At 72.0% G+C, this 458017-nt stretch carries 404 protein-coding genes, 6 tRNA genes, 3 rRNA genes, 8 pseudogenes and 1 riboswitch (2 of these 422 cut by a window edge); of the genes and pseudogenes, 142 read left to right on the plus strand and 279 right to left on the minus strand.

Annotated features, from left to right (window positions below):
* The 3 genes in view from GA0070604_RS24415 to amcA are tightly spaced (at most 16 nt apart) and all read right to left on the minus strand, a layout consistent with a single transcriptional unit that may run on beyond the window.
* On the minus strand, window positions 1-807 hold the 5' portion of the coding sequence (locus GA0070604_RS24415; protein WP_091123197.1) for a thymidylate synthase. 147 nt of this gene lie to the left of the window's left edge; only the first 807 of its 954 coding nucleotides appear in the window; the start codon lies at window positions 805-807; its stop codon lies off the left edge, out of view.
* 16 nt (window positions 808-823) lie between these two features.
* Window positions 824-1795, minus strand: coding sequence for an NAD-dependent epimerase/dehydratase family protein (locus tag GA0070604_RS24420; RefSeq protein ID WP_244162068.1), 972 nt, complete (start codon window positions 1793-1795; stop codon window positions 824-826).
* Complete coding sequence (gene amcA, locus GA0070604_RS24425; protein WP_091123201.1) at window positions 1792-1974, minus strand: multiple cyclophane-containing RiPP AmcA; 183 nt, start codon at window positions 1972-1974, stop codon at window positions 1792-1794. The genes GA0070604_RS24420 and amcA overlap by 4 nt, the downstream gene beginning before the upstream one ends.
* Before the next feature lie 394 nt (window positions 1975-2368).
* Between amcA and GA0070604_RS24430 the strand changes: the two genes are divergently transcribed.
* Window positions 2369-3748 (plus strand): helix-turn-helix domain-containing protein, encoded by a 1380-nt coding sequence (locus GA0070604_RS24430; protein ID WP_208602160.1) that lies wholly within the window; start codon window positions 2369-2371, stop codon window positions 3746-3748.
* On the opposite strand, the gene GA0070604_RS24435 is transcribed toward GA0070604_RS24430, so the two are convergent.
* From GA0070604_RS24435 to GA0070604_RS24450, 4 genes and pseudogenes are all read right to left on the minus strand, one after another.
* Entirely contained in the window at window positions 3745-4401 is a 657-nt protein-coding gene (locus GA0070604_RS24435; protein WP_091123208.1) for an HAD family hydrolase, read from the minus strand. The two genes, GA0070604_RS24430 and GA0070604_RS24435, sit on opposite strands and share 4 nt — an antisense overlap.
* A 283-nt stretch (window positions 4402-4684) precedes the next feature.
* A pseudogene (locus tag GA0070604_RS24440) lies at window positions 4685-5569 on the minus strand (IS630 family transposase); the annotation flags it as partial.
* Window positions 5570-5592: 23 nt separating this feature from the next.
* Window positions 5593-6831 (minus strand): IS110 family RNA-guided transposase, encoded by a 1239-nt coding sequence (locus tag GA0070604_RS24445; protein ID WP_091117740.1) that lies wholly within the window; start codon window positions 6829-6831, stop codon window positions 5593-5595.
* A 238-nt stretch (window positions 6832-7069) separates the two neighbouring features.
* Complete coding sequence (locus tag GA0070604_RS24450) at window positions 7070-7402, minus strand: helix-turn-helix domain-containing protein (RefSeq protein ID WP_244162070.1); 333 nt, start codon at window positions 7400-7402, stop codon at window positions 7070-7072.
* 834 nt (window positions 7403-8236) lie between these two features.
* Between GA0070604_RS24450 and GA0070604_RS24455 the strand changes: the two genes are divergently transcribed.
* From GA0070604_RS24455 to GA0070604_RS24475, 4 genes are all read left to right on the plus strand, one after another.
* A complete protein-coding gene (locus GA0070604_RS24455; RefSeq protein ID WP_091127385.1) occupies window positions 8237-9034 on the plus strand; it encodes a DUF2637 domain-containing protein in 798 nt (265 codons plus the stop codon).
* Window positions 9035-9492: 458 nt separating this feature from the next.
* Window positions 9493-10431 carry a replication-relaxation family protein gene (locus GA0070604_RS24460; protein WP_091123210.1) on the plus strand — a complete coding sequence of 313 codons (939 nt, stop codon included), beginning with the start codon at window positions 9493-9495 and terminating at the stop codon, window positions 10429-10431.
* A gap of 746 nt (window positions 10432-11177) precedes the next feature.
* Window positions 11178-11315 carry a hypothetical protein gene (locus tag GA0070604_RS33765; protein ID WP_244162071.1) on the plus strand — a complete coding sequence of 46 codons (138 nt, stop codon included), beginning with the start codon at window positions 11178-11180 and terminating at the stop codon, window positions 11313-11315.
* A 64-nt stretch (window positions 11316-11379) separates the two neighbouring features.
* The gene (locus tag GA0070604_RS24475) at window positions 11380-13032 is read left to right on the plus strand and encodes a recombinase family protein (protein WP_091127387.1); all 1653 of its coding nucleotides are present in this window, start codon (window positions 11380-11382) and stop codon (window positions 13030-13032) included.
* Here GA0070604_RS24475 and GA0070604_RS24480 read toward each other — a convergent pair.
* From GA0070604_RS24480 to GA0070604_RS24490, 3 genes are all read right to left on the minus strand, one after another.
* A tRNA-Ile gene (locus tag GA0070604_RS24480) sits at window positions 12992-13065 on the minus strand. The genes GA0070604_RS24475 and GA0070604_RS24480 overlap by 41 nt on opposite strands.
* A gap of 164 nt (window positions 13066-13229) precedes the next feature.
* Window positions 13230-15371, minus strand: a complete 2142-nt coding sequence (locus GA0070604_RS24485) for an MMPL family transporter (RefSeq protein WP_091127388.1) — start codon at window positions 15369-15371, stop codon at window positions 13230-13232.
* A 178-nt stretch (window positions 15372-15549) separates the two neighbouring features.
* Window positions 15550-15622: transfer RNA gene (locus GA0070604_RS24490), tRNA-Asn, on the minus strand.
* A 298-nt stretch (window positions 15623-15920) separates the two neighbouring features.
* Between GA0070604_RS24490 and GA0070604_RS24495 the strand changes: the two genes are divergently transcribed.
* Together GA0070604_RS24495 and GA0070604_RS24500 are read left to right on the plus strand one after the other, a co-directional pair.
* Window positions 15921-16307 carry a hypothetical protein gene (locus tag GA0070604_RS24495; protein ID WP_091123213.1) on the plus strand — a complete coding sequence of 129 codons (387 nt, stop codon included), beginning with the start codon at window positions 15921-15923 and terminating at the stop codon, window positions 16305-16307.
* 328 nt (window positions 16308-16635) lie between these two features.
* Window positions 16636-18159 (plus strand): M28 family metallopeptidase, encoded by a 1524-nt coding sequence (locus GA0070604_RS24500; protein WP_141721385.1) that lies wholly within the window; start codon window positions 16636-16638, stop codon window positions 18157-18159.
* Between the two features lie 86 nt (window positions 18160-18245).
* On the opposite strand, the gene GA0070604_RS24505 is transcribed toward GA0070604_RS24500, so the two are convergent.
* Window positions 18246-19256 (minus strand): sugar phosphate isomerase/epimerase family protein, encoded by a 1011-nt coding sequence (locus GA0070604_RS24505; protein WP_091123219.1) that lies wholly within the window; start codon window positions 19254-19256, stop codon window positions 18246-18248.
* A gap of 627 nt (window positions 19257-19883) precedes the next feature.
* Here GA0070604_RS24505 and GA0070604_RS24510 point away from each other — a divergent pair.
* A complete protein-coding gene (locus GA0070604_RS24510) occupies window positions 19884-20261 on the plus strand; it encodes a hypothetical protein (protein ID WP_141721386.1) in 378 nt (125 codons plus the stop codon).
* Window positions 20262-20542: 281 nt separating this feature from the next.
* On the opposite strand, the gene GA0070604_RS24515 is transcribed toward GA0070604_RS24510, so the two are convergent.
* From GA0070604_RS24515 to GA0070604_RS24550, 8 genes are all read right to left on the minus strand, one after another.
* Window positions 20543-21607 (minus strand): polyprenyl synthetase family protein, encoded by a 1065-nt coding sequence (locus tag GA0070604_RS24515; protein WP_091123226.1) that lies wholly within the window; start codon window positions 21605-21607, stop codon window positions 20543-20545.
* Window positions 21604-21783: a hypothetical protein gene (locus GA0070604_RS24520; RefSeq protein WP_091123229.1), complete on the minus strand. Its 180-nt coding sequence runs from the start codon at window positions 21781-21783 to the stop codon at window positions 21604-21606. Before GA0070604_RS24520 ends, GA0070604_RS24515 begins: the two co-directional genes overlap by 4 nt.
* Window positions 21784-22116: 333 nt before the next feature.
* Window positions 22117-23322, minus strand: coding sequence for a Gfo/Idh/MocA family protein (locus tag GA0070604_RS24525; protein WP_091123233.1), 1206 nt, complete (start codon window positions 23320-23322; stop codon window positions 22117-22119).
* A 20-nt stretch (window positions 23323-23342) separates the two neighbouring features.
* Window positions 23343-24395 carry a substrate-binding domain-containing protein gene (locus tag GA0070604_RS24530; RefSeq protein ID WP_091123237.1) on the minus strand — a complete coding sequence of 351 codons (1053 nt, stop codon included), beginning with the start codon at window positions 24393-24395 and terminating at the stop codon, window positions 23343-23345.
* Window positions 24396-24487: 92 nt separating this feature from the next.
* On the minus strand, window positions 24488-25570 hold the full coding sequence (locus GA0070604_RS24535; protein ID WP_091123240.1) for an ABC transporter permease: 1083 nt from the start codon (window positions 25568-25570) through the stop codon (window positions 24488-24490).
* The gene (locus tag GA0070604_RS24540) at window positions 25567-27129 is read right to left on the minus strand and encodes a sugar ABC transporter ATP-binding protein (RefSeq protein WP_091123244.1); all 1563 of its coding nucleotides are present in this window, start codon (window positions 27127-27129) and stop codon (window positions 25567-25569) included. The genes GA0070604_RS24535 and GA0070604_RS24540 overlap by 4 nt, the downstream gene beginning before the upstream one ends.
* Before the next feature lie 40 nt (window positions 27130-27169).
* Window positions 27170-28348 (minus strand): ROK family transcriptional regulator, encoded by a 1179-nt coding sequence (locus tag GA0070604_RS24545; RefSeq protein ID WP_091123247.1) that lies wholly within the window; start codon window positions 28346-28348, stop codon window positions 27170-27172.
* A gap of 252 nt (window positions 28349-28600) precedes the next feature.
* The gene (locus GA0070604_RS24550) at window positions 28601-29656 is read right to left on the minus strand and encodes a YihY/virulence factor BrkB family protein (protein ID WP_377594224.1); all 1056 of its coding nucleotides are present in this window, start codon (window positions 29654-29656) and stop codon (window positions 28601-28603) included.
* Window positions 29657-29863: 207 nt separating this feature from the next.
* Here GA0070604_RS24550 and GA0070604_RS24555 point away from each other — a divergent pair, with 207 nt between their 5' ends.
* Window positions 29864-30070, plus strand: coding sequence for a hypothetical protein (locus tag GA0070604_RS24555; RefSeq protein ID WP_091123250.1), 207 nt, complete (start codon window positions 29864-29866; stop codon window positions 30068-30070).
* Window positions 30071-30704: 634 nt separating this feature from the next.
* Here the strand turns inward: GA0070604_RS24555 and GA0070604_RS24560 are convergent.
* From GA0070604_RS24560 to GA0070604_RS24580, 5 genes are all read right to left on the minus strand, one after another.
* On the minus strand, window positions 30705-36896 hold the full coding sequence (locus GA0070604_RS24560) for a DNRLRE domain-containing protein (RefSeq protein ID WP_141721387.1): 6192 nt from the start codon (window positions 36894-36896) through the stop codon (window positions 30705-30707).
* A 306-nt stretch (window positions 36897-37202) separates the two neighbouring features.
* Window positions 37203-37895, minus strand: coding sequence for a hypothetical protein (locus GA0070604_RS24565; protein WP_091123259.1), 693 nt, complete (start codon window positions 37893-37895; stop codon window positions 37203-37205).
* A gap of 66 nt (window positions 37896-37961) precedes the next feature.
* The gene (locus GA0070604_RS24570; protein WP_091123262.1) at window positions 37962-38171 is read right to left on the minus strand and encodes a hypothetical protein; all 210 of its coding nucleotides are present in this window, start codon (window positions 38169-38171) and stop codon (window positions 37962-37964) included.
* A gap of 95 nt (window positions 38172-38266) precedes the next feature.
* Window positions 38267-38485: a DUF397 domain-containing protein gene (locus tag GA0070604_RS24575; RefSeq protein ID WP_091123265.1), complete on the minus strand. Its 219-nt coding sequence runs from the start codon at window positions 38483-38485 to the stop codon at window positions 38267-38269.
* Entirely contained in the window at window positions 38476-39279 is an 804-nt protein-coding gene (locus tag GA0070604_RS24580; RefSeq protein ID WP_244162072.1) for a helix-turn-helix domain-containing protein, read from the minus strand. The genes GA0070604_RS24575 and GA0070604_RS24580 overlap by 10 nt, the downstream gene beginning before the upstream one ends.
* A gap of 214 nt (window positions 39280-39493) precedes the next feature.
* On the opposite strand from GA0070604_RS24580, the gene GA0070604_RS32120 reads away from it, so the two are divergent.
* Window positions 39494-39712, plus strand: coding sequence for a hypothetical protein (locus GA0070604_RS32120; RefSeq protein WP_141721388.1), 219 nt, complete (start codon window positions 39494-39496; stop codon window positions 39710-39712).
* Window positions 39712-39957, plus strand: a complete 246-nt coding sequence (locus GA0070604_RS24585) for a flavin reductase (RefSeq protein ID WP_091123273.1) — start codon at window positions 39712-39714, stop codon at window positions 39955-39957. The genes GA0070604_RS32120 and GA0070604_RS24585 overlap by 1 nt, the downstream gene beginning before the upstream one ends.
* 28 nt (window positions 39958-39985) lie before the next feature.
* On the opposite strand, the gene GA0070604_RS24590 is transcribed toward GA0070604_RS24585, so the two are convergent.
* Window positions 39986-40882 (minus strand): DUF6528 family protein, encoded by an 897-nt coding sequence (locus GA0070604_RS24590; RefSeq protein WP_091123277.1) that lies wholly within the window; start codon window positions 40880-40882, stop codon window positions 39986-39988.
* A 129-nt stretch (window positions 40883-41011) separates the two neighbouring features.
* Window positions 41012-41944 carry an ABC transporter ATP-binding protein gene (locus GA0070604_RS24595; protein ID WP_091123280.1) on the minus strand — a complete coding sequence of 311 codons (933 nt, stop codon included), beginning with the start codon at window positions 41942-41944 and terminating at the stop codon, window positions 41012-41014.
* 497 nt (window positions 41945-42441) lie between these two features.
* Here GA0070604_RS24595 and GA0070604_RS24600 point away from each other — a divergent pair, with 497 nt between their 5' ends.
* From GA0070604_RS24600 to GA0070604_RS24610, 3 genes are read left to right on the plus strand one after another with little or no spacing between them, the layout of a single operon-like run.
* Window positions 42442-44895: a sensor histidine kinase gene (locus tag GA0070604_RS24600; protein ID WP_091123284.1), complete on the plus strand. Its 2454-nt coding sequence runs from the start codon at window positions 42442-42444 to the stop codon at window positions 44893-44895.
* Window positions 44892-45284 carry a roadblock/LC7 domain-containing protein gene (locus GA0070604_RS24605; protein WP_091123288.1) on the plus strand — a complete coding sequence of 131 codons (393 nt, stop codon included), beginning with the start codon at window positions 44892-44894 and terminating at the stop codon, window positions 45282-45284. The genes GA0070604_RS24600 and GA0070604_RS24605 overlap by 4 nt, the downstream gene beginning before the upstream one ends.
* A complete protein-coding gene (locus GA0070604_RS24610; RefSeq protein ID WP_091123292.1) occupies window positions 45281-46249 on the plus strand; it encodes a TAXI family TRAP transporter solute-binding subunit in 969 nt (322 codons plus the stop codon). Before GA0070604_RS24605 ends, GA0070604_RS24610 begins: the two co-directional genes overlap by 4 nt.
* 3 nt (window positions 46250-46252) lie before the next feature.
* On the opposite strand, the gene GA0070604_RS24615 is transcribed toward GA0070604_RS24610, so the two are convergent.
* The 5 genes from GA0070604_RS24615 to GA0070604_RS24635 all read right to left on the minus strand — a co-directional run bounded on the left by GA0070604_RS24615 (window position 46253) and on the right by GA0070604_RS24635 (window position 50874).
* A complete protein-coding gene (locus tag GA0070604_RS24615) occupies window positions 46253-46789 on the minus strand; it encodes a hypothetical protein (RefSeq protein ID WP_091123296.1) in 537 nt (178 codons plus the stop codon).
* Window positions 46789-48681, minus strand: coding sequence for a DNA primase (gene dnaG / locus GA0070604_RS24620; protein ID WP_091123299.1), 1893 nt, complete (start codon window positions 48679-48681; stop codon window positions 46789-46791). Before dnaG ends, GA0070604_RS24615 begins: the two co-directional genes overlap by 1 nt.
* Window positions 48682-48795: 114 nt before the next feature.
* Window positions 48796-49044, minus strand: a complete 249-nt coding sequence (locus GA0070604_RS24625) for a helix-turn-helix transcriptional regulator (RefSeq protein WP_091123303.1) — start codon at window positions 49042-49044, stop codon at window positions 48796-48798.
* Between the two features lie 10 nt (window positions 49045-49054).
* Entirely contained in the window at window positions 49055-49906 is an 852-nt protein-coding gene (locus tag GA0070604_RS24630) for an ABC transporter permease (RefSeq protein ID WP_091123307.1), read from the minus strand.
* Window positions 49903-50874, minus strand: coding sequence for an ABC transporter ATP-binding protein (locus GA0070604_RS24635; protein WP_091123310.1), 972 nt, complete (start codon window positions 50872-50874; stop codon window positions 49903-49905). Before GA0070604_RS24635 ends, GA0070604_RS24630 begins: the two co-directional genes overlap by 4 nt.
* 125 nt (window positions 50875-50999) lie before the next feature.
* On the opposite strand from GA0070604_RS24635, the gene GA0070604_RS24640 reads away from it, so the two are divergent.
* Complete coding sequence (locus GA0070604_RS24640; RefSeq protein ID WP_091123313.1) at window positions 51000-51659, plus strand: hypothetical protein; 660 nt, start codon at window positions 51000-51002, stop codon at window positions 51657-51659.
* 109 nt (window positions 51660-51768) lie between these two features.
* On the opposite strand, the gene GA0070604_RS24645 is transcribed toward GA0070604_RS24640, so the two are convergent.
* The 4 genes from GA0070604_RS24645 to ppdK all read right to left on the minus strand — a co-directional run bounded on the left by GA0070604_RS24645 (window position 51769) and on the right by ppdK (window position 57255).
* Window positions 51769-52605, minus strand: coding sequence for a siderophore-interacting protein (locus GA0070604_RS24645; RefSeq protein ID WP_091123316.1), 837 nt, complete (start codon window positions 52603-52605; stop codon window positions 51769-51771).
* A gap of 105 nt (window positions 52606-52710) precedes the next feature.
* Window positions 52711-53955 carry a deoxyguanosinetriphosphate triphosphohydrolase gene (locus GA0070604_RS24650; protein WP_091123320.1) on the minus strand — a complete coding sequence of 415 codons (1245 nt, stop codon included), beginning with the start codon at window positions 53953-53955 and terminating at the stop codon, window positions 52711-52713.
* 52 nt (window positions 53956-54007) lie between these two features.
* Window positions 54008-54361 carry a VOC family protein gene (locus GA0070604_RS24655; protein ID WP_091123324.1) on the minus strand — a complete coding sequence of 118 codons (354 nt, stop codon included), beginning with the start codon at window positions 54359-54361 and terminating at the stop codon, window positions 54008-54010.
* A gap of 185 nt (window positions 54362-54546) precedes the next feature.
* Entirely contained in the window at window positions 54547-57255 is a 2709-nt protein-coding gene (gene ppdK / locus GA0070604_RS24660; RefSeq protein ID WP_091123327.1) for a pyruvate, phosphate dikinase, read from the minus strand.
* Between the two features lie 399 nt (window positions 57256-57654).
* Here ppdK and GA0070604_RS24665 point away from each other — a divergent pair, with 399 nt between their 5' ends.
* Both GA0070604_RS24665 and GA0070604_RS24670 read left to right on the plus strand, forming a co-directional pair.
* Complete coding sequence (locus GA0070604_RS24665) at window positions 57655-59391, plus strand: family 20 glycosylhydrolase (protein WP_244162239.1); 1737 nt, start codon at window positions 57655-57657, stop codon at window positions 59389-59391.
* A gap of 502 nt (window positions 59392-59893) precedes the next feature.
* Window positions 59894-60529, plus strand: a complete 636-nt coding sequence (locus GA0070604_RS24670) for a C39 family peptidase (protein ID WP_091123334.1) — start codon at window positions 59894-59896, stop codon at window positions 60527-60529.
* Between the two features lie 63 nt (window positions 60530-60592).
* Here GA0070604_RS24670 and dusB read toward each other — a convergent pair whose 3' ends face one another.
* Window positions 60593-61756 carry a tRNA dihydrouridine synthase DusB gene (dusB, locus tag GA0070604_RS24675; protein WP_091123338.1) on the minus strand — a complete coding sequence of 388 codons (1164 nt, stop codon included), beginning with the start codon at window positions 61754-61756 and terminating at the stop codon, window positions 60593-60595.
* Window positions 61757-61934: 178 nt separating this feature from the next.
* On the opposite strand from dusB, the gene GA0070604_RS24680 reads away from it, so the two are divergent.
* Window positions 61935-62897, plus strand: coding sequence for a hypothetical protein (locus GA0070604_RS24680; protein WP_091123342.1), 963 nt, complete (start codon window positions 61935-61937; stop codon window positions 62895-62897).
* 52 nt (window positions 62898-62949) lie between these two features.
* Here GA0070604_RS24680 and GA0070604_RS24685 read toward each other — a convergent pair whose 3' ends face one another.
* The 3 genes from GA0070604_RS24685 to GA0070604_RS24695 all read right to left on the minus strand — a co-directional run bounded on the left by GA0070604_RS24685 (window position 62950) and on the right by GA0070604_RS24695 (window position 65399).
* Window positions 62950-64329, minus strand: a complete 1380-nt coding sequence (locus GA0070604_RS24685; RefSeq protein WP_091123346.1) for a glycine--tRNA ligase — start codon at window positions 64327-64329, stop codon at window positions 62950-62952.
* A gap of 112 nt (window positions 64330-64441) precedes the next feature.
* Window positions 64442-64915: an Rv0361 family membrane protein gene (locus GA0070604_RS24690; protein ID WP_091127390.1), complete on the minus strand. Its 474-nt coding sequence runs from the start codon at window positions 64913-64915 to the stop codon at window positions 64442-64444.
* 142 nt (window positions 64916-65057) lie between these two features.
* Window positions 65058-65399 carry an antibiotic biosynthesis monooxygenase family protein gene (locus GA0070604_RS24695; RefSeq protein ID WP_091123351.1) on the minus strand — a complete coding sequence of 114 codons (342 nt, stop codon included), beginning with the start codon at window positions 65397-65399 and terminating at the stop codon, window positions 65058-65060.
* A 27-nt stretch (window positions 65400-65426) separates the two neighbouring features.
* Between GA0070604_RS24695 and GA0070604_RS24700 the strand changes: the two genes are divergently transcribed.
* The 7 genes from GA0070604_RS24700 to GA0070604_RS32740 all read left to right on the plus strand — a co-directional run bounded on the left by GA0070604_RS24700 (window position 65427) and on the right by GA0070604_RS32740 (window position 69515).
* Window positions 65427-65684: a DUF6703 family protein gene (locus GA0070604_RS24700; RefSeq protein ID WP_091123355.1), complete on the plus strand. Its 258-nt coding sequence runs from the start codon at window positions 65427-65429 to the stop codon at window positions 65682-65684.
* A gap of 73 nt (window positions 65685-65757) precedes the next feature.
* Window positions 65758-66699 (plus strand): metal ABC transporter substrate-binding protein, encoded by a 942-nt coding sequence (locus GA0070604_RS24705; protein ID WP_091123359.1) that lies wholly within the window; start codon window positions 65758-65760, stop codon window positions 66697-66699.
* Entirely contained in the window at window positions 66696-67457 is a 762-nt protein-coding gene (locus tag GA0070604_RS24710) for a metal ABC transporter ATP-binding protein (protein WP_091123363.1), read from the plus strand. The genes GA0070604_RS24705 and GA0070604_RS24710 overlap by 4 nt, the downstream gene beginning before the upstream one ends.
* Before the next feature lies 1 nt (window position 67458).
* On the plus strand, window positions 67459-68331 hold the full coding sequence (locus GA0070604_RS24715; RefSeq protein ID WP_091123367.1) for a metal ABC transporter permease: 873 nt from the start codon (window positions 67459-67461) through the stop codon (window positions 68329-68331).
* A 43-nt stretch (window positions 68332-68374) separates the two neighbouring features.
* Complete coding sequence (locus GA0070604_RS24720) at window positions 68375-68677, plus strand: ArsR/SmtB family transcription factor (RefSeq protein ID WP_091123371.1); 303 nt, start codon at window positions 68375-68377, stop codon at window positions 68675-68677.
* A 52-nt stretch (window positions 68678-68729) separates the two neighbouring features.
* Window positions 68730-69335: a hypothetical protein gene (locus GA0070604_RS24725; RefSeq protein WP_091127391.1), complete on the plus strand. Its 606-nt coding sequence runs from the start codon at window positions 68730-68732 to the stop codon at window positions 69333-69335.
* Window positions 69336-69344: 9 nt separating this feature from the next.
* The gene (locus GA0070604_RS32740; RefSeq protein WP_167363567.1) at window positions 69345-69515 is read left to right on the plus strand and encodes a hypothetical protein; all 171 of its coding nucleotides are present in this window, start codon (window positions 69345-69347) and stop codon (window positions 69513-69515) included.
* A 15-nt stretch (window positions 69516-69530) separates the two neighbouring features.
* Here GA0070604_RS32740 and GA0070604_RS24730 read toward each other — a convergent pair whose 3' ends face one another.
* From GA0070604_RS24730 to GA0070604_RS24750, 5 genes are all read right to left on the minus strand, one after another.
* Window positions 69531-71513 (minus strand): acyl-CoA dehydrogenase family protein, encoded by a 1983-nt coding sequence (locus GA0070604_RS24730; protein WP_091123374.1) that lies wholly within the window; start codon window positions 71511-71513, stop codon window positions 69531-69533.
* Between the two features lie 120 nt (window positions 71514-71633).
* Window positions 71634-72137: a DUF6328 family protein gene (locus GA0070604_RS24735; RefSeq protein ID WP_091123377.1), complete on the minus strand. Its 504-nt coding sequence runs from the start codon at window positions 72135-72137 to the stop codon at window positions 71634-71636.
* A 299-nt stretch (window positions 72138-72436) separates the two neighbouring features.
* Window positions 72437-73180, minus strand: coding sequence for a sugar isomerase domain-containing protein (locus GA0070604_RS24740; RefSeq protein WP_091123380.1), 744 nt, complete (start codon window positions 73178-73180; stop codon window positions 72437-72439).
* Window positions 73177-73989 carry an AAC(3) family N-acetyltransferase gene (locus tag GA0070604_RS24745; protein WP_091123383.1) on the minus strand — a complete coding sequence of 271 codons (813 nt, stop codon included), beginning with the start codon at window positions 73987-73989 and terminating at the stop codon, window positions 73177-73179. Before GA0070604_RS24745 ends, GA0070604_RS24740 begins: the two co-directional genes overlap by 4 nt.
* Complete coding sequence (locus GA0070604_RS24750) at window positions 73986-74810, minus strand: alpha/beta fold hydrolase (protein WP_091123387.1); 825 nt, start codon at window positions 74808-74810, stop codon at window positions 73986-73988. Before GA0070604_RS24750 ends, GA0070604_RS24745 begins: the two co-directional genes overlap by 4 nt.
* A 90-nt stretch (window positions 74811-74900) precedes the next feature.
* Window positions 74901-75007, plus strand: a riboswitch (TPP riboswitch).
* Between the two features lie 73 nt (window positions 75008-75080).
* Here GA0070604_RS24750 and GA0070604_RS24755 point away from each other — a divergent pair.
* The 3 genes from GA0070604_RS24755 (at window position 75081) to GA0070604_RS24765 (ending at window position 78005) form a co-directional block, all read left to right on the plus strand.
* Entirely contained in the window at window positions 75081-75665 is a 585-nt protein-coding gene (locus tag GA0070604_RS24755) for an ECF transporter S component (RefSeq protein WP_091123389.1), read from the plus strand.
* Window positions 75666-75774: 109 nt separating this feature from the next.
* Entirely contained in the window at window positions 75775-77208 is a 1434-nt protein-coding gene (locus tag GA0070604_RS24760) for an ABC transporter ATP-binding protein (protein ID WP_091123391.1), read from the plus strand.
* Window positions 77205-78005, plus strand: coding sequence for an energy-coupling factor transporter transmembrane component T family protein (locus GA0070604_RS24765; RefSeq protein WP_091123394.1), 801 nt, complete (start codon window positions 77205-77207; stop codon window positions 78003-78005). Before GA0070604_RS24760 ends, GA0070604_RS24765 begins: the two co-directional genes overlap by 4 nt.
* Window positions 78006-78120: 115 nt before the next feature.
* Here the strand turns inward: GA0070604_RS24765 and GA0070604_RS24770 are convergent, their stop codons facing one another.
* Window positions 78121-78360, minus strand: coding sequence for a hypothetical protein (locus tag GA0070604_RS24770; protein WP_091123398.1), 240 nt, complete (start codon window positions 78358-78360; stop codon window positions 78121-78123).
* 265 nt (window positions 78361-78625) lie between these two features.
* Here GA0070604_RS24770 and GA0070604_RS24775 point away from each other — a divergent pair, with 265 nt between their 5' ends.
* Both GA0070604_RS24775 and gndA read left to right on the plus strand, forming a co-directional pair.
* Window positions 78626-78958, plus strand: a complete 333-nt coding sequence (locus GA0070604_RS24775) for an MTH1187 family thiamine-binding protein (RefSeq protein ID WP_091123402.1) — start codon at window positions 78626-78628, stop codon at window positions 78956-78958.
* 93 nt (window positions 78959-79051) lie between these two features.
* Window positions 79052-80497: an NADP-dependent phosphogluconate dehydrogenase gene (gene gndA, locus GA0070604_RS24780; RefSeq protein ID WP_091123406.1), complete on the plus strand. Its 1446-nt coding sequence runs from the start codon at window positions 79052-79054 to the stop codon at window positions 80495-80497.
* A 99-nt stretch (window positions 80498-80596) separates the two neighbouring features.
* On the opposite strand, the gene GA0070604_RS24785 is transcribed toward gndA, so the two are convergent.
* The 3 genes from GA0070604_RS24785 to recO all read right to left on the minus strand — a co-directional run bounded on the left by GA0070604_RS24785 (window position 80597) and on the right by recO (window position 82674).
* On the minus strand, window positions 80597-80872 hold the full coding sequence (locus GA0070604_RS24785) for a thioredoxin reductase (protein ID WP_244162073.1): 276 nt from the start codon (window positions 80870-80872) through the stop codon (window positions 80597-80599).
* A gap of 116 nt (window positions 80873-80988) precedes the next feature.
* Complete coding sequence (locus tag GA0070604_RS24790) at window positions 80989-81789, minus strand: isoprenyl transferase (RefSeq protein ID WP_091127392.1); 801 nt, start codon at window positions 81787-81789, stop codon at window positions 80989-80991.
* Window positions 81790-81801: 12 nt separating this feature from the next.
* Window positions 81802-82674, minus strand: coding sequence for a DNA repair protein RecO (gene recO / locus GA0070604_RS24795; protein ID WP_091123410.1), 873 nt, complete (start codon window positions 82672-82674; stop codon window positions 81802-81804).
* Window positions 82675-82776: 102 nt separating this feature from the next.
* Here recO and GA0070604_RS24800 point away from each other — a divergent pair, with 102 nt between their 5' ends.
* On the plus strand, window positions 82777-83559 hold the full coding sequence (locus tag GA0070604_RS24800; RefSeq protein ID WP_091127393.1) for a DUF4097 family beta strand repeat-containing protein: 783 nt from the start codon (window positions 82777-82779) through the stop codon (window positions 83557-83559).
* A 36-nt stretch (window positions 83560-83595) separates the two neighbouring features.
* Here the strand turns inward: GA0070604_RS24800 and GA0070604_RS24805 are convergent, their stop codons facing one another.
* From GA0070604_RS24805 to GA0070604_RS24840, 8 genes are all read right to left on the minus strand, one after another.
* Complete coding sequence (locus GA0070604_RS24805; RefSeq protein WP_091123414.1) at window positions 83596-84774, minus strand: acyltransferase family protein; 1179 nt, start codon at window positions 84772-84774, stop codon at window positions 83596-83598.
* A gap of 179 nt (window positions 84775-84953) precedes the next feature.
* On the minus strand, window positions 84954-85850 hold the full coding sequence (era, locus tag GA0070604_RS24810; RefSeq protein ID WP_091123418.1) for a GTPase Era: 897 nt from the start codon (window positions 85848-85850) through the stop codon (window positions 84954-84956).
* Window positions 85851-85917: 67 nt separating this feature from the next.
* A complete protein-coding gene (locus GA0070604_RS24815) occupies window positions 85918-86304 on the minus strand; it encodes a cytidine deaminase (protein ID WP_091123421.1) in 387 nt (128 codons plus the stop codon).
* Window positions 86297-87709, minus strand: coding sequence for a hemolysin family protein (locus tag GA0070604_RS24820; RefSeq protein ID WP_208602344.1), 1413 nt, complete (start codon window positions 87707-87709; stop codon window positions 86297-86299). The genes GA0070604_RS24815 and GA0070604_RS24820 overlap by 8 nt, the downstream gene beginning before the upstream one ends.
* Window positions 87685-88158: an rRNA maturation RNase YbeY gene (gene ybeY / locus GA0070604_RS24825; protein ID WP_091123427.1), complete on the minus strand. Its 474-nt coding sequence runs from the start codon at window positions 88156-88158 to the stop codon at window positions 87685-87687. The genes GA0070604_RS24820 and ybeY overlap by 25 nt, the downstream gene beginning before the upstream one ends.
* Window positions 88159-88177: 19 nt before the next feature.
* Entirely contained in the window at window positions 88178-89236 is a 1059-nt protein-coding gene (locus tag GA0070604_RS24830; RefSeq protein ID WP_091123430.1) for a PhoH family protein, read from the minus strand.
* Window positions 89237-89368: 132 nt separating this feature from the next.
* Entirely contained in the window at window positions 89369-90745 is a 1377-nt protein-coding gene (locus tag GA0070604_RS24835; protein ID WP_091123432.1) for a serine hydrolase domain-containing protein, read from the minus strand.
* Between the two features lie 21 nt (window positions 90746-90766).
* Window positions 90767-91117, minus strand: a complete 351-nt coding sequence (locus GA0070604_RS24840) for a histidine triad nucleotide-binding protein (protein WP_091123435.1) — start codon at window positions 91115-91117, stop codon at window positions 90767-90769.
* 92 nt (window positions 91118-91209) lie between these two features.
* On the opposite strand from GA0070604_RS24840, the gene GA0070604_RS24845 reads away from it, so the two are divergent.
* Window positions 91210-91971 carry an SDR family NAD(P)-dependent oxidoreductase gene (locus GA0070604_RS24845; RefSeq protein ID WP_091123439.1) on the plus strand — a complete coding sequence of 254 codons (762 nt, stop codon included), beginning with the start codon at window positions 91210-91212 and terminating at the stop codon, window positions 91969-91971.
* A gap of 64 nt (window positions 91972-92035) precedes the next feature.
* On the opposite strand, the gene GA0070604_RS24850 is transcribed toward GA0070604_RS24845, so the two are convergent.
* The 3 genes from GA0070604_RS24850 to hrcA form a co-directional block, all read right to left on the minus strand.
* The gene (locus tag GA0070604_RS24850; RefSeq protein ID WP_091123443.1) at window positions 92036-92770 is read right to left on the minus strand and encodes a 16S rRNA (uracil(1498)-N(3))-methyltransferase; all 735 of its coding nucleotides are present in this window, start codon (window positions 92768-92770) and stop codon (window positions 92036-92038) included.
* A gap of 1 nt (window position 92771) precedes the next feature.
* Window positions 92772-93914 (minus strand): molecular chaperone DnaJ, encoded by a 1143-nt coding sequence (dnaJ, locus tag GA0070604_RS24855; protein ID WP_208602345.1) that lies wholly within the window; start codon window positions 93912-93914, stop codon window positions 92772-92774.
* Window positions 93915-93988: 74 nt separating this feature from the next.
* A complete protein-coding gene (hrcA, locus tag GA0070604_RS24860; protein WP_091123448.1) occupies window positions 93989-95011 on the minus strand; it encodes a heat-inducible transcriptional repressor HrcA in 1023 nt (340 codons plus the stop codon).
* Window positions 95012-95267: 256 nt separating this feature from the next.
* Here hrcA and GA0070604_RS24865 point away from each other — a divergent pair, with 256 nt between their 5' ends.
* Complete coding sequence (locus GA0070604_RS24865; protein ID WP_091123452.1) at window positions 95268-95843, plus strand: DUF4870 domain-containing protein; 576 nt, start codon at window positions 95268-95270, stop codon at window positions 95841-95843.
* A gap of 37 nt (window positions 95844-95880) precedes the next feature.
* Here GA0070604_RS24865 and hemW read toward each other — a convergent pair whose 3' ends face one another.
* The gene (gene hemW / locus GA0070604_RS24870) at window positions 95881-97104 is read right to left on the minus strand and encodes a radical SAM family heme chaperone HemW (protein WP_208602161.1); all 1224 of its coding nucleotides are present in this window, start codon (window positions 97102-97104) and stop codon (window positions 95881-95883) included.
* A gap of 19 nt (window positions 97105-97123) precedes the next feature.
* On the opposite strand from hemW, the gene GA0070604_RS24875 reads away from it, so the two are divergent.
* Together GA0070604_RS24875 and GA0070604_RS24880 are read left to right on the plus strand one after the other, a co-directional pair.
* The gene (locus tag GA0070604_RS24875) at window positions 97124-97933 is read left to right on the plus strand and encodes an enoyl-CoA hydratase-related protein (RefSeq protein ID WP_091127394.1); all 810 of its coding nucleotides are present in this window, start codon (window positions 97124-97126) and stop codon (window positions 97931-97933) included.
* A gap of 155 nt (window positions 97934-98088) precedes the next feature.
* Window positions 98089-98955: a hypothetical protein gene (locus GA0070604_RS24880; RefSeq protein WP_208602346.1), complete on the plus strand. Its 867-nt coding sequence runs from the start codon at window positions 98089-98091 to the stop codon at window positions 98953-98955.
* A gap of 43 nt (window positions 98956-98998) precedes the next feature.
* Here GA0070604_RS24880 and GA0070604_RS24885 read toward each other — a convergent pair whose 3' ends face one another.
* From GA0070604_RS24885 to GA0070604_RS24915, 7 genes are all read right to left on the minus strand, one after another.
* Window positions 98999-99643 (minus strand): MOSC domain-containing protein, encoded by a 645-nt coding sequence (locus GA0070604_RS24885; RefSeq protein WP_091123458.1) that lies wholly within the window; start codon window positions 99641-99643, stop codon window positions 98999-99001.
* 22 nt (window positions 99644-99665) lie between these two features.
* Entirely contained in the window at window positions 99666-100496 is an 831-nt protein-coding gene (locus GA0070604_RS24890) for a carbohydrate ABC transporter permease (protein WP_091123461.1), read from the minus strand.
* Window positions 100497-100518: 22 nt separating this feature from the next.
* Window positions 100519-101502: a carbohydrate ABC transporter permease gene (locus tag GA0070604_RS24895; RefSeq protein WP_091123465.1), complete on the minus strand. Its 984-nt coding sequence runs from the start codon at window positions 101500-101502 to the stop codon at window positions 100519-100521.
* The gene (locus GA0070604_RS24900) at window positions 101499-102791 is read right to left on the minus strand and encodes a sugar ABC transporter substrate-binding protein (protein ID WP_091123469.1); all 1293 of its coding nucleotides are present in this window, start codon (window positions 102789-102791) and stop codon (window positions 101499-101501) included. Before GA0070604_RS24900 ends, GA0070604_RS24895 begins: the two co-directional genes overlap by 4 nt.
* A 242-nt stretch (window positions 102792-103033) precedes the next feature.
* Window positions 103034-103315: a GlsB/YeaQ/YmgE family stress response membrane protein gene (locus tag GA0070604_RS24905; protein WP_091123473.1), complete on the minus strand. Its 282-nt coding sequence runs from the start codon at window positions 103313-103315 to the stop codon at window positions 103034-103036.
* 238 nt (window positions 103316-103553) lie between these two features.
* A complete protein-coding gene (gene lepA / locus GA0070604_RS24910) occupies window positions 103554-105431 on the minus strand; it encodes a translation elongation factor 4 (protein ID WP_091123477.1) in 1878 nt (625 codons plus the stop codon).
* Window positions 105432-105524: 93 nt separating this feature from the next.
* A complete protein-coding gene (locus tag GA0070604_RS24915) occupies window positions 105525-106061 on the minus strand; it encodes a DUF4240 domain-containing protein (RefSeq protein WP_091127396.1) in 537 nt (178 codons plus the stop codon).
* Between the two features lie 117 nt (window positions 106062-106178).
* Here GA0070604_RS24915 and GA0070604_RS24920 point away from each other — a divergent pair, with 117 nt between their 5' ends.
* Together GA0070604_RS24920 and rpsT are read left to right on the plus strand one after the other, a co-directional pair.
* The gene (locus tag GA0070604_RS24920; RefSeq protein ID WP_244162074.1) at window positions 106179-107156 is read left to right on the plus strand and encodes a phosphotransferase; all 978 of its coding nucleotides are present in this window, start codon (window positions 106179-106181) and stop codon (window positions 107154-107156) included.
* 113 nt (window positions 107157-107269) lie between these two features.
* Window positions 107270-107536 carry a 30S ribosomal protein S20 gene (gene rpsT / locus GA0070604_RS24925; protein WP_091123481.1) on the plus strand — a complete coding sequence of 89 codons (267 nt, stop codon included), beginning with the start codon at window positions 107270-107272 and terminating at the stop codon, window positions 107534-107536.
* 342 nt (window positions 107537-107878) lie between these two features.
* Here rpsT and GA0070604_RS24930 read toward each other — a convergent pair whose 3' ends face one another.
* The 5 genes from GA0070604_RS24930 to GA0070604_RS24950 all read right to left on the minus strand — a co-directional run bounded on the left by GA0070604_RS24930 (window position 107879) and on the right by GA0070604_RS24950 (window position 114275).
* Entirely contained in the window at window positions 107879-108409 is a 531-nt protein-coding gene (locus GA0070604_RS24930; protein WP_244162075.1) for a hypothetical protein, read from the minus strand.
* On the minus strand, window positions 108406-109386 hold the full coding sequence (holA, locus tag GA0070604_RS24935; RefSeq protein ID WP_091123485.1) for a DNA polymerase III subunit delta: 981 nt from the start codon (window positions 109384-109386) through the stop codon (window positions 108406-108408). The genes GA0070604_RS24930 and holA overlap by 4 nt, the downstream gene beginning before the upstream one ends.
* Before the next feature lie 198 nt (window positions 109387-109584).
* On the minus strand, window positions 109585-111993 hold the full coding sequence (locus tag GA0070604_RS24940; RefSeq protein WP_244162076.1) for a ComEC/Rec2 family competence protein: 2409 nt from the start codon (window positions 111991-111993) through the stop codon (window positions 109585-109587).
* Window positions 111990-112928 carry a ComEA family DNA-binding protein gene (locus tag GA0070604_RS24945; RefSeq protein WP_244162077.1) on the minus strand — a complete coding sequence of 313 codons (939 nt, stop codon included), beginning with the start codon at window positions 112926-112928 and terminating at the stop codon, window positions 111990-111992. Before GA0070604_RS24945 ends, GA0070604_RS24940 begins: the two co-directional genes overlap by 4 nt.
* Before the next feature lie 147 nt (window positions 112929-113075).
* Window positions 113076-114275 carry a citrate synthase gene (locus GA0070604_RS24950; RefSeq protein WP_091123488.1) on the minus strand — a complete coding sequence of 400 codons (1200 nt, stop codon included), beginning with the start codon at window positions 114273-114275 and terminating at the stop codon, window positions 113076-113078.
* Window positions 114276-114343: 68 nt separating this feature from the next.
* On the opposite strand from GA0070604_RS24950, the gene GA0070604_RS24955 reads away from it, so the two are divergent.
* Window positions 114344-115477 carry a citrate/2-methylcitrate synthase gene (locus GA0070604_RS24955; protein ID WP_091127400.1) on the plus strand — a complete coding sequence of 378 codons (1134 nt, stop codon included), beginning with the start codon at window positions 114344-114346 and terminating at the stop codon, window positions 115475-115477.
* Window positions 115478-115582: 105 nt separating this feature from the next.
* Here the strand turns inward: GA0070604_RS24955 and GA0070604_RS24960 are convergent, their stop codons facing one another.
* The 5 genes from GA0070604_RS24960 to pepN (GA0070604_RS24980) all read right to left on the minus strand — a co-directional run bounded on the left by GA0070604_RS24960 (window position 115583) and on the right by pepN (GA0070604_RS24980) (window position 120953).
* Entirely contained in the window at window positions 115583-116434 is an 852-nt protein-coding gene (locus GA0070604_RS24960; RefSeq protein ID WP_091123491.1) for a DegV family protein, read from the minus strand.
* A gap of 48 nt (window positions 116435-116482) precedes the next feature.
* Window positions 116483-117112, minus strand: coding sequence for a histidine phosphatase family protein (locus GA0070604_RS24965; protein ID WP_091123495.1), 630 nt, complete (start codon window positions 117110-117112; stop codon window positions 116483-116485).
* Window positions 117109-117513: a ribosome silencing factor gene (rsfS, locus tag GA0070604_RS24970; protein ID WP_091123498.1), complete on the minus strand. Its 405-nt coding sequence runs from the start codon at window positions 117511-117513 to the stop codon at window positions 117109-117111. Before rsfS ends, GA0070604_RS24965 begins: the two co-directional genes overlap by 4 nt.
* A gap of 110 nt (window positions 117514-117623) precedes the next feature.
* Entirely contained in the window at window positions 117624-118220 is a 597-nt protein-coding gene (gene nadD, locus GA0070604_RS24975; RefSeq protein WP_091123501.1) for a nicotinate-nucleotide adenylyltransferase, read from the minus strand.
* A 216-nt stretch (window positions 118221-118436) separates the two neighbouring features.
* The gene (gene pepN / locus GA0070604_RS24980; RefSeq protein WP_091123504.1) at window positions 118437-120953 is read right to left on the minus strand and encodes an aminopeptidase N; all 2517 of its coding nucleotides are present in this window, start codon (window positions 120951-120953) and stop codon (window positions 118437-118439) included.
* Window positions 120954-121020: 67 nt separating this feature from the next.
* Between pepN (GA0070604_RS24980) and GA0070604_RS24985 the strand changes: the two genes are divergently transcribed.
* Complete coding sequence (locus GA0070604_RS24985) at window positions 121021-121239, plus strand: DUF397 domain-containing protein (RefSeq protein ID WP_091123508.1); 219 nt, start codon at window positions 121021-121023, stop codon at window positions 121237-121239.
* A gap of 14 nt (window positions 121240-121253) precedes the next feature.
* Here GA0070604_RS24985 and GA0070604_RS24990 read toward each other — a convergent pair whose 3' ends face one another.
* The gene (locus GA0070604_RS24990; RefSeq protein WP_091123512.1) at window positions 121254-121646 is read right to left on the minus strand and encodes a hypothetical protein; all 393 of its coding nucleotides are present in this window, start codon (window positions 121644-121646) and stop codon (window positions 121254-121256) included.
* A 263-nt stretch (window positions 121647-121909) separates the two neighbouring features.
* On the opposite strand from GA0070604_RS24990, the gene GA0070604_RS24995 reads away from it, so the two are divergent.
* A complete protein-coding gene (locus GA0070604_RS24995; RefSeq protein WP_091123516.1) occupies window positions 121910-123154 on the plus strand; it encodes a cytochrome P450 in 1245 nt (414 codons plus the stop codon).
* Between the two features lie 196 nt (window positions 123155-123350).
* Window positions 123351-123827 (plus strand): DUF4383 domain-containing protein, encoded by a 477-nt coding sequence (locus GA0070604_RS25000; RefSeq protein WP_091123520.1) that lies wholly within the window; start codon window positions 123351-123353, stop codon window positions 123825-123827.
* Between the two features lie 55 nt (window positions 123828-123882).
* Here the strand turns inward: GA0070604_RS25000 and GA0070604_RS25005 are convergent, their stop codons facing one another.
* From GA0070604_RS25005 to GA0070604_RS25050, 10 genes are all read right to left on the minus strand, one after another.
* Window positions 123883-124332, minus strand: coding sequence for a GNAT family N-acetyltransferase (locus GA0070604_RS25005; protein WP_091123523.1), 450 nt, complete (start codon window positions 124330-124332; stop codon window positions 123883-123885).
* A 70-nt stretch (window positions 124333-124402) separates the two neighbouring features.
* Window positions 124403-125863, minus strand: a complete 1461-nt coding sequence (obgE, locus tag GA0070604_RS25010) for a GTPase ObgE (protein WP_091123525.1) — start codon at window positions 125861-125863, stop codon at window positions 124403-124405.
* Between the two features lie 90 nt (window positions 125864-125953).
* Window positions 125954-126208 (minus strand): 50S ribosomal protein L27, encoded by a 255-nt coding sequence (rpmA, locus tag GA0070604_RS25015; protein ID WP_091123531.1) that lies wholly within the window; start codon window positions 126206-126208, stop codon window positions 125954-125956.
* A gap of 11 nt (window positions 126209-126219) precedes the next feature.
* Entirely contained in the window at window positions 126220-126534 is a 315-nt protein-coding gene (rplU, locus tag GA0070604_RS25020; protein ID WP_089005670.1) for a 50S ribosomal protein L21, read from the minus strand.
* Between the two features lie 535 nt (window positions 126535-127069).
* Complete coding sequence (locus tag GA0070604_RS25025; protein WP_091123535.1) at window positions 127070-130117, minus strand: Rne/Rng family ribonuclease; 3048 nt, start codon at window positions 130115-130117, stop codon at window positions 127070-127072.
* 132 nt (window positions 130118-130249) lie between these two features.
* Window positions 130250-131062 carry a TIGR03936 family radical SAM-associated protein gene (locus GA0070604_RS25030; protein WP_091127401.1) on the minus strand — a complete coding sequence of 271 codons (813 nt, stop codon included), beginning with the start codon at window positions 131060-131062 and terminating at the stop codon, window positions 130250-130252.
* Window positions 131063-131211: 149 nt separating this feature from the next.
* Window positions 131212-132651: a type VII secretion-associated serine protease mycosin gene (gene mycP, locus GA0070604_RS25035; protein WP_091123537.1), complete on the minus strand. Its 1440-nt coding sequence runs from the start codon at window positions 132649-132651 to the stop codon at window positions 131212-131214.
* A gap of 10 nt (window positions 132652-132661) precedes the next feature.
* The gene (locus tag GA0070604_RS32745) at window positions 132662-134152 is read right to left on the minus strand and encodes a hypothetical protein (protein ID WP_091123540.1); all 1491 of its coding nucleotides are present in this window, start codon (window positions 134150-134152) and stop codon (window positions 132662-132664) included.
* A gap of 11 nt (window positions 134153-134163) precedes the next feature.
* Complete coding sequence (locus GA0070604_RS25045; RefSeq protein WP_091123543.1) at window positions 134164-134604, minus strand: hypothetical protein; 441 nt, start codon at window positions 134602-134604, stop codon at window positions 134164-134166.
* A gap of 170 nt (window positions 134605-134774) precedes the next feature.
* Window positions 134775-136760: a TIGR03960 family B12-binding radical SAM protein gene (locus GA0070604_RS25050; protein ID WP_091123546.1), complete on the minus strand. Its 1986-nt coding sequence runs from the start codon at window positions 136758-136760 to the stop codon at window positions 134775-134777.
* Window positions 136761-136961: 201 nt separating this feature from the next.
* On the opposite strand from GA0070604_RS25050, the gene GA0070604_RS33770 reads away from it, so the two are divergent.
* Window positions 136962-138803, plus strand: a complete 1842-nt coding sequence (locus GA0070604_RS33770) for a hypothetical protein (protein ID WP_091123550.1) — start codon at window positions 136962-136964, stop codon at window positions 138801-138803.
* Window positions 138804-138972: 169 nt separating this feature from the next.
* On the opposite strand, the gene GA0070604_RS25060 is transcribed toward GA0070604_RS33770, so the two are convergent.
* Window positions 138973-139662 (minus strand): lysophospholipid acyltransferase family protein, encoded by a 690-nt coding sequence (locus GA0070604_RS25060; RefSeq protein ID WP_091123553.1) that lies wholly within the window; start codon window positions 139660-139662, stop codon window positions 138973-138975.
* Window positions 139663-139821: 159 nt separating this feature from the next.
* Complete coding sequence (gene ileS, locus GA0070604_RS25065) at window positions 139822-142968, minus strand: isoleucine--tRNA ligase (RefSeq protein WP_091123556.1); 3147 nt, start codon at window positions 142966-142968, stop codon at window positions 139822-139824.
* A gap of 371 nt (window positions 142969-143339) precedes the next feature.
* Here ileS and GA0070604_RS25070 point away from each other — a divergent pair, with 371 nt between their 5' ends.
* The 7 genes from GA0070604_RS25070 to sigJ all read left to right on the plus strand — a co-directional run bounded on the left by GA0070604_RS25070 (window position 143340) and on the right by sigJ (window position 149407).
* The gene (locus GA0070604_RS25070; RefSeq protein WP_091123560.1) at window positions 143340-144254 is read left to right on the plus strand and encodes an NAD-dependent epimerase/dehydratase family protein; all 915 of its coding nucleotides are present in this window, start codon (window positions 143340-143342) and stop codon (window positions 144252-144254) included.
* 9 nt (window positions 144255-144263) lie between these two features.
* Window positions 144264-145280 carry an ArsR/SmtB family transcription factor gene (locus GA0070604_RS25075; protein WP_091123564.1) on the plus strand — a complete coding sequence of 339 codons (1017 nt, stop codon included), beginning with the start codon at window positions 144264-144266 and terminating at the stop codon, window positions 145278-145280.
* 59 nt (window positions 145281-145339) lie between these two features.
* Entirely contained in the window at window positions 145340-146350 is a 1011-nt protein-coding gene (locus tag GA0070604_RS25080; protein ID WP_091123568.1) for an ABC transporter ATP-binding protein, read from the plus strand.
* Between the two features lie 261 nt (window positions 146351-146611).
* Window positions 146612-147118 carry an ABC transporter permease gene (locus GA0070604_RS25085; RefSeq protein WP_244162078.1) on the plus strand — a complete coding sequence of 169 codons (507 nt, stop codon included), beginning with the start codon at window positions 146612-146614 and terminating at the stop codon, window positions 147116-147118.
* A gap of 10 nt (window positions 147119-147128) precedes the next feature.
* A complete protein-coding gene (locus GA0070604_RS25090; protein ID WP_091123571.1) occupies window positions 147129-147917 on the plus strand; it encodes an ABC transporter permease in 789 nt (262 codons plus the stop codon).
* 165 nt (window positions 147918-148082) lie between these two features.
* Complete coding sequence (locus GA0070604_RS25095) at window positions 148083-148523, plus strand: carboxymuconolactone decarboxylase family protein (RefSeq protein ID WP_091123576.1); 441 nt, start codon at window positions 148083-148085, stop codon at window positions 148521-148523.
* Window positions 148472-149407 carry an RNA polymerase sigma factor SigJ gene (gene sigJ, locus GA0070604_RS25100; protein ID WP_091123579.1) on the plus strand — a complete coding sequence of 312 codons (936 nt, stop codon included), beginning with the start codon at window positions 148472-148474 and terminating at the stop codon, window positions 149405-149407. Before GA0070604_RS25095 ends, sigJ begins: the two co-directional genes overlap by 52 nt.
* A 54-nt stretch (window positions 149408-149461) precedes the next feature.
* Here the strand turns inward: sigJ and ndk are convergent, their stop codons facing one another.
* Window positions 149462-149887 (minus strand): nucleoside-diphosphate kinase, encoded by a 426-nt coding sequence (ndk, locus tag GA0070604_RS25105; RefSeq protein ID WP_091123583.1) that lies wholly within the window; start codon window positions 149885-149887, stop codon window positions 149462-149464.
* A 142-nt stretch (window positions 149888-150029) separates the two neighbouring features.
* Between ndk and GA0070604_RS25110 the strand changes: the two genes are divergently transcribed.
* Window positions 150030-151262 (plus strand): VOC family protein, encoded by a 1233-nt coding sequence (locus GA0070604_RS25110; RefSeq protein ID WP_091123587.1) that lies wholly within the window; start codon window positions 150030-150032, stop codon window positions 151260-151262.
* 66 nt (window positions 151263-151328) lie between these two features.
* Here GA0070604_RS25110 and GA0070604_RS25115 read toward each other — a convergent pair whose 3' ends face one another.
* From GA0070604_RS25115 to GA0070604_RS25125, 3 genes are read right to left on the minus strand one after another with little or no spacing between them, the layout of a single operon-like run.
* On the minus strand, window positions 151329-151793 hold the full coding sequence (locus GA0070604_RS25115; protein ID WP_091123592.1) for a DUF4233 domain-containing protein: 465 nt from the start codon (window positions 151791-151793) through the stop codon (window positions 151329-151331).
* Window positions 151790-153124, minus strand: a complete 1335-nt coding sequence (locus GA0070604_RS25120; protein ID WP_091123595.1) for a bifunctional folylpolyglutamate synthase/dihydrofolate synthase — start codon at window positions 153122-153124, stop codon at window positions 151790-151792. The genes GA0070604_RS25115 and GA0070604_RS25120 overlap by 4 nt, the downstream gene beginning before the upstream one ends.
* Window positions 153121-155739 (minus strand): valine--tRNA ligase, encoded by a 2619-nt coding sequence (locus GA0070604_RS25125; protein WP_091123599.1) that lies wholly within the window; start codon window positions 155737-155739, stop codon window positions 153121-153123. The genes GA0070604_RS25120 and GA0070604_RS25125 overlap by 4 nt, the downstream gene beginning before the upstream one ends.
* Before the next feature lie 70 nt (window positions 155740-155809).
* Here GA0070604_RS25125 and GA0070604_RS25130 point away from each other — a divergent pair, with 70 nt between their 5' ends.
* Window positions 155810-156490, plus strand: a complete 681-nt coding sequence (locus GA0070604_RS25130) for a hypothetical protein (protein WP_091123603.1) — start codon at window positions 155810-155812, stop codon at window positions 156488-156490.
* 98 nt (window positions 156491-156588) lie between these two features.
* Here GA0070604_RS25130 and rrf read toward each other — a convergent pair.
* The 3 genes from rrf to GA0070604_RS25145 all read right to left on the minus strand — a co-directional run bounded on the left by rrf (window position 156589) and on the right by GA0070604_RS25145 (window position 161796).
* Window positions 156589-156705, minus strand: a 5S ribosomal RNA gene (rrf, locus tag GA0070604_RS25135).
* Between the two features lie 94 nt (window positions 156706-156799).
* Window positions 156800-159908: ribosomal RNA gene (locus GA0070604_RS25140) — 23S ribosomal RNA — on the minus strand.
* 373 nt (window positions 159909-160281) lie between these two features.
* Window positions 160282-161796: ribosomal RNA gene (locus GA0070604_RS25145) — 16S ribosomal RNA — on the minus strand.
* Together the 16S, 23S and 5S rRNA genes form the textbook arrangement of a ribosomal RNA operon.
* A 650-nt stretch (window positions 161797-162446) precedes the next feature.
* Here GA0070604_RS25145 and GA0070604_RS25150 point away from each other — a divergent pair.
* On the plus strand, window positions 162447-162674 hold the full coding sequence (locus GA0070604_RS25150; RefSeq protein ID WP_091123606.1) for a hypothetical protein: 228 nt from the start codon (window positions 162447-162449) through the stop codon (window positions 162672-162674).
* A gap of 3 nt (window positions 162675-162677) precedes the next feature.
* Here the strand turns inward: GA0070604_RS25150 and GA0070604_RS25155 are convergent, their stop codons facing one another.
* The 6 genes from GA0070604_RS25155 to GA0070604_RS25180 all read right to left on the minus strand — a co-directional run bounded on the left by GA0070604_RS25155 (window position 162678) and on the right by GA0070604_RS25180 (window position 168156).
* Window positions 162678-163475, minus strand: a complete 798-nt coding sequence (locus tag GA0070604_RS25155) for a carbon-nitrogen hydrolase family protein (RefSeq protein ID WP_091123610.1) — start codon at window positions 163473-163475, stop codon at window positions 162678-162680.
* A gap of 115 nt (window positions 163476-163590) precedes the next feature.
* Window positions 163591-164886, minus strand: a complete 1296-nt coding sequence (gene clpX / locus GA0070604_RS25160) for an ATP-dependent Clp protease ATP-binding subunit ClpX (RefSeq protein ID WP_091123613.1) — start codon at window positions 164884-164886, stop codon at window positions 163591-163593.
* Window positions 164887-165099: 213 nt separating this feature from the next.
* Window positions 165100-165762, minus strand: coding sequence for an ATP-dependent Clp protease proteolytic subunit (locus GA0070604_RS25165; protein WP_091123616.1), 663 nt, complete (start codon window positions 165760-165762; stop codon window positions 165100-165102).
* A 14-nt stretch (window positions 165763-165776) separates the two neighbouring features.
* Window positions 165777-166418 (minus strand): ATP-dependent Clp protease proteolytic subunit, encoded by a 642-nt coding sequence (locus tag GA0070604_RS25170; protein ID WP_091123621.1) that lies wholly within the window; start codon window positions 166416-166418, stop codon window positions 165777-165779.
* 173 nt (window positions 166419-166591) lie between these two features.
* Window positions 166592-167938, minus strand: a complete 1347-nt coding sequence (gene tig / locus GA0070604_RS25175) for a trigger factor (RefSeq protein ID WP_091123625.1) — start codon at window positions 167936-167938, stop codon at window positions 166592-166594.
* Window positions 167939-168082: 144 nt separating this feature from the next.
* Window positions 168083-168156, minus strand: a tRNA-Pro gene (locus GA0070604_RS25180).
* Between the two features lie 479 nt (window positions 168157-168635).
* On the opposite strand from GA0070604_RS25180, the gene GA0070604_RS25185 reads away from it, so the two are divergent.
* A tRNA-Gly gene (locus GA0070604_RS25185) sits at window positions 168636-168709 on the plus strand.
* Between the two features lie 53 nt (window positions 168710-168762).
* Here GA0070604_RS25185 and GA0070604_RS25190 read toward each other — a convergent pair.
* The 6 genes from GA0070604_RS25190 to GA0070604_RS25220 form a co-directional block, all read right to left on the minus strand.
* On the minus strand, window positions 168763-170031 hold the full coding sequence (locus tag GA0070604_RS25190) for a tyrosine-type recombinase/integrase (protein WP_244162079.1): 1269 nt from the start codon (window positions 170029-170031) through the stop codon (window positions 168763-168765).
* Window positions 170031-170249 (minus strand): helix-turn-helix domain-containing protein, encoded by a 219-nt coding sequence (locus GA0070604_RS25195; protein WP_091123629.1) that lies wholly within the window; start codon window positions 170247-170249, stop codon window positions 170031-170033. The genes GA0070604_RS25190 and GA0070604_RS25195 overlap by 1 nt, the downstream gene beginning before the upstream one ends.
* A 22-nt stretch (window positions 170250-170271) precedes the next feature.
* Window positions 170272-171984 (minus strand): replication initiator, encoded by a 1713-nt coding sequence (locus tag GA0070604_RS25200; protein WP_244162080.1) that lies wholly within the window; start codon window positions 171982-171984, stop codon window positions 170272-170274.
* A 71-nt stretch (window positions 171985-172055) separates the two neighbouring features.
* Window positions 172056-172709: a DUF2637 domain-containing protein gene (locus GA0070604_RS25205; protein ID WP_091123637.1), complete on the minus strand. Its 654-nt coding sequence runs from the start codon at window positions 172707-172709 to the stop codon at window positions 172056-172058.
* Window positions 172706-174142, minus strand: a complete 1437-nt coding sequence (locus tag GA0070604_RS25210; protein WP_091123641.1) for an FtsK/SpoIIIE domain-containing protein — start codon at window positions 174140-174142, stop codon at window positions 172706-172708. Before GA0070604_RS25210 ends, GA0070604_RS25205 begins: the two co-directional genes overlap by 4 nt.
* Window positions 174143-174524: 382 nt before the next feature.
* The gene (locus GA0070604_RS25220) at window positions 174525-174953 is read right to left on the minus strand and encodes a hypothetical protein (protein ID WP_244162081.1); all 429 of its coding nucleotides are present in this window, start codon (window positions 174951-174953) and stop codon (window positions 174525-174527) included.
* 134 nt (window positions 174954-175087) lie between these two features.
* Here GA0070604_RS25220 and GA0070604_RS25225 point away from each other — a divergent pair, with 134 nt between their 5' ends.
* Complete coding sequence (locus GA0070604_RS25225) at window positions 175088-175573, plus strand: hypothetical protein (protein ID WP_091123647.1); 486 nt, start codon at window positions 175088-175090, stop codon at window positions 175571-175573.
* Here the strand turns inward: GA0070604_RS25225 and GA0070604_RS25230 are convergent, their stop codons facing one another.
* The 3 genes from GA0070604_RS25230 to GA0070604_RS25245 form a co-directional block, all read right to left on the minus strand.
* The gene (locus GA0070604_RS25230) at window positions 175574-176299 is read right to left on the minus strand and encodes a GntR family transcriptional regulator (RefSeq protein WP_091123649.1); all 726 of its coding nucleotides are present in this window, start codon (window positions 176297-176299) and stop codon (window positions 175574-175576) included.
* A 348-nt stretch (window positions 176300-176647) separates the two neighbouring features.
* On the minus strand, window positions 176648-176890 hold the full coding sequence (locus GA0070604_RS25240) for a hypothetical protein (protein ID WP_091123657.1): 243 nt from the start codon (window positions 176888-176890) through the stop codon (window positions 176648-176650).
* On the minus strand, window positions 176883-177149 hold the full coding sequence (locus GA0070604_RS25245; protein WP_244162082.1) for a hypothetical protein: 267 nt from the start codon (window positions 177147-177149) through the stop codon (window positions 176883-176885). The genes GA0070604_RS25240 and GA0070604_RS25245 overlap by 8 nt, the downstream gene beginning before the upstream one ends.
* A gap of 368 nt (window positions 177150-177517) precedes the next feature.
* On the opposite strand from GA0070604_RS25245, the gene GA0070604_RS25250 reads away from it, so the two are divergent.
* Window positions 177518-178741 carry a helix-turn-helix domain-containing protein gene (locus tag GA0070604_RS25250; protein WP_091123661.1) on the plus strand — a complete coding sequence of 408 codons (1224 nt, stop codon included), beginning with the start codon at window positions 177518-177520 and terminating at the stop codon, window positions 178739-178741.
* Window positions 178742-178765: 24 nt separating this feature from the next.
* Window positions 178766-179233 (plus strand): NUDIX domain-containing protein, encoded by a 468-nt coding sequence (locus tag GA0070604_RS25255; RefSeq protein ID WP_244162083.1) that lies wholly within the window; start codon window positions 178766-178768, stop codon window positions 179231-179233.
* Between the two features lie 534 nt (window positions 179234-179767).
* Here the strand turns inward: GA0070604_RS25255 and GA0070604_RS32130 are convergent.
* From GA0070604_RS32130 to GA0070604_RS32750, 3 genes are all read right to left on the minus strand, one after another.
* Complete coding sequence (locus GA0070604_RS32130) at window positions 179768-180058, minus strand: hypothetical protein (RefSeq protein WP_141721390.1); 291 nt, start codon at window positions 180056-180058, stop codon at window positions 179768-179770.
* A 597-nt stretch (window positions 180059-180655) separates the two neighbouring features.
* Complete coding sequence (locus GA0070604_RS25260; protein WP_167363568.1) at window positions 180656-181069, minus strand: contact-dependent growth inhibition system immunity protein; 414 nt, start codon at window positions 181067-181069, stop codon at window positions 180656-180658.
* A gap of 208 nt (window positions 181070-181277) precedes the next feature.
* Entirely contained in the window at window positions 181278-181430 is a 153-nt protein-coding gene (locus tag GA0070604_RS32750) for a hypothetical protein (RefSeq protein ID WP_167363569.1), read from the minus strand.
* 297 nt (window positions 181431-181727) lie between these two features.
* On the opposite strand from GA0070604_RS32750, the gene GA0070604_RS25265 reads away from it, so the two are divergent.
* The gene (locus tag GA0070604_RS25265; protein ID WP_091123668.1) at window positions 181728-181961 is read left to right on the plus strand and encodes a hypothetical protein; all 234 of its coding nucleotides are present in this window, start codon (window positions 181728-181730) and stop codon (window positions 181959-181961) included.
* A 412-nt stretch (window positions 181962-182373) separates the two neighbouring features.
* On the opposite strand, the pseudogene GA0070604_RS25270 reads toward GA0070604_RS25265, so the two are convergent.
* Window positions 182374-182805 (minus strand): annotated as a pseudogene (locus GA0070604_RS25270) (FtsK/SpoIIIE domain-containing protein); the annotation flags it as partial.
* A gap of 635 nt (window positions 182806-183440) precedes the next feature.
* On the opposite strand from GA0070604_RS25270, the gene GA0070604_RS25280 reads away from it, so the two are divergent.
* Entirely contained in the window at window positions 183441-183977 is a 537-nt protein-coding gene (locus tag GA0070604_RS25280; RefSeq protein ID WP_091123672.1) for a GNAT family N-acetyltransferase, read from the plus strand.
* A 300-nt stretch (window positions 183978-184277) separates the two neighbouring features.
* Here GA0070604_RS25280 and GA0070604_RS25285 read toward each other — a convergent pair whose 3' ends face one another.
* The 6 genes and pseudogenes from GA0070604_RS25285 to GA0070604_RS34410 form a co-directional block, all read right to left on the minus strand.
* Complete coding sequence (locus GA0070604_RS25285; protein WP_091123675.1) at window positions 184278-184787, minus strand: hypothetical protein; 510 nt, start codon at window positions 184785-184787, stop codon at window positions 184278-184280.
* 252 nt (window positions 184788-185039) lie between these two features.
* The gene (locus tag GA0070604_RS34025) at window positions 185040-185168 is read right to left on the minus strand and encodes a hypothetical protein (protein WP_279615704.1); all 129 of its coding nucleotides are present in this window, start codon (window positions 185166-185168) and stop codon (window positions 185040-185042) included.
* An 823-nt stretch (window positions 185169-185991) separates the two neighbouring features.
* Window positions 185992-187305 carry a low temperature requirement protein A gene (locus tag GA0070604_RS25295; RefSeq protein WP_279615705.1) on the minus strand — a complete coding sequence of 438 codons (1314 nt, stop codon included), beginning with the start codon at window positions 187303-187305 and terminating at the stop codon, window positions 185992-185994.
* Between the two features lie 80 nt (window positions 187306-187385).
* Window positions 187386-189215, minus strand: a complete 1830-nt coding sequence (locus GA0070604_RS25300) for a glycoside hydrolase family 15 protein (protein ID WP_091123685.1) — start codon at window positions 189213-189215, stop codon at window positions 187386-187388.
* A gap of 75 nt (window positions 189216-189290) precedes the next feature.
* Complete coding sequence (locus GA0070604_RS33215; RefSeq protein WP_208602162.1) at window positions 189291-189848, minus strand: SDR family oxidoreductase; 558 nt, start codon at window positions 189846-189848, stop codon at window positions 189291-189293.
* A gap of 31 nt (window positions 189849-189879) precedes the next feature.
* Window positions 189880-190179, minus strand: a pseudogene (locus tag GA0070604_RS34410) (SDR family NAD(P)-dependent oxidoreductase); the annotation flags it as partial.
* A gap of 159 nt (window positions 190180-190338) precedes the next feature.
* On the opposite strand from GA0070604_RS34410, the gene GA0070604_RS25310 reads away from it, so the two are divergent.
* Window positions 190339-193593 carry an Hsp70 family protein gene (locus tag GA0070604_RS25310; RefSeq protein WP_091123689.1) on the plus strand — a complete coding sequence of 1085 codons (3255 nt, stop codon included), beginning with the start codon at window positions 190339-190341 and terminating at the stop codon, window positions 193591-193593.
* 152 nt (window positions 193594-193745) lie between these two features.
* Here GA0070604_RS25310 and GA0070604_RS25315 read toward each other — a convergent pair whose 3' ends face one another.
* A complete protein-coding gene (locus tag GA0070604_RS25315) occupies window positions 193746-194282 on the minus strand; it encodes a hypothetical protein (protein WP_091123693.1) in 537 nt (178 codons plus the stop codon).
* Between the two features lie 116 nt (window positions 194283-194398).
* On the opposite strand from GA0070604_RS25315, the gene GA0070604_RS25320 reads away from it, so the two are divergent.
* Both GA0070604_RS25320 and GA0070604_RS34415 read left to right on the plus strand, forming a co-directional pair.
* Window positions 194399-195619 carry a GNAT family N-acetyltransferase gene (locus GA0070604_RS25320; protein WP_091123696.1) on the plus strand — a complete coding sequence of 407 codons (1221 nt, stop codon included), beginning with the start codon at window positions 194399-194401 and terminating at the stop codon, window positions 195617-195619.
* Window positions 195620-195827: 208 nt separating this feature from the next.
* Window positions 195828-196310 (plus strand): hypothetical protein, encoded by a 483-nt coding sequence (locus GA0070604_RS34415; RefSeq protein WP_091127404.1) that lies wholly within the window; start codon window positions 195828-195830, stop codon window positions 196308-196310.
* Window positions 196311-196336: 26 nt separating this feature from the next.
* Here GA0070604_RS34415 and GA0070604_RS25330 read toward each other — a convergent pair whose 3' ends face one another.
* From GA0070604_RS25330 to GA0070604_RS25345, 4 genes are all read right to left on the minus strand, one after another.
* Window positions 196337-196807, minus strand: a complete 471-nt coding sequence (locus GA0070604_RS25330; protein WP_091123700.1) for a ribose-5-phosphate isomerase — start codon at window positions 196805-196807, stop codon at window positions 196337-196339.
* Between the two features lie 72 nt (window positions 196808-196879).
* Window positions 196880-198079 carry a DUF1015 family protein gene (locus tag GA0070604_RS25335; RefSeq protein ID WP_091123703.1) on the minus strand — a complete coding sequence of 400 codons (1200 nt, stop codon included), beginning with the start codon at window positions 198077-198079 and terminating at the stop codon, window positions 196880-196882.
* Between the two features lie 126 nt (window positions 198080-198205).
* Complete coding sequence (locus GA0070604_RS25340; RefSeq protein ID WP_091123707.1) at window positions 198206-198580, minus strand: hypothetical protein; 375 nt, start codon at window positions 198578-198580, stop codon at window positions 198206-198208.
* Between the two features lie 170 nt (window positions 198581-198750).
* Complete coding sequence (locus tag GA0070604_RS25345; RefSeq protein WP_377593532.1) at window positions 198751-199350, minus strand: mycothiol-dependent nitroreductase Rv2466c family protein; 600 nt, start codon at window positions 199348-199350, stop codon at window positions 198751-198753.
* Window positions 199351-199600: 250 nt separating this feature from the next.
* On the opposite strand from GA0070604_RS25345, the gene pepN (GA0070604_RS25350) reads away from it, so the two are divergent.
* Window positions 199601-202147: an aminopeptidase N gene (gene pepN / locus GA0070604_RS25350; protein WP_091123714.1), complete on the plus strand. Its 2547-nt coding sequence runs from the start codon at window positions 199601-199603 to the stop codon at window positions 202145-202147.
* 252 nt (window positions 202148-202399) lie between these two features.
* Here the strand turns inward: pepN (GA0070604_RS25350) and GA0070604_RS25355 are convergent, their stop codons facing one another.
* The 14 genes and pseudogenes from GA0070604_RS25355 to GA0070604_RS25420 form a co-directional block, all read right to left on the minus strand.
* Complete coding sequence (locus GA0070604_RS25355; RefSeq protein ID WP_091123718.1) at window positions 202400-202813, minus strand: DUF5130 family protein; 414 nt, start codon at window positions 202811-202813, stop codon at window positions 202400-202402.
* Window positions 202800-203102, minus strand: a complete 303-nt coding sequence (ctaJ, locus tag GA0070604_RS25360) for an aa3-type cytochrome oxidase subunit CtaJ (protein ID WP_452312072.1) — start codon at window positions 203100-203102, stop codon at window positions 202800-202802. The genes GA0070604_RS25355 and ctaJ overlap by 14 nt, the downstream gene beginning before the upstream one ends.
* 55 nt (window positions 203103-203157) lie before the next feature.
* A complete protein-coding gene (locus GA0070604_RS25365; protein WP_091123726.1) occupies window positions 203158-204621 on the minus strand; it encodes an amidase in 1464 nt (487 codons plus the stop codon).
* A 50-nt stretch (window positions 204622-204671) separates the two neighbouring features.
* Window positions 204672-205676 carry an amidohydrolase family protein gene (locus GA0070604_RS25370; protein WP_091123729.1) on the minus strand — a complete coding sequence of 335 codons (1005 nt, stop codon included), beginning with the start codon at window positions 205674-205676 and terminating at the stop codon, window positions 204672-204674.
* Window positions 205676-206200, minus strand: coding sequence for a 3-hydroxyanthranilate 3,4-dioxygenase (locus GA0070604_RS25375; protein ID WP_091123733.1), 525 nt, complete (start codon window positions 206198-206200; stop codon window positions 205676-205678). Before GA0070604_RS25375 ends, GA0070604_RS25370 begins: the two co-directional genes overlap by 1 nt.
* A complete protein-coding gene (locus GA0070604_RS25380) occupies window positions 206197-206622 on the minus strand; it encodes a RidA family protein (protein WP_091123737.1) in 426 nt (141 codons plus the stop codon). Before GA0070604_RS25380 ends, GA0070604_RS25375 begins: the two co-directional genes overlap by 4 nt.
* Entirely contained in the window at window positions 206619-207392 is a 774-nt protein-coding gene (locus GA0070604_RS25385) for a 2-keto-4-pentenoate hydratase (protein ID WP_091123741.1), read from the minus strand. The genes GA0070604_RS25380 and GA0070604_RS25385 overlap by 4 nt, the downstream gene beginning before the upstream one ends.
* A 125-nt stretch (window positions 207393-207517) precedes the next feature.
* A pseudogene (dmpG, locus tag GA0070604_RS25390) lies at window positions 207518-208570 on the minus strand (4-hydroxy-2-oxovalerate aldolase); the annotation flags it as partial.
* Window positions 208567-209499 (minus strand): acetaldehyde dehydrogenase (acetylating), encoded by a 933-nt coding sequence (locus GA0070604_RS25395; RefSeq protein WP_091123744.1) that lies wholly within the window; start codon window positions 209497-209499, stop codon window positions 208567-208569. The gene GA0070604_RS25395 and the pseudogene dmpG, both read right to left, overlap by 4 nt.
* Complete coding sequence (locus tag GA0070604_RS25400; protein ID WP_091123746.1) at window positions 209496-210293, minus strand: 2-keto-4-pentenoate hydratase; 798 nt, start codon at window positions 210291-210293, stop codon at window positions 209496-209498. The genes GA0070604_RS25395 and GA0070604_RS25400 overlap by 4 nt, the downstream gene beginning before the upstream one ends.
* An 86-nt stretch (window positions 210294-210379) precedes the next feature.
* Window positions 210380-211861 carry a 2-hydroxymuconic semialdehyde dehydrogenase gene (locus GA0070604_RS25405; RefSeq protein WP_091127405.1) on the minus strand — a complete coding sequence of 494 codons (1482 nt, stop codon included), beginning with the start codon at window positions 211859-211861 and terminating at the stop codon, window positions 210380-210382.
* Window positions 211862-211881: 20 nt separating this feature from the next.
* A complete protein-coding gene (locus GA0070604_RS25410; RefSeq protein WP_091123749.1) occupies window positions 211882-213213 on the minus strand; it encodes an FAD-dependent oxidoreductase in 1332 nt (443 codons plus the stop codon).
* Entirely contained in the window at window positions 213210-214544 is a 1335-nt protein-coding gene (gene kynU, locus GA0070604_RS25415) for a kynureninase (protein WP_091127406.1), read from the minus strand. Before kynU ends, GA0070604_RS25410 begins: the two co-directional genes overlap by 4 nt.
* Before the next feature lie 14 nt (window positions 214545-214558).
* On the minus strand, window positions 214559-215443 hold the full coding sequence (locus tag GA0070604_RS25420) for a tryptophan 2,3-dioxygenase (protein ID WP_091123753.1): 885 nt from the start codon (window positions 215441-215443) through the stop codon (window positions 214559-214561).
* 140 nt (window positions 215444-215583) lie between these two features.
* Here GA0070604_RS25420 and GA0070604_RS25425 point away from each other — a divergent pair, with 140 nt between their 5' ends.
* From GA0070604_RS25425 to GA0070604_RS25435, 3 genes are all read left to right on the plus strand, one after another.
* Complete coding sequence (locus GA0070604_RS25425; RefSeq protein WP_091123756.1) at window positions 215584-216054, plus strand: Lrp/AsnC family transcriptional regulator; 471 nt, start codon at window positions 215584-215586, stop codon at window positions 216052-216054.
* A gap of 161 nt (window positions 216055-216215) precedes the next feature.
* Window positions 216216-216725 carry a hypothetical protein gene (locus GA0070604_RS25430; RefSeq protein WP_091123760.1) on the plus strand — a complete coding sequence of 170 codons (510 nt, stop codon included), beginning with the start codon at window positions 216216-216218 and terminating at the stop codon, window positions 216723-216725.
* A gap of 364 nt (window positions 216726-217089) precedes the next feature.
* Window positions 217090-217845 (plus strand): class F sortase, encoded by a 756-nt coding sequence (locus tag GA0070604_RS25435; RefSeq protein ID WP_244162243.1) that lies wholly within the window; start codon window positions 217090-217092, stop codon window positions 217843-217845.
* Window positions 217846-217853: 8 nt separating this feature from the next.
* Here the strand turns inward: GA0070604_RS25435 and GA0070604_RS25440 are convergent, their stop codons facing one another.
* A complete protein-coding gene (locus GA0070604_RS25440) occupies window positions 217854-218393 on the minus strand; it encodes an HNH endonuclease (protein WP_091127407.1) in 540 nt (179 codons plus the stop codon).
* Window positions 218394-218700: 307 nt separating this feature from the next.
* Between GA0070604_RS25440 and GA0070604_RS25445 the strand changes: the two genes are divergently transcribed.
* The 3 genes from GA0070604_RS25445 to GA0070604_RS25455 all read left to right on the plus strand — a co-directional run bounded on the left by GA0070604_RS25445 (window position 218701) and on the right by GA0070604_RS25455 (window position 221808).
* Window positions 218701-219732 (plus strand): mechanosensitive ion channel family protein, encoded by a 1032-nt coding sequence (locus GA0070604_RS25445; protein WP_244162244.1) that lies wholly within the window; start codon window positions 218701-218703, stop codon window positions 219730-219732.
* 264 nt (window positions 219733-219996) lie between these two features.
* Window positions 219997-221334, plus strand: a complete 1338-nt coding sequence (locus GA0070604_RS25450) for an MFS transporter (protein ID WP_377593484.1) — start codon at window positions 219997-219999, stop codon at window positions 221332-221334.
* An 84-nt stretch (window positions 221335-221418) separates the two neighbouring features.
* Window positions 221419-221808: a globin gene (locus GA0070604_RS25455; RefSeq protein ID WP_091123769.1), complete on the plus strand. Its 390-nt coding sequence runs from the start codon at window positions 221419-221421 to the stop codon at window positions 221806-221808.
* A gap of 51 nt (window positions 221809-221859) precedes the next feature.
* Here the strand turns inward: GA0070604_RS25455 and GA0070604_RS25460 are convergent, their stop codons facing one another.
* From GA0070604_RS25460 to ettA, 4 genes are all read right to left on the minus strand, one after another.
* Window positions 221860-222450 (minus strand): type III secretion system chaperone family protein, encoded by a 591-nt coding sequence (locus tag GA0070604_RS25460; RefSeq protein ID WP_091123773.1) that lies wholly within the window; start codon window positions 222448-222450, stop codon window positions 221860-221862.
* Window positions 222451-222581: 131 nt separating this feature from the next.
* On the minus strand, window positions 222582-223241 hold the full coding sequence (locus GA0070604_RS25465) for a DUF8185 domain-containing protein (protein WP_091123777.1): 660 nt from the start codon (window positions 223239-223241) through the stop codon (window positions 222582-222584).
* On the minus strand, window positions 223238-223681 hold the full coding sequence (locus tag GA0070604_RS25470; RefSeq protein WP_091123780.1) for an acyl-CoA thioesterase: 444 nt from the start codon (window positions 223679-223681) through the stop codon (window positions 223238-223240). The genes GA0070604_RS25465 and GA0070604_RS25470 overlap by 4 nt, the downstream gene beginning before the upstream one ends.
* A 13-nt stretch (window positions 223682-223694) precedes the next feature.
* Window positions 223695-225371 (minus strand): energy-dependent translational throttle protein EttA, encoded by a 1677-nt coding sequence (ettA, locus tag GA0070604_RS25475; RefSeq protein WP_091123784.1) that lies wholly within the window; start codon window positions 225369-225371, stop codon window positions 223695-223697.
* A gap of 317 nt (window positions 225372-225688) precedes the next feature.
* Between ettA and GA0070604_RS25480 the strand changes: the two genes are divergently transcribed.
* Together GA0070604_RS25480 and otsB are read left to right on the plus strand one after the other, a co-directional pair.
* Complete coding sequence (locus GA0070604_RS25480; RefSeq protein ID WP_091123787.1) at window positions 225689-227089, plus strand: alpha,alpha-trehalose-phosphate synthase (UDP-forming); 1401 nt, start codon at window positions 225689-225691, stop codon at window positions 227087-227089.
* Entirely contained in the window at window positions 227086-229686 is a 2601-nt protein-coding gene (otsB, locus tag GA0070604_RS25485; RefSeq protein WP_091123791.1) for a trehalose-phosphatase, read from the plus strand. Before GA0070604_RS25480 ends, otsB begins: the two co-directional genes overlap by 4 nt.
* 134 nt (window positions 229687-229820) lie before the next feature.
* Here otsB and cobA read toward each other — a convergent pair whose 3' ends face one another.
* From cobA to cobC, 3 genes are read right to left on the minus strand one after another with little or no spacing between them, the layout of a single operon-like run.
* The gene (gene cobA / locus GA0070604_RS25490; RefSeq protein ID WP_091123794.1) at window positions 229821-231065 is read right to left on the minus strand and encodes a uroporphyrinogen-III C-methyltransferase; all 1245 of its coding nucleotides are present in this window, start codon (window positions 231063-231065) and stop codon (window positions 229821-229823) included.
* Complete coding sequence (gene cobT / locus GA0070604_RS25495) at window positions 231062-232165, minus strand: nicotinate-nucleotide--dimethylbenzimidazole phosphoribosyltransferase (RefSeq protein WP_091123798.1); 1104 nt, start codon at window positions 232163-232165, stop codon at window positions 231062-231064. The genes cobA and cobT overlap by 4 nt, the downstream gene beginning before the upstream one ends.
* Complete coding sequence (cobC, locus tag GA0070604_RS25500) at window positions 232165-233262, minus strand: Rv2231c family histidinol phosphate aminotransferase CobC (RefSeq protein WP_091123800.1); 1098 nt, start codon at window positions 233260-233262, stop codon at window positions 232165-232167. The genes cobT and cobC overlap by 1 nt, the downstream gene beginning before the upstream one ends.
* Before the next feature lie 131 nt (window positions 233263-233393).
* On the opposite strand from cobC, the gene GA0070604_RS25505 reads away from it, so the two are divergent.
* Window positions 233394-235529 carry a transglycosylase domain-containing protein gene (locus tag GA0070604_RS25505; protein ID WP_091123803.1) on the plus strand — a complete coding sequence of 712 codons (2136 nt, stop codon included), beginning with the start codon at window positions 233394-233396 and terminating at the stop codon, window positions 235527-235529.
* 140 nt (window positions 235530-235669) lie between these two features.
* Here GA0070604_RS25505 and GA0070604_RS25510 read toward each other — a convergent pair whose 3' ends face one another.
* Window positions 235670-236239, minus strand: coding sequence for a GNAT family N-acetyltransferase (locus GA0070604_RS25510; RefSeq protein WP_091123806.1), 570 nt, complete (start codon window positions 236237-236239; stop codon window positions 235670-235672).
* A complete protein-coding gene (locus tag GA0070604_RS25515) occupies window positions 236236-237603 on the minus strand; it encodes a cobyrinic acid a,c-diamide synthase CobB (protein ID WP_091123810.1) in 1368 nt (455 codons plus the stop codon). The genes GA0070604_RS25510 and GA0070604_RS25515 overlap by 4 nt, the downstream gene beginning before the upstream one ends.
* Before the next feature lie 163 nt (window positions 237604-237766).
* Between GA0070604_RS25515 and GA0070604_RS25520 the strand changes: the two genes are divergently transcribed.
* On the plus strand, window positions 237767-238591 hold the full coding sequence (locus GA0070604_RS25520) for an SURF1 family cytochrome oxidase biogenesis protein (RefSeq protein WP_091123814.1): 825 nt from the start codon (window positions 237767-237769) through the stop codon (window positions 238589-238591).
* Between the two features lie 116 nt (window positions 238592-238707).
* Window positions 238708-239517, plus strand: a complete 810-nt coding sequence (locus GA0070604_RS32760) for a hypothetical protein (RefSeq protein WP_091123817.1) — start codon at window positions 238708-238710, stop codon at window positions 239515-239517.
* 52 nt (window positions 239518-239569) lie between these two features.
* On the opposite strand, the gene GA0070604_RS25530 is transcribed toward GA0070604_RS32760, so the two are convergent.
* The 4 genes from GA0070604_RS25530 to GA0070604_RS25545 all read right to left on the minus strand — a co-directional run bounded on the left by GA0070604_RS25530 (window position 239570) and on the right by GA0070604_RS25545 (window position 243865).
* Window positions 239570-241162: an ATP-dependent DNA ligase gene (locus GA0070604_RS25530; RefSeq protein ID WP_208602163.1), complete on the minus strand. Its 1593-nt coding sequence runs from the start codon at window positions 241160-241162 to the stop codon at window positions 239570-239572.
* 276 nt (window positions 241163-241438) lie between these two features.
* A complete protein-coding gene (locus GA0070604_RS25535; protein ID WP_091123825.1) occupies window positions 241439-241645 on the minus strand; it encodes a hypothetical protein in 207 nt (68 codons plus the stop codon).
* Between the two features lie 79 nt (window positions 241646-241724).
* Window positions 241725-243092, minus strand: coding sequence for a dipeptidase (locus GA0070604_RS25540; protein ID WP_091123831.1), 1368 nt, complete (start codon window positions 243090-243092; stop codon window positions 241725-241727).
* Window positions 243093-243241: 149 nt separating this feature from the next.
* Complete coding sequence (locus GA0070604_RS25545) at window positions 243242-243865, minus strand: uridine kinase family protein (protein ID WP_091123834.1); 624 nt, start codon at window positions 243863-243865, stop codon at window positions 243242-243244.
* A 343-nt stretch (window positions 243866-244208) separates the two neighbouring features.
* On the opposite strand from GA0070604_RS25545, the gene GA0070604_RS25555 reads away from it, so the two are divergent.
* On the plus strand, window positions 244209-244610 hold the full coding sequence (locus tag GA0070604_RS25555; RefSeq protein ID WP_091123840.1) for a rhodanese-like domain-containing protein: 402 nt from the start codon (window positions 244209-244211) through the stop codon (window positions 244608-244610).
* 210 nt (window positions 244611-244820) lie between these two features.
* Here GA0070604_RS25555 and GA0070604_RS25560 read toward each other — a convergent pair whose 3' ends face one another.
* The 3 genes and pseudogenes from GA0070604_RS25560 to GA0070604_RS25570 form a co-directional block, all read right to left on the minus strand.
* Entirely contained in the window at window positions 244821-246362 is a 1542-nt protein-coding gene (locus GA0070604_RS25560) for a cobyric acid synthase (RefSeq protein ID WP_091123843.1), read from the minus strand.
* Window positions 246359-247342 (minus strand): cobalamin biosynthesis protein, encoded by a 984-nt coding sequence (locus GA0070604_RS25565; RefSeq protein ID WP_091127408.1) that lies wholly within the window; start codon window positions 247340-247342, stop codon window positions 246359-246361. Before GA0070604_RS25565 ends, GA0070604_RS25560 begins: the two co-directional genes overlap by 4 nt.
* A 105-nt stretch (window positions 247343-247447) precedes the next feature.
* Window positions 247448-248226, minus strand: a pseudogene (locus GA0070604_RS25570) (single-stranded DNA-binding protein).
* Between the two features lie 310 nt (window positions 248227-248536).
* On the opposite strand from GA0070604_RS25570, the gene GA0070604_RS25575 reads away from it, so the two are divergent.
* Window positions 248537-248956 carry an HPF/RaiA family ribosome-associated protein gene (locus GA0070604_RS25575; protein WP_244162245.1) on the plus strand — a complete coding sequence of 140 codons (420 nt, stop codon included), beginning with the start codon at window positions 248537-248539 and terminating at the stop codon, window positions 248954-248956.
* 88 nt (window positions 248957-249044) lie between these two features.
* Window positions 249045-250088 carry an alpha/beta fold hydrolase gene (locus tag GA0070604_RS25580; protein WP_208602164.1) on the plus strand — a complete coding sequence of 348 codons (1044 nt, stop codon included), beginning with the start codon at window positions 249045-249047 and terminating at the stop codon, window positions 250086-250088.
* 10 nt (window positions 250089-250098) lie between these two features.
* Here GA0070604_RS25580 and GA0070604_RS25585 read toward each other — a convergent pair whose 3' ends face one another.
* Window positions 250099-250842, minus strand: a complete 744-nt coding sequence (locus GA0070604_RS25585; protein WP_091123847.1) for a hypothetical protein — start codon at window positions 250840-250842, stop codon at window positions 250099-250101.
* 164 nt (window positions 250843-251006) lie between these two features.
* Between GA0070604_RS25585 and GA0070604_RS25590 the strand changes: the two genes are divergently transcribed.
* Window positions 251007-251082 (plus strand) — tRNA-Arg (locus tag GA0070604_RS25590).
* 68 nt (window positions 251083-251150) lie between these two features.
* Here the strand turns inward: GA0070604_RS25590 and GA0070604_RS25595 are convergent.
* Window positions 251151-251351: pseudogene (locus GA0070604_RS25595) on the minus strand (tyrosine-type recombinase/integrase); the annotation flags it as partial.
* 127 nt (window positions 251352-251478) lie between these two features.
* On the opposite strand from GA0070604_RS25595, the gene GA0070604_RS25600 reads away from it, so the two are divergent.
* On the plus strand, window positions 251479-251919 hold the full coding sequence (locus GA0070604_RS25600) for a DUF6228 family protein (RefSeq protein ID WP_141721393.1): 441 nt from the start codon (window positions 251479-251481) through the stop codon (window positions 251917-251919).
* A gap of 1333 nt (window positions 251920-253252) precedes the next feature.
* Here the strand turns inward: GA0070604_RS25600 and GA0070604_RS32150 are convergent.
* On the minus strand, window positions 253253-253549 hold the full coding sequence (locus GA0070604_RS32150) for a hypothetical protein (protein WP_141721394.1): 297 nt from the start codon (window positions 253547-253549) through the stop codon (window positions 253253-253255).
* 328 nt (window positions 253550-253877) lie between these two features.
* Between GA0070604_RS32150 and GA0070604_RS25610 the strand changes: the two genes are divergently transcribed.
* Window positions 253878-254387: a pyridoxamine 5'-phosphate oxidase family protein gene (locus GA0070604_RS25610; protein WP_091123859.1), complete on the plus strand. Its 510-nt coding sequence runs from the start codon at window positions 253878-253880 to the stop codon at window positions 254385-254387.
* A 16-nt stretch (window positions 254388-254403) separates the two neighbouring features.
* Here the strand turns inward: GA0070604_RS25610 and GA0070604_RS32155 are convergent.
* Window positions 254404-255157 (minus strand): annotated as a pseudogene (locus GA0070604_RS32155) (IS5 family transposase); the annotation flags it as partial.
* 41 nt (window positions 255158-255198) lie between these two features.
* Here GA0070604_RS32155 and GA0070604_RS25630 point away from each other — a divergent pair.
* Both GA0070604_RS25630 and GA0070604_RS25635 read left to right on the plus strand, forming a co-directional pair.
* Window positions 255199-255567, plus strand: a complete 369-nt coding sequence (locus GA0070604_RS25630) for a hypothetical protein (RefSeq protein WP_091123861.1) — start codon at window positions 255199-255201, stop codon at window positions 255565-255567.
* A gap of 102 nt (window positions 255568-255669) precedes the next feature.
* Window positions 255670-256599, plus strand: a complete 930-nt coding sequence (locus GA0070604_RS25635) for a phosphotransferase enzyme family protein (RefSeq protein WP_141721395.1) — start codon at window positions 255670-255672, stop codon at window positions 256597-256599.
* 213 nt (window positions 256600-256812) lie between these two features.
* Here GA0070604_RS25635 and GA0070604_RS25640 read toward each other — a convergent pair whose 3' ends face one another.
* Both GA0070604_RS25640 and GA0070604_RS25645 read right to left on the minus strand, forming a co-directional pair.
* Complete coding sequence (locus GA0070604_RS25640; protein ID WP_091123866.1) at window positions 256813-257190, minus strand: nuclear transport factor 2 family protein; 378 nt, start codon at window positions 257188-257190, stop codon at window positions 256813-256815.
* Window positions 257191-257228: 38 nt separating this feature from the next.
* Complete coding sequence (locus GA0070604_RS25645) at window positions 257229-258428, minus strand: FAD-dependent oxidoreductase (RefSeq protein WP_091123868.1); 1200 nt, start codon at window positions 258426-258428, stop codon at window positions 257229-257231.
* A 97-nt stretch (window positions 258429-258525) separates the two neighbouring features.
* On the opposite strand from GA0070604_RS25645, the gene GA0070604_RS25650 reads away from it, so the two are divergent.
* Entirely contained in the window at window positions 258526-259140 is a 615-nt protein-coding gene (locus GA0070604_RS25650) for a TetR/AcrR family transcriptional regulator (protein ID WP_091123870.1), read from the plus strand.
* 9 nt (window positions 259141-259149) lie between these two features.
* Here the strand turns inward: GA0070604_RS25650 and GA0070604_RS32765 are convergent, their stop codons facing one another.
* Both GA0070604_RS32765 and GA0070604_RS25655 read right to left on the minus strand, forming a co-directional pair.
* A complete protein-coding gene (locus tag GA0070604_RS32765) occupies window positions 259150-259323 on the minus strand; it encodes a hypothetical protein (protein ID WP_167363572.1) in 174 nt (57 codons plus the stop codon).
* A 36-nt stretch (window positions 259324-259359) separates the two neighbouring features.
* Window positions 259360-259803, minus strand: coding sequence for an Rv0361 family membrane protein (locus tag GA0070604_RS25655; protein WP_091123872.1), 444 nt, complete (start codon window positions 259801-259803; stop codon window positions 259360-259362).
* Between the two features lie 252 nt (window positions 259804-260055).
* Here GA0070604_RS25655 and GA0070604_RS25660 point away from each other — a divergent pair, with 252 nt between their 5' ends.
* The 4 genes from GA0070604_RS25660 (at window position 260056) to GA0070604_RS25675 (ending at window position 263933) form a co-directional block, all read left to right on the plus strand.
* Complete coding sequence (locus GA0070604_RS25660; protein WP_091123874.1) at window positions 260056-261234, plus strand: ATP-binding protein; 1179 nt, start codon at window positions 260056-260058, stop codon at window positions 261232-261234.
* Window positions 261224-262453, plus strand: a complete 1230-nt coding sequence (locus tag GA0070604_RS25665) for a hypothetical protein (protein WP_244162085.1) — start codon at window positions 261224-261226, stop codon at window positions 262451-262453. Before GA0070604_RS25660 ends, GA0070604_RS25665 begins: the two co-directional genes overlap by 11 nt.
* Window positions 262423-263139 (plus strand): response regulator transcription factor, encoded by a 717-nt coding sequence (locus tag GA0070604_RS25670; protein ID WP_091123875.1) that lies wholly within the window; start codon window positions 262423-262425, stop codon window positions 263137-263139. Before GA0070604_RS25665 ends, GA0070604_RS25670 begins: the two co-directional genes overlap by 31 nt.
* 74 nt (window positions 263140-263213) lie before the next feature.
* Entirely contained in the window at window positions 263214-263933 is a 720-nt protein-coding gene (locus tag GA0070604_RS25675) for a hypothetical protein (protein WP_091127411.1), read from the plus strand.
* 74 nt (window positions 263934-264007) lie between these two features.
* Here GA0070604_RS25675 and GA0070604_RS25680 read toward each other — a convergent pair whose 3' ends face one another.
* The 3 genes from GA0070604_RS25680 to GA0070604_RS25690 form a co-directional block, all read right to left on the minus strand.
* Complete coding sequence (locus tag GA0070604_RS25680; RefSeq protein ID WP_091123877.1) at window positions 264008-264949, minus strand: GlxA family transcriptional regulator; 942 nt, start codon at window positions 264947-264949, stop codon at window positions 264008-264010.
* Window positions 264950-264953: 4 nt separating this feature from the next.
* On the minus strand, window positions 264954-265553 hold the full coding sequence (locus tag GA0070604_RS25685; RefSeq protein ID WP_091123879.1) for an isochorismatase family protein: 600 nt from the start codon (window positions 265551-265553) through the stop codon (window positions 264954-264956).
* Between the two features lie 84 nt (window positions 265554-265637).
* Window positions 265638-266387 carry a lysophospholipid acyltransferase family protein gene (locus tag GA0070604_RS25690; protein ID WP_091123880.1) on the minus strand — a complete coding sequence of 250 codons (750 nt, stop codon included), beginning with the start codon at window positions 266385-266387 and terminating at the stop codon, window positions 265638-265640.
* A 119-nt stretch (window positions 266388-266506) separates the two neighbouring features.
* Here GA0070604_RS25690 and GA0070604_RS25695 point away from each other — a divergent pair, with 119 nt between their 5' ends.
* Entirely contained in the window at window positions 266507-267154 is a 648-nt protein-coding gene (locus GA0070604_RS25695; protein ID WP_091123882.1) for an alpha/beta hydrolase, read from the plus strand.
* Window positions 267155-267173: 19 nt separating this feature from the next.
* On the plus strand, window positions 267174-267566 hold the full coding sequence (locus GA0070604_RS25700; RefSeq protein WP_091123884.1) for a VOC family protein: 393 nt from the start codon (window positions 267174-267176) through the stop codon (window positions 267564-267566).
* Window positions 267567-267622: 56 nt separating this feature from the next.
* Here the strand turns inward: GA0070604_RS25700 and GA0070604_RS25705 are convergent, their stop codons facing one another.
* The 7 genes from GA0070604_RS25705 to GA0070604_RS25735 all read right to left on the minus strand — a co-directional run bounded on the left by GA0070604_RS25705 (window position 267623) and on the right by GA0070604_RS25735 (window position 275084).
* Window positions 267623-269683 (minus strand): amylo-alpha-1,6-glucosidase, encoded by a 2061-nt coding sequence (locus GA0070604_RS25705; protein WP_091123887.1) that lies wholly within the window; start codon window positions 269681-269683, stop codon window positions 267623-267625.
* Window positions 269683-270054, minus strand: a complete 372-nt coding sequence (locus GA0070604_RS25710; protein ID WP_091127412.1) for an SCP2 sterol-binding domain-containing protein — start codon at window positions 270052-270054, stop codon at window positions 269683-269685. The genes GA0070604_RS25705 and GA0070604_RS25710 overlap by 1 nt, the downstream gene beginning before the upstream one ends.
* 180 nt (window positions 270055-270234) lie before the next feature.
* Window positions 270235-270651, minus strand: a complete 417-nt coding sequence (locus GA0070604_RS25715; RefSeq protein WP_091123891.1) for a CBS domain-containing protein — start codon at window positions 270649-270651, stop codon at window positions 270235-270237.
* A gap of 102 nt (window positions 270652-270753) precedes the next feature.
* Entirely contained in the window at window positions 270754-271194 is a 441-nt protein-coding gene (locus GA0070604_RS25720; RefSeq protein WP_091127413.1) for a PPOX class F420-dependent oxidoreductase, read from the minus strand.
* 92 nt (window positions 271195-271286) lie between these two features.
* On the minus strand, window positions 271287-272312 hold the full coding sequence (locus GA0070604_RS25725) for an aspartate-semialdehyde dehydrogenase (protein WP_091123893.1): 1026 nt from the start codon (window positions 272310-272312) through the stop codon (window positions 271287-271289).
* A 136-nt stretch (window positions 272313-272448) separates the two neighbouring features.
* Entirely contained in the window at window positions 272449-273795 is a 1347-nt protein-coding gene (locus tag GA0070604_RS25730; protein WP_091123897.1) for a M16 family metallopeptidase, read from the minus strand.
* The gene (locus tag GA0070604_RS25735; protein WP_091123902.1) at window positions 273792-275084 is read right to left on the minus strand and encodes a M16 family metallopeptidase; all 1293 of its coding nucleotides are present in this window, start codon (window positions 275082-275084) and stop codon (window positions 273792-273794) included. The genes GA0070604_RS25730 and GA0070604_RS25735 overlap by 4 nt, the downstream gene beginning before the upstream one ends.
* 80 nt (window positions 275085-275164) lie before the next feature.
* On the opposite strand from GA0070604_RS25735, the gene GA0070604_RS25740 reads away from it, so the two are divergent.
* On the plus strand, window positions 275165-275887 hold the full coding sequence (locus tag GA0070604_RS25740; protein ID WP_091123905.1) for a phosphodiesterase: 723 nt from the start codon (window positions 275165-275167) through the stop codon (window positions 275885-275887).
* Here GA0070604_RS25740 and GA0070604_RS25745 read toward each other — a convergent pair.
* Window positions 275854-276066: a hypothetical protein gene (locus tag GA0070604_RS25745; protein ID WP_091123909.1), complete on the minus strand. Its 213-nt coding sequence runs from the start codon at window positions 276064-276066 to the stop codon at window positions 275854-275856. The two genes, GA0070604_RS25740 and GA0070604_RS25745, sit on opposite strands and share 34 nt — an antisense overlap.
* 261 nt (window positions 276067-276327) lie before the next feature.
* Here GA0070604_RS25745 and GA0070604_RS25750 point away from each other — a divergent pair, with 261 nt between their 5' ends.
* The 3 genes from GA0070604_RS25750 to GA0070604_RS25760 all read left to right on the plus strand — a co-directional run bounded on the left by GA0070604_RS25750 (window position 276328) and on the right by GA0070604_RS25760 (window position 278081).
* Window positions 276328-277413 (plus strand): 3-deoxy-7-phosphoheptulonate synthase, encoded by a 1086-nt coding sequence (locus GA0070604_RS25750; protein ID WP_091123912.1) that lies wholly within the window; start codon window positions 276328-276330, stop codon window positions 277411-277413.
* Between the two features lie 133 nt (window positions 277414-277546).
* Window positions 277547-277780: a hypothetical protein gene (locus tag GA0070604_RS25755; RefSeq protein ID WP_377593537.1), complete on the plus strand. Its 234-nt coding sequence runs from the start codon at window positions 277547-277549 to the stop codon at window positions 277778-277780.
* Window positions 277781-277871: 91 nt separating this feature from the next.
* Window positions 277872-278081, plus strand: a complete 210-nt coding sequence (locus GA0070604_RS25760) for a hypothetical protein (protein WP_091123919.1) — start codon at window positions 277872-277874, stop codon at window positions 278079-278081.
* Between the two features lie 74 nt (window positions 278082-278155).
* Here GA0070604_RS25760 and GA0070604_RS25765 read toward each other — a convergent pair whose 3' ends face one another.
* From GA0070604_RS25765 to GA0070604_RS25775, 3 genes are read right to left on the minus strand one after another with little or no spacing between them, the layout of a single operon-like run.
* The gene (locus GA0070604_RS25765; RefSeq protein ID WP_091123921.1) at window positions 278156-278695 is read right to left on the minus strand and encodes a DUF1360 domain-containing protein; all 540 of its coding nucleotides are present in this window, start codon (window positions 278693-278695) and stop codon (window positions 278156-278158) included.
* Between the two features lie 32 nt (window positions 278696-278727).
* Entirely contained in the window at window positions 278728-279054 is a 327-nt protein-coding gene (locus tag GA0070604_RS25770; protein ID WP_208602348.1) for a hypothetical protein, read from the minus strand.
* Window positions 279055-279056: 2 nt separating this feature from the next.
* The gene (locus GA0070604_RS25775) at window positions 279057-279374 is read right to left on the minus strand and encodes a DUF6158 family protein (RefSeq protein WP_091123928.1); all 318 of its coding nucleotides are present in this window, start codon (window positions 279372-279374) and stop codon (window positions 279057-279059) included.
* 121 nt (window positions 279375-279495) lie between these two features.
* On the opposite strand from GA0070604_RS25775, the gene GA0070604_RS25780 reads away from it, so the two are divergent.
* Both GA0070604_RS25780 and GA0070604_RS25785 read left to right on the plus strand, forming a co-directional pair.
* Window positions 279496-279915 (plus strand): hypothetical protein, encoded by a 420-nt coding sequence (locus GA0070604_RS25780; RefSeq protein WP_208602165.1) that lies wholly within the window; start codon window positions 279496-279498, stop codon window positions 279913-279915.
* Window positions 279916-279940: 25 nt separating this feature from the next.
* Window positions 279941-280270: a DUF3817 domain-containing protein gene (locus GA0070604_RS25785; protein WP_091127414.1), complete on the plus strand. Its 330-nt coding sequence runs from the start codon at window positions 279941-279943 to the stop codon at window positions 280268-280270.
* A 92-nt stretch (window positions 280271-280362) separates the two neighbouring features.
* On the opposite strand, the gene GA0070604_RS25790 is transcribed toward GA0070604_RS25785, so the two are convergent.
* Window positions 280363-280884 (minus strand): DUF6232 family protein, encoded by a 522-nt coding sequence (locus GA0070604_RS25790; RefSeq protein ID WP_091127415.1) that lies wholly within the window; start codon window positions 280882-280884, stop codon window positions 280363-280365.
* Between the two features lie 504 nt (window positions 280885-281388).
* On the opposite strand from GA0070604_RS25790, the gene GA0070604_RS25795 reads away from it, so the two are divergent.
* On the plus strand, window positions 281389-282357 hold the full coding sequence (locus tag GA0070604_RS25795) for a C40 family peptidase (RefSeq protein WP_091123935.1): 969 nt from the start codon (window positions 281389-281391) through the stop codon (window positions 282355-282357).
* 72 nt (window positions 282358-282429) lie between these two features.
* On the opposite strand, the gene GA0070604_RS25800 is transcribed toward GA0070604_RS25795, so the two are convergent.
* The 3 genes from GA0070604_RS25800 to GA0070604_RS25810 all read right to left on the minus strand — a co-directional run bounded on the left by GA0070604_RS25800 (window position 282430) and on the right by GA0070604_RS25810 (window position 285771).
* On the minus strand, window positions 282430-283419 hold the full coding sequence (locus GA0070604_RS25800) for a sigma-70 family RNA polymerase sigma factor (protein ID WP_208602166.1): 990 nt from the start codon (window positions 283417-283419) through the stop codon (window positions 282430-282432).
* 493 nt (window positions 283420-283912) lie between these two features.
* Window positions 283913-284860, minus strand: a complete 948-nt coding sequence (murQ, locus tag GA0070604_RS25805) for an N-acetylmuramic acid 6-phosphate etherase (protein ID WP_091123942.1) — start codon at window positions 284858-284860, stop codon at window positions 283913-283915.
* A complete protein-coding gene (locus GA0070604_RS25810) occupies window positions 284857-285771 on the minus strand; it encodes a MurR/RpiR family transcriptional regulator (protein ID WP_091123946.1) in 915 nt (304 codons plus the stop codon). The genes murQ and GA0070604_RS25810 overlap by 4 nt, the downstream gene beginning before the upstream one ends.
* A gap of 296 nt (window positions 285772-286067) precedes the next feature.
* Here GA0070604_RS25810 and GA0070604_RS25815 point away from each other — a divergent pair, with 296 nt between their 5' ends.
* Window positions 286068-286817, plus strand: a complete 750-nt coding sequence (locus GA0070604_RS25815) for an SDR family NAD(P)-dependent oxidoreductase (RefSeq protein WP_091123949.1) — start codon at window positions 286068-286070, stop codon at window positions 286815-286817.
* On the opposite strand, the gene GA0070604_RS25820 is transcribed toward GA0070604_RS25815, so the two are convergent.
* On the minus strand, window positions 286802-287533 hold the full coding sequence (locus tag GA0070604_RS25820; protein ID WP_091123953.1) for a dTMP kinase: 732 nt from the start codon (window positions 287531-287533) through the stop codon (window positions 286802-286804). The genes GA0070604_RS25815 and GA0070604_RS25820 overlap by 16 nt on opposite strands.
* On the opposite strand from GA0070604_RS25820, the gene GA0070604_RS25825 reads away from it, so the two are divergent.
* The 4 genes from GA0070604_RS25825 to GA0070604_RS32770 are packed head-to-tail and all read left to right on the plus strand — an operon-like array spanning window position 287469 to window position 289456.
* Window positions 287469-288269 (plus strand): nucleotidyltransferase family protein, encoded by an 801-nt coding sequence (locus GA0070604_RS25825; protein ID WP_279615706.1) that lies wholly within the window; start codon window positions 287469-287471, stop codon window positions 288267-288269. The two genes, GA0070604_RS25820 and GA0070604_RS25825, sit on opposite strands and share 65 nt — an antisense overlap.
* Window positions 288266-288535, plus strand: coding sequence for a hypothetical protein (locus GA0070604_RS25830; RefSeq protein ID WP_091123961.1), 270 nt, complete (start codon window positions 288266-288268; stop codon window positions 288533-288535). Before GA0070604_RS25825 ends, GA0070604_RS25830 begins: the two co-directional genes overlap by 4 nt.
* A gap of 10 nt (window positions 288536-288545) precedes the next feature.
* Window positions 288546-289322 carry a metallophosphoesterase family protein gene (locus GA0070604_RS25835; RefSeq protein ID WP_091123964.1) on the plus strand — a complete coding sequence of 259 codons (777 nt, stop codon included), beginning with the start codon at window positions 288546-288548 and terminating at the stop codon, window positions 289320-289322.
* On the plus strand, window positions 289313-289456 hold the full coding sequence (locus GA0070604_RS32770) for a GPGG-motif small membrane protein (protein ID WP_167363573.1): 144 nt from the start codon (window positions 289313-289315) through the stop codon (window positions 289454-289456). The genes GA0070604_RS25835 and GA0070604_RS32770 overlap by 10 nt, the downstream gene beginning before the upstream one ends.
* 127 nt (window positions 289457-289583) lie before the next feature.
* On the opposite strand, the gene GA0070604_RS25840 is transcribed toward GA0070604_RS32770, so the two are convergent.
* Window positions 289584-290363, minus strand: coding sequence for a M23 family metallopeptidase (locus GA0070604_RS25840; protein ID WP_091123966.1), 780 nt, complete (start codon window positions 290361-290363; stop codon window positions 289584-289586).
* 253 nt (window positions 290364-290616) lie between these two features.
* Here GA0070604_RS25840 and GA0070604_RS25845 point away from each other — a divergent pair, with 253 nt between their 5' ends.
* The 5 genes from GA0070604_RS25845 (at window position 290617) to GA0070604_RS25865 (ending at window position 296904) form a co-directional block, all read left to right on the plus strand.
* Window positions 290617-291963 carry an ABC transporter substrate-binding protein gene (locus GA0070604_RS25845; protein ID WP_091123968.1) on the plus strand — a complete coding sequence of 449 codons (1347 nt, stop codon included), beginning with the start codon at window positions 290617-290619 and terminating at the stop codon, window positions 291961-291963.
* A 69-nt stretch (window positions 291964-292032) separates the two neighbouring features.
* On the plus strand, window positions 292033-293082 hold the full coding sequence (locus GA0070604_RS25850) for a carbohydrate ABC transporter permease (protein ID WP_091123971.1): 1050 nt from the start codon (window positions 292033-292035) through the stop codon (window positions 293080-293082).
* A 1-nt stretch (window position 293083) separates the two neighbouring features.
* On the plus strand, window positions 293084-294049 hold the full coding sequence (locus GA0070604_RS25855; protein ID WP_091123975.1) for a carbohydrate ABC transporter permease: 966 nt from the start codon (window positions 293084-293086) through the stop codon (window positions 294047-294049).
* 63 nt (window positions 294050-294112) lie between these two features.
* Window positions 294113-295186, plus strand: a complete 1074-nt coding sequence (locus GA0070604_RS25860; RefSeq protein WP_091123978.1) for a LacI family DNA-binding transcriptional regulator — start codon at window positions 294113-294115, stop codon at window positions 295184-295186.
* 77 nt (window positions 295187-295263) lie between these two features.
* Window positions 295264-296904 (plus strand): glycoside hydrolase family 13 protein, encoded by a 1641-nt coding sequence (locus tag GA0070604_RS25865; RefSeq protein ID WP_091123982.1) that lies wholly within the window; start codon window positions 295264-295266, stop codon window positions 296902-296904.
* Between the two features lie 127 nt (window positions 296905-297031).
* Here GA0070604_RS25865 and GA0070604_RS25870 read toward each other — a convergent pair whose 3' ends face one another.
* From GA0070604_RS25870 to xylA, 7 genes are all read right to left on the minus strand, one after another.
* Window positions 297032-298432, minus strand: a complete 1401-nt coding sequence (locus GA0070604_RS25870; RefSeq protein ID WP_091123986.1) for an MFS transporter — start codon at window positions 298430-298432, stop codon at window positions 297032-297034.
* Between the two features lie 11 nt (window positions 298433-298443).
* Window positions 298444-301638 (minus strand): AfsR/SARP family transcriptional regulator, encoded by a 3195-nt coding sequence (locus GA0070604_RS25875; RefSeq protein WP_141721396.1) that lies wholly within the window; start codon window positions 301636-301638, stop codon window positions 298444-298446.
* 126 nt (window positions 301639-301764) lie between these two features.
* The gene (locus GA0070604_RS25880) at window positions 301765-308130 is read right to left on the minus strand and encodes an RHS repeat-associated core domain-containing protein (protein WP_141721397.1); all 6366 of its coding nucleotides are present in this window, start codon (window positions 308128-308130) and stop codon (window positions 301765-301767) included.
* A gap of 35 nt (window positions 308131-308165) precedes the next feature.
* Window positions 308166-311525: a LamG-like jellyroll fold domain-containing protein gene (locus GA0070604_RS25885; RefSeq protein ID WP_141721398.1), complete on the minus strand. Its 3360-nt coding sequence runs from the start codon at window positions 311523-311525 to the stop codon at window positions 308166-308168.
* 143 nt (window positions 311526-311668) lie between these two features.
* A complete protein-coding gene (locus GA0070604_RS25890) occupies window positions 311669-312757 on the minus strand; it encodes a DUF5925 domain-containing protein (protein WP_091124000.1) in 1089 nt (362 codons plus the stop codon).
* Between the two features lie 40 nt (window positions 312758-312797).
* Window positions 312798-314249: a xylulokinase gene (xylB, locus tag GA0070604_RS25895; RefSeq protein WP_091124005.1), complete on the minus strand. Its 1452-nt coding sequence runs from the start codon at window positions 314247-314249 to the stop codon at window positions 312798-312800.
* An 11-nt stretch (window positions 314250-314260) separates the two neighbouring features.
* On the minus strand, window positions 314261-315448 hold the full coding sequence (xylA, locus tag GA0070604_RS25900) for a xylose isomerase (RefSeq protein ID WP_091124008.1): 1188 nt from the start codon (window positions 315446-315448) through the stop codon (window positions 314261-314263).
* A 49-nt stretch (window positions 315449-315497) separates the two neighbouring features.
* Here xylA and GA0070604_RS25905 point away from each other — a divergent pair, with 49 nt between their 5' ends.
* The gene (locus tag GA0070604_RS25905; RefSeq protein ID WP_091124010.1) at window positions 315498-316757 is read left to right on the plus strand and encodes an ROK family protein; all 1260 of its coding nucleotides are present in this window, start codon (window positions 315498-315500) and stop codon (window positions 316755-316757) included.
* A 249-nt stretch (window positions 316758-317006) separates the two neighbouring features.
* Here GA0070604_RS25905 and GA0070604_RS25910 read toward each other — a convergent pair whose 3' ends face one another.
* On the minus strand, window positions 317007-323243 hold the full coding sequence (locus GA0070604_RS25910) for an RHS repeat-associated core domain-containing protein (protein ID WP_141721399.1): 6237 nt from the start codon (window positions 323241-323243) through the stop codon (window positions 317007-317009).
* 50 nt (window positions 323244-323293) lie between these two features.
* A complete protein-coding gene (locus tag GA0070604_RS25915; RefSeq protein ID WP_141721400.1) occupies window positions 323294-326686 on the minus strand; it encodes a LamG-like jellyroll fold domain-containing protein in 3393 nt (1130 codons plus the stop codon).
* Window positions 326687-326824: 138 nt separating this feature from the next.
* Here GA0070604_RS25915 and GA0070604_RS25920 point away from each other — a divergent pair, with 138 nt between their 5' ends.
* Window positions 326825-328618, plus strand: a complete 1794-nt coding sequence (locus tag GA0070604_RS25920) for an ATP-binding protein (RefSeq protein WP_208602167.1) — start codon at window positions 326825-326827, stop codon at window positions 328616-328618.
* Complete coding sequence (locus GA0070604_RS25925; RefSeq protein WP_208602168.1) at window positions 328609-329253, plus strand: response regulator; 645 nt, start codon at window positions 328609-328611, stop codon at window positions 329251-329253. The genes GA0070604_RS25920 and GA0070604_RS25925 overlap by 10 nt, the downstream gene beginning before the upstream one ends.
* A gap of 117 nt (window positions 329254-329370) precedes the next feature.
* Here GA0070604_RS25925 and GA0070604_RS25930 read toward each other — a convergent pair whose 3' ends face one another.
* From GA0070604_RS25930 to GA0070604_RS25965, 8 genes are all read right to left on the minus strand, one after another.
* Window positions 329371-329898 carry a MarR family winged helix-turn-helix transcriptional regulator gene (locus GA0070604_RS25930; protein ID WP_244162087.1) on the minus strand — a complete coding sequence of 176 codons (528 nt, stop codon included), beginning with the start codon at window positions 329896-329898 and terminating at the stop codon, window positions 329371-329373.
* A gap of 103 nt (window positions 329899-330001) precedes the next feature.
* Window positions 330002-331486, minus strand: a complete 1485-nt coding sequence (locus GA0070604_RS25935) for a sugar transferase (protein ID WP_091124026.1) — start codon at window positions 331484-331486, stop codon at window positions 330002-330004.
* Window positions 331487-331700: 214 nt separating this feature from the next.
* Window positions 331701-333449 carry a VWA domain-containing protein gene (locus GA0070604_RS25940; RefSeq protein ID WP_091127417.1) on the minus strand — a complete coding sequence of 583 codons (1749 nt, stop codon included), beginning with the start codon at window positions 333447-333449 and terminating at the stop codon, window positions 331701-331703.
* A gap of 152 nt (window positions 333450-333601) precedes the next feature.
* The gene (locus tag GA0070604_RS25945) at window positions 333602-334636 is read right to left on the minus strand and encodes a lactonase family protein (protein WP_208602169.1); all 1035 of its coding nucleotides are present in this window, start codon (window positions 334634-334636) and stop codon (window positions 333602-333604) included.
* Window positions 334637-334767: 131 nt separating this feature from the next.
* A complete protein-coding gene (locus GA0070604_RS25950) occupies window positions 334768-335370 on the minus strand; it encodes a GTP-binding protein (protein ID WP_091124033.1) in 603 nt (200 codons plus the stop codon).
* Entirely contained in the window at window positions 335351-335740 is a 390-nt protein-coding gene (locus GA0070604_RS25955) for a DUF742 domain-containing protein (protein WP_091127418.1), read from the minus strand. The genes GA0070604_RS25950 and GA0070604_RS25955 overlap by 20 nt, the downstream gene beginning before the upstream one ends.
* On the minus strand, window positions 335730-336143 hold the full coding sequence (locus GA0070604_RS25960) for a roadblock/LC7 domain-containing protein (protein WP_208602170.1): 414 nt from the start codon (window positions 336141-336143) through the stop codon (window positions 335730-335732). The genes GA0070604_RS25955 and GA0070604_RS25960 overlap by 11 nt, the downstream gene beginning before the upstream one ends.
* Before the next feature lie 8 nt (window positions 336144-336151).
* Window positions 336152-338497 carry a sensor histidine kinase gene (locus tag GA0070604_RS25965; RefSeq protein WP_091124041.1) on the minus strand — a complete coding sequence of 782 codons (2346 nt, stop codon included), beginning with the start codon at window positions 338495-338497 and terminating at the stop codon, window positions 336152-336154.
* A gap of 380 nt (window positions 338498-338877) precedes the next feature.
* On the opposite strand from GA0070604_RS25965, the gene GA0070604_RS25970 reads away from it, so the two are divergent.
* Both GA0070604_RS25970 and GA0070604_RS25975 read left to right on the plus strand, forming a co-directional pair.
* Window positions 338878-339306, plus strand: coding sequence for a hypothetical protein (locus GA0070604_RS25970; protein WP_091124044.1), 429 nt, complete (start codon window positions 338878-338880; stop codon window positions 339304-339306).
* A gap of 101 nt (window positions 339307-339407) precedes the next feature.
* Window positions 339408-339815, plus strand: coding sequence for a hypothetical protein (locus tag GA0070604_RS25975; protein WP_091124046.1), 408 nt, complete (start codon window positions 339408-339410; stop codon window positions 339813-339815).
* A gap of 104 nt (window positions 339816-339919) precedes the next feature.
* On the opposite strand, the gene GA0070604_RS25980 is transcribed toward GA0070604_RS25975, so the two are convergent.
* Entirely contained in the window at window positions 339920-341716 is a 1797-nt protein-coding gene (locus GA0070604_RS25980) for a glycoside hydrolase family 6 protein (protein ID WP_091124050.1), read from the minus strand.
* Window positions 341717-342328: 612 nt separating this feature from the next.
* Here GA0070604_RS25980 and GA0070604_RS25985 point away from each other — a divergent pair.
* Together GA0070604_RS25985 and GA0070604_RS25990 are read left to right on the plus strand one after the other, a co-directional pair.
* Window positions 342329-343315, plus strand: coding sequence for a hypothetical protein (locus tag GA0070604_RS25985; RefSeq protein ID WP_141721401.1), 987 nt, complete (start codon window positions 342329-342331; stop codon window positions 343313-343315).
* Window positions 343302-344060, plus strand: coding sequence for a class F sortase (locus GA0070604_RS25990; RefSeq protein ID WP_091124059.1), 759 nt, complete (start codon window positions 343302-343304; stop codon window positions 344058-344060). Before GA0070604_RS25985 ends, GA0070604_RS25990 begins: the two co-directional genes overlap by 14 nt.
* A gap of 70 nt (window positions 344061-344130) precedes the next feature.
* Here the strand turns inward: GA0070604_RS25990 and GA0070604_RS25995 are convergent, their stop codons facing one another.
* Complete coding sequence (locus tag GA0070604_RS25995) at window positions 344131-349188, minus strand: NAD-glutamate dehydrogenase (protein WP_091124063.1); 5058 nt, start codon at window positions 349186-349188, stop codon at window positions 344131-344133.
* A 298-nt stretch (window positions 349189-349486) separates the two neighbouring features.
* Between GA0070604_RS25995 and GA0070604_RS26000 the strand changes: the two genes are divergently transcribed.
* Window positions 349487-351454, plus strand: a complete 1968-nt coding sequence (locus GA0070604_RS26000; protein ID WP_091124066.1) for a penicillin-binding transpeptidase domain-containing protein — start codon at window positions 349487-349489, stop codon at window positions 351452-351454.
* 107 nt (window positions 351455-351561) lie between these two features.
* Here the strand turns inward: GA0070604_RS26000 and GA0070604_RS26005 are convergent, their stop codons facing one another.
* The 6 genes from GA0070604_RS26005 to GA0070604_RS26030 form a co-directional block, all read right to left on the minus strand.
* Window positions 351562-352680: an arginase family protein gene (locus GA0070604_RS26005; RefSeq protein WP_091124070.1), complete on the minus strand. Its 1119-nt coding sequence runs from the start codon at window positions 352678-352680 to the stop codon at window positions 351562-351564.
* 66 nt (window positions 352681-352746) lie between these two features.
* Window positions 352747-353652, minus strand: coding sequence for a tetratricopeptide repeat protein (locus GA0070604_RS26010; RefSeq protein ID WP_091124073.1), 906 nt, complete (start codon window positions 353650-353652; stop codon window positions 352747-352749).
* 137 nt (window positions 353653-353789) lie between these two features.
* The gene (icmA, locus tag GA0070604_RS26015; RefSeq protein ID WP_091124077.1) at window positions 353790-355478 is read right to left on the minus strand and encodes a coenzyme B12-dependent isobutyryl-CoA mutase large subunit; all 1689 of its coding nucleotides are present in this window, start codon (window positions 355476-355478) and stop codon (window positions 353790-353792) included.
* A gap of 96 nt (window positions 355479-355574) precedes the next feature.
* Window positions 355575-355994, minus strand: coding sequence for an Asp23/Gls24 family envelope stress response protein (locus GA0070604_RS26020; protein WP_091124081.1), 420 nt, complete (start codon window positions 355992-355994; stop codon window positions 355575-355577).
* Between the two features lie 82 nt (window positions 355995-356076).
* Complete coding sequence (gene meaB, locus GA0070604_RS26025) at window positions 356077-357081, minus strand: methylmalonyl Co-A mutase-associated GTPase MeaB (RefSeq protein WP_091124084.1); 1005 nt, start codon at window positions 357079-357081, stop codon at window positions 356077-356079.
* On the minus strand, window positions 357078-358277 hold the full coding sequence (locus GA0070604_RS26030; protein ID WP_091124088.1) for an acetyl-CoA C-acetyltransferase: 1200 nt from the start codon (window positions 358275-358277) through the stop codon (window positions 357078-357080). The genes meaB and GA0070604_RS26030 overlap by 4 nt, the downstream gene beginning before the upstream one ends.
* A 60-nt stretch (window positions 358278-358337) precedes the next feature.
* On the opposite strand from GA0070604_RS26030, the gene mce reads away from it, so the two are divergent.
* The 5 genes from mce (at window position 358338) to GA0070604_RS26055 (ending at window position 365599) form a co-directional block, all read left to right on the plus strand.
* Entirely contained in the window at window positions 358338-358805 is a 468-nt protein-coding gene (gene mce, locus GA0070604_RS26035; protein ID WP_091124092.1) for a methylmalonyl-CoA epimerase, read from the plus strand.
* Between the two features lie 277 nt (window positions 358806-359082).
* A complete protein-coding gene (gene ccrA, locus GA0070604_RS26040) occupies window positions 359083-360438 on the plus strand; it encodes a crotonyl-CoA carboxylase/reductase (protein ID WP_091127419.1) in 1356 nt (451 codons plus the stop codon).
* A gap of 308 nt (window positions 360439-360746) precedes the next feature.
* Window positions 360747-361997 (plus strand): DivIVA domain-containing protein, encoded by a 1251-nt coding sequence (locus tag GA0070604_RS26045; RefSeq protein ID WP_091124094.1) that lies wholly within the window; start codon window positions 360747-360749, stop codon window positions 361995-361997.
* Between the two features lie 158 nt (window positions 361998-362155).
* Window positions 362156-364267, plus strand: coding sequence for a coiled-coil domain-containing protein (locus GA0070604_RS26050; RefSeq protein ID WP_091124097.1), 2112 nt, complete (start codon window positions 362156-362158; stop codon window positions 364265-364267).
* 147 nt (window positions 364268-364414) lie between these two features.
* The gene (locus GA0070604_RS26055) at window positions 364415-365599 is read left to right on the plus strand and encodes an AI-2E family transporter (protein WP_091124101.1); all 1185 of its coding nucleotides are present in this window, start codon (window positions 364415-364417) and stop codon (window positions 365597-365599) included.
* 4 nt (window positions 365600-365603) lie between these two features.
* Here GA0070604_RS26055 and GA0070604_RS26060 read toward each other — a convergent pair whose 3' ends face one another.
* The 6 genes from GA0070604_RS26060 to GA0070604_RS26085 all read right to left on the minus strand — a co-directional run bounded on the left by GA0070604_RS26060 (window position 365604) and on the right by GA0070604_RS26085 (window position 371507).
* Window positions 365604-366413, minus strand: a complete 810-nt coding sequence (locus GA0070604_RS26060; protein WP_091124104.1) for an alpha/beta hydrolase — start codon at window positions 366411-366413, stop codon at window positions 365604-365606.
* A gap of 66 nt (window positions 366414-366479) precedes the next feature.
* Window positions 366480-366806, minus strand: a complete 327-nt coding sequence (locus GA0070604_RS26065) for a hypothetical protein (protein ID WP_377593523.1) — start codon at window positions 366804-366806, stop codon at window positions 366480-366482.
* 69 nt (window positions 366807-366875) lie between these two features.
* On the minus strand, window positions 366876-367928 hold the full coding sequence (locus GA0070604_RS26070; protein WP_091124107.1) for a hypothetical protein: 1053 nt from the start codon (window positions 367926-367928) through the stop codon (window positions 366876-366878).
* The gene (locus GA0070604_RS26075; protein WP_091124110.1) at window positions 367925-368419 is read right to left on the minus strand and encodes a SigE family RNA polymerase sigma factor; all 495 of its coding nucleotides are present in this window, start codon (window positions 368417-368419) and stop codon (window positions 367925-367927) included. The genes GA0070604_RS26070 and GA0070604_RS26075 overlap by 4 nt, the downstream gene beginning before the upstream one ends.
* A 40-nt stretch (window positions 368420-368459) precedes the next feature.
* The gene (locus GA0070604_RS26080; RefSeq protein ID WP_091124113.1) at window positions 368460-370250 is read right to left on the minus strand and encodes a 3-hydroxyacyl-CoA dehydrogenase family protein; all 1791 of its coding nucleotides are present in this window, start codon (window positions 370248-370250) and stop codon (window positions 368460-368462) included.
* A 192-nt stretch (window positions 370251-370442) separates the two neighbouring features.
* Window positions 370443-371507 carry an alpha/beta hydrolase gene (locus GA0070604_RS26085; RefSeq protein WP_091124116.1) on the minus strand — a complete coding sequence of 355 codons (1065 nt, stop codon included), beginning with the start codon at window positions 371505-371507 and terminating at the stop codon, window positions 370443-370445.
* Between the two features lie 187 nt (window positions 371508-371694).
* Here GA0070604_RS26085 and GA0070604_RS26090 point away from each other — a divergent pair, with 187 nt between their 5' ends.
* Window positions 371695-373194, plus strand: coding sequence for an aldehyde dehydrogenase family protein (locus GA0070604_RS26090; RefSeq protein ID WP_091124119.1), 1500 nt, complete (start codon window positions 371695-371697; stop codon window positions 373192-373194).
* Between the two features lie 41 nt (window positions 373195-373235).
* Here GA0070604_RS26090 and nucS read toward each other — a convergent pair whose 3' ends face one another.
* Window positions 373236-373895: an endonuclease NucS gene (nucS, locus tag GA0070604_RS26095; protein ID WP_091127421.1), complete on the minus strand. Its 660-nt coding sequence runs from the start codon at window positions 373893-373895 to the stop codon at window positions 373236-373238.
* A gap of 71 nt (window positions 373896-373966) precedes the next feature.
* Between nucS and GA0070604_RS26100 the strand changes: the two genes are divergently transcribed.
* Window positions 373967-374584, plus strand: a complete 618-nt coding sequence (locus GA0070604_RS26100) for a DUF4126 domain-containing protein (protein ID WP_091124121.1) — start codon at window positions 373967-373969, stop codon at window positions 374582-374584.
* A gap of 154 nt (window positions 374585-374738) precedes the next feature.
* On the opposite strand, the gene GA0070604_RS26105 is transcribed toward GA0070604_RS26100, so the two are convergent.
* Window positions 374739-375320, minus strand: a complete 582-nt coding sequence (locus GA0070604_RS26105) for a hypothetical protein (RefSeq protein WP_091124124.1) — start codon at window positions 375318-375320, stop codon at window positions 374739-374741.
* 765 nt (window positions 375321-376085) lie between these two features.
* Here GA0070604_RS26105 and GA0070604_RS26110 point away from each other — a divergent pair.
* A complete protein-coding gene (locus GA0070604_RS26110; RefSeq protein ID WP_091124127.1) occupies window positions 376086-376382 on the plus strand; it encodes a DUF1540 domain-containing protein in 297 nt (98 codons plus the stop codon).
* A gap of 64 nt (window positions 376383-376446) precedes the next feature.
* Here the strand turns inward: GA0070604_RS26110 and GA0070604_RS26115 are convergent, their stop codons facing one another.
* Window positions 376447-378453, minus strand: a complete 2007-nt coding sequence (locus GA0070604_RS26115) for a protein meaA (RefSeq protein ID WP_091124130.1) — start codon at window positions 378451-378453, stop codon at window positions 376447-376449.
* A 152-nt stretch (window positions 378454-378605) separates the two neighbouring features.
* On the opposite strand from GA0070604_RS26115, the gene GA0070604_RS26120 reads away from it, so the two are divergent.
* Complete coding sequence (locus tag GA0070604_RS26120; protein ID WP_091124133.1) at window positions 378606-379454, plus strand: ABC transporter ATP-binding protein; 849 nt, start codon at window positions 378606-378608, stop codon at window positions 379452-379454.
* Window positions 379451-380296, plus strand: coding sequence for an ABC transporter permease (locus tag GA0070604_RS26125; RefSeq protein WP_091124136.1), 846 nt, complete (start codon window positions 379451-379453; stop codon window positions 380294-380296). The genes GA0070604_RS26120 and GA0070604_RS26125 overlap by 4 nt, the downstream gene beginning before the upstream one ends.
* A 61-nt stretch (window positions 380297-380357) precedes the next feature.
* On the opposite strand, the gene GA0070604_RS26130 is transcribed toward GA0070604_RS26125, so the two are convergent.
* Window positions 380358-381206: a 3-hydroxyacyl-CoA dehydrogenase family protein gene (locus tag GA0070604_RS26130; RefSeq protein ID WP_091124140.1), complete on the minus strand. Its 849-nt coding sequence runs from the start codon at window positions 381204-381206 to the stop codon at window positions 380358-380360.
* 99 nt (window positions 381207-381305) lie between these two features.
* Window positions 381306-382745 carry a UDP-N-acetylglucosamine 1-carboxyvinyltransferase gene (gene murA / locus GA0070604_RS26135; protein WP_091124143.1) on the minus strand — a complete coding sequence of 480 codons (1440 nt, stop codon included), beginning with the start codon at window positions 382743-382745 and terminating at the stop codon, window positions 381306-381308.
* On the opposite strand from murA, the gene GA0070604_RS26140 reads away from it, so the two are divergent.
* Window positions 382744-383316: a cob(I)yrinic acid a,c-diamide adenosyltransferase gene (locus GA0070604_RS26140; protein ID WP_091124147.1), complete on the plus strand. Its 573-nt coding sequence runs from the start codon at window positions 382744-382746 to the stop codon at window positions 383314-383316. The genes murA and GA0070604_RS26140 overlap by 2 nt on opposite strands.
* Window positions 383292-383711 carry a VOC family protein gene (locus GA0070604_RS26145; RefSeq protein WP_091124152.1) on the plus strand — a complete coding sequence of 140 codons (420 nt, stop codon included), beginning with the start codon at window positions 383292-383294 and terminating at the stop codon, window positions 383709-383711. Before GA0070604_RS26140 ends, GA0070604_RS26145 begins: the two co-directional genes overlap by 25 nt.
* A gap of 30 nt (window positions 383712-383741) precedes the next feature.
* Here the strand turns inward: GA0070604_RS26145 and GA0070604_RS26150 are convergent, their stop codons facing one another.
* The 3 genes from GA0070604_RS26150 to GA0070604_RS26160 form a co-directional block, all read right to left on the minus strand.
* Window positions 383742-384461, minus strand: a complete 720-nt coding sequence (locus tag GA0070604_RS26150; protein WP_091124156.1) for a DedA family protein — start codon at window positions 384459-384461, stop codon at window positions 383742-383744.
* A gap of 81 nt (window positions 384462-384542) precedes the next feature.
* Window positions 384543-385241 carry a response regulator gene (locus GA0070604_RS26155; protein ID WP_091124160.1) on the minus strand — a complete coding sequence of 233 codons (699 nt, stop codon included), beginning with the start codon at window positions 385239-385241 and terminating at the stop codon, window positions 384543-384545.
* Window positions 385238-386407, minus strand: coding sequence for a sensor histidine kinase (locus GA0070604_RS26160; RefSeq protein WP_141721402.1), 1170 nt, complete (start codon window positions 386405-386407; stop codon window positions 385238-385240). Before GA0070604_RS26160 ends, GA0070604_RS26155 begins: the two co-directional genes overlap by 4 nt.
* Before the next feature lie 131 nt (window positions 386408-386538).
* Between GA0070604_RS26160 and GA0070604_RS26165 the strand changes: the two genes are divergently transcribed.
* Window positions 386539-387138, plus strand: coding sequence for a class I SAM-dependent methyltransferase (locus GA0070604_RS26165; protein ID WP_091124166.1), 600 nt, complete (start codon window positions 386539-386541; stop codon window positions 387136-387138).
* Window positions 387139-387244: 106 nt separating this feature from the next.
* On the opposite strand, the gene GA0070604_RS26170 is transcribed toward GA0070604_RS26165, so the two are convergent.
* From GA0070604_RS26170 to prmC, 18 genes are all read right to left on the minus strand, one after another.
* The gene (locus tag GA0070604_RS26170) at window positions 387245-387826 is read right to left on the minus strand and encodes a hypothetical protein (protein WP_091124124.1); all 582 of its coding nucleotides are present in this window, start codon (window positions 387824-387826) and stop codon (window positions 387245-387247) included.
* 953 nt (window positions 387827-388779) lie between these two features.
* Window positions 388780-389235: a DUF2550 domain-containing protein gene (locus GA0070604_RS26175; protein WP_091124170.1), complete on the minus strand. Its 456-nt coding sequence runs from the start codon at window positions 389233-389235 to the stop codon at window positions 388780-388782.
* A gap of 12 nt (window positions 389236-389247) precedes the next feature.
* Window positions 389248-389526, minus strand: coding sequence for a F0F1 ATP synthase subunit epsilon (locus tag GA0070604_RS26180; RefSeq protein ID WP_091124174.1), 279 nt, complete (start codon window positions 389524-389526; stop codon window positions 389248-389250).
* Between the two features lie 129 nt (window positions 389527-389655).
* Window positions 389656-390801: an LCP family protein gene (locus GA0070604_RS26185; protein ID WP_091124176.1), complete on the minus strand. Its 1146-nt coding sequence runs from the start codon at window positions 390799-390801 to the stop codon at window positions 389656-389658.
* Between the two features lie 214 nt (window positions 390802-391015).
* Window positions 391016-392452 carry a F0F1 ATP synthase subunit beta gene (gene atpD / locus GA0070604_RS26190; protein WP_091124179.1) on the minus strand — a complete coding sequence of 479 codons (1437 nt, stop codon included), beginning with the start codon at window positions 392450-392452 and terminating at the stop codon, window positions 391016-391018.
* The gene (locus GA0070604_RS26195; protein WP_091124183.1) at window positions 392452-393390 is read right to left on the minus strand and encodes a F0F1 ATP synthase subunit gamma; all 939 of its coding nucleotides are present in this window, start codon (window positions 393388-393390) and stop codon (window positions 392452-392454) included. The genes atpD and GA0070604_RS26195 overlap by 1 nt, the downstream gene beginning before the upstream one ends.
* A 2-nt stretch (window positions 393391-393392) precedes the next feature.
* On the minus strand, window positions 393393-395045 hold the full coding sequence (gene atpA, locus GA0070604_RS26200; protein WP_091124187.1) for a F0F1 ATP synthase subunit alpha: 1653 nt from the start codon (window positions 395043-395045) through the stop codon (window positions 393393-393395).
* Between the two features lie 86 nt (window positions 395046-395131).
* On the minus strand, window positions 395132-395953 hold the full coding sequence (locus tag GA0070604_RS26205) for a F0F1 ATP synthase subunit delta (protein ID WP_091124191.1): 822 nt from the start codon (window positions 395951-395953) through the stop codon (window positions 395132-395134).
* Window positions 395953-396483, minus strand: coding sequence for a F0F1 ATP synthase subunit B (locus tag GA0070604_RS26210; RefSeq protein ID WP_091124196.1), 531 nt, complete (start codon window positions 396481-396483; stop codon window positions 395953-395955). The genes GA0070604_RS26205 and GA0070604_RS26210 overlap by 1 nt, the downstream gene beginning before the upstream one ends.
* Before the next feature lie 28 nt (window positions 396484-396511).
* Window positions 396512-396748 carry an ATP synthase F0 subunit C gene (locus GA0070604_RS26215; protein ID WP_091124200.1) on the minus strand — a complete coding sequence of 79 codons (237 nt, stop codon included), beginning with the start codon at window positions 396746-396748 and terminating at the stop codon, window positions 396512-396514.
* Between the two features lie 67 nt (window positions 396749-396815).
* Window positions 396816-397613, minus strand: coding sequence for a F0F1 ATP synthase subunit A (gene atpB, locus GA0070604_RS26220; RefSeq protein WP_091124203.1), 798 nt, complete (start codon window positions 397611-397613; stop codon window positions 396816-396818).
* 11 nt (window positions 397614-397624) lie between these two features.
* Window positions 397625-397861 carry an AtpZ/AtpI family protein gene (locus GA0070604_RS26225; protein WP_091127422.1) on the minus strand — a complete coding sequence of 79 codons (237 nt, stop codon included), beginning with the start codon at window positions 397859-397861 and terminating at the stop codon, window positions 397625-397627.
* 195 nt (window positions 397862-398056) lie between these two features.
* Complete coding sequence (locus GA0070604_RS26230) at window positions 398057-398488, minus strand: hypothetical protein (protein ID WP_091124206.1); 432 nt, start codon at window positions 398486-398488, stop codon at window positions 398057-398059.
* Complete coding sequence (locus tag GA0070604_RS26235) at window positions 398481-399770, minus strand: serine hydroxymethyltransferase (protein WP_279615707.1); 1290 nt, start codon at window positions 399768-399770, stop codon at window positions 398481-398483. The genes GA0070604_RS26230 and GA0070604_RS26235 overlap by 8 nt, the downstream gene beginning before the upstream one ends.
* Window positions 399771-399828: 58 nt before the next feature.
* Complete coding sequence (locus GA0070604_RS26240; protein ID WP_091124210.1) at window positions 399829-401940, minus strand: transglycosylase domain-containing protein; 2112 nt, start codon at window positions 401938-401940, stop codon at window positions 399829-399831.
* A 149-nt stretch (window positions 401941-402089) separates the two neighbouring features.
* A complete protein-coding gene (locus GA0070604_RS26245) occupies window positions 402090-402701 on the minus strand; it encodes an arsenate reductase/protein-tyrosine-phosphatase family protein (protein WP_091124214.1) in 612 nt (203 codons plus the stop codon).
* On the minus strand, window positions 402702-403343 hold the full coding sequence (locus GA0070604_RS26250; protein ID WP_091127424.1) for an L-threonylcarbamoyladenylate synthase: 642 nt from the start codon (window positions 403341-403343) through the stop codon (window positions 402702-402704).
* On the minus strand, window positions 403343-404290 hold the full coding sequence (gene prmC / locus GA0070604_RS26255) for a peptide chain release factor N(5)-glutamine methyltransferase (RefSeq protein WP_244162088.1): 948 nt from the start codon (window positions 404288-404290) through the stop codon (window positions 403343-403345). Before prmC ends, GA0070604_RS26250 begins: the two co-directional genes overlap by 1 nt.
* Before the next feature lie 73 nt (window positions 404291-404363).
* On the opposite strand from prmC, the gene GA0070604_RS26260 reads away from it, so the two are divergent.
* Window positions 404364-405917 carry a GGDEF domain-containing protein gene (locus GA0070604_RS26260; RefSeq protein WP_091124222.1) on the plus strand — a complete coding sequence of 518 codons (1554 nt, stop codon included), beginning with the start codon at window positions 404364-404366 and terminating at the stop codon, window positions 405915-405917.
* A 37-nt stretch (window positions 405918-405954) separates the two neighbouring features.
* Here the strand turns inward: GA0070604_RS26260 and prfA are convergent, their stop codons facing one another.
* Window positions 405955-407043, minus strand: coding sequence for a peptide chain release factor 1 (gene prfA / locus GA0070604_RS26265; RefSeq protein WP_091124226.1), 1089 nt, complete (start codon window positions 407041-407043; stop codon window positions 405955-405957).
* A 116-nt stretch (window positions 407044-407159) separates the two neighbouring features.
* The gene (gene rpmE / locus GA0070604_RS26270) at window positions 407160-407384 is read right to left on the minus strand and encodes a 50S ribosomal protein L31 (RefSeq protein WP_073834647.1); all 225 of its coding nucleotides are present in this window, start codon (window positions 407382-407384) and stop codon (window positions 407160-407162) included.
* Between the two features lie 263 nt (window positions 407385-407647).
* Here rpmE and GA0070604_RS26275 point away from each other — a divergent pair, with 263 nt between their 5' ends.
* Window positions 407648-408544, plus strand: coding sequence for a phosphatase domain-containing protein (locus GA0070604_RS26275; RefSeq protein ID WP_091124228.1), 897 nt, complete (start codon window positions 407648-407650; stop codon window positions 408542-408544).
* A 90-nt stretch (window positions 408545-408634) separates the two neighbouring features.
* Here GA0070604_RS26275 and GA0070604_RS26280 read toward each other — a convergent pair whose 3' ends face one another.
* The 3 genes from GA0070604_RS26280 to thrB all read right to left on the minus strand — a co-directional run bounded on the left by GA0070604_RS26280 (window position 408635) and on the right by thrB (window position 415495).
* Window positions 408635-412078 carry a phosphodiester glycosidase family protein gene (locus GA0070604_RS26280; RefSeq protein ID WP_091124233.1) on the minus strand — a complete coding sequence of 1148 codons (3444 nt, stop codon included), beginning with the start codon at window positions 412076-412078 and terminating at the stop codon, window positions 408635-408637.
* A gap of 140 nt (window positions 412079-412218) precedes the next feature.
* Window positions 412219-414261, minus strand: coding sequence for a transcription termination factor Rho (rho, locus tag GA0070604_RS26285; RefSeq protein ID WP_091124238.1), 2043 nt, complete (start codon window positions 414259-414261; stop codon window positions 412219-412221).
* Between the two features lie 295 nt (window positions 414262-414556).
* Complete coding sequence (thrB, locus tag GA0070604_RS26290; protein ID WP_091124242.1) at window positions 414557-415495, minus strand: homoserine kinase; 939 nt, start codon at window positions 415493-415495, stop codon at window positions 414557-414559.
* Between the two features lie 110 nt (window positions 415496-415605).
* Between thrB and GA0070604_RS26295 the strand changes: the two genes are divergently transcribed.
* A complete protein-coding gene (locus GA0070604_RS26295) occupies window positions 415606-416049 on the plus strand; it encodes a hypothetical protein (protein WP_091124246.1) in 444 nt (147 codons plus the stop codon).
* Between the two features lie 29 nt (window positions 416050-416078).
* Here GA0070604_RS26295 and GA0070604_RS26300 read toward each other — a convergent pair whose 3' ends face one another.
* The 7 genes from GA0070604_RS26300 to argS all read right to left on the minus strand — a co-directional run bounded on the left by GA0070604_RS26300 (window position 416079) and on the right by argS (window position 427512).
* Window positions 416079-417329, minus strand: coding sequence for an MFS transporter (locus tag GA0070604_RS26300; RefSeq protein ID WP_091124249.1), 1251 nt, complete (start codon window positions 417327-417329; stop codon window positions 416079-416081).
* 23 nt (window positions 417330-417352) lie between these two features.
* A complete protein-coding gene (locus GA0070604_RS26305) occupies window positions 417353-418162 on the minus strand; it encodes a polysaccharide deacetylase family protein (RefSeq protein WP_091124252.1) in 810 nt (269 codons plus the stop codon).
* A 376-nt stretch (window positions 418163-418538) separates the two neighbouring features.
* Window positions 418539-421805, minus strand: a complete 3267-nt coding sequence (locus GA0070604_RS26310) for an efflux RND transporter permease subunit (protein WP_091124256.1) — start codon at window positions 421803-421805, stop codon at window positions 418539-418541.
* 170 nt (window positions 421806-421975) lie between these two features.
* Entirely contained in the window at window positions 421976-423025 is a 1050-nt protein-coding gene (gene thrC, locus GA0070604_RS26315) for a threonine synthase (protein WP_091124259.1), read from the minus strand.
* Window positions 423026-423140: 115 nt separating this feature from the next.
* Window positions 423141-424454 (minus strand): homoserine dehydrogenase, encoded by a 1314-nt coding sequence (locus GA0070604_RS26320; protein ID WP_208602349.1) that lies wholly within the window; start codon window positions 424452-424454, stop codon window positions 423141-423143.
* Between the two features lie 8 nt (window positions 424455-424462).
* On the minus strand, window positions 424463-425848 hold the full coding sequence (gene lysA, locus GA0070604_RS26325; RefSeq protein WP_091124268.1) for a diaminopimelate decarboxylase: 1386 nt from the start codon (window positions 425846-425848) through the stop codon (window positions 424463-424465).
* Window positions 425848-427512, minus strand: a complete 1665-nt coding sequence (gene argS / locus GA0070604_RS26330; RefSeq protein ID WP_091124272.1) for an arginine--tRNA ligase — start codon at window positions 427510-427512, stop codon at window positions 425848-425850. Before argS ends, lysA begins: the two co-directional genes overlap by 1 nt.
* A gap of 97 nt (window positions 427513-427609) precedes the next feature.
* On the opposite strand from argS, the gene GA0070604_RS26340 reads away from it, so the two are divergent.
* The 4 genes from GA0070604_RS26340 to GA0070604_RS26355 all read left to right on the plus strand — a co-directional run bounded on the left by GA0070604_RS26340 (window position 427610) and on the right by GA0070604_RS26355 (window position 430149).
* A complete protein-coding gene (locus GA0070604_RS26340; protein WP_091124276.1) occupies window positions 427610-428434 on the plus strand; it encodes a DUF3105 domain-containing protein in 825 nt (274 codons plus the stop codon).
* A 10-nt stretch (window positions 428435-428444) separates the two neighbouring features.
* Entirely contained in the window at window positions 428445-429113 is a 669-nt protein-coding gene (locus GA0070604_RS26345; RefSeq protein WP_091124280.1) for a DUF305 domain-containing protein, read from the plus strand.
* Window positions 429114-429303: 190 nt separating this feature from the next.
* Window positions 429304-429999, plus strand: coding sequence for a winged helix-turn-helix domain-containing protein (locus GA0070604_RS26350; protein WP_091124283.1), 696 nt, complete (start codon window positions 429304-429306; stop codon window positions 429997-429999).
* Window positions 430000-430074: 75 nt separating this feature from the next.
* Window positions 430075-430149 (plus strand) — tRNA-Arg (locus GA0070604_RS26355).
* Between the two features lie 136 nt (window positions 430150-430285).
* Here GA0070604_RS26355 and GA0070604_RS26360 read toward each other — a convergent pair.
* From GA0070604_RS26360 to GA0070604_RS26425, 15 genes are all read right to left on the minus strand, one after another.
* Window positions 430286-431653: a tyrosine-type recombinase/integrase gene (locus GA0070604_RS26360; protein WP_091124287.1), complete on the minus strand. Its 1368-nt coding sequence runs from the start codon at window positions 431651-431653 to the stop codon at window positions 430286-430288.
* The gene (locus GA0070604_RS26365) at window positions 431650-431868 is read right to left on the minus strand and encodes a helix-turn-helix transcriptional regulator (RefSeq protein ID WP_091124291.1); all 219 of its coding nucleotides are present in this window, start codon (window positions 431866-431868) and stop codon (window positions 431650-431652) included. Before GA0070604_RS26365 ends, GA0070604_RS26360 begins: the two co-directional genes overlap by 4 nt.
* Window positions 431865-432032, minus strand: coding sequence for a hypothetical protein (locus tag GA0070604_RS32775; protein WP_167363634.1), 168 nt, complete (start codon window positions 432030-432032; stop codon window positions 431865-431867). The genes GA0070604_RS26365 and GA0070604_RS32775 overlap by 4 nt, the downstream gene beginning before the upstream one ends.
* Window positions 432033-432289: 257 nt before the next feature.
* Window positions 432290-433543 (minus strand): DUF3631 domain-containing protein, encoded by a 1254-nt coding sequence (locus tag GA0070604_RS26370; protein ID WP_208602172.1) that lies wholly within the window; start codon window positions 433541-433543, stop codon window positions 432290-432292.
* A complete protein-coding gene (locus tag GA0070604_RS26375) occupies window positions 433540-434424 on the minus strand; it encodes a bifunctional DNA primase/polymerase (RefSeq protein ID WP_091124295.1) in 885 nt (294 codons plus the stop codon). Before GA0070604_RS26375 ends, GA0070604_RS26370 begins: the two co-directional genes overlap by 4 nt.
* A gap of 88 nt (window positions 434425-434512) precedes the next feature.
* Window positions 434513-434734, minus strand: a complete 222-nt coding sequence (locus GA0070604_RS26380) for a hypothetical protein (RefSeq protein WP_091124299.1) — start codon at window positions 434732-434734, stop codon at window positions 434513-434515.
* A 172-nt stretch (window positions 434735-434906) separates the two neighbouring features.
* Complete coding sequence (locus GA0070604_RS26385; RefSeq protein ID WP_091124302.1) at window positions 434907-435134, minus strand: hypothetical protein; 228 nt, start codon at window positions 435132-435134, stop codon at window positions 434907-434909.
* Window positions 435092-436852 (minus strand): FtsK/SpoIIIE domain-containing protein, encoded by a 1761-nt coding sequence (locus GA0070604_RS26390; protein ID WP_091124304.1) that lies wholly within the window; start codon window positions 436850-436852, stop codon window positions 435092-435094. Before GA0070604_RS26390 ends, GA0070604_RS26385 begins: the two co-directional genes overlap by 43 nt.
* Before the next feature lie 22 nt (window positions 436853-436874).
* A complete protein-coding gene (locus GA0070604_RS26395; protein ID WP_091124306.1) occupies window positions 436875-437255 on the minus strand; it encodes a hypothetical protein in 381 nt (126 codons plus the stop codon).
* 20 nt (window positions 437256-437275) lie between these two features.
* Complete coding sequence (locus tag GA0070604_RS26400; protein ID WP_091124309.1) at window positions 437276-437743, minus strand: Pycsar system effector family protein; 468 nt, start codon at window positions 437741-437743, stop codon at window positions 437276-437278.
* A gap of 139 nt (window positions 437744-437882) precedes the next feature.
* A complete protein-coding gene (locus GA0070604_RS26405; protein WP_244162089.1) occupies window positions 437883-439241 on the minus strand; it encodes a hypothetical protein in 1359 nt (452 codons plus the stop codon).
* The gene (locus GA0070604_RS26410) at window positions 439238-439939 is read right to left on the minus strand and encodes an NUDIX domain-containing protein (protein WP_091124312.1); all 702 of its coding nucleotides are present in this window, start codon (window positions 439937-439939) and stop codon (window positions 439238-439240) included. Before GA0070604_RS26410 ends, GA0070604_RS26405 begins: the two co-directional genes overlap by 4 nt.
* Window positions 439939-440253, minus strand: a complete 315-nt coding sequence (locus tag GA0070604_RS26415; RefSeq protein ID WP_091127426.1) for a hypothetical protein — start codon at window positions 440251-440253, stop codon at window positions 439939-439941. Before GA0070604_RS26415 ends, GA0070604_RS26410 begins: the two co-directional genes overlap by 1 nt.
* A gap of 142 nt (window positions 440254-440395) precedes the next feature.
* Window positions 440396-440764, minus strand: coding sequence for an RRQRL motif-containing zinc-binding protein (locus GA0070604_RS26420; RefSeq protein ID WP_091124316.1), 369 nt, complete (start codon window positions 440762-440764; stop codon window positions 440396-440398).
* A complete protein-coding gene (locus GA0070604_RS26425; protein WP_091124320.1) occupies window positions 440764-441012 on the minus strand; it encodes a DUF6284 family protein in 249 nt (82 codons plus the stop codon). Before GA0070604_RS26425 ends, GA0070604_RS26420 begins: the two co-directional genes overlap by 1 nt.
* 650 nt (window positions 441013-441662) lie before the next feature.
* Between GA0070604_RS26425 and GA0070604_RS26430 the strand changes: the two genes are divergently transcribed.
* Window positions 441663-442454 carry a GntR family transcriptional regulator gene (locus tag GA0070604_RS26430; protein ID WP_091124323.1) on the plus strand — a complete coding sequence of 264 codons (792 nt, stop codon included), beginning with the start codon at window positions 441663-441665 and terminating at the stop codon, window positions 442452-442454.
* Window positions 442454-443197, plus strand: a complete 744-nt coding sequence (locus GA0070604_RS26435) for a glycosyltransferase (protein ID WP_091124326.1) — start codon at window positions 442454-442456, stop codon at window positions 443195-443197. Before GA0070604_RS26430 ends, GA0070604_RS26435 begins: the two co-directional genes overlap by 1 nt.
* On the opposite strand, the gene GA0070604_RS32160 is transcribed toward GA0070604_RS26435, so the two are convergent.
* From GA0070604_RS32160 to GA0070604_RS26445, 3 genes are all read right to left on the minus strand, one after another.
* Window positions 443198-443722, minus strand: coding sequence for a hypothetical protein (locus GA0070604_RS32160; RefSeq protein WP_141721403.1), 525 nt, complete (start codon window positions 443720-443722; stop codon window positions 443198-443200). It lies immediately after the preceding gene.
* 251 nt (window positions 443723-443973) lie between these two features.
* Window positions 443974-444933 carry a DNA polymerase domain-containing protein gene (locus GA0070604_RS26440; RefSeq protein WP_091124329.1) on the minus strand — a complete coding sequence of 320 codons (960 nt, stop codon included), beginning with the start codon at window positions 444931-444933 and terminating at the stop codon, window positions 443974-443976.
* A gap of 49 nt (window positions 444934-444982) precedes the next feature.
* Window positions 444983-445762, minus strand: coding sequence for an isocitrate lyase/PEP mutase family protein (locus GA0070604_RS26445; RefSeq protein ID WP_091124333.1), 780 nt, complete (start codon window positions 445760-445762; stop codon window positions 444983-444985).
* A gap of 52 nt (window positions 445763-445814) precedes the next feature.
* Between GA0070604_RS26445 and pdxR the strand changes: the two genes are divergently transcribed.
* The gene (gene pdxR, locus GA0070604_RS26450; RefSeq protein WP_091124337.1) at window positions 445815-447224 is read left to right on the plus strand and encodes a MocR-like pyridoxine biosynthesis transcription factor PdxR; all 1410 of its coding nucleotides are present in this window, start codon (window positions 445815-445817) and stop codon (window positions 447222-447224) included.
* 179 nt (window positions 447225-447403) lie between these two features.
* Here the strand turns inward: pdxR and GA0070604_RS26455 are convergent, their stop codons facing one another.
* Entirely contained in the window at window positions 447404-448894 is a 1491-nt protein-coding gene (locus GA0070604_RS26455) for an MFS transporter (RefSeq protein ID WP_091124340.1), read from the minus strand.
* Between the two features lie 79 nt (window positions 448895-448973).
* Between GA0070604_RS26455 and GA0070604_RS26460 the strand changes: the two genes are divergently transcribed.
* The 3 genes from GA0070604_RS26460 (at window position 448974) to GA0070604_RS26470 (ending at window position 452214) form a co-directional block, all read left to right on the plus strand.
* Window positions 448974-449369: a winged helix-turn-helix transcriptional regulator gene (locus GA0070604_RS26460; protein WP_091124342.1), complete on the plus strand. Its 396-nt coding sequence runs from the start codon at window positions 448974-448976 to the stop codon at window positions 449367-449369.
* Window positions 449370-449446: 77 nt separating this feature from the next.
* Window positions 449447-449992 (plus strand): TetR/AcrR family transcriptional regulator, encoded by a 546-nt coding sequence (locus GA0070604_RS26465; protein WP_091127427.1) that lies wholly within the window; start codon window positions 449447-449449, stop codon window positions 449990-449992.
* A gap of 35 nt (window positions 449993-450027) precedes the next feature.
* On the plus strand, window positions 450028-452214 hold the full coding sequence (locus GA0070604_RS26470; RefSeq protein ID WP_091124344.1) for an MMPL family transporter: 2187 nt from the start codon (window positions 450028-450030) through the stop codon (window positions 452212-452214).
* A gap of 39 nt (window positions 452215-452253) precedes the next feature.
* Here the strand turns inward: GA0070604_RS26470 and GA0070604_RS26475 are convergent, their stop codons facing one another.
* On the minus strand, window positions 452254-453510 hold the full coding sequence (locus tag GA0070604_RS26475) for an erythromycin esterase family protein (protein ID WP_091124346.1): 1257 nt from the start codon (window positions 453508-453510) through the stop codon (window positions 452254-452256).
* 127 nt (window positions 453511-453637) lie between these two features.
* On the opposite strand from GA0070604_RS26475, the gene GA0070604_RS26480 reads away from it, so the two are divergent.
* Entirely contained in the window at window positions 453638-453829 is a 192-nt protein-coding gene (locus GA0070604_RS26480; RefSeq protein WP_091124349.1) for a DUF2795 domain-containing protein, read from the plus strand.
* On the opposite strand, the gene erm is transcribed toward GA0070604_RS26480, so the two are convergent.
* A complete protein-coding gene (erm, locus tag GA0070604_RS26485; RefSeq protein WP_091124351.1) occupies window positions 453783-454634 on the minus strand; it encodes an ErmE/ErmH/ErmO/ErmR family 23S rRNA (adenine(2058)-N(6))-methyltransferase in 852 nt (283 codons plus the stop codon). The genes GA0070604_RS26480 and erm overlap by 47 nt on opposite strands.
* 337 nt (window positions 454635-454971) lie before the next feature.
* The gene (locus GA0070604_RS26490; RefSeq protein ID WP_208602351.1) at window positions 454972-455871 is read right to left on the minus strand and encodes a Gfo/Idh/MocA family protein; all 900 of its coding nucleotides are present in this window, start codon (window positions 455869-455871) and stop codon (window positions 454972-454974) included.
* 217 nt (window positions 455872-456088) lie between these two features.
* Here GA0070604_RS26490 and GA0070604_RS26495 point away from each other — a divergent pair, with 217 nt between their 5' ends.
* Both GA0070604_RS26495 and GA0070604_RS26500 read left to right on the plus strand, forming a co-directional pair.
* Window positions 456089-456484, plus strand: coding sequence for a hypothetical protein (locus GA0070604_RS26495; protein WP_091124354.1), 396 nt, complete (start codon window positions 456089-456091; stop codon window positions 456482-456484).
* Between the two features lie 7 nt (window positions 456485-456491).
* Window positions 456492-456970: pseudogene (locus tag GA0070604_RS26500) on the plus strand (hypothetical protein).
* On the opposite strand, the gene fabG reads toward GA0070604_RS26500, so the two are convergent.
* Window positions 456943-457701, minus strand: a complete 759-nt coding sequence (gene fabG, locus GA0070604_RS26505) for a 3-oxoacyl-ACP reductase FabG (protein WP_091124360.1) — start codon at window positions 457699-457701, stop codon at window positions 456943-456945. The pseudogene GA0070604_RS26500 and the gene fabG overlap by 28 nt on opposite strands.
* Before the next feature lie 55 nt (window positions 457702-457756).
* Window positions 457757-458017: the 3' portion of an alpha-amylase family protein gene (locus tag GA0070604_RS26510; protein ID WP_091124364.1), read on the minus strand. Its footprint extends 1392 nt past the window's final position; the window shows 261 of its 1653 coding nt (coding positions 1393-1653); its start codon lies beyond the right edge, outside the window — the gene reads right to left on this strand; its stop codon occupies window positions 457757-457759.

Raw genomic sequence — 458017 nt, forward strand, 5'->3', positions numbered from 1 at the left:
CACGCGCCCGAACGCGTTCCACGGGGTGCCACCCGGCAGGCCACTGTCGCCGGAGATGACCTGTGTGAGGACGGCATCCAGGTTAGGCCAGGCCACGGAAATCGGCGGCATCTCCGCGACCTCGGGCTGGTGCTGGAGGCATTCGGCGGCGGCGGTGGCATTTTCGGCGTACAGGTGCAGCGAGTCGACGTGGTGGTGGTACTCGCCGACCTCGACCCCGAGCCACCCGGCCATCAACTCGTGCAAAAGGGTGGTGGCGAAGATGTCGTACGGGAAGCCGAGCCACAGGTCCTGGCTGCGCATGCTGGTGTGCATCACGAGACGGCCCTGCCGGATGAAAAACCGGTACCCGAGCGTGCACGGCACATCCCGATAGCCCCGGTGGTCACGAGACGGGTCGTAGATCTGGACGACGGCCTGCCGCGAATCCCGGTCGGACGACAGCTTCCGCACGACCGCATCGAGCTGGTCGACGCCGCCGCCCCAGCGGCGGATCCGCGGCCCGTACGCCCCCTGCAGCACCCCGTCGTCGGCGTATCGGCGCAGGTTATCGTTGAAGTCGAAGATCCACGGGTCGTCGGAGCCGGAGAGGATCCACAGCGCCTCCGCGACGGCGAACGCCGGGTTGATCACGCGGGCGGGCGGGACGGCGACCAGCCGCCGTCGGGGGTTCGTCAGGCACAGGTGCGCGCCCACGACCTCGGTGGTCACCATATCCCGGGGGCACACCGCTCGGCCGTTGAGCAGCACCGCCTGGCAGGCGGCGATGAACAACTCGCTCGCGGAGTCCGCGGTTAGAACGATCATGTGAGTTCCTTCGAGGTCAGGAGGTGAAGGCGGCGAGCCGATCGCGGGAAAGGTTGACCAGCCAGGCGGACTGGCGGGCCATGCCCTCGTGCAAACCGACGGTGGGCCAGTAGCCCAGCAGCCGGCCCGCGCGGGTCAGGTCGGCCGACGTTGAGGAGACGTCCCCGGGCTGGGCGTCCGCCACCTGGACCGGGATGTGCCGGCCCGTGACCTTGGACGCCTCCTCGATCGCGCCGCGCATGGAGACGCTCGCCCCGCCGCCGACGTTGACCACGGCGTAGCGGGCATCCACGTGTGCGGCAGCGAGCGTTGCGGCGACGACATCGCCGACGTAGGTGAACTCCCGCCGCTGGCTGCCGTCGCCGAAGATCGTGACCGGGAAGCCGGTGTACGCGGCGAACAACAGCCGGCCGATGGCCATGTCCGGCCGCTGCCGCGGCCCGTACACGGTGAAGTAGCGCAGCGCCACGACGGTGAGCTGGCTGTCCGGGCGGCGGGAGTGGGCCAGGCACAGGTGCTCGGCGGCGAGCTTGCTGACCCCGTACGGCGAGACCGGGCAGGTCGGGTCAGCTTCACGGCTGGGCCGGTTCGCCGGGCCGTAGACGCTGGACGACGAGGCGTAGACCAGCCGCCGCACGCCCGACCGAGCGCAGGCGTCGAGCAGCCGGTGGGTGCCGAGCACGTTGGCCTGGGCGTAGTCGACGAACTCGGCCCCCCACGACGGCCGGACTCCTGGCCGGGCGGCCAGGTGAAAAACGGTGTCGCAGCCGTCCACGGCATCGTCGAGCTGGTCGGTCGACAGGTCCCGGCACAGCGGGGTGAACAGCGGATTTCCGACCGCTGCCGCCAGGTTCTCGTCCGCGATGGGGTGCTCACCGAGCCGGCGGCGGTCCAGGCCGACCACCTCCACACCACGGGCGAGAAGCGCCTCGACCAGATGCGAGCCGATGAACCCGCCAGCACCGGTCACCAGCACCCGGGCCATCATCGCTGCCCGCTAACGCCGGTCCGCTGCGCGAACATCCGCTGCCACACATGCGTGAGCAGCGGCGGGTCGGCCGGCAAGACCGTCGCCCGGCCGGTGGCCGCTCGCGCCGAGGCGGGAGTCGAGGGGTGTGGGGTGCCCGTGGTGTTGGCGAAGGCGTGCCGCGAGGCGTACAGGGTCATGACGCCACCGCTCGACGAACCTGGCCCCTCGGCTGCCGGTCCTGGCGGACCCGCCGGAATCCCGGCGAGTCCGCCAGCGCGAGGCGGCGGCTGGGAGCACCCCGCCGGTCACCCGCCCGCGCAGCCCCGATGGCGGTACGCGGACGAGGAGTCAACCCCACGAACACGCATCCGGCCGCCGCAATCGGACGAGTCAACTCCCTGGCCGCCTTGCCGGACTCGATCAATCTGTCCACCATGAATCCCCTGGCGTCGATGACAATGGGTCGGTGAGCTGGCCCGCCGCTCAGCTGCGGTCTTCGATGCTCGTCAACAGCGAACCGTCCACAGGGACCGGGCGGTACCGTCCACTACCCGTCCGCTGGCGACCAGGTGATGACGGGCCGTAGCGGAAATGACTAGCGTGACCCTCGTCGACAGACACCGCGGGAGGTGCTCAGATGACCGGACGACGCCATCCCCCAACCGGCGGCTAGCGTGGGAGAGACTCCAGCGCGGCTGGTCGTACGAGGAGGTCGCCGAGCGCATCCGCGCGGGGATGAGCCACGCCGGAGAGACCGACACCGGGCTCAACGCCAACACGGTGCGGCGATGGGAGACCGGCGAACGATGGCCCGACCCGCGCTACCGCAAGCACCTGGTGGCCATCTTCGACAAGACAGCCAGCCAGCTCGGCCTCCTCACCCCCGACGAGCTGGCCATGTGCCCGCAGGCGGAGACACTGCACGAGTTCAGGAGGTTGTGGGACATGCTCACCGGAAACGAGAACGAAGGCGGCTGGGACCGGGCATCCGTCCTGCGCGCACTGTTCGGCGCAAGCATGCTGCCCCTGGTCGCACCGCTGCTGTCACTGGACCCGCAGCCGGCGCACGCCGACACCAAGACCATCGACCCGGACGCCTACACCGAGATCGTCCGCTGCCAGCGAGCGTTGTATTGGACCAGCCCGGCCCGGCCGCTCTACGAGGCCGCATACGCCCACACCCAGCTCGGCACCGGGCTCGTCCGCGCCGCGAGCGGCACCAGCCGCACCACCCTCGCCGCCGCCCTCGCCGAATCCGCGCTCCTCACCGCCCGGCTGGCCTTCTTCGACCTCAACCAACCCGCCATCGCCCAGCGCTGCTACGACGTCGCCCTCGCCGCCACCCGGGATGCCGGAGACCACGCCCTGGCCGCCGCCGTCCTCGGCCACATGGCCTTCATCCCCGCCTTCAGCCACGACCCCTCCGCCGCCCGCCCGATGGTCGACGCGGCGCTCCAGCACACCTGGCACGGCGTCAGCCCTGCCGTCCGCTCCTGGCTGCACTGCGTCGCCTCGGAAGTCGAAGCCCGCGCCGGCGCCGGAGCTACCAGCCGCCACCAAATCGACCTCGCCGCAACCGCGATCGAGGCCAACCCCACCCCGCCGGAATGGCTCGACTTCTACGACGCCGGCCGGCTGCACTCCTTCGCCGGCTACGCGGCCCTCGCGTCCGACGACCACACCGAGGCCACCAGACAGCTCACCGCGGCCCTGGCCAGCCTGAACGCCAACGCGGCCAAGCAGCGCAGCGTCATCCTCGCCGACCTCGCCTCCGCACACCGCGGCGACGGAGACCACGCCGCCGACTACCTCAACCAGGCGATGGACGCCCTGCACAACGACTGGTACGGCACCGGCCTGGAACGCGTCAGGACCGTCCGGCCCGTGCTCGGCGACAGCCGGCAGGGCCGGCAGCTCGACGAACGGATCGCCGCCCTCGCCGCCAGCCGAGCCGCCCTACCCGGCAGCTAAACCGCCGACTCGTTGTGCTTGCGCACCAAATCAGGCAGCTCAGCCAGCGAGTCGAGCCGGAACAGACAGCGCTCGCTGACGGCCTTATCGTCGAGGATGTGCCCCCACGGGCCGCGCCGCACCAGAGCGGTCGCGATCCCGGCCTCCTGCGCGGGCCGGATGTCGTTGTCCAGCCGGTCCCCGACATACAACACCTGATCGGCTGGGCAGCCCGCCTCCGCGACGACGCGATCGAAGAACGACGCCGACGGCTTCTCCACGCCCCAGCCGTCCGACGTGCCGATCACGTCCACCGGCAGGTCCAAGGCGCGCAGGATCGTCTCGGCCCGTGCGGTCTGGTTACCGGCCAGACCGACCTGCACGCCCAACTCGCGCAGCGCGGCCAGGCACGGCCGAGCATCCGGGTACAAGTTCTCCTCGGAGAAATGCTCCGGCTGACCAGCCGCTGCACGGCGCTCCCGCTCCTCGGCCAGGTCGAAACCGGGCCGGAAGACCTGGAACGTCTCCCGGTAGTCCAGGCCGCGAGCGATCACCGCCCCGAAGACCGCCGAGAAGGTATGCCGGGGCACGCCCAGCCAGTCCGCCCAGGTCCCGTACTCCCGGGACTCGTCGACGATCGTCTCGCCCACGTCGAAGAACACGCTCGCGATCACCCTGCGATTGTGCCCTTCTTGCCCAAAGTGATCAACACTGGTGACGGGCTGTCCACTGCGAATCCTGGCGGTGCCAGTTGAGGCGCTTGCGGTTACATGGGCGCCGGACCCGGAGTCACAGTTCGATTGCCGGCGTCCCTTTCTCACGACGGAGCCTGACAACCACGCTCTACGCCTGTCGCCGGAGGCTCCGGACGGACGGACCAGGCGGCACTGGGAGGCACTCCGGGCCACAAGGGCAGCACGTCTAGTGCCGTGACCACGAACGTTTGGGGTGTTGGGGTCAGGCTGCGTGGGTGGCGGGTTGGCCCCAGCGTCGTTGTCGTTCGCTGCGGATGCGGGCGCGTTCGCGGCGTTGGGCGGCCAGGACGTCGGGGTGGCGGGCGTTGGCGTTGCGCCAGCGCAGGTAGCCCTGCAGTTTCCGGGTCAGCGCGGGGTGGTTCGGGTGGTTCGAGCCGGCGATGACGAAGGTGCGAAGTGGCCCGAACTGGGCTTCGATCGGGTTGGCCCAGGAGGCGTAGGTCGGAGTGAAACAGAGCTCAACCTTGTTCCTGGCCGCCCACGTGTGGATCTTGAGGCCTTTGTGCGCGGACAGGTTGTCGAGGATGACGTAGATCGGCGCCCCGTCGGGCCGCGCGGCGCGGATCGACTTGAGCGCCGCGAGGGTGTTCGCGGCGCTCTTGCGGCGCCGGACGACGCCCCAGAGTTGGTCATCGCCGACGGAGTAGCAGCCGTGGAACTGCCGGACCCCGTGCAGCTTGTGGTAGTTCGCGGGCAGCCGGTGCGGGTGCCCGGCCGGCGCCCAACCGGATCCGGCCTGCGGACGGATCACCAGAGGGTCGAACTCGTCGAACGCGAACACCCGTTGTGGGAAATGGCTGCTCACGTACTCGATCCGGGCGAGCTTGGCCTCCCGCTGCGGGTCGGTGGACTCCTTCCACGTCTTGGTCCGCTGGAAAGTGATCCGGTGCCGGTGCAGGATCTGCCTCAGCCGCTCGCGCCCCACCACGATCCGGCGGGCGGCATGAACGCGCAGGTGGTCGGCGAGCTTGCGGATGCTCCACCGGGTGAACGGCCGCCCCAGCTTCTCGGGGCGGGTGTTGGCCGTCTCGACGATGAACTGTTCCTCGTCAGGACTGATCAGGCGGGGACGGCCACCCGCCCACCGAGACACCCCATGCCGATTCGGTGTCAAGCAGTAGCGGCTGATTGATGCGGCCAGGCGATGTTCTCGTCGTAAGCGGTGCCGGTTTTTAAGCAACCGTGAAGGATGCCGACCAGGCGGTTGGCGACTTGCCGCAGGGCTCGGCCGTGGTCGACGTCGCGGGCGCGTTGCTTGTCGTAGTAGGCGCGGGCGCCGGGCGAGCCGTTGACGGCGGAGAATGCCTGGGCGTGCAGCGCGTCGACCAAGCGGTCGTTGTGCACGTAGCGGGCCATGACCACTTTGCTTCTGCCCGATGCCCTGGTGACCGGGCTGGTCGCGGCATAGTTCTTGCGCGCCTTTGCACTGTTGTAGCGGTCAGGGTCGTCGCCGAACTCCGCCAGCAGCCGAGCTCCGGTGACGACGCCGATGCCCGGCTGCGACCGATAGATGGCGGCCTGGGGATGATCGATGAAGTGCGCCTCAACCTGTCGTTCCAACTGCTTGATCTGAATGTTGAAGACTGCGATCACGGCGCTCAGCGCGGCAACCGTAGCGGCGTAGGCCTCAGTAACCGCTGCCGAACGGCCCAGGTGTTCACTGCGCAGAGCGGCGCTGATGTCCGCTGCTTTGGCGTGAACCTTGTGTCGATGAACCCGCCGCAGCGCCGCGATGATCACCTCGACATCCAGTGCCGCAGCCTCCGCGGGAGACGGCGCTGCCTGCAACAACTCCAGAGCGTCAGCGCCGGCCAGCCCCAACTTCTCGTAGGCGACCAACGCGGCCGGAAAGTACTCCCGCAGCGCCGACCGCAGCCGCAGAACCGCACGGGTCCGCTCCCAGACCATCGTCTGATGTGCCCGGGCGACCACCTTGATCGCTTGAGCCGATGACGTGTCACCAGCGACCGGACGCAGTTGCGCCCGGTCGATGCGGACCATGTCCGCCAACGCGTGCGCGTCACCCTTGTCGCTTTTGGCTCCTGAGGCGCCGTAACGCTCCTTGAACCGGCTCGCTTGCCTCGGGTTGATCGCGAAAACCTGATAGCCGGCAGCGATCAGCGCCTCGACCCACGGGCCCCGGTCGGTTTCGATACCCACCACCACGCTGACATCGTCTCGGCTGTCCCCGGCATCCTCCCCAGCCACACGTTCGGCGACCAGTGCATGAAGGGCTGCGATACCCGTGATGCCTTCCGGCAACCGCCGCCTTGCCAGCACTCGTCCGGTCTGGTCCTGCAGCTCCACGTCATGGTGGTCCTCGGCCCAGTCATCACCGACGAACAGCAACGTTGCCCCTCCTCAACCTCGATGGCATCGATCAGCAGCCAGGAGGAGGACAGCACGTGCCCTAATGGATCAGTGCTCATCCCGAGCAGGGTCGAACGCTCGGACGGCACGACACCCCATCAACGGTCAAGCCTCCCCAGAACACCGACAGGGGCACGGTCTCAGTGCAGGACTCAACGTCCAGGGTCCAAGAGTGCTCACCTGCCAGCGGCTACCGTCCGAGTCTCCTGCAGCAACGTCAAGAAGCAATGCCGCCGGGTTCCCGGTAAGGCCCATTAGGGTCCAGGCTGGCCATCCCCATCTCGTTGAACCGGTGGATGACCTGCCGGATCGTGTCCTCGTCGGCTTGGACCAAGCGGGCGATCGCCGGCACCGTGTTCCCACCGGCAGACGCGAGCACGACCATCGCCCGCCGTAGTCGGATCGGCGAACCGGTTCCCCGGCGAGTGATTCTGAGCAGCTGCTGACCTTCGTGATCACTCAGCCGCCGCACACGTACAAGATCTGCCACCGCCACAGCCTGACCGCCGTGGCGCCGTCCGGCCGACAGGTCGGACGGCGTGTCATCCAACACCGTGAACGTTCGTGGTCACGGCACTAGCACTAGAAGGAACCGACGACAAGCTCCGTGGCCAATTCGTTACGCGATAATGGATTGACTGAATCAGTGTTGCCGGGGCGTACTGGTTGTACGTTCCCGCACCGCCGCCTGACACAGTCGGCCATGTATGCGGGCAGGCACTCCCAGTCTTGGGGTGCCTGCTCTTGTTCGTGCCGGCAATGTCGGAGGCGTCGAGAGATGGGAGGCCCCACATGAAGGATCGCCTGTCGGCGAGTTGAGCCGGCCGCACCACACCACGGTGTCTGTCGCCTTGCGCCGTGGTGAGTCCTGATCTTCGTGGCTCGGCTCGGCCGCCTGCCCTGTGTCCGTTGCTGACCGCAGCCTGCTGTGCAGGCTGCGGCGACGCCTGCTGCCCTGTTGCCTGCCCCTGCACGGGGCCTGGCTTGTTCGTTGACTCGTCCACAGTGATCCGACGGCCCCTTCGCCCAATGGAGGGCCCGCGCCCAACCAGGTGTCGCCCGGCAGGCGCGCCTGCTCGCGAGCATGACCGCAGCGGGCGGGCGCTCCCCGGGTGGCTCGCATTCGCCTCATCTGGAACCCCTACGACCATCGATGGAGCAACGATGACTTCACTCAACATCAACCTGGCAGGGCGGCCGACTATGGCCGTCTCATCTGCCACCCCGGTCCGCATCGGCCTGGCCACGCTGGTCGAGGCCCCGTTCGGACTACGCACAGACAGGTGGTGGGCCGTTGGCGCAACCTGAGCATCGACCGCGCGGCCCGGGCGACCAGGTGCGGTCGGGGCGAGGTCGGCTGGAAAACGCGATCCAGGTGCTGATCATGCTGTTGATCGGCGGCGCGGCGGGGGCGGCGTCCTTCCGCCACGTCCATGACGTCGCCGCCGCGCACGGGCAGCCGGGCTGGCTGGCGTGGGCAGATGCGGTCGTCTTGGAGCTGACGTCGATCGCGGCGGGCCTGGAGCTGCGTCGTAACCGGCGCCTGGGCAAGAGTGTTGCGTTCCCGGCGACCGTGTTGACGGTGGCAGTGTTCCTGTCCCTGTCCGCTCAGGTGGTGGAGGCGGAGGCGTCGGTGATCGGTTGGATCGCCGCCGCGCTGCCGGCGCTCGGCTTCCTGGCGATGGTGAAGATCGCCCTCGGCCGCGCCGACCCCGTTCCCCCCGACCGGACCACCCGGCCCGTCCGGACCGTGTGCGGACCAGCGCCCGCTACCGACGCCATGGTCCCGGACGCCCGTGAACCCGTCGCCGGACCGCCTGCACCGGTCCACGCCGGCACGCCCGCGGTCCGGGACTCCACCACCGCGGTCCAAGCTTCGGCCGACCAGCGCCCGGCGGTCCCGGACCACGGCCCGGCGGTCCCGGACCGGCCAAACGGCCAAGCGTCGGTTGGGGACGGCGGGCCGGAGATCGCGGCGCTGGCCCCGGCCGCCCGGACCGCTGTCCAAGCTTTGGCCGCCCAGGGGACACCGCTCTCCCGCAAAGCCCTCGCCCGGCAGCTTCGCGCTGACGGGCACCAACTGTCCAACGCCACCGCCTCGGCGCTCGTCCGCCTCCTGCGCGCCGAGGCCACCCCACCCCAGCAGCCCTCGCCACTTCTGTCAGGACCGGATGCCGCGTGACAGAACCATCAGCACCGACTTCTGTCAGACAAAGCGGTTTCTGTACTACGAGCGGGCACTTCTATCAGGAAGCCCGCCGCCTGACAGAACCTGACCAGACCTGACAAAGCGTGCACCCGTCGCCCGCCACGCCGGAGCGGCGGTGGGCGCGCCACCAGCCCGCTCGCATTCTTCCCAAGGAGCAGCAGACGTGTTTACCCAGCTTGACGCCATTCACCGGTGCCGGCGACACCGTCACCGGTCCACGCCACGCCTTCTCTCACACCATCACAACAGGCGGCTCGGTGCGGCCGACCGCGTCGGGGTCGGTGTGGATCCCCGTTCGACCATCCGCCTTGACACCGACCCCCAAACCGACCCCCCGATCCCGCTCACAGCCCAGGTCAGACCCACTCTCACCGCTGCGATCCGACTCCAGACAGACCCTCATATCGGGGGTCTCCCCCCTGGGGGCGCGTATGCGTAACCGCCTACCGGCTCCAGATCCGCTGCTGCGGCTGCAGGCCAGCATCACCGCCCGCGACGATCGCCTGCTCGGCTGGCTCTACGACCACGGGGTCCTCACCACCGACCAGATCGCCGCCGCCCTGTTCCCGTCCCTGGACTTCGCCCAACGTCGGCTGCGCCGCCTCACCGTCCTGCGCGCGACGGACCGCTTCCGACCCAACCGAGCCGATGGCGGCTCGTACCCGTACCACTACGTCCTGGACCAGCTCGGCTACGACCACGTCCACGCCCAACGCGGACTCGGACGACCACGCCGGGACCAGGCCCGCCGCCGCAAACAATCCCTCACCGCCCGGCCGGACCTGCCGCACCTGCTCGGCGGCAACCAGGTCTTCATCGACCTCGCTGCCCACGCCCGCACCCACCCCGACACGGTCCTGGACCGCTGGCAACCCGCCTCCGCGTTCCACGAGCCTGGGGTGTTCTATCGGGAAGGCGGCAACCCCCAGATGATGGTCCACGGACCGAAAGGACTTCCCCGCCCCGACGGCGCCGGTGTCTGGACCGAGCACGGACGGTCCGTGCCCTTCTTCCTTGAGTACGACACCGGCCGAGAACGCCTCGACATCCTCACCGAAAAGGTCGCCAAGTACGAGCGGCTGTACGCGATGAGCACCTGGGCATGGCCGGTGCTGTTCCACCTACCGTCGGCTCGCCGGGAAGCGAACCTGCACCACCGCCTCGCCGGCATCGACCTGACGGCGATCATCGCCACCACCACCGCCGAACTCCGCACCGCACTCGACGCCAGCCCCGCCGAACAGGTGTGGCAACTGTGCGGCCCGAGCGTAGGCCGTCACCTGCTCATCAACCTGCCCTACACCGACACTCACCACGACACCGTGTTCCCCATGCCCACACCCTCAGAGCCGAACGGACGGGCAGCCTGACGGCCCGCGAAGGCGGCGCGTGATGCGGCGTGTATGGCTGACACGCCGCCGAACGACCACGCAGGGCCATCGGTGGATACCTCCTGAATCCATCGCCGCCGTCAGGCGGCCACCAGCGGCTCCGTCATCCGACTCGACACGGACGCCGTGAACCAGCCGAAGGATCCTGCTCGCTGTCGGGCAGGCACGGAAGCCCGACCCCGGATCGCCGCAGGCGTCGGCCGAGTAGGCGCCGGTCGGCCGGCGCGAGCGAGGCTCATGGCACGACGGGCGTTGCGGGCGGCAGCGCACATGCCCCGCTGCCCGACGCATTGCAGGTTCCTGCAGTTGCCCTGCGAGTCCGGCTGGTGCGCGGCAACGACGTCGAGGGCCAGCCGCCACAGCAGCGGATCAGTCACGTCTTCAGGGATGACAGCCACGAGGCTGAGTCGTTCGCGGGACACGGCAGACCTTTCCGTTGGCAGGGGACACATAGTCGGCCGCCCGCCTACCTGGCCGACGGCACGGACACCATCGACACTCACCCCGGCCAAAAGGTCAAGCCATCCCACACACACCTGTTGAAATCGCTAACGGCAGAAAGGACACCGCATGAGAAAAGGACTGCGACCCGAACTGACTCACATGCATTTCGGAGGATTGTGGCGAACACGCCCCACGAAAATGCCGTCCGGAGGTATCCTGACGAACCGAATCCCGGTACCACCACAACAAATGGTGGTGCAACACCCGACCGTACCGGCAGAATGGAAGAAACGATCCCGATGGTTATCGCGCGGATCGACACCGTACCCATGACCGCCGACGAACTCGACAACGCCGCCGAAGCCCTCGCCGTTCTACTCAACCACTTCCTCGACGACCACCCGCACCTCACCCCGTAGCTGCTGGCGGCCTGACCGAGGCCGCCAGCGCCCCACCCCTCCGACCTCGAAGGACAGCGCACCAATGCCCGGTACGCCACCTCTCGCACCACAGAAGCGACGCGGCCGACGCGCCCACACCCCCACCACCACCGAGCGGCCAAGCGGGCCTTGCCGGGTTTGCATCTACATCCGCCGCTCCACCGACGACGAACACCAACCCTTCTCCCTACACGCTCAACGCGCCGCCCTGGAGAAATACGTCGCCTCGCAACCCGGCTGGACCATCGTCGCCGAATACGAAGACGACGCCTCCGGCGCCACCACCGAACGACCCGGACTGCAAAAAGCACTCCACGCCGCGAAAGCCGGCCTCTACGACGTGCTACTCGTCTACCGACTCGACAGATTCAGCCGCAGTGTCGCCGACCTACTCGACCTCATCACCATCCTCGAAGCATCGAATGTTCGCTTCTCCTCCGCGACCGAACCCGTCGACACCGGCGGCCCCTTCGGCCGCATGATGCTCCAACTCCTCGCCGTGTTCGCCGAATTCGAACGCAACATCATCATCGACCGAGTGAAAAGTGGCATGACCGCGAAAGCCAGCAAAGGCAAATGGACCGGCGGCACCCGCCCGTACGGCTACCGCGTCGACCCCGACACCCACCGCCTCGTCCCCCACCCCGACGAGGCACCCATCCTCCGCGAGATCTTCCGCCTCTACACCCGCGACCGATACGGCACCCGCGCCATCGCCACCGAACTCAACGCCCGCAGCATCCCCAACCGCACCGGCAAAACCTGGTCCGGACACACCATCAACCGCATCCTCGACAACCCCGCCTACGTCGGAGACATCGCCTACCGCGACGTCTACGTCCCCAACGCCCACGAACCCCTGATCGACCGGGCCACGCTCCAACGCGCCCAAGACATCGCCAACGCCCGAGGAGACGCCCAAACCCAGCGCGCCATGTCCGACTCGGACTACTACCTCACCGGCCTACTCACCTGCCCCCACTGCGGACAGCGCTACATCGGCACCTCCGCCAAAGGCCGCACCCGCCGCTACCGCTACTACACCTGCTTCACCCGCACCCGCTACGGCAAACACGCCACCTGCCCGGCACCCAGACTCCCCGCCGACGACCTCGACCAGATGGTCCTGCAAGCCCTCTACGACTTCTACACCACCGCCGAACCCGTCCTGACCGCCATGATCGAACGCGCCCAAGCCCAACGAGACACCACCAGCGACGACCGACGCGCCGAACTCACCGCCACCGCTTACCAGATCACCAGCACCGAGACAGCCATCAGCCGCTACCACACCGCCTTCGAGAACGGCACCATGGACGACGCCACCGCCGGGCCACGCATCCGCGAACTCCGCCAACGACTGGCCCAACTCCACACCCGGCACGCCGAACTCGAAACCGACCTCGCCGCCCAACCGGCACCCCCACCACCCGGCACCATCACCCGGATCCGGGACCACCTCAGCATGATCATGACCAGCGGCACCACCGCCGAACGCAAGGCCGCCATCGAGACCCTCATCGCCGAGGTCCGACTCACCGACCAGGGAGTCGTCCCCGTGTTCAAGATCCCCACCGACACGACGATGCCCCCGCCCGACCCGGACGGGGGCACTCACGATGATCAACCACCGGTTCGCACAATGGTGCGGTCGGTGGGGCGGACGGGACTCGAACCCGTGACCGATCGATTATGAGTCGACTGCTCTAACCCGCTGAGCTACCGCCCCGCTACCGCGCCGGATCCTAACCCGGCAAGTCGATCAGCGGCCACCACCAAACCGGCGTCGCCACCACCACATCAACACGATGGGCTACGCGACGATAGCAGTGAGCAGCCGGCGCCGTTGTCCCGGCGGGCGGCGACGGGGCCACCGCCGATGGCGGCGTGCTGTCACCGGACACCGTGCACCCCGCCGGCACCCGACCGGTCGCCGTCGCGGACGACGCGGGACAGTCGGCTCGGCCACCACAGGGCCGGCCCGAGGTCGTACGCGAACGCGGGCACCAGCAGCGACCGGACGACGATGGTGTCGAGCAGCACCCCGACGGCGACCGCCACGCCCAGTTCGACCAACACCACCAGCGGCAGCACGGCGAGCGCGGAGAAGGTGGCGGCGAGCACGATGCCGGCAGAGGTGATCACGCCACCGGTGACGGCGAGCCCGGCGAGCACGCCGGCCCGGGTGCCCCGCCGGACGGATTCCTCGCGTACCCGGCTCATCAGGAAGATGTTGTAGTCGATGCCGAGGGCGACCAGGAAGACGAAGGCGAAGAGCGGGAACGCCTGGTCGACGCCGGGGAAGTCGAGCAGATACCGGAAGATCAACGCACAGATGCCGAGGGTGGCCAGGAACGACAGCAGCACGGTGGCGATCAGCAGGATCGGGGCGACCAGGGCACGTAGCAGCAGCGCCAGGATGACCGCGATGACCAGCAGCACCACCGGGATGATGACGTTGCGGTCCCGGGCGGCGGCGTCGGCGGTGTCCACGTTGACGGCGGTGAAGCCGCCCACCACGGCACCGGCGTCGGGCACCTTGTGGACCGCCTCGCGCAGGTTGCGGATGGTCTGTTCGGCGCCGTGGCTGTCGGGCGGGTCGGCGAGGGTGGCCTCCAGTTGCACCCGCCCGTCGACCACCTTGGGCGGGGCGTTGGGCTCGGGCGGCCCGCCCGGCCCGGCCCCGGTCACCGGGCGTACGGATGCCACCCCGGGTACGTTCTGGGCCACCTGGGCGACCTGCCGGGCGGTGGCCTGGCTGGTGAAGATCGTGGCGGGGCTGCCGGTGCCGGCCGGGAAGTGCCGGTTGATCACCTCCTGCCCGGCGACCGAGTCGGTGCGCTTGGTGAACAGCTGCGACTGGCCGAGGGTGGTGATGCCGAGTTGGGTGAGCCCCAGGGTGAGCACGGCCAGCACCACGGCGGTGACCACCCAGACGGCGCGGGCCCGCCGGGCCACGAAGTTGGCGATCCGGCCCCAGACGCCGTGCTCGGCCTGCGGATCGGCGCGATCGAACCGGGGCCGCCGCGGCCAGAACGCCCATCGTCCGCCGAGCAGCAGCAGCGCGGGCAGGAAGGTGAGCATCACCAGCAGGGTGGCGGCGATGCCGACACCGACGACCGGGCCGAGCGCCCGGTTGGAGTTGAGGCTGGACAGGAGCAGGCAGAGCAGGCTGAGGATGACGGTGCCACCGGAGGCGATGATCGCCGGGGCAGCGCCCCGCCAGGCGGCCTTCAGCGCGTCCCAGGGGCGCTCGTGCCGGTGTAGTTCCTCCCGGTGGCGGGCGATCAGCAGCAGCGCGTAGTCGGTGCCGGCGCCGAAGACGAGTACGGTGAGGATGCCCTGCGCCTGCCCGTTCAGCTTGATGACGCCGTTGCCGGCCAGGTGATAGACGAAGATCGCGGCCAGCGAGTACGACATGCCGGCGGCGAGCAGCGGAAAGATCCAGAGCACCGGGCTGCGGTAGACGACCAGCAGGATGACCAGCACCACGACCAGGGTGACCAGCAGCAGCGGCCCGTCGATGGCGGCGAAGACCTCGATCAGGTCGCCGAGCAGCCCCGCCGGTCCGGCCACGTCCACGGTGAGCCCGTCCCGGTCCGCGCCGACGATGTCGCGCAGTTGGGCGACGACCTGGCGGATCCGTTCGCCCTCGCCGTTGTCGATCGGGACGATCACCTGCACGGCCTGGCGATCCTGGCTGACGATCGGTGGCGGCAGCGGAGTGACCACGCCGGGCACCTGGGCGAACCGCGCCGCGTCGGCCTGGACGCGCTGCTGGTCGGCCGGGGCGATGCCGGAGGTGCGCTGGTAGACGACGAGGGCCGGCGTGGTCTGCCGGGTGACGAAGCCGGCGGCGAGGTCCTGCGCCCGGGTGGCCTCGGCGTGCGCCGGGAGGAAGGCGGCGTTGTCGTTGGTGGCGACGTCGCCGAGCCGGCCCGCGTACGGCCCGGCGATGGCGCCGACGAGCAGCCAGCCCAGTACGACCGCCACCGCGACCAGCGTCGCCGTCCGGCGGCTCGGTCCCCTGGCCATCTCCACCCATCCTTGGACCGACGCACCCTCTCGACTCAGCGGGAGTTCGAGTCGACACCGCCCATCCTGCCGGGCAAAACGTCATCAGGTGGGTGAAACCGAGCACCACGCCGGGCACCATGGCCGAAAACGAGAAACGCCCGCCGGCTGGGCCGACGGGCGCGCTACTGGAGCTGAGCTCCCCCGTTTGGACTCGAACCAAAAACCTGCCGGTTAACAGCCGGCTGCTCTGCCAATTGAGCTACGGGGGACCGCAGGTCACCCGGCTGCGGATCTCTCCGCGCCGTGCGACGGCACAAGAATACAGGACATCGGGGGTGGTGCGCCAGGGGGTTACCCCACCGGTCGCGGCCCGCCGGCACGTCGGACCGGGCACCGGGCGCTGCCCGCCGTAATCCCGACAAATCGCCATCCCGACCCAACGAGGCATGGGCGGAGAGCAAGATGGGTAGTTAGCCGCCGACAGAGGACGCAGGCGCGAGATGGTCGCTCCGGCCGGGCAGTTCCCGGGCCGGAAACGACGGCGCGTCAGGTACGGAAGGAGCCGCCATGCGCGGAAAGATCATGTTTCTTGGCGGGCTGGCTGCGGGATTCGTCCTGGGCGCCCGTGCCGGCCGGGAGAAGTACGAGGAGCTGATGGTCCGGGGCCGCAAGATGCTCGACCATCCGACCGTCCAGGAGGCGGCGGGTGTCGCGCAGGCCCAGGCGAACCGGCTCTACGCCGAGGGCAAGGACAAGCTGGGGCAGACCAAGCTCGGCGAGAAGCTCACCAGCGGCAACGGCCGGCACGGGTTGACCGAGGCCGACAAGCCGTTCGCCGGCACGCCGGCCACCGCCGGCACCAAGTCCGGTTCGGGCTCGACCGGCGCGACGGCCTCGTCGGCCGGCGGGTCGAGCAGCAAGCCGTCCGGCACGAGCGGCAGCGGCAACGCCTGACGCCACCCATCCAGCAGCGGGCCGGTCCCCCCACGGGCGACCGGCCCGCTGATGCCTGTCCGAACGGCACCGGCGCACCGGATGCGTCGAGGCGGCCGATCGTCCAGGTCGGACAGGACGATCAGGCCGCCCACCAGGGACCAGGTCTTCGGGCCCGCTGGGCACCGCCGGCTCGACTGCCACCCGGGCCGTCGATGGCCCCGGTGGCGAACGCATTGACGTTCAGGGGGTGCGGAAGATCACTTCCATGGCTATGCTCACCGGACTTCCCAGGGCTCGCCGGGGTCAATCCATCTGGTGAGCCCGGCTGGCCAAATAGGAGGACATCGTGGTCTCCCGCAATGCCTGGCAGCGTGGCGTGGTGGCAACCGCGACCGCGGTGCTGGTCGGCGTCGCCGCCGCGGCGCCCGCAGCGCACGCCGAACCCAACAACAACAACTCACGGAAGTTGCGGGCGGCGGTCACCGCCGACGGCATCATCAAGCACCTCAAGGCCCTCCAGCGGATCGCCGACGAGAACGGTGGTACGCGGGTGGCCGGCTCGCCCGGCTACGACCGCTCGGTCGACTATGCCGAAGGGGTGCTCCGCGCGGCCGGATTCCACGTGAGCCGGCAGCCGTTCCAGTACCAGACGTTCATCTCGCACGGTCCCGGCCTGTTGCAGCGGGTGTCCCCGGCACCGGCCGCCGACCTGCCGAACGTGCTGATGAGCTACTCGGGCAGCGGCGACGTGACCGCGCCGGCCTCCGTGCCGACCGGCAGCGCGATGGGCTGCTCGGCGGCGGACTTCGGGCCCACCAACGTCGGCACCATCGTCGTCATCAGCCGGGGTGACTGCGCCTTCGGGGACAAGGCGACCAACGCCTACCACGCGGGGGCGGCGGCCGCGATCATCTACAACAACACCACCGGCGACCTGAACGGGACGCTGGGCGACACGTTCGCGCTGGACTTCGTGGCCACGGGCGTCACCCAGGCGCTCGGCGCGCAGCTCGTGTCGCAGGTCGCCAGCGGCCTGACGCTGCGGGTCAAGGCCGACACCTTCCGGGGTACGGCCACCGCCGAGAACCTCATCGCCGAATCGGACTCGGGTGACCCGAACAACGTGGTGATGGCCGGTGCCCACCTGGACTCGGTCTCCGACGGCGCGGGCATCAACGACAACGGCTCGGGCAGCGGCGCCCTGCTGGAGATCGCCACGCAGATGCGCAAGGTCAAGCCGAAGAACAAGGTCCGCTTCGCCCTCTGGGCGGCCGAGGAGTCCGGCCTGATCGGGTCGGAGTACTACGTCGCGAACCTGTCGGCGGCGGAGCGTAAGAAGATCGCGCTCTACCTGAACTTCGACATGGTCGCCTCGCCCAACTACGTGCGGTTCGTCTACGACGGCGACAACTCGGCGTTCCCGGTCGGCACCGGGTCCGCTCCCGGGCCGGTCGGCTCGGGCGCCATCGAGCAGCTCTTCCACGACTACTTCGCCTCGCAGGGGCTGGCCTCGCGGGAGACGCCGTTCTCCGGGCGTAGCGACTACGGGCCGTTCATCGCCGAGGGCGTGGACATCCCCTCCGGTGGCCTGTTCACCGGCGCCGAGGGGATCAAGACCGCGGACGAGGCGGCGGTCTTCGGTGGCACCGCGGGCGCGCCCTACGACCCGTGCTATCACCGGGCGTGCGACAACATCAACAACATCAACAAGCAGGCGCTGGAGGAGATGTCGGACGCGATCGCGCACGCCGTGATCACGTACGCCTTCGACACCAGCAGCCTGCGCGCGCCGGTCCGGGGCAACGGTCCGGGTGCCGGCGACAGCGGTGGCGGCGGCCTGCACGACCACGACCACGAGGTCGCGCGGTAACCGTCCGGCCAACCGGACCGGCACCACACCTGAACAGGCGGGAGGCGACCTCGGGTCGCCTCCCGCCTGTCGTGGCGCCCGACAGGTCAGTCCCGGTTGCTGCTGAACGCGGCGTCGAAGGCGGCGGCCGGAGCGTCGAAGGCGAGCCGACGCACGAACCGCACCGCCTCGGGCGCGCCGACCAGGCGGTCCATGCCGGCGTCCTCCCACTCGATGGAGATCGGGCCGTCGTAGCCGATCGCGTTCAACGCGCGGAAGCAGTCCTCCCACGGCACGTCGCCGTGCCCCGTGGAGACGAAGTCCCAGCCGCGACGCAGGTCCGCCCAGGGCAGGTGGGAGGAGAGCCGTCCGCGCCGGCCGTCGCCGGTACGCACCTTCGCGTCCTTGCAGTCGACGTGGTAGATCCGGTCGGCGAAGTCGAAGATGAAGTTGACCGGGTCCAGGTCCTGCCAGACGAAGTGCGACGGGTCCCAGTTCAGCCCGAACGCGGGCCGGTGGCCGATCGCCTCCAGCGCCCGCTTCGTGGTCCAGTAGTCGTACGCGATCTCGCTGGGATGCACCTCGTGGGCGAAGCGCACGCCCACCTCGTCGAACACGTCGAGGATCGGATTCCACCGGTCGGCGAAGTCCTGGTAACCGCGTTCGATCATGGCCGGCGGGACGGGCGGGAACATCGCCAGGGTGTGCCAGATCGACGAGCCGGTGAAGCCGACCACCGTCCGCACCCCGAGCTTCGCCGCCGCCCGCGCGGTGTCCTTCATCTCCTCGGCGGCCCGCCGGCGTACGCCCTCCGGCTCGCCGTCGCCCCAGATCCGGGCCGGCAGAATGTCCTGGTGCCGCTCGTCGATCGGGTGGTCGCAGACCGCCTGTCCGACGAGGTGGTTGGAGATGGCAAAGACCTGGAGGTTGTGTTTGGCGAGGGTGGCCCGCTTCCGGTCCACGTACGACTCGTCCGCGAGCGCCTTGTCGACCTCGAAGTGGTCACCCCAGCAGGCGATCTCGAGGCCGTCGTACCCCCACTCGGCGGCGAGCCGGCAGACCTCGTCGAACGGAAGATCGGCCCACTGGCCGGTGAAGAGCGTGATGGGTCGCGCCATTGTCCTTCTCCCCTGTCGTGATGGGGGATTCCGTAGCGGACCGGGGCGAGGGCGACCGGGTGCGGGCGACCTCGCCGGGCACCGGTGGGCGCGGTCGCGCCTACGCCCGACGGGTTGCGCCTCCCGTCGGATCACCGGCCACCTCGCGGTCGCCGCTCCCAACTCTAGGCGGGATGCGTCCGCTGAAAAAGGGCTAACAAGCCACCTGTGCCCGGCTGTCGAACCGGGGGTTCCGCAACATCGGCGGGTGACCGACCGGCCGGACCGACGTCGACGGATCTCCGCTCGGCCAGCGTCCGGCGAGCGGCCCGGGCGGGCAGGCGTGACCGCCCGGGCCGGCGAAATGTCAGCTGGTGCGGCGCCCACCGACTTTTGCCGGTTTTGATGGCCGCCGCGGGAATTGACGCTCAGCGGCCAGCATTGGCTCCAGAAAACCAAGCCCTTGATCATCGTAAATCTTTTGAGTAGGCTGCCCGCATTCGTACATCGAAAATCATGGAGGAGCCAGGTATGCGCACCAGAGGCGGGGGATGGTCATCGGTCGTGCGATTGCTCGCGGCGATTGTCCTGGCACTTGGAGTGGGAGTCGTAGCCCTGGGGCAGGCGGCCCAAGCAGCGCCCCGGACGGTGTCGGATCACGAATCATCGGAGTTCGGGGTGGCGGCCTGCTACGAGGGATACATCCCGAACAGCAGCCTGTACAGCGGCAACGTCAGCGTGCACGTGCATGGCTCGGCGTGCACGACCCGATGGGCCCGGATCGTCTGGGACGACAACAACAGCTGCTGCACCCCCCTGTGGGGGAAGATTGAGCGGCAGGTCAACGGCACGTACGGGTGGCAGACGACCCATTCCAAGACCATCAAGCTCGGCTTCGGCGCCTTCGGCACCCACTACACGGACACCGTGCCCTGGGTCCAGTACAGCGATCAGCGCTTCCGCGCCTGCTACTCCTATGGCAGCACCCTGCCCAGCACCTGGACCTGTGGTCCCGCAGTTGGCTGATGCCGCTCATTCCGCACGCTGATTATCCGCCGGGATAATGCTGAGGAAAATCGAGTGCAATTCTGCCGGCGTCGCATGCCGCACCCTTTTGAAGGATGCGGCACGCGACGCCGCTGTCACACAGCCGTTTAATTTCGCGAATGCGGCATGAGTGGTGGCGCGATATCCCGGGGCTTGACGTTCGGGGGTTTCGTGATGATATTCGGCCCTACCGCGCCGTCGGGTGTCCGGACGGGACCCGTTTACCACGCAGGCGTTAACCGGGTGCCCTTCCTTGCACCTCAGCGCTGGCGGTGTGCCGCGCGGGTGGCGAGGTCGGTCAGCGCCGACCGGGCGGGCTCGGTCAGCGGGATGCGGTCCAGCGCGGCGCGGGCCCGGTCGACGCCGGCCTGGATCATCCGCTCGACCTGCTCCCGCGCTCCGGTCGCCTCGATGATCTCCCGCACCTCGGCCCCGCCGCCGTGGTCCAACTCGGGGTCGCCGACCAGCGCCCGCAGCCGCGCCCGCCCGGCCGGGCCGGCCGCCTGCCGGGCCAGCGCCATCAGCACCGTCGGCTTGCCCTCGCGCAGGTCGTCCAGGTTGGATTTGCCGGTCACCGCCGGGTCGCCGAAGACGCCGAGCAGGTCGTCGCGCAGTTGGAAGGCGTCTCCGAGCGGGTCGCCGAAGTCGGCCAACGCCGCCACCGTGTCGGTTTCACCCCCGGCCAGGACGGCGCCGATCTGCACCGGGCGGGTCACCGTGTAACGGGCGGTCTTCATCCGGGCCACCGTGAGCGCGCTCGCCACCGAGCCGTCGCCGGCGGCGGCGACCACGTCCAGGTACTCCCCCGCGATCACCTCGGCCCGCATCCGGGCGAAGACCGCGAAACCGCGCCGGACCCGGGCGGGGTCCAGCCCGCAACCGTGGAACATCTCCGCCGCCCAGGCGGCGCAGAGGTCGCCGCAGAGCAGGGCGGCATCCCGGCCGTACGACTCCGGGTCGCCACGCCAGCCGGAGCGGGCGTGCAGGTCGGCGAAGATCCGGTGCACCGAGGGCTGGCCGCGCCGGCGGTCACTGCCGTCGATGATGTCGTCGTGGATCAGGGTGAAGGCGTGGAACAGCTCCAGTGCCGCCGCGGCGGCCACGATCGGGCCGCCGTCGGGGCCGCCGAAACCTCGCCAGCCCCAGTAGCAGAAGAGCGGCCGCAGCCGCTTGCCACCGCTGAGGACGAACCGGTGCAGCACCGCATGAAGCGTCCGCGTGCCGTCGTCCGGCCGACCCGGCCGCTCGTGCAGAAACGCGGCGAGCGCGGCGTCGAAGCGGTCCCGCAGCAGGACCCGGTCGGTCGGTGCGACGGTTAGGGTCATGGCGCCTCCGGGGCCAGTCCGGCGAAGCCGGCGGCCGGTCCGGTGGACAGCGCGGCGAGGATGGCCCGCAGCACCAGCGCGGTGGACCGCAGCCGGCCCAGCGCCCCGACCGGCTCTTGCCGGGCGCAGGCGAGACGGGCCAGGTCGAGGCAGGTCCCGAGCCGACCGATATCCACGCTTGAGAATATCCTACCGGCTGCCCCCCCCGTGGACCCACCAGACCGCCCGGTTCCGGCTCGGAGCCGACCCGGACGGTCCGGCCGGTCGCCCGCGCCACCTCGGCCAGCCCGTCGAGGCGGCGATTGTGGTCGGGTCGGTCCGCCGGTGCGGCCGGGGAATCCCGGTCCGGCCGCACCGGGCGGCCGTGCTGGTCGTGCCGTACCGGACGTTCCGGTGGCACGCTCCCCAGGGTCGACCTCGTCCCCACCGCGGGGCGCAACCGCGGTGGGCCCTCGCCGGCCGGCATCGGGAAGCCTCTCGGGCGACGCCCGGCGGGCGCCGCGTCAGGATCAGGCGGCCAGTTCGGCCAGTGCCGGCCCCACCTCCGTCCAGCTGGCCAGCTCGGCCGAGCGGGTCACCGCGTCGAGCACGAGCTGGACCTGCAACGCGTCGGTGAACGACGGCGCCGGGTCGGTGCCGGTGGCGACCGCCTCGACGAAGTCGCGCATCTGGTGGGTGAAGGAGTGCTCGTAGCCGATGATGTGGCCGGGCGGCCACCAGGCCGACATGTACGGGTGCTCCCCCTCGGTCACCAGGATCCGGGTGAAACCCTGTTCGGCGGCGGGCCGGGCGGCGTCGTAGAACTCCAGCTCGTTGAGGCGTTCCAGGTCGAAGACTAGGGTGCCGAGCGAGCCGTTGATCTCCACCCGGAGGGCGTTCTTGCGGCCGGTGGCGAACCGGCTCGCCTCGTACGTGGCCAGCGCCCCGCCGTCGAGCCGGGCGACGAAGACCGCCGCGTCGTCGACGGTGACCGGGCCCGTCGCCCGGCCGTTGCCGTCGGCCTGCGCGGCCAGGCCGCTCGACTCGGCCGGCAGCGGCCGTTCCTTGACGAAGGTCTCGGTCAGCGCGCTGACCCCGGTGATCCGCTGCCCGGTGACGTACTGGGTGAGATCGATGATGTGCGCGCCGATGTCGCCGAGCGCGCCGGAGCCCGCCCTGTCCTTCTGCAACCGCCAGACCAGCGGGAACTGCGGGTCGATGATCCAGTCCTGGAGATAGGCCGCGCGCACGTGGCGGATCTCGCCGAGCCGCCCGTCGGCGACGAACTGCCGCATCATCGCCACCGCGGGCACGCGACGGTAGTTGAACCCGCACATGGCGCGTACGCCGTCGACGCGGGCCGCAGCGGCGGCGGTCGCCATCAGCCGGGCCTCCTCGACGGTGTTGGCCAGCGGCTTCTCGCACAACACGTGCTTGCCGGCGGCCAGCGCGGCGACCGCGATCTCGCAGTGGCTGTCTCCCGGCGTGCAGATGTCGACCACGTCGATCTCGTCGGACTCGACGAGTCGTCGCCAGTCCGTGGCGTATCCGTCCCAGCCGAGCCGGTCGGCGGCGGCGGCCACCCTCGGCTCGTCCCGGCCGCAGATGAGCGCCATCCGCACCCGCGCCGGCAGGTCGTACACCCGATTCACGGTGCGCCACGCCTGGGAGTGCGCGGCGCCCATGAACGCGTAGCCGACCATGCCGACCCGCAGGACGTTGTCGTGAGTGGACAAGGTGGGTCTCCCCCGTTGAATCAGAACCCGAGCTTCAGGTAGTCGCCCGCGTTCTCCTTGGTGATCGTCTCGGAGGCGAGCACGATCTCCTTCGGAACCTGGAGCTCCACCAGGTCGGACATGCCCCGGTTCTGGCCGATCAGGCGGGCCAGCGAGATGGCCGAGGAAGCCATCGACGGGCTGTAGGTGACGGTGGCCTTCAGGACGGTGTTGTCGGCCCGGATGTCCTCCATGGCCTTCTTCGAGCCGGCGCCACCGACCATGAAGAACTCCTTGCGGTTGGCCTGGTTGACGGCGGCGAGAACGCCGATGCCCTGGTCGTCGTCGTGGTTCCAGATCGCGTCGATCCTCGGCAGCGCCTGGAACAGGCCGGTGGCCTCCTGCTGACCGGAGTCGGCGGTGAACCTGGCCGCCCGGCGGTTGGCGACCTTCAGGCCGTACGAGCTGAGGGTGTCGGCGAAGCCCTTCGACCGCTCCTGGGTCAGCTCCAGCTCGTCCATCCCGGCGATCTCCCCGATGACCGGGTTGCTGACCCCCTTGGCCTTGAGCTGCTCGGCGATGAAGGTGGCGGCGGCCACGCCCATTCCGTAGTTGTCGCCCTTGATCTGGAGCCGGTAGGCCCGCGCGTCGGGGAACGCCCGGTCCAGGTTGACCACCGGGATGCCGGCCTTCATCGCCTCCAGGCCGAACGCGTTGAGTTCCTTGCCGTCGTGCGGCAGCAGCACGATCACGTCGGGCTTCTGGGAGAGCAGGGTGGACAGGGCCGCCCGCTGGGCCGCCGCGTCCGCGCCGGCCTCCACGGACTTCAGCTCCACGTCGGAGTACGCCCCGGCCTGCGCCTTGGCGTTGTTGGTGATCGCGGCGATCCAGCCGTGGTCGGCGCCCGGCGCGGAGAAGCCGATGGTCACCTTCTTGCCGGGCTCGCTGTTGCCGCCGGTCTCGGCGGCCTTGGTCTGGGCGGCGGTGGGCGCGGTCTCGTTGCTGGTGCAGCCGGCGAGCACGACGCCGGCGGAGAGCGCGGCTCCGCCGAAGAGCAGCCGGCGGCGCGACAGGTCGCGTCTCTGCGTTGTCATGACGGCCTCCTGGATGTGGTGGTGGGGCGGAAAAGGGTGTGCTGAGCCCGGCCACCGTCGCTGTCGAGGTGGCCGCCGGTGTCGCGGTGGGATCAGGTGGTGGTGGCCCGGTTACGCCGGAGGAACTGGGTGACGCTGCCGAACTGGACCTGCTGGACCAGGACGGCGGCGACGATGATGCCGCCCTTGACCATGTTCTGCGCCTCCGTGGAGAGGCCGTTGATGGCGAAGAGGTTGGTGATGGTGGAGAAGATGATCACGCCGAGCAGGGAGCCCACGATGGTGCCCCGCCCGCCGCTGAGCAGCGTGCCGCCGATGATCGCGGCGGCGATGGCGTCCAGCTCGTAGAGGTTGGCCATCGCCGCCTGGGCGGAGGTGGCCTGCGAGGTGAGCATGATCGCGGCGATGCCGCAGCAGAGGCCGGAGAGCGCGTAGAGCAGCACGGTGTGCCGGCGTACGTCGATGCCGGCGAGCCGGGCCGCCTCCGGGTTGCCGCCGACGGCCACCGTACGACGACCGAAGGTGGTGCGGTTGAGCAGCACCCAGCCGGCCGCCACCACCCCGGCGAGGATGTAGACCAGCAGCGGGATGCCGAGCAGGTTCGTGCTGGCGATGCCGTTGATGAAGGCGTCGTTGGAGACCTGGGTCTGCTTGTCGGAGATCTCGGCGGCCAGCCCTCGGGCGGCGACCATCATCGCGAGGGTGGCGATGAACGGCACCAGCCGCCCGTACGAGATGAGCAGCCCGTTGACCAGGCCGACACCCAGCCCGACGGTGAGGGCGCTGAAGATCATCCCGCCGGCGCCGTAGCTCTGGGTGGCGACCGTGGTGCACCAGACCCCGGCGAGCGCGACGATCGCGCCGACCGACAGGTCGATGCCGCCGCCGATGATCACGAAGGTCATCCCGACGGTGACCACCCCGACCACCGAGGCCAGCTTGAGGATGGTGAGGGTGTTGCCCCACACCCAACTCGCGTCGCCGTAGAGGTCGGGCCGGGTGAGGATGCCGATGACCACCAGCACCAACAGGGTGGCGAGCAGGCCGAGGTTGCGCCGGGCGCCCTCGCCCCCGTCACCGTGCCACCAGGACAGCCGCGGCGCGTCGGGCTTCGTGAACTCGGCCGGCAGCCCGGCCGCCCGTTCGTGAGTGGCGGTAGGTGTCGTCTCGCTCATGCCGGCGTGCCTTCCATGAGGGACCCCGCCATGACGAGGTCGAGCACGGTGTTCTCGTCGATGTCGCCGGCCGGCGCCTCGCGGACCACCCGGCCCTCCCGCATCACCAGCACCCGGTCGGCCAGGCCGAGCACCTCGGGCACCTCGCTGGAGACCAGCAGCACCCCGACGCCGCGTGCGGCCAGGGCCCGGATGACCTGGTAAAGCTCGGCCCGCGCGCCCACGTCCACGCCCCGGGTCGGCTCGTCGAGCAGCAACAGCCGGGTGTCCCCGAGCAGCCACCGGCCGACCACCACCTTCTGCTGGTTGCCGCCGGAGAGGGTGCGCACCGGTCGGCGTACGTCGCGGGGCCGCAGCTCCAGGGACGCGGCGATCCGGTCCGCCTCGGCCCGCTCCCGCCCGACGTCGGTGAAGCCGAGGCGGGCGTACCGGCCGAAGGTCGCCAGCGTGACGTTGCGGTAGATCGGCTCGCCGAGCAGCAGCGCCTGGCTCTTGCGCTCCTCCGGGGCCATGCCCAGGCCGGCCCGTACCGCCGCGCCGACACTGCCCGGGCGCAGCGCGCGACCACCCATCCGCACCGATCCGGCGTGCGCGCGCCGGGCACCGTAGATGGTCTCCAGCAGCTCGGATCGGCCGGAGCCGACCAGCCCGGCGATGCCGACGATCTCCCCGGCCCGCACGGTCAGCGACACGTCCGCGAACTCGCCGGCCCGGGTCAGCCCGTCAACGCGCAGCAGCTCCGCGCCGGCGGGCTCGTCGGCCGGGCGCTGCGGAAAGACGTACTCGATGGTCCGCCCGGTCATCCGGGCGACCAGGTCGCGGGTCGGGGTGTCGCGGGCCGGCAGGTCCGCCGCGGTGGTCCGGCCGTCCTTGAGTACGGTGACCCGGTCGCCGATCTCGCGGATCTCCTCCAGGCGGTGCGAGATGTAGATGACCGCGATGCCCTGCGCGGTGAGTTCCCGGATGATCCGGAACAGGTTGCCCACCTCGTCGTGGGCGAGCACGGCGCTCGGCTCGTCCATGACGATCAGCCGGGCCTCGTGGGAGAGCGCCCGGGCCATGCTGACGATCTGCTTGCCGGCGGCGGGCAGGTGTCGGACCAGCCGGCCGGGCGGGATCTCGGGGTGGCCGAGCCGGCCCAGGATCTGCCGGGTACGCCGGGCCATGTGGCCGCGGCGGACGAAGCCGAACCGGCGCGGCTCGTGGCCGAGGAACGCGTTCTCCGCCACCGACAGGTCCTCGACCAGGTCGAGTTCCTGGTAGATGGTGGCGATCCCGGCCCGCATCGCGGCCTGCGGGTTGGCGAAGCCGGCCGGCTCGCCACACCACTCGACCTCGCCGGAGTCCGGCCGGTGCACCCCGGCCAGCACCTTGATCAGCGTCGACTTGCCGGCGCCGTTCTGTCCGAGCAGGCAGTGCACCTCGCCCGCGCGGACCGCCAACTGCACGCCGTCGAGCGCGCGTACCCCGGGGAAGGTCTTGACCACGTCGGTGAGGCGCAGGACCACCTCGCCCGCGACGGCGTCGGCGGGGGCCTCCACCAGCGGTCCGGCCGTCATGACGCACCCTCGCTTCGCGACCCCGGATCGCTGCGCGTGCTCATGACGCCTCCCCGAAGGCGAGGTCGCTGGCGAGCACCGCGGCCCCGGCAACCCCGGCGCGGGGGCCGAGTTCGGAGAGGACGACCGGCAGGTTGCCGGTGGCCAGCGGCAGTGAGCGACGGTAGACCACGCTGCGGATCTCGGCGAGCAGGATGTGGCCGAGCTGGGCGAGCCCACCGCCGATGACGATCATCGACGGGTTGGTGAAGCTGACCAGGCCGGCCAACACGCTGCCGAGCCGCCGGCCTCCGTCGCGGATGAGCTGGATGCAGGTGAGGTCCCCCTCGACCGCCCCCTGCGCCACATCCAGCGCGGTCACCACCCCTCGGGCCGTCAGCCGTTCGGCGAGCGCCGGGGAGACCCCGGCGCGGGCCGCCGTGGTGGCGTCCCGGGCCAGCGCCGCGCCGCTGAACACCGCCTCCAGGCAGCCCGGGTTGCCGCACGAGCACATCGGCCCGTTCGGGTCGACCTGGATGTGGCCGATGTCGCCGGCGCACCCGTCGGTGCCCCGGTAGACCTCGCCGTTGAGGTAGATGCCGCAGCCGATGCCGGTGCCGATCTTGATGAGCAGGAAGTTGTCCACCGAGTGCGCGACGCCGCCGTGCCGCTCGCCGATCGCCATGATGTTGACGTCGTTGTCGACCACGGCCGGGCAGCCGTGCTCCCGGGTCAGCAGCTCACGGACCGGAAACCGGTCCCAGCCCGGCATGATCGGCGGTGACACGGGCACCCCGTCGCGGAAACTCACCGGCCCGGGCACGCCGACGCCGACCGCGTCCAGCCGCTCGTACGCCCCGTCGGCCCTGGCCTTGTGCAGCAGCTCGTTGACCCGCTGGAGGGTCACCTTCGGCCCGGAGCGGATGTCGGCGGACTCGGCGTACGCGGCAACCGGTTCGAGCCGGCCGTTGACCACCTCGACGTCGATCGAGCTGGCGCCCAGGTCGACCGCGGCGAAGCGCAGGCGCGGACTCAGCTCGACCAGCGTGGAGCGGCGACCGCCCCGGGAGGCGGCCAGCCCCGCCTCGGCCACGTAGCCGAGGCCGACCAGCCGCTGCAACTCGGCGAGGAGGCGCGGACGGGGCATCCGCAACCGGTCGCCGAGTTCGGCCCGGGACACCGCCCCCTCGTCCCGGAGCAGTCGTAGGAGCTGTACGTGCAGGGGGTCCACCGTCCGCACCGGGACGCACCTCCGCATCGGAGTCGTTCACATCGACGCGACGGCGATGTGTCGTGCCCGACACAGTAGGAGTCTTCCGGGTCACATGTCCATAGCTTCAAGCGATCCGATCCGAACTTTTGTCTATCCGAACAAAAGCCGGCGGCGGTCTGCCGAAAGTGATCTTGCCGCCCCGATTGATCCACTCCAGATGCGGCAAGTGGGTGTATCCGGCCCCCGGAAGGCCACAACGTGCCGCATCCCGCGCCGCCCCTACCGGCCAGGACCTCGGTCGCCGCGCTTCTTGCGGAGCTTGCGGTCGTCGCGCAGCTCCACGAACGGCTCCTTCTCCGGCGGGTGCCCCGCGGCGATGGCCCGGCCGCGCTCCAGCTCGGCGTCGAACTCGGCGCCGAACAGGACGGCGATGTTGGTCAGCCAGAGCCAGACCAGGAAAATGATCACGCCGGCCAGCGCCCCGTACGTCTTGTTGTACGAGCCGAAGTTGGTCACGTAGAGGCCGAAGAGCGCGGAGACGACCAGCCAGCTCACCACCGCCAACAGGCCACCCGGGCTGACCCAGCGGAAGCCACCGTGCCGGGCGTTCGGCGAGGCCCAGTAGAGGATCGCCAGAATCAGCATGACCAGCACCAGCAGCACGGGCCACTTGACGATGTCCCACACCGTCACGCCGGTCGAGCCGAGCCCGAGCGCGCGGCCCACGTGCTCGGCCAGGCTGCCGGTGAAGACCACGATCACGGCGCCGGCCAGCAGCATCGCGCAGATCACGGCGGTGACGCCGAGGCGGATCGGCAGCGTCTTCCAGATCGGCCGCCCCTCCGGCACGTCGTAGATGCGGTTGGCGGCGCGCATGAACGCGGAGATGTATCTGGAGGCGGCCCAGAAGGCGCCGACCAGGCTGAAAATCGCGGCGAGGCTGGCCAGCCCGCTCGACCGGTGCGCCTGGTCGATCGCGGTGTCGATGATGTGCCGGGTGTTCTGCTCCGGCACCACCTGGTCGACGGTGTTCCTGACCCCCTGGACGGCCCCGGCGCCGAGCAGGCCGAGCAGCGAGACGACCAACAGGACGCCGGGAAAAATCGACAGTACGGCGTAGTAGGTCAACGCGGCGGCCTCGTCGGTCAGGTCGTCCCGCTGGAACTCCCGCACCGTACGCTTCAACGTCGCCACCCAGCCGGGTCGCGGCAGCTCCCCCGGGCTCGTCGGCCCCGCGCCCGGCGCGGCTGGTCCCGAGCGTTTCGACTCGCCGGAGGCGGCGCCAGAGTCATCGCGGTCTGACCCGCTCCGGGCGGACGACTCGTCGGTGGCCATCGGCGCTCCCTCGCGATCGGCAGAGTCCCCCCGACATGCCCACTGATGGAGAGGGTTAACCATCGACCAGCGCACAGAGGTTCAGCGACGCGTGCGGGTAAGTGCGACAAACCGGACTTACGTGCGAATCGCACGACTCGTGCATTGGCTGCAGCCGGCCGCCGAACTACCCATCTCCGACGCCCGCGACAGCCTCGCGGACGTCGTTTGCCGCGCCCACTATGCCGGGCGGATCACTACGTCACCCGGCGAGGGCAGCGCCTCGCCGTCATCGTGCCGGCCGAGGTCGCTGAGGCGATTGAGCGAGCAGAGGACGCCGCCGACGTCGTCGCCGCCCGCGACGCCCTGGCTCGCATCGATGCCGGCGACAGCCCGATTCCGCTGGCCGAGTTGCGCGACGAACTGGGACTATGAGCTTCCCAACGCCACCGATCTACACTGTAGAGATCGACCGCGCGTCCGCGAAGCTGTTGCGCATCGCCCCACGCAGGCCCGGTTGGTCGCCGCGATCGCAGGGGCCGCGGGTCCTGCTCACCCAGCAAATGCCTTCCGTGACAGGAACATGGGACTCTCGACAAGCCCTATTTTCCCTGATCAGAAGGCACTTCTTTCCGCCGAATGCCCCTCACCCGAAAAATACGGAAGGCCAGGGATAAAGCGATTCCGCTGGCGGGCATGAACACAAAAAGCAGGCGAGGTGGCACTCCCCCGAGGTAGACCCAGACGCCAATGACGAGCCAAGCCAACACGGTTGCCATGAACAAGGCCCACCAGAGGGCATCTCGTGGCCGCATGGCACGAGTATACGACATTCACCCGGATGACCGAGGACCCGACCGTGCGCGAGCCCTTCCACAAGCACCTAGAAGTCAGCACTCGAGATTTCCCACGCCCACCCATTCTCTCCTCGGCAGGCCGGAAGGGATCGGGCACGGATTGTTGGACCCGAGCCCGATCACTTCCGCTACCGATCTAACGCAGCGAGTCGGGTAACGAGACTGGCGAGTAGGAGCAGACTCTTACGACACCTGGCCAATTAGTCACAATCTCATCGATAGGCACATTTTCCTTCCATCATGAGAATGTGCAACGCGATAGGAACCCCGGCGACCGAAAGCCCCACCACGAACCCGAAAGCGCCGATCCAGAAACGCGTCTTTGACCCCCGCGAGCAATACCAATTCTCATACCGCTTATTACCAGCATTGACTCGTCGATTAGAGTGGGGACTGCCAGGCATACAACGCATTTGCCGGCACTCACCGTGCTTCCATTCCCAACGCAGACCAAGATTGACCTTAGCGGCGAATCTCTTAACCCGCTTGTGCTTACGGCAAATCCAGCGCCAGTCGCTGCACCATTTTTTGCCATCGACATCGAACTTGTTGGCTGGGTCGGCACAGGTGTAGTCGTAGGCGTTGCAGCTGCCGCCATCGACGGGGTCGACTTGGAGGAATCGGCCGGTGGTGGTGTTGTAGAGGCGTACGCCCATCAGGATGATCCCGGACGGCGTGTCAGCCGCACGCTGCTTGGCACCGAGCCAGCCGTACCGCTGCTTGCCGACATCGTCGGCGTTGCGGAGCGTGCCGTACTCGGTGGCTTCGCTGGTGCGGGACAGGCCCTCGTCGTCGGCGTGGATCGCCGCGATCAGGTCACCGTGCAGGTTCGTGACCTGCCAGTCGACCTGCCCACTGTCGCTGTCGAAGATGCCGGCCATGCCCGACAGCCCCGACAACGGGCGGGTGTACTGATCCGCCGTCTCCTGCGTCCACGACGGGCTGTCGTCGTCACCGTCGTAGTGGTTGACCGACTCGACCACGTTGCCGCTGGCGTTGTCGGTCCAGGAGCGGATCCGCTCACCGGTGACGTCGAGGGTGTAGTCGGTGGTTCGTCCGCCCTGGGTGATCGTGTCCACCAGGTCGGTCGAGTGGTAGGTCATCGTGGCGTTGCCGCCGGATGGGTTGGCCGTGTCGACCGCCGGGACCGCCGTCGTCCGGCCCAGCGCGTCGTACACGTACCCGGCCGTGTTCACCCGGTCGGCGGTGTCGTAGGTCCAGGTCCGCGACGACGCCGCCGTCGAGGTCTGGCAGGAGCCGTCCTCCGTCGGGGCATATTCGGCCACGTTGGTCCGGTTCGACGAGGTGCTGAACCCGTACGACCGGGTGGTGCACTGACTGCCGATGACGTCCCGGATCGAGGTGAGCCGGCCGGACTGGTCGTAGGTGTAGCTCTGCTCCGACAGCGTCGATGCCCGTTGCCGCCACTGGCCGTGCGCCGACTCGGTCACCGATTCCCTGTAGAGGGTGCAGTCGTCGGCCGCGCAGCCCGGCTTGGCGTAGGTCAAGCCAACCTGGGTGCCGGTCTCGTCGGTCTCCGTGGTGACCTGCACCCCGTTGGGCCACGTCTCCGACGTCAGGTTCCCGTCGGTGTCGTAGCTGCCGGAGAAGGTCCCCGCCTGCTCGTCAGTGACCGCAGTCAGCAGACCACGCCGCTCGCTACCGCCGTCGTAGGTGTACGTCCGGGTGGCCTTGCCGTCGTTGCTGGTCGCCACCCGACCCAGCAGGTCGTACGTGGTGGTGGAGGTGACACCATCGGCGTCGGTGTAGGACGTCTGCCGGCCAAGGGTGTCGTACGCCTTGACCACCTGACTGGTGACCAGCCCGGCGGTGACGGACTGGGTCCGCAGCAGCCGCCCGGTGGCTTGGTCGTACACGTTGCGGGTGATCGGCACGGCGGTGCCGAGCCCGGATGCGACCGCTACCGACGTCTCGTACGCCCGGCTGGCGCTGTCATACGTGGTGGTGGTGGTCCGCAGCGTCCCGGCGCTGGTCTTTTCGGTCACCACCCGCGGCTGGTTGAACATGTCGTAGGTGGTCACCGTGGCCGGCAGCTCCGGCCCGGAGGCGGCTTGCCCGCCGGGCTGGATCCGGCAGGGCAGGTTCGCCCATTCCGGCTTCAGGTCGCACTCCGCATAGCCGGAGCCGGAGGTGGCGCGGTAGTAGATCGTCTTGCGGGTGGCCGGGGTGGTGGTGCTGGTGCCGCCGGCCGGCGTGGTCGTGGACGTGGACAGGCCGGTGATCGGGTCGTACGTCGTCCGGGTGGTGTGGGCGAGGCCGGCCGGGTCGACGATTACGGCGGTCGGCTGGCGTAGGTCCCGGTCGTAGTCGGTTTTGGTGGTGCGGATGTCGGTGTCGGTCTCGACGCCGTTGACGTTGATTTGCACGCCGACGCGCTGGGTGGTGATCAGGTTGTAGGGTCCGCCGGTGCTGAGCGGGCCTTCGTCGTAGGTGTTGATGGTGGTGTTGCGTCCGCGTACCACGACCCCGTCGGGGAGCATGACGTCGCGCTCCGGTTCGAGGGTGCGGGTCAGCTGCTGCCCATCATTGGAGTAGATGTTGAGCGTCGAGTAGCTGCGGGCGAGCATGCTCTCCCGTACCGCGTCATCGGTGGGACTGTCGTCGAGCGCGCGGGCGCGGTTGCCGGCGGTGAGCGTGCGGACGGTGTTGCCCCACTGGTCGTACCAGGTGGTGCTGATGTTCCCGCCGGGGGCGGCGGTGTTCACCTGTCGGGCGTTGGCGTCCATGTACGTGACTGTGGCGCGCTCGTAGGAGGAGGGCAGGGTTCCGGTGGCCGGGTTGCCGTCGGGTACCTGGTTGGCGGGGAAGACCGCGGTGGCGTCGGTCGGTGCCTCGGGTTGCGCCCACCGGTTGGTCTGCGATGGGGACAGGTCGTACGGTGCCCCGGTGCCGGAGGTCGGCACCTTGTAGACCACGGTGTTGACGGCGGTGCCGGCGGTCAGCGCCGACCGGGTCACCTTGTGCAGCCGGCCCTTGCCCGGGTCACCGGGGATGGTGGTGTAGCTGAGCTGCCAGGGCTCTTCCGCGACGGGCTTGACGGTGGTGAGGATGCCGTCGTTGTCGTAGTCGTAGGTTTCCCTCAGTTGCCGGGTGGTGCCGGCGTCGTTCCAGTCCAGCCGCGGGTCCCAGACCGCACGCAGCCTTCCGCCGTTGTCGTAGGCGTAGCGGGCCATCGGTACGGTCCGCATCGCCGGGGTGGGTAGGTCCGGGTCCCAGGCGGTGAACGCGATCTCCTTCACCCGGCCGATGTAGTCACCCCAAGCTGGCTCGGCGGTGCCGGTCGCGGTCGTCGCGGTGGCGTAGTTGAAAGTCAGGGCACGGCAGCCCTTGGCGAGGGAGGCGCAGCTGACGCCGTCCGCGACTGGGGCGAGCATCCGGATCGGGCGAACAATCTCCTTACCGGCGATCGTGGCCTTCTCCCAGTCCAGGGTCGTGGTCTGGCTGTTACCCGGCGTGGTCATCGAGGTCGGAAAGTACTTGCCGGCGGCGGTACCCGCGAGGTGTTTGAAGACGACGGTGTTGCCGTCCTCGTCGGTCAGGGTGTATGAGTCGCTGCCGCTGGTGTAGGTCAGCTTCAGGAACTCCATCCCAATCTCGGGGTCGAAGGCGGTGGCGGTCCGTTTGGTGAAGCCGATCGTGTCGCCCTCCGGCATACCGACCTGCACCAGTGACCCGTAAACGGTCAGCGACGTGTACGGCGATTCGGCCTCCTCGACCACGGCGCCGGAGACCCATCCGGGGCCGAACATGTTCGCCGCGTCCGCCTCGCCGGCCCGCCGGGTGTTGTAGGAGCGGGTCACGGTCAGGTCGCTGCCGTAGGAACTGACCGACACGTCGGTGTCCGACAGGCTGTAGTTACCGGTGATCAGGTTGACCGATCCCGGCCCGATCTCCTGCGATGCCGCCGACGCCTGATCCCGATCGAAGGTGATCTTCACCGGGCTGGACGTGCCACCCGTCCCGCCGGCGAACACGCCCCGCAGCTGCAGCGGGCCGCTCCGCGGGATCGATTCCGCGTCGCTGGCCGCCAGGGTGGCTTCCACGTCCCAGTTCAGTTTCGGGAAGACGCCGCCGCCGCTGGTGGGCAGGGGCCAGGTGACCGTGCCGCCGCCGGCTGCGACAGTGACGTGCCCGGTGGGGATGTTCACCCACGCGTCGGCGTCACCACGCCGCCACTGGTACGTCACCCCGGTCGCCGCCGCCTGGCCGACACCGGTGATCGCGGTCTTCGCCGCGGTGATGTCACCCGCCTTCGGCGCCGTCACGGCACCGGAGCCCACGTTGAACGTATACGTCCGGGTCGCCGAGGTGTTACCGGCACGATCCCGCGACCGCACATACAGCGTTTGCGGACCATCCACCGTCGGGGTGATCGACACAGTGGCGTTCGCGCCCAGGCTCGGCGCGTTCACCGTCTGGTTCGGCGGGTTGACATTCAACCCGTACTCGTACGCCGCCACATCCGCGACACCAGACGCGCCGAAGGTGAAGCTGCCGGCGGTGCCCGCCGCGCCCGCCCACAGGCCGGTCGGGTAGGCCGTCGAGGACACCGTCGGCATCGCCGACGGCGCGGTCGTGTCGATGATGACCGCACAGTACCCCGTCCACGCGCCGTTGGCCGAGCCGTCGTTGCCGCGCACCCGCCACGAATAGGTGCCACCCTCACCGAACACGCCCGCCGGGACCACCGTGGCCAGCCACGAGCCCGAGGCGCCCGGCCCGACGATCGCACCACCAAGCCGGGTGCCACCACCGGTCAGCCACTCGAACTCGGCCTTGACCTGCGACCCCTCAGGATCGGTGATCTGCGCCCGCAACTGCGGCGTCTTCGTGTTGATGTACGGCGTATTCGGATTGGTCGCGCACGGCGTCGACGGAACCGTCGCCCGCGACGTCACCGACGGCGGCGACTGGTACGTCAACTTCACATACGGATCGTTCGTGTTCTCCACCGAGTGGAACTTCTTCCACCCGAGGTTGTCCGTCTCCGACGTGGCCCGAATGCCGATGTTCACCGTGCAGCACGTCGCACCAGTGGCATGATCCGCGAAAGCCCCGGTCACCGACGAGTTCACCCAACCCGCCGCGCACGACGAGCTGTAACCCTTCGTCGCCGTCGTGTAACCCAACGGCCCCCGGCGCCACTCCGGCTGGTTCGTCCACCGCGTAGCCGTGCTGGCATACAACGTCTCCCAGGTCTCCCACTGCGCCGGCGTACACGACCAGGAGTAGTGCTCCCACAGATACAACGTTGCCGCCTGCACATGCTTGCCCTGCAAAAAGTCCAGATTGTTGAACCGCAGGAAAGACCGCGCAACCGTGGCACCCTTGTCGAACGTCCCCAGCTTCAACTCCGTAGCCGCAGACTGGTCCGAGGCGTAGTCCGACTGCACGAACGCGTCATAGCTCGGCGTGAGGGTCGTCGCCGGGTCGATGGTCACCGGGAACACCGTCGCCGGATCCGTCAGCCACCGCTCATCCGGGGTCAGCGTCATCGCCAGCCGGCCCGCCTTCGCCCCTTCGACCTTCTTCGCGACAGTCGTCCGCCGCACCCGCTCGCCCGACTGCGGGTCAACCTGCGCGTCCCACATCTCCGGCTGCGGCGACACCCCGACCGTCTCCCCAGCCCGGTTTCGGATCTCGAAACCACCACGCTGGTCATCAACCAGGGTGACCCCGTCCCTGCCCCGCAGCGGCAGAGACAGATCACGGACCTGAGCGACCGCGGACCGGTCCTTCACCACCACGAACTGCTCAAAGCCCGTCCGGGTGGACTCCACCACCAAGTCGACACCCGGGCGCACCTCCGGATAGGTGGCCTTCGTGCCCTCCACCACCGGCGCCGGCAACCGACCCGACCAGCCCAGAGACACCCTCCCGCCGTCGGCCGTCAGCGACACCAGATCATGTTCACCCTCACCCGCCGAACCAGACAGGCGCAGGTCTGCCGGATGAGCCTTCGCCGCCACCGACCCGTCCGCCTGCGGCACGAGCGAGAAGTCCACCGACTTCCAGCCACCAGACTGCTCATCCCGCAACCGCACCGGACCAAGGTGGACCTCCGCATCCACCCGACCATCCGGAAGCGCCCAGAACTCCGACGTATCCGACGTCATCCCGGCGATCCGCACCTTTTTCCCCGTCAGCCGCGCTGTCACCAGCGCTGACGTCTCATCCGGACGCTCCAGCACCTGCGGCTCGGCCGACGCGCGCTCGACCGGCGACTGCTGAGGAGCCGCAGCCGCCGGCGGCGCGGCCACCCAGTCCGCCATCGTCGCTGCCAGCACCACCGACATGCCGACAGCCAACACCCGCCCACCGCGACTACGCGACAGGTGGTGCATCCGGGACACCGCGCCCCACACGGATCTCCCTCGTTTCACTGACCCTCCTAGATCAACACAGGGAGTGAACACGAAACTACAATTGCGGCCCCCGCCTCATCGTCCGCACGCACAGGAACTATCACCGATACGTCGATGGACAGAGATCGACTCGCCTGCTAGGGCTGGGACGAGCTGCAGGTTGCGCCGCCGCGCCTGGCGCGCACAGCCTCACCAAACGTCGCCCGGTGTGGCCGACCTCATAGCGACCGACCCAGAGCGGGCTGCCCCGCTCGGCCCTGCTCGGTCAGTGGTACACCATGGACGCCACCAGCCCGGCGTTCCAGTGGGACTGCCGGCGTAGGGTCAGTTCGGGGCCGGCGGATCCGACGGCGCCGCGGGTGGTTGGCCGAAGTGCGCGCCGATCGCCCTCGCCGCCTGCGCTCCGGCGAGCCAGCGGTCGACGAGCAGGTGCTCCCCGAACCAGCTCACGATGCCGGTCCGCAGTTCCTCGCGGACCTCGTCGGCATCCGGATAGGCTCGGTCGCCGAACCGCCATTGCCCCGGCTCCGCAGCATCGACCAGCGCCACGCTCAGCTCCACCGTCGGCGCGCGCCTACCGTCGCTGCCTGCGGGGCCGCCGACCGCGACGTACAGGTAGCCGACCGCGCCCCGGTCGCCGCGCACCTCGGCGACCCGGCCGTCGAACCGCCAGATCGAGTCCCACCCCGACGACGGCGTATCCCCCAATTCCCGCCACCGGCGATAGGCGGCCATCCTCGCCGCGTCCGCGCGCCGTTTGCGCCGGAAGGCCACCAGCGACCCGGCCCACATCAGCAGCCCGAGCACCCCGCCACCCCACATCAGGTCACGGTCCTTGGGGGAGCCGATGGACATCACCGCGATCAGGATCGGGTAGCAACACAGGACGAGGAGCATCACCCAGGGCGTGTAGAAGCCGATGAGTCCGTGCCGGCCGGCGAAGTCCAGGAACTGGGGCGGGATCTCCTCCTCGCCCTCCGCCCCGCCTTCCGGCCCCGAGCCTTGGTCCCGCATCATCACGGGTTCTCCGACCTCACCGGCGAGCGTGCGAGGCTCTGCCCCTCCGGGTGGGCGGCATCCACCTCAGCCGGCGAGGCCGTGATCACGACGTGCCGCGAACCAGATCGACGCGGTTCCGAGCCAGTTGAAGACGATCTCCAGGCGCGCTCGGCCGAGCCAGTAACGCACGAGCGCGAAGCGCCGGCCGGGCGACTCCTTCAGCCGCACCAGAGTCGCCTCCTCCAGGCGATACCGCTCGGAGAGCAGGGTGGACGGATCTGACAGGAAGGGCATACAGGACCTCCCCGGTCACGGCGTGTCGCACGCTCGGCAGACCGCGTGTCGCGGCCACCCGGCCAACCAGCCCACACGGATACGCCTCTGAGGCATCATTCGAACGAAGGACGTTGCCTTCCCGCCGGCCGCGCAGCGACCCCGGCGACGAACGCCCGCCAGGCATCCGGACCGAACGCCAACACCGGCCCGCCCGGATCCTTCGAATCACGCACGGCAACGACGCCGGGAAGGTTGTCCGCCACCTCGACGCACGCCCCACCGCTGCCGTTGCTCCGAGTGCTCTTGCGCCACCGGGCACCACTCAGGTCCATGTCTCCGCCACTTCCGCTATCAAGTCGAGGGACTGCTGTTGCGATAGTGCCTCGCCACGGATCGACTCCCAAACCTCGACCATCTGCTGCACATACTCCGTGCGGTCAATCACCTGCCCGTGGCGCTGCCCCTCCAGGTAGACGACATCCTCCCCGGCTGAGGAGGTGGCGATCACGAAGGGGCCGTCGAGCCCAGGGTAGGCACCCGCCGAGAGCGGCACGACTTGGATACGGACCCGTGGCAGCGTCGATCCGAGTTTCACCAGGTGCTGCAACTGCTCGCACATCACCTCGGGCTCGCCGATTCGGCGGCGCAGCACATATTCGTCGAGGACCACGCTGAGCAGCGGCGGCCGATCTCGGGTGAGCACTGATTGACGGTCGATCCGAGCCGACACCTGCTGCTCGATCTCGTCTGGTGCGAACAGCCCGGCACCGACCAAGATGGCGCGGGCGTACCTCTCGGTCTGCAACAGGCCCGGCACATACACCGGCTCGAACCAGCGCAGGGCGGTGGCTTCCGCCTCGATTCCGGCCCAGTCGCGGAACCAGGGAACCACGGTCTCGCGGCTGATCCGGCGCTGGATGCGTTCGAACCGGCCGTCCGCGTCGAACACCGTGTCGCACCGGCGCGCGAAGTCTAGGCTCGGGCGGCGCTCGCAGGTCTCCACCTTGGCGACCAGGGCGGCCGAATAGCTCAACGCCTCGGCCAGCGCCGTCTGGGACATGCCGGTGGTGGCCCAAACGAGCCGCAGCTCCTCCGCGAAGTGGTCCAGCATGGACGAGCTTTCCACGGACAGCCTCCGTACATCCTCGTACCGCCTGGGGTCGCCCGCCGGACGCGCTGGTCGTCGGCGCGCGGGACCTCCCACCGTAGTCGCGCCATTACCAGACTGTCACGCAGCGGAACCGCTCACGGGATCGGACGGCGGGCGGAACCAGGCCGGAGGCGCCTGCGGACAACGGCGTCCGCAGGTGCCTCCCTCCAGCATCGACGGAGGCTCGACCATGCGACTCAGGTTCTGGCGCTGCGCGCGCCCGACACCGCCCAGCACGCTTCCCCGGCGTACCCCCAACGAGCGCCCGGCGTGGGCGACCGCGCCGACGGAGGTCTTCCCGATCAATGGCCCGGGACGCCCGGGGCGGTTGACCCGCGCACAGGAGTGGCGGGCGAACGGCGGACGCCGGCTGCCCGCGCCGCGTGCGGGCGAGGAGGACCGGGGCTGATGCCCCGCTACCGGCCGCACGTCGCGGCGCGTCCGTCCTGGCGCTGCCGGGTGTGCGGTGCCGCGTGGCCGTGCTCCCCGGCCCGGCTGGCGCTGCTCGGCGAGTATCGCGAGAACCGGGCCGCCCTGCTGATCTACCTCGCCACCGTCATGCAGGAGGCCACGGCCGACCTGGCCGGTCTCACCGGCCAGGTCGCACCCGAGGGTATGACCGAACGGTTCCTGGGCTGGGCGAGGGCCCGTTGACCAGCAGGGACCATCGGTTCAGGTTGGGTTACCGGTAGCTCCACACCACCGGTCGCGCCTTGTAGATGGCCGCACCGGGGCGGTAGCGGTTGCCGACGTACGAGCCGTTCAGCTTGTAGAGCCACACGTTGCCGGTGCCCCAGGTGCCGTCCGAGTTCGCCTTCGTCACCCTGGTAGTGACGACCAGGCCACCGGCGTGGTTACCGACGCTCTTGATACGCGAGTTGTCGATGTAGCCGCTGGCCCGGCTCAGCGTCCCGCGGTTGATGTTGTAGGTGTAGACGTGACTGGTCGTGCTGAGCCAGAGCTGCGCCGATGCGCCGTAGACCGGTGAAAGGTCGTGACCACCGGAGGGTGTGGTCCGGCAGGCCTTGCCGGTCAGGGTGGGACTGGTGGCCGATCCGCCGACCTTGTAGCTGCACAGCTTGGTGCCACCGAGCGCCCACAGTCGCTTCGTGCCCGGCTCCCAGAGCACGGCGTGCGCGCTCGGGAACGAGTAACTGCGGCCGCTGCTCTTTCCCTTGCCGTACGCCGTGAGTTTGCCGGAGGAGGAGGCGACCACGACCGCGCCGTTGGGCAGCAGCTCGATCGCGTGCGGGTTGCCGCCGGGGCTCGCCGTCCACCTCGTCTTCTTGGTCGAATAGTCGATGATCGCCGCCCGACCACCGGATGCGGTGACCAGGACGACCTTGCGACCGCCGTAGGTCCGGAACTTCACATCCGACACGTTCTTCCAGGCGGCCGTCCGTGGTGCGTTCCAGGACCAGAGCGGGCTGCCCTTCCAGCTGCTGGAGCCGAGGCTGAAGATTTTCACACCGCTCCGCTGGTCCACGACGGCCGCCTGCCCGGCCGCCGCCTGAGCCGGTGCTGACATGGCGACCGCGCCGCCGACCCCGACCGCGCACGACAGCGCCGCGAGGCCCACCTTACGTAGCCGATTGCGCCAATTCCCCGTAGTCCTCATGGCCCGGAACCGTAGCTCCAGTGGCTCCTGCCCGGAACGCCTCTGTCCACTTTACGACCTGTATGTCTGTCCTAAGCGGACGGCCTGACCTCAGTCCACGAGGGTCCGGCCGGTGAGGTGGAGGAAGACGTCCTCCAGGCCGCTGCGCCGGACCAGGACACTGGCCGGGACAAGGCCGCGCGCGGTCACCTCGGCCACCGCCGCGTCGCCGTCGGCCACGTAGAGCAGGATCCGGTCGGGCAGCACCTCCAGCCGCTCCCCCAGCCCGCCGAGCTTGCCGGCGAACGCCTCCTGCGACTCGGCGGCGAAGCGCAGCTCCACCACCTCGCGGGTGGAGTGCTGCTCGATCAGGGCCCGGGGCGAGCCCTCGGCCACGATCCGGCCGCCGTCCATCACCACCAGCCGGTCACAGAGCTGCTCGGCCTCGTCCATGTAGTGCGTGGTGAGCACCAGGGTCACGCCCTGCTGCTTGAGCCGGAACAGCCGCTCCCACACCAGGTGGCGGGCCTGCGGGTCGAGCCCGGTGGTGGGCTCGTCGAGCAGGACGATCACCGGGTTGTTGACCAGCGCACGGGCGATGGTCAGCCGGCGCTTCATGCCGCCGGAAAGGGGCTCCACCTTGCTCTCGGCCCGGTCGGCGAGCTGGACGAAGTCGAGCAGCTCGGCGGCCCGTTCGCGGGCCACCCGGCGCGGGATGCCGAAGTAGCGGGCGTAGCTGGTGAGGTTCTCCCGGACGGTGAGCTCCGGGTCGAGGGTGTCGAGCTGCGGGCAGACACCCAGCCGGGCCCGGATCGCCGGCCCGTCGCGGACCGGGTCAAGGTCGAGGATGCGCAGCTCACCGCCGGAGGGCGGGGAGACGCAGCCGATCATCCGCATGGTGGAGGACTTGCCGGCGCCGTTCGGCCCGAGGAAGCCGAATGCCTCGCCGGGGCGCACCTCGACGTCGATGCCGTCGACGGCGGCGAAGTCGCCGAACCGCTTCACCAGCCCCCGCGCCTGGATGAGTGGTCGCGCAGTGGTCACCGGCCGACCCTAGCCGCCCGGTCCGACAACCTCGACCGGTTAACGCCCCGCACCCACCCGGACAGCCGATGTGGCTTCGACTACGCCGAGTCACGGCCGAAAGAGCGACAGCGACCTCTGCCGCCACGACTTTTGCCCACCATTCTGGACAGATCATCCGTGGCCGTCCTGGAATGCTGGAACCACAGCTCAGCCGTGGGATCCGACATTTGCGAAGGAGATTCCTAATAGGCACCGCACTTGAATGGTCGCCACCTCACCTCCGTCACTCAATGCAATCACTGTCGGCAATGTTCCCCCGGATACGCGTTTCGCGTATCGTGCCTGCTCGTGTCGCCCGTTCGCCCCCTCGACGGCTCTCCCCCGAGCCACACCGACCCGGTGTCGCAACACCGGGACGCGGACGAGGCGCCCAAGGAACTCGGCGCGAGCTGATCCGACGAGGCCGGCCGGACCAACCGTTCGGGCCCGGCACCCCGACCCGACCGGGAGACCCCGTGCCGCTCCCCGAACCCGCCCGCGTACGCCGGCACCACCGGTCCGCGGACCGTACCGGCCGGCTCCGGTCGGTGCGTACCCAGTTGCTGGCGCCGATCCTGGTGGCGACGGTCGGTCTGGTGGTGCTCGGCGCCATCCAGACCGACGCCGCGCTCGCCGCCTCGGCCGACGCCGACCGGGGCCGCGTGCTCGCCGGCACCGCCACCGCGACCGTACGGCTGGTGCACGAGCTGGAACGCGAACTCGGCGAGACGGCGGCGCTGCGGCAGCGGGGGGGCACGGCCGGCCGGCCGCTGGTCGACGCCCAACGGCGGCGGGTGGACGCCGCGGTCGAGCGCTACCGCTCGGCCAGCGACGAGGCCCGCCGGGCGGCACCGGACCTGGCCCCGGTGCTCGACGACGCGGACGGCCACCTCGGCCAACTCGACCCGACCCGCCGGCTGGCGCTGGGCGGCGACAGCGGTGACCCGGCCTACGGGACGCTGGTCGAGTCGCTGCTCGCGGTCGCCGACGCGCTGCCGGCCCAGCTCCACGACAGCGGCCTGGCCAACGGGGCACGGCAGGTGGCCGCCGTGGCCGCCCAGGAGCACCTGGCGTCGCTGGAACGCGACCTGCTGCGCGGGATCTTCGTCCGGGCCGCCCTGGCCCCCGGTGAGCTGGCCCGGCTCGGCCAGCTACGCGGCGCGGGGGAACAGCGCCAGGCCGAGTTCCTCCGGATCGCCACCGGCCCGGCGAACACCGCCTGGTACCGCCTGATCGACGGCACCGACGTCGCGACCTCCCGACGGATGCGCAACGACGTGCTGGACACCGACGGTGGGCCGGAGGCGCTGAAGACCGACGGCGACGCCTGGTACGTGGCGCAGAGCGGCACCATCCGCCGCTACAACCTGCTCGGCCGGGAACTCTCCGAGGACCTCGACCGGGACGCCGCCGCGCTGGCCCGCACCGCCGGGCAGCGGGCCCTGCTGACCGGCGGGGCGACCAGCACCCTCACGCTCGCCTCGCTGGTCACCGCCGTGCTGCTGGCGGTACGGACCAGCCGGCGGCTACGCCGGCTGCGGGTCGCCGCGCTCACCATGGCCCACCGGGAGCTGCCGGACCGGATCACCGCGATCGCCGCCGGCCGGCCCTGCCCGGGCGACGGCACGTCCTCTCGGCTGACCGAGGGCGTCCGTCGCGGCCGCGACGAGGTGGCCCAGGTGGCCGAGGCGTTCGACACGGTGAACCGGGCCGCGCTGCGGCTCGCCGGCGAGCAGGCCGAGCTGCGGCTGGACGTGACCCGGATGGCCGAGTCGCTGGCCCGGCGGATCCGTACGCTGATCACCCGCCAGCTACGCCTGCTCGACGAGTTCGAACACGAGGAGACCGACCCGCAGGCGCTGGCCCGGTTCTTCGCGCTGGACCACCTCGCCGCCCGCCTGCGCCGCAACGGGGAGAACCTGCTGGTCCTCGCCGGCGGCGAGCCGGGCCGGGGGCACGAGGGCGTCCTGCTCCTCGACGACGTGGTCCGGTCGGCGGCCGCCGAGATCGAGGACTATTCCCGGGTGGAGGTCGACGTGCCGACCGCGGCGGTGCACGGCGCGGCGACCGGCAACCTGGTGCACCTCCTGGCCGAGCTGCTGGAGAACGCCGCCGTGAACTCACCGCCGCACACATCGGTGCTGGTGGACGGGCGGCGTACCGTCGACGGAGTCACCCTGCGGGTGCACGACCAGGGCATCGGGATCAGCGAGAGCCGGCTGGCCGGCATCAACGAGCGGCTCGCCGCGCCGGCCACGCTCTTCAACGCCGCGGCCGGCAGCATGGGCCTGCACGTGGTGGCCCACCTGGCCGCCCGGCACGGGATCCGGGTACGGCTGCACCGCGCCCCCACCGGCACCATCGCCCAGGTGGAGGTGCCCGAGACCGCGCTGACCCGGGTCGAGGCGGTCACCCGGCGCCCCGCCGCCGAGCGACGTGCCCCGGCCGACCGCGACACGCCCTGGTTCCGGTCGCGAACCGCGCCGGACCAGCCGTTCGCCGGCATGTCACTGGACCAGCCCTTCGCCGGAAGATCCCCGGACCGGGTGGCCGCCGGTGCGGTCGCTGGGGACATGGTCCCGGCCGCTCTGCTCCACGCTCCGGGCGGGCCCGTGGCCGGGGCGCCCGCGGCGGCCGGCGTGGTCCGGGGCGTGGCCGCCGTACGGCCGCCCGGGATCGCCCTGCCGGCGCCCGGCGCCACGCGGGTCCGCCCGTCCGGGGCCCTGCCGACCACCGACACCGGGCTGCCCCGTCGGATCCGGGGCGGCCACCTTCCCGTCACCCCACCCACCACCGCCCCGCCGCCCCGACCCGCTCAGGACCTGCTCGACCCCGAGGTGGTCCGGGCCCGCCTGTCCGCGCTCGCCGAGGGCGTGGCCAGCGCGATGCGCCGCAACCCGCACTCCACACCCACCGGGAGGACCCCATGACCTCATCCGTGACCGACGGACTCGACTGGCTGCTGGCGAACTTCGCCGAGCGGGTGCCGGACGTGTCGCACGCCCTCGCGGTGTCCGAGGACGGGCTGCGGCTGGCCGCCTCCCCCGACCTCTCGACGGACCAGGTGGACCAGCTCTCCGCCGTGATCAGCGGGCTGGCGAGCCTGACCGTGGGCGCCGCCCGGCTGATGTCCGCCGGCCGGGTACGCCAGCAGATCGTCGACATGGACGGCGGGGTGATGCTCATCATGGCCGTCGGCGAGCGGGCCATGGTCGGCGTACTCGCCGCGCCCGGCTGCGACCTGGGCCAGATCGGCTTCGAGACGGCGACGCTGGTCCAGCGGGTGGCCGAGGCCCTGGAACCGGCGGTCCGGGCGTGACCGGGCGCCCGCTACGACTGGTGGCCACGCTGCTGCTGGCCGTCCTGGTGGCGGGCTGCGGCGAGGCGGACCCCGGCCCGCCGCCGTGGCACGGCGGGCGCATCTTCCTGGCCACCGGTAACACCACCGGCGTCTACTACCAGCTCGGCGGCGGTTACGCCGACCTGATCAGCCGGCACCTGCCCGGCTACGAGGCACGGGCCGAGCCGACCGGCGCCTCGGTGGAGAACGTCAACCGGCTGGGCAGCGGCGACATGGAGATCGCGTTCAGCCTGGCCGACACCGCGGCGGACGCGGTCACCGGACGCGGCGCGTTCGACGGGCGGCCCCAGCCGGTCCGCGCACTGGCCCGGATCTACCGCAACTACACGCACCTGATCGTCCGATCTGACCGGAGGATCGACACCTTCGCCGAACTGCGCGGCAAGCGGATCTCGACCGGGTCGCCGAAGTCCGGCACGGACATCATCGCGGGGCGGATTCTCGCCGCCGCCGGGATCGACCCGGACCGGGACATCCAGCGGGTCAACCTGTCGCTGCCGGAGACGGTGCAACAGATGCGGGCCGGCAGCCTGGACGCGATGTTCTTCTCCGGCGGCCTGCCCACCCCGGGCATCAACGACCTGCTCACCAGCGCGCCGGGGGCGTTCCGGCTGCTTCCCCTCGCCGACCTGATCGAACCGCTCACCGCCCGGTACGGCTCGGTCTACACCACCGCCACACTGTCGAAGGATGTCTACGGCATGCCGGCGGCCACCCCGACCATCACGGTGGCGAACGTGATCCTGGTCCCGGCGGACATGCCCGACCAGCTCGCGTACGACCTGACCCGGGTGCTGTTCGCGCACCAGGGCGAGCTGATCCCGGTGCACCCCGAGGCGGTCAACTTCACCCGGGAGAGCGCGGCGGGCACGGAACCGGTCCCGTTGCACCCGGGTGCGGCGCGGTATTACCGGAACGGCTGACGTTCAGAGATTCGCCGGGGCGGTGGCGGCCCGGGCCGCGGCGACCAGCCGGTCGGTCTCGACGGCCACCGCCTCGTCGTCGACGGGCGTGCCCGGGTCGTAGCGGACCGTCCAGGTCAGACCGTCCATCCCGGGCACCCGGCGGGCGGCGATCCGGCCGGCCCCGCCGGGCACCGGGTGGTGCGCGGTGTGCGCGACCGAGCGGGTGACCCGGGTCCGCACCTGGTGCGGCAGGTCACCCGGGTCGAGCAGCAGGTAGGTCTCGGCCGGGCAGTCGGCGACGACCAGGTAGCCGTCCCGCTCGGCGACCGGTTCGGCCGGGGTGACGGTGAGTTCCCGGCCGGACCAGACCGCCTTGAGGATGTCGTGCCAGCCGATCCGGTGCCCCCGGCCGGGCAGCCAGAGCCCGAGATTGCTGGCGACCAGCACGCCGTCGCCCTCGCCGTTGCCGACGGCGGCCCAGGCGAGCACCCGTTCGTCGGTGGCCAGCGGCGGCCGGGCACCGGACGGCAGCTTCGGTTTGCGGTTGAAGAGTCCCATCACAGTCCCCCGGCGGCCTGCTCGCGCAGTGCCCGCGCGTGCTGCTCCAGCGAGAGCAGTTCCCCGAAGAGGGCGAAGTACTCGTCCTTGTTGCTCACCGGGTTGATCCGCTGGATCTTCGACTTGAGGTCCTTGATCCGGCCGGTGACCGAGCCCCACTGGAGCTGGGCCAGGGTGACCGAGACGTAGCGGGGGTCGGGCTCGCCGTCGATGCGCAGCGGCTCGACGGCCAACTCCCCGACGAGCGCCTGGCCGGCCAGGTCGTCGCAGGCGTCCCGGACCTGCTCGATCCAGACCGCGCCGCCGGCGGCCGCCGCCACCCCGCCGGCCGCGGCGATCGCCGCCCGGACCGCCGCGTGCACCGGGTGCCGGTAGGCGCCGGCCTCCACCGCGTCGAACATCGGGCCGGCCAGCACCGGCTCCTGGAGGGCGAGCTTGAGCGCCTCCCGTTCGACCAGCGACTGCGGGCTGTCCACGGTCGGCGCGACCGGTCCGCCCCGTGCCGGGGCGGGCGCACCGCCGGCCGGCTGCCCGGACGCGGCGGCCAGCACCGCACGCTGCACCGGCTCGATCTCCATGCCGAGGTCGCCGGCGAGCTTGCGGACGTACTCGGGGCGCTTTTCCCGGTCTTTGATCTTGGCGACCAGCGGCGCGGCCCGGCGCATCGCCTCCACCCGGCCGTCGACGGTGTCCAGGTCGTACCGGTTGATCGCGTGGCGGAGCGCGAAGTCGACCAGCGGCTCGCGGCGGGCGACCAGGTCGCGGACGGCGAGGTCGCCCTTGGCCAGGCGCAGCTCGCACGGGTCCATGTTGTCCGGACCGACCGCGATGAAGGTACGACCGACGAAGCGCTGGTCGTCCTCGAAGGCCCGCAGCGCGGCCTTCTGCCCGGCGGCGTCCCCGTCGAAGGTGAAGATGATCTCGCCGGCCCGTTCGTCGCTGTCGAAGAGCACCCGCCGCAGGACCGAGATGTGGTCGCCGCCGAACGCCGTGCCGCAGGTGGCCACGGCGGTCGGCACGCCGGCCAGGTGGCAGGCCATCACGTCGGTGTAGCCCTCGACCACGACCACCTTGCCCTGCTTGGCGATCTCCCGCTTGGCCTGGTCGATGCCGTAGAGGACGTGGGACTTCTTGTAGATCGGCGTCTCGGGGGTGTTCAGGTATTTCGGGCCGTCGTCGTCGTCGAAAAGCCTGCGCGCGCCGAAGCCGATGACGTCGCCGGTGAGGTCGCGGATCGGCCAGAGCAGCCGCCGGCGGAACCGGTCGATCAGGGTGCCCGAGCGGGACGGCCGGGACAGCCCGGCGGTGACCAGCTCGTCGTGGGTGAAGCCCTGCTGGCGCAGGTGCTTGGTGAGCAGGTCCCAGGCGTCCGGGGCGAAGCCGCAACCGTACCGCTCGGCGGCGGCCCGGTCGAAGCCGCGTTGTGCCAGGAACTCCCGGGCCGGACGGGCGCCGGCCGTGCCGAGCTGGGCCCGGTAGAACTCCACGGCGGCGGCGTGCGCGGCGACCAACCGCTGCCGCTGCCCCTGCTGGGGGCGCTGCCGCGGGGCCGACCGGTCGTCCTCGACGTAGCGGAGCTGGAGGCCGGCGCGGGCGGCCAGCCGCTCGACGGACTCGACGAAGCTCAGGTGCTCGGCGTCCATCAGGAACTTGATCGCGTCGCCGCCGGCCCCGCAGCCGAAGCAGTACCAGACATTACGGGCGGGCGAGACGTTGAACGACGGGCTCTTCTCGTCGTGGAACGGGCACAGGCCCTTGAGGTTGCCGCCGCCGGCCGCCTTCAGGGTGACCGTGTCGGAGATGACCTCGGCGATCGAGGTGCGCTCGCGGACCAGCGCGATGTCCTCGTCCCGGATCCGCCCCGCCATCTCCGCCACCTCCTCGGCGTACATCCTGCCCTGCCGGTCCGACGATCGGGCGGCCGGGGGACGGCCGATGTGGCGAACCCCGCGTGGGCTGGGCGCCGATCCGGTTCCCGTGCTCCCCCGGCCGCTCGTGCCGCCCGGTCAGGCCGACCGGCTCACCCCCGCGCCGCCCCCGATCCGGGGGAACGGCTCGATGGAGAAGACCACCTCGACCGGCACCTCGAAGTACGCCGCGATCCGCAGCGCCAGGTGCAGGCTGGGCCGGAACTCGCCCCGCTCCAGGTAGCCGACCGTCTGGTAGTGCACGCCCAGCGCGTCGGCGAGCTGCCGGCGGGAGATGCCCCGCTCCGCCCGCAGCACCGCGATCCGGTTGTGCACTGTCTCACTCATCGACGCCCTCTCATGCAACGCGCTGCATGGCCTTCTCCCGGCGGGCCGCGACCCGGGAACCGGACTCGCGGCGGGCCATCCGGCGCAGCACGACCGGGGCCAGGGTCAGCCCGAGCACGGCCCAGAGGCCCAGTACGCCGAACGTCTCCAGGTGCCGCCAGGAGCCGCCCAGCTCGACCGCGGCCAGGCCGTCGGGCAGCAGAGCCGAACGCGTCCCCAACCCTAGCCAGTAGATCGGGAAGACCTGCGCGATGGCCTGGAGCCACCCGGGGTAGCCGTTGATCGGGTAGAAGATCCCGGAGAGCGCGATGAGACCGAAGACCGGCATCACCACCAGGCCCATGTTGCGGGGGTTCTCGATCAGCGAGCCGATCACCGCGCCCAGCGGCAGCGTCGCCACCAGCCCGAGCGGCACCACCCAGGCCAGGGTGAACCACGCTCCGGCCTCGGTGACCCGGATCCCGTCCAGGAAGAACAGCCCGGGGGTGAGCTGGAGGACCAGCCCGATCAGCGACACCGTCGAGAGCAGGACGATCTTGCCGACCAGGTAGCCGAACATCCCGTTCGGCGTCGCCTTGGCCCGCAGCAGGGTGCCGTCCTCCCGGTCGACGATGAGCTGCTGGGACAGGCCGAGCAGGCCGCCGAAGGCGATCCCCATGCCGAGCGCGCTGGGCAGCGTACGCGCGCCGAGGGAGAAGGAGGTGCCGGGCACGGTGGCGCCGCGCATGAAGAACATGGTGACCAGCAGCGCCACCGTCGGGAAGAAGTAGTTCCACAGGTCCTGCGCGTTGGTGAAGCTGTTACGCAGCTCGATCCCACCGCGCCGCACGCCGGCCCGGACCGCCGCCATCGTCGGGTTCATCGGTCCCTCTCCTGCCACACCCGGACGGCGGCGCCGGCCCGGACTCCGGTTTCCTCTTCGTAGACCAGCGTCATGTACGCGTCCTCCAGGCTGGCCCGGCGGACCTCCAGTTCCTGCACCTCGTCGCCGTGCTGACCGAGCAGGTCGCGGACGAAGGCGGTGGCGTCGGTGGCGGAGTGCACGAACCGCTCCCCGGCCCGGGTCCACCGGATCTCGGCGTCCCCGGCGACCCGCCGGGCCAGCTCGTCGGGCGATCCGTCGGCGATGATCCGGCCCCCGGCCAGGATGAGGATCCGGTCGGCGAGCTTCTCCGCCTCGTCCAGATCGTGCGTGGTGAGCAGGATGGTGGTCTCGTCCAGGTCGGCGAGCCGGTGCACCAGATCGTGGAACTCGCGCCGGGCGGCCGGGTCGAACCCGACCGTCGGCTCGTCCAGGAAGAGCAGTTCGGGGCGGCCCACGATGCCGACCGCCACGTCGAGGCGGCGGCGCTGGCCACCGGAGAGCCGCTGCACCCGCTTGTCGGCGTGCGCGGTGAGGCCCACGGTCTCCAGCAGCTCGTCGACCGGCCAGGGCCGGCGGATCCGGTCGGTGGAGTAGGGGGCGTAGAAGTCGCCGAGGTGGGCCAGCACGTCCCGGACCCGCCACTTGCCGTGGTCGCGCCAGGACTGGAGCACCACCCCGAGGCGGGCACGCCAGCGCTCGTCGCCCCGGCCGGGGTCGACGCCGAGAACCCGGACGTCGCCCGCCGAGCGCATCCGGAAGCCCTCCAGGACCTCGATGGTGGTGGTCTTGCCGGCACCGTTTGGCCCGAGCAGGGCGAGCACCTCGCCGCGCCGGGCGGTGAAGTCGACCCCGTGCAGCACGTCGAGGCTGCCGTACCGCATGCGCAGGTCGCGGACGTCGAGGACCAGGTCCTCGTCGGGCGGGTGTGGAGTCTCGGCGACTCCCGGAATTTCCACCGCAGTCATACGGCGGAATGTAGCACCCCTACTACATACCGAGGTACACCCACTCTCGATGGGAAGCACGACGGGGCCCCACCCCTTGCCGATCTTGGCTACCGTGAGACCCGCCACCGGGGAGGGGACGGCAGATGGCCGACGACACCGAGCTGACCATCGCGCTCGCCGAGTACGAGCACCTGCGCGAGCTGAGCCGTACGGTGCACGACCAGTCCACCGCCCGGTTGACCTTCTTCCTGGCGGTGGCGTCCGGCGCGGCCGCGGTGTCGGCCGGGCTCATCACCACCGGCCGGCCCGACGGACGGTTCGCCCCGGCCGCGGCGGCCGGGCTCGGGCTGCTGGTCCTGCTGCTCGGGGTCTTCGTGTTCGCCCGTCAGATCGAGCTGAACGACCGGGGCCGCCGGTACGCCGTCGCCGCCACCGTGCTCCGCACCTACCTGGCCCGCCGCGCCCCCACCCTGAGCCCGTACCTCGTCATGCCGACGCTGGACGACCCGGGACCGTTCGCGCCCGAGCCGTTCCAGCGGCACTGGTTCCGCGACCTGGTCAGCCAGGCCGGCATGATCGCGCTGGTCAACAGCGCCCTCCTCGGGCTGGCCGCCACGCTGGGTGTGCTGCTCGTCGGCCCGGCCTGGCTGGCGGCGCTGGTCGCGGCGGCAATCGCCACCACGTCGGTCGCCGTCCACCTGAGCGCGATCCGCCGCCGCGTAGCCCGCTCCGCCGCCCGGGTCGGCACCGTCCTCACCGCCCGCCCCCTCACCCCCGCCTCCCCACCGGCAGAGGTCGGTTGATCATGAGGTTGTTGCCGGTCGCCCCGGGTGCCGCTCGGTGCCGGGGCGGCCACGACGCATCGGGCGGAGGCCACACCTTCATGGTCAACGCCGAGGGTGGGCCGGTGGGTCAGGTGGGGAGGGCGGCGGATTCCTCGGACTCGACCTGGGCGTTCCAGGCCGGCTTGGTGGAGCGCCAGCCCTCGTCGTCCATGCCGCGCCGCCAGTAACCGGAGATGGACAGCGCCGCCCGCGGCACCCCACGCTCGACCCGCAGCAGCCGGCGCAGCTCCTTGACGAAGGTGGCCTCGCCGTGGACGAAGGCGTGCACCCGCCCGGACGGGAAGTCCAGCGCCCGGACCGCCTCGACCAGCGCCTCGCCCACCGGGCGGCCGGCCCGGTGCAGCCAGCGCAGCTCGACCGCGCCCGGGCTGGTCAGCGGCAGCTCGTCGGCCGGGCCGTCGACCTCGACGAGGACCACCGCCCGCGCGCCGGCCGGCAGCCGCTCCACGGCGGCGGAGATCGCCGGCAGGGCGCTCTCGTCGCCGGCGAGCAGGTGCCAGTCCGCCGTCGGGTCCGGCGCGTACGCCCCGCCGGGGCCGGTGAACAGCACCCGGTCGCCGGGGCGCAGCCCGGCCGCCCACGGCCCGGCCAGCCCCTCGTCGCCGTGGTGCACCACGTCGATGGTCAGCTCGCCCGCCGTCGCATCCCAGGCCCGCACCGTGTACGCCCGCAGCCGCGGCCACTGCTCGACCGGGAACTCGCGCTTGATGGTGGCCAGGTCGGTGGGGTGGGGGTAGACCACTCCGGCCGGCGGGAAGAGGAGCTTCACGTAGTGGTCGGTGTACGCGCCCACCGGCAGGCCGGTCAGCTCCGCACCGCCGAGCACCAGCCGGATCAGGTGCGGGGTGGGCCGCTCGGTCCGCACGACCCTGGCGGCGGTGACCTTCTTCGGGCGCTCCGTCATGCTGCTTAGGCTAGCCTAAGTCGCCCCGCGCCCCCCACCGCGCCCATCATCACGCGTTGCCCGGCGGGGCGGACGGGCACGGGGGTGGGCGGGCGCGTGGGCCGGTCAGGGGGTGCGGGCCAGGCGGACGTGCCAGGCCAGGGCGGCCGGGTCGGTGAGCGAGGCCACCTGGTCGATCACCACCCGAAGTCGCGCGGCGTCGTCCGGCGCGTCCCGCCACAGCGGCGCGAAGACCGGGTCGAGCGCGTCCGGTGCCCGGTCCGCCAGCACGGCGACCAGTTCGGCGAGGATCTCCCGCTGCTGCGCGTACCGGGTGTCGGCACCGGGACGGCGCATGACATACCGCAGCGCGATGCCCTTGAGCAGCGCGCACTGCGCCCGGATCCGGCGGGGCACCACCAGGTCGGCGGCGTAGCGGCGGTGCGGCCCGGGGCCGTGGCGCTGCTCGGTGGCGGCCACCACGGTGGCGACGAAGCGACCGGTGAGCACGCTGGTGGTCGCCTTCAGCGCCGCGAGGGCCCGGTGGCTGCCGTCGTACGCGGCGAGTGGGGCGAGCACCGGATCGGCGAGCAGTTCGACCAGCACCTCGTGCAGGTCCTCGGGAGCCTCCCCGGAATACGCCGCCGCCACGTCGGCGCAGAGCGCCCGCCGTTCCTCGACGTCGTCCAGCAGCGGGCGCAGGCTGACGTACCCGCCGTGGATGCCGTCCTCCACGTCGTGCACCGAGTACGCCACGTCGTCGGCCCAGTCCATCACCTGCGCCTCCAGGCAACGCCGGCCGCCGGGCGGGGAGCCGGCGCGCAGCCAGTCGAAGACCGGCCGGTCGTCGGCGTACACGCCGAACTTGCGCCGGCCGGGGCGGCGCTCCCACGGGTATTTGCTGACCGCGTCGAGCGAGGCCCGGGTGAGGTTGAGCCCGACCGAGCGGCCGTCCGGGGCGAGCACCTTGGCCTCCAGCCGGGTGAGCACCCGCAGCGTCTGGGCGTTGCCCTCGAAGCCGCCGCAGTCGGCGGCGAGGTCGTCCAGGGCGTCCTCGCCGTTGTGCCCGAACGGCGGGTGGCCGAGGTCGTGCGCCAGCCCGGCGGTGTCCACCACGTCCGGATCGCAGCCGAGCCGGGCCCCCATCTCCCGGGCGACCTGCGCCACCTCCAGCGAGTGGGTCAGCCGGGTACGCAGAAAGTCGTCGGTGCCGGCGGTGTGCACCTGGGTCTTCGCGGCGAGTCGACGGAACGCCGCCGAGTGCAGCACCCGGGCCCGGTCCCGCTCGTACGGCGACCGCCCGTACCCGGTGTCCTTGGGCGTCTCGACGACGAAGCGCGCCGCGTCGTCGGCGCCGGGGCCGGCGGTCAACCGTCAGTCCCACGGTCACGCCGGCCCTGTACGCGGGGCTCGCAACCCCGGTTCACTCCGTGCGCCCTCGCAGCACGCAGAACTCGTTGCCCTCCGGGTCGGCCAGCACGGTCCACCCGACCTCGCCCTGGCCGACGTCCACGTGCCGAGCGCCCATGTCGACCAGCCGCTCGACCTCGGCCTCCTGGTCATCCGGGCGCAGGTCGAGGTGCAGCCGGTTCTTGGTCTCCTTCGTCCGGTCGACGGGGACGAAGACGATGCCGGGCAGCCGATCCGGCGCCGGGCGGATCTCCACCTCGTCCGGCTTCTCGCTGACCACCTGGTAGCCGAGCGCCTCGGCCCACCAGTGGGCGAGCCGCGACGGGTCCAGGGCGTCCACGGTCAGGCTCTCCCAGACGCTGGTCATGCGGCCACCCTTCCCCTGCTGATCGACCCGAGCGAGCCCAGGTTACGCCCGACCACCCCGGTCGGCGCGCCCACCGACCCGCCCCGCCCGCGACCCTGGCCGGACCGGTGGGTCGATCACGCGTTGGCGGCGATGACGGGGACCGAGATCGCCGCCAAACGTCATGATCATCCAGAGGGCGGGGGTCAGCGGGAGTCGGAGCCGGTGGTCACCACCGCGGCACGGCCGGCCTCCAGGCGGGCCACCGGGACGCGGAACGGGGAGCAGGAGACGTAGTCGAGTCCGACCTCGTGGAAGAAGTGCACCGAGTCGGGGTCGCCGCCGTGCTCGCCGCAGACGCCGAGCTTCAGCCCCGGCCGGGCGGCCCGGCCCTCCTCGGCGGCGATCCGGACCAGCCGGCCGACGCCGTCCCGGTCGATCGACTCGAACGGCGAGATGCCGAAGATGCCCAGTTCCAGGTACCGCCAGAAGAACGCCCCCTCGACGTCGTCGCGGGAGAAACCCCAGGCCATCTGGGTCAGGTCGTTGGTGCCGAAGGAGAAGAACTGGGCCGCCTCGGCGATCTGCCCGGCGGTCAGCGCCGCCCGGGGCACCTCGATCATCGTCCCGATCAGCACCTCGACGCCGCTGTTCCCGACCACCTCAGCGATGATCTTCTCGGCCTCGGCGCGTACCGTCTCCAGCTCCTGGACCGCGCCGACCAGCGGGACCATGATCTCCGGGCAGGCCGACCCACCGGTCCGGACGATCTCGACGGCGGCCTCGGCGATCGCGCGCACCTGCATGGCGAACAGGCCGGGGACGACCAGGCCGAGCCGGACGCCGCGCAGGCCGAGCATCGGGTTCTCCTCGTGCATCCGCCGGACGGCGGCGAGCAGCGCCTCCTCCTTGGCCACATCCTCGCCGCGCTCCTGCGCGACGGCCACGTTGACCGCGAGCTGCTCCAGCGGGGGCAGGAACTCGTGCAGTGGCGGGTCGATCAGCCGTACGGTGACCGGCAGGCCGTCCATCGCGCGGAAGATCTCGATGAAGTCGGCCCGCTGCAACGGCAGCAGCGCGGCGAGCGAGTCCTCCCGCTCGCGGTCGGTGCCGGCGAGGATGAGCCGCTCGACCAGCTCCCGCCGGTCGCCGAGGAACATGTGCTCGGTGCGGCACAGGCCGATGCCCTCGGCCCCGAAGCGCCGCGCCCGCGCCGCGTCCGCGCCGGTGTCGGCGTTCGTCCGCACCCGCAGCCGCCGCGTGGCGTCGGCGTGCGTCATGATCCGGTGTACGGCCCGGACCAGCGGGTCATCGGTCCGCTCCGGGTCGAGGTTGCCCTCGAAGTACTGCACCACCTCGGACGGCATGACCGGCACCTCGCCGAGGTAGACCTTGCCGGTGGTGCCGTCGATGGAGACGACGTCGCCCTCGTTGACGGTCTGCCCGGCGACGGTGAACCTCTTCGCCGGGATGTTGACGTCGAGTTCGTCGGCGCCGGAGACGCAGGTCTTGCCCATTCCCCGGGCCACCACCGCGGCGTGGCTGGTCTTGCCGCCGCGCGAGGTGAGGATGCCCCGGGCGGCGATCATGCCGTTCAGGTCGTCCGGGTTGGTCTCCCGGCGGACCAGGATCACCGGCTCCCCCTCCCCGGCCAGCTCGACCGCACGGGCCGAGGTGAAGACCACCTTGCCGACGGCCGCGCCCGGGGAGGCGCCGATGCCCTTGGCCACCGGCTCGAACTCGTGGTCCAGCTTGAACCGGGGGAACATCAGCTGGGCGAGCTGGGCGCCGTTGACCCGGTGCAGCGCCTCGTCCAGGTCGATCAGCCCCTCGTCCACGAGCTGCCCGGCGATGACGAACGCCGCGGCGGCGGTCCGCTTGCCGACCCGGGTCTGGAGCATCCAGAGCTTGCCGCGTTCGATGGTGAACTCGATGTCGCAGAGGTCCTTGTAGTGCTCCTCCAGCCGGGCCATGTAGCCGAGCAGCTCGTCGTAGGACGTCTTGTCGATCCGCTCCAGCTCCTGCAACGGCACGGTGTTGCGGATGCCGGCGACCACGTCCTCGCCCTGGGCGTTGGCCAGGTAGTCGCCATAGATGCCCTGCGCGCCGCTGGCCGGGTCGCGGGTGAAGGCAACGCCGGTGCCGGAGTCCGGGCCGAGGTTGCCGAAGACCATGGCCACCACGTTGACCGCCGTGCCCAGGTCGGCCGGGATACGCTCCTGCCGGCGGTAGACCACCGCGCGCTCGGCGTTCCACGACTCGAAGACCGCGCGGATGGCCAGGTCGAGCTGCTCGCGCGGCTCCTGCGGGAACTCCCGGCCGGTGTGCTCGGCGAAGATCTTCTTGTACGTGTCGACCAGCCCACGCAGGTCGTCCGCGTCCAGGTCCAGGTCGTTGTGCGTACCCCGGGCCCGCTTGGCCTCGTCGATGGCGTGCTCGAACTCCTCGCCCGGCACCTCGCACACCGTCTTGCCGAACATCTGGATCAGCCGCCGGTACGAGTCCCAGGCGAACCGTTCGTTGCCGCCGGCCTGCGCGGCGAGCCCGACGACGCTGCGGTCGTTGAGCCCGACGTTGAGGACGGTCTCCATCATGCCGGGCATCGAGAACTTGGCCCCGGAACGGACCGACACCAGCAACGGGTCCTCGGGGTCACCCAGCTTGCGGCCCATGCCGCGCTCCAGGGACTCCAGGTGCGCCTCGATCTGGTCGGCGAGCCCGTCCGGCTCCCGGCCGGTCGCCAGGTACGCCTTGCACGCCTCGGTGGTGATGGTGAAGCCGGGCGGGACCGGCAGGCCGAGGTTGGTCATCTCGGCGAGGTTGGCCCCCTTGCCGCCGAGCAGATCCTTGAGATCCTTGTTGCCCTCGGCGAAGTCGTAGACGTACTTGTTGTCCACCGTCTGTTGCGCTGCCACCAGAGCCTCCCACGCGCCTGCTGTGACACTTAACGAAGGTTCAGTTCGGACATACCCCGGGACCGGCCACCGGCAATCCGGCGTCGTCTGTATTCGGTGGGCGAAGGTTAAGCGAACATCGAGCGGCCTGGGACTGTTCGGTGACAATTGGCACAGCCGTCACCACTATCCGCGTTCGTACCAGTTATTGGGAACGCTTCCACGCGCACGATCACGCAATTCCGATTCCCCTCGTACTCTTGACGGCACTGGTCCTGCTGAACTTGACTTTTGCCATATCCCGCGCAAATACACCCCGGAGCCGTCGCCGTGCCGACCACCCCCGCCGCTTCGCCCGAGACCGGTCCCGAACCGCACGACCGGGTCGACCTCGCCACCCGGCAGCCGACCGCCGCCGAGCTGGCCCGAGCCGCCACCCGGGCGGCCGGTGAACTGCTCGCCCCGTCCGCGCCGGTCGGGCTGGCCGACGTGGTGCCCGTCCCCGAGCGGGTCGTGCCGGACCCGGCGGCCGACTTCACGCTGCCCGAGGACGCGGTGATCCGGGTGGACACCGACCCGGCCGCCCGGGACGTCGCGGAACAGCTCGCCGAGCTGCTTCGCCCGGCGACCGGCTACCCGCTCCCGGTCACCGACACGGCCGCCATCCGGCACGACGGCCGGCACGTGCTCACCCTCTCCGGCGTGGCGGCCCCGGCTGACGCGACGGACGCGGACAGCGCCGCCAGCGGGGCGGGCGCGGTCGACGCGGATTCTGCGGCCGGGACGGACGCCGAGCGGGTGGACGCCGCCGCGATCGATGGGGAAGCGCTGGGCGACGAGGGCTACCGGCTCGACGTGACCGGCACCGAGGTGCGGATCACCGCCGCCACCCCGGCCGGCCTGCTCCACGGGGTGCAGACGCTGCGGCAACTCCTGCCGGTGGCCGTGGAGAGCGCCACACCGGTCGCCGAACACTGGATGGTGCCCGGCGGCACGATCGTCGACCGCCCGCGGTTCGCGTACCGGGGGGCGATGCTCGACGTGGCCCGACACTTCTTCCCGGTCGAGGACGTGCTGCGGGTGGTCGACCACCTGGCCCGGTACAAGCTCAACCACCTGCACCTGCACCTCACCGACGACCAGGGCTGGCGGATCGCGGTCGACGCCTGGCCGAAGCTCGCCGAGGTCGGCGGGGCCACCGAGGTGGGCGGCGGGCCCGGCGGCTGGTACACCAGGGACGACTACCGCCGCATCGTCCGGTACGCCGCCCGCCGGCACGTCACCGTCGTGCCGGAGATCGACCTGCCGGGCCACACCAACGCGGCGCTCGTCGCGTACCCCGAGCTGGCGCCGAGCAAGATCGCGCCGCCGCCGTACACGGGCACCGAGGTCGGGTTCAGCTACGTCGACCCCGCCGACGAGCGGACGTACGACTTCGTCGCCGACGTGCTCGGCGAGGTGGCCGCGCTGACCCCGGGGCCCTGGCTGCACCTGGGCGGGGACGAGGCGTTCAAGGTGCCCGCCGACACCTACCGCGCCTTCGTCGAACGGGCCCAGGAGCTGGTGGCGGCGACCGGGAAGATCGTGGTCGGCTGGCACCAGCTCGCCCCGGCCGCGCACGCCGACGGGCGGGTCCTCCAGTGGTGGGGCACCAACGGCGACGACCCGGAGACCGCCGACGCGGTCCGCCGGGGTGCGCGCGTGATCCTCTCCCCCGCCAAACACGCCTACCTGGACATGAAGTACGCCCCGGACACCCCGATCGGGCACGACTGGGCCGGCCTCATCGACGTACGGACGGCGTACGACTGGGATCCGGCCGCCCACCTGGCCGACGTGCCGGCGGAGGCGGTGCTCGGCGTGGAGGCGCCGCTCTGGACCGAATCGGTCACCTCGCTGGCCGAAATCGAGTTCATGCTGCTGCCCCGGCTGCCGGCCATCGCCGAGCTGGGCTGGTCACCCCGCGCGACACACGACTGGGACGGGTTCCGCGGGCGGCTGGCCGGGCACGGCCCGCGCTGGGCCACCGCCGGCATCACCTTCCATCCGTCGCCGGAGGTCCCCTGGCCGGCGGACGAGCGTACGCTGCCCGCCGCCGCGGAGCGCATCCCGACGCAGCGGACCGATCCGGACGGCGCGGGCACACCCGCCCACTGAACGCCGCCGCCGGACCCGGCCGCCCGCTGCCGTCCGCCGATGCGTGGACCTGACCCTGCGCCCACTCCGCCCCGCCCGCTTGATCGGCTCCATGTGCGGCATGTGGTGGTCTCCGGCCTCCGGAAGACCACCACATGCCGCATCCTGCGTCGCCTCCCAACGGACTGCGGCACCCCGCCCGCGCCGAATGTCCGGTCTGCGTGGGATGGGTGGGTTCGCGGGGTGGGGTGTCCCGTGGTCGGGGCCACCCGTGGGCCGGAATCATCCGGGGGGTCGGGGCGTTGTACATGACTGACCGCGCCGCACCCCCCGCGCCGGTCACCCCGCCCGACGAAATGGGCCACCGGCCCGGCGGAATGACCCGCCACCGCCGGTCGTTACACCACCCGGGCCACCCGAGCAGGCCACGCCGCCGGACCCCCGAAGACTTTCCCCCTCCTGCGTGACACCCGCACCCCCCTGTCGCGGGCCTGTCGCGAACCCCCAACGAAAGGCTTTTGTCATGCGTACCGACATCCTGCGCAAGACCACCCTGACCGTCGCCGGTATCGCCGCCACCGCCGGTGGGATCGCCGGCCCCGCCATCGCCGCCCACGCCGCCGACAAGCCCGCCCCCAAGCCGGCCGCCGAGCGGGAACTCCACGTCCGCTACCAGGCCCAGCCCAACTTCTACTACTGCGGCCCCGCCGCCGCCCGTAACGCCCTCTCCGTCCAGGACAAGAACATCGACGTCGACACCATGGCCAAGGAGATGGGCACCACCGAGAACGGCACCAACAGCATCAACGACATCACCCCGGTCCTGAACAAGGAGACCGGCAAGACCGACGCCTACCACTCGGTCGAGATCCGTGACAGCAAGGCCGACGACAAGCAGACCGACAAGCTGCGCACCGACATCGTCCGCACCGTCGACGACGGCCGCGCCGTGGTCGCCAACATCGCCGGCACCACCACCGACACCGACGGCAACACCCACTCCTTCGAAGGCGGCCACTACATCAGCGTCGTCGGCTACCACGACAACGGCAAAACCGTCACCATCGCCGACTCCGCCAACCCGAACACCGCCTCCTACCGGATGAGCGTCGACAACCTCGCCGACTGGATCGCCACCCGCGGCTACAGCACCTCCTGACCCACCACACGAACCACGAAGGGCCGGCCCCACCACGGGGCCGGCCCTTCGGCGTATCCGGGATCAGCCGCCGGAGTCGTCCAGCTCGGCGCCGTCCGGTGGGGTGTCGTCGTCCCGGCTGGCCAGCCATCCGTCGGGCAGGAAGACCTTGCCCGGGGAGTTGGTCCGGCCGCGCGGCTGGCCCAGCGTCTCCACCGGGAACGGCACGGCCGGATCGAGCTTGCCGAGCAGGTCGTCGAGCTGGGCCAGGCTGTCGATCATCGCCAGGGAGCGGCGCAGCTCGCTGCCGATCGGGAAGCCCTTGAGATACCAGGCGACGTGCTTGCGGAAGTCGGTGCAGCCGTCGCGCTCGCCCCGGGCCGGGCTGCGGGCACCCGCCACGAACTGGTCCACCAGCAGCTCGGCGTGCCGCCGCATGGTCACCGCCACCTCGCCGAGGGTCGGCAGCCGCCGCTCCGGCCGGCCGTTGAAGGCGGCCTCCAGGTCGGCGAAGAGCCATGGCCGGCCCAGGCAGCCCCGCCCGATCACCACGCCGTCGACCCCGGTGTGGGCCACCATCCGCAGCGCGTCGTCGGCCTCCCAGATGTCGCCGTTGCCGAGCACCGGCACGTCGAGCGCCTGTTTGAGGGTGGCGATGGCGTCCCAGTCGGCGGTGCCCGAGTAGCGCTGCGCGGCCGTACGCCCGTGCAGGGCGACCGCCGCGACGCCGGCGTCCTGGGCGGCGAGCCCGGCCTCGACGTACGTCAGGTGGTCGTCGTCGATGCCCTTGCGCATCTTGACGGTGACCGGCACACCGGCGGGTGACGCGGCATCCACCGCGGCCCGGACCAGCCGGGCGAAGAGCCGGCGCCGCCACGGCAGGGCGGACCCGCCGCCACGCCGGGTGACCTTGGGGACCGGGCAGCCGAAGTTGAGGTCGATGTGGTCGGCGAGATCCCGCTCCACCACGATCCGCACGGCGGCGGCGGTGATCTCCGGGTCGGTGCCGTAGAGCTGGAGGCTGCGCGGCTGCTCCTCCGCGCCGAAGGCGATCATGCGCAGCGTCTTCGGGTTCCGCTCGACCAGCGCCCGGGTGGTGATCATCTCGCAGACGTAGATGCCGCCGCCCTGTTCGCGGCAGAGCCGGCGGAAGCCGACGTTGGTGATCCCGGCCATCGGCGCGAGCACCACCGGCGGCCACACCTGGTGCCGTCCGAGGGCCAACGGGCGCAGCGCGGGCACAGTCACCGCCCAAGTGTAAGGAGGGGCCCCCTGTTAACGCCTGCTGCATAGCAGGGGCCCCCTGTTAACAGGGCGCATATCACATGTGCCCCGTTCGGCGGGGGTTTTGCACAGGTGGGGCGGCGATCCACAGGCGGGTACCCGGCGGCGGGCGTCGCCGGTCCCCGGGAGCCAGGCTGCGATCATGGTCGAGCACCCACCCGCGCTGGATGTGGCGGCGCAGCGCCAGCAGCAGATCGTGACCCGGGCCCAGTTGCTCGCCGCCGGTTTCGACGACATGTTCCTCTACCGGCAAACCCGGCGCGCCCTCTGGCAACGAGTACTACCAGCCACGTATGCGCTGTTCAGCGGCAAGCTGACCAGCGAGCAACGACGGATCTCCGCCGCCCTCTACGCCGGACCGGATGCCCAGCTGACCGGGCTGGCCGCGCTGTCCTGGTACGGCTTCCGGTACAGCCCGCGGACCGACGACGTACACCTGGTCGTGCCGCACCACGCCCGACGCAAGTCCTCGGGCTACGCGGTGATCTCACGGGCACTGGCGCTGGACGCGAAGGCGCGGCAGACCGAGTGCTACCCGGTCTGCTCGCCGGCCCGGTCGGTCGTGGACGCCGCCCGGGGTCTACGAGAACTGCGCCCCGTACGCGCCATCGTCGCCGAAGCCGTCCAGCGCGGCTTCGCCGATCTCGACGCCCTGGACACGGAGATCGTCCGGGCCCGGCGCAGCCGCACCGCGCTGATCAGAAAGGCGTTCTCCGAGGTGGTCGCGGGCACCCGTTCCGCGCCCGAAGCGGAGCTACGAGAATGTCTGGCCGGCAGCCGGAGGTTGCCGGCGATCCTGTGGAACCCACGGCTGGTCGACGCCGAGGGGCGGAGGCTTCCGACGCCGGACGGCTACCTCGCCGAGGCGGCGGTGGCGCTGGAGGTGGACTCGCAGGAGTTCCACTTCAGCCCGCAGGACTGGGCGCGCACGCTGGAGCGGCACAACGAGCTGACCCGGCACGGGGTGCTGATCCTGCACTTCACCCCGGCCCAGATCCGCCGGGATCCGGCCGGGGTGCGGCGGATCGTGGAGGACGCCTACGCGACCCGATGCGGCACGTCCGCCTCCGTCACGGTTCACGCCAACCCAGGTCCGGGGTGTTGAGAAGGGGCCCCTTCTCTACCGGAAACGTTAAGAAGGGGCCCCTCCTTACAGCTCAGCAGCCGGGGAGACGCTCGATCAGGTAGCGCTCGACCTGGTCCAGGGAGATGCGCTCCTGGGCCATGGTGTCCCGGTTCCGCACGGTCACCGCGTTGTCGTCGAGGGTGTCGAAGTCGACGGTCACGCAGAACGGCGTGCCGATCTCGTCCTGCCGGCGGTAGCGGCGCCCGATCGCCTGCGAGTCGTCGAACTCGACCACCCAGCGCTTGCGCAGGTCGGCGGCGAGCTGCTTGGCCTTCGGCGAGAGCGCCTCGTTGCGGGACAGCGGCAGCACCGCCACCTTGACCGGGGCCAGCCGCGGGTCGAAGCGCATGACGGTCCGCTTGTCCACGCCGCCCTTGGTGTTCGGCGCCTCGTCCTCGTCGTACGCCTCCAGCAGGAAGGCGAGCACCGCGCGGGTCAGGCCGGCGGCCGGCTCGATGACGTACGGGACCCAGCGCTCGCCCTTGGTCTGGTCGAAGTACGACAGGTCGACGCCGGAGTGCTTGCTGTGCGTGGACAGGTCGAAGTCGGTGCGGTTGGCGATACCCTCCAGCTCGGCGAACTCGCTGCCGCCGAACTGGAACCGGTACTCGATGTCGACCGTGCGCTTCGAGTAGTGGGAGAGCTTCTCCTTCGGGTGCTCGTAGAAGCGCAGGTTGTTCTCCGACAGGCCGAGGTCGAGGTACCAGTTCCAGCGCTCCCGCAGCCAGTACTCGTGCCACTCCTCGTCGGTGCCCGGCTCGACGAAGAACTCCATCTCCATCTGCTCGAACTCGCGGGTCCGGAAGATGAAATTGCCCGGGGTGATCTCGTTGCGGAACGACTTGCCGGTCTGCGCGATGCCGAACGGCGGCTTCTTCCGGGCGACCGTTTCCACGTTCTTGTAGTTGACGAAGATGCCCTGGGCGGTCTCCGGGCGCAGGTAGTGCATGCCCTCGTCGCTCTCGACCGGGCCCAGGTAGGTCTTCATCAGGCCGTTGAACATCTTCGGCTCGGTGAAGGTGCCCTTGTTGCCGCAGTTCGGGCAGTTGATCTCGCCCAGGGAGGTCGGCGGGCGGCCGTGCCGAGCCTCGAACGCCTCCTCCAGGTGGTCGGCCCGGAACCGCTTGTGGCAGGACTGGCACTCGGTCAGCGGGTCGACGAACTCGGCGAGGTGGCCGCTGGCCGCCCAGACCTGGCGGGCCAGGATGACCGCGGAGTCGAGGCCGACGACGTCGTCGCGCTGCTGGACCATGGTCCGCCACCACTGCCGGCGGACGTTCTCCTTGAGCTCCACGCCGAGCGGACCGTAGTCCCACGCCGACCGGGTGCCTCCGTAGATCTCGCTGGAGGGGAAGACGAAGCCCCGGCGCTTGGCGAGGCTGACGACGGCGTCGATACGGTCGACTGGCATGTTTCCTCCTACGCCGGCTGGCGGTCGGCGGGGGCGATCTGAGTGGTACCGGACGGTCGGGACAACGGTACGACCACCGCGGCCCCGAGCCCAGCACAATACCGGGGCCCGGTCAGCGCACCCCGCAGACCTCCACGGCGCCCGTCTGCTGGTCCGGCGCCAGGGTCACCGTCTGGGCCTCCCGTCTGCCGCCGGCCAGCGTCACGTCCACCGGCACGGTCAGCGTCTGCGTGTCGACGTCGCCCACCCGGTAGCCGGTGATCTGCGGCTCGGTGGCCACCCGCTGCTCGAACTCCGGCCGGGACTCGCGCCGGCGGGCGTCGGCGCAGAGCTGGTCGTACGCCTTGGACCAGTTCCTGGCGACGAGGGCCCGGTAGTAGTTGTTGGTGACCGTCCGGCCCTGCTCCTGGATGGCCTGGACGTTGCTCACCGCCAGCCCGACGATGGCCGCGCCGCCCCCGCCGCAGCAGAGCAGCACCGCGAGCGCGCCGACGCCGAGCCCGAGCCAGAGCCGCGCCCGGCCGCCCTCGGTGGGCGGCGCCGCGAACGGCGGGGCGACTCCGGGGCCGGGCGGCGGCTCGGGGATGCCGGGCCCGGTCGGCGGTCCCGCTGTCGGCGGCACCCCGGTCGGTGGTCCCGCTACCGGCGGCCCGCCGGGCGGCATGTGAGGCGGAGGCGGGGCGGCCGGTCCGGGAGCGGTCATACGGCAGAGGGTAGTGCCCCCGGCGTCAGCGGTAAGGACCTGCGGCCCGATCACTGGCCACGACCACCACCTCGCCCTGCGGCGCGGCGCTGGCCAGCGTCTCGTACGCCGACGGTTCGTCGATCGACTGGGCCAGCAGTGGCACCGCGGTGACCTTGACGTCGAAGCCGCCCAGCGCCCGCCGGTACGCGCCGACCGACTCCCACTCGGTGACCAGGCACCAGTGTGTCGGGTCGTCCAGTGCCCGCAGCAGTTCCCCCCGAAGGTAGCCGGGGCGGGCCGCGAGCGCGGTGAGGGCGGCGTGCGCCCGCTCGGTGAAGTCCGACGCGCCGTCGGGGTCCACTACGAACCGGTTGGTGACCAGCACCGGGCTCCTCCTCGTAGAGTTTGTGGGATGCAGCGTACGCAGAGTCCCGTGCTGGCCCGACTGGCCCGGCTCAACCCGACGGCCGTGTTTCTGGCCACGCTGGCCCTGGTGCTGGTGGCGCTCTTCGCGCCGGGCCCGGTGGGCGGCATGCTGTTGCTCCTGCTGGCCGTGTTGCTGGTGTGGCTGATGACCGCCACCTGGGCGGTGCAGCGGCCGGCGACCCGGCTGCTGCGGCTGCTCATGCTGACCCTGTTGATCGCGGTGGCGCTGGCCAAGCTGCTCTGATCCGGCGCGGCCCGCGCTGACATGCAAAATGCGTTTTTGACAATCAATTTCGTTACCGCGGACAGTTGGTGGCATGAACGTCCGCTCCGTCGCACGCGCCCTGGCCGCACCCACCGCCGCCCTGCTCGCCCTCGGCGGCGTCGCCGCCTGCTCGGACAACGGTGGCAGCCGCACCGACCCGGACCGGGTCGACGTGGTGGTCGCCTTCTACCCACTCCAGTTCCTCGCCGAGCAGGTCGGCGGGGACGCGGTCCGGGTCACCAACCTGGCCCGGCCGGGCGCCGAGCCGCACGACCTGGAGCTGCAACCGCGCCAGGTCGGCCAGATCGTCGACGCCGAGTTGATCGTCTACCTCGCCGGCTTCCAGCCGGCCGTGGACGAGGCGGTGGCGCAGAACGGCGCCGACCGGGCGTTCGACGTCGCCGCCGTACAGCCGCTGCTGGACGCGGGGGCCGGCGGGCACCAGCACGACGGCGAGGCCGGGCACGACGACGAGACGGGCGGCAAGGACCCGCACGTCTGGCTCGACCCGACCCGGCTGGCCACCATCGGCGACCGGCTCGCCGAGCGGCTCGGCAGAGCCGACCCGGACCGGGCCGCCGAGTTCACCGCCCGCGCGGCGGCGCTCCGCGCCGACCTGACGAAGCTGGACACCGACTACGCCCAGGGCCTGCGCACCTGCCAGCAACGGGAGATCGTGACCAGCCACACCGCGTTCGGCTACCTGGCCGAGCGTTACCAGCTCGAACAGGTCGGCGTCAGCGGCCTCAGCCCCGACGCGGAACCCTCCCCGCGGCGTCTCGTCGAGGTGGCGGAGGAGGCCCGCAGCCACCAGGCCACCACCATCTTCTTCGAGACGCTGGTCAGCCCCAAGGTCGCCGAGACGGTGGCCCGCGAGGTCGGGGCGAAGACCGCCGTGCTCGACCCGATCGAGGGCGCGCCGGCCGACGGCGACTACCTGTCGGCGATGCGTACCAACCTCCAGACCCTGCGAACCGCCCTGGGATGCTCATGACCACGCCTGTGATCCAGGTAGCGCACGCCGCCGTCGGCTACGACGGGCCACCCGTGCTCCGCGACGTCTCCCTGGACGTCACGGCCGGCGAGGTGGTCGCCGTACTCGGCGCCAACGGCTCCGGCAAGTCGACCCTGATCCGGGCCGTGCTCGGCCTGGTGCCGATCGGCGCCGGGTCGGTCACCCTCTTCGGCACCCCGCTGCGCCGCTTCCGGCAGTGGCACCGCATCGGGTACGTCCCGCAGCGGCTGGGCGCCGGCGGCGGCGTACCGGCCACGGTGCGGGAGGTGGTGGCGTCCGGGCGGCTGGCCCGCCGGGGCGTACTGCGCCCGCCGGGACGGGCCGACCGGGAGGCGGTCGCCGCCGCGCTGGGGGCGGTCGGGCTCGCCGACCGGGCCGGTGACCCGGTCGCCACCCTCTCCGGCGGCCAGCAGCAGCGCGCCCTGATCGCCCGTGCCCTGGCCGGCCAGCCGGAGTTGCTGGTGCTCGACGAGCCGACCGCCGGGGTGGACGCGGGCAGCCAGGAGGCGTTCGCGGGGGCACTGCGCGGCTTCGTCAACGACGGCGGGACCGTACTGCTGGTCGCCCACGAACTCGGGCCGCTGCGCCCGCTGATCAGCCGGGCGGTCGTCGTCCACCAGGGCGGCATCGTGCACGACGGCGCGGTGCCGGAGCCCGCCGGCCACCACGCGGACCCTGACCACGAGCACGTGCACCCGCACTGCGACGAGGAGCCCGCCGGGCTGTGGAGCATCTGACATGGACCTCTTCCAGTACGACTTCATGCTGCGCGCCCTGGTCGGCGCGCTGGTCATCGGCCTGGCCGCCCCGGCGCTCGGCATCTACCTGGTACAGCGCCGGCTGGCGCTGATCGGCGACGGGATCGGCCACGTGGCGCTCACCGGCGTCGGCGCCGGGCTGTTGCTCAACCGGTCCCCGGTGCTGGTGGCGGTGATCGCCGCGACGCTGGGCGCGATCGCGATCGAGCTGGTCCGCTCGCGTGGGCGTACCTCCGGGGACCTGGCCCTGGCCCTACTCTTCTACGGCGGCATCGCCGGCGGTGTGCTGCTGGTCGGGCTCTCCGACGCCAGCAGCGCCTCGCTCAACTCGTACCTGTTCGGGTCGCTGATCACCACCTCCCCGGCGGACCTGGTCACCATCCTGGTGCTCGGCGTGGTGGTCCTGGTGGCCATGCTGGCGCTGCGCCCGGCGCTCTTCGCGGTCTGCCACGACGAGGAGTACGCGCGGGTGTCCGGGCTGCCGGTCCGGGCGCTCAACCTGCTCATCGCGGTGGGCACCGCGTGGACGGTCACGATCGCCATGCGCGCGGTCGGCGTACTCCTGATCAGCGCCCTGATGGTGGTGCCGGTGGCCGCCGCCCAGCAGGTCACCCGGGGCTTCCGGAGCACCATGACGGCGGCGATGGCGTTGGGGCTCTTCGCCGCCGGCGCGGGCATCTGGGTGGCCGCCACCGCCGACACCACCCCGGGCGCCTCGGTGGTGCTGGTGGCCATCGGCTCGTTCCTGGTGATCGCGCTCGTCACCGCGGCCCGGCGGGCGCTACGCCGCCGGGCCCGCCCGGTCGCGCCGCCGATCGCCGAGCCGCACGAGCCCGAGGTGGTGCTGCGGTGAGCCCGTACCGGCCAACGCTGCTGGGATTGGTTACCGTTACAGGGTGACCGCCACCCACGGATACGACGCCTTCGAGGGCGCCGGTGACCTGCTACGCGCGCTGTCGGCACCCATCCGGTTGGCGATCGTCAGCGAGCTGGCCGAGGGCGAACGCTGCGTACACGAGCTGGTGGAGAAGCTCGGCGCCCCGCAGCCGCTGGTCTCCCAGCACCTGCGGGTGCTGCGCGGCGCGGGCGTGGTACGCGGCTCCCGGCGCGGCCGGGAGATCGCGTACGCCCTGGTGGACGAGCACGTCGCGCACATCGTGGCGGACGCGGTGAGCCACGCCGGGGAAGGCTCGGCATGAGCGGGTTTTCCGACCCGTGCCGGCACGCCCGGACCGTGGCACGCTGTCCGGCGTGAAGATCTACGCCGATCGTCTTCCGACCCTTCTCCGTCAGCTCCTCACCGATCTGCTCGTGGTCGCCTGGGTGTACGTGGCGATCCGCTTCGCGCTCTGGCTGCACGACGTGATCGAGAAACTCGCCGTACCCGGACAGAAGCTGGAGGGGGCCGGCGGTGGCCTCGCCGACAACCTGGCCGACGCCGGCGGCAAGGTCGGCCGGGTGCCGCTGGTCGGCGACGAGCTGACCGCGCCGTTCGCCCGGGCCGCGGAGGCCGCCCGCGCGGTCGCCCAGGCCGGCCGCGACCAGCAGGAACTCGTCGGACAGTTGGCTCTCGGGCTGAGCATCGCGGTGCTGGTCCTCCCGCTCGGCCTGGTCCTGTTCGGCTGGCTGCCGCTGCGGCTGCGCTGGATGCGCCGGGCCGGCGCGGCGCAGGCCCTGGCCACCGCCCCCGCCGGACGGGACCTGCTGGCCCTGCGCGCGCTCGCCGGCCAGCCGCTCGGGCGGCTGACCCGGATCGCGCCCGACGTGGCCGAGGCGTGGCGGCGTGGCGACGACGCGACCGTCGACGCGCTCGCCGCGCTGGAGCTGCGCAGACTCGGCCTGAAGGTCGGCCGGTAAGGTGTGGCGGTGCTGTACTTCCTGATCGTCGTCGCCGTGCTGCTGCTGGCGTACGCGGGCGTCCTGGTGAGCTACGTCCGCAGGGGCCGCAAGATCCCGCCGGCCGCGTACCTGGTGCTGGCCGCGTTGAACGGCCTCATCCTGGCCGGGGTGATCGCCTGGGCGGTCGCCCGCTCCTGACGGGCCTCGGCCGCGTCACCCGGCCGGTGGGATGCGGCGGCGGACGTCCTCGGCGACGGACGGGCCGGGCCGCCAGCGGGCCACCCAGGGCAGTTCGGCCGGCGGGGTGACGACGCCCTCCTCCAGCGCGGCGTACCGGCCGGCGAGGATCCGTTTCGCGGCCGCCACGTCGACCGAGTCGGTGTTGGACCAGAGGGCGGTGAACAGCTCGTCAACCCGCAGCCGGGCCTGCCGACAGAACAGGTCGGCCAGCTCGACGTGCTCCGGGTGCTCCGCCCGCTCGGCGGTGGCCCGTACGCAGACCGCGGCCATCGCGAACAGCTCCGCGCCGATGTCCACCACCCGGCCGAGGAACGCCTGCTTGCGTTCCATCTTCCCCTGCCAGCGGGACATCGCGTAGAAGGTGGCGCGGGCCAGCTTGCGGGAGGCGCGCTCGACCTGGCGCAGGTGGCCGGCGAGCGGGCCGAACTCGGCGTACGCCCGGGGTGCCTGCCCCCGGCCGACGGCGAGGGTGGGCAGCCACCTCGCGTAGAAGGCGCCGGCCCGGGCGCCCGCCCTCGCCTTACGGCCCAGCCCCGCGTCCGGGTCGATGATGTCGCCGGCCACCGAGAGGTGCGCGTCGACCGCCTCCCGGGCGATCAGCAGGTGCATGATCTCGGTGGAGCCCTCGAAGATCCGGTTGATCCGCAGGTCACGTAGCAGTTGTTCGACCGCGGCCGGCCGCTCGCCCCGGGCGGCCAGGGAGTCCGCCGTCTCGTAGCCGCGGCCACCCCGGATCTGGATCAGCTCGTCGACGATCTTCCAGGCCATCTCGCTGGCGTAGAGCTTCACCAGCGCCGCCTCGATCCGGATGTCGTTACGGTCGTCGTCGGCGAGCAGGCAGCACAGGTCGAGCATGCTCTCCATGCCGTACGTGGTGGCGGCGATGAAGGCCAGCTTCTTGGCCACCGCCTCGTGCTCGCCGACCGGCCGGCCCCACTGGACCCGGTCGGCGGCCCACTCCCGGGCCACGTTCAGCGACCACTTGCCGGCGCCGACACACATGGCCGGCAGCGAGAGCCGTCCGGTGTTCAGCGTGGTCAGGGCGATCTTCAGGCCCTTGCCCTCGCCGCCGATCACGTTCTCCTTCGGTACGAACACGTCGTGGAACCGGGTGAGGCTGTTCTCCAGGCCGCGCAGGCCGACGAAGGCGTTGCGCCGCTCGACGGTGATGCCCTCGCTGTCGCCCTCCACCACGAACGCGGTGATGCCGCCGCGCCGCCCCCCGGTCGCCGGCACCCGGGCCATCACCACGAGCAGGGTGGCGACCGTGCCGTTGGTGGCCCAGAGCTTCACCCCGTTGAGCCGGTAGCCGGTGCCGTCGGCCGTGGGTTCGGCGGTGGTGGCCAGCCGGGCCGGGTCGGAGCCGACGTCCGGTTCGGTGAGCAGGAACGCGGAGACCTCTCCGGCGGCCAGCCGGGGCAGGAACCGCTGCTTCTGCTCGGCGGTGCCGAACATCTTCAGCGGCTGCGGCACGCCGATCGACTGGTGCGCGGAGAGCAGCGCGCTGATCGCCGGGTTGACCGAGCCGGCCCGCATCAGCGCCCGGCAGTAGTGCAGGTTGCTCAGCCCGAGGCCGCCGTAGCTCCGGTCGATCTTCATACCGAAGGCGCCCAGCCGGGCCAGCCCGTGGAACACCTCGTCCGGAATGTGCGCGTCCCGCTCGATCGCCGCACCGTCCACCTCGGCGTCCAGGTACGCCCCGAGCGCGCCGAGGAACCCCTCGGCCCGGGCGGCCTCCTCCGGGTCGGAGCGGGGCCACGGGTTGATCAGGTCGAGCCGGAACCGGCCGAGGAAGAGTTCCTTGCCGAAACTGGGCCGGTCCCAGGCCGTCTCGCGGGCCGCCTCGGCGACCTGGCGGGCTTCCTTCTCGGAGACCTGGCCGGCGTCGGTGGGCAGCGGCCCGGTGGGAACGGACGCGCTCGCGGGATCGGGCCGGTTGTTCTGTGTCGTGGTCACGGCTGCCTCCTGGGGACCTCGGTCCGGCTGCGTCAACGTGCTCGACAAATCGACGCTACCCCCGGGTGTTACCCAGGGGTAGCGTCCGCTGCACGTCCGATTTGGCGCGGACGGCGCCGTTCAGCCGCCGGGCAGCACCTGCGGATCGTCGTCCTCGTCGGCGATGTCGCCCTCACCCCAGTTGCGCCGGGCGAACGGCAGGATCACCCAGAAGGTCAGGAACCACATCCCGGTGAGCGCGCTCAGCACCAGGGCGATCGGCTGGCCCAGCACGAAGTCGGTGATCAGCAGGACCGCGCTGACCATCGAGATCAGCATGAGGGCCAGCCCACCGGTGGCCATCAGGTGGGCGAACCGGACCAGTTCCGGTTTGCGGCCCTGCCGGAACAGCGCCCGGTGAAAGGCGACCGGCGAAATGATCATCGCGGTGGCCCCGGCGGCGGTCAGCAACGCGACGAGGTACGCGTCCCGCTGGAAGTCGGTGGTCCGGGCGAACGCGTTGCTGAACGGCAGGGTGAGCAGGAAGGCGAAGAGGATCTGCACCCCGGTCTGCGCCACCCGCAGCTCCTGGAGCAGCTCGGCGAAGTTGCGCTGCCAACGCTGCCGCTCGGTCTCCTTGGACACGCGCCACTCCTCGGTGCTGCCGGCCGGGGTCCCCGCCGGACCGCACAGCCCTTGCCCCGTCCGGCGGCGGGCGAAACCGCCTCGGGTGCACACCGGGGTTCGGGACGCTTTGGAGCTGAGTTCGAGAACGAGTCAGGCCCGGTACGGGTGCCCCTGCGCCACCGGGCCGGCCCGACCGGGGGCGGCCCGGGTCGGCCCGAGAGGCGGCCGGTCGGGCCGGTGAATCGTCTGTGACATCAGCTCCACAGCGAATGGGTGGCTAACGCGCGCCGCCCACAGCCGCCGCACGGCATGGTCCCTCAGGCGCCCCGGCGGATCCGGCCGGCGTACCGGGCCTCCAGCTCGGCGTTGTGCTCGTCGCCGCCGGTGATGTTCGCCGACAGGTAGACCGGGGGCCGCTCCCCCGCCGCCAGCAGCCGGGCCACCACCTCCGCCACGATCTGCTGGGCCAGCAGCGCCGCCGTGATCGAGGAGACCGCGCCGACCGCGCCGCCACCGGGCAGCGGCAGGGTGGCGTCGCCGTACGGGGCACCGTTGTCGAGCACCACGTCGGCGAAGTCGGCCAGCTTGCGCCCGGACGGGTGACGCGAGGTCATCCGGGCCGAGTGGGCGGCCGAGGTGATCGCGATCAGGGCGTGCCCGCGCTCCTTGACGATCGACGCGAACTCCACCATCGCCCCGTTCACGCCGGAGTTGGAGGCGAGCACGAACACGTCCTGCGGACGGATCGGAGCCAGTTCGTAGAGGCGGTGCGCCACGGCCGGCTCGCGTTCCAGCTTCGGGCCGAGCACGTCGGCCGGCTCACCGCCGTACAGCACCAGGTCACGCAGCGCTATCCGGTTGGTGGGCACCAGCCCGCCGGCCCGGCCGGCGATCTCCATCGCCAGGGCCTCCGAGTGGCCGGTGCCGAACGCGTGCACCACACCGTCGGCGCGCAGCGACTCGGCGATCAGGTCGGCCGCCCGGCCCACGTTGTCCCGCTGGCCGGCAGCCACCCGGCCGATCGTCTCGGTCACCACCGCCAGGTACGCCTCGGCGCTCATGCTTCCTCCGTCCGTCGGTTGCGGGCCAGCCAGTCCACCGCGAAGTCGACCGCCGCCCGCTGTCGCATCAACCGGCCCGTCCCGGCGCCGACCGGCCCGAGCCGGACCGCCCCGGTGGCCTCCAGGTCGGCGCCGAGCCGGGCGAAATCGTCCTCGTCCAGGCACACGTCGTCCCACCACACCCACTCCCGCCCACCGTCGGCGCTGCGCACCGCCGCGCCGCAGCGCTGCCGGGGCGGCGCGGGCTGGCGGTACTCGGCCAGGTGCAGCGAGGTGTTGCTGCCGTGGTCGACGCCGAACAGCAGCACGTCGGCGTCCAGTTCGTACAGCCGGGCCAGCGGGGAACTCTCGCCGAGCATGTCGGTCAGCGCGTGGCCGGCGACGATCCGGTCGGCGGCGGGCCCGAGCGCGGCGAACGAGACGTGCGGGTGGTCGCTGCGCCGCGCGCCCGGCCAGGTGCGGACCAGCTCGGCCAGCGCGCCCATGAACCGGCTCGGCGTGACCGCCGGGTCGAAGGCCGGCAGCTCGGCCCGGATCACCGGCCACCACTCCGCCGGCACCGGCGGGTTGGTCCAGCCCGCCGGGTCGCTGTTCTCCGGGGTGTGGGTCGGCACCACGACCGTGCCGTCCGGCCCGAGCACGTCACGCAGGGCGAGCAGCACCGCCTCCGGGCCGCCGCAGAGGAAACCCAGCCCGCGCAGGGCCGCATGCACCAGCACCGTCCCGCCGGGGCGTACGCCGAGGGCGTGGAGCTGGGCGGCGAGCGACGCGCGGGTGTGCGGCCGGCCCGGCGCGGCGACGGCGGTCACGAGCCCACCCGGGCGAGGATCGCCGCGGCGAGCGGGCCGGGCGCCTCGTCGGGAATCCAGTGGCTGACGCCGGCCAGCTCGACGAAGCGGTAGTCGCCGGTGACATGCGCCGCGCACAACTCGGCGGCTGCCCGGCCGATCGCGACATCCCTGTCGCTCCAGACGAAGGTGGTCGGCACGCCCACCGGCCCGACGGCCCGCATGTCGGCCCCCGACATGGCCCGGTACCAGTTCAGGGCGGCGGTCAACGCGCCCGGCTCGCGCATCGGGTCGGCGTAGCGGCCCACCCGGGCGGCGTCGCCCACCCCGCCGAGCATTCTGCGCAGCGCGGCGGCCCGCATCGCGAGCAGCACCCGCTCCGCCGTGCCCGGCCTGCGGAACAACGACATGTAGGCGGACCGGGCGCGCTGCCGCGGCACGGTGGCGAGCGCATGGGCCATCGCCGCCGGGTGCGGCACCGACACCGCGGTCAGGGTGCGGACCCGGCTCGGGTGCGCCGCCGCCAGGGCCCACGCCACCGCCGCACCCCAGTCGTGCCCCACCACGTGCGCGGACGCCACCCCGAGCCCGTCGAGCACGCCGGCCGCGTCGGCCACCAACTCCGGGATCCGGTACGCCTCGGCCGCCGCCGGCCGCGCGCCCGGCGAGTAGCCGCGCTGGTCGGGCGCGTACGTGCGCAGCCCGGCGGCGTGCAGCGCGGGCACCACCTCGTCCCATTCGCCGCCGTGCTGGGGGAAGCCGTGCAGCAGCAGGACGGGGGAACCGTCCTCCGGGCCGCCCGTACGTATCTCGAACGTCAGCCCTCGCGCGTCGACCCGCATGACTCGGCAGCCTACCCAGCCCTGTCGATCGGCTGATGCCCTGCTGGGCCGGTGGCCGGGGACGGTGCTAGCGTCTGGACGAGACAACTTCACATCCGACAGGGGAGCGCACAGCGCTGAGAGTGCGGGCCGGTGCCCGCAGACCCTCGAACCTGATCTGGGTAATGCCAGCGCAGGGAGTTCGGTCGACCTCCAGCCGCGCCGCCGTCCGGTGACACCGGGCGCGGCGTGCGTCTTCTCCTGGTTCGTATCACTGGACTGGGAGCAACCATGACTCAACCAAGCACCAACCGGTGGCGCACCGTCGACATCGTCGTCGCCTCGGTGCTCGCCGTCGCGTTCGGCGTCATCTTCTGGGCCTGGGGCCTGATCTGGAACGGGCCGGCGGATGCCATCCCGCTGCCCGGCAGGGCGGCGCTGTACGGCATGTGGCTGGTGCCGGCCGTGCTCGGCGCGCTGATCGTGCGCAAGCCCGGCGCCGCGTTCTTCACGCTGACCATCGCCGCGCTGGTGTCGGTCGCGCTCGGCAGCAGTTGGGGCTGGACCCTGGTGGTGCAGGGTCCGCTGGAGGCGGCGGCCGGCGAGCTGGCGTTCGCGCTGTTCGCATACCGCGCCTACCGGCTGCCGGTCGCCCTGCTGGCCGCCACACTGGCCGGTCTCGCCGCCTCGATCTACGACGTCCTGGTCTGGTACCCGGGCACCGCGTGGGGCAGCTTCCGGCTGCCGTACATCCTCATCACGGCCGCCAGCTCGCTGGTCGTGGCCGGCCTCGGCAGCGTCGCGCTGACCCGGGCCCTCGCGGGCACCGGCGTCCTCGACCGCTTCCCCGCCGCCCGCGACCGCGCCGCCATCTGACCCCCACCGTCGACCGCGTTGATCAAGGAGTTTGCGTCGGCCGAAGCGGTTTTCCGGACGCAAACTCCTTGATCAACGATGCTGGGCCGGATCGGAAGGGGGTGTCGAGATGAGCGCGGTGGAGGTACGGGGGTTCGGGTGGCGGCATGCGGGGCGTCGGCAGTGGGCCGTGCGGGGGGTGGATCTGCGGGTCGAACGCGGGGAGCGGGTGTTGCTGCTGGGGCCGTCGGGGGCGGGGAAGAGCACGCTGCTCGCGGCGCTCGCCGGGCTGCTGCCCGAGGACTCCGGTGAGCAGGAGGGCACCATCGAGATCGACGGGCTCGACCCGCGCAAGGCCCGGGAACGGGTCGGCGTCGTCTTCCAGGACCCGGAGACCCAACTGGTGATGGCCCGCTGCGGCGACGACGTCGCGTTCGGGCTGGAGAACCGCGGCGTACCCGGCGAGCAGATCTGGCCCCGGGTGGACGAGGCGCTGCGCCGGGTCGGCTTCCCGTACCACCGGGACCGGCCCACCGCGGCGCTGTCCGGCGGCGAGCAGCAGCGGCTCGCCCTGGCCGGGGCGCTCGCCCTGCGGCCCGGGCTGCTGCTGCTCGACGAGCCGACCGCCAACCTCGATCCGGCCGGCGCCGCGCTGATCCGGCAGGCCGTCCGGGACGCCCTCGACGCCGACACCGCGCTGATCCTGGTCGAGCACCGGGTGGCCGAGGCGCTGCCGCTGGTGGACCGGGTGGTCGTCCTCGAAGCCGGCGGCGGGGTGCGGGCCGACGGGCCGCCCGCCGCGGTCTTCGACGCGCACGGCGACGCGCTCGCCGCCGCCGGGGTCTGGCTGCCCGGCCGAACCGTGCCGCCCCGGCACGCGACCACGCCGGCCGGAGAAGCACTGATCACCGCCGACCGGCTCGGCCTGCCGCCCCGGCTGGCCCCCACCGACCTTCGGGTACGCGCCGGCGAGGCGCTCGCCGTCCTCGGCCCGAACGGCGCCGGCAAGTCCACCCTGGCCCTGCTCCTGGGCGGCCTGCTCCGCCCCGGCACCGGTACGGTCACCGCCGCCGCCGAGCTGGCCGGCCGGGATGCCGGCACTCCCCCGCACCGCTGGCGGGCACCAGCGCTCGCCCGACGGATCGGCTCGGTCTTCCAGGATCCGGAGCACCAGTTCGTCACCAGCACGGTTTTCGACGAGCTGGCCCTCGGCCCACGTCGGACCGGCCAGACCGAGGCGGCGGTACGGTCCACCGTGGACGGGTTGCTGGAGCGGCTCCGGCTGGCCCGGCTGGCCGGGGCGAACCCGTACACCCTCTCCGGCGGGGAGGCGCGGCGGCTGAGCGTGGCGACCGCCCTGGCCACCGCGCCCCGCCTGTTGATCTGCGACGAACCCACCTTCGGCCAGGACCGGCGGACCTGGTTGGAGCTGGTCGACCTGCTCGCCGAGCTGCGCGACGCCGGCCACGGCGTCGTGGCGGTCACCCACGACCCGGACTTCGTCGCCGCGCTGGCCGACCGCACGGTGACGCTGACCGGGACCGGCACCGGGGAGCGACCGTGATCGGGGTGGAGCCGGTGGCCGCGCCCGGGGCGCCGCTGGCCCGGCGCAATCCCGTGGCGAAGGTGGCCGCCGCGTTGGTCTTCTCGTTCATCCTGATCGCCACCCTGGACCCGGTGGCCCCGGCCATCGCCATCGCGATCGAGCTGGCGGTGCTGCCGCTGTTCGGCATCCGCTACCGGACACTGGCCCGGCGGGCGTGGCCGTTGCTGGCCAGCGCCGGCGGGATCCTGGTCACCCTGGTGCTGTTCGCCGCCGACCGCTCCGGGCGGGTGCTGGTCGAGGCGGGTCCGCTCCTGGTCACCGAGGGAGTGCTGGTCACCGCACTGGGGCTGGTGCTGCGCATGCTCGCGGTGGCGCTGCCCGGGATCGTCGTCTTCGCCACCACCGATCCCACCGACCTGGCCGACGCGCTGATCCAGAACGCGAAGGCGCCGGCCCGGTTCGCCATCGGCGCGCTGGCCGCGTTCCGGCTGGTGCCGCTGCTGGAACAGGAGTGGCGGATGATCAGCATGGCGCGCCGGGCCCGGGGCGTGGACGCCGGCCGGAACCCGCTCGCCAAGCTGCGGCTCTTCGTGTCGACGGCGTTCGCCCTGCTGGTCGGGGCGATCCGGCGGGGCACCCGGCTGGCGGTGGCGATGGACGCCCGCGGCTTCGACGCCGGGCTTCCGCGTACGGTCGCCCGGCGGCAGCGCTTCACCCGGGCGGATGGCCTGCTGGTGGCCGGCGCGGCGGTGCTGGCGGGCGCGGCGCTGACGGTCAGCGTGGTGCTCGGCACCTTCCGCCCGCTGATCGGCTGATCCGGTGGCTCAGTCGACTCGGGTTGCGGCAGGTCGGAGGAGTTCCCCCCGGTTCGCCGCAACCCGAGTCGACCAACGGCCGCCGCCGCGCGGCCGGGCCGCGTCGAGCGACCGGTCAGCTACGCCGGAAGGCGTAGAACCGGGTCTGACCGGCGCGCTGGCTACGCCCGGCGAGGCGGGCGTCGCGACCGGTCGACGGCGGACCGGCCTTCGGCGGCGTCGCCCCGGGCACCTCCGGCAGGGACACCGGCTTGGCGACCGGCGCCACGGCGAGGGCGTCGAGATCCGTCGGGGTCACGTCCACCAGGGACGGCGACGGCTTACGGGACTTCTTCGGACTGCGCTTGGCGGGCATACGCGGACCTCCTGACTGTCGAGCGCGCCGGTCACGGCGCGACGAGCGGGCGGGCTCCGGCGGGTCCGACCACGACAGACGCCGCGACCGAAGGCGGCGAGGAGGTATGCGGACGCCCGGAGCAGGACGGGTCACGCCACGTGCGGTGGCGGACCGGAGCTCGGCGGAAGGGCGTCAGATACGCATGCCAGCAGGCTAACCCGCGATCCGCCGCACCGCACCCGATTTAACGCCCGCGCGAGCATTTACTGGCACCATCGGCGACATGCTGATCGCGTTCTCGATCACCCCGCTCGGCGTGGGTGAGTCCGTGGGCGACCTGGTCGCCGACGCCGTCCGGGTGGTCCGCGAGTCCGGCCTGCCCAACCGGACCGACCCGATGTTCACCACCGTCGAGGGCGAGTGGGACGAGGTGATGGCGGTGGTGAAACGGGCCGTCGACAGCGTCGCGGCGCAGGCGCCCCGGGTCAGCCTGGTGCTCAAGGCCGACCTGCGTCCCGGCGTCACCGACGCGATGACCACGAAGGTCGCCCACGTCGAGGCCCGCCTGTCCAAGGGTGCGGGGCCGACCGCCACCATGCCACCCAACCAGGAGTGACGCGGCACTGACCGGCCGTCGCATCCCGGCCCGCGCCCGGACCGGCCGCGATACGGTCGCAGCACGGGCAGCCGACGGAGGGTGGCGGTACGCATGGCGGCAGCGCGGGCGACGGCACAGATCGGCGTGACCGGCCTGGCGGTGATGGGCCGCAACCTGGCCCGGAACCTGGCCCGTCACGGCTTCACCGTCGCCGTGCACAACCGCTCGCCCGGGCGCACCCGCGGCCTGCTCGCCGAGCACGGCGACGAGGGCACCTTCGTGCCGTCGGAGTCGATGGCCGATTTCGTCGCCACGCTGGAGCGCCCCCGCGCGGTGATCGTCATGGTCAAGGCGGGCGCCCCCACCGACGCGGTGATCGACGAGCTGGTGCCGCTGCTGGAGGCGGGAGACATCGTCGTCGACTGCGGCAACGCGCACTTCACCGACACCATCCGCCGAGAGGAGGCGCTGCGCGGACACGGGCTGCACTTCGTCGGCACCGGCGTCTCCGGCGGCGAGGAGGGCGCGCTGCACGGCCCGAGCATCATGCCGGGCGGCTCGGACGAGTCCTACCGCAAACTCGGCCCGATCTTCGAGAAGATCGCCGCGCAGGTGGACGGCGTCCCGTGCTGCCGGCACATCGGCCCGGACGGCGCCGGCCACTTCGTGAAGATGGTCCACAACGGCATCGAGTACGCCGACATGCAGCTCATCGCCGAGGCGTACGACCTGCTGCGGGCCGGTCTGTCGGCGGGCCCGGCCGAGCTCGCGAAGATCTTCCGGCGGTGGAACGACGGCGAGCTGGAGTCCTTCCTCATCGAGATCACCGCCGACGTGCTCGCGCACACCGACGCGGCGACCGGCCGGCCGTTCGTCGACGTAGTGCTCGACCAGGCCGAGCAGAAGGGCACCGGCCGATGGACGGTGCAGAGCGCGCTGGACCTGGGCGTGCCGATCACGGGGATCGCCGAGGCGACCTTCGCCCGGTCGCTGTCCGGCCACGCCGACCAGCGCGCCGCCGCGCGCCGCGCGTTCCCCGACGCGGGCGGGAACTGGCAGGTGGACGACCGGGAGACCTTCGTCGAGGACGTCCGGCGCGCACTGCTGGCCAGCAAGATCGTCGCGTACGCGCAGGGCTTCGATCACATCCGGGCCGGCAGCCGGGAGTACGACTGGGGCGTCGACCTGGGCGGCACCGCCACCATCTGGCGGGGCGGCTGCATCATCCGGGCCCGCTTCCTGGACCGGATCCGCCAGGCGTACGACACCGAGCCGGAGCTGCCGACGCTGCTGGTCGCCCCGTGGTTCGCCGAGCAGGTCAGCGCCGGGGTGCCGGCCTGGCGGCGGGTGGTGGCCGACGCGGCCCGGGCGGGCGTGCCCACGCCGGCGTTCTCGTCGTCGCTGGCCTACTTCGACGCGCTGCGCGCTCAGCGGCTGCCGGCCGCGCTGATCCAGGGCCTACGGGACAACTTCGGGGCACACACCTACCGCCGGGTGGACCGGGACGGCTCGTTCCACACCCGCTGGGCGGCAGACCGCGCCGAGGAGGCGGCCTGACCCGCCCGGTGGCGGCGGGTCACGCCGCGGGGCGCCCGGCACCGCCCGACCTGAGCTATCGCGGCGTGCAGGGAGTCCGCCGACGGCGCAGAAGGGCGCTCACCAGGCCCGCCCCGACTCCTCCACCGAGGATTCCGGCTCGCCGCGGGGCGCCGAGCCGGAGTTGTCGGGCGGGGTCGGCGCCCAGCCGGCGGCCGGTTCCCCGGTCGACAGTTCGGCGATCTCGCCGGAGCGGACGGCCGGCGTGTGCCCCAGCTCGGCGCAGTACCGCTCGGCGACACCGGCGCAGACCTCCACGACCCGTTCCCGGTGCGCGGCGTCAACCAGGTCCGCGCCGGCCAGCGCGGCCGTCATCTCGTACCGGAGATCCCGCATGCCCACCCCCGTGGCCGGGCGCGACGCCGGCGGCCCGCCCTCGCGCCGATGGTATGCGCTGAGACCGCGCCGCCCGCCGCGAACGCGTCGACACCGCCCCGCCGGGGACCAGCCGGTCAGCGGGGCGGGGCCACCGGGTTCGGCAACGCGCCGCCGAAGCGGCGGTCCCGCTGGGCGTACAGCTCGCAGGCGTACCAGAGGTGACGGCGGTCGAAGTCCGGCCAGAGCGTGTCGAGGAAGACCAGTTCGGCGTACGCGCTCTGCCAGAGCAGGAAGTTGGAGGTGCGCTGCTCGCCGGAGGGGCGCAGGAAGAGATCGACCTCGGGGACCTCCGGGTGGTAGAGGTACCTGCCGATGGTCTTCTCGGTGACCTTGTCCGGGTCGAGCTTGCCGGCCGCCACGTCCCGGGCGATCGCGGCGGCCGCGTCGGCGATCTCCGCCTGGCCGCCGTAGTTGACGCAGAACTGCAGGGTCAGCGTCGAGTTGCCCCGGGACATCTCCTCGGCGGTCTGCAACTCGGAGATCACGCTCTTCCACAGCCGCCCGGCCCGACCCGACCAGACCACCCGGACGCCCAGGTCGACGAGTTGGTCCCGGCGGCGACGGATCACGTCCCGGTTGAAACCCATCAGGAACCGGACCTCCTCCGGCGAGCGCCGCCAGTTCTCCGTGGAGAAGGCGTACGCCGACAGGTAGGGGATGCCCAGCTCGATCGCGCCCTCGACGGTGTCGAAGAGGCTGTGCTCGCCCTGCTCGTGGCCCTTGGTCCGGGGCAGCCCGCGCTCCTTGGCCCAGCGGCCGTTGCCGTCCATGACCACGGCGATGTGCTTCGGCAGCGCCCCGTCCGGCAGGGCCGGCGGCCGGGCCCCGGACGGGTGCGGAGTCGGTGGCACCGGCTCCCGCCGGACGGCCCTCATCGATCGGATCACTTACGCATTCTCCCTGTTCACGCCAGTGGCGGCGGGTCCGGCGCCGGGGCGCGGCGGGACCACACCCGGCCCCGCGCCGCCGGGCGGCGGGACCGTGCCGGCCCCCGGGGCACCCCGGTCGACCAGCGGCAGCGAGCGTAGCGCGCGCTCCAGGTGCCACTGGAGGTGCGCCGCGACCAGCCCGCTGCACTCCCGGCGCACTCCGGTCTCGGTGGCGTCGGCGTACACCCAGTCGCCGGTGGTCAGCGCGGACATCAGGTCGACGGTGGCCGGGGCGGGATGGGCGGCGCCCGGTGGCCGGCAGTCCGGGCAGACCGTCCCGCCGGCCGGTACGGAGAACGCCCGGTGCCCACCCGGCGTGCCGCAGACCGCGCAGGCGGTCAATGCGGGCGCCCATCCGGCCAGCGCCATCCCGCGCAGCAGGTAGGCGTCGAGCACCAGCGTGGTGGCGTGCTCGCCGCGCGCCAGCGACTTCAACGCGCCGAGGGTGAGCTGGAACAACCGCAGCGACGGCTCCCGCTCGACCGGGGTGAGCCGTTCCGCCGTCTCGGCGATGGCGCTGGCCGCCGTGTAGCGGGGGTAGTCGCCGAGGAACCGCTTGCCGTAGAGGTCGATCCCCTCGACCTGACTGACGGTGTGCAGCGAGCTGCCAAGGTTGCCCTTGGGGTCGCCGGCGAGCTGGACGTCGACGTGCCCGAACGGCTCCAGCCGGGCGCCGAACCGGCTGGAGGTGCGCCGCACGCCCCGGGCCACCGCGCGCAGCCGGCCGTGCCGGCGGGTGAGCAGGGTGATGATCCGGTCGGATTCGCCCAACTTCTGCACACGCAGCACCACCGCGTCGTCGCGGTAGAGCTGTCGGCGGTATCCGGCCACCCGGTCATTCTCCCTCGGGGTGCGATCTCAGGGTCGGTTCGGGGTCGATCGGCGGTCGAACCCGGATGTGCCGCCCCGAGGGTCGGCCGTAGCGTGCTGGCCATGGCTCAGCAGCGAACCATCGTGACCGTCGCGGCCGCGGCCGCAGCCGCCCTGACCCTCCTGAGCGGGTGTGAGACCCTGGCGTTCCGCCAGCTGGACTACGACAACACCGAGGCGGTACGAATCACCCGGATCACCGTGCAGCCGGGCGCGGGCGACGTAACGGTGCGCGGCTCCGGTTCCGCCGCCGAGGTACGCATCAAGCGGGTGGTCCGCTACCACGGCGACCAGCCCCAAACCCGGTACGAGATCAACGGCGACGAGTTGGTGCTGGACACCCGCTGCGGCCACCGGTGCAGCATCTCCTGGGACGTGACCGTCCCCGAGGGCGTGGCGGTACGCGGCGAGAACGGCTCCGGGGACATCGTGCTGAGCCGGGTCGGCACGGTGGACGTCAAGCTGGGCTCCGGCGATATCAAGGTGACCACGGCGCGCGGCGACATCCGGGCCGAGACCAGCTCCGGGGACATCGCAGTGGTCGACGCGACCGGCGCGGTCCGGCTGCATGCCTCCTCCGGCCGGGTCGAGGCGCGGCAGTTGGCCGCCGGGGTGGACGCGGAGGCCGCCTCGGGAGACGTGACCGTCGAGCTGGCAGAGCCGGCCTCGGCCCGGGTGCACGCCGGCAGCGGCGACGTGGAGCTGACCGTGCCGGAAGGGCGGTACCGGGTGCGCTCCAGCACCGGCTCCGGCAAGGCCGCCGTGGAGGTGGCCAACGACCCGGGGGCCGCCCTACTGCTCGACGTCCGCACCGGCAGCGGCGACGTCACGATCACCCGACGCTGAGGCCGGGGGGAACGCTGCCGGCGCCGGGTCGGCGGATCAGCGGGTTTCGACCTCGGTGTCCGCCCACTCGGCCGCGCCCCGTGGCGTGGGCACCCGGCCCGGCCCGGACCCGGCGGGGCGGCCCGCCCGCGCACCGGCCGCCACCAGCTCGGCCTCCACGCCGACCGGCGCGGGGCTGACCGGTGCGGTCGCCGCCCGCTGGGCCGGGGCCCGCCGCGAGCGGCCGGGGATCGCCTCCGGCGTACGCCGGGCCGCCACGTCCTCGACCCAGCCGAACAGCAGGGTGACCACACCGACCAGCGCGAACACCAGCGCCACCCGGATCACCAGGTTGAACGAGTCGCGCGGGGCCCAGCCGACCAGACCGAACAGCGGGGTGAGCGCCACCACGAACGACATGTGCCACAGGTAGACGGTCAGCGCACGCCGGTTCAGCACGGTGACCGCCCGGCCCAGCGCCGGGATGCGGTCCACCCAGGGCGCCTCGGCCGGGGCCCGGCCGATCGCCACCAGGATGAACGCGGCCGACCAGACGGCGTTGCCGAGGTGGTTGTCGTTCAGGTCGTAGCCGCGTGGGCCGGGGTGGGTGAAGATCCAGGTCAACCCGGCAGCGCCGAGGGCGAGCACGGCGGGCACCAGCACCCGGTTGCTGAGCCGGCGGAGCATGCCGTCGTGGTGGGCGAACCCGAGCAGCCAGGCGCCGAAGTACAGGCCGAACTCGCGTAGCACGACCGGCGCGTCCGGGTAGATGCCGAACTCGATCACCAAAAGCAGCACGTACGGGGCGAGGACGGTGGGCAGCGGGGCCCGGCGGAACAGCCAGAGGACCAGCGGCGAGGCGAGCACGAACCACAGGTAGTCCCGCAGGTACCAGATCGGGCTCAGCGCCAGCGCACCCCAGTGGTTGGCCGGCGGGTCGCTGACCGGGAAGAGCCAGAGCAGCGCCTTCGGGGTGAACGGCAGCCCGGTGAGCAGCATGGCCGGCACGAAGATCGCCGCGAGCACCCACAGCGACGGCAGCAGGCGGCGCAACCGGCGCGCCACGGCCGGCACGCCGGTCCGGTCCAGCGACGCGGCCATCAGCGAGCCGGCGAGCGCGAACATCACCGACATCGCCGGAAAGATCAGGGTCAGGGCCGCCGACCCGACGACGTGGTAGACGACGACTCGAACGATGGCCAGGAATCGGAGCAGATCCAGGTATCGGTTTCGCATCAGCCTGCAGCAATGTCCGGGGGCAAGGGAGCAACGCTTTCCCTACCCTCCGACCCGGTGGGGCGAAACCGCGAGCAGATCAGGCCAGAAGTGAAAGATCCCATAATTCCGACCGATCCGGATCATTCCGAATCCGGGCCGCCGGTCCGTATTCCGGCACCGGCGACCCAGGCCCGCGGTCAGAAGCCCAGCTTGCGCAGCTGCTTCGGGTCGCGCTGCCAGTCCTTGGCGACCCGGACGTGCAGGTCGAGATAGATCCGGGTGCCGAGCAGCTCCTCGATCTGCCGGCGGGCGGTGGTGCCGACCTCCTTGAGCCGGCCGCCCCGGTGACCGATCATGATCGCCTTCTGGCTCGGTCGCTCGACGTACACGTCGGCGTAGATCTTGGTGAGCCGGCCCTCCGGGATCATCTCCTCCACCACCACGGCGATGGAGTGCGGCAGCTCGTCCCGGACGCCTTCCAGGGCCGCCTCGCGGATCAGCTCGGCGACCAGCACCTGCTCCGGGTCGTCGGTGAGCATGTCGTCCGGGTAGAGCTGCGGCGACTCCGGCAGGTAGCCGGTCATCACGTCGACCAGGGTGTCCACCTGGTGCCCGGAGACCGCGCTCACCGGCACCACATCGGCGAAGTCGGCCAGCTCACTCACCGCGAGAAGCTGCTCGGCCAGCCGCTTCTTGTCCACCAGGTCGGTCTTGGTCACCACGGCCAGCACGGTCGCCTTCAGGCTTGCCAGCTCACCGGTGATGAACCGGTCACCCCGACCGATCGGCTCGTTCGCCGGGATGCAGAGGCCGATCACGTCGACCTCGCTCCACGTCTCCCGGACCAGGTCGTTCAGCCGCTCGCCGAGCAGCGTACGGGGACGGTGCAGCCCCGGCGTGTCGACCAGGACGAGCTGCGATTCCGGCCGGTGCAGCACGGCGCGGATGACGTGCCGGGTGGTCTGTGGCTTGTTCGAGGTGATCGCGATCTTGGTGCCGACGATCGCGTTGGTCAGCGTCGACTTGCCGGCGTTGGGCCGCCCGACGAAGCAGGCGAACCCGGCCCGGTAGGGAGGCTGTTCCAGATCGCTCACGCCGCCGCCCCGCCACGCTCGACGGCGGCGCGCGGCGCCACGCTGCTGAGCCAGATGGTCCGCTCGCTCACTCGACCACCGTGCCGAGGACGGTGCCGTCCGGCGCGGCCACGTGGATCGGCGCGTCGGCGGAGAGGTCCCGCACAGCGGCGTGACCGGCGCCGTCCAGCGTTGAGGCCTCGGTCACCACCACGGCGGCCTCCAGCCGGCTGGCGCCGGCGGCCACCGCCGAGGCGACCGCGAGCTGGAGCGCGGTCAGGGTCAGCGACGGCAGCGCGACGCTGGCCGCCGCGTACGTCCGGCCGTCCTGGTCGCGGACCGCCGCGCCCTCCACGGCACCGACCCGGCCGCGCGCGCCCCGGGCCAGGACGACCAGTTTGCCGTCCTCGGCGCTCAACACGGCGGGGTCGGACGGGGCGGGCCGGGCAGCCGGCACGGCGGGTGACTCAGGCATCGGCGGGTTGCCTCTCCTCGGAACGATTCTGGTTACCGCGGGGCTCGGCGTGCTCGCCTCGCCCCGCGCTGTCGGATGCATCGCTCGGCGCGGCCCGGCTCACCAGCACGGTGTCGATCCGGTTACGCCGACCGGTGGTGCCCTCGGCGATCAGCCGGAGCCCGGCCACCTCGGCCTCGGCGCCGGGGATCGGCACCCGCCCGAGCGACTGGGCGAGCAGACCAGCGACCGTCTCCACCTCGTCGGTGGGCAGCTCGGTGTCGAACAGCTCACCCAGGTCCTCCACCGGCAGCCGGGCGGTCACCCGCACGGCCCCGTCCGCCAGGCGCTCGACCGGCGGGCGTTCGACATCGTACTCGTCGGTGATCTCACCGACGATCTCCTCCAGGATGTCCTCGATGGTGACCAGGCCACCGGTGCCGCCGTACTCGTCGACGACGATGACCATGTGGTTGCGGGCCGCCTGCATCTCGGAGAGCAGGTCGTCGACCGGCTTGGACTCCGGCACGAAGGTCGCCGGGCGCATCAGCTCCGAAACCGGGAGCTGGGTGGTGCGCGGATCGCCCCCCTGGGTACGCCGGATCAGGTCCTTGAGGTAGAGCACGCCGAGCACGTCGTCCACGCTCTCGCCGATCACCGGGATCCGGGAGAAGCCGGAGCGCAGGAAGAGCGCCAGCGCCTGGGCGAGCGTCTTGCGCTCCTCGATCCACACCATCTCGGTACGCGGCACCATCACCTCGCGGGCGATGGTCTCGCCGAGGGCGAAGACCGAATGGATCATCTGGCGTTCGCCGTGCTCCACGACACCGCGCTGCTCGGCCAGGTCGACCAGCTCGCGCAGCTCCACCTGGGTGGCGAAGGGCCCCTCCCGGAAGCCCCGCCCCGGGGTGACCGCGTTGCCGATCAGGATCAGCAGCGAGGCGAGCGGGTTGAGCGCCCGGCCCAACCAGCGCACCAGCGGCGCGACCGCACGGCCCACCGCGTACGCGTGCTGCCGGCCCAGCGTGCGGGGCGCGACGCCGACCACCACGAAACTGACCACGGTCATCGCCCCGGCGGTGACCAGGGCGGCCCGCCAGCCGGCGCCGAAGGTGTCCACCGCCACCAACGCGACCAGCGTGGTGGCGGTCAGCTCGGCCAGCAGCCGGAGCAGGAGCAGCAGGTTGAGATGGCGGACCACGTCACCGGCGACCGCCTGGAGGGTACGCGCGCCGCGCGCCCCGTCCCGGGCCAGCTCGGCGGCCCGGGCCGGCGAGACGGCGGCCAGCGCCGCCTCGGTCATCGCGATGAGGCCGGCGAGCACCACCAGCCCCGCCGCGACGACGATGAGCTGGAGATCGGGCAGATTGGCAGGGTCGCTGCCGGCTGCCAGGGTGGTCATCATGCCGACCGGGTCGACCGCCAGCTGGCCAGCAGTCGAGCCTGCAGACCGAACATCTCCCGTTCCTCCTCCGGCTCCGCGTGGTCGTAGCCGAGCAGGTGCAGCACCCCGTGCACGGTGAGCAGGTGCAGCTCGTCGGCGGCCGAGTGGCCGGCGGTGGCTGCCTGCTTGGACGCCACCTCGGGGCAGAGCACGATGTCACCGAGCAGCGCCGGCTCGCCGCCGGCCGGGGCGTTCTCCCCCGGACCGTGGTCGACGCTGCCCTCGTCCATGGGGAAGGCGAGCACGTCGGTCGGGCCGTCGCCGCCCATCCAGCGGTGATTCAGCTCGGACATGTAGTCGATGTCGACCAGCAGCACGGAGAGCTCGGCGAGGGGGTTGACCCCCATCTCGTCGAGGGCGTGCCGGGCGACGGCGAGCACGGCGTCGGTGTCGACCTCGACACCCGACTCATTGGCGATCTCGATGGACAACTTGTCTTTCCTCTGGTGATTAGCGGCGCCGGCCGGCCCGGCCGCCCTGGGCGGTCCGCTCGGACACGGCGCGCACGCTCTGTGCCTGCTGGTTCTCCCGCTCGGCGTCCCAGCGGGCGTACGCGTCGACGATCTCGCCGACCAGCTTGTGCCGGACCACGTCGGAGCTGGAGAGCTGGGCGAAGTGCACGTCCTCGACATCGCTCAGGATCTCCCGGACCACCCGCAGGCCGCTGGTCGTCCCGCCCGGCAGGTCCACCTGGGTGACGTCACCGGTGACCACGATCTTGGAACCGAAGCCGAGCCGGGTGAGGAACATCTTCATCTGCTCGGGCGTGGTGTTCTGCGCCTCGTCCAGGATGATGAAAGCATCATTAAGCGTCCTGCCCCGCATGTACGCCAGCGGCGCCACCTCGATCGTGCCGGCCGCCATCAGCTTCGGGATGGACTCCGGGTCGAGCATGTCGTGCAACGCGTCGTACAGCGGGCGCAGGTACGGGTCGATCTTCTCGTTCAGGGTGCCGGGCAGGAAGCCCAGCCGCTCCCCCGCCTCGACCGCCGGCCGGGTCAGGATGATCCGGTTGACCTGCTTGGCCTGGAGCGCCTGGACGGCCTTCGCCATCGCCAGGTAGGTCTTGCCGGTGCCGGCGGGGCCGATGCCGAAGACGATGGTGTGCGCGTCGATCGCGTCGACGTAGCGCTTCTGGCCGAGCGTCTTGGGACGGATGGTGCGTCCGCGCCGGGAGAGGATGTTGAGCGTCAGGACCTCGGCGGGCCGCTCGGTGCTGCCCTGCTCGAGCATGCCGACGGTACGCCGCACGGCGTCAGTGGTCAGGGTCTCGCCTTTCTCGATGAGTTCGAGCAACTCGCTGAAGAGACGCTCGGCGAGGGCGTTGTCCGCGGGCGCGCCCGTGATGGTGATCTCGTTGCCGCGCACGTGGACGTCACTGTTGACCGAGCGTTCGACGAGTCGCAGGATCTCGTCGCCCGCGCCGAGCAGGTTCACCATGATCTTCTGGTCGGGGACCGTGATCCTGGTCTGCACCCGGGGCGGGCCGGGAGGTGGGGTGCCGGTCATAGGTCGGGCCGTCGGGCCCTGCGCCACCTGCTTCCGATCTCGGTCGCCGAGCCCTGCCGGCACGGCGTACGGTTCCACCCATCGTATCGGGTCAACACCGGCCGCACCCCGCCCATTTCCGCCGGTAGGAGATCAACTGCCGGTGCGGAAGTCGTACCCCTCGAAGGTCTCCTGTTGGCGGGTGAAGCGGTAGGTCGCCCAGTGCATCCGGATCACCGCGCCGCGCTCGTCGCGGGTCAACCGCAGCAGCTCACCCACCTCGCGCCCGGCGACGGTACGGAACACGTCCGGCCGGTCCGGCAGCGGCGCGAACACCGCCGGCGGCTTGCCGGCCGGGTCGTCCGCGCCCCGGGCCCGCAGCGTCCCGTCGTGCCAGGAGAAGACGTACTCGAAGCCCTCGCCCCACCAGCGGCCCAGCATCCCGCGCAGGTGCTCGGGGGCCGGCGGGCCGGGGCGCCACGGCTCGATGTCGGCCGGGTCGTGCTCGGCCGCCGCGGCGAGCAGCTGGTGCGGCAGGTCGAACACCTCCACGCCGGTGCCGGAGGAGCCGAGCACCGCGCACCCCATCGCGCCCGCGGTGCCGTCCCCGCCGCGCCGGCCGTAGACGGCGGCCAGGAAACCGGGCATCGCCCCGTCGTGCCCCACGTGCACCACCCGCCCCGACTGTGGCACCACGATCAGGCCCAACCCGAAGCCGGCCGACCACAGCGCCTCGTCGGTGGTGGTCAGCGGCCAGCGCATCTCGTCGAGGGTGGCCGGGGCGAGCACCGCGCCGGCCGGGTCCAGCGCGGCCGGATCGGCCAGGAAGGCCGCCCAGCGCGCCATGTCCGGCGCGGTGCTCCAGAGCTGCGCGGCCGGGGCTACCCCGCCGAAGTCGGTCGGCGGCTCCGGGCGCGCCTCGTCGGAGTACGCGTCGACCAGGAACCCGGTCGCCGCCCGGTCGCCGGGGGTGGGGCCGGTGGCGGTCAGCCCGAGCGGGGCGAGCACCCGCTCGGCCAGCACCTCCGCCCAGGTGCCGCCGCGCAGCCGGGCGACCAGCTCGCCGAGCAGCGCCATCCCGAGGTTGGAGTAGTGGTAGCGCCGGCCGGTCGGCAGCACCCGCTCCACCCGGGCCAGGTCGGCGATCAGCTCGGCCGCGTCGGGGGCCCGCAGCGTGTCCCAGACGTCGCCGTGCGGCTCGCGCTGGAGGCCCGCGGTGTGCGACAGCAGCCGGCGTACGGTCAGCTCGCCGTGCGCCGGCAGGTCGAGGTGCCGCCCGATCGGGTCGTCCAGGTCGAGCAGGCCGTCGTCCCGGCACTGCAGCACCAGCACCGAGGTGAAGGGCTTGGTGACCGAGCCGATCCGGAACACCGTGTCCGGGCCGAGCGGGGTGTCGTTGCCGGTCCCGCCGACCGCACAGGTCCAGAGCGGCCGGTCGGCCCGGTGCAGGGCGACCGAGACCGCCGGGATCCGGCCCTGGGCCTGCGTCTGCCGCACCATCCGGCCCAGCCGGTCATGCACCGTGATCATGGGTGCAGTCTAGGGAAGGGCTCAGCGGCAGAGCATCGGGCCGAGCGGCGCGCCGCCGAAGACGTGCGCGTGCACGTGGAATACCTCCTGGCCGGCGTACGCCCCGGTGTTGAACATCAGCCGGAAACCGTCGGCGAGCAGCCCCTCATCCTCGGCCACCGTGGCGGCGGTGGCCAGCACCTCACCGGCCAGCCCCGGGTCGCCCTGGGCGAGGGTGGCCACGTCCGCGTAGTGCTCCTTCGGGATCACCAGCACGTGGGTGGGTGCCTTGGGGTCGATGTCGCGGAAGGCGAGGGTGGTGGCGGTCTCCCGCACGATGGTGGCCGGAATCTCCCCGGCGACGATCCGGCAGAACAGGCAGTCGGTTCCCATTCCGGCAGTGTAAGGAAGGGTCCCCTGTTATCGCTTTCCGCATAGGAAGGGCCCTTGTTAACCGGCGTGCCCGGTGCGGCACGATGGCGCACATGACGGGACGGGCGGTACTGGTGACGGGGGCCTCGCGTGGCATCGGGCGCGCGGTGGCCCAGGCGTTCGCGGCGGGCGGGGACCGGGTGGCGATCCACCACCGGGACTCGGCGGAGCCGGCCGAGAAGCTGCGCGCGGAGCTGCCCGGCGACGGACACGTGGTGGTCCGCGCCGACCTCACCGACCCGGACGCGGTACGGGCGATGGTGGACGCGGCGGCGGAGCGCCTCGGTGGGCTCGACGTCCTGGTCAACAACGCCGGCGTGTACGGCCCGGCCGACCCGCCGCACCCGGTCTTCGAGAGCTCCTACGAGCAGTGGCGGCAGCAGTGGCGGCAGGTGCTGGACACCAACCTGTTCGGCGCCGCGAACGCTGCCTGGTGCGCCGCGCAGCACATGCGCGAGCGGGGCGGGCGGATCATCAACGTCTCCTCCCGGGGCGCGTTCCGGGGTGAACCGGACAACCCCGCGTACGGGGCGAGCAAGGCGGGGATGAACGCGATGGCCCAGTCCCTCGCGGTGGCCCTCGCGCCCTACGGCATCGCGGTGGCGAGCGTCGCCCCCGGCTTCGTCGAGACCGACATGACCACCGAGCACCTCCATGGCCCCCGGGGCGACGCGATCCGCGCCCAGTCCCCGTTCCGCCGGGTGGCGCGCCCCGAGGAGATCGCCGCTGCGGTGCGCTGGCTGGCCAGCCCCGAGGCCGAATGGGCCGCCGGCACCATCATCGACCTCAACGGCGCGTCCTACCTGCGGAGCTGATCCCGCCTCTCCGCCTCGGCATCGGTCGGTACCGCGCCGCCCAGCTCCGCGCGCCCGTGCCGGATCACCAGCGGTTCAGGCGGGCGGAGAGGACGCTGAGGGCGGCGACGCCGGCTGTGGAGGTGCGCAGCACGGACGGGCCCAGCCGGACGGTACGGGCACCGGCCTCGCGGAAGGCCGACAGCTCGGCGGGAGCGATACCGCCCTCGGGCCCCACCACCAGCACGATCTCGCCGATTTCCGGCAGATCGGCGGTGGTGAGGCGTTCCTCGGCCTCCTCGTGCAGCACGAACGCGGCGGCCGCCCCGGCGATCCGTCGGGCCACCGTCGCGGTGGACTCGTCGGGCGTGCCGGCCACCACCGGCAGCCAGGCGCGGCGGGCCTGCTTGGCCGCTTCCCGGGCGGTGGCCGCCCACTTCTCCCGGGCCCGTACGCCCCGGTCGCCGCGCCACTGGGTCACCGAGCGGGACGCCGCCCAGGGAACGATCTCGTCCACCCCGACCTCGGTCATCGCCTGCACGGCCAACTCGCCCCGGTCGCCCTTGGCGATGCCCTGCACCACGACGAGCCGGGGAAGGGACGCGTCGACGTACCCCCGGGAGGTGACCGCCAGGTCGAGGGTGCCCCGGCCGACGGCGGTGACCACCGCGCCGGCCGTGCCGCCCCGGCCGTCGGCGAGCAGCAGCTCCTCGCCGACCCGCAGCCGCTGCACGGTGGCGGCGTGATGCCCCTCCGGGCCGTCGAGGGTCAGCGTGTCGCCGGTGGGCAGCGCCTCGACCAGGAACAGCGGCGCCGACACGCTAGGCGTGCCCGTTGAAGGCGTCACGCATCCGGGAGAAGAAGCCGCCCTGCTTGGTCAGCTCGGCGACCTCCTCGCCCCGGGTCTTGGCGAACTCGCGCAGCATCCGCTCCTGGTCGGCGTCGAGCTTCGTCGGGGTACGCACGTCCAGGTGGACGTAGAGGTCGCCCCGACCGGTGCCGCGCAGGTGCGGTACGCCCCGGGCGCGCAGCCGCAGCGTGCTGCCCGGCTGGGTGCCCGGCTTGACGTCGACCGTCTCCTCGCTGTCCAGCGTCTTGATGGTGAGCCGGGTGCCGAGCGCGGCGGCGGTCATCGGCACGGTGACCCGGCAGTGCAGGTCGTCGCCCTTGCGCGAATAGACGTCGTGCGGCCGCTCGTGGATCTCCACGTAGAGGTCGCCGGCCGTGCCGCCGCCGGGGCCGACCTCGCCCTGCTGGGCCAGCCGGATCCGCATGCCGTCCTCGACGCCCGCCGGAATCTTGACGGTGAGCGAGCGGCGGGTCCGCACCCGGCCGTCACCGGCACAGGTCGGGCAGGGGTGCGGGATGGTGGTGCCGTAGCCCTGGCAGACCGTGCACGGCCGGGCGGAGACCACCTGGCCGAGGAAGGTCCGCTGCACCGACTGCACCTCGCCCCGGCCCCCGCACGCCTCGCAGGTGGCGAGGTGGGTGCCCGCCGCGGTGCCCGCGCCCGAGCAGGTGGTGCAGAGCACGGCGGTGTCGACCGTGATCGGGGCCTCGACGCCGAACGCCGTCTCGTTGAGGTCCAGTTCCAGCCGCAGGATCGCGTCCGCGCCCGGCCGGGTACGCGGACGCGGGCCACGCGCACCGCCGGCGGCGCCGCCGAAGAACGCGTCCATGATGTCCTGGAACCCGACGAACGGGCCGGCGCCACCCGGACCGCCCGGCCCGGCGCCCCCGCCGCCCGGTGCCAACGGGTCGCCGCCCAGGTCGACGATCTGCCGTTTCCGGTCGTCCGAGAGGACCTCGTACGCGGCGTTGATGTCCTTGAACTTCTCCTGTGCCTCCGGATCCGGATTGACGTCCGGGTGGAACTGCCGCGCCAGCTTGCGGTAGGCGCGCTTGATCTCGTCGTCGGAGGCTTCCCGGCTGACGCCGAGAATGCCGTAGTAGTCCCTGGCCACTGCGTTCGGTGTCCTCATGTTCGTCTCGCGTTGCGCCGGTCGCCGGCCTCAGGCCGGCCGTCGCCCCTGACTGGTCAGTTCTGGGCCAGCAGCTCGCCCACGTAGCGTGCCACGGCCCGCACCGTGGCGATGGTGCCGGGGTAGTCCATCCGGGTCGGCCCGAGCACCCCCAGGCCGCCGACGATGGTGCTACCCGGGCCGTACCCGGTGCTGACGACCGAGGCGGCCCGCAGATTGTCGATCTCGTTCTCGTCGCCGATCAGCACCCGGGTGGTGCTCGGCTCGGTCTCGCCGATGAGCTTGAGCAGCACGACCTGCTCCTCGAGCGCCTCGAGGACGGGCCGCAGGGTGCCCTGGAAGTCGAGCAGGCCGCCCCGGGTGAGGTTGGCCGTGCCGGCCAGCGCGATGCGTTCCTCGTGTCGCTCGACCAGCGTCTCCAGCAGCACGCTGGAGAGCGTGGCCATGGCCGGCCGCAGCTGCGGCGAGGACTCGTCCACCAGCGCCTGGACCAGCGGCGGCGTGTCCGACAGCCGGGTGCCGACCAACTTTTCGTTGACCAGCCGGCGCAGGTCGGTGACCTCCTCGACCGAGGTCGGCCCGGGCAGCTCGACCAGCCGCTGCTCGACCCGTCCGGTGTCGGCGATCATGACCAGCATCAGCCGGGTGGTGGAGATCGGCACCAGTTCCAGGTGGCGCACCTTGGAGCGGGCCAGGCTCGGGTACTGCACCACGGCCACCTGCCGGGTGAGCTGGGCCAGCAGTCGCACCGTGCGGTGCACCACGTCGTCCAGGTCGACCGCGCCGGCCAGGAAGCGCTCGATGGCCCGGCGCTCGGCCGGGCTGAGCGGCTTGACCCGGGAGAGTCGGTCGACGAAGAGCCGGTAGCCACGGTCGGTGGGCACCCGGCCGGCGCTGGTGTGCGGCTGCCGGATGTAGCCCTCGTCCTCCAGTACGGCCATGTCGTTGCGGACGGTGGCCGGGGAGACGCCGAGTTGGTGGCGCTCGACCAGGGACTTGCTGCCGACCGGCTCCTGCGTGGCGACGTAGTCCTCGACGATCGCGCGGAGCACGGCGAGCTTGCGGTCGTCGAGACCCATCTCCCCACCTCCTGACGCACCTCGGCCCGCCCGGCGTGCGGCAGCACCTGTTCGGGCAGGCGACCCGCGGCACCGGTCGAGCGTCTGGCACTCGACTGTAGCGAGTGCCAGTCTACGTCGGCGCGCCCACCGACGCGATGATCAGTGACGGACCCCGGGTGCGGCCCGCCGCACACTTCGCCAGAGCCGAACAGTCGGACATCCGGGTCGGTGTCGGTCTGGTGCATCCTTGCGAACGGGACCTAACGTGACGTCCATGACTGAACCACCTCGCCCTCCCGGAGCGGGGGACCCCGGCGCCCAGCCGCCGGGCGAGACCCCGCCGTCGGCACCATACGGCTCGCCCTCGGCGAACGAGCCCACCGCACCAATGTCCGGCGCACCCGGCGGCGCCGGCTATCCCCCTCCCGGTGGCTATCCGCCGCCGGGCGGCTACCCACCCCCGGGCGGCTACCCCCCACCTGGCGGCTATCCCCCGCCCGGTGGCTACGCCAGCAGCGATGACAAGACCTGGGCGCTCGTGGCGCACTTCGGCGGCGCGGCCGGCGCGCTGATCAGCTTCGGCCCGCTGGGTTTCGTCGGTCCGCTCGTCGCCTACCTGGCCCGCGGCCAGCAGTCCCCGGCCGTCCGGGCGCACGCCCTGGCCGCGCTGAACTTCCAGATCCTCTGGTCGATCATCGCGTTCGTGCTGCTCTTCGTGAGCTGGTGCCTGCTCTTCCTGCCCAGCATCGCGGTGGTGGTGATCCAGATCCTGTTCGGGATCATCGCCGGCATGCGGGCCAACGAGGGGCAGCTCTACCGCTATCCGATGTCCGCCAGCTTCATCAAGTGATCAGGACCCGGCCGGCCGGCGGCCGGCCGGGTCCCGGTCAGGGCAGCAGGTCGCGGACCACCGCGTCGGCCAGCAGCCGGCCGCGCAGGGTGAGCACCGCCCGGCCTTCGGCGTACCCGTCGGCGGTCAGCAGACCGTCGGCCAGCGCCCGCCGCGCGCCGGCCCGGCCCACCTCGTCGAGCGCGTCCAACGGCAGGCCGGCGGCGAGCCGCAGCCGCAGCATCACGTCCTCCATGTGTGCCTCGTCGGGGGTGAGCACCTCCCGGGCCAGGCCCGGTGACCGCCCCGCGGCCAGGCGTCCGGCGTACGCGGTCGGGTGCTTGACGTTCCACCAGCGCACCCCGCCGACGTGGCTGTGCGCCCCCGGACCGAGGCCCCACCAGTCGCCGCCGGTCCAGTAGAGCAGGTTGTGCCGGCACCGGGCCGCCTCGGAACGGGCCCAGTTGGAGACCTCGTACCAGGAGAAGCCGGCCGCGTCGAGGGCGGCCTCCGCGGCCAGGTAGCGGTCCGCCGCCACGTCGTCACTCGGGTACGCCAGCTCGCCGCGGCGCATCCGCGCGGCCAGCCGGGTGCCCTCCTCCACGATCAGGGCGTACGCGCTGACGTGGTCCACGCCCGCCGCCACCACCTGCGCCAGCGAGGCGGCGAAGTCCTCCGCGCGCTCCCCCGGCGTGCCGTAGATCAGGTCCAGATTCACGTGGTCGAACCCGGCGTTTCGCGCCTCCGATGCGGCGGCGGTGGCCCGGCCGGCGCTGTGCTTCCGGTCCAGGACGGCCAGCACCCCGGGCGCGGCGGACTGCATGCCCAGCGAGATCCGGGTGTAGCCGGCCGCCCGCAGCGTCTTCAGCGACTCCGGGGTGACCGATTCCGGGTTGGCCTCGGTGGTCACCTCGGCGTCGGCGGCCAGCCCCCAGGTCCGGTCGATGCCGTCCAGGATGCGGGCCAGGTCGTCGGCCGGGAGCAGGGTGGGCGTGCCGCCGCCCACGAAGACGGTGTCCACCCGGGGTGGTGGGGTGTCGCCCAGCACCCGGGCGGCGAGCGCCAGCTCGGCCAGCACCGTCTCGGCGTACGTCTCGCGACTGGCGCCGCCGCCCAGCTCCGCCGCCGTGTAGGTGTTGAAGTCGCAGTATCCGCAGCGGCTGGCGCAGAACGGGACGTGCACGTAGACGCCGAAGCCGCGCGCGCCGACGGCACGCAGGGCGGCGGGGGGCAGCGATCCGTCGACCGGGACGGATTCGCCTTCTGGAAGAGCGCCGGGCATGGCCACTAGTGTGCCCGGCATGACCTCTCCGGATGCTCTCGTGCGGGTCGCCACGGCCCGTGGGGTGACCACCCTCACCCTGGACAGCCCGCACAACCGCAACGCGCTCTCCACCCCGCTGATGACCGAGCTGCTGGCCGGGCTGGCCGCGGCGGTCGCCGACGACGCGGTCCGGGCGGTCGTGCTGGACCACACCGGCCCGGTCTTCTGCTCCGGGGCGGACCTGAAGGAGACCGCGGCCGCGTACGCCAGCGGGACGGTGCCGGCCGGGATGCTCGGCGACGTGCTGGTGGCGGTCCGGGAGTGCCCCAAGCCGGTGCTGGCGAAGGTGGCCGGGCCGGCCCGGGCCGGCGGGCTGGGTCTGATCGCCGCGGCCGACCTGGCGGTCTGCGCCCAGGAGGCGACCTTCGCTTTCACCGAGGTCCGGATCGGGGTGATCCCGGCGGTGATCTCGGCGACCGTGCTGCCCCGGCTGCACCCCCGGGCCGCCGCCGAGCTGTACCTGACCGGCGACACCTTCGACGGCCGGCGGGCCGCCGAGATCGGTCTGGTCACCGCCGCCGTGCCGCTGGCCGGCCTGGACGAGGCGGTGGCGGGCTACTGCGCCTCGCTGGTGAAGGGTGCGCCGAAGGCGCTCGCCGGTACCAAGGAGCTGCTGCGCCGGCCGGCCGCCACCGACCTGCGGGCGGAGATCGCCGAGTTGGCCGAGCTGTCCACCGGGTACTTCCTCTCCGCGGAGGGCCGGGAGGGGGTGGCCGCGTTCCGGGAGAAGCGACCAGCTCGATGGGTGGCCGCTCTGGACGGTGGCCCGGCAGAGAGCGCGAGCTAGGACCGGAGGCAGCAGAGGGCGGGCGCGGCCAGGACAGCCGGCAGCGGACGGGCGGGCGCGGTCGGTGGCGGGCCGGTGACGGAACGGGAGGCAACCGGTCGGTCGAGCCGTCCGTCGCTTCCGGGACGTACGCTGGTCGGGCTGTGGGACAGGAGGTGCCGGTGCGAACTCGGGTTGCGATCGTGGCGGCCGGTGTGGTGGTGGCCGTCGTCGCCCTGCTCGGCGTCTGGTTCGTCACGAAGCAGTTCGGGCGGCACCTCGGGCTCCCGCTGGCCAGCCGCACCTGCACCGTCGAGGCCGACGGGCGGGTCGTGCTCAGTGCCGAACAGATGGCCAACGCGGCCACCATCGCGGCGATCGGAGTGCAGCGGAAGATGCCCGAGCGGGCCGTGGTGGTAGCGCTGGCGACCGCGTACCAGGAGTCACACCTGCGCAACATCGCGCACGGCGACCGGGACTCGCTGGGCCTGTTCCAGCAGCGCCCGAGCCAGGGCTGGGGCACCCCCGAGCAGGTCCAGGACCCGCGCTACGCGGCGAACAAGTTCTACGCCGCGCTGAAGAAGGTCAAGGGCTGGGAGAAGATGCGGGTCACCGAGGCGGCCCAGCGGGTGCAACGGTCCGCCTTCCCCGAGGCGTACCAGAAGTGGGCCGCCGACTCGGAGGTCCTCACCCGCGCGCTGCTCGGCCACGCGACCGGCGCGGTGGCCTGCACGGTCGGGTCGAAGCCGACGATGCGCGGCCCGGCCGCGGCGGCGGCCCTGGTGGAGAGCCTGGCGCTGGACTGGGGCCTGCCCGACCTCACCGCACCCACCGACCTCACCGGCTTCACCGTCCCGGCGGCGGACAGCCGCAACGGCTGGCGGTACGCGCACTGGCTGGTCTCGCACGCCGACGACCACGGCGTGAAGCTGGTGCGCTTCGGTGACCTGGAGTGGACGGCCGAGCACGGCACCTGGGCCAAGGTGAAGGGCGGCCGGGCCGCCCCGACGCAGGTGCTCGCGGAGGTCTTCGCCGCGACCTGACCCGGTCCGGGCCGGCGCGCCGAGGGTGGGGCCCGGTGCCCCGTCAGCGGCCGGCGGTGTCGAGGCGGCGGCGGACCTTCGCCCGCAACGGCTCGGGCAGCTCCGGCACGTCGAGCAGCCGGGGCAGCAGCGCGGGCTCCAAGGTGGTCGCCCGGAACACCTCGCCGACGGTCACCCCGTGCGCCGGGCGGTCCACCACCTCGACCGGGTCGCCGGCACCGACCTCGCCCTCTCGCAGCACCCGCAGGTACGCGCCGGGCGCGGCCCGGACGGTGAACCGCTTGACCAGATCGGGCACGCCCCAGAAACCGGCGAAGGTGGTGCACGGGGTACGCGGCTTGGTCACCTCCAGCAGGGCGGAGCCCACCGCCCACCGCTCGCCGACCACCGCCCCGGTGACGTCCACCGCGTACGTGGTCAGGTTCTCGCCGAAGGCGCCCGGCCGGACGGCCCGGTCCAGCTCGGTGGCCCACCAGCCGGCGTCCTCCTCGGCGTACGCGTACACCGCCTGGTCGGGGCCGCCGTGGTGGGCCCGCTCGCCGATGAAGTCGCCGAGCACCCCGGCGAACCGGATCGCCACCCGGCCCGCGGTCGGCCGCTTGTCGATTCCGCTGCGACCGCTCGGGTCGCCCGCCCACTCCGCCTCGGTCACCCCGCCGAGGTTCACCGCCACCAGCCTGCCAGTCATGGCGGTGAGCCTACGGCCCTCCTTAACCCTTCACCGCCCCGGCGACAAGGCCGGAGACCATCCGGCGCTGCACCAGGAGGAAGAAGACGATCACCGGCAGGGTGAACAGCGTCGAGGCGGCCATGACCGAGCCCCAGGCGGTGTCGTCCCGCCCGAAGAAGAAGGTCATCGCCACCGGCAGGGTGTACTTGTGCTGGTCGTTGATGAAGGTCAACGCGAAGATCAGCTCGTTCCAGGCGGTGATGAAGGAGAAGATGCTGGTCGCGACGAGGCCCGGGGCGACCAGCGGGAAGAGGATCCGGCGGAAGGTCTGGGCCCGGCTGGCGCCGTCGATCGCCGCCGCCTCCTCCAGCTCCTTCGGCACCGCGGCCACGAAGCCACGCAGCATCCAGACCGCGAACGGCAGCGAGAAGCCCAGGTAGGTCAGGATCAGGCTGGGCAGGGTGTTGTAGAGCCCGAGCCGCTGGATCATCAGGAAGAGCGGGATGACCAGCGCCTCCAGCGGGATCATCTGCACCACCAGCAGCAGGATCAGGAACGTGGTGCGCAGCCGGAACCGGAACCGGGCCACCGCGGTCGCCGCGAGCAGCGCGACCAGCCCGCTGAGCAGCACCGTCGCCACCGCGACCAGCACGCTGTTGAGGAAGAAGTCGCCGAACGTCACCCCCGGGATCAGGTTCCCGGTGAGGATCTCCCGGTAGTGCTCCAGGGTGGGCTCGGCCGGCACCGGACGTGGCGTGGCCGAGAAGATCTCCCGGTTGGGTTTGAGTGAGGTGGCGACCATCCAGTAGACCGGAAAGGCCGCGAAGAGCGCGACCAGCAGGCCGGCCCCGTTGAGGGCGATCTTCTTCACGACGCGTCCTCCTGCCTCTTCATCACGACGCGTCCTCCTGCCGGAGCACCATGCGGACGTACAGGGCGGTCACCGCGAGCAGGATCAGGGTGAGGATGACCGCGATCGCCGACCCGAGGCCGTACTTCGGCGGCGGTGAGAACGCCTCCGCGTACGAGTAGATCGAGAGCATGAAGGTCGTCCGGTCCTGGGTGCCACCGGCCAGCACGAACTGCTGGGTGAAGACCTTGAAGTCCCAGATCGTGGAGAGCACGACGAGGATGCCGAAGACCGGGCGCAGGGTCGGGAAGGTGACCGACCAGAAGACCCGCCACGGCCCGGCCCCGTCCACCCGGGCCGCCTCCTGCAGCTCGCTCGGCACGCTCTTCAGCCCGGCCAGCACGCTCACCGCGATGAACGGGAACGAGTGCCAGACCACCACCAGGGTCAGGATCGCGAAGAAGAGCAGGGGGTCGTTGAACCAGCCGTACCCGGTCCAGTCGCTACGCCCGAAGAGCGCGGTGGAGAGCCCGTCCGGAAGCTTGTTGAACAGCCAGGTGACCAGGCCGCTGGTGTCGTCGAAGATCCACTTCCAGACGATGGTGCCGGTCAGCGCCGGGGTGGCCCAGGCCAGCATCACGCAGCTCGCGACGAAGGTGGCCATCCGCTTGCCGAGCCGGTTGAGCAGCAGCCCGACCAGGGTGCCGAGGATCATCGTGAGCGCGACGTTCGCCATGGCGAAGAGCACGGTGTTGCGCAGCACCGTACGGAAGAACGGGTCGCCGAGGATCTGGGTGTAGTTCGCCAGGCCCACCCACGGCCACTCGCGGTCTCCCCGGAGCTGCCGGACGCTGTCCAGCTTGTAGAAGGACATCATCACGACCTGGCCGAGCGGCCACAGCAGCAGCACCGCGATGATCGCGAGACAGGGCAGGAGCAGCACGTACGGGAGGTGGTCCACGCGGCGCCGCCGCGCGGGGGTCTCCCGCGCGGCGGTCGTGCCGGTGCCCTCGGTCAGCGTGGTCACTTGGCGTTGAGGATGCTTTCCATCTCGGTGGCCGCGTCGGCGGTGGCCTTCTCCACGGTCTTCTGGCCCTTGATGACCGAGCTGTTCATGGCCTGGGTCACCGTCTTGGTCCGGCTGACCTCCACCCACTTCGGGGTGAGCGGCGTCACCTTGGTGTTCTGCATGGCGGTGGCGAACGCCGCCATCACCTTGTCGTTGGCGTAGGTGCCGCCGCCGACCAGGTCCTGGTAAACGGGGAAGAAGCCGAGGCTGCTGGCGAACTCCTGGTCCTTCTGCTTGCTCAGCAGCACGGTCAGGTAGTCCCAGGCCAGCTCCTGCCGCTTGCTGTCCTTCCACAGGGCGATGTCGGAACCACCGGCGAAGGCCGGGGCCGGCTTGCCGTCCGGGCCCGGGATGGGGAAGGTGCCCCACACCTTCTCGATGTCCGGGTTGTCCTTCTTCATCGCGCCGCCCTGCCAGCTACCGGCGAACGCCATGGCGGCCTTGCCGGTGGCGAACTGGGTGCGGGCGTCGACCTCGTTCCAGCCGGCCGCGGCCGGCGGGGCGACCTTGTGGACGGTCACCAGGTCGGTCCAGAACTTGACCGCCTTCTGCGCCTCCGGCGTGTTGTAGCCGGACTTCCAGGTGTCACCCTGCTTGGTGGCGATCTCGCCGCCGGCGGCCCAGAGGAAGGAGTAGAACGGCAGCTCGGAGTTGCCGGGCAGGGCGATGCCGTAGGTGTTCGGCTTCTTGGCCTGGACGGCCTTGGCGGCGGCGACCAGCTCGTCCCAGGTCGTCGGCGGCTGCACGCCGGCCTCGGCGAACCAGTCGGTGCGGTAGTAGACCGCGCGCACGCCGGCGTACCAGGGGACGCCGTACTGCTTGCCGTCGAGCTGGGCGTTCTTCACCAGGTCGGGGAGGATGTCCTTACCCTCGGCCCAGCTGTTGAACTTGTCGGTGACGTCGGCGAGGGCCTCCTGCGCCGCCCAGCCCTGGGTCTCGGTGTTGCCCAGCTCGGTGACGTCCGGTCCTTCACCGCCGGCGAGCGCGGCCTGGAACTTCTTCGGCGCCTCAAGCCAGGGAATGTACTGCACCACCACGTCGGTCTCGGGGTGCTTCTTCTTGAACTCGGCCTCGACGCTGTCGAGGAACTTGGTCTGGGCCTCGCCGCCCTCGCCCATCATCCAGACCGTCAGCTTGCTGTTGTCCGCGGCCTTGTCGTCATCCCCGGAGCCACCGCAGCCGGCCAGCACCATCGCGGCCGAGGCCACGACGGCGGTGACCGGAGCCAGCCGCTTCCACCTGTTCACGCCATATCTCCCTCGCGATGGTTTGGCACTAACCTTCTCCGCCGCACCATAGTAGGAAAATTTCCTTTACAACAGGGGGGTGGCCGCGGCGACCGGGCGTGGCGACGGTATCGCAGCCTGCCGTCGATACGGCAGGGGTGCCGGCCAGGCAGATTCGCCGGACCCGACGAGCCGCCAGACACCAGAAGGGGCGCCCGACCTGGCGGTCGGGCGCCCCTTTTCCGGCGCTTCGGTGACGTGCCTCAGTAGCGCGAGACGCCGCGTCGACGACCCACACCGGACACCAGGGCCACGGCGACGGCGGCCAGCACGACCTGCACCAGCAGTTCCATCCAGTCGACGCCAGCGGTCTCGGTCGCGATGCCCAGGGCCCGGGCGAGCACGGTGCCCAGCAGTGCGGCGCCCACCCCGATCAGCATGTGCAGCCAGATCGGCATGTTCTGGCGGCCCGGAACGACCAGGCGACCCAGAGCGCCGACGATCAGACCAACGATCAACGCGGTGATGATGCCCGTGACGGTCATGGTCGTCTCCTCCCAAGAAGTTTTCACACGTTCCGTGTGGTTCCTGTCGTGACCGGTAAGTTCCCGACCCGCAGAGAAACCAAACCGACTCGCGCCATGACCGATACCGCCGGTCGATGCACGGACCCGGCGTGGAGCCTCATCCGGGTACGCGGAAACGGCCGGCGCCCCGCCCGCGAAACCCGGAAACGGGTCACCGGTGGCGGGGCGCCGGCCGTGTGTCGGCGTACCGGAGGGGTTACTTCTTGCCGGCGGGCTTGCCGTCCCCGGAATCGGAGGAGAGTGCGGCGATGAAGGCCTCCTGGGGGACCTCCACCCGGCCCACCATCTTCATCCGCTTCTTGCCTTCCTTCTGCTTCTCCAGCAGCTTGCGCTTACGGCTGATGTCACCGCCGTAGCACTTGGCGAGCACGTCCTTGCGGATCGCGCGGATCGTCTCCCGGGCGATCACCCGGCTGCCGATGGCGGCCTGGATCGGCACCTCGAACTGCTGGCGCGGGATCAGGGTGCGCAGCTTCGCCGCGATCGTCGTGCCGTAGTTGTACGCCTTGTCCTTGTGCACGATGGCGCTGAACGCGTCCACCGGCTCACCGTGCAGCAGGATGTCCACCTTGACGAGGTCGGACGACTGCTCGCCGGAGGGCTCGTAGTCCAGCGAGGCGTAGCCCTTGGTGCGACTCTTGAGCTGGTCGAAGAAGTCGAAGATGATCTCCGCGAGGGGGAGGGTGTAGCGCAGCTCCACCCGGTCGGCGGAGAGGTAGTCCATGCCGAGCAGGCTGCCCCGACGGCCCTGGCACAGCTCCATCACCGCGCCGACGTAGTCGTTCGGGGTGAGCACGGTGGCCCGCACGGTCGGCTCGTACACCTCGGCGATCTTGCCGGTCGGGTACTCGCTCGGGTTGGTCACCACGATCTCCTGGCCGTCCTCCTGGACGGCCCGGTAGACCACGTTGGGGGCGGTCGAGATCAGGTCGAGGTTGAACTCCCGCTCCAGCCGCTCCCGGATGATCTCCAGGTGCAGCAGGCCGAGGAAGCCGCAGCGGAAGCCGAAGCCGAGCGCCCCCGAGGTCTCCGGCTCGTACGTCAGCGCGGCGTCGTTGAGCTTGAGCTTGTCGAGCGCCTCGCGGAGGTTCGGGTAGTCGGACCCGTCGATCGGGTAGAGGCCGGAGTAGACCATCGGCTTCGGGTCCTTGTAGCCGCCGAGCGCCTCCCTGGCCGGCCGGGAGTTGATGGTGACCGTGTCACCGACCCGGGACTGGCGTACGTCCTTCACGCCGGTGATCAGATAACCCACCTCGCCGACGCCGAGCGCGTCGGCCTTCACCATCTCGGGCGAGATGACGCCGATCTCCAGCAGCTCGTGCACGGCGCCGGTGGACATCATCTTGATCCGGTCCCGGGCCTCGATCTTGCCGTCGACCACCCGGACGTAGGTGACCACGCCGCGGTAGACGTCGTACACGGAGTCGAAGATCATCGCGCGGGCCGGGGCGTCGGCCTCGCCAACCGGCGGCACGAACTGCCGGACGATCTCGTCCAGCAGGTGTGGCACACCCTCGCCGGTCTTGCCGGAGACCTTGATGCAGTCCGCCGGGTCGCCGCCGATCAGGTGGGCCAGCTCCTCGGCGTACTTCTCGGGCTGGGCGGCCGGCAGGTCGATCTTGTTGAGCACCGGGATGATGTGCAGGTCGTTCTCGAGCGCCAGGTAGAGGTTGGCCAGGGTCTGCGCCTCGATGCCCTGCGCGGCGTCGACCAGCAGGATCGCGCCCTCACAGGCGGCGAGTGACCGGGACACCTCGTACGTGAAGTCGACGTGGCCCGGGGTGTCGATCATGTTGAGCACGGCGGCCTCGCCGGCCCGGTCGCCCTCCCGGATGGTCCACGGCATGCGCACGGCCTGGCTCTTGATGGTGATGCCACGCTCGCGCTCGATGTCCATCCGGTCGAGGTACTGGGCGCGCATCTGCCGGGGGTCGACCACGCCGGTGAGCTGCAACATCCGGTCGGCCAGGGTCGACTTCCCGTGGTCGATGTGGGCGATGATGCAGAAGTTCCTGATGCGCGCCGGGTCGGTGGCACCAGGAGCGTTCGCGCCGGGATCGAGCGTCGGTGGCACAGCGGTCCGTTCTGGTCGGCTGACGTGAGCGGGCCGGCGCGCCGCCGGCCCCCTCTATGCTCCCACGCCGCCCGGGAAGCCGGTCCTCCCCCGTCACTCCTGCGGTGGCTCGGCGAAGAGTGCGGCCAGCCGGGGCAGCCGCCGCCGCGCCTCCTCCTCGTCGTCGAAGTCCCAGAAGTCGTTCAGGTCGGGCACCGGGACCGGGTCCCGCTCCGCCGGCAGGTCGGTCGCGGTGGCCTTCCGGTACGCCTCCCAGGGAACCGCCAGCATGTCCTCGCACTCGAACTCCTCGCCGCTGAGCGCGGCGGCCCTGACCTGCGGCAGCTCGGCGAGGGAGTCCGGGTCGGCGACCGCCTTCGCGAAGACCGCCCGGCCCTGGGCCATCAGCCAGCCCCGGAAATACTCGAAGCCGTCGTCGGAGGCGCCCCCGTTGATCAGATACGCCGCGCCCCAGAGGTCCACCCGGTAGGAGGCGGCGAGCACCCGCCGCTGGTGGTGGGCGTACCCGACGATCTCCGCCGGGTCCCGCTCGGCGAGCAGGGCGGCCACGCGGGCGGCGACCGCCTCGGGCTCGCCCCCGCCGCCGGCGCGGGCGCGGTCGATCAGCTGCCAGAAGTCGTCGGTCCTCATGGCCTGGCAGTCTCCCAGACCGGCTCCCAGTGCTCGCCCGGCCGCGGCGTCCATCGTCACACCCGGATACTGCCGGCGCGGTACGACAGTCCCGCCGGTGTCGGGCAGCATGATGCCGTGCCCGAGACCTCCCTGCCGCCGGTGCCGTACGCGGCGACGGCCGTCCGCCCCGGCTGGGCCGAACTGCCGGCCGGGCTGCGAGACGCGCTCGCGGCCCGGATCGGCGGCCACCCGGTGGCGGTCCGGAGCGCCGGCGCCGGCTTCACCCGGGGCTTCGCCGCGCTGCTGACCGGCCCCACCGGTGACCGGGTCTTCGTGAAGGCGGCGGCGCTGGCGGAGCAGCGGCACCTGGTCGACTGGTACGCCCACGAGGCGGCGATCCTGGCCCGGCTCCCCGCCGGCCTGCCGGTCCCCCGGCCGCGCTGGGCGCTGACCCAGGCCGGCTGGTACGCGCTCACCCTGGACGCGATCGACGGGCGGACGCCCCGGCTGCCCTGGGAGCCGGCCGAGCTGGACGCCGCGCTCGCCGCGTACGCCGAGGTGGCCGCCGCGCTCGCCGACCCACCGGCGGAGCTGGTGGCGCTCGGGCTGCCCCGCCTCGCCGATCTGGCCCGCGACGACATCCTCTGGTGGGGCGAGGTGGCCGCCGGCCGCGAGCCGATGCCGGCTCTTCCCGCCTGGGCCCCGCTGGCCGAGCTGGTCGCGCTGGAGTCCCGGCTGCCCGGGTACGCCTCGCACGGCGGGCTGGCCCACTGCGACCTGCGGGTGGACAACATCCTGCTCGACGCGGCGGGGCGGGCGTGGATCTGCGACTGGACCTGGCTCTGCCACGGGCCGGCCTGGTTCGATCTGGCCAGCCTGCTGATCACCGCGTACGCCGGCGGCCTGGACGCGGACACCGCCTTCGCCACCCACCCGGCGTCGGCCGGCGCACCGGCCGACGCGCTGGACGTCACCCTCGCGGCACTGTCCGGGTACTTCCTGACCAGCGCCGCCGCCGGGCCGTCGACCGCCTCCCCGCACCTGCGGGCGCACCAGCGGTGGAGCGGCGAACAGACGCTCGGCTGGCTAGCCGTCCGCCAGGGCTGGGGCTGAGCCGTTTTGGCTCGTCCCGGTCGACCTGGTAACCTGGCTTTTCGCGCGGCGATGACGCATGCTCGTCGTGCGCGAAAGCAGACCAACCCGAGCTATCAAGACGAGGCTGTCGCGTGGCGAACATCAAGTCCCAGATCAAGCGCAACCGGCAGAACGAGAAGCGCCGGCTGCGTAACAAGTCGGTCAAGTCGTCGCTGAAGACCGCCATCCGGAAGTTCCACGAGGCTGCCGAGGCTGGCGACACCGAGCTGGCCACCACCCTCATGCGGGACGCCTCCCGCAAGCTGGACAAGGCTGCCAGCAAGGGCGTCATCCACGCCAACCAGGCCGCCAACCGGAAGTCGGCGATCGCCCAGCGCGTCGCCTCGTTCTCGGCCTGACGAGCGCCGTAGACCCGACCGGAAGCCCCGGGGTACCGCCCCGGGGCTTCCGGCTGTCGGCGTTTTGGGTCACCGCCCTGACGCAGTGATCAACGCCGCCCTGTGCCCTGCTCCGGGCCGCCCTGCGCCCCGATCCACTCCGCCCAGCGCCCGATCCGCTCCGCTCCGCCCAGCGCACTGATCCACTCCGTGTGCGGCAAGGGGTGGTCTCGCGGGCAGTTGTGACCACGACATGCCGCACACGGAGTGGATCAAGATGCGCCGGCTGCGAGGCGCGGCGCCTACCGCGGCGTGTGCCCGGCCCGGCCGGACAGCCGGTGAAGACACGCGGCCAGCGAGCCGTCAGCGGGACGAGTCTCCGCGCCCGTCCGGCCATCGCTCGTCCTCGGGCGAGAGGACCGGATCGCCGGGGCGGGTCGCCCACTGCGCCGGATCACCGGAACGAGTCGCCCACCCCGCCGGGTCGCCGGAGCGGGTCACCCAGCAGGCCGGATCGACGGCGAGGGCCACACCGGGCAGCGCCCGCGCCGTCGCCGGTACGCGGGCCCGCCCGACCACCGGCTCGACCTGCCGGCGGAAACGGTCCCGTTCCTGCTCCGGCACCTGCGCCGCGCTACGGATCACCATCTCGGCGACCAGGTCGTTGAGCTTCACCATCGCCGCCACCACGGCCGGCAGCACCAGCACCGCCCACCAGCTGACCAGCTCGGCGAGGGCGAGCAGCACGGCGAGCGCCACCGCCCCCTCGAAGAAGAGGAAACAGAGCACCCCGCCCGGATTGACGAAGCGCAGCCCGAGCACCCGGGCGTAGAGCGGGCGGTGCCACTCCTCGTCCGTCGGCACGGTCGCCCAGGACCGGGCTGGTCGGGTCACCGGGCTCCGCCCTGCCGGGCCGCGGCGACGGAGAACACCGCCCGCTCCAGCGCGTATCCCCGGTCGTCGGCGCCACCCTTGACGGCCGCGTTGCACTCGGCGGCCGCCCGCATCGCCTCGACCAGACCCTCGGGGGTCCAACCCCGACCCTGCCGCTGAGCCCGCTCGATCTTCCACGCCGGCATGCCCAGGCTGCTGGCCAGCTGGTACGGGCTGCCCCGCCCGGCGGAGGCCACCCGGGCCACCGTACGCACTCCGTCGGCGAGCGCGTCGGCGATCGGCACCGGGTCGACACCGACGTGCAGCGCCCAGCGCAGCGCCTCCAGGGCGGCGGGGATGTCGCCGACCATCGTCGCGTCGGCGACGGTGAAGCCGCTCACCTCCACCCGCCCCCGGTAGTAGCGGGCCACCGTGTCCGCCCCGATCCGCCCGTCGGTGTCGGCGACGAGCTGGGAACAGGCGGCGGCCAGCTCCCGCAGGTCGGTGCCGACGGCGGCGATCAGCGCCTCGGCTGCGTCCTCGGTGCACTTCCCCCCGCTGCGGCGGATCTCGTCCCGCACGAAGGCGACCCGATCCCGGTGCCCCTTGAGCTTCGCGGCCGGCACCACCGTCGCGCCCGCCGCGCGCAGCCCGTCGGCGAACGCCTTCCCCTTCGCACCGCCGAGGTGCAGCACCACCAGCTGCACGTCGGGGTCCGGGTTCTTCGCGTACGCCAGCAGCGCGGCGACCAGGTCCTTGCGGGCGTCCTGGCCGGACCGGAGCACGAGCACCCGGCGCCCACCGAACAGCGACGGGCTGAGCATCTCGGCGATCTCCCCCACCACCAGGGAACCGGCCTGGTAGTCGCGGACGTCCACGTCCGGGTCGACGCTGCGCGCCCTGGCGACGGCTTCGGTGACCGCGCGCGTGGCGAGCAGTTCCTCGTCGCCGAGAACGAGCAGAATAGGGGGCAGGCTGGCGGGGGTCACGTCGCCCATACTCGCACGGCCCTCGCTCGGATCGTGCCTGCTCATCGGTGACTGTGACGGCGCAGCCCGCACTCAGTGCAAATCCAGACATTTTAGTCGATCCACCCGCTATGCCAACAAGTCGCCAGGCCTCCGCCGTCCCGGGGCGCGCCGCTCGCCGCAGCCGGCCACTCCGGCCGCCCTCACCGCCGCCGCCCCGGGTCACGCTCACCGTTGTCGCCCCGGCCGGACACCGCCGGTCACCACCGCCAGGCCGGCACCGTCGCGTACCGCCGCGAGGTCGCCGTCCGTGTCGGTCCGCAGCACCCGCGCGCCGGCCCGGGCCAGCCGATCGACGAGACCCGGGTTGGGGTGCCCGTAGTCGTTGCCGGCACCCACCGACACCAGAGCGACGGCGGGCCGGACCGCGGCCAGGAACTCCGGGTCCTGGTACGCCGACCCGTGATGGGCGACCTTCAGCACGTCGGCCCGGACCGCGCCGGGCGGCACGGCGGCCATGAGTGCCCGCTGCTCCTCCGTCTCGGCGTCGCCGGGCAGCAGGATCCGCACCCCGGCCACAGTGGCCGCCAGCACCAGCGAATTGTTGTTCGGATCCGACCGGCTCCCGTGCAGCGGGTATGGCGGCCCGAGCACCGTCAGCTCCACGCCCCCGGCCCGCCAGCCCCAGCCCACCGGCACGGGGCGCAACCCGGCGGCACCGCCATGCGCGGCGGCGCGTACCTGGGACACGCCGAAGGGCGGCTCGGCCAACTGCGGGGTCACCACGTCCGCCACCCGCCGGCCCCGGAACACCCCGGCGATCCCGCCCACGTGGTCGGCGTGGAAGTGGCTGACCACCAGCAACGACACCTCGCGTACGCCGAGCCGGCGCAGGCACCCGTCGACCCCGGCCGGATCCGGCCCGGCGTCCACCACCACCGCCCGCCCGGCGGCGACCGGCAGCACGACCGCGTCGCCCTGCCCCACCGCGCAGGCCACGATCACCCAGCCCGGCGGCGGCCAACCGGAGGCCAGCAGCCGGACGGGGAGCGTACCGAGCATCACCGCCACCGCGCAGACCGCGACGAGCCGTCGGAGCAGTTGGCGCCGGGCAGCGAGCAGCAGCGCTCCGCTGACGGCGGCCAGCAGCAGCGCCCCGGTCACCCCGCCCGGCCACGGCAGCGTCCCGGCGGGCAGCCGTGCCCCCTGCCGCGCGACGACTACCAGCCACCAGGCCGGCCAGCTCGCCAGCCAGGCGACGAACTCCGCACCCGCCGGCCAGACCGGCGAGGCGACGGCGGCGATCACGCCCAGCACGGTGGCGGGCGCGACCGCCGGCACCACCAGCAGGTTCGCCGGCACCGCCACCAGGCTCACCGTCCCCGAGAGACCGGCGATCACCGGACCGCAGGCGAGCTGGGCGGCGGCCGGGACCGCCAGCGCCTCGGCCAACCCCGGCGGTACGCCCCGCCGGCGCAGCGAGTCCCGCCAGCCGGGCGCGAGCAGCAGCAGCCCGGCCGTGGCGCACACGGAGAGCGTGAACCCCGGATCCCCGGCCAGGTCGGGGTCGACCAGCACCAACACGGTCACCGCGGCGGCGAGTGCCGGCAGCGCGGCCCGGGGGCGTCCCGCGGCGAGCGCGGCCAGTCCGATCGCCCCCATCGCGGCGGCACGGACCACGCTCGGCGACGGCCGGACCAGGATGACGAACCCGACCAGGGCGACCACGCAGAGCGCGGCCGCCGTCCAGGGACCGGCCCGGGCCCAGCGGGCGAGCAGCAGCACCGCGCCGACGACGATGGCCACGTTGGATCCGGACACCGCGTTCAGATGGGTCATGCCGGTGGTGCGGAAGTCCTCCTCCACGGCCGGCGGCAGCCGGCTGGTGTCCCCCACCACCAGGCCGGGCAGCAGGCCACCCTGGTCGTCGGGGAGCGGCTCGCAGGCACGTTGCAACCCGGCACGCAGGGCGCCGGCGGCACGCTGCGGCCACGGCGGCGCGCCGTGCCGGGTGGGCGGCCCGGCCGCCGAGAGCACCGCCGCCGTCAGGTCCCCACCACGCGGGGGCGACAGCCGCCCCCGGGCGGTCGCCCGCTGCCCCGGCAGCAGCGTCCGCCAGGCCGGATCGGTCGCCAGTACCAGACCGCGCACCGACCCGTTCACCTGCTGGCCGGTGGAGTCGGTGAGGCGTACCAGGTCGGCGCGCAGAAGCACGGTGCTCGGCCGGCCTGCGGCACCTCGGATCGGGCGCGGGTCGTCCCGGACCACCAGCTCGGCGGTGACCTGTGCCCGCTCGTCGACGAGCGCCCGCACCGGAGCCGCGTCGCGCACGGCCACCCGGGCGGCGGTGGCGGTCGCCCCGCAGACCACCCCGAGCAGCACGGCGAGGGCGATCCAGCCGTACCGGCGGGCGGGCGGGGCCGGCCGGCCCAGCAGGCCGCACAGGTGCAGGCCGAGCACGGTGGCCAGGCCGGCGGCGACAGCCGCGACCATGGCCGTCGCCGTCGCGCTCCGGTGCAGACCGGCCAGGGCGGCGAGCCAGGCCGCCACGGCCAGCCCGGCCAGACGTAGGTCGGGAACGTCACGCGGTTCGGCGTCGTCGCGCCGGCCGTGCTGCTGCGTCTTCGGGGCGTTCACACGGTCACCAGGTCCTTGAGCTGCTCGTACCGGGCGTCGCCGATGCCTTCGACCTGACGGAGGTCGGAGACCGACCGGAACCCGCCGTGGCGCTCGCGATGGTCGAGGATCCGCTGGGCGAGCACCGGGCCGACGCCGGGCAGCGCGTCGAGCTGGGCCAGGGTGGCCGTGTTCAGGTTGACCGGTCCGGCCGGGGCGCCGGCGCCCGCCGGCTGGCCGGGCGCGGGCTGCCCTGGTTGGCCGGGTTGCCCGGCCTGACCGGGCGGGGCGGCCACGCCGACCAGGATCAGCTCGCCGTCGGTGACCTTCCGGGCCGGGTTGAGCAGGGCCACATCCACGCCGGGCAGTGCGCCGCCGGCCGCCTCGACGGCGTCGGCGACCCGGGCGCCGGCCGCGAGCCGGACCAGACCGGGACGGCGTACCTTGCCGGCGACCGCGACCACCACCTCGCTGCCCGCCGAGGACGACGCGGCCGGGGAGGGCTGCGCCTCGTCCGGTGCGGCGACCGGCGCGACCGGCCGGACGGGCTCGGCCCGGGGCCGGGACCGCCAGGCCCAGATCCCGGCGGCCAGCACCACGACGGCGGCGACGACGGCGAGGGCCCGGATCCCGCGCCGGCCGGGGTCGAAGGCGCCCGGCCCGGGCAGCCGGGGCGGTCGGCCCGCCGGCGGCGACCCCGGATCGGGCTCGTCAATGGGGGTGACCTCGGCGAGCCCGGCCGCAAGCGGCATCGGTGCGGCCGACTCCACCAGCGCGGAGCGCGACACGGGCGGCACGACCGCGTCGGGCTTCCCCGGCACGGAACGCGGTCCCGCGGCGCGCCGGAGCGTGGCCGGGACGGGACCGACGGCCGGCCAGGCCGACTCGTGGCGCGATCCCGGATCGAACAGCAGGGACAGCCGCCGTCGCACCACGCTCTCCTCGTCGTCTGACACGGCGCGAGGCTAGGCACGAGCAGTGGTGGCGGTCAGGCCTGGACGGTCGCCCTGTGGACGAAACACCTCCCTGTGGACAGACGCCTGATCATGCCCACGGTGTGCTAACAGACGCGGCGAAGGACCGGTCCGCCCCGAGAAGGGGTTTCACGCTGACACCGGGGGTGGCCCGGTGTAGCCGCTGTTCCACCGGAACCGGTTGGCCGGCTGGGCGTACTCCTCGATGACGTGTGCGATCCAGCCTGCCGTCCGGGCGATCGCGAAGATCACCTCTCCGGCAGCCGGGCCCATGCCGGTCGCGTGCGCCAACGCGGCAACGGCGAAGTCGACATTGGGCAGGGCTGCCCGTCGTGCCGCGGTGGCGACCAGATCGTCGACGGCTCGCCGCAGCTCACCCTCGATCGGCAGCTCCGCGACGAGATCGAGGAGGGCCGCTCCACGCGGATCACCGGCCGGGTACAGCGAATGCCCGAACCCGGGCAGACCGCCGTTCCGGAAGCATTCGGCGATCGCGGCCGGTGCCCCGTCCCGCAGCGCCGCCTCGATCATCCGGTAGACACTGGTGCCCACGGCACCGTGCATCGGCCCGTCCAGCGCACCGAGGCCCGCCAGCACCGACGCGTAGGGATTCGCCCGGGTCGACGCCGCCACCCGCACCGCGATGGTCGAAGCGGCCAGGTCATGATCGGCAAGGAGGACGAGCGCGGCGTTCAGCGCCCGAAGGCCCGCCACGGACGCCGGCAGGTCGGTCAACCGTAGCCACAGGCGGGCCGCCAAGCTGTCGTCCGGAGCTGCCTCGCCGGCGGTCGGCAGGGCGTCGACCATGGTGGACAGCAGCGCGGGCGCGAGAGCCGTCACGGTGGCGGGCGCCAGGTCGAAGCGCAGCGGGTCCATCGCGGCCGCGACGGCGACGATCACCGGCAGCCGGTCGAAGAGCCGGGCCTGCGCCGGCAGGTGATCGCTCGCCCGTCTCGCCCGCTCGACGGTCTCCGCGGCCGCCACGAAAGGCTCCGGGCGCCGCTCGCCAGCCCAGAGCCACCGCGCGATCTCCTCGAACGGCGTCCCCGGCGCGAGCTTCGCGACGTCCAGTCCCCGGTAGTGGAGCCGCCCGTACGCGATCAGCGTGGTGGCGGTGCGCATCGCCGGCGCGGCATCGCGCTCCGGCCGGGTCGCCTGGGTACGGGATGCCAGCCGCTCGACGTCGGCCAGCCGGAAGCGACTGATCCGCTCGCCGGAAACCTTGACTCTGTCAAGCAACCCTCGGCTGACGTAGGCATAGACCGTCTCCGGCTTGATACGCAGGCGATGCGCCACCTCGTTGGTCGTCAGCAATTGGTCCTCGGACATGTGGTCATGCTCTCACGTTGACTGGATCAATGTTGACCAGCTCCGCCCTGCGACGTGACGCTGCCGGCATGGCTGACACCATCACCGCTCCTCGGGGACTCGCCGGCGTCGTCGTCACCGACACCACGATCGGCCGCGTACGCGGCCGTGAGGGCTTCTACCACTACCGGCAGTACTCCGCGATCGAACTGGCCGAGCGCCGCACCCTGGAGGACGTCTGGGCGCTGCTGATCGACGGCGCCCTGCCGGACGAGCCCAAGGCGCTCCAGCAGGAGATCGCCCCGCTGCGCCACATCCCACCCGCCGTGGCCGCCGCGCTGCCCGACATCGCCGCGGCCTCCCGATCGCAGGACCCGATGGGCGCGCTACGCGCCGCGCTGGCCGTCGCCGGCCTCGCCGCCGGGGCCCGCCCGCTGTACGACACGTCGCCGGCCGAGCGGCGGGCACAGGCAATGGCGCTCTGCGCCCTCACGCCCAGCCTGCTGGCCGCGTTGTACCGCCTGCGCGCCGGCCTGGATCTGATCGAACCGCGCGACGACCTGTCACACGCGGCGAACTACCTCTACATGATCACTGGCGAGGAGCCGTCCGAACCCCACGCCCGGGCGATCGAGCGCTACCTCATCGCGACCGTGGATCATGGCTTCAACGCGTCGACCTTCACCGCCCGCGTCATCGCCTCCACCGGCGCCGACATCTACGCCTGCGTCGGCGGGGCCCTCGGCGCGCTCTCCGGCCCCCTGCACGGCGGAGCGCCCAGCCGGGCCCTGGACACCCTCGACGCCATCGGCTCGATCGACCGGGCCGACGCCTGGCTGCGCTCGCGCGTCCTGAACGGCGAGCGGATCATGGGGTTCGGGCACCCGATCTACCGCGCCGAGGACCCGCGGTCACGCATGCTCAAGGGGATCGCCCGGGACCTCGGCGGGGAGTTGGTGGACCTCGCCGTGGCCGTCGAGGAACGGATCCTGTCGTTGCTCGCGGAGCTGAAGCCCGGCCGGGAACTGCACACCAACGTGGAGTACTACGCCGGCGTCGTGATGCACCTGTGCGGGTTGCCCCGGGAGATGTTCACCCCGACCTTCGCCACCAGCCGGGTCATCGGATGGTGCGCGAACGTGCTGGAACAGGCCGAGGACCCGAAGATCATCCGGCCCGACTCGCGATACGTCGGCCCCGACGCGCCCCAACCACTGCCCTGAGAACGGGCACCCTCGGATCCTGGGCAGTCACCGTCCGAACCGAACGGTGACTGCCCAGGATCTCGCGATACCCGGCTGATCGGGGGCCGAGGGCCACGACGTCGGTCACGCCGGGCGGCGGTGGATCACCACGCAGGCCAGCCCCGGCCCGGCGTGCGCCGCCACCACCGCCCCGGCCTCGGTGACGTACGTGTCGCGCAGGCGGTCACCGAGCCGCTCGGTCAGCGCCGTCACCAACTGCTCGGCGCGCTGTGCTGCGGCGAGGTGGTGCACCGCCAGGTCCACCTCGGCGTCGCCGGCCGTCTCGACCGCCAGGTCGACCAGGCGCGCCAGGCCCCGACCGGCGGTACGCACCTTGTCCCGGACCACGATCGCACCGTCCGGCATGTGCAGGATCGGCTTCACCGACAGTGCGGTACCGAGCAGCGCCTCGGCGGCGTTGATCCGGCCACCCCGACGAAGGAACTCCAGGGTGTCGACGTAGAAGAAGATGGTGGTCCGGGCGGCGGCGTCGACCGCCGCCTGGCGTACCCCGGAAAGGTCCGCCCCGTCGGCGGCGGCCGAGGCGGCGGCGAGGACCGGGAAGCCCAGGCCCATCCCGGTGGAGCGGCTGTCGACCACGCCGACCCGGTCGCCGACCTCGGCGGCGGCCAGCCGGGCCGCCTCCACGGTGCCGGAGAGTTCGGCCGACAGGTGTACCGAGACCACCGCGTCGGCGCCCCCGGCGAGCAGCGCGCGATAGACCTGCGCGAACTGCTCGGGGGCGGGCCGGGAGGTGCTCGCCGCGACCCGCCGGCCGGCGAAGGCCCGGATGGCATCCTCGGGGAAGACCTCGACCCCTTCCAGCCCCTCCACGCCGTTGAGCACCACGGTGAGCGGGACGACCGTGAGCTGGTGCGCGCGCACCAGCTCGGGCGGAAGATAGGCGGTGGAGTCGGTGACGACCGCGACGGGCATGCCCGGCACGCTAGCCGATCCCCGAGCGGCACGCCCGGGCCGGAGGGCTCAGACCGCGTCGGCCTGCGCCGGCAGTGTGATCAGCCCGACGTTGTGCGCCCGCAGGTGCCAACCGCGAACGCCGTCGTGGCGCAGCTCGGCCCAGTGGCAGTTGGCCAGCGAACCGACGCTCCGCAGCACCGCATGGTCCCAGCCGAGCAGGTGGCCGACGCCCTGCCGGGCGCCACCGCCGTGGGTGGTCACCACGACGGTGCCGCCGACTGCCAGGTCGGCCGCCTCCTGGAACGCGACGCCGAGGCGCTTGCCCAGGTCGTCGAGGGTCTCGATGCCGGCGCCCGGGTCCGGGTCGCCGGCGCGCCAGCGCGCGTACGCGTCGGGGAAGCGCTCGGCGACCTCGGTGAGGGCGAGGCCCTGCCACTGGCCGAAGTGGCGCTCGCGCAGCCGGGCGTCGGTGCGTACCGGCAGCCCGGTCAGCGCGGCGAGGGCGGCGGCGGTGTCGGCGGCGCGGCGCAGGTCGCTGGCGACGATGGCGTCCGGGCGCAGCGCGGCCAGCGCGGGCGCGGCGGCGCGGGCCTGCTCACGACCGAGGTCGTTCAGCGGTACGTCGGTCTGCCCCTGGACGCGGTTGGTGGCGTTCCAGTCGGTGTTGCCGTGCCGCCAGATGATCAGGCGGGTCATTCCGCGCTGGCGGTGCCGGCTGCCGAATCGGCCAGGTCCCGGTCCACGAACGGGATCTGCGGACAGTCCTTCCAGAGCCGGTCCAGGGCGTAGAACTCGCGTTCCTCGGTGTGCTGCACGTGCACCACGATGTCGACGTAGTCGAGCAGCACCCACCGGCCGCCCCGCTCGCCCTCGCGGCGGACCGGCTTGGCCTTCTCCGGCAGCTCCAGCAGGCGCTCCTCGATGGCGTCGACGATGGCGAGGACCTGGCGCTCGTTCGGAGCGGCGGCCAGCAGGAACGCGTCGGTGATGGCGAGCTGGTCGCCCACGTCGATGATGACGATGTCCTGCGCCCTCTTGTCGGCCGCGGCCTGGGCGGCGGCCATCGCCAGCTCGTGTGCGCGTTCGGAAACTGTCACCGTTCTCCTTCGATCAACCGTGCGACCCTCCAAGCCTCTCACACCTGGCGGCCCGACGACTTGCCAGTTCTGGTCGATTATGCGGACAGAGCCTCATGTTTCGGGCATAATCACCGCTGGTAGAGGCGCCGTTTGGCGATGTACTGCACCACACCGTCCGGCACCAGGTACCAGACCGGCTCCCCCCGGGAGACCCGCGCCCGGCAGTCGGTCGAGGAGATGGCCATGGCCGGGACCTGCACCAGGCTGACCGTGTCCGCGGGCAGGTGCTTGTCGGACAGCTCGAAGCCGGGGCGGGTCACGCCGATGAAGTGGGCCAGCTCGAACATCCGGTCCACTTCCTTCCAGGACAGGATGCGTTCCAGCGCGTCCGCCCCGGTGATGAAGAAGAGCTGCACCTTCGGGCCGTACTCGGCGTGCAGGTCGCGCAGGGTGTCGACGGTGTAGGTCGGGCCGCCCCGGTCGATGTCGACCCGGCTGACCTGGAAGCGCGGGTTGGAGGCGGTGGCGATCACCGTCATGAGGTAGCGGTCCTCGGCCGAGCTGACCGGCTCGTCCGCCTTCTGCCAGGGCTGGCCGGTCGGCACGAAAATCACCTCGTCCAGACCGAACCGGTCCGCCACCTCGCTGGCCGCCACCAGGTGCCCGTGGTGGATCGGGTCGAAGGTGCCGCCCATGATCCCGATCCGCCGGATGTCTTCCTCCACCAAGCGATCGTAGGCCGGGCGGAGAATCGGACCGGCGGGGCCGTCGGGCCGTCCCGGCCGGCGGTCGATCCCAGGCGGTCGGCGGCCGGCATGAGTGCGGCCGGCTGGTCGGCGCCGGGGGCTCCGGACCCGTCTGGACGGCCGTGGCCGGTGCCGGGCGGCCGGCGCCGGACGGGCGTCGGCCTCCGCCCGCCCGGCACCGTGGCCCCGCCCCCGTCAGCCGCCGACGGCGGCCACCGCCGTCCGGGCCACCAGCGCCCGCCGCAGGTCGTCGTCGCGGTCGGTCACCTCCCGTATGAGGCCGGGCGCCAGGTCGTCGCGGGCCAGCAGCGCCGCAGCCAGCTCCCGGGTGCGCTGCGACACGGCGTATCGAGGGAAGGCCAGCGAGGCGACGCGGTTGGCCGTCCAGGGGGTACGCATCCCCGCCGCCGCCGGCATGTCGGCGAAGTACCGCTCGACGTAGTCGGCGGTCAGCTCGGCCTGCTCCGGCTGCCAGAAGCCCTCGGCGGCCGCCTCGATCAGGCGGTTGGAGAGCGTGGTGTTACTGGTGATGATCTCCCACGCGGCCCGTTTGGCGTCGGCGTCGGGCAGCGCGGCCCGGCAGCGCGCGGCCCGCTCGGCGCCGGTGGCGCTGCGGTCGGCGGCCGCCTCGGCCGCGATCTCCGGCTCGCCGACCGCCCCGAGCACCACCAGCCGGCGCAGCAGCGCCCACCGCAGGTCGGCGTCCACCGCGATCCCCGCCGGAACGTCCTTGCCGGCCAGCCAGCCGGCGAGCAGCCCGGCGTCGGTGGTGGCGCCGATCAGGCCCCGGGCCGCGGCGAGTTGCAGCGAGCCGCCGGCCGGGGCGCCGGCCAGCAGTGTGGCGCAGGCCCCGGCGATCCGGCGCAGGGCCGCGTCCCGGGCCGGCAGGTCCAGGTAGCGGTCGACCAGACCTCGGCTGAGGGTGAGCACGTCCTCGGCGATGATCACCTCGGTCTCCGCCGGTAGCGCCGCCGCGATGAGCGCGACCAGCGCGTCCACCGGTCGCTCGCCGTCGGTGGCGGCGTCCAGGGCCTCGCCCCAGAGCAGTGCCCGGGCCAGCGGGTCGTCCAGCCCGGGAAGCAGCATCGGCACCGCGTCCGCCGAGGCCGGGTCGAGCCGGATCTTGGCGAACGTGAGGTCGCCGGCGTTGGGCAGCAGCAGACCGGTGGCGGGCTGCCCGATCAGCTCGGTCAGCTCGGTGCGGCCCTGGTCGGTGCCCGGGTCCAGGTCGACCTCGAAGCGGTGCGCCGGGGCGTCGGCGGCGTACCGGGCCACCCCGATGCGGTGCGGGCGCAGCACCGGGTACGCCTCCGGCGCGGTCTGCACCACCGCCGCCTCGGTCCACCGGCCGCCGGCGTCCACGGCGGTCACCATCCGCAGCGTGTTGACCTGACTGCGGCGCAGCCAGCGCTCGGCCCAGTCGGTCAGGTCCCGCCCGCTCGCGGCGGTGAGGCTGTCGAGCAGGTCGGCGAGGGTGGCGTTGCCGAACCGGTGCCTGGCGAAGTGCGCGTTCAGGCCGGCGAGGAAGGCCTCGTCACCGACCCAGGCGACGAGCTGGCGCAGCACACTGGCGCCCTTGGCGTACGAGATGCCGTCGAAGTTGAGCAGGGCCTGGGCGGCGTCGGCCACCTCCTCGGGGGCGACCGGGTGGGTGGAGGGGCGCTGGTCGGCCGCGTACCCCCAGGCCTTGCGGCGCATCGCGAAGGTGGTCCACGCCTGGTCGAAACGGGTGGCCTCGGCGGTGACCCGGGTGCCCAGGTACTCGGCGAAGGACTCGTTGAGCCACAGGTCGTCCCACCAGCGCATGGTCACCAGGTCGCCGAACCACATGTGCGCCATCTCGTGCGCGATGGTGGTGGCCCGCAGTTCCCGCTGGGTGTCGGTGACGGCCGAGCGGAAGACGTAGTCGTCGCGCAGGGTGACCAGACCCGGGTTCTCCATCGCGCCGGCGTTGAACTCGGGCACGAACGCCTGGTCGTACTTGCCGAACGGATAACGCTCGGCGAAGAGCCGGTGGAAGCGGTCGAAGCACTGCTTGGTGACGGTGAAGATCTCCGTGGCGTCGGCGTCCAGGTGCTCGGCCAGCGAGCGCCGGCAGTAGATGCCGAGCGGGATGCCGTCGTGCTCGTCGTGCCGTACGTGCCAGGGCCCGGCGATCAGCGTGAAGAAGTACGTGGCCAGGGGCGGGGTGGGGGCGAACTCCCAGCGCCCCGGCGCCGGGCGGTCGGCGAGCTGCCCGTTGGCCGCGACGGTCCACTCCGGCGGCGCGGTGACCGAGAGGGTCACCGGGGCCTTCAGGTCGGGCTGGTCGAACGCGGCGAAGATCCGCTGCACCTCGTCGAGAAAGGACGTCGCGTAGAGGTACGTCTCGCCGTCGGCCGGGTCGACGAAGCGGTGCAGGCCCTCGCCGGTGTTGGAATACGCCATCTCGGCGCTGACCGTGAGGGTGTTCATGGCGGCCAGCCCGGTCAGCGGCAGCCGGTTGTCGTCGAGGACCGCCGGGTCGAGCTCCCGGTCGTTGAGGCGTACCCCGAGCAGTCGCACGGGTTTGACCTCGGCGAAGGTCTCGGCACCGGGCGTTCCCCGGAACCGGATCGTGACGGTGGAGCGGAACCGCTCGCCGTCACCCGTCAGGTCGAGGTCCACCTCGTAGGACTCGACGGTAATCAACGCGCCACGCGCGGTCGCCTCTACACGGGTCAGGCTCGGCATCCGCTTATCCTGCCCGATGGGGATCCGGACCGGGTCCCCGGTGACGCGTGGCGATGGAGGAACAACGATGGCTCAGCACCCCAAGGGCGACTTCGACCTCACCCGGGCGGTCTGGCAGCGGGCTGAGGGCGACACGACCGAGGGCGCGGTCGAGGTGGCCTTCGTCGACGACCTGATCGGGATGCGCAACTCGGCCGAGCCGGACGGGCCGGTGCTGGTCTTCACCCAGGCCGAGTGGGACGCGTTCGTCGCGGGCGCCCAGGACGGCGAGTTCGACCTGGACTAGGGCCTGGCCTGCGCTCAGTCACCGTCGCCCCAGCCGAGGCCGCCGGGGCCGGGCGCGTGGTGGAAGCCGGGGTGGCCGGTCACATCGGCGCAGCGCTCGCCGTCAGGCCCGAGCGCCCCGCAGAACAGCCGCTCCGCCCGGTGCCAGGCGTCGGCCGGGGAGACGGCCGCCGCGCCGAGCGCCAGCTCCGGGCGGAGCAGGCTCAGCGCCTCGGCGTACGCGACGGCCAGCTCGCGGGCGACGGACGGGTCGGCCGCATCGAAGCCGAGGTGCACGGTGAAGAACCGGGGTGGCCGGGCCCCGGCCCGCCGGGGTGGGACGATCAGCGCGTTGTCGTGGTCGCCCCGGCGCAGGCCGAGGCCGGTCACCGCGCGCCGCCGCCAGTGCACCGTCCGGTCGTTACCCATCCGTCCTCCCGTCACCGGTGGCCGCCGTCGGTCGCTGCGCCGACGGATCTCAGACCGGCCCGTCGCCGGTCCACCGCCGAGGCAACCAGGTTCTCCGCGCTCTGGGAGGGGCCAGCTCCGGTATTCCCCGCTGGCCCCTCCCCCGGCCGGCCGAACGTGCCATGCTCCACGGGTCCGCCTTCGCTAGGCCGGATTCGCCCTGCCTGGCACGGGTATGAGCGGATCGCCGCCACCGGTCGCCGAGCCCGCGTCAGGAGCAGCCGATGAGCATTTCCACCGACCGCAGCCCGGAGAGCACGCTGGCGTTCCGGCGCGAGGGCTACCGGTTCATCGGCGACCACTGCGACCGGCACGGCAGCGACATCTTCCAGACCCGGTTGCTGCTGCAGCCGACCATCTGCCTGCGCGGTCGCCCGGCCGCGGAGCTGTTCTACGATCCCGCCCGCTTCGTCCGACACGGCGCGCTGCCGGCGCTGGGGCGGCTCACCCTCACCGGGGTCGGTGGCGTGCAGGGGCTCGACGACGCGGCGCACCGGGCGCGCAAGGCGATGTTGATGTCGATCATGACGCCGGCGGCGGTCCGCCACCTCGGGCGGCTCTTCGACGACGAGTGGCGGGCCCGCGTCCCGGCGTGGGCGGAGTCCGGTCCGGTGGTCCTCCACGACGAGGTCGGCCGGATGCTGACCCGCGCGGTCTGCGCCTGGGCGGGGGTGCCGCTGGGCGGTACGCAGGTCGTGCGGCGCACCGCCGACCTGCACGCGATGATCGAGGCGCCGGTCGCGGTCGGCCCGCGGTACTGGCGCGGGCTGATCGGCCGCCGGCGGGCCGAACACTGGGCCGGCGACCTGATCGAGCGGGTCCGGCACGGCGCGCTGCCCGCGCCGGAGGGCAGCGCGCTACGGGTGATCGCCAAGCACCGGGACGGCCAGGGACGGCTGCTGCCGCGCCGGATCGCGGCGGTCGAGCTGCTGAACATCATCCGCCCGACGGTCGCGGTCGACCGGTTCGTGGTCTTCGCCGCGCTGGCCCTGCACGACCATCCGTCCTGGCGGGAACGGCTGCGTGGCGACGAGCGGGCCATCGAGGGCTTCGGGCACGAGGTCCGCCGCTACTACCCGCTCTTCCCGGCGGCGGCGGCCCGGGTACGACACTCCTTCGAGTGGCAGGGGCACCACTTCCCCGAGGGTCGTCGGGTGCTGCTCGGCCTGTACGCCACCAACCACCACCCGCGGCTCTGGCCCGAGCCGGAACGGTTCCGGCCGGAACGGTTCACCGACTGGCCGGGCGATGCGTTCAGCCTGCTCCCGCAGGGCGGTGGAGACTACTTCACCGGGCACCGCTGCGCCGGGGAGTGGCTCACCATCGAGCTGCTGAAGCGGGCCGTCACCAACCTGACCGGCACGATGAGCTACCGCGTCCCGCCGCAGGACCTGGCGCTCGACCTCGGCCGGATGCCCACCCTGCCGGGCAGCGGCTTCGTCATCGACGGGGTACGCCGGATCGAGTGATCGCCTTCCCCTCGGTCGCCGCGCGCCCACCGGCCGGACCCCTGGTCGACAACGCACGCCGGGGTGACAACCGGGCTGACCGGGGCGTCGACTCCCTGCCTGATTCGTCATTTCTCTGCGGGAGCGCCCCAGCCCGGTCACAGAATTGAGGGTCTGCCCACACCCAGGCGGCGGCTGATCCACGGAGGTGACAGCGATGGCACGTGACGTGCGCGGACGCGCCCCGGCCCGGACGGCGCTCCAGAAGGTCGCCCTCGCGGTGGCCGCCGTCTTCGTGCTGATCGGCGTGCTCGGCTTCGTCCCCGGCGTCACCACGCACTACGGCGACCTGGTGTTCGCCGGTCACCACTCGAAGGCGAAGTTGTTCGGCCTGTTCCAGGTGTCGATCCTGCACAACCTGCTGCACCTGGTCTTCGGCCTGGTCGGGCTGGGGCTGGCCCGCAGCGTGGGCGGAGCGCGGCTGTTCCTGGCCGGCGGCGGCGCCGTCTACCTCGTCATCTGGCTGTACGGCTTCGGCGTCGACCGGGAAAGCTACGCGAACTTCGTGCCGTTCAACGACGCCGACAACTGGCTGCACCTCTTCCTCGGCTTCGGCATGCTGGTTCTCGGGCTGTTGCTCTCCAGGCAGGCGGGCACCGGCGGGCGGCTGGACACCCCGTTCGACCGGTCCTGACCGGCGTACAAACCGACAGCGCGGGTTCGTCGCGGTGGCGACCGTGCCGCCGCCGTCAGGCCGCGACGAGCAGCCGCTTGGCGAAGCAGACGCTGTGCGGATTGCCCACGTACTCGCCGTACACGGGGATGGGTTGGTAGCCGCAGGACCGGTAGAGGCCGATGGCCGCCGGCAGGTACGTGCCGGTTTCCAGGCACACCGTGGTGTGCCCCTGCCGGTAGGCCAGCTCCTCCAGCGCGGCCAGCAGCTGCCGGGCGATGCCCCGCCCCCGGTACGCCGGCCGCACGTACATCCGCTTCAGTTCGCCGGTGTCGGCGTCCAGCGCCTGGAGGCCGCCACACGCGACGGCTCGTCCGCCGGCCACCGCGACCAGGTAGCGGATGTCGTCATGGGTGACCGTCGCCTGGCCGGGCAGCCCCCCGTCGGCGTCGCGCAGCTCGCGCTGCTGCGCCTCGACCAGGGTGGCGACCTCGGGGTCGGTGGCGGGCCGGGATTCGATCAGCATTCCGTCACGCTAGGACCGGCGGATTTCGCGGAGGTTTCCGGACAACGACCCGATCACGGACGGGACGGGGCTACTCCCAGTCGTCGTCGGCGTCGTCGTCCTGCGGGGCGGCCGCAACCTCGTCGGCCGGGCGCTGCCGGCGTGCCTTGCGGGCGGCCAGCCGCTCGGCGGCCGAGGCACGGGTCGACTTCTCCTCCAGGCGGATGTCGGTGCCCCGGTTGCCCGGGACGAAGTCGACGCCGGCGTAGAGGGTGGGCTGCCAGTCGAACTCCCGACCGCCGATGCGGACCAGGTCGCCGGCCTGCGCGCCGGCCTTGGCCAGCTTCTCCTCGACGCCGAGCCGGGCCAGCCGGTCGGCCAGGTAGCCCACCGCCTCGTCGTTGTCGAAGTTGGTCTGCCGGACCCAGCGCTCCGGGCGGGTGCCCCGGACGGTGTACGAACCGTCCTCCTCCGCCTCGATGGTGAAGCCGGCGTCGTCGACCGCCTTCGGGCGGATCACGATCCGGGTCGGCTCGGCCGGCGGCGCCGCGCTGCGGGCCTGCTCGACCAGCTCCGCCATCGCATACGTCAGTTCCTTGAGCCCCTCGCGGGTGGCGGTGGAGATCTCGAAGACCCGCAGGCCCCGCGCCTCCAGGTCGGGCCGGACGATCTCGGCGAGATCCCGGCCGTCCGGTACGTCGATCTTGTTGAGCGCGACCAGGCGGGGCCGGTCGGCCAGACCGCCGTACTCGGCCAGCTCGGCCTCGATCGTGTCGATGTCCGCGAGCGGATCCCGGCCCGGCTCCAGCGTGGCGCTGTCGACGACGTGCACCAGCACGGCGCAGCGCTCGACGTGACGGAGGAACTCCAGGCCCAACCCCTTGCCGGTGGCCGCGCCCGGGATCAGCCCCGGCACGTCGGCCACGGTGAAGGTGTGGTTGTCCACCCGGACCACGCCCAGGTTCGGCACCAGGGTGGTGAACGGGTAGTCGGCGATCTTCGGCTTGGCGGCGGAGATGACCGAGATCAGCGACGACTTCCCGGCCGACGGGAAGCCGACCAGGCCGACGTCGGCGACGCTCTTCAGCTCCAGCACCACGTCCAGCCGGTCGCCGGGCTCGCCCAGCTCGGCGAAGCCGGGGGCCTTTCGCCGGGCGTTGGCCAGCGCGGCGTTGCCCCGGCCGCCCCGGCCGCCCCGGGCCGCCTCGAAGGTGGTGCCGGCGCCGACCAGATCGGCCAGCACCTCACCGTCGAGGCCCAGCACCACGGTGCCGTTCGGCACCTTGATCACCAGATCCCGACCGTTGGCGCCGTCCCGGTTCGAACCCGCGCCGCCCTTGCCGTTCTCGGCCTTCATGTGCGGGCGGAAGTGGAAGTCGAGCAGCGTGGTCACCTGCGGGTCGACCACCAGCGAGACGCTGCCGCCGTGCCCGCCATCGCCGCCGTCCGGACCACCGAAGGGCTTGAACTTCTCCCGGTGGATCGAGACACAGCCGTGCCCGCCGTCGCCGGCCTGCATGTGCAGGACGACCCGGTCAACGAACGTCGTCACGCGGACAATCCTTCCATCGGGGTAGGCCCCGCACGGTGAAAAGCGAAGCGGGCCGGGACACCAGGTCCGCGGCCCGCCAACGCCTTCGAACTACTGCTGCGGCACGATGCTGACGGTCTTGCGGCCGCGCTTGGTGCCGAACTGGACCGAACCGGCGGCCAGCGCGAAGAGCGTGTCGTCGCCGCCACGGCCGACCAGGTCACCGGGGTGGAACTTGGTGCCGCGCTGACGGATGATGATCTCGCCCGCGTTGACGAGCTGACCACCGAAGCGCTTCACGCCGAGCCGCTGGGCCGCGGAGTCGCGACCGTTACGCGAGCTGGACGCACCCTTTTTGTGAGCCATTGGAGGACGACCTACTTCCCGCTGGAGATGCCGGTCACCTTGACCTGGGTCAGCGGCTGGCGGTGACCCTGGCGCTTGTGGTAGCCGGTCTTGTTCTTGAACTTGTGGATCCGGATCTTCGGGCCCTTGGTGTGCGCGGCGATCTCACCGGACACCGAGACCTGGGCAAGCTTCGCCGCGTCGGTCACCAGGTCGTCACCGTCGACGAGGAGCACCGCGGTGAGCTTCACCGCGTCGCCGGGGGCACCGGCGAGCTTCTCGACCTCGATCACGTCGCCCTCGGCGACCTTGTACTGCTTGCCGCCGGTCTTGACGATCGCGTACATCGGAGGCGGACTCCCTGTCGTTGAGGCTGCTGGCGGTCGTTCCCACGGCGACTCGCCGGGTAATCGTGACACCGGCTGCGCGGGCACGCGGGAACTCGGCACACCAAAGTGCGCCGCAGGTTAGCGTACGCCATGCCGGGCCCGCCGCCCAAACCGGGCCGCCCGTCAGCCGGGGACGAAGTCGGTCGGGGCACGGTCCGGAGCGGGGCGACCGGTGGGGCCGGTACGGCGAGGCCCACCGCGAAGAGTCGGATCGTCCGGGTCGGCGTAGCCCACGCCGGCGCAGCACCCCCCGACCAACGCCGAGCCCACGGAACCCCGAGGCGGTCCTGTTCCCGGCCGGAGCACGCCATCCCGCCTGGCGGGCGAGCCGCAGCGCCTCCCGGGCGTCCGCGGTTGAAGAGCGCACTCCCCCCGGCGCACGCCGTCCCGCCCGGAAGGCGCACTTCCCCGCCGGGGGCAGGAACGACGAAACCCTCCCGCCGGCTCTGCTGCCGGCAGGAGGGGCCCGTCGAACGTGGTACCGGTCAGCGGCTCACGGCCGGGTGCGCCGCCGCGCCCCGCCCCGCCGGGAACGCCGCCGGCCGAGGCCGCCCTCCTCCTCGGCCTCGCCGTCACCGATCGCGTCCGGGTCGTCCGCCGCGGCCAGCCGTGCCGAGCTGCCCTCCTGGCTGTCGGCGACCGCCGGGGCGGCCGGCGTCTCGGTCTCGTACCGGGACAGGTCGTAGCCCATCGTGTCGTGGTAGTCGGCGTCCGCCTGGGCGTCCGTCACCTCGGCGACGGTCTTCTCCGGCGCGGCCTTGCGGCTCCGGCGCCGGGAACCACCCCGCTCCTCGGCGGCCGGGGTGGTGACGGCCGAGGCGACCGCCTTGACCTTCTCCCCCGCACCACCGCCGGTCCGCGGCTTCTCCGGCACCGGCTCGGTGTGAATGATCACGCCGCGGCCCTTGCAGCACTCGCAGGTCTCGCTGAACGCCTCCAGCAGGCCGGCGCCGATCCGCTTGCGGGTCATCTGCACCAGACCCAGTGAGGTGATCTCGGTGACCTGGTGCTTGGTGCGGTCCCGGCCCAGGCACTCGGTGAGCCGGCGCAGCACCAGCTCCCGGTTCGACTCCAGGACCATGTCGATGAAGTCGATCACCACGATGCCACCGAGGTCGCGCAGCCGCAGCTGGCGCACGATCTCCTCGGCCGCCTCCAGGTTGTTGCGGGTGACCGTCTCCTCCAGGTTGCCCCCGGAACCGGTGTACTTGCCGGTGTTGACGTCGATGACGGTCATCGCCTCGGTCCGGTCGATCACCAGCGAGCCGCCGGAGGGCAGGAAGACCTTGCGGTCCAGCCCCTTGAGGATCTGCTCGTCGATCCGGTACTCGGCGAAGACGTCGGTGGTGCCGGCGTGCCGGCGCAGCCGGGCGACCAGGTCCGGCGAGACGTGCGACAGGTACGACTCGACCATGTCGTACGCCTGCTCGCCCTCGATGACCAGCTCGCGGAAATCCTCGTTGAACAGGTCCCGGACCACCCGGATGACCAGATCCGGCTCCTCGTAGAGCAGCACCGGGGCACCGCCCTCGGCCGCCTTGGCCTGGATGTCCTCCCACTGCGCCTGGAGCCGCTTGACGTCCCGGGCCAACTCGTCCTCGCTGGCGCCCTCGGCGGCCGTCCGGACGATCACCCCGGCGCCGTCCGGCACCAGCTTCTTGAGGATGTCCCGCAGCCGCTTGCGCTCGGTGTCCGGCAGCTTCCGGCTGATGCCGGAGGCGTTGCCGTTCGGCACGTAGACCAGGTGCCGGCCGGAGAGCGCGATGTGGCTGGTCAGCCGCGCGCCCTTGTGCCCGATCGGGTCCTTGGTGACCTGCACGAGCACCGAGTCGCCCGACTTGAGCGCATGCTCGATCGACCGGGCGCGGCCCTCCAGGCCCGTGGTGTCCCAGTTGACCTCGCCGGCGTAGAGCACGGCGTTACGGCCGCGCCCGATGTCGACGAAGGCCGCCTCCATGCTGGGCAGGACGTTCTGCACCTTGCCCAGGTAGACGTTGCCGGCCATGGTGCCGGCCGAGTTACGGGTGACGTAGTGCTCGACCAGCACACCGTCCTCGAGGACGGCGATCTGGGTCCGGTCACCGCGCTGCCGGACGGCCATCACCCGGTCGACCGCCTCCCGGCGGGCCAGGAACTCCGACTCGCTCAGGATCGGCGGCCGGGTACGCCGCTGCTCCCGGCCGTCCCGGCGGCGCTGCCGCTTGGCTTCCAGCCGGGTCGAACCGGTGACGCCCTGCACCTCGTCGACCGGCCGGCGGGGCTCGCGGATCTTGACGACCGTGGGCACACCGTCCTCGGAGGGGGCCTCGACGTCACCCGCGCCCCGACGGCGACGGCGACGCCGACGGCGGGTCATCCCGTCGCCCTCGGCTTCCTCCTCGGCCTCTTCCTCGGCCTCTTCGGTCTCCTCGGCCTCGGCGCTCTCGGCCTCGATCGCTTCCTCGGCCTCGTCCTCCTCGACGTCCTCGACGCCGCCCTTGCCCCGGCCCCGGCCGCGGCGGCCCCGGCGGCGGCGACGCCGGCCAGAGATCGTCTCCTCCTCGTCCTCCTCCGCCTCGGCGGTCTCCTCGGCCTCGGCGGTCGGCTCGGCCTCTGCCTCGACCTCGACCGGCTCCGCCTCGCGACGGGCACGCCGGCGGCGTCGGCCGGTCTCCACCGGCTCCTCGGCCGGCTCCTCGACGGCCGGTCCGGTGACCCGGACGATCGGCATCTCCTCCGGCTGCGGCGCCATGAACAGGACAGTCGGCGCGGAGAGGGCGGCCCGCCGTCGACGGCTGGTCCGCTCCGGCTCCCCGGCGGGCTGCTCGGTCACCCCCGGGACGGCGGCACCCGGCGCGACCTCGCCGGGCCGTTCCTCCGGACCCCGGGCCGGGGTGGTCTCGACGGCCGGCGGCACCTCGGCCACGCCCTCGCCGATCGGCGTGGGCGTGCCGGCCCGCTTCCGGGCCGGCGGCGGCCCGGTCTCCTCGTCCTCGGGCTCCTCCTCGACCGGCGCGGCCTCGGCCGACGGCTCGGCGCCCGCACCGGTTTCGCCACCGGTCTCCGCCTGCGGCTCGGCCTCCGCCGGCGCCTCGGCCTCCGCTGCGGCGGTCTCGGCCGGCGCTTCGGTCGCGGACTCCTCGATGGGCGCCTCCGCGGGGGACGCGGCGGCCTTCCGACGGCGGGTACGGGTCACCTTGACCGGCGGGACGACCTCGTCGGAGGCCGCCTCCACGCCGGTGGCGACCACCGGCTCCTCGACCGCCTTCGCGGTGGTCGCCTTGCGCCGCCGTCGCGTGGTCTTCGGCGCGGCCTCCAACTCACCGGCCACCGGCGCGAACACCTCGGCCTGCGGCGCTTCGCCGCTGGTTGTGCCGGCGTCGGTCGGTGCCTCGACCGGCGCGTCGGTCTGCTCCGGCTGGTTGAGCGGGGCGGCCTTGCGGCGGCTGGCCCGCTTGCGAGCCGGCGGCTTCGTCTCGGGAGTGCTGTCGGTGCTGCTGGCGGGTGTCTCGGCCGGTTCCGCGCCGGTCCGCTCGCCGCCCTCGGGCTCGTTCTCGAGCATGGACGTTCTCCAGTTCTGGCTGCCCCGGGCGCGGGTGAGCGCTGCCACGCAGGGTCGCCGCAAAAGGTGTTTCCGCCGGGCGCGCAGGTGCGCGACCAGCCGAAGTCTGCCTGCCAGAGCGTTGACCGACGGTCAGCGCTCTCCGATGGCTGCCCCGTCGCGATCCGCATCCAACGGATCAACGATCTCGCCCTGCGCGGTCAGCGTGCCCTGCGCCAGCCGGATCACCCTCGGGGCGACCGGCGGCTCCAGGTCGGCCACCACGCGGAGGCCGGAAAGGACGTCATCGGGGCGTACGGACGGGGTGACCTGCCGCACGACCACTTCGAGTATCGCACACGGTACGGCTGTCGCCCGGGAAGGCGTCTCCGCCGGAGGCAGCACATCGATGCCGATGACGGCCGCCCGCGCGTCGAACGTGCGCCGCCCCTGTTTGGTCATCCTCTCGACCTGGATCACCTCGGCGGCGGTGAACGCGGCCACCGCCGCCCCCAGCACGGCCGGGTCGACCTCCGGCAGTTCGATCCGCCACCGCGACGCCTCGATCCGGTCGGGCAGGCTGCCGCCGGTGGCCTCCACCGCGTCGAGCACGTCGAGTCCGGGCGAGAGCGCCGCGTCCAGGGCGCTCCGCAGCCGCTCCGGGTCGACCGGCTCGCGCAGGCCGATCTCCAGGTACTCGGCCTCGCTGGCGACGCCCGTCGGCGCGGCGGAGGCGTACGAGATCTTCGGGTGCGGGGTGAAGCCCTGGGAGAAGGCGATCGGTACGCCGGCCCGGCGCAGCGCGCGCTCGAAGGCCCGGGCGAAGTCCCGGTGCGAGGTGAACCGCAGCGGTCCACGCTTGGCGTACCGGATCCGGACCCGCTGGACGACCGGCGCCTGGCCGCCCTCGGGTTGAGGCTTTCTGGCGATCGTGAGCTCCTCAGGTGTACCTGCGTGTCGTTCCATCCTGGCGCAGTGCCCGGGACGGTACGCAGCCGGGGCGGCCGGGGCGGCCCGGAAAGTCGGCCGAAACCGGTCACTCACCCCCGCACCACCCGCCCCGGGCACGGCGAGGCCGGCCGGTGACGCCTCGGTCGACCGGCCGGCCACGACGATCAGGACTGGTTCCCGCCCGACGGCGGGGACGTCCCGGGCGGCGCGGGAGGCGCGCCCGGCGGCGGATAAGTCCCGGCCGGCCCGCCCGGCGGCGGAGCGTACCCGGGAGGCGGTGCGTAGCCGGGCTGTGAAACGTGCCCGGGTGGTGTGGGGTACCCGCCCGGGGCTGGCGACGCGCCCGGCGGATGGTGGCCGACCGGAACCGGTGGGCCGCCGGGTGGGCCGTAGCCGGCGGCGGGAGCCTGGCCGAGACCACCGTCGGCGGCGCGCGCCACGTCGCGTCGGTACCGGCGCCGGTTCCAGATCAGGAAGAACGCCAGCGCCAGCAGGACCACCAGCACCACGGCGATGCCGATACCGATGATCATGACCTGCTGGTCGGTGGGACCGCCCCGGTCGCCGTACTTGGTCACGTCGAAGTTGTCGTCCTCGGCCGCCTGGGGCGGGGCCGAACTGGCCGCCTTCGCGTCGAGGAGCGGGTTCGCGGAAACCGTCGGGACGTTCGCGGTCAGCGCGGCGACCGGGTCGATCCGGCCGAAGCCGTACTGCGGGTCCCGGCCGGACGGCCCGGCGTCCCGAGCCGTCTTGATGATTCGGTTGATCACGTTCGGCGCGTCGAGGTCCGGGTACTTCGACCGGATCAGCGCCGCGACGCCGGAGACGATGGCGGTGGCGTCGGAGGTGCCGTCACCCCAGCCATAGCCGTGATCGGGGCCGATGTTGTAGATGCTGTCGGCCGGGGCGGAGACCACGGCCGCCGGTCCCTGCACCGACCCGGACCAGAAGGCGCCGCCCCGGGTCGTCCCGGTCACCGCGATCACGCCGGGGACGTTCGCGGGGGCGATCACGTCGAAGTGTCCCTTGGCGGTGTTGCCCGCGCCGGCGACCACCACGACATTCCGGTCGAGGGCGTACTTGATCGCGCTCTCGTCGTCGGCGCTGGCTGCGCCGGGCCAACCCTGCGACAGGTTGATCACCTTGGCGCCGCCGTCGACGGCCATCCGGATGCCGGGGGCGATCGCCTCGTTGCTGCGCTTGTCCTTGCCCTTGAACAGCTTGATGGGCAGGATCTTCGCGTCGGGGGCGATGCCGTCCACGCCGTCGCGGCTGGCGTTGGTGGCGGCGATGATGCCGGCCATGTGGGTGCCGTGCCCGTCCTCGTCGGCCCGCCCGTCGCCGGCGGCACCGTAGCTGCGACCCCCGGCCAGCACCCGGCCTCGGAGATCGGGATGGGTCGCGTCGACGCCGCTGTCCACCACCGCGACGATCACGCCTCGACCGGTGGACAACTTGTGCGCCTGGTCGATCTGGAGTTCGTCCAGGTACCACTGTTCGGCCCGTCTGGGTGCGGCGGCCGCCGGTTGGGCGGCCCCCAGCACCATGAGCCCGGCCGTCAGGCCGGCCACGACCGGCCGGAACGCGCCGACGTTCAACCTCATCCGTCCGTCCTCATCGCAGGATGCCCGGGGACGCGTCGTCACCGGTGCCCCACGGATCGTCGTCCTCAGTCAACCACGACGAATGCTCGGTGCCGGTGCCGCCGTGCCCGGCCCCGCCGTGGCCGCCCATCATGCCGCCACCCATCATGCCGCCGCCGCGCATACCAGCCACGCCACCGGCACCGGCCCCGGCACCGGCGCCGGTCGCGTTACGCAGTGCGCTGGCCGCGCTGGTCATCGGCGGGAGTTTGCCGTTGCCGCCGCCGACCATGCCCGGGACGCCGCCCACGCCGATCCCGCCGGCCGCGCCGACGCCGCCACCGATCCCACCGGCCGAGCCGACGCCGGGCGAGCCGCCACCGAAGCCGCCACCGCCACCGCCGAGGCCCATGGTGCTGCCGCCACCGCCGAGCCCGGTCGAGCCGCCGTACCCGCTACCGATGGTCGGGGTGCCGGCGCCGGCCAGGCCGGTGCCGTAGTCGCGGCCACCGGTGCCCGGGCCCGGGTACCCCGCGCCGGTGGACGGCAGCGTCGTGGAGCCCGAGTGCCCGCCACCGAAGCCGCCACCGGTGGTGGGCGGCGCGACGGACGAGTGGCCCCCGCCACCGCCGAACGAACCGCCGCCGCCACCGATGCTGCCGACCGAGGGGCCACCGCCACCGATGCCGCCGCCACCACCACCGATGCCACCACCGATGCCACCACCGATGCCGCCGCCACCACCACCACCGCCGTCCGGGAAGCCCGTCGGCGGTTTGCGGGTGTCCGGCTTGTAGTCGTCAATCCCGCCGTTGTCCGGCTGCGGTACGACCAGCTTGGGCCGCTCGGTCACCACGGCGGCGGGCAGCGGCGACATGGCGCTGTTGGCCGCCTGCTGATTGTCGTTGTACCAGTTGTCCAGGTGGGACTTGGTGTCCCACCAGCCGCCCCGCTTGTGGTCCTCCGCTTTGCCGTCGATCTTCATGGTCGCTTCGAGGTCGTCGGCCTTGTCGCGGAACGCGCCGTCGGCGTACGAGGCGGGGTTGCTCTGGTAGTCCTTGCGCAGCGCGGCCAGAAAGCCCGATTCGCTCTCGCCGTCGCGGGCGTCGTCCAGCTCGGTGCCGTTGGGCAGGCTCCACTCGTTCCAGCCGAAGTCGTCCATCAACGGGATCGGAATGCTCGCGACGGACTTACGGATGTCACCCTCGATCCGCGACAACGCCCCGCTGACGTTGCTCGCGTGGGTGATCAGCTCCTCGATGTCCTTGCCGATCTCACCGAGGTGTTCCCGGTACGCGTCGCCGCCGCTGCCCTTCCACCCGGCCAGCATGCCGGGCAGGCCAGCGGTGTGCGGACGCTCCGTGCCGGGCGCGATCGGGCCGATGAACGACCGCCCGACCAGCGAGTCCCGCAGGTAACCCAGCGCGGTGGAGAGATTGCTCCACCCCGCGCCGACGTCGCCTACCGTCCCCGGATCCGCGGAGAGCGTCACCTCCCGGACGCACTGCTCCCAGGTTGCCATCGCTTTCCCCCTCAGGCCGTGTACGGGTAGGTGGACGGATCGCCCGTGGTGGGCGGCGGGGCGGCGGACTCCAGCAGACGCTCGATCTGCTTGCCGTTGGCGGCGTTGCGCGCCTCGGCGTCGCGGAACGCCTGGGCGATGTCCTCGGTGCCCTGCTTCAGCGCGGCCAGCCTGCCGGAGAGCGACTTCAGGTGCGCCTCCATGTTGGCCGTCGACCTGGTCAGCGCCTGCCACTGCATGCGGGCGTCCTCGTACGCGCCGAACGGGGTGCCGTTCGGGACGGTCTGGGCGTTGCTGCTGTCGCCCTTCATCCGCTCCTTGATGCGTTCCATCTCGTAGCTGATGGTGTCGTCGACGTACTGCTTGAGGCGCTCGACGTAGTCCGCCGCGGCGTCCAGGTCCTCGACGCTGACCTGCAGATCGCCGGTGTCCGGCGGCTGGATTCCACCCATGCTGCTGCCCTCCCCGCTACCGACCCCCGGCCGGTCCAATACGGACGCAGCGTATCGAGTGACGGCCGGTCGAGGCACCCCCACCCCACGTCACGGGAACGCCGGCCCGACGACGGGCCGGACACGACGGAGCGCGGGAACCCGGTGGGTCCCCGCGCTCCGGATGGCTGTTACCGCTCGGCGGCGGTCGGCAGCTTCAGGCCGTTGACCGGGGTCAACGGCAGCAGCTTCTTGCCGGTCGGGCCGATCTGGATCTCGGTGTCCATGGCCGGGCACACACCGCAGTCGAAGCACGGGGTCCACCGGCAGTCGTCCTGCTCGTACTCGCTCAGGGCGTCCTGCCAGTCCTGCCAGAGCCAGTCCTTGTCCAGGCCCGAGTCCAGGTGGTCCCAGGGCAGGACCTCCAACTCGTCGCGCTCCCGAGTGGTGTACCAGTCGAGGTCCACCCCGAAGGCCGGCAGCACCTCGGCGGCGGCGTCCACCCAGCGCTGGTACGAGAAGTGCTCGCTCCACCCGTCGAACCGGCCGCCGTTCTCCCAGACCTTGCGGATCACCGCGCCGGCCCGGCGGTCGCCCCGGGACAGCAGACCCTCGATCAGCGACGGCTCGCCGTCGTGGTAGCGGAAACCGATCGCCCGGCCCAGCGACCGGTCCGCGTTGATCGCCTGCTTGAGCAGCTTGAGCCGGCTGTCGATGACCTCCGGCCGTTCCATCGCCGCCCACTGGAACGGGGTGTGCGGCTTCGGCACGAAGCCGCCGATGGAGACCGTGCAGCGGATGTCCTTGGAACCGGTGGCCGCCCGGCCGGCCTTGATGACCTCGTGGGCCATCCGGGCGATCTGCAGGACGTCCTCGTCGGTCTCGGTGGGCAGGCCGCACATGAAGTAGAGCTTCACCTGCCGCCAGCCGTTGGTGTACGCGGTGACCACGGTGCGGATGAGGTCCTCCTCCGACACCATCTTGTTGATCACCTTGCGGATCCGCTCCGACCCGCCCTCCGGGGCGAAGGTCAGGCCGGCACGCCGGCCGTTGCGCGACAGCTCCTGGGCCAGGTCGATGTTGAACGCGTCCACCCGGGTCGACGGCAGCGACAGCGAGACGTTGGTGCCCGCGTACTGCTCGGCCAGGCCGGAGCACATGTCGCCGATCTCGGAGTGGTCGGCCGACGACAGCGACAGGAGGCCCACCTCGTGGAAGCCGGAGAACTCCAGCCCCTGCTGCACCATCTGGCCGACCGTGGTGATCGAGCGCTCCCGTACCGGGCGGGTGATCATGCCCGCCTGGCAGAACCGGCAGCCGCGCGTGCAGCCCCGGAAGATCTCCACCGCGAACCGCTCGTGGACCGTCTCGGCCAGCGGGACCAGGGGCTTCTTCGGGTACGGCCAGGCGTCCAGGTCCATCGTCGTGCGCTTGTGCACCCGGAACGGCACGTCCGGGCGGTTCGGCACGACCCGCTGGATCCGGCCGTCGGGCAGGTAGTCCACGTCGTAGAAGCGCGGCACGTACACGCTCTCGGTCCGGGCCAGCCGCAGCAGCAGCTCGTCCCGCCCACCGGGGCAGCCCTCGGCCTTCCAGTCCCGCACGATCGCGGTGATCTCCAGCACCGCCTCCTCGCCGTCACCGAGCACGGCGGCGTCCACGAAGTCGGCGATCGGCTCCGGGTTGAAGGCGGCGTGCCCGCCGGCCACGATCACCGGGTCGGCATCGGTGCGGTCGGCGGCGAGCAGCGGGATGCCGGCCAGGTCGATCGCGGTGAGCAGGTTGGTGTAACCCAGCTCGGTGGAGAAGGAGACGCCGAACACGTCGAAGTCGCGCACCGAGCGGTGCGCGTCGACGGTGAACTGCGGCACGCCGTGGGCGCGCATCAGCCGCTCCAGGTCCGGCCAGACCGCGTACGTCCGCTCGGCGAGCACGTCGGGCAGCTCGTTGAGCACCTCGTAGAGGATCTGCACGCCCTGGTTCGGCAGGCCCACCTCGTACGCGTCGGGATACATCAGCGCCCACCGGACGGTCACGGCGTCCCAGTCCTTGACCACCGCACCCAGCTCACCGCCGACGTACTGGATGGGCTTGGTCACCTGGGGCAGCAGCGGCTCCAGCCGAGGCCAAACGGAATTGGCCGCGACCGGGCGCGGCGTCGTGGACGGGGCACTCATGATGCCCAAGGGTACGCGGTGCCCCGCCGCCCACCACGCCGCACCGCAGCACTTCCACCACCGGCTCACCTGGATCTTGGACACTTCCCGTTCACACGGCAACTCTCCAAGATCACCGTCGGCGATCGGGTGAGACGCGGATTCGGCGGAGGTGGTGGGGCGGTACTAACCTCGCAACGGGCGCGAGAGGAGATTGCCGCGATGCCGGAGCCGCAGCCGGGCACCGACCGGCCGGCCGACGGGGGCACCCCGGTCACGGGCCGGAGTCCGGGCACCGACGAGCCTTCCCGCTCCCCCGTACCCCCGTCGCCGTCCGAGCCGGGTGAGCCGCCCGAGCAGGGCGACGAGCGGGACGCCGCGGCCGAGGTCGCCACCGGCACAGGCGCGCCCGGCACCACTCCCGCCGGCGACGGTGACCACGAGCCGAACGTGCCCCACGAGCCCGACGTGCCCCACGAGCCGGACGTGCCCCACGAGCCCGACACCGACGACGTGCGCGACACCGACGACCGCGGCAACGCAGACGGTCCCGGAAACGCAGACGACCAGGGCGACGCGGACGCCGGGAACGGCACCGACGGCGCAAACGACGACAGCGCAGCCGCGGCCCCGGCGGCCGCGACCGCCGCCGACAGTCCCGCACAGCAACCGGCCGACACGACCACCGCCGACAGTCCCGCACAGCAACCCGACACGACCACCGCCGACAGTCCCGCACAGGAGCCGGCGGCCGAGGTCCCCGCCGACGTGCTGCCCGGGGATCAGCCGGTCGACGAGGTTCCGATCACCCCGGCGCGCGGTTCCGCCCGCGTCCGCCCGACCGGGTCCGCCGCCGTACCGGTGCGCCCGACCGGCTCGGCCGCCGTACCTCGTCTCCCGACGGACGCAACGCCCCCGTCCGGCCGTCCCGGCCCACCGCGGGTTGCTGGACATCCCGACCCGACCCGGGTGGAGGCGACCACCCCCGAGCCACCCGCGCCTCGCTGGAGCGGCTCCGCACCGGTCCCGCCCCCACCGGCACGCAAGCGCTCCTGGGGTGAGTCCGCCGAGCCGACCCCCGTGCCGCCGGTAGCGTCGCCGGAGCACATGGTGCCGGTCGACCCGTGGGAGGGCGTGGACACCACCGGCTGGGACCTGCGCTCCGCCGACTTTCCCGCGCTGCCGCCGACGCTGCCCTACCCGACACCGGCGCACACCCTGCCCTATCCGCCCACGCCGGCCACCCCACCGCCGCCGGTCGCCGCCGCGCCGGTCCCACACCTGCCGGTCGCCCCGGCGCCGGCTGCTCCCCCGCCGGTCTCCCCCGCACCACCGGCCGCCGCCCGGCCGGTGTCACCCCGGCCGGTGTCGGCCTCGCCCGTGTCGCCGCCCCAAGCGGCCCCGCCCGCGCCGCCCCGCCCGCCGACGCAGCGCCGCCCGGCCTCGCCGCCGCCGGCCGCGCCCCTGCCCGCATGGCCTACGTCCAAGGGCCACGTGGCGGTGCCGGTCCGCCGTCGACGCCGCTGGCCCTGGGTGCTGCTGCTCATCGTGGCCTGCTGCTGCGGCCTTCCGCTCTGGTGGGCGCGGCCGCTGCTCACCCAGTACCCGGCCAGCGCGGCCCTGCCCGACCAGGTCGCCGGGCTGCGACTACGACAGGACGAGGGCAGCCGGACCGCCGCCGAGGAGCTGAAGACCGACGTGAGGCAGGCGCACCCGCTCGACAACGACGTCTTCGCCGGGATCTACACCACGGACGACGGCAAGCGGGTGACCATCTTCGGCAGCACCGGCCTGCGGCTGACCCCGGAGTCGAACGCCGACGCCGAGATGACCCGCCTCACGGACCGGTACGCGCTGAACCCCGCCGTACCGGTGGAGACCGGTGTCCAGGGCCGGTACGAGCGCTGCGCGGTCGGCCGGTCGGACGGCGAGTCGGTGGTGGTGTGCACCTCGGTCGACCACGGCAGCCTGATGACCGGCGTGTTCACCCGGCTCGACCTGAACGACAGCGGTCGCCTGCTGGACACCCTGCGCCAACAGGTGGTGACCACCGACGCGGCCTGACCCCGGTCACGCCGCGAGGGTCCGCCGGGCGAGCCGACCCGCCGGGTACGGGCTCGGGCCGCGTCGGGTACGGGCTCAGGCCCGCCGGATACGGGCGGTGCCGCGGCCGACTACCGGAGGGCACGAGCAGCGACCGGCGGGCGAGACGTTCAGCCGGCCGGGCGGGCGCTCAGGCGGCCGGGTCGTCGGCGGGCTCGCTGCGCTTGGGGGCGTAGCGCGGAACGTACTCCTGGCCGGTCAGCCGCTGGATCTCGGCCATCACCTCGTCGGTGATCTCGCGCAGCGAGGTCCGGTCGTCCGGCCGGTCGGTGAAGTCCAGCGGCTTGCCGATCCGGACGATGATCTCGGCCCTGCCCGGTCGGGGAACCCGGGTCCCGATCGGCTGGACCTTGTCGGTGCCGATCATGCCGACCGGGATGATCGGCACGCCGGCGGCCAGCGCCAGCCGGGCCGCGCCCGTGCGACCGCGGTAGAGCCGCCCGTCCGGCGAGCGGGTGCCCTCCGGATAGACAGCCACCAGGTCACCGGCTTTGAGCACCGGGATGGCCGCGTCGAACGCGGACAGCGCCGCGCGACCGCCGGCCCGTTCGACCGGGATGGCGCCCAGCCCGGTGAGCACGAACTTGGAGAAGCGGCCCTTCACACCGGTGCCCTTGAAGTACTCCGACTTGGCCCAGAAGGCCAGGTGCCGGGGCACCACGGTGCCGATGAAGAGTTCGTCGGCGACGGACAGATGATTGCCCGCGAAGATCGCCCCACCGGTCGCCGGGATGTTCTCCAACCCCTCCACGGTCGGACGGAAGGCCAACCGGAGCGCGGGCGCCACGGTGAGCTTGCCGATGGTGTAGAGCAGGGGCACGAAGTCCTCCGGCGGTGTGCTGGTGCGGGCGGTGTCACGTTAGCCGACGCTGTCTCGTCGACCCGAGCGGGTGGCAGCGCCGCCCGCCAGTTGACCTGAACGGGTTAGAGGGGCCCCCTCCTATACCTGAGGCGTTAAGAAGGGGCCCCTCCTTTCATCTCATACCCGGCGGACCGCGACCGTCACGCGCTCGCCGTCGCCGACCTCACCGGGGAAGCCCTCGACGCCCTCGGCGAAGTCGATGCTCTCGGCGAGCACCTCCCGGGCCACGAAGTCGAGGTGCGCGGCCACCGCCGTACGCACCTCCTCGGAGGCCGAGACCGAGACCACGATCCGGTCCGAGATGTCCAGGTCGGCGTCCCGGCGGGCCTGCTGCACCACCCGGACCACGTCCCGGGCCAGCCCCTCGGCGGCCAGCTCCGGGGTGACCCGGGTGTCCAGCACGACCACGCCCTCGCCGCCGGGCAGCGGCGCGGAGTGCTCCGCGTCGGCGGCGACCAGGCGCAGCTCGTACTCGCCCTCGGCCAGGGTGACGCCGGCGGCGACCGGGGCGCCGTCGTGAAGCTCCCACTCCCCCGCCTTCACCGCCTTGATGACCTGCTGGACCGCCTTGCCGACCCGGGGACCGAGCGCCCGCGGGACCACGGTCAGCACCTGCTGGCAGTACGCGGACACCTCGTCGGTGAACTCCACCGCCTTCACGTTGACCTCGTCGGCGACCAGGTCGGCGAAGGGCCGCAGCTGGGCGGCGACGGGCGAGGCCACGGTCAGCTTCGACAGCGGCAGCCGGACCCGCAGCGCCTTGGCCTTGCGCAGCGACAGCGCCGCCGAGGCGACGGCCCGCACGTTGTCCATCGCGGAGACCAGCTCGTGGTCGACCGGGAACTCGTCCGCCGACGGCCAGTCGGTCAGGTGCACCGACCGCTCGCCGGTGAGGCCGCGCCAGATCTCCTCGACGGTCAGCGGCGCCAGCGGCGCCACCACCCGGCACAGCGTCTCCAGCACCGTCCACAGGGTGTCGAACGCGTCGGCGTCCCCCGCCCAGAACCGGTCCCGGGATCGGCGCACGTACCAGTTGGTCAGCGCGTCCAGGTAGGACCGGACGGTGGCGCAGGCCCCGGAGACGTCGTACGCGTCCAGCTGCCCCTGGACCGTCGACACCAGCTCGTTCGTCTTCGCCAGCACGTACCGGTCGAGCAGATCCGTCGAGTCGGTCCGTCGACGGGCGGTGTACCCGTCGGCGTTGGCATAGAGCGAGAAGAAGTACCAGACGTTCCACAGCGGCAGCAGCACCTGGCGCACCGCGTCCCGGATGCCCGCCTCGGTCACCGGCATGTCGCCGCCGCGCAGCACCGGCGAGGACATCAGCATCCAGCGCATCGCGTCCGACCCGTACGAGTCGAAGACGTGGTAGACGTCCGGGTAGTTGCGCAGGCTCTTGGACATCTTGCGCCCGTCCGAGCCGAGCAGGATGCCGTGGCTGAGGCAGTTGCGGAAGGCCGGCCGGTCGAACAGCGCGGTGGCCAGCACGTGCATGGTGTAGAACCAGCCGCGGGTCTGCCCGATGTACTCGACGATGAAGTCACCCGGGTAGTGGTGCTCGAACCACTCACGGTTCTCGAACGGGTAGTGCACCTGGGCGAACGGCATCGAGCCGGACTCGAACCAGCAGTCCAGCACCTCCGGCACCCGGCGCATCATCGACTTGCCGGTCGGGTCGTCCGGGTTGGGGCGGACCAGGTCGTCCACCGCCGGCCGGTGCAGGTCGGTCAGGCGTACGCCGAAGTCCCGCTCCAGGTCGGCCAGCGACCCGTACACGTCGACCCGCGGGTAGTTCGGGTCGTCGGACTTCCACACCGGGATCGGCGAGCCCCAGAACCGGTTCCGGCTGATCGACCAGTCCCGGGCGTTGGCCAGCCACTTGCCGAACGAGCCGTCCTTGATGTGCCCCGGGGTCCAGTTGATCTGCTGGTTCAGCTCGACCATCCGGTCCTTGAACGTCGTCACCGCCACGAACCAGGACGACACCGCCTTGTAGACCAGCGGGGTGTCGCAGCGCCAGCAGTGCGGGTACGAGTGGGTGTAGGTGTCTTGCCGGAGCACCACCCGCCGCTCCTTCAGCTCCCGGATCACCGACTTGTTCACGTCGAAGACCTGCTCGCCCTGGTACGGCGGGACGAGCGCGGTGAACCGGGTGTGGTCGTCCACGGTGACAACGGTCGGGATGCCGGCCGCGTTGCAGACGTTCTGGTCGTCCTCGCCGAAGGCGGGCGCCAGGTGCACGATCCCGGTGCCGTCCTCGGTGGTGACGAAGTCCGCGCCGAGCACCTGGTACGCGTTCTCCCCGGCCTGCTCGACCAGGAAGTCGTACAGCGGGGTGTAGCGGCGCCCGGCCAGGTCCGCGCCGCGCACGGTGCCGACCTGCTCGTACCCCTCCAGCTCCTTGGCGTACGCGGCCAGCCGCGCGGCACCCACCAGGTGGCGGGAGCCGTCGCGCTCCAGCACCGCGTACTCGATGTCGGGGCCGACGGCGAGCGCCAGGTTCGACGGCAGGGTCCACGGCGTGGTGGTCCAGACGCCGAGCTTGACCGGCCCACGCACCGGCTCGGGGGCCGACTCGTCCGGGGTCAGCTCGAACCAGACCGTCAGGGTCGGGTCGTGCCGGTCCTTGTAGACGTCGTCCATCCGGGTCTCGGTGTTCGACAGCGGCGTCTCGCAGCGCCAGCAGTACGCCAGCACCCGGAAGCCCTCGTAGACCAGACCCTTGTCGTGCAGGGTCTTGAAGGCCCACATGACGCTTTCCATGTAGTCCAGGTCGAGCGTCTTGTAGTCGTTGGCGAAGTCGACCCAGCGGGCCTGCCGGGTGACGTACCGCTCCCAGTCCTGGGTGAACTCCAGCACCGAGGTCCGGCAGGCCTCGTTGAACCGGGCCACCCCCAGGTCGAGGATCTCCGCCTTGCTGGTGATGCCGAGCTGCTTCTCGGCCACCACCTCGGCCGGCAGGCCGTGGCAGTCCCAGCCGAACCGGCGCTCGACGTGCTTGCCGCGCATGGTCTGGTAGCGCGGCACCACGTCCTTGACGTAGCCGGTGAAGAGGTGGCCGTAGTGCGGCAGGCCGTTGGCGAACGGCGGGCCGTCGTAGAAGACGTACTCGTTCTTCCCGTTCTCCCCGGCGGGGCGGGCCTCGACCGACGCCTCGAAGGTCTTGTCGGCCGTCCAGTGCTCCAGGACCCAGCGCTCGACCGCGGGCAGGTCCGGGCTCGCCGGGACGCCGGCGGCGGTCGGGTCGTGCAACGGATAGGCCATCGGGGGTCGCTCCTCAGCAGCTCACTGTCCGTGTGGTCTGCGAGGACGAGCCCGTTCCGGTACGCCGTCACCGGCGCCCCGGGCCAGGCCCGCGGTACCACCCCGCTTGGCGGTCGAGGTGCGACCGCCCGCTCGTTGGCCGGCTGTGACGGGCCGGTCCCGTCCGGTTCTACTGGGCCGGTCACCCGGCTGTTCTTCCGGAGGCTCGCCGGTGATGGCCGGGTCGTCGCCTGTGTGCCCACAAGCGTACTCGACCGGGCGGGTGGCTCGCCGCCGAGTATCGGCCCGGGTCGACCCGGTGGCCACCGTCACCGTCACAACGGCGCCCGACGGCTCGTCCCCGTTGCGAGTGCCGACCTGAGGAGGTCCTGGTGAGAGTTCTGGTGGCAGGCGCCAGCGGCGTGATCGGCGTGCCCCTAACCCGCAGGCTGCGCGAACATGGCCACGAGGTGTACGGCCTGACCCGCGACCCGGGCCGGGCCCGGACGCTGGCCGACCGAGGCGTGCGGGCGGTCGTCGCCGACGCGATGGACCGGGACGGGCTGCTCCGGGCCGTGGACGGGCTCGCCGCGGACGTGGTGATCCACGAGCTGACCGCGCTGACCCGGACCCCCACCCGGCACTCCGGGGTGACGCAGACCAACCGGCTGCGCACCGAGGGCACGGCGAACCTGCTGGCCGCCGCCGAGGTGATCGGCGCGGGCCGCTTCCTCACCCAGTCGATCGTGCTCGGCTACGGCTACCGGGACCACGGCGACCGGGTGCGCACCGAGGCGGACCCGTTCGGCGAGCCACAGGGCACGAAGGTGGACCCGCACCTGTCCGCGATACGCGCCACCGAGCAGCAGGCGTTCACCGCCCCGCACGGCATCGCGCTGCGCTACGGCATGTTCTACGGCGGGGACACCGCCCGGTTGCGGCCGATGCTCATGAAGCGCCGGGTGCCGGTGGCCAACGGCGGGGTGCTGCCCTGGGTGCACGTCGAAGACGCGGCGGCGGCCACCGTGGCGGCCCTCGAACAGGGCCGGGCCGGGCAGGCGTACAACATCGCCGACGACGAGCCGGCCACCCTGGCCCAGGTCTTCACCGCGCTGGCGCGGGCGTTCGGCGCGCCCGCGCCCCGGCGACTGCCAGCCTGGCTGCTCCGGCTCGCCGCCCCGTACGCGGCCGCCTTCGCCATCGACACCAACCTTCGGGTGTCCACCAGGAAGGCCCACGCGGAACTGGGCTGGCGTCCGGCGTACCCGAGCTACCGGGAGGGCGTGGCGACGCTGACCCACGGTTAGGCTGGCCGGGTGATCCGGATCGAGTTGGACGAGCCCACGCTGGCCCGTACCCGGATCGCGATCAGTCCGCTCTGGGAGGCGCTGACCAGCCTCTACCTGCTGAAGCGGCACCCGGAGCAGGTGCCCTGGCCGTACACCGGCTGGGCCCGGCACGCCCGGCGGGTGCTGGCCGAGGTGCCGGAGGCGGCGCCGGCCTGGCTGCTCACCGCCGCCGACCTGGCACCGGATTTCCTCACCCCGATCCCGCCGTCGCCGGCCCCCACGCTGGCCGAGGAACTGGCCGTGCTGCGGGCCACCCCGCCCGAGCTGATCGCCGAGCAGGCCTCCCGCTACCACGACCTCGACAACCTGCCGGACTGGCTGCGCCCGTTCGTCGCCGACCGGCAGGCCACGCTGGACCGGCTCGCCGACGGCATCCAGGCGTACTGGGACGCGGCGATCGCGCCCTGGTGGCCGGCCATGCGCGCGGCGCTGGACGAGGAGGTGCTGCACCGGGCCCGGTCCCTCGCCGCCGACGGCCCGGACGCGCTCCTGGCCGACCTGCACGATCGGGTGCGTTGGGAACAGCCCGTGCTCACCCTGGTCAAATCGCTGGAGCAGAGCTTCCGAGCGGTGAACCAACGACTGCTGCTGATCCCGCTGATCTTCTCCCGGGGCGCGCTGGCCTGCTCCACCGACCATCCGGAGATCGTCGCGGTCTCCTACCAGGCCCGCGGGGCCGCGGTGCTGGCCGAGACGGGTCCCCCGCAGCGGTCGGCCGGTGCGGAAACCGACCGGCTGGCGTTGCTCGTCGGGCGGGGCCGGGCTCAGGTGTTACGGGCGCTGGCCCGGCCGGCCACCACCGCCGGCCTCGCCGCCACCCTCGGGCTCGCCCCGAGCACCGTCTCCGAGCACCTCGCCGCGCTGCTCGCCGCCGGCGTGGCGCACCGCCGCCGGGTGGGCCGGCGGGTGCTGTACGGCCTGGAACCGGCCGGCCTGGCCCTGGTCACCCTGGTCGGTGCCGACCCCGCCACGGCCTCCGCCTGAGGATTCGGCGAGCACCGAATCCGTTTCCCGCCGGGACCGGCGTTCCTAGATTCGGCGGCATGACCGAGTACGCGATCGAGGCGGCCGGGCTGCGCCGCACCTACCGCAGCCGCACGGGATGGTTGCGGCCCCAGCGCCGGGAGGTGGAGGCGGTCCGCGGCGTGGACCTGACGGTCGGCAACGGGGAGCTGTTCGGCCTGCTCGGACCGAACGGCGCCGGCAAGACCACCACCATCAAGCTGCTGAACACGCTGCTCATCCCGACCGCCGGCACCGCCCGGATCTGCGGCCACGACGTGGTCACGCAGACCCGGGAGGTACGCCGGCGGATCGGGTACGTCTTCGGCGGCGACCGGGGCCTGTACGACCGGCTCTCCGCCCGGGACAACCTGCGCTACTTCGCGGAGCTGTACGGCGTCCCGGGGCGGGAACAGCAGCGGCGCATCGCCGAGCTGCTGGAGCTGGTCCGCCTCGACGGCCGGGAGAACGAGCGGGTGGAGGGCTACTCCCGGGGCATGCGGCAGCGGCTGCACATCGCCCGGGGCCTGCTGCACCGACCGCGGGTGCTGTTCCTGGACGAGCCGTCGATCGGGGTGGACCCGGTGGCCGCCCGGGAGCTGCGGCAGACCGTCGCCGACCTCGCCGCCACCGGCACCACCGTGCTGCTGACCACCCATTACATGGCAGAGGCGGACGAGCTATGCGACCGGATCGCGGTGATCGCCGGCGGCACCATCCAGGCCCTGGGCACCCCGGCCGAGCTGCGGCACCACGCCGACGGCCGGCAGGTGCTGGAGGTCGAGGCGTACGGGGTGGCCGACGCTCAGCTCGCCGCGATCCACACCCTGCCCGGCGTACGCGAGGCGAGCGTGACCGTCACCGGCACGGCGCAGGTGCTGACCGTGCAGTCCGACTCGGGGGTGGACGTGCAGGCGGACGTGCTGCGTGAACTGGACGGGGTCCGGCTGGGCCGGGTCAGCGCCCGCCAGCCCACCCTGGAGGACGCGTACGTGGCGATCGTCAACCGGGTCGACGGGGCGGCCCGCCCGGTCGAGGCGGTGCCGGCGTGAACCTGCTGCGCATGATCGGGGTCGGCCTGCTGCTGCACACCAAGCAGCTCAGCCGCTCCTCGTTCGAGATCGCCACCGCGCTGATCCTGCCGGTGGTGCAGGCCACCCTGGCGGTGTACCTGTTCCGGGTCGGCGGCGAGCCGGGCCGGCTGCTGGAGGCCGCGGTCGGCGCCGGGCTGATGGGTGTCTGGTCGTCGGTGCTGTTCGGCTCGGGGGGGCGCGATCCAGAACCAACGCTGGCTGGGCACCCTGGAAATGATCATGCTGGCGCCCCGCCCACCCGCGCTGATGATCCTGCCGATCACCCTGTCCACCGCGGTCACCGGCACGTACGCCATGCTCGCCACCCTGCTCTGGGGCCGGCTGCTCTACGGGGTGCCGCTGGACTTCACGCATCCGCTGCTCTTCCTGGTCGCCGTACCGGGCTGCATCCTCGGGCTGGGCATGTTCGGCCTGCTGCTCGCCTCCACCTTCGTGCTGCTGCGTAACGCCAACGCGCTGACCAACACGCTGGAGTACCCGATCTGGCTGGTCTCCGGGATGCTGGTGCCGATCACGGTGCTGCCCGGCTGGACCGGCCCGATCGCCGCCGTGCTGCCCACCACCTGGGGTGCCCGGGCGGTCCGCGAGGCCGCCACCGGCGGCCCGGTCTGGCTCTCGCTCGGCATCTGCCTGGGGATCAGCCTCGGCTGCCTGATCGCCGGCGCGTTGATGATGACCTACGTCGAGCGACGGGCCCGCGCCGCGGCGACCCTCGCCCTGGCCTGAGGGGACGACGATGACGGCACTTTTCCGGCTGATCGGCACGGGCGGCGTGATCGCGTACCGGGCCCTGTTCAACTGGACCACCCCGGCGATGTTCATCGGCTCGCTGCTGGTCGGCCCGATCTTCCAGCTGCTCTTCTTCGCGTACCTCGGGCGGCAGCTCGGGGTCGCCGACGACCGCTTCTACATCGTCGGCAACGCGGTGCTCGCCGCCTCGCTCTCCTGCGTCTTCGGCGGCACCATGGCGGTCGCCAACGAGCGCCGCTTCGGCACCCTCGGGCATGTGCTGCTCTCACCGCGCAGCCGCACCGCCGTCTTCCTCGGCCGGGTCCTCCCGTACGCCGGAAACGGCCTGCTCATCGCGGTGAGCACGCTGACCGTCGGCGCGCTCCTGCTCGGCCTGCGGATACCCGTCCACGCCCTGCCGGCCCTGCTGCTGACCCTGGCGGTCGCCGCGCTGGCCTGCGGGTTCTTCGGCCTCACCCTGGGCGCGCTGGGGTTGCGGTTCCGGGACGTCTGGGTGGTCTCCAACGTCTCGGTGGCGCTGCTGCTCCTGTTCACCGGGGTCAACGTCCCCGCCGCCGGCCTGCCCGGCTGGATGCGGACGGTCGGCGAGGCGCTGCCGATCACCCACGCCGCTCACGCCGCCCGCCAACTGGCAGCCGGCGAGGGCCTCGCGGCGGCCGCGCCGTCACTCGCCGCCGAGCTCACCGTCGGCCTCGCCTACGCCCTGCTCGCCGCCGCGCTCCTCAAACTCTTCGACGCCGAATCCCGCCACCACGCCTCCCTGGACACCATGTGACCCCCACCCGCCCCGCCCCGTCGATCATGAAGTTGTCGTCGACGACACGCCGGGTGAGCGGGGCCGGGCGGGCGGGGGGCATGACGACCGTCACAGGCGCCATCTGTCACGCGCGGGGAGCGGCGATCCGTCGTGGGGGCGTAGGCCGACACGAGGGAGGCAGTGATGAGGCGGATGAATCTGCCGGCGGTGGCGCCGGAGGCGTACCAGGCGGTGCTCGGGCTGGAGAAGTACATCCGAGGCAACCTGGACCACACGGTGCTGGAGCTGGTGAAGATCCGGGCGTCGATGCTGAACGGCTGCGCGTTCTGCGTCGACATGCACAGCCGGGACGCGCTCGCCGCCGGCGAGTCCAGCCGGCGACTGTTCGCCGTCGCCGCGTGGCGGGACGCACCCTTCTTCGACGAGCGGGAGCGCACCGCGCTGGCGCTCACCGACGCCGTCACCCGGCTCGGGGAGCACGGCGTGCCGGACGAGGTGTGGGACGCCGCGGCGAAGGTCTGGTCGGAGAAGGAGCTGGCCGACCTGATCGTCGCGATCGCCACAATCAACGTATGGAACCGAATCTCGGTGAGCACCCGGAACGAGCCACCGATCGAGGTGTGACCACCGTCGAGGCGACGCAGGCAGCCGGTGCGCTCACCGCGCACCGGCCGATGCTGCTCGGGCTCGCGTACCGGCTGCTCGGGAGCCTGCACGACGCCGAGGACGTGCTCCAGGAGGCGTACCTGCGCTGGCTGGACGTCGACCGGGAGTCGGTCGCCGAGCCCCGCCGGTACCTGGCCCGGGTGGTGACCCGGCTGGCCCTGGACCGGCTGCGCGCCCGGCAGGCCAACCGGGAGACGTACGTCGGTCCGTGGCTGCCCGAGCCGGTGCACACCGGGGCGGCCGCCCCGTTCGGGCCGCTGGACACCGTGGAGCTGCGGGAGACGCTCTCCACCGCGCTGCTGCACCTGCTGGAGCAGCTCACCCCGCCCGAGCGTGCGGTGTACGTGCTGCACACCGCGTTCGCCCTGCCGTACGCCGAGATCGGCGACCTGCTGGACCGGTCGGCGGCGGACTGCCGGCAGCTGCACCACCGCGCGGTGGCCCGGCTCGCCGACGGGCGGCGGCGCTTCACCGCGGGGCCGGCCGAGCAGCGGCGGCTGCTGGACGCCTTCCTGGCCGCGGCCCGCGACGGCGACCTGGCCCGGCTGACCGAGCTGGTCGCGGCCGACGCCACCGCCTGGTCGGACGGCGGCGGCCGGGTACGCGCGGCCCGCAACCCGATCCACGGCGTGGACCGGGTCGCCCGCTTCTTCGCCGGCATCTACGGCCGGCGCCGCCCCGGGGTCACGGCGACGCCGGTCGAGCTGAACGGCGCGCCCGCGCTGCTGCTGGACTGGCCGTCCGGGGTCCGCCACACGCTCGGCGTCACCGCCGCCGACGGCCGGATCACCGGCCTCTACCTGATCACCAACCCGGACAAGTTGACCGGTCTCCCCGACTGAACACGCGCGACGGCCCCGGTCCCAGCACGGGGACCGGGGCCGTCGGCGAGGACGTCAGCCCAGCTCGGGGAACCAGAGGGCGATCTCCCGCTTGGCGCTGTCGACCGAGTCGGAGGCGTGCACCAGGTTCTCCCGGTTGGACAGGGAGAAGTCGCCCCGGATGGTGCCGGCCGCCGCCTTGCGGCCGTCGGTGCTGCCGATCATCCCGCGGACCACCTCGATCACCTGGTCGCCGGCGAGCACCAGGGCCACCAGCGGACCGCCGGTCATGAACGCCTTCAGCGGCGGGTAGAACGGCTTGTCCACGTGCTCGGCGTAGTGCTGGTCGGCGAAGTCGCCGTCCATGGTCCGGGACTCCAGCGCGTCGATCCGCAGGCCCTTGCGCTCGAACCGGGCGAGGATCTCGCCCACCAGACCGCGGCGGACCGCGTCAGGCTTGATCAGTACGAGCGTGCGCTCGTCCGGGCTGCTGTTGGACACGCTGAGTTCCTCCTGTACGCGCAACTGGGTCGGGCTGGGTACGGTCAGCGTAGCGACCCGGTCCCGGCGCCGGCGCGGCGGCCGCTCCTTCCCCCGGTCGCCGGTCCGGCCTAGCCTGGCCTAGACCCCTGGGAGGTCCACTGTGGCGAATGGCGGGAACCGACCCATCGCGCCGATCCGCAAGCTGATCGCCGCGGTGCTGGGCACCCTGGCGACGTTCATCGTGCTGTTCGGGCTGGGCATGACGAGCTGGGCGATCGTCGCGCTCGGCGTCGCACTGCTGGTCCTGGCGGTCGCCCTGGGCACCGTACGCGGGGGCGGGCGCACCTGGGTCGTCGGGCTGGGCCACGTACACAGCGCCTCCGAGCCGCCCACCCAGTACGCCTTCGGCCGCTGCGAACTCCAACTCGTGATCGACGCGCCCGGGCTGCCACCCCGGTCCAAGAAGATCATCGAGCCGCGGGTCCCGGTTGCCAAGTGGCCGTCGCTCGGCCAGGCCCTGCCCGTCCGGGTCGCCCTCAACGACCAGCGGCACGTCCGGGTCCTCTGGGACGAGGTGCCCACGCACGCCGAGACCGCCGCCGCGGCCGCCGATCTCCCGCCCGAGTACGCCGACCCCGATCCGGTCGATGAGGTGCTGATCGCGCAGGAGACGCCGCCGTGGGCGGACCGCGCCCCGGATGACGACTTCCGCGACGACTTCCCGCCCGCTCCGGACCCGCTCCTCGACGACGTCACCGGGCTGCCCGACGAACGCGAGCCGGTGGTGGTGCACCACCGCCCCGGCCGCCCGGTGGTGCTGGAGGGCCAGGTGGTCGAGCCGACGAGCACCGGCCCGTTGCCCCGTCGGGCCACCCCCGCTCCGCGCCCGCCCGCCGAGGAACGGTTCGACCCGGTCGACGTCCCGCTGGACGATCCGGACGCCGAGACGCCGCCGACCCCGGAGGAACTGGACGAGGCGATCTTCGGGCCGGCCGGGGACGAGCCGGCCGAGGTGGCCACCCCGATCAGCGGGGTCGGAATCACCCTGCTCGTCACCGACCTGGACCGGTCCCTCGACTTCTACCGGGACCTCGGCTTCGCCGAACTCGACCGGGGCAACGGCAACGCGGTGCTCATCTCCGGGGCGACCCGGCTGGTGCTGCGCCAGGTGACCGGGGCCGCCCCGATCAGCCGTCGGCTGGTCCACGTCAACCTGGAGGTCGACGACATCCAGGCCGCGTACGAGCGGCTGCGCGGGTCGGGCGTGCGGTTCACGTACGCCCCGCGCGTGGTGAACCGGGGCAGCAAGCTGGAGGTGTGGGCCGCGGCCTTCCGCGACCCGGACGGCCACGGGGTGGCCCTCACCCAGTGGCGCACCCTCGCCGACGCGTAAGGAAGGGACCCTTGTTAACGCCTGGCGTTAACAAGGGTCCCTTCCTTACGGCTGGCGTCGGCCGGATCAGCCGAGGATGACCCGCCGCACGTGCAGCGCGTACGCCCACACCAGGGCGAAGACGACCCCCAGCACGAGCAGCGACCAGTGCAGCAGCCCGGAGAGCATCAGCAGGCCCTGCACCGCGGTGCCGGCGTACCAGGCCCAGCGGCGTCCCATCTGACCGGCGAACACCACGCAGGCCACCGCCAGCGCCACGATCACGGCGATGGCGGCACCGCTGAGATGCCCACCGACCAGACGGATCGGCTGGATGGCCAGCAACAGCACCAACGCCTCCAGCGCGAGCGTCCCCGCGCCGAGCCCACGGACCGCCTTCTCCGGATTACGCAGCCCCGACCGCCGCTGCTCCGGGCTCTCACCGCCGGCCCCGGTCGCGGACCCGTCGGGCGTCGGGGTGCCCGACGGCGGCCCCGCGCCCTCGTCCGGCCGGCCCCCGGCGCCGGGGTGCCCCCGCACCGGGCCGGTCATCGCTTGAGCAGCCGGCGGGCGTCGGCCACGGTCACCACCGATCCGGTGATCAGCACGCCCACCCCGGCCAGCTCCCCCGGTACGTCGGACTCGGCCTCGGCCACGGCCACCTCGATGGCGTCCGGCATCTCCTCGGCGACCTGCACCCGCTCCGGCCCGAAGACCTCCCGCGCCAGCGCGGCCAGCTCGTCGGCGGGCATCGCCCGGGGCGAGCTGTTGCCGGTCACCACGATCGAGTCGAGCACCGGCTCCAGGAGCTCCAGCAGGCTGGCCGCGTCCTTGTCGCCGAGCACGGCCAGCACGCCGACGAGCTTGCTGAACGCGAACTCCTCCTGCAACGCGGTGACCGTGGCGGCCATCCCGTGCGGGTTGTGCGCGCCGTCGAGCAGGACCGTCGGGGCGGTCCGTACCTTCTCCAGCCGCCCGGGCGAGCTGGCCGCGGCGAAGCCCTCCCGGACGGCCTCGATGTCGAGCTGCCGGCGTGCCCCCGCACCGAGGAACGCCTCGACCGCGGCGAGCGCCACGGCCGCGTTCTGCGCCTGGTGCGCGCCGTGCAACGGGATGAAGATCTCCTCGTACACCCCGCCGAGGCCCTGGATGGTGAGCACCTGGCCGCCGACCGCCACCGCCCGGCGCAGTACGCCGAACTCGGCCCCCTCCCGGGCGATGGTCGCGCCGACCTCGGCGCAGCGCTCCAGGATCGGCCGGGCGGCCTCCTCCTCCTGGGCCGCCGCGATCACGGTGGCCCCCTTGTGGATGATGCCCGCCTTGTGCAGCGCGATGTCCTCGATGGTGTCGCCGAGCCACTCGGTGTGGTCCAGCCCGATCGGAGTGAGCACCGCCACGCCGGCCTGGATCACGTTGGTGGCGTCCTCGGCGCCGCCGAGCCCCACCTCCACCACCGCGACGTCGACCGGGGCGTCGGCGAACGTGGCGAACGCCAGCGCCGTCGTCATGTCGAAGTACGTCAGCGGCTCCGCCGAACGCTGGTCGACCAGCTCGGCCAGCGGCGCCACCTCCCGGTACGTGGCGACGAAACGCTCCTCGCTGACCGGCTCACCGTCCAGGCTGATCCGCTCCCGGACGGTCTCCAGGTGCGGGCTCGTGTAGCGGCCGGTGTGCAGCCCGAACGCCCGCAACAGCGAGTCGATCATCCGGGCCGTCGAGGTCTTGCCGTTCGTGCCGGTCAGGTGGATCGACGGGTACGCCCGATGCGGGCTGCCGAGCAGGTCGAGCAGGCTCTCGACCCGCTCCGGCTCGAAATGCATCCGGGTGAAACCGCGCTCGGCGAGCGCGGCCTCCACCGCGGTGAACTCGGTGCGTTCGGTCACGAGGGCAACGCCTCCAGCGCGGCGTCGATCCGGACCAGGTCCGCCTCGGCCACCGCGAGCCGCTCACGGATCTTGGCGACCACATGCGCGGGCGCCTTACCGACGAACGCCGGATTGTCCAGCTTGGCCCGCGCCTGCGCGGCCTCCTTCTCGGCGGCCGCCCGGTCCTTGGTCAGCCGGGCCCGCTCGGCCGCCACGTCGATCGAACCCCGGGTGTCCAGCGCGACGCTGACCTCGCCGGGCATGGCGAGGGTGGCGCTGGCCAGGAAGTCGTCGCCGGGTGCGTCGAGGCGGACCAGCGACCGGATCAGCGGCTCGTGCGCGCCGATGCCCGCCGGCCCGAGGCCGTCGAGCCGGGCCGCCACCCGCTGCGTCGGCCGCAGCCCCTGGTCGGAGCGGAATCGCCGGATCTCGGTCACCACCCGCTGCAGGGTGGCGATCTCGCCCTCCGCGGCGTCGTCGACGAGGGTACGGTCGGCCACCGGCCAGGCGGCGACCATCACGCTCTCCCCGCCGGTCAACGCCGTCCACAGCTCGTCGGTGACGAACGGGATCACCGGGTGCAGCAGCCGCAACAACTGGTCCAGCACGTGACCGAGGACCCGGCGGGTGGCGTCGGCCGCCGCCCCGCCCTCGGCGAGCACCGGCTTGCTCAGCTCCACGTACCAGTCGCAGACGTCGTCCCAGGCGAAGTGGTACAGCAGGTCACAGACCTTCGCGAACTCGTACGCCTCGAACTGCTCGTCCACCTCGGCGGTGACGTGCGCCAGCCGGGACAGGATCCACCGGTCGACGGTCGACAGGGTGCCCGCCTCGGGCAGCGGCCCGTCGGTGTGCGCGCCGTTCATCAGCGCGAACCGGGTGGCGTTCCAGAGCTTGTTGCAGAAGTTCCGGGAGCCCTGGCACCACTCTTCGCTCACCGGCACGTCCTGGCCGGGGTTGGCGCCCCGGGCCAGCGTGAACCGGGTCGCGTCGGCGCCGAACCGGTCGATCCAGTCCAGCGGGTCGACCACGTTCCCGAACGACTTCGACATCTTCTTGCCGTGCTCGTCGCGGACCATGCCGTGCAGGGCGACCACGTCGAACGGCTGCCGGCCGTCCATCGCGTACAGGCCGAACATCATCATCCGGGCGACCCAGAAGAAGAGGATGTCGTACCCGGTGACCAGCACGCTGGTCGGGTAGAACTTCGCCAGCTCCGGGGTCTGCTCGGGCCAGCCGAGGGTGGAGAACGGCCACAGACCGCTGGAGAACCAGGTGTCCAGGACGTCCTCGTCCTGCCGCCAGCCCTCGCCGGTCGGCGGCTGCTCGTCCGGGCCGACGCAGACGATCTCGCCGTCCGGGCCGTACCAGACGGGGATACGGTGGCCCCACCAGAGCTGCCGGGAGATGCACCAGTCGTGCATGTTGTCGACCCAGGCGAAGTAACGCTTGGCCAACTCGGCCGGCTCGATCTTCACCCGGCCGTCGCGGACCGCGTCACCGGCGGCCTTGGCCAGTGGGGCGGTGTTGACGAACCACTGCAACGACAGCCGCGGCTCGACCGTGGTCTTGCACCGCGAACAGTGCCCCACCGCGTGCACGTACGGCCGCTTCTCGGCCACGATCAGGCCCTGCTCGCGCAGCGCGGCGACGATGGCCGGCCGGGCCTCGTACCGGTCCAGGCCCTCGAACGGGCCGGGCGCGGTGATGATGCCGCGCTCGTCCATGATCGTCAGCGACGGCAGGTCGTGCCGCTGGCCGATCTCGAAGTCGTTCGGGTCGTGCGCCGGGGTCACCTTGACCATGCCGGTGCCGAAGCTCGGGTCGACGTGCTCGTCGGCGACGATCGGGATCCGCCGGTCGGTGAGCGGGACGGCCACCTCGGTGCCGATCAGGTGACGGTAACGCTCGTCGTCCGGGTGCACCGCGACCGCGGTGTCGCCGAGCATCGTCTCCGCCCGGGTCGTGGCGACCACGACCTCGTCGCTGTAGCGGATCGAGACCAGCTCACCCTCGTCGTCGGTGTGCTCGACCTCGATGTCCGACAGCGCGGTGAGACAGCGCGGACACCAGTTGATGATCCGGTTCGCCCGGTAGATCAGCCCGTCGTCGAAGAGCTTCTTGAACATGGTCTGCACGGCCCGGGACAGGCCCGCGTCCATGGTGAAGCGCTCGCGGTCCCAGTCGACGGCGTCACCGAGCCGCCGCATCTGGCCCAGGATCGCCCCGCCGGACTCCGCCTTCCACTGCCAGACCCGCTCGACGAACTTCTCCCGGCCCAGGTCGTGGCGGGACAGCCCTTCGCCGGCGAGCTGCCGCTCGACAAGGTTCTGGGTGGCGATGCCGGCGTGGTCCATGCCGGGCAGCCACAGCGTCTCGTAGCCCTGCATCCGCTTACGCCGGCTCAGCGCGTCCATCAGGGTGTGCTCGAAGGCGTGCCCCATGTGCAGCGAACCGGTGACGTTCGGCGGCGGGATGACGATCGTGAAGGGGGGCTTGTCGCTTTCCGCCGACGCCCGGAAGTGGCCGGCGGCTACCCACTGCTCGTACCGCCGCTGCTCTACCTCGCCGGGCTGATACTGGCCGGCAAGCGTCGGGGCGTCGGGGCGTCGGGCATCCAGTCTCTCGGTCACCCGAGAAAGTCTACGGAGCGCTTCCGGAGACCCGACGTGCGCCACCTCCTGTTCGCGTACGGTGGCGGACATGTCCGACGCACATCTCACCGAACGTCCGGTCGACGACGGGCCCGAGCCGGTCGACCTGACCGATGAGCCGATCCAGCTGAGCCGCCGTGACCCGGCGGCGCAGGAGCCCGAGCAACGACCGGTCTCACGCCGCCGGCGGATCGCGCTGGCCGCCGCGCTGGTCGTCGGGCTGGCCGGGGCGGGGGCGCTCGGCGTCGGCGGCTGGCGGGTGCTGGCCCAGAAGGACGCGCACCTGAACGCGCCGGAGAAGATCGCCGGATTGACCCGGGACGACAGCGAGCGGGCCCGGAGCACCGCGGAGTACCTCCGCGACGGCTTCGCCGCCGACATCGATCTGGACCGGAGCTTCGGCACCGTCTACCGCGACCCGGCGGACACGAAACGGGCGGTTCTGATCTTCGGTGGCACCACCCTGCTCTGGCAGCCCGAGCGGGACCTGGACACCCTCTTCGGTCTGATGACCGACGAGACCGGGAAGGTGACCGGCCTGCGCGAGGTGGACGCCGGCCGCCTGGGCGGTGTGATGAAGTGCGGTACGACCAGCGGCGACGGTGGCGACTTCACGGTCTGTGGCTGGGCCGACCACGGCAGCGTGGTGATGGCGATGTTCCCGGGCCGCTCGGTGGACGACTCCGCCGTCCTGTTCCGCCAGCTCCGCGAGGGCATCCAGAGCCGCTGACCCGTTCCCGGGGCACCGTCGAACGACGGTGCCCGCACGGAATTGTGGATGAAACGCAGTCAGGGTCACCCCGAAGGGTGACCCTGACTGGAAAGATTGTCCGGCGGTGTCCTACTCTCCCACACCCTCCCGAGTGCAGTACCATCGGCGCTGGAGGGCTTAGCTTCCGGGTTCGGAATGTGACCGGGCGTTTCCCCTCCGCCATGACCGCCGTAACTCTATCGACATATCAAACAACCAACCAACCCAAACCTTGTTGGGGGTGTTGTTCGTTTGTCGGGAGTTGCACAGTGGACGCGTAGCAGCTTAGTAGTCAAGTCCTCGGCCTATTAGTACCGGTCAACTGAACCCGTTACCGGGCTTACATTTCCGGCCTATCAACCCAGTCGTCTAGCTGGGGGCCTTACCCCACCAAGGTGGGTGGGATACCTCATCTTGAAGCGAGCTTCCCGCTTAGATGCTTTCAGCGGTTATCCCTTCCGAACGTAGCTAACCAGCCGTGCCCCTGGCGGGACAACTGGCACACCAGAGGTTCGTCCGTCCCGGTCCTCTCGTACTAGGGACAGCCCTTCTCAAGTATCCTACGCGCACGGCGGATAGGGACCGAACTGTCTCACGACGTTCTAAACCCAGCTCGCGTACCGCTTTAATGGGCGAACAGCCCAACCCTTGGGACCTGCTACAGCCCCAGGATGCGACGAGCCGACATCGAGGTGCCAAACCATCCCGTCGATATGGACTCTTGGGGAAGATCAGCCTGTTATCCCCGGGGTACCTTTTATCCGTTGAGCGACACCGCTTCCACATGCCAGTGCCGGATCACTAGTCCCGACTTTCGTCCCTGCTCGACCCGTCAGTCTCACAGTCAAGCTCCCTTGTGCACTTGCACTCAACACCTGATTGCCAACCAGGCTGAGGGAACCTTTGGGCGCCTCCGTTACCCTTTAGGAGGCAACCGCCCCAGTTAAACTACCCACCAGACACTGTCCCTGAACCGGATAACGGTCCGAAGTTAGATACCCAAACCAACCAGAGTGGTATTTCAAGATTGCCTCCACCCATACTGGCGTATGGACTTCACCGGCTCCCACCTATCCTACACAAGCTAATTCGGATACCAATGTCAAGCTATAGTAAAGGTCCCGGGGTCTTTCCGTCCTGCCGCGCGTAACGAGCATCTTTACTCGTAGTGCAATTTCGCCGGGCCTGTGGTTGAGACAGTGGGGAAGTCGTTACGCCATTCGTGCAGGTCGGAACTTACCCGACAAGGAATTTCGCTACCTTAGGATGGTTATAGTTACCACCGCCGTTTACTGGCGCTTAAGTTCTCCGCTTCGCCCCGAAGAGCTAACAGGTCCCCTTAACGTTCCAGCACCGGGCAGGCGTCAGTCCATATACATCGAATTACTTCTTCGCATGGACCTGTGTTTTTAGTAAACAGTCGCTTCCCCCTGCTCTCTGCGGCCATACAACGCTCCACCCGCGCGGGGCTTCACGTCTCCGGCCCCCCTTCTCCCTAAGTTACGGGGGCAATTTGCCGAGTTCCTTAACCACAGTTCGCCCGATCGCCTCGGTATTCTCTACCTGACCACCTGTGTCGGTTTGGGGTACGGGCCGCTAAGAACTCGCTAGAGGCTTTTCTCGGCAGCATAGGATCACTGACTTCACCTGAATCGGCTCGGCATCACGTCTCAGCCTACATGTGCTGCGGATTTGCCTACAGCACGGCCTACACGCTTACCCCGGCACAACCACCGGCCGGGCTCAGCTACCTTCCTGCGTCACCCCATCGCTTGACTACTACCCGCCAGGTTCCCACGCTCCCCGTGTTTGGTCCGAAGACCGCCCACAGTTCGGGTGGTTAGCACAACGAGGTTCGTCAGGGTCGCTCTTTCGCGGGTACGGGAATATCAACCCGTTGTCCATCGACTACGCCTCTCGGCCTCGCCTTAGGTCCCGACTCACCCAGGGCGGAATAACCTGGCCCTGGAACCCTTGGTCATCCGGCGGAAGGGTTTCTCACCCTTCTTTCGCTACTCATGCCTGCATTCTCACTCGTGCCGCGTCCACAACTAGGTCACCCCGTTGCTTCACCCCCGGCACGACGCTCCCCTACCCACCCACACACCTGCACCAGATATCAAGACCTGGCGAAGTCATTGTGTGAGTGCCACAGCTTCGGCGGTGTGCTTGAGCCCCGCTACATTGTCGGCGCGGAACCACTTGACCAGTGAGCTATTACGCACTCTTTAAAGGGTGGCTGCTTCTAAGCCAACCTCCTGGTTGTCTATGCGACCCCACATCCTTTTCCACTTAGCACACGCTTAGGGGCCTTAGCTGGTGATCTGGGCTGTTTCCCTCTCGACTACGAAGCTTATCCCCCGCAGTCTCACTGCCGCGCTCTCACTTACCGGCATTCGGAGTTTGGCTGATTTCGGTAAGCTTGTAGGCCCCCTAGACCATCCAGTGCTCTACCTCCGGCAAGAAACACGCGACGCTGCACCTAAATGCATTTCGGGGAGAACCAGCTATCACGGAGTTTGATTGGCCTTTCACCCCTAACCACAGGTCATCCCCCAACTTTTCAACGTTGGTGGGTTCGGCCCTCCACGCGGTCTTACCCGCGCTTCAGCCTGCCCATGGCTAGATCACTCCGCTTCGGGTCTAGAGCATGCGACTCAAACGCCCTATTCAGACTCGCTTTCGCTACGGCTCCCCCACACGGGTTAACCTCGCCACATGCCACTAACTCGCAGGCTCATTCTTCAAAAGGCACGCCGTCACCCCGCAAGGCTCCGACGGATTGTAGGCGAACGGTTTCAGGTACTATTTCACTCCCCTCCCGGGGTACTTTTCACCATTCCCTCACGGTACTCGTCCGCTATCGGTCACCAGGAAGTATTTAGGCTTACCAGGTGGTCCTGGCAGATTCACGGCAGATTACAGGAGTCCGCCGCTACTCGGGAACACCCACAGAAGACCAGCCACTTTCACCTACCGGACTGTCACCGTCTACGGTCGGCCTTTCCAGACCATTCGACTAGCAACTGGCTTTGTAACTCCTTGAGCGCGTGTCAGCACACTCAGCAGGGTCCCACAACCCCGACCACGCAACCCCTGACAGGTATCACACGCAGCCGGTTTAGCCTCAATCCGCTTTCGCTCGCCACTACTCACGGAATCACTATTTGTTTTCTCTTCCTACGGGTACTGAGATGTTTCACTTCCCCGCGTTCCCTCCACACACCCTATGTGTTCAGGTGTGGGTGACTGGACATGACTCCAGCCGGGTTCCCCCATTCGGACACCCTGGGATCACAGCTTGGTTGACAGCTCCCCCAGGCCTATCGCGGCCTCCCACGTCCTTCATCGGCTCCTGGTGCCAAGGCATCCACCGTTCGCCCTTGACAACTTGACCACAAAGATGCTCGCGTCCACTGTGCAATTCTCAACAAACGACCAACCCACAACCCGAACCGCCCCACACCAGACCCGGCCACCGCCGGCGGTATATGGAACCAGGCCGTGCCTGGCGCCCGACAAGCGTCGTCCGCTCGTCCAAGCCACTGAAAGACAACCCATGGTTGTTCTTTCAGGACCCAACAGGGTGCCTGTCACCGATACCCAGCCGCACCATCCGCTCGTTCCCCACCACCCCGAAGGGATGGCCGTACTAGAACATCAGGCCGTTGCCGGAACCGACTCGCCAGTGTCTCCGCCAATGAGCACCCCGACCCGACATTCGCGGGCCGCGGGCTCCATACCGTCCTTCGACGGATGGTGCTCCTTAGAAAGGAGGTGATCCAGCCGCACCTTCCGGTACGGCTACCTTGTTACGACTTCGTCCCAATCGCCAGCCCCACCTTCGACGGCTCCCTCCACAAGGGTTGGGCCACCGGCTTCGGGTGTTGCCGACTTTCGTGACGTGACGGGCGGTGTGTACAAGGCCCGGGAACGTATTCACCGCAGCGTTGCTGATCTGCGATTACTAGCGACTCCGACTTCACGGGGTCGAGTTGCAGACCCCGATCCGAACTGAGACCGGCTTTTTGGGATTCGCTCCACCTCACGGTATCGCAGCCCATTGTACCGGCCATTGTAGCATGCGTGAAGCCCTGGACATAAGGGGCATGATGACTTGACGTCATCCCCACCTTCCTCCGAGTTGACCCCGGCAGTCTTCGATGAGTCCCCGCCATAACGCGCTGGCAACATCGAACGAGGGTTGCGCTCGTTGCGGGACTTAACCCAACATCTCACGACACGAGCTGACGACAGCCATGCACCACCTGTGACCGCCCCCGAAGGACCCCACATCTCTGCAGGTTTTGCGGCCATGTCAAACCCAGGTAAGGTTCTTCGCGTTGCATCGAATTAATCCGCATGCTCCGCCGCTTGTGCGGGCCCCCGTCAATTCCTTTGAGTTTTAGCCTTGCGGCCGTACTCCCCAGGCGGGGCGCTTAATGCGTTAGCTGCGGCACAGGGAACCGGAGAGGCCCCCCACACCTAGCGCCCAACGTTTACAGCGTGGACTACCAGGGTATCTAATCCTGTTCGCTCCCCACGCTTTCGCTCCTCAGCGTCAGTATCGGCCCAGAGACCCGCCTTCGCCACCGGTGTTCCTCCTGATATCTGCGCATTTCACCGCTACACCAGGAATTCCAGTCTCCCCTACCGAACTCTAGCCTGCCCGTATCGACTGCAGGCCCGCGGTTGAGCCGCGGGTTTTCACAGTCGACGCGACAAGCCGCCTACGAGCTCTTTACGCCCAATAAATCCGGACAACGCTCGCGCCCTACGTCTTACCGCGGCTGCTGGCACGTAGTTGGCCGGCGCTTCTTCTGCAGGTACCGTCACTTACGCTTCGTCCCTGCTGAAAGAGGTTTACAACCCGAAGGCCGTCATCCCTCACGCGGCGTCGCTGCATCAGGCTTCCGCCCATTGTGCAATATTCCCCACTGCTGCCTCCCGTAGGAGTCTGGGCCGTGTCTCAGTCCCAGTGTGGCCGGTCGCCCTCTCAGGCCGGCTACCCGTCGTCGCCTTGGTAGGCCATCACCCCACCAACAAGCTGATAGGCCGCGAGCCCATCCCAGGCCGAAAAACTTTCCACCCCCCACCATGCGACAGGAGGTCCTATTCGGTATTAGCCCCGGTTTCCCGGGGTTATCCCAAAGCCTAGGGCAGGTTGCTCACGTGTTACTCACCCGTTCGCCGCTCGAGTACCCCGAAGGGCCTTTCCGCTCGACTTGCATGTGTTAAGCACGCCGCCAGCGTTCGTCCTGAGCCAGGATCAAACTCTCCAACAAAAACTTGTTGAACAATCCATCCCGGCAACAAAAGTGTTGCCAAAGGAATCCCAACCAGACAGACCCAAAAGCCTGACCAGTCCGGGGTATCAAACAATTTGGCACTGGCTTATCAAGCACCCTGTTGAGTTCTCAAAGAACAACCACACACCATCCGAAAGCCCCGCACCGCAGGACCCCCATCCGGGGCAACCTCTCTAACTTACCTGGCCCGATCTTCGCTGTCAACCTCGTATCCGAGGTGTCCAACTTGGTTCGAACCAATCCACGCTGACGCACGCCATATTTGGCGGTCGTTACTGTCGTGGGTTCCGGCGGACCGGCCGATCGCCGCTTTCGCGGCCACCCGCCCGGCTCCCTGCCGGCTTTCGAACTCTACCCGGTCGGCTTCGCGATCGCAACTCCGTGTTTCTCGGAGTGTCTCGCACCACCCGGATCCTCAGTCTCGCTCGGCGTCTCCGCCACGAGCCTGGCGCCCGTTGTCGGCCGGTTTGCCCGGCCTCCCTCGTGCAGAGAGAAAGTTACGCGGACGGCTCGGATAAGGCAAATCAACGTTGGTCACTGCGTCTGCGACGGTGCCGGGTACCGGACGGCGGACGACGACGTTTCGAGGGATCCGCACACGGCCAGACCGTGCCAGAGTGTCTGACATGGATGACGTGTCGCGGGTCCCGGCGGCGACGCTCGCCGAGGAGACCCTGCTCGGCCTGCTCCTGCCGTTCTGGCAGCTGGTCATCGGAGCCTTCGTGCTCTTCGTCGTCGTGGTGTCGGTGGGACGTCTGGCCCGGCGTGGTCCCTCCCGGATGACCACGGCGCTCGTCATCACCGCCCTGGCGATCGCCGGCTTCACGGTCGTGGGCGTACTGCTGGAGGGCTGATCCTCAGAGCCGACGATTGGCGAGGCTGGGCAACTCGGCACGGATCTCCCGCAGCCGGTCGAGGTCCAGGTCGGTGACCGCGAGGCCCGGCCCGTCGGGGACCTGGCTGAGCACGGTCCCCCACGGATCCACCACCATGCTGCGCCCGAAGCAGGTCCGGTTCGGTTCGTGGTCCCCGGTCTGACCGGCGGCCGCGACGAAGCACTGGTTCTCGATCGCCCGCGCCCGGAGCAGGACCTCCCAGTGATCCCGCCCCGTATGCATCATGAACGCGGCAGGCACCACCAGCAGCTCGGCGCCGCCCCGAGTGGCCAACTGCCGGTACAGCTCAGGAAAACGCAGGTCGTAGCAGATCGAGAGGCCGACCCGCAGGCCCTCGACGTCGACGACCACCGGCTGCTCGCCGGGTGAGACAGTCGCCGACTCCCGATACGACACCCGGCCGGGGATCTCCACGTCGTACAGGTGGATCTTCCGGTAGCTGGCGGCGAGCGCGCCGGTGCGGTCGAAGACCAACGAGGTGTTCCAGGTGTGCTCCGGGTCCGGCCCGGCCTCGTGGAACGAGCCGGCGATCACCCACATGCCGAGCCGGCGGGCGACCGCAGCGAAGAACTCCCCCACCACCCCGTCGACCGGCTCGGCCGGCGGCATTCCGTCGGCGAGGCCGAGGTAGTCGACGTACTCCGGAAGCACGGCGAGGTCGGTGCCGGCCGCCGCGGCCCTGACCAGCAGGGCCTCGGCGGCGGCGAGGTTCGCCGCCCGGTCGTCGCGGGCGTTGAGCTGACAGACGGCGACGCGCATGGGGCTCAGCGTACGGGCGGGCGACGGCCGGCGACAGGGCCGAAGATGCTCACCAGCGCCAGTGCGCCAGCGGCGATCCGGGGCTGCTCGACGCTGTCACCTGGTCGGGCCAGGCTCAGGCCGACTTCTCCTCGCGCTCCCGCCGAGCCCGGCGACCGGTGAACTCGCGGGGCACGATGGTCGGGTTGACGTTCTCCAGGACCACCTCGCGGGTGATCAGCACCCGGGCGGCGTCAGGGTTGCTCGGCACCTCGTACATCACGGAGAGCAGGACCTCTTCCATGATCGCTCGAAGGCCGCGGGCGCCGGTGCCGCGCAGCATGGCCTGGTCGGCGATGGCCTCCAGTGCGGCCGGCTCGAACTCCAGCTCGACACCGTCCAGCTCGAAGAGGCGCTGGTACTGCCGGACCAGCGCGTTGCGCGGCTCGGTGAGGATCCGCACCAGGGCGTTGCGGTCGAGGCTACGCACGTTGGTGATCACCGGGAGCCGACCGATGAACTCGGGGATCAGGCCGAACTTGAGCATGTCCTCCGGCATGACCTGGCTGAAGATGTCGTCGGTCGACCGGTCGGAGACCGACCGGAGCCGGGCCCCGAAGCCGGTGCCACCGGAGCCGGTGCGGGACTCGATGATCTGGTCGAGCCCGGCGAAGGCGCCACCACAGATGAACAGCACGTTGGTGGTGTCGATCTGGATGAACTCCTGGTGCGGGTGTTTGCGCCCACCCTGCGGCGGCACATTGGCCACCGTGCCTTCGAGCATCTTCAGCAGTGCCTGCTGCACGCCCTCGCCGGAGACGTCCCGGGTGATCGACGGGTTCTCCGACTTACGGGCGATCTTGTCGACCTCGTCGATGTAGATGATCCCGGTCTCGGCGCGCTTGATGTCGTAGTCGGCCGCCTGGATCAGCTTGAGGAGGATGTTCTCCACGTCCTCGCCGACGTACCCCGCCTCGGTGAGGGCGGTCGCGTCGGCGATCGCGAACGGGACGTTGAGCATCCGGGCCAGGGTCTGCGCCAGGTGGGTCTTGCCGCAGCCGGTGGGGCCGAGCAGCAGGATGTTGGACTTGGCCAGCTCCACGCCGTCGTTGCCGGAGCCCGGCGCGCCGGCCGCCTCGGCCTGGATCCGCTTGTAGTGGTTGTAGACCGCGACCGCGAGCGCCTTCTTGGCCTGTTCCTGGCCCACCACGTAGTTGTCGAGGAACTGGCAGATCTCCATCGGCTTGGGAAGCTCTTCCCACTTCACCTCGCCGGACTCGGCCAGCTCCTCCTCGATGATCTCGTTACAGAGATCGATGCACTCGTCGCAGATGTAGACGCCCGGACCCGCAATGAGCTTCTTGACCTGCTTCTGCGACTTGCCGCAGAAGGAGCACTTGAGTAGGTCGCCGCCGTCACCGATCCGTGCCACCTACGTTCTCCCTGCACTCGTCGGCCGGAGCGCCGGCCCTGACCTGCGGGCGCCCGGGCGCCCGTCCGTCTGTCGTCCCACCCGCCGGTCCGACCCAGCGAAGCGGTACAGACCCGACGTTACCCGCTGGCGGAGTTTTCTCCGACCCCCAATACGGGTGTGTCAGAGGTCGGCCGGGAACCACACCCCGACCGACCTCCGACCCAGCACAGCTCAGCTCGCGGCCTGCGCCGCGAGCAGACCCTTCTTGCGGCTGGTCAGGATGGTGTCGACCAGCCCGTACTCCCTGGCCTCCTCGGCCGTCATGATCTTGTCGCGGTCGATGTCCTTGCGGACCTGCTCGACCGGGCGGTTGCAGTGCTGCGAGAGCATCGTCTCCAGCTGCGTCCGCATCCGCAGGATCTCCCGAGCCTGGATCTCGATGTCCGACCCCTGGCCGTAGCCGCCCTCGGTGGCCGGCTGGTGGATGATGATCCGGGAGTTCGGCAGCGCCATCCGCTTACCCGGAGTGCCTGCGGAGAGCAGCACCGCCGCCGCGCTGGCCGCCTGCCCCAGGCAGACGGTCGAGATGTCCGGCCGGACGTACTGCATGGTGTCGTAGATCGCCGTCATGGCGGTGAAGGAGCCGCCGGGCGAGTTGATGTACATGATGATGTCGCGGTCCGGATCGGTGCCCTCGAGCGTCAGCAGCTGGGCCATCACGTCGTTGGCCGAGGCGTCGTCCACCTGGACGCCGAGGAAGATGATCCGGTCCTCGAAGAGCTTGTTGTACGGGTTGGACTCCTTCATCCCGTACGACGTGCGCTCGACGAACGACGGCAGGACATAGCGGTTGTGCACGGCCGCGAACTGGGGCGGCAGGCTCAGGTCGGTCATCGTCAGCTCCTCGGTCAGCTCAGGGTCCCGGCGCCTTCCGGAACCTGGGCGGCTCCGGTGATCACCTTGTCGATGAAGCCGTAGTCCATGGCCTCCTGGGCGGTGAACCAGCGGTCGCGGTCCGAGTCCGCCTCGATCTGGGCCTGGGTCTGGCCGGTGTGGAAGGCGACCCGCTCCTGGAACATGCGCTTCGTGTAGAGCATCTGCTCAGCCTGGATCGCGATGTCGGCGGCGGTGCCGCCCACGCCGCCGGACGGCTGGTGCATCATGATCCGCGCGTGCGGCAGGGCGTAACGCTTGCCCTTGGTGCCCGCGCAGAGCAGCAGCTGGCCCATCGAGGCCGCCATGCCCATCGCCACGGTCGACACGTCGTTGTCGATGAACTGCATCGTGTCGTAGATCGCCATGCCGGAGTAGACCGAGCCACCCGGCGAGTTGATCCACAGGTTGATGTCGCGGTCCGGGTCCTCCGCCGCGAGCAGCAGAAGCTGCGCGCAGATGCGGTTGGCGACCTGGTCGGTCACCTCGCTGCCCAGGAATACGATCCGCTCCTTGAGCAACCGGTTGTAGACCGAGTCGTCGAGGTTGCCAATGTTGTCGCCACCGCGGGCCTCGATCGCCCGGAGCGGCTTCGCTGGGATGTGCATGTCGGTCATGGCAGCCCTTCGCTCTCCGTACCGTCCTACCCGACACTAACCGCTGCACCGGGGGACGTACTCCCGGTCGGGGCACTGTTCGCTCTCAGCGCAGCTGCCCTCGGGGCGTACCCCGGAAAGGGTTTCGGCCGCCGCCCAGCGCGCAGCGAGGGACGGCGGCCGACACCCGGCGATCAGTGCTCGTGGTTGTGCTCGGCCTCGTTCTGGGCGCGCAGCGCGTCGAGGCTGACCTCGTTGCCGGCCGCGTCCTTGATCTTGATCTTCTCCATCACCGAGGCGAGCGCCTTGCCCCGGCGGACGTCACCGAAGACGGCCGCGGCGGCACCGGAGCGGACCAGCTGGTCGTAGTACTGCTGCGGGGCCATGCCGGCACGCTGGGCGCGGTGGACGATCTCGTGGCCGAACTCGTCGTCGGAGACCTGGACGTCCTCGGCGTCGGCGAGGGTGTCCAGCAGGAGCTGGATCCTGACGCCCTCGGTCGCCGCCTCGGTCAGCTCGGCGTCGATCTGCTCCTCGGTCTTCTCCTCGGAGGCAAGGTATTCCTCGAGGGAGGCGCCGATGCGCTCAAGCTGGTCGACCATGGCGGCCTTGCGGCTCTCGACCTCCTCGCGGACGACCCCCTCCGGTGCCGGCACCTCGGCGGCGGCGACCATCTGCTCGAGGGCCTTGTCCCGGGCGGCGTAGATCTGCTCGACCTGCTTGCCCCGGGTGACCCGCTCGCGCAGGTCGTTGCGCAGCTCCTCGATGGTGTCGAACTCGCTGGCCAGCTGGGCGAAGTCGTCGTTGAGCTCGGGCAGCTCCTTCTCCTTGACCGTGCGGACGGTCACCGCCACCTCGGCGTCGCGGCCGGCGTAGTCGCCGCCGACGAGCTGGGTGGAGAAGGTGGTGCTGCCGCCGGCGGCCAGGCCGACCAGCGCCTCGTCCAGGCCCGGCAGGAGCTGCTTGCTGCCGACCTCGTGCGAGATGTTGCTCGCCTGCCCGCCCGGCACCTCCTCGCCGTCGACGGTGGCGTTCAGGTCGATCTGGACGTAGTCGCCGTCCTGGGCGGCCCGCTCGACGGTCTTCAGCATGGCGAACCGCTCGCGGAGGTTGTTGACCTGCTCGTCGATCTCGCTGTCGGCGACCTGGATCTCGTCCACGGTCACCTCGATCGAGGCCGGGTCCGGCAGGGTGATCTCCGGGCGGACGTCGACCTCGGCGGTGAAGTTCAGCGAGTCACCGTCGGCGAACTCGGTGATCTCGACCTCCGGGCGACCCAGGGTCTTCAGGTCGTGCTCCCGGACCGCGGCGAGGATGTTCTGCGGGATCGCCTCCTGCACCGCCTCGTTGAGGACCGTGCCCCGGCCCACCCGCTGGTCGATGACAGCGGCGGGAACCTTGCCCCGGCGGAAGCCGGGAACCTGGACCTGCTGGCCGATCTCCCGGTACGCCTTCTTGAGGCTCGGCTCGAGCTCGACGAACGGCACCTCGATGGCGAGCCGCACGCGCGTCGGGCTCAGAGTCTCGACGGTGCTCTTCACAGGCGTACTCCTTGACGGATCTCAGTTGAGTCTGGGCGTGATTTCGCGCATCGAGTGTAGGCGAGCCGGCCTGCCGCATCGGCAGCGCCCGGGCACCGCGTGGAAAAACGGCGGTTCCCGGGGCGAGCCGGCCGCGAACAACAGTCGGGGTGGCGGGATTTGAACCCACGGCCCCTCGCTCCCAAAGCGAGTGCGCTACCAAGCTGCGCCACACCCCGTGGCGACGAGAAGTGTATGCCGTCCGCACCCCCCTGGCGGTCACCGGGGCGCGCGCGCCCCCACCGTGCCGCCGAGGGGCGGCTGCGGAGCGGCCGCCGCGCCGCCGCGCGGGCAGGCGGGATGCGGCATTTTCCGGGAAAGAGTGGCCTGCCGCCCGTCGGCCATTCCGGCCGCCGGATGCCGCACTCACCCCCGAACCGGACATCCAGCGCAAACCGCGGCCCCGGTTGAATGCGGAACTCCGTGATCCACTCCATGTGCCGCAAACGGTGGTCACCGGCCCCGCCGAGACCACCACATGCCGCACACGGAGTCGATCAAGACCTAGTGGAGGCGCTGGAGCTGGGAGACCACTCTTTGCCGGATGTTGTGTGGATCTTGTGGTGCGGTGACCGGAGGTGGCGCGTGGTACGGGGCTGCACGTCCGGTTCCGGGATTCGGTAGGCTGTCGAGCGCGCCCCGCGGTAGTGGGGTGCCTGCGGGCGTAGCTCAATGGCAGAGCTTCAGTCTTCCAAACTGACGGTGCGGGTTCGATTCCCGTCGCCCGCTCCACCAGTTCCGGCCCAGGTCAGCGACATGATCGCCGAACCTGGGCCGTTCTCGTCTCAGGCGTCTTTGATCTTGCGTGCCATTGGCGTGCCAGTAGCGCCGGCCGTGCCGTCCGAGCCCGTTTCGCGTGCCGGCCGCTTGGCCCTCCCGCCCCTGGTCGACTTCTGCTTCGCCGACTTGTCCATGTCCTTGGCCGGCGCAGCCGCCCGCTTGACCTGCTTGGCGATCCGGCGGTTCATCCCGTCGGCGATCTCCCGGTCGCGCTCGCTGTTCGCGTGCTGGTAGATCAGCGCGGCCCGCATGCTCGCGTGGCCCATCCGGTGCATCAGGTCCCGGGTGCTGGCCCCGGTCGCCGCCGCCAGGTTGTTGCCCGTGTGCCGCAGGTCGTGGAAGTGGAACCCGGCCGGCATGCCAGCCGCCTTGAGGGCCGCCGCCCAGCCGACAGCCCGACGGAAGTTGCCGGAACGCAGCACCGCCCCCTTGTCCCCGGTGAAGACCAACGCGTCCGGCTCCTCCCCCACGTACTCGGCCAGGTGCTCGGCGAGCGCGGTCCGCGCCGTCGCCGGCAGGGCCACCGTGCGATTGCTGGCAACGGACTTCGGCTGGCCGAACTCCATCCGGTTACGCAGCGCTGCCAGCTTGCGCGGCACCCGGACCTTGCCCGCCGTCAGGTCGACATCCGAGCGCCGCAGCGCCGCCAGCTCGCCCCAGCGCAGCCCGGAGAACGCGGCGACGATCACCAGCGCGGAGAACCGGGCCGGCATCTGCTCGGCGAGCGCGAGCACCTGGGCGACAGCCGCCACCGGCCGTTCCGGGGTGTGATACCGGTCATAGCCCGGGATGCGACAGGGGTTCTGCCGGATCAACTCGTCCTCCTTCACGGCGGTGTTGAGGATCGCCCGAAGGAGTGAGTACGCCTTGACCGCCTGCGGCTCCGTCGTGCCACCGTCGAGCAGGGTCCGGCGCCAGGTGCGAATGGTCTGTGGCTTGATCGCGCCCAGGGCGAGCACGCCGAGGTGCGGACAGATGTGCAGCCGGAACAGGTCCTCGTAGTTCTCCCGGCTACGGGGCTGGAGCTTCCGTTCGGCGATCCACTTTCGGCCGTACACCTCAAGCTTGATCTCGCCCGACTCCGGGGCCGCCCACTCCCCCTTGATGATCTCCGACTCCACCACGGTCAACCACTTGGCTGCCTGCCGCTCGGTGTCGAAGGTGTGCGGCGCCTTCCGCTCCAAACCGTCCGGGCCGATGTACCGCGCCTGGAACCGGCCGGACGGCAGTCGCCGGACGTTGCCGAAACGCCGCCGGCCCTTGCTGCCCGCCATCAGGCCACCTCCCCCAGGTAGTCGCGCAGGTGCGCCCGGGTCATCGGCACCACCCGGTTGCGCTCGATGTACGCGGTGACGGCGGACGCCTCGAAGCGCACCAGCCGGCCGACCTTGACGAACGCGATCCGCCGCTCAGCGACCAGCCGGCGCACGAATCGCGGGGTTGCCTTGAGGCGAGCGGCGACCTCATCTGCGGTCAACAGCTCGTCATCCATGCGGTTGCTCCTCCCCAGGGGTTCAGGCCGCGAGCGCGGCGGGTTGATTGGTTGCCGAAACGGCGGTGGCTGTTCGTTGCCGGGCGGTGTCGAGGTCGGCGCGCCAGCGGATGCGGGCGGATATCGCGCGCAGGAGCCGGTGTTCCAGGGGTGGCACGTCCGGGTCTTCCGGGCGGGCGAGTTCGAACCGGTAGCGCTTCGGTCCGTCTGCCTCGTCGGCGACCTGGTCGTGTTCGGGGGTGTCGGCCATGCCGCCGGCGAGGATGGCGCGAACCCAGGCCCGGTTGTCGGCGCGGTGGTCGGCGAGGGTCTTGCCGGACCATTGCCGGGAGACGAGTACGCGGCGGCCGGTGAAGCCGAGGGTGGAGCGTTGGTGGACCTTCCCGGTGCAGCGGCCGGGCGTCAAGCCGGCCTTGACCCCGTCCGGTTGGACGCCGTAGAGCAGCCAGTTCGCGCAGGTTGGCGAGCACGGCAGGACGGACAGCTCCGCATGCAGCCGGTCGAAGTGCGCCTTCTGCGCGTCGGAGCGTGGCCGGGCCTGGTCGGTCAGGTCCTTGGTGACGTACTTGGTCACGTAGCGGATGGACCGTTCGGCGTCGCGGGTGCCCTGCTCGATGCCCCGGGCGTCCATCCGGCCAAGCCGGGCGACGTAGGCGGGCCGGCTGTCGGGCTCTTCCAGGGCGTCGAGGGCTTCGCCCCAGGTGGGCAGCGGCTCGCGGGTCTTCGGGTCGACGTACGCCTGCTGGTCGACGTCCCAGACCGGGGGCTTGTCGACCGGATAGGCCAGCTCGTCGAAAGGTGGCCACCACACCTGGTGGTAGGTGGCCGTCGCGATCTGCTTGAGCAGCCGGCGGGGCAGGGTGCCCCGGATGGCGAAGTGCGCGTGTGGGGCGAGGCGTCGTTGCAGCTCGACTGCCCCGGCGTACTGGACGTTCCAGCCGGCGGCACGGCGGACGTTCTGCCACCACCGGTCGAGGACCCGGGCGAAGTGGATCGCGTCGAGGGCGGCCCGCCGGTAGTCGTAGCTGGCCGGGTCGGCCGGGGTGCTGAGCACGTCGTCATTGGGGCCGTGTCGTTGCCCGCAGTCGCACGGGGCGACGTAGGCGCCGCGCCGCAGGTGGGAGTGCACCGGCCCGTGCGAGCCGAGCGTCAGCGTGATGAGCATTGAGGGGCGGTGGGTCTTGCCGGTCCGGCCGGAGTACGCCCGGCCGACGGTGCGCCGGTCGACGGGTAGCCGGGGCAGGTCGGGGGTGTCCTGGCGCCGTCGGGTTGAGCGCTTGCGTCGGGGCCGCTCGTCACGGTCCTTCGGGGTGAGGTGGCCGCGAAGGCTGGTTTCGGCGAGGGCTTCGTCCAGCTCGGCGATCGCGACGTCGATCTCGGCCAGATGCGCTGCCCGCTCGTCGGGAGTCATCGGCTGGTACTGCACCGCTTCCCGTTCGAACTCCAGATGCGCCCGCACCCGGACGAGGGCAAGCACATCCTCACCCGGCTTGTCGGGACGGACGGCTGGCTCGTCGGCGAGGTGCCAGCCCTCCCGGATCTGCTGGATACGCAGCCGCCGGCCCCGCTCGGCGCAGGGCTTGCACTTTGCCGCCAGGGTCGCCCCGCAGGGCACCTCGACGACCTCGGTGAGACCGGTGGCGGTGTCGGTGCGACGCAGAGCGAGGGGGCGGACGCAGACGCCGTTTTGCTCGGCGAGCTGCTTGAGCGCGTCCTTTGCGAGAGGCTTGCGCATCCGGTCCGCCCGCGACCCCGGCCGCGGCTGCTCGGCGGCCGGAATCGCGGAAGGGATCAGGTCAAGTTGGCTCACCGGTCACGCTCCACGCTGTGCGGGGTGCCGTTGCGGGGCATGAACGCCGCCGCTGGCACGGGCACCAGGACGGGCCGCCGCTCCACCGGCACGGCCGGGACCGGACGAAGCACCGCCGGTCGAGGCTGCTCGTCGGTGGCATCCGGGATGTCCGTCACCGCCTGGCCCTCGTCGGTGCCGTCTGAGGCCGCTCGGCCATCAGAGGAGTCGGCGGGCACTTCGGCCCGGCCGCCCTCGCCGGCCGGCTCGTCAACGGATGCCGGTGCCGGGGTGGCAGAGAAGACGAGCTTGGATAGGCCCAGGAATGCCAGCGCCGGCACGGCGGACAGCAGCCACCCGGACAGGCTGGGTTTGGCGACGGCGAGCTGCGCGGCCAGGGACAGGGCAACGGCGCAGAGGAGCAGGAACATCGGGTAGCCGATCGGGCCGCCGGTGCGGCGACGCCGTCGGATGGTCAGCAGCGCCGCCAGGGGCAGCAGTTCGGAGATGGCGGCGTTGGCCCAGCCGAACCAGTCACCCGTACCGGCCGGCGAGTTGACCATGGTCCAGTCGTGGACGTGGGTAAACGACGCCGCGCCGGCCAGACCGCCGACGATGACGACGATGAGCACCAGGACCACGCCCTCCACCCGGTCCGCGTTCGTCTTCACCGCGTCACCTCCTGCTCGTCGCGAGCGTCGATGTCGCACAGCCGGCGGAAGTCGCGGCCGAGCTGGCGGATGTCGTCGTCGGTCAGGTAGGAGAACCGCACCCGCACCGGTTCGCGGACGCCGTCGAGGACGACGAACCCGATGCCGGGCGACGACTCCGAGATGCGGTCGCACAGTGCGCCCCGCTCGCGGGCTCCGTCGCCGAGGACCATGTCCACCTGCTCGGCCTCGGTCAGCCGCAGACCGATCCGGGTCGGGAACAGGTCCCGGAACGGCAGCACGTCCTTACGCGGGTCCTGCAACGCCGCGACCACATGCACCCCGACCGCCCGGCCCTGGGACAGCAGGAGCCCGAGGGATTCCTTGATCCGATCGCGGACCTTCCGATCCGTGATGTACGCCGTCAGCGCCGCCAGCTCGTCGACCACCAGGACGATCAACGGCTCCTCCACCGTCGGCACATGCTGGCGGGTGACCCCGCGCAGCCGGGCCGCCCTCAGCCGCATCCTCTTGACGGCCTCTTCCAGGACGCCGGCCATGCCATCCGGGTCGTCGTACACGAACCGGGCGAACAGCGGCACCCCGGCCGCCAGCTCCATCCCGCCCTTCGGGTCGAACGCCCACAGCTCGACCAGGCCCGACCGGATACCGCCGGCCAGGGAGCGAATCAGCGACCACAGCACCGATCCCTTGCCGGAGTTCGTCGCCCCCGCAATCAGCACATGCGAGCCGGCCAACCGCAGCCGGTACGCCTGCCCGTCCTCGCGCACGCCGAGAGGTAGCCCGCCCAGGTCCGGCACCTCGGCCACCGGCAGCGGCGCCACGACACCGGCGAGGGGGTCACGGCGCATGAACCGGACGACCACCCGATCCGGCCGGCCCGTCGAACGTGCCTGGCCCTGCTGGAGGCGGAAGGCGTACGCGAGGCGTTCCGCGGCCTGCCCCCAGTCGTCCGGGATCTGCCCCGGCAGCATCCGCACCGTCAGCTCATCGCCGTACCGGTCACAGCGCACCTTGAGGAGCTGTGGCACGTATCGGTCGCCCGCGAACGCCGTCGCCAGCCCACACGTGGCCATCACCGACGCCCACCGTCGCCGGTACACGACGAGCGCCCGCACCCGGCTGACGAGCGGGTACCAGCCGAACCGCAGCCACGACGACGGATGCCACCGCCACCACCCGGCGCAGCCGGCCACCACCGCTAGGACCACGCCGACCAGGACCAGGCCCCCGTACTCGGCACGCAGCCACAGGGCAAACACGGCCGGAGCGGTGAGCCACCAGTACCGCACCGCCAGCACCGTGAGGCGGAACAGGCCCCGGGCCAGCCACCAGAACACCAGCAGCCAGCCCGGGATCCGCCACGCCGGAAGGCGCACGTTCATCGGCGCCACGGGGATCTTCTCCCCGGGAATGATGTTGATCAGAGGCACAGGTCACCGCCCCGGTGCGGACGGCCCAGGGTCGAAATACACGAGCGGCAGGACATGCGGCGCATGTCGAACCGGCGCGGCTTCACCCAGCGGCGGCACCGGGGGCAGCGGATGGCGTACACCCGCGCCGAAGCCGGTGCCAACCGCAACGCCGACCGGACGGCCGCCTCCACCTCGCGGTAGGCGTGCCGCAGACCGACGAGACGAGTACGAGACATCAGGACCACCACCCCGACGAGCAGCGGCGGCGATGCGAGGACATGACGGAACGGGGAACTACGGTGGGCATCACGCCCTCCTTCACACGTGAGGGATGGGAGAGCGCGGGACGGGCCGGGACTCTTGGCGGGGAAACGACCCGCCCCGCGCGCAACGGCAGTGGTCAGGCGGCCACCGACCCCGGCACCGACGAGGCCGGGCGGATCGCGGTAGCCCGCAGCGAATACGCCATCCGGGACCGGCACTCCCCCGACGAGCGGCCCGGCTTGCACCGCTGCGAATCCACGTACGGAGTCAGGGTCAGGCCCTCAAACTCCACCGCCGGCGGGTAGCCCGGCACCGTCGACGACGGCGGCACCGGCTGCTGCGCCGCGACCACCTTCACCTTCACCTCGGTCGACCGGCCGAACTTCCCGGCCTCCGGGTCCAGGTCCATCACCCGCACCACCCAGACCCGCTCGCCGGTCTCCTTGTCCCGCGCCTGGTTGTCGGCCTCGCCCCGCCGCTCAAAGTCGATCTGCGGCGACACCCCGAGGCACAGCGCCCCGGCGGGGAAGACGTACTCGGACGGGACCGGAACCTTCAACGTCATCGGAACCACTTTGGACAGCCTCCTAGCCTCACCAGTCGCCTACCTGACAACCGGTTGAGCTAACAAGCTACGTCAGCTTGTAAACACAGGCAAGAGTTCGATGAAATCGCTTCACATAGGAGTGTCAGAAGGTGATGGCAGCCTCCGAGGCTATGAACCTTCTCGCTCGGCACGAAGCTGACGTCGCCATCCTCTACGGCCAGTTCGGTCTACGGGACGCGTGGTGCGATGCCGGCGACGACGGCGAGTCGTACAGAGATTCCCAGGATCAAGTAGCCGGCGCATCTACGTACCAACTCACCGTGCGAGCACTCTCGGACCCGCTCAGGGCAGGGCTTGAGCTACGGATATGGGCCGGCGAGCCCGAACCAGATGGCGGCTCATGGGACGGGTGTCGACAGCTTCAGTTGCACTGCCCTACCGGAGAACTACTCGTTGAGCAGATCACTGCCGGAGCGGCGGCAGAGATCACGCTTCCGCAAGGAGCTGGAGTCTACGGCGTCCGGGTCCACCGGAACAGGCGTGTTGACGCCGAGAAGTTCCTCATTGACCTCTGGTGGCAGTCGCCGCTGCCACCAGCCGACGATGACGAGGACTTCTACGGCGACGAGTGGAGTTGATCAGGACAGGGCGTAGGTGTCCTCGATTTCGTGGCGACTGCCGGGCATCACCAGGACCGACGACAGGATCGGTTCGCCGGACGCCTGGTGCACGGTGATGACGACGCTCATCACCGACTCGTCGGCCGGCACCTCCAGGGCCTCAGCCTCGTCCTGACTCACTCGGCGGGCGGTCATTCGCTCGGTGGCGTAGTCGGCGCGTAGGCCCTTGTGACGCGCGATGAGGTCGAGCAGCCCGCCCGGGATCGGGTCTGGCTTGGTGATGTCAGTGCCGACCGCGATGTCCACCGGCACGAACGTGGCGATCAGGTCCACCGGCCCGACCTCCGAGATGGTTCGGCGGCGCCGCTCGTAGACCGGCGTGCCCTCGGGGATTCTCAACTCGGCCGCGATCCGCGGAGAGGCGAGCACCGGGCCGACGTGCAAGATCTCCGTCTCTCCGGTCTCGTCTAGCGCGACGGCGTCGCGGGCGTAGCCGGGCGAGGTACGGCCGGAAGCGGGCCGGCCGCGTACGAAGCTGCCCTTGCCCTGCTGCGACTCGATCCAGCCGTCCTGCTTGAGGATGCCCAGCGCCTTGAGCACGGTCGGCCGGGACACCCCGAACTCCGTGCAAAGTTGGCTCTCTGACGGCAGTGCCGCGCCGGGCGCGTAGTCGCCATCCTCGATGCGCTTCCGCAGCGTGTTCAACACGCGCAGGTATTTCGGCGTCGGAATCTCGTACGCCATCGCGGGCCACCCCACCTATGAACGCTGCATGAATCACAGCAGCTTATGAGTTGTTTGCATGACAGAACAAGTCAGGTCAGCCGTTCGGCGTCACACGCTCGACCGCTGCGGCCAGCCATCCCGACCAGAACGAAGGAGCGCGCACCAGCTCTGGCCGGGTCGCGCCGGGCCATCGGCGGGGTAGGCAGCCGTATCGGCCGAACGCCCGCAGGGCCGCCCGCCGTTGCGGGCACGGGCCTGCCTCACCGCACCCCGCGCAGCGCCCGTCGGCGCTTGACGGCGTGTGCTGGTCAAGCTGCGCCTGCGCCGCGCGGAGCTGGTCGCGTGCGGCGACCGACAGGTACGTGGTCATCGGGCCGGCCCAAACGGCGGCAACAGGCTCGCCCGTACCAGAATCTGCGCCTGCGGCCCCCGGCAGCCGCCCTGGCTCAGCTTGATCCCCTCAACCCAGATCCACTGCTCACGTTCCGGACGGTTGACCACCAGCCGCACCCCGGTCACCCACAACGTGACCGGACCGTCAGAGGGCTGGTAGCGGTCGGCTGCGTCAATCCGCAGCACCGCGCCGAGCTGTACCCGAACGTCAAACACCGCGCCTCCTCCACACCAGCGCCGTGTTCGGCGCGCTGTCGGTTGTGCCTGGCTGAATCTGGAGCCCGGCGATCCGCACGAAGACCTCCCGCCGGGCAAACGCCTTGCCGCTGTCCGGGTCGATCGAGTAACCGGCGAGCCACACCCAGCCGTCATACGTCGGCTTGTCGCAGACCGAGGCCACCCGCAGCCACAGGGCACGGTCACCGTCGAACTGCACCGAGGCCCGGCCGTCGATCAGCACCAGGTCGCCGGGCACCGGAACACCCGGCCGCCGGCATGCCGTTTTGTGGGGCGCCGGGGAGGGCGGGCCAATCAGGGGCCGTCGTTCGGGTCGCGGCCCCACGCCAGCACCCACCCCGGGCCAGCCTCAGCAGGTCGCCGAGCGACCGGAGCCCGCACAGTCCAGGCAGGACCGCCGGGCCAGGGATCGAGTCCGCTCCGAACCCCGCCCCATCGCCCGGATGTCGGTCCGGGCAAGGGTGTACTTCCATCCCGCACCGGAGCAGGATTGACAGTTGGTCGATACGTTCAGCCCCGTCATGGACACAGGCTGTGGCACAAACCGCCCAGCAACCCGGAAAATCCTTCCGGGGTCGCAATCGACCGAGGGGAGACAGTGAATCGGTGCGCGGGACCACCAACACCCTGACCATCGGCGAGCGCGTCGCCTGGTACCGCAGACGGCGCGGCCTGTCGCAGGAAGTCCTAGCCGGGCTCATCGGCCGTACCGCCGACTGGCTGGGCAAGGTCGAGAACAACCGGATCGAGCTGGACCGGCTCTCCGTCATCAAGTCGCTCGCCGAAGTCCTGGACGTGTCCCTCGGCGACCTTCTCGGCGAGCCCTCACTGCTCGACTGGACCGGCGACAGCGGCACCGAGACCGTGCCCGCCCTGCGCGCCGCCCTGATGAACTACCGCGCCATTGCCCCGTTCGGCGGTGCCATCGACGCTCAGCCGCCGGCCGTCGCTGTGCTCAAGAAGGAGGTAGGTGCTCTCTGGGACGCCTACCAGGACTCGCGCTTCGGATTCGTCACCGGCCGGCTACCCGACCTGCTCGACCGCGCCCAGGCCGCCGCCGACCACTACGACGGTGAGGAACAGGACCAGGCCCGGCGGCTGCTCGGCCTGGCATACCAACTGGCCGCGACCCAGCTCACCAAGCTCGGGCAAGCCGACCTCGCCTGGATCGCCGCCGACCGCGGCCTCACCGCCGTCCGACCCACCGGCGACCCCGTCGTCACCGGCTCCCTGTTCCGCTCGGTCGGCCACGCCCTGCACGCCACCGGCCGCTACGCCGAAGCCGTACGCCTCACCGAGGACGCCGCCGGCTACCTTGAGCCCCACCTGAAGCACGCCACGCCAGCGCTGCTCTCCGTCTACGGCACCCTGTTCCTGTCCGGCTCGATGGCCGCCGCACGCTCCAACGACGCCGGCACCACCCGCGCCTTCCTCGCCGCAGCCGACCACGCCGCCAGCCTGCTCGGAGCCGACGCCAACCACCTCTGGACCGCATTCGGCCCGACCAACGTCGCCATCCACCGCGTCGCCACCGCCGCCGAACTGGGCGATGTCCAGGTCGCCATCGACCTCGGCCCGCGCGTCGACACCGCCGGCCTACCGATGGAACGCCGCGTACGGCATGCCCTCGAAGTCGCCCGCGCCTACAGCTCGTGGAACCGGGTAGACGACGCCCAGGCCGTGCTGCTCGACGCCGAGCAGATGGCACCCGAACAGGTGCGACACCACTTCCTCAGCCGGCAGCTCGTCCTGACCTGGATACGTCGGCAGCGCGGCAAGCCCTCGGCTGATCTGGTCGGCCTGGCCCGCCGGCTCAAGGTGCTCGACTGAACCCAGCCCATCTACGCTGCCCTGGTGACGGCCAACGAGATGCCACCCATGGCAACCCCACGCGTCGCCGCCGGCGCCCTCTTCTTCAACGACGAAGGCCACGTGCTCCTCGTACGCCCCAGCTACAAGAAGCACTGGGACATCCCCGGCGGCTACGTCGAACCCGGCGAGTCACCACGCGCAGCGTGCGTACGTGAGATTGAAGAGGAGCTTGGCCTCGTAACCACGGTTGGCCCCATGCTGGTCGTCGACTGGGCACCCGCGGAGCACGAGGGCGACAAGCTGCTCTTCGTGTTCGACGCCGGATCTCTCACCGCCGAGCAGGAACGCGCCATCCGCTTCGTGGACGGGGAACTCACCGAATGGCGCTATGTGGCCCCCGACGCCCTGGAACACCATGGCCCGGCGCGGCTGGCTCGCAGAATCCGCACAGCGATAGCAGCGCGCAGCAACGGCAAAGCCATGTATGCAGAGCACGGCACCGCCACCTAGTTCAGAGCTTCGATACACGTTCAAGGCGGCCCTGAACGGGCCGCACGCGCCGCCGCCAGGGCGCGCGCCGGCCGCTGCCGCTGTCGCTCTGCGGCCGTCACGCCTGACGCCCGGCGGCTGGCGCTGGACAGCGGGAAGCCCGGAGGGCCGCCGCAGAACGACAGGCCGTTGACGAGTGGTGTGGTGGGCCGGCAGCCGGCCGGGCCGCGCGGCCCCGAGCCCGCGCGGCGTAGGGGAGCGCACGCCGGCCGCGTCGGCGAGCTGGCGGCGGTCGAGGGGTTGCGGTTACTGCGCCTCCGGCGGGGGCGCTCGGGCTCCGAGGTGGGTGCAACCCGTCGGCGGGTTGCGGTCCGTGGGTGGTTGCGCGGGCCATCCCGCCAGCCGGCGCCCCGGGGCGAGCCGAGCAGACCACCGCCCGACCCGCCAGCGTCCGTACGTGCCAAGGTCGTCTTGACGTGGCGGGCCGGGCGGCGGCCCGCTCCCCAGGAGGGCGGGTCGACGGCAGACGGGATGGTGATTTCCCCTCGAGATCGACTAATTGTCCGTCAACCGATTGAAAAGCTGATGCAGATAGCCAAACGCTTCGCCTGACGGGGGAGCAGAAATCTCCTGCACCAGAATTTTGAGGTCGTCATCGTCGAGAGGAATGATGTACCCACGACGATCGTGAGCCGTGTCGAGGCAGGATTTCCAGATTTTCTCCTTGTCTGAATACCCGCGATAGACCAGCAATCCGACTGTTCCGCGAGAGGGGGAAAACCTTCCTTGAAGCTGATCAAAGGCGGGATTGTCGATTGGGCGATTGTAGTTCTTGCACTCGATCATAATGTTAGCGGACGGATAGTGCATACTAAGCCACTGAAAAAACCATGCCGAGCGGCATTGGTGTAAGTTAGATCAAGCCGCTTGCGTCCGTCGTGGATCGGCTGCTGCCGCTTCGGCGTGGCGAGTGGCCATCGACAGCAACCGGCCCGGACAAGGACGCCCGTCGGCGGAGGCGTGCGGACGATCGTCCGAGGTCACGAACGCGGACGGACGACCCCGGACGGCCTTCGCAGAGCTTGTAAGCGAGACGCCGGCTGGGCCCTGCAAGCGACGCCACTGCCGAAACGTTCTCATGAGGATCAAGGCGGCCCGCAAAGCGGGCCGCGCCGGCCCGGCCCCGGCCTGCTGGCGACCTCCGGCCGGCATCGGCCGGGCCGGCCGGCCACTCTTGGGGACGACACGATCAGAAGACCTCAGGGCTCCGCCCCGAACCCCGACCCTCCTCAGAGATGCCGCCGCGGATCACCTCGCCGGGCACCACAAGGGCTACCAGCCTCCCCGGACGGGGCCAAGGTCGTTCGTCCGGTAGGGCGCTCCACCTTGTCCCCGTCCGGGGAGGCTGGACGGTCTACGACTGCCCGACGAGGAGATCCGCTCTCATCGCCCAAGGAACCGCAGGATGACGTCACGAAGTTCTCGGTACGGGTCACGAGGCCTAAGGCCAGGGTCGGAGAACGGGGGGCCAGCAACGAGCTTGGCCAGCACCGACGCCAATCGCTTGCGGTCCGCTCGTAGGTTTGACCAGGCTGAGTCGGGCAGCCGCAGCACATTGCGGAGCAGGTCGCCCGGATAGTAGTCACCCTCTGCCATGGGATCGCGGAGCAGGACTTGGATCGCCAGAGGCAGCAGGGCCGGCACGCCGATCTCTTGCCCGAGCATGATGCGCAGATCTTCGACGGTGAACTCAGCCAACGGCTTGCGTCGCAGCTCCGTGCAACGTCTTACGAGAAACGTGTCGTCCGGGTCGGGGGCCGGCCACACGTCCCGTTCAAGCTGCTCGATTGTCGTCACGGCGGTCAGGGTAGTCCGCACGGCAGCCTGGGGCGCGTGTGAGGTTGGTTGGCGGGCCATCCACGGGCCAGTATCCACGCGTTTCAGCGGTCACGAGCGGGCACGAGTGGTAAGCGGGTAGCCCGCCAGCAGCAGGCGTTTCGGGCATCACGACCGGTAGAGCGCGCTCTTCCAAACTGACGCTCCGGGCCAGCTCACGGACGGCCAGTTAGTAGTACAGCCAGAGGACGGCACAGCCGAAGCACAGCGCCAGCAGAACGGCCGAAGCAACCAGCAGCACGAGTAGCGTGAGCAGTTCGTTGCGCGCCGTCGGCGCAGACTTCGGTGGTTGACTGCCGTCGGCGGGCTCGGGGTCGGGCACGTCGTGATCATGTCAGACCCAGCCGCGTGGCTGTACAGCCATCCGTACAGCCAAGCCAGCAGACCGAGCCGGTCATACGTGGACGCGAGCCGACGGGACGAGCAGCTCAGCCGCAGTGGCCGACGTCGCCCGACAAGCGTCTTGATCTTTGCAAGGCAGGGATCCACGACGCACCCAGACAGCGGAATCAGCCACCCCCATCCTCACGCCAAGTCGTTGCCTCCGTCCGTGACCGGCCTCGCGTCGAGCGCCTACCGTGTCTGTTCGACACGTCCGCTTGCTTGTGAGGAGACCGTCATGCCCCGCACCGCCGCGACCAAGCCCATCTCGACCGGCATCGGATGGGCTGGCGGCCTGGTCGCAGTCGCCGCCGGCCTTTACCCGGCGATGCACGGCGTGTATTGGGCGATCCCGCTCACCATCGCCGCCGTGGGTGGTGCGATCGGCATCTGGCGTGCTGTCGTCCTGCTGGGCATGGTCATGAACCATCTGCACTGGCGGGACATTGAGGTGCCCGCCGACGACGACTGACCTGGCGGCCCGGCCTGGGCCAGTCCCTACGGCGGGGGCGCGGGCGTCTGAGTCCTCATTTAGTCCTCAAGAGGTCGAGCCCCGGCGGCTGGCGCTGAGAGATGTCGAGAGGGGTTTCCGCAGGCCAGACAGGGTTGGGGCAGGTAGGCCGTGGTGGGCAACTTGATCTCGCAATGCGTAGGTCATCCGTGCCATCCACGTGCCAGTAGCCCGTACCCCCGACGGTCACCAGCGGGCACGAACGGTCCCCACGTCCCTGCGGGCTGGCCTGCCCCATCAGGTCCTTCGTGGTCGTGATCTTCGTCCTTCCAAACTGACGGTGCGGGTTCGATTCCCGTCGCCCGCTCCACCGCTTCCGGCCCAGGTCAGCGACCTGATCGCCGAACCTGGGCCGTTCTCGTCTCAGGCGTCTTTGATTCAGCCGCAGCCCGATCCGGGTCGGAAACAGGTCCCGGAACGGCAGCACGTCCTTACGCGGGTCCTGCAACGCCGCGACCACGTGCACCCCGACCGCCCGGCCCTGCGACAACAGGAGCCCGAGGGATTCCTTGATCCGATCGCGGACCTTCCGATCCGTGATGTACGCCGTCAGCGCCGCCAGCTCGTCGACCACCAGGACGATCAGCGGCTCCTCCACCGTCGGCACATGCTGGCGGGTGACTCCGCGCAGCCAGGCCGCCCTCAGCCGCATCCTCTTGACGGCCTCTTCCAGGACGCCGGCCATGCCGTCCGGGTCCTCGTAGGCGAACCGGGCGAACAGCGGCACCCCGGCCGCCAGCTCCATCCCGCCCTTCGGGTCGAACGCCCACAGCTCGACCAGCCCCGACCGGATACCGCCGGCCAGGCCGCCGCCGACCACTACGACGGCGAGGACCAGGACCAGGCCCGGCGGCTGCTCGGCCTGGCATACCAACTGGCCGCGACCCAGCTCACCAAGCTCGGGCAAGCCGACCTCGCCTGGATCGCCGCCGACCGCGGCCTCACCGCCGTCCGACCCACCGGCGACCCCGTCGTCACCGGCTCCCTGTTCCGCTCGGTCGGCCACGCCCTGCACGCCACCGGCCGCTACGCCGAAGCCGTACGCCTCACCGAGGACGCCGCCGGCCACCTTGAGCCCCACCTGAAGCACGCCACGCCAGCGCTGCTCTCCGTCTACGGCACCCTGTTCCTGTCCGGCTCGATGGCCGCCGCACGCTCCAACGACGCCGGCACCACCCGCGCCTTCCTCGCCGCAGCCGACCACGCCGCCAGCCAACTCGGAGCCGACGCCAACCACCTCTGGACCGCATTCGGCCCGACCAACGTCGCCATCCGGCCGCTGCCGCTGTCGCACTGGCGGGACATTGAGGTGCCCGCCGACGACGACCTGACCTGGGCGCCCCGGCACGGGTCAGCCCCTACGGCCGACGCGGACGCCGCCAGCTCGTCGACGAGGAACCGCGGCATGACCGTGCGTTCGCCCGTGAGAGAGTTGCTGTCATGGCAGCTGAAGCGACTCCGGGCCGCGAGGTTGTACTCGAAACGGGTCGCCTGCTGCTCAGACCTTGGCGGGTAGCCGAGGCTGTCGTCCAGCGTGAGCTGTGGACCGAACGTGATCCACGAGTGCCGCCGCACCGCCGAATCGACGCGGATGGACACCCTACGGTCGCAGAGCTCGAGGATTCGATCCGCACCAACCAGCTGTGGTCGATCGGGTTGCTGGCGGTCGAGCGGAAGGCCACTCGTGACGTCATCGGGTACTGCGGGCTGGTCGACAGCGGACGAGGATCGGAAGGGGAACCGGAACTGGCGTTCGAGCTGCTACGCCGAGTCTGGCGTCAGGGATACGCAACCGAGGCCTCGTTGGCGGTTCTGGACTGGGCGAGATCGTCCGGGTACGAACGTCTGTGGGCCACCGTCTGGGACTGGAACACCGCTTCTCGCCGGGTACTAGCCAAGGTCGGGTTCACCGAGACCGAGCGGAAGGAAGTGCACCCGGTCTACGGGACCACCCTGTTCACCACTAGACGGCTCTGACACACCCGATAGTTGACCTTGAGGGCGGCCCTGAGAAGCTCGATAGCATCGCCCACCGGGGACCCACAGGTGGGAGCCGCCGGAGCGAACGGAGCTGGACGACAGCAACGTTGACAGCAACGCCGCCGGACGGCAGCACGCTAACTAGCACAGTCATAAACGAAGTTCCAAGCGTGCAGCCGTTGCCGGACGCCTGCGGACGCGACCTGGAAGACCTCGGGGCTCTGCCCCGAACCCCGGCCCTCCCCAGAGATCCCGCCCGCGCCATCGCTGTTGCAACTTCGGCCGGTTTGCCGGCGGTCAGACAAGAAGCGCCCGAAGCTGCCCTATTGCGTCCAGCACTTCGGCACGGTGCTTGCCATCCTTGATCCACGCGGGCAAGCGCTCAACCAGGGTCTGGCTTCCCATGTACTGGCCGCGTTCCCGCAACCGAGCGGACACGTACGCCTCCAGCAGGTCCAGGTGCTCGGCGTTGTATGCCCAGAGCACTCGCCCACGGCACTCGATCGAAAGCCAGAGGGGTAGGCCGAAGTACGGGTCGTTCGGACCCGAGAACTCAGGCAATGCCCGCGCGTTGTTTGCGAGGCGAGGAGCCTCCCAGAGATCCGTATACGCGCACCCCAGGCAACTGAGCCGACGACGAAGCCAGAAATCATGCCGGGAACTGTCGGCCGATTCAGGGTCAGGACGGACCGAAGCCCGGCCGGCACAGCGTGGGCAACGGACGAAGATCTCGCCAGCAGACAAGCCGCGCAGCCAGGACTTCGGATCGCGGAAGCGTCCCGCGTTCCCTTCCTCGGCTGCTGTCATAGATCAACTGTACAGCCATCGATACAGCCAAGACCGCCGCCAACCGCCGGCACCAACGGACGACAACGGACGGCCTGGCCAGGGATATTCAACCCGACCAGCCATCCGCGATCTTCTTCTAACCCCCAGGCCCGGTGCCGGCCCCGCAACCGCGCGGGGGGACTCCCGCCAACCGTCGGTGGGCGAATCGTCCCGACATCAGGTCGATGACGACATGACGGGGTAGCCCGCCGAGCCATCGACAATCGATCATCAGTCCGTGCTCTTCGCGTCCGTCGTCACCATGGTGGCGTTCCTCGTGTGGTTGACCGTCGCCCGGCTGCGGTGGTTCACCGGCGTGGTGTTGGTGGTGCTGACCCTGGTCGCGGCGGCCTCGCTCACCCTCGCCGCCGTCCAGCCCCGGGCGGCGGTGGAGGCGCGCCTGCTGCTGTTCCTCGGGGTCGCTGTCACGCTGCTTGTCGCACGGGTGGTGCAGCGCGCAGGCTCAGCGACAGCGGCGACGACCGGGCGGGCTGGCGCTGGCCGTACCGGATCGGGATCGGTCTGGCGCTGGTCGTCGCCTTCGGCTGCTTCCCCGCAGCTGCATGAGACTTCAACGACGATGGGTTCGTACCGTCGGTACAGGAGCTGGGCCGGTTGCCGGGCGGGCTTGCCATTCGGGGGCACGGGCAGCGACTCGGAGTGCGGCACCGGTCGTTGCGCCGTCTCCTACCGGCTCGTCGGCCGGCCGGTCGAGCCGGCCGACCAGGTCGCCCAACGAATGTGGGACCACCTGGTAGGGCAGGGCTGGCCGCCCCCCGACGGTGGGCGGAGTTGCCGCCCGGTCGGCTGGCTTCTCGACACCCGGGAGACGTGCGTCGCGATCAGCGCCGGGAAGGGGGTGGCCCGGCTCAGCTTGGCGGGCGGCCGTCCCTACCCTCGGTACAACGAGCTGAGGTAGTGGGGGCCGTAGTGGCGCTCCGGGTCGGCCAGGCTGACGGATCAGATCGCGACATGCCAGCCACGTGCCAGTAGCCGGTACCCCGAACGGGCACGAGCTGTGACCCACACCCCTTCCACGAGCAGGCGTTCCGGGCATTTCGGGACGACGGTCTTCGTCCTTCCTGGGCCACGAATCCACCTGCCCTGAGCGATCGATACATTCACGTACCCGGGGGCGTCAGGCAACTGTGCTGGGCTGGCCGATGCCAGTGGCGCTGCGTGGTCAGGTTCTCTTCGGCCGGGTGGTGGCTGGCGACGGGGCTTCCGGTGGAAGACCCCAGGCATGCCGGGCGTCGGCCAGGGCCATACCGACGAGTACCGCGACGGCGCCCGCCGCCGCGGCCAACGGTGTGGTGAAGGCGAGCGGCAGTGCCAAGGCCACCAAGGCCGCGATGCCGATGAGTCTGCGCCGGGAGATCCGGTTGAAGACCACCCGTTCCAGCCCGATCCGGCCGATGACGAAGACAATCGGCCCGCCGAGGGTTGCGGCCAGCCAGGCTGCGCGCACATGGCCGCCCGGGTGGGTCACGACGATTTCGTAGCCTGCCGATACGAGCACGATGCCCAGGACCATCAGCACATGGGCGCGTCCGACGTCCCGGCCGGCTCTGACCTGGTCTCCGGCTACGTCGACGGCTTCGGGGAGCACCTGCCCCGCCCGGTAGTAGTAGATCCGCCACAGGAGCACGGTGGTGGCGAAGCCGACCAGCAGAGCCAGCGTCGTGGCCCCTGACACCGGCGTGTTGGTGTAGGTCATTCCCAGTGACAGCACGCTCTCGCCGAGTGCGATCAGCAGGAGTTGCTCGTACCGGTCGGCGAGGTGGTGGATCTTGGTGGGCTCCCAGGCGCTGTCCAACTGCCGGCTCAGGCCGGGCACTGGCCAGGAGAAACGGGCCGACACGACGTCGATCGTGATGGCCAGCGCCCACATACCTACCCGGGCTCCGCCCTGAACCAGGATGCCTGCCAGCCACGGCGCAGCCGATACTGTGAACCAGATCGCCGACCTCGCGTAGAGGGCTCGTTGCGCACGATCCAGCAGGAGCCAGATCAGGACCAACGGTCGTCCCACCTGAAGGAGCACGTACGGGACGGCAAACGCGTAGCCGCGTTCGACGAACGCGTACGGCAGCGACGACGCCATGAACACCACGCCGAGTGCGGTGAGCAACACCATCGCCTGGACGGCTGGCCTGCGTGGGTCGAAGCGGCTCGTGATGTGGGCAGTCGTAGTCCACAGCCACATCATCGGCAGGACCAGCACGAGGACATACAGCAGCCCCGCCCACTGCCGGGCGGCGATGTCGGCGGACATATCCGGCACGACCCGCGAGACGACTCCCGACAGGGCGAAGACCAGCACCAGGTCAAAGAACAACTCCAGGAAGTTCGCCCGGCGGCTCTCTCCTGCGGCGCTCCCCGCCCTTACCACCTTCTGACCAGGGGATTGCCGATTCCGTCGGCCACGTCCGGCCCGCCGGCCACGGGCCCTACCATCGATCACCGACTCATTCTTCAGCCCGAAACGTCCGAACACGGAGGAAGTGCAAAAGCGGCCCGGCGTCGCCTTCTTTGCGATGCCGCCCGAGCCCGTTTCGCCTACCGCCCGCCGCCGGGCTATGCGGTTGGGTCGGCTGCGGCCCGGGCCAGGCTCACCCCACTGGCGATGATCCCGATGTGGCTGAACGCCTGGGGGAAGTTGCCGATGAACGCGCCTGTTCCGGGGTCGATCTGCTCGGACAGCAGACCGAGCGGGCTCGTTCTCGCACACAAGGATGCGTACAGATCGTGCGCCTGGTCGAGGCGGCCCTGATGGATGAGGTTCTCGACCAACCAGAAGCTGCACAGTACGAAGGCGCCCTCGTCGCCTGCGATCCCATCGGGCGCCTCCTCGTGCAGGTAGCGGTAGAGCAGCCCGTCTCCGGCGGACAGCCGTTCGGCGACAGCGGCGGTGGTGGCGATCATCCGCGGATGGGTGGCGGGAATCACCTGCCGCAGGGGTAGGGCCAGCAGGCTCGCGTCGAGCACGCCGCCGCCGTCGAGATGAGCGCTGAGGGTCTGTGCCTTCTCGTCCCAGGACCGTTCGAGGATGCATCGGGTCAGCTCGGTGGCCGCCGCACGCCACCGGGCTGTCGGCCCGGGCAGGCCGAGTCTGTCGCCGAGCGCCGCCGCCCGATCCAGCGCCACCTGGCACATCCCGGCCGAGTAGGTGAACACCCGGCCGTCGTTCCGCAACTCCCAGATCCCTTGATCCGGGTCACGCCACGCCCACTCGGCGGCATCGGCGAGCCCGCCCAGTTGGGCCCACAGCGCCGGTTGAAGCTCCCCTCCGCCGCGTACCCATTGATCGGCGCAGTCGAGCACTTCTCCGTAGACGTCGTGCTGGCGCTGGTCGGCCGCGCCGTTGCCCCAGTGGACCGGGGCTGAGCCGCGATAGCCTTCCAGCCCGGGGTCCTCGACCTCGTCGGGGACGGGGCCGCCGCCGAGGGTGTACATGATCCGTGGTTGCCCGCTGCGCTCGAAGGCGTCGAGAACCCACCCGAGGAACGCGTCCGCTTCGCTTCCGAACCCGATGCGGCGCAGGGCGAACACCGTGAAGGCGGCATCGCGGACCCATGCGTAGCGGTAGTCCCAGTTGCGAACGCCGCCGATCGGTGCGGGCAGTGAGGACGTGGGCGCTGCCACCATGGCGCCGTTGACCCAGTCGTCACACAGCTTGAGAGTGATCGCCGAGCGACGTACCAGGGGCTCCTGCGGGCCGCTGTAGGTGAAGTGGGCCATCCAGCGACGCCACGCGTCCGCCGTCGTCGCCAGCATGGCGTCGGCGTCGAAGCGGTGCTGGCGGTGGATCCGGCCCCAGGAGAGGATCAGGTCGACGTGTTCGCCCTCCTGCAGATCGAAGGTGACCGGCAGGCTGGTCAGGGGACGACTGGCACGCAGGTGTAGTCGCAGGTCCGGTCGCCGTGAGGGTCGGATTTCGAGGCCGTCGAACGCGGAGTGGGTCAGGCCGCCGTCGCGGGGCTGCAGGTCGACGTCCAGTCGGACCGTGCCGTTGAGGACGCGCGCCGAACGGACGAGTTCCGCCCGGCCGGCCGGCGCGTCGTCGGTGAGATCGGCGCCGGAGCGCACCGCGATCGCATCGGTGATCTGAAGCAGGCCGGTACCGCTGCGCAGCTCGGTGACCAGGACCGCGGTGTCCGGGATGTAGTGCTGCCGCGCCTCGCGCAGGTCCTGGACGGTGACCGTGAAGTGCCCGCCTCGCTGGTTGTCGAGCAGGCCGGCGAGAACCGGGTCGGAGTCGAAGTGGGGTAGGCACAGCCAGGGAATCGAGCCGTCGACCCCGACGAGCGCCACGGTGGCGCCGTCCCCGATCACACCCAGGTCCTCCAGGCGAAGGTAGTTATCGGGCCGGTGCACGGGACGCAGGCGAGGGTTCAGGTCAAGCACGTGCTCTCCTCACCAGGCCGGGGACCGACGGGCGTCACTCACTGGGGTGGCATCCGGCGCCCCGGGCCGGCTCGCTCAGCGGGCGAGGACCCGGCCACCGAAGAGGGCCAGCGTCTCACCGGTGATGTAGCTGCTGTCGGCGTTGCTGGCGAAGAAGAGGAAGGCGGGGGCGATCTCCTCGGGCTGCGCCGGCCGGCCCAGCGGTACGCCGTCGATCTGGTCGCCGTATCCAGCCATCTGCTCGGGGGTACGGCTGGAGGCGTTCAACGGCGTCCACACCGGCCCTGGTGCCACACAGTTCACCCGGATACCGCGCCCGATCAGTTCCGTCGCGAGTGACTTGGTGAAGGTGTGAATCGCGCCGTTGGTCTCCGCGTACCCGATGAGCGACGGGTTGCCCTCGAAACCGGCGACCGAGCCGCAGTTGATGACGCTGCCACCCGCCGGCAGGTGCCGCAGCGCCGCGCGGGCCATGTAGAAGTAGCCCGACACATTCGTGTGGAACAGCTCGTCAAGAGCCTCGTCCGAAACGTCCGCCAGCGACGAGTACTGGAACATGACGGCGGCGTTGTTGACGAGGATGTCCAGCTTGCCGAACTCCGCGACGGTGCGTTCGATCCACGGCCGCGTCACAGAACGAGGAGTCCTTCACGTCGCCGGTCAGCACCAGGCAACGCCGGCCCTCCTGCTGCACCAGGTCACGAACGTGGTCCGCGTCCTCCTGTTCGGCGGGCAGGCAGACGATGGCCACGTCCGCCCCTTCCCGGGCGAACAGGACCGCGACGGCGGCGCCGATACCGCTGTCCCCGCCGGTGATCAGCGCGGCGCTGTCAGTGAGTTTTCCCGACCCGCGCAGTGCGGTCGCCTGGTTGCGGGGGCGAGGATCCATCCTGGCGTCCAGCCCCGGCCTCGACTGGGACTGCCCGGGGAACGGTGGCGTGGGCTGCTCGACGACTCTGCTCATCACAACGCCTCCCGTCGTCGTCCGGCCGCGGATGCCCCGTCTCGCGCCGGTTAAACAGGCCGACCGGCCCGCATCCACCCGCGCCGGAGATCATCGGGCGGTGCGGGCTGCGTACGATGCGGGACCGGACATCCCCTCGTCTGGTGGAGGTAGCGACGGATGTCAGGCCAGCAGGACGGTTTCGCCCTCGGCGTCGATCTCGGCACCTCGAACACGGTGGCCGTGCTGCGCTGGCCGGACGGGCGTACCCGGCCGTTACTCGTCGACGGACAGCCGATCCTCCCCTCCGGCGTGTACGCCGACGACGAGGGCCGCCTGCACGTCGGGCGGGACGCCCTGCGGTTGGCCCAGGCCGCCCCGGACCGGTACGAGCCGAACCCGAAGCGCCGGGTCGACGAGCCGGACGTAACGCTCGGCGGCCGGCGGCACACCCCGGCGGCGCTGCTGGCTGCGGTCCTGCGCGCGGTCGGCGAGGCGGCCGTGGGCGCGGTCGGCTTCCTTCCGCCCGCGGTGGTCACCTGCCCGGCGACCTGGGACGCCAGGCGCCGGCAGGTACTCGCCGATGCACTCGCGCTGGCCGGCTGGCCGACGGCCGCCGAGCACACCATGTCCGGTCCCATCCCGCCGGGGACCCGGCTGCTGCGCGAACCGGTGGCCGCCGCGCGCTACTACACCGAGGTGCTGCGCCGGCCGGTGCCGGTCGGTGAGTCCGTGGGGGTCTTCGACTTCGGCGGCGGGACGCTGGACGTCACGATCGTCCGCAACGAGGGCGCCGACCCGTGGGGCGACTCCGGCTTCACCGTCGCCTCCTGCGGCGGGCTGGACGACCTGGGCGGGCTCGACCTCGACGCCGCCCTGCTGGCGCTGCTCGCCGAGCGGATCAGAGCCACGCACCCGGCCGAGTGGACGCGGCTGGCCGAGCCGGCGAACACCACCCAGTGGCGGGACCGGCTCCAGTTCGCCGAGAACGTGCGGGGCGCGAAGGAGATGCTGTCCCGCAGCATGGTGGCGCCGGTGGCGGTGCCGGGGATCGAGGCGGCCGTACCGCTGAGCCGGGACGAGCTGGAGCGGGTGGCGGCGCCGCTGCTACGCCGGGCGGTCGCCGAGACGCGGCGGGTGGTCGCCGCCGCCGGGCTGACGCCGGAGCGGCTGAGCGGGCTGTTCCTGGTCGGCGGGTCGTCCCGGATGCCGCTGGTGGCCCGGCTACTCCACGCCGAGCTGGGGATCGCGCCCACCGTGCTGGAGCAGCCGGAGCTGCCGGTCGCCGAGGGTGCGCTGACCGACCTGCCGCTGCCCCGGAATCGTCCGGCGGCGCCCCCGCTGCCGCTGGCACCGGGCGCACCGCACCTCGACCCGCCCGCCGGACGGGTCGGGTCCGGACCGGCCGGCACCCCGGAGGCTGGCCCCGCGGCTTCCCGGCCCGGTGCCGGCCCGGCCGGCACGCTGCCACTCGCCGAGGGAACTCCCCCGCCCACCGACCCGGGCCGCCCCACGGCCGCCGGACCAGCCGGCACACTGCCGCTCGCCGCGACGGCACCGCCGCCGGCCGACCCGGCCCAGGCCGTGACCGTGCCTGCCAGCGCGCTGACCACCGCGCCCGTGTCCGGTGCCGGATCAGCTCCCACCCTGCCCGGCCCCGGGCCGGCCGGCACCCTGCCCGGTTCCGGGCCGGCCGCCACTCTGCCCGGCCTCGGCCCGGCCGGCACCCTGCCCGGCTCCGGACCGGCCGCCACTCTGCCCGGCCTCGGCCCGGCCGGCACCCTGCCCGCCGGCGTCCCGGCAGGCCCGACGCACCCGTCGGGCCCGGCCAACGCGGCAGGCCTGACGCACCCAGCAGGCCCGGCTGACGCGGCAGGCCCGACACACGCGGCAGGCTCGGTGGGCGCGGCAGGTGCGGTGGGGACGGACAGTTCCGGACATGGCGCAGGCGGCCAGCCCCACGGGGCCGCTGGAATCCCGCGCCAGGCCGGGCCGTGGTCGGGCGTACCGCAGGCGGCGCCGGCGGGGTGGCCACCGGGCGTACCCGGGTCGGGAATGCCGGGGTCGCCGGCCGCGCCGGCTCGCGACGGCCGGCGGCGACGGGCGCTGTGGATCTCGCTCGCCGCGGTGGCGGCCCTCGCCGGGATGACCACGGCGGCCGTCCTCTACTTGACCAGAGACCGGCATCCGGAGCTGGACTTCCAGCCGTTCCGCAAGGGAATCCCGGTGGCGGCGGGTACGGAGCGGCCGAGCGACATGTTCACCGCGACCGTGGGCGACCGGGCCTACCTGGCCTACCCGCGCGACGACGACCGGCTGGTGGTGATCGCCGTGGAGGCGGCCACCGGCTCGGAGCTGTGGCGCAAGGAGAGCGGCGAGCCCGCCAAGCGCTGGGCCGGCGTCCTCGCGCTGCCCGGCGCGGTGGCGCTCCTCGCGGACGCGTCGGGCAGCGACCCTCGGCAGCTGGAGGTGCTCGACGCCTCCGGAAAGCGGCGGTGGCAACACACGGTGCACGGCGACGACGAGCTCTTCGTCGGCGCCCAGGTGCTGGTCGTCGCCGACCGCACCAGCAAGCAACTGCGCGGCCTCGACCTACGCACCGGCGAGGAGCGGTGGTTCCTCCCGGATCTGACCGACCAGTACGGCAGCTCGCGGACCCGCGTCTACCCGGTGACCATCGACGAGAGCCTCGCCGGACCGGGGTTCCTCGACGGCACGCCGCGCGACCCGAAGGCGGCACCGGTCCGGCAACTCGTCCAGGTCAACGCCGACCGCTCCGTCCGGCTGATCGACGTCGCCACCGGGAAGGAACTGGGCCGCCAGACCAACGTGGCCCGGCCGGACGACCTGGTCGCCGCCCACGAGGACCGGCTGTACGTGGTGGACGACCAACAGCTGCTCGGGTACGACCTGGGCAGCCTGGCGAAGGCGAAGCCGAACGTGCTCTACCGGTTTCCGGACGACCGGCGCCGGGCCAAGGCGCTGGTGCCGTGCGGCGAGCACCGGGCCTGCCTGCTGGAGGTGGCCGACGCCGACGAGAAGACCGCGCGGGTGGTGGCCGCCACCGAGGGGAAGGACGTGCAGCACTGGGCGGTGCCGGGCATGGAGCAGCTCGTGCCGGTCGGCGAGCGGGTGCTGGCCCGGCGGACGTACCCGGAGCCGGTGGTCACCCTGTTCGCGCCGGACGGTCGGAAGGTGCTCGACGAGGAGGACGGGGTGGCCGCCCGGGTGGACGCCGGCAACCTGCTGCTCTTCGCCGACCGGCTGAACAGCAGTGCGGACAACCGGAGCGTGTCCGGCGTGGGCACGGGCTCCGGCAACGTGGTCCCGCTCGGCGAGCTGAAGGGCGTACGCGGCGAGTCGTGTTCGTGGAACACCGAGGTGATCGTCTGCGGGGCGGCCAAGGAGTTCCTGGTGTACCGCTTCGCCGCCTGATCGCGCTGCGGCTCAGCCCACCGGGCGACGGATGAACCGCGTCCGGCCGGGTAATGCGGCCGGCGTCCTGGTGGAGTGACGACCGGCGTCGCGGCGTACCGCGACCGGGCGCGCGGGCGGGCGGCCGGACGCCGACCCGCCCGCGGCCACGGTCAGTGGCCGGTGACCCAGTTCCAGGCCGCCACGACCCACTCGGTCTGCTGCAGGTAGGCGACACCCACGCCGACCAGGAACAGCGCGGTCGCCAGGTGCGCGCCGCGGGCGGTGCGGCGTACCCGGCCCAGCTGCCGTTCCAGGACCAGCCGGCCGAGCAGGCGGGCGAGCCCGAAGAGGCCGACGGCGGTGAGCAGGCTGAGTACGAAGGTGAGCAGCGGGGTGCCGAGCTCCCCCCGGCCGGAGATCGCCCAGATGCCCCAGCAGACGAAGGCGAAGAGGCCGCCGGCCGCGCTCCACTCGCCACCCCGGCGCAACCGCGCCAGGTGCCAGCTCATCGGGCGGCGTGGGGCGGAGTCATCGGACCAGTCGGTCTGGTCGACGGTGGCGAACTGCTCGGTCCGGGGTGTCCGTGGCTGGCCCACGGAGGCCACGCCACGCCGGAACCCGTCCCGCTGTGGTGGCACCACCCCGACACCCGGCTGCGGCGGCACCTCCACGGTGCGCTCGGCCCACGGCTGTGTCTGGTCCGCCATCTGTTGTCCTCCCCCTCGACCGACGGGCACGGTACCGAGGGTAGCGAGCCGGCAAAGAGGGTAGCGAGCCGGCAAATCGGTCGCCAACTCGGAAGGCGATGGGTTACACACATGCGATGGTCGACGCACTGGTACCCCGGGCCGAGGACTTCGACGACATCAGGGCGTTGCTGGCGCTCGTCTTCCACGGCGACCTCGATCCCGAGGTACTCAAGATCGAACGCGCCGTCTTCGAGCCGGAACGCTCCCTGCTGGTCCGCGACGGCGGGGCCGCCGTGGCGCACGCCGGCGCGTTCACCCGCGAGCTGACCGTGCCGGGGGCCGTCGTGCCCGCCGCGCACGTGACGATGGTCGGGGTCGCGCCCACCCACCGCCGTCGGGGCCTGCTCACCGGCCTGATGAGCCGGCAACTGCGCGAGGCCCGCGACGCCGGCCGCGAGCCGGTCGCGGTGCTCTGGGCCAGCGAGGGACGGATCTATCCGCGGTTCGGTTACGGCCTGGCCGCCCAGCGGTACACGCTGAGCTGCGACACCACCGAGCTGCGGCTGCCGGAACCGGCGTCCACCGAGGGCACGCTCCGCCTGGACCTCCCGGCCGCGCACCAGGCCGAGCTGGCCGGGCTGTACGACCGGGTACGCGCCGGTCGTCCCGGCTGGTCCAGCCGGAACGAGCGCTGGTGGGCGTACGTACTCGGCGATGTGAAGTCCCTGCGGGGCGGCGCGACCGAGCGCCGGGTGCTGCTGCACGAGGGGCCCGACGGCCTGGACGGGTACGCCCTCTACCGGACCAGGGGTGAGTGGGACCGGACCGGACCGCGCGGCGAGGTCCGGGTCGACGAGGTGGTGGCCGGGAACCCGGCGGCGTACCTGGCGCTGTGGCGGCTGCTGCTGTCGATCGACCTGACCCGGCGGCTGTCGTTCGACCGGGCCGCCGTGGACGAGCCGCTGCTGTGGCTGGTGAACGAGCCGCGCCAGCTCGGCGCCCACCTCGACGACGCCCTCTGGGTACGCCTCGTGGACGTCCCGGCGGCGTTGGCCGCCCGCCGATACGCCACCGACGTCGACGTGGTCATCGAGGTCACCGACGAGCTGCTGCCGGAGAACACCGGCCGGTGGCGGCTGGTCGGCGGGCCGGCCGGAGCCGAGTGCGTCGCCACCTCGGCACCGGCCCAGCTCGCCTGCGACGTACGCGCGCTCGGGGAGCTCTATCTGGGCGGGGCCGGGCTGGGGGCGCTCGCCGCCGCGGGCCGGGTCCGGGAGCTCGTACCGGGGACGGTGGCGGCGGCCGGCCCGGCATTCGGCTGGCACCGCGCCCCGGCCCCGATGGAGGTCTTCTGAATCCGGCCAGCGTGGGCTGCTGCCCACCGGCCGGCGTGGGGCTGTCCATCCCGCCGGGGTGACGGGTGCGCCGTTGCCGGTCCCGACGACCGATCGGCGGGGCGCTGGACGGGCGCCGTCGGTATCCGAGCTGGCCGACTTCGCCGCCGGACTGGTCGCCTGCCGCCGCGGGGCGACCGCCGCGCCGCCGGGGCGGTACGGTCGGACGATGGGTGATGCGGAGCGACGGCGGCGCCGGCTGCGACACCACGGCGAGGCCGGGACGCCGGACGGCGAAGGCACCACCGGGCGGGCCGGCAGGCACGAGTCCGCCGGCGCCTTCGCGGAGGGGCCGACCGCGACCACGGCGGCGGTGCACGACGACGACGGACCCGGTTCGCGGCGTGGCGTCAGACGCGCCGAGCTGGAATCGTCGGACGATGGCTTCAGGTCGCGGCGTGGCGCCAGAAACGCCGAGCTGGATTCATCGGAGCCCCGGGCACGCCGCACCGGCCCCCCTGTCGAGGAGGGCGAGCGCGGGCTGCGCGGCCTGGTCGGCTCGGGGTCCTCGCAGGTGAGCGTGACCGCCGCGCTGCGGGCCCGGGACGCGGCCCGACCGACCGACGCGGACCTGGCCGAGGCCGAGGCCCGCGTCGTGATCGTGCGCCGCAACTGGGTGCCCCGCGAGGAACTGCCCCGCTCCGGCCGCTGAACCCCGGCGGGCGGGGCAGGGTGGCGTCAGGCGGGCAGGTCGGGCAGCTCGCGGTGCTGCTCGTACGTGGCCAGCTGGCCGATCCGGCGGGCATGCCGGGGGTTGCCCGAGAAGGGCGTGGTCAGGAACGCCTCGACCATGGCGGTCGCCTCGTCCAGGGTGTGCTGGCGGGCGCCGACGGCGACGATGTTGGCGTCGTTGTGCTCCCGGGCCAGCTGGGCGGTGTCGATGTTCCAGGCGAGCGCCGCGCGTACGCCGGCGACCTTGTTGGCGGCGATCTGCTCGCCGTTGCCGGAGCCGCCGATGACCACCCCGAGGCTGCCCGGGTCGTTGACCACCCGGTCGCCGGTGTGCAGGCAGAACGCCGGGTAGTCGTCGTCCGGGTCGTAGGCGTGCGGACCGACGTCGACCACCTCGTACCCCTGCTTGGCCAGGTGGTTGGCGAGGTGCCCCTTCAGCTCGAAGCCGGCGTGATCAGATCCCAGGTAGACGCGCATACCGCGCAGTCTGTCAGGCCGGCCTCCGTGCCGGCGCCCGGGCGGCGGCACGGAGGCGGATTCGTCACAGGTTCAGCGGGGCAGCTCGGCCACGACCAGGCCGGCCCGCGCCTTCGGGGTGAACCAGGTGCTCTTGCGCGGCATCTTCTCCCGGGCCAGGTTGACCGCGACGAAGTCGTCGACGGTCACCGGGGCGATGAGGACGGCCAGCTCGGCCCGACCGGCGTCGACCTCGCCGGTCAGCCAGCTCGCCGGGTAGTCGCCGCCGACGTAGGTGACCCGCTTGTCGCCCGGGTCGAGGCCGAGCGCGTCGCGCAGCAGCAGCCGCTCGACCAGGGCGTGGTCCAGGTTCTCCAGCCGGCCGCCGTCGGCGTGCGGCAGGGTGACCGCGTACGCCTGGCCGGCGAGGTAGAGGTGAACGGTGCCACCGGCCGCCGGGACCTCGACCGGGCCCTCGACGGGGGTGACCTGCGCGCCGGCGGCGCGCAGCCGGTCCAGCAGCTCCGCCGGGGTGGTGGTCAGCTCGCTGACCAGCCGGTTGTAGGGCTGGATGGCGACCGAGGCGGGCGTGGTGATCACCGAGAGGAAGCGCGGGAACTCGCCGGTCTGGGCGGCCAGGCTGCGGTGGTTGCCGTCCGCGACCACCAGCTCGCCGCCGCCCGCGAGGGCGGTCAGCTCGTCCTGCTCGGGCCCGGGGCCGAGCAGCCAGATGGCGTGCGTCCGCCCGGCCTGGTCGACGTCGGTCGCGGCGGGCGCGCCGGCCGCCTCGGTCGCCGCCGCGAGCGCGGCGTGCAGCTCGTCGCCCCGCCCGGTCTGGAGCAGGAGTACGGGCGAGAGGAGGTGGCCCAGCGCCTCGGCCAGGGCGACCCGCTCCCGCACCTTGGCGATGAAGACGTCCTCGTTGCGGATCACCAGGCCGGGCTCGTCGGCCCGGGTGGAGATCTGGTCGGTGTCGACCATGGCGAAGAGCCCGTACCCGGTCTCCTCCCCCGGCGCGCTGATCCGGTAGAGCACCACGACCTGCTCGGCCGGGGTGTAACTGCCGTCCGCCTTGGCCTCGGCGAGCCGGGCCGCCGCGTCGGGCAGGGCGTCGAGGAAGGACTTCCCGAGGCTGTCCGGTGCCCGGTGGGGCATCTCGATGCCCAGGGCACTGTGCGGATTCGCCTCGACGATGGCGGTGATCTCCGCGTCGTCGGCGAACTCGTCGTAGTTCTGCGCGCCGGTGCCGCCAGTGGTGATCCAGGCCCGGGCGATCGGATGCACGACCGTCATGCCCGCTGACGCTACCCGCGCCGCCCGCCCCACCGGTGCGGACCCTGGCCGCTTCCACCAGTTGAAAGGAGGGGCCCCCTGTTAACGCCTCCGGTAGTGCAGGGGCCCCCTCTTAACGTGGCCGAGTCAGGGGGTGCGGTGCCGGCCGGTGGTGGGACGGCGAACTGGCGCGGGGGTGGGTGGACGCGAGGTGGCGCCGGCGGTGAGCCGTACCGTCGTCGTCACGCCGGCCGCGGCCGGGCGGCCCGCCGCGGTGGCGGACCGGGTCGAGCCGGGGCTCCGGGCCGGCTCGCCCGCGTCGGCGGGCGGGGTCATCCGGGAGGTGGCCACCACCCTGGCCACGCCGACCACGATCGGCGGGGCCAGCAGGTCAACCATTTCGGCCGGCAGGGACGGCCGGACAGCGGGCCAGTCGCCGTCCGCCACGGACCAGTACGTCGCACCGGGGTCCTCGGGCGTCGGCTGCGGCGCCTCGTCGGGCATGTGGCGGTGCTTACCCATGGGATTGCCTCCAGGAGCTGTCGGGGTGCGGCCCGCAGGGGCCGTCGACCAGGACACCCGGTGAAACGAACCCCGCGTCGCCGGGGTGACGCCGGCGGCGCGGGGTTCGCTCCGTTAAGAAGGGTCCCCTGCTCTACCGGAGGCGTTAAAAAGGGGCCCTTCCTTACACCTCAGTCGAAGATGGGGCCGAGTTCGCGGGTGCGCTTCAGCTCGTAGAAGCCGGGGGTGCCGGCGACCAGCAGGACGCCGTCCCACAGCTTGCCGGCGGCCTCGCCCTTCGGCGCCGGGGTGATCACCGGGCCGAAGAAGGCGATCTTGTCGCCGTCCGGGCCGGGAGCGTGGATCACCGGGGTGCCGACGTCGGTGCCGACCGGCCGCATGCCGGCCTCGTGGCTGGCCCGCAGTGCCTCGTCGTATGCGGTGGACTCGGCCGCGTCGGCGAGCACCGGGTCCAGGCCGACGTCGGTCAGCGCACCGACCAGCATCTCCCGGGTCAGCGGCTCCTTACCGAGATGGATCCGGGTGCCCATGGCCGTGTAGAGCTTCCCGAGCGTCTCCGCGCCGTGCGCCTGCTCGACCGCGATGCAGACCCGGACCGGACCCCAGCCCTTCGTCATCAGGTCCTGGTATTCCGCCGGTAGGTCGCGGCCCTCGTTGAGCACGGAAAGGCTCATCACGTGGAAGTGGATGTCCAGATCACGGACCTTCTCGACCTCCAGCAGCCAGCGGGAGGTGATCCACGCCCAGGGGCACAGGGGGTCGAACCACATGTCCACGGCGGCACGTTCGGTCACGTTGCTATCCCTTCAGGATTCCGCGCGCCGGGACCCCGGCGCCTACCCCGATCCTCACCCCGACCGGCATCGACCGGTACCGGAATGAGACCGTGACCTCGGCCACCGAAGGGTGGCAGTGCATGGAAGACTCGGATCCAGACCGGCCGTCACGAGCAGGGCCGGCAAGGCCGGGGCCGCGACGGAGCGGCGATGAAGCGTGGGATGGAGACAAACAGTGCCGGGAGTGCGCAACCTGACTCAGGTCGAAGCCACCGAGCGGGCGCGCCTGCTCGACGTGACCGGGTACGACATCAGCCTTGACCTGTCAGCCGCCGTACAGGCCACGGGCCGTACGTTCCGCTCGGTGACCGAGGTCCGGTTCCGCTGTGCCGAGCCCGGGGCGACCACCTTCATCGAGGCGGCGGCGGACTCGGTGCGCTCCGCGACCCTCAACGGGGCGCCGATCGACCTTTCCGGCTGGTCGGCCGAGAAGGGCCTGACCCTCTCCGGCCTGCAGTCCGAGAACGTCCTCGTGGTGGACGCGGACTTCGCGTTCTCGAACAGCGGGCAGGGGCTGCACCGCACGGTGGACCCGGTCGACGGCGAGACCTACCTCTACAGCCAGTTCGAGACCGCCGACGCGCAGAAGGTCTTCGCCTGCTTCGACCAGCCGGATCTGAAGAGCGTCTACACCTGGCACGCCACCGTCCCCGACCACTGGCGGGTGATCTCCAACATGCCGGTGGAGCGGGAGGAGCCGGCCGGCGACGAGCTCAAGACCGTCCACTTCGCCGAGTCGGCGCGGATGAGCACCTACATCACCGCGCTCTGCGCCGGCCCGTACCACGAGGTGCGGGACAGCCACGACGGCATCGACCTGGGGGTGTTCTGCCGGGCCTCGATGGCGCGGTACCTCGACTCGGACGACCTGTTCCTGATCACCAAGCAGGGTTTCGACTTCTTCCACGAGCAGTTCGGCGTCCGCTACCCGCTGCCCAAGTACGACCAGCTCTGGGTGCCGGACTTCAACGCCGGCGCGATGGAGAACTTCGGCTGCGTCACCCACGCCGAGTCGCACTACATTTTCCGGTCGCAGGTCACCGACTTCGAGTACGAGCAGCGCGCCAACACGATCCTGCACGAAATGGCGCACATGTGGTTCGGTGACCTGGTCACCATGCGCTGGTGGAACGACCTGTGGCTGAACGAGTCGTTCGCCGAGTGGGCCAGCCACTGGTGCAACACCCACGCCACCCGGTTCACCGAGGCGTGGACGACCTTCCTGTCCATCCGGAAGAACTGGGGCTACCGGCAGGACCAGCTCTCCTCCACCCACCCGGTCTACTGCGAGATGCCGGACCTGGAGGCGGTCGAGGTCAACTTCGACGGCATCACCTACGCCAAGGGCGCCAGCGTGCTCAAGCAGCTCGTCGCGTACGTGGGCGAGGAGCCGTTCCTGGCCGGCCTGCGGGCGTACTTCGCCAAGCACGCCTGGGGCAACGCCACCTTCGACGACCTGCTCACCGAGCTGGAGACGGCCTCCGGCCGGGAGCTGCGCAAGTTCGCCGCCCAGTGGCTGGAGACCGCGCAGGTCAACACGCTGCGCCCCGAGGTCACCATCGGCGCGGACGGCGCGTACGAGCGGGTGCTGGTCCGGCAGGACGCGCCGGCCGGGCACCCGACGCTGCGCACCCACCGGATCGGGGTGGGCCTCTACGACCTGACCGACGGCCGGCTGGTCCGCCGGGAGCGGGTCGAGGTGGACGTGACCGGTGAGACGACCGAGCTGTCCGCGCTGCACGGCAAGCCCGCCGCCGACGTGCTGCTGCTCAACGACGACGACCTCACGTACACCAAGCTGCGGCTGGACGAGCGCTCCATGTCGACGGTGGTGCAGCACATCGCCGGCTTCGAGTCGTCGCTGGCCCGGGCACTGTGCTGGACCGCGGCCTGGGACATGACCCGGGACGCCGAGCTGTCCGCCCGGGACTACGTGGCGCTGGTGCTGGCCGGGCTGCCCGCGGAGACCGACATCAACCTGGTCACCGCCACCCTGCGCCAGGCGACCACCACGCTCACCTTCTACGCCGACCCGGCGTGGGCGCCGACCGGCTGGGCCGAGCTGGCCCGTACCGCCCGGGCGGCGCTGGCCGCCGCCGAGCCGGGCAGCGGCTTCCAGCTCGCCTGGGCCCGGGCGTACGCCTCCGCGGCCCGCTCGGACGAGGATCTGGCGACGCTGCGCGGCTGGCTGGAGGGCGTCGAGGTGACGGCCGGGCTGACCGTGGACACCGAGCTGCGCTGGACGGTGCTCCAGTCGCTGGTGGCCAACGGCGCGGCCGGGACCGCCGAGGTGGACGCCGAGCTGGCCAGGGACCGCACCGCCAGTGGCGAGCGGGAGGCCGCGTACGCGCACGCCCTGGTGCCGACGGCGGAGAACAAGGCGGCGGTGTGGGCGCAGCTCACCGGCCCGGAGGCGCTGCCGAACTGGCGTAACCGCGCGCTGTTGCAGGGCCTCACGCACCCGGCTCAGGTCGAGCTGATGGCGCCGTACCGGGAGAAGTACTTCGCCACGGTGGACCAGGTCTGGGCAAGCCGGGACAGCGAGCCGGCACAGGAGTTCGCGCAGCTCGCCTACCCGGCGTATCTCGTGGACGACGACACGGTGGCGGCCACCGACGCGTGGCTGGCGCAGGACGGCCACCCGGCCCCGCTCCGTCGCCTGGTCGCCGAGGGCCGCGACGGCGTCACCCGCGCCCTGCGGGCCCGCGCCCGCGACGCCCGCACCGCCTGACGCGAGATCCGGGGGCCGGCGCGGGCAGCTGCCCGTGCCGGCCCCCGGCCGTTGTCGGCGGAGGCAGGTGGATGTGATGGCACAACGGTCCTCCGGGTGCCCGCTCGGCACGGTCGGGCCGGACGGTCCCGTGCAGGTCGACGAGCCGTGGCCGGTCCGGCTCGGCCCGTCCGCCTGGCCCCGCTGAGCAGCCCGACGAGAAAGCCCGGCCCGCGTGCTACGCGGGCCGGGCTTCGTCGTACGGGGAGGGGGTCAGCCCTTGCCGGCGTGGCTGGCGAGCTGGTCGAGGCCCTGGATGATGCCGCCGGCCAGGTCGCCGCCGCCGAAGGACGCCACCATGGAGAGCGCGGCGAGCTTGGCGTACGTGTCCGGGATGCGCTTGCGGGCGTACCGGCCGGTGATGATCTCCAGCTGCCGCTGGTTGGGCGACAGGGCGATCAGCACGGACCTGTCCGGCTCGGCGAGCTGGCGGTGCAGCCGCCCGGCGTGCTCCCGGATCGGCTCGTCGAGCCCGCCCACGTAGACCGAGAACACCAGCCCGGTGCCCTGGTCGGCCAGGCGGAGCGCCTCGTCGATGCGCAGCAGCTGACGGGTCGAGAAGGGCCCGTCCAGCACCTGGGGCGGGGCGCCCGCCCCGGTCTCGGCGTGCGTCTCACCAACGGTCACTTGCGCCTCCGGTGCCAGCGGCCGGCGCCTCGCGGCCGGCCAGTTCCTGCTTGCGGCTGGTCAGTGCCGGCGCCTGCGCCCCGGCGGCCAGCGCGGTGCCGGCCGAGTCGGCCAGCTGCTCCGGACGGCCCAGGAACCAGACCGGAGTGAAGTCGAAGGGCCGGCCCGGCCGGTAGCGCTTGGCGCCGCCACCGCCGCCACCGCTGCCGACGGCTGCCAGTCCGGCGATCACCAGCACCGCAGCCGCCGGGATGCCGACGAAGACCAGCAACGTCTCGGTAACAGACAATCCCAACGCCCCCAGGCGGAAATAGAGACCAGGAATTTCCGGGTCGGGTGAACGATCATGACGACGAGCGCCCGAGCCCGCTTGTGCTGTTCACGTTAGCGGAGTCGACCGCCCGCCAGATTGCGGGGTGCTGATCCCACCCGCCACACCCGTGCTCGACTTGCGCGGCAGTCGCTATCAATGTCCGGTCGTCGCCGTACCGACCGGTCAGCAGCACCCCGACCGGCAGGCCGTCGCCGGTCCGGCCGATGGGGAGCGAAACGGACGGGTCGCCGGTCACGTTGAAAATGGCACAGTACGGAGAAAAGCGGCGCTGCCGGTCGAAGTCCTCGGCCGGGCCGAGTGCGGCGAACGCGCCCACCGACGCCTGCGGCGCGGCCAGGGTCGGGCAGAGCAGCAGATCGCAGCCGGCGGTCCGGCGCACGCCACGGCGTACCTGCGCCTGGAGTTCGCCGAGTGCGGCCAGCAACTGCCCGGCGCCGACGGCCGCCGCCCGGGAGCGCAGGAACCGGGTGAGCGGCAGCAGTTCGCTCTCCCGCTCGGGCGGCACCGGGGAGAGCGCCAGCACGTACCAGACGGTTTCGAAGAGCGGCCACGCCTCGGGGCCGAGCGGCGCGGGCACGTCGACCACCTCGTGGCCGGCCGCGGTGAGCAGCGCGGCGGCCCGGTCGACGGCGGCCACGCAGTCGGGGTGCACCGGCTCGGCGGCGAGCATCGGGGTGGTGAACCGCCCGATCCGCAGCCGCCGGGGCGCCGCGTCGCGGGCCACGGCCAGGTAGCCGCCGTCGGGCGCGGCCGGCGGCAGGTACGGCTCGCCCGGCACCGGCCGGGCCAGCACGTCGAGCAGCGCGGCCACATCGGTGACGGTCCGGCCGAGCGGGCCGTTGGTGGGCAGCCCGAACGCGCCGAAGCCGAGCGGGCCGCCGGAGACCAGCCCCCGGCTGGGCTTGTAGCCGACCAGGCCGCAGATCGAGGCGGGAATACGCAGCGAGCCGCCGCCGTCGGAACCCTGCGCCACCGGCACCAGCCCCGCCGCCACCGCGGCCGCCGCGCCGCCGCTGGACCCACCCGCGGTGTACGCGAGCTGCCACGGGTTACGCGCGGGCGGCGCGACGAGCCCCTCCGAGTAGAGCGAACAGCCCAGCTCGGAGGTGGTGGTCTTGCCCAGGCTGACCAGGCCGGCCGCGGCCATGAACCGGACCACGTCGGCGTCCACCGGCGGCACGAAGTCTGCGAAGGCGGCCGAGCCGAAGGTGGTCCGCACCCCGGCGGTCAGCGTCAGATCCTTGATGGCGGTCGGTACGCCGTGCAGCGGCCCGCGCTCGTCCACCGGCACCGCGTCGGCCGCCCGCGCCGCCGCCCGCGCCCGCTCCGCGGTGACGGTGACGAACGCGCCCACGGTGTCGCCGAGCGCCTCGACCCGGTGCAGGTGGTGCTCGACCAGTTCCACGCTGGACAGCTCGCCCCGACGGATCGCGGCGGCCTGTTCCAGCGCGGTCAGGTCGTGCGGCTCGGCCATCCCCCCATCCTGCCGTGCCGGGCCGCCACGCGCGCGGCCCGACACGGGCGTCAGCCCCGGCCGAGGAAACGCAGGGCGTTGCGGGACAGCAGCTTGTAGCGCTGGTCGGCGGTGAGGAAGTCCGCCTTCCGGACCACCTGCCCGACCGGCCGCTCCCCCAGCGGGTACGGGTAGTCGCTGCCGACCAGCACCCGGTCCTCCCCCATGGTGTCGATCAGCAGCCGCAGCGCGGCCGGCTCGAAGACCACCGAGTCGACGCAGAACCGGTCGACGTAGGAGCTGGGCGGGGCGGTGGAGGCACCGCGTACCAGGTCGCCGCGGCGGTGCCAGGCGTTGTCGGCGCGCCCCAGCCAGAACGGGAAGCTGCCGCCGCCGTGCGCGAAACAGATCCGCAGCGTCTCCGGCACCCGGTCGAAGACGCCGCCGAGGATGAGCGCGAGCACCGACAGGTGCGTCTCCGCGGGCATCCCGGTCAGCCAGCGGGCCATCCAGCGGTCCAGCCGCGGCCCGCCGGGCATGTCCCACGGGTGCACGAAGACCGGCGCGCCCACCCGCGCGCAGTGGGTCAGGAACTGCACGATCCCGGTGTCGTCGAGGTCACGGTCGCCGACGTGGTTGCCGATCTCCACCCCGGCGTGCCCGGCCGCCAGGCAGCGGTCCAGCTCCGCGCAGGCCAGGTCCGGATCCTGCAACGGCACCTGGCAGAACGGCACCAGCCGGTCGCCCCCGGCGGCGGTGACCTCCAGGGTGAGGTCGTTGAAGATCCGGGCCACCTTGACGGCCTGGTCGGCCGGGCGGTCGTAGCTGAAGAAGACCGGGGTGGGCGAGACCACCTGCACGTCGACGCCGTCGGCGGCCATGTCGGCCAGCCGGGTCGGCGCGTCCCAGCACTCCGCGCCGACCGGGCGGAACTCCGTCTCCCCCACCATGATCATGGCGGCGCGCTCGGAGTCCACCCGCAGCCAGGGCCAGCCGGACCCGCCGCACGCCGCGGCGAGGTCCGGCCACCCCTTCGGTACGACGTGCGTGTGCACGTCCACGACCGGGTGCGGCATCAGCCCTTGCCCGGGTGCAGCGCGCCGCAGTTGGTGCAGGTGCGGGCCTTCTCGTCGGCGTAGAACGCCGCGAAGACCGGGGGCAGGTCGGCGGCGATGTCGCGCACCTGGAGCTCCACCTCGTGCACCTTGTGGCTGCACTCGGGGCAGTACCACTGGAACTTCTCCAGCGTGCCCTCCTCGCGTACCCGCTCGATCACCATGCCGATCGAGCCGGCCTCCGGCCGCTGCGGCGAGTGCGGGGTGTTGCGCGGCAGCATCCACATCTGGCCCTCGCGGATGTGCACCGTACGCGGGCCCTCCGGCAGCATCAGGTTGACGTGCATGTTGCCCTTGACCTGGTAGAAGAACTCCTCGTACGGGTCGACGTGGAAGTCGGTCCGCTGGTTGGGGCCGCCCACCACCATCACGATGAAGTCGTCGCTGCCCGGCAGCATCTCCTTGTTGCCCACCGGCGGCTTGAGCAGGTGCTGGTTCTCGGCGATCCACCCGGGAAAGCTGAACGGCTCGGCGATCTCACTCATGACGGTCCTCCCGACGGAAGTAGGGCCACGGCCTGCATCTCGATCAGCAGGTGCGGATGCGGAAGCTGGTGCACGGCCACCGTGGTCCGGGTCGGCCCGGTGGCGTCGAAGAACTCCGCCCACACCTCGTTGTACCCACCGAAGTCATTCATGTTGACCAGATAGCTGGTCACCTGGACCAGGTCGGAGAGCCCGGCGCCGACCGAGGCCAGCAGGTCGCCGATGTTCTCGATCACGGCCCGGGTCTGGGCCCGGATGTCCAGGTTGGTCGTGCCGAACTCGTCCACCTCGACACCGGCGAAGGAGTTGTCCGGCCGCCGGGACGACGTACCCGAGACGAAGACGAACCCGCCAGCCACCTTGACGTGCGGAAAGGCCCCGCGCGGCACGGCCTTCCCGGCGACGACCCTGGCCCCGGTCATGCCGTCGCCTTCAACGAGGCGGCGCCGAGCTTCTCCACCACCGCGCGGACGTGCGCGCCGGGCCGCAGCGGCACGGCGGCCGTGGCGGCGCCGGCGAGGAAGACCCAGCCCTTGCGCAGCCGGACGCCGTGCCGGCCGGCCAGCCGCAGACCCTCGTCGAGGGCGCGTCGCGGGTCGCCGAGGATGGCCGCGGTCGAGCCGACCTGCGCCACCCGGCCGTCGATCTCCAGCAGCACGCCGAGGTTGTCCAGCCCGTCCGGCACCGGCGACCAGGGCCCGACCACGAACGCGGCGGCCGACGCGTTGTCGGCGACGACGTCCGGCAGGGAGAAGGTGAAGTTGGCGTACCGGGAGTCGATCAGCTCGATCGCCGGGGCGACCGCGCGCACGGCCCGGGTGAACGAGCCGACCGGCTCGCCCGGGTCGGGCAGCCGGTCCAGCAGGAACGCCACCTCCGGCTCGACCCGGGGGTGGATGTAGTCGGCCACGTCGACCGTCCCGCCGTCGGGGACCCGCATCACGTCGGTGAGCCGTCCCCAGATCACCTCGTTCACCCCGACCTGGGCCATCTTCGCCCTGCTGGTCAGCCCCATCTTCAGCCCGACCAGCCGCTCACCCCGGTCGAGGCGGCGCTGTAGCAGCGCGGTCTGCACCGCGTACGCGGCGTCGACGTCGAGGCCGGTCTCGGCGGCGAGTTGCGGGATCGCGGTGGCCGCGTCGGCGGCCGCACCCAGCTTCTCGGCGACACCGGCGATGTCCGGTCCGATCATGCTGCGCCACCTCTCGTTCGCGACTGCGGGGCTCGCAAACCCGGCTCACTCCTCGCGCTCACGGCCTCACCCTTCGTTCGCGACTGCGGGGCTCGCAAACCCGGCTCACTCCTCGCGCTCACGGCCTCCTCGCCGGCGAGGTCCAGCGCCACGTCCACGATCATGTCCTCCTGGCCGCCGACCATCCGGCGCCGGCCGAGCTCGACCAGGATCGAGCGGACGTCCACCCCGTACTTGGCGGAGGCGCGTTCGGCGTGCCGCAGGAAGCTGGAGTAGACCCCCGCGTATCCGAGGGAGAGGGTCTCCCGGTCCACCTGGACCGGCCGGTCCTGGAGCGGGCGCACGACGTCGTCGGCCGCGTCCATCAGCGCGAACACGTCGCAGCCGTGCTTCCAGCCGTGCAGCTCGGCGACCGCGACGAAGACCTCCAGCGGGGCGTTGCCGGCGCCGGCGCCCATGCCCGCCAGCGAGGCGTCCACCCGGACGGTCCGCCCGTGCGCGGCGTCCGGGCCCGCCGGAGCGGAGCCGAGGACCCGGCCGTGCTCGACGGCCACCACGCTGTTCGCCACGCCGAGCGACAGGTTGTGGTGCGCGTGGATGCCGATCTGCGTCTCCGGCGCGAGGACCTGCCGGTACGCGTCGACCCGCGCGGCCACGTCGGACATCAGCAGCCGGCCGCCGGAGTCGGTGACGTAGACGCAGTGCGCCCCGTACGACTCCATCAGCTTGGCCTGGGCGGCCAGCCCGGCCGGGTCGTTCATGTGCGACATCATCAGGAACCCGGAGACGTCCATGCCGTTCTCCCGGGCCCAGGAGATGTGCTGGGCGGAAATGTCCGCCTCGGTGCAGTGGGTGGCGATCCGTACGCTGGTCACCCCGAGCGCCTTGGCCGCCTTCAGGTCGGCGATGGTGCCGATGCCGGGCAGCAGCAGGGTGGTGAGCCGCGCGTTGGTCAGCACCTCGGCGGCGGCCGAGATCCAGTCGGCGTCGCTGGCCGCGCCGTGACCGTAGTTGACGCTGGAGCCGGCCAGGCCGTCACCGTGCGCCACCTCGATCGCGGCCACCCCGGCCGCGTCGAGCGCGGCGGCGATGGTCCGCACCTGGTCCACCGTGTACCGGTGCGCGATGGCGTGCATGCCGTCGCGCAGCGTCACGTCCTGGATGTAGAGGTCGGTCACGCCGGGACCCCCTTCGAGCGCAGGGCCACCAGCCGCTCCGCGGTGCGCAGCGCGGCCGAGGTCATGATGTCCAGGTTCCCGGCGTACGCGGGCAGGTAGTGTCCGGCGCCGGAGACCTCAAGGAAGACCGAGACCTGGAGCCCGGTGAACGTCCGCCCCAGCGCCGGCACGTACGCCTCGACCCGGTCGAACTGCACGTCCTGCTTGAGCCGGTAGCCCGGGACGTACTCCTGCACGGCCCTCACCATGTCGGCCACCGAGGCGGCGACGGCGGCCCGGTCGGCGTCGGCGTCGGGGCAGAGGCAGTAGACGGTGTCCCGCATCAGCAGCGGCGGGTCGGCCGGGTTCAGCACGATGATCGCCTTGCCGCGCTCGGCACCGCCGACCACCTCGATCGCTCGCGCGGTGGTCTCGGTGAACTCGTCGATGTTGGCCCGGGTGCCCGGTCCGGCCGACTTCGAGGCGATCGAGGCGACGATCTCCCCGTACGCCACCGGGGTGACCCGGCCGACGGCGTGCACGATCGGCACGGTCGCCTGCCCGCCGCAGGTCACCATGTTGACGCATCCCTCGTGCAGGTGCTCGTCGAGGTTGACCGGGGGCACCACGTACGGGCCGATGGCGGCCGGGGTCAGGTCGACCACGGTCCGACCGTGCGCCCGCAGCACCTCGTGGTGACGCCGGTGCGCGCCGGCCGAGGTGGCGTCGAAGACCAACTCGACGTCGGCGAACTCCGGCAGCGCCACCAGGCCGTCCACGCCCTCGGCGGTGGTCGCCATGCCGAGCCGGCGGGCCCGGGCGAGGCCGTCCGAGGCCGGGTCGATGCCGGCCATCGCCACCATCCGCAGGCTGTCACTCAGCCGCAGCACCTTGATCATCAGGTCGGTGCCGATGTTGCCCGACCCGAGCACCGCCACGCCGACGGTCATGAGGCCTCCTTGGAGAAACAGGTACGCACCGAGCCGAGCCCGGAGATCCGCGCCTCGTACGCGGCGCCGGGGGTGACCGGCACCATCGGGCCGAGCGCCCCGGAGAGCACCACGTCCCCGGCGCGCAGCGGGTCGCCCGCGTGGGCCATCGTCCCGGCCAGCCACTGCAACGCGTGCAGCGGATTGCCGAGGCAGGCCGCCCCGGCGCCGACCGACACCGGCTCCCCGGCGTGTTCCAGCACCATCCCGCACAGCCGCAGGTCGACGTCGGCGAGCCGGCGGGGCGCGGTGCCGAGCACGAAGAGGCCGCTGGAGGCGTTGTCCGCCACGGTGTCCACGATGGAGATGTCCCACCCGGCGATCCGCGAGTCGACGATCTCGATGGCCGGCAGCACGTGGTCCACGGCCCGGATCAGGTCGACGGCGGTGACCCGCTCGTCGGGCAGGTCCGCGCCGAGCACGAAGGCGATCTCCGCCTCCACCCGGGGCTGGAGCAGCCGACTCATCGGCACCTCGACGCCGTCGCCGACCGCCATGTCGTCGAAGAGCACCCCGAAGTCCGGCTGGAAGACGCCGAAGCTCTCCTGCACCGCCCGGGAGGTCAGCCCGATCTTCGCGCCCACCCGGCGGTGGCCCTTACCGAGCCGCTGCCGGGTGTAGACCTGCTGCACCTGGTAGGCGGCCTCGATGTCACCCTCGGGCAGCAGCCGGCCCCGCAGCGGCGGGCACGGCTTCTCGTCCTGCCGGGCGACGGCCAGTTCCCGGTTTGCGGCCTCGATGTCGACGGTGGTCATCCCCGCTCCTCGCTGCGTTCGCTGACGGCTGCGGCCATTCTGCCCGCCACGGACACGCGCGCCGTCGGCTCGCTCGCTCCGCGCGCTCACGAGAGATCCACGCAGACGTTGGTGAGTTCGGAGTAGAAGTCGAGGGAGTGGACGCCGCCCTCCCGGCCGATGCCGGACGCCTTCACCCCGCCGAACGGGGTACGCAGGTCGCGCAGGAACCAGGTGTTGACCCAGACGATGCCGGCGTCCAGCCGGGACCCGGCCCGGTGCGCCCGGCCCACGTCCCGGGTCCAGACCGTCGCCGCCAGGCCGTAGTCGGTGCCGTTGGCCAGCGCGTACGCCTCGTCCTCGTCGTCGAAGGGCGCGACGTGGACCACCGGACCGAAGATCTCCTCCCGGTTGGTGCGGGCGTCCGGCCCGAGCCCGGTCAGCACCGTGGGCCGCACGTACGCGCCGCCGTCGCGGGCGTCGCCGAAGCGGGGCGCCCCGCCACCGGCGCGCACCTCGGCGCCCTCGGTGCGGGCCAGCTCATAGTGGCCGAGCACCTTGTCCCGGTGGGTGTGCGAGATCAACGGCATGTTCACCGTGGCCTCGTCCGCCGGCCAGCCGTACGCCAGCTCGTCGGCCCGCTTGGCCAGCCGCGCGGTGAACTCCTCGAAAACCGGCCGCTGCACGTAGATCCGCTCGGTGCAGAGGCAGACCTGGCCGCCGTTCGTGAAGCTGGACCGGACCGAGCCGGCGACCGCCGCGTCCAGGTCGGCGTCGGCGAAGACCAGCCCGGCGTTCTTGCCGCCCAGCTCGAAGCTGACCGCCTTCACCCCGTCCGCGGCGGCCCGCATGATGGCGCTGCCGGTGGCCGACTCCCCGGTGAAGGTGATCGCGTCCACGCCCGGGTGCCGGGTGAGGAACTCGCCGGCCGAGTCGGGCCCGAAGCCGTGCACCAGGTTGAACACACCCTCCGGTACGCCGGCGGCGGCCATCACCTCGGCGAGCAGGGTGGCCGAGGCGGGGGTCTCCTCGCTGGGCTTGACCACCACCGCGTTGCCACAGGCCAGGGCGGGGGCGACCTTCCAGGTGAGCAGGAGCAGCGGCAGGTTCCACGGCACGATCACCGCCACCACGCCGACCGGCTTGCGGACCGCGTAGTTCAGCGCCCGGCCGCCGGCCGGGGTGACCGTGGTGAACGACTCGGTCGGGGCGGTCGCCACGATCTCGGCGAACGCCCGGAAGTTGGCCGCGCCGCGCGGGATGTCCAGCGTACGGGCCTGGGAGATGGCCTTGCCGGTGTCGGCGACCTCGGCGGTGACCAGATCGTCGAAGCGCCGTTCCAGCTCGTCGGCGACCCGGCGGAGCACCTCGGCGCGCTCCCGCTCCCCCATCCGGCCCCACGGGCCGCGCAGCGCCGCCCGGGCGGCGGCCACCGCGTCGTCCACCACGGACGAGGGCGCCTCGACCACCTCGAAGACCGGCTCGCCGGTCACCGGGCTGCGCTTGGTGAACCGCCGCCCGATATCCACAAAGGAACCGCCGACGAAGTTGCGCAGCAGGCCCGGTCCGTCCGGCGCGTGCCCGGCCATCAGCCGCGGATCCCAGAGAGTCATCGCCGCCTCCCCCGGCCGAACGCGATCGCCGCCCCGGCCAGTGCCGCCACCGCGCCGGCCGCCACCGCACCCAGCACCTGGTACTGCCGGCGCACCCGGCGGCGCACCTGCGCGTACGGGGTGGTGGAGAAGGAGACCAGCTCGTACTGCGACGCGTACCGGCCGGGCAGGGCCCGCTCCAGGGCGTGCTCGATCTTCTTGCGGGTCTGGAACACCGGGGAGGCGACCTTGTCCCGCATCTCCACGAAGTTGGCCAGCGCCATCCGGGCGATCGCCTCGGCGTTGGCCTGCCGCCGCCGCTGGTACAGCGGCAGCGCCGCCGACCAGTCGTCGCCGCACTCGTCCAGGCAGCGGTCCAGCTCGACCACGTCCTCGAACGCGCAGTTGGCGCCCTGGCCGTAGAACGGCACGATGGCGTGCGCCGCGTCGCCGAGTAGGCCGACCTTCCCGGCCACCTGCCACGGGGTGCAGCGGACCGTGCCGAGCACGCCGACCGGGTTGTGCTGGTAGTCGTCGACCAGGTTCGGGGCGAGCGGGATCAGGTCCGGGTAGTGAATGGCGAAGTACCGCTCGATGGCGGCCGGGCTGCCCAGCGACGCGAAGCTCGCGGTGCCGTGGGTGGGCCAGAAGAGCGTGCAGGTGAACGACCGGTCCGGGTTGGGCAGGGCGATCATCATCGAGGTGCCGCGCGGCCAGATGTGCAGGGCGCCCGGATCCAGGGCGAAGTCGCCGCCGAGCGGCGGGATGGTGAGTTCCTTGTAGCCGTAGTCGAGGAAGTCCAGGCTCTCGGTCAGCGCGCCGTACCCGAGGAGCTGCCCGCGCACGGCGGAGCCGGCGCCGTCGGCGCCGAGCACGACCGACGCGGCGGCGCTGACCTTGCCCTGCGGGGTCTCGAAGGTCATCTCGCCGTTGGCCGGGTCGAGCCCGACCAGGCGGTGGTCGAAGGCGACCCGCACGCCCGGCAGCGCGGCGGCGGCGTTCAGCAGCGCGTTGTTCAGCGCCCCCCGGCTGATCGAGTTGATCGCCCGGTCGCCGCCACTGCTGTACGACTGGAACTGCGGCTCCCCCTCGACCGGGTGGATCATCCGGCCGCGCATCGGCAGCGCGTCCGCCATCACCTGCCGCTCCAGCCCGATCCGGCGCAGCGCGTCGAGGCCGCGCTCGGAGAGCGCCAGGTTGATCGAGCGACCTCGCTCCACCCGCCCGGTACGCGGGTCCGGCCGCCGCTCGTAGAGGGCCACCGGATAGCCGCGCCGGGCCAGGTAGCAGGCCAGCAGGCAGCCGGCCAGCCCGGCCCCGACGACGGCGATCTCCTCGCGCTCGCTCACCGGGTCACCTCCACCGTCGCGGCCAGCGCGTCGGCGACCCGCCAGCAGTCGTGGTACGTCGAGTAGAGCGGCACCGGGGCGAACCGGACGATGTCCGGCTCCCGCGCGTCGGCGATCACGCCGTGCTCGTGCCGCAGCCGTTTGGTCAGCTCGTTGGCGCTGCCCACCATGCCCCCGTCCGTTCGCGACCGCGAGGCTCGCAAACCCGGCTCACTCCTCGCGCCCACCCCGATCCGGACGGAGAGCTGGCAGCCCCGGCGGGCCGGGTCGCGCGGGGTGACCACGGCCAGCGGCCGGTCGGCGGTCACCTCGTCCAGCAGCCGCTCCAGGTAGCCGGTGAGCCGGAGGCTGCGTTCCCGCAGCGCCGGCATGCCGACCGAGTCGAACAGCTCCAGCGAGGTACGCACCGGACCCATCGCGAAGATCGGCGGGTTGGAGATCTGCCACGCCTCGACGGTGGCCGGCGGCCGGGAGACGGGGGTCATCTCGAACCGGGTCGCCGCCTCCGTGCTCCACCAGCCCTCGAAGCGGGGCCGGGCGGGGTCGCCGAGGTGGCGCTCGTGGACGAAGACGCCGGCGAGGGCGCCGGGCCCCGAGTTGAGGTACTTGTACGAGCACCAGGCGGCGAAGTCGACGTCCCAGTCGTGCAGGGCCAGGGGCACGTTGCCGACCGCGTGCGCCAGGTCCCAGCCGACCACCGCCCCGGCGGCCCGCCCGGCGGCGGTGATCGCCGGGATGTCCATCAGCTCGCCGGTCAGGTAGTTGACCCCGCCGAGCAGCACCAGCGCTACCGTGTGCCCCTCGGCGGCGAGGAAGTCGAGGACGTCCCGCGTACGCAGGGTGTCCTCGCCCGGGCGCGGCTTGAGCCGTACCACCACGGCGTCCGGGTCGAGACCGTGGAAGCGGGCCTGGCTGCGCACGGCGTAGCTGTCCGAGGGGAAGGCGCTGTCCTCGATGACGATCCGGGTCCGCTCGCCGGCCGGTCGGTAGAAGCTCACCATCAGCAGGTGCAGGTTGACGGTGAGGGAGTTCATCACCACGGTCTCCGCGGGGAGCGCGCCGACCAGTCGCGCGGCCGGCGCGGTCAACAGTTCGTGGTACGGCAGCCAGGGGCGTTCCGCCTCCACGTGCCCCTCCACGCCCAACTGTCGCCAGGCGTCCAGGTCGGCGAGGAGTTCGTCCCGGGTGGCCCGGGGTTGCAGGCCCAACGAGTTGCCGGCCAGGTACGCCACCTCGGGGTAGCGCCCACCCTCGGCGGGCGGCACGTGGAACAGGTGCCGGTGCCCGGGGTCGGCGGCGTCGAGCTCTCGGGCCGCTGCTTCGGTCTGCATGTCCTTCTCTCCGCTCACATCGCGGTCCGGGCGGACCACAGCTCGGGGAAGACCACCCGGGCCATGCTGCGCTGCAACCAGGCCAGCCCGGCGGAGCCGCCGCTGCCGACCTTGGCGCCCATGGTGCGCTGCACCGCCTTGACGTGGTGCCAGCGCCAGTCACCGAACCGCTCGGCCACCTCGGTCAGCGCCTCGCCGAGCAGCCGCAGGTGGTTGTCCGGGCCGCCGTCGGCGTAGACCCGCACCCAGGCCGCCTCGACCGCCGGATGCGACTCGTGCTCGGTCGTCACGTCCCGGCCGAGCAGCTCGGCGGGAAGCTCGAAGCCGCGCCGGGCGAGCAGGGCCACCACGTCGTCCCAGAGGCTCGGCGCGGCGATGGCCGCGGTCAGCTCCGCGTACACCTCGGTCTGCCGGCGGAACGGGCGGATCAGCGCCGGGTCCCGGAGGCCGAGCAGGAATTCGAGTTGCCGGTACATCGCGGACTGGAAGCCGGAGCCCTCGCCGAGCCGGTCGCGGAAGCGGTTGAAGTCGGCCGGGGTCATCCAGCGCAGTCCCTGCCAGGCGGCGTTGAGCCCTTCCAGGTGCAGGGCCGCCCGGCGCAGCGGGGGCAGCGCCTCCCAGATCCGGTTGGCTCGCAGCTCCCGCTGGGCGTGCCGCAGCTCGTGGCAGGTCAGCCCGAAGTACAGCTCCATGATCTGGCTGACCATCAGGAAGGACATCTCGCCCGGGTCGTCGCTGAGCGGCTGCTGCAACCGGTGCAGCGAACTGGCCCGCACGTACGCGTCGTAGGGCACCCGCTCGGCGAACTCCAGCGTTGGTTCGCCGCCGTTGCGTGCCGCTCGCTCCGCCCGTTGACGCGGAGTCGCCGGACGTACCGCCGCTGTCTGTTTCACCGTCATCTCCCTCCGAACGCCGGGTAGACGACATGATCCCGCCAGTGGATCCGCCGATGGAATGCCTGTTCAACGGCGGTACGGTGGTTCGACCTGCCGGTCGGAAGGCCGCTGGGACCACGGGTTCACGAATGAAAGGTCACGCATTGGACGACATGGACTGGGCGCTGCTGCGCGAACTCCAGGCCGACGCCCGGCTCTCGTTCAGCGAGCTGTCCCGACGGGTGCACCTGTCCCCACCGGCGGTGGCCGAGCGGGTCCGTCGGCTGGAGGAGTCCGGCGTGATCACCGGCTACCACGCGCACGTGGACCTGACTCGCGCCGGGCGGACCGTGGTCGCCATGATCCGGATGTCCTGCTACGGGTCACGTTGCATCCTCAACGACCCGGAGGTGGCGGGCTGGCCCGAGATCATGGAGATCCACCGGATCACCGGCGACGCGTGCAGCATGCTGAAGGTGGCGGCGGGCTCGATCGACGAGTTCGAGGCCGTCATCGACCGACTCGCCCCGTACGGCCAGCCGTCCAGCACGATGGTCCTCTCCACCCCGCTGGAGTGGCACCCGGTCGCCCCGCTCCCGTCCGCCGGCCGCACCCCACCCACCCGCCGCCGCTGAGCCGCAAGGACGGGCCCCCTGTTAACGCCTCAGGTAGAGCAGGGGCCCCCTGTTAACAGACCGAGCCCCGGGCCGCCCGGGTTTGGGGGGAGGGGAGGGGGAAAGCAGGGCGTGCTGCCTGTCAGCAGGATTCCGGCGCACCGCGTCGGGAGGGGGGAATCATGCGAGGGCTCGTGTCACACCGTGCCCTGTCGGCCGTCCTGGGCGTGCTCGGACTGGTCGCGATGTTCGTCCTGATCACCGTAACCCCGGCCCGGGCCGGGGAGAACATCTTCGTCGAGGTCACGCCGAATCCCGCGCAGGCGGGCACCCGGGTGAACATCCGGGCCAGTTGCGACAACGCGAACAACCGGCAGGCCGAGGTGAACTCGGACGCCTTCGGGCGGGTGATGCTCCGTCCGGACAACGGCTTCCTCACCGGGGCGGTGACCATCCCCGGTAACAAGCAGGCCGGTGACTTCCCGGTCGACCTGCGCTGTTCGAACGGGAACACCGCGTCGACGGTGCTCACCGTGCTGAACATGGCCCAGCCGAGCAAGGGCCCGGCCACCGGCGGCGGCGGCACCGCGGGCGGTCGGGGGGTGGGCTCCCTGCTGCTGGTCGGCGGCCTGGTCGCGGTGGCGGTGGTGGCCGGCGTCGGTGCCCGTCGCAAGACCGGGCCGCGCGTCTGACGAGGTACGGCCCATGGCCCGCGGACCGACCCGAGCCGGCCGCCAGCCGGACCACCGTGGCGGCGGCCGGACCACCCGCATCCACGGCGACGGCCACCGGCCGGACCGGCGGACCGACGTGCACCGCGACGGCGGCACCATCCGCGGCGACGGTCACCGGACCGCCGTGAACCGTGACGACAGCCGGACCATCCGGCTCCACGGCGACGGCCACCGGCCGCGGCGCCGGACCGGCACGAACCGCGGTGACGGCCGTACCGTCCGGGCCCGCGACGGCCACCGACGCGGGCCCGCCGCGAACCGTCCCGGCGGCCCGGGGAGACCGCGCGGCCGGACCGCCGCCGGGCTCCGGGCGGCGCTCCGGCTGGCGGCTCGGACGTCCCGCCGGCTCGTCCGCGCCGTCGGCCACGCCTCCACGGCGAGCGTCGCCACCACCGGTTCCCCGGCCCGCCCGGTGCCGGTACGGCCCACCCGACGCGCCGCCCGTTGGCGGTACGCCGCCGGGCGCGGTCCGGGCGCCCCGGTGATGGTGATCGCCACGCTGATGCTGCTGATCATGACGATGCTCGGCGTCGAGCGGGTGACCGGCGTAACCGTGCTGCCCGACCGGCTCTTCGCCGGGATACGGCCGCCGCCGAAGGGATTCCCGGTGCTGGCGGCGAGCCCGCCGACGGACATCACGATCAGCAAGCTCGACCTGCGGGCGCCGGTGCACCGGGTCGGCATCGCCCGGGACGGCACCATCGCCGTGCCGGAGATCGAGAAGGCCGGCGAGGCCGGCTGGTACGACCAGGGGCCGACCCCCGGGCAGTACGGACCGGCGGTGATCGTCGGGCACGTCGACACCACCACCGGGCCGGCCGTCTTCCACGACCTGAAACGGCTGGACGACGGCGACCGGGTCGAGGTGACCCGCGAGGACCACTCCGTCGCCGTCTTCGAGGTCACCTCGGTGGAACGCTACGACAAGGAGCGGCTGCCGGCGGACGAGATCTTCGGCGACTTCAGCCGGCCGAACCTGCGCCTGATCACCTGCGGCGGTCGGTGGGTGGGCGGTGCCACCGGCTACGCCGACAACCTGGTGGTCTACGCGTCCCTGGTCGACTCCCGCGGCCCGTGAGCCGGGCCTCAGGCGGCCTCGGGCTCCGGCTCGCGCAGGTCCAGCCAGTCCGCCCAGCGCGGATCCGGCGCGCGGTGGCCCAGCACCCGCCACGCCGTCCCTTTCGGGGCGGCCGGGAGACTGTAGAGCGGCCAGCCCAGCTCGGCCGGGGTCTTGTCGCCTTTGGTGTGGTTGCAGCGGGCGCACGCGGCGACCACGTTCTCCCAGTCGTGCCGGCCACCCCGGCTGCGGGGAAAGACGTGGTCGATGGTCTCCGCCGGCCCCCGGCAGTAGGCGCAGCGCCAGCCGTCCCGGGCGAAGACCGCCCGACGGGAGAGCCCGACGTGGGTGCGGTAGGGAACCCGGACGTAGCGGGTGAGCCGGACCACCGAGGGCACCGGAAGGGCGCTGCGGGCGCTGTGCAGGATGCCGTCGCCGTCGGCGACGCAGACGGCCTTGGCCGACAGCACGAGGATCGCGGCGCGACGCACCGACACGACACACAGCGGCTCGTAGGTGGCGTTGAGAACCAGTGCGCCGGAGCCCGCCGTGGGTCGTATGTCAGGCATCGTGCTCACCCTCCCGGTCCAGCCGTTCCCGCCGCCGCCGCGCCGGGACGCGCCCCGCGGGCAGCAGGGGACCGCACCGACACCGGCCGGTCCACCGACGTCCGTTGCGCCAATCGTCCCTGATCGGGCCCCGGATTGCACGTAGTAATCCGGGGTACCCCTCGAGACGGGTCTCCCGGTGTGCCACCATGACCGGTTCCGCCCCGCATAACCGGCTGCCCGGGCGGCCCGCGCCATCCGCCGGTGGGGCAGCAGCCGACACCCGGCGGCCTTGCGGTACGAAAGCAGGGTGAGTGCCACCCATCTAATGCTCCGCGACCTGACCGCCGCGACCGCCGCCGAGCCGCCCTCGCCCGAGTGCCAGGCCGACCCGTGGTGCAAGAACGTCTACGACCTGACCCACTCGGCGTGGTTCGCCGAGGGCAGCTACTGGATCGTGCTGAAACCGCTGCGGGTCATCCTGATCCTGCTGCTGGCCTTCGCCGCCCGCTGGGCGCTGCACCGGACGATCAACCGGCTGGTCCGGACCACCACCGAGGGCGCCATGCCCACCCTGCTCAAGCCGCTGCGGGAGCGGATTCCCAGCGCCGCGGTGAACCCGGAGCAGTTCGTGCCGGAACGCCGGCGCCAGCGCGCCGAGGCGATCGGGTCCGTGCTGCGCAGCATGGTCACCGCGTTCATCTTCGGCATCGCGCTGCTGATGGTGCTGAAGGAGTTCAGCTTCGACCTGGCCCCGCTGCTGGCCAGCGCGGGCATCGCCGGCGTGGCCCTCGGCTTCGGCGCGCAGAGCCTGGTCAAGGACCTGATCGCCGGCCTGTTCATGCTGATCGAGGACCAGTACGGCGTCGGCGACAACGTCGACCTGGGCCAGGCGACCGGTGTGGTGGAGGCGGTCGGCCTGCGGGTCACCACCATCCGCGACGGCCGCGGGGTGCTCTGGTACATCCGTAACGGCGAGATCGTCCGGGTCGGCAACAAGAGCCAGGGCTGGGCCCTGGTCGTGGTGGACCTGCCGATCGGCTTCGCCAGCACCGAGGAGGCCACCGCGGTGCTGCGTACGGCGGCGGCCTCGGTGGCGATGGATCCCGAGCTGGCGTCCGAGATCGTCGAGGAGCCGGAGGTGCTCGGTGTCGAACAGATCACCGTGGACGGCGCGGTGATCCGTACGGTGGTCAAGACGACCGCGGACGGGCAGTTCGCGGTCGGCCGGGAACTGCGCCGCCGGCTGGCGGAGGCGTTGGAGAACTCCGGCATCACCGCCCAGATCGCGGCGGCGCGGCTCTATCCGGGGGTGCCGGCCTCCGCCCCGGGCGAGACGGGTGCCGGGGGTCCGACCTGACCCTGGACGCGGCCACCCGGTCCGGTTCGGGGGGACGATTTCAGGGGTCGCGCGCCAGCCGACCCCTCGGGTATCGTCCGTTCGTTCAGTCGGAGATGCGACGATCAATTCGTTCACCCTAGCCAGTTGGCGGACGATCGGGCAGAATCCGGTGAACACGCTCCCCTGGGAGCGTGCTCGTGTCCTCGCTGATCCGTAGATCTGACGACGGTTCCCGGTCGGGCCACCACGAGAGGTCGGCCCCCGGGGACGATGGAGGCGACGGTGTCCGACGAGCGACCCGCCCAGGAGGGCCCGGCCACCTTTCGCGATGTCTTCAGCCAGGCGGAGTTCCGCGCCCTCTTCACGGCCAACGCCCTGTCCTGGATCGGCGACTACATCGCCAAGGCCGCGGTCACCGTCCTGGTCTACCGGGAGACCCAGTCGGTGGCGCTCTCCGCCGCCGCGTTCGCGGTCAGCTACCTGCCCTGGCTGCTCGGCGGCCCGCTGCTGTCCGCGCTCGCCGAACGGCACCGCTACCGACAGGTGATGGTGGCCTGCGACCTGCTCCGCATGGCGGTGATGGCGCTGGTGGCCGTGCCCGGGACACCCCCCTGGGCCATCCTCGCCCTGATCTTCGCCGCCACACTGGCCAATCCGCCGAGCCAGGCCGCGCGGTCCGCGCTGATGCCGCACATCCTCGTCGGTGACCGGCTGGTGGTGGGCCTGTCGATCACCACGAGCAGCGGCCAGGCCGCCCAGGTCGTGGGCTACCTGGTCGGCGCGGCCATCGCCGCGGCCAGCCCCGCCACCGCGCTGCTGATCAACGCGGGCACCTTCGCCGTGTCGGCTGCGCTGGTCCAGTTCGGGCTCCGTGACCGGCCGCCCGCGATGACCGCCGCCCACCGCAGTCACCTGCTGCGCGAGACCGCCCAGGGCTTCCGGATCGTCTTCGGTAAGCCGGTCCTGCGGGCCATCGCCGTGCTGGCGTTCAGCGCGATGGTCTTCTCGATCGTGCCGGAGGGCCTCGCCGCGGCGTGGGCCGCCGAGCGGAGCGGAAACCTGGGCGCCGGCGCCGCCCAGGCGGTCATCATGGCCGCCAACCCGGTCGGCTACATCCTCGGCGGCCTGCTGATCGGTCGGCTCGTCGCCCCGGCCCGCCGGCTGGCGCTGATCCGGCCGCTGGCGGTGCTCGCTCCCGCGGTGCTGATTCCCGCGCTACTCGACCCACCACCGCTCCTGGTCGCACTCCTCGCGGCCGCCTGCGGCTTCGCGGTGGGCGGGTTGTTGCCGGTGGTCAACGGCCTCTTCGTCCGCGCCCTGCCCGACGGCTACCGGGCCCGGGCGTTCGGCGTGATGGCCAGCGGCACGCAGATCATCCAGGGTGCGGCGGTGCTGGCCACCGGGGCGCTCGCCGAGCGGTTCGCCATCCCTGCGGTGGTGGGCGTGTGGAGCGCCGCCGGAATGGCCCTGATGCTCGTGGCGGCAGCCGCCTGGCCGCGCGCGGAGACGGTGGCGGCGGCCATCGAGGCCGCCTCGGCCGGGACGGCCGACGCCGGCGGTAAGCAGGTCTCCCCGCCCCGGGCCGGCACCTCCGCCGCGGCCGGCGCCGCCAGCCGGTGACCTGACTCGCTGCCGAGCGGTGGCCGGCGGTCGGTCGCCGGCCGCACCTGGCAGGATGGAACGGTGACTTCCTCAGGCGAGTCGATGACCCTCTTCGAGGCGATCGGCGGCGAACCCGCCTTCCGCAAGCTGGTGGACGAGTTCTATGTCGGCGTCGCCACCGACCCGCTGTTGCGGCCGATGTACCCGGAGGAGGACCTCGGCCCGGCCGCCGACCGGCTCACCCTCTTCCTCATGCAGTACTGGGGCGGCCCGCACACCTACTCGGAGCAGCGCGGCCACCCGCGGCTGCGGATGCGGCACGCCCCGTTCCGGATCGGCGTGGCCGAGCGGGACGCCTGGCTGCGCCACATGCGCCGGGCCGTGGACCGGCTGGACCTGCCGCCGGAAATCGCCGCCGAGCTGTGGAACTACCTGGAGCGGGCCGCGTACTTCCTGGTCAACGTCGTGGAGGACCCGGCCGCCGGGGCCTGACGGCGGCCGGCCACCCGGCACGGTCGAGGCCGGGGCCCCGGCCGTGCGCGATCAGAGCAGGGCGCCCTCGTCGTGCAGCCAGTCCACGAAGGTGGTGGCCACCGCCGCACCGCAGTCGAGCATCTCGACCAGCAGCGCGTCGTGGGTCCCGGCACCGAGCGGAACCTGGAGTTCCGCGTAGATCGGGAGCTGGCCCCGCTCGGTCGGGTCGCCGATGTACGCCTTGCAGAATCGGCGGGTGTGGTTCCACTCGTTGACCACCCGGTAGGCCCGGTCGGCCCAGTCCGGTGGCACCGTCGCGTGTGGACGGGCCCGCATCACCAGGATCTCGTCGTCCGGGCCCTCCAGGGCGACCAGCACCGCGTGCCGCTCCCACATGGCCAGCAGGTTGCCGTCGCCGTCGGCCAGGTAGCGCACGTCGAGCAGGTCGAGCGCGTCACAGACCCGGCTGAGGGTGACCGGGGCGACGGTGGCCGGCATGTCGGCGATCACCGACCGTTCGGCGGCCGGCGTGTCGTCTTCCGGTTGACGGGGGGCCGGTGCCGATGGTCCGACCTGGACGGTTTCCTCCACTGTGATCCCGCTTCGAGTTTCCGGGTCGCCGCCACCGGCGGAACCTGGGCGCCATGACCACCACGGCATCGCTCGCGCACCTCACTCCCCAGCGGATCCACTTGCCTACAGTGCGTTGGATCCGAGGATGGACGGTACCCGGACAGCCGGGTTGAGGCATCCCCCCAACGGCCGCCCCAGACCGGAAGGATGAACGGGGGTCACCCGTTCGGATGAGTGATAACGGGCGTCAGGCTAAGCTCGGCGACCTTCCGCGACCAAGCGGCTCCGTACGGTCCAATCAGTCCGACCCATCGGCCGGCGATGCGTACCTGGACGTCGCCGGCGCCGAGGAAGCCCATCCGGACCAGACCCTGGACCAGCCGTTGCGGCACCTCCACCGGCACGTCCGGCGCGGCGTCCGGGGTGACCACGACCGCGACGTGGTCCAGCAACGCGTCCCGCAGCGCGCGTTGCCCCACCGCCCGGCCCGCCACACCGTGCGCGACCGCCTCGCGCAGCGTCCCGGCCGCCGCCGCGGCGATCCGGCGCACCTCCTCGGCGGGCAGCGTCTCCACCGCCCGGCTGGCCGGTGGCGGCAGCGGCCAACGCCACCCGTCGTCCCGGCGCCGGGGCAGCGCGGCCCCGCCCGCCGCCAGCTCGGCCAGCAGTTCGCCGGCGGCGACGGTGACGTCACCGGGGGCCACCCCGGTGACCGTACGGGCCACCAGGACGTCCCACGGCAGCCGGGCCCAGAGGGAGGTACGCCCCGCCCCGGGAACCGGCCGGAGCCGGACCAGGGCGGCCGGGTCCAGCCGGACCAGCCGGGCCAGGAAGGCACCCGCGTCGGCCACCCCGTCCAGCCCGTGCCCGGCGGTCATGCCGGCAGCCCCGGGGCGTACCGGAGCAGGAAGGCGCGCTCCTCCTCGGTGACCCGGCGGGGCCGCTGCGCGGCCAGGTCGTACGGGACCAGCACGGAGCGGGCCCGGCTGGCGAGCACCTCGCCGTCGTACAGCTCGTAGGCGACGGTGAACGAGGCGGCCCGCAGCTCCTCCACCCAGAGCTCGATCCGGACCGTGGGTGCCGCCTCCTCGGTGGCCCGGCCCAGCGCGTAGTCGACCGGGCGCAGGTAGTCGACCTCGTGCCGGCGGATGACCACCCCGTCGGTGAACGAGCCCACTCCCCACGCCCGGCCGCCGGTGAACATCAACGCCACCCGCGCCTCCTCGTAAAGGGTGAGGAAGCGCGCGTTGTTGACGTGCCCGTACGCGTCCAGGTCGGACCAGCGCAGCGTGCAGTGGTAGACGAACCGGTCAGACAAGGATCGACACCGGTCAGTCGCGGGTGAGCTTGCGGTAGGTCACCCGGTGCGGCCGGGCCGCCTCGGCGCCGAGCCGGTCGATCTTGTTCTTCTCGTACGCCTCGAAGTTGCCCTCGAACCAGAACCACTTGGCCGGATTCTGCTCGTCACCCTCCCAGGCCAGGATGTGCGTGGCGACCCGGTCCAGGAACATCCGGTCGTGCGAGATGACCACGGCGCAGCCGGGGAACTCCAGCAGCGCGTTCTCCAGGCTACCCAGGGTCTCCACGTCCAGGTCGTTGGTCGGCTCGTCGAGCAGGATGACGTTGCCGCCGATCTTCAGGGTCAGCGCCAGGTTGAGCCGGTTCCGCTCGCCACCGGAGAGCACCTTGGTCGGCTTCTGCTGGTCCGGCCCCTTGAAGCCGAACGCGGCGATGTACGCCCGGGACGGCATCTCCACCTTGCCCACCAGGAGGTGGTCCAGCCCGTCGGAGACCGTCTCCCAGACCGTCTTGTCGCCGGCCAGGCCCGCCCGGCTCTGGTCGACGTACGACAGCGAGACGGTCTCGCCGACCTTGACCGAGCCGGTGGTCGGCTCCTCCAGCCCGACGATGGTCTTGAAGAGGGTGGTCTTGCCGACGCCGTTGGGCCCGATCACGCCGACGATGCCGTTGCGCGGCAGCGAGAAGCTGAGGCCGTCGATCAGCACCCGGTCGCCGAAGGCCTTGGTGAGGTTGTTGACCTCGATGACGGTGTTGCCCAGACGCGGGCCCGGCGGGATCTGGATCTCCTCGAAGTCCAGCTTGCGGGTCTGCTCCGCCGCGGTGGCCATCTCCTCGTAGCGGTCGAGCCGGGCCTTGGACTTGGTCTGCCGGGCCTTGGCGTTGGAGCGGACCCACTCCAGCTCCTCGTCGAGGCGCTTCTTCATCTTGGCGTCGCGGCGCCCCTCGACGGCCATCCGGGCCGCCTTCTTCTCCAGGTAGGTGGAGTAGTTGCCCTCGTACGGGTAGGTCCGGCCGCGGTCCAGCTCAAGGATCCAGTTGGCCACGTTGTCGAGGAAGTACCGGTCGTGGGTGATCGCGATGACCGTGCCCGCGTACTTGGCCAGGTGCTGCTCCAGCCACTGCACGCTCTCCGCGTCCAGGTGGTTGGTGGGCTCGTCGAGCAGCAGCAGGTCGGGCGCCTCCAGCAGCAGCTTGCACAGCGCCACCCGGCGGCGCTCACCGCCGGAGAGCTTGGTGACGTCGGCGTCCGGCGGCGGGCAGCGCAACGCGTCCATCGCCAGCTCAAGCTTGGAGTCGATGTCCCAGGCGTCGGCGTTGTCCAGCTCCTCCTGGAGCCGACCCATCTCCTCCATCAGCTCGTCGGAGTAGTCGGTGGCCATCTGCTCGGCGATCTTGTTGAACCGCTCCAGCTTGGCCTTGGTCTCGGCGACCGCCTCCTCGACGTTGCCGAGGACCGTCTTGGCGTCGTTCAGCGGCGGCTCCTGCGCCAGCATGCCGACCGTGTAGCCGGGCATCAGCCGGGCCTCGCCGTTGCTCGGCTGGTCCCAGCCTGCCATGATCTTGAGGAGGCTGGACTTACCGGCGCCGTTCGGACCGACCACACCGATCTTGGCCCCCGGCAGGAAGTTCAGCGTCACGTTGTCGAGCACGACCTTGTCGCCGTGCGCCTTGCGCGCCTTTTCCAGGACGTAGATGAACTGGGCCACGGTGCGGGCTACCTCCGTCGGTTACGATCGCCATCTTGCGGCGCGGGCGCGGGCCGCGGTTGCGCCCGCCGCCGCCGGCCGGGAGCCGGCCACGCGCACGTCAGCGTCAATCCTGACAGGTACGCCCCGCTCCGCCCACATCGCCCCGCCACGGCGTACCGGACGGGTCCACGGAGATCGGGAATGTCAGCAAGATCACGATCACGGTTCGGCGGTTCGGGGACGGGTAGGTAAGTCCGGCACGGGGGAACAGACGCCGCAGCTACGCTCAGTACGCTCATCGCGGTGGACCCGTCAGCACCCGGAGGTGGCCGATCGTGACCGTCCGTAGCTCCTTTGTCGTAGTGGCGAACCGCCTGCCGGTCGACGAGGTGAGCACACCCGAGGGACGGCAGTGGCGGCGAAGCCCGGGCGGGCTGGTCACCGCGCTGCACCCCGTCCTCGCCGAGCACCAGGGCACCTGGGTCGGCTGGGCCGGCGGCACCGGCGCCGCCCCGGAGCCGTTCGACCTGGAGGGGATCCGCCTGCACCCGGTGCCGCTGAGCGCCGAGGAACTGGAGCGTTACTACGAGGGGCAGTCCAACGCGACCATCTGGCCGCTCTACCACGACGCGGTCGAGACGCCCGCGTACAAGCGCCGGTGGCGGGAGGCGTACCGGCTGGTCAACGCCCGGTTCGCGGAGGCCGCGGCGGATGTCGCGGCCGAGGGCGCGACGGTCTGGGTGCAGGACTACCAGCTCCAGCTCGTCCCGGCGATGCTCCGCGAGCTGCGCCCGGACCTGCGGATCGGGTTCTTCCTGCACATCCCGTTCCCGCCGATCGAGCTGTTCATGCAGATGCCGTTCCGCACCGAGATCCTGCGCGGCCTGCTCGGCGCCGATCTGGTCGGTTTCCAGCAACGGCTGGCGGCGCAGAACTTCGTCCGGCTCGCCCGGCACCTGCTCGGCCTGCGCTACGAGGGGCAGATGATCCAGGTCGACGGTCGACGCGTCAAGGCCGGCGCCTTCCCCATCTCCATCGATACGAAGGAGATGGAGCGGATGGCCGCCGACCCGACGATCCAGGCCCGGGCCAAAGAGATCCGCGAGGAGTTGGGCAACCCCCGGACGATCGTGCTCGGCGTCGACCGGCTCGACTACACCAAGGGCATCGAACTCCGGCTGAAGGCCTTCCGTGAACTCCTCGCTGACGGAAAGTTGACAGTTCCCGACGCGGTTATGGTGCAGGTCGCCACCCCGAGCCGCGAGCGCGTCGAGCACTACCAGGCACTACGGGTAAAGGTGGAACGCGAGGTTGGCCGGATTAACGGCGAATTCGGACGGGTGGGCGTGCCGGCAGTGCATTATCTGCATCAGTCGTACAGTCGCTCCGAACTCGCCGCGATGTACGTCGCGGCAGACGTCATGATGGTGACCCCGCTGCGAGACGGAATGAATCTGGTGGCCAAGGAGTACGTGGCATCGCGCGCCGACCAGGGCGGCGCGCTCGTGCTCAGTGAGTTCGCCGGCGCCGCGACAGAGCTGCGCCAGGCGTTTTTGTGTAACCCCCACGACCCCGACGCGGTCAAGGACGCGCTGCTGCGCGCCGTGCACGTCGAGAGACCGGAGGCCCGCCGGCGCATGCGGATCATGCAGCGCCACCTGCGTACCCACGACGTCGGGCACTGGGCCACGTCGTTCCTGACCGAACTCGGTGTGCCGGATGCGGAGGCCGCGTGAACCCCACCGCCACCGCCAGCCCGCACGCCGGGCCGCTGGATCCCGAGCTGCGCGCCGCCATCGGCCGCATCGCCCGCGTACCCCAGCTCCTGGTCGCCTGCGACTACGACGGCACCCTCGCGCCGATCGTCGAGGACCCGAGCAAGGCCGTACCGCTGCCCGAGTCGGTGGCCGCGATCCGGGCGCTGGCCTCGATGCCGCAGACCACCGTCGCGGTGGTCTCCGGGCGCGCGCTGCGCGACCTGGCCGCACTCTCCCGGCTGCCCAGCGAGGTCCATCTCGTCGGCAGCCACGGCTCCGAATTCGACATCGGCTTCGTCGAGCGGCTCTCCCCCGAGCTGATCGCGGTACGCACCCGGCTGCGCGACGCGCTGCGCGAGATCGCCGCGGCGCATCCGGGCATCCGCCTGGAGCGCAAGCCGGCCAGCGTCGCCATGCACACCCGCGGGGTCGACCCGCAGATCGCCGCCTCGGCCATCGAGGCGGTTCGTAACGGCCCCGCCACCTGGGCGGACGTGACCGTCACCCAGGGCAAGGAGGTCATCGAGCTGTCCGTCGTGGCCACCCACAAGGGCACGGCGGTCGACCAGCTCCGGACCCAGCTCGCGGCGAGCGCCGTGCTCTTCATCGGCGACGACGTCACCGACGAGAACGCCTTCGGCAACCTCCAGGGCCCGGACGTGGGCATCAAGATCGGCCCCGGGGACACCCAGGCCGACTACCGGGTGGCCGAGCCGATCGAGGCGGCCCGGGCGCTCGGCCTGCTGCTGGAGACCCGCCGGCACTGGTTGTTCGGCGAGCGGGCGGTGCCGATCGAGCGGCACTCGATGCTGGCCAACGGCCGGACGGTGGCGCTGGTCACCCCGGAAGCGAAGATCACCTGGCTCTGCCACCCGAAGCCGGACGCGGCGGCGATCTTCGCCGACCTGGTCGGCGGCAGTCCGGCCGGGCACTTCACCGTCGGCCCCGAGCGCGGCGGCCTCCCGCTCGGCCAGCGCTACCGCAGCGGCACGATGACCGTGGAGACCCGCTGGTCGGGCCTGACCGTCACCGACTGGCTGGACCTGCCGGCGAAGGAGACCACCCCCGACGGGCCGGCGGTCGTCACCGGCGACTCGACGCTGGTCCGGCTGCTCAGCGGGACCGGCCGGGCCCGGATCGACTTCGCGCCGCGGCCCGAGTTCGGTCAGGTCGCGGTGCAGCTCCAGCCGATCGACGACGGCCTGCTGGTGCTCGGCTCCAACGAGCCGATCGCGCTCTACTCGCCCGGCGTGGAGTGGGACGTCACCAGCGACGGGGTGAACGAGACGGCGAAGGCCGTGGTGGACCTCTCCGCGACGGGCGGGCAGGTGGTGCTGGAGCTGCGCTTCGGTACGCAGAGCCTGGAACACCACCGGTTGCCGATCCACGAGCGGCAGGCCATGGCCGAACAGCCCTGGCGGGACTGGGTGGCCGGGCTGCGCCTGCCCAACACCGCCCGCGACCTGGTCGCCCGCAGCGCGCTCACCCTGCGCGGGCTCTGCCACGAGGCCACCGGCTCGATCCTCGCCGCGGCGACCACCTCGCTCCCCGAGGAGCTGGGCGGCGTCCGGAACTGGGACTACCGCTACTGCTGGCTGCGGGACGCGGCGATGACCGCCCGGGCGCTGGTCGACCTCGGCTCGACCGAGGAGGCGGAGGCGCTGCTGCGCTGGATCGACGGCGTCGTCGAGCGCACCGGCGGGCACCCGGAGCGGCTGCACCCGCTCTACACCGTCGACGGGTACGAGCTGGGCGCCGAGGCGGTCATCGACACCCTGCCCGGCTACGCCGGCTCCCGGCCGGTCCGGGTCGGCAACCTCGCCAACCACCAGCTCCAGCTGGATGTCTTCGGCCCGGTCGCGGACCTGATCGCCGCGGTGGCGGACGCGCGTGGCTCGGTCCGCGACGACGAGTGGCGGGTGCTGGAGAACATGGTCGAGGCGGTCCGCCGCCGCTGGCACGAGCCCGACCACGGCATCTGGGAGGCGCGCCTGCCGCCACGGCACCACGTCTACTCCAAGGTGATGCTGTGGATGACCGTCGACCGGGCGCTGCACGTGGTGCGGCAGCACGGCGGTGAGGACCGGCCGGAGTGGGTGGAGCTGCGCGACCGGATCGGCGCCAACGTGCTGGAGTACGGCTGGCACGCCGACGCCGAGGCGTACAGCGTCGCGTACGGGCACGAGGACATGGACGCCTCGTCGCTCTGGATCGGCCTGTCCGGGCTGCTCCCCGGGGACGACCCGCGCTTCCTGTCGACCGTACTCAAGATCGAGGCGGACCTGCGCAGCGGCCCGGTCGTCTACCGGTACCACTGGGACGACGGCCTGCCCGGCCGGGAGGGCGGCTTCCACATCTGCACGTCGTGGCTGGTCGAGGCGTACCTGCGCACCGGCCGGCGGACCGACGCGGAGGAGCTGTTCGCCCAGATGATCGACACGGCGGGCCCGACCGGACTGCTCCCGGAGCAGTACGACCCGCTCGCCGAGCGCGGTCTGGGCAACCACCCGCAGGCGTACAGCCACCTGGGGGTCATCCGCTGCGCCCTGCTGCTGGACAACATGCTCAAGCAGTGACCTGACGGCGACGACGGCGGCCCGGGACCACATCCCGGGCCGCCGTCCTCACCCCCGCCAGCTGGGGTCGATCATGAAGTTGTGGTCGCCCGCCCGGCGTGTCGTGACAACAACTTCATGATCAACGGCGGCGGTCAGGTGTCCAGGGCGCCCACGACGTCGCCGAGCACGACGATCGCGGGTGGGCGGAGGCCGGCGGCCGCCACGTCGGCGGCGACCGCGCCCAGCGTCGAGCGGAGCACCCGCTGGGCGGCCGTCGTACCTTCCTGGATCACCGCCGCCGGCGTCTGCGCCGGCCTGCCGTAGGCGACCAGGGTCGCGCTGATCGCGGCGAGATTCTTCAGCCCCATCAGGATCACCAGGGTGCCGCGCAGGCCGGCCAGGGCGTCCCAGCGGACGAGCGAGGTCGGCGAGTCCGGCGCGACGTGCCCGGAGACCACCGTGAACTCGTGCGCCACCCCGCGGTGGGTGACCGGCACGCCGGCCACCGCCGGTACGGCGATCGAGCTCGTCACCCCGGGAACCACGGTCACCGGCACGCCCGCCTCGGCGCAGGCCAGCAACTCCTCGCCGCCCCGGCCGAAGACGTACGGGTCACCGCCCTTGAGCCGGACCACGGCCCGGCCGGCCAGGGCCCGGTCCACCAGGATCCGGTTGATCTCCTCCTGCGCGCGGGACGGACCGTACGGGATCTTCGAGGCGTCCACCAGCTCGACGTCGGGGCGCAGCTCGTCGAGCAGCAGCCCGGGAACGAGGCGGTCGGCGACCACCACGTCGGCCTCGGTGAGCAGCCGCCAGCCCCGCAAGGTGATCAGCTCGGGGTCACCCGGCCCCGCCCCGACCAGCGCCACCCGTCCGAGGGTGTTAACAAGGGGCCCCTGCTCTACCGGAGGCGTTAACAGGGGGCCCGTCCTTACCCTCAGCAGGTCGCGGACGGCGTCGCGGACGGTCATCGCGCGGCGGGGGTCGCCGCCGCCGAGCACGGCGACGGTGACCGGGCCGTGCCGGGTGACCGCCGGGGTCCACGCGGTGGCCGCTACCCGGTCGTCGGCGCGTACGCAGAAGATCCGGCGCTCGGCGGCGGCGGCGCTGACCGCGGCCGCGGCGGCCCGGTCGTCGACGGCCACCTGGACCAGCCAGGCGCCGTCCAGATCGGCGGGGACGAAGCGACGCGGCTCCCAGCGCAGCCGGCCGGCGTCGGCGTGGGCCCGTAGCGCCGGGGTCAGCTCCGGCGCGACCAGCAGGACATCCGCCCCGGCGTCGAGCAGCGCCGGCACCCGGCGGGTGGCCACCGCTCCCCCACCCACCACGACCACTCGCCGGCCGGCCAACCGCAGCCCGAGGGGGTAGGGATTCCCACGGTTCGCAGGCTCGGTCACTTCTCGACCACTCCCGCCGAGTCGAAGGTGGCCACCTCGTGCAGCACCCGGACCGCGCCGGTGACGACCGGGAGGGCGAGCAGCGCGCCGGTCCCCTCACCGAGGCGCAGACCGAGGTCGATCAGCGGGTCGAGGCCGAGGTGCCGCAGGGCCGCCGTGGCGCCCGGCTCGGCGGAGCGGTGCCCGGCGACCATCGCCCCGACCGCGTCCGGCGCGAACGCGGCGGCGGCCAGCGCGCCGCTGACCGCGATCACCCCGTCCAGCAGCACCGGCACCCGGCGGGCGGCGGCGCCCAGGATCAGCCCGGCCAGCGCCGCGTGCTCCAGCCCACCGACCGCGGCCAGCACGCCGAGCGGATCGGCCGGGTCGGGCGCGTGCCGGTCGAGCGCGGCCCGCACCACGGCGACCTTCCGCTGGTACGTCTCGTCGTCCACCCCGGTGCCCCGCCCGGTCGCCTCGGCCGGGTCGACCCCGGTGAACGCGGCGACCAGCGTGGCGGCCGGGGTGGTGTTGCCGATGCCCATGTCCCCGGTCAGCAGGATGCCCGCCCCGCCGTCGACCAGTTCCCCGGCGACCCGGATGCCGGTCTCCACCGCCGCCCGGGCCTCGTCCCGGGTGAGCGCGGCGGTGACCGTCATGTCCCGCGTACCGGCCCGCACGTTCGCCGCGACCAGCCGCGGGCCGGCCGAATCGACGGAGCGCACCGGGCCGGCCGGGTCGGCGGAGGCCGCCGGGTCGACCGGGAGCGGGGTGGCCACACCGACGTCGACCACGGTGACCGACGCGCCGGCCTGCCGGGCGAACGCGTTGACCACCGCGCCGCCGGCCAGGAAGTTGCCGATCATCTGGGCGGTGACCTCCTGCGGCCACGGGGTGACGCCCTGGGCGTACACGCCGTGGTCACCGGCGAAGACGGCCACCGCGGCCGGCTCGGGCAGCGGCGGGGGGCAGGCCCCGGCCAGCCCGGCGAGCCGTACGGAGAGGGGCTCCAGGGCGCCGAGGGAGCCGGCGGGCTTGGTCAGCCGGCCCTGGAGGTCGCGCGCCGCCACCATGGCGGTCTCGTCCAGCGGCCGGATCGCCGCCACGGTGGACTCCAACATCATGCCTCCAGGATCTCCGTCAGCACATCGACGAACGCGTCGCTCGTCGCCGGATCGCGCACCGCGATCCGCAGCCAGTCCGGGCCGAGCCCGGGGAAGGTGTCGCCCCGGCGTACCGCCCAGCCGCGCTCGCGCAGCCGCTCCCGTACGGCGGCGGCGCCGGGCCGGTGGAGCAGCACGAAGGCGCTGGCCGGGCGGCCGACCACGCGTACGCCGGGCAGGCCGGACAGGCGGGCCACCAGGTGTTCGCGGTCGGCGGCGAGCCGGGCGGCGATGGCGCGCTCGGCCGCGACGGCGACCGGGGACGCGCAGGCGGCCGCGGCGGCGAGCGCCGGGGTGGAGACCGCCCACAGCGGCTGGGCGGCGGCGAGCCGGGCGAGCAGCGGCGCCTCGCCGAGCAGGTAGCCGACCCGCAGCCCGGCCAGCCCCCAGGTCTTGGTGAGGCTGCGGACCACCACGAGACCGGGCAGGTCGCGGCGGGCCGCGAGGGACTCCGGCTCGCCGGCTACGCCGGGTGCCCCGGTGGTGTCGGCGAACGCCTCGTCGACCACGAGCACGCGACCGGGGCGGGCCAGCGCGGCAAGCAGCTCGGCCGGGTGTAGCACGGAGGTGGGGTTCGTGGGGTTGCCGACCAGCACCAGGTCGGCGTCGGCGGGCACCTGGGCCGGGTCGAGCCGGAAGTCGTCGGCCGGGTCGAGCAGCACCCGGTCGACGGCGTGCCCGGCGGCCCGCAGGGCGGCCTCCGGCTCGGTGAACTGCGGGTGCACCACCACCGGCCGCCGGGCGTCGCGCAGGGCCCGGGCGATCAGCACGAAGCCCTCGGCCGCGCCGGCGGTGAGCAGCACCTCCTCCGGGGGACGCCCGTGCCGGCTGGCGACGGCGGCCCGGGCCGGCCCGGGATCCGGGTACGCGGCCAGGTCGCCCAGGGCCGCGATCAGCGGATCGGCCAGCCAGTCGGGCATCGGGGCGCGGCGCACGTTGACCGCCAGGTCGACCAGGCCCGGGGTCGCCTCGGCGTCCCCGTGGTGTCCGAGGTCGAAATCGGCGTCCGCCGGCTCCCCGGTCACGACCGGCGGCCCGGTCAGCTCAGCACGCATGTCCGCGATCCTGCCGGGAAGCCGCCGCCGGGGACAGCGCATCCCGGCGTGGGTCGCGTCACCACGGCAGTCGGTTCGCCCGTTTATGAATTCTTCTCATTTCCGAATCGGAAATGTCATAGCTTGACCTCGTGAGCAATCGACCCCTTGCCTCCGCTGGTCGTGCCGTTCCCCTCCTCCGCGCCGGACTGATCGCCGGCATCGTGGTCGCCGCCGCGATGTATCCACTGGCCGCCCTCACCGGCATCGGCGCCAAGGCCACCGCGCACGCAGTGGAGCAGAAGACGAGCATCCTGAAGACCGCGCTACCCGCCGAGACCTCGTACCTCTACGCGCCGGACGGCAAGACGGTGCTGACGATGTTCTACGAGGAGTACCGGAAGTACACCAAGATCGAGGACATGTCCCCGAACATCCAACAGGCGATCGTCGCCGCCGAGGACAACCGCTTCTACCAGCACCGCGGCGTCGACCCGAAGGGCGTGGCCCGGGCCTTCGTGGCCAACTCCCGCTCCGGCGGAGTCTCCCAGGGTGCCTCCACGCTGACCATGCAGTACGTCCGGATGGCCCTGCGGGACAGCGCGAAAACGCCGAAGGAGGTCCAGGAGGCCACCCAGCAGACCAGCCTGCGCAAGGTCAAGGAGATGCGCATGGCGCTGGACATCGAGAAGGAGCTCAGCAAGGAACAGATCCTGGAGCGCTACCTGAACTCGGCCTACTTCGGCCACCGGGCGTACGGGATCTACGCGGCCGCGCAGATCTTCTTCTCCAAGACCCCGGACACCCTCACCCAGACCGAGGCGGCTACCCTGGCCGGCCTGGTGAAGTCCCCGTCGGAGTACGACCCGATCACCTCCGACCAGAAGGACGCCTTCGCCCGGCGCAACTACGTGCTCGACAACATGGCCCGCCTCGGCTACATGTCGCCGGACGCGGTCACCAAGGCCAAGGCCGAGCCGATCCAGCTGAAGTTGACCAACCCGCCGAACGACTGCGCCTCGATGCTGGACAAGTACAAGGCGACCTGGGGCTTCTACTGCGACTACCTGAAGAACTGGTGGAGCACCCAGCCCGCGTTCGGGGAGAACGGGCTGGAACGGATGGACAAACTACGTCGGGGCGGCTACCGGATCGTGCTCGCCCTCGACCCGAAGATCCAGGAGACGGCGGAGAAGAACGTGGGCGCCAAGGACGCCACGGGCAGCCCGTTCGCCAACGGCATCGTGGTCGCCGAGCCGGGCACCGGACGGATCAAGGCGATGGCGGTGAACCGGACCTACTCGCTCGACCTGAGCGAGAACCCGAACAGCTCCAACCCGGAGGCCGGCCCGAACATCAAGGCGAACTACCCGAACACGGTCGCGCCACTGCTCGGCGGGGGCACGCTCCCGGGCTACCAGGCCGGGTCGACGTTCAAGATGTTCACGATGCTCGCCGCGCTCAACTCCGGCACGAAGCTCTCCGACACCATCAACTCGCCGTTCAAGTACCAGTCGGCCATCTACGACGGATGGGCCCCGGTCAACGCCAGCGGGGCGATGACCGGCGTGCAGACCATGTGGTCCGGCTTCGGCAAGTCGGTCAACACCTTCTTCGTCCAGTTGGAGGAGAAGGTCGGCGCGGAGAAGGGGGTCCGCCTGGCCGAACAGCTCGGGCTGCGCTGGCGTACCGACGTGGACCGCGAACACGCCGCGCCGGGCCAGGCCAACAAGTGGGGGGCGTTCACCCTGGGCGTCTCCGACGCCACCCCCCTGGAGGTGGCCAACGCGTACGCCGCGGTCGCCGCCGAGGGCCGGTACTGCGAGGCGATCCCGGTGCTCTCGATCCTGAACCGGGACGGCACGCCGGCCATGTACAAGACGCCCGGCGGGGTGGAACGCGAGGTCGCGAAGCCGCGCTGCCGGCAGGTGGTCAGCGCGGACGCGGCCCGGGCCGCCACCGACGCCGCGCGTTGCCCGACCGGCGACACCCCGGCCAAGGGCAGCTGCGGCGGCTGGTCCACCGCCGACAGCGTCCGGGGGACGGTCGGCCGCCCGGTCGCCGGCAAGACCGGCACCACCGACAGCACCCGGTCGGCCTGGTTCGCCGGCTACACCCCGGAGCTGGCCGCGGCGAGCTTCGTCGCCGACCCGGACAACCCGTTCAACGCGGTGGGCGACGGCATGTCCCAGGTGCCGGTCGAGGCTGTGGCGAACACCCTGCGCGACGCCCTGAAGAACCAGCCCGTCCGCCAGTTCACCCCACCCTCCGACCAAATCGTCGGCTGATCCGACGACGGACCGCCCGGGGGTGCGCCCGGGTTAGTTGATCAAGAGGTTTGCGTCCGGGATCGCGCGGATCCTGACGCGAACCTCTTGATCGCCTTTGTGGGCGGGGGTGGGGGGTGGTGGGTGGGGGGGTGGGTGGGTCAGTGGAGGTCGGCGGTTACGAAGGACCAGAGTTCGAGGTCTGCCCGGGCGCCGCGGACGAAGCCGGCGTTGCGCAGCAGGCCCTCGTAGCTGAAACCGGCCTTCTCGGCCACCCGCCGGGACGCCACGTTCCCCGGCGCCACCCGCAGCTCGACCCGCTGGAAACCGTGCTCCAGAATCAGCGCGATGGCGACCGCGTCCACCGCCTCGGCGGCCAGGCCATACCCGCGGGCGTGCGGGGCGATCGCGTACGACACCTCGGTCAGCCGGGCACCCCAGTCGGTGCGCCGGGTCCAGAGGCAACCCACCACCCGCTCGTCCTCGCGGCGGACCACCGCGTAGTGGTCGCCGTCGCCGCTGTCCCGCCGCTGCCGGGCCAGCTCCGTGCACCACGCCGCCCCGTCGATCTGCCCGGACGAGTCGGCCAGCGGCAGCCAGCGCTGGGTCTGCCGGTCCGCGAACACCTCATCGACCGCCTCGGCGTCCGCCGGCGCCAGCCGGCGTACCTCGGTGCGCGGGGTCGACACGGTCAGCTCCGGGAAGCGGCGCACGGCCACCTGCCCGATCACGCCGGGGCCTCCACGGCCGCCCCGGCCGCCGCGACCAGCCGGGCCGCGATCTCCGGGTACGCCGCCCAGTGCGGCACCAGCTGCGAGGCGTGCACACCGCGCCACACGAAGCCCTCCGGGGCGCCGCCGTCCCAGCTCCACGCCGCCCGCTCGCCGGCCCGCGGGGTGAGCACCGCCGCGTGCTGCTTGTACCCGACCACCACGGTGCCGGCCCGGGCCATTGGGCTGTCACTGCGGGCGGTGGCCTCCCGGTAGCCGGCCACCAGGCCGTCCCGGCTGGTCCCGGTCGCGTCCAGCACCCCACACATGGGCAGCCCGTCCAACTCCCGGACCAGCCACAGCAGGCCGGCGCCCTCGGCGATCACCGGCCGGCCGGTCCGGGCCAGCTCGGCCACCGCGATACAGAGCCGGCGGTTGGCGGAGAGCTGCTCCGCGTACGACTCGGGAAGCCCGCCGCCAACGACGAGCGCGCGGGTCCCGGCAGGCAGGGCCTCGTCGCGCAGCGGGTCGACGGTGACCACCTCGGCCCCGGCGGCGCGCAGCAGCTCGGCGGTCTCGGGATGGCTGTAGCTGCCGCCCGGTCCGCCGGCGAGCGCCACCACCGGACGCTCCCCGGTCGGCGGCTCGGCCGCCGGTGCGGGTGACCAGGGCTCGACGGCCAGCTCCGGCGCGGAACGGGCCAGCACCAGCAGCCGGTCCAGGTCAACGGTTCCGCTCACCGCCTCGCCGAGCCGGCGCACCGCCCGCAGCGCCTCTTCGTCGCGCCGCACCACCGGCACCACGCCCTGCCTTCGGGCGGGGAGCACCGGGGGCAGCTCGTGGCGGCGCAGCGCGCCATAGACCGGCACCCCGATGTCGTCGAGCGCCTCGCGCAGCATCTCCTCGTGCCGGGACGACGCCACCCGGTTGAGGATCACCCCGCCCAGCCAGAGCTGCTCGTCGTACGCCCGGAAGCCGTGCACCAGGGCGGCCACCGACTGGCCCATCGCGGCCACGTCCACCACCAGCACCACGGGGCTGCGCAGCGCGGTGGCGACGGCGGCGGTGGACTCGGTCTCGGGGCGGCCGGCGATCGAGTCGTAGAGGCCCATGGTGCCCTGCACCAGGGCGAACCCGGCCCCGGCCGCGCCGTGCGCGAAGAGCGGGGCGACCCGCGCCGGCCCGACCAGCCGAGGGTCGAGGTTCCGCCCGGGACGCCCGGCGGCCAGCCCGAGGTACGCCGCGTCCACCTGATCCGGCCCGATCTTGAAGCCGGCCACCGCCAGCCCTCGGTCGGCGAGGGCGGCGAGCAGACCGAGGGCGAGGGCACCGGTGCCGTGCCCCGAGGAAGGTGCGCTGAGCACGACGCGCGGTACGACGGTCATCATCGACTCCTCGCAGGCGACGGGGGCGTACCGGTGGGTGGTACGGGGTGGATTCCGCCCGCGTGACCATACCCGCCCCGACCGGCCCGCGACGGCCGCCGACCGGTCGGTTACGGCCCGCCCCAGGTCAGCGGTCACGCCCGGCCGGGTAGCCTTGGCAAACGTGTACCGGTTCCTGCTGACCCCGCGCTGGCTGGGCTATCTCGCGCTGACCCTGGTCGCCGCCGCGCTGATGGTGTTCCTCGGCAACTGGCAGCTGGACCGCTACCGGGGCCGTACCGCGATCAACGAGCGGATCGACGCCGGGTCGGCGATGGCCCCCGCGCCGCTGCGCGACGCCCTGCCGGCACCGACCGGCGGGGCCGGCAGCACCGGCCCCGCCCCGGCCGAGCAGGCCACCTGGACCATGGCCACCGCCACCGGCCGGTACGACACCGCCAACATCGTCCTGGTGCGCGGCCGGACGGTCGACCGCGAGGTCGGCTTCGAGGTACTCACCCCGCTGGTCCTCGCCGACGGCACCGCCGTGCTGGTCGACCGGGGCTGGATCCCGCCCGTTCCGGGCGGTGGCGCCACCGCCCAGCCGACCGTGCCCGCCACGCCGACCGGCGAGGTGACGGTCACCGGCCGGGTGGTGTCCAGCGAGAGCGGCGGTGGCACCGTCGACCGGCGCAACGGCAAGCTGGAGACCCGGCGGATCAGCATCTCCCGCATCGCGGGGCAGTTGCCGTATCCGGTGGCGGGCGGTTACCTGCTGCTCGACCAGCAGACGCCCGCGGCCGACCCGACGTTCCAGGCGGTGCCGATCGGGCACACCAACAACTGGCAGAACTTCGGGTACGTGGTGCAGTGGTGGCTCTTCGCCGGCATGAGCCTCGTCGGCTACGGCTGGGTGGCGCGCCGGGAGGCGCGGCGCATGGCCGGCCTGGACGGGCCGCGTACGCCCGCCGACCGGGCAACCGAGCCCGCCTCCAGCGCCTCCGCCTGACCCCGCCGGCAGCCCGGCCCGGAGCCAGGTGGGCACCTGGGGCAGCGCGATCACGGGTAGGGTCCGTCCATGATCAGCAGCAGTGAGGGGGTCCGGTGACGACCCCTGATCCCACGATGCCTCCACCGCCCGCCGAGCCGCCGACCCAGAGGCACCCGGCGTACGACCCCTGGGCCGCCATGCCGCCCGCCGAAGCGCCGCCCACCGAGCGGTTCCCGGCGCTGCCCGCCGGATCGGCGGACGGTGGGGTCCCGCCGACCGCGCCGTTCGCCGCCGTTCCGCCGAACCCGTTCCCCGCGTCACCGCCGGCGCCCACGCCACCTCCGATGGCCGCGCCCCCCGCCGTCCCGGCCCCGCCCGCGGCCGCGCAGTTCCCGGCACCGCCCGCCCCGCCCATGGCAGCGCAGTTCTCCGCCCCACCCGCGACCGCGCAGTTCCCGGCACCGCCCGCCCCGCCCGCGACCGCGCAGTTCTCCGCACCGCCCGCCTTCTCCGCGCCGCCGGCGCCGCAGTCCGGGGAACTCGTGGCCCGGCCCGGGCCGCACCCGCCGTTGGGACCGCTGCCGCCCGCGCAGTCCGTGGTGGCCGTGCAGATCGGCGAGATCATGGTGACGCCGCCGATGATCCGTACGCCGGCCGGCGTGATGCCGCTCGCCGGCTCCTCCTGGCACGTGGTCGACCACTGGCAGAAGGAGGAGAAGATCGCGACGTGGGCGATGGTCTGCGCCATCCTCGGCTTCTTCTGCCTGACCGTGTTCAGCCTGCTCTTCCTGCTGATCAAGGAGACCAAGCACCACGGGACGGTGCTGGTGACGGTGACCAGCGGTGACCGCCAGTACCAGGCTCGGATCCCCGTGGTGGACCAGTCCCAGGTGCAGCACATCAACAACCAGGTCAACTACGCCCGGTCGCTGTCGGTCGGCTGACCGCCCAGGGCGCCGGAGGTGGCCGTCGTGTCCGCCTCCGGTGCCCGCCGACTCACCCGCTGACCCGCCCGGCGTGGATGGCGCGTACGTCGTCGATCGTGTCGGCCTCGGCCGCGGTCTTGTCGTTCCGGTAGCGCACCACCCGGGCGAAGCGCAGCGCCACCCCGCCCGGGTAGCGGCTGCTGGTCTGCACCCCGTCGAACGCGATCTCGACCACCTGCTCGGGGCGGACCCGGACCACCCAGTCGCCCCGCTCCACGGCCAGGTCGAGGAAGCGTTCGGTCTGCCAGCGCAGCAACTCGTCGCTGAGCCCCTTGAACGTCTTGCCGAGCATGACGAACTCGCCGGTGCGCGGGTCGCGGGCGCCGAGGTGCAGGTTGGAGAGCCAACCCTGCCGCCGGCCGCTGCCCCACTCGACCGCGAGCACGACCAGGTCGAGGGTGTGCCGGGGCTTGACCTTGATCCAGGCCGAACCGCGCCGGCCGGCGTCGTAGGGGGCGGCCGGGTCCTTCACCACCACCCCCTCCTGCCCGGCGGCGATGGCCGCCGCGAAGGCGGCACCGGCCTGCTCCGGGCCGTCCACCTCGACCCGGCCGACCAGCAGCGTCGAGTCGACCGCGCCGGCCAGGGCGGCCCACCGCTCCCGGCCGGGCCGGTCGATCAGATCCGTGCCGTCGAGATGCAGCAGGTCGAAGAAGTACGGCGTCAGCACGGTCTCGCCGGTCCGCTCGGCGGCGGCGAGCACCGCGGGCGCCACCGGCGTACCCCCGGTGACGCTGGGGGTGGTGCGCCGGGCCGCCCGGCTGGAGGTCTGCTGGAAGGGCAGTGGGCGGCCGGTGGCGTCCAGCCCGATCGCCTCGCCGTCGAGGACCAACTCCCGCCCGGGCAGCGCGCGGACGGCCGCCACCACCTCGGGCAGCCGGGCGGTGATGTCGTCGAGGCTGCGGGAGAAGACCGCGATGTCCGGGCCGGACCGGTGCACCTGGATGCGGATGCCGTCGAGCTTCACGTCGACCACCGCCGGAACGCCGGTGGCGGTGAGCGCCTCGTCGACTGTCGGGGCGCTCTGCGCCAGCATCGGAGCCAGCGGGCGGCCCACCTGGAGGCCGAACCCGGCCAGCGCCGCCGCACCGCCGGAGAGCGCCGCCACCGCCACCGCCCGCAGGTCGCCGGCGAGCAGCAGCGCCCGGCGGACCACCGCCACGGGCACCTCGGCGGCCCGGGCCACGGCCTCGGCGAGCAGGCCGGCTTGGGCGCCCTGGCGCAGCTCGCCGCGGAACAGGCCGACCAGTAGCCGCTGCTCGTCGGTGGTGGCCGCGGCGAAGAGCCGGTGCAGCAGCTCGCGGCGGCGGGCCTGCGAGCCGGGGCCGCGTACCGCGGCGATCCCGTCGACGGCCGCGTCGACGTCGGCCACGGTCAACGTCGGCTCGACGGCCGGCGGCGGCAGGTCACGCAGGCCGGCCCAACCCACACCGGTCTGCCGCTGGCGCAGCTCACCGGCGAGGTAGCCGGCGCCCGCCGGAACCTCGGCCGGATCGAGCGAACGCAGCGCGGCGGCGAGCAGCTCCACCTTGGCCCGCCGGCCGCTGGTGGCCCCCACCGCGGCGGAGGTGGCCGCCAGGTCGAGAAACCGCACGGATCCCATCCTGCCAGCCACCCCCGACACGGCGGCGCATCCCGGCCAGGCGACGGATCCCGTGCGCCGCCCGGCCGGACGCCTCCCGGCCGGCCCACGGCCGGACGCCGACCCGCTCCGGGTCGCGGCACCCCGTGGTCTCCGGCGGGTGGTCCACTCAGCGTGCCGGTCCCCCGGCCGATGATCCACTCAGCGTGCCGCATCCCACGGTGTCCGGCGAACGGAAGAACAACTTGTCGGATCCCGAGTCGGTCAGGCAGCCGCCGCCCGAGGGGCCGGTCCCGGTCAAGCCGGGACCGGCTCCTCGATCCGCAGGCCACGGGCGCGGACCTCGTCGGCGACCCGGGTGAGCAGCGCGTCGAGCGTGACCAGCGTGGCGGAGAGCTCGCCGAGCCGGTCCTTGAGCGTGTCCTCGGGCCACGCGGAGACGTGGACGTCTCCCAGAGCGCTGACGGCGGCCTGAAGCCGCGCCATCTCCTCATTCGTACGCATGTTCGAAAGGCTATAACACCCCTGCGCCCGACACACCGCAAACTCCGACATCGACCCGGAAGTTACGGTTCCGACACCTTCACCGCCGGTTCGCGCCCGCCTCGGCGACCTTCGCCAGCAGCAGCGCCTCGGCCAGGCAGACCCGGGCGAACTCGCCCAGGTGCAGGCTCTCGTTCGGCCCGTGCGCCCGGGCGTGCGGGTCCTCCACGCCGGTCACCAGGATCGCCGCCTCCGGGAACATCTCCTGGAAGGTGGCGATGAACGGGATCGAGCCGCCCACGCCGATGTCGACCGGGTCGGTGCCGTCCCAGGCGCCCCGGAAAGCCTCGCGCGCCGCCGCGAACATCGGCCCGGTGGCGTCGATGACGCAGGGCGAGCCGTCGTGCTCGAAGGTCACCGTCACCCGCGCGCCCCACGGCGCGTGCTTCTCCAGGTGAGCGGTCAGCGCGGCGTACGCCTTCTTCGGATCGTCGCCCGGCGCCAGCCGTACGCTCAGCTTCGCCTTCGCCGACGGGACGAGCGCGTTCGGCGCCTCGGCGGTGGCCGGGGCGTCGATGCCGAGCACCGCGAGAGCCGGCTTGGTCCAGAGCCGTTCGGTGATCCGGCCGGTGCCGAAGAGTTCGGCCCCCTCGACCAGCCCCGCCTCGGCGCGGAACCGCTCCTCGGGGTAGTCCACGCTCGCGCCCTCCCGGCCGACCAGCCCCTCGACGGTCACGTTCCCGGCGTCGTCGTGCAGCGTGGCGAGCAGCCTGACCAGCGCGGTGAGGGCGTCCGGCACGGCACCGCCGAACATGCCGCTGTGCACGGCGTGGTCCAGGGTGCGTACCTCCACGAAGCAGTTGACGATGCCGCGCAGCGAGGTGGTCAGCGCGGGCACGCCGACGTCCCAGTTGGTCGAGTCGGCGATCACGATGACGTCGGAGGTCAGCTCGTCGCGGTGCTCGGCGAGCAGCCGCTCCAGCGAGTCCGAGCCGTACTCCTCCTCACCCTCGATGAAGAGGACCACACCGACCGGGAGCTGGTCGCCGAACGCGCGCAGCGCGGCGACGTGCGCCATGATGCCGGCCTTGTCGTCGGCGGCGCCCCGGCCGTAGAGGCGACCGTCCCGCTCCACCGGCTCGAACGGGTCCGACTCCCACAGGGTCAGGTCGCCGACCGGCTGGACGTCGTGGTGGGCGTACATCAGCACGGTGGGCGCGCCGGGCGGGGCCGCCTTCTTCCCGATAACCGCCGGCTGCCCGCCGGAACGCACGATCTTCGTGTCGAGGCCGCAGCCGCGCAGCAGCTCCGCCACCGCCTCGGCGGAACGCTCCAGGTGCGAGTGGTCGAAGCCCTCGAAGGCGATGCCCGGGATACGGACGAGGCGTTCCAGGTCGGCACGGACTCCGGGCAGCTCGCGCTCGACGGCGGCCCGCACCTCGGACTCGGACAGGATCGGTGTGGTCATGACCGGCATCGTATGCCGGCCTTACCGCAGGCCAACCCCCGAGGCCGCCGCGCTGCCCCCGGCCGCCGGGGACTCCGCCAGGTGAACGCCCGGTTTCGCCGGGACGTCCGGTCGGTCAGCGGCGGCGGACGTAGTACCGGTCCGGTCGGTCAGCGGCGGCGGACGTAGTACCGGTCGGGGTCGTGCGCCAGGGCCGCGGCACCATCGACCACGAGATCCACCCCGGCTTCGGTGCCGTCGGCCGCGAAGTGCGCCCGTTCTCCGGCGTGCCAGCGGCGCAGTTCGGGCAGGATCGCCGCGCCGTCGCGGGCGAGCGCCCGGGACAGTCGCAGCTCCGCCGGCGCGGTAACGAAGACCGACAGGGTCAGCTCCGGTCGGACAGCGGCCCGCGCGGCGCTCACCCCCTCCACGACGAGCACCGGGCCGGCCGGAACCGATACCTCGCGGTCCAGGAAACGACGCCGCTCCCAGCTGTACGTTCGGTACGCGCCGGACCGACCCGCGCGTACCGGCCCGAGCACCCAGCGCTCCAGCCGGGGCCAGAAGGTGAGCTGGTCGTCCCAGCCGTCGAGCAGGTCGTCGGTGCGGACCACCGGTGGCCGGTCGCTGCCGGGCAGCGCGGCGAAGGCGTCCGCGAGGCGCGCCGCGAAGACGCTCTTGCCCGCACCGCTCGGCCCGTCGACCGCCACCAGTCGGGTACGCCCCAACCGTGCCGGCCCGGCGAGCACCCGCTCGGCCAGCCCGGCGTACGCCTCGACCACCGCCTCCGTCACCCGAGAAACGCTAACGCCGTCGGCCCGCGCTCATCCCACCGCCCACTTCGCTGTCGCCGCGTACCGGCCCCGACGGCGCAGTTTCGCGGAAACTGTTGCCTGCCAGCTGCCGCGAGGGGCCACCTTCCCGGAAACCGCGGCCCGGACCGCGACCGGCGGCCGGCGGCCGGGGGCCGGCGGCCGGGGGCCGGGGGCCGGCGGCCGGGGGCCGGGGGCCGGGGGCCGGGGGCCGCTCCGGGGGTGTCGCGGGGTCCCCCGTCCGCTTGATCCTGGGCTTGAGCAGGTCGTTCGCCGGTCGGGCCGGCGCCGTCAGCGGCATCATCGGGTGGTGCTCCATGACGTGATGAGTCCGGGCATCGACGCCCTGCTGGAACAGGCCCGGGCCGGGCTCCGCCGGCTCACCCCGCACGAGACCGTCGAAGCGGTCCGTCAGGGCGCGCTGCTGGTCGACACGCGTCCCGAGGCGCAGCGACGCGAGCAGGGCGAACTGCCCGGCGCGATCGTCATCGAGCGGAACGTGCTGGAGTGGCGGCTGGACCCGGCCAGCGCCTGGCGCATCCCCGAGGCGATCGGGTACGACCGGCGGATCGTGGTGGTGTGCGCCGAGGGCTACAGCTCCAGCCTGGCCGCGGCCAGCCTCCAGGCACTCGGCCTGCGCCAGGCCACGGACATGATCGGGGGCGTGCAGAACTGGCGGGAGTCGGGACTGCCGATGTCTGAGCGCCCCGCCGACGTGCGCTACTGAGCAGAGCACCTGGGCTGCCTGCCGGCGAGCGAGGCCCGTTCGGCCTCGGCGGGCCGGGTTCAGCCGGTCGGGTTCAGCCGGTCGGGCGGCACGCCGGTCGGGCGGCGTGCTGGTCAGGCTCAAGCCGGTCGGGCGGCGTGCCGGTCGGGCCCAAGCCGGTCGGGCGGCGTGCCGGTCGGGCGGCGTGCCGGTCGGGCTCAGCCGGCCAGGTCAGCCGGTCGGCGCGCCCGGCGGGATGAACGGTAGGGCCGGCGGCGGGCCGGACTCGATCAGTCGCCACAGCGCGTCGGTGTCCAGGTGCTCCTCCACCAGGTCGCCGAGCAGGTCCAGGGTCCGCTCGCGGGCGGCGGCGAACGCGGTGTCCGGGGCGACCTTGAAGCCGGTGCGACCGGCCGACCGGGCGACCTCGGTGAGGAATCGGCGGCGGAACTCGTCGGACTCGAAGGTGCCGTGCCAGTGGGTGCCGTGCACGGCACCGAGCCGGGCTCCCTCACCGACGCCGTTGGCGTACCGGAGCAGCGGCGGCAGAGCCGGGTCGGCGGCGGAGACGTACCCGTGATGGATCTCGTAGCCCTGGACTGGGACGTCACCGGCGGCGGTACCGGTGGCCCGGCGGACCGTCTTGCGCGCGTCGAAGGTCACCTCGATGGGCAGCAGCCCGAGCCCGGGGACACTGCCCCGGCCGCTCTCCACCGGGTCGTGGATGGTCCGGGCCAGCATCTGGAACCCGCCGCAGATGCCGAGCAGCGGCCGGCCGGCGGCGGCGTGCGCCGTGACGGCGTCGGCCAGGCCGGTCTCCCGTAGCCAGGCCAGGTCGGCCACGGTCGACTTGGAGCCGGGTAGCACCACCAGGTCGGCGGCGGCCAACTCGGCCGGCTCGATCGTCAGCCGCACCCGCACCCCCGGCTCGGTGGCCAGGGCCTCGACGTCGGTGGCGTTGCTGATCCGGGGCAGCCGGACCACCGCCACGTCGAGCCAGTCAGTGCCCCGAGGCGCCGCCGGCCGGCCGAGCACCCGGCCGTACGCGAGCGAGTCCTCGGCGTCCAGCCAGAGGTCCAGCTCCCAGGGCAGCACCCCGTACGTGGGCCGGCCGGTCACCCGGTGCAGCATGTCCAGCCCCGGCCGGAGCAGCCCCGGATCACCCCGGAACTTGTTGATCACAAAGCCGGCGACCAGGGCCTGGTCGGCCGGATCGAGCAGCGCGACGGTGCCGAACATCGAGGCGAACACGCCACCCCGGTCGATGTCACCGACCACGATGGTGGGCAGGCCGGCGTGCCGGGCCAGCCCCATGTTCACGTAGTCGCCGGCCCGCAGGTTGATCTCGGCAGGGCTGCCGGCGCCCTCGCAGATCACCACGTCGTACGCCGACCGCAGCTCGGCCAGCGCCGCGTACGCGGTCTCGGCGAGCCGGGGACGCAGTTGCCGGTAGTTGCCGGCGGTGATCGTGTCGACCGCCTCGCCGAGCAGCACCACCTGGCTGGCGTGGTCGCTGCCCGGCTTGAGCAGCACCGGATTGAAGCGCAGGTCCGGGGCGAGCCCGCAGGCGGCCGCCTGCATCGCCTGGGCCCGGCCGATCTCGCCGCCGCGCCCGTCGGGGCCGACCACGACGGCCGAGTTGTTGGACATGTTCTGCGCCTTGAACGGCGCCACCCGGACGCCCCGACGCCACAGCCACCGGCAGATACCGGCGGTGAGCACGCTCTTGCCCGCGTCGGAGGTGGTGCCGGCGACCAGCAGCCCGCCGCTCACCGCCCCCTCCTCACGGTCCGGCGCAGCGCAGAACGGGCGGCCGCGCCGACCAGGCGGCCAACGGTCAGCGGGTAGGCCGCGGCGAGGCCGAGCGCGGCCACGCCGACCGCGCCGGAGATCCGGGCGGCCCGTTCCAGGTGCCGCGCCTCGGCCCGGGGCCCGTCGCCGAGGAATGGCCGGGTCTCGGAACGCCCGAAGTAGACGTTCCGCCCGCCCAGCCGTACGCCGAGCGCGCCGGCCATCGCGGCCTCGCACTGGCCGGCGTTCGGGCTCGGGTGGTCGTTGCGGTCCCGGCGCCAGATCCGCCAGGCGGCTCTCCGGTCCCCGTCGGCGACCGGCGCGACCGCGATGGTGAGCAACCCGGTCAGCCGGGCCGGAACGAGGTTGAGCAGGTCGTCCAGGCGCGCGGCCGGGGTGCCGAAGCGGGCGTAGCGGGGCGAGCGGTGCCCGACCATCGCGTCGAGCGTGTTCGCCGCCCGGTAGCCGAGCAGGCCGGGCAGCCCGGCGATCGCACCCCAGGCCAGCGGCGCGACGACCGCGTCGGAGGTGTTCTCGGCGACCGACTCGACGGTGGCCCGGGCCAGTTCCGGCTCGTCCAGCGCGGCGGGGTCCCGACCACAGAGATGGTTGAGCCGGCTGCGGGCGGCGGGCAGGTCGCCGTCGCGCAGCGCCCGAGCCATCACCGTCGACTCGTGCCGCAGGGTACGACCGCCCAGCACGGTCCAGGTGCCGGCGGCCACCAGCGCCGCTCGGGCCAGCGGCCGACGTCGGGTGGCGAGCGTGGCGGCGGCGCCGAGCAGCACCGGCGCACCGACGGCGAGCGCGGTGAACGCCGCGCCGGCCGATCGGTCCGGCCGGTGGATCCGTTGCTCCAGTGCCCCGGCCGCCCGGCCGAAACCGGCCACCGGGTGCCACCGGCGGGGGTCACCCAGCAGCGCGTCCAGGGCGTAGCCCGCCACCAGTCCCGCCGCGTTCGCCATCGCGGTCACCTGCCGCACCCGTCACCACCTCCGGCCGGCCAGCCTAGTCGTACGGCGGGGCGGCCACCTCGGCGTCGCCGCCCCGCCCCGGTACGAAGCGGTCGCTCAGGCCGGCACCGGCGTCCGCCGCCGCCCCCGGCGGCCCGGACCGGTCGGGGTGACATCGCCGGCGTCGGGCGTGGGGGGCGTCTCGCCGCTGTCCTCGTCGGGTTCGGGGGCCAACTCGTCGTCCCCGTCGTCATCACCGGCCTCCCCGGCCGGCGAGTCGAACGGGTCGACCAGCCCGTCGGTGTCACCCGCCAGCCCGGCCGGGTCGCCCGACAGCTCGTGCCCGTCCCGCCCGGGGAACTCCGACAGGTCGTGGGCGGCCCGCGTGGCGAACTCCGGCAGCTCGAAATCGTCGTCGAACGGCCGGTCGTCGAGGGTGGCCGGCACGTGCGCGACCGGCACCGGCTCGGTCTCCTCGCCGTGCACCCGGCGCTCGGCCTCGGCGTCCTCGACGGTGCTGGTGGTCATGCCGGGCCGGTTGCGCAGGAAACGGCCCCGGCCCCGGGACAGGTCGTGGCCGACCGCGACCGCCTCCAACTCGTAGAGCGTGCGGTGGTTGCCCGCGTCGTCGGTCCAGTCACGGGTGTAGAGCCGGCCGACGACAACCACCGGGTCGCCGACCATCACCGAGGCGGCCACCCCTCGGCCAGCTTGCGCCAGCAGTTCACCCGCACCCGCAGGCTGTTCCCGTCGACCCAGCGGCCGCTGTCCCGGTCCAGCCGGCGAGCGGTGGAGGCGACCTTGAAATTGGCCACCAGGGTGTTGCTCTGTGTGGTGCGGCGCCACTCCGGCGCGGTCAGAACATTACCGATAATCGTTACATAGGTGTCGAACATCGCCCCTCCACAGAGACTCGGCTTGTCAGGGCCGAGCCTCGACCGGCGGAGACCCGGTCACCAGCGGCGCCGGCCGCGCCTGTGGACGACGGACCGGCTGTGGACAACCACCTGATCAAGGTCCCGTCTGCTAGGGACCACTGCCCCTACAGCGGCGACCTGCGGCGCAGCATGATCAGAAGTGCCGACCGGGACACCGAGGTCAGGGGTTCCGGACGCCACCCGACCGGGTAGGAGTCGATCAACCGAGAGAAAGGGCAGCGAGATGACCATCCGCGCACCCCGTACCGACGCCCGTGGGGGCCGGGCGATGAGCGCCGTGGCGAACCCCGCGACCGTGGCCGAGTGCCTGCGGGTCGGCGCCGGGTTCTCCCAGGGCGACCGCAACTGGATCGCCGAACGGTTCGCCACCCTGGACGCCCGGCTCGCCGGGTTCCACGCCGACGCCACCGAACTGGAGGTGTCGGTCAAGAATCGCGAGGCCCGGGGGCAGAAGGTGACCCTGGAGTGCTGGATCGCGGGCCGGCAGAAGATCGTCACCACCTCGGCCGAGGAGGAGCTGCACGCCGCGCTCAACGACGTCCGGGACGACCTGCGCCGCCGGCTCAACGACGCGAAGACCCGGCAGGAGCCGCGCAACAACAAGCACCTGCGCCAGGGACACCACGTCGAGGCCGTACCGGCCCAGGTCGGGGCGGCCGACGAGCCGGCCGCGGCGGAGGCCGCCTGAGGGCTCCCCCCGCTCCCGTCCGGGCCGGTGCGAGGGGACGGGAGCGGGGGGCTACCGCCGGGTAGCGTCACGGCGTACCGTCGCGGTCGTGGAACCCGACGTGCTGGGACCGCCGTACGAGCGGCAGACGATCGACCTCGGCGACGACGACGAGGGTCCGGTCGTCGCGACCCTGGTCCGCCGGCGGGCCGAGCGTCCGGCCCGCCGGGCCGTGCTCTACGTGCACGGCTTCGTCGACTACTTCTTCCAGACCCACGTCGCCGACTTCTTCGCCGCGCGGGGTTGGGCCTTCTACGCCCTCGACCTGCGCAAGTACGGCCGCAGCCTGCTGCCGCACCAGACCCCGAACTTCTGCCGCGACCTGAGCGACTACTTCCCGGAGCTGGACGCGGCCGCCGAGATCATCCGCACCGACGAGGGGCACGACAAGCTACTCGTCATGGGTCACTCCACCGGCGGCCTGATCATCTCGCTGTGGGCGCACGCCCGCCGCGAGGCCGGCCTGGTTGACGGCCTCCTCCTCAACAGCCCCTTCTTCGACATCAACGCCCCCTGGCTGGTCCGTCGCCCCCTCGCGGCCGCCGTCTGCCGGCTGGGCCGTCGGGCGCCGCACCGCGCCCTCCCGTTCCGGCTCGGCACCGTGTACGGCCAGAGCCTGCACGCCGACCACCGCGGCGAGTGGCGGTACGACCTGGCCTGGAAGCCGCTCGCCGGGTTCCCGGTACGCGCCGGCTGGCTCGACGCGATCCGCGCCGGCCAGCGACAGCTCCGGGCCGGCCTGGACATCCGGGTGCCGGTCCTGCTCGCCTGCTCCACCCGCAGCTACCGGGGCATGAGGTGGCACGAGTCGGCCACCCTCGCCGACGCCGTGCTGGACGTGGAGCACATGGTGCGCTGGGCGCCCCGGCTCGGCCGGCACGTCACCCTGGCCCGCTTCGACGGCGGGCTGCACGACCTGACGCTCTCCAGCCCCGCCGTACGCGAAAGGGTCCTCGCCGAGGCCGGACGGTGGGCGGAGGCGTTCCTCGGCACCGGCCCGACCGACCCCGCACCGACCGACCCGACGCCGGGCGGCCCTCCGGTGGCGCGCCAGCCGGCCGATGACCGGGCCGGCGCCGCCGCCGAGGGCTGAACCGGAAGGATCAGCGGTAGCCGGCGGTCGCCGCCGCGATGGCCGAACTGATCCGGTCGAACGTCGCGACCTGGTGACCACCCTGCTCGCCGGGCAGCACCAGGCCGAGGCAGCGCAGCGCCAGCTCCCCCTCGGCGCGCGTCCCGACGGCGAACACGGGCGCGCCGACGTACCCCGCGGGCAGCTCGGTGGTGACGCGCAGGTCGTCGCCGTCCCGGACCACCCGCTCGATCACCGCCTCCAACGGCCGCGACCCGTCGTCGGCGACGCCGAGCGCCAGCACGAACGCCGCGCTCGGGTCCGCGCCGATCCCGGCGATCACGTCGGCCCGCGCGGCCACCGCGTCGGTCACCTGCTGGGTACGCCAGCACCAGCCCTGGTCCTCGGCGTACCCGTGCAGCCCGCCGGTGGGCATGGCGGCCACACCGATCTCCGGAAGGTGCAGCCACTGGCCGGCGAAGTCGGGCATCAGGATGCCGCCGTCCGACGCCGCGTCCGCCGGCTCCGTGACGCTCGGCCGCAGACCGATTTCCCCGTACGACGCTGTGGTGGCCGCCTCGGCGGTCAGCAGCCACTCGTGCACCACGTCCCCGTCGTCGGTGGCGCCGACCAGCTCGCTGTAGAAAAAGGCGGTGGCGAAGCCCTGCACGGCCGCTCCAGGGCGGTCGAACCGGCTCAGCGGCAGAATGGACCGCCCGAGCAGCTGGCAGAGCTCGTAGACGATCTCGTTTTCGGTCTCCTGATCGAGCAGCACGACGCAGAGGGTACAAACCGGGCCGCGCGGCCCGCGCGCGGGGCGTAACGGGGGTGCCGGGATGGGACACCTCGTGCGACCCTGGGCACCGATGTGGCCGCGACCACCCGTTCCCCCGACGATGTCGGGGGCGGCGGTACCCTCTTGGCGCGACACGTCGACGCGCGCCCGTAGCTCAGCGGATAGAGCAGGGGACTTCTAATCCCAAGGCCGCAGGTTCGAATCCTGCCGGGCGCACCACCGCTGTCCCAGGTCAACGGCCTGCCGCTCCCGGTCCGGTCGATCACCTTGGTTCCCGTACAGCCAAGTCAGCCGAAGAGGTGTTTCGCGGACTCGTCTACGGCGGCCCGCTCGATCTCCGGCAGAACGTGGGCGTAGGTGTTCATCGTCAACCCGATCTGGCTGTGACCGAGCACCTTCATCACCGTCCGGGGCGACGCCCCGCAGGCGAGCAGGAACGTCACGCAGGCATACCGCAGGTCATGAAGGCGCAGCCAGTCAAGGCGGCCCGCAAGGCGGGCCGCTGGCTGGCCCCGGCCTGCTGGCCACGCTTGGGGAGGACACGATCAGAAGACCTCGGGGCTCCGCCCCGAACCCCGGCCCTCCTCGGAGATCCGCCAGCCATAATGCGGCATCATGAACACCCCGCTGATCATCGGCTATCCACCCGCAGGAAGCACGTGGGTGCTTCATCCACCGGAAGATCCGCGGGGTGACGGCTACGTCGCCGTGATGCAGGTGGAACTGTATGACCAAGGGCTCACCGCCGGGCGCGGAATAGAGCTTGCATGGCTTACGCATGCCCAAGAGCCGGACCTCGTGGACTTCTTCCAGCAGCTAGCCGACGACTGGCGCGGATGGGACGGCGAACGAAGTTGGCGATCATTGGACGCCACCATGCGGATCACGGCCCAGCACGACGGCAAGGGGCACGTCACACTAGGCGGCACCCTCCACCAGGACTCCTACTCACCTGACGGATGGCTCGCCCGAGTCTTCATCACCGTCGAGGCGGGAGAACAAATGACGTCGCTGGTTGCCGATCTTCGTGCCCACTTCGGGCGACTGGCGAGGTGACCCGTACAGCCTCCGTACAGCCATTCGTACAGCCAGGTCATCCGAAGAGGCTTCGCGGCCTCGTCCACGGCGGCCCGCTCGATCTCCGGCAGAACGTGGGCGTAGGTGTTCATCGTCAACCCGATCTGGCTGTGACCGAGCACCTTCATCACCGTCCGAGGCGAGGCACCGGAGACGAGCAGAACGCCGCACAGGTGTGCCACAAATCGTGCAGCCGCAGCCAGTACAGGCCGGCAGCCGCCGAATTTTGGGCGCCACGTCCGATCAATGCGGTCCGGTCTGGGTCCATTGCGTACCGACCTTGGACGGGACCAAGCACTTGCTACGTCTCGTGAGGATCTTCGAGGTGCGACCTGTCATCGAGGTCGACCACCATGTCCCCAAGGAAGCGGGCCCCGCAGCTATCGCAGAAGGCTCGCTCCGCTGCGCCGTCAACTACCAGCTGGCCGTCGGTACCTGGGTAGCCGAGGTACCACTGGCCATGCAGCTTGACCATCAGCTTCGGCCACCGCGGCTCGCAGGAGCACACGGTGTTGTCAGGCTCTCGCGCCCATTCGAACGGAGGCGGCGTGCCTGGTTCGATGATGAAGTTGCCCGGGTAGGTCGCGGAGCACTCGGCACACCTGGCTGACAGCTCCAAGAGCCTGGTCATTGGGCTGCCGTGCTCGGATGGTTGGCACGGCATGACATGACCGTTCATCTCCGTAACGAGAGCCGGCCACTGAGGCCGACAGCGGCACGCGGACTTCTTGGTCCTGAACAGCTTGATCACGCACGCTCCCGCACTCTGACGCTGAGGCGAGGAGCCTAGCGGGCGGTTAGACCTTGGGGGCTCCGCCCCGAACCCCCCCGGCCGCGCCAAGGCCAAGCCGATTCGCGGTCGCCTACAGCGAGCCTTGACACGACCGACGCCGCCCGACAACGCCAGACGGGCCGACCAGGGCCGCAGGCACCTGACCAGCCATCCACGATCTTCTTCTAATCCCAAGGCCGCAGATTCGAATCCTGCCGGGCGCACCACCACGCAGCGGGGTTGGCCTGCCGTTTTCTACTCTTCTTGCGATCCTTCTTAGCGCCCACCTTCGATGGCTTGGCCCCGGGTGAGCCCGCGGGTGCGCTTGGCGCCCGGACGAGACACCAGACGTGCGGTAGCCTCGGCCGCCTCCAACGCCAGCTCAGGCAGAACAGCCTGTACGTGTCCACCGTGAGCACGTACGACGAGTGCCCGAGCACGGCCTGTACGACCGTCGGCTTGGCTCCGGCCTTGAGAGCTGTCGCGGTGAAGTCGGCATCCCTAGGAACCTCAGCCCAGGCCCCCACGCGCGACGCCTAGCTACATCAGACGCGCTATCAAACCCACAAGCACCAGCACGACAAGACCCGCCCCGATCGTCGCCACCAGATATCCGGCCACGCCGAGCAGTTTTGGATGCTCAAGCCAAAAGTTGACCGAAAGCCAACCAGGCTGCAACCGGAGCTCTTCCGATGGAAGCGAACTGGTGAACCTGGCGAATCGGATCATAAGGATTCCGGCGACAATCCATATGAGGCCAAATACAAGTCCCGCAATCGTGGAACCCGGCTCGCTGCGTTGCACCGCCAGACTGGCTTGTACCGTCAGAACAGGCAATGCGGCATCCTCTCCCCCTCGGTCGACAGCCGGTCAACAGACGACGTATCAGGTCCTCGTCGGCCACCAACCATGATCCCGAGCCGGCCGACGTTCCGAAGATGGCTGCGATCGAAGTCGAAGAGCCATTGAAGTACCACCGACGCCCATGGCTCTCCCGGCCGTCAGCCGCTGCCGCCGCGAGCCTACGATGCCCGCACAACCTGGCCCGCCCCCGTCACGGCCTTTGGCCCGTGACCGGCGTTGCACCTAGTGCGCGTCCTGCCGATCTTGGTAGCCGCTGGGCAGGCCATATGGGTAGGGTGCTCGCCATGATCGAGGACGCTGCATGCCGTTGACGAATCCGTGGCTGTCCGGGCCCACGCCAGCGAAGCGGCTCGATCGTGAACGGCTTGAAGAGCGCATTCTCAACCTGCTGTCGTCGCAGAACATGTGCGTGCTCGCGACCACGGGTCCGGACGGGCCGCTGGCCACCCCCGTGCGGTACTACTCGCTCGGCTTCGCCGTGCTATTCACGGCCGCGCCGCGTTCGCCGAAGATGCGCAACATCGCTGCCGATCCGCGGGTCTCCGTCGGGATCTTCACGCCGCTGGTCGGGCTGGCCAGCAGCCGCGGGGGCCAGCTGTTCGGAACTGCCAGGGTGCTTGACCCCGGGCATCCGGACCGTGGGCGCTATTGGGAAGCGTTCCGATGGGAGAACGAGCACGCCGAGCGAGGTCGACCTCTGTCCGAGCCGCCCCAGGACACCCTGGTGGTCATCGAGGCGGAGCGGATTGTCTATACGGAGCACTGGCTGCGACGTGAAGGTTTCGCACCCCGCCAGTTCTGGCGTCGGTGAAGACGCGTCCTGTCGGTCATGGAAGCCAGATGATGGCGGCGGTGAGGATGAGGCTGGCACGGTAGCGGGATACGCGTTTCGCGTATCGGTGGCCAGGTCACGCCACTGCTTGAGCCGGTTGAAGCAGCGCTCCACAACGTTGCGCTTGCGGTAGACCTCCTTGTCGAAGGCCGGTGGACGCCCGCCGTTGCTGCCCTTGGCGGCCCGGCGGTCGATCTGGTCGGAGCGTTCCGGTATGACATACCGGATTTGCCGTCGGCGCAAGGCGCGGCGGGTGGAGTCGTGGGCGTAGGCCTTATCCGCGATCAGCACGTCGGGACACTTGCGGGGCCGGCCGGGCCCGGGTTCGTTGACCCGGATCGCGTCCAGCAGCGCCCGGAGTTGAGGTTTGTCGCCGGCCTGACCTGGAGTGAGCAGGATCGACAGCGGCCGGCCGCGTCCGTCGATGGCGAGGTGGATCTTCGTGCTCAGTCCGCCGCGGAACCGTCCGATGGCCTCGCCATCTTGCGCACCAGGCGTCGCCGGACTTGTCGGGGAGCCCCCCTCTTACGGGCGCCAGCGGCATGCTGGTACGCCCGCACGATCGACGAGTCGATGCTGATCGTCCACTACACCGGTGTGCCGTCGTCATGCACCTGCGCCGCCGCGAGGATCCGATCCCACGTCCCATCAGCGGTCCATCGGCGCAGCCGTTCGTGGCATGTCTTTCACGGCCCGAAGCGTTCCGGCAAGTCACGCCAAGGCGCACCCGTACGCAGCTTCCACAAGATCGGCAGGACACGCACCTAGAACCTGTGTCAGGCTCTTGCCCATGCCGCACGCCCGGTTCTTTTTCGACACGGGGTCTGGGGGTGTCCTGTGGCCGACCGACTCCCAGGACTGGGAAGCCTGGGGGAATCCGGTACGCCTGGCGGCGCTGCGGATCAGCGCGGCCCTTCGGGATGAGCTGACCCAGTTGGTTGAGTGGTACGACGCATCACTGAACTGGGACTATCCACCCGACCCAGGGCCGTGGCGCGAGCCGGAATGCCGGGCCTTCAATGCGGCCGCTCGGCGGGCCCTCGACCGGCTGCGCGCCGAACTCGGCGACCGGTGGGTGATCGCGGACGAGTTCGACGAGGTGCACGAAGATCCGGACCTCGACCGGTACCTCGCCGACCCGATCACCTTCCGGCGATGATCTGCGCCGGCCCCCAGCGGACCACGATGGTGTACGAGTAGCCGGGCATACGCATGGAGAAGTCGGTCGCCAGTCGCGCCCACCACTGCTTGACTTCGCCGGGTGATTGCCGAGAGGAAGCTGCGATCGTGTCTGGCCGACGTGTGGGGCGTCACTGACGCGACGGTGGAGCCGCACCACGGCGGCATGAACTCGGCGACCTGGTTCGTAACCGCCGGGGAGGAGCGTTGGGTCGTCAAGGCGGTCGTGCCGGCGTCACGCCGGTCCTTCCTGGGCGGACTCACCGTCGCCGGCCACGTCGAGGCGGCGGGAATCCCAGCGGGCGCCCCGGCGGCGACCAGGCAGGGGAAGACCTTCACAGACGTCGGGGGGATCCCGCTCGCCCTGCTGCGTCGGGTCGACGGGGACGAAATGTCCGGCGGCACCTCTGATGAGCAGCGTTTGGTCGGACGGACTCTCGGCCGGGTGCACGAGGCGTTGCGGGAGGTGTCGGTCGAGGACGCCGATCGGTTTCACTGGGTGGATGTCCAGGCCGCGCATCTGGCGGTCCGGCCCTGGGTCCGGCCGGCGGTCGCCGCCGCTGTGGCGGCGTACGAGGCTCTTGATCCGTCGACGCTCTCCTGGGGCCTGTTGCACACCGATCCAGCCCCGGAGGCCTTCCTGCTGGATCGTCGTACCGGGGTCTGCGGCCTGATCGACTGGAGCGTGGCGATCAGAGGTCCGCTGCTCTACGACCTCGCCTCGGCGGTGATGTACGTCGGCGGCCCGCAGCGGGCGGGCTGCCTGATCGAGGCGTATCTGACGAGCGGAACCCTCACCCGCGCCGAGGTGGAGTACGGGCTGCTGACCATGTTGCGGTTCCGCTGGGCGGTGCAGGCGGACTACTTCGGCCGTCGCCTGACGACCGGTGACCTGACCGGGCTCGCCGGCGACGAGGGAAACGAGAAGGGCCTGGAGGACGCACGCCAACAGCTCAGCCCGGCTCGGTCGGGGCGGGCGTCGGGCCTGCCACCTCGCCCGGAACTCGGGTGACCCACTCCATATCGCGCACACGGTGGCATCCCCTGCCGCTGAGACCACCACATGCCGCACACGGAGTCGATCAAGACTGGGGGCGGCGCGGAACTTGGGTGATCCAATCCTTGTCCCGCAGGCGGTGACATCCGCTGCCGCCCGCCAGCCGCCCGGCGATCCGGATCGGGCCGACTGCCGGTGGCGAAGGTGAGCGGCGGGGAGGCCTCCTGGTCAGATCCGCTGCACGTAGGCGGCCCGCCACTCCGGCGAGGGGTCCGCACCCAGGCACGTCCAGTACTCCCGGCCGTCAATGATCTTTCCGTCCCGTACCGTCCAGAACGACGCCACCCGGTGGACCCCCATCGTCTCGTGCGGGACCTCCACCTCGGACACCACCACCTCGCCGTCGGCCACGATCCGGAGCACCTTGATCGCCCACCCCTCCGGATACTCCGCGTTGATCCGCACGTAGTGCTCGCGGCCCACGATCCGCTCGGCGCTGACCGGCCACTCCACCACCAGGTCGTCGGCCAGCAACTCACCGAGCCCCGCCCAGTCACGGGCCTGCATGCGATCCCACAGCTCCTGAACGATCTTCGTCGGTTCCATGCGCGGCATCCTGGCAGAGCCCCCTGACAGGATGCGCCTCACCGCACGTGCTCGGGGCGTACGCCGATGCCGGCCAGCCGGGCGGGGAGGGCCTGCAACGCCGGGAACCGCCGCAGCAGGCGGATCGGCGCCGGAGCCTCGATCCGGCCGGTGGCGTGCAGCAGCGGGTCGACGATGCGCCGCTGCGCGGCGCGCTGGATGTTCTGGGTCACCACGGTCGGGAGCCACCGGCGCCGCTGCACCGCGGCGAGGTCCGTCTCCGTCACCGGCTGCCCGGCGGCGAGCTTCGGGCCCAGCATCCGGGCGGTGGCCGCGGCGTCCTGCACGGCCAGGTTGATGCCGACACCGCCGATCGGGGACATGGCGTGCGCGGCGTCGCCGATGAGCAGCGCGCCGGGTACGTGCCACCGCTCCAGCCGGTCGAGCTTCACCGTCAGCAGTTTGACGTCGTCCCAGGTGGCAAGCTCACCGACCCGGTCGGCGAGGATCGGCTGCCGCCGCGCCACCTGCTCCCGCAACGCGTCCAGCCCGGCCGCGCGGATCTCGTCGTAGCCGCCCTTGGCGATGAGGTACGCGCACTGGTAGTAGTCGCCGCGGTCGATGGCGAGCATCAGCCCTCCGGAGCCGATCCGCATTGCCAGGCCGTCGCCGTCGGAGGGCCCGCGCGAGATCCGGAACCAGAGCACGTCCATGGGCGTGGCGTAGTCGACCGGCCGCAGGCCGAGTTCCTGGCGTACCAGGGAGTCGCGGCCGTCGCAGGCGACGGTGAGCGAGGATTCGATCTCCATTTCGCCCTCCGGACCGGCGGCCCGCACGCCGGCCACGGCGCCGGACGCGTCGCGGAGCAGGCCCGTCACGGTGGTGGCGCGCAGCAGGGTGAAGGTCGGCAGCTTCGCCGCCTCGGCCGCGAGCATCTCCAGGAAATCCCACTGGGGTACGAAGTACACGTAGTTGTGCGGCGCCGGCAGACGGGTGAAGTCCGCGACCTGATAGGTGCCGTCGTCGAAGGTGGCATGCAACCCGCCGACCCTGCGGCCGGGCAGGGCCGCCATCCGGTCACCGAGCCCGACCTCGTCGAGCATGTCCAGGGTGGAGGGGTGAACCGTGTCGCCACGGAAGTCTCGGAGGAAGTCCGGGTGCTTCTCCAGCACGGTGACCGTCACTCCCTGACGGGCGAGCAGCAGCCCGAGGACGAGACCCGCGGGCCCGCCGCCGACGACACAGACGCTGGTCTTCATGAGAGCCCTCCCTCAATCGCAACTAGTGTTGCTTTTTGCAGTCTGGCATGATGGCGACGCGTAACGCAACAGCCGGTGCGATTGGTGGAGGTGTCCGATGGCTGTCAGCCAGCGACCGGGCGGGCGCAGCGCCCGCGTCCGGGCCGCCGTCCTCACGGCCGCCCGCGGCCTCCTCGTCGACGGGTACGCCGAGCTGACCGTCGAGCGGATCGCCCAGGCAGCCGGCGTCAACAAGACGTCGATCTACCGCCGGTGGACCGACCTGGAAGGCGTCCTCGGCGATCTGCTCAGCGAGTACGCCAGTGAGGTTGTCCCGATCCCGGACACCGGCAAACTCGACACCGACCTCGAAGAACTGGCGTCGCTGATCCGGCGTGGCATGACCGGCGAACCCGGCGAGCTGATCACGGCGCTGGCGGCGGCCGCGCCCCGCAACCCGCGCGCCGCGCAGATCGTCCGCGGCTTCTTCGCCGAACGGTTCGGACTGGCCGAGGCCGTCGTCGACCACGCGGTCGCCCGCGGCGAACTACCCGACGACACCGACGCCCAGGCCGCGATCGAGGTCCTGGGCGCGCCCTTCTTCCTGCGACTGCTCGTCGTCGACAAGCCCATCGACGAGGACTTCGCCCGACGTACGGCAGCCGCCGCCGTCACAGCTCTCCGCGCCGGCGTCTTCAGCCGTACGCGGAGGCCGCTGCACTCCGGCGGGTGACCGGCGTCATCACATGACGGCGCCGAACGTGGGCGCGCCGGCGCTGTCGTAGGTCAGCATCGTCACCCCGCTGGCCGAGGTGCGGGTGTCGGTCAGCCGCAGGCCGGCCGCCGGCACCCCCGTCGGCGAAGATTCACCGACTGCGGCGCGAAGGCGTACGAAGACGCTGCTCCTGCGCCGCACCCTGGACTTCCGCGACCGGGTCGGCTGATCCGCCGGTCACTGGCAGATCCGCCAGGCCCCGTTCTCCTTGGTCAACGTGTACGTCTGCGTGGTGGGCATCCCCTGGCGCAGGGTGTACCGCACGCTCGCCGACCCGGACACCCGGCCGTTGTTGTTGTGCACGTTCAGGCCGACAATCTCGTACCCGTCCGGCAGCGACCCGTTGGACTGCTGCCGGGCGAAGTCGTCCTGGCTGAACCGGTCGCGCAACTTGCCGCAGAGCTGCCCGTACGCGGTCGGGTAATCCTGGCTGACCAGCGCGCCGGCGAAGGTGTCCACGGTGGACTTGGCCGGGCCGGTGGCGTCCTCCACCACGCGATAGAGGAAGAAGCCGCCGATGGCGCCGCCCGCGCAGCAGATCGCGAGCACGATACCGACGACGATGAGGACCGTCCGGGTCGTGTTCTTCTTCGGTGGCACCATGGCCGGCTGGTACGACATGCCCGGCAGGGTAGGAGCAGCGCGCAACCGGAAACGGGCGAGCGATGCCGCGTGATCCGCTCCAGTTCCCGCAAACGGTGGCCTCCGCCGCCGCCGAGACCACCACATGCCGCACACGGAGTCGATCAGGTCGCTCCGCCGCGCACCCGCCATTCACCGAGGGTGACCGGTTACGGTCTGCCATGTTATTCTCCGGCGTCGATCTAGGCCGCCCGGAACCGACCGGGTCGCTGCCGGAAGGACCCTCCCCCGATGCCCGTCGTTGGCGTCACGATCTCACCCCCAGCCCCGCTGGACCGGCCGGCCGGCAGCGCGTTCACGCTGGTGTTCACCACCCTGCCGGCGCTGCTCCGGCTGACCTGTGGCCTGGCCGGCGCGGTGGTGGCCCTGGCGGTCCGCACCCCGCCGGTCCGGGTCGCGCTGCTGGTGCCGGTGGTCGCCGCGCTGACCGCCTGGTCCGTCTGGTACGCGGTCCGCGCGCTGCGGCACGGGGCCACCGGCGCGCTGGTGGCCGGTGACGTCGCGCTCACCACCGCGGCCGGGCTGGCGATGCCCTGGCTGGTCGCGCCGGAGGTGCTGCCCGGTGAGGTGAGCTGGATCGCGGTGCTCGCCAGCACCACCGTGATCAACGCACAGGCCATCGCCCCGGCCCGCTGGTCGATCCCGGCGGGACTGCTGGTCACCGCCGGCTACGCGACCGGCGCGACCGCCGCCGGCAACCCGGTCGAGGCGCGCACGCACGCGATGACGCTGCTGGTGCAGACCGGCATCACGGCGGCGATATCCGCGCTGATGCGGCGCCGGATCGGGCATGCCGACACCGTCTTCGCCGACTACCAACGGACGGCCCGCGAGGCGGTGGTGGCACGTGCCGCCCGGGAGGCCGAGCGGCGGCAGAACCGCGACCTGCACGACACCGTGCTCGGCACGCTGACCATGGTCGGGCTCGGCGCGGTGCCCGGGCCGTCGGCCACGCTGCGCGACCGGTGCGCGGCGGACCTGCGTACCCTCGCCGCCCTGGCCGACGCCCGGTCGGCGCCGGCGACCGGGCCGGTGGCGCTGGACGACCGGCTGCGGGCGGTCCTGGCCCGGCTGCCGGAACTACCGGTGACCGCGGCGCTCGCGCCGTGCGCGCTGCCGGCGGAGGTCGCCGGTGCGCTGACGGACAGCGCCGCCGCCGCGCTGGCCAACGCGGCCCGACACGCGCCCGATGCCACCACCACCCTGCGACTGACCCGGGAGACGGGCACCGTCGTGGTCGAGGTGGCCGACGACGGCCCCGGCTTCGACCCGGCCACCGTCCCCGCCCACCGGTACGGGCTACGCGAGTCGATCATCGGGCGGATGGCGTCGGTGGGCGGCCGGGCAGAGGTGGTCTCCGCCCCCGGTCACGGCACCCGGATCCGGCTGGAGTGGACCGGTGTCGACTGACCTGGGCGCGGCCCTCGACGGCGTCGGCCCCCGGCCCGGCCCGGCCACTCCGGCACTCGAACGGGTCGGAACGGCCGGCGGGGCGCGAGGGAGCGAACCGGCCGACGGGGCGGCGGGCGCGGTGGCGAGCGCCTCCGACCGGGCCGCCCGGATCGGGGCGGTCACCATCGCGCTGGCCTGGCACCTGGCGATCGACCTGCCGGCGGTGGCCGGCGCCGGGTCCTCGGCCACCGCCTCGGCCGTGCTCGCCGCGGGCTGGCTGGTCACCGCAGCGGTCGGCGTGGCGGCCGGCGTACGGCTGCTGCGCGGTGGCCTGCCGCCCGCCCGGCGGCTGGCGGCGGTGCTGCTGGTGGTCGACGTGGCGGTCTTCGCGGCGGTCGGCGGCGAGCAGCTGTTCGCCGCCGCGAACTGGGCCTGGGGCGGGCTGGTCTGGTTCTTCCCGCTGGTGCTCTGGCGACGGCCGGTCCGGTGGCTGCTGGCGCTGCTCGGCGCGCACGGGGCGATCGCCCTCGCCGTGGTGGTCGCCGACGGCGTGACGGCCCCGGCCGACCTCGCCCGCTACGCGATGTACGTCTACGGCGTATCCTCGCTGCCCATCGCGGTCTTCGTCGGTGGCACCGGGCTCTCCACCCTGGCCCGGAACCGGGCCGCGACGGCCGCGGCGACCCTGGCGGTCGAGGCGGAGCGGGTGGCGGCGGAGCGGGCCCGGGAGGAGCGGCGCGCACGGCTGGCCCTGGTCAGCGGCACCGCCGAGGAGATGCTGGCGGCGCTGGCCGCCGGGGACGCCGACCCGGCCGATCCGGAGGTACGCCGCCGCTGCGTGCTGGCCGCGGCGCGGCTACGCCGCCTGATCGCGGAGTCGGACGACGTGCCCGATCCGCTGCTGCACGAGCTGCGGGCCGCCGCGGATCTGGCGGAACGCGACGGGCTGCCGATCGAGCTGGTCGCCGTCGGGATCCCACCGGAACTTCCGGTCGAGGTGCGCCGGCGGCTGACGGATCCGCTCACCGCGGCGCTCGCCGACGCCCGGGGGTGGGCCCGGGTGACCGTGGTCGCCGGCCCGGACGAGGTGGTGGTCAGCCTGGTCACCCCCGACCACGACGGGCCCGACACGAGCGGGCCGCCGGGTACGGACGGAAACGGGAGCGGGCCGGTGGAAGTCGGGCACGAGCGGGACGGGGAGATCAGATGGACGCAGACCCGGTGGCACCGGACGTGACGGGCGGACCGCCGATCGGCGTGGCGATCGTGGACGACCACCCGGTCGTGATCGACGGGGTACGCGCCTGGCTGGCCAGCGAGCGGCGGCTACGCGTACTGGCCACCGGGGACGATCCGGACGCGGTGCTGCGAGCCGCCCCGGAGGCCGAGGTGATCCTGCTCGACCTGCGGCTGCACGGGCGGATGGCGCTCGACAAGCTGGCCGAGCTGAGCGCCGCCGGGCGCCGGGTGGTGGTCTACTCCGAGCACAACGACCCGGCCACAATGCTCGCCGCGCTGGACGCGGGGGCGGTCGCGTTCCTCGCCAAGCACGAGGGGCGCGAGCACTGCGTGGCGACCGTGCTCGCGGCGGCGAGCGACCGGCCGTACGTGCCGCCGGCGCTGGCCGGGGCGATGGTCGGCGATCCCCGGCCGGATCGGCCCACGCTGTCGGACAAGGAGCGCGAGGCCCTGCTGCTCTGGTTCCAGTCGATGTCGAAGGCTTCGGTGGCCCGCCGGATGCGGATCAGCGAACACACGGTCAAGCAGTACGTGGACCGGGCGCGGATCAAGTACACCCGGGCGGGCCGACCGGCGGCCACCAAGGCGGCGCTGCTCGCCCGGGCGATCGAGGACGGGCTCGTCCGGCCGGAGGAGATCGGCATCTACCGGTCACAGGCGGCCACCGACCGGCCGACCCCCTAACGGGTGTCATGACAGCCGGTGACGGGTGGGCCAGGCTCGGCATACCGCCAACCGTCTCCCGGGAGGTCGTGACCGTGCAGGAGGACGCCAGCCCCTTCTTCATCGGGCCCCACCGCTTCGACGCGGACGATCCCGCCCGCCCCCTGCTCGACCGGCGGTACGCGCTGGTCCCCGAACCGGGCGAGCAGGTGCTCGGTCAGCACCGGCTCGGAGTGGCCGGTCAGCTGCTCGGCCCCTCGGAGAGCGTCCGCGCCTGGCGGCTCTCCGCCCCGGCGGCGGTCACCGTGACCGACCGGCGGCTCGCCTACGTCTGTCCCGACGCCGAGCTGTCCCTGGTCTCCGGTCGGGACGGCCGGACGTACGCCCGGCACCGGCGTACGGTCCGGCTGTCCCGACTGGTGAGCGGCCAGATCCGCTGGCAGTGGCCGTCCCGGCTGGAGCTGGCCGACGACCCGGACGGCGGCGAGCTGCGCGTGGTCTGCGACGCCCTGCGGACCATCCGGCAGCCGGCCCTCGCCCTCACCGGCCCGGACCCGGTGATCGTCGCGCTGGCCCGGCAGGTACGCCGCGCGGTGGCCACGTTCCGGCTGGTCCACCCCGAGCTGGTGGAACTCTCCCCGCCGGAGCGGGACACGCTGCTGTGCCGGGTCCGCGGGGCGCCCGGCCCGACCCGGGGTGGGGTGACCCTGCCGGGGTCGCTGCCGGTGGAGTTCCTCTCCCGGGACGACTACTACCGCCCGGCGCGGGACGCGGTCACGGCGTTTCCGCGCGGCCGTCCCGACTCCGCCTGCTGACCTCGGCGAGCCGGCCGGGTCGACGGGCGGCGGTCGGGCTGGTGTCCGCCTCGGCGGTGACGCGGCCCGCCGGCTCAGCCGGCCAGGGTCGGCGCCGCGCGGTCCACGCGGACCCGGGCGCGCAGCCGGCGGAGCATCCGGGCGTCGGCGAAGCCGACCGTACGGGCGGCGGCCTCCACGGTGCTGCCGTGGCCGATCAGATGCTCGGCCCGTTCCACCCGCAGCAACTGCTGGTAGCCGAGCGGGGTCAGCCCGGTGGTCCGCCGGAACAGCCGGCTCATGGTGCGTTCGGCGACCCCGCAGGCGGCGGCCAGCTCGGCCAGCGGCAGCGGTTGGGTGTAGTGCGCGTCGATCAGGTCCTGCGCCCGGTGCACCGCCTCCGAGAGGTGCGAGCGGTGCCGCATCATCGCGCTGGTCTGGTTTTCGTGACCGTTGCGCCGGGCGTACACCACGAGCGCGCGGGCGATCCGGGCGGCGACGGCCGGGCCGTGCCGGGCGGCCATCAGGTGCAGCGCCACGTCGATGCCGCTGGCGATGCCGGCCGAGGTGACCACCCGGTCGTCGACCACGTAGAGCACGTCGGGGACCACCCGGGCGGCCCGGTGCCGCCGGGCCAGCTCGTCCTGCACGTCGTGGTGGGTGGTGCACCGCCGCCCGTCGAGCAGCCCGGCCTGGCCGAGCGCGAAGGCCCCCGCGCACACGCTCGCCACGGTGCCGCCGGCGGCGTGGTGGTCGGCCAGCCGCCGCAGGTCGTCCGGCTCGACCGGGCCCGCCGGGCCGTGCGCCGAGGGCCGCCATCCGGGTACGACCACCAGGTCGTCGCTCCCCAGCTCGGGCCACTCGGTGTCGGCCCGCAGGGTCACCCCCTGCACGGTGGGCACCTCGGGCGTGGCGGCGACGTAGTGCAGCCGGTAGTCGTACCCGATGTCGGCGGCGGTGGAGAAGACCTGGGCCGGGCCGGCGAGGTCCAGCAGATGCAACTGCGGCACCAGCAGGAAGACGACGGCCCGGGCCACGGTTTCAGGCTCCGGCCGGGGCGGCGGTCAGCTCGGCGACGGTACGCACGGTGGCGAACCGGCCGGCCAGGGCGTACTCGGTGCGGGTGACGATCTGCTCGGTGGACAGGGTGCGCGGGTCGGCGAGGATCTGCTCCGGTGTGGCGTCCGCCGGCAGGTCGCGGTGCGGGATGGGGAAGGTGACCGTCGCGTCGGTCACGAAGGTCATCTCGTACCCGAGGTCGCAGCCGACCCGGGCGGTGGTCTCCACGCACTGCTCGGTGCGGATGCCGCAGACGGTGAGGTCCCGGATGCCGGCCTGGGTGAGGAGCTGCTGAAGGTTGGTGCTGGTGAAGGCGTTGTGTGATGTCTTCACCAGGGTCGGCTCCCCGGCGGCGGGCGCCAGTCCGTCGATCAGCCGGACGTGGCCGGCGGCCGGGTCGAAGACGCCTGCGCTGCCCGGCTCGGCGTGCAGGACCCAGACCACCAGGTCGCCCCGGCGGCGGGCCGCGTCGACCAGCCGGTTCACCTGCGCGACGATGTCCGGCTGCGAGGCGTACGCCCAGATCGGGCGCTGCCGGAAGGACTCCTGGACGTCGATGACGACGAGTGCTGCTCTGCTCATGGATCCGATCCTGGCCGGGCGGGCACCCGGGCGGCAGACACCATCACGCCCGGATGCGGAACGATCCGGCCAACCGCGCGGCGGTCAGGCGGTACGGGCGCGGCGGCCCGCCCGGTCCAGCTCGGCGGCCTCCTCGGGGGTGGGGGCGGTGCCGCCGAGGCGGGCCGGCTGCCACCAGCTGTCGTCGGCGCCGGCCGGCTGCTCCGGGTACTCCCGCTGGGCCCGGTCGACCAGCGAGTCCAGCCGGCTCCGCAGTTCGGCCGTCATCGTGCTGGCGTCCGGGTACCCGGCCGGGTCCATCGGCTCCCCCACCAGGATGGTGATCGGGGTGTGCCGCCGGGTCAGGGTGCGCGGCCGGCCCTTGGTCCAGAGCCGCTGGGTGCCCCAGACCGCGACCGGCAGCAGCGGCACGGCGGCCTGCTGGGCCATCCGGGCGGCCCCGCTCTTGAGATCCTTGACGGTGAAGGAACGACTGATGGTCGCCTCCGGGAAGACGCCGACCACCTCGCCGCGGCGCAGCGCGGCCACCGCGGTCTGGTACGAGCCGGCGCCGGCCGACCGGTTCACCGGGATGTGCTTCATGCCCCGCATCAGCGGTCCGGAGACCTTGTGCCTGAAGACGGAGTCCTTGGCCATGAACCGAACCAGGCGGCCGGACTCCTGTGCGCCGTAGCCGCAGAAGATGAAGTCCAGGTAGCTGACGTGGTTGCTGGCCAGCACCGCGCCCCCGGTGGCCGGCACGTGGTGGCCGCCCTCGACGGTCAGGCGCAGATCGAGGATCCGGAACATCGTCTTGGCTGCGGCGATCACGGGCGGGTACACGAGTTCCGGCATCCGCCAACTTTACCGCGAGTAGGTTACGCGACCGTAGGGACGAAAGACCCGCCGACGGCGGCTCTGCCCTGCGCAGAACAGGCTCGCCGGGCGGCCCGCGGGTCAGGGAGCATGCGCGGATGAGTGAACGTGCTGTCCTGCTCTGGATCCACGGCGGCGGCTGGCGGGCCCGGTACCACGAGGACGGCACCGCGCTGGCGTCGCTCGGGCTGCGGGTGGTCGCGGCGACGTACCGGTTCGTGGACGAGGCCCGCTGGCCGGCCCAGCTCGACGACGTACGGGCGGCGGCCCGCGCGGCCCGGTCCGCGGCCGGCGGGCTGCCGCTGCTGGTCGGAGGCGACTCGGCCGGCGGCATGCTGGCCCTGCACCTGGCCCTGCGCGGGGTGGACCGGCCGGGCGACGTGACGGCGGCGCTGGCGTACTGGGCGCCGGTCGACCCGCTGGATCCGGAGTTCCGGCGGTTGCGCGCCCACGACGACCCGTGGACCGACCTGCTCGGCCACCCGCCCGCCGCGGACGACCCGGCCACCGTTGACGCCACGGTCGCCACCCACCTCGGGTCCGAGGTACCGGTGCTGCTGGTACACGGGCGGGCGGACGCGGCGGTGCCGGCCGGGCAGTCGGTGACGTTGAGCGGACGGTTGCTCGCCGGCGGCCACCCGGTGCACTGCTGGATCACCCACGGTGGGCACGCCCTCGACCTGGCCCGCCCGGACATCCGGGCGGCCACCGCCGCGTTCCTGGACACCGTCCTGCCGGCAGACTGACCCGACTACCGTCAGGACCATGCCGGACCTCGCCGCGATCGTCATCCACTGCCGTGACCCGTACCTGCTCGCCCCCTTCTGGAGCATGGTGGCCGGGCTGCCCGTGGTGGAGGAGGACCGGGTGAAGCTGGCCGACCGGTCGCTCGGGCCGACCGAGGCGGTGCTGCTGCGCGACCCGTCCGGGCACCGGCCGGACGTGTGGATCAGTCCCGCCGACGACCTGCCCTCCTCCGGCCGGATCCACCTCGACCTGGTGGGTGACGCGGAGGAGCGGGCCGCGGTGCTGGCGGCGGGCGCGACCGTGGTCCGCGAACTGCCCCGATGGACCGTGCTGGCCGACCCGGAGGGGAACGAGTTCTGCCTGCTCCCCCGCGCTGAGGCGCACGCCGACGCGCTGCTGCCTGGGCACTGACCACACGCCGACGCCGCCGGTGAGCCACCGGCGGCGTCGGACGTCGGGCGGGCCGGTCAGGCGGCGAGTTTGTCCAGGTCCACCCGCCCCCGGGCGAAGGCGTCCACCTTGCCCCACCGACCCGGAATGTCCAGCACCTCGATCCGGCCCATCCCGACCGGCAGCCGCGGGTCGACGGAGAGGTGACCCTCGTGCGGCTCCAGCCCCAGCATGGTCCGGATCAGCAGCAGCGGAGTCCCCGTCGACCAGGCCTGCGGGCTACACGCCGTCGGATACTCCACCGGGAACTTGGTCAGCTCCCGGTGGTAGCCGCCGAACGCCTCCGGCAGCCGGCCGTCGAAATAGCGCGCCGCGTCCAGGATGCCGTTGGCGATGCAGGCGGCCTCCTCGGCGAATCCGTACCGGCGCAGGCCCCAGGCGATGAAGGAGTTGTCGAACGGCCAGATGGTGCCGTTGTGGTAGCCGATCGGGTTGTAGCGGACCTCGCCCTCGGCCAGCGTGCGTACCCCCCAGCCGGAGAAGAGCCGCGGCCCGATCAGGTGCTCGGCGATCTTCGCCGCCCGGTCCTCGTTGACGATGCCGCTCCACAGCAGGTGGCCGATGTTGGAGCTGAGCACGTCGCACTGCCGGCCGTCCGGGTCCAGCCCGAGGGCGTAGAACTCGCCGTCCGCCACCCACCAGTCGCGGTTGAACTGCTCCTTGAGCGCGGCCGCCTGGCATTCCAGCCGGTCGGCGTACGCCGGGTCGTCCCAGAACTCGCGGGCCAGCCGGGCCGCCCGCATCTTCGCGTCGTACGCGTACCCCTGCACCTCGCAGGTGGCGCGCGGAAACGGCGGCAGCTTGCCGTCGGCGTACGAGATGGAGTCCCAGGAGTCCTTCCAGCACTGGTTCTCCAGGCCGGTGTCGGTGTTTCGCCGCTCGTACCAGATGTAGCCGTTGCCGACCAGGTCGGCGTAGTCGTCGATCCACTTCAGCGCCGCCCGGCACTCCCGTTCCAACTCCTTGACCAGCGCGACGTCCCCGGTCCACTTCTCGTACTCGTCGAGGAGCACCACGAACAGCGGCGTCGCGTCCACCGAGCCGTAGTACGGCGAGTGCGGCTGCTCCTCGAAGGCGGCCGTCTCGCCGTACCGCATCTCGTGCAGGATCCGGCCCGGGTCCTCGTCCCGGAAGTCGTCGAACCGGGTGCCCTGCAACGCGCCGAGGATCCGCAGCGTGGTCTTGGACAGCGCCGGCGCGAACGGCAACACCTGGAGGCAGGTGAGGATGCTGTCCCGGCCGAACATGGTCATGAACCAGGGCAGTCCGGCGGCCGGAAGCGTCTGCCCACCGAGGGAGAGCGGCGAGAACCGCAGCGCCGCCAGGTCGATCAGGCTGCGCCGGTACGTCGAGGCCAGCTCGGGGTGCTCCGTGTTGACCTTCGGCGCATTGGCCAGCCACTGCTCCAGGTCACGTTGGAGGGCCTGCCGCTCGGTCTCGCGCACCTGGAGCCCCATGCGCAGGTCCCGGCCACTCGGGCCGATCGCGAAGGTCTGCACCTCGATGGCGGTGTCCCACTGCTCGTTGGGTTCCAGGTGGATGGTCCAGGCGAGCCCTTGGTGGTCGTACCGCGCGGGGACGGAGGCGGAGATGACCGTCTCCCGCTTGAAGTTGCCCCGCCGGTAGCCCAGCCGGAGCCGGTCCTGCTCGGGCTCGGAGTAGATCTCGCCCTTCTTGTTCAGGATCTCGTCCTTCACCTGGAACAGATCGGCGAAGTCGGAGCCGGCCGCTATCCGGATCTCCAGGTCGACCGCCTTCTCGTCGTGGTTGAGGATGGTCACCGTCTCCCGGAAGCTGCCGCCCACCGTCCGCTCCCGGATCACCGACAGCTTCGCGTCGATGTAGTGCGTGGCCAACCCGGGCACCAGGAAGAACCGGGCCTCGAAGTACTGGAGGTCGTCGTACGACAACGCGTTGAGCCGTTCCCCGTTGACAGTCATCACCCATTTCGACAGGAACCGGGTGTCGATGGAGAAGAGACCGGTCGGCTCGCTCGGCGTCGCCTCGATGTCGCCGGTGTCCTCGGAGACCACGAACGTGTTTCCGTCGAGGATCCGGACCGTGTTGCCGCCTGCCATCACCGCACCTCCTGCCGGAACACGTGCCGCGGCCCCTCGGAGCTGGGCGGACCGGGCAGCAGCCGTTCGACCTGGAGCAGCAGCCGCAGGTCACCCACCACGGTCATGTCGCCGCGGAGCAGGGCCGCGATGGCGTTCTCCTCGCCCGTGACCAACTCGCCGAAGAGCCGAGGCGCGCTACCCACGACCGTGTCGGCTTCCCGGTCCTCCTGCCGGACCTGGAGGTTGCCCCGGTCGATCTCCAACAGCCAGTGTGTCGTGTGCGCCCCCTCGTGCAGGTCGAAGCGCAGGGTCCCGGAGGTCTTCACCAACAGGGGTTCGAACCTCCGCCGGTCCAGCTCCTGGAAAAACCTCGTGGTCGCGTCCACCATCCGCTCCACTCCTCCCGCTATCCGCGGCGTCGGCGTCCGAGCACGGGTCCCCACCGGGCATGGCGTCAACCTCGCCCGGATCGGGTGATCGCGGCCGGGTGCCCCGGAGCGGGGAACGCCGCCCGGAACGCGCGAACGCCGGCCCCCGGGCGGGGAGCCGGCGTCACCGCGGCGGACGGGTCAGTTGTTGGGATCGTCGGCGCTGATGTCGGCGAGCACCGACTGGGGTTCCCGCTCGACCGCGAGGTCACCCATCGAGATCAGCCCGACCAGGCGGCCGTCGTCGATCACCGGTAGCCGGCGTACCGCGTACGTCCGCATCAGGTCGGCGGCGGCCACCGCGTCGTCGTACTGGCTCACCGTCACCACGTCCTTGCTGGTGATCTGGTTGAGCCGGGTCGTGTTCGGGTCCAGGTTCTCGGCCACGCCGCGGACCGTGATGTCCCGGTCCGTGACGATGCCGACCACGTTGTCACCGTCGGTCACCACCACGTCGCCGATGGCGCTATCCCGCATCTCCTGCGCCGCGTCGGTGAGGGTGTCGCTGCCGGCCATCGTCACCAACCGGGTCGTCATGAACTCTCCGACCGTTGTCATGGTGCTCCCCTCTCGGTGTCGGCACCGCGGTTTACCCGCCGGTCCCGGCCCGGTAACCCGGCCGAGCTCGGCGGTGGCGGCATGCTGGCCCGTGGCGCTCGGTCAGGCTCGCGGCGGCATCCCGTAGACGCGTTCGACGTGCAGCCGCAGCACGAGCCGGCGCTCGGCGACCATGGCCCGCCGGAAGTCGTCCCAGTCCGGGTGCTCGCCCTGCACCGCCCGGTAGATCCCGACCAGTTCCTCGACGGTCGGGTCGTCCGGCCGTTCGGCCACCGGGGTCAGCTCGGCCCGCGCCTCCGCCACCGCGTACGCCCAGCCGTCCTGGCTGCTGACCTGGAAGCTGGCCCGGGGGTCGCGACGCAGGTTGGCGGTCTTGGCCCGGCCGTCGGTGACCGAGACCCGGATCACGCCCTGGCCGCGGTCGAAGGAGTAGACCACGTTGGACATCTGGGGCCGGCCGTCGCGTTTGATGGTGGCGAGCGTGCCGAGCCAGCGGCTCGCAATCAGGTCGGTCAGGGCCTGCCGGGTCTGCTCGTCCGTCATTCGGACCTCCCGCGTCGACTGGTCGTGGTCGCCTCCCATCTCACCGCATTTCCGGTCCGGGTGCCCGACCACCGGCCGGGCACCCGGGCGGTTCAGCGACGCTCGGCGGCAACCAGCTCGGCGAGCTGCACCGCGTTGAGCGCGGCGCCCTTGCGGAGGTTGTCGTTCGAGCAGAAGAGGGCCAGCCCGTGCTCGACGGTCTCGTCGGCCCGGATCCGCCCGACGTACGTCGGGTCCTGGCCGGCCGCATCGAGCGGGGTCGGCACGTCGGCCAGCGCCACGCCCGGCGCGCCGTCGAGCAGCTCGCGGGCGCGGGCCGGGGTGATCGGGCGGGCGAACCGGGCGTTGATCTGGAGCGAGTGGCCGGTGAAGACCGGCACCCGGACACAGGTGCCGGAGACCTTCAGTCCGGGGATCTCCAGGATCTTCCGGCTCTCGTTACGCAGCTTCTGCTCCTCGTCGGTCTCGAAGGAACCGTCGTCGACGATCGAGCCGGCCAGCGGGAGCACGTTGAAGGCGATCGGGCGGGCGAACGAGCGCGGCGCGGGGAACTCGACGGCCGCGCCGTCGAAGGCGAGCTCGGTGGCGTGCTCGGCGACCTTGCGGACCTGCTCGTCCAGCTCGGCCACCCCGGCCAGGCCGGCGCCGGACACCGCCTGGTAGGTGGCGACGACCAGGCTGACCAGTCCGGCCTCCCGGTGCAGCGGACGCAGCACCGGCATCGCGGCCATGGTGGTGCAGTTCGGGTTGGCCACGATGCCCTTCGGCCGGTCGGCGACGGCGTGGGGGTTGACCTCGGCGACCACCAGCGGCACCTCGGGATCCATCCGGAACGCCGACGAGTTGTCGATGACCACCGCGCCGGCCTCGGCGACCCGGGCAGCCAACGCCAGGGCGGTGCCCTTGCCCGCCGAGAAGAGCACGATGTCCAGCCCGCGGTAGTCCGCGGTGGCCGCGTCCTCGACGGTGACCTCGCCGTCCCGCCAGGGCAGGGTGCGCCCGGCCGACCGCGCCGAGGCGAACAACCGCACCTGCTCCGCCGGGAAGTCCCGCTCCGCCAGCACCTGCCGCATCACGCCACCGACCTGGCCGGTGGCCCCCACAATGCCGATCCTCATGCCCGCGAGGCTACCCACCCGGCCGCCTGAACTGGGAAGCCTTTCCCACCGCGCGGGCCAGCACACACCGCGACCCGGCAGATCTTGGTACGAAAGGGCCCTCGGCGGGGCCGTTCCGCACCAAGATCCGGGGGGGTCAGGGGGTGTGGTCGAGGACGTCACCCAGGCCGGCGGCGACCAGCTCGTCGCGGATGAGCGCCGAGTCGCCCTCGACGACCACGGTGAGCGACTCCGGGTGCAGGTGCGCCGCGGCCGCCGCGGAGACCTGGTCCACGTCGGCGGCGAGCAGCGCCTCGCGCAGCCGGGCGTGGTAGTCGTCGGGCAGGTCGTGCACCACCAGCGTGGTCAGCGCCGACACGATCGCCCGCGGCGTCTGCAACTCGACCGAGAGCTGGCCGGCCCGCCACGAGCGGGCCACCGCCAGCTCGTCCTCGGTCACCCCGGTCAACTGGGTACGCGACACCTCGCCGACCGCCTCCACCAGGGCCGGCGCGGTCACCGCGGTCTGCACCCCCGAGCTGATCGCGAACCGGCCGAACCGGCGGGACGAGGCGAAGTCGCCACGGATGCCGTACGTGTAGCCGTGCACCTCGCGGATCAGGTGGTTGAGCCGGGAGGTGAACGCCCCGCCGAGCACCGTGCCGGCGAGCGTCATCGGCACGTGGTCCGGATGGGCGCGGTGCGGGGACGGATGCCCGATGCGGAGTGTCGACTGCACCGAGCCGGGCCGGTCGACCAGGATGACCCGCCGCCGGTCGGGCAGCGCCACCTCGATCGGGCCGCCCTTCTCCACCGGCCCGCCCGCCGTGCCGGCGAACGCCGCGGCGCCCAGCGCGTCGAGGTCGATCCGGTCCAGGTCACCGGCGACGACCAGCGTCCCCGGACGGATGAACCACTCCGAGTGGAAGACGGTCACGTCGTCCACCTCGATCGCGGCCACGCTCTCCGGGTCGCCGTACATCGGGCGGCCCCAGCGGTTCTCCGCGCCGAACAGCTCGGCCCGCAGCACAGCATCCGCCCGGGGGCCGGGGTTGGCCCAGTCCATCCGCAGCGCGGTCGCCTCGTCGTCACGGACCCGCCGCACGTCGGCCGGGTCGAGCTTCGGGGTCCGGACGGCCTCGGCGAGCAGCTCGACGGCCGCGCTCAGCCGGTCCACCGGCACCTGCACGCTGACCTGGAACGAGTCCCAGTCCAGCCCGGTGACCAGTTCGGTGCCGAGCGCCTCGATCGCCAGGGCGTACGCCGTGGCGTCGCGCTGCGCGGTGCCCTCCTCCAGGGCCTTGGCGAGCACCGCGCCCAGCCCCTCCTTGCCGACCGGCTCCCGGCCGGCGCCCCCGTCGAGGAGCAGCAGCGCGACCGCGAGGTTCTGCCCCGGCAGGTGCGCGGCGACGACCTGCCCGCCGGCGACGGCCCGGCGGACCACCTGCGGGAACCGGTACGGGCGGGCGGCGCCCGGCCCGGGACGGGTGGTGATCAGCGTCATGCCTTCTCCTCGGGCTGGTAGATCAGGGTCACCCGGTCGGCGGCGCCCAGCAGCTCGGTGGCCTGCTCGGCGATCTGCTCGGCGGTGACGGCGAGCCAGGCGGGCAGCCGCTCGCCGGCCTTCGCCGGGTCGCCGAACTGGGTGGCGTACCGGCCCAGCGTGTCGGCGCGGCCATCCACCGTGGACATCTGTCGCCACCACAGGGTGCTCAGCAGTGCCTTGGCACGGTCCAGCTCGGCGGCGGTCACCGGCACGGTGGCCAGCTCGTCGATCACCTCGGCCAGCCCGTCGCGCAGTCGCTCGGCGGTCACCCCGGGACGGGCCGTGACGGTGGCGATCAGCGGGGCCGGGCCGTGCGCCAGGTCCACCCCGTACGCCCCGACCAGGTCCGGCTGGGCGAGCCGCTCCCCGTCGGCGAGGCGCTGGTAGAGCCGGCTGCCCCGGCCGCTGCCCAGGACGGTGGCGAGCACGGTGGTCACGTCGTATCCGGGAGCGCCGAACGGGTGGGTGCGGTGCGCGACGTACACCCGGGGGGCGGGCACGTCGGCGGTGACGATCTCCACCGCCGGCCGCCCGGTCGCCGGCACCGTGCGCCCGTCGGGGGCGGCCGGGATGTCGGCGCGCGGCGGGATGCCGCCGAAGTACTTGTCGGCCAGCGCGAACACCTCGCCGGCGGTGGTGTCGCCGACCACGGTGAGCACCGCGTTGTTCGGTGCGTAGTACGTCTCGTGGAACGCCTGGAAGACGGGCAGGTCGGCGGCGTTCAGGTCGGCCATCGACCCGATCGTCGCGTGGTGGTACGGGTGACCGGGCGGATAGAGCAGCGGCAGCAGCCGCAGCCAGGCGTCGCCGTACGGGACGTTCTCGTACCGCTGGCGGCGCTCGTTCTTGACCACGTCCCGCTGGTTGTCCAGCGTCTCCCGGGTCAGCGCCGGCACCAGGCCGCCCATCCGGTCGGCCTCCAGCCAGAGCGCCAGCTCCAGGTGTTCGGCCGGGACGGTCTCGAAGTAGTTGGTCCGGTCCGGGTTGGTGGTGGCGTTCAGCGATCCGCCGGATCCCTGGATGAACCGCATGTGCTCGGTCTTCGCCACGTTCGCCGAGCCCTCGAACATGAGGTGCTCGAAGAGGTGGGCGAAGCCGGTCTGTCCCTCCGGCTCGTGCCGGGAGCCCACGTCGTACCAGAGGTTGACGGCGACGGCGGGGGCGGTGCGGTCCTCGCTCACCACCACGCGTAGGCCGTTGTCCAGTCGGGTCGTCTCGATGGGCCAGGGGTAACCGCTGTCGGGCATGGCCCGACGCTATCCGATCTCGGGGGCGGAAAGGGGACGGGCGTGAGCATCGTCTGGCCGCGCCGGGGTACTCGCCCGGTATGCCCACCGCCGCGTTCTCCGCCGTCGAACGCGCCGCCGCCGCGCTGGCCCGCCGGCGTCGCGCCCGGCTGCTGCACCCGGCCGGCCGCACCTTCACCGCCGAGGTGACGTTCTGGGGTACGCCGGGGCCGCCGACCGGGGTCCCGCTGCTCGACCAGCCCGGGCGCTGGCCGGCCACCGTCCGGCTGTCCAAGGGGGTGCCCACCCCGGGCAGCTGGCCCGACGTGCTGGGCCTGGCCGTCCGGTTGCACCGGGACCCGGAACCGCCGGTGGACCTGCTGGCGAGTTCCAGTGCCGCCGCGCCGGTACTGCGGAACCTACCGGTGCCCCGGCGGCGCTTCACCGGGACGTACAGCTCGATCATGTCCTTCCGCGCCGGCCGGCGGCGGCTCTTCCTGGCCGCGCTGGCCGACCCGGACTCCGCCGAGTTGGGCCGCAGCCTCGCCGAGGTCTCCGCGGCGGTCGAGGCGGACGCGCCGCGGCTGGTGCTCGCGGTGGCGTCGGCGGTCGGCCCGTGGCGACCGGTCGGGCAGGTCCGCCTGGATGCGCAGCGCGGCGCCCGGGAGGACGCCGCGCTGGCCTTCGATCCGATCGGCAACGCGCCGCCGGGGCTGCGGGTACAGGGCCCGCTCGCCTGGCTGCGGGATGCCACCTACCGCGGGTCCCGCCGGGCCCGGGGCGCCTCGGCTCAGTCCGGCGGCTCGCTCGGGGTCACGGTCTGATCCGACGTACGGTGCTCAAGCGTGGTGTCTTCGGCGAGGTCGGTGTCCTCCCGGAGATCCGATTCGGCGAGGATCGCGTCGGCCTGGGCCGCCGGGTCCTGGCTGCCCGCCGTGGCCTCCTCGGGCAGCAGGTGGGCTCGGGACTCGATCCGCTCCTGGTCGCTCTGCTCCTGGCTCATGCCATCCTCATTACCCCGCGTACCGCTCTGCGGAACGGAGCGGGACTTCCCCGTCGCGTCGGGGTACGCTGGGTGGCGTGACGCGGTCGTATCGATGGTTTAGGCAGCCGGCTGGAAGAGCCGGTGACTCGACCATGAGCTGACGTCACCTCTCTTCGAGCCGGCCGGGCAGGGATCATTCCCTGCCCTTTCGCGTACGAGCAGCCGGCTCGACCTCGGGCGCCGGCCCCGAGGGTACGGTCGGCGGAAGGAACCCCCACCGTGACTGCCCCGGACGCCCATCGGGTCATCGACCAGCGGATCGACCGTGTCGTGCCGCTGACCACCCCAGCCCTGCTGCACCATCACCTGCCGCTGGACGCGGCGCTCGCCGAGGCCGTGGTGGCCGGCCGGCGTGCCGTCGCCCGGGTGCTGGACCGCGCCGACGACCGGCTGCTGGTCGTGGTCGGCCCGTGCTCGGTGCACGACCCCGTCGCCGCCCTCGAGTACGCGGGCCGGCTGCGCGAGGCGGCCGACCGGCTCGCCGACGACCTGCTGGTGGTGATGCGGGTCTACTTCGAGAAGCCGCGCTCGACGGTGGGCTGGAAGGGCCTGATCAACGACCCGGGGCTGGACGGCTCGGGCGACGTCAACACCGGCCTGCGGACCGCCCGCGCGCTCCTGCTCGACGTGCTGCGCCTCGGTCTGCCGGTGGGCTGCGAGTTCCTCGACCCGATCACCCCGCAGTACATCGCCGACACCGTGGCCTGGGGGGCGATCGGGGCCCGGACGGTGGAGAGCCAGGTGCACCGGCAGCTCGCCTCCGGACTGTCCATGCCGATCGGCATGAAGAACCGCCCCGACGGCAGCATCTCCACCGCGGTGGACGCGATCCGGGCGGCCGGCGTGCCCCACGTCTTCCCCGGCATCGACGTCTCCGGCACTCCGGCGATCATGCACACCCGGGGCAACGCCGACGGCCACCTCGTGCTGCGCGGCGGGGGCGGCCGGCCGAACTACGACGCGGAATCGGTGGCCGGAGCCCTCGACCTGCTGCGCGCCGCCGGCCTGCCCGAGCGCGTGGTCGTCGATGCCAGCCACGCCAACAGCGGCAAGGACCACCGCCGCCAGCCGCTCGTCGCCGCCGACGTGGCCGCCCAGTTGGCCGCCGGCCAGCGCGGCATCACCGGCATCATGCTGGAGAGCTTCCTCCAGCCCGGCCGTCAGGACCTGGACCCCACCCGCGAGCTGGCGTACGGCATGTCGGTCACCGATGCCTGCATCGGCTGGGACACGACCACCCAGGTCCTCACCGAGCTTGCCCAGTCGGTCCGTACCCGCCGCGCCACCCTTCCCACCTCCGCCTGACCCCACCCCGTCGGTCATGGAGTTGCGGCTCCCGAATGCCCCGAATTTTCGGTTTGGCCACTGCCCCAACTCCATGATCGCCGTGTGGGGCGTTGTGGGGGCGGCGACGTTTGACCGATTCGGGCCCGGGTAGCTGACCGGCGTGACCGACGACGCGCCCGTGACCGAGCAGCCAAACGTCCGGCTGCTCGACGAACTGCTCGACGACATCTACCACGGCCAGGAGCGGATCAGTCAGGCGGGCATCTACCGCCGGGCGGTCGCCGCCGAACTCCCCGCGGAGCTGCTCTCCAGGATCGCCGCGCTTCCCGAGGGCGAGTACGCCGTCGACGAGGTGGCCGAACTGCTGGGCGGAACCGTGGCGTGAGGACCGTGGCGTACGGCAGGACCGCGGACGGGCCTGAGGCGGAACCGCGGACGGCGGCCCGCCTGCCCCGGACGACGGAGAGGACAGCGGAATGACGGACCGTAACGAGGAACGGCACGAACACGTTCCGGCGCTCGGCCAGCCGGAGGGCCCGGACACGCTGCCCGAGCCCGACTTCGCCGAGGAACACGAGCGCACCGCCGTGGACCGGGACGTCGTCACCGGGGCCGACGAGGAGGAGCGGGAGCCGGAGGCGCCGCGCGGCTGGGCGGGCGAGAACCACGGGACGACCCCCACCTGACGGAACGAGCGGTGGGGCCGGCGCGACGCGGTGCCCCCACCGGCGGCTGACGCCGCGTGGCGACCTGGACCGGGTCACTGCCCGTGGTGGCCGCCCTCGGCCGCGCGCTGGGCGACGGCGTACCCCATCTGGAGGAAGTCGGAGGCGGCCACCGCGGTCAGCGCGGTGGCGACCATCCGGGTCAGCCGCGGCGCCAACACCAGCCCTCCGGTGAGCCCGGTCGCCACCCAGACCGCCAGGCAGAACGGGCAGCTCAGCAGCTCACCCACCGCATGACGGGTGGGACTGCCCTGGTCACGGACCTGCTCCATCACCTCGCCGCTGCCGATGGGGCGGTCGTAGCGGGTGAACGGCGCCCGCAGCGGACTGGTGACGGCGTCCTTGGAGAGCAGCCGGCTGAGCTTGTGGGTCGCGACGCAGAGCAGCACCACGTCAGCCGGCGCGGGCCGCTGCGGCACCGGCCGGCCGGTTGCCCGTACCAGCCCGACCAGCGACGCCGTGACGGTCGCGTACGTGCCCATCGCCGCCAGATAACCGCCCAGCGGCCGGTGTTCGTGCGGCGCGTACGCCTGCCGCAGCCGCGCCACCCTGTGCTTCAAGCCACTCCCGGTCACCTGGCCTCCTCGGTGTTCGTGGCAGCGCCGGCTCAGCCGGCGGTCAGGTTGTCGGCCACCTCGCGGGCGAGGTTGGCCAGGGTCTCCTCGGCCAGTCCGTCGGCGTCCGCGCCGGCCAGGTCCAGCCGGACCCGGGCACCGCCGGCGTCGACCGACTCCACCCGGATCTCCGCCGACCAGTCCGGGGCGGAGTCGCTGTACCAGGTGGCCCGCATCTGCTCGACGCTGACCAACTCCGGGCGGCGGCCGCCGTCCAGCCGCAGTGGCTCGGGCAGCCACGCCGCCGCCCGGTCCGGGTCGATGGCCGTGTTGAACACCACCTCGGGTGGCGCGGACATTCCCCGCTCGGCGTGCGCCACCATCAGAGGTCCCGCAGCCGGCTCGGGTCGACCTCCCGCCCCGGGTGCCGGGCGAGGTACTCGGTCTCCAGCTCGGCGGTGCGGCGCAGGTGGTTGGCGAGCGCCGAGTCGGTGGCGTGCCGCAGGGTGTCCAGCCGGGTCCGGTGCAGGCTGGTCATCTCCCGGATCAGGTCCTCGTCGCCCAGCTCGGCGGGGTCCACCCCGAGCAGCTCGCCGTCGACGTCGTCGGGCAGGGCGTCGGTCCCGGTACGGTCGCCGGCCCACTCGGGCATCCGCTGCTCCGGGCTGGCCTCACCGGTGCCGCGTACTGATTCGGTCATCGTCGCCCCCTCGTCTCGTTCGGGCTGGCGTCTGGACGGATGCCCACCCGGGATGCCACCAAACCCCGCCACCTACGACACCGCGTCGGAGAGCACGGCCGGCCCCGGTACCCTCGATGGCATGAAATGGCTCTGGACACCGGCGTGGATCGCCCGCCACGTGGCCATGGTCGTACTGGTCGCGGGCTTTCTCGGGCTCGGTTGGTGGCAGGTCACCCGGGCCGCCGGGGGCAACTCGCTGAGCTTCGGATACGCGATCGAGTGGCCGGTCTTCGCCGGCTTCGTGGTCTTCGTGTGGTGGCGTGAGGTGCGACACGCGCGGCGGGGCCCGCGCGAGGAGCACCCGTCCCCGCCGTCGTCGGCCGCCGCCGGCCCCGAGCCGGCCGCCGCCACCCCGGCGGTACGCCGACCGGTACGGGTGACTCGCGTGCCGGCCGCTCCGGTGGCCGGAGCCGAGGACGGCGAGCTCGCGGACTACAACCGCTACCTGTCATGGTTGAACGCCAACCCGGGCGCGAGCCCCGGTGACTACCCCGGCTGACGCCGGTTCGGAAGGACGGATGAAGGTGGGCGGAGCCCTTACCCGGTACCGCACGATCGCCTGGATCGTGGGCGTCGCGCTGGTGGTGCTGGTCCTGATCGGCATGCCGCTGAAGTACTTCTTCGACAGCCCGACCGTGGTGGCCGTGGTCGGCACCGCGCACGGCTGGCTCTACATGATCTATCTGGCGCTCACCTTCGACCTGTCGCGCCGGGTCGACTGGCCACTGAAGCGGATGCTGCTGGTGATGCTGGCCGGCACCGTGCCGTTCGTCTCGTTCTACGCCGAGCGCCGGGTGAGCCACTGGCTGACCGACGCCGACCGGCCCCGAACCCCGGAGCCGGTCGCCGGCTGAGTCGCGAGCCCGCGCCCGCTTCGGCCGCTGAGGCGCTTCGGCCGCCTTGGGCGCAGGCGGTCAGCGCCTGGGCCGCCGCACGCGCCGGGCGGTCAGCGGCTCGGTCGCCACGGATCGGCGGAGGCCAGCGGGTCCGCCCAGCCGCCCAGTCGCGCCCCCTCCCGGGCCCGGCGCACGGCTCGGGCGACCTGGCCGAACTGCCGCTCGTCGTCGCTGCTGAACAGCAGCACCTCGGCACCCTGGTGCCGCCCCCACAGCTCGTACGCCGGCGGCCGCCAGCGGTCACCGATCATCACCAGCAGCAGCGGCAGCAGACCGACCGCGCCCAGCACGAGGTACGCGGTCGCGGTGAGCCGTTGCAGCCCGCCGGTGAAACCGAGCAGCACCCCGACCGCGCCGATCAGGGCGGCGGTGACCGCGACCGCCCGGACGGCGAGCCGGTCGTGCGGCCCGCGGGTGGTCCAGAGCTGGGTGAGTTCCGCGACCGGCCAACTGTTGCGGCCGACGGTGAAGCGTTCGTCGGTGACGACGATGCCCGGACGGGCGTAGAGCAGGGTCGGGGCGGTCGCCCGCGGCGGCCGGGGCGGGTGGGTGGTGGAGCCATCGGTCTGCACGGCATCCTCCATGGGATCGCGCGCCGGGTTCCTCCCCGCCACCGACGAGCCGCGCCGATGTCATCTAGCGAGATTCCCGGCTCCGCGCTTCATTGTGTTGCGGGCGCGCCAGCCCGGCCGGGTGTTTCCGCAGGCCACGGTGGCATCCAGGACGCGGGATACGCCGGGAAACAGAGCTGATTTCACTCTTTGTCAGGACTTTGCGGCTCGCTGCCTGGCGACATCCGCCCAGAACGACGAATCGGGCCAGCCGCGCCATCCAGTCATTCGGCGCACCGGCCGGACGGCCGCGAGTGATGAATAGATCACAAGTTGTCACCGCCATCATCGACACTTCCTGACACACTGCCAACATTCACCTCGACTTCAACTCCGCACCACATCTGCCACGGGTTAGGTTGGGCAGGCCGGACCGGTCAACCGCCATCCGTCCGGATGGCCCTGGCCCGGTGCCGCCGGGTGCCTGCGCGCTCCCGGTGGCTGTCGGAGAGGAGCTTTCCGCTCTTGTCGTCCTTACGGATTCTGCTGCGTTCGCTGGCGGTCGTCGGCCTCTCGGCCGTGCTGATCGCCCCGGCGTCGGTGGCTCGGGCCGAGCCCACCCCCGCCGAGCTGACGAAGCAGATCGAGAAGTCCTCGACTGAGCTGGAGCGAATCGTCGAGTCCTACAACAAGCTCAACGAGGAGATCAAGGCCAACAAGGCCACCGCGGCCAGGTTGCAGGCCAGGATCGGTCCCTTGCAGGCACAGACCGAGCAGAGCCGCGCCGATGTCGGTGTCCTCGCCGTCACCGCGTACAAGACCGGCGGGCTGCGGACGGCCCGGGCCCTGCTGGAGCCGAGCGGGCAGGCGTCGCTGCCGGAACGGCTGGGGACGCTCGACCAGTTGACCCGCCAGCGCCAGCAGACCATCGACGGCTTCACCGCGAGCCAGCGCAAGCTGATCGACGAGAAGACCAAGCTGGACGCCACGCTGGCCCGGCAGGCCGCGCAGGCGAAGCAGCTCGTCGCCGGCAAGAAGAAGATCGAGGCGGACCTGTCCCGCCTCTACGAGCTGCGCCGGCAGGCGTACGGGCGGGCCACCGAGGCGCCTGTGAAGGCCAGCTCCGCCGGCAGCGCCCCGGCCATCTCCGGCTCCGCCGGGGTGGCGGTGCGGTACGCGTACGCCGCGATCGGCAAGCCGTACGTCTACGGGGCCGACGGCCCCGGGGGCTACGACTGCTCGGGGCTCACGTTGGCCGCCTGGCGGGCGGCCGGAAAGTCGTTGCCGCACAACGCGGCGATGCAGTGGGACGCCACCACGCGGATCGGCCGCAGCGCACTACAGCCAGGTGACCTGGTCTTCTACTCCGGCCTCGGCCACGTGGCCATCTACGTCGGCAGTGGCCAGATCATCGACGCGCCGAGCGCGGGCCGCAACGTCAACAAGCGGGGCATGAACATCATGTCCATCGCCGGCTACGGCCGGGTGCGCTGACCGCCGCCAAACCCGCGAACGGCCGGCGTCCCCCTATCGGACGCCGGCCGTTCGAGTGTCATTACTACCAGCTCAGGCTGCCTGGAGCCCCTCGGCCCGGGCCAGCTCACGGAGCCGGCCGAGTGCCTGGATCTCCAGCTGGCGGATCCGCTCCCGGGAGAGCGAGAACCGCGAGGCGACCTCGGTGAGCGAGTGCTCCCGGCCGTCCTCCAGGCCGTAGCGGGCCCGCATGATGCCGGCCGAGCGGTCGTCGAGGTGGTTGAGCAGGCCCTCGATCCGCTGCCGCTCCAGGCCGGTGAGGACGATGTCCTCCGGTGACGGGGCATCGCTGTCGGCGACCAGGTCACCGAGGTTGGTGTCGCCGTCGTCGCCCACCGGGGTGTCCAGCGAGACGGTGTCCTGCGACCAGCGGATCAGCTCGTTGACCCGCTCGACGGTGACGCCGAGCGCCACCGCGACCTGCTCCGGCTCCGGGTCGCTGCCCAGCTCGCGGGTGAGCTGCCGGGTGACGTTCCGCATCCGGTTGACGTCCTCGACCAGGTGCACGGGCAGCCGTACGGTCCGCTCCTGCTGGGCGATCGCCCGGCTGATGGCCTGGCGGATCCACCAGGTTGCGTAGGTGGAGAACTTGTAGCCGCGCTCGTAGTCGAACTTCTCCACCGCCCGGACCAGACCGGTGTTGCCCTCCTGGATCAGGTCCAGCATGGGCATCCCGGAGCGCACGTAGCGGCGGGCGATCGAGACGACCAGTCGCAGGTTGGCCCGGATGAAGAGATCCTTCGCCCGCTCGCCCTCGGCGACCAGCCGCTCCAGTTCCTCCCGCTCGACGCCGGCGGGGACGCGGTCCGCACCGAGCAGGTGCTCGGCGTAGAGCCCGGCCTCGATGGCCTTGGAGAGGTCGACCTCCTTGGCGGCGTCGAGCAGCGGCGTCCGGGAGATCTCGTGCAGGTAGACGCCGACCAGGTCCCGCTCCTCGGCGACCTCGTCGGTACGCATGCCGATGTTCTTGTCCACGATTGCCACGGTCCCCTCGCTCGCGCCGGTTGCCCGGTTCCTTGCCATCCCCACGTCCATCAGCCCTCCCCGTAACCTCCGCTGTGCCCGTAGGTGCTGACACCTACACAACAGATGAGACGCGTCGGGGATTCCTTGCCGTGAGTCGAAAGTGTCACGAATGCCTGAGTGATAGCTGAGAGCCAGGTCCATGTTCGCTGTCAGGTCCCTGCTCAGCCTGCTCGCGTACGGCCTGATGAAGCGCCCGTCGGAGCAGCGGAACCGTCGTGCGCCCAGACAATCGCACCATTGCGAAATCCATGAACACAGCGATCCGCGTCACCGCGGCATTGCGATCCTGGTCACTGAGAGATACGCGCCCGAGGACCGGTCGGTTCAGCCACGGGTGAGGATTACCCCACGCCTGCTTGAACAATCCGCAGCGCGGAAAGCGTCCCCGGGGCAGCGTGACGCCCGTCGCACCGGCCGGCGCGGACGCGAGGGCGGGCGGGCGCCGGCCGGGGCGACACGGGCACCTGGGCGGCGGGCGGCGGGGACGCGCTCAGGAGGCGAGCAGGGCCAGCGCGCCGCGTACCTGGTCGGCGGAGCGGGCCAGGGCGGCCCGGGCGGCGGAAACCTCCGCCCCGGAGACCAACGCGACCAGCGCGGTCTTCAGATCGCCGTCGGCCTCCCGCAACGCGACCTGGCAGACCTCCTCGGCGCAGCCGGTGGCCTCCATCAGGATCGAGATCATCCGACCGCGGAGTTTGGCGTTGGTGGCCACCATGTCGATCATGAGGTTCGAGTAGACCCGGCCGAGGCGCACCATCACGGCCGTGGAGAACGTGTTGAGCACCAACTTCTGCGCGGTGCCCGCCTTCATCCGGGTCGAGCCGGTGACCACCTCGGGTCCGGTGTCCACCCCGATGAAGACGTCCACCGACGAGGCGGCGTCGGCCTCCGGATTGGCGCACAGCAGCACGGTCGAGGCCCCCTGCGCCCGGGACGCGCCGAGCGCCCCCAGGACGTACGGGGTGCGCCCGCTGGCGGCCAACCCGACCACCAGGTCCCCGGGGCGTACGCACTCGGCGGCCGCGGCGGCCCCGCCGCGGTCGTCGTCCTCGGCGTCCTCCACGGCCCGCCACATGGCCTCCGGGCCGCCGGCGATGTGGGCGCAGAACCAGTGCTGCGGCGAGTTGAAGGTCGGCGCCAGCTCGGCGGCGTCCAGCACGCCGAGCCGGCCGGAGGTGCCGGCGCCGAAGTAGTGCACCCGGCGTCCGCCGCGCAGCGCGGCGACCGCGAGGTCGACGGTCTCGGCGATCTCGTCGAGGACGACGGCCACCGCGGCCGGCACCCGCCGGTCCGCCTCGTTGATGACGGTGAGCACGTCCCGGGTCGACATCAGGTCGAGGTCGACGCTGTCCGGGTTGCGCCGCTCGGTGGGTGCGCCCACCCGCACCACGGGCCGCGCCGGGGCCACCTCGTCCCGGTCCAGCCGTCCGGCCGTCATGCGCGCCTCCGCCCGGCGCCCACCCGGTGCGACCGGACTGCCTCCGCGGTCGCCTCAAGGGCTTTCCTGGTCCTGGCCCGGCTCCGCGCGGCCACCCCGACGAAGAGGCAGTCGACGACGGTGAGCTGGGCGAGCCGGCTGGCGGTCGCGCCGGAGCGGTAGGTGGTCTCCCGCGCGGCCGTGGTGAGCACGAAGTCGGCCACCTCGGTGACCGGCGAGCGGGGGAAGTTGGTCAGCGCGACGGTGGTGGCACCCCGCTGCCGGGCCTGCTCCAGCACCTCGATGACATCCGAGGTGGTGCCGGTGTGGGAGATGCCGACCGCGACGTCGCCCCGACCGAGCAGGGCCGCGGAGGTGAGCGCGGTGTGCACGTCGGGGAAGTAGAAGGCGGTCCGGCCGATGCGGTGCAGCTTCTGCTGGAAGTCGGAGGCGACGAAGCCGCTGGCGCCGGCACCGTAGACGTCGATCCGGCCGGCCGCGCCGATCGCCTCGACCACCTGCTCGCAGACGGCCGGGTCGAGCTGTTCGGCGGTCTCCTCGACGGCCCGCGCGTCGTTGAACGCGATGGTCGCGATGATCTGTGCCAGGTCGGCGCCGGGCGGGATGTCGCCGCCGACCACCCGGGCGTCGGGTGGCTCGACCCGGCGGGCGGCCTCGGCGGCGAGCCGGATCCGCAGCTGCGGGTAGCCGTCCATGCCGACCGACCGGCAGAACCGGATGACGGTGGCCTCCGAGGTCTCGGCGGCGGTGGCGAGGTCGGTGATGGTGCGCCGGGCGGCGTCGGCCGGGTTGGCGACGACCAGCCGGGCGACCCGCTGCTCAGCCGGGGACAGCGACGGGAGCAGGCCACTGATGTGGACGATCAGTCCACCGGGCTCGTGACTCGCAGAAATCTTCGGACTCTTCGCCACGGATGAAACTTACTTTCACGAGGCGTGACCGTCAACCATCACCGCCCGTATCGGGAAAAGTACTGCCATCCGCGGGCCCACTGCGGCAAGGGTGCCATTTCCGCAGCCTGGCCGCCTCCTCCGCACCGGTCGACTCGTCCGCGCCGGCCGACCACCGCGCCGGCTGTCGTCCAGGTCACCCAGGCCGGACGGCCCGGATGGAGCCGCCGGACGGCTGGTCCGGGCGGCTGACCGGCATCGACGGGATTCGGTCGCCCCGGGCACCGCGGCACGAAGCGGGCGACTAGCGTGGGCCCATGGCGGAGCGCACGGTGCTGGTGACCGGAGGCACGGGCGGGCTGGGCGGCGCGGTCACCGCGGCCTTCCTGAAGGCGGGCTGGCGGGTGGTCGTGCCGGCACGCGAGGGCGGCGCGACGCCGCCGTCCGGGCCGGGCCACGTCCGACGACAACGTCAGCTCGGCGCGTCCGACGCCGCACGGCGACCCGAAGCCGTCGCTGAGGTCGTCGCCGCCGACCTGATGGAAGCCGCCGGGGCGGCGCACGCGGTGGCGGTGGCCACCGCCGAGCCGGCGGCGCCGCTGCGCGCCGTGGTCAACCTCGTCGGGGGGTACGCCAGCGGCGGGCTGGTGCACGAGACCCCGGTCGAGGAGTTCGACCGGATGCTGCGGATCAACCTGCGCCCGACGTACCTGGTCACCCAGGCGGCGTTGCCGCACCTGGTGGCGGCCGGCGGCGGCGCGGTGGTCTGCGTCTCGTCGCGGGCCGCGGTGGCGCCCTTTCCCGGCGCGGCCGGCTACGCCACGGCCAAGGCGGCGGTGCTCGCGTTCGCCGGCGCGGTCGCGGTGGAATACCGCGCGCGCGGCGTCCGGTGCAACACGGTGCTGCCCAGCGTGATCGACACTCCGGCCAACCGGGCCGCCATGCCCGACGCCGACCACCGGCGCTGGGTGCCGCCCGCCGAGATCGCCGGGGTGATCCGCTTCCTCGCCTCCGACGAGTCCGCCCCGACCAGCGGGGCGAGCATCCCGGTCTACGGGCGGGCCTGAGCCGGCAGCGGGCCACCGTCACCCGCTCGGCCGGAGGGCGGGCCGGTGCCGCCCGACGACCCGGCCGTCGACGGCGGTTGGTCGTCGGGCAGCCACTCGGCGAGGTGGGCACGGATCCGCCGGGACACCTCGTCCGGCGGGCCGTTCGCGTCGACCACCACGAAGTCGGCGTACTCCGGCAGGGTGCGGTAGGCGGTGGCGGCGGCGGTGAGCCACCGCATGGTCTCGTGGTCGGTGCCGCGCCGTTCGATCCGCCGGTACGCCTCCACCGGATCGACGGTGAGCAGGATGGTGATCCGGGGCGCGGGAAAGACGCGGTAACCGGCCCGGGCCAGCCGCTCCCACCGTTGCCCGCCGTGCGCCCGGATGCTCGCGTACTGGCAGGCGGAGTAGCGGTCCATCACCGCCGTGCGGCCGGTCACCAGACAGCTCAGCAACGCGAGGGCGATGGCGAGCCAGCGGAGCGCCGACTCGACCGCGAGCAGCCCGTTGCGCCCGACGAGCCGCTGGGCGTCCGGCCGGCCGAGCCGGTGGGCGAGCCGGCCGAGCCGGCGCCGACCGCCCGCGTTGCGGTGGTAGGCGGCCGGGTGGCCGGCGGCGGTGAGCGCCTCGGCGAGCCGGTGGGCCTGGGTGGTCTTGCCCGAACCATCGATGCCGATCAGGGCGATCGTACGCGGTCGGGCCCTGCCGCGCCGCCTCCGCAGTGACCTGGCCACCCGCCCGAGGCTATCCGACCCACGCTCACCATCTCGGTGTTTTGTCCGTTCCGTCCCGGCCACGCCCCGGGCGCGTCGACAACAGGTGTGGCCGAACCGTTCGCCGGGTACGCAACTTCATTCCCACCGCCACCCACGACGACGGGAGACCCAGATGGCCGAGCGCGGGGACGAGACCCTGGTGCACACGCTGAAGAAGGTCGCCGCCGTGCTCAAGCAGTCCGAGATCCCCTTCGCGTTGGGCGGCAGCTTCGCCGTGTACGCCCACGGCGGCCACTCCAGCGATCACGACGTGGACTTCCTGATCCGGGGCCAGGACGTCGACCGCGCCCTGGAGGCCCTGGTCGAGGCCGGCTTCACCGCCGAGCGTCCACCCGAGGACTGGCTGGTCAAGGTCTATGACGAGGGGCGGATGGTGGATCTGATCCACCGGCCGATCGAGACCCCGGTCACCGAGGAGACCTTCGCCGACACCATCGTGCGCCCGGTTGACGCGATCCACATGCCGGTGCTCTCGGCCACCCAGTTGATGGTGCACAAGCTGCTCAGCTTCTCCCAGCACTACTGCGACTTCGCCCGCGCCCTGCCGCTCGCCCGCTCGCTGCGGGAACAGATCGACTGGGAACGGGTACGGAAGGAGACGCAGCACTCGCCGTACGCGGAGGCGTTCCTGGTGCTGCTCGACCGGTTGGACGTGCTGCCCGGCGGCCCGTCCGGAGGAAGGGAGACACCGTGACCGAGCAGCACGGCGGCACGCCGCCGGACGCGTACGTCGAGGCGGAGATCCACCGCCTGTTGGCCGAGGACCCCGCCGTCGCCGAGCAGGGCATCACCGCGGTCCACCGCGAGCGGGGCCTGGTGCTCTACGGCGAGGTGGAGAGCCCGCAGCGGCGGGAGGAGATTCTGCGCCGGGTCGCCGAGCGCTTCCCGGACGTGCGGATCACCAGCGACATCGGGGTGATCCGCGCGCAGGCGCCCAGCCAGGTCGAGGAGCTGCCGTGAGGGAGGCACGATGGTGATCCGGGTCGCCGCCGTCGGCGACGTACACATGGACGAGGACGTGGTCGGCCGGTTCCGTCCCGCCCTTGAGGAACTGCCCGACCACGCCGACGCGTTGCTGCTCGCCGGCGACCTGACCCGGCACGGCACCGAGGCCGAGGCGCGGTGCGTGGCGCGGGAGTTCGGAAACCTCGGCGTGCCGGTGATCAGCGTGCTCGGCAACCACGACCACCAGTGCGACCAGGTGCCGCAGGTGGTGCGGACGCTGGAGGACGTCGGCATCACCGTGCTGGAGGGGAACGGGGTCGTGCTGGAGTGCGCCGGCGGGCGGCTCGGCGTGGCCGGGGTGAAGGGCTTCGGCGGTGGGTTCGCCGGGCGGTGCGCCACCGACTTCGGCGAGCCCGAGACGAAGGCGTTCGTCCGGACCGCCAACGACAGCGCCGACGCGCTCGGCCGCGCCCTGCGCGAGCTGGACTGCGACCTGCTGGTCGCGCTCACCCACTACTCCCCCGTGCCGGACACCCTCGCCGGCGAGCCGCTGGAGATCTATCCGTTCCTCGGCTGCTACCAGCTCGGCCAGGCCATCGACTCGGTCCCCACCGCGCTGGCGCTGCACGGCCACGCCCACCACGGAACCGAGCGGGGCACCACGCCCGGCGGGGTACGCGTCCGCAACGTCGCCCACCCGGTGATCAAGCAGGCGTACAGCGTCTTCCACCTCGGAGACCACCTCGATCAGCACCAGGTTTCCGGAATCGGACAGCCGGGTACTGCCCGGTCATGGAGCTGATTCTCTGGATTCTCGCAGTCGTACTGGTGGTCGCCGGCATCCTCGCGCTGTTCCGCCGGCAGATCCTGTGGGGCATCGTCCTCATCATCGTCGGCCTGCTGGTCGGCCCGGGCGGCGTCAGCGTCTTCAACTAGATGAGCGATTCCGCACCGATCGCTCCCAAGATCACACTCGATTCGGAAAGTGTGGCCTCCCAACGCCCGGGAGGCCACACTTCCGCGTTTGAACACGATCACGGCGAGCGCCGTCTGGGCCGGGCGATCAGCAGCGCGGCACGCCCGGGAGATAGCCGTCGTAGCCGGTGTAGACGTACGCGTCGGAGACGTACCGGCCCGAGCCGATCCGGTCCCAGATCGAGCTGGTGCCGTACGTGCCGGTGACCGTGGTGCCGCTGGTTTGGCAGTAGATGGTCACCTTCGCGCCGTCGGCGACCGAGCCGACCGCGCTGTAGCCGGTGCCCGGGCCGGAGCGGACGGTCAGGCTCACCCCGGAGGTGGTGTTGACCGTGCCCTCGCCGGTGTTCGTGCCGGAGCAGCCGTTGTCGCTGGTGTAGGTCTTGGTGCCCCAGTAGAGGGCGAGCGACCCGTTGAACCGGACCTGGATGTCACTGCCGTTGAGGCGCTGCTCGTAGTGCAGGTGCGGGCCGGTGGAGCCGCCGGTGCTGCCCACGTACCCGATCACCTTGCCGTAGCCGACGGTCTGCCCGACGGAGACGTTGAAGCCGCTCAGGTGGGCGTAGTAGGTGGTGTAACCGTTGCCGTGGTCGATCCGTACGTACTTGCCGTAGCTGGTGGCGCCGAGGTCGGTCACCCGGTCGACCGTGCCGGGCGCGCTGGCCACCACCGGGTCGCCCAGGTCGTCGGTCCGGTTGAAGTCGATGGCGTAGGCCGGGCTGTGGTCGGACCGGGTCTGGCCGGACCAGGACTGGTTGCACGGGAAGGGAACCTTGAAACTCGGTGCCGCCATGGCCGGGGTGGCCGGCACCAGGGTCGCCGCGAGGACGGCGCCCACGGCCGCAAGGCTGAGCCAACGCTTGCGCATCCACTGCCTCCTATGTTCAAGATTTTCAATTTGGTGTGCACAGAGTGACAGAAAGTTCCATCGACGGGAAGGGGTCCTCCCGCAAGGAGGCGCCGGAGCATGGGAGCGCATCCACCGGATTGCGGGATTGTTACCGGGCCGTGTCCGGTAGGGGGTGGACCGGGCACCATGCAAGCGCTTACATGTGGGGACGACCCATCGGACCGGCGCAATACCGACTTCCCCCAACGCGCCGGCAAGGAAGGAGATCGGCATGGCGTTTGCCAGATCGCGCCAGGCTCTCGCGGTCGCCGGCGTTCTGGGCCTGGCGCTCGGCGTCACCGCCTGCGGCACCGGCAGCAACAACAAGAAGAGCAGCAAGGCGGGCTCCGCGGAGTGCGCCGCCTACGAGAAGTACCAGGGCCACGAGGGCAAGAAGGTCTCGATCTACTCGACCAACACCGACGTCGAGGCCGACAAGCTTCAGGAGTCCTGGAAGCAGTTCGTCGACTGCACCGGGATCACTATCGACTACGAGGGCAGCCGCGAATTCGAGGCGCAGCTTCCCGTCCGGGTGGACGGCGGCAACGCGCCCGACCTGGCGACCATCCCGCAGCCGGGCCTGCTGAAGCGGTTCGCCGACGCCGGCAAGCTGAAGCCCCTCGCGGGCGACACGAAGACGATGGCCGAGCAGAACTACCCGGCTGACTGGCTGAAGTACGCCACCGTCAACGGGACCCTCTACGGCGTGCCGCTGGATTCGAACGTCAAGTCGTTCGTGTGGTATTCGCCGAAGACGTTCAAGGAGAAGGGCTGGAACGTCCCGACCACCTGGGACGAGCTGATCAAGCTGAGCGACACGATCGCGGCGAGCGGCACCAAGCCGTGGTGCGCCGGCATCGAGTCCGGTGAGGCCACCGGCTGGCCGGCCACCGACTGGATCGAGGACCTGATGCTGCGGACGCAGACCCCCGAGGTCTACGACCAGTGGACCACCCACAGCATCCCGTTCAACGACCCGAAGGTTGCCGAGGCCCTCGACCGCGCCGGCACCATCCTGAAGAACGAGAAGTACGTCAACGGCGGCTTCGGCGGCGTGAAGAGCATCGCCACCACCTCGTTCCAGGAGGCGGGTCTGCCGATCCTGCAGGGCAAGTGCGCGCTGCACCGGCAGGCGTCGTTCTACGCGAACAACTGGCCGGAGGGCACCAAGGTGGCCGAGGACGGGGACGCGTACGCCTTCTACTTCCCCGCCATCGACCCGGCCAAGGGCAAGCCGGTGCTCGGCGCCGGGCAGTTCACCGTCGCCTTCAGCGACCGGCCGGAGGTGCAGGCGGTGCAGACCTTCCTGGCCTCGGGTGAGCACGCCAACAGCCGGGCCAAGCTGGGCAGCTGGGCGTCGGCGAACAACAAGCTGGACCTCGCCAACGTGACCAGCCCCATCGACAAGCTCTCGGTCCAGATCCTCCAGGACAAGAGCGCCGTCTTCCGCTTCGACGGTTCCGACCTGATGCCGGCCGCGGTCGGCGCCGGGACCTTCTGGAAGGGCATGGTCGACTGGGTGAACGGCAAGGACACCGCGCCGGTGCTCCAGGGCATCGAAGGCAGCTGGCCGAAGTGATCTGGCAGGTGGGCCGGCCCATGACCACAGGCCGGCCCACCTGCACAGTCGACACCCGTGGGAGGGTTGATGAACTTCGACTTCGCGGACGAGTCGCCGAAGCTTTTCATGTTGCTCTGGGGGCTGGTGGCCTTCGTCGCGGTGGTCGGCGGCCTACTCCTGTTGCTGGACGTGGTGCCGTCGTGGTTCGCTCGGCGCCGCGAGGCCCGTTTGATCGCCGCGACCGCCGGCGGCGCGCCGCTCCCCCGGCAGCGGAAGCCCCGCGACGGGCTGTTCGCGCTCTTCTTCCTGCTGCCGACGGCGCTGCTGCTGCTCGTCGGCCTGGTCGTCCCGGCGATCCGCACCCTGCTGCTGTCGTTCATGGACGGCGGCAGCCAGAACTGGGTGGGGCTGGCCAACTACCGGTGGATGTTCGCTGAGGACTCCATCGTCCGGGTGTTGATCAACACCCTGACCTGGGTGATTCTGGTCCCGTTGGTGGCCACCACCATGGGCCTGCTCTACGCGGTGATGGTCGACCGGGCGCGGTTCGAGGCGCTGGCCAAGTCCCTGATCTTCATGCCGATGGCGATCTCGTTCGTCGGCGCGAGCATCATCTGGAAGTTCGTCTACGCCTACCGCGGCGAGGGGCAGGACCAGATCGGCCTACTCAACCAGATCGTGGTCAGTTTCGGGGGCGAACCACGGCAGTGGCTGCTGGAGTCGCCGCTGAACACGCTGCTGCTCATCGTGATCATGGTGTGGATCCAGGCCGGTTTCGCCATGGTGGTGCTCTCCGCCGCGATCAAGGCGATCCCCGCGGACATCGTGGAGGCCGCCCGCCTGGACGGGGTCACCTCGTGGCAGATGTTCTGGCGGATCACCCTGCCGAGCATCCGGCCGGCCCTGATCGTCGTGGTCGTGACCCTGTCGATCGCCACGCTGAAGGTCTTCGACATCGTCCGGACCACCACGAACGGCAACTACGACACCAGTGTGATCGCCAACGAGATGTACAACCAGGCGTTCCGCTACGGCCAGAACGGGCAGGGCTCCGCGCTGGCGGTCTTCCTCTTCGTCCTGGTCATTCCGATCGTGATCTACCAGATCCGCAACCTGCGCCAGCAGCGGGAGGGCTGAGATGACCACCACCACTCCCCCACTCGCCACCGGGACGCAGCAGCAGGCCGGGCGCCCCGGCACCGCCCGGCGGGTCCGCAAGCGGCTGAACACGCCGGTCGCCACCGTGGTGTCGATCGTCATCGCGCTGGTCTGGACCGTTCCGACCTTCGGCCTGTTCATCTCGTCGTTGCGGCCGGAGGACCAGATCAAGACCACCGGCTGGTGGACCTTCTTCAGCGATCCGCAGTTCACCCTGGAGAACTACCAGGAGGTGCTCTTCGGCCGTTCCGCGTCCTCCGGGCAGCTCGCCAGCTACTTCATCAATTCGTTGGCGATCACCATTCCGTCCGTCCTCTTCCCGCTCGCCTTCGCGGCCCTGGCCGCGTACGCGCTGGCGTGGATGAAATTCCGCGGGCGGGACTGGGTCTACATCGCGATCTTCGCCATGCAGATCGTGCCGCTACAGATGGCCCTGGTGCCGCTGCTCAGCTTCTTCTCCACCGGGGTGAGCCTGGGCGGCGTCACCCTGCTGCCCGCCTGGGAACTCGACGGCGCGCAGCGGTTCGCCCAGGTGTGGTTCGCGCACACCTGCTTCGCGCTCCCGTTCGCCGTGTTCCTGCTGCACAACTTCATCTCGCAGCTACCCGGAGACCTGATGGAGGCGGCCCGGGTCGACGGGGCCACCCACCCGAGGATCTTCCGCACCATCGTGCTGCCGCTGATCACGCCCGCCCTGGCCGCGTTCGGCATCTTCCAGTTCCTCTGGGTCTGGAACGACCTGCTGGTCGCGCTGATCTTCGCGGGCGGTGGCAGCGAGACCGCCCCGCTGACCGTCCGGCTCGCCGAGCTGGCGGGCACCCGGGGCAACGAGTGGCAGCGGCTGACGGCCGGCGCTTTCGTGTCGATCGTCGTACCGCTGATCGTGTTCCTGTCCCTCCAGCGCTTCTTCGTGCGGGGCCTGCTCGCCGGCAGCGTCAAGGGTTGACCCGCTGCCCGCCGCCGCCGGCCCACCGGCGGCGGCGGGCGCGGGCCGGAGCGGGGAACAACGATGACGAAGATTGACGATGTCGCCCGCCTGGCCGGGGTCTCCACAGCCACCGTCTCCCGTGCGCTGCGCGGCCTGCCCACGGTCTCGGCCGCGACGCGGCGCCGGGTCCTCGCCGCCGCCGAGCAACTCCAGTACGCGGTCTCGCCGAACGCCTCCCGGCTCGCCGGCGGAAAGACCGGCACCGTGGCGATCGTGGTCCCCCGGATCACCCGCTGGTTCTTCGGGACGGTCGTGGAGGCCGTCGAGGACTTCCTCGACCAGAACGGATACGACCTGCTGCTCTACAACCTCGGCGGCCGGGAGCAGACCCGGCAGCGGGTGCTGCGTACCGCCAGCCTGCACAAGCGGGTGGACGCCATCATCCTGGTCGCCACCCCGCTGCGACCGGCGGACGTGGCCGCGCTGACCAAGCTGGACCTGCCCGGCGTGATCGTCAGTTCCGGCAGCGGCGTGCCCGGCTGGCCCTGCGTACGCATCGACGACGTGGCCGCGGCGCGGACCGCCACCCGGCACCTGCTCGACCTCGGCCACACCCGGATCGCGCACATCTCCGGCGACCCGGACGACGAGCTGGCCTTCACCACGCACCTGGACCGACGGCGCGGCTACCAGGAGGAGCTGCACGCGGCCGGGATCCGGACCGACCCGAGCCTGGACGTCGAGTCGCAGTTCACCATCGACGGCGGCATCCGGGCCACCGCCGAGCTGCTGTCCCGGGGCGAGCCGCCGACGGCGATCTTCGCCGCCTGCGACGAGATGGCGATGGGCGCGATGGCCGCGCTGCGCGACGCCGGGCTGCGGGTGCCGCAGGACGTCAGCGTGATCGGCATCGACGACCACGACCTGGCCGGGGTGCTCGGGTTGAGCACCGTCGCCCAACCAGCGGCGGAGCAGGGCCTGCTCGCCGCCCGGATCCTGCTGAACCCACTCGGCGTACGCGGCGCCGACCCGTACCCCGGGCTGGTGCCGCCGGCGGGCGGTGCCGGCACCGACGGTGCCGCGCCGACGCCGCCGGTGATCCTGCCCACTCGACTGGTGGTACGTGAATCGACCGCACCACCCCGGGCAAACTAAACGGACCCGGCTGTCCGCGACGGCCGGGAACGACCGTCCGCGACGGACGGCCACGGCTCGACACAGGGGAGAAGGCTCTGAACACGGACACGACGCGACAGGAACCGGCCGGCGACTGGTGGACCGAGGCCGTCATCTACCAGGTCTACCCGCGCTCGTTCGCCGACTCGAACGGCGACGGCATCGGCGACCTCCCCGGCATCACCGCCCGCCTCGACCACCTCGCCGAGCTGGGGGTCGACGCGCTCTGGCTGTCGCCTTTCTACCCGTCCCCGCAGGCCGACGCCGGGTACGACGTGGCCGACTACCGGGACGTCGACCCGCTCTTCGGCACCCTCGCGGACGCCGACACGATGATCGCCCAGGCGAAGGCGCGCGGGCTGCGGGTGATCGTCGACCTGGTCCCGAACCACACCTCGTCGGCGCACCGCTGGTTCCAGGCAGCCCTCGCCGCCGAGCCGGGCAGCCCGGATCGGCAGCGCTACGTCTTCCGGGACGGCAAGGGCCCGCAGGGCGCCGAGCCGCCGAACGACTGGCGGAGCGTCTTCGGCGGCCCGGCCTGGACCCGGCTGCCCGACGGCCAGTGGTACCTGCACCTGTTCGACCCCGGCCAGCCGGACCTGAACTGGGACAACCCCGAGGTACGCGCCGAGTTCCTGGACGTCCTCCGGTTCTGGCTGGACCGGGGCGTCGACGGCTTCCGGGTGGACGTGGCGCACGGCCTGATCAAGCAGGCCGACCTGGCCGACTGGCGGGAGCCGCAGGAAATCCTCTCGGGCAACGAGGTGGACAAGCCCCGCCCGCCGATGTGGGACCAGGACGGCGTGCACGAGATCTACCGGGACTGGCGGCGGCTGCTCGACGGGTATCCCGGGGAGCGCATCCTGGTCGCCGAGGCCTGGGTGGAGCCGGCCGAGCGGCTGGCCCGGTACGTCCGGCCCGACGAGATGCACCAGGCGTTCAACTTCGAGTACCTGCTCGCCTCGTGGACCGCCCCGGCCCAGTACGCGGTCATCACCCGCTCGCTGGAGGCCACCGACGGGGTCGGCGCGCCCACCACCTGGGTGCTGTCCAACCACGACGTGGTCCGGCACGCCTCCCGGCTCGGCCTGCCGGTCGGCGCCCCCCGACCGAACGGGATCGGCATCGGCGATCCGCAGCCCGACGCCGCGCTCGGCCTGCGCCGGGCCCGTGCGGCCACCCTGCTGATGCTGGCCCTGCCCGGCTCCGCGTACCTCTACCAGGGCGAGGAACTGGGGCTGCCGGAGCACACCACACTGCCCGACGAGACCCGGCAGGACCCGACCTGGGAGCGCAGCGGGCACACCGAGCGGGGCCGGGACGGCTGCCGGGTGCCGATCCCGTGGGAGGCCGACGCGCCGTCGTACGGCTTCGGGCCGACCGACGCGAGTTGGCTGCCCCAGCCCCCGATCTGGGCCGAGTACGCCCTGGACCGGCAGCGCGGGGTGCCCGGCTCGACGTACGAGCTGTACCGGACCGCGCTGCGGCTGCGCCGCGAGCACGGGCTGGGCGCCGGCCCACTGCGCTGGCTCTCCTCCGGCGATGAGGCGCTCATCTTCACCAACCAGGACGTGACCGTGCTGACCAACTTCGGCGCTGCCCCGGTGCCCCTGCCGGCCGGCGCGGAGGTGCTCGTCGCCAGCGCCCCGCTGGAGGCCGACGCCGTCCCCACCGACGTCACCGTCTGGTACGTGTAAGGAGGGGCCCCCTGTTAACGCCTGGCGTTGTACAAGGGCCCCTTGTTAACACTTCCCATTCGGTGTCGCGCCTGGTTGTTAACAGGGGGCCCCTGCTATACGCGAGGCGTTAACAGGGGGCCCCTCCTTACCGGCGGGCGCGGGTGTGCAGGAGGTCGTGGACGGACTCGATGTCGCCGGGCGAGGTACGGGCGGCCAGCCAGTACATCACCCCGGTCGGGATGAAGAAGAGCTGGAACGCGGCCAGCCCGACGGCGTAGTTCAACGGCGGCGGAAAGGCCGCCCGCAGCCCGTGAAAGACCAGCCCGACCAGTCCGTTGCCGGCCGCCCGGCCGGCCCCGTTGACCAGGTTGCCCAGGCTGTAGACGGTGCCCCGGTGCTCGGGCGGGTTGACGTCGGCGATCAGCGCGAACCAGTTCGGCGAGTTGGCCGAGGTGAGTGCGAGCGCCAGCACGGCGGTCAACAGGCTCAGCCCGACCGTCGGCTCGCTGACCACACTGGCCAGCACCGCGCCGATCACCGCGCCGGAGCTGCCACCCTCCGGCACGTCGATCCGGATCGGCACGAAGAACAGGACCAGGTAGAACGGCACGGCCGCGAGGATGCCAACCGCCGCGACCAGGGCCCGGCCGCTCGGCGTGCGCCGCTGGAGCGCGTCACCGGCCAGCCCGCCCAGGATGGAGAACACCCCGCCGAGCTGGAACAGGGTGGCGAACACACTGCCCACCACCACGGCGGTGGCCGCCGAGTAGCCCTGCGCCTCGGCGCGCTGGGCGAAGAGCACCGGCAGCCAGACCAGCGACCCGAACGCCGCCTGCGCGGTCAGCCCCTGCAGGATCAGCCACCGGTTGGTCCGCCGGGCCAGGATCCGGGGCAGGTCGGCCCGGCTGATCCGGTAGTCGTACTCGGCGCCGCTGTCGAACGCCGCAGCCAGCTCCGGCTCGCTCTGCCCGCGCCGGATGTCGTACGTGAACAGGTAGGCCACGGTGGCGGCCAGGCCGACCACGGTGAGCAGCAGGAACGGCCGCCGCCAGTCGACTGCGCCGAGGAGGCCGCCGGCGAGCGTCCCGGCGAGGGTGCCGACGCCCTGCGACAGCCCCCAGAAGCTCATCACCAGACCCCGGCGGCGGGGCGAGATCAGGTCGGTGACCACGGAGAAGCCGACCGAGCCGACCGCGCCCAGCCCGACTGCGGCGACGAGTTGGGCGGTCAGGAACGCCAGGTAGTGCTGGGCGAGGGCGCTGCCGCCGGTGCCGGCCGCCCAGATCAGCGTGCCGACCATGAGCAGCGGCTTACGGTTGGTCCGGTCGCCCACGTACGCCCAGCCCACCGCGGCGACCGCGCTGACCAGGAAACTCACCGCGGTGACCAGCCCGAGCAGCCGCTGCGACACCCCCAGCGCGCCGGAGATCGGCCCGTACAGCGGCGGGACCAGGCCGATGGCCACGTTGTCCAGCGAGGCGAGCACCACGAACACGACCACGCTGTAGAACCGGTGGGCCGCTCCCCCGCCACGGATCGCACGCACAGCGAGCCACGCTACGCCATCTGGTCGCGTTGCTCCTCGGGCGCCGTCGCGCGCCGAGCCGGCGGCGGCAGCGGGAGCCCGGCGGCCAGCCGCGAGTCGGCGTCCCGGGCGCTGGGGTGGGCGACTCCGTGGAGCAGGTCGGCGGCTTCCCGCCAGGCGGTCAGCGCGCCGTCATGGTCACCCTGTTCCTCCCGAATGTCACCGAGCGTCAGCAGTGCCCTGCCCAGCCACCGTTCCCCCTCGTTGCGGCCGACGCTGATCGCCGCGGTCAGCAGGTCCGCCGCCGCCGCCAGCCGGCCCGCCCGGCGACGCGCGGCAGCCAGTACGCTCAGCGCCTCGGCGGCGGCCGTCGAATAACTGATCGCCTCGGCGATGGCCAGTACCTGCTCGGCCGCCACCACGGCCTCCGCGTCGCGCCCGGCCGCCAGGTAGGTCCCGGCGAATCGGTACAGCGTTATCACCTCACCGTACGGGTCACGCAGCTCACGGAAGATCGACAGAGTGGTGGTGAGCAGCTCGATCGCGTCCGTGAACCGGCCCTGGTCGTGATAGACGCGGGCGAGGCCGTTCATGGCGTCGGCCTGGCTGCTCCTACTGTCGCAGGCCGTGTAGAGGTCAAGCGCGCGCCACAACTGCTCCTCCGCCTCCCGCAGCCGGCCGTGTTCGCGTTCGATCGCCCCGAGGTGCTGCCGGGCGCGGGCGGCGCACCACAGGCTGCCGACCCGCTCGGCCAGCACCAGGGCCCGCTCCGCCGCCTGCCGAGCCTGCGGCAGGTGGCCCTGGTAACCCCGCAGGTAGGTCAACCGGTTGAGGGCGTGCGCCTGGCCGCAGTCGTCGTCGAGCGTTTCGAACAGTTCCGCCGCCCGCTCCGCATAGCGGGCGACCTCGGGGACGGCCAGGTACTCGTCGGCCCGGCTGCGGTACAACATCGCCAATGCCATCATCCGCCGGTCACCGGCGCGTTCGGCCGCCGCCTCGGCGAGCGAGTTGATCGACCGCCAGACGTCGACCGCTCCGCGCATCTCCAGGAACGGCCCGAGCACGTGCGTCAGCGCCCCGCACAGCTCATCCAGCCCCAGCTGGTACGCCTGGCGTACGCCGGCCAGCAGTGATTCGCTCTCCGCCTCGTACCAGCCGACAGGATCAGCCGTCGCGGCGGACCGCGCCGCCGGGTCGAGCAGAGGGGTGCCCCGCAGCGCCGGCTCCAGCCCGGGGAACTGCTTGTCGGGCAGCCCCCGCATGGCCAACAACGCGTAACCGAGCCAGGCGTTGAGCCCCGCCACCACGGCCGTACGCCGTGCCGCCTCGTCGATCCGGGCCGCGGCCCGTTCCCGCAGCAGCAACCCGACCAGGTCGTGGAACCGATACCGGTCCTGGCCGGCGGCGTCCCGGCCGGCGTACTCGACGATGCGGTGTTGCACCAACTGGTCGAGCAACGCCTCGGCGACCACGACGGGCCGCTGCAGCACCGCCGCGGCGGCCCAGCCGGGAAAGCTCGGGGCGGTCAGCAACGACAGTAGCTGCGCGGCGGAGTCGGCGTGCGGATCGAGACCGCGGAAGCTGAGTTCCAGGCTGGCCCGTATCTCAAGGTCGCCGTGGTGCAGCTCGTCCAGGCGGTGCTGGTCGGCCAACCGGTCAGCCAGCCGGCGCAGCGACCAGTGCGGCCGGGTGGCCAGCCGCGCACCGACGATGCGGACCGCCAGCGGCAACCATCCGCACAGCTCAAGGAGACGCGCGGCGACGGACGGCTCGGCCGCCACACGCTCCGCACCCGCCGTCGCCCTCAGCAGCGCCAACGCGTCCTCGTCGGGGAGCACGTCAAGGTACAGGTGGTGGCCGCCTTCCACATCGCCCAGGTCGGAGCGGCTGGTGACGAGCACGGCGCAACCGGAACCACCCGGCACCAGGGGGCGCACCTGCGCCGCGCTCGCCGCGTCGTCGAGCACCACCAGCACCCGGCGCTCCGCGGTGACGGAGCGGTAGAGCAGGACCCGGTCCTCGACATCGTCGGGTACCGCGGCACGGTGGACACCCAGGGCGACGAGCACCCGGCCCAACACCTCCGCCGGCTCCTGTGGCCGGTCGTGCGTCCCGCGCAGCCCGACGTACAGCTGGCCGTCCGGAAACCGCGCCCGCAGCAGGTGGCCCACGTGGGTGGCCAGGGCGCTCTTGCCGACCCCGGGGATGCCGGACAGGATCACCACCGGGACGGCGGTCAGCCCCGCCGATCCGGACGAGGTCAACCGGGCGCACAGCTCGTCCACCTCCGCGGCCCGGCCGGTGAAGTCACTGATGTCCGCGGGCAGCTGGGCCGGAATCGCGGCCGGCGCGGGCGCGATCGCGGCCGGCGGGTGGGTGCCGGCGCCGGTCCCCGCCGGCGGGTCGTCCGGCACCGGCGGCGACTGGCTCCGGTCGCGGCCGGCGCGGTCTTCGGCACCGGCCAGGATGACCCGCTCCAGCCGCCGCAGTTCGGCGCCGGGCTCGAGGCCCAGCTCGTCGGCCATGCGTCGGCGTCCGGCCCGATACACCTCCAACGCCTCGGCGGTACGCCCGACCGCGTTCAGCGCGGTCATCAGTTGCCCGCGCAGCCGCTCGCGCAGCGGATGCTCGGCCACCAGCCGGGTCAGCTCTGGGATCAGCTCGACGTGCCGGTGCAGCGCGAACTCCACCTCGACCAGCTTCTCCATGGTGGCCAACCGCAGCTCGGTCAGCCGGTGCGCCTCGGTGACCGCGAACGGCGCCGGCACGTCGGTCAGCTCCGGCCCCCGCCACAGCGCCAACGCGGATCGCAACGCGGCCGCCCTGACCGTCGCCGGCAGCCCGTCCTGGTCCGCGTCACGCAGTAGCCGCTCGGCCCGCGCCAGATCGAGCTGCTCGTCCTCGATCCGCAGCAGGTAGCCCGGACTGCGGGTGACCACCAGCCGGTCGGCGGCCGGTCTGCCGGCGTCGCCGAGCAGCCGGCGCAGCGACGACACCACCGTCAGCACCTGTTCCCGGGCAGTCGCCGGAGGCGACTGCGGCCAGAGCCCGTCGATCATCTCGTCCACCGAGACCACCCGGTTGCGCCGCAGCAGCAGCGCGGCCAGGACGACGCGCTGGCGGGCGCCGGGCAGCAGGATGGGCCCCGATCGTCCCCGTACCTCCAGCGGGCCCAGGACGCTGAACGCCAGCCCCGGTACGTCGCCTCCGCCACCCGCTTCAGCCACCCGATCATCTTGCCGCCGGTGCACCGAAGCGCGCGAGCCCGAATTGCGCCCGCGCCGAAACGAGGCGGGCCGCCGATGGCCAACGACCACCGGCGGCCCGTCCCGCCATCCTCTGTGGATCGCCGACTACCACCCCCACGCGGTGTTGGCGGCGCCGGCGCCCATACTGGCCAGGCCCCAGGCGTTCGACTTGTACCCCGTGCTCACGTAGCCGCGGTACATGGCCGCGCTCGCCCGGTCCCGGGCCCGGGTCATGCCCCCGGTGGCACGGGCGCCGAGCCGGGTCGGCAGTTTCGGCACCCGGAGCCCGGCGACCTTGTTCGAGCCGCGGAGCAGGACCTTCGAGGCGCCACCGTAGGCGGCTCCGATCCCACCGGTGGCACCGGAGAGCAGGTTGAGCGCCCCGGATCGATAGTTGCCGCTCCGGAAATCCCGGTACGCGTCGTACCCGCTGCTGATCGCCGCCCCGATCCCGCAGACCACCGTGGCGACGACCGAACACACGGCCAGGATGTTCGAGCGGTTCTGCCAGGCCCACTTTCCGGCCACCTTGGCGCCGTGTCCGACCGCCTTGGCCCCCTTGCCGATGGCGTTGCCGGCCGCCTTGCGGCAGGCGCTGCTCCAGAAGCTGGTCAGCTTGCACCGCTGGTGCTTCTGCTTCTCCTTGGCCGCGGCCTCGCGAGCCTTCCTCGCCAGCGCCTCCCGCGCCTTACGGGCGGCCTCCTCCCGGGCCCGCTTGGCGGCGTACTCCCGGGCCAGGCGCCGGGCCTCCGCCTGCTTGCGCATGTAGTCACAGCCGTCGCAGTAGTGGCGCGCGGCCGGCGCCGACGAGACCCGCCTGGAGTAGTCGCAGCCGTCGCAGTAGTGGTGCGCCGCCGGAGAGGGCTTCTTCTTCGCCTTCTTCTTGGCCTTCTTCGCGGGCTTCTTCTTCGGCGGCGGGTTGTTGTAGCCGCCGCAACCGTCGCAGTAGTGCCCGCCGGGCAGCACCCGCCACTGCCCGTCCGGGTCGCTCATCGTGATCGGGGTGTTGTCGGCGTACGCGTACCCGTTCATCTGCTGCGGGTCTTCGGTGCCGATGAGCGGATCGACCGAGATGAACCGGCCGATGTCCGGGTCGTACTCGCGGGCACCGAGATGGGTCAGCCCGGTGGTGGCGTCGACCGTGCCGCCCACGTACCCCTTCTGGTCCGGCCAGCTCGCCGGAGCTGTGCCGCGCAACTCGCCGAAGGGCAGGTAGCGGCGTTGGGTCAGGGACAGGTCGTCGGCATCGATGGCCAGTTGCGCCGTCCCGTGCTGGTCCTCCGCCTCGAACGAGAGCCCACCCGTGGTGGTACGCACCGCGGTGGTCGAGCCGACGTCGTAGTACCGGGTCGCCGTCACCACGTCCGTGGACCTGGCGAGCCGCAGTTCCGTGTTGTCCAGGTAGAGGGTGACGGCGTCCGGTTCGCGGCGGATCAACCGGTCCCCGTCGGCGTCGTACAGGAACTCCGTGGCCTTGCCTCCCTCGGTGACCGAGGCCAGGTCTCCCTCGGTGTTCCAGTCCAGGCTCTGGGTGGCGCCGCCGATCGTACGTTCGGTGGTGTTGCCGGTCGCGTCGTAGCGGTAGCGGTTCGCCTGGCCGCCGGTCGTCACGGTCGAGAGCGTGTGCGGCTGGGCCGACCCGGCAGGTGGATAGGTGGAGGTGCTGGTGTTCCCGGCGCCGGTGGTGGTGTCGTAGTTGGTCTCGGTGAGCCGGTTGCCGGTCTTGTCGTAGGTCCAGGACTGCCAGTACGGCGCGGGCCCGCCCAGCACGCCCGCCCCGGGCGCGGCCGCGCAGTTGTCGGTCGCCGTCCAGGCGGTGGTGAGCCGGCGCAGGTGGTCGTACCGGAAGCACTGGGTGTCGGCCGGGCCGCCGGAGGGGGTGTCGGCGATCCGGGTGACGTTGCCGGCGCCGTCGTAGGAGTAGTTGACGTCGGCCAGGTGCAGCGGTGACACGTTGCGGTCCACCAGCGCGCGGCTGAGCTTGCGGGTCGCGTCGTCGTAGTAGAACGTCTGCGCGATCTGCTTGCCCGACACCGCCTGCATCGTGTACTGCAACGGCTCGTCGTACGGGCTGTAGGTGGCCGAGACGAGCAGCGTGGACAGGCCCGTCTGCGCCGTCTGGAGCCGGCCGTACGCGTCGTAGCCGTACCGCAGGGTCTCGGGGGCGAGGCCGCCGGCCGCCGGGTACGAGACGGACAACGGGTTACCGGTCGGGGTGTACCCGGTGTTCACCCGGTAGCTGCCGGCCAGCTTGCCCTCCGCCGCCGGGATGGTGACCGTGGTGCCCGACGAACGGTAGCGGGAGTCGTAGCCGTTGACCGACGTGGTGTACGCGTTGCCGTTGACGTACCGGGTGGACGAGGCGGGCTGCCCCTTCACCACGATCCCGTTGGTCAGGGTGTCGTAGGTCCAATCCGCCAGCTTCGGGCCGGAGGTCGACCCGGCGTACATGGCGGTCTTCCGGCCGAGCGCGTCGTACGTGTAGGCCAGGATGGCGCCGCGCGCGTCGGTGGCGGTCAGCATCTGGTCGGCATCGTCGTAGGTGTAGGTGGTGGCGCCCTTGTCCGGGTCCTCCTCCCGCACCTTCCGGCCCCGGAGGTCGTACGTGTACCGCCAGACGTTGCCCACCGGGTCGGTCACGCTGGCCAGCTCACCAGCCCTGGTGTACGTGTAGCGGGTGGCGTCGTAACCGCCGCTCGGCGTGCCCCCGGAGTGCTGGCGCAGCTCGGCCGTGCGCCCCTCCGCATCGGTGATCGTCGTGGTGGCCGTGCCGCCCGCCGGCGGCGTGACCGAGACGCGGTCGCCGCCGTAGCTGGTGGTGGTGCGCCACTTCTCCGCGCCGAAGGAGAGGAAGATCTCCGCCGTCTCCCGCTCGTTGCCGTCGTAGACGGTCCGGGTCTGGGCCGGCACGGCGTTGTCGTCGACGGTCAGCAGGGTGGTGCCCGCGGTGCCGTCGTTCCAGTAGGCCGCGTTGCTCTTCACCTCCAGGCCGCGGGAGTCGTAGAAGGTGTCGGTGACGATCCGTCCGCCGCCCGCGGCGGGCTGCTGCGTCTGGCGTTCCCGCAACTGGCCGTCGTAGAACGCGTACTCCCGGTCGTACGTCTCGTCGTCGCGGATCGTCTCGGTGGTGACCACGTTCGGCGCGGTGGTCCGGACGAGGTAGGAGAACTTCATGGTGGGCGTGGCACCGCCCGCCTTGGACCGGTCGGGGAGCCAGACAGCGGTGGATCGGCCGAGCGGGTCGTAGGTCAGGTCGGTACGCCGCCCGTTCGGATCCACGGTCGCGGTCTCCACGCCCCACGCCGGCTCGAAAGTGGTGTTGGTGGCGTGCCCGAGCGGGTTGGTGACCGTGGTCGCGGTGACCGGGCCGGTGGTCGGGGTGAAGACCGTGCTGGTCTTCTGGTTCAGCTCGTCGAAGGTGTCCAGGGTGCGCCCGTAGCTGTCGTACGTCGCCCGGCTGGCCTGCACGTAGACCGGCGTGCCGTTCGAGTACGACACCAGCTCCTGGGTCAGCGTCTCGTCGCCCTTCGTCGGCGCGGTCCCGAAGGTGGTCGAGCCGTCATAGAAGGTGCGCGTGTCGGAGAGGACATCCGCCGGGCGGGACGGCGTCACCGTGCAGGCCACGCCGACCCGCTCCACCCGCACCTCATAGTCGATCATCCACTTGGCGGTGTCCCGGGCGTACGTGGTGCGGTTGCACTCGTCGTCGGCGCTCGTCGCGGTGTCGCCGAGGTCGTTCACCTCGGTCGGCAGCCCGAAGGAGTCGTAGGTGGTCCGCACCTCGGTGCGCCGCCAGCCGCCGGTCGACAGCGCGAGCCGGCTGCGCTTCTTGGCGATGCCGGTGAGGTACGCCTTCGTCGCGCCGTGCGTGGCGGTGGCCGCCGAGATCCAGGGGTCGTTGATCTCGCCGTCCAGCACGGTCCCGCCGACCCCGTCGTAGGTCATGCTTTCCCGGGCGAAGCCGGCCAGGCTCGGATGGTCGGCGACCGACCCGCCCTCGGAATCGGTCACCGAGACGCCGCGGGTGCCGCTGGCGAGCTTGTCCCCGTCCATCCCGCGCAGGTAGAGCGTCTCGCGCTGGGAGCGCACCCCGCCGGGCGCGCCGTGGGTCACCCGGACCCGCGCGAAGCCGCGCCACTCGCCCCAGGTGCGGTACTTCGCCGGGGTCAGTTCGTTGTCGTCGTGGTGCCAGGCGCCGCCGCCGAGGTACTCGTAGTCGGTCTGCTCGATCCCGGCCACGCCGGACTGGTCGTCCTCGAGGACCTGGACCGCGACGTACTTGTGGAACCAGTCGAGTTGCGGCTGCAACGCGCCCTCCGGCACCCAGTACTGGGGAAAGCAGCGTTTGGTGTTCGTGTCCGGGGTCGGGACGGCCGCCCGGGTGCACTCCTGGCCCGAGTAGTTGACCCGCACGTGCCCGCCGGACTCGTCGTACACGTCGGTCATCCGCCACTTGTACAGCGGCGGGATGCCCTCCAGCGCGTCGACCCGGTTCTCCAGTTGCACGCCCTCGAAGGTCACCGCCGGCAGCGCCAGGCTGCCGCCCACCTTGCCCGTGCGGGTGACGGAGGCCAGCCAGAGCGACGGCGACGTGCCGTCCCCCGGGGCCCGGTACTGGTAGCCCAATGTCCAGGTGTCCACGTCCCGGCCCGACACCCGGGTGGTCACGCTCGCCAGCCGCTTGCGGGTCCAGAAGGTCGGGGCGTACCGGTCGGTGCAGCTCGCGCCCGCGTCGCAGTTCTGGTCGTACGGCACGTCCGGCCAGTTCTTCGCGGTGTCCTTGCTGATCGTCCCGGTGCCACAGGTCGCGCCGTCGGCGCACCGCTCCTCCACGCCGAGGACCACCTGCATCGGGGCCGTCGCCGAGTAGAGGGTGTCCGACCGCTGCCCGTAGTCGATCCGGCTCAGGTAGCCGCCGCGGACGTACGCCGTGCCGGCCGTCGCGGTCAGGTTACGGCCGTAGTGGTTCGACTCCTTCGTGTACCAGTACGACATCGCGTTGCCGTTCGGGTCCACGACGTAGTCCAGGTTCCACCGCCACGCCTGGTTGCAGTACGACGACGCGAAGGTGCTCGCGTGGCACGGCTCGCCGCTGTCGTCGCCGAACACCGGCACCGTCCACACCGACTCGGTCACCGCGGCGTTGGTGGTCCAGTTCGGCAGCCGGTGCAGCCCGTAGAAGTACTGGGTGCCGTCCCGGGAGGTGATCTTCCAGTATTCCCCGTTGTCGTCCCCGTTCGCGGCGCCGGTCAGGCGCTCCACCCGGGACCCGTCGTCGTTGCGCGGGTGCCACGCGCCGGTGGCGTCGTCCTTCACCAGCTCCACGGTGCGCCCGCCGAGCGAGAGGAAGGCGTTGTCGGTCTCCCAGCACAGGTCGTACGGCTTCGGGGTGACCGAGACGTCGTCGGAGCACGAGCCGTACCGCCGCTCGATGAAGCCCTCGCTGAAGTCCCAGCCCTCACCGACCCACGACGACTGGTTGTTCGTCGACACCGTCCGCCCGTCCACGCTGCCCGACGAGTACGCCAGCATGAGGTCGGGCTCCGGGCCACCGAAGGCGGGCACCTCCTCCATCGGGTACGACCAGCTGAAGTCGCCGGCCGAGCCGCCCGCCTCCCAGGACGACGACGCCGACAGGGCGCTCGCCTTGTAGTCGCCGGCGCTACCGGACGGGGCGGCGGTGGCCGCCAGCACGGTGGCCGTGGCGCTCACCGGGGCGTCGGCGGTCAGCCGCCCGGAACGGACGTCGTTACGGGACGGCAGCGGTGTGCCGGCGCGGCAGTCCGGGCGCTCCGGGGTGGTCAGCACGCACGCCGGAAGTCGCACCAGGCGCAGCCGGGACCCCCAGTCGCCACCGTACGCGTCGCGGAACCCGGAGTAGTCCACCTCGACGGAGACGCCGGACGTGCCGGCCCCCGCCGCACCGATCCCGTTGGCGGCCGCCGCGCCGGACGGGCCGGTGGCGGCCACCGTGAGCAGCAGGCCGGGCAGGTCGGCCCGGCGTGCGACCTCCTGGCCGAGCACCTCCACCCGCAGGCCGTCCGGCCGGGCGGTGCCGGCCGCGCCGACCCGCACCGGCAGGCCGCCCGCCGGGACCGAACCCATCCGGGCGGCCGCGGACATGCCTCCGGCCAGGGCGTCCTTACGGTCCGCGGCGGACAGCCCGGCCAGGGTCGCCGGCAGCGCCACCTCGGCGACGCCGGGGGCCGGCCAGGACGCCGCGGGCACGAACCGCCGCACCGCGCCGGCCGACCGCGCCGACGGGGACACGAAGTCCCGGCCGGGCACCGACCGTTCCCGCGCCACGTCGGGCTTCCATTTGAGCGGGGCCGCCACGGCGGGTTTCGCCGGCACGGCCAGTGCGCTGGCCGCCAGGGCGGACGCCACCGTGCCGGCCAGCACCGCCGCCAGCCGTCGGCTGATCGGGCGCATCCGTCGCCGGCGCGCACGACTCGTCACGATCGTTCTCATCACCGATTCCCTCCGGTGTCGTGCGGCCGGCCGGCTCACCCGGCCTGCGCCGTGTACAGATCCCAGATCGCCTGGTCGCTCAGCGGTCCCGCGTACGTGCGGGCGTCGTCCACCGCACCGGTGAGGTACTGCTGGAACGTCACGCCGGCCCGGCCCCGGCCGATCCGCACCGCGCCGGCGGCCTGCCAGGTGCCGGCGAAGTACGACTCGGCGACGAACTGGCCGTCGACGTAGAGCCGCAGCGCGTGCGCCTGCGCGTCGTACACCCCGGCGAGGAACGTCCAGGTGCCGACGATCGGCATGCCGAACTCGTCCACCGCCTCGCAGATCTCGGCAGTGGCCGAATCACCCACCGGGGTACGGATCGACCATCGGTAGACCCCGGCCATGGCGTCCCAGGACCAGCCGAGGTTGACGCCCCCGACGTTGCCGCCGTCCTGGCTGAGCGCAATCCCGTTCTTGGTCAGCGCGTCCGGGCGGACCCAGGCGGTCACGGTGTAGCTGCCGTCGGTCCGGATCGCCGGGGCGGTGGTGCTCAGCACCCCGTCGGCGAGCTGGACGGCGTTCCCGTTGACCCCGGCGATCCGGGTCACGCCGGTCGTCGACCAGGTGGCCGGGTGCCCGCCGACCGAGTCCGCGGCGGTCGTGCCGGACGTCTCGTCCAGCTTCCACCGCCCGACCAGGCGCGGCACCTGCTGGATCTCACCCGGCAGCAGCACCCGGTCGTAGAACCGCTCGGCGTCGAGATCCCCGGGCCAGTAGTCGGTGAAGTTGCCGTTCCACTTAGACCGGCCCAGCTGCACCGGGCCGCTGCTGCTCCACGGCGTGGTGTAGCTGGCCGTGCCCTCCAGCAGCCCGTTGACGTAGAGCCGCAACTGCTGGGCGGGGGCGTCGTACACCCCGATCAGGTGGTACCACTCGCCCGCGACCGGCTTCGTGGTCGAGACCGCCTGGGTGGTGACGGGCGAGTCGGCGTCCGCGCTCATCCGCTTGAACTCCCACCGCTGGTAGGTCGCGGAGTAGTAGAGAAGGAACGCCGAGCCCCGGTTGCCGGGCTGGGACATCGCCGCGCCGTTCTTCGTGGTCCGGTCCAGCCGGACCCAGGCGCTGACCGAGAACGACTTCGTGGCGTTCGGGACCAGGTCGGCGGTGCTGGCGTACCCGGTGGTGCCGTCCAGGTTCAGCGCGCCGCCGGTGACCCCCTCGGTCCAGGCTGCGCCCCCGGCGAGGGTGGCGTGGTGGGCGCCGCCCGAGACGTCCTCGGCGACGGTGCCGTCACCGGTGTAGTCCAGCGGCCAGTCGGCGACCGGTCCGGAGGGCTCGGCGGCGTAGAAGATCACGGTGGCGACCTCGGACCGGTTGCCCGCCTTGTCCACGGCCCGCGCGTGCATCCAGTTCACGAACCGGTCGGGCACGACGGTGACGTCGACCGGCGAGGTGGATCCGGACGGAGTCGCCTTCTTGGTCAGCGCGGTCACGTCACCGTTGACCGCGTACTCGTAGTACGACACGTCGGTGCCGCCGTTGGGGCCGAGGGTGACCCTGAGCCCGGTCCCCATGACGGCGTTCGACTCGCCGTTGTCCGGGAAGCCGTTCGAGGTGAGGGTGGGGATCGGTGGACGGGAGGTGTCGACCTGGAACTCGCAGAAGCCGCTCCACGCGCTGGTGTCGGTGCCGTCCTCGGCCCGTACCCGCCACTTGGCGATCGAGCCGTTGCTGAACGCGCCGCTGGGCACCGTCGTGGCCACCACGGTCGGGGTCTTGCCGGCCACCGTCGCCGACGTCCAGCTACCGACCGGTGCCGTGCCACTCTGGGTCCACCACTCGAAGCGCGCCTTGACCGAGTTGTCCGGGTCGCTGACCGTGGCCCGCAGGGTCGGGGTCGCGGTGCCCAGCACCAGCCGGCCCGAGCCGGTGGTGCAGAGCGTCGAGTTGTCGGTGGTCAGGTTGGTCGGTGCGGCGGGCACCGTGTTGTACTCGATGGTGAAGGTCGGGTTGTTCCGGAACTTCTTCCACGACAGGGTGTCCTTGTTGGACTCCGCCGTCGCCGAGGCTCGCAGGCCCTCGTGGATGCTGGTCCAGTTGTTGTTGGCCGCCTTCTGCACATGCGCCGTGACGTTGAACTCGACGCCGCCGGCCGGGCAGCTCGACGAGTACCCCTTGGCCACGCTCTTCGCGTCGAGTTTGGCGATCCAGCTCGGCTGCTTGCTCCAGGTGGTCGACGACCCGAACGAGCCGACCTCCCACGCCTGCACCTCACGGGTCGTGCACGAGCGCGACCACGTCTCGTACGTCTGCAGCGTCGCCTTCAGCACGTGCTTGCCCCGTACGCCGGAGGTGTCGATCTGGAAGAGCGACCGGGTGAGCTTGCCGTCCGTGGCGTCGTAGCCGACCCGGGCCACGTTCTCCGAGGTGCCGAGGTTGGCACCGTTGTAGAAGGAGGTGTTCGGGTAGTTGCTCCACACCTGGGTCCAGTTGGTCCGGTTGCCCGACCAGGACGGGTCCAGGTAGACCGGGTAGTGGGTGCCCGGGGCGGTCAGCAGGGCGCGGTCCGGCGCCAGGGTGAACGCGTCGGCGGTGAGCGAGACGGCCATCGACCGGACCCGACCGCCGGGCACCTCGGCGGCGCTGGAGCGGGCCTGGCCCGCCGCCGCCGCGACGGTCGCCTCCCCCGACGAGTCCCACATGTACGCCGCCGGGGCCCGGAACACCTCCCGTCCCGCCGCGTCGACGGCCGCCAGGCCACCGCCCGCACCGGTCCGCAGCGACAGGCCGGACCGGGTCACCGGGAACCGCAGCCGGTGCAGGGCCGGGTTCGTCGCCGCCTGGGCGGACTTGACGACCAGCAACTGGGAGAGGCTCTCGACCTCCGCCCGCAGCAGCAGGTCGACCCCGGGCAGCACCTCCCGGTAGGTGGCGGTGTTGCCGGCGAGGACCGGCGTCGGCAGCCGCCCCGGCCACGCCAACGCCAGTTCCGCCCCGTCGCGGCGCAGCCGGACCAGCGGCCCGCTGCCGCCGCCGGAGAACGCCATGTCCAGCGTGGTCGCGGCCGGCGCCACCGTGCCGTCCGCGCGGGCGTACAGCGTGGTGTCCACCGGCACCCAGTCCGCGCCGCGCCGCACCCGCTCCGGCACCACGGACTGTCGCATGGTGAAGGTGCCGTTGGGGTTCGCGAAGACCTGGATGTTCTCGGTCCGCAGGGCGGTCGCCTCGACCCGCTGACGGGTGGCGACGGCGGCGGCGCGGGCCGCCTCCTCGCCGAGGGCGCTCGGGGCGGCCGGCGTGGCGGCGGCCGCGGGCGCGGTCAGTAGGCCGCCCACGACGGCCAGCACCGCCGCCAGCACGGTACCGCGTGGACGGCGGGCCACGGAGGCCAACGGATTCCCGGCAGACATCTACGCCCCTCCCAGTCTTCAAGGTCCTTGGAGGGTCACGCACCGGCCTATCGCCGGACTACTCGCCGCCTATCACCGGAGCATCGCGCCGAGGCGGGTGCCGGGGATGGCGAGACCGGGCCTGAGGACGCGACCGGGCGCCCTCAGAGGTAGCCGCCGATCTCGACCGGCACCGCGCCGGCCGGGACCGCACCGGCGCGCAGCGCGTACAGCTCCGCCAGGGTGGCGCCCTGCGGCGGAATCCCCGCCGAGGTGCCGAGCCACTCGGTCGCCTCGCCGTACGACAGCGGACCGACCTCGATCCGGGCCAGGCAGCGACCCGGCCGGACGACCGCCGGGTGCAGCCGGGACAGGTCCTCGTTCGTGGTGATCGCCACCAGCACGTCCCGGCCCTGCCCGAGCAGCCCGTCGGTCAGGTTGAGCAGCCGGGACAACGCCTGCCCGGCGGCCTGCTTGGCCTCGCCCCGGATCAGCTCGTCGCAGTCCTCCAGGATCAGCAGCCGCCAGCGGCGCCCGGTGCCGCCCTCCTCGTCCTCGTCGCCCACCGCGATGTCCGAGAGATAGGCCGCGTCGCCGAACAGCACCTCCGGGTCCAGGACGGCGTCCACCTGGCACCACTCCCGCCACTGCCGGGCCAGCGCCCGCAGCGCGGTGGTCTTGCCCGTGCCGGGCGCGCCGTGCAGCAACACCAGCCGGCCCGAGACCGCCTCCGGGGTGGCGGCCATCAGCGCGTCCAGGGCGGTGCGGGCGGTCGTCGCGTAGTTGTGCCGGATCGTCGTCCACTCGGGAGCGACGATCGACCGGAGGTCGCGCCGGGCGCCGCGGCGCGGGTCGTGGTGCCAGAACCCGATACGGCCGGTGTCCGGGTCCTCGGGCTCGGCGACCCCTTCGGTGATCCGGTCCAGGGCCGCCTGCCCGACCTGGTCGTCCACCGCGGTCACAGTCACCTCGGCGTCCCGCCCGTTCCAGATGACCACCCGGGCGGTCCAACCCTCGCCGCCGAGCAGCCGGTAGCGCTGCCGGTGCTCGACGGCGGTACGCAGGACCCGCGCCTCGGGCGGGGTCAGCGTGGCGTCGGGGCGGAGCCGGGACAGCCGGACCGTCCGCGCCCAGGGATGCCGGCCGGTGACGAAGTCCGCCAGGGACAACGCGTCGACCACGTCACAGGGGGTGTCGGCGTCGTCGTACTGGAGGACCGAGGGCAGGTGGCTGTCAGCCGGGGCGGTACGCATCCCTGGATCATCGCCAGCGCCCGCCCGGCCGTACAGCCCTTTACCCCGCGGCGGTGCCGGCGCGGTCCACGAACAGGTCCCGGGCCTGCGCGTAGCGTTCCCGGACGGCGGATACCGGCTCGGCGGCGTACTCCTCGGTGTCACCGATGGTCCACGCCGGTGGCGTCGCGCCGCCCAGGGCGACCCAGGCGGCCTGGCGCGCGGCGCCGTCGGCGACGTACTCCCCGGGCGGCGGCACGACCACCGGCCGACCGAACACCTGCGGGGCGATCCGTCGCACCGCCGCCGACCGGGCCCCGCCACCGACCAGGATGATCCGGCGGGCGGTGGCGCCCTGCGCGATCAGCGCGTCGAGCCCGTCGGCGAGCGCGCAGAGCATCCCCTCGACGGCGGCCCGGGCCAGGTGCGCCGGGGTCGCGTTGCCCAGCGTGAGGCCGTGCAGCGCGCCGGTGGCGGTGGGCCGGTCCGGGGTCCGCTCCCCCTCCAGGTAGGGGACCATGACCAGCCCGTCCGCGCCGGGCGGGCCGGCCAGGGCCAGCTCGCTCAGCTCGTCGTGGCCGACCCCGAGCATGGTCGCGGCGGCGTCCAGCACCCGGGCCGCGTTCAGCGTGCAGACCAGCGGCAGGTACCGGCCGGTGGCGTCGGCGAAGCCGGCGACCGCGCCGGTGGCGTCGGCGGCGGGGGTGTCGGCCACCGCGAAGACCGTGCCGGAGGTGCCGATCGAGACGACCACGTCGCCGGGACCGGCGCCGACGCCGAGCGCGGCGGCCGCGTTGTCCCCGGTGCCCGGACCGAGCAGCGCGCGCCCGGCCGCGGCACCGGCGAGCGCCGCCGGATCCAGCAGCCCCGCCGACTCCGCCGGGCCGAGCACCGTGGGCACCACGAGCCGCCGCCCGAAGGCACGTTCCAGCAGGTCGAGACGGTATTCACCGGTGCGCGGGGACCAGTATCCGGTGCCGCTGGCGTCGCCCCGGTCGGTCCGCAGCGCGGCCAGCCCGGGGGCGCCGGCCAGCCGCCAGGTGAGCCAGTCGTGCGGCAGGCACACGGCGGCCACCCGGTCGGCGTTGGCCGGCTCGTGCCGGGCCAGCCAGCGCAGCTTGGTGGCGGTGAAGCTGGCCACCGGAACGCTGCCCGTCGCCTCGGCCCAGAACCGCCGGCCGGCCTCGCCACCACCCGCCTCCGCGATCAGGTCCTGGGCGGCCCCGGCGGAGCGGGTGTCGTTCCACAGCAGCGCGGGACGGACCACCTGCCCCGCCTCGTCCAGGCAGACCATGCCGTGTTGCTGACCGCCGACCGCGACGGCGGCGACGTCGGCCAACCCGCCGGCCGCGTCGATCGCGGCCAGCAGGGCGTCCCACCAGGCGTACGGGTCGACCTCGGTGCCCTCGGGATGCGGCGCGCGGCCCTGCCGGACCAGCGCGCCGGTCTCCGCGTCCCGGACCACCACCTTGCAGGACTGGGTGGACGAGTCGACCCCGGCGACGAGCGGCATGGCGGCCCGCCTCAGCGCGCGCCGAGCAGGTGCTCGACGGCGAGCTGGTTGAGCCGGACGAAGCCGAAACCCTTCGCCCCGGCCGCCGCCGCATCGAACTCCTCGAACGCGGTGCGGTCGGCGAGCAGGTCGGCGTAGCTCTCCCCGGCGCCCAGCGTCGGCGTGGCCAGGTCGCCGACCTTGCTGGCGGCCAGCGCCTCGGCCACCTCCGGGTCGGCCCGGAACGCCGCGGCCCGCTCCTTGAGCAGGAGGTAGGTGCGCATGTTCGCCGCCGCCGACGCCCACACCCCGTCGATGTCCTCGGTGCGGGAGGGCTTGTAGTCGAAGTGGCGCGGCCCGTCGTACGCGGGGCCGCCGTTCGGGCCGCCGTGCTCCAGCAGGTCGACCAGGGCGAACGCGTTGAGCAGGTCGCCGTGACCGAAGACCAGGTCCTGGTCGTACTTGATGCCCCGCTGGCCGTTGAGGTCGATGTGGAACAGCTTGCCCTGCCAGAGCGCCTGGGCGATGCCGTGGGCGAAGTTCAGCCCGGCCATCTGCTCGTGGCCGACCTCGGGGTTGAGGCCGACCAGCTCGGGGTGGGCCAGGGTGGAGATGAACGCCATCGCGTGCCCGATCGTGGGCAGCAGGATGTCGCCGCGCGGCTCGTTCGGCTTCGGCTCGATGGCGAAGCGCAGGTCGTAGCCGCGGTCGACGACGTACTGGCAGAGCAGGTCGACGGCCTCCCGGTAGCGGTCCAGCGCGGCGCGGACGTCCTTGGCCAGGTCGTACTCGGCGCCCTCCCGGCCGCCCCACATGACGAAGGTGCGGGCGCCCAGCTCGGCGGCGAGGTCGACGTTGCGCAGCACCTTGCGCAGCGCGTACCGGCGGATGTCCCGGTCGTTGCTGGTGAAGCCGCCGTCCTTGAACACCGGGTGGTTGAAGAGGTTGGTGGTGACCATCGGCACCACCAGGCCGGTCTCGTCGAGGGCCTTGCGGAACCGGGTCAGGTGGGCGTCGCGGGTGGCGGCGTCCGCCCCGAACGGGATCAGGTCGTCGTCGTGGAAGGTGATCCCGTACGCGCCGAGCTCGGCGAGCCGGTGCACGGCCTCCACCGCGTCCAGCTCGGGCCGGGTGGCGTCGCCGAACGGGTCACGGGCCGGCCAGCCCACCGTCCAGAGGCCGAAGGAGAACTTGTCGGCGGGGGTGGGACGAGGTGCCATGACAGACCTCCGGTGGTGTCGTCCTCGATTTGTTCAGTGGTTGAATTAAATGGCCACGGTGTGGCAGTGTCAAGGGGTGACCATGGCCAACATCACCGGGGCGGTCCGGCAGGGCAGCCTCCGCGAGCTCAACCTCGCGGTGGTGCTCCGGCGGATCGCCGCCGCCGACCGTCCGCCCTCCCGGGCCGCGCTCGCCGCCAGCACCGGGCTGACCCGGGCCACCGTCTCGGCCGTCGTCGACGACCTGATCGCCGGCCGGCTGGTCGCCGAGGCGGCGCCCGCGCCGCGTACCGGTGCCGGGCGGCCCGCCCGCGGCCTGGTGCTGGCCACCGACGGCCCCGCCGGGCTCGGGCTGGAGGTCAACGTCGACTACCTGGCGGCCTGCGTGGTCGACCTGAGCGGCGCGGTCCGCCACCACCTGGTACGCCGCGCCGACCTGCGCCCGCTCTCCCCCGCCGCCGCCCTGGACCGGCTCGCCGGGCTCGCCGCCGAGGCCTGCGCCGCGGCCGTACGCGACGGGTTGACCCTGGCCGGCGCGGCGCTCGCCGTACCGGGCCTGGTCGGCGACGGCGGCCTGGTCCGGCTCGCCCCCAACCTCGGCTGGCGGGACGTGGACGTCCCCGGGCTGCTCGGCGGGCACCCGCTCGCCGAGCCGGTCGACGGGATCCCCCCGCTGGTGGTCGACAACGAGGCCAACCTGGCCGCCCTCGGCGAACTGCACGCCGGCCCGCCCGGGCCCGCCAGCTTCCTGCACATCTCCGGCGAGATCGGCATCGGCGCCGGGATCGTGCTCGACGGAACGCTCTACCGGGGCGCCCGCGGCTGGAGCGGCGAGATCGGTCACCTCCCGGTGCACCCGCAGGGGCGGCCCTGCCGCTGCGGCGGCCAGGGCTGCCTGGAGCAGTACGCGGGCCAGGAGGCCATCCTGGCCGCCGCCGGGCTGGCCGGCGCGGAACTGCCCGCCGACACGGCCGCGGCCCGGCTGGCGGACCTCGCCGGGGCCGGCGACCCGGCCGCCCTGACCGCCCTGGCGGACGCCGGCACGGCCCTCGGGGTGGCCGTGGCGGGCGTGGTGAACCTGCTGGACCTGGACACCGTGGTCCTCGGCGGCGGCTACGCCCCGCTCGCCCCGTGGCTCTCCCCGCCGGTGGTCGCCGAGGTCTCCCGGCGGGTGCTCACCGCGGCGTGGGCACCGGTCACGGTACGCCCGGCGACCCTCGGCGCACGCTCCGCGGCGGTCGGCGGCGCCGCCTCCGTGGTCCGCCGGATCATCGACCGCCCGGTCGGCTGGCTCGCCCGAACGGGGTGACCCGGCCACCTACCTACCACACTGACCAGCCCGGAAGACGCCTCGGCCGGCCGGCTGACCTGCCCTGGAATTCGCCGCGCCTCGCAAGATCGTGCTCGATCCTGGATCGAGTGGTGTCGTGCGGGCTGCGCTGCCACCACTTCCTGTGTTGAGCGCGATCTTCCGGCGGAGCGAGGCGTCACTCGGGCACGCGGCCGGGTGCCGGCGCCGCCGGCCGACGGGGTGATCCCGCCGGCCGGCGCATCCTGACTAGGGTTTCTCCCACTTCTCCGGATGACGGCGCATGTCGTCCGAGACCGAGCCCCACGGCGCCCAGCTCCAGTCCGTGGGGCCGACCCCGGCGCCGACCCCGCTGGTGATGCTGCCGCCGTACCATTCGCCCCGACCGTTGGCACGCTTGCCCGAGAACAGACACAGGAACGCACAGCCCTGCTCCGACACGGCTGCCTGGTCGCTCGGCTTCGCCGAGGCGTAGCCGATGCCGAACGCCCCACCGGGCGCGAAGATGCCGATCTGGTGGCCCACCCCGATGGTGCCGTCCTGGAACGTACCGGTCACGCAGAGGACCACGATGCAGGCCGAGCCCTCGTACCGGATGTGCCGGACCCACCAGGCGGCGAACTTCAGCTTCCCGCTGGGCTTACGCTGCGGCGGCGGCTCAAGGAGGGACAGCGCCGCGGCGGTCCGTTCCAGGCCCTTCATCTTGCGGCCCGGGATGAAGCTGCGCCCCAGCTTGCGGCGGAACTCCTTGTCCAGCAGGTCCTCCATCCAGGCGGGCACGCTGTCGTCCTCCCCGGGGGCCAGGTTGCCCTGCGGGATCGGCTGGTCCGCCCGGTGCGGCTTGGGCTGTGCCCGTTTACCGCCGGACCGATCGATGTAGGGCTTGGGGAACGACCTCGGGCCGTACGGATACTTCGAGATCACCCGGTACGACACGGTGAAACCGAGCGGGATGAACAGGCCGAAGAAGATCAGCACCACCAGCGACACGGTGGCCTGGACGACCCAGGCGTATCCGTGCCCGTACACCCGGTAGTAGTAGCGGGACACCGGGATGCTGATGATGGCCGCCCGGCCGTCCGGATCGGACAGGGTCACCGGATTGTTCCGGGCGTACGCGTACGGCTGGATCTGCTGCGGATCGTTCGGGTCGTTGACCGGGTCGACCGAGATGAAGATCCCGAGCCGGGGGTCGTACTCCCGGGCCCCGAGGTGCACCAGCCCGGTGCTGTCCGCGGTGCCGCCCACGTACCCGCGGGTCCCCGGCCAACTGCCCGGCACAGTGCCGCGCGTCTCGCCGTACGGGGTGAACCGGCGGCGGGTCACCTGCTGGGTGGCCTCGTCGACGGTGATGGTCGGGGTGCCGTGGTGGTCGGTGAGCAGCCAGCAGAGCTTGCCACCGGTGCGGACCGCCACGGGCTGGCCACCGTGGCTGTAGTAACGGGTGGCCGACACCGTGTTCGCGGTCGTGTCCAGCCGCAACTCGGAGCCGAACAGATACAGCGTGACCGCCGTGGGTTCCTTGCCGAGCAGCCGGTTGCCGTCCGCGTCGTAGACGTACCCGGTGGTCTTGCCGTTCTCGGTGACCGTGGCCAGGTGCCCCTCCGGGTCCCAGGCCATGGTCTGGCTGCGGCCGGCGACCGCCCGGGTGGTCACGTTGCCCGCCCGGTCGTAGTCGAGCCGGTCGACCTGGCCGGCCCGCGCCCCGCCGGCGATGCTCACCGTGCGGGGGCCGTTGGGCTGGGCGTCGCCCGCCGCCGGGTAGCCGTACGACTGGGTGCTGTCGCCGGCCACGCTGTGGTCGGTCTGGCTCAACCGCCGCCCCGCCGCGTCGTAGCCGAAGCTCTGCCAGTACGGCGCCGGCCCGGCCAGCGCCGAGGCGCTCGGCTCGGCGGCGCAGTCACCGGCCGGCGTCCACGCCTCGGTCAGTCGTTGCAGGTGGTCGTACCGGAAGCACTGCACCTCGGCGGACCCCGACGCGACATCGGCGATCTTCGTGATATCGCCCGCGGCGTTGTACTCGTAGTTGGTGTCCGCGATCACGCTGGGCGCGGTCTCCCGCTGGTCCAGCACCCGCTTCAGCCGGTTGGTGCCCTCCTCGTAGTAGTTCGCCCGCAGCACCCGGGTGCCGCCCGCGGAGAGCATGGTCTGCAACGGCTGGCCCAGCTTGCTGTACGAGGTGCTGGTGACGTACGTGGTCAGCCCGCGGGTGGTGGTCGGCATGCCCAGCTCGTTGTAGTCGAACAGCATGGTCTCCGCGGGCAGCCCGCCGCCGGCCGGCAGCACCATCCGGTGCAGGCTGCCGTCCACGTTGTACTCCGCCGTGCTGGCGTACGTGCCGGCCAGCTTGCCCTCGGCCGCCGGGATGACGGCCTGCATCCCGGTGGGCCGGTAGCCGTCGTCGTAGCCGGTGACCTCCTGCCGGTAGGCCTGGCCGCCGACGTACCGGACGGTCGCGGAGAGCTGCCCCTTGGCCACCGTGTCGTAGCTCCACTCGATCCGTTTCGTGCCGCTGGTCGAGCCCTCGTACAGCGCGGTCTGCCGGCCCAACTCGTCGAACGTGGAGGCGAGGGTGATCCCCCGGGCGTCGGTGGTGGAGATCACCCGGTCCAGGTCGTCGTAGACGTAGCCGCTGGTTCCCTTGTCCGGGTCACTCTCGGAGATCTTCCGGTCCCGCAGGTCGTAGCTGTACCGCCAGACGCTGCCGGCCGCATTGGTCACACTGTCCAGTTGCCCGGACGGGGTGTAGGTGTAGCGGGTGCTGTCGTATCCGCCGGTCGGCGTGCCCGAACGGTACTGGCGCAGCTCGGTGGTCTGGCCACGGGCGTCCACGATCTTCGTCGCCGCGGTTCCGCCCGGCGGCGGCGTCACGTCGATCCGGTCACCCCGGTACGACGTGGTGGTGCGCCAGCGTTCGGTGCCCCGGACCCGGAAGATCTCCGCGGTCGCCCGCCCCATCCCGTCGTACTCGGTGATCGTCTGGCCGGGCACCAGATCGTCGCTGGCCGGGACGAACAGCACCCCGCCCGGGTTGCCGTCGGCGTAGTACCGGTCGTTGTGCACCACCACGTTGCCCCGGCTGTCGTAGCTCGTGTCGGTGATCACCCGACCGCCGCCGGGCGCCGGTCCCTGGGTCTGCCGGGCCCGCAGCAGGCCGTCGTAGAGCTCGTACGAGGTGGCGTACTCGCCGGTGTGGGTCAGCGTCGCGGTGGACACGACCGACGGCGCGTCGCCCCGCATCAGGTACTCGTACTTGATGTTCGGGGTCTGGCTGCTCTTGCTCCGGCCCGGCTTCCACACCGACACCAGCCGGCCGAGCGGATCGTAGGCCAGGTCGGCCCGCTTGCCGTTGGGGTCGGTCTGGGCGATCGGCAGGTGCCAGGCCGGATCGAAGTCCTCGATGGTCTGGAAGCCCTTCGGGTTGGTGGTGACCACCCGGGTGGTCAACCCTCCCGAGGCCGGGCTGTACGCCGTGGTGATGGTGTTGCCCAACGCGTCGGTCACCGCGGTCACCCGGCCGTACCCGTCGAAGCTCTTCCGCTCGATCGGCAGGTAGCTGGCCACCCCGTTGGGGTAGCCGGTGACCTCCTCGGTCCGGGTCGGGTTACCCGCGGTGGGCGCGGAGCCGAAACCGCCGCCGTCGTAGAAGGTCCGCTCGTCGGAGACCACCTGGCCGGGGCGGGACGGCGTCGCCTGGCAGGAAACCGCCACCTTCTCCTCGCGGCTGACGTAGTTGAGCATCCAGCGGTCGGTCGCCCGGGCATAGGTGTACCGGGTGCACAGGTCGTCCTCGGTGGTGCCCACGTCGCCGGCATCGTCGATCTGGGTGGGCAGGCCCTTGTCGTCGTAGGTGACGGTGCTCCGGGTACGCCGCCAGCCGCCGCCGTCCAGCGCGACGCGCGTCTTGACGCCGGCCTCCCGCACCCGGTACGCGCGGGTGGTGCCCCAGCTGCGGGTCCTCGTGGCGACCGGACCGTACAACGCCTGGTCGTGCACCTTCGCCTCGGTGACCGAGCCGCCCGCGACCGCGTAACGCAGCTCCTCACGGATCGCGCCGGCCAGCGGATCGGCGTCGGTGACCGCGGTGCCTTCCGAGTCGGTCACGGTCACGCTCTTCTGGCCGCCAGCGGCGGTGCGGTCGCCGTCCATGCCCCGGAAGTAGCGGGTCTCGGTCACCGACTTCGGGCCCGTACCGGCGCCTCGGGTGATCTGGACCCGCCCGTAGCCGCGCCACTGCGACCAGGTTTTGCGCTTGACCGGCACCAGGCCGTCATCGTCGTCGTAGTGCCAGGCCGCGCCGTCGAGGTAGTCGTAGCTGGTCACGTCCATCGGGCCGCCGCCGGTCCGGTCCACCTGGACCACCTCGGTGACCACGTACTTGTGGAACCAGTCCCGCTTGGGGTCCGAGTAGCCCTCCGGCGTCCAGTACTGCGGGAAGCACCGGCGGGTGTTGGTGGCCGGCTCCGGCGTACTGCCCGCGACGCAGTCCTGGTCCGAGTACGTGATCGACAACAGGCCGCCGTTGCCGTTGTCGATCGAGGAGACCCGCCACTTGGTCATCGGCGGGATGCCCTCCACCGCGTCGACCCGGTTGTCCATCTGGATGCCGCCGAAGCGTACGTCCGGGATGGTCGCCGTGCCGCCGACCTTTCCGGTGTGCCGGATCGCCGACAGCCACAGGGACGGGCTGGTGCCGTCGCCGGGGGCGAGGAACTGCTGCTCCAACGACCAGGTGTCCACGTCCTGGTACGAGCCGCTCTTGAGGATCTGGGTGGTGACCGCGGTCAGCCGCTTGCGGGACCAGAACGACGGTGCCATGTTGTCGCAGGTGCCGGAGGACCCGCAGTTCTGGTCGTACGGCACATCCGGCCAGTACTTGGCGTTGTCCTTGGTGAACTTGTTCTCGGCACAGTCGAAGCCGCTGGTCGGCAGGCACCGTTCGGCGGTGCTGAACAGCACCCGGGCGGGGGCGGACGCGCTGTACATCGCGTCGGCGCGCTGCCCGTAGCGCAGCTCCGTCAGGTAGCCGCCCCGGTGGTACCAGGTCGGCGTGCTGGAGCTGAGGTTGCGGCCGTAGTAGTTGGTCTCGGCCGTGTAGAAGTACGACATCGCGTTGCCGTGCGGGTCGACCACGTAGTCGAGGTTCCATCGCCACGCCTGCCGGCACCACGAGTCGGCGAACGTACTGCCGTGGCACGGCTCGCCCGCGTCGTCACCGAAGACCGGGACCACCCAGGTCGAGTTGGTCTGCCGGTCGCCGGTGGCCCAGCCGGGCAACCGTTGCCTGCCGAAGTGGTACTGGGTGCCGTCCACGGTGGTCACCCGCCAGTACTCGCCGTTGTTGTCGTCGTTGGCCGCCCCGGTCAGCCGCTCGATCCGCGAGCCGTCGTCGTTCTTGGGCCGCCACTCGCCGGTGTCGTCGTCCCGGATCAGCTCCACCACCCGGCCGTTCAACGACAGCGTCGCATTGTCGTACGCCCAGCAGAGATCGCCCTTCCGCGGCTTGATGTTGTCGTCGACGCACGCCTTGTAGCTGCGCTCGATGAATCCCGGCGTGTAGTCGAAGCCCTCACCGACCCAGGAGGGCTGGTTGTTCGTGGAGACGGTACGGCCGTCCACGCTCCCCGACGAGTAGCCGAGGCCCAGTGTCGGCGCCAGCGGTCCGGGCGCTGGCGGCACCCGCAGCGGGTAACCCCAGCTCACATCGCCGGTCTGGGCGTCCACCTGCCAGGTGGACGAGGGGGTCAGCGGGCTCGCCGCGTAGTCACCGGCGGAGCCGGAGGCGGCGGCGGCCAACGCGAACACGCCACCGCCGGCCACCTCCGCGGAGACCTGACCGGCGGCCGGGTCGTTGTGGCTGGTGACCGGGGCCGCCGACCGGCAGCCGACGCGCTGCGGCGAGGTCAGGGCGCAGTCTGGCAGGCGCACCAGCCGCAGCCGGGTCGCCCAGTCGCCACCGATCGCCTCCCGGAACCCGGAGTAGTCGAGGCTGAACGACACCGGCGCGGGTGCCACGGCGTCGGTGACCGTCCCGGCGGGCTGGCCGGCGGCGCTGATCCGGAACACCGGCCCGGTGACGCCGGCCCGATCGGCGGTGGTCCGGTCGAACACCTCGACCCGGACCCGCCCAGGTTTCGCGGCGGCTGCGCCGGATGCGCCCGGCCGGTCCACGGGCGGCCGCACCCACACCGGCGTGTTGCCCGCCCGCACTCCGCGCGTACGGCCGGTGGCCGGCGCGGCGGCGAGATCCACCTCGGCGACCCCGGCCCGGGGCCACTCCACCGAGGGCGCGGTCCAGGAGTGACCGGCGGTCGGGTCGGCGGGGGCGGGTGAGGCGCGGTGGGCCGCCCCGGCCACCGGTTGTTCGCTGGGCAGGCCCGGCACGCGCCAGGCGGCGGGCTGCGCGCCGGCCGGCCGGGGCGGCGCGACCAGCAGGCTGGCCGCGGCCACCACGCAGGGCAGGAACCACGCCAGGAGTCGTCTCATCGGTTGCCTCCGGTCGCACTGGTGTCGATCACGAGGGACGCTCGCCGCGGTCACTGTCCGAGGAGCGCGGACAGGTACATGTCGAGCACTTCGCGGTCGGTCATGGCACCGACGTGGATGCGTACGTCGTCGATGTCCCCCGCGAAGTGATCCACCATCGAGTCCTTCCACTTGGCCCGCCCGACCTCCAGCGCGCCGGGCGCGTTCCAGTGGCTGGCCAGGGGGAGCTCGTTGACGAGTTGGCCGTTGACGTAGAGCCGGACCTTGCCCATCGGGTAGTCGTAGACCCCGACCAGATGGGTCCACTCGCCGAGTGTGGGCGGTTCGGCCGAGTTGACGAAGACCCAGCTGTAGCCGGAGGTGGCGTCGGACGACGGCAGGCTGAACGACCACGCCTTGGTGCCGTCGCCGAACACCCGGTAGCCGAGGAAGAACGCGCTCATGTGGGCGCCGTCCTTGCCGACCGCGGTGTAGTTGCGATCGTCGGCGGTCAACCGGACCCAGGTCGAGACGGTGAAGCTGTCCGCCGTGCGTACCTCCGAGGAGGCGCTGGCGTAGCCGGTGGTGCCGTTCAGTTGAAGGGCGTTGCCGCCTCGCTCGTCCGACGTCCAGGTGGCGCCACCGGCCAGCGTCAGGGCGGCACCCGGCGCGCCGGCAGACGTGGTGCCGCCGCCCTCGTCCAGCGCCCAGGCACCCCGCACCTCGGTCGGCCGGTTGGCCAGCTCGACGTTCTCACCGGCCCGCGGGTCGTCCGAGACGATCCGGTCGAACAGCTTCACCTCGTCGATGTCGCCGGTGAAGTTCTCCTGGTAGCCGCCGTTGTACCGGAGGCGGCCCAACTGCACCGGGCCGGTGGCCCGCCACGGCGTGGTGAAGGTGGCCGGGGTCTGCAACCGGCCGTTGACATACAGCCGCAGTTGTTGGTAGGTGGGGTCGTACACGCCCAGCAGGTGGGTCCACGCGCCGAGCACCGGCGGCTGCTCGGAGACCGCCCGGATGATGGTCGGGTTGTCGGTGTCCGTGGCGTGCCGGTTGAAGATCCACCGGTCGTAGCCGGACGAATAGTAGAGCTGGAAACCGCTGGCCCGGTCACCACCCTGGCTGATGATGGTGTTGTTGCGGCTGTTCGAGGTCAGCCGGACCCAGGCCGAGACGGAGAACGCCTTGGTGGTGTCCAGCACCGGGCCGGCGGTCACGCCGTAGTCGTCCACGCCGTCGAACTTGCCCGCCCGGCTCAGCCGGCCCGCGCTCCGGCCGGCGCCGTTGGCCAGGGTGACCGGGTGTCCGCTGCCGGCACCCGCGTCGGCGACGGTGCTGCCGGCGCTCTCGTCGAACGCCCAGTACGCCACCGGCCCGCTCGCCCCGGCCACATAGAAGTCGTACGTGGCGTAGGTGCGGCCCACGTTGCCGGCCTTGTCGACCGGCCAGACGTAGAGCGTGTTCAGCCAGTCGTGGGTGGGCGCCACCTGCGCCGTCACCGGCGCGCCCGCGCTCGGCGCGGTCACCGACCGCTGCACGTTGGGGTCGTTCAGCGCGTACCGGTAGCCGGTGATGTCGGTGTCGCCGGCCCCCGGCCGGAAGGTGAACGCACCCGGGCGGCCCACCCCGCCGTGCCACTCGTCCGGGGTGTCCCGGGGGTAGTCGATCGAGTCGACCTGGGGCAGGGAGGCCGGGTCGGAGGTGTCCACGGTGAACTCGCACCATCCGGTCCACCCGCTGGCGTCGGTGCCGTCGTACGCCCGCACCCGCCAGGAGTACGTGCCCCCGCCGCTCACCGACAGCGTGACACTGTGCGTCACCGGGGTGGCCGATGACACGTAGCTGGTGGTGCGGTTCGCCCCGTACGCCTCCCAGGCGCTGGTCGCCGGGTTGTAGTAGTTCACCTGAAACTCGGCGCGTACCCCGTCGTTCGCCTTGTCCGGGTCGAATATCTCGGCGAGCAGCTTCGGGCTGGTGCTGTTCAGGTACGGCCGGCCCGACCCGGTCACGCACGGGGTGCCGGGCGAGGTGGCCGTCCCGGTCGGGACGGACGGGACCGAGTTGTAGTTGATCACCAGCTTGGGGTCGTTCTTGAACCCGAACCAGTAGTTGCTGTTGCCCTCCTCGGCGCTGGGCACCCTCAGCCCCAGGGTGGTGTTGGACCACTTCTTGCTGGCCGCCTGGACCACCGCGGCGGTGGCGTTGAACTCGATCGGCCGCACCGCGCAGCCCTCATGCCCCAGCGAGCCCGACCAGCTGTCCAGGTGGTCGGCCCAGCTCGGCTGGTTCTTCCAGGTGGTGGAGCTGGAGATGGCGCCGGTCAGGTACAGGTGGACCGAGGGCTTGACACTGCACGACCAGTTGTAGGTCCACTCCCCGGTGATCCGGAACGTGGCGGACAGGATGTGCTTGCCGTTGACGTTGTCGGTGTCCATCCGGAAGAACGACCGCTTCACCCCGCTGCCGCCGTAGAAGCCGGCCTCGGGGCGGTGCGAGTTGTTGAAGTAGCTGGTGGTGGGGAACGCCTTGTCCACCATCGCCCAGGCCAGCTTGCCGCCGGTGAAACTGGGGTCGATGTACAGCGGAAAGGTGGCCTGGTCCAGCAGCGCGGGATCCGGCACCACGGCGAGTTCATCCGGACGCAGTTCGGTGGCGAGCGGGCTGACCCGGCTGCCCCGGCCCGGTCTGGCGGTCAGCGAGCGCGTCTCGCTCGCCGTAGCGCCGGCGGAGTCCCACATCCGCGCCGGCGGCGAGTGGAAAACCGGTTCACCCGCCGAATCCGCGATGACGATGCCGCCGTCAGCCGTCTTACGGGCCGCCGCGTCGGTGGTACGCAGCCGGAACGGCACGCGGCGCAGTGCCGGGTTCGCCGCCGCTCGCCGGTCCTTGACCACCAGCACCTCGGAGAACCCGGACACGGTCGCCGAGACCACCAGATCCACTCCGGGTAGTACGCCCGGGTAGGTGGCGGTGGCACCGGCCAAGGTGGGCCGCGGCAGGGGCCCGTCCCAGCGCAGCGCCATCGAACGTCCCCGGTCGGTCAACGTGGCCAGGTCACCGGTGCCGCCGCCGGAGAACCGCATCGCAAGGGCGGTGGCGCCCGGGGCCACCGAACCGTCCGGGGTGAACCGCAGCGTGGTGTCCACCGGCACCCAGCCGCCACCCCGGCGCAGCCGTTCCGGCACGGCAGAGGTCTCCGAGGTAAAGGTGCCGTCCGGGTTCGCGAACACCTGCCGGGTCTCGGTTCGCTGGTTGAGCACCTCCACCCGGTCTCCAACGGCGCGAGCGGTGGCCATCGCCTCCGCCTCGCCGGGCCGGACCGGCGGCTGGCCGGCAGCGGTTGCCGCATCGGTCGCCGCGCCCCCCAGGTGCCCGGCGGCAACACCACCACTGCCGGCCAGCCCGGCCGTCGCCGCGGTCACGACCACGACCCCCCTCGCCACCAGGCGCCGCCATCCCACCATGCCGCCCTCCCCGTCGAAGTCAAGCGCTCGAAGGTTAGGAGGCTCAGCCCGCCGACACATCCGGGCTGGCCCTGAGAACTGACCGATTCACGACCGCAACTGCGCTACCGAGACAGATTCGCCGATATCGTGATCACCGTGAGGGACGGCGACCTGGCCCGCGCGGGAGGACTGGCCGCACTTGCCGTAGCGGTGGGCGGCCTCGGCGCCTGGGCGTACGCCAACACCGGCGCCTCCCCCAGCGATTGGGCCCGGGACCTCGCGGTCGGTTTGTCCTTCGCCACCGCCGGCCTGGTGGCCCGGTGGCGTCGGCCGGGGAATCCGGTCTGGCTGCTGCTCTACCTCGACGGGGTGACCTGGTTCCTGGGCAACTTCCAGGGCACCCGGGTACCCGCCCTGTTCGCGGTCGGCGCCTGGCTGGAAGCGTTGAACATGGCGATCCTCGTGCACCTGCTGCTGGCCTTCCCGTACGGCCGGCTGGGCAGCCGGGCCCCGCGCGCACTGGTCGGCGCGGGGTACGCGCTGGTGGCGGCGGGTGGGCTGGTCCGGGCCACCGTGCTGGATCCTGCCACCAGCTCCGGGGCGAGCTACCTGTCCTGCCCGGACTGCGGCCCCAACGCCCTGCTCCTGGTCTCCGACGCCGACCTCTTCACCACGATCGACCTGGCCTACCGCGGCCTCGGCGGGGTGCTCACCGTCGCCGCCCTGGTCCTCGTGGTCCGTCGCTGGCTGGGCAGCTCACCGGTACGGCGCCGGGCCCTGCTGCCGGTCTGGGCGGCCGCGCTGGTGGCCGTCGCCTTCCTCGGCTGGGACGTGGCGTACCTCCTGGCCCCGGGGCTGTTCGAGGCACCGGGGCAGCCGGTGGTGCTGCTGGCCTCCGACGTCAGCGAGGTGGCCGTACCGTTCGCCTTCCTGGTGCTGCTGCTGCACGTACGGCTGCGCCACGCCGAGCTGGGCAACCTGGTGATCGAGATCAGCGGCACCGAGCCCGACCCGCAGCGGCTGCACGGCTTGCTGGTACGGGTCCTCGGGGACGCGTCCCTGCGGCTCGGGGTGTGGCACAGCGGCACCGCGCACTATCTCGACCCGCACGGACGCCGGCTCGACACACCGCCGCCCGGCGACCCCGCCATGGCGACCTACGTGGATGGCCGAGGCCAACCGCTCGCGCTGCTGGTGCACGACCCGGCGCTGGGTGACGATCCACAGCTGCTCGCCGCAGCGAGCGCGGCGGTCCGGCTGGCGGTGGAGAACTCCCGGCTACACGGGCAGGTGGCGGCCGGCACCGTGGAGGCGGCGGCCCGCGCGGCCGAGGCGGCCCGGGCGGCCAGTGCCCGCATCCTGCGCTCGGCCGACCAGCAGCGGCGGCAGCTGGAACGAGACCTCCACGACGGCGCGCAGACCCGGCTGGTGCTGGCCCTGATGACCCTACGGCAGCTCGACGCCCGCCTGGCCGGTGGCACGGACACGGCGATCCGGCAGAGCGTCAGCACCGCCACCCAGACCCTGCACCAGGCCCTGGACGACCTGCGCGATCTGGCCCAGGGCATCCACCCGGCGCTGCTCACCAGGGAGGGTCTGAGCGCCGCCGTGCTCGCCCTGGCTCAGCGGGCCGCCGTGCCGGTGGTGGTGTCGATCGAGCCCGGGCGGCACCCGGCGGAGGTCGAGGCGACCGCGTACTTCGCGATCTGCGAGGCGCTGTCGAACGCGATGAAGCATGCCCGGGCCCGTGCGGTCACGGTGACCGCCCGCTGCCAGAACGGCCGGCTGGTGGTGGAGGTGACCGATGACGGGGTGGGCGGCGCCGATCCGGCCGGCGGCACCGGATTGGCCGGCTTGGCCGATCGGGTGGCCGCGCTGGCCGGTGTCCTGGAGGTGACGAGTCCCCTGTTGGGCGGCACCCGGCTGCGGGTGGAGCTGCCGTGCGAGTGATCATCGCCGAGGATGCCCCGATCCTGCGGGAAGGGCTCGTCCGGCTGCTCGCCGACGCGGGATGCACCATCGTCGGCCAGACCGACCACGGGCCGGGGCTGGTCGCGCTCACCGCCGAGCATCAGCCGGACGTGATCATCGTGGACATCCGGCTGCCACCCACCCACACCGACGAAGGGCTGCGCGCAGCGCTACGGGTCCGGCAGGACCACCCTGCCATCGGCGTGCTGCTCCTCTCCCAGTACGTGGAGAGCAGCAGCGCCGTCCAGGTTTTGGCCCGCGAGCCGCGGGGCTTCGGCTACCTGCTCAAGGAGCGCCTCGCCGACGTGGAGGAGCTTGTCGCCGCCCTGCGGCGGGTGGCCGCCGGAGAATCCGTGATCGACCCACTGGTGGTGGAGCGGCTGCTGAGCCGGCGGCGGGTGGCCAGCGCGCTCGACGAACTGACCCGACGGGAGCGCGAGGTGCTTACCCTGATGGCCGAGGGACGCTCGAACGAGGCCATCGCCCAGCGGCTGGGGGTCGGCGGCAAGACCGTCGAGACGTACGTGCGCAACATCTTCGCCAAGCTGTGCCTGGAGCCGCGGCTGGCCGACCATCGCCGGGTGCTCGCCGTGCTGGCGTACCTGCAAGGCTGAGCCTCACCGGCCACCGGCGGCGACCGCGGACCGGGCAGCGACCCAGGGGCGGCGGCCGGCGTGGCCCGCCGCGCACCGAGTGCGACCCGCCGACGGTTGAGCGACCCCGGCTCCAGCTCAGGCGGGAGCCGCCGCCGGAGCCTCGCCCGGCATCTCCCCCGCCTCCGGCAGCGGCTCGCCGATCCGCGCTCCAAATGGCTGGGGCACCGGCCGGCCCTCCGCGGCCTCACCGCGCCGCGCGACCTCGTCGAACTCACGCATCCCGCGTAGCAGCGCCGCGCGCCCCTCCGCGCTCATCCCGGTCAGGATCCGGTCCAGCCGCTGCCGGCGGTCGGCGCGCAGCTCGGCGAGGAGCCGGGTCGCCGCCGGGGTGAGATGCAGGGAGATCTCCCGCCGGTCGTACCGGCCCGGCTCCCGTTCCAGCATGCCGGCCGCGACCAGCCGGTCGCAGAGCCGGCTGGCCGAGGAGAGCAGCATGTGGGTCAGTGTGGCGAGGCGGCGGAGGTTGATCCCGTCGTACCGCTCCACGACCATGACCGCCCGTAACTGGGCGCCGGAGAGCCGACTCGTCGTCCGTTCCCGGGCCGCCTCCCAGACGGCCAGGAGGGTGCCAGCCGCCTCGTCCAGTGCGACGGCCCTACTCACATCAGGTCCGTGCGGACCACGTTGTTCGGCCATGGTGCGCCGAGACTACCCGGCGCGCCCCCGCCGCCGACCTGTGCGAAGGCGCAAAAGTGCTCGACCCGGCTCAGTACGCGCCGCGGCTGCGCAGCACCGCGCCGAAGGTCTTCCAGAGGATGGTCAGATCGGCGGCGAGCGACCAGTTCTCCACGTAGTAGAGGTCCAGCCGGATGCCGTCCTCCCAGCTCAGGTCCGACCGGCCGCTCACCTGCCAGAGGCCGGTCATGCCGGGCTTCACCAGCAGTCGGCGGGCCACGTCGCCGTTGTACCGGGCCACCTCGGAGGGGAGCGGTGGACGGGGGCCGACCAGGCTCATCTGCCCGAGCAGCACGTTGGCGAGCTGGGGCAGCTCGTCCAGGGACCACTTGCGCAGCAGCCTGCCGACCCGGGTCACCCGGGGGTCGTCGCGCATCTTGAACATCAGCCCGTCGGTCTCGTTGCGCGCGGCCAGCTCGGCCAACCGGGCGTCGGCGTCGACCACCATGGTGCGGAACTTCAAGACCCCGAACTCCCTGCCGCCCTGGCCGACCCGGATCTGGCGGAACAGCACCGGCCCCCGGCTGTCCAGGCTCACGGCGAGCGCGATCACCACCAGCAGGGGCAGCAGCAGGAGCAGCGACACCAGCGACACCGAACGGTCGACCAGGCCCTTGACCAGCTTCCGCCCGCCCCGGAACTCGGGCGCCTCGACGTGGATCAGCGGCAGGCCGGCGACCGGACGGGTGTGGATGCGTGGGCCGGCGACGTCGGTCAACGCGGGGGCCACGACCAGGTCGACCCCGGTGTTCTCCAACTGCCAGCCGAGCCGGCGCAGCCGGGCCGCGGTCAGTTCACCGGAGGCGGTGACCGCCACGGTGTCCGCGCCGATCGCGGTGGCCGCCGCCGGGATGCCCCGGAACGAGCCGACCACCGGCACGTCACCGAGCCGCTGGGGCACCGGGGCGAGCAGCGCGTCCGGGATGCAGGCCCCGACCACCTGGTAACCGGCGTACGGCTCGCGACGCAGGGTGTGCACCAGCTCCAGGACGTGCGCGGTGTCGCCGACCACCAGCACCTTGCGGGACCAGCCGGCGCCCCGGTCGCGGGCGCGGTGCAGGCGCTTACGGGCGGCGAACCGGGCCACCTCCAGGCCCATGGTGCCGACCGCGAAGGAGATGGCCAGGAAGCCCCGGGAGACCCCGAACTCGACGATGTAACCGACGATCGCGATGCCGCCGGCCAGCCGCAGGCTCGCCGCGCTGACCCGCCGGTACTCGTCGGCGCCGTAGCCGATCACCCGGCCGTCGTAGCAGCGCATCGCGCGCAGCGAGATCAGCCAGCCGAGCAGCAGCGCGGGCGCCACCACCACGTACGGGATCTCGGAGCCGCTCGGCTGCTCGTCGCCGAAGCGGGCAACGTACCCGACCAGGATGGCGACCGCGAGCACGGCGGTGTCCAGCACCACCAGGACCCGGATGTAGGCGCGCTCGGCGGCGCGGGTCGTCGGACCGGGACGGCCGCCGCCCGGCCACGTCGCCGTTTCGGCGAAAGTCGGCGCCGTCGCCGAGGTCACCGGCCCTCCCCACGTCGCGCAGGCCGAACCCGAACCGCACCAGCTCGATCGGGGAACCACGGCTCGGGGTACCGAGCCATCTTGCCTCGACGGGGATCGATGCCGCTACTTCCGACGTATTGCCGTCACTTCTCCCGCACGGGCGAAGACGGAAGGCCTCCGCCGTACCGGATCCACCATCCGGTGCGGCGGAGGCCGTTCGCTGAGTGCCAGGTCAGCGGGGTGCCGGCGGCCGCAGCGCGATGGCCTGCAGGAAGATCTCTCCGATCTTGGTCGGGTCGGCGGTGATGAACGGCCGGCCGCCGGTGATCGCCGTGATCGGCTCGAGCTCCGCCTGGCTGACACCGGTCCCGATGCCGATGATGATCACCTGAATCGGCTGCTCCGGGTCGCGCAGCTTCTTGAGCTGGGCGAGCAGGTCCTTCTGGGAGATGCCGTTGTCGTCGTCGTTCTTGCCGTCGGTGAAGAGCACGATCGAGTTGACCTTGCCCGGCTCCCAGTCCTCCTGGACCTTCCTGTACGCCGCGAGAACGGTGTCGTAGAGGCCGGTGTTGCCGCTCGACGGCTTGATCGAGGCGAGGCCCTGCCGCAACGAGTTGCGGTTGCTCGACAGCGGCTTGATCGGTACGACCTCCCGATAGTCCTGCGACCCGTTCAGGTTGGTGGAGAAAGTCCACAGCCCGATCGACCAGGAGTCGTCGAAGAGCTGGAGGCCCTGGGTCGCCGCCGCCACGGTGACCTGCAACCGGGTGGCGCCGTTGGCGGCCGCCACCTTTTCCTTCATCGAGCCGGAGACGTCGATGACGGCGAGCATCCGGCCGGACTGGGTGGCGACCGACCAGGTGCTGGTGGCCTTCTGGATGGCGTTCGGGTCCAGCTCGGCCGCGCCCTGGCCGGTCGGCGGAGCGGAGCTGCCGCCGACTGCCGGGGCCGGTGCGCCCCGCGGCGCCTGGAACCCGTCACCCCAGTTGCCGTCCGGCCCGCGCAGCGACTGCGCGGCCAACCGGTCGCGGAAGCTCGGGGTCTTCAGCACGTCGAAGAGCACCTTCGCGGCCGACGCCTTGGCCGGCTCGATCCCGGGCAGCACCGCGAACGGATAGTCGAGCGGCATCGGCGCCGGTTCCAGGTAGAGCGCGGCCAGCGGGATCGGCGGCTTGGTGCTGTTGTACGCGATGACGTCCTCTTCGGAGAGCGCGGCGGCACCCAGCCCGTTGGCGATCGTCGTCGGGTCGGACGAGCGCGGGAAGCGCGCGAGAAGGTCCTGCCGCAGCGAGGACCGGTTGGTGGCCAGCGCCCGCAGCGCCCCGATCGTCGCCTCCTGCGCCTGGGCCGACCCGGCGCCGCCGGTGGCGCCGGCCGCGGCGCTCAGCGAGAGCAGCCCGGAGAGACCGGCCGCGTCCTGGGTCGGCTCGACGATGCCGGCGCGCAGCGCCTTGCTGCTGTTGACCTGGGCCAGCAGATCGCGCCAGGTCAGCTTCTTGTCCGGCCAGCCGATCCGGGCGGCCACCGGCTCGGGCATGGCGACCACGACCGGGCTGCGGGCGATCGAGGTACCGGTGGTCGCGGCGAGGGCGGTGGCACCGCCGGACTTGAGCCGCACCAGCCAGGTGGAGGAGTCGGGCACCCAGATGTCCGGCGTCACCGCCGTGCCGCTGGCCTGCCCGACCCCGGCCAGCGTGGCGCCGTGCTTGCTCGCCACCGCGGCGGCCACGTCGACCGGCTCGGCGGCGGCGACGTTCACGGCGACGCAGGTGTCACCGACCGCCGCCCCGTCCTTGACCCACTGGTCGGCCGCCGCCTTGACGGCGGGAGCGATCTCGGGCACGGCCGCGACCGACAGCTGGATCCGCCCCGAGCAGGACGGTCCCGCCAGCTGCTGGTAACCGAACCAGGAGCCGGCTACTACGACGACGAGCGCGGTGGCCGCCGCAACGGCACCTGCCCCTCGAAGGCTTGAACGCATGCGATGGCGGCCAGACACGGTGACCATCTTGCGTATCTCGTGGGGTTACTGCCACATCCGTTCGGACGAAAGTTACGCAGCAGAAACAGTTGACCAGCGAAACATTACCTTGAGTGGCACCCCGCCCGGCGGGGAGTCACGCTGCCCGGGCCTCACGGCCGTACGCAGGTCGGACTCGGCATCGGCACCGGCTCACCCACCGGCTCCGGCACCCCGGTGTCGGAGTCCACCCGGAAGGTCCTGATCATGTCGGCCCGCTCGTCGGCCACGTAGAGGTGTCCGCCCGCCAGCGCGAAGTGCCGTGGCCACTCCCCGCCGGTGTCGACCTCGGCAACCAGCTCGGGCGCCGCGCCGCCGAGCGCGAAGACGGCCACCGTGCCCACCCCCCGGTTGCCGACGTAGAGGAAGCGGCCGTCCGGACCGACGGCGATCTCGGAGGGCTGGACGTGGCCGACCCGCCCGCTCGCGTCCACCCTGATCCGCTGGCGCAGCCCGTCGGCGGTCAGGTCGTACCCGGTGACCGTCCCGTCCAACTCGCCGACCAGCCAGCAGCGCCGCCCGTCGGGATGCCGGGCGAGATGCCGGGGCCCGGCGCCGGCCGGCGTACGCAGCCGCGGGGCGAGCGGCACCAGCCGGCCGGAGGCGGTGTCGAGGTCGTACCGGTAGACCGAGTCGGTGCCCAGGTCGACGGCGAGCAGCGGCCCGCCGTCCGGATCGGGCGAGACCATGTGGCAGTGCGCCCGCTCCTGCCGCTGCGGGTCGGCGCCGCGCCCCTCGTGCCGGACCAGATCGCTGCGCTCCCCCGGTACGCCGTCGGCGTCGAGCGGGAACACGGCCACGCTGCCGCCGCCGTAGTTCGCCACGAAGAGGTGCCGCCCGTCCGGGGCGACCGCCAGGTGACAGGGCTCGGCCCCGCCGGTCGGGCGGACCCCGATCGGGTCGAGGTCGCCGTCCGGCGCCACCCGGAACGCGCTGAGCTGCCCCTCGGACAGCTCGTTGACCGCGTAGAGCACGGGCATCGCCGGATGCCGGACCAGGAACGACGGCGACGGGGTGACCGCCACCGTGCCGAGCGGGGTCAGCTCCCCCGACACCGGGTCGCGGCGGGCCGCGACGATGCCCTCGGCCCGCCCACCCGCCTCCGCCGTGTAGCCGCCGATGTGGACGACCGTGTCCTGTGCGCTCACCGGTTCCACCTTCCGCCCGAGTCCTCCGGTCGATCCAACCAGAGGCTGACCGGGATCCCGACCGGTTGGCCGCTATCCGGGACCCGCCCCCACGGGCGTCCCGACCCGACGGGCGGCCGGCGGTCGCCGGGTCAGCCCACCGGCACCGGCTCGCCGCGCTGCCGGGCGACGTGCTCGACCAGCTCGATCAGCACCAGCTTGCCGGACTGCCGGTCCCGGGCGTCGCAGAGCACCAGCGGCACGTCGGGGTCCAGGTCCAGCGCGTCGCGTACCGCCTCCAGGCTGAACCGCCGGGCCCCGTCGAAACAGTTCACCCCCACCACGAACGGGACGCCCCGCTGCTCGAAGTAGTCGATCGAGGGGAAGCAGTCCGCCAGCCGGCGGGTGTCGGCGAGCACCACCGCGCCGAGGGCGCCGAAGGCCAGCTCGTCCCAGAGGAACCAGAACCGGTCCTGCCCCGGTGTGCCGAAGAGGTAGACCTGCAGGTCGTCGTTGATGGTGATCCGGCCGAAGTCCATCGCGACCGTGGTGGTGGCCTTCTCCTCCACCCCGGAGACGTCATCGGTACCGACGCCGGCCCGGGTCAGCACCTCCTCGGTCTGCAACGGCCGGACCTCGCTCAACGAGCTGACCAGCGTCGTCTTGCCGGCCCCGAAGCCGCCGGCGATGAGGATCTTCAGAGCCAGCGGGACCGGCAGCGGGCCCGCCTCCCGGTCAGAGCGCACGGAGTCCATTGACCACCGCCTTGAGGATGTTGTCGTCGGGCAGGTGTGCGGCGGCCGGCGGCTGCTGCACCGCGACGAGCCCCCGGGCGAGCAGGTCGCCGAGCAGCACGCGGACCACGCCGACGGCGAGGTCCAGGTCCGCGGCGAGGTCGGCGAGGGCGGCCGGCCGCCGGGCCAGCTCGACCAGGCGCCGATGCTCCGGCTGGAGACCCGGCAGGCGGGCGGCGTCGGCCACCGTGGTGGCTCGCACGAACGCCACCAGGTCGATGCCGCCGACCGGCGGTCGCACCCGGCCGCCGGTGAGGGTGTACGGACGGACGACCGGGCCGGCGGCGGCGTCCAGCCACTCGTGCTGTGGGCCCGGCGCCTCAGCCCGCATCGAGCCCACCCGACGCCGACCGGACCGGGGCGGTCAGGTTCTCCCCGACCCGGATCACCAGCATCGCCATCTCGTACGCCACCAGGCCGATGTCGGCGTCGGCGTCGCTCACCACCGCCAGGCAGGCGCCCTGCCCGGCCGCCGTGACGAACAGGTACGCGGACTCCATCTCCACCACGGTCTGCCGGACCGCGCCGCCACCCACGTGCCGGGTGGCGCCCTTGGCGAGGCCGGAGAACCCGGAGGCGAGGGCGCAGAGGTGCTCCGCGTCGCTGCGGTCCAGCTCGGTCGAGGCGCCGAGCAGGAGCCCGTCGGCCGACAGCACCACCGCCTCGCGGGCGGCCGGCACCCGCTCCACCAGGTCGTCGAGCAGCCAGTCCAGATCGGCGTTCTGCCGCGTCATGTGCACCACTAGGCGTCCCTCTCGGTTGCGGTCGAAGGTTGCGGTTCGGGTGCCGACACCGGCGGGGAGGTTGTCCCCGCCCCGGGCGCGCCGGTGGACGAGCCACCCCCCGTGGACTGGGCGGCGGCGGCGCGGGCGCCGTCCCGGCGGCCCAGAGCGGTGCCGGCCTGGAGGGCGGACATGGCCCGGCGGGCCTCCTCCGGCGGCCGGTGCGCCGGGGTGTCCACGACGGTCGGCCGGGGCCGGGCCGCGGGGCCGCGCCGACGGACCCGGCGGGGCAGGCCGTCGCCGTCGGCGGGCGGCTCGACCGAAGAGGTACGGCCGGCGGAGAGTGGCACCACCGCCGACTCGGGGCGGTCCCGCACCGGCCGGGCGGCGCGCGGTCGGGGCACCGTGCTCAGCCGGGTGACCTTGGCCATCCGCTGCTCGTCGGGGCCGGCCGCCCCGGCGTCCCGGCCGGTCGGGCCGAGCGCCGGCTCGTCGGTCACCAGTTCGGCCGGGATGAACACGACGGCCGTGGTGCCGGCCGGGGTGGCCAGCCGCAGCTCGACCCGGACGCCGTGCCGGTCGGCCAGCCGGGCCACCACGAACAGGCCCAGCCGGGCGCTGTCGGTTGGGTCGAACTCCGGGGAGCGGGACAGTTTGTCGTTGGCGTCCGCGAGGGCCCGCGGCGACATGCCCAGCCCGTGATCCGTGATCTCGATGGCGTACCCGCCGGGCACGCTCCGCCCGGTCACGTCCACCCGGGTGCCGGGCGGGGAGAAGGCGGTGGCGTTCTCGATCAGCTCGGCGAGCAGATGGATCACGTCGCCGACGGCCCGGCCGAGCACCCCGGCCGGCTGCACCTCCCCCACGTCCACCCGGTCGTACGACTCCACCTCGGAGATCGCGCCGCGCAGCACGTCGACCGCGGCGACCGGGCTCCGCCAGCCCCGGCCGGGGGCCGCGCCGGCGAGGATGACCAGGTCCTCGGCGTGCCGCCGGAGGCGGGTGGCGAGGTGGTCGACCTGGAACAGCCCGGCCAGCTCGTCCGGGTCCTCGGTCTGCCGCTCCAGCCGGTCCAGCAGCGCCAACTGCCGGTGGACCAGGCCCTGGCTGCGCCGGGCGATGTTGAGGAAGACCTCGTTGAGGCCCCGGCGCAGGGTGACCTCGTCCACGGCGGCCTGCACGGCGGTGCGGCGTACCTCGTTGAAGGCCCGCGCCACCTGGCCGATCTCGTCGCTGCCGTGGTCCAGCTCGGGCGCCTCCCGGGCGACGTCCACCTCCTCGCCCCGGCGCAACCGGGCGACCACGTCGGGCAGTCGCTGTTCGGCCATCTCCAGCGCGGAGGTGCGGACCCCGGACAGCCGGCGGGCCAGCGACCGGCCGACCCGCAGCGCCACCAGCAGGCAGACCACGATGGCGACCAGGCCGAGCACCCCGGCCGCGGCGAGCCGGACCAGGATGGCCACCGCCATCGGCACGGACCGCTCGGCCAGATCGTCGGCGCCGCGCAGCTCGAAGTCCCGTAGCCCCTGCCAGACCGCCGCCTGGCTGGACTCCCAGGCCCGTACGTCGAACCCGGCCGGCAGCTCGCGGGCGCGGATCAGGCCATCCTGGAGACCGTGCAGCCGGACGTACGCCTCCCCCTCGGTGAACCGCTGGTATTCCGCGCGTTCCCGCTCGGGCAGGTCGGCCATCGCGTTCTCCACCAGGAACCGCTGGTTGTCGATGGTGCGTACCAGTTGCTCGTGCTCGCCCTCGGCGTACCGCCCGGCGGTGAGCGCGCCGGCGAGCAGCGCGTCGGTCTGGCCGAGCAACTCCCGGGACCGGCCGAGCGCGGTCAGCGCCAGCGCCTCCCGGTTGAGCTGGTTGTCGGGGAGGGCGGCCATCGCGGAGAACGCCTGGAAGGCCGAATTGATCATCCCGCTGTAGAGGCCGGACGCACCGGCCCGGTCGACCTTCCGGGCGTCGATGAAGCCCCGGCCGGCGGGCAGCGCGTCGAGCGCGGAGACGAGCTGGTCGAGCCGGGCGTCGAGCAGGTCGTCGGCGGCGTCCCGCAGATCCGGCCCGTCGACCCGGCGGCGTAGCTCGGCGACCGCCCGGTCGGTGCGGGTCCGTTGCTCGGCCAGCGCGGGCAGGACGGTGTTCCCGGCGAGTTGGACGACCGACAGTCGGCGTTCCCGCTGCAACTCGGTGACGACCACCTCGCCGGGCCGGCCCAGGTCGTAGAGGAGGGTACGCGCGGCGAGCAGGTCGAGGGCGGGCCCGAAGGTCAGCGACGTGGCGAAGATCCAGAGCGCCAGCAGCGCGGTCACCGGTCCGATGACCAGCGCGGTCAGCTTGGCGCGGATCGGCCAGTCACGGGTGTTCATCAAACCTCGCCCGGAAGGTGTCGCAGGGGTGGCGCCTGCCGGCCGGAGGTCCCGGCCGCGACGCCCGGCCCCGGATCGGGCGCCCTGGGCAGGATACGTAATTGCCGACCGATGCACTACCGGCCGTCTCGGCCGTCACTACCGTCCGAGATGTTCCGGTGTGTACCCCCATGGCGGCGGCTGCCCGCCGGAACGGCAGGGGTGGGCCACTCCTCCACCACCAACGTGCGGCATGTGGTGGTCTCGGAGGCAGCGGAGACCGCCAGGTGCGGGACATGGCGTGGATCATCCGGGGAATCAGCGGGGAAGGAGTCCCGGTCGGGCAGCCGCGCCACCCGGACCACGAACCTGAGTCACGAGCCGCTGAGGAGGTCGCTGCCATGCGCCCGGAAGAGCAGCAGGTCCCACCGGAACAGCCCGAAGCCGCCCGGACCGACGCACCCGAGGAGGCCGCCGACACCGACACCCGGCCCGAGTACCACGACCCGGCCCCGCTGCCGACGGCCTTCGGGGCGACCACCGTGGGTGACGCGGTGGCCGCCTCCGCGATGGCCAGCGGACGGCCCGAGGACGAGCGGGACCCGCGCGGCGAGGACACCGCCCAGCCGGGCGACGGGGCCCCGGGGCGGACCGACGCCCTCGACGACGTGCGGGCCGACCCGACGGCCGGCGACTGGCTGCACAGCCCCGAGCCCGCGGCCGAGTCCTCCGGCCCGCCCGACGGCCCCGGGCCGACGGTCGACACCGCCGGGTACGGCCGCGCCGAGCCGAGCATGGTCGACCCGGACGCCGGCGTCGGGAAGCCCTGACCTGCATCACTCGACCGCGGCAGCGCGGTCTCCGCGCGGAATGGGCCGGCCGCTGCCGGGTACGCCAGGGGGATCACGGAACGGGACAGGAGGGCAGCAGCATGACGGATCGTGACCGCGGGGGCGAGCGACCGCTGGAGGAGACTCCCGAGGCGGCCGCGGCGGTGGACGACGACAGCACGGTGCCGCAGTTGCGCACGGGCGGCGGCGCCGACCGGGACACTCCCGTCTTCGCCGAGCCGGACGGCGCGGTGCCGGACACCGGGACGCCGGACATCCTCGGCGACCCGTACGCGGCGGGAACCGGGCCGACCGGCACCGGGACCGGGGCGACCGGCACCGGCACCGGTGCGGCGGACGACAACCGGCGCACCGGCGCGGAACAGCCGTGGGACCCCGAGGACCTGGTGGCCGCCCGGGGGCAGGACCTCACCCCGGAGAACATCGAGCGGGCCCGCCGTGACCTGGCGGAGCTGGGCCGGGCGGCGATCGAGAAGACGGTCCCCTGACAGCCGGGGGCCCCTGGCCGACCTCGTCAGGTCGGCCAGGGGCCCGGGGGAACCCGTCGCGGCGGTGCCTCACTCCCGCCGCGACGGGTGGGCCGGCCGCTGGCTCAGGAGAGCGGCGGGTAGGCGTTGCGCATGAGCTCCTGGAACTGCGCGGAGAACCAGGCGCCCGAGATCGGCGCGTTCGGCAGGGCACCGCTCTTGCTGTTGCCGTTGCGGGCGTTGCCGCCGTAGTTCGGGTCGCACATCTGGTCGAAGCCCTTGCCCTCGTTGTTCGGGATCTCCTTGCTGGAGCCGTCCGACTCGCCCGGGGGCTTCACCCAGACGTACGCGTCGATGCCGCTCGCCGGGTTGGCCCGGGGCCGCTCACCGAGGCCGGCACCGGCCTGGTTGCACCAGTTGCCGGTGTGGAACCGCCGGTCGATCCGGCCGCCGTCGACGTAGGTGTCGACGCTGGTCGTCGCGCCCGGGCCGGTGGGCCGGGCGGTGCCGCCCCAACCGTTACGGGAGGTGTCGATCAGCATGCCGATACCGCTGTCGAAGCCGTTCGAGATCGCCTGCTGCCGGAACGCCTGGGCGAACGACAGCTCGTCGACGTACTGGTTCCAGTCGATCCACTTGGACTGCCGCACGGTCTGGCCGTTCACGTTGTCGGTGATCTTGACGTACGGCTCCTGCAGCGCGGAGTAGTTCGCCGTGTTGACGATGAAGCCGTGCACGTTGCGGACCGTGCTGCCGGAGGCGGTGGCGGCCTGCTTGATGACCTGGATGGTCGGGACGAGGTTGGTGTCCCAGCCGATCCAGCCGTGGTGCGCGGCGTCGACGTAGTTGTAGACGTTGCCGATCGCACCCAGCTTGGCCAGGGCGTAGCCGACGCCGTTCACGTACGCGCCGTTGGCCTTGACCGTGTCGCACATCACGGTGCCGCCCGCGTTGCCCGAGGTGTTGGTCACCAGGTTGGGCAGCGAGTCGATCTCGATGATGTTGATGATCCGCAGGTTGCGGTACTTCGCGTCGCTCTGGATCGCGGCGATCGGGTCGATGTACTCGGCCTTGTAGCGAGGCAGGTCGTTCGGACCCAGCTCACCGTTGGAGGCCAGCGCCGAGCAGTCGCGGCCGGGCAGGTTGTAGATGACGAACTGGATGTAACCGGCGCCCTGGGCGAGCGCGGCGTCCAGGTGGTCCCGGACCCCCATCGCACCGTTGGAGCTGCTGTTCGGGGTGCCGTTGATGGCGGCGATCCGGTCCAGCCAGACCGCGGTCGGGTTGTTCGAGACCCGGCTGCCGCCCGGCTCGCCCTCCGCCTTGGCCTTCCACTCCGGGTTCACGTACCCCTTGACCCCGGCGTACGGGTTGTCCACCTTCTGCCCCGGCGGCGGGGTGGTGGGCGGCGGGGCCGTGGTCGGCGGCGGGGCGGTGGTCGGCGGGGCGCTGGTCGGGGGCGTCGTGGTCGGCGGGGCGCTGGTCGGCGGGGTGCCCCCGTTGCAGACCGTGCCGTTCAGGGTGAACTGGGTCGGCTTCGGGTTGCTGCCGCTCCAGGAGCCGTTGAACCCGATGGTGGTGCTGGAGCCGCTCGGCAGCGAGCCGTTGTAGGACTCGTTCTTCACGGTGACGTTCTGGCCGCTCTGCGTCCAGATCCCCGACCAGCCGTTGACGACCTTCTGCTGGCCGTTCGGGAAGGTGAACCCGAGCGTCCACGAGTTGAGCGCGTCGCCGAGGTTGTTGATCGTCAGGTTGGCGGTGAAGCCGCCCGGCCAGTCGTTGGTGGTGTAGTCCACCCGGCACTGGGTCGCGGCCTGCGCCGCGGTGACCGGGAGGGTCACCAGCCCGCCGGCGACCAGGACGCCCGCACCGGTGAGTGCGAGGGCCCGGCTCCGGCCGGACAGCCTTCTCCACAGATTCATACCACTGATCTCCTTGGGCGAGACCGGATCCGCGTACGTACCCGGCGAAAGAGGCCCCTCGGGACGTCCGACTGGGACGGCCGTCGGTGCCACGGTGTCTTCGGGGGGTGCCCGACCCGGACGGGCGTGGTGGTGGTGAACGCGACCGGCGAGGTGCGGCCGGCCGACGGTCAGAACGCCGCCCGGTGACCCGGTTGCCCTCGACGTCTGTACTCGCGGTGTGGCTCCCCTGACCGCGTGCAGAGATTCTTGCATGGGAGCGCTTCCATGGCAATGCCTCGATGCCGTTCCGGCCGGCGTCCGGGGTGAAGAGCCCATCCGGCGCGGGTACGGCCGGTTACCGGCAAACGGGTCCAGGCAGGTGGAACGCGGCGGGGCGACGTCGCGACGGAACGACCCGGCACACGCGGACCCCAGCGGGCCACACCAACCGGGAAGACCCCGGAAAGCCCAATGGCGGGCCGACACCTCCTTAGCCCTTCTATGCCCCCCAAAACTCGACAAACTCCTAAACGCGAATGTTTCCCCGGATAAGCCGCAGAAAGGTCTAACGTCTGGCGTAGCTCGACCGTCGTCGAGTTCAGGACGAACAGGGATGGAGTGACGCTGGTCATGGGAAAGAAGATGCTCGGGAAGGTCGTTGCGGGCGCCGCTCTCGGTGGTGCGTCCCTGCTGCTGTTCTCGCCTGCGATGGCGAACGCGGCCGGACACAGCGCGTACGTGGGCAACGTCGCCGCCAAGCCGCAGGTCAGCCTTCTTGAGACCTGCCCTGGGGGCCACGAGGACTGGGACCGTAAGAACTTCGACCGCAAGGACTTCGACCGCAAGGACGAGGACCGCAAGGACTTCGACTTCAAGGACGAGGACCGCAAGAACCACGACGGCAAGGACGAGAAGGGCAAGGACCGCGACCGCAAGGACGAGGACCGCAAGGACCAGGACCGCAAGGACCAGGACCGCAAGGACGAAAAGGGCAAGGACTGGGACGGCCGGTCCGACGAGAGCTGGCAGCCCGGCGACTGGGGCCAGGGCGGCGGCATGACCGACGACCAGTCGGACATGGACCGCAAGGACCAGGACCGCAAGGACGAGGACCGCAAGGACGAGGACCGCAAGGACGAGGACCGCAAGGACGAGGACCGCAAGGACGAGGACCGCAAGGACCACGACGGCAAGGACCAGGACCGCAAGGACGAGGACCGCAAGGACCAGGACCGCAAGGACCACGACGGCAAGGACCAGGACCGCAAGGACGAAGAGCGCAACGACCGGGACAACAAGGAGCGCGACGGCAAGGACCACGACTTCAAGAACGAAGAGCGCAACGACCGGGACAACAAGGAGCGCGACGGCAAGGACCACGACTTCAAGGACGAGAACCGCAAGCACGAGAACCGCAAGGACGAGGACCGCAGGGACGAGGACCGCAAGGACCGCGACCACTGCTTCCCGCGGGGTCACGTCGACGGTGGTGACGGTGGCATGACCACCACCAGCATGGACCGCAACATGGCCGCCAGCGGGGTGGGCGTGATCAGTGCCGCCGCCCTGGGCGGGATGGTTCTGCTGCGCCGGCGTCGGGCCAATGACCTCGTCTGACCGGACGGCGACACGGGCCGGCGGCCGTCACGGGAGACCGTGGCGCGCCGCCGGCGCGGCCGTCGTCGTTCTCCTCGCCATGCTGGGCGCCGGCATGATCGGTGCGTCCTTCCGAACCGTGCCGCCGCCCCGCCCGCCCCAGCCGCTCGCCCAGGCCGGCCCCGCCGATCCGACCACGGCCGGCATACCGGGCTCCGGCTACGGCACCGGTACGGTGACCGCCGACCAGACGCCCGCCGGCGACGGAGCCACGGACCCGGCGAACCCGGACGTCGCCCCCGCCGGGCTGCCCCGGTCGACCCCGACGACCATCTCGATCCCCAAGATCGGGGTGCAGGCCGAGATCATGTCCCTCGGCACCAACCCGGACGGCACCGTCCAGGTCCCCCCGCTTGACCAGGCCATGAAGGCAGGCTGGTACTCCCCCGGCGCGAGCCCCGGCGAGCCCGGCAACGCCGTCATCGTCGGCCACGTCGACTCGGCCAAGATCGGACCGGCGGTCTTCTTCAACCTCGGCGCGCTCCAGCGCGGCGACACCATCAGCATCGCCCGGGAGGACGGCTCGACCGCGACGTTCACCGTCAACGAGGTCAAGTCGTACCCGAAGACGGCCTTCCCCACCGACCTGGTCTACGGCCCCAGCGACCAGCCCGGCCTGCGGGTGGTCACCTGCGGCGGGACCTTCGACCAGAGCGCGGGCAGCTACGTCGACAACGTCATCGCCTTCGCCAGCATGACCCCGTGAGGTGGTACGGACGGGCGCGGCCCGGTGGTCGGATTCCGACCACCGGGCCGCGCCGGTGTCCGTCCCCGGGTCAGGCCGCCGCCGACGTCCGCACCAGGGTACGGATCTGCCGCAGCAGCACCGACAGCGCGGAGAGATCGGCCCGGGACTCGTCGAACTCACCCATCGCCCGGTGCGCCCGGTGGATCGAGGTGGCGTTCGCCTGCTCCCACTCCTGCACCCGGTCGACCGGCGACACGCTGTCCGGGGTGGAGCCGAGGACCTCCGCGGTGAGCGCGGCCAGCGCGGCGTACAGGTCGTAACGCAGCGCCATCCGGGCCAGCGTCTGCCAACGGTCCTCCCGCGGCAGCAGGGAGATCTTCGACAGCAGGGCGTCCACCCGGAACCGGTCGGAGAGGACGAAGTAGACCGCGGCCACCTCGCTCACGTCCCGGCCGGTCGACTGGGCGGTCTCCACCACGTCGAGCAGGCCGAAGCTGTACATCAGGCGGGTCGCCTGCTCGGCCAGCTCGCGGGGCAGCCCCTTCTCGGTCAGCGAGTCGATGTGGGCGACGATCGCCTCCCGCTCGCTGCCGAAGAAGAGGTTCTCCAGGTCGGGCAGGAGCTGCGCCACCCCATCCCGCAGCCGGGCGATCTCGCCCGGCACGTCGATCGGCGAGCGCCGGTTCGTCACCAGCCAGCGCACCGCGCGGTCGAGCAGCCGGCGGGTGTCCAGGTAGACGCTCGTCTGCAGTTCCGGCGAGACCTTGTTGTCCAGCGCCTCGATCGCCTGCCAGACGTCGCGCAACCCGAACACCTCGCGCACCACCACGTACGCCCGCAGCACGTCCGCCGCCGACGCCGCCGTCTCCTCGACGGTGCGGAAGACGAACGAGATGCCACCCCGGTTGATCGCCTCGTTGACCAGCACGGTGGTGACGATGTCCCGGCGCAGCCGGTGGCGGCCCATCCGGTCGGCGAACCGCTCCCGCAGCGGAGTGGGGAAGTAGTTGACCAGGATCTCGGTCGTCCACTCCTCGTCGGCCAGCCCCTCGCCGACGACCTCGCGCTCCAGCACCATCTTCACGTACGCCAGCAGCACCGCGAACTCCGGCGCGGTCAGCCCGGTCTCGGTGCGGACCGCGAGCTCCTCGTCCGGCGGGAGCGCCTCCAGCGCCCGGTTGATCTGCCCGGCCCGCTCCAACTCGCTGATCATCCGACGGTGCACCGGCAACAACGAGGCGGCCTGTGCCTGGGCGTTGATGAGCGCGCGGGCCTGCTCGTAGTTGCTCCGCAGCACCAGCTGGGCGACCTCGTCGGTCATCTGGGCCAGCAGCTCGTCGCGCTCGGGCCGATCCAGCTCGCCGTCGGCGACCGCCGTGTTGAGCAGAATCTTGATGTTCACCTCGTGGTCGGAGCAGTCCACCCCGGCCGCGTTGTCGATGAAGTCGGTGAAGATCCGCCCGCCGTTCTGCGCGTACTCGATCCGGCCGTGCTGGGTCCAGCCCAGGTTGCCGCCCTCGCCGGCGACCCGGCACCGCAGGCTCTTGCCATCGACCCGGATGGCGTCGTTGGACTTGTCCCCGACCTCGGCGTTGCTCTGCGTCGACGCCTTCACGTAGGTGCCGATGCCGCCGTTCCAGAACAGGTCCACCGGCGCGGTGAGGATCGCCTTCATCAGCTCCTGCGGCGAGATCTGCTCCACGTCGTCGTCGAGGCCGAGCCGCGCCCGCACCTGCGGGCTGACCGGAACCGACTTGGCGGTACGCGAGTACACCCCGCCGCCCTCGGAGATCAGCTCCGGGTTGTAGTCCTCCCAGGACGACCGGGGCAGGTCGAACAGCCGCTTGCGCTCCTGCCAGGAGGCGGCCGCGTCCGGGTCCGGGTCCAGGAAGATGTGCCGGTGGTCGAACGCGGCCACCAGCCGGATGTGCTGGGACAGCAGCATCCCGTTGCCGAACACGTCGCCGGACATGTCACCGACGCCGACCACCGTGAAGTCCTGGGTCTGGGTGTCGTGCCCCAGCTCCCGGAAGTGCCGCTTCACCGACTCCCAGGCGCCCCGGGCGGTGATGCCCATCTTCTTGTGGTCGTAGCCGGCCGAACCGCCGGAGGCGAACGCGTCGCCCAGCCAGAAGTCGTGCCCGGCCGAGATCTCGTTGGCGATGTCGGAGAACGTCGCGGTGCCCTTGTCCGCCGCCACCACCATGTACGGGTCGTCGCCGTCGTGCCGGACCACGTCCTCCGGCGGCACGATCTCCCCGCTGGCGATGTTGTCGGTGACGTCCAGCAACGCCCCGACGAACTCCTTGTAGCAGGCCACCGCCTCGTCCCGGTCGCCCGGCTTCTGCTTGAGCACGAAGCCGCCCTTGGCGCCTACCGGCACGATCACGGCGTTCTTCACCATCTGCGCCTTGACCAGGCCGAGCACCTCGGTGCGGAAGTCCTCCCGCCGGTCCGACCAGCGCAGGCCGCCCCGGGCCACCGGCCCGAACCGCAGGTGCACGCCCTCGAACCGGGGCGAGTAGACGAAGATCTCGAACTTGGGCCGCGGCGCCGGCAGGTCCGGGATCGCCTGCGGATCCAGCTTGAACGCCACGTACGACTTGGGCCGCCCGCCGACCGGCTTCTGGTAGAAGCTGGTCCGCAGGGTGGCCTGCATCAACGTCAGGTACGACCGCAGGATGCGGTCCTGGTCGAGGCTCGCCACCTCGTCCAGCGCCTCGCCGATCGCGGTGACCAGCTCACCGCTGCGCTGCCGCCGCTCGTCCATCGTGGTCTCGCCCGGGGCGAACCGGGCCTCGAAGAGCTCCACCAACAGCGAGGCGATCTTCGGGTACGCGATGAACGTCTGCTCCATGTACTCCTGGGAGAAGACGGTGCCCGCCTGCCGCAGGTACTTCGCGTACGCCCGAAGCACCACCACCTGCCGCCAGGTGAGGCCGGCCCGGAGGACCAACTCGTTGAAGCCGTCCACCTCGGCCTCGCCCCGCCAGGCGGCGGCGAAGGCGTTCTCCGCGTGCGGGCGGACCTCGGCCAGATCCTGGTGCGCCTCCGGCAACCGCAGGCCGAAGTCGTACAGGAAGACCCGGCCGTCGACCCGGTCCACCTCGTACGGGTGCTCGTCGACGACCCGGACGCCGAGCGAGTGCAGCACCGGCAGCACGGCGGAGAGCATCATCGGCTCGCCGTACCGGTAGACCTTGAACCGGACGTCCATGGCCTCGCCGACTTCGGTCCGTTCCTCGACGCGCGGCGGCACCTGCTTGCGGAACAGGTGCATCTCCAGCTGGCCGGGCTCCTCCAGCAGCTCCAGCTTGGCCAGGTCCTTCATCGCCTCGTACGGCGTGTGCCCGTCCTTGTAACCCTCCGGGAACGCGTCGGCGTACCGGGCGAACAGGTGCTTGGCCTGCTCGTCGCCGAGCTTGCGCTCCAGCACCAGGCGGTAGTCGTCGTCCCAGAGCCGGGTCGCGTCGGCCAGTTCCTCGGCGAGCAGATCGGCGTCGATGTCCCCGGGCGGGTTGCCCGGGTCGGTCCGGACGGTGAAGTGCACCCGGGCGAGCATCGACTCGGTGACCCGGGTGGTGTAGTCGACCCCGACGCCGTTCAGCTCACGCAGCAGGATGTCCTGCATGCGCAGCCGGTTCTGGGTGGTGAACCGGTCCCGCGGCAGATAGATCAGGCACGAGATGAACCGCCCGTACCCGTCGCGGCGCAGGAACACCCGCAGCTGCCGGCGGCCGGCCATCCGCAGCACGCCGACCGCCGCGTGGTAGAGGTCGTCGGTCTTGATCTGGAACAGCTCGTCGCGCGGGTAGGTCTCCAGGATCTGCAACAGGTCCTTGCCGGAGTGGCTGCGCAGGCTCAGCCCGGAGCGGTCCAGCACCTCGGCGACCTTGCGGCGGACCACCGGCAGCTCCTGCACGCTGGTCCGGTACGCCGCCGTGGAGAACAGGCCCAGGAAGCGCCGCTCCCCGACCACCTCGCCGGCCTCGTTGAAGATCTTGAAGCCGATGTAGTCGAGGTAGGCCGAACGGTGCACGGTCGCCCGCGAGTTCGCCTTGGTGATGATCAGCAGGCGCTTCTCCAGCACCTTCTCGTGCGCCTCGGGCGTCATCGACGACAGCGACCGGGCCTCCGGCGAATCCGAGCGCAGGATGCCCAGCCCGGTGCCGAGGACGGCCTCAAGGGCTTGACCGCCGTCCGCACCGTCGGTGTCGACCAGCCGGTACTCGCGGTAGCCGAGGAAGGTGAAGTGGTCGTGCGCCAGCCAGCGCAGCAGCTCCACCGAGTCGGTGATGTCCTTCTCCGGCACCGGCGGGCGGCTCTCGGAGGTCCGCGCGGCGGCCAGCTCGTCGGCGAGGGCCAGGGCCCGCTGGCGCATCTTCGGCCAGTCCTCGACCGCCTCGCGGACGTCGGTGAGCACCCGCTGCAGCTCCTTGCGCAGCCGCTCCCGCTCGGCCGGGTCGCGCACCGGGTCGATCTCGATGTGCATCCAGCTCTCGACCAGGTCGCCGGCGATCGCGTCGTCCGGCTCCACGTCGGCGGAGACCTCGGTCAGCCGGCCCAACGGCTCCCGCCGGACCACCACCAGCGGGTGCACCAGCAGGTGCACGTCCAGGTGGTACGTGTTGAGCAGCGCGGTCACCGAGTCGACCAGGAACGGCATGTCGTCGGTCACGATCTCGATGACCGTGTGGTGCTGCTGCGCGTCCGGCTCGTGGATGCGCAGCTTCAGCTCACCCGGTACGCGCTGCTGCGCCAGCTCCCGGTGCGCCCGGGCGGCGTCGAGCATCTCCTCGGCGGTGAAGCCGATCAGCTCCTCGTCCGGCGCGAAGCGCCAGAAACGGTCGACCAGGGTCGCCGCGTCGTGGTCGTGCCCGGCCAGCGCGACGGCCTGGGCCACCAGGCGCTCCGCGTTGGGTACCGGCTCGTCCAGCTCGGTGCCCTCCGACTCGTCGGCCAGCGCCTGCGCCGGCAGGCCCAGCTCGTGAAGGGTGTCGATGCTAGAACCGGTCATCCCGGTCACTCCTGTGTCAAGACGACCGAAACCGTCCCCGTCGGTCGCCGTGTCGAAGCTGTCGTCTTCCCGGCCGGTGTCAACCTGCCGGAGGTCGGGTCCCGGTTTTGTCGCCGGACGCCGGTCCATCGGTGCCACTCCCCTCGACCCACCGCATTGTGGGTCACTCTGCCGCCCAGCCTAGGCCCTGCCGCTCTGACCGTTCGTCGGCGGACCACTGGCCGGACGTCCGGTTCGGGACTCTGTCCTTTCACCCGTTGCGGGTCCGTGGTCGGCCGGTCGCGGAGTACCCCGGCTCGCGATGTTCATCACACCGCCGGAGGTGCCATTCCGCTACGTCGGAGCGGCAGCGGCGCGGAGGCGGGGCGGAGGAAACACGCCCGGCGTACTAGCGTGCAGGGCAGCTTCACACCGGAAGGACTGCTTCATGCCCGTGTCGCACCCCGTTCGCCGCCGCCGCTTCCCCCGCCGCCCGGTCCTCGCGGCCCTGGCCGCCGCCGCGCTGACGGCCGCCGGGCTGACCGGGTGCTCCGGCGAGGACGGGCCGGAGCGCAGCGTGGACGCGTTCCTGAAGGGCTGGCACTCCGGCAACCTCCAGTCGGTGGGCTTCATCGACCCGGCCGGCACCCGCCTCCCCGCCGACGAGGTGGCGAAGGAGATCAAGGCGCTCTCCGGCGAGCTGGCCGCCACCCCGCCGGAGCTGAAGCGGACCGGCAACGCAGAGATCACCGCCGACGTCGCCACCGCGCGGGTCCAGGTGACCTGGTCCCTGCCGGGCCAGACCCGCTGGGCCTACGAGAGCCCGGTACGCCTCAAGCGCGGCGACGACGACCAGTGGCAGGTGATCTGGGAGCCCGCCATCGTCCAGGAGAAGCTGGAGAAGGGTGACCGGCTCGCGTTGCGCCGCGACACCGCGCCCCGGGCCGGGCTGCTGGACGGCGCGGGCAACCCGATCGTCGCGCCCCGGCCGGTGGTCCGGGTGGGCGTGCAGCCCAGCGAGGCCGGCGACGTGAAGGCGCTGGTACGCCAGCTCGACACCGCCTTCAAGGCGATCCGTCCCGCGCTCGTCCCGCCGGTCGACCTCACCGATCTGCCCAAGCGCCTCGCCGAGGCCGACCCTGGCGCGTTCGTCGAGGTGGTGACGCTGCGCGACGAGGCGTACCGGCAGATCAAGCCCCGGATCTACGACCTGCCCGGCACCAAGTTCCAGGCCGACAAGCTCGACCTGGCGCCCACCCGGGAGTTCGCCCGGGCCCTGCTCGGCTCGGTGGACCAGGCCCAGGCCGACGACATCCAGGCCCACCCCGACAAGTACGTCGCCGGTGACATGGTCGGCCACGGCGGCCTCCAGGGCCGGTACGACGACCGGCTGCGCGGCGTCCCCGGGCTGACCGTGGTCACCGAACGCCCCGGTCCCGACGGCACCAGAACCCCCACCGGCACCGAGGTGTTCCGCAGCGAGCCCAAGCCCGGCCAGCCGCTGCGGACCACCCTCGACGTGGCCACCCAGAACGCCGCCGACGCGGCGCTGCGCGGAGAGTCCCGGCGCTCCGCCCTCGTGGCCGTACGGATCAGCGACGGCGCGGTGCTGGCCGCCGCCAACGGCCCCGGCCCGGCCGGCGAGAACCTCGCCTTCACCGCCCAGGTCCCGCCCGGCTCGACCTTCAAGATGGTCAGCTCGCTCGCCCTGCTGGACGGGGGCGCGGTGACCCCGCAGGCGACCGTGCCCTGCCCGAAGACGTTCGTGGTGGACGGCCGCCCGTTCAAGAACTCCGACAACTTCGAGCTGGGGTCGGTCCCGTTCACCACCGACTTCGCGAAGTCGTGCAACACCGCCTTCGCCTCGCTCGCCCCGAAGCTCGGCCCGGACGGGCTGGCGCAGGCCGGGCGCAGCCTCGGCCTGGAGGGCGAGTGGGATCTCGGCGCGGACGTCTTCACCGGCAAGGTGTCCGCCAACGGCTCCGCCACCGAGCAGGCCGCCGCCGCGATCGGGCAGGGCACCACGGTGGTCAGTCCGCTGGCCATGGCCGGTGCCACCGCCGCCGTCGCCCGGGGCCACTGGGAGCAGCCGAAGCTCGTGCTCGACCCGGCCCCGCAGCGGCCCGCAGCGGCCGGTCCGGCCCTCAAGGCCGAGTCCGTGGCGGCGCTGAAGACGATGATGCGCGCGGTGGTCACCAGCGGCTCGGGCAGCGCGTTGAAGGACGTCCCCGGCAAGCCGGTGCACGGCAAGACCGGCACCGCCGAGTACGACAACAACCCGGAGCACACCCACGCCTGGTTCGTCGGCTGGCAGGGCGACATCGCGTTCGCCGTCTTCGTCGAGCAGGGCGGCTCCAGCACGGCCAGTGCCGTCCCGATCAGCGAGCGTTTCCTGCGCGCCCTCGCCGCCCGCTGACCCCCGAGCCCGCCCCCGCCCGCCCACCGGCCCCGGGATCACGCTCGATCGCGGAGGTGGTGCCCTCGACCCCGCCCGGAGGCCACTACCTCCCGGATCGTGCGGGTTCAGCCGGCGATCGGGCCCCCGGTGATCGGGGTGGAGGGCTCGTCCTCGGCGGCTGCGGGGTCGGTCGGTGCCGGGCCGATGGGCTCCACGGCGACCGCGGGGGCCGGGCTGTCCGCCGGGGGTGGCAGCAGCGGACGATCGACGGCGCGTCCGCCACGCCGGGGCGCCGGGGCGGCGGGCAGCAGCCGGGGCGGCAGCGCGCTCGGCGCCGAGACCGGGGCCAGACCGGACACCACCGTGTTGACGATCTCGCTGGCGTACGTCCCGTCCGGGTCGTAGTCGGGGTCGAAGACGGTCAGCTCGACGCCGAGACAGTGCGGGGTGTCCACCAGACCGGCGAGCAGGATCTCCAGCTCGGCGAAGGCGATCCCGCCCGGGTCGGGCGCATCCACGGCCGGCATCACCGCCGGGTCGAGCACGTCCACGTCGATGTGCACCCAGTAGCCGGCGCAGTCCGCCAACTGCTCGTGGGCCCACTGGGCGGTCCGGGCCGCGCCCTCGGCCCGCAGCGCCGGCACCGGCCGGGTGGTGATCCCGGCGGCCTGGAGGTCGAGACGGTACTCGTCCTGCGCCCGGATGCCGAGCACCACCACGTCGATGTCCCGGAAGTACGGGCGGCGCCCCTCGATGGCGGCCAGGTCGGCCTGCCCCCGACCGGTGACCAGGGCCAGGTCCTCGCCCGCCGCCGCGCCCACGTAGGAGGCGTTGCCGGGGTGCCGGAAGTCGGAGTGCCCGTCGACGAAGACCAGCCCGATCCGGCCGCCGACCGCCTCACCGAGCCGGTGCATCGCCAGCGCCGAGCCGAGCAGCACCGAGCAGTCCCCGCCCAGCACCAGGGGGAACTCACCCCGATCGATGATCGCGCCGATCCGGTCGGCCAGCGCCACCGAGTACGCGGAGATCTCCGGGGCGTGGCAGACCCCGTCGCCGGGCCGCCAGTCGCCGGGGTCGTACCGGGGCGGGGTGAGGCAGCCGGCGTCGCGGGCCCGTAACCGGGCGAGCAGGTCGTGGTCGCGCAGCGCGCCGGGTGCCTTGCCGCAGCCCGGGACGGAGGTGACGGTCGGCGGGCGCAGCCCGAGGTTTGTCGGCGCGTCGAGGACGGCGATCCGGCGCATCATGGGCTCCCGTCCTCGGCGGTCGGGCGGGCCGGCCGGTACGCCGGCCCGCGCTGGCGTGCTACGAACTCAGAACAGCGCGCTGGCCAGGGCCCGTCGGGCCGAGGCCACGGCCGGGTCCTCCGGGCCGGCGATGGTGAAGAGGCCGACCAGGTGCTGGCGTACCTTCTCCCGGTCGTCGCCGGCGGCCCGGCGGACCAGGCCGACGAGACGCTGGTAGGCCTGCTCGGCCAGGCCGCTGAGCACCTCGACGTCGGCGGCCAGCAGCTGCGCGTCGACATCGTCGGGTGCGGCCGCCGCGGCGGCGAGCGCCGCCTGCGGGTCGACGCCGGCCACCCGGCGGGCCAGCCCGACCTGGGCGAGGCCCGCCTCCGCCACCGCGTCGGTCGGCGAATCCGCGAGGATCTTCCGGTACGCCCGCTCGGCCGCGTCCAGGTCACCGCTCATCAGGGCGTCGTCCGCCGCGTCGAGACGGGGGTCCTCCGGCGCGGCGACGCTGACCCCGCCGGCCTTCAGGACGGCCTGGATCCACTGGCGCAGCTGGGCCTCCGGCACCACGCCGGAGAAGGCGTCGATCGGCTGCCCGCCGACGATCGCGTAGACCATCGGGATGCCCTGCACCCGGAACATCTGGGCGATCCGCGGGTTGGCGTCCACGTCCACCTTGGCCAGCACCCACGCGCCGCCGCCCTCCACCGCCAGCCGTTCCAGCACCGGCGAGAGCTGCTTGCAGGGCTCGCACCACTCGGCCCAGAAGTCCACGATCACCGGGGTGGTCAGCGAGCGTTCGAGGACCTCGGACTGGAAGGTCGCCTCGGTCACGTCGATGACGCTGACCCCGCCGACGGCACCGCCGGGAGCGCCGGCGGGGGGCCCGGCCTTGACCGGGGCAGGGGTGGTTGCGGCGCTACGCAGTGCGCTGAGGTCGACCGCGCCGCGGGTGAAGATCGACGAGGTGATCCGTGGGTCGCTCATGGTTGTCTAGTCTCGCACGTGTCCCGCGGAACTCAGATCAACCGCGACGGCGACAGTTGCAACTCTCACCCCTGGTCGGACGCAAGGAGGGGCCCCTTCTTAACGCCTCGCGTAGGGAAGGGGCCCCTCCTTAACACCTAGAACCGGGCGGGCTCGCGGTAGACGCCCCACTCGGCGCGCAGCGCGTCGCAGATCTCGCCCAGGGTGGCCTCGGCGCGGACCGCGTCCAGCATCGCCGGGATCATGTTCTCGCCGGTCCGGCCGACCTCGACCATGCGCTGCACGGCGGCCCTGACCGCGGCGTCGTCGCGGCCGGCCTTGCGCTCGGCGAGCACCCGCCGCTGCTCCAACTCCACCTCGTGCGAGATGCGCAGGATCTCCAGGTCCTTGGCGACGGTGCCGGTGTGGCAGTTCACGCCGACGATCCTCTTGTCGCCCTTCTCCAGCGCCTGCTGGTAGACGAAGGCGGACTCGGCGATGTGCCCGGTGAACCAGCCGTCCTCGATGCCGCGCAGAATGCCCGAGGTCATCGGGCCGATCTTGTGTGGGCCGTCCCCACCGAGCTGCTTGATCCGGGCGAAGATCTTCTCCGCCTCGGCCTCGATCCGGTCGGTGAGCGCCTCGACGTACCAGGATCCGCCGAGCGGGTCGGCCACGTTGGTCACCCCGGTCTCCTCCATCAGCACCTGCTGGGTACGCAGGGCGATCTCGGCCGACTCGTCGGTGGGCAGGGCGAGGGTCTCGTCGAGGGCGTTGGTGTGCAGCGAGTTGGTGCCGCCGAGCACCGCCGCGAGGGCCTCCACTGCGGTCCGGACCACGTTGTTGACCGGCTGCTGGGCGGTCAGCGAGACCCCGGCGGTCTGGGTGTGGAACCTCAGCCAGAGCGCCTTCTCGCTGGTGGCGCCGTAGACGTCACGCAGCCAGCGGGCCCAGATCCGGCGAGCGGCCCGGAACTTGGCGATCTCCTCGAAGAAGTCCACGTGGGAGTCGAAGAAGAAGCTCAGCCCCGGCGCGAAGACGTTGACGTCCAGCCCGCGGGAGAGGCCCAGCTCCACGTAGCCGAACCCGTCGGCCAGGGTGTACGCCAACTCCTGCGCGGCGGTCGCGCCGGCCTCGCGGATGTGGTAGCCGGAGACCGACAGCGGCTTGTACCTCGGGATCTCCCGGGCGCAGTACTCCATCAGGTCGCCGATCAGGCGCAGGTGCGGCTCGGGGTCGAACAGCCACTCCTTCTGCGCGATGTACTCCTTGAAGATGTCCGTCTGGAGCGTGCCGTCCAGGGTGGACAGGTCGGCGCCCTGCCGCTCGGCGGCGACCAGGTACATGCAGAAGACCGGCACGGCCGGGCCGGAGATGGTCATCGAGGTGGTCACGCCGGCCAGGTCGATGCCGTCGAAGAGCACCTCCATGTCGGCGGCCGAGTCGATGGCCACGCCGCAGTGCCCGACCTCGCCGAGCGACTGCGGGTCGTCGGAGTCGCGCCCCATCAGGGTCGGCATGTCGAAGGCGACGGAGAGGCCGCCGCCACCGGCGCCGAGGATCATCTTGTAGCGCTCGTTGGTCTGCTGGGCGTTGCCGAAGCCGGCGAACTGCCGGATGGTCCAGGTCCGCCCGCGGTAGCCGGTCGGGTGGAGGCCCCGGGTGTACGGGAACTCGCCCGGCCAGCCGATCCGCTCGAACCCGGGGTAGGGCACGCCCTCCGGTGGGCCGTACACCGGGTCCACGGCCATGCCGGAGAGCGTGGTGAAGTCCGCGTCCCGCTTGCGGGCCGCGTCGTAACGGGCCTGCCAGCGGGCCCGACCGGCGGCGATCTCGTCGGCGTCCATGCGCGGAGCTCCTCCTCGAGTCCTCGACTGAAGACCGAGTGTAGAACGGTCGCCTGAACGATTACTAAGGATGTGCGTACCGGTCGGTAACTCGCCTCAGGCCGACGGCGCCACCGGCCCGCCCAGAGCCACGTCGTCGACCCGGATGTTGATCTCGTCGACCCGCAGCCCGTACGCCTCGACGGCGGAGGTCACCGCCGAGCGGACCGCGTCGGTCACCTCGGGCACCGGCCGGCCGGCGTCGATCACGATGACCAGGTTGATCACCGCCGCGCCGTTGGTGACATGGGCGGAGCAGCCGCGCCGGGCGTCACCGACCTGGTCCAGCCCGACCTTGTCCAGCACCGCGTTGAAGAAGCGCGCCAGATCGCCGCCGAGGTCGGCCACCCCGGGCACGGCCCGGGCGGCAGCCACCGTGATCTTCTCCACCACCTCGTCGGAGACCTGCGTCGCGCCGCCCGCCACCACGTCGGGAGTCACCGACAGCTCCTGGGTCGCCTCCGCCTCGCCAGCCATGCTCCACCCGCCTACTCGTCCAGCCCCACGACCGCCATGAGGCGGTGCGAGCGTACTAGTTGACGGGTCCGCAGTGGACCCGTCAGGCGGCCAGTTGGGCCAACAGTTCGGCGGCGGCGGCGTACGGGTCGATCGCGCCCTCGGCCACCTTGGCGGCGAGCGTCGGCAGTTGCGTACCGTCGCGCAGCGAGCCGATCCGGTCCCGGAGGGTGCCGAGCGCGATCGCCTCGATCTCGGCGGCGGCCCGCGCCTCCCGGCGGCGACGCAGCTCACCGTGCCGCTCCAGCCAGTCGCGGTGCTTGTCGATCGCGGCGGCGATGTCGTCGATCCCCTCGCCGCGCGCGGCGATGGCCCGGACCACCTGCGGCCGCCACTCCCCCGGCCCGCGCTCGCCCAGCGCGATCATGCCCTGGATGTCGCGGACGGTGGCGTCGGCGCCGTCCCGGTCGGCCTTGTTGACCACGAAGACGTCGGCGATCTCCAGGATGCCGGCCTTGACCGCCTGGATCGCGTCACCCATGCCCGGGGCGAGCAGCACCAGGGTGGTGTCGGCCAGCGAGGCCACCTCGACCTCGGCCTGCCCGACGCCGACGGTCTCCACCAGCACCACGTCGCAGCCGGCGCCCTCCAGCACCCGGACCGCCTGCGGCGTGGCCGCGGAGAGCCCGCCGAGATGGCCACGGCTGGACATCGAGCGGATGTAGACGCCCGGGTCGGTGGCGTGGTCCTGCATCCGGACCCGGTCGCCGAGGATCGCCCCGCCGGTGAACGGGCTGGACGGGTCGATGGCCAGCACGCCGACCCGGTGACCGCGCGCCCGCAGCGCCCGGACCAGCTCGTTGGTGGTGGTCGACTTGCCCACCCCCGGCGACCCGGTCAACCCGACCACCTGGGCGTGCCCGGCGTATGGCGCGAGGGCCGCCGCGACCTGCGGCAGCACCTCGTCGCCGGACTCGACCAGGGTGATCAGGCGGGCCACCGCGCGGGGGTCACCCGCGCGGGCCCGCTCCACCAGCATCGGTACGTCCCGGCTGCGGCGCACCGGTGCGGTGGCCGTGGCCGGGGCGTTCTCGACGGCGCCACTCACTGCTGGCTCTCACCGCCGGACGGAACGTGGATGATCAGGGCGTCGCCCTGGCCGCCGCCGCCGCAGAGCGCGGCCGCGCCGGTGCCGCCGCCCCGGCGCTTGAGTTCCAGGGCCAGGGTGAGTACCAGCCGGGCGCCGGACATGCCGATCGGGTGCCCGAGCGCGATCGCGCCGCCGTTGACGTTGACCTTGTCCGGGCTGACGCCCAGGTCACGGGTGGACTGGATGCCGACCGCCGCGAACGCCTCGTTGATCTCGATCAGGTCGAGGTCGGAGACGCTCAGGCCGGCCTTCTTCAACGCGTGGTTGATGGCGTTGGACGGCTGCGAGTGCAGGGAGTTGTCGGGACCGGCCACGTTGCCGTGCGCGCCGATCTCGGCGAGCCAGGTCAGCCCCAGCTCCTTGGCCTTGGCCTTGCTCATCACGACCACGGCGGCGGCGCCGTCGGAGATCGGCGAGGAACTGCCGGCGGTGATGGAGCCGTCCTTGGTGAAGGCCGGGCGGAGCCGGGCCAGCGCCTCGACCGTGGTGTCCGGCCGGATGCCCTCGTCCTCGCTGATCACCAGCGGGTCGCCCTTGCGCTGCGGGATGATCACGGGGGTGATCTCGTCGGCGAAGTGACCGTTCTTCTGCGCGGCGGCCGCGCGCTGATGGCTGGCGGCGGAGAAGGCGTCCTGCTCCTCGCGGGTGATGCCGTGCCGCACCCCGTGCCGCTCGGTCGACTCACCCATCGCGCAGCAGTCCCAGGCGTCGGTGAGGCCGTCGAGGGCCATGTGGTCCTTGATCGTCACGTCGCCGTACTTGTAGCCGGAGCGCTGACCGAGCAGCAGGTGCGGCGCGTTGGTCATCGACTCCATGCCGCCGGCCACCACGACGTCGAACTCGCCGGCCCGGATGAGCTGGTCGGCCAGAGCGATCGCGTCCAGGCCGGAGAGGCAGACCTTGTTGATGCTCAGCGCCGGGGTGGACATCGGGATCCCCGCCTCGACCGCGGCCTGACGGGCCGGGATCTGGCCGGTGCCGGCCTGGAGAACCTGCCCCATGATCACGTACTGCACCTGGTCCGGTGCGACGCCGGCGCGTTCCAGCGCCGCCTTGATCGCGATGCCACCCAGCTTGGTCGCGGGAAGGTCCTTGAGGTTGCCCAGCAGGCGCCCCATCGGGGTCCGCGCGCCGCTGACGATCACCGAAGCCATGCCTGCCTCCGAGGGGGTGCCGACCGTACGCCTTAACGATTGTTCGGTCAGACTAGCGCCATGGTTGAGAACTCCCCCGTCGAGCCCGCTGCCGACTATGTCACAGAGCTCGGCCTGCTCCGCATCGACCACGTCGGGATCGCGGTCGCCGACCTGGACGCGGCGATCGACTTCTACCAGCGCACCTTCGGGATGCGCTGCGTGCACACCGAGACCAACACCGAGCAGGGCGTACGCGAGGCGATGCTGGCGGTCGGGCCGACCACCGAGGGCGGGTGCGTGCAACTGCTCGCCCCGCTGTCGCCCGAGTCGACGATCGCGAAGTTCCTGAACCGCCACGGCCCGGGCGTGCAACAGGTCGCGTACACCGTGGCCGACATCGACGCGGCCTGCGCGGCGCTGCGCGAGCGGGGCGTACGACTGCTCTACGAGACCCCGAAGCGGGGCACCGCGGACTCCCGGATCAACTTCGTGCACCCGAAGGACGCCGGCGGCGTGCTGATCGAGCTGGTCGAACCGGCCCACTGACGCGGGCAAGGCCGAGGACGGGCCGGGCCGCCGCAGCCCGCCCCGGGCGCGGTGATGCGCGGTTCACCGACCCCACGGACACCTCCACGCATCGGCCGATGCAGTTTTTCACAGAGGACTTCCGACCCTAGCTACCGTTCAGTAACGTCCGGCCCCACAGGAGCGCGACCGGTGCCGAATGTGTCGATTGCCGACATGGCGGTCCCGTCGCACCGACGCCGACGATGGCCGCACCCCTGCCCCGGCTCGGGTGCGGGCGGACGAACGGGAGGTCACCGTGCAGGACATCCTCGAAGCGATCATGGCGGCGGAGGGCTCCGCGCAGCCGGAACGGGAACTAGCCGGGCTCGCCGGCCTGCCGGTGCCGCAGAGCTACCGGGGCGTGGTCGTCCGCGCCGAGGACACCCGGATGTTCGACGGCCTGGCGACCCGGGACAGGGACCCGCGCAAGGCGCTGCACCTGCGGGAGGTGCCCACCCCGGAACTCGGCCCGGGCGAGGCGCTGGTCGCGGTGATGGCCAGCGCGATCAACTACAACACGGTCTGGACCAGCATCTTCGAGCCGCTGCCCACCTTCCGGTTCCTCCAGCGCTACGGCCGGGTCTCCGAGCTGGCCCGCCGGCACGACCTGCCGTACCACGTGGTCGGGTCGGACGCGGCCGGCGTGGTGCTGCGGACCGGCCCCGGGGTGACCCGGTGGCAGGCCGGCGACGAGGTGGTCGCGCACTGCCTCTCGGTGGAGCTGGAGGACGCCGCCGGCCATGACGACACCATGCTCGACCCGCAGCAGCGGATCTGGGGCTTCGAGACCAACTTCGGCGGCCTGGCCGAGCTGGCCGTGGTCAAGGCCAACCAGCTCATGCCGAAGCCGCGCCACCTGACCTGGGAGGAGGCGGCCAGCCCCGGGCTGGTCAACTCGACCGCCTACCGGCAACTCGTCTCGCACCACGGGGCGAACATGAAGCAGGGCGACGTGGTGCTGATCTGGGGCGCCTCCGGCGGCCTGGGCAGCTACGCCACCCAGCTGGCGCTGGGCGGCGGGGCGATCCCGGTCTGCGTGGTCTCCTCCCCGGAGAAGGCCGAGCTGTGCCGGAAGATGGGCGCCGAACTGGTCATCGACCGGGCCGCCGAAGAGTTCCGGTTCTGGAAGGACGAGGAGACCCAGGACCCGGACGAGTGGCGGCGCTTCGGCGAACGGATCCGCGAGCTGACCGGCGGCGAGGACCCGGACATCGTCTTCGAGCACCCCGGCCGGGAGACCTTCGGCGCCAGCGTCTACGTCGCCAAGCGCGGTGGAACCATCGTCACCTGCGCCTCGACCAGCGGCTACCAGCACCAGTACGACAACCGATACCTCTGGATGCACCTCAAGCGCATCGTCGGCAGCCACTTCGCCAACTATCACGAGGCGTGGCAGGCCAACCGGCTGGTGGCCCTCGGCAAGGTCCACCCGACCGTGTCCCGGACCTACCCGCTGGAGCAGACCGGCCAGGCCGCGTACGAGGTGCACCGCAACGCGCACCAGGGCAAGGTCGGGGTGCGCTGCCTCGCCCCGGCCGACGGGCTCGGCGTCCGGGACACCGGGTTGCGCGCCCGGCACGAGACCGCGATCAACCGGTTCCGCGGCCACTGACCCCACTGCCCGACAAGCCGACACGCCGGCACCGTCCGGCCGATCCCGGCCCACCCGCCGGGGCGAGCCGGCATTGCCTTTTTCCGCTCCCGGGACACCATTTGCTTGACTCCCGACAAAAGGGCCGCAGGCCGTCTCCCGCGGCCCCTTTGTCGGCCACCACACGTCCGGCCCGGCACGCCCGGGACCTGCCGAGACCGCCTCCAGGTCCGGGCTCCGCCCGGGGCTGGAAGATGACCATGTAAAGAGGACGCAAAAGCTGCGTACCGCTCTTGGAAGGACCCTGGGGGGTCTGCCAGTATGTCCCAATGCCCCAGCAGCAGTCCTCCCCTCTTGCGTTCTTCGACAACGCGAACTCCCAGCCAGATTTCACCGTCGGCCTGCGCGGCTACAACACCAATCAGGTCGACGACTTCATCGGGCGGCTGACCGCCGCGCTGAGCCAGTCCGAGCAGGCCCGCGCCGAGGCCGAGCAGCGGATGAACGACGCCCAGCGCCGGCTCCGGCAGGCCGAGCAGCGCCAGAGCGCGCTGGAGCAGAAGCTCGCCGAGGCCAGCAAGCAGCTCGAGGAGAACAGCCGGCCGACTCTCTCCGGCCTGGGCACCCGGGTCGAGCAGATCCTCCGGCTGGCGGAGGAGCAGGCCAACGACCACCGCAACGAGGCCAAGCGCGAGTCGGAGGGCATCCTCTCCGCCGCCCGCCTCGAGGCGCGGGAGATCACCGACAAGGCGCGCGCCGAGGCGGCCGCGATGAAGGCGAACGCCGAGCGGGAGGCCGGCAGCGTCCGTACCGCCGCCGAGCGGGAGGCCGCCGAGGTCCGGGTGCAGGCCCGCCGCGAGGCGGACACCCTGCGCGCCGATGCCGAGCGGGAGACCAAGCAGCTGCGTACGGTCACCGCGCACGAGGTGGCCGAGCTGAAGTCCACCGTCGAGCGTGAGGTCGCCACCCTGCGGGCCACCGCCGAGCGGGAGATCACCCAGCAGCGGGCGAAGGCCGCCCGGGAGGCCGAGGAGAAGCGCGCCGAGGCGACCAAGCTGCTGACCGACGCGCGGGACAAGCGCGACAAGGACCTCCAGGCCCTGGAGCTCCAGCTCGCCGAGCGGCGGGAGAAGGCCGAGCGCGAGGAGTCGGAGCGGCACGCCGCCCAGGTCGCGCAGACCCAGAAGCTGGTCAGCGAGGCCGAGCAGCGGGCCCGGACGGCCCATGAGCGGGCCAAGGAGATCGAGCAGCGGGCCGAGGCCCGCCGGGTCGAGTCCGAGCGCACCGCGAACGAGACCGTCGACAAGGCCAAGGCGCTGGCCGACAAGACGCTGAACGAGGCGAAGGCCGAGGCGCAGCGCCTGCTGAACGAGGCGCGCACCGAGGCGGAGCTGACCACCCAGGCCGCCCGCCGCGAGGTCGAGGACCTCACCCGGCAGAAGGAAGCCGTCACCTCGCAGCTCGGGCAGATGCTCTCCGGCCTCGCCGGCATCGTGCCCGGCGTGCCGGCGGCCGGCAAGTCGGAGGAGGCCAAGGCCGACGGTTCCGACGGAAAGGTCACCACCGAGTCGGCGAAGTAGGCACCACCCGCAATCGGGGCATGAGTCACGGCGCGGGGTGACACCGGGTAACCGGCGTCACCCCGCGCCGTCATGCTTCCCGTCCGTTTCGACACCCCGGTCCCAACAGGGGCGTCCGTATCGCCCCAGCAGGGCCGGATGCGTGTGAGGATGGGAGCATGTCGCACGGCGAGGAACTGTTCGCTCTCGGCGGGGATGTGACCACGGAGCCCAGCTTCGAGTCCGCGCTGCGGGGATACGAGAAACGACAGGTCGACCGGTACGTCGCTCGCGCGGAGCACGAGATCACAGCGCTGACCGCGGAGCGGGAACAGGCCTACACCCAGATCCACAAGCTGGCCGGCCAGGTGGAGGTCCTGCAACGCGACCTCGCCCAGGTGCGTAAGCAGGTGGGCGTGGTGGACCGGGCCTCGTTCCGGCACCTCGGTCCCCGGGTCGAGCAGATCCTCACCATGGCCGAGGAGCAGGCGGACGAGATCCTCGCCGCCGCCAACGAGGAGATCGAGGCCCGCCGCGCGGCCGCCGAGCACATCATCGAGGAGGCCCGGGAGCAGTCCGCCCAGGCGCTCAAGGACTTCGAGATCGCCCTCGCCGCGCGCCGGGCCGAGGAGGAGCGGCACACCAACGCCCGCAAGGCCGAGGCGGACGCCGCCCTGAAGGCCGCCAAGGATGAGGCCGAGAAGCTGCGCCGGAACGCCCAGGAGGCGCTGGCCAAGGCGCAGCAGGAGGCCACCCAGCTCCGGGACACCGCCAAGGAGATCCACACCCGCGCCCAGCAGGAGTCCACCCGGCTGCGCGAGGCCGCCAAGGAGGCGTTGGCCAAGGCCCAGCAGGAGGCCACCCAGCTCCGCGAGGCGGCCAAGGAGGTGCACGCCAAGGCGCAGGCGGAGGCCAAGCGCCTGACCGAGGCCGCGACCGAGGCGGGCCGGGCCACCCACGCCAAGGCCCTCGCCGAGGCCAAGAAGATCGTCGACGACGCGGAGGAGGCGGCGAAGGCGACCCGGGGTCGGGCGCGGACCGAGGCGCACCGGCTCACCGCCGAGGCCGCCGAGGCCGGCAAGCGCAGCCGGGCCGAGGTCGACGCGTACGTGCAACAGAAGCGGACCGAGACCGACGCGTACGTCCAGCAGAACCGGACCGAGACCGAGGCGTACGTCCAGCAGGCCCGGGCCCAGACGCAGCAGGAGCTGGGCGCCTGGCGGGCCGGGGTGGAGCAGGAGGTCAACGCCCGACGGGAGGCGGCCGACCGGGAGCTCGCCAAGCGCCGGGCCACCGCCGAGCAGGAGTACGCCAAGCGCCGCGACGAGCTCGACAAGCAGCACAAGAAGCGGCAGGACGAGCTGGAGAAGGGTTACACCGCCCGGCGTAACGAGATCGAGCAGGGCGCCGCCGCGATCCGGCAGGCGGCCGAGCAGGACGCGCTCACCATGCGCCAGCGGGCCGAACAGGAGTCGGCCGAGCTGCTCCGCCGCGCCGAAACGGAAGCCGCCGACAAGCGCCGCAAGGCCGACGAGCACGTCGCCACCTCCCGCCGGCAGTTCGAGGAGTACGCAGCCACCACCCAGCAGCACCTGGCCACCACCCAGCAGCACCTCGCCGCCACCCAGCAGGAGGTGGCCGCCGGCCGGCAGCAGCTCGCCCAGGTGATGCTGGAGATCGCCACCGCCCAGCAGGAGCTGGCCGACCTGCGGACCGAGACCTGGAAGTCCCGCCAGGAGTCCGACGATCTCCAGCGCCAGCTCGCCGAGCTGCGGCAGACGGCAGGCAGCGCCTCGCCGGGTCTCGCCGCCACCCCGGTCGATCCGGACCGGCTGCCCGCCGCCACCGGCGGCGCCCCCGGTTCGGCCGCCACGGCCGGCACGACGGACCCGGTGACCGCCAAGGGCACCACCGCGGCCACCCCCACCGGCGGAGAACCGGCCCCGGCCGCGAGCAGGGAACCGGCCGCCACCAAGCAGCCCGCCGGCACCAAGGAACCGGCCGCCACCAAGCAGCCGGCCGGAGCCACGACGCCGGCCGGGGCGACGGAGCCGGCGGCCGAGGCCGGCAGCGCCCGGCCGGTCGCCGAGCCGGTGACCACCGTGGACGGGGGCACCGCCACCGCCGGGGTGGACGGCGAGCCGACCGTGGCCGCCGTGCCCGGCGAGGGCGGCCGGGGCGCCACCCCCACGAAGATCACCAGCACCGGCGAGAACGGCAAGCGCCCGACCAAACCAACCACCGACGAACGCAGCGCCAAACCGAGCACGGTCACCGTCGAGAAGGACTGAGCCCGCGCGGCGGCCGTTTCCGGCGATCGGGTACGCCCGGCCACGACCTCACGCGCAGGATCGCGATGGCCGACGTGCGCCATACCCCGCTACCCTCCGGGCAGGAAGGGCCCACACGCGGGCCGGGGAGCTTCCGGGGAGGTCCTGATGGGCGAGGCCACGTCGGGTGAGGGCACGTCGGGCGACGCGCGACCGGGCGACGAGGGCGGTCTCCGCCCCGAGCCGGACACAACGGGCGCGCGCGTGCCGCCCACCGTCGACGAGCCGACCGAGTTCGAACCGAGCGGCCGGTTCGGCGTACCGGGGAAGCCGCTGCGGCGCAGCCCGTTCCTGGTCGGCTTCACCGGGGCGCTCGGCGTGCTGCTGGCGTACACGGTCTTCCTCGGCGTACGCAACTCCGCCGGCATCCTGGTGCTTGTGGTCGTCGCGATCTTCCTCGCCGTCGGCCTGCACCCGGCGGTGGTCCGGCTGCGTCGCTGGGGGTTGCCGCACGGGCTGGCGGTGACGGTGGTGACGCTGACCCTGCTGTTGCTGATCATCGGGGGCCTGCTGGCGCTGGTGCCCCCGGTGGTGACCCAGTCCGGTCAGTTCATCGCGCACCTGCCCGGCTACGTCGAGGAGCTGCGCCGCAACCCGACCGTCAACGACCTCGTCGAGCGGTACGACGTGATGGCACGGGTCCAGGCGGCCGCGAACGCGGACACCATCGGCCGCGCCCTCGGCGGCGTGCTGGGCGGGGCACAGCTCATCTTCGGCACCCTGTTCCGGGCGCTGACCGTGCTGGTGCTGACGATCTACTTCCTGGCCTACTTCGACAAGCTGCGCAACCTCGGGTACGCGCTGGTGCCGCGCACCCGCCGGCAACGGGTCCGGCTGATCGGCGACGAGATCCTCACCCGGGTCGGCGCGTACATGGTGGGCGCGCTGGCCATCGCGGTGCTGGCCGGGGCGAGCACCTTCGTCTTCGCGCTCGCGGTCGGGTTGCCGTACCCGTTCGCACTGGCCGTGGTGGTCGCGGTGACCGACCTGATCCCGCAGATCGGGGCGACCCTGGGCGCGGTGGTGGTGTCCCTGGTCGGCTTCGCCACCGACCTGCCGGTCGGCATCGCCTGCCTGGTCTTCTTCCTGGTCTACCAGCAGGTGGAGAACTACCTGATCTACCCAAAGGTGATGCGCCGGGCGGTCTCGGTGAACGAGGTGGCGGCGCTGCTCGCCGCGCTGCTCGGGGTGTCGCTGCTGGGCGTGGTCGGGGCGCTGATCGCCATCCCGACCGTGGCCGCCCTCCAACTGATCCTTCGCGAGGTGGTCCTGCCCCGGCAGGAGTCCCGCTGACCGGTCAGCCCGCCCGCCGCTGCTGCGGCCCGGGCACCGGGGTGTCGGCGAAGGCGGCCACCGTCCGGTCGGCGTACGCGCTGACGTCGCCGGTCTCCATCGGGCCGTCCCAGGTCGTCGGCAGCGGCACCGGCACGGCCGGATTGACCCGCCGGACGATCTCGTCGAGCGCCGTCTCCGCGTCGCCGACCCACAGGTGCTTGGCGCCGGGCACCCCGACCACCTCGGCCTGCGGCACGGCCGCGAAGCGCTGCCGGGCCTCCTCGGGGCGCAGATAGTCGTCGAACTCGGGCACCAGGGCGGTGAGCGGCTTGCCCGACTCGGCCCAGACGGCCAGGTCCGCCGGCTCGGAGAAGCGCAGCGGCGGGGAGAGCAGGACGGCCCCGGCCACCGCCGGGTCGCAACCGTACTTCAGCGCCAGGTCGGTGCCGAACGACCAGCCGACCAGCCAGATGTTCGGCAGCTCCTGAAACTCGGCGTACTCGATGGCGGCGGCGACGTCGAACCGCTCGCCGACCGCGCCGTCGAAGGCGCCCTCGCTGGTGCCCCGGACGCTGCTGGTGCCCCGGGTGTTGAACCGGAGCACGGCCAGGTCGGCCAGCGCGGGCAGCCGCCAGGCGGCCTTGCGGAACACGTGGCTGTCCATCATCCCGCCGTGGGTGGGCAGCGGGTGCAGGCAGACCAGGGTGCCGGCCGGCGCCCGGTCCAGCGGGCGGGCCAGCTCGCCGACCAGCGTCAACCCGTCGGCGGTGTGCAGCTCGATGTCCTCCCGACGACCGGGCAGGATCGACGACGCACGGATCGGTGTGCTCACCGTCCCAGTCTCCCGCGCCGCCGCCCGCGCCGCCCGCCGGGGCGCGAACAGGGTGACCCAGATCGCTCAGCCGTATCGGGGCGCGCCGTGCCCGCGCTGGAGGTTCGGCCCGCGCCGGTCCCGGGCCCGCCAACAGCCGGTGTGCCAGTGCCGCCGGTCGGTGAGATCGCCCCGGTCGTCGGCCGGCCAGGCCACCACGTGCGCCACCCCGGGGCGGATCTCCTGGTCACAGCCCGGACAACGGTACGTCTTGGTCGACGCCCCGCCGCTGACCCCGCGTACCTGCCAGTCGCCGTCGCGCCACTGCTGGACCGTGGGCACGCCCTGGCGTACCCGGTCGGAGTCCAGGCGGGTGTTCTCGTCCCGGCGGGGACGGTTGCGACGGGGGCTCACGGCCACCAAGCGTACGGGCCGCCGGCCGGACCGGCCCGGGTCGGGCGGCCCGGCCGGCACGGCGCCCGCTCAGTCCCAGGTCTCCGGATCGCCCGGGTCCTTCGCCACCCGCGCCCCGGCGAGCAGCGTCGTCGCGTCCTCCTCGGTGAAGCCCGTCGCCAGCAGACCAAAGGTCGCGATCAGGTGGGTCCTGGGGATGCCGAGCAGCTCCAGTTGACCGCCCTGCGGATAGAGGTAGGCCGGACGCCCGCCGACGGTGCGGTTGCCGTCGCTGCGCACACCGGAAATTCCGGAGTTGTACTCAAGGCGGACGTACATCGTGTCGGACGTGCCGCGGTAGAGGTTCACCGTCACGGCCATCACGCCGGGGAAGGAAGACACGTCCACCGAGCAGCTGTCGATCCGGGCCCCGGCGGGCAGCGTGGTGAGCCGCAGGGGCCCGCCGCACCGGCGTGCCTCATCCCAGCGGATCGCTTCGATGGCGCGGACGAGGGCGAACGGGTCCGACGCGCTCATGCTCGCCCGCGCGTAGAGCCCGGCCGCCGGCCGCCACCAGGTGACATACCAGGGGCTGCCGTCGCTCGCCGGCACGCGCTGGACGCTGCCGTCGAAGGTCGCCGCCGATGGCGCTTCCACCGACTCTCCCTCAATGCCGGTGCCGTCGAGCTCCGCCGCGGACCGGGCCACCGAGACGGCGACCGGCCGCCCGCCCCCGGCATCGAAGCGGACCGACTCGACCTGTCCGGTGACCCCCCAGTCCAGATAGCGTCCCTTCGCCGGGTCGACGCCCAGGTGCAGCACCTGCGGGTCGGTGCCGACGAGGTCGGGCCGCTGGGCGGCGCCCGGCACCCCGTCGGCCCGGGGCGGTACGGGCGCGGCGACGGGCGTTGTGGTCGCGGTGGTCCACGGCAGCCGGCCGGAGAGCCCGCTGATATCCGGCCCGGTCGCCCCGACGTAGCCGAGGACCCCGACCAGGGCCAGGGCGGTGCCGGCGGCGGCCCGACGGCGCTGCCGCCGCCGGCGTCCCCGGGCCCGGGACCGGTTCAGCAGCCGGTCGGTGTCGATCTCCCCTTCGGCGCGCTCCCGCAGCACCGAGGTGATCCGCTGGTCGAGGTCGGTCACGGCCGGCTCCCGTTGGTCGTCGGGGCGCCGCAGCGCTCCCGCAGGTGGGCGAGCGCCCGCATCGCGTGGGTGCGGACGGTGACCGGGGAGCAGTCGAGGATCTGGGCGATCGTGGCGTCGTCCAGGTCCTCGTAGTAGCGCAGCACCAGCACGGCGCGCTGGCGGTCGGGCAACGACCGGATCAGCCGCCACATCTCGTCCCGATCGGCCGCCTCGCCGCTCAGATCGTCATGGTCGGCCCGGTCGGCGAAGGTGTCCAGGGCCAACTCCCGGCTGGACCGCCGCCGCCACCACGAGTGGTTGGCGTTGACCAGCATCCGGCGCACGTACACGTCCGGCCGGTCGGCACCGGCGATCTTGCGCCAGTGCACGTACGCGCGCGCCAGGACGTCCTGGGTCAGGTCCTCGGCCCGGTGCTCGTCACCGGTCAGCAGCCGGGCCAGGCGCAACAGGGCCGGGCCGCGGCTGCCGACGTACTCCTCGAAGGTCACACCCTCAAGACGCCGTCACCGGCGCCCGGTGTTGACCCGGTCAGCGGTTGGTGTGGTCGCGGAAGCCACGACCACTCTTGCGGCCCAGGTAGCCGGCGGTGACCAGGTGCTCCAACAGCGGTGCGGGGGCGAAACCGGGCTCGCGCAGCTCCAGGTAGAGCTCCCGCTGGATGGCCAGCGCGACGTCCAGGCCGACCACGTCGAGCAGCTCGAACGGGCCCATCGGGTAGCCGCAGCCGAGCTTCATGGCGTGGTCGATGTCGTCGGCGGTCGAGTAGCTGGCCTCCAGCATCTTCACCGCGTCGTTCAGGTACGGGAAGAGCAGCGCGTTGACGATGAAGCCAGAGCGGTCACCGCAGACCACACCGGTCTTGCCGAGCGTGGCGCAGACCGCCCGGGCGGTGGCGGTGGTCTCCGCCGAGGTGCGGATGGTCCGCACGATCTCCACCAGCGACATGATCGGCGCCGGGTTGAAGAAGTGCAGGCCGATCACGTCCGCCGGCCGCTGGGTGGCCATCGCCACGTCGATCACCGTCAGCGACGAGGTGGTGGTGGCGAGCACCACGCCCGGCTTGCAGATCTCGTCGAGGCTGGCGAAGAGGGCCTTCTTGACGCTCAGCTCCTCGACCACCGCCTCGACCACCAGGTCGACGTCGGCGAGGTGCTCCAGGGTGGCGGACCAGGTGACCCGGCCCAGCGCGGCGTCCCGCTCCTCCTCGCTCAGCTTGCCCCGGACCACGCCCTTGTTCAGCGAGGTCTTGACCGCCTCGCAGACCTTGGCCGACTTCTCCGCGCCCCGGGTCACCGAGACGACCTCGTACCCGGCCTTGGCGAAGACCTCGATGATGCCGGTGGCCATGGTCCCGGAGCCGACCACACCGACCTTGGTGATGCCGCGGGCACCGTCGACGAGCGCGGCCTCGGTCGTCGCCGGGGTCTGCTCGTCCGGTACGACCCTCGGCGAGCCCGGCCGCTCGTAGGTGTAGAAGCCCCGGCCGGACTTCCGACCCAGCAGCCCGGCGGTGACCATCTGCTTGATCAGTGGCACCGGGGCGTGCCGGCGGTCCCGGCCACCGCGCCGGTACATGGTGTCCAGGATCTCGTACGCGGTGTCCAGGCCGATCAGGTCCATCAGCGCGAGCGGGCCCATCGGCAGGCCGCAGCCGAGCTTCATCGCGGCGTCGATGTCCTCGCGGGTGGCGTACCGCGCCTCGAACAGGCTCACCGCGTGGTTGAGGTAGCCGAAGAGCAGCGCGTTGGCGATGAAGCCGGCCCGGTCGTTGATCGTCACGTCGACCTTGCCGAGCCGCGCGCAGAGCGCCTCCACGTCGGCCACCACGTCGGCGGAGGTGACCACCGTGCGGATCACCTCGACCAGCTTCATCACCGGGGCCGGGTTGAAGAAGTGGATGCCGATGACCTGGTTGGGCCGGGTGGTGGCGACGGAGATCTCGGTGACGCTCAGCGAGGACGTGTTGGTGGCCAGGACCGCCTCGGGCTTGCAGACCCGGTCCAGCTCGGCGAAGAGCCGCTGCTTCAGGTCCAGGTGCTCGGGGACGGCCTCGATGACCAGGTCCACCGAGTGCAACGCGCCCAGCCCGACCTGGAAGTCGACCCGGGACAGCAGCGCGTCCCGGTCCGCCTCGGCGAGCTTGCCCTTGGCGACGGCCCGGTCGGTCGAGCCGGTGAGGGTGGCCCGGCCGCGCTCCAGGGCGGCCTCGGAGATCTCCACGGCCACCACGTCGATGCCGTTGCGGGCGAACACCTCGACGATGCCGGCACCCATAGTGCCCAGCCCCACCACGCCCACACTGGTGAACTCGCGCGCCACGACCGGCCTCCCCTGGTTGACTCCGCCGCTGTCGCTGAACGGCGGCTAAGGCTATGCGCCGGAGTCTGCCACGTGACGCTGTGTTGTCGAGGTGCCGTGGGGTATTTCACGACGTCCGTCACTCTCCGCCTCCGGCGTCGGAAGCCCGACGGATCCGGCCGTGTCGGCTGCGGGCCCGACCGGCACCCCGGGTCAGGCCGCCGTGGACACCCCGGCCAGCGCCAGCAGCTCCGCGACGAACTCGGCCGGCCGCTCCAGGTGCGGGCTGTGGCCGCAGCCGGGCAGCACCACCTCCCGGTACGTCCCGCCGGCCGCCGCGTACCGGTCCAGCACGGCCCGGGTCTGGCCGACCATGGGCTGCGGCGGGCGATCCGCCGCACCCGGCCAGCCGGGGATCGCCCCGAGCGACCCCAGGTACGCCAGGTCGAACAGCGAGGTGTCCGAGACGATCACGTCGGCGTCGCCGCGTACCCAGGTCACCGGCGGCTTGGCCGGGACGGCGACCAGCTCGTCGGCGATCCGGAACCACGCGGGCGCCAGCGCGTTGAGCACCCCGCGCTCCCCCGCCGCCGTGCCCGGCCAGTGCGGCGAGACGACCGACGTGCCCGGATAGTTGTCGTCCCCGGTGGCAGTGGTGAGCATGCTGTCGAGCAGCAGCTCCTCGTCCTCGCCGAGCGACGCCGGATCGGCCACGTAGGCCGCGCGCAGCACGTTCCGCGGGCTGGTCGGGGCCGCCTCGCCCCGGTCCTGCGCGGTGAGCCGGGCGACGAAATCGGGGTTGACGCCGCCCGCGCCGGTCCCGGCGGAGTCCGGTGTGGTCGGTGTGCCGTCGAGGTCCCGCGTCCCGCCGAAGCCGTACGGCGAGACCGGCGCCTCCAGCAGCAGGCCGGCCACCCGCTCGGGGCGGTCGACCAGCAGCCGCATCGCCACGCCACCACCCAGCGAGTGCGCGACCACCACCGGCCGCGCGCCGGGGGCGAACAGCCCGGGGACGTCCAGCAGGGCCGCCACGTCGTCGGCGAAGTCGCCGAGGCCCCGGGTCGCGTCGACCGGGGCGGTCTCGCTGTCGCCGTATCCCCGCAGGTCGGGGGCGACGACGCGGAGCGTCTCCGGCAGTCGGGGCAGCAACGGCTCCCAGAACGCGGACGACGAGACGTTGCCGTGGACGAACAGCACCGGTACGCCGTCCGGCGGGCCGGCCACCCGTACCGCCTGGGTGATGCCGTTGGCCTGGACGGTGTGCTGCTCGCTCCGCATCCGCGCATGCTGCCACGGCCGGGCCGGCCCCGGCCATGTGCCCGGTCGCCATCCCGGCCCGCCGCCTGGTGTGGCCGCCCCGCACCCGGCGCTGGCCCGACCCGCTCCGGTGCCGCGGCGTGCTCAGGCGCGGGTCGGCCAGCACGCCGACCTACCGGCGAGTAACGCTCGGGTCTAGACTTCGACCATGACGGCTGTACATGTCCCGGGGACCCCGGTTGTCGAGGACGGTCACCTGATCTCGACCAGCCCGGCGACCGGCGCGGAGGTCGGACGGTTCCCGGCCGCGACCGAGGCGGACGTGCGGGGTGCGGTCGAGCGGGCCCGCGCGGCGGGTGACTGGTGGGCCGGGCTCGGCTTCACCGGCCGGCGGGAACGGCTGCTGCGCTGGCGTACCCTGCTCGCCCGGCGGATCGAGGAACTGGCCGAGCTGACGCACGTCGAGGGCGGCAAAGCGGTCGCCGACGCCGTCGTGGAGATCCTGACCGCGCTGGAGCACATCGACTGGGCCGCGCGCAACGCCCGGCGGGTGCTCGGGCCACGGCGGGTCCGCTCCCGGCTGCTCGTCGCCGAGTTCAGCGGTCACCTCGAATACCAGCCGTACGGGGTGGTCGGCGTGATCGGCCCGTGGAACTATCCCACCTTCACCCCGATCGGCTCCATCGCGTACGCCCTGGCCGCCGGCAACGCTGTTGTTTTCAAGCCGAGCGAGTACACCCCCACCGTCGGCCAGTGGCTGGTGGACCGGTTCGCCGAGGTGGTGCCGGAGCAGCCGGTCCTCACCGCCGTACACGGCCTCGGCGACGCCGGTGCGGCGCTGTGCCGCTCGGGCGTGGCCAAGGTGGCCTTCACCGGCTCGACCGCCACCGCGAAGAAGGTGATGGCCGCCTGCGCCGAGTCGCTCACCCCGGTGCTGCTGGAGGCCGGCGGCAAGGACGCGATGATCGTGGACGCCGACGCCGACCTGGACGCCGCCGCCGAGGCGTGCGTCTGGGGGGCACTGACCAACGCCGGGCAGACCTGCATCGGCATCGAGCGGGTCTACGCGGTCGACCAGGTCTTCGACGCCTTCGTCGACAAGGTGGTGGCCAAGGCCGGCCGGCTCACCGTCGGCCCGGACGACGCCGACATCGGCCCGATCACCATGCCGTCCCAGCTCGACATCATCCGCCGGCACATCGACGACGCCGTCGCACGCGGCGGGCGGGTGGTGCTCGGCGGCCCCGACGCGGTCCAGCCGCCGTACGTCCACCCGACCGTGCTGGTGGACGTCCCCGAGGACTCGGCCGCCGTCCGCGAGGAGACCTTCGGCCCGACGATCACCGTCAACCGGGTACGCGACGTGGACGAGGCCGTCGAGCGGGCCAACGCCCTCTCGTACGGCCTGGGAGGTTCGGTCTTCGGCCGGAAGCGGGCCGTGGCGGTCGCGCGGCGGCTACGCTCCGGGATGGCCTCGATCAACTCGACGCTCACCTTCGCCGGCATGTCGACGCTGCCGTTCGGCGGGGTCGGCGACTCCGGCTTCGGCCGCATCCACGGCGAGGACGGGCTGCGCGAGTTCGGCCGCGCCAAGGCCATCACCCGCCGCCGGGCCCGCTCGCTGCTGCCATCGACGACCTTCGAGCGCACCCCGGCCGACGTCGCCCGCCTCGTGAAGGCCGCCAAGATGATGTACGGGCGGCGCTGACTTCCCCGCCCCGGGAGGCTCCCCCCGGGGCGGGGACACCCTCAGAACAGGGTCAGCTCGTCGCGCTCGATACCGCGCAGCTTGTCGTAGTCGACCACCACGCAGCGGATGCCCCGGTCGGTGGCGAGCACCCGGGCCTGCGGCTTGATCTCCTGTGCGGCGAAGACGCCGGCCACCGGGGCCAGCAGCGGATCCCGGTTCAGCAGCTCCAGGTAGCGGGTGAGCTGCTCGACGCCGTCAATCTCGCCGCGCCGCTTCACCTCCACCGCGACAGTGCCCTGCTGGGCGTCCCGGCAGAGCAGGTCGACCGGACCGATCGCCGTCATGTACTCGCGGCGGATCAGCGTGTACCCCTCGCCGAAGGTCTCCGGGTTGGCGGCCAGCAGCTCCTGGAGATGCGCCTCGACGCCGTCCTTACGCAGCCCCGGGTCGACCCCCAGCTCGTACGAGGTGTCCTGGAAGACCTCCTCCAGGGTGATCCGCAGTTCCTCGCCGGCCTTGTTGACCACCCGCCACACACCGGGGGCCTCCTCCAGCCGACACGGCGGGCTCATCCAGTTCAACGGCTTGTACGCCCGGTCGTCCGCGTGGATCGACACCGAGCCGTCCGCCTTCACCATGAGCAGCCGGGTGGCCGGCGGCAGGTGTGCCGAGAGCCGTCCGACGTAGTCCACCGAGCATTTCGCAATCACCAACCGCACCCGACGAGGGTAGCCGAGCACCCGGCGTCGGCCGGCGAGCGCCACTGGCGTACCGGTGCGATATTGAGATCGTGTTCGAAGTCCTCACTGGTTCCGGTCTCGCCGCGTCGGCCGGCCTGAACGCGTACATCCCGTTGCTCCTCATGGGTCTGCTGGCGCGCTACACCGACCTGGTCGACCTGCCCAACGGTTGGCAGTGGCTCGGCAACGGCTGGATCATCCTGATCCTCGGGGTACTGCTCGCCATCGAGGTGGTCGCGGACAAGGTGCCGGTGGTCGACCACATCAACGACGTGGTGCAGACGGTGGTCCGGCCGACCGCGGGCGGGCTGGCCTTCGGCGCCGGCTCCAGCTCCCAGACCGTCACGGTCAGCGACCCGGACAGCTTCTTCTCCTCGCACCAGTGGATACCGGTCGTGGTCGGCGTACTGATCGCGCTCGGTGTGCACCTGGTCAAGGCGGCGGCCCGCCCGGTCATCAACGCGGCCACCGCCGGCTTCGGCGCTCCGGTCGCCAGCACCGCCGAAGACGCGACGAGCGTGATCATGTCGGCGGTGGCGATCCTGCTGCCGGTGTTGGTGCTGGCGTTCCTGCTCGGGTTCGTCGCGTTCCTGTTCTGGTTCCTGCCCCGACGCAGGTCACGGCGCCGGGAGCTGCAGGCCGCCCGGGCGGCGGGGTTCCGGGTCTAGCTCTGGGCCTGGTGGCGGGTCGCTGCCGCGCATGGGGGCGCCCGGTTCCGGGCGGCCGCTCGCGCTGCCCAGGATCTGCAGAGACGCCGCTGGCCGGCACCCCGGTTGCGGGGTGCCGGCCAGCGATGTTCATGTGGTTCGTGTTCTGTGGTTGTCAGCTGTTCCAGTGCTGGGCGACCAGGTCGGCGGCCTGCTGCTCCCACTGGGCGTAGGCATCCGGGTACGCCGACACCTGCACCGTCTGCGCGGCCTTGGTCAGCGGCATGTCCTGCCACCCGTCAACCTGCTTCAGACCCTTCAGGAACGCCATCGTCGAGTACTCCGGATCGGTGATCTGCTCCGGCGAACCCCAACCACTGGACGGACGCTGCTGGAACAGACCCAGCGAGTCATGATCGTTCTTGTCGCCGAGGTGGCCCAGGTTCTCCAGCTTCGACTCCTGCAGACTCGTCGCGATCGACACCACCGCGGCCCGCTCCGGCATCCCGGCCTTCTTCGTCGCCGCGATGATCGCCTTCACGTTGCCGGTCTGCTCGTCGTTCAGACCGATCCTCGACTGCGCGCCCTGCACACCATGCGGAATCAGCTTGCCGCTGTCCGGCTTGTCGGCCTGCACGACGGCCGGGTTGGCGTGCACCGGCTCAGCCGCGTGAGCCGCGATCGGACCAGCGAACACACCACCGGTGAAAGCCAGACCAGCAACACCAAGAACGCTCTTACGCAGCATCGTGTTCATGACAAGCTCCATTCGGGGGTTGGCGCACACCCGCCGACAAAAGGGGAGACGGCAATTTCCGTGTGCGCAAGCACCGTCAGGCGCTCAAAAGAGAAGGGGGAAAGTCATCGACCGGAACGCTCACGGGGCGATGGGATCGCCTCTTCGCGGCGCCGGGACCATGTACAACGACCGACCACCCGGCGTCATTCCCGGGATCGGCCCACCCGCCGAAGCGGGCGGCCCGGGGCCTGGGGGCTCCTTGGTCGTGCAGCCCTGTACAACGACCCCCGCCCGTCGGCCATTCCGGCCGCAGGATGCCGCCGCCCACTCCCGAACCGGACATCCAGCACAAAACGTGGCGCCGGTTGATCGCGGAACTCCGTGATCCACTCCATGTGCCGCAAACGGTGGTCACCGGCCCGGCTGAGACCACCACATACCGCACACGGAGTCGATCAAGACCTAGTGGAGGCGGACGGGCTCAGAAGCCCGACATCCGGCACCCGCCAGCATCGCCACATCCCCACGCGGAGTCGACCACGACCCCGCCGAGGCCCGGGCGGGCCGGACCGGAAGAGCGTCAGCCACACCCGAGGACAACCGGACCAGGGTGATCCACTCCATGTGCCGCACACGGCGGTCACCCGCCCCGGCCGAGACCACCAAATACCGCACACGGAGTCGACCATGGCGGCGGTCCGGCAGGTGGCGCACGCCGAATCGAGAGCGAGAAACTGTTCAGACTCCTAGAATCATGGATAAGGCCGGACGAAGGAGACATCGGTGACATCAGCGGTGGAAATGCCCCGAGTCCAGGAGTGCACCGTCGCCTCCTGCGCCTACAACCGCACCAACGACTGCCACGCCTTCGCCATCACGGTCGGCAGCAGTGATCACGCCCGCTGCCACACATTCGTCGAGATGCCGGTACGTGGCGGAAGCGAGCAACTGGTCGCGCAGGTGGGGGCCTGTCAGCGCTCCGACTGCCGGCACAACTCGGACCTGGAGTGCCACGCCCCGGCGATCACGGTCGGCCGGGTGACGGAGTTGGCCGACTGCATGACGTACCAGAGCCGCTGACCCACGCGCAGGCGTTAAAAGGGGCCCCTGTACAACGCCAGGCGTTAATAAGGGGCCCTTCCTTTCAGCTCAGGCTGTTGGATTCGCGGATTACGGTGACCAGCTCGTCGATGATGCCGGTCAGCGCGAAGTCCTTCGGGGTGAAAACGCGGGCCACGCCGGCCACGCGCAGGGCCTCGGCGTCGCCGGCCGGGATGATGCCGCCGACCACCACGGGCAGGTCGCCCCGCCCGGCGGCGCGCAACCCGTCGAGTACGGCCGGTACGGCGGCCAGGTGCGAGCCGGAGAGCACCGAGAGGCCGACCAGGTCGACGTCCTCCTCGACGGCGGCGGCCACGATCTGCCCGGCGGTCAGCCGGATTCCCTGGTAGACCACCTCGAAGCCGGCGTCGCGGGCGCGTACCGCGATCTGCTCGGCGCCGTTGGAGTGCCCGTCCAGGCCGGGCTTGCCGACCAGCAGCCGCAGCCGGCCGCTGCCCAGCTCGCGGGCGGTGGCGGCGACCCGCTCGCGGACCGCCGCGAGCCCCGCGTCGCCACCGGCCCCGGCCGCACCCGCCAGGCCGGTTGGGGCCCGGTACTCGCCGAAGACCTGGCGCAGGGCGCCCGCCCACTCGCCGGTGGTCACCCCGGCCCGTACGCAGGCCAGGGTCGCGGCCATCAGGTTCGTCGTGGTCGCGGCGTCCGCGCGCAGCCGGTCCAGTGCCGCGTCCACCGCCGCCGCGTCCCGACCGGCCCGCCACTCGCGTACGGCGGCTGCGGCGGCTGCCTCGACGGCCGGGTCGACCTGCTCGATCGCCTCGGCACCGGCCGCGGTCAGCGGCGACGGCTCGGTCTCGGTGAACCGGTTGACGCCCACCACCACGTCAATGCCGGCCTCCATCCGGCGGCGACGGTCGGCGAGCGAGGCCACCAGGGCGCTCTTCAGGTAGCCGGTCTCCACGGCGGCCACCACGCCGCCCATCTCCAGCACCTTCGCCAGCTCGACGCGGGCGCCGGCGACGATATTGTCGACCAGCGCGGTCATCACGTGCGAGCCCTCGAACAGGTCCGGATGTTCCAGCAGGTCCGACTCGTACGCCAGCACCTGCTGCATCCGCAGCGACCACTGCTGGTCCCAGGGGCGGGGCAGGCCGAGCGCCTCGTTCCAGGCGGGGAGTTGCACCGCGCGGGCCCGGGCGTCCCGGGAGAGGGTGACGCCGAGCATCTCCAGCACGATGCGCTGGACATTGTTCTCCGGCTGGGCCTCGGTGAGGCCGAGCGAGTTGACCTGCACGCCGTACCGGAAGCGGCGCTGCTTCGGGCTCTCGACGCCGTACCGGTCGCGGGTGATCTCGTCCCACAGCGCGCCGAAGGCGCGCATCTTGGCGATCTCCTCGACGAAGCGCACCCCGGCGTTGACGAAGAAGGAGACGCGTTGGACCACGTCGCCCATCCGCTCGGCCGGCACCTGGCCGCAGTCGCGTACGGCGTCGAGGACGGCGACCGCGGTGGCCAGGGCGAAGCCGACCTCCTGCACCGGCGTCGCGCCCGCCTCCTGGAGGTGGTACGAGCAGATGTTGACCGGGTTCCATCTCGGCATCTCGCGCAGTGTGTACGCGATGACGTCCGCGGTCAGCCGCAGCGACGCGGCCGGCGGGAAGATGTGGGTTCCCCGGGACAGGTACTCCTTGATGATGTCGTTCTGGGTGGTGCCGGCGCAGCGGGTCAGCTCCGCGCCCTGCTCGGTGGCGACCGTGGCGTAGAGGCCGAGCAGCCACATGGCCGGCGCGTTGATGGTCATGGACGTGTTCATCTCGGCCAGCGGTAGGCCGTCGAAGAGGGCCCGCATGTCGCCGAGGTGCGCCACCGGCACGCCCACCCGGCCCACCTCGCCGGCGGCCAGCTCGTGGTCCGGGTCGTACCCGGTCTGGGTGGGCAGGTCGAAGGCGACGGAGAGACCGGTCTGCCCCTTCGCCAGGTTGCGGCGGAAGAGCGCGTTGGTGGCCGAGGCGGAGGAGTGCCCGGCGTAGGTGCGCATCACCCAGGGCCGGTCGCGCTCCGGCAACCGCCCCGCGAGAACCTTCTCGTCCATGACGGGAGTCTAAGTTACCGTTCAGTAGAGCGCGGTGTGGAAAACCACACACGTCCATGTACGGGATCCCCGGGTACGAGCGACGCGACATGTCGGATAGCTACCACACCCTGGCCCACGGACCCGGCCGGCGACGTCGCACACTGGACGTCATGGATGACGAGCTGGCGATCTCCGCACGGGGACTGCGCAAGGCGTACGGCGACAACGTCGCGGTGGCGGGCGTGGACCTCGACGTCCACCGGGGCGAGGTGTTCGCCCTGCTCGGCCCGAACGGCGCGGGCAAGACCACCACCGTGGAGATCCTGGAGGGCTACCGGCAGCGCGACGCCGGCGAGGTACGCGTACTCGGCAGCGACCCGGCCCGCCCGGACCCCGCCTGGCGCTCCCGGGTGGGCATCGTGTTGCAGGGCACCGGGGAGTTCGACGAACTGACCGTCGCCGAGGTGGTCCGGCACTTCGCCGGCTTCTACCCGGCCGCCGACGACCCGGACAAGGTGATCGAACGGGTCGGGCTGGCCGCCAAGGCCAAGGCCCGTACGCACACCCTCTCCGGTGGGCAGAAGCGCCGCCTCGACGTGGCGCTGGGCATCGTCGGCCGCCCCGAACTGCTCTTCCTCGACGAGCCGACCACCGGTTTCGACCCGGAGGCGCGGCGGGAGTTCTGGGAACTGATCCGGGACCTGGCCGCGGCCGGCACCACCATCGTGCTGACCACGCACTACCTCGACGAGGCCGAGGCGCTCGCCGACCGGGTCGGCGTGATCGCCGCCGGGCGGGTGGTCGAGGTGGCCCCGCCCAACCGGCTGGGCAACCGGCAGGAGGCGCTGGCGACGGTCTCCTGGCGTACCCCGGACGGGATGTTGGAGAGCACGGCGAGCGCGACGCCGACGGCGCTGGTGGCGGAGCTGGCCGCGCGCTTCGGCGGTGAGGTCCCGGGCCTCACGGTGACCCGGCCGACCCTGGAAGACGTCTACCTGAAGATGATCGGACACCGATGACGACCACCACGAAGCCGGCGGCCCCGGTCGCCGCTCCCGCGGCCCGGCGGCTCGGGCCGGGCGCGCTCGCGCTGCGGCAGGGCCGGATGGAGATCACCCAGTTTCTGCGCAGCCGGGAGTCCGTCGTGTTCACGATGGGCTTCCCGATCATCATGATCCTGATCTTCGCCTCGATCTTCCACGGCGAGATCGGTGGCGGGGTGAAGTTCACCCAGTACTTCATCACCGGCATGATCGCCAGCGGCCTGATGACGGTGAGCTTCCAGAACCTCGGCATCTGGATCCCGATCGAGCGGGACCGGGGCGTACTCAAGCGCTACCGGGGCACCCCGATGCCGAAATGGGTGTGGTTCGCCGGCAAGGTGATCATGGTGGTGGCGATCGGCGTCGCCGAGACCGCCCTGCTGCTGCTCGTCGCCGTGCTGCTGTTCGACCTGAAGCTGCCCGACACCGCCGCGAAGTGGTTCACCTTCGGCTGGGTCGCCACGCTCGGCGTCACCGCGTGCACCCTCGGCGGGATCGCCATCTCCTCGCTGGCCCGGACCGCCCGCAGCGGCTCGGCCGTGGTCACCCCGGTCGCCCTGGTCCTCCAGTTCATCTCCGGGGTGTTCTTCGTCTTCACCGAGCTGCCCAACTGGATGCAACAGGTGGCGGCGATCTTCCCGCTGAAGTGGATGTGCCAGGGGCTGCGTTCGGTCTTCCTGCCGGAGAGCTTCGCCGGTCAGGAGCCGGCCGGCTCGTTCGAGCTGGGCCGGGTCGCCCTGGTGCTGGCGATCTGGTGCGTGATCGGCCTGGCCCTCTGCCTGACCACCTTCCGCTGGACCACCAAGCGCGACGGCTGAGGTGCAAGGAGGGGCCCCCTGTTAACGCCTGGCGCATAGCAGGGGGCCCCTATTAACACGCTCAGTACGCGTAGAAGCCCTGGCCGGTCTTGCGGCCCAGGTCGCCCGCGGTCGCCATGCGCTGGAGCAGCTCCGGCGGGAAGAACTTCTCGTCCGCGGTGTCGGTGTAGATGTTCTTCGTGGCGTTGAGCAGCACGTCCACGCCGGTCAGGTCGACGGTGGCCAGCGGGCCCATGGCGTGCCCGAAGCCGAGCTTGCACGCGGTGTCCAGGTCCTCGGCCGACATGACGCCCGACTCGACCAGCCGGACCGCCTCCATGGCCAGCGCGCAGATCAGCCGGGTGGTGACGAAGCCGGCGATGTCCCGGTTGACCACGACCACGGTCTTGCCGACCTCCTCGGCGAACGCCTTCGCCCTGGCCAGCGTCTCGTCACTGGTCTTGTAACCCCGGACCAGCTCGCAGAGCTTCATCATCGGCACCGGCGAGAAGAAGTGGGTGCCGACGACCGACTCGGGGCGCTCGGTGGCGGTGGCGATCTGGGTGACCGGGATGGCCGAGGTGTTGGTGGCCAGCACCGCGTCGGCCTTGCAGATCTTGTCCAGCGCGCGGAACACCTCGTGCTTGATCTCGATCTTCTCGAAGACCGCCTCGACCACGACGTCCGCGTCGGCCGCCGCCTCCAGGTCGGTGGTCGGGGTGATCCGGGCCAGGGTCGCCTCGACCTCGGACGCCTCGATCCTGCCCTTCTCGGCGAACTTCTCCAGCGACTTCCGAATGCCGTCGACGCCCCGCCTGGTGGCCGCGTCGTCCAGGTCCCGCAGCGTCACCTGCCAGCCCGCCTGCGCCGCGACCTGGGCGATGCCCGAGCCCATCAGCCCGGCACCGACGACCGCGAGTCGACCCGCCATCTGCTTCTCCCTCGCCTGATTGAGTGTCTGCCAGCACCCTAGTCGGCGAGCCTGAACGAGCACTAAGGGTGTCTCGCGGGGCGGCCGCGCCGGGCGCACTCAGATGGCGAGATCCGGCTCCTCGGGCGCGGTGCCGCGTTCCACCTCCACGCCGAGCGCCCGCAGGTCGGCGACGAAGTCCGGGTAGCCACGGTCGACGTGGTGCACATGGGAGACCTCGGTCACCCCGTCGGCGCAGAGCCCGGCGATGATCAGGCCGGCACCGGCCCGGATGTCGGTCGCGCGTACCGGGGCGCCCGAGAGCCGGTCCCGGCCGCAGACCAGGGCGTGGTGGCCGTCGGTCCGGATGTCCGCGCCGAGCCGCATCATCTCGTTGGCGAACATGAACCGGCCGTCGAAGATGTTCTCGGTGATCAGGGACGCGCCGTCGCTCACCGCGGCCAGCCCGATCGCCATCGGCAGCAGGTCGGTGGCGAAGCCCGGAAACGGCAGGGTCACCACGTCGACCGCCTTCGGGCGGTCGTCGACGCGTACCCGGAAGGCATCCTCCCGGGTCTCCACCAGGCCGCCGGCCGAGATCAGTTTGTCCAGCGCGACCTCCAGGAACGCCGGGTCGATCCCGGTCACGGTGACGTCCCCGCGGGTCATCGCGGCGGCGAACGCCCAGGTGCCGGCGACGATCCGGTCGCCGACCGTGGCGTGCCGGACCGGATGCAGCTCGGGCACCCCGACGATGTGCAGGGTGGAGGTGCCCTCCCCCTCGATCCGGGCCCCCATCCGGATCAGCATCGAGCAGATGTCGACGATCTCCGGCTCCCGGGCGGCGTTGTCGATCGTGGTGACGCCTTGGGCCAGCACCGCCGCCATCACCAGGTTCTCCGTGGCGCCGACGCTCGGGAAGTCCAGCACGATGTCCGCGCCGTGCAGCCCGTCGGGGGCCTCGGCGATGACGAAACCGTGCTCACCGGAGATGTTCGCACCCATCCTGGTCAGCCCGGAGATGTGCATGTCCAGGCCGCGCGAGCCGATGGCGTCCCCGCCGGGGTGGGCCACCCGCACGTACCCCCGGCGGGCCAGCAGCGGGCCGAGCACGCAGATCGACGCCCGCAACCGGCGGACCAGGTCGTAGTCGGCCTCCGCGCCGGGCCGTTCCGGTACGTCGATGACGACCGACCGGGAGCGCTCCACCCCGCCCCGGGCCACCATCGGGTCGACCGGGTCGTCGGCGGCGAACCGTACGCCGCAGCCGAGCCGGCGCAGCACCTCCCCCATGATGGCGATGTCGGTGATCCGGGGGACGTTGGTGATCACGCTGCGCCCCGGGGCGAGCAGGGCGGCAGCCATCAGCTTGAGTGCGGAGTTCTTCGCCCCGACGACGTGCACACTGCCGGCCAGCCGGGCCTCACCGTGCACCCGGATGACGTCGACGTCGCTGACCGCCGGGTCCCCGGCGTCGCCCGGCCCGACGCCGGCTGTCCAGCCGCTCCGGCCCGGTCGCGCCGGGATGGTCAGATCCGGTATCCGTAGGCTGTGCGTCATGGCCGTCCACCTCACGCGCATCTACACCAAGGCCGGCGACGCCGGCATGACCAGGCTGAGCAACAACGAGCAGGTGCCGAAGACCGATCCGCGGATCGCCGCGTACGCGGACGTCGACGAGTGCAACGCGGCGATCGGCGTCGCGCTCGCCCTCGGGCAGCTCGACGACGAACTCCGGGCGGTGCTGGAGTCGATCCAGAACGACATGTTCGACGTCGGCGCGGACCTGGCAACCCCGGTCGAGCCGAACCCGGCGTACCCGCCGCTACGGGTCACCGAGGAGTACGTGGAGCGCCTCGAAGGCTGGTGCGACGAGTACAACGGGCGCCTGGGCAAGCTCGACTCCTTCATCCTCCCCGGCGGCACCGCGGGCGCGGCGCTGCTGCACGTGGCACGGACGACCGCCCGACGCGCCGAGCGTGCGGCGTGGGCCCTGATCGCCCACGACCCGGAGCGGACCAGCCCCCTCCCGGCAAAGTATCTCAACCGGCTCTCGGATCTGCTCTTTATCCTGGCAAGAACGGCAAATCCGAACGGAGATGTGCTATGGGTGCCGGGCGGGAAGCGCTGACCGTCGGCGGCCTGCACCACGTCGAGGTCTGGGTACCCGATCTCGCCGCCGCCAATGCCGGTTGGGGCTGGCTTCTCGGCGAGTTGGGCTGGACGCCGTACCAGGACTGGCCGGCCGGCCGGTCCTGGCGGCTCGGCTCCACGTACCTGGTGATCGAGGAATCCCCGGCGTTGAGCGGTCGGGTGCACGACCGGCTCGCGCCGGGCCTCAACCATCTGGCCTTCCACGCCGGCCCGCCGGCCGCCGTGGACCGGCTGGTCGCGGCCGCCCCGGAGCACGGCTGGGAACTACTCTTCCCGGACCGCCACCCGCACGCCGGCGGCCCCGGCACCTACGCCGCCTACCTCGCCGACGGCCAGGGGTACGAGGTGGAGCTGGTCGCCGCGCTCGACTGACGGCCACGCCCCGCCACGGATCCCCGGCGCTCAGGATCGGTCCGGTGCACCCCGACGGGCCGGGGCGCTGCGGCCGGCACCCGGCCGGCGGGAGCCGACCCGCCAACCGGTCAACCGTCGGCGGCCCCGGACCGGTCCGGCACAGGTCCGCGCGTACCGGCGTACCCGGAACCGGTGGCCGCCGACCGCGACGGCGACCGCCGCGACGACCAGCACCCCCGCGGCGGCCGGCAACGCGGTCGGCACCGCGCCGACCGCCCAGCCGAGCAGCACCGTCCCCGGCACCCAGACCGCCACCGCCAGCGCGTCGAAGAGCACGAACCGCCGGTACGGCAACCCGGCCGCCCCGGCCACCCGGGGCACCAGGGTGCGGACGAAGGCGGTCCAGCGGCCGAGCAGCACGGCCGACCCGCCCCGGGACGCGACCAGGGTCTCGGCCCGTCGCCACCGGCCCTCCCCCACCCAGCGGCCCAGCCGACCACGGCGCAGCCGGGACCCGAGCAGCCGTCCCTCCAGGTAGCCGACCTGGTCCCCGGCGAACGCCGCGAGCGTGGTGACGGACAACGCGACACCCAGGTCGAGGCGACCGGCCCGGGCCAGCAGGCCGACCGTCAGCATCGTGGTGGCGGCCGGCAGCACCAGGCCGATCAGCAGCCCCACCTCGGCGGCGAGCACGGCCGCGGCGGCCAGCAGGACCTGACCCGGCGGCAGGGTGTCGAGCCGGTCCAGCAGGGAATCCAGGAGAGCCACGTCAACCAGCCTGCCGGGGCGAAGCCGCCGCGCCGTCCTTCCGCGGGCCGGGCCGGGTCCTCCAACTGGCCGGCCCCTCCCCTAAGGCTGCCCCGCGCCCGGCACGGGGTTGAAGTCGTCGTCGACCAGGCCCAGCCGGTGCGCCAGCACCGCCGCCTGCACCCGGTTACGTAGCTCCAGCTTCTCCATCGCGGCCGACACGTGTGTCTTAACGGTGGTGATCCCCAGGTGCAGTCGGGCGCCGATCTCCGCGTTCGACAGCCCGGCGCCGACCAGGGCCAGCACCTCCCGCTCCCGCGCGCTGAGCAGCCGCAGGCCCGCCCCGTGCCCGTCCGGGCGGGGCCGCCGCTCCCGGTCGTGTGCCGCGAGCGCCCGGTGCAGGACGCTGGCCAGCACCGGCGGGGCCAGCAACGCCTCGCCCCGCGCCGCCCGGCGTACCGCGTCCACCAACTCCTCCGGAGCGCCGTCCTTCACCAGGTAGCCGATCGCGCCCGCGCGGAGCGCGCCGTACACGTTGGCGTCGTCGGCGAAGGTGGTCAACACCAGCACCCGAGCGGACGGCTGCCGGTCCAGGATCCGTCGGGTCGCCTCGATGCCGTCCATCCGGGGCATCCGCAGGTCCATGAGAATCACGTCCGGCCGCAACCGCTCGACGAGGCGTACGGCGTCGTGGCCGTCCCCCGCCTCGCCCACCACCTCGAAGCCGCCCGCCGTCCGCAGCAGCAGGCCGACCCCGGCCCGGACGAGGGTCTGGTCGTCGACCACGAGCACCCTGATCACGCGTTCTCCCTGATCGGCAGGCGGGCCCGCACCCGCCAGCCACCGCCGTCCGTGGCCGCAGCGGTGAGCGTGCCACCGAGCAGGCCGACCCGCTCCCGCATCCCGTTCAATCCATACCCGGACGCCGGCAGCGCGGAACGCGGCCGCACCGGCCCGCTGTCGAGCACCTCCAGCAGCAGCGCACCGCCGACCACCCGGACGTCCACCGAGGCGATCGCCCCCGGTCCGGCATGCTTGAGGGTGTTGGTCAGCGCCTCCCGCACCACCCGGGCGGCCGTCGTACCCACCACCAGCGGCACCCCGGCCAGCGCCGGCGGCACCGTCACCTGGACCGCCACGCCCGCCTCGCGGACCCGCCGGGTGGCGTCCCGGATCACCTGCTCCGGCTCCACCTGCGGCTCGACCGGCTCGACCGCCTCCGGGTCCCGCAGCACCTCCAGCAGCTCCCGCAGTTCGTCGAGCACCTGCCCGGCGGTGTCGCGCAGCTCGCTCAGGGCCGACACCGCCTCGTCGGTCCGGCCGGTGTGCTGCACCGCGTACCGGGCTGCGCCGGCGCGCAGGGCGATCGCCGCAATGTGGTGGGCCACGATGTCGTGCAGGTCCCGCGCGATGGCGGCCCGCTCGGTGAGCCGGGCCGCCCGGGTCTCGGCCGCCCGGCGCTCCTCCACCTCCCGGGCGCGTTCCTCGGCCGCCGCCGCGGCGAGCCGCACCCCGCGCAGGTACCGGCCGAACGCCACCGGCGCGGCGACGACCGCGGCCAGCATGATCAGGCGGACCAACCCGGTGCCGCCGGAGAGCACCTCGGCACCGGTGTGGTGCAGGATGTCAACCAGCGTCACCCCGAGGAAGAGGACGTACGCCGCCGCCGTCGAGGCCCGGCCGCACAGGTACGCGACGTAGCCCAACGCGACCGCCGCGGCGAGCTGCGGGGTGTTCGTTCCGGCCGGCGTCACCGCCCCCGCGACGAGCAGCAGCGCCGACTCCGCGAGCAGCGCCGGCCAGGGCCACCGGCGTACGGCCACCAGAGTGAGCCCGGCAAGGACCGGGAAGACCCACGCCCACTCCTTCCCGGCCGACTCGACCCGGGTACTGGCCAGGCCCAGGGCGGCCGTGGTCAGCCCGAGCAACAGCTCGCGCCACCAGCCACGCCACCACCCACCCGTCACCTGGCCAACCATACGGACGTACACCGCCTGCGCCGGCCCTCCCATCGGCCGCCGCGCCTCCTCCAGATGGCCGGTACGCGGACCACCGGCACGAGGGCCGCACCGCTGTCCCGCACCTAGCGTCGATCGGCATGATCAGCGACGCACCGGCCTTCCTCGTCCAGTTCGTCCGGCACCCGATCGCCACCGGCGCGGTGCTGCCCAGCGGGTCAGCGCTGGCCCGGGACATCACGGCGGCCGTGCCACGGGTCGGGCATCCCCTGGTGGTAGAGCTGGGCCCAGGGACCGGAGCCTTCACCCGGGCGATCCAGCAGCGACTGGCCGGCCGCGGTCACCACCTGGCGGTCGAACTCAACCCGGCGTTCGCCGCCGGTCTGGCCCGCCGGCACCCCACCGTCGAGGTGGTACGCGCCGACGCCGCCGCCCTCGGAGAACTACTGGGAGAACGCCGACTGGCACCGGCCGACGTGGTCGTCAGCGGGCTGCCCTGGGCCGCCTTTCCGGCCGGGCGGCAGCAGGCCATCCTCGACGCCGTGGTCGGAGCGCTGGGCACGGGTGGGGTCTTCACCACGTTCGCGTACCGGCACGCGCTGCCGACCCGCCCGGCGCGACGCTTCCACCGGCTGCTGGCCGGCGCCTTCGACGAGGTGACCGTCGGCCGGACCGTCTGGACCAACCTGCCACCGGCCCTGGTCTACCACTGCCGCCGCCGGCTCCACCCCAGCCCCTGAGACCGCTCGGTTCGGCTCTTGGACGCGCCGTCCAAACGCCGCTGGCCGGCACCCCGGGTTGCGGGGTGCCGGCCAGCGATGTTCATGTGTTCGTGTTCTGTGGTTGTCAGCTGTTCCAGTGCTGGGCGACCAGGTCGGCGGCCTGCTGCTCCCACTGGGCGTAGGCATCCGGGTACGCCGACACCTGCACCGTCTGGGCGGCCTTGGTCAGCGGCATGTCCTGCCACCCGTCAACCTGCTTCAGACCCTTCAGGAACGCCATCGTCGAGTACTCCGGATCGGTGATCTGCTCCGGCGAACCCCAACCACTGGACGGACGCTGCTGGAACAGACCCAGCGAGTCATGGTCATTCTTGTCGCCGAGGTGGCCCAGGTTCTCCAGCTTCGACTCCTGCAGACTCGTCGCGATCGACACCACCGCAGCCCGCTCCGGCATCCCGGCCTTCTTCGTCGCCGCGATGATCGCCTTCACGTTGCCGGTCTGCTCGTCGTTCAGACCGATCCTCGACTGCGCGCCCTGCACACCATGCGGAATCAGCTTGCCGCTGTCCGGCTTGTCGGCCTGCACGACGGCCGGGTTGGCGTGCACCGGCTCAGCCGCGTGAGCCGCGATCGGACCAGCGAACACACCACCGGTGAAAGCCAGACCAGCAACACCAAGAACGCTCTTACGCAGCATCGTGTTCATGACAAAGCTCCATTCGGGGGTTGGCGCACACCCGCCGACAAGAGGGGAGACGGCAATTCCGTGTGCGCAAGCACCGTCAGGCGCTCAAAGCAAGGGGGGGGGAAAGTCATCGACCGGAACGCTCACGGGGCGAGGGGATCGCCTCTTCGCGGCGCCGGGACCATGTACAACGACCGACCACCCGGCATCATTCCCGGGGCCCGGGGCCCGGGGACCCGGGACCGGGGCGCCCGCCGACAGCGGGACGATCATGGGCCGGTACAACCCGCCCACGCGGGGCGACCGCCCACCCAAACCAGGGCGACCCACCCAAACGGGGGCACAGACCGTCCAAGCAGGGCGACATGGCAGTCGAGCCCCGCCGAAGCGGACCGCCCGAAGCGGGCCGCCTCCAGGGTCAGGGTCTTCCTCGGCCGTGCACCCGGGTTCAACAACCCCCGACGCGCGGCCATTCCGTCCGAGGGGACGCCACCCCACACCCCCGAACCGGACGTCCGGCGCAAAACAGGCGCCGAGTGATCCTGAAAGCTCCGTGATCCACTCCAGGTGCCGCAAACGGTGGTCACCGGCCCCGCCGAGACCACCACATGCCGCACACGGAGTCGATCAAGACCTAGTGGAGGCGGACGGGCTCAGAAGCCCGACATCCGGCACCCGCCGGCACCGCCACATCCCCCACACGGAGTCGACCACGGCCCCGCAGAGGCCGGACGGGCAGGCGGACACGGAAACGGACCGAGCCGGCAATACCCGGCGGTGCCAGGGGTGCGACCTAGGCGAACGAAACCCGGCGCGATGGCGTACACGAGACATGGGTGGCGGGCGGAAGGCGCCGCATGATGCGGGAGCAGGGGGTGCCGCCGCGCCCATCCGGCGGGCTACGGCCGATACCGCAGCCTCGGCACGGTGGACGACGGGGCCGGGTGGCACCGGACCGGTCACGCAGCCGGAAGCTAGGCGGCGGGCCAGTCCTGGGAGGCCAGACGCGGCGAGGCCGCCCCGGGCGGGGCGGCCTCGAGCCAGGAGAGGAAGCCGGTGACCGTGGATCGTGCCATGGCGATCTCCACCGGCGCGTGGTGACTGGTACAGCGCAGGATGATCCAGTCGGCCGGCATGGAGAACCGTTCCTGCCCCTCGGGCAGCCGGCGGCGCTCCACGGCAAGCCCCTTGCGGGAGAGCACCCGCTTGGGCCGCAGGGCGAAGCTGAACATGCGGTACCAGCGGAGCTCGTCGCCGACGAAGCGGCCGAAGCCGGGCGACCAGCCTCGGCCGTCGAGGATCGTGGAAACGCGGACGCTGAGGCGGATGATGCCTCCGCTACGGGTGAACAGGGCCCGCCGGACGAAGAGGATCACGAGCGCGGCGAACACGACCGCGACGCCGATTCCGATCCCTTCCACGATCTCCATCGGCGGGTCGGCTCAGCGCGCCGGGGTGGCCGGGGAGGCGCTCTCGGCGAGGACGGTGACGCCCTCACCGGTCACCGACAGGAAGCCGCCGGCGATGTCGTACGCGAGCTGCTGGCCGCCGGGCTGCTTGATGCGGATCTGGCTGGGCTCGGCGAGCTGGCCCAGCACAGGCGCGTGCCCCGGCAGCACACCCAGCTCACCCTCGGTCGTCCGGGCGACGACCATCTCGGCCTCGCCGGACCAGACCTTCTCCTCGACGGCTACGAGCTCGACGTGAAGCTGCTGTGCCACGCTGTCTCCTTGCTGCGGCGGCGGATTGCCGAAAGTCTAGTCGCGGGCCCGAGCGCCACCCAACGCGGGTGCCGAGACCTGCGACACGTCACCGGCCTCGGCACCCGCGCGGGTGCGCTGGCGCTCAGGCTAGCGGGTCTTCTGCTTGAAGTCGGGATGCTCCAGCAGGAACGCGTCGAGCTGTTCGTCGCGCAGCGCCGCGAAGAAGTCGTCGGCCCCCGACAGCAGCTGCTCGCCCTGATACTTCCCCGAGCTGCTGGTGACAGGCCCACCCGGCAGTTTGATCGTCTCGATGGCGTCGGGCCGGATGTTCTTCAGGGCCAACCCGAAGTCGATCACGCTGTTGCCGCGACCGTTGAAGATGAGCGACTCGCCGGCCGCGCGGAGCACCCGGTCCAGCTTGAGCGGATTGGTCACCACGTCGGCGCTGAACGCCTGGCTCACCATCGCCTTGACGAACTGCTGCTGGTGCCGCTGCCGGCCGTAGTCGGAGTCCGGCACGCCGTTCTTCGGATAGCGCTGGCGTACGTAGTCCAGCGCCTGCCAGCCCTTGAGGTGGGCGTTGCCCTTCTCGTACTTGGCCTGCGGGCCGAGGTAGCCGCCACCGCCCGGCTTCAGCTGGCGCATCTTGCCGTCGGGCTGGCGGTGCTCCGACCGCACCTCCCGCTCGATGTACATGTCGACGCCGCCCATCGCGTCGACGATCTTCTGGAAGCCGTTGAAGTTGATGATCGCGCCGGCGTCGAAGCGTTTGATCCCGGTGACCTTCTGGACGGTCTTGGCGAGCAGTTCGAAGCCCTGCGCGGCGTCCGGGTTCTGCCCGGGCACCACGCTGCCGTGCGACATGGCGGCATTCAGCCGGTCGTTGCCGCCCGGGTAGTTCGCCTTCGGGAACTTCGGAATGTCGACCCGTAGGTCGCGCGGCAGCGAGAAGAGGTACGCCCGGTCCAGGCCGGCCGGCACGTGCAGCACCATGATCGAGTCGGACAGCGGCCGCGCCTCCGGCTTGCGGGGGTCGATGCCGACCATGAGGATGTTGAGGGGGCCCTTGATGTCGCTCTTCTTCTCGACCGCGCCGGCCGCCTCGTCGCCGAAGAGGTCCCCCTTACCGATCGCGCCCTCGTAGCGGGCCACCAGGGCCTGGTAGCCCACCAACACACTGCCGCTGAGCATCATGAGGACCACGCCGAGAATGGTGCACGCCTTGGCCCATCTCGGCACACCCCACCAGATGGACCGCTTGCCGCGGCTCCCGCCGGCCTTACCCACGAGCATCTCCAATCGTCACGCCCACGACTGGCAGACGGGCGCACGGAACCGTTTCGTTGCAAGGAATCCAAAGCCTGACGTGAAGTCGTGTCACGAACGGTACCGCGCGGTCGGCGGAACCGTCCTCCCGCGTACCGGGCCGCTGGTGACAGCGGGCCTGGACAGGCGAAGGCCGCCCCGACGATGCCAGGGCGGCCTTCACACAATTGTGACGGGGGTCTCAGCCCTCCATCAGCTCCTTCGCCTTGCGCTCCAGGTCCTCCAGACCACCGCACATGAAGAAGGCCTGCTCGGGGAAGTGGTCGTACTCGCCCTCGCTGATCTTCTTAAACGCCTCGATGGTCTCCTTGATCGGGACCGTCGAGCCCGGCACGCCGGTGAACTGCTCGGCGGCGTAGGTGTTCTGCGACAGGAAGCGCTCGATCCGCCGCGCGCGCTGCACGGTGATCTTGTCTTCCTCGGAGAGCTCCTCGATACCGAGGATCGCGATGATGTCCTGCAGGTCCTTGTAGCGCTGCAGGATCCGCTTCACCTCGCTGGCGACCTGGAAGTGCTCCTGGCCGACGAACTCCGGGGCAAGGATCCGGGACGAGGACGCCAGCGGGTCCACGGCCGGGTAGATGCCCTTGTCGGAGATCGACCGCTCCAGGTTGGTGGTCGCGTCCAGGTGGGCGAACGTGGTGGCCGGCGCCGGGTCGGTGTAGTCGTCGGCGGGCACGTAGATCGCCTGCATCGAGGTGATGGCCTGGCCCCGGACGGAGGTGATCCGCTCCTGGAGCTCGCCCATCTCGTCGGCCAGGGTCGGCTGGTAACCCACGGCGCTCGGCATACGGCCGAGCAGCGTGGAGACCTCGGAACCGGCCTGGGTGAAGCGGAAGATGTTGTCGATGAAGAGCAGCACCTCCTGCTTCTGCACGTCGCGGAAGTACTCCGCCATGGTCAGCGCGGAGAGGGCGACGCGCAGCCGGGTGCCCGGCGGCTCGTCCATCTGGCCGTAGACCAGCGCGGTCTTGTCGATGACGCCGGATTCGGTCATCTCGGCGATGAGGTCGTTGCCCTCACGGGTGCGCTCACCCACGCCGGCGAAGACCGACGTACCACCGAAGTTCCGGGCCACGCGGGTGATCATCTCCTGGATGAGCACCGTCTTGCCCACGCCGGCGCCGCCGAACAGGCCGATCTTGCCGCCCTTGACGTACGGAGCGAGCAGGTCGATGACCTTGATGCCGGTCTCCAGCATCTCGGTCTTCGGCTCCAGGTCCGCGAAGGCCGGGGCCTTGCGGTGGATCTGCCAGTGGTCGTCCGGGTTCAGCGTCTCGCCCTCGGTGAGGTTGAGGCACTCGCCGATCGCGTTGAACACGTGGCCCTTGACCGCGTCGCCCACCGGAACGCTGATCGGCGCGCCGGTGTCCTCGACCTCGGCGCCACGGACCAGGCCGTCGGTCGGCTGCATCGAGATGGCGCGGACCAGGTTGTCACCCAGGTGCTGGGCGACCTCCAGGGTCAGCGTCTTCTCACCGCCGGAGAGCGTCACGTTGACGTGCAGGGCGTTGAACAGGTCCGGCATGGCGTCGCGCGGGAACTCGGCGTCGACGACCGGGCCGATGACCCGGACCACGCGACCGGTGGCCGTCTTGGTCTCTACTGGGGCAGTCATCACACTTCACTTCCCGACGCGGCCAGCGCGTTGGCGCCGCCGACGATCTCACTGATCTCCTGGGTGATCCCGGCCTGGCGGGCCGAGTTCATCTCACGCGTGTACTTGTCGATCATCTCTTCGGCGTTGTCGGTGGCGCTCTTCATCGCCCGCCGCCGGGCCGCCGACTCGCTGGCCGCCGACTCCAACAACGCCGCGTAGATCCGCGTGTTGATGTACTTCGGCAGCAGCGCGTCGAGCAGCGCCTCCGCCTCCGGCTCGAACTCGTACGCCGGGAGCAGCCCCTGGGGGGCCTCCGACCGCGGCCGCTCGTCGACCTGCATCGGACCGATGATCCGGGTCACCGGCGTCTGGGTCATCAGAGACTTGAACTCGGTGTAGACGATGTGCAACTCGTCGATGCCGAGGACGCCGTCCGCGCCCGGCCCGCCGTCCATGTCGTCCGCGCCGGCGGTGAACGCCTTGATCAGCGTCTCGCCCACCTCCCGAGCGTCGGAGAAGGACGGCTGCTCGGAGAAGCCGGTCCAGCTCGCCTCGATGTCCCGGTTACGGAACCGGTAGAAGGTCACGCCCTTGCGGCCGATGACGTAGAGCACCGGCTCCTTGCCCTCGCCTCGCAGCCGCGCGATCAGCGACTCCGCGGTCTTGATGGCGTTGGAGCTGTAACCACCGGCCAGGCCACGGTCGCTGGTGATCAGCAGGACGCCCGCCCGCCGCACCCGCTCACGCGGGGTGAGCAGCGGGTGGTCGATCCGCGCGTTGGAGGCCAGCGCCGTGAGCACCCCCGTGATGGCCTGGGCGTACGGCAGCGACGCCTCCACCCGGGCCTGGGCCTTGGCGATCCGGCTCGTCGCGACGAGCTCCATCGCCTTGGTGATCTTCTTCATCGACTTCGCCGAGCGGATCCGTTGACGAAGAACGCGAACCTGGGCGGCCATCGTCAGCTCTCAGCCGGGCGGTCGGTCGCACCGTCGCGGAAGCGGGTCACCGTCTCGCGGTTCTCCTCGCCCTCCAGCGGCTTGGCCGGGGCCTCGTTGATCCGCACCTCGTCCTCCTTGCCCAGGAAGACCTGCTTGAACTCGGTGATGGCCGAGTCGAGCGAGCCGATGATGTCATCGTCCCACTTGTTGTCGGCGATCGCGGCCAGGATGCCCGCGTGCTTGTGCCGGAGGTACTGCAGGAACTCCGACTCGAAGCGGCGGACCTCGCCGACCGGGATGTCGTCCAGCTTGCCCTCGGTGCCGGCCCAGACCGAGACGACCTGCTCCTGCACCGGGTACGGCGCGTAGTTCGACTGCTTGAGCAGCTCGACCAGGCGGGAACCGCGATCCAGCTGGGCGCGGGAGGCCTTGTCCAGGTCGGAGGCGAAGGCGGCGAACGCCTCCAGCTCGCGGTACTGGGCCAGGTTGAGCCGGAGCGAACCGGCGACCTTCCGCATCGGCTTCACCTGCGCGGCGCCACCGACCCGGGAGACCGAGGTGCCGACGTTGATGGCCGGCCGGACGCCCTGGTTGAACAGGTCGGTCTCCAGGAAGATCTGGCCGTCGGTGATGGAGATGACGTTGGTCGGGATGAACGCCGAGATGTCGTTCGCCTTGGTCTCGATGATCGGCAGACCGGTCATCGAGCCGCCGCCCAGCTCGTCGGAGAGCTTGGCGCAGCGCTCCAGCAGCCGGGAGTGCAGGTAGAAGACGTCACCCGGGTACGCCTCGCGGCCCGGCGGGCGGCGCAGCAGCAGCGACACGGCCCGGTATGCCTCGGCCTGCTTGCTCAGGTCGTCGAAGACGATCAGGACGTGCTTGCCGCCGTACATCCAGTGCTGGCCGATGGACGAGCCGGTGTACGGGGCGAGGTACTTGAAGCCGGCCGGGTCGGAGGCCGGGGAGGCGACGATGGTGGTGTATTCCATCGCGCCCGCCTCCTCCAGCGTCCCCTTGATGGAGGCGATGGTGGAGGCCTTCTGGCCGACGGCGACGTAGATGCAGCGGACCTGCTTCGTCGGGTCGCCGGAGCGCCAGTTTTCCCGCTGGTTGAGGATGGCGTCCAGGGCGACCGTGGTCTTGCCGGTCTTCCGGTCACCGATGATCAGCTGGCGCTGGCCGCGGCCGATCGGGGTCATGGCGTCAACGGCCTTGAGGCCGGTCTGCAGCGGCTCGAACACCGACTGGCGGGACATCACGTTCGGAGCCTGGAGCTCCAGCTCGCGGTAGCCCTCGTTCGGGATCTCGCCGAGGCCGTCGATCGGCTGGCCGAGCGCGTTGACCACGCGGCCGAGGAAGGCGTCGCCGACCGGGACCGAGAGCACCCGGCCGGTGCGCTTGACGCGCTGCCCCTCCTCGATACCGCCGAAGTCACCGAGGACGACGACACCGATCTCCCGGACGTCGAGGTTCAGCGCCACACCGAGCGTGCCGTCCTCGAACTCCAGGAGCTCGTTGGTCATGGTCGAGGGCAGACCCTCGACGTGGGCGATGCCGTCGCCGGCGTCGGCGACGGTGCCGACCTCCTCGCGGGAGACGTCGGCCGTGTAGGAGGAGACGTAGCGCTCAAGGGCGCCACGGATCTCCTCCGTCGAGATGGTCAGCTCGGCCATCCTCTGCTTCCTTCAAGTATCAGGGGCCCGGGATACCTAGTACCGACCGGTCCGATGGCGTCGAATCAGGGCTACGGAGGCGCTGGTCAGCGCTTCGCGAGCGCGTTACGGGTCTCGTTGAGGCGGCGCAGGACGGTGCCGTCGTACAGGTCGGAGCCGACCCGCACGCTCACCCCACCGAGCACCTCGGGGTTGACCGTCTGCTTGACGGAAACCTCTCGACCGTACATCGCGGAGAGGCGGGCACCCAGGCGTCGCTCCTCCTCGTCACTCAGCGGGGCCGCCACGGTCACGTACGCGACCTGGCGGTCCCGCCGGTCGGCGGCCAGCTCGACCAGCCGGGTGAGCGCTCCGACGAAGGAGCGTCCCCCGAAGCCGGCCAGCGCGGCCTCGACGAGGCGGACGGTGACCGGTCGGGCCTTGCCGGCGAGCAGCTCACCGGCCAGCGTGGCCCGCCGCTCGGCCGGGGCCATCGGGTCGGAGAGCGCGTTGGACAGGTCCGCGGAGCCCGAGACGACCTGCCCGAAGCGGAACAGCTCGTCCTCGACCTCGCCCAGCTCGCCGGCCTTGTCGGCGCTCGCCAGGAGCGCCTCGACACCCAGCCGCTCGGTGCCGTCGAGCAGTTCCGACGGTGCCGACCAACGGCCGGAGACCAGCGAGGTGAGCAGGTCGAGCGCGTCGCCGCCGACCTTGCCGGTCAGGATGCCCGTGAGCAGCCCGGCGCGGTCCTCACCCGAGCGGGCCGGGTCCGACAGCGCCCGGCGCAGCCGCGGCTCGCGCCGCAGCAGAGCGGCGACGGAGAGGATGTCGTCGGCGGTGGCGGCCACCGCCGACGGCTCCGCGCCGCGGACGTACGCGTCGAGACGCTCGGCCCCGACCTTGTACGACTCCCGGCTGGCGGCCTGCATCAGCGGGCCCCCGTGCTCTCGAGACCGCTCAGGAACCGGTCGACGGTGCCCTTGCGACGCGCCTCCTCGGCGAGCGATTCGCCGACGATCTTGCTGGCCAGGTCGACCGCGATGGTGCCGACCTCGGCCCGCAGCTCGCGGACGATGGTGGCCCGCTCGGCGACGAGCTGCTCCTTGCCGGCCGCGATGATCCGGTCGGATTCCTCCCTCGCCTTGGCGAGGATGTCCTGGCGGATGCCCTCGGCGTCGGCCCGGGCGTCGTCACGGATCTTGGCGGCGTCCGTCCGAGCCTCGGCCAGCTGTGCCCGGTACTGCTCGAGCAGCTGGTTGGCCTCGGCCTGGGCGGCCTCGGCGCGCTTGATGCCGCCCTCGATCGCGTCGACCCGGGCCTGGAACGTCTGCTCCATACGCGGGAAGACGAACTTCATCAGCACGAAGCAGAGCACGATGAAGGCGATGCTACCGACCACGATCTCCTGCCAGATCGGCAGAATGGGGTTGTGTTCAGCAGCCTCGGCGAGGAAGTACATGGAAGGCCTCCCGATCAGAGGGACGGGATCAGGCGGCGTTCCCGGCCCAGACGAAGCCGAAGGCGACGCCGAGCAGGGCCAGCGCCTCGATGACGGCGAAGCCGATCCAGACGTACGGCAGGGTCATCCGGGACGACTCCGGCTGGCGGGCCGTCGACTGGATGTAAGCCGAGAAGACCAGGCCGACGCCGATGCCCGGGCCGATGGCGGCCAGACCGTAGCCGATGGCGGCGGTGCTGCCCGTTACCGCGGCGAGAACGTCCATTGGTGTGTTCCTCCTGGTTATCACGCGTGACTGTCACGCGGGACGACAACGGTTGGTGAGAAGTGGATCAGTGCTCTTCGGCGAGCGCGCCCTGCACGTAGCTGGCGGTCAGCACGGTGAAGACGTAGGCCTGCAGACAGATGACCAGGAACTCGAGGAAGGTCAGCGCGACGGTCATCACCCAGGAGAGCACCGAGACCGGGCTCAACAACGCGGTGGCGTTGAGCATCGCGAAGCCGCCGAGCGTGAAGACCAGCAGGAGCATGTGTCCGGCGAACATGTTGGCGAACAGACGGACGGCCAGCGAGAAGGGCCGGACCAGGAACGTCGAGAACGCCTCGATCGGGATCAGCAGCGGCAGGATGTACCACGGCGCGGGCGGGATCAGCGCGTTCTTGAAGTACTTGCCGAAGCCGTGCTGCTTGATGCCCACCCAGTTGAAGAGCACATAGCTGATCAACGCGAGGAACGCCGGGAAGGCGATGTGCGAGTTCGGCGAGATCTGGAAGAACGGAACGATCGCGAAGAAGTTCGTCAGCAGGACGAAACAGAAGAGCGTGGTGAAGTACGGCGCGAACCGGACGCCCTGGTGCCCGATCATGTCGACCGCGATGTTGTTCCGCACGAAGCCGTAGATCGACTCGGCGAACCACTGCTTCTTGGTCGGCACGAGCTGCGGGTTGCGGTAGCTGAGCAGGAAGAACAGGATCAGGATCCCGACCGCCAGCCAGACCATGAACGTGATCTTGGTAAACCAGTACGAGTTGTGCGCACCCCAGGGCAGGATGCTGGGCAGGTAGAAGTCCTCCACGCTGGGAGGAAAGTTTGCCGCGCCCTGTGCAAGGACGTTCGCCTGTCCGAACACCGCGTCCCTTCCTATTGAGGCGTGCCGAGCTTGCGCACGACCAGGACGATTCCCCCGGCCATGCCGAGCACGATCCCGATGCCCGTGGCGATGCCACTGGTATCAAGCCAACGGTCGACCAGCCAGCCGATGAACCCCCACACGAGCATGCCCGCGATCAGATAGCTGAGCGCGGTCCAGCCCTGACCGGCACCGGACGGAACGTCGCCCGGGCCGCCAGCGCTGGGGGGTTTCTGGTCATCGGCCATGACGGGGCGAACGATATCAGTCGAGAAGACGAGGCTGTGCCTCACCCCCCGCACAACCTGGTTGTGTGGGACACGGGAGGGCGAAGTCTTCTGGAGGCACCGTACTCCCCTCCCGCCACTGAGAGAATGACCGATCGCGGACACACCGGCGCGCCGTCCGAAAGATGAGACGGCCCCGTCGATGCCCGGGGGCGGTCAGCGACCGGAGCGCCGGGCGTGGACGGTGGTCAGCCACCAGATGTGCACCCCGGTCCAGACCACCACGCCCGCCGCGATGCCCAGGCAGAGCGGGATCAGCCCCGCCCACCCCGTCGAGGCGACCAGCACCATCAGTGCCCCGAGCAGGCTCATCTTGGCGACGTAGACGCCGAGCCCGAAGGGCAGCACCAGCTGCGGGTCGCGGGCGTCGGCCCAGGCCAGCACGACCGTGGTGAGCGTGTAGCTGAGCGCGGTGACCGCGACGCCGAGCGCCGCGCCGAGCGCGCCGTCCGCGCCCCGGCTCACCCCGCCGACCACCGCCGCCGCCGCGGCCAGCACCACCGACGCGATCAGCAGCACCGGCAGGTGCCGCAGCCGCCAGCCACGGTCCGCGGTCGCCTCCGCCGCGCGCGCCCCAGGCTCAGCCACGGGGGTACGCCGGGAAGGCGGTGACCAGCTCGGTCACGTCGGCGGCGATCCGGGTCAGCTCGTCGGCGCCCCCGGGGGCCGCCGGGTCGGTGCGGACCGCCCGGGCGATCAGCGTGGCGATCCGCCGCATCTCGCCCTCCCGCATGCCCTGGGTGGTGACGCTCGGGGTGCCCACCCGCAAACCGGAGGCGACCATCGGCTTCTCCGGGTCGTACGGGATCGCGTTCTTGTTGAGCGTGATGCGCGCGGCGTCACAGCGCGCCTCCGCGTCCGCCCCGGTCACCCCGAGCGCACGCAGGTCGATCAGGGCCAGGTGGGTGTCGGTGCCACCGGAGACGGGCCGCATCTCCTCGGCGGCCAGCCCCTCGGCGAGCGCGCGGGCGTTGGTGATCACCTGGGCAGCGTACGCGCGGAACTCGGGTTGGGCCGCCTCGCGCAGCGCGACCGCCTTGGCCGCGACGGCGTGCATCAGCGGGCCGCCCTGGGTGAACGGGAAGACCGCCTTGTCGATCCGGGCGGCCAGCGCCTCCCGGCACAGGATCATGCCGCCGCGCGGGCCCCGCAGCACCTTGTGGGTGGTGGCGCAGACCACGTCGGCGTACGGCACCGGGGACGGGATCGCCCCACCGGCGACCAGCCCGATGAAGTGCGCCGCGTCCACCATCAGGTACGCATCGACCTCGTCGGCGATCTCCCGGAACCGGGCGAAGTCGATCAGCCGCGGGTACGCCGTCGCACCGCAGATGATCATCTTGGGCCGGTGCGCCCGGGCCAGGTCGCGTACCTCGTCGTAGTCGATCAGCTCGGTGTCCGGGCGGACCCGGTAGCCGACCGCGTGGAACCACTTGCCGGAGAAGTTCACCCGGCTGCCGTGGGTGAGGTGGCCGCCGTGCGGCAGGTCCATCGCCAGCACGGTGTCCCCGGGCTGTACCAGCGCGGCGTACGCGGCCAGGTTCGCGCTGGCGCCCGAGTGCGGCTGGAGGTTGGCGTGCTCGGCGCCGAACAGTTCCTTCGCCCGGGCGATGCCGATCTCCTCGGCCCGGTCCACCTCGGCGCAGCCGCCGTAGTACCGCCGGCCCGGGTAGCCCTCGGCGTACTTGTTGGTCAGCGTGGAGCCGAGCGCGGCCAACACGGCCGGGGAGGTGAGGTTCTCGCTGGCAATCAGTTGCAACCCGCCGCGCAGCCGCGCCAACTCCCCCAGCACCACCCCGGCGATCTCCGGATCGACGGCGCTGAGCTGCTGGAAGTCCGGCCCCCAGAAGGCTTCCCTCACGTTCTCCACAGCGAAGGAGTCTACGGAGCCGCCCACCGGTAGCCCTGCGAAGCCTCGGCACCCGGTCTCAGTTGCCGGTGCGGGGGCCGGTGCGCTGGAAGGCGACCGCCTGGCTGGGCGGGACGAAGTCCCGTACCGGCTGATCGCGCAGCGCGTACGACAGCACCTGGCCCACGGCGGCGATCTGCCGGGTCTGCACGCCGCCACCCACGGCGTCCCGGGGATCGTCCGGGTTCGCGGCGATGGTGGCGATGGCGAGCTGCGGGGTGAAGGCGACCACCGTCTCCGTCGCGTTCCGGTCCGAGCTGCCGGTCTTGCCGCCCAGCGGGCGACGGACCGCGCGCTGGAGCTCCTCGGCGGTGCCGCCGTCACAGCGCCGGTACATCGACTGGTCCCCGACCGGGCAGCGGGACGCGTCCGCCGCCGCCCGGGCCACGTCGGTGTCGAGCACCTGCCGGCAGTCCGGGCCGCCGGCGGCGACCTTCCGGCCGGAGGAGTCGGCGATGGAGGTCACCGGAGTGGGCCGGCACCAGATCCCCTCGGCCGCCACCGTCGCGTACGCCCCGGCCAGGTCGAGTGGCGTGGTGTCGACGACGCCCAGGGTGAACGGCCCCCAGCTCTGCGCCCCCTCGCGGGCCAGCCGGGCGTCGTCGGGTGCGCGCAGCACGATGCCCAGCCGCTCGGCCATCTCCACCACCCGGTCCGCCCCCACCTGCTGGCTCAGCCAGGCGAAGTAGGTGTTCACCGACCGGCCGAAGGCGCTCCACATGGTCCGGGGGCCGTCCATCCAGTCCGGGTTGGCGTTGGACGGGCACCACCGGCCGCCGCAGCTGGCCGGCCCCGCGCCGGTCGCGTAGTTGCTGACGAACACGGATGGGGCGTCGTACTCGGTGGCCAGCGGCAGCCCGGACTCCAGCCCGGCCAGCAGGGTGAAGAGCTTGAAGGTCGAGCCGGCCTGGTAGCCGACGATCCCGCCGCCCCCGGCGACGAGCTGGTTGACGGTGTTCGGGTAGTTCTCCTGCCCGTCCGGGTTCTCGGCGACGCTGTAGTTGCGGTTCACCGCCATGGCCAGCACCCGGCCGGTGCCGGGCTGCACCACGGCGGTCGGGGCGGCCCGCTGGTTGGTGACGGCGTAGATGCTCAGCACCTGCTCGATGGTCTTGGCCTGCACGTCGGGATCGAGCGAGGAGACGATCGACCAGCCGCCCCGGCGCAGCGTCCGCTGCCGCTCCTCCAGCGACTTCCCGAAGGCGGGCTGGGCGTTCCACCACTGGGTGAACCAGTCGCAGAAGAATCCCCAGTCGTTGTGCTCGGCCGGTACGGCGGCGCAGTCGTTCGGCGTGGTGCTGGGCCGCAGGTCCAGCTTCGTGGCCCTGGCCCGGTCGCGGTCGACGGGGTTGATCTGCCCGGTCTCCACCATCCGGTCCAGCACGTACGTCCGGCGGGTCAGGGCGGCGTCGGCGTTTCCGTTGATCGGGTCGTCGCTGTCGGGCGAGCGGACCAGCCCGGCCAGCAGCGCCGCCTGGGGCAGGGTCAGCTTCGCCGGGGTGGTGGAGAAGTAGCGCTTGCTGGCCGCGGCGATGCCGTACGCGCCGGCGCCGAAGTACGCGATGTTCAGGTAGCGGCTGAGGATCTCGTCCTTGCTCAGCTCGCGTTCCAGGGCCAGCGCGTACCGCATCTCCCGGATCTTGCGGCCCGCGGTGATCTCGGTCGCCTTCGCCCGCTGTTCCTCGGAGAGCCGGGGATCGCTGGCCAACGCGTTACGCACGTACTGCATGGTCAACGTGGAGGCGCCCTGCCGGGTGCCGCCGTCGCGGTTGGCGGTGAGGGCCCGCGCCACCCCGCGTACGTCGACGCCGTGGTGCTGGTAGAAGCGGACGTCCTCGGCGGCCACGATGGCCTGCCGCATCACCGGCGCCACCTCGCTGACCGGCACGTCCACCCGGTCCTCGACATAGAACGAGGTGATCAGGGTGCGGCCGTCGTTGGCGTAGAGGTTGGAACGCTGGGCCGGCTGCGGCGCGCGCAGCGACTCCGGCAGCTCGGCGTAGGGCATCAGCCCCTTGAAGCCGACCCCGAACACCAGCGCGGCCGGCAGCGCGGCCGCGGCCAGGGTCAGCCCGGCGAGCACGCCGGCGAGCAGGACGGTGAACAGCTTGTTGAGATGGGCCCGGTTCATCAGCTCTCCCCGCAGGAGCCGGCGGTACGAGACCCGTTCAGAATGACCGGAATCCGGCCTTACACCGCCACCTTCTCCCAAAGCCGCAGAAATTTCGCGAGGAAGGATGAACCTGGACAGAACTCCCTACGGGCGAACCTTCCGGAGACTCAGGGCAGCAGCGCGGCGGCCAGCGGGTGCACGGTCTCCTCGATCTCGTCGGCCACCCGGGTGAAGCACTGGTCCCCCCGGCCCCACGGATCGTCGAGATCGTCGGTGGGCAGCGCCCCGGCGCCCTGCCGGGCCGCGTCCACGGCGGCCACCAGGGCCACGCCCCGGGCGTACACCGCCGCCGGGGTGGGCTCGACCGGAGGCAGCCCGGACCGCTCCACCCCGCCCAGCAGCCGGCCGAACTCGCCGAGCACGAAGGTGCGGGCGGCGGCGTCCGGCCGCAGCGCCACGACGTACTCCTGCTGGTCGGCGGTGGCGGTGAGGACCAGGTCGGCGGCGTCGATGAGGTCGGAGCGGAGCTTACGGGCAGCGAAGCCGGCCACCGCGCCACCGCGCGAGGTCACCTGCCGGGCAGCCGGCGGGTTCATCTCCTCGCCGGCGTGCCAGCCGCCGGTGCCGGCGCTGTGGCTGTGCACCAGCTCGTCGGCGCCCGCCGGGTCCACCCCGAGGCGGCGCAGCCGCTGCTGGACGGCGAGCGCCAGCAGCCGCTCGGCCATCGGCGACCGGCAGATGTTGCCCATGCAGACGTGCAGGACGGTGAACGGCGGCACTCAGACCCCCTGCTCATCGAGGATGTCCGGCACCACGTCGCGCAGCTGCGCCAGCGACACGGCGCCCTGGCGCAGCAGCCGGGGCACGTCACCGGTGAGGTCGACGACGGTGCTGGGCACCGGATCCACGGCCGGGCCGGCCTCCAGGTAGGCGCGGACGCCGTAGCCGAGCTGCTCGCGAGCCTCCTCGGCGGTGAGCGCGGCCGGCTTCCCGAGCTTGTTGGCCGAGGCCACCGCCATCGGGCCGGTCTCCCGCAGCACCTCCAGCGCCACCGGGTGCAGCGGCATCCGCACCGCCACCGTGCCGCTGGAGTCGCCCAGGTCCCAGGCGAGGCTCGGCGAGTGCTCCACCACGATGGTCAGCGCGCCCGGCCAGAACGCCTCGACCAGGTCGCGGGCCGCGCGGGGCAGCGTGAAGACCAGGCCGTCGAGGGTGTGCCGGGAACCGATCAACACCGGGGGCGCCTGCCGGGAACCCTTGGCGTCCGCGAGGGCCTTCACCGCGTACGGGGTGAAGGCGTCGGCACCGATGCCGTAGACCGTGTCGGTCGGCAGGACGACGAGTTCGCCGTTCTTGACCGCCTCGATGGCAGCGGCGATGCCGCGATCCCGGTCGGCGGGCGACCGACAGTCGTAGAGCATCACGAGGAGCCAGTCTGCCACGCCGGGTCGGGCTCGACGTGCCGGCCGTCCGCCCGGCGGGACGCGGTGGCGAACCGGGAACGCCCGACCAGGTCGCGATGCTCCTCGACCCGCTCGTACCGGCCGTCGCCGGCGAGCAGCGCGGGCACCGCCGTCCCGTGGGTGTCGTCGTGCTCGACGCCGAGCACACCGCCGGGCCGGAGCAGCTCGGCCGCCCGGGCCACCACCGGCCGGATCACGTCCAGCCCGTCCGCGCCGCCGAAGACCGCCTCGTCCGGGTCGTACCCGGCCACCTCGGGCGGCACCACCACCGACCGCGGCACGTACGGCGGGTTGCAGAGCAGCACGTCGACCCGGCCAACCAGATCGGCGAGCAGCTCCGGATCCGTGACGTCGGCCGCCACCACCTCCACCGGGGTGTCTCCCGCGGCGGCCCGGTCCGCGACGTTGCGCCGCAGCCAGGCCAGCGCCTCCGGGGAGCGTTCCACTGCCACCACCCGGGCCCCGGGCAACTCCTGGGCGACCGCCAGGGCGATCGCGCCGGAGCCGGAGCACAGGTCCACCACCAGCGGGGACCCGAGCCGCCGCCCCTGCTCGACGCCCCAGCCGGCGAGCAGCTCGGTCTCCGGACGGGGTACGAAGACCCCCGGGCCGACCGCCAGCTCCAGGTGCCGGAATCCGGCAAAGCCGGTGAGGTGCTGGAGGGGTTCCCGGGCCGCCCGGCGAGCCACCAGCGCGTCGAGCCGGTCGCGCTGGTCCGGGGTAAGGCCGTCGGCCAGCGCCAGCCGGCCCCGCGGCACGTCCAGCACGTACGCGGTGAGCTGCTCGGCCTCCGCGCGGGGCGCCTCGATCCCGGCCGCCGCCAGGACCCGGGCCGACCGGGCGACCGCCAGCGAGGGGCGCTCGCGTTCTGTCCCTTTGGACGGGTGTTGCGGGAGGAAGGTCACGACATAATCATGAAGCGTCGCGGGCCGCCGCACGAGCGGGTGCGCCGTGACCCACATTGACAGGGAGGTCCGAGTGGGCTGGCTCGACCGGGTCGACGACCAGGTTGACGCCCTCCGGCGCGCCCGGGAGTTGCAGGAGATGAGCCGCTCGGCGGAGGCCTGCGTCCTTCTCGACCGCGTGATCCGGACCACCACCGACCCGTACGCGCGGGCCGACGCGCTGGTCCAGCGCCTCTCCGCGCTGATCAACCTCGGTCGGACGGCCGAGTTCACCCGCGCCATCGAGGAGGCGTCCGCCGCCGTCCGGGACCTGGCCGAGCCGTACCTGTACGGGCATCTCAACGCCCTGGCGGCGCTCGCCGCCCACCACCAGGGTGCGCTGGACCGCTGCGTCACCCACCTGGTGAAGGCGGCCCGGGCGCTGACCGCCGACGACGACCCGGACCGGGACACCGCCTGGGGCTGGCACGACCTGGCGATGGCGTACTCCTACCTGAGCTTCCACGGGCACGCGCTCGGCGCGATCGAGCGCGCCCGCCAGGTGGGGCTCACCGCCGGCATCCCGGAGGAGACGTTCGCCGCCCCCGGCATCCGGCTGCGCAACGCCGTCGCACTGGACCATCACGGCGACAGCGACGGCTGCCTGCGGGTGCTCCGCGACGTGGCCGGCGACTTCAGCCGATTCCTCCGCCTGGGGCGGGCCGGCAACATCCGGCCGAGCAGCCTGGCCGCGTACGGCTACGCCGCCGCCCGGCGGGCCGCGCTCGGCGACCGGGTGGAGTCCGGCGGCGACGACGATCCCGCCCGGCTACTCGGCCACGGCGGGGACAGTGCCCGCGCCCGCGACCTGCGCGAACTCGGTCAGGTCTGCCTGGCCGTCGCCGACGGCCGGCCGATCGAGGCGGTGGCCCGGCTGGACACCACCCGGGTCTCGGCCGAGACGCTGGGCGCGGCCGAACCGCCCCGGCTGCGCAGCATCGCCCTGGCCTGGGCCGGTGACCACGCCGGCGCGCACCGGGCCGACCGGCACGCGTTCCGGCTGGCGACACAGCGCAGCGACCGGCTGCGGGACGTCTACATCGACGGCATCGCCGCCCGGATCGACCACGAGGAGATGCGCCGCGAGGCCGCCCGGTACGAGGGCGAGGCGCTCACCGACCCGCTGACCGGGCTGCCCAACCGGCGCCGGCTGGAACGCTACATCGGGGCGGTGGTGGCCCGGGGCGAGCGGGTGGTGATCGGCGTCTGCGACCTGGACGGCTTCAAGGCGGTGAACACCCGGCACGGCCACCACTCCGGCGACCTGGTGCTGCAACGGATCGCCGGGGTGATCAACCGGGTGATGCGCCGGGGCGACTTCGTGGCCCGCTACGGCGGTGACGAGTTCGTGGTGGTGCTGCCCGATACGGCGATGGCCGAGGCGGCCGAGGTGGCCCGCCGGATCCAGGCCGCCGTACGCACCGAGGACTGGGAGACGCTGGTCCCCGGCACCCCGGTCGGGGTGAGCATCGGTTTCGCCGAGGTCAGCGGCGCCACCGGAGTGAGCGTCCGGGAGGCGCTGGGCACCGCGTTCGAGCTCGCCGACCGGGAGATGTTGCGCGCGAAGGACCGCCTCCGCGCCTCCTGACCCGGGGCCTCCCTGCCGGAGACCGCGCGTGCGGGGGTCAGCGGCGGGTCAGTTCCGTCTCGCCGGCCAGGCGGGCGGTGCGGTCGGCCTCGGCGAGGGCGGCCAGCACGCCGTCCAGCTCACCGGCCAGGGCCAGGTCCAGGTTGTACGCCGTGTAGCCGATCCGGTGATCGGTGATCCGGTTCTGCGGGAAGTTGTACGTGCGGATCCGCTCCGACCGGTCCACGGTGCGCACCTGCGCCTTGCGGGCGTCCGAGGCGGCCGCGTCGGCCTGCTCCTGGGCTGCGGCGAGCAGCCGGGCGCGCAGGATCCGCATCGCCTGCTCCCGGTTCTGGAGCTGCGACTTCTCGTTCTGGCAGGAGACCACGATCCCGGTGGGCACGTGGGTGATCCGGACCGCCGAGTCGGTGGTGTTGACCGACTGACCGCCGGGCCCGGACGACCGGAACACGTCGATCCGCAGGTCGTTCGGGTCGATGGTGACGTCGACGTCCTCGGCCTCCGGCAGCACCAGCACGCCGGCCGCGCTGGTGTGGATCCGGCCCTGGGACTCGGTGACCGGGACGCGCTGCACCCGGTGCACGCCGCCCTCCCACTTGAGCCGGGACCAGACCCCGTTGCCACCCTCCGGCACGCCCTTGGTCTTGATCGCCAGGGAGACGTCCTTGACCCCGCCGAGGTCGGACTCCTGCGAGTCGATCACCTCGGTGGTCCAGCCGTGCCGCTCGGCGTACCGGGTGTACATCCGGAGCAGGTCACCGGCGAAGAGGGCGGACTCCTCGCCGCCCTCGCCCGCCTTGATCTCGACGATGACGTCCTTGGCGTCGTGCGGGTCGCGCGGGATCAGCAGCTCCGCGAGCCTCTCCTCCAACGCCGGCAGGGACGCGGCGATGCTCTCCGCCTCGGCGGCGAAGGCCGGGTCCTCGGCGGCCAGCTCGCGGGCGGCGGCCAGGTCGGCACGGGCCTGCTCCAGCTCGCCGGCGGCCTTGTGCAGCGGGACCAACTCCGCGTAGCGCCGGCCGACCCGGCGCGCGGTGCCCTGGTCGGCGTGGATGGCGGGGTCGGCCAGCCGCTTCTCCAACTCGGCGTACTCGTCGAGGAGTGTGGCCAGGCGCTCACTGCTCATGCTGCTGATGCTCCTTCGGCGACGACGGGAAGCGGACGGCGGATGGCGACAACCGGGTGGAAACGGACGAACGCCCGCGCCCGGCGCGAGGCCGGACACGGGCGTCGTCGGAGCAGCTACTTGGCCTTCTTGGCCTGAACCTTGGCGTACTTCTGCTGGAACTTCGCGACCCGACCGGCGGTGTCGAGGACGCGCTGCTTGCCGGTGTAGAACGGGTGGCAGGCGCTGCAGGTCTCGACGCTGATCTGACCGCCCTTGGCGGTGCTGCGGGTCGTGAAGGTGTTGCCGCAGGAGCAGCGGACCTCGGTGGTCACGTACTCCGGGTGGATGTTGGGCTTCATGTCGCCTCGGTCCTTTCGTCGGTGGTCGCCGGGTCGCCGTCGGTGCCCGTCGTCCCCGACGGGCTCGGGCGTGAACCGGAACCGGTGGCCGATTGACCAGTGTGCCATGGGCGTACGCCGGCCCGGCGAGCGGGCCGCACAGCGGGTCCGGCAGGCGCAACGCTCGCCCCCCGGTACGCATTCCCACCGGGTGTACGGGCATTCGCGGGGCGTACGGTGAGCCCCGGCAGGGACCGGGACCGGACGGACCGGGGGTGAGGGGGATGTTCCGCCTGATCGCGACCCGTGGGCTGCCCGCCTCCGGCAAGACCACCTTCGCCCGCCGCCTCCAGCCCGGTGTGGTCCGGGTCAACCGGGACGACCTGCGCCGGATGCTGCACGGCGAGCGGCTCTTCACCCAGTGGGCCGAGGGGCAGGTGACCCGGGTCCAGCGGGCGCAGGTGGAGGCGCTGCTGGCGGCCCGGGTGAGCGTCTGCGTGGACGACACCAACCTGCGCTCCCGCACCCTGCGCGACTGGGCGGAACTGGCCGAGCGCTTCGGCGCCGCGTTCGAGGTGCACGACTTCACCGACGTGCCGCTGGAGGAGTGCCTGCGGCGGGACGCCGCGCGCCCGGAAATCGACCGGGTCGGCGAGGCCGCGATCCGCCGGCTGCACGAGCGCTTCCTGGCCAACCGCCCGCTGCCGCTGCCGATCCCGACCGTACGCACCGGCGGCCCGGCCCGGGTCCAGCAGGCGCGGAGCGAACGGCCGGACATCGTGCTGGTCGACATCGACGGGACGATTGCGCTGAACGTGTCGCGCAGCCCGTACGACATGACCCGGGTCGCGGAGGACGTGCCGAACGAGGCGGTGATCGCGGCGGTCCGGGCGATGCACGCGGCCGGACACGGGGTGGTCTTCTGTTCGGGGCGGGACGCCTCGGCCCGAGCCGACACAATGGCCTGGCTGGACCGGCACGTGCAGGTGCCGTACCTGGCGCTGCACCTGCGGGCGGTCGGCGACCACCGCAAGGACGCGGTGGTCAAGCAGGAGTTCTACGAGCGGGAGGTCCGGGACCGGTACCGGGTGGTCGGCGTGTTCGACGACCGGCAGCAGGTGGTCCGGATGTGGCGCTCGCTCGGCCTGACCGTCTTCCAGGTCGCCGACGGCGACTTCTGAGGTGTAAGGAGGGGCCCCCTGTTAACGCCTCCGGTAGAGCAGGGGCCCCTTGTTAACAACTGGTGTTAACAAGGGGCCCCTGCTTCCACCTCAGGCGGCGGGCGCCTCCGCCGCCGTCAGGGTCACCGTCGCCTCGGCGCGTACGTCGTTGACGGTCACCGCGAGCAGCACCTGCGCGCCGGGACGCAGCGCGGTCAGCACGCCGGTCGCCGGATCGAAGCGGGCCACGTGCCAGGGTTTCACCCCGTCCGCGCCGCCGATGTGCAGGTTCGGCGAGCCGGACCAGTCGGCGCTGACCGGGGCGGCCACCGGGACGGTACGACCCTCGGGCTGGGTGAGCGTGGCGCTCACCGGCACCGGAACGCCGACCGGCGCGCTCGCCGGGGCGGCCAGGGCGAGGCGGTCGACGTGGGCGTGGAACTCCGCCTCGACCCACTCCGGCCCCGCGGCGAGCGGGTCGCGGCGGGCCCGCTCGGCCTCCTGCGGGGTCACCGGGTCCACGCCGAACTCGGTCCAGCCGGTGAAGCCGCCCTGCTGGGGCGGGGTGGACGGGTTCTTGCCGGAGTTGCCGTTGATCACGTACGGGACGCCGTCCACCCGGCCGGCGTGGAACGTGCCGACGTGCCCGTTGACCATCAGCGCGCCCTTGCCGGTGCGGTGCTGGAAGTCGGCCAGCCACTGCTCCACCAGGGCCGCCTCCTTCCGGTCACCGAGCTGGCTGGCCTGGGCCGGGCTGGGGTCGCGGGGCGGGTGGTGGAAGAGCACCGCCACCGAGCCGACGGCCGGATCGGCGGCCGCCGCGTCCAGGGTGTGCCGCAGCAGCTCCACCTGGTCGAAGCCGCCGCCGCGCAGCGAGCCGGTGGCGGTGCTCAGCGTGACGAACCTGGTGCCCTGGTGGTCGAAGACCCGCGAGGTGTCGCCGAAGACGCCACGGAAGTTGTCGATCGGCGCGCCCATGATCTCGTGGTTGCCGGGAACGTAGTAGTACGGCAGTTCGCCGCCCAGCTCCTCGTCCAGGATCCGCTTGGCCAGCGCGAAGTCCGCCGGGTACGCGGTGTCCACGAAGTCCCCGTCGATGATCAGGAAGTCCGGCTTCGCCGCCCGGATCTCGCGGAGCGTACGGCGGGCCTGGGCGACCAGGTCGCTGTCCGGGTCGGCGGCGACGAACTGGGCGTCGGACATCACCGCGAACCGCCAGGGCGCGCCGTCCACCGTGCCGTCCCGCAGCACCACCCGGTCGGTCCGGTTCTCCTCGGCCGGCGTCTGCACGGTCGGCGGCACCCGCGCCACCAGGTCGTCGATGACGACCTCGCTCTTGTACTGCTTGTCCGGGTCGGTCTCGGCCACGTAGAACCGGCGCACCCGGACCGGGTACTGCACGCCGGACGGCACCTCGAACTCGACGTACCGCCAGCCGGTCCAGGTGATGTACGGGCCGCGCAGCACGAACTGGGTGTCCTGGGCGTCGTGCAGGTGCAGGCTCGGCCACTCCCCCGTGCCGCCGCCCTTGATCCACATGCCGAACGCCTGCGGTTGGCCGGGCACCTCGATCCAGGCCGGCGGGTCGGCGTACGCGGCCCGGGTGCCGGTGGACTGGCTGAAGTCGTACGACATCCGCAGGCCGGTGCCGGTGTGGCCCGGCGCGGGGGCGACCGCGCCACTGGCCCGGGCCTGGCTGAACTTCCACGACGCCGCGTCGTCGAAACCGGCCACCGGCACGTCGGTCAGCCCGACCGTCACCGGGAGCACCGTGGTACGCGTGCCGACGTGGACGGTGACCAGGGCGGAGCCGGTACCGCCGAGCGCCTTGACCGACAGGTTGCCGTCCGCGGTCGGGGTGACGGTGAGCAGGTCGGGGTCGTACTCCAGGCGCAGGTCGGCGGGCTCGATCGGCGCGGTGTTGCCCTCGGCGTCGAAGCCGACCACGCCGAACAGGCCGGCGTCGCCCGCATCGTTCAGCCCGAGCCGGTCGACGGTGGCGTCGATCCGGTCCAGCGGGCCGAGCACGGTCAGGTCGAGGGTGCCCCGCGCCTCCCCGTGCCAGGCGGTGACGGTGCTGCGGCCGGGGCGGGTGGCCCGGAAGACGCCCGAGTCGTCCACCTTGCCCTGGGCGGCCGGGTTGGCCCGCCAGTGCGGCGCGCCGGCGGCCGGCCCGTACGTCTCGTCGTAGCCGGCGGCGGTGAGCCGGCGGGTGAGGCCGGGGAAGACCCGGTCGGGCCGGCCACCGCGGATCGGGGCGACGCCCGGCGCGGCGGTCGGGTCGATCGCGGTCTCCAGCCAGTAGCCGGTGAGTCGGCCGCTGCCCTGCGGGGCGTAGATGGCCAGGCCGTTCGGCACCGGCCGCTCGCTGCCGTCCGAGGGGCTGTTCTCCACCTGCACGGCGGCCGCGCCGGGCTCCCGGGCGAGCAGGGTCGACGAGCCGCCGCCGTCGAGGTTCAGCGCGTTCGCCGCGCCCAGTTCGAGCATCATCCGACCCATCTCGGTCTGGGTGACGCCGCGGCTGTCCACCTGCCGGCCGTCGACGGTCAGCATGATCATTTTGCGGCCGTCGGCGGAGAAGCCGACCGAGGTGCGCGGGGCGAGGCTCTGGTCGGCGATGCTCTGCACCACGCCGTCCCGGACCAGCACGTTGCCGCCGCCGACCGCGGCGTGCGGGCTGCTCCCGTCGGAGGCCTTCGGCCGCCAGCTCACATCGACCGGGTCGCCGGGGCGCAGCGCGGCGAGGGCGTCCGCCCCCGCCTCCCGGCCGAGCAGCACCGTGGTGCCGGCCGGGATCGGCCCCTCGCCCGCCGTGCTGGCCACGGTCGCGACCCGGCCGCCGGTCACCGTCACCTCGACCACCCGGGCCGCGCCCTCCACCGGGCGCTGGCGGGGGTACGTGCCCCAGAGCGGGGTGAAGACGCCGACGCCGTCGCGCTGCACCATGTTGTTGAACTGGGTCAGCGAGACCGGCCCGGCCGGCAGGACCGCGCTGCCCTCGAAGCCGATCTGGATGATCCGGCCCAGCCCCTGAGGGCTGATCGCGGCGGCGTTGGTGTGCCCGGCGACCGGTGACTGGATCAGCTCGCCGGAGCGGATGCCGATACCCTGCGCGGCGCCGGAGGCGTTGATGTCGAAGAAGTCGCCGTTGACGGCGGCCACCGCCCGGGAGCGGTCCACCGCGGCGCGCAGCGGCTCGTCCCGGGTGACCACGCCGGAGTTGACGTAGTCCACGGTGACACCGCCGGAGAGATCGGCGGTGAGGGCGTCGGCACGCAGCCAGCCGGCGGCGTCGTACCGGTCGAAGGAGGTGAGGTCGAGCCCTGGGGCGACCGGACGGGTGGTCTTCGCGGTCTCCAGGCCACCGGCCGGCTCCAGGCCGGCGGCGGCGAGGGTTACCGCCGGGTCAGGGCGGGAGGAGGCGGCCGGGGCGTCCTCGGCGGGAGTGGCGGTCTCGACCGCGGGCGCCGCGACGCCGGCCGGCACGGGTCCGGCCAGGGTGAGCACCGGGGTCAGCAGCAGGACGCCGGTGAGACGGGCGGATCGGGTACGCATGGACGACAGTCAACCCGGAACCGTATAGAAGTTTCAAGAGGTCTCGGCCCAACTGAAGAAAAACTTCAGCCGTCGCCCCGGGTACGCGCAGCGGGGCACGGCCGTTCGGCCGTGCCCCGCTGTGGGTCGCTCCGGTCAGCTCACTCGCCCGGCGTGGACTTCGCGATCTGCATCAGGAACTCGATGTTCGTGCGGGACTGCTTGAGCCGGTCCAGCAGGAGGTCGAGCGCCGCCTGCGAGTCCAGCGAGTGCAGCACCTTCCGGAGCTTGTGGACGATGGCCAACTCCTCCGGCGCGAGCAGGACCTCCTCCTTGCGCGTACCGGAGGGGTTGATGTCGATCGCCGGGAAGACCCGCTTGTCGGCGATCTTCCGGTCCAGCTTCAGCTCGGCGTTGCCGGTGCCCTTGAACTCCTCGAAGATGACCGTGTCCGCCATGGACCCGGTCTCCACCAGCGCGGTGGCGAGGATGGTCAGGGAGCCGCCGTTCTCGATGTTCCGCGCCGCGCCCAGGAAGCGCTTCGGCGGGTAGAGCGCGGTGGAGTCGATACCACCCGACATGATCCGGCCGCTGGCCGGCGCCGCCAGGTTGTACGACCGACCGAGCCGGGTCACCGAGTCGAGCAGCACGACCACGTCGTGCCCCAGCTCGACCAGGCGCTTCGCCCGCTCGATCGCCAGCTCCGCCACCGTGGTGTGGTCCTGCGGCGGCCGGTCGAACGTGGCCGCGATGACCTCGCCCTTCACCGACCGCTGCATGTCGGTGACCTCTTCCGGCCGCTCGTCGACCAGCACCACCATCAGGTGGCACTCCGGGTTGTTACGGGTGATCGCGTTCGCGATCGCCTGCAACACCATCGTCTTGCCCGCCTTCGGCGGCGAGACGATCAGCGCCCGCTGGCCCTTGCCGATCGGCATGACCAGATCGATGACCCGGGTGGTCAGGATGTGCGGCTCGGTCTCCAGCCGCAGCCGCTCCTGCGGGTACAGCGGGGTGAGCTTGTAGAACTCCGGCCGACGCCGCGCCTCCTCCGGCTCCATCCCGTTGATGGTGTCCAGCCGGACCAGCGGGTTGTACTTGTCGCGCCGCTGCTCCCCCTCGCGGGCGGCCCGCACGGCACCGGTGATCGCGTCACCGCGGCGCAGGCCGTACTTCTTGATCTGGGACATCGAGACGTACACGTCGTTCGGGCCGGCCAGGTAGCCGGTGGTCCGGACGAAGGCGTAGTTGTCGAGAACGTCGATGATGCCGGCGACCGGGACGAGCACGTCGTCCTCGCCGACCTGCGGCTCGCGGCCGCCCTCGCCGCCCTCGGCCCGCTCGCCGCGGCCCCGCCGGCGGTCCCGGAACCGGCTGCGCCGGCCACGCCGGCCGCCGCCCTCGCCGTCCTCGTCCCCGTCGTGGTCGCGCTCGGCCCGCTGGCCACGGTCGCCACGCTCGGCCCGCTCGGCCCGGTCGCCGTTGCGGTCGCCACGCTCGGCCCGGTCGCCGTTGCGGTCGCCACGCTCGGCCCGCTCGCCACGCTCGGCCCGCTCGCCACGCTCGCCACGCTCGGCCCGCTCGCCACGCTCGGCCCGCTCGCCGCTGCGCTCGGCCCGCTGCTCGCCGCCGCGCTCGGCCCGCTCCGCCCGCTCGGCCCGCTCACCGCTGCGCTCGGCCCGCTCGGCGCGCTCCCGGGTCCGGCTCTCGCCGCGTTCACCGCGCTCGGCCCGCTCGCCGGTCTCGGCGGCGGCCTCCTCGGTACGCGTCTCGGCAGGCCGGGCCTCGGTCGCCGCTGCCGCCGCGGCGGCCCGGCCACGCCGGCTCCGGGTACGCCCCTCGGTCGGCTCGGCGGCCGGTGCCGGCTCGGCAGGCCGGCGCTCGGTCTCGGCCCGCTCCTCGCGTACCTCGGCGTGCACCTCTTCCCGGGCAGGCGCGGTCGCTGCCGCGACCTCGGCGCGTGGTCGAGGGGTCCCGGCGGCGGCGCCGCCCTGCCGCTCGGTGATCGCGCTGATCAGCTCGCCCTTGCGCATGCGAGCCGTACCGGAGATGCCGAGCGACGCGGCCAGGCTCTGAAGCTCCGGCAGCAGCATCGCCGACAGGCCGGTACCACTGCGCCGACGACGCGTGGGAGCGGCGGCGGTGGTGGTGGCATCGCCAGCGACGTTGGAAACATCCGACGTCACGTCGGTGGTGTCGCTCAATGGATTCCTTCCCTCGATAGGCCGGGACTGCCCGGAGTCGAAACCAGGTGGCCGGGCGGCCTCGGTGCACCCGCCTCGCATGGACGCGTCGCGGGAGTCTGTGACACAGCAGCCGGTCGGTCTCCCGACTCACCAACGTCGGTGAGCAGGTCTCGCCGTCTGCGGCGACCTGCGGAAACTGCGGTGCGGCGTGGGCCTTTGGCAGGGGTGACGGGCTGACCGCCGAGAGCTTCGGGGGTGCGCCGCCCCGCAGGAAGATCGCGTGCTTCGCGGCTGTGCTGAGTCTAGAGCGTAATCAACTCTTCCGACCTGCGGCAACAGGGTCCCGCTCGGCGTGTCCAAGTCTACCCCGGGCAACCCGGGCGCCGCTGACATCTATCGGCAACTCCCAGCGCTGCCAATCTGTTCCCGCAGTAAATCCCGCGGGCACCTCGGTCAACGCCAGCACGGTGGGGCCCGCCCCACTGACCACAGCCGCCACACCCGCCTCACGCAGCGCCGCGACCAGGGTGGCCGTTGCCGGCATCCCCTCGGCCCGGTAGCCCTGGTGCAACCGGTCGACGGTGGCCGGCAGCAGCAGCGCCGGAGCGGCGGTCAGCGCGTGCACCAGCAGCGCCGCCCGCCCGGCGGTCAGCGCCGCGTCGGCGTGCGGCACGGCGGCGGGCAGCGCGGCCCGGGCGGTGGCGGTCAGGCCCCGCTCGCCGGGCACGAAGACGGTGGGGCGCACGCCCGCCGCGACGGGCAGGGAGACCGCACGCGCCCCGGCGGGCTCCGTCCAGGCGATCGTGAACCCGCCGAGCAGGCAGGGCGCGACGTTGTCCGGGTGGCCCTCGATCTCCGCGGCCAGCCGGAGCGCGGCGACGTCGTCCAGCCGCGCGGCGCCCTCGTCGACCAGCGCACGGGCCAACAGCACCCCGGCGACGATGGCCGCCGAGGAGGAACCGAGGCCCCGGGCCTGCGGGATCCGGTTGACGCACTCCACTGCCAGGCCGGGCGGCTGCGCGCCGAGCACGTCGAACGCGGCGCGCATCGACGCCACCACCAGGTGCCGGTCGTCCTCCGGTAACTCCCCGGCACCCTCACCGGTCACCGTCACCCGGACGCCCCCGGTGGTCACCTCGGCCGCCACGTCGTCGTACATCCCCAGAGCCAACCCGAGGGCGTCGAAGCCGGGGCCCAGATTGGCGCTGGTGGCGGGCACCCGGACCCGAACGGGGCCGGAGGCGAGAGTCATCGGCACCGGTTCATGCTAGGGCCCGGGACCGACCACACGTCGATTCGCCCGGACCGTGGGAAGTGATCATCTCTGTTAGCCTGCCATGATCAACGGCACCTGGAGGCAACGTGGACCAGATTCTTCCCACGATCCTGTCCGTCGCCGCCAAACTGCCCAGCATCGCGGTGCTGGTGATCGGCCTGGTGCTGGCCGCGATGCGTCGCGATCGGCTGCCCCGATCCGCCCGGGTCCTCCTGAGGTCCGGCGTCGTCGTACTGCTGGTGGTCGTGCTGGCGGCCCTGGCCTGGAATCTCGTCTTCAGCAACCTGGCTACCGCCGACTGGGTCCGCGACGGCGGCTACCAGCGCATCAGCCTGCTCGCCCTGCTCTTCGACGGGTTGGTCTCGGTCGGAAACCCGATCGGGTTCGGGCTGCTGATCGGCGCGGTCCTCGCCGGGCGGCGGCCCGCCGAACCGCCGGTCGACCCGGTGCGGTCCGCGGCCGCGCCAGCGCCCCATCCAGCATCCACCGCGTCGGGCTGGGGCGGCAGCGCGCCGGGCGCCGGCCGGTAACGGCACCGGGCTGCGGCTGACCCACGGCGTCAGGAGGCGCGGGTGGCCTCCGGCTCCGGCTCGGCCGCCGGCTCGGCGAGCGAGAGCCGCCGGGTGGCGAACCGCCACACGACCGCGTAGACCACGGTGACCAGGCCGCAGCCGGCCAGCACGGTCCGCTCGCTCACCTGGTCCACCACCAGCGCCACCCCGAGCTGGCTGACCGAGATGGCCAGCGTCGCCAGCATCATGTCGGTGGCGAACACCCGGCCCCGCAGCCGGTCCGGCACCTCGCGCTGCAGGGCGTAGTTGGACAGCACCCAGTTGCTGCCGCCGCCGACGTGGGCCAGCAGGACCAGCACCAGCACCAGCGGGAACCAGCCGACCACCGACACCCCGACGTAGGCCAGGCCGTAGAGGGACATGGAGAGCGCCAGGCCGGTGAGCAGCCAGGCCCGGTTGGTGAGCACCCGCCGCATCAGGATCGGCCCGACCAGGGCGCCCGCGCCCCGGAAGGCGAAGAGCAGGCCGGTGCCGACCGAGCCGAGCCCGTACACCCCGGCGAGCAGCGGGAAGACGGTGAGCACGCCGTTGCCGAGGCCGACCCCCGACTTCACGGCGACCAGCGCCAGCACCCGCGGCCGGTGCGCGATGTAGCGCAGCGCCTCGTGGATCGCCGGCCAGGTGCGCGGGTGCGGCAGCGCGGAGTCGCGGGGCGCCTGCAACGGCCGGCGGATCCGGGTGGCCAGGCCGGCGGCCGCCGCCAGGCCGCCCGCCGCCACCCAGAAGCTGACGTACGGGCCGGCGGCTGAGCTGAGCATGCCGCCGAGCGACGCGCCGACGACGGTCATCGTGCCCCAGGCCGAGCCGGCGACGGCGTTGCCCGCGGCCAGGTCGGCGGGATCGAGCACGTTGGGCAGGGCGGCCTGGGCCGCCGGCGAGTAGAACGCCTTCGCCACCGCCACGGCCGCGATGGCGACCAGGGCCAGCCACGCCGTCCCCGCGCCGCGCACCCCGAGCAGCAACAGGACGCCGGCCAGCGCGGCCAGATTCGCCCCGATCATGGTCTTCCGCCGGTCGAGCCGGTCCGCGACGGTCCCGGTGTACGGCAGCAGCAGCGCCATCGTGCCGGTGTCCACGGCGAGGACCAGCGCACCCCACACCCCGCTGCCGGTCAGCTCCGGCAGCAGCACCAGCAGCGGCACCATGACGAACCAGTCCGAGCCGAACACCACCAGTTCGGCGAGGAAGAGGTTGCGGAAGTCGCGGTTGCGGACGAGGACCGAGACAGTGGGCGACACTCGGGAAACCCTATCGGGCCGGGTCACTCGACGGCAGCGCGGCGGAGCAGGTCGGAGACGGTCACGAAGGTGTAGCCACGGGCCCGCAGGCCAGTGATCATGTCCGGCAGGCCACGAAGCGCGACGAGGCGCCGCTCGGTGCCGACGTCGTGGCCGAGCAGGACGGTGCCGGGCTGCACCCCGGCGACGATCCGCCGGGCATGGCCGACCGGGTCCCGCGGGAACTGACCCTCGACCATCTGCAGGGTCCAGAGCACCAGCCGGTAGTCCAGCCGGGCCGCGGCGTGCAGCACCGCACCACCCAGATGCCCCCACGGTGGCCGGAGCAGGCGGGGCGACATGCCGGTGGCCTCGGTGATCGCGTCGTGGCTGCGCCGCAGGTCGTCGTACGCGGTTTGGGCGTCCATCCGGGCCAGGTCATGGTGCGCCCAACTGTGGTTGCCGACCTCGTGCCGGCCCATCCGGCCGCGGACGAGCGAGGCGTTGTCCCGGGCCCGGGCGCCGACCATGAAGAAGGTGGCTGGTACGTCGTAGCGCTCCAGGGTGTCCAGCACCATCGGCGTCCACTGTGGCAGCGGACCGTCGTCGAAGGTGAGGGCGAGCAGGCGTTCGGTGGTGTGTACGCCCCAGACGGCCTCGACCGTGCCGCCGCCCACCTCCTGGAACTGGCTGCCCAGGGTGGCGCTGGCCGGGCCGCCGGCGAGCGGGAGCCGACGGTCGGCGATCCAGGTGGTCTGCACGGTGCCGACGGCGCCCAGCGCGACGCCTCCGGCCAGCAGGGCGGTCCGGCGCAGCACCGCCCGCCGGTTCCACCGCCCCACGCCGTCCGCCATGGCCCCGCTCCCACGCCGCCCGGCCGCCCCGGTACGGGACGCCCCGGCACCCGCAGCAGGTGCCGACCGGCTCACGGTACCGCTTCGGGCTCGCGCGGGCAGTCCCCTCTATCGGCCACCCCCGGGTGCCCTCCCTGCCGGCGATCCCGTGATCCGGTTCCGTGTCGCGCAACCGCCGGTATTCGGCACCCGGCGATACCGCCACATCCCGCACACGGAGTCGATCAGGGCCGACTTACGGAAAGAGTGGCCACCCCGGACGGGATGACCACTCTTTCCGTACTCCTGTGACGCGACCCCGGGCGGCGCGGCCCGGCACCGGGACGCGGCCGGCCAGCCGGGCGGCGCCAGGCCGGCGCCGCCCGGTGAGGCCGGGTCAGTCGGTGGGGGGCAGCGGGGACTGGCGGCTCTTCGGCAGGCGCAGCACCTCGAACTGGTCCGTACCGTCGAGGAGCGCCCCCGACGGGGCTGGCGGGACCGGCGACCCGGCGGGGGACGCGACCACCTTGGCCGGCGACGCGCCGCCGCCGACGGTCACCGGGACCAGGGCCGGGGCCGGCGGCGCCACCGGTTCCGGCGTGCCCCGGCGGCCGGCCCGGCGCTCGCGCAGCGCCTCCTTGGTGCGCTCCACCATCGTGTAGAGGGTCGGCACCAGGATCAGCGTCAGCAGCGTCGAGCTGATCAGGCCGCCGATCACCACGATCGCCAGCGGCCGGGAGATGAAGCCCCCCTCGCCGGTGAGCCCGAACGCCATCGGCAGCAGGGCGAACACCGTGGCGACCGCGGTCATCAGGATCGGTCGCAGCCGCCGCCGGCCACCCTCGACCACCGCGTCGGTGACGGCCATCCCCTGCGCCCGGTACTGGTTGATCAGGTCGAGCAGCACGATCGCGTTCGTCACCACGATGCCGACCAGCATGAGCACGCCGATCAGCGCCGGCACACCCAACGGCGTCCCGGTGGCCAACAGCAGCACGATCGCGCCGGTTGCCGCGAACGGGACGGAGACCAGCAGGATCAGCGCCTGGGTCAGGCTGCGGAACGTGGCCACCATGATCAGGAAGACGATCGCGATCGCGGCCAGCACCGCCAGCATCAGGTCCGCGAAGGCGTCCTTCTGGTCGGCGCTGACGCCGCCGATGGTGAACGTCGCACCCGGTACGTCCAGCGCGTCCAGCCGCTTCTGCAACTCCTTCGTCGTGGTGCCGAGGTCGGAGCCGGTGGCCGTACCGGTGACCGAGACGCTGCGCTCGCCGTCGATCCGGGTCACCTGCTGCGGCCCCTCGACCTGGTTGATGTCGGCGATGTCGTCCAGCCTGACCCGGCCCACCGGCATCGCCCGCAGCTCGTCCACGCTCAGCGGAGGCCGGGCCCCGGTGCTGAGCACCACGTTCTGCGGCGTGCCGTCCAGGGTGACCTGCCCCAGCGGGGCACCCCGGTACGCCTGCGCGACGAGCTGCCCGACGGCGGCCTCGGTGAGCCCGGCCCGGGCCGCGGCGACCCGGTCCACGGTCACCTCGACCCGGGGCACCCGGGTGGCGAGGCTGGTGGAGACGTCCTCCACGCCCGGCGTGTCGGCCACCGCCCCCCGGACGGCCTCGGCGGCCCGGGTCAGCGTGTCCTGGTCGACGGCCTGCACGACCACCTCAAGCTGGTTGGCGGAGCCGCCGCCGTGCCCGCCGCCGAAGCTCAGCTCGCCCACCTCGGGGCCGAGGGCGTCGAACTCCGTACGCAGACTCCGCCGGACGGTCGCGGCGTCGGTGTCCTTGCTGAGCGCGACCGAGAAGGAGGCGGTGTTGCCGGCGCCGGCACCCGCCCACGGCATGTTGCCGCCACCGGCCGTGACCTGGTACGTCTTCACCCCCGGGGTACGCCGGAGCACCTCCTCGACCCGGGCGGCCGCCTGGTCGGTGCCGGCCAGCCCGGTGCCCGCCGGCAGCTCCTGGCGGATGCTCAGGGTGTCCTGGCCGGAGTCGTCCAGGAAGTTGGTCTCCAGCCTCTGCGCCAGGCCGAACGTGCCGAACAGCACCAGCAGGCCCAGCCCCACCGTGGCCCAGCGGGTGCCCCGGGACCGGGTGGCGAAGCCGATCGCCGGCAGGTACGCCCGCTGCAACCGGCTGCGCAGCTCCTTCTCCTCGGCGGCCCGCCGGACGCCGGCCTCGTCCCCGGCGCCGCCGCCCGGCTTCAGGAACCAGTACGCGAGCACCGGGATCACGGTCAACGACACCAGCAGCGAGGCGAGCAGGGCCACCGTCACGGTGATCGCGAACGGCGCGAAGAGCTGCCCGACGAAGCCGCCCACCAGCGCGATCGGCGCGAAGACGGCGACCGTGGTGAGCGTCGAGGCGGTGACCGCGCCGGCCACCTCGCGGACCGCGCCGAGGATGGCCTCGCGCTTCGGCTCGCCGTACTCCAGGTGCCGCTTGATGTTCTCCAGCACCACGATGGAGTCGTCGACGACCCGGCCGACGGCGATGGTCAGCGCGCCGAGGGTGAGCAGGTTGAGCGAGTGGCCGTCGGCCCAGAGCACGATCAGCGCGACCAGCACCGAAAGCGGGATGGAGACCGCGGTGACCAGGGTGGAACGGACCGAGAGCAGGAAGACCAGGATCACCACGACCGCCATCAGCAGGCCGAGCAGACCCTCGGTGGTGAGGCTCTCGATGGACCGCTCGACGAACGGGGCCTGGTCGAAGACCACGGTCAGCTCGGCGCCGGAGGCGGCCTTCAGCTCGTCGAGGCGGTCCCGGATGTCGTGGGAGATGCGGACCGCGTTGCCGTCCGGGGTCGCGGTGACCGCGATACCCAGGCTGGGCTTGCCGTTGGTGCGGGTGAACCCGGTGGCCGGGGCGAGCTGCTGCTCCACCCGGGCCACGTCGCCGAGGCGTACCGGGGCGGCGGGGGCGGTGGTGAGCACGATGCCGCGCAGCTCGTCCACGGTCCGGATCGGGGTGCCGACCTGCACCGGGAGCGACCGGGTGCCGTCGGCCACCGCGCCGGCCGGCAGCGCGACGCCGTTGGTCTTGAGCGCCTGGCCGATCGCCATCGGGGCCAGCCGGGCCGCGGCCAGCTTCGCCGGGTCGGGGGTGATCACCAAGACCTGGTCGCGGGTGCCGGTCACGTCGACCGTCCGGACCCCGTCCAGGCCCTCCAGCTCGGGTACGACGGCGCGGCGCAGCTTCTCCGCCAGGGCCTGCTCGTCGTCGCCGCCGGTCGCGGCGACCACCACGACGGGCAGGTCGTCGGTGCTGCCGGCGATGACCTGCGGGTCCACTCCCTCGGGGAGCTGCCCGTCGATGCGGTTCAGCGCGGTCTGCATCTTGTTGACCACGTCGTCCAGGTTGGTGCCGAACGCGTACTGCACCTGGACGGTGGTGGCGCCCTCACGAGCGGTGGAGGTGACCTTCTCCAGCCCCGGGATGCCCTGGAGACTGTTCTCGATCGGCTCGGTGACCTGGGACTCGACGATCTCCGGCGCGGCGCCCGGGTAGGCCGCCACGATGAACGCGGCGGGAAACTCCAGCGACGGCAGGAGCTGCTGCTTCAGCGACGGCACGGCGTACGCCCCGAACGCCGTGGTCACCAGCGCGATGAGGGCGACCAACCCCCGGTTGGCGAGGCTGAATCTGGCGAGCAGCGACATCAGCGTGGCTCACTCCTGAAATGGGGTGGGTTTGATCCACAAAGTCTGCCCCACCCCTTCCCCCCGCCCCGCACCCACCCACCCTCCGCCCAGCACGTGGTTGATCAAGAAGTTTCGGTCGCGAATCAGCGTTACCGTGACGCGAACTTCTTGATCAAACCGGCGCGGGGTTAGGCGAGGTCTAGGGAGCGGGCGGCGGCCTGGGGGTCGTTGGCGATGGTGATCGGGGCGGGGGCCGTGGAGATGGCCCACTCGGGGTCCTTGAGGCCGTGGCCGGTGACCGTGCAGACGACGGTGGAGCCGGCCGGCACCTTCCCGGCGGCGGCCTGCTGGAGCAGGCCGGCCACGCTGGCCGCGCTGCCCAGCTCGACGAACACGCCCACCTCGCGGGCCAGCAACCGGTACGCCGCCAGGATCTCCCGGTCGGTGACCGCCGAGATCAGGCCGCCGGAGGCGTCCCGGGCGTCGACGGCCTTGGTCCAGCTCGCCGGGTTGCCGATCCGGATGGCGGTGGCGATGGTCGACGGCTCCGGCACCATCTGGCCGGTCACGATGGGCGCCGCGCCGGCTGCCTGGAAGCCGTACATCCGCGGAGCCCTGGTGGCGTTGCCGGCCGCCAGGTCCTCCGAGTAGCCCAACCAGTAGGCGGAGATGTTGCCGGCGTTGCCGACCGGCAGGCAGTGGATGTCGGGGGCGTCGCCGAGCGCCTCGACGATCTCGAAGGCGGCGGTCTTCTGGCCGTGCAGCCGGTCGATGTTGACCGAGTTGACCAGGGCGACCGGATAGTCCTGGGCCAGCTTGCCGGCCAGCGCCAGGCAGTCGTCGAAGTTGCCCTGCACCTGGAGCAGCTTGGCGCCGTGCACCAGCGCCTGGGCCAGCTTGCCCAGCGCGATCTTGCCCTGCGGCACCAGCACCGCGCAGGTGATCCCGGCGCGGGCCGCGTACGCCGCGGCGGAGGCGCTGGTGTTGCCGGTGGAGGCGCAGATGATCGCCTTGTTGCCGGCCTCGACCGCCGTGGAGACGGCGACCGTCATGCCCCGGTCCTTGAAGGAGCCGGTGGGATTGGCCCCCTCCACCTTCAGCCAGACGTCAGCGCCGATCCGGGCGGAGAGCACCGGCGCCGGCAGCAGCGGCGTGTTCCCCTCGTGCAGGGTGATGACCGGGGTGGCGTCGGTGACCGGCAGCCGGTCCCGGTACGTCTCGATCAGGCCCCGCCACATGTCGCTCTCCTCGCGTCGACCGCCCCGGTTAGGTCGGGGCTCCTACCAGCGTGGACCAGCCTCTCGGACCGGCCGCCGGCACACCCTGACCTAACCATCAGGCGGGACGCGGGCGCTACGCCCCTCCCTCGACCCGCAGCACGCTGGTCACCGAGCGGACGATCGGCAGCCCGCGCAGCTCCCGCACGGTGGCCGCGAGCGCGGCGTCCGGTGCCATGTGGGTGACGATGACCAGTTCGGCGTCCTCGCCCCGGCCGGCCGGGCCGCCACCCGCCGGACCCTGCCGCACTGTGGCGATGGAGACCTCGTGCCGGGCGAAGACCCCGGCCACCGCCTCCAGCACACCCGGTCGGTCGGCCACGTCGAGGCTGATGTGGTAGCGGGTGAGCGCCTCCCCCATCGGCCGCACCGACAGGTCCGCGTACGCCGACTCGCTGGCGGCGTGCACCCCGGCCAGGCGGTTGCGGGCCACCGCCACCACGTCACCGAGCACGGCGCTGGCGGTCGGCGCGCCGCCCGCGCCCCGACCGTAGAACATGAGCTGCCCGGCCGCCTCGGCCTCGACGAAGACCGCGTTGAACGCGTCGCCGACGCTGGCCAGCGGGTGGGTCCGCGGGATCATCGCCGGGTGTACCCGCACGCTGACCGTCTCCCGGCCCGCCGCGTCGGTACCCCGGGCGGCGATGCAGAGCAGCTTGATGGTGCAGCCCATCGCCTTGGCGCTGGCCACGTCGGCGGCGGTCACCTCGGTGATGCCCTCGCGGTGCACGTCGGCCGCGGTGACCCGGGTGTGGAACGCCAGCGAGGCAAGGATGGCGGCCTTGGCGGCGGCGTCGAAGCCCTCCACGTCGGCCGTCGGGTCCGCCTCCGCGTAGCCCAACTCGGTGGCCTCCTCCAGGGCCTCGGCGAAGCCGGCGCCGGTGGCGTCCATGGCGGAGAGGATGAAGTTGGTGGTGCCGTTGACGATCCCGGTGACCCGGTTGATCCGGTCGCCGTGCAGCGACTCGCGCAGCGGGCGCAGCAGCGGGATCGCCCCGGCGACGCTCGCCTCGTAGTAGAGGTCCGCGCCGCCCTCGGCGGCGGCGTCGTGCAGGGTCGCGCCGTCCTCCGCGAGCAGTGCCTTGTTGGCGGTGACCACGCTCTTACCCGCGCGCAGCGCCTCGACCAGCCAGCTCCGGGCCGGCTCGATGCCGCCGACGACCTCCACCACGACGTCCACGTCGTCCCGCTTGACCAGCCCGAGCGGGTCGGTGGTGAACAGGGCGGGGTCGACCGGCAGGTCGCCGCGGTCCCGGCCGAGCCGGCGTACGGCGATGCCGGCGATCTCCAGCGGGGCGCCGATCCGGGCGGCGAGGTCGGCCGACTGCTCGTGCAGCAGCCGTACCACGTCGCTGCCGACCGTGCCGCAGCCGAGCAGCGCCAAGCGCACAGGTGCCGTCATCCCACATCCAATGCGAGCAGGTCCGCTTCCGTCTCCCGGCGGACGATCAGCCTGGCCCGACCGTCGCGGACGGCGACGACCGGGGGCCGCGGGACATGGTTGTAGTTGCTGGCCATGCTCCGGCAATACGCCCCGGTGCCGGGTACCGCGACAAGATCTCCGGGCTGCACGTCGGCGGGCAGGAATTCATCCTTCACCACGATGTCCCCGGACTCACAATGCTTTCCCACCACTCGGGCGAGCATCGGCTCCGCCGCCGAGGCCCGGTTGGCCACCGTCGCCGAGTACGACGCGTCGTAGAGCGCGGTACGGATGTTGTCGCTCATCCCGCCGTCCACGCTCACGTACGTCCGCAGGCCGTCGACGTCCTTGACGGTGCCGACCTCGTAGAGGGTGAACACGGCGGGGCCGACGATGGCCCGGCCCGGCTCGATGGACAGGTGCGGCACGGCCAGGCTCTCGGCCGCGCACTCCCCGTCGACGATCTTGCGGAGCCGTTTGGCCAGCTCGTGCGGCGCGGCCGGGTCGTCCTGGGTGGTGTACGCGATGCCGAAGCCGCCGCCCAGGTCCAGCTCGGGCAGCTCCACCCCGCGGGCGTCGCGGATCTGCGCCTGGAGGCTCAGCACCCGACGGGCGGAGACCTCGAAGCCGCTGGCGTCGAAGATCTGCGAGCCGATGTGCGAGTGCAGGCCACGCAGCTCCAGCACGCCCTCGTCGAGGATCTTGAAGGCCGCCGCGGCGGCCGCCCCACCGGCGAGCGAGAAGCCGAACTTCTGGTCCTCGTGCGCGGTGGCGATGAACTCGTGGGTGTGCGCCTCCACGCCGACGGTGACCCGGACCAGCACCCGGGGGCGTACCCCCCGCTCGCGGGCGAGCGCGGTGAGCCGGTCGATCTCGGCGAACGAGTCGACGATGATCCGGCCCACCCCGGCGTCCACCGCGCGGGTCAACTCGGCCATCGACTTGTTGTTGCCGTGGAAGCCGATCCGCTCCGGTGGCATCCCCGCCGACAGCGCGGTGGCCAGCTCACCGCCGGTGCAGACGTCGAGGAACAGGCCCTCCTCGGCGATCATGCGGACCACCGCACGGCAGAGGAACGCCTTGCCGGCGTAGTAGACGTCGGCGTCGGGGAAGGCGGCCCGGAACTCGCGGCAGCGCGAGCGCAGGTCGTCCTCGTCCAGCACGTACACCGGGGTGCCGAACTCGGCGGCCAGGTCGCGGACGTCCAGGCCCGCGACCACCAGCGTGCCGCTCGCACCGCGCGTGACGTGGCGCGGCCAGAGCTGTGGCACCAGGGCGTTGACGTCGACCGGGGTACGCAGCCAGGCCGGCCCCCGGTGACCGATCTCCCCGTGCAGGGCACCAGCCTCGTGCGCGCGCATTACATCCTTTCCGGGGCGGAGACGCCGAGCAGGTACAGGCCGTTGGCGATGACCACCCGGGTGGCGTCGTTGAGCCAGAGCCGGGCCCGGTGCAGGTCGGTGACCTCCTCGTCGCCGCGCGGCAGGATCCGGCAGTTGTCGTAGAACCGGTGGTACGCCCCGGCCAGCCGCTCCAGATAGCGGGCGACCAGGTGCGGGCCGCGCAGCTCGGCCGCCGAGGAGACCACGGCGGGGAACTCGGCGAGCGCCTTGAGCAGCTCGTTCTCCTTCTCGTGGGAGAGCAACTCGGCGTGGAAGCCGGCGGCGTCGCCCCGGCTCAGCCCCACCTCGGCGGCGTTGCGCCCGACGCTGGCCGTCCGGGCGGCGACGTACTGGACGTAGTAGACCGGGTTGTCGCGGGTGGCCCGGGTCCACAGCTCCACGTCGATGTCGATGGGCGAGTCGCTGGAGTAGCGGGCCAGCGCGTAGCGGGAGGCGTCCACGCCGATCGCGTCGACCAGGTCCTCCAGGGTGACCACGGTGCCGGCCCGCTTGCTCATCCGGACCGGAGCGCCGTCGCGGACCAGGTTGACCAACTGGCCGATGAGGATCTCCAGGTTGTGCTCCGGGTCGTCACCGAAGCAGGCGGCCATCGCCTTCATCCGGCCGATGTAGCCGTGGTGGTCGGCGCCCAGCATGATCACCACGCGCTCGAAGCCGCGCTCGCGCTTGTCGAGGTAATAGGCGCAGTCGGCGGCGAAGTAGGTCCACTCGCCGTTGGACTTGCGCAGCACCCGGTCCTTGTCGTCGCCGAAGTCGGTGGTGCGCAGCCAGGTCGCGCCCTCCGACTCGAAGATGTGCCCCTGCTCCCGCAGCCGGACCAGCGCCTTGTCCAGCTCGCCCCGGTCGTGCAGGTCCTTCTCGTTGAAGTAGGTGTCGAACTCGACGCCGAAGTCGCGCAGCGACGACTTGATCTCGTCGAACATGAGCTGGACGCCCTCGACCCGGAACACCTCCTGGGCGGCGGCGTCGGCCAGCTCCAGCACCTCCGGCCGGCGCTTGACCACCTCGGCCGCGATCTCCGCGATGTACGCGCCGCCGTAGCCGTCCTCCGGGGCCGGCTCGCCCTTCGCGGCGGCGAGCAGGGACCGGGCGAACCGGTCGATCTGGGAGCCGGCGTCGTTGAAGTAATATTCCGTGCCGACCTCGGCGCCGGTGGCGCGGAGCAGCCGGCTGAGCGCGTCACCGACGGCCGCCCAGCGGACGCCGCCGATGTGCACCGGGCCGGTCGGGTTCGCCGAGACGAACTCCAGGTTGATCTTCTGGCCGGCGAGGGTGGCGCTACGGCCGTACTCCGGGCCGGCCTCGACGATGACCTTGGCGAGCTGGCCGGCGGCGGCCGCGTCGAGCCGGATGTTCAGGAAGCCCGGGCCGGCGATCTCCACCGACTTGATCCCCGGCGCCCGGCCGAGCTGCTCGGCCAGGGCGGCGGCCAGCTCCCGCGGGGGTACGCCCACCTTCTTGCTGAGCTGCAGCGCCAGCGTCGAGGCGTAGTCGCCGTGCTCGGGGTTGCGGGGTCGCTCGACGGTGGTCTGCGCGGGCAGCGCGGCGTGGTCCAGGCCCCGGTCGGCGAAGACGGCGTGGGCTGCGGAGAGAACGACCTCGGCGAGTTCTGCGGGAGTCACCGAACCATGTTATCGGGGGTAGACTCGGGCACCGCGGCGGCGACCATCATGTGAACCGGGTCGCGGCTCCCCTGACCGACCGACCTGACGAGGCACGATGAGCATCAGCACCCCGGGCGGCCCGGAGCGCCGCCCGACCGTGGTCAGCACCGGCAAGAAGCCGGCGGCCGGCCGGCCGGCCGCGGGCGACAAGCCCGCGCGCGACAAGGCGGGGGCCGGCAAGGGCACCCCGAAGGCGAGCGCCGGCGGCAAGGGGCGCAAGCCGATCGCGCCGGTGAAGGTCAGCCAGGGCCGGTCGTGGGGGCCGATCGCGCTCTTCGTCGCGGTCGGCGTGCTCGCCGTCGGCATCATCGGCGTCGGCGCCTGGGCGGTATACCGGGGCGCCCAGCCATGGCAGGATCGGGCCGACGCCATCAAGGGCGTGGTCGACTACCGCAAGAAGGACAAGGACCTGGTCGCCGGCGGCAACCACCAGGCCGGCCCGATCAAGTACGACATCCTCCCGCCGGTGGCGGGCCCGCACAACGCGGCCTGGCAGAACTGCATGGGCGACGTCTACGACGCCCCGATCGCCAACGAGCACGCGGTGCACAGCCTGGAGCACGGCACGGTCTGGATCGCCTACCGCCCGGACCTGCCGGCCGACCAGGTGGCCAAGCTGAAGGCCAAGGTGCAGGGCAAGGAAAAGATGATGCTCAGCCCGTTCGAGGGGCTGGACAAGCCGATCTCGCTGCAGGCCTGGGGCTTCCAGCTCAAGCTCGACGACGCCGACGACAGCCGGATCGACGACTTCATCAAGACGCTGCGGGTGAACGCCTCCATCGAGGGGCCGAACGCCAACTGCGACCAGGGCATCACCGCCACCGGCACCACGCCCCGGGACGCGGGCAACCCGATGGGCGACCAGCCGGTTCAGCAGTAAGGATGCCGTGATGACCGCTGCCGTGACCACGGACGCCGATCTCGACGAGGCGCCGGCCACCGATGACGGTGGCCGGCGGGGGGTACGCCGCTTCGGCACCCTCGCCCTGGCCGCCGCCGTCGTGGTCGGTCTCCTCCTCGGGTACGCGGGTGGCCTGCTCACCCCGAGCCTCACCCGTCCGGGTGAAAACTCGGTGGAGGCCGGCTTCGCCCGGGACATGACCACCCACCACGCGCAGGCGGTGGCGATGGGGCTGATGGCCTTCCAGCAGGGCCAGGACCCGGAGGTACGCCAGATCGGCGGCGACATCGCCACCGGCCAGCAGGGCGAGATCGGCACCATGCAGACCTGGCTGCGGTCCTGGAAGCTGGACCCGACCGGCGACCAGCCGCCGATGGCCTGGATGTCGGACGGCGCCGGCCTGGTCAAGAACGGCCTGATGCCGGGCATGGCCACGCCGGAGGAGATGGCGAAGCTGCGGGCCGCCCAGGGTCGCGAGTTCGACGTGCTCTTCCTCCAGTTGATGATCCAGCACCACCTCGGCGGGGTCCACATGATCCAGGGAGTCCTCGACGATGGGCACGACGAGGACGTGCTGCTGGTCGCGCAGACCATGAAGAACACCCAGCAGAAGGACCTGACCAACCTCCAGGCCGCGCTCAAGCGGCTCGGCGGCTGAGCCGCCGGTACGCCTGTTCCGAAGGGCCCGCGTCGGGAACGACGCGGGCCCTTCCGCGTGTACGCACACACCCCCCTTGCCCGTTATGCCGGTTTATAACGGTTTGACGCTGTCCGACCCATAGCGCTCCTTGGAGACTTTTCTCCCCACATATCGTGACCAGTTGCGATTCGGGCTCGTTGCGCAGGACGTGGGGGTTGCACTCAGAGACGCAGGGCGGTCGGTGACCAGTTGGTGCCGACGCCACACGATCGGCGGTGACGGGGCGGTGGCAGCCGTCCGTCGCGGACAGCGGCCGGGCGAGTCGGGAGCGCTCAGCCGCGAACAGGAACTCGAACTGATCGACGTGCTGCGGGGCGTCCACCCCGACGAGTTCGGCCTGGACGAGGAGCTCTGGACGCGACAGAGCCTGACCACCCTCATCCAGCGCCGGTTCGACCTGGCGATGGACGCCGGCACGGTCGGGGCGTACCTGCGGGCCTGGGGGTTGGGTCCGCGGGAGCCCCGGGAGCGCGCCTGTGGGCTCTGCGTGGGCGCGGTCGAGCGCTGGGTACGCACCGAGTACCCGTCGATCACCGGGGCCGCCCAGGAGCACGCCGCGGAGGTCTACTGGATCGGCCGGATACGACTGCGCGGCACCATGCCGGCGGCCGACGTGGTCTCGGCGGTCTCCTCCCGGGGCCGGGTACGTTTCATGATCACCACGCCCTCGGTCGACCCGCCGCTCCCCCGCGACTTCGTGCTGCGCCTCAGTGGCGCCGAGGAGCGCACGGTGCACCTGATCGTCGACGGCTCGTGGCCCCGCAACGAGTGGCCGCGCCGCCTCCCCCGGCGCATCGTCCTGCACCCGCTCCCCAGCTGCGGCCGTTCCCTCGCCGCCGCGTGAACCGGCGAAGATCGGCGGGCGGGGTGCCGATTGGGTGATCCGGAGGCGTGTTTGCTACTCTTCTCGGGTCGCTGAGCCCCCGTAGCTCAGGGGATAGAGCACCGCCCTCCGGAGGCGGGGGCGCAGGTTCGAATCCTGCCGGGGGCACCATCGATAAGCAGCACGAAAAGGCCGCTGACCAGGGGAAACCCGGTCAGCGGCCTTAATCGTGTGTCCGGCCATGTCCGGCCGTCAGTGGCCCGTGGCGGGCGTCTGTGCCAAATACGTGCCGAAGTTTCAGCGCCGGTCAGTCGTGCCCTAGCGCTCTCTCGATCCGCTGCCTGAGAGCTGCGTCACCGCCGTCCAGACACTTGGCGTAGATCCTCAGCAGCACCTCTACCGACTGCCCGGCCCACTCGGCGACCTGGGTAGGCGGGACTCCCCCGTTGAGCCAGGTCGACACGGCAGCGTGCCGCAGGTCGTACGGGGTGCCGGCCAGCGGTGAGGCTTGCACCTCGGGCGTGAACACGGCGGCCCGCGCCCACCGCCACACGCGGTTGATCGTGCCCTTGGGAAGCTCATCCTTGTTGCGCTCCCCCACGAACAGGCGGTCATTCGGCCCGTAGCCGAACAGCTCGACGTGAGCGTTGATGATCGCTGTCAGTTCGGGCGGACACGGTACCGTTCGCGTCTCCCCTCGTGCTCGCTGTTTTAGTTGGCGGCTGTCCCGGTTCTTTCCGCTGTCGGTCCATTCGCGGCCGGCGTGCGGGTCCGCTCCGTCGAGGGTGAATTCCCCCCACCCCTTTTCGGGCAGGTGCAGATTCGGCTTGGCGAGGCGTACGGCTTCCTCCGGACGCAAAGCCGCGTAGTACAGGCAGGCGTAGAAAGCCACCATGCGCGGCCCGATACGCCCTTGCTCCCGCACCCCTTCCAACAGAGTCCGCACCTGCACGGGGTTTGCCACTGACCGCCTGTCGATCGTCGTCACGGTTTTCGGCGGCTTCCACTTCAACTGTGGTAGCGGATTCGCCGGCAGCAGCCGCTTTTCTACGGCGTATTCGATCGCGGTATTGAATATCTTCCGGCGGCGGCTGATGACGCTTGGCGCGGCCGGCGCGCCGTCGAGTCGCACAGTAAGGCCGTCCAGCACCGGGCGCAGCACTTCGGCGCGGCTGAGGCTGGCCACGTCTCGGGTGTTCCGCTTCACCCATTCGAGCGTGGTGCGCACCTGCTCGGGCATGTTCTTGGCCTTACGGCGAGGGGTGTTGAAGGCCCAGCGGCTGAGGGCGTGGCGGAGCGGCTTGCCGTCCGGGCGGCCTCTCGCGTTGGTCAGCATGAGCACGGTAAGCGCCGTCAGCGCTTCCGCGTGAGTGCGCCTGGTCGTGGCGGCCACATGCGGCCATTTCATGTCGGCGAACGAACAGGCCAGGTCGTACCACGACATGACGGCGGTCTCGCGACGCATCGAGACCGGGCGACCCGTCTCGATATCGAACGCCTCACCCTTTCGAGAGGCGGTGACCAGCTCTGAGCGGAAGCCTTCCGCGAGAGCCTTTGTCTTGTAGGGCTCCTTGCGCGGCTGCCCGGCAACTCGCCACCGGACCCAGTAGGTGCGCCCCCTCTTCCCTTCATACGTTTCGATCGACCAGATACGCACGTCGAAGGTGGTGTTCAAGCGGCCTCCTCGTAAAGCGATTCAAGCCAGGATTCATAGTCGCGTCGTTCGATCCGGATTTCGCCGTTGGGCAGCTTGCGTGCCGGCGGCCCCTTCCGCTTTGCTCGCCAGTCGTAGAAGGTCGACCTGCTGATCCCGAGTTCATCGCAAACTTCAGTAATGGTGAGGTGACGGCTTAGGCTCGGCTGCTTTTGTCCCTTGGCATGCGTTGTCATCGGCGGGCGTCCTCCCTCGGGGTGGCGTCGATGTAGATGCGGTGCCGGGTCGACGGTGGCCGGTCGGGGTAGGGCCGGCTGATGTGTTGGATGGTGAGGACTTGGGTGAGTGCGGTGAGGGTGGTGGCTGTTTCAGCGGGTGTGCCGTGCAGCCTGATTTGCATGTAGAGCGCCTTTCGGTCGGCGGGTGCCATCAGGTGAGGAAGTGGGAGGTATCGCCGCATAGGGGCGTTGAGCGGCCCGTTGAGAGCGTCGTGGGGCCAAGATCCGGGGGTTTCCGGTGTGTGGGTGTGGGCCGGTACGGCTGAGGGCTTTTCAGCGGGCCGTTCTGCGTGGCCGTGTGGGCGGGGGGTAGCCGTCCCAGCCGTCCCAGCCGTCCCATTGCTGGTCAGGGGCGGGACGGCTTGATGGTTGGGACGGCTTAAGCCGTCCCAGCGGTGGTGTTGGTGTTGGTGGTGTGGGACGGCTTAAGCCGTCCCAGGGGTATGACCCGTCCCGGGGTTGAGCTGGGCGGGGACGGCTGGGACGGCTGGGACGGCTCACCCTCGGGTGTCTGGTCGGGGTCGGGGCAGTAGCGGTGCCATGCGTCGTCGAAGTCGGCTTGGTAGTAGCCCTTGACCTGCCCGTGTGGCGGGCCGAACCGGATGTTCGATGACCGGATCTCGTACTCGGCCAGCAGTTGCCCGAGCTTCATGGCGGTGAGTCCACCGCCGGTCTTGCCGTATTCGGCCCACGGGGCTTCGGGGTCGGACCGGAGCTTGTCGAGTAGGACACTGCTGGGGATCGCCGGGCGTCCCTGGTTGTCCGTCACTCCGGCGGACCGGAATGCGGTGCGGCAGTCGACCAGGAGCCGTATCCGGTCGGACGGCACCGTGGCCCCGTCCCGTTGGGCGGTGAGGGTTTCGCACGCGCGGCGTGCCCGCTGGGGCCAGGTGCCGCCGGCGAGGTCGGCTACGGCGACGAGGGGTTCCCAGGTGTCGGCGGCCCGGTCTTCGACGGGCATGGCCGGTTCGGCGGCTTCCAGGTCGCGGAGGTTGGCGCGTAGCCAGGTGCCGAGTTGGCGGGCGAGGGTGCGTAGGGCGGGGCTGTCGCGGCGGTGTCGGTAGGGGGAGACGGTTTCGCCGGGGGCGCGGCGGCGCATGCGGATGACGACGGCGCGGTCTTCGATGGTGTCGGGCATGGCGCCGATGCCGGCGAGGGCGGCCATGGCAAAGGTGGGGATCTTTTCCAAGCTGCGGGTGTTGTTGTCCCAGCGGATCGCGGGCCGGTTGCGCTGGTGACCGGCGTTGAGCAGGCCGCGTAGGTCTTCGTTGGCCTCGGCGGCGGCTCCGAAGATGGTGTCTGCCTCATCGACCAGCAGGGTCGGCGGGTCGTCGGTGCCGATCGCCCGGTATACGGCGGCTGGGGACGCGTTCACGGTGATCAGCGGTGCGTAGCAGGTCGCTTCGACCACGTCCAGCAGCCGCGATTTCCCGCACCGCTTCTCGGGTGCTCGGATGACGAGGCGGGGGGCGTGTGCCCACGCGGGTTGGGCGTGGGTGGCGGCGACCCACAGCGCGACCGCGTCGACGGCTTCCGGTGAGGGCAGGATGACGTATTTGGTGAGGCAGGCGTGCAACTGGTCGAGGATCGCCGCGCCGTCGGCTGTCTGCTCGGCGGGGATGGGTTGGGTCATGCGGCGAGTCCTTCGTCTCGGAAGCCGCCGAGGATGGCGGCGCGGGCGGACTTTTCGGTCTGGCCTACGGCCAGGCCCACATCCAGGAGGGCGGTGTATCCGTCGGTGGTGCTGATTGCCCCGGCGGCGATGATCCGGGCGACGCCTCGGGCGGCGCCGTAGAGCGTCACCCGCCGCCTACCCGGGCCGGACGTGCGCACGGTGGTGAGCAGGGCGTCCAGCAGCGCGTCAGGGTTTGAGATGGCCCCGCGCCTGCTGCTGGTGGTGGCGGGTCGTGTGGCGGCGGGCCGTGGCTGCCGGTCGGTGCCCTGGCAGGCGGTGATCAGGGCGGGGGCCATCTCAACTACCGGCACACTCGTGTCAGCCCACGTGTAGGGGCGGCGGGTGACGGGGTGCACCGATGGCGGGGCGATGACGTAGCCGCCGTCGGCGCGGATGTCGATGCCGGGGGCGATGAGTCCGGCGCTGCACCGGATGCGGGTGTGGGGGCCGGGGTGCCGGTAGTACAGGTGCAGGCCACCTGAGCCGGTGCGTACCCACCGGGTCGGTGGGCACAGCCCGCGCTGCACCAACCCGGTGAGGCTGTTGATGCCGCCGTGGTCGGGGTCCACGTCGACCACGACCAGCCCGGAAGGGCTGCCGGTGCGGATGGCGAGCATCCCACCGGGCACCAGCGACACCATCCGGCGGAGGGCTTTGGGGTCGCGGGTGGCGGCGTAGAAGCCGTGGCAGGTCAGGCAGCGGCAGCCTTGCGGGTCGTGGGCGGGCGGGTCGCTTGGACAGTTCTCGCAGTTGGCGAGTGGCCGCTTGGTACGGGATAGCAGGAACGCCGGCCATCCGGCGGCGGCGTAGCCGAGGGCGGCGGTCAGGATCTCGCTCACGAGTGCGCTCCTTCCTGATGTGGCATGGCGATGGCCAGCGCCGGACGGGCACTGGCCATTGGGTGGTGAGGGCGCGAAGCGCGCCTTTCTAGCGGGTGAGCGCCCAGACGACGAACACGGCGACGGCGACGGTCAGGGCGATAGCGACAAGCCAGCCGGAGAGGTCGCGGATCAGCCAGCCGGTGACGCGGGCGCGGGCGATAGTCGCGTCGGCGTACCAGGTGACCCGCTCGACACGTCGGCCGAGCGGAACGCCGAGGATCAGACCGAGCAGCACGCCCAGGGCGAGCGCGGTGATGGTCAACTTCATGGTTCTCCCGATGTTGGGGCGGGCGGGTCAGTCGGTGACGGAGTGTCGATATCGGTCGGGAGGGCAGCGTTTGAACGGCCGTGTGTGAACGGCCGTGCGAACACCCATCTACTAGGACCCGGGCGGCCCCGTTCGCATGGTGCAAACGGGGCCGCCGGTTGGTGACGGTGGGTTATGCCGGTTCGGGGATGCGGATCTTGTAGGTGCCCCGGTCGGTCTTGCGGAGCATGGCGTCCGGGCCGTCAGACAGCCGCCCGAGCGCCTTGCGGACCCAGCCATACCCGAGCCCCGTCTCCGCGATGACATCCCCGAGGTCACCGGGGCGCACGACCTCGATACCGGCGTCGTACAGGTCGATCAGGTGCCCGCGTAGGTGCTCGTATGCCTGCTCGCTGGCCATGGGCGGCTGGCGTAGTCCGAGGGGGATGCGGGGTAGGCCGGGCGGGATGCGGATCGGCTGGGCGGGGTCGACGTCGTCGGGGGGTCGTTGGGGTTGATGGCCCGGTTCGGCTCGTTCGGCTCGTCGTCGTGCTCGTCGTCCATGTCCGGCTCCTGACGGGGGCGGGGGCGGGGTGCCGGGCGTGCCGGCTCCGGCTGCGGGGTGGTGGGGCCGGTGGCCGGCTGCCCACCGATGAAGGGGGCGATGGCCGCCGCCCGGTGGTCTTCGTCGGCCACGAAGCTGCGGCAGGGCATCGTCCAACGGGTGGTGTCGGTGCCGGGGATCTCGGCGTAGAGGTAGCCGGGCTTGGTGTTCTTCCACGCCCACGGCATCGCCCCGGCATCCAGGGTCGCCTCGGACAGCGCCATACCCGCGTCAACGTCCTTGTCGACACCGAGACAGATCGACCCGGGAATGTTCGCCCTGGCGCTGGTCGGGAACCGATCGTGGCTGACCCGCTGCAACCCGAACAGCAGCGAGATACCCGCGGAACGGGCGGCTTCGGTCAGCTCCGTCACGAGGGGGTTGCCGGCGGCGACCTGGGCGGCTTCGTCCACGATCACCACCCGATAGCGGGGGCACTGCCGGCAGCCGGGAGTCCACTGCTTGTGGCCGTGAGCGCCGATCTGCCGTGCCCGGCCGGTGATGTCGATCGCGACGTCTTCCAACATCTCGTTGGTGTCGTCCTCGGTCAACGCCACCCGGACCGCACCGTTACGCGCCCAGGTGGGGAGTTGGTCACCCTTACGCGGGTCAGCCAGCCACAGTTCCGCATCCCGCCGGGAGATGACCTCAGCAGCGATGTTGAGGATGACCTCGGTTTTGCCCGCGCCGGACATGCCCACGATCAGGAAATGCGCCGCGTTGCGCCCCGCCGCGTGGTCGCCGGGCAGCCACAGCATCAGCGGCTCTCCGTCCTCCATCACGCCGAGCACGATCGGCTCCGCGATCGACCGACCCGGGGCCGACAAACCAGGCCACGGGATCATGTCCCGGAGCTGGTCGACCGGCACGACCTCCACCCGCCCGCGCCGCGCCGAGTCCGGGTTGGGGATGACCCGCACCGCCGTTTCCGGCACGTCCAGCGCGGAGGCGAGGGCGCCCCGGTCGCCAGCGAGTTCCTTCACCGACGTGCCCGCTTCCAGGGTGACGGCGGCTGTCGCCTTCGCGCCCTTGATCGTGGGCCGGGCAACGGCCGCGTTACGCAGGCTCTTGACCGCATCGGCCAGCCCGCCACCGGCCGCCGCGTCTCCGCCCCTGTTGCGCAGCACCCGTACTACGCCCATGGCGATGGACGCGGTTGGGGCACCGATGAGCCACATGTCCAGCCATGGCGTCGACCAGGGGGCGGCGATGGTCGCGCCGATCGCCCACACCGAACCGGCGAGGCAGGTGGTGGTGGCCACCGCCCGGCGGACGATGTCCCGGGCAGCGGACGCCCGCCACGTCAGCGCGGTCAAGGCGGTGCCGGCGAGGGTCAGTCCGGCGGCAGCCGCGCCCATCGAGCCGGGGCTGTCGGCCCACCGCCAGTGCGCCAGCCCGGTAGCCACCGCCAACCCGACCGAGCTGGTCGGGGTGACCAGATACGGCCACAGCGGCACCTTGACCGTGTGCACGCTGGCCTCTCCCGACCCGTCCGTGGTCAAGCCGCCGTTCTTCGGCATCCGTGTCTTCGCCATCTCGACTCCCCTCCTTTCCTGGTCAGGCCTTGAACTTGAAGTCCGGGCGGCGGCTGCCCCGGTAGCCGACCTGCTCCAACTCCGGCATATAGGCGGTCACGAACCGGTTGTTCGCGGTGATGATGTACTGACTCGCCACCACCAGGGCCTCACTGGCCTGCTGGATGGGCTTGGCGACCTGACGGGCACGCGCCCGCGCGGACAGACCACCCACCACAACCGCACCACCACCGACACGCCGCAGCCGGGCGTCCAACTCACTAGCGGTGATGCCCAACTCCAGGGCAGCGGCGTGCAGAATCCGGCGGGTGGTCTCGCACCACTCGATCAAGGCGTGGTTGTCGGTCAACGAGTCCGCACCGGCGAACAGCGTGCGGCCCGAGGGCTGATTGGTGTTCGACACAGGATGTCTCCTTCGCAGGATCAGGCGAGGACAGCGAGCAGAGCGGTAACAGCGGCGCCGACCAGAGCGGCCAGCAGCAGATCCACGGCGGCACGCACCCGCCGGTACTTACGCACAGCAGCACGGGACAGCCACACCAGATGACGGGCCTGATCAGCGGCGGCGGCCATAGCCGGCATGCTGGCCTCGGTCATCAAGTCACCCGGCACAGCAGCGGCGTAGCGGACCAGACCGTGACCACCAGCCAGGGACGGGCGGACCGCGCCAGCCAGCAGACCGACCGCAGTTCCAACCAGAACGGCCGTCACCACCCCGGCGGTCGTGGCCACCGTGGGCAGGTCGGCGCGGGCCAGGACAGCGACACCGACGGTCAACGCGGCGCCCGCGATGGCCATCAGGGTGGACGCCTTGCCATCAACCCGGACCAGCTCGGCGCGTACCTCCGCCTGCCGGGCGGTAAACCAGTCCGGATCGGGTACTGGCACCATCAGAGATGCCCTCCTTCCTTCTAGGGGTTGGGTGACCAGACCGGCGGCACAGCACAGGTTGCGAGCCAGAGGCTGTGCCGCCGGGCGGCGCCGGAAGTCGAGGCGCGGGGATGAGATCGGACGTGTGTGCGTCGGGGCGTCATGCGGCCGGCTCGCTGGTGAGGGCGAGGACCCGGCCGACGATTTCCGCCGGCACGGCGTTGAGGACCTTGCGGATCGTGCGGTCGGAAATCCCGGTGATCTCCGCGAGTTGTCGGTTGGTCATTTCCGGATGCTTGCCTCGGGCGGCCAGGACGACGGCGACCGTTTCCGGCTTGACCGTTTCCACCTCGGGCAGGTCGGGCGGCAGGTCGACCGGAAACGATGCGATGGATTTCCGGGCGGCCGGGCGCAGGATTTCCGGCTGCCGGACCACGTTGATTTCCGCCTTCTCCTGCGCCCTGGCAAGCGCCCGGCGGGTGCGCTCCAACTCGTTCACGAGACCGTCACGGGCATCCTTGACCGCCTGGCTCTCCTGCTCTGCGAGGGCTCGCGCGGTGGCCTGCCGCTCCGCGAACCGCTGCGCTTCATCACGCTGCGCCTGCACCACCCGCACCTCATCGGCCAGGTCATCGGCCCGACCTTGCGCAGCCCGTGCGGCTTCCCGAGCCTCAGTCAAAGCCGCGCGATAGTCGCGTTTGGCCTGCTCAGCGGCATCGGTGAGTGCCCGGATCTGCCCGGCGGCGGTCTGCTCAGCCAGCACCCGGGCGGCGGCGGCCCGGTCCGCGGCATCGCGGGCCTCAGCAAGCCGCCCCTCAGCCATCCGCGCCGCCTCAGCCTCGGCGGCAGCCCGCTCGGCGGCGACCCGCGCCGCCTCCCGTGCCTCGGCGATAGCCTGCTCGTGACGGATGATTTCCGCCTTGGTGATGGCCTCGATTTCCGCCCGGGTTTCCGCCTCGGCGGCAGCCCGGGTTTCCGCTACGGCTCGTGCGGTTTCCGCTTCCTGACGGGCGGCGGTTTCCGCCTCGGCCCGGACGGTTTCCGCCCGCGCCCGCTCCTCGGCCTCGGCCAGCGCCTGCCGCACTGCGGTGGTTTCCGCCCGTGCGGCCCGGAGTTCTTCCGCCGCCCGGTCAGCATCCTGCGCTGCCGCGATCTCCTCGGCTGTGCGGCCCGCGAGCATCTTCACCCGGACCACGACGACCGGGGCGACGCACGCCACCGCCACCACCAGACCCCACGGCACCTCCTCACCGGCCTCGGTGTCGATGAACACCGGCAGAAGATGAACGGCAACCTGGCAGAAGATCATCAGCAGCATGCCGACGACCATGTCCGGCCACCGGCGACGGTGAAACGCAGTGATCACGTACACGTCGAGCATCACCGGGAACATCCATGCGATCTGCCACGCGAAGTGCGCAAGCACCGCCAGGTCGAACTCACCCTTGGCCGTGAGGATCACCGCAGCCGCGAGCGCGATCGACTGACCCGACACGGCACGACCAAGCAGTTGCCTCACTGCGGCACCCGCTCCCGATCAGTCGTGTCGGTGAGCACGTCACGAAGCAGCGCCCGGTGGGCGGCGAACACCAAACCGCCGTAGGTGCCGGACAGGTCGTGTACCAGGTCGGCGTAGCTGTCGGCCCGAACCCAGACGGCGCGGCGGGCGTCGTCGCAGCCGAGCACATCGGGCAGAACGCCCCATCCGCCACCGAGATCGACGCGGGTCGGAACCGTGACCATCCACGCCTCATCCGAGGCGCGGGGGTCGGGCACATAGCGAACCGGAAGGGTGGTGCTGTGCTCGCTGGCGGGGCCTGCCATCAGCCCGGTCTCCTCGGCCAACTCCCGAAACGCGGCGTCAGTGGGATCCTCGCCCGGGTCGACGTACCCGCCAGGCAGCGCCCACCCGTACCCATCGCCTCGCTCGACCATGACGAGCCACACCTGGCCGTCCCGGTCGACGCCGGTCACGATCGCGTCGGCGCAGACCTGCTCACCCCAGTGCCCGAGCTGGTTGCGGCCGTAGCGGATGCCGGTCGGCGCGTATGGGTTGACCGGCCGACCGTTCACCAGGTCGAACGGGATCAGCGCCGCGGCCTGCCGGGCAAGCCACTCCCCGACGCTGATGTCCCGAGGATCGGTTCGCGGATCAGCCCACCCCTGCTCAACACCGACCGTGAGAACGTCCGCGTGGGTGTAGGTGCGGTAAGTCATCAGGCCACCGCCAACGCGGCAAGCCGGTCGGTGGTGGACGCATCGAGGTGCGCCCCACGGTCGGTGTACTCGGTGGCGTGGGCGTAGATCTTCCAGCCGTGCCACGTCGGGTAGGCGTTCACCGCCCGATAGGGCCGGCCGTCGCTGTCGGCGCCCTGGTGCTCCTTGCCGAACAGCACGTCCGGGCCGTCAAGGCCAGCCAGGTGCAGCCAAGACCGCAGCTCGGCAATGCTGTCGAAGTTCACGTCCAGGGAGGTGCCGTCACTGCGGACACGGATAGCGGTCGGGTTGGCCAGCAGCAACAGCTCGGCCATCACCGCCCGACGGTTCTTTCGAGGGGTGGTCATCGGAGCGTCTCCTTCACGGTCGGAACCTCGCTGTTGAGGGCGTGGGCAATGGCGAACGGGGCGAGCATCACCAGCGGCCCGCCCAGCAGGATCAGGAGCAGAAGCCAGATCACGGGGCGCCTCCTTCGTGGCAGTCGATGCACTCGCCCAGCGAGCGCGGGATGCAGTAAGGCCGGACCGTGCCGCAGGTCCGGCACGTACGGCGCGCGGTCAGCGCGGCGCGGACCGCCCGGAGCTGGGCGGGGGTGGCGGTGCGCTTCGGACGGGCCAGATCGACCCGGTACAGGTAGGCGGCGCGAGTGCCACCGACACCGCGCCACAGGATTTGAGCGGCGATCGGTTGACCACCGGGCCGCAGCCCAGCGGCGGCCAGTTGACGGCGGGTGGCGTAGCCGGGCGGGGCGCCGCGCCACCAGTAGGTGGGGATGCCGTACCGCGTTCCGTCCGGATCGTGGTAGGCGGCCCGGACGCGGGCCATCAGGCCACAGCGGCGGTCGGGCTGGTCGCGCGGGCGGCCAGCAGCGCGCGGGCCTCCCGCAGCACCCGACGCTGCGCCCGGCGTACCCGCTGCCAGTCCAGATCGGACGGGGCCGGCTCGGCGGACAGGATCGTGATCTGCGCGTCCAACAGCAGTACTTCGGCCTCGATCAGCGGCATCTCCTGCTCGATCTCGGCCAGGTCATCGACGCTCGGACCCTCCAGGTCCGGGAACAGGTCGTAGCTCACTTGGAGGTCCTTCCGAAACGACGGGAACCCGCCACCGAACGGCGGCGGGAAACACTCGGCTGCCGGCAGTCCCGGCAGCGGTCCTGATCCGGGGCCAGCGGGGCGAGGCGCCCGCAGCGGTCGCAGTCGCGCCACACGGCGCTGCTCTTGGTCGTAATCCGCACGGCGGCGGCGATGCTCACGGTCATGACAGGTCACCTCTCCCCAGCTCGAATCAGGTCGGACGAACGAGCCGGGGCGCGGCCAACACCAGCCGCGCCCCGGGGGTGAAACAAGGCCCGAACAACAGCCGGGCCGGATGTAGGACCGGACACCACGTAGGGCACCGGCCAAGAAGTCGTGCTGGCGCCGCCACGCACGTCCGTCTCCCGACGGTCGGGGGTAGAGCGCCTGACCGTTCGCTGTGCAGTCCGGTCAACGCTGCCTCTGTGCAGTTATCAAGTGGAGCCATGCGCCACGGCGGTCCAGCAGATTCACGAGCGGCGCAGCCGAAGCCACCTCCGCCGGCTGTGGATTCGCCAGCATGCTAGTGATTCCTAGCTCTGGTCCTCTGAAGGACTAGATGCCCACAGCCTAGTGACGGAAGGCTCTGTGTCAAGAGCTTCAGAGGACCGTAAGATTGGGATCGACCCGACGCGAGAGGTAGGACCATGGCAACGAAGTACGACCGGATTGCCGCTGACCTGCGAGAACAGATCGTCGGCGGGACACTCCACCCCGGGCAGCAACTGCCGCCAGAAACGACCTTGCGAGATCACTACAGGGTCAGCCTGGTCACCATGCGCCGCGCCCTGGACGAGCTGGCGGCGGAAGGCTTGATCGAGAAGCGTCACGGGTACGGCACGTTCGTACGCAAGCCGCGTCAGCGCGTAGTACGCGACGCAACGCGCCACCAGTGGGAGAAAGACCGGGCACGGCTATCACACGGCGAGCGCTTCGGAACGGGAGCTACCGAGCGAGACACCGGGCTCGAAATGAAAGACCTTGACTTCCGAGCTGACTACGCGATCGTGCCGGCCGATAAAGAGTCAGCTCAGATATTCGGCGTACCGGCGGGAACGAAGCTGCTAAAGCGTGTCTACCGAACAAAGCCGAAGAGTGAAGAGTATCCGCTCGGACTGGGGCATTCTCTGCTTGTCCACGACGTCGTGGCAAAAAATCCCGATCTGCTCGATTCCGGAAATGAGCCCTGGCCAGGTGGCACGCAGGCGCAGCTATATACGCTTGGGATTGAGCTAGGACATATCAAGGAAGAGATCATTGCTCGGCCACCATCGGCCAGCGAAGCCGAACAGCTCGGAATCGACTCCGGCGTCTCAGTGTTTGACCTGCGCAAGATTTCTTTCGACATCAACGGCAGAGTGGTCGAGATTGCCAACACCGTGCTTGCCGGAGATCGAACCCAGCTCGTTTACACCATCAACCTGGACAGGTGGCAGTAATGGCCGAAAAAGTGATCTCAGTAATTACGCCCGTCTACCCTCCTAATTCCGCCCATCTAGCAGAGGCGGGCACGTCACTGTACTCCCAGAAGCTTCCTGCGGGGTGGCGCTGGGAATGGCTAGTCCAGATTGACGGCGACGAGGGCGAGGTGTCGCTACCTGCGGACACCCGCATTAAGGTGGCAAGGAATCGTCATGCCGGCCCAGCGGTGGCACGAACGCTAGCCCTGGCAAAGAGCGTCGGCAGTCTCATCAAGTCCTTTGACGCAGACGACCTGCTGACCGAGGGGGCTCTAGAGAGAGACATCCGGGTCCTCGAAAACAATCCTGAGGTGGGCTGGACCGTCTCTAGCGCTACCGATCTAATGCCCGATGGCTCCCTGGTCTCATTTCCCGAAAGCGACCCGCCCGAGGGCATTATGGCCCGTGGGTCAATATTTGATTACTGGCGGACTCACGACCACCGGCCGCCCGTCGTGCCGGGGACAATGTGCATTCGGCGCGACCTTTTGGTCGGATTGGGCGGCTGGATGGCGCTACCGGCGTCGGAGGACACCGGGCTACTCATAGCCGCCAACATCCTTTCGCCAGGCTATTTTATTACTGAGACTGGCCTACTCTATCGGAAATGGCCTTCTCAGAGCACGGCGCAAGCCGCACACGCGGACGAGGCAGAACGGCAAGCACGATTCGCCGTCATTGAATCACGCGCTCAAGCCCTACTTGCGATGCAGGGCGAATAATCAGCAGCGAACGTGCGTGCCGCACAAAGGCGGGGCGTCAACGCGGCATACCTTCCATCCGCCGCCGATGCCCCGCTCTCGCTTCGCATGAAATCGCCATTCGTGTCTACTGCCGCTGATGAAGGTAACCCCGCCGGTGATTTCATCGACCTGTGCGAAGCGAAAGGCGATCGTCGCAGAAACGATGCCATCACTGTCGAGCGCCTTCCAATCGGAGGATTCTACCTTGATTTCGGATTTCGCTGCGGCAACCTTGGTACGCCAAGCACGCACTTCCGTCAGGAGTTCCGATTCACGGTCGTCGCACAGGCAGCGCCGGATGCCCAGCTCGTCGTCAGATCCGTTGAACACGGCCAGGAGAAAGGCGTTCGCGGCGGCAACCGGGGTTGCCTCGCCCCGGTCTGCTTCAACCGTCTCGATGGCGGCCCACCCGACAGGGACCGCGAGACACGACACGAGAACGACGGCGGCGGCTACTGCGGCGCGGAGCCGCCATGAGCGCGAGGCGAGAAGCGGCGCGATCATGGACGGAGAGTACCTACCGGATCGTGGGCGCGGGGGGCAGCGTTGGGCCTTGCCGGTCACCTCCGTGCCGAATGCGTGCCGAAGTTTCCCGCGCTTCCGTGTCTCGGCTGCTGCCGGCCCAGCTCAGAGGCAGGGTGCGGACGGAAGAGCCGTATCCCTCCGGAGGCGGGGGCGCAGGTTCGAATCCTGCCGGGGGCACAGACACCAGAAGCCCGGGCCATCGGCCCGGGCTTCTTCCGTGTCCGCGGCGGTCAGCCGGCCTCGCGGCGGGCCTTCGCCCGGCGCTTGCCCTCGTGCATCGCCTGCACCCGGGCCACCGGGATGGTCCGTCCCTCGGCGACCAGGTCGTCCGGCAGCCGCTGCGGCGCCGGCAACGCCTCCGCCCACGGGTCGCGCCCGGCCAGCAGCTCCGGCACGGTCCGTACGGTGAAGTCGGCGGGCGTGACCGATTCCAGGTCGTCCCAGCCGACCGGGTACGACACCGGCGTACCCGGCCGGATCCGGGGGCTGTACGCCGCCACCAGCGTCGCCCCGTACGCCCGGGTCGAGTCGACGAACACCCGGCCGCCCCGGTCCTCGACGATGAAGGCGGTGGTGGCCAGCGCCGGGTCGAGCCGTTCGGCGTGGACGGCGAGGGCCCGGGTCGCGGCGGCGGCCTCCTCGGCGGTGGTCCCGGCGTCCACCGGCACGATCACGTGCACGCCCTTGGCGCCGCTGGTCTTCACCGCCCCGGCCAGCCCGACGTCGGCGAGCGCCTGCCGGACCAGCAGCGCGGCCCCGACCGCCGCGCCGAACGAGTCGCCCGGGGGCGGGTCGAGGTCGAGCACCAGATGGGTGGGGTGCTCCGGCCGGCCCGCGAGACCCAGCGTCGCGTGGTACTCCACCGCCCGCTGGTTGGCGAACCAGAGCAGCGTCCGCCGGTCGTCGCAGAGGGCGTACGAGATCCGCCGGCGGGACGCCTCCGCCCAGACCGAGGTGCGGGGCACCCAGTCCGGGGTGTACTTCGGCAGGTTCTTCTGCATGAACGGGTCCTGCCCGGGCCGCACCCGGACCACCGAGAGCGGTCGGTCGCGCAGCTCCGGCAGGATCCGCCCGTGCACGGCGTCCAGGTAGTCGACCAGGTCGCGCTTGGTCGCCCCGGCCCCGTCGAACAACGGCTGGTCCAGGTTGGTCAGCGACACCCCGTCCCGGGTCTCGTCAGCGGTAGCCATCCGTTCACCTTTCCGGGCCGGGGGCGCCTCGGCAACTCCGACACCCGCTCTACTGCGCGCCCGGAAACACCTCGCCGCCGGCCCGGATCGCGGCGAGCAGCTCGGCGGTACGGGCGCGGGCCGCCGCGTACAGGTTGGAGCCGAAGCTGATCCGGGCCACCCCGAGGGCGACCAGTTCGGCCATGGCCGGCGCACCGGGGCGGGCGAACACGTTGACCGGGGCGTCCACCTCGGCCACCAGCGCCCGGATCGCCGCCCGGTCGGCCAGCACGATCGGGTAGACGCAGTCCGCGCCGGCCGCCCGGTAGCGGCGGGCCCGCCGTACCGCCTCGGCGAGCCGTCCCTCCGGCGGCCCGTACGCCCGCAGGTGCACGTCCACCCGGGCGTTGAGCACTAGGTCCACCCCGGCCTCCCGGGCCGCCGCGCGTACCCCGGCGAGCAGGTCGGCCTGTTCCTCCACGTCGCACATCTCCCGGGTACGCGGGTCGGAGTCCTCGATGTTGCACCCCACCGCGCCGGCGGCCAGCAGCCGGTCGACCAGTTCGGCCGGGCGCAGCCCGTACCCCCGTTCCAGGTCGGCGGTGACCGGGACGGGCACGGCGGCGGCGATCCGGGCGACCGCGGCGAACATCTCGTCCACCGGGGTGGCCTCGTTGTCGGCGTGGCCGAGCGCCTCGGCGACCGCGCCGCTGCTGGTCGCGACGGCCGGGAAGCCGGCGGCGGCCACGGCCCGGGCCGACCCGGCGTCCCAGGCGTTGGGCAGGATCAGTGGGTCTCCGGGGCGGTGCAGCGCGCGCAGCGCCGCGGCCTGCTGGCTCAGCTCGGTCATGCGGCGATTCTCGCCGGGTCGGTGGCCGGCCCTAAGCTCCAATTCCGTGCCGATGGACTGGGCCGATTTCGGCGTCGACCTGCACCTGGAACTGGACGCGAGCGGCGGCCGGCGGGCTGGGCTGGAGCGGGCGTTGCGCGACGCCATCCGCGACGGCCGGCTGCCGCCGTCGACCCGGCTGCCGGCCACCCGCACCCTCGCCACCGAACTGGGGCTGTCGCGGGGCACGGTCAGCGCCGCCTACGACCAACTGGTCGCCGAGGGCTGGCTGGTGGCCCGGGTCGGCGCCGGCACCGAGGTCAGCCCGCTGCGCCGGGCCACGCCGGCACCGGCCACACCGCCGCCCGGGCCGCCGCCCTTCCGGTACGACCTGCGCCCCGGCAGTCCCGACGTCGGGCTCTTCCCGGTGGCCGCCTGGCTGCGGGCCACCCGGCGGGCGCTGGCCGTGGCCCCGACCGAGGCGTACGGCTACGGCGACCCGCGCGGCCGGCCGGAGCTGCGGAACGCGCTCGCCGGCTACCTGGGCCGGGCCCGTGGCGTGCTCGCCGACCCGGAGCGGATCGTGGTCACCACCGGGTACGTCCAGGCGCTGGTGCTGCTCACCACCGTGCTCCGGGACGCCGGTACGCCGATCGTGGCGATGGAGGACCCGGGGCTCGCCTTCCACCGGGAGGTGGTCCGCCGGCACGGCGGGACCGTGCTGCCGCTGCCGGTGGACGATCGGGGCGCCCGTACCGATCTGCTCGGCAACGGGCACCTCGCCCAGGTGGGCGCCACGGTGGTGACCCCGGCGCACCAGTACCCGACCGGGGTGACGCTGCACCCGGCCCGCCGGCACGCGCTGGCCGACTGGGCCCGGAGCACCGGCGGCCTGGTCGTCGAGGACGACTACGACGGCGAGTTCCGGTACGACCGGCAGCCGGTCGGCGCGGTCCAGGGCACCGCCCCCGAGCAGGTCGCGTACGTCGGCACGGCGGCGAAGACGCTGGGCCCCGCGCTGCGCCTGGCCTGGCTGGTGCTGCCCGCCCGGCTGGTGGATCCGGTGGTGGACGCCAAACGCCACCTCGACCTGCACACCGAGGCGATCGGCCAACTCGCCCTCGCCGACCTGATCGCCACGCACGGCTACGACCGGCAGGTCCGTACCGTCCGACGGCGCTACCGGCAGCGGCGGGACCTGCTGCTGGACCGGCTGGGCGGGCTGGGCGGGGGCTCCGCCCTGAGCGGGATCTCGGCGGGCCTGCACGCCACCGTCCACCTGCCACCGGACGGCCCGCCCGAGGCGGAGGTGCTGGCGGCGGCCGCCGCACGCGGGCTCGCCCTCGGCGGGCTGGGCGGGCACCGGCATCACCCGGCGGGCCGCCCGCCCGGCCTGGTCGTCGGGTACGCCCGCCCGCCGTCGCACGCGTACCCGGCGGCGGTGGACCTGCTGGGCCGGGTGCTCACCGACCTGGGCGCCTGACCCCGGCCTGGCCGCCCTCAGCCCCGCCCCGCCCGGCACCCGGCCCCGGGCCGCCGCCGACCGACCCGCCGAAGGGGCGGGAACCCCGGGCCGGCGCCGGCCGACCCGCCGGAGGGGCGGGAACCCGGGCCGGCGCCCCCGAGGCCGCAAACGCGGCCGCCAGCCCGCGGCACGATCATTCAGCGGGCCGGGCGACCCTCGACCAGCGAGGCGGCGGAGGGCACCTGCTCCGCCATGGGCGCGGCCTGCGGCGGCGTGGCCGGCTCGGCCGCGGGCCGGCGGGCCGACCGGGCGGTGAGCAGGGCGACCAGCAGCGCGGTGGTGATCAGGGCGGCGCCGACGCCGAAGGCCGTACGGTAGCCGGCGGCGAGGGCGGCCACCTGGTCCACGCCGGCCGCGCGCAGCGCCCCGGTGCGGGCCGCGGCCAGGGTGGCGAGGGCGGCCAGCCCGACCGCGCCGCCCACCTGCTGGGTGGTGTTGGCCAGCCCGGAGGCGAGCCCGGCGTCGGCGGGTTGCGCGCCGGCCATGGCGAGGGTGGTGACCGCCGGCAGGGTCAGCCCGCCCGCGATCCCGAAGACCAGCAGGGCCGGGAGCACGTCGCGGGCGTAGGCGGCGTCCACCGGGATGCGGGCCAGCAACAGGAAACCGACCGCGGCGAGCGCCAGCCCGCCGACCAGCACCGTCCGGGCGCCGAACCGGGCCACCAGCCGGCCGGCCATGCCCAGCGAGACCGCCGCGATCACCAGCGGCGTGGGCAGGAAGGCGAAGCCGGTGGTCGCCGCGGCCAGGCCGAGCACGAGTTGCAGGTACAGGGCGAGCAGGAACTGGAAACCGAAGTACGCGGCGACCATGAGGAACTGCACGGCGTTGGCGGCGACCAGGCCAGGCGCCCGCAGTACCCGAGGCGGCAGCAGCGGGATCGCGGCGACCCGTTGCCGGGCCGCGAAGCCCGCGAGCAACGCCACGGCCAGCCCGGCCGCGCCAAGGGTGTCCGGCGACTTCCACCCCTGCTCCCCGACGCCGACGATGGCGAGTACGGCGGTCATCAGCCCGGCCGTCACCAGCACCGCACCGAGCACGTCCAGCCCGGACCGCAGGCCGACACCGGACTCCGGCGCGATCAGCCGTACGGTGGCGGCCAGGATCAGCGCGCCGATCGGCAGGTTGATCAGGAAGATCGACCGCCAGCCGGCCAGGTCGGTGAGGACGCCCCCGACGAGCAGGCCGAGCGAGGAGCCGGCCGCTCCGGTGAAGCTGAACACCGCGATCGCGCGGGCCCGTTCGGCCGGCTCGGGAAAGAGCCGGACGATCATGCCGAGGCCGACCGCGGTGCTGAGCGCGCCGCCGACGCCCTGCGCGAACCGGGCGGCGACCAGGGTGGCCGGCCCGGTGGCCACCGCGCAGAGCAGCGAGGCGAGGGTGAACAGGGCGACTCCGGCCAGGAACACCTGACGCCGGCCGAGCAGGTCGCCGAGGCGCCCGGCGAGCAGGAGCAGACCACCGAAGGCGACCAGGTACGCGTTCACCACCCAGGCCAGTCCGGCGGCGGAGAAGCCGAGGTCGGCCTGGATCGCCGGCAGCGCCACGGCGACGATGCTGCCGTCCAGAATGATCATCAGGCTGCCGGCGCAGAGCACCAGCAGTGCGGGCCAGCGCTTGGTCCCCGTCATCGGAACGCCTCCTTGGTGCACGGTTTGTTACCGAGGCCATGGTCTGTGACCATCAGGCGGAGCGGAAGGAGGCACTTTCGTGTCCCAGGAGAACAGCTGTGTGACCGTGACCGCCCAGCAGGCGCGGGCCTGCACGGTGCGGGAGGCGCTGGACCGGGTCGGCGGCAAGTGGAGCATCGGCATCCTGATCGCGGCCTCGCAGGGCCCGATCCGCTTCACGGAACTGGAGCGGCAGGTGGAGGGGATCAGCCGACGGATGCTCACCCTGACCCTGCGCAACCTGGAACGGGACGGCCTGCTGCACCGCCACGTGTATCCGACCGTCCCGCCGAAGGTGGAATACACCGCCACCCCGATGGCACTGGAGCTATACGAGTCGCTGGTGGCGCTGACCGAGTGGGCGGAGCGGCACCGGGCGGCGATCAGCGCGGCCCGGACGGCGTACGACCGGGAGCACGGGTCGCCGGTCGGGTGAGCGGTGTGGCGAAGACCACCCGCCCAGTCTGACCGATCGGTCAGGTGCTGACCGATCGGTCAGGCATGCTGGAGAGCATGGCACGGCCAGCACCCGAGACCCACGACGACATCCTCGCCGCCGCGGCGCGACGCTTCGCCGTCACCGGATACAAGGGCACCTCGTTGCAGGACATCGCCCGCGAGGTGGGCTGCTCCAAGGCCACCGTGCTCTACCACTTCGCCAACAAGGAAGCCCTGCTCGGCGAGCTGATGGCACCGGCCATCGCGGTGCTGGAGGCGCTCGACGCGCAGATCGCCGGGCGCACCGGCGCCGACGCGCAGCGGGCCGCCGCCGAAGGCTTCGTCGACCTGGCGGTGCGCCTCCGCCGGGAGATCGCGCTGTTCCGCGGCGAGTTCCCCGACCTGCTCCGGCAACCCGCCTTCGCGCACATCCAGCAGATCTCCGAACGGCTCGTCGCGGCGTTCGCCGGCCACTCCGACCGCCCGTCAGCGCGGATCGCCGCGCTGGTCGTGCTGGCCGGGATCGCCGAGGCCTGCGCCGAGTTCATCGACATCCCCGACGAGGAACTACGGCCCGCGCTGCTGGCCGTCGTCCGGCGGGCCCTCGAACCCACCAACTGATCCCAGCTCCGATCCCGAGGAACAAAGGAAGCTCCATGGCGACCCTGCTGTACCGGCTCGGCCGGGCATCGTTTCGCCGGCGGCGACTCGTCGCCGTCGTCTGGCTCGTCGTACTCGTCGGCCTCGGCGCCGCCGCACTCACCCTGAAGGGTCCGACGTCGAGCAACTTCACCATGCCCGGCACCGAGTCGCAGCGCGCGCTCGACCTGCTCGACGAGCGGTTCCCGGCGGCCAGCGGGGCCACCGGCACGATCGCCGTCAAGGCGCCCCAGGCCGGTCAGCTCGGCACCCCCCAGGGGCAGGCCGTGGTCAAGCAGGTCACCGAGGAGGCGGCCACCCTGCCGGGCGTGGTCGCCGCGGTCGACCCGTACCAGGTGCAGGCGCTGAGCCCGGACGGCCGGTACGCGCTGATCCAGGTGCAGTTCGCCGGGCGCGCGGACGAGGTGACGGACGCGCAGCGCACCGCGTACGAGAAGGTGGGCGCGCAGGCCGAGACGCAGGGCTGGCAGATCGCCCCCGGCGGCGAGGTGCTCAACGCCGAGCCGGAGGTCGGCTCGACCGAGGCGCTGGGTGTGCTGGTCGCCGCGATCGTCCTGGTCCTCACCTTCGGTTCGCTGGTCGCGGCCGGGATGACCATGCTGAACGCGCTGATCGGGGTCGGCGTCGGCATGGCCGGCCTGTACGCGCTCAGCGGCGCGGTCGAGCTGACCAGCACCGCGCCGATCCTGGCCCTGATGCTCGGCCTCGCGGTCGGCATCGACTACTCGCTCTTCATCACCTCCCGGCACCGGCAGAACCTGATCGACGGGCTCTCCCCCGAGGAGGCCGCGGGCCGGGCGGTCGGCACCGCCGGCTCCGCGGTGGTCTTCGCCGGCGCCACCGTGGTCATCGCGCTCGCCGGTCTGGCGGTGGTGAACATCCCGTTCCTCACCGTGATGGGTCTGGCCGCCGCCGGCACGGTGACCGTGGCCGTCCTGGTGGCGATCACCCTGGCCCCGGCGCTGCTCGGCTTCGCCGGCCGTAAGGTGCTCCCCCGCCGGCTGCGCCACCGGGAGGCGGTCGGCACGGAGACGACCGGCACCCGCGCGGGAGGCCGGCCGGGCTTCGGGTTCCGCTGGGCGCACTGGGTGACGAAGCTGCGCATTCCGGTCATCCTGGTCGGCCTGATCGGCCTCGGCCTGCTCGCTCTCCCCGCCCAGGACATGCGGCTGTCCCTGCCCGACGCCGCCACCGCCGCCGAGGGCACGCCGGCGCGGATCAACAACGACCTGGTCCAGGAGGGCTTCGGCCCCGGCTTCACCGGCCGCCTCGCGGTGGTCGTCACCGCCGACGACCCGCAGGCCACCCAGGCCGCCGTACCGCAGGTCACCGCGTTGATCCAGAAGACGGACGGGGTGGTCGCGGTGGCCCCGCCGCAGTTCGACCCCACCGGCCGGACCGCGCTGCTCGGGGTCGTCCCGAAGACCGGCCCGACCGACGCGGCCACCGAGACACTGGTGCACGACATCCGCGACCACGTCACCGGCATCCGGAACGCCGACGTGCTGCTGACCGGCGTGACCGCGATCGGCATCGACGTGTCGGAGAAGCTCTCCGACGCGCTCCCGGTCTATCTGCTGCTCGTCGTCGGCCTGTCGGTGCTGCTGCTGATGCTGGTGTTCCGCTCGATCCTGGTGCCGGTCAAGGCGGCGCTGGGCTTCCTGCTCACCGTGGCGGCCACCTTCGGCATCACGGTCGCGGTGTTCCAGCAGGGCCACCTGGCCGGCCTGGTCGGGCTGGACACCGCGGGCCCACTGGTCAGCTTCCTGCCGATCCTGCTCATCGGCATCCTGTTCGGCCTGGCCATGGACTACGAGGTCTTCCTGGTCTCCCGGATGCGGGAGGACTTCGTGCACGGCGACACCGCCCGTCAGGCCACGATCAACGGGATGGGGCACGGGGCGCGGGTGGTCACCGCCGCCGCGCTGATCATGATCTCGGTCTTCGGCGGCTTCGTCTTCCTCGACGACCCGGTGATCAAGTCGATGGGCTTCGCGCTCGCGGTCGGCGTCGCCATCGACGCCTTCGTGGTCCGGATGACCATCGTCCCCGCGGTGATGTCCCTGCTCAACAACGCCGCCTGGTGGATCCCGCGCTGGCTCGACAAGATCCTGCCCAACGTCGATGTCGAGGGCGAGGGCCTGCGGGCCCACCTCGCCGAGAAGGAGACGGCCGCCGTCTGATCGCGTCGAGGGCCCCGCTCGGGCGGGGCCCTCGGCCGCTCACACCCCGGCCGGATAGGTCTCCATCTCGCCCGGTGTGGTCAGCGCCGGCAGCGGGTGCAGGGGAGTTGACTCGTCGCACCAGATAAAGGCGTCGTAGCGGTCGGCCAGCCGGGTGGGCACGTAGTTGCCCCAGGACTCGAAGCTCGGGTCGTAGACCACCCCGATCGCCCGATGGTCGGCCTCCCCGGTGACCCACTCGGGCTGGTCCGGGCCGCCGAAGACCAACACCGCCCGCTCCGGCATCAGCTCGTGCAGCCGGCGCTCCACCGAACCCTCCCGGGCCGGCGGCACCACCATGGTCTCGGCCGGCGAGCCCCAGCGCGGCGCGGCGATCACCGTGCCCCGGTAGCTGCCGAAGCCGACCAGCGCCACCGCGTCCGGGCCGTACCGCTCCCGGGCGAGCTGGCCGATGTTGACCATCCCGTCCGCCGCCATGTCGGTGGCCCGGGCGTCGCCGACATGGGTGTTGTGCGCCCAGACGATGCCCCGGGACTCCGGGCCGTAGCGGTCCAGCAGCCGGTCCAGGGTGTCGGTCATGTGGGTGTCCCGGACGTTCCACGACTCCGGCCCGCCGCCGACCATCGCCCGGTAGTAGCGCTCCGCGCCAGCCACCACCGCCGCGTTCTGCCAGGCCGAGAAGCGGTCCGAGCCGTCCGCGGCGGCCTGTTCCCGGGTACGCGCCAGCAGCCGGATGACCTCCTCCTCACACCGGGCCGAGACGAACCGACTGGCCGTGCCGTACTCCTCGAACCGCTTGCCGTACGGCTCGAAACACCGGTACGCCTCCTGGGCCGCCTCCAGTGAGGCCGGATCCTCCTCGCCCAGGTAGTCGAAGATGGCCTGCATCGACTCCCACAGGCTGTAGACGTCCAGCCCGTGGAAGCCGGCCCGCTCCGCCTCGGGGCGGTCCAGGTTCCAGGCCCGCAGCCAGCGGCAGAAGCGGGTCACCTCGGCGTTGGCCCACATCCACGTGGGCCAGCGTTCGAAGCGCTCCAGCGCGAGCTGCGGATCGGCCAACCCGCCCGGCTCGCCCGTCACCGAGCGGTGCACCCGGTCGCAGTCCGGCCAGTCCCCCTCCACCGCGACGAAGTCGAAGCCCTGCTCGGCGATGAGCCGCCGGGTCAGTTGCTCGCGCAGCCGGTAGTAGTCGTAGCTGCCGTGCGTCGCCTCCCCGATCATCACGATCCGGGCGTCCCGGACGCGTTCCAGCAGCGGGTCGAAGTCGCTCGGCGCGCCGAGTCGCTGTACCAGCATGCCCGGGGCTACCCCTGGACCCGCCCGGGCAAACCGCCCGCCGGGTGCAAGCAGGGGCCCCTTGTTATCGCCTGGCGATAACAAGGGGCCCCTGCTTACCTGCGGGCGGAGTGGGTAGCCGAACGGCATGACGGTCACCGGGGTGCAGTGGCAGGCGTTTCTGGCCGGGCTCGACTACCCGGTCTCCCGTGCCGATCTCGTCCGTTGGTGGCAGGAGAACGGCGGCAGCACCGAGACGCTACAGCTGCTCAAGGCGCTGCCGGCGGAGGAGTTCACCTCCCCCACCGAGCTGCGCGCGGCGCTGGACGCCCAGGACTGAGCCCCGGATCGACGGCGTGCAGCAGCCGGAACACCACCAGCCACTGCTCCGGCCAGACCAGGCCAACCGGAATGTCCGGATCGAGCCGGGCGGCGCGTAGCGCGCCCTCGACCCGGCGGCGCGGGTGGTCGGCACGCAGCGAGGCCGCGAGCGACCCGCCGACCCCGCCGAAGCCGAGTTCCACCATCCTCCGGTACGCGGGCAGCGCCGACCGGGGCAGCAGCGGCTCCGGGCGGCGTTCGATGCGCAGGATGCCCCCGTCCACGGCGGGCACCGGGCGGAACGCGGCACGCGCCACCCGGCCGGCCAGCCGCCAGTGGTGCTCGGGCCAGGTGAGCACGGTGAGCCGGCTCCACCTGCCGTGGTCGCCGGTGCGTTTGCGGGCGTACGCGAGCTGGGTGAGCAGGGTCGCCGACCGCAGGCCGGGCGCGGCGAGGCACCACCGGACCACGGCGGCGGTGAGTGACCAGGGGATGTTGCCGACCACGGCGAACGGCTCGGCGGGCGGATCGGCGGTAAGGAAGTCGGCCGCCCGGACCTGGACCTGCGGCAGGTCCGCGCAGACCGCGGCCAGCGCCGGCAGGACGGCCGGGTCGACCTCGTACGCGATCAACCGGCCACAGCGGGCGGCGAGCGGCCGGGTCAGCTGGCCGTCGCCGGCGCCCACCTCCAGCAGCAGGTCGTCGGGTCCGGGGCGGGCGGCCCGGACCACCCGCGCGACGGCGGCGGGGTCGGCGAGGAAGTTCTGGGACAGTACGCGACGGGACCGGTCGCGTGCGGTGGTGCGGGGTCGGCGGGGCGCCACAAGATCGTCCTGTCTGTCGCCGGACGGCGACGGTACGGACAGGCAGCGCGGAGCGGGGCCTGTCCGAGCGGGATCGGGACTCGGACGACCCTGGTAGTCGGCGGAACGCGAAGGCGGCGCGCGGCAGCGGCCGACCCGGTCACGGGTCGGCGGTGCGGACGGTCAGATCAGGCGCGGTGGGCGTTCCGGCCGGCCAGGGCCGGACGCCGGGCTCGCGGACGGGCGACCAGGAGGAGGCCCCGCGCGGCCGGCGTGACGGCCACGTCGATCAGGGCTTGCATACACATGCCGGCCAGGCTAGCGCCCGGCCCGCCGCCGCACGAGGCGATTTTCGGGCTCACAGGTCGATCGTGCGGCCCTGGGCGCGCGCGGTCTCGGCGGCGTCGAGCACCGCCACCACCTCCCGGCCGAACCGGACGTCGCAGCGGTGGTCCCGGGTGCCCGCCTCGACCTCCTCCAGCAGTTGGTCGATCGCCGTGCCGAACGCCTGGAGGGCGCTGCCGTCGCCGGGCGGGACGGTCTCCGTGCCGTTCTCGCCGAAGAAGACGAAATCCTGGGTGGTCGCCTCGGCCGGCGCGTCCAGGGTGAGCGCGAGGCTGCTGGTGGCGCCGCCGTCGTGGGTGAGCAGCAGGTGCACCAGGCCGCTCGGGCCGTCCATCGCGGCCACCCGGGTGACCCGGCCGAGCACCGGCAGGATCAGCGACAGCGCGTGCGGGCCGATATCCCAGAGCGCGCCCCGCTCCCGCCGCCACGGCGAGTTCCCGTACGGGTTCCCGGGCTGGAAGATCGAGGCGAACATGGTCGCCCGGGCGTGCTGCCAACCGCCGGCCGCCGCCGTCGAGGCGAGGAAGCCGGTGACGTTCGGGTGGAAACGCTGGGTGAAGAAGACCACCGAGGCCACCCCGGACGCCTGCGCGGCGGCGACCACCCGGTCGGCCTCGGCGAGACTCAACGCCAGCGGCTTGTCCAGCAGCAGGTGCCGCCCCACGGTGGCGGCCCGGACGGCGATCTCGGCCTGCACGTCCGGCGGCAGCGCGACCGCGATCGCGTCGCAGGCGGCGAGCAACTCGTCCACGTCACCGAAGGCCGGTACGCCGTGCCGGGCGGCCAGCGCGGCGACCTTCTCCGGATCCCGGCCCCAGACACCGGCCAGCTCGGCCTGCGGGTGGGCGTCGATGGCCGCGGCGTGCGTCTCCGCCGCCCAGTAGCCGGTGCCGAACAAGCCGAACCGCAGCACGTGTCCCCCTGCCGTCGTCGTCCCACCACGGCGTACGCCCGTGGCGTGATCCACGCTAGTCGTCCGCCCCGTGCCGCGCCGCCCCGATGCGGCGGGCGGGCCCCGCCCGCTCCTCGGCCGCGACCCGCGCGAACCGCCGGGCGAGCCGGGCGACGGCGGCTACTACGACGCTTAGTAGGCTGTGCCGGTGAACGGGACTGCTTCGCCGGTGGCGGCGATGACCAGCGCCGCGGCGGCCGGCTCGCCGGTGGACGGGATCCTCGCGACGGCCGCGATCGTGCTGTCGCTCGTCATCGCGGTCTGGGCCCTGGTGGCGGCACTACGCCACCGGGCGCCGGACCGGCTCCAGTTCGTCGGGCTGGCCGCGCTGGAGGCGGCGCTACTGGCGCTCTCCGTGCTGGCCCTGGTGGCGATCGGGGGCGGCGAGCGGCCGGGCGAGCCGGGCGCCTTCTTCGGCTACCTGGTGACGCTGGTCTGCCTGCCGCCGCTGGCCTGGGTGCTGGCCCGGATGGAGCCGACCCGGTGGGGCTCGGCCATCGTCTGCGCGGTCTGCCTGGTCACCCCGGTCGTGGTGGTACGCCTCCAGCAGACCTGGGAGGTCGTCGGTGGCTGAGCCACGAATGACGAACCGCGGGCCGGGCCGGCTGCTGATCGCGGTCTACATCCTCTTCGCCATCGCCGCGACCTCTCGGGCGGGCCTGCAGATCGCCACCAAGTTCGACCGGGCGCCGGTGGCCTACCTGCTCTCCGCGGCGGCCGCGCTGATCTACATCGTGGCGGCGGTCGGGCTGGCCCGGGCCGGGCACGCCGGCCGCCGGGTGGCCCTGGCCTGCTGCACGGTGGAACTGGTCGGGGTGGTCGCGGTCGGCGTCCTCAGCGTGGCCGACAAGGCGCTCTTCCCGGACGAGACGGTCTGGTCCGGGTTCGGCAGCGGCTACGGCTACATCCCGCTGGTCCTGCCGATGCTCGGCCTGTACTGGCTCTGGCGCACCCGCCGCGACCCCGCCTGACGCTCCCGCCCCCGGCCCGACCCGGCCCGCCCGGCGGGGACCGGGCGGGACCGCGACACGGTCAGTCCCTGGGGCCGCCGGCGACATAGATGACCTGCCCGGAGACGAAGGACGCGCCCTCGCTGACCAGGAACGAGATGGTGTGTGCGACGTCCTCCGGGCGGCCGGTGCGGCGGACCGGGATCTCGGCGGCGGCGTGCTGCTGGAGCGCCGCGAAGTCGACCTTCATCCGGGCCGCGGTGGCCGCGGTCATGTCGGTGACGATGAAGCCCGGCGCGACCGCGTTGACGGTCACCCCGAACGGGCCCAGCTCGATGGCGAGGGTCTTGGTGAAGCCCTGCATGCCGGCCTTGGCAGCGGCGTAGTTCGCCTGGCCCCGGTTACCCAGCGCCGAGGTGCTGGAGAGGTTGACGATCCGGCCCCACTTCCGCTCGACCATGTGCCGCTGGGCGGCCTGGCTGAACAGGAACGCCCCGCGCAGGTGCACCCCCATGACGGTGTCCCAGTCGGCGTCGGTCATCTTGAACAGCAGGTTGTCGCGGAGCACCCCGGCGTTGTTGACCAGTACGCCCGGCGCGCCCAGTTCGGCGGCGACCCGCTCGACGGCGGCCTCCACCTGGGTCCGGTCGGAGACGTCGGCACCGACCCCGAGCGCCCGGCCGCCGGCGGCGACGATGGCGTCCACCGTCTCCTTGGTCGCCGCCTCCTCGATGTCGACCACGGCGACGGCCATGCCGTCGGCGGCCAGCCGGCGGGCGGTGGCCGCGCCGATGCCGCGTGCGGCTCCGGTCACGATGGCGACGCGGGGCTCCTCCGACATGATTACCTCCCGGTAACTTGGGCTCGATCGAAGGAGCTTAACCCCGATCCCGTCGTCACAGGTCCCGGCCCCGGCAGAGCCGGATCCACCGGTAGCCGTAGCCGGCGAGCTTGAGCCGGTCCAGCTTGCCGACCTCCGGGTAGTTGCGGTCGGTGAACACGTCGATCGGCAGGTCCGCCTCGGGGGCGAGCATGCCCAGGTCGACCTCGACGTCCTCGGTGCCGAGGTGGTGCAGGAACACCATGGTCCCCGTCGGCCCGTCGGCGCGGTGCGCCAGCACCCCGGGCGGCATCGGCACGTCGATGTGGGAGGTGGT

It is taken from the genome of Micromonospora eburnea (assembly GCF_900090225.1).
Taxonomy (GTDB): domain Bacteria; phylum Actinomycetota; class Actinomycetes; order Mycobacteriales; family Micromonosporaceae; genus Micromonospora; species Micromonospora eburnea.

Excerpts from the sequence above, each read along its gene's own strand:
- GA0070604_RS25080 (WP_091123568.1), top strand. The coding sequence starts at position 145,340 with ATGACCGAGTACGCGATCGAGGCGGCCGGGCTGCGCCGCACCTACCGC.
- GA0070604_RS24710 (WP_091123363.1), top strand. The coding sequence starts at position 66,696 with ATGACCACGCCTGTGATCCAGGTAGCGCACGCCGCCGTCGGCTACGAC.
- GA0070604_RS24805 (WP_091123414.1), bottom strand. The coding sequence starts at position 84,774 with ATGCGAAACCGATACCTGGATCTGCTCCGATTCCTGGCCATCGTTCGA.
- GA0070604_RS25225 (WP_091123647.1), top strand. The coding sequence starts at position 175,088 with ATGGCAGCCTCCGAGGCTATGAACCTTCTCGCTCGGCACGAAGCTGAC.
- GA0070604_RS24835 (WP_091123432.1), bottom strand. The coding sequence starts at position 90,745 with ATGATCACGGTGCATGACCGGCTGGGCCGGATGGTGCGGCAGACGCAG.
- GA0070604_RS24965 (WP_091123495.1), bottom strand. The coding sequence starts at position 117,112 with ATGACCCGCCTGATCATCTGGCGGCACGGCAACACCGACTGGAACGCC.
- GA0070604_RS25200 (WP_244162080.1), bottom strand. The coding sequence starts at position 171,984 with ATGCGCAAGCCTCTCGCAAAGGACGCGCTCAAGCAGCTCGCCGAGCAA.
- GA0070604_RS24985 (WP_091123508.1), top strand. The coding sequence starts at position 121,021 with ATGGCTCAGCACCCCAAGGGCGACTTCGACCTCACCCGGGCGGTCTGG.
- GA0070604_RS26445 (WP_091124333.1), bottom strand. The coding sequence starts at position 445,762 with ATGACCGAGCTGAGCCAGCAGGCCGCGGCGCTGCGCGCGCTGCACCGC.
- GA0070604_RS25685 (WP_091123879.1), bottom strand. The coding sequence starts at position 265,553 with ATGAGCAGAGCAGCACTCGTCGTCATCGACGTCCAGGAGTCCTTCCGG.
- GA0070604_RS26140 (WP_091124147.1), top strand. The coding sequence starts at position 382,744 with ATGGCCGTCCACCTCACGCGCATCTACACCAAGGCCGGCGACGCCGGC.
- lysA (WP_091124268.1), bottom strand. The coding sequence starts at position 425,848 with ATGCGCGCGCACGAGGCTGGTGCCCTGCACGGGGAGATCGGTCACCGG.
- GA0070604_RS25985 (WP_141721401.1), top strand. The coding sequence starts at position 342,329 with ATGGGAAAGAAGATGCTCGGGAAGGTCGTTGCGGGCGCCGCTCTCGGT.
- thrB (WP_091124242.1), bottom strand. The coding sequence starts at position 415,495 with ATGACTCTCGCCTCCGGCCCCGTTCGGGTCCGGGTGCCCGCCACCAGC.
- GA0070604_RS25880 (WP_141721397.1), bottom strand. The coding sequence starts at position 308,130 with ATGAGAACGATCGTGACGAGTCGTGCGCGCCGGCGACGGATGCGCCCG.
- GA0070604_RS25775 (WP_091123928.1), bottom strand. The coding sequence starts at position 279,374 with ATGACCGAATCAGTACGCGGCACCGGTGAGGCCAGCCCGGAGCAGCGG.
- GA0070604_RS25610 (WP_091123859.1), top strand. The coding sequence starts at position 253,878 with ATGCCGTTGACGAATCCGTGGCTGTCCGGGCCCACGCCAGCGAAGCGG.
- GA0070604_RS24905 (WP_091123473.1), bottom strand. The coding sequence starts at position 103,315 with ATGACCGTCACGGGCATCATCACCGCGTTGATCGTTGGTCTGATCGTC.
- GA0070604_RS26465 (WP_091127427.1), top strand. The coding sequence starts at position 449,447 with ATGGCACGGCCAGCACCCGAGACCCACGACGACATCCTCGCCGCCGCG.
- GA0070604_RS25990 (WP_091124059.1), top strand. The coding sequence starts at position 343,302 with ATGACCTCGTCTGACCGGACGGCGACACGGGCCGGCGGCCGTCACGGG.
- GA0070604_RS25335 (WP_091123703.1), bottom strand. The coding sequence starts at position 198,079 with ATGACGGTCGTGCATCCGATCGCCCGGGCCTGGATCACCACTGGCGGC.
- GA0070604_RS26105 (WP_091124124.1), bottom strand. The coding sequence starts at position 375,320 with ATGAACACGATGCTGCGTAAGAGCGTTCTTGGTGTTGCTGGTCTGGCT.
- GA0070604_RS25320 (WP_091123696.1), top strand. The coding sequence starts at position 194,399 with ATGGTCGACGCACTGGTACCCCGGGCCGAGGACTTCGACGACATCAGG.
- GA0070604_RS24635 (WP_091123310.1), bottom strand. The coding sequence starts at position 50,874 with ATGACTGCGGTGGAAATTCCGGGAGTCGCCGAGACTCCACACCCGCCC.
- GA0070604_RS24885 (WP_091123458.1), bottom strand. The coding sequence starts at position 99,643 with ATGACTGGCAGGCTGGTGGCGGTGAACCTCGGCGGGGTGACCGAGGCG.
- GA0070604_RS26210 (WP_091124196.1), bottom strand. The coding sequence starts at position 396,483 with ATGTACTTCCTCGCCGAGGCTGCTGAACACAACCCCATTCTGCCGATC.
- GA0070604_RS26050 (WP_091124097.1), top strand. The coding sequence starts at position 362,156 with ATGTCGCACGGCGAGGAACTGTTCGCTCTCGGCGGGGATGTGACCACG.
- GA0070604_RS24575 (WP_091123265.1), bottom strand. The coding sequence starts at position 38,485 with ATGGACCTGAGTGGTGCCCGGTGGCGCAAGAGCACTCGGAGCAACGGC.
- GA0070604_RS26275 (WP_091124228.1), top strand. The coding sequence starts at position 407,648 with ATGTTCCGCCTGATCGCGACCCGTGGGCTGCCCGCCTCCGGCAAGACC.
- GA0070604_RS26280 (WP_091124233.1), bottom strand. The coding sequence starts at position 412,078 with ATGCGTACCCGATCCGCCCGTCTCACCGGCGTCCTGCTGCTGACCCCG.
- GA0070604_RS24565 (WP_091123259.1), bottom strand. The coding sequence starts at position 37,895 with ATGATGCGGGACCAAGGCTCGGGGCCGGAAGGCGGGGCGGAGGGCGAG.
- GA0070604_RS25535 (WP_091123825.1), bottom strand. The coding sequence starts at position 241,645 with ATGCGTACGAATGAGGAGATGGCGCGGCTTCAGGCCGCCGTCAGCGCT.
- prfA (WP_091124226.1), bottom strand. The coding sequence starts at position 407,043 with ATGAGCAGTGAGCGCCTGGCCACACTCCTCGACGAGTACGCCGAGTTG.
- GA0070604_RS25155 (WP_091123610.1), bottom strand. The coding sequence starts at position 163,475 with ATGCGCGTCGCCGTCTGTCAGCTCAACGCCCGCGACGACCGGGCGGCG.
- GA0070604_RS26310 (WP_091124256.1), bottom strand. The coding sequence starts at position 421,805 with ATGTCGCTGCTCGCCAGATTCAGCCTCGCCAACCGGGGGTTGGTCGCC.
- GA0070604_RS25690 (WP_091123880.1), bottom strand. The coding sequence starts at position 266,387 with ATGCCGGAACTCGTGTACCCGCCCGTGATCGCCGCAGCCAAGACGATG.
- pepN (WP_091123504.1), bottom strand. The coding sequence starts at position 120,953 with ATGCCGAGCCTGACCCGTGTAGAGGCGACCGCGCGTGGCGCGTTGATT.
- GA0070604_RS26430 (WP_091124323.1), top strand. The coding sequence starts at position 441,663 with ATGGCAACGAAGTACGACCGGATTGCCGCTGACCTGCGAGAACAGATC.
- GA0070604_RS24505 (WP_091123219.1), bottom strand. The coding sequence starts at position 19,256 with ATGGCGCGACCCATCACGCTCTTCACCGGCCAGTGGGCCGATCTTCCG.
- GA0070604_RS25845 (WP_091123968.1), top strand. The coding sequence starts at position 290,617 with ATGGCGTTTGCCAGATCGCGCCAGGCTCTCGCGGTCGCCGGCGTTCTG.
- GA0070604_RS32745 (WP_091123540.1), bottom strand. The coding sequence starts at position 134,152 with ATGGCAACCTGGGAGCAGTGCGTCCGGGAGGTGACGCTCTCCGCGGAT.
- GA0070604_RS25720 (WP_091127413.1), bottom strand. The coding sequence starts at position 271,194 with ATGACGGACGAGCAGACCCGGCAGGCCCTGACCGACCTGATTGCGAGC.
- GA0070604_RS25695 (WP_091123882.1), top strand. The coding sequence starts at position 266,507 with ATGAGTGAACGTGCTGTCCTGCTCTGGATCCACGGCGGCGGCTGGCGG.
- GA0070604_RS24630 (WP_091123307.1), bottom strand. The coding sequence starts at position 49,906 with ATGAACCCGACGATGGCGGCGGTCCGGGCCGGCGTGCGGCGCGGTGGG.
- GA0070604_RS26250 (WP_091127424.1), bottom strand. The coding sequence starts at position 403,343 with ATGCTCTACGACTGTCGGTCGCCCGCCGACCGGGATCGCGGCATCGCC.
- GA0070604_RS24755 (WP_091123389.1), top strand. The coding sequence starts at position 75,081 with ATGACTCAACCAAGCACCAACCGGTGGCGCACCGTCGACATCGTCGTC.
- gndA (WP_091123406.1), top strand. The coding sequence starts at position 79,052 with ATGGCGGCAGCGCGGGCGACGGCACAGATCGGCGTGACCGGCCTGGCG.
- GA0070604_RS26145 (WP_091124152.1), top strand. The coding sequence starts at position 383,292 with ATGGGTGCCGGGCGGGAAGCGCTGACCGTCGGCGGCCTGCACCACGTC.
- GA0070604_RS25660 (WP_091123874.1), top strand. The coding sequence starts at position 260,056 with ATGCCCGTCGTTGGCGTCACGATCTCACCCCCAGCCCCGCTGGACCGG.
- GA0070604_RS24770 (WP_091123398.1), bottom strand. The coding sequence starts at position 78,360 with ATGCCCGCCAAGCGCAGTCCGAAGAAGTCCCGTAAGCCGTCGCCGTCC.
- GA0070604_RS25950 (WP_091124033.1), bottom strand. The coding sequence starts at position 335,370 with ATGGACTCCGTGCGCTCTGACCGGGAGGCGGGCCCGCTGCCGGTCCCG.
- hemW (WP_208602161.1), bottom strand. The coding sequence starts at position 97,104 with ATGCCCGGCGCTCTTCCAGAAGGCGAATCCGTCCCGGTCGACGGATCG.
- GA0070604_RS26345 (WP_091124280.1), top strand. The coding sequence starts at position 428,445 with ATGACCGCTGCCGTGACCACGGACGCCGATCTCGACGAGGCGCCGGCC.
- GA0070604_RS26495 (WP_091124354.1), top strand. The coding sequence starts at position 456,089 with ATGACCAGCGCCGCGGCGGCCGGCTCGCCGGTGGACGGGATCCTCGCG.
- GA0070604_RS25530 (WP_208602163.1), bottom strand. The coding sequence starts at position 241,162 with ATGGGATCCGTGCGGTTTCTCGACCTGGCGGCCACCTCCGCCGCGGTG.
- GA0070604_RS34415 (WP_091127404.1), top strand. The coding sequence starts at position 195,828 with ATGGGTGATGCGGAGCGACGGCGGCGCCGGCTGCGACACCACGGCGAG.
- GA0070604_RS25710 (WP_091127412.1), bottom strand. The coding sequence starts at position 270,054 with ATGGTGGACGCGACCACGAGGTTTTTCCAGGAGCTGGACCGGCGGAGG.
- GA0070604_RS25705 (WP_091123887.1), bottom strand. The coding sequence starts at position 269,683 with ATGGCAGGCGGCAACACGGTCCGGATCCTCGACGGAAACACGTTCGTG.
- icmA (WP_091124077.1), bottom strand. The coding sequence starts at position 355,478 with ATGGACGCCGACGAGATCGCCGCCGGTCGGGCCCGCTGGCAGGCCCGT.
- GA0070604_RS25095 (WP_091123576.1), top strand. The coding sequence starts at position 148,083 with ATGAGGCGGATGAATCTGCCGGCGGTGGCGCCGGAGGCGTACCAGGCG.
- GA0070604_RS24685 (WP_091123346.1), bottom strand. The coding sequence starts at position 64,329 with ATGCCAGTCGACCGTATCGACGCCGTCGTCAGCCTCGCCAAGCGCCGG.
- GA0070604_RS24815 (WP_091123421.1), bottom strand. The coding sequence starts at position 86,304 with ATGCCTGAGTCACCCGCCGTGCCGGCTGCCCGGCCCGCCCCGTCCGAC.
- GA0070604_RS25630 (WP_091123861.1), top strand. The coding sequence starts at position 255,199 with ATGCCGCACGCCCGGTTCTTTTTCGACACGGGGTCTGGGGGTGTCCTG.
- GA0070604_RS25815 (WP_091123949.1), top strand. The coding sequence starts at position 286,068 with ATGGCGGAGCGCACGGTGCTGGTGACCGGAGGCACGGGCGGGCTGGGC.
- GA0070604_RS25740 (WP_091123905.1), top strand. The coding sequence starts at position 275,165 with ATGCCCACCGCCGCGTTCTCCGCCGTCGAACGCGCCGCCGCCGCGCTG.
- GA0070604_RS33770 (WP_091123550.1), top strand. The coding sequence starts at position 136,962 with ATGCCGGAGCCGCAGCCGGGCACCGACCGGCCGGCCGACGGGGGCACC.
- dnaG (WP_091123299.1), bottom strand. The coding sequence starts at position 48,681 with ATGTACGCCGAGGAGGTGGCGGAGATGGCGGGGCGGATCCGGGACGAG.
- GA0070604_RS24460 (WP_091123210.1), top strand. The coding sequence starts at position 9,493 with ATGCGTAACCGCCTACCGGCTCCAGATCCGCTGCTGCGGCTGCAGGCC.
- mce (WP_091124092.1), top strand. The coding sequence starts at position 358,338 with ATGGTTGAGAACTCCCCCGTCGAGCCCGCTGCCGACTATGTCACAGAG.
- GA0070604_RS25340 (WP_091123707.1), bottom strand. The coding sequence starts at position 198,580 with ATGGGTAAGCACCGCCACATGCCCGACGAGGCGCCGCAGCCGACGCCC.
- GA0070604_RS26130 (WP_091124140.1), bottom strand. The coding sequence starts at position 381,206 with ATGGCGGGTCGACTCGCGGTCGTCGGTGCCGGGCTGATGGGCTCGGGC.
- GA0070604_RS24485 (WP_091127388.1), bottom strand. The coding sequence starts at position 15,371 with ATGGCCAGGGGACCGAGCCGCCGGACGGCGACGCTGGTCGCGGTGGCG.
- xylB (WP_091124005.1), bottom strand. The coding sequence starts at position 314,249 with ATGCCGCTCGTCGCCGGGGTCGACTCGTCCACCCAGTCCTGCAAGGTG.
- GA0070604_RS24530 (WP_091123237.1), bottom strand. The coding sequence starts at position 24,395 with ATGACAACGCAGAGACGCGACCTGTCGCGCCGCCGGCTGCTCTTCGGC.
- GA0070604_RS25195 (WP_091123629.1), bottom strand. The coding sequence starts at position 170,249 with ATGGATGACGAGCTGTTGACCGCAGATGAGGTCGCCGCTCGCCTCAAG.
- GA0070604_RS26045 (WP_091124094.1), top strand. The coding sequence starts at position 360,747 with ATGCCCCAGCAGCAGTCCTCCCCTCTTGCGTTCTTCGACAACGCGAAC.
- GA0070604_RS25465 (WP_091123777.1), bottom strand. The coding sequence starts at position 223,241 with ATGACCGCCGGGCACGGGCTGGACGGGGTGGCCGACGCGGGTGCCTTC.
- GA0070604_RS25655 (WP_091123872.1), bottom strand. The coding sequence starts at position 259,803 with ATGTCGTACCAGCCGGCCATGGTGCCACCGAAGAAGAACACGACCCGG.
- GA0070604_RS24840 (WP_091123435.1), bottom strand. The coding sequence starts at position 91,117 with ATGGGAACCGACTGCCTGTTCTGCCGGATCGTCGCCGGGGAGATTCCG.
- sigJ (WP_091123579.1), top strand. The coding sequence starts at position 148,472 with ATGGAACCGAATCTCGGTGAGCACCCGGAACGAGCCACCGATCGAGGT.
- GA0070604_RS25860 (WP_091123978.1), top strand. The coding sequence starts at position 294,113 with ATGACGAAGATTGACGATGTCGCCCGCCTGGCCGGGGTCTCCACAGCC.
- GA0070604_RS25700 (WP_091123884.1), top strand. The coding sequence starts at position 267,174 with ATGCCGGACCTCGCCGCGATCGTCATCCACTGCCGTGACCCGTACCTG.
- GA0070604_RS25385 (WP_091123741.1), bottom strand. The coding sequence starts at position 207,392 with ATGATCGGACCGGACATCGCCGGTGTCGCCGAGAAGCTGGGTGCGGCC.
- GA0070604_RS25050 (WP_091123546.1), bottom strand. The coding sequence starts at position 136,760 with ATGAGTGCCCCGTCCACGACGCCGCGCCCGGTCGCGGCCAATTCCGTT.
- GA0070604_RS25315 (WP_091123693.1), bottom strand. The coding sequence starts at position 194,282 with ATGGCGGACCAGACACAGCCGTGGGCCGAGCGCACCGTGGAGGTGCCG.
- GA0070604_RS25800 (WP_208602166.1), bottom strand. The coding sequence starts at position 283,419 with ATGGCAAGGAACCGGGCAACCGGCGCGAGCGAGGGGACCGTGGCAATC.
- thrC (WP_091124259.1), bottom strand. The coding sequence starts at position 423,025 with ATGTGGCGGGGCCTGATCGAGACGTACCGGGACCGGCTGCCGGTCACC.
- GA0070604_RS26420 (WP_091124316.1), bottom strand. The coding sequence starts at position 440,764 with ATGGCCCGCGTCCGGGCCGCCTACCACGATCCGGACGGAACGCGGTAC.
- GA0070604_RS25910 (WP_141721399.1), bottom strand. The coding sequence starts at position 323,243 with ATGAGACGACTCCTGGCGTGGTTCCTGCCCTGCGTGGTGGCCGCGGCC.
- GA0070604_RS25045 (WP_091123543.1), bottom strand. The coding sequence starts at position 134,604 with ATGGGTGGAATCCAGCCGCCGGACACCGGCGATCTGCAGGTCAGCGTC.
- GA0070604_RS25025 (WP_091123535.1), bottom strand. The coding sequence starts at position 130,117 with ATGCTCGAGAACGAGCCCGAGGGCGGCGAGCGGACCGGCGCGGAACCG.
- GA0070604_RS24585 (WP_091123273.1), top strand. The coding sequence starts at position 39,712 with ATGCCCCGCTACCGGCCGCACGTCGCGGCGCGTCCGTCCTGGCGCTGC.
- GA0070604_RS26415 (WP_091127426.1), bottom strand. The coding sequence starts at position 440,253 with ATGGCCGAGCTGTTGCTGCTGGCCAACCCGACCGCTATCCGTGTCCGC.
- GA0070604_RS25005 (WP_091123523.1), bottom strand. The coding sequence starts at position 124,332 with ATGCTGATCGAATCCCGGCCCGCCACCGACCCCGAGGTCGCCACCCTG.
- mycP (WP_091123537.1), bottom strand. The coding sequence starts at position 132,651 with ATGAGGTTGAACGTCGGCGCGTTCCGGCCGGTCGTGGCCGGCCTGACG.
- GA0070604_RS26195 (WP_091124183.1), bottom strand. The coding sequence starts at position 393,390 with ATGGCCGCCCAGGTTCGCGTTCTTCGTCAACGGATCCGCTCGGCGAAG.
- GA0070604_RS25565 (WP_091127408.1), bottom strand. The coding sequence starts at position 247,342 with ATGGCGAACGCGGCGGGACTGGTGGCGGGCTACGCCCTGGACGCGCTG.
- GA0070604_RS25575 (WP_244162245.1), top strand. The coding sequence starts at position 248,537 with ATGAGCGCCGTGGCGAACCCCGCGACCGTGGCCGAGTGCCTGCGGGTC.
- GA0070604_RS26185 (WP_091124176.1), bottom strand. The coding sequence starts at position 390,801 with ATGCTCGTGGGTAAGGCCGGCGGGAGCCGCGGCAAGCGGTCCATCTGG.
- murA (WP_091124143.1), bottom strand. The coding sequence starts at position 382,745 with ATGACGCACAGCCTACGGATACCGGATCTGACCATCCCGGCGCGACCG.
- GA0070604_RS25725 (WP_091123893.1), bottom strand. The coding sequence starts at position 272,312 with ATGAGGATCGGCATTGTGGGGGCCACCGGCCAGGTCGGTGGCGTGATG.
- rpmE (WP_073834647.1), bottom strand. The coding sequence starts at position 407,384 with ATGAAGCCCAACATCCACCCGGAGTACGTGACCACCGAGGTCCGCTGC.
- GA0070604_RS25370 (WP_091123729.1), bottom strand. The coding sequence starts at position 205,676 with ATGCCGCACCCGGTCGTGGACGTGCACACGCACGTCGTACCGAAGGGG.
- GA0070604_RS25735 (WP_091123902.1), bottom strand. The coding sequence starts at position 275,084 with ATGCCCGACAGCGGTTACCCCTGGCCCATCGAGACGACCCGACTGGAC.
- GA0070604_RS25230 (WP_091123649.1), bottom strand. The coding sequence starts at position 176,299 with ATGGCGTACGAGATTCCGACGCCGAAATACCTGCGCGTGTTGAACACG.
- GA0070604_RS32130 (WP_141721390.1), bottom strand. The coding sequence starts at position 180,058 with ATGATCGAGTGCAAGAACTACAATCGCCCAATCGACAATCCCGCCTTT.
- GA0070604_RS26120 (WP_091124133.1), top strand. The coding sequence starts at position 378,606 with ATGGATGACGAGCTGGCGATCTCCGCACGGGGACTGCGCAAGGCGTAC.
- GA0070604_RS25365 (WP_091123726.1), bottom strand. The coding sequence starts at position 204,621 with ATGGCCGAGCCGCACGACCTGACCGCGCTGGAACAGGCCGCCGCGATC.
- GA0070604_RS25645 (WP_091123868.1), bottom strand. The coding sequence starts at position 258,428 with ATGAAGACCAGCGTCTGTGTCGTCGGCGGCGGGCCCGCGGGTCTCGTC.
- GA0070604_RS24995 (WP_091123516.1), top strand. The coding sequence starts at position 121,910 with ATGAGCATTTCCACCGACCGCAGCCCGGAGAGCACGCTGGCGTTCCGG.
- GA0070604_RS24655 (WP_091123324.1), bottom strand. The coding sequence starts at position 54,361 with ATGACCAGCGTCTGGGAGAGCCTGACCGTGGACGCCCTGGACCCGTCG.
- GA0070604_RS25745 (WP_091123909.1), bottom strand. The coding sequence starts at position 276,066 with ATGAGCCAGGAGCAGAGCGACCAGGAGCGGATCGAGTCCCGAGCCCAC.
- rplU (WP_089005670.1), bottom strand. The coding sequence starts at position 126,534 with ATGTACGCGATCGTCAAGACCGGCGGCAAGCAGTACAAGGTCGCCGAG.
- GA0070604_RS24950 (WP_091123488.1), bottom strand. The coding sequence starts at position 114,275 with ATGTCCGAGGACCAATTGCTGACGACCAACGAGGTGGCGCATCGCCTG.
- GA0070604_RS25000 (WP_091123520.1), top strand. The coding sequence starts at position 123,351 with ATGGCACGTGACGTGCGCGGACGCGCCCCGGCCCGGACGGCGCTCCAG.
- GA0070604_RS24625 (WP_091123303.1), bottom strand. The coding sequence starts at position 49,044 with ATGAGTGAGACAGTGCACAACCGGATCGCGGTGCTGCGGGCGGAGCGG.
- GA0070604_RS25970 (WP_091124044.1), top strand. The coding sequence starts at position 338,878 with ATGCGCCCGGAAGAGCAGCAGGTCCCACCGGAACAGCCCGAAGCCGCC.
- GA0070604_RS24760 (WP_091123391.1), top strand. The coding sequence starts at position 75,775 with ATGAGCGCGGTGGAGGTACGGGGGTTCGGGTGGCGGCATGCGGGGCGT.
- GA0070604_RS26435 (WP_091124326.1), top strand. The coding sequence starts at position 442,454 with ATGGCCGAAAAAGTGATCTCAGTAATTACGCCCGTCTACCCTCCTAAT.
- GA0070604_RS25430 (WP_091123760.1), top strand. The coding sequence starts at position 216,216 with ATGCGAGGGCTCGTGTCACACCGTGCCCTGTCGGCCGTCCTGGGCGTG.
- GA0070604_RS25905 (WP_091124010.1), top strand. The coding sequence starts at position 315,498 with ATGGCCACGGTGTGGCAGTGTCAAGGGGTGACCATGGCCAACATCACC.
- GA0070604_RS24740 (WP_091123380.1), bottom strand. The coding sequence starts at position 73,180 with ATGAGCGCCGAGGCGTACCTGGCGGTGGTGACCGAGACGATCGGCCGG.
- GA0070604_RS25670 (WP_091123875.1), top strand. The coding sequence starts at position 262,423 with ATGGACGCAGACCCGGTGGCACCGGACGTGACGGGCGGACCGCCGATC.
- GA0070604_RS25460 (WP_091123773.1), bottom strand. The coding sequence starts at position 222,450 with ATGCCGTGGTGGTCATGGCGCCCAGGTTCCGCCGGTGGCGGCGACCCG.
- GA0070604_RS26470 (WP_091124344.1), top strand. The coding sequence starts at position 450,028 with ATGGCGACCCTGCTGTACCGGCTCGGCCGGGCATCGTTTCGCCGGCGG.
- GA0070604_RS24960 (WP_091123491.1), bottom strand. The coding sequence starts at position 116,434 with ATGCCCGTCGCGGTCGTCACCGACTCCACCGCCTATCTTCCGCCCGAG.
- GA0070604_RS25280 (WP_091123672.1), top strand. The coding sequence starts at position 183,441 with ATGGCAGCTGAAGCGACTCCGGGCCGCGAGGTTGTACTCGAAACGGGT.
- kynU (WP_091127406.1), bottom strand. The coding sequence starts at position 214,544 with ATGCAGACCGAAGCAGCGGCCCGAGAGCTCGACGCCGCCGACCCCGGG.
- GA0070604_RS24790 (WP_091127392.1), bottom strand. The coding sequence starts at position 81,789 with ATGAGGGCCGTCCGGCGGGAGCCGGTGCCACCGACTCCGCACCCGTCC.
- holA (WP_091123485.1), bottom strand. The coding sequence starts at position 109,386 with ATGGGCGACGTGACCCCCGCCAGCCTGCCCCCTATTCTGCTCGTTCTC.
- GA0070604_RS26410 (WP_091124312.1), bottom strand. The coding sequence starts at position 439,939 with ATGACTTACCGCACCTACACCCACGCGGACGTTCTCACGGTCGGTGTT.
- GA0070604_RS25030 (WP_091127401.1), bottom strand. The coding sequence starts at position 131,062 with ATGGAACGACACGCAGGTACACCTGAGGAGCTCACGATCGCCAGAAAG.
- GA0070604_RS24750 (WP_091123387.1), bottom strand. The coding sequence starts at position 74,810 with ATGCGGGTCGACGCGCGAGGGCTGACGTTCGAGATACGTACGGGCGGC.
- murQ (WP_091123942.1), bottom strand. The coding sequence starts at position 284,860 with ATGACGGCCGGACGGCTGGACCGGGACGAGGTGGCCCCGGCGCGGCCC.
- GA0070604_RS25165 (WP_091123616.1), bottom strand. The coding sequence starts at position 165,762 with ATGACCGACCTGAGCCTGCCGCCCCAGTTCGCGGCCGTGCACAACCGC.
- GA0070604_RS25515 (WP_091123810.1), bottom strand. The coding sequence starts at position 237,603 with ATGACCGTCGTACCGCGCGTCGTGCTCAGCGCACCTTCCTCGGGGCAC.
- GA0070604_RS24865 (WP_091123452.1), top strand. The coding sequence starts at position 95,268 with ATGACTGAACCACCTCGCCCTCCCGGAGCGGGGGACCCCGGCGCCCAG.
- GA0070604_RS25995 (WP_091124063.1), bottom strand. The coding sequence starts at position 349,188 with ATGGACCGGCGTCCGGCGACAAAACCGGGACCCGACCTCCGGCAGGTT.
- GA0070604_RS26020 (WP_091124081.1), bottom strand. The coding sequence starts at position 355,994 with ATGGCTGGCGAGGCGGAGGCGACCCAGGAGCTGTCGGTGACTCCCGAC.
- GA0070604_RS24475 (WP_091127387.1), top strand. The coding sequence starts at position 11,380 with ATGCCCGGTACGCCACCTCTCGCACCACAGAAGCGACGCGGCCGACGC.
- GA0070604_RS26215 (WP_091124200.1), bottom strand. The coding sequence starts at position 396,748 with ATGGACGTTCTCGCCGCGGTAACGGGCAGCACCGCCGCCATCGGCTAC.
- GA0070604_RS24700 (WP_091123355.1), top strand. The coding sequence starts at position 65,427 with ATGCAGCGTACGCAGAGTCCCGTGCTGGCCCGACTGGCCCGGCTCAAC.
- GA0070604_RS25850 (WP_091123971.1), top strand. The coding sequence starts at position 292,033 with ATGAACTTCGACTTCGCGGACGAGTCGCCGAAGCTTTTCATGTTGCTC.
- GA0070604_RS25780 (WP_208602165.1), top strand. The coding sequence starts at position 279,496 with ATGAAATGGCTCTGGACACCGGCGTGGATCGCCCGCCACGTGGCCATG.
- GA0070604_RS26205 (WP_091124191.1), bottom strand. The coding sequence starts at position 395,953 with ATGCAGGCCGCCAGCCGGGAGTCGTACAAGGTCGGGGCCGAGCGTCTC.
- GA0070604_RS25420 (WP_091123753.1), bottom strand. The coding sequence starts at position 215,443 with ATGACGGTGAAACAGACAGCGGCGGTACGTCCGGCGACTCCGCGTCAA.
- ileS (WP_091123556.1), bottom strand. The coding sequence starts at position 142,968 with ATGGCCTATCCGTTGCACGACCCGACCGCCGCCGGCGTCCCGGCGAGC.
- cobC (WP_091123800.1), bottom strand. The coding sequence starts at position 233,262 with ATGCGTGCTGAGCTGACCGGGCCGCCGGTCGTGACCGGGGAGCCGGCG.
- GA0070604_RS26115 (WP_091124130.1), bottom strand. The coding sequence starts at position 378,453 with ATGGACGAGAAGGTTCTCGCGGGGCGGTTGCCGGAGCGCGACCGGCCC.
- GA0070604_RS25760 (WP_091123919.1), top strand. The coding sequence starts at position 277,872 with ATGACGGACCGTAACGAGGAACGGCACGAACACGTTCCGGCGCTCGGC.
- GA0070604_RS24875 (WP_091127394.1), top strand. The coding sequence starts at position 97,124 with ATGACCTCTCCGGATGCTCTCGTGCGGGTCGCCACGGCCCGTGGGGTG.
- GA0070604_RS25400 (WP_091123746.1), bottom strand. The coding sequence starts at position 210,293 with ATGACCACCGTCGACATCGAGGCCGCAAACCGGGAACTGGCCGTCGCC.
- GA0070604_RS25150 (WP_091123606.1), top strand. The coding sequence starts at position 162,447 with ATGGATGACGTGTCGCGGGTCCCGGCGGCGACGCTCGCCGAGGAGACC.
- GA0070604_RS25640 (WP_091123866.1), bottom strand. The coding sequence starts at position 257,190 with ATGGAACCGACGAAGATCGTTCAGGAGCTGTGGGATCGCATGCAGGCC.
- GA0070604_RS26385 (WP_091124302.1), bottom strand. The coding sequence starts at position 435,134 with ATGGCCAGCGAGCAGGCATACGAGCACCTACGCGGGCACCTGATCGAC.
- GA0070604_RS24605 (WP_091123288.1), top strand. The coding sequence starts at position 44,892 with ATGACCTCATCCGTGACCGACGGACTCGACTGGCTGCTGGCGAACTTC.
- GA0070604_RS25540 (WP_091123831.1), bottom strand. The coding sequence starts at position 243,092 with ATGACCACACCGATCCTGTCCGAGTCCGAGGTGCGGGCCGCCGTCGAG.
- GA0070604_RS26005 (WP_091124070.1), bottom strand. The coding sequence starts at position 352,680 with ATGATGCGCCGGATCGCCGTCCTCGACGCGCCGACAAACCTCGGGCTG.
- GA0070604_RS24915 (WP_091127396.1), bottom strand. The coding sequence starts at position 106,061 with ATGAGGACCGACGACTTCTGGCAGCTGATCGACCGCGCCCGCGCCGGC.
- xylA (WP_091124008.1), bottom strand. The coding sequence starts at position 315,448 with ATGGCACCTCGTCCCACCCCCGCCGACAAGTTCTCCTTCGGCCTCTGG.
- GA0070604_RS24775 (WP_091123402.1), top strand. The coding sequence starts at position 78,626 with ATGCTGATCGCGTTCTCGATCACCCCGCTCGGCGTGGGTGAGTCCGTG.
- GA0070604_RS25090 (WP_091123571.1), top strand. The coding sequence starts at position 147,129 with ATGACGGCACTTTTCCGGCTGATCGGCACGGGCGGCGTGATCGCGTAC.
- GA0070604_RS25330 (WP_091123700.1), bottom strand. The coding sequence starts at position 196,807 with ATGCGCGTCTACCTGGGATCTGATCACGCCGGCTTCGAGCTGAAGGGG.
- GA0070604_RS24615 (WP_091123296.1), bottom strand. The coding sequence starts at position 46,789 with ATGGGACTCTTCAACCGCAAACCGAAGCTGCCGTCCGGTGCCCGGCCG.
- GA0070604_RS24540 (WP_091123244.1), bottom strand. The coding sequence starts at position 27,129 with ATGACGGCCGGACCGCTGGTGGAGGCCCCCGCCGACGCCGTCGCGGGC.
- GA0070604_RS33765 (WP_244162071.1), top strand. The coding sequence starts at position 11,178 with ATGGAAGAAACGATCCCGATGGTTATCGCGCGGATCGACACCGTACCC.
- GA0070604_RS25955 (WP_091127418.1), bottom strand. The coding sequence starts at position 335,740 with ATGCGGGCTGAGGCGCCGGGCCCACAGCACGAGTGGCTGGACGCCGCC.
- GA0070604_RS24785 (WP_244162073.1), bottom strand. The coding sequence starts at position 80,872 with ATGCGGGATCTCCGGTACGAGATGACGGCCGCGCTGGCCGGCGCGGAC.
- GA0070604_RS26390 (WP_091124304.1), bottom strand. The coding sequence starts at position 436,852 with ATGGCGAAGACACGGATGCCGAAGAACGGCGGCTTGACCACGGACGGG.
- GA0070604_RS26340 (WP_091124276.1), top strand. The coding sequence starts at position 427,610 with ATGAGCATCAGCACCCCGGGCGGCCCGGAGCGCCGCCCGACCGTGGTC.
- GA0070604_RS25170 (WP_091123621.1), bottom strand. The coding sequence starts at position 166,418 with ATGACCGACATGCACATCCCAGCGAAGCCGCTCCGGGCGATCGAGGCC.
- GA0070604_RS25085 (WP_244162078.1), top strand. The coding sequence starts at position 146,612 with ATGCTGGCGCCCCGCCCACCCGCGCTGATGATCCTGCCGATCACCCTG.
- GA0070604_RS26010 (WP_091124073.1), bottom strand. The coding sequence starts at position 353,652 with ATGAGCGACCCACGGATCACCTCGTCGATCTTCACCCGCGGCGCGGTC.
- GA0070604_RS26175 (WP_091124170.1), bottom strand. The coding sequence starts at position 389,235 with ATGGAGATCGTGGAAGGGATCGGAATCGGCGTCGCGGTCGTGTTCGCC.
- GA0070604_RS25445 (WP_244162244.1), top strand. The coding sequence starts at position 218,701 with ATGCTCCGCGACCTGACCGCCGCGACCGCCGCCGAGCCGCCCTCGCCC.
- GA0070604_RS26030 (WP_091124088.1), bottom strand. The coding sequence starts at position 358,277 with ATGGCTTCGGTGATCGTCAGCGGCGCGCGGACCCCGATGGGGCGCCTG.
- GA0070604_RS25220 (WP_244162081.1), bottom strand. The coding sequence starts at position 174,953 with ATGACGTTGAAGGTTCCGGTCCCGTCCGAGTACGTCTTCCCCGCCGGG.
- GA0070604_RS25265 (WP_091123668.1), top strand. The coding sequence starts at position 181,728 with ATGCCCCGCACCGCCGCGACCAAGCCCATCTCGACCGGCATCGGATGG.
- GA0070604_RS25455 (WP_091123769.1), top strand. The coding sequence starts at position 221,419 with ATGACCCTCTTCGAGGCGATCGGCGGCGAACCCGCCTTCCGCAAGCTG.
- GA0070604_RS25825 (WP_279615706.1), top strand. The coding sequence starts at position 287,469 with ATGCCGATCAGGGCGATCGTACGCGGTCGGGCCCTGCCGCGCCGCCTC.
- GA0070604_RS25650 (WP_091123870.1), top strand. The coding sequence starts at position 258,526 with ATGGCTGTCAGCCAGCGACCGGGCGGGCGCAGCGCCCGCGTCCGGGCC.
- GA0070604_RS24550 (WP_377594224.1), bottom strand. The coding sequence starts at position 29,656 with ATGGCCACCGACGAGTCGTCCGCCCGGAGCGGGTCAGACCGCGATGAC.
- GA0070604_RS24705 (WP_091123359.1), top strand. The coding sequence starts at position 65,758 with ATGAACGTCCGCTCCGTCGCACGCGCCCTGGCCGCACCCACCGCCGCC.
- GA0070604_RS25405 (WP_091127405.1), bottom strand. The coding sequence starts at position 211,861 with ATGGCCGGGCACGCGCCGGACGGACCGGGCCTGCTGCGCAACTTCGTC.
- GA0070604_RS24645 (WP_091123316.1), bottom strand. The coding sequence starts at position 52,605 with ATGACGGAGCGCCCGAAGAAGGTCACCGCCGCCAGGGTCGTGCGGACC.
- GA0070604_RS32120 (WP_141721388.1), top strand. The coding sequence starts at position 39,494 with ATGCGACTCAGGTTCTGGCGCTGCGCGCGCCCGACACCGCCCAGCACG.
- GA0070604_RS26455 (WP_091124340.1), bottom strand. The coding sequence starts at position 448,894 with ATGACGGGGACCAAGCGCTGGCCCGCACTGCTGGTGCTCTGCGCCGGC.
- GA0070604_RS25345 (WP_377593532.1), bottom strand. The coding sequence starts at position 199,350 with ATGTGGTTCGACCCCCTGTGCCCCTGGGCGTGGATCACCTCCCGCTGG.
- GA0070604_RS26225 (WP_091127422.1), bottom strand. The coding sequence starts at position 397,861 with ATGGCCGATGACCAGAAACCCCCCAGCGCTGGCGGCCCGGGCGACGTT.
- GA0070604_RS25715 (WP_091123891.1), bottom strand. The coding sequence starts at position 270,651 with ATGACAACGGTCGGAGAGTTCATGACGACCCGGTTGGTGACGATGGCC.
- atpD (WP_091124179.1), bottom strand. The coding sequence starts at position 392,452 with ATGACTGCCCCAGTAGAGACCAAGACGGCCACCGGTCGCGTGGTCCGG.
- GA0070604_RS24495 (WP_091123213.1), top strand. The coding sequence starts at position 15,921 with ATGCGCGGAAAGATCATGTTTCTTGGCGGGCTGGCTGCGGGATTCGTC.
- GA0070604_RS25600 (WP_141721393.1), top strand. The coding sequence starts at position 251,479 with ATGAACACCCCGCTGATCATCGGCTATCCACCCGCAGGAAGCACGTGG.
- GA0070604_RS25960 (WP_208602170.1), bottom strand. The coding sequence starts at position 336,143 with ATGACGCGGCAGAACGCCGATCTGGACTGGCTGCTCGACGACCTGGTG.
- GA0070604_RS25840 (WP_091123966.1), bottom strand. The coding sequence starts at position 290,363 with ATGCGCAAGCGTTGGCTCAGCCTTGCGGCCGTGGGCGCCGTCCTCGCG.
- GA0070604_RS26240 (WP_091124210.1), bottom strand. The coding sequence starts at position 401,940 with ATGAACCGGGCCCATCTCAACAAGCTGTTCACCGTCCTGCTCGCCGGC.
- GA0070604_RS24800 (WP_091127393.1), top strand. The coding sequence starts at position 82,777 with ATGGCTCAGCAGCGAACCATCGTGACCGTCGCGGCCGCGGCCGCAGCC.
- GA0070604_RS26440 (WP_091124329.1), bottom strand. The coding sequence starts at position 444,933 with ATGGCTACCGCTGACGAGACCCGGGACGGGGTGTCGCTGACCAACCTG.
- GA0070604_RS32160 (WP_141721403.1), bottom strand. The coding sequence starts at position 443,722 with ATGATCGCGCCGCTTCTCGCCTCGCGCTCATGGCGGCTCCGCGCCGCA.
- GA0070604_RS24420 (WP_244162068.1), bottom strand. The coding sequence starts at position 1,795 with ATGATGGCCCGGGTGCTGGTGACCGGTGCTGGCGGGTTCATCGGCTCG.
- GA0070604_RS24680 (WP_091123342.1), top strand. The coding sequence starts at position 61,935 with ATGGTCGAGCACCCACCCGCGCTGGATGTGGCGGCGCAGCGCCAGCAG.
- GA0070604_RS24715 (WP_091123367.1), top strand. The coding sequence starts at position 67,459 with ATGGACCTCTTCCAGTACGACTTCATGCTGCGCGCCCTGGTCGGCGCG.
- GA0070604_RS25440 (WP_091127407.1), bottom strand. The coding sequence starts at position 218,393 with ATGCCTGACATACGACCCACGGCGGGCTCCGGCGCACTGGTTCTCAAC.
- GA0070604_RS26380 (WP_091124299.1), bottom strand. The coding sequence starts at position 434,734 with ATGAAGTTGACCATCACCGCGCTCGCCCTGGGCGTGCTGCTCGGTCTG.
- GA0070604_RS25940 (WP_091127417.1), bottom strand. The coding sequence starts at position 333,449 with ATGCGTTCAAGCCTTCGAGGGGCAGGTGCCGTTGCGGCGGCCACCGCG.
- GA0070604_RS25855 (WP_091123975.1), top strand. The coding sequence starts at position 293,084 with ATGACCACCACCACTCCCCCACTCGCCACCGGGACGCAGCAGCAGGCC.
- GA0070604_RS24845 (WP_091123439.1), top strand. The coding sequence starts at position 91,210 with ATGACGGGACGGGCGGTACTGGTGACGGGGGCCTCGCGTGGCATCGGG.
- GA0070604_RS25190 (WP_244162079.1), bottom strand. The coding sequence starts at position 170,031 with ATGGCGGGCAGCAAGGGCCGGCGGCGTTTCGGCAACGTCCGGCGACTG.
- GA0070604_RS25915 (WP_141721400.1), bottom strand. The coding sequence starts at position 326,686 with ATGGTGGGATGGCGGCGCCTGGTGGCGAGGGGGGTCGTGGTCGTGACC.
- GA0070604_RS25885 (WP_141721398.1), bottom strand. The coding sequence starts at position 311,525 with ATGTCTGCCGGGAATCCGTTGGCCTCCGTGGCCCGCCGTCCACGCGGT.
- cobT (WP_091123798.1), bottom strand. The coding sequence starts at position 232,165 with ATGTTGGAGTCCACCGTGGCGGCGATCCGGCCGCTGGACGAGACCGCC.
- GA0070604_RS25835 (WP_091123964.1), top strand. The coding sequence starts at position 288,546 with ATGGTGATCCGGGTCGCCGCCGTCGGCGACGTACACATGGACGAGGAC.
- GA0070604_RS25285 (WP_091123675.1), bottom strand. The coding sequence starts at position 184,787 with ATGACAGCAGCCGAGGAAGGGAACGCGGGACGCTTCCGCGATCCGAAG.
- GA0070604_RS24990 (WP_091123512.1), bottom strand. The coding sequence starts at position 121,646 with ATGGGTAACGACCGGACGGTGCACTGGCGGCGGCGCGCGGTGACCGGC.
- atpA (WP_091124187.1), bottom strand. The coding sequence starts at position 395,045 with ATGGCCGAGCTGACCATCTCGACGGAGGAGATCCGTGGCGCCCTTGAG.
- GA0070604_RS24955 (WP_091127400.1), top strand. The coding sequence starts at position 114,344 with ATGGCTGACACCATCACCGCTCCTCGGGGACTCGCCGGCGTCGTCGTC.
- GA0070604_RS25555 (WP_091123840.1), top strand. The coding sequence starts at position 244,209 with ATGAGTCCGGGCATCGACGCCCTGCTGGAACAGGCCCGGGCCGGGCTC.
- rpmA (WP_091123531.1), bottom strand. The coding sequence starts at position 126,208 with ATGGCTCACAAAAAGGGTGCGTCCAGCTCGCGTAACGGTCGCGACTCC.
- GA0070604_RS32760 (WP_091123817.1), top strand. The coding sequence starts at position 238,708 with ATGCCTCCACCGCCCGCCGAGCCGCCGACCCAGAGGCACCCGGCGTAC.
- GA0070604_RS26125 (WP_091124136.1), top strand. The coding sequence starts at position 379,451 with ATGACGACCACCACGAAGCCGGCGGCCCCGGTCGCCGCTCCCGCGGCC.
- GA0070604_RS26000 (WP_091124066.1), top strand. The coding sequence starts at position 349,487 with ATGCCCGTGTCGCACCCCGTTCGCCGCCGCCGCTTCCCCCGCCGCCCG.
- GA0070604_RS25310 (WP_091123689.1), top strand. The coding sequence starts at position 190,339 with ATGTCAGGCCAGCAGGACGGTTTCGCCCTCGGCGTCGATCTCGGCACC.
- GA0070604_RS26365 (WP_091124291.1), bottom strand. The coding sequence starts at position 431,868 with ATGACAACGCATGCCAAGGGACAAAAGCAGCCGAGCCTAAGCCGTCAC.
- GA0070604_RS24670 (WP_091123334.1), top strand. The coding sequence starts at position 59,894 with ATGCGTACCGACATCCTGCGCAAGACCACCCTGACCGTCGCCGGTATC.
- GA0070604_RS25380 (WP_091123737.1), bottom strand. The coding sequence starts at position 206,622 with ATGACCGGGGCCAGGGTCGTCGCCGGGAAGGCCGTGCCGCGCGGGGCC.
- hrcA (WP_091123448.1), bottom strand. The coding sequence starts at position 95,011 with ATGGGTCTCGACGACCGCAAGCTCGCCGTGCTCCGCGCGATCGTCGAG.
- GA0070604_RS26055 (WP_091124101.1), top strand. The coding sequence starts at position 364,415 with ATGGGCGAGGCCACGTCGGGTGAGGGCACGTCGGGCGACGCGCGACCG.
- GA0070604_RS26085 (WP_091124116.1), bottom strand. The coding sequence starts at position 371,507 with ATGCGGAGCGAGCAGCACACCGTCCAGGCCAACGGCATCACCCAGGCG.
- GA0070604_RS26165 (WP_091124166.1), top strand. The coding sequence starts at position 386,539 with ATGATCAGCGACGCACCGGCCTTCCTCGTCCAGTTCGTCCGGCACCCG.
- GA0070604_RS24515 (WP_091123226.1), bottom strand. The coding sequence starts at position 21,607 with ATGACCCTAACCGTCGCACCGACCGACCGGGTCCTGCTGCGGGACCGC.
- amcA (WP_091123201.1), bottom strand. The coding sequence starts at position 1,974 with ATGACCCTGTACGCCTCGCGGCACGCCTTCGCCAACACCACGGGCACC.
- GA0070604_RS24535 (WP_091123240.1), bottom strand. The coding sequence starts at position 25,570 with ATGAGCGAGACGACACCTACCGCCACTCACGAACGGGCGGCCGGGCTG.
- GA0070604_RS25890 (WP_091124000.1), bottom strand. The coding sequence starts at position 312,757 with ATGCGTACCGCCCCGGCTGACAGCCACCTGCCCTCGGTCCTCCAGTAC.
- GA0070604_RS25115 (WP_091123592.1), bottom strand. The coding sequence starts at position 151,793 with ATGACCGGCCCGGTGCGGGGGCACCCCGGCGCCGGGGGCCGGCCGGAC.
- GA0070604_RS25395 (WP_091123744.1), bottom strand. The coding sequence starts at position 209,499 with ATGACCGTCGGCGTGGCGGTGCTCGGGTCGGGCAACATCGGCACCGAC.
- GA0070604_RS25975 (WP_091124046.1), top strand. The coding sequence starts at position 339,408 with ATGACGGATCGTGACCGCGGGGGCGAGCGACCGCTGGAGGAGACTCCC.
- GA0070604_RS26400 (WP_091124309.1), bottom strand. The coding sequence starts at position 437,743 with ATGGTGCCAGTACCCGATCCGGACTGGTTTACCGCCCGGCAGGCGGAG.
- GA0070604_RS24430 (WP_208602160.1), top strand. The coding sequence starts at position 2,369 with ATGACTAGCGTGACCCTCGTCGACAGACACCGCGGGAGGTGCTCAGAT.
- GA0070604_RS26090 (WP_091124119.1), top strand. The coding sequence starts at position 371,695 with ATGACGGCTGTACATGTCCCGGGGACCCCGGTTGTCGAGGACGGTCAC.
- GA0070604_RS25130 (WP_091123603.1), top strand. The coding sequence starts at position 155,810 with ATGTCCGACGCACATCTCACCGAACGTCCGGTCGACGACGGGCCCGAG.
- GA0070604_RS24570 (WP_091123262.1), bottom strand. The coding sequence starts at position 38,171 with ATGCCCTTCCTGTCAGATCCGTCCACCCTGCTCTCCGAGCGGTATCGC.
- GA0070604_RS25965 (WP_091124041.1), bottom strand. The coding sequence starts at position 338,497 with ATGAACACCCGTGACTGGCCGATCCGCGCCAAGCTGACCGCGCTGGTC.
- GA0070604_RS25730 (WP_091123897.1), bottom strand. The coding sequence starts at position 273,795 with ATGACGCTGATCACCACCCGTCCCGGGCCGGGCGCCGCCCGCCCGTAC.
- GA0070604_RS24640 (WP_091123313.1), top strand. The coding sequence starts at position 51,000 with ATGGCCGACGACACCGAGCTGACCATCGCGCTCGCCGAGTACGAGCAC.
- GA0070604_RS24455 (WP_091127385.1), top strand. The coding sequence starts at position 8,237 with ATGCTGTTGATCGGCGGCGCGGCGGGGGCGGCGTCCTTCCGCCACGTC.
- fabG (WP_091124360.1), bottom strand. The coding sequence starts at position 457,701 with ATGTCGGAGGAGCCCCGCGTCGCCATCGTGACCGGAGCCGCACGCGGC.
- pdxR (WP_091124337.1), top strand. The coding sequence starts at position 445,815 with ATGGACTGGGCCGATTTCGGCGTCGACCTGCACCTGGAACTGGACGCG.
- GA0070604_RS24830 (WP_091123430.1), bottom strand. The coding sequence starts at position 89,236 with ATGACCGGCACCCCACCTCCCGGCCCGCCCCGGGTGCAGACCAGGATC.
- GA0070604_RS26170 (WP_091124124.1), bottom strand. The coding sequence starts at position 387,826 with ATGAACACGATGCTGCGTAAGAGCGTTCTTGGTGTTGCTGGTCTGGCT.
- GA0070604_RS25980 (WP_091124050.1), bottom strand. The coding sequence starts at position 341,716 with ATGAATCTGTGGAGAAGGCTGTCCGGCCGGAGCCGGGCCCTCGCACTC.
- GA0070604_RS25375 (WP_091123733.1), bottom strand. The coding sequence starts at position 206,200 with ATGAGTGAGATCGCCGAGCCGTTCAGCTTTCCCGGGTGGATCGCCGAG.
- GA0070604_RS26370 (WP_208602172.1), bottom strand. The coding sequence starts at position 433,543 with ATGACCCAACCCATCCCCGCCGAGCAGACAGCCGACGGCGCGGCGATC.
- GA0070604_RS32770 (WP_167363573.1), top strand. The coding sequence starts at position 289,313 with ATGGAGCTGATTCTCTGGATTCTCGCAGTCGTACTGGTGGTCGCCGGC.
- GA0070604_RS32775 (WP_167363634.1), bottom strand. The coding sequence starts at position 432,032 with ATGCAAATCAGGCTGCACGGCACACCCGCTGAAACAGCCACCACCCTC.
- GA0070604_RS26480 (WP_091124349.1), top strand. The coding sequence starts at position 453,638 with ATGACGGTCACCGGGGTGCAGTGGCAGGCGTTTCTGGCCGGGCTCGAC.
- GA0070604_RS26475 (WP_091124346.1), bottom strand. The coding sequence starts at position 453,510 with ATGCTGGTACAGCGACTCGGCGCGCCGAGCGACTTCGACCCGCTGCTG.
- GA0070604_RS26305 (WP_091124252.1), bottom strand. The coding sequence starts at position 418,162 with ATGGCGGACGGCGTGGGGCGGTGGAACCGGCGGGCGGTGCTGCGCCGG.